A 461,373-nucleotide genomic window follows, 5' to 3' on the forward strand; every position below is an offset into this window, starting at 1 on the left:
CAGTCGCCGTTTCGACGCCAGTGCCTTGCTGCGCTGCCTCGGCTTGTCACGCCGGGAAACCATGGTGCTGTTCAGCCTGCAACTGACCGTGCTCGGCCTGATTGCCGCCATAAGCGGCGCCCTGCTCGGCTGGCTGGCACAACTGGGTCTGTTCGCGTTGCTGCATGATTTGCTGCCAAGTGACGTACCGCCGGGCGGCCTGTTTCCGGCGATGGCCGGGATTGGCACCGGGCTGGTGGCGATGGCCGGTTTTGCCTTGCCGCCTTTGGCTGCACTGGGTCGCGTGCCGCCGCTGCGGGTGTTGCGCCGCGACATGCTGCCGATCCCCTCGAGCACATGGATAGTGTACGGCGCGGCGTTGGGTGCGCTGGGCCTGATCATGTGGCGTCTGAGTCTGGATCTGCTGCTGACCTTCGCCCTGCTTGGCGGTGGCGTAGTCGCCGCGCTGGTGCTGGGCGGCCTGCTGTTGTTGCTGCTGCAAAGCCTGCGCCGCATGCTGGCCCGCGCCTCGTTGCCTTGGCGTCTGGGCCTTGGCCAGTTGTTGCGGCATCCATTGGCGGCGGCCGGGCAGTCGCTGGCGTTCGGTCTGATCCTGTTGTCGATGGCGCTGATCGCACTGCTGCGCGGCGAATTGCTCGACACCTGGCAGAACCAGCTACCGAAAAATGCGCCGAACTACTTCGCGCTGAATATCCTCCCGGCGGACAAAAAGGCTTTCGCCGATCACCTGATCAAGGTGTCCGCGCAAGCGGCGCCGTTGTATCCGGTGGTGCCGGGTCGGTTGATCAGCATCAATGGCGAAGCGGTACAACAGATCGTCAGCAAGGACTCGGCCGGTGACCGCGCCATTCAGCGTGACCTGAGCCTGACCTGGGCGGCGGATCTGCCGGCCGGCAACAAGCTCACCGCCGGCTCGTGGTGGAGCGGCCAGCCGTCCGATGATGTGCCGGGGGTCTCGGTGGAAGGCAAGGTTGCCGAAAGCCTGAAACTCAAACTCGGCGATCACATGGTATTCAGTGTTGGCGGGGTCAATCGCGAAGCGAAAGTCACCAGCCTGCGCGAGATCAATTGGGACAACTTCCAGCCGAACTTCTTCATGATCTTCCAGCCTGGCACCCTGAAGGATCTGCCGGCGACCTATCTGACCAGTTTCTATCTGGCCCCGGGGCATGATCAGCAGATCGTCGAGTTGTCGCGGACCTTCCCGGCGGTGACCATCCTGCAGGTCGAGGCCTTGCTCGAACAGCTACGCAGCATCCTCGCCCAGGTCACCCTGGCGGTGGAATATGTGTTGTTGTTTGTTCTGGCTGCGGGGATGGCGGTGCTGTTCTCCGGCCTGCAAGCGACGCTGGATGAACGCATCCGCCAGGGTGCGCTGTTGCGCGCGCTGGGCGCCGAGCGGCAGTTGCTGATCAAGGCGCGGCGTATCGAGTTCGGTTTGTTGGGTGCGGTCAGCGGTCTGCTCGCGGCGATCGGTTCGGAGGTGGTCAGTCTGGTGCTGTACCGCTTCGCCTTCGATCTGCCATGGCATCCGCATCCATGGCTGCTGGTGCTGCCGCTGATTGGCGCCGCGCTGATTGGTGGCGCCGGTGTGTTCGGCACGCGTCGCGCTCTGAATGCGAGCCCGCTGACAGTGTTGCGCGAGGGTTGATAGACTCAAACGGTCTTAATCACAAGAAGTCGCCATGAGCCGTTATCGCCCTCCCCGCACCGCTGGCACCGCGCTGATCACCCCCGAGGGTGAAGCGCGGATGCGCGCCGAATTCCATGAGTTGTGGCATGTGCGTCGCCCGCAGGTCACCCAGGCGGTGAGTGAAGCGGCGGCGCAGGGTGATCGTTCGGAAAACGCCGAATACACCTACGGCAAGAAGATGCTGCGCGAAATCGACAGTCGCGTGCGTTTTCTCACCAAACGCCTGGAAGCGCTCAAGGTAGTCAGCGAAAAACCCAGCGACCCGAACAAAGTCTATTTCGGCGCTTGGGTAACCATCGAAGACGAGGACGGCAAGCAGTCGCGCTACCGCATTGTCGGCCCCGATGAACTGGACCTCAAACGGGGTTTGATCAGCATCGACTCGCCGCTCGCCCGCGCGCTGATCGGCAAGGCACTCGACGCAGAAGTGCGGGTGCAGGCGCCGACCGGCGAGCAGTTCGTTTACATCGTTGCGATTGAATACCCGTAAGACTGATCAGAGCCGAGTGATCAGGCCCTGCCGCGCTACGCGGGTCAGTTGCTTGATCATGTCCGGCGCATCTTCTGCGCTCGGCGCCTGAATCACCGCCAGATCGAAGCTGTCCGTAGCAAAACGCGCCAGCGACTCGCCGTCATCGAAAAACTGGATCAGGAACGCGGCAGGACCGCCGCTGCGACGTGGCCAGCCATCGAGATAACGCAACAGCGTCGGCTGGTGTTTGCCGCCAAGAAGGATTTTCGGGTTGCGCTGGGTGACATGTGCCGTGATCGGCGCGGGACGTGCTGGAGGGCGTAGTGCGTTCATCGTGTCGTGTCTCTGCCTCAAAAGTCTGCATGGCAGGTGAGAGGCAACACCGAACCAGCGCTTTAGCGGTATTTCGAAGCCCTGTTCCGGCTTCTGACGGTAACTGTAGAAGTCACCTGGCGCCCCGCAAGTAGCTGTTTAAATCGGCGCATGGGCAACATCCTAGAGAACGTGACCGATCAGTGTCAAGAATCGCCAGCAACAAAAAAGGCCCGCGCAATGCGGGCCTTTGCCTTGAGCCAGAGCCTTCAACCGGCGATGGCGCGATCCGCCGAGAGCTTGCCGGCACCTTCGATCAGTACCGCGATGCTGCCGGCCAGCAGAGCCAGAGCGAACTCATAACCGTTGTTGGCCATGAACAGACCGTTGCCGATGTGCACCGAGAAGATCGCCACCAGCGAGAGGAACGCCAGACCCAGTGCCGCCGGGCGTACCAGCAAGCCGATGATCAGCGCCAGACCGGCGAAGAACTCGGTACCGCCGGCCAGCGAGGCCATCAGATAGCCGGGGGTCAGGCCGATGCTTTCCATCCATTGCGCGGTGCCGGCCAGGCCGTAACCACCGAACAGACCAAAGAGTTTCTGCGAACCGTGGGCGGCGAAGATCACGCCGACAGCAATGCGCAGGACAGTCAGGCCGTAACCGGCGCGGGTGAACAGAACCTTGTTGATCAGAGAGCTCATGGTGCATTCCTTGTTGTGCAGAAGTGTTTGTGTGTTTGGGTTGGTCGCCATATTAATCAGTTTATTTCATGTTTAAAGCGCAAATATTTCGCCATAACAATCGAATTTTTAGATTATTTCCGTATGACCACTTTCTGCTGCCGGGGCTCGAGCGACTCACGCTCCCGGTCGAATGCCAGGTAATACTTGTTCACGCTATTAACATAGCTGACGGCGCCCATCCCCACCTGCTCCATGGCAATGCGCTCGACCTGGAAGAACCACTGGTTGGGATTGAGGCCGCGGCGGCGGGCTTCGGCGCGCATGCCCTGCACGCGCTCGGGGCCGATGTTGTACGCGGCGAGGGTGAAAGCCATGCGCTCACGCTCGTTGAGTTTCGGGCTGCTGAAGAACTTGCGGCGGATCATCGCCAGGTACTTGGCGCCGGCCTGCACATTCGCATCGAGATTCTGGATATTGCTTACGCCGACCCGCTGCGCGGCGGACGGGGTGATCTGCATCAGCCCGGTCGGGCCGCTGCCGCTGCGAGCGTTGGGCTGCAGACGCGATTCCTTGAACGCCAGCGCCGCCAGATTGAGCCAGTCCATGTTCTGCGCGTCGGCATGCTTCTGCAGGGTTGGACGGAGTTTTTCCAGACGCTGGCGATCGGCCTTGGCCAGCGGATTGTGTACTTGATACAGGCGTCGATAGATGCGCAGGAACGCGGCGTCTTCGTCCGACGGTCTCTTGTAACCGGTGAGGAAGCGATCAATGCTCGCGCGCAACATCGACGCATCGCGACGCACGAACCAATGTTCTTCGCCCGGCTCGCCGAGGCTCAGTTGCCGATCGAGACGCAGTTTCGGCAGGATCTTGCCCCAACGCTCGGCAATCGGTTGCTCGACAATGGTCAGGTGGAAAATCCCGCCCTGAACCATCTCCAGCACATCTTCGACCGCAAGCGTCGGATCGACCCACTCGATATCGATCGGCGCCAGTTTGTGCAGCGCCAGTTTCTGGTTGAGCTGACTGACCACCTCCCCCGCCGCACTACCGGTGGGCAAGGCCAGGGTCTTGCCGGACAGTTGCTCGACCTTGGTGTAACGGCGCTGGCCCTTGATCCCGACCAGCACCAGCGGCACGTTGCTGGCAATTGGCTCACTGCTGGCGACCGCGTAGCCAGAAGGCAGATCGAGCAATTCACCGGGCGCGACCATATCGCCTTCGCCGCGCTGCAAGGCGCCGAGCAATTGATCCTTGGCTTTGGGAATGATCTTGAGGGTGACTTCCTGGCCGTCGCGAGCATGGCCATTGAGGTATTGCTCGAACGCGCGCAGTCGGTGGTACTCGACACCGATGGCCTGGCCCTGGACCTCGCCGGAGCTGTTGCGGCTCTGATTGACCAACACTCGCAACACGCGGCTGCTGCGGATTTCGGAGAGGTCGCGAACCTTGCTCGCCGGCACGGCTTGCAGCGGCCCGGGCAGGCGCGCGACCGCCGTCATCGGCAGCAGCAACGCAGCACACAACAGCAGCAGAACCGAGGGACGATGCATCCACTCTCCGAAAAGAATACGGGGCGATTCGTCGCAAAAAAGACGACATCACCGACGAAAACAGAGCGCTTTGAGCGCTGATAAAGTGCGAGAGACTGGCACAGTGATGGCATCGTCGCCACCCCGGAGTTCTTCGCGGCCTCAACAGACAGCCATAAGTCTTTGTAGTTCTTGGCTTTTCTTATAAATCTACAGCTCTGATATGCTTTCCGGCCTTCGGCCCGAGGTAGCACCATGCAACTCATCGATATCGGCGTCAACCTGACCAACCCCAGTTTCGCCGACAAACACCAGGCCGTGCTCGACCGCGCCTATGCCGCAGGCGTCTGCCAACTGGTGCTGACTGGCACCAGCGTCGAGGGCAGCGAGCAGGCGCTGGAACTGTGCCAGCAACTGGATGAAAGCGGCCAACGGCTGTTCGCCACCGCCGGTATTCACCCGCATTCGGCCAGCGACTGGAACGCTGACAGTGCTCGTCGCCTGCGCAGTCTGTTGAACGAATCCAACGTCGTCGCGGTGGGCGAATGCGGGCTGGATTTCAACCGCGACTTCTCCCCGCGCCCGCAACAGGAAAAGGTTCTCGAAGAGCACCTGGCGCTGGCCGTCGAGCTGCAATTGCCGGTGTTCCTGCACGAGCGCGATGCCAGCCAGCGGCTGCTGGAGATCCTCAAGGACTTCCGCGATCAACTGCCGGCAGCGGTGGTGCACTGCTTCACTGGCGAGCAAAAGGCCTTGTTCAGCTACCTCGATCTGGATCTGCACATCGGCATCACCGGCTGGATCTGCGACGAACGCCGGGGCACGCATCTGCATCCACTGGTCAAAGAGATCAAAGCGGGACGGCTGATGCTGGAAAGCGACGCGCCATATCTGCTGCCGCGCACGTTGCGGCCGAAGCCGAAAAACGGCCGCAACGAACCGGCGTATCTGACCGACGTGTTGCGCGAGGTGGCGTTGCATCGCGGCGAGACCGAGGAAGCGCTGGCCGCGCATAGCACCGCGTGTGCCCGGGCGTTTTTTAAACTCCCCATTCTCCCCTGACTGCACACGTCCCCTGTGGGAGCGAGCCTGCTCGCGAAGGCGGTGGATCAGCTACAAATGGGCTGAATAACGCAGCACTTTCGCGAGCAGGCTCGCTCCCACAATAGATCTCGGCATCTGTTGATTCATATCAAAACTCCCGAATCTGCATAGCGGCACAATAATGGCACCTTGCCAAAACTGTTTCCGCTATCAGAGAAGACCTCCATGGGTGCCTGGCTTAGCAACATCTCGCTGAAATACAAATTCTGGGCGGTCAACGCGGTCGCCTTTGTCACCACCCTGCTGCTCGTACTGTACGCCGTGCATCTCGAACAACGGGCCCGCAGCCATGCCGCGCAGGTGTCCGCGCAGGCGCAGGCGCAGTTGCTCAGGGCCTGGCCGTCCGGGCAACCGTTGCCCAAGTCCGCTCAAGTGCTGACCTTCAAGCGCGGTGAAGCGCCGCGTCTCAATGATCAACCGCTGCTGGAAATCAGCGGCAGCAACGGCTGGAACGCCATCAATGAAATGCCACTGTTCGGTGACGACCCGTTGCTGGGCGCCGAAGTGTTCAGCCGTGCCGACGGTGAGCAAGTGGCGGTCATCGCCTATGCCCCGAGCCTGAGCCAGGTGTTCAGCGAGCGTTTCGCCAACTATGCGCTGGCGGTCTTCGTCCTGATGCTGGCGATGCTCGGCGCTTCGCAACTGCTGATCCGCTTTCTGCTCAGCCAGCTCAACACGTTGAAAGACGTAATGCTGCACGTTGAAAAAACCGGCGATCTTTCTGCTCGTGTGCCGCTGGTGGGCAAGGACGAAGTCGGGCAGATGGCCAATGCCTTCAACGCCATGCAGGCCGGTTATCAACGCGTCGTAACCACAGTTGCCAGCACCGCGCGACAACTGGATGACGGCGCTGCGCGGCTGGCCTCGAGCATGAATGATGTGCGCCACGGCATGCTCGGCCAGCAAAGCGAAACCGATCAGGCTGCCACCGCGATCAACGAAATGACCGCCACCGTTTATCACATCGCGCAACACGCCGGCGCCACCCGCGATCTGTCGAAAACCGCCGATGGTCTCGCTGGAAGCGGTCAGCAGGTGGTGGCGCGGGTGCAGCAATCGATTGCCGGGTTGTCCAGCGGCGTGCAGCAGACGGCAGAAATGATTCAACGCCTGGCCGAGGACAGCCAGAAGATCAACGGCGTGGTCAGCGTGATTCACAGCATTGCCGAACAGACCAATCTGCTCGCGCTGAATGCGGCGATCGAAGCGGCCCGCGCTGGGGAGATGGGGCGCGGCTTTGCCGTGGTCGCCGATGAAGTGCGCAACCTCGCCAAGCGCGTGCAGGCGTCCACCGACGAGATCACCGGCATGATCGCCGCGTTGCAGGCTGGCACCCGCGATGCGGTGGATTTCATGCAGGAGAGTTCGTACAAGGCCGACGACTGCGTGCAGCAGGCGCAGGAGGCTGGCGCGGCGCTGGCGGAAATCACCGGAGCGGTGGCGCAGATGCGTGAAAGCAACACGCAGATTGCCGTGGCGGCGGAACAGCAGAGTCAGGTTGCCGAGGAGATGAACCGGGCGGTGGTGAGTATTCGTGACGTGACTGAAAATACCGTGCAGCAGACGGTGGATTCGGCGACGACCAGTAATGAGCTGGCGACGCTGGCCGGGGCGCTGAACAAGGCGATAGGTCAGTTGAAATTGTGAGTCCGCTTTCGCGAGCAGGCTCGCTCCCACATGCACCATTGAATCAATGTGGGAGCGAGCCTGCTCGCGAAGGCGTCAGAGGCATCTACATCGAATCCTGCGATGACGGCTATCACTTCAATAGCCAACCTTGATTCGCCGCCCTCCGCGCCCGGGCCTATTCTTCAACCATGAAGTTCAACATGGATCGAGGAGTAGCAAACATGGGCAAACGTCACCCCAACCTTCCCGCGTGGCAATGGCGCGCTTACCCGGGCAATCATCAGCATCCGACCAATCTGGTCCTGCACCTGATTGCCGTGCCGTTGTTCATCGTGGCGTTTCTGCTGATCGTGTCGGGGGTGTTCAGCCTGAGTCTGGCCAGCGTCGCCATCGGCGTGATCGGTATCGTCGCGGCGCTGGGTCTGCAGCGCCACGGCCACGGCCTGGAGGCGCAAGCCTCCGAGCCATTCAGTGATCGCAAAGATGCCGTGTCACGTTTGCTGGTCGAGCAGTTTCTGACCTTTCCGCGGTTCTTTCTCAGCGGTGGCTGGTGGCGCGCCTGGCGTGAGCGCCACCGTCGGCATTGAGTCAGGCGAAGATCGTCACGGTCTGCCGACTCATGGCAATCAACTCCCCTTTCGCACTCCACAACTTCGCGGCGACATGGCCGTAGCCGTCGGCTGCGTACTCGATGTCGGCCAGGTATTGGCACCAATCCAGCGTGCTCAAGTCGTGTAACGGCTGCACGAATTCGATGGTCCAGGTCAGCGTACTACCCGGTGCCGGTTTCTTCAGATACGGCAACAGCGCCGGAGGCCAGGCATCCACCAGCGCCAGCAGATGCGCCTCGTTGACCGACTCCTCTTTGACATCCCCACGCAACCGCACCCAGCCGCCCATCAAGCGCGATGCCGTGCCGGAAAACGGAATGCCGCCGACGCTCCAGCGCATCGCCAGATGGCGCATGAATTCCGGGGTCACGCCTTTGATGTACGGCAGCTCCTGGCACTCGTCCCAGTGTTTCATGGTGGGCGCCGGATAGGCTTCGACGGCGACTTCCGAAGGCCGCGAGGCACCGAAGCTGCCCTGAATGATCGTCACCACTTGGCCATTTTGCATGGCGCGGCCCAACACCTGGCTGACGGCTTTGCCTTCACGCAGCACGTCGACTTCGAAACTCACCGGCACTTCCGGCTCGACCGGGCCGACAAAGGTAATCGCCAGCGAACGGACCGGGCGCTCCGTCGGCACCCTGGCGCGCATGGCTTCAAATTGCAGCGCGGCCACCAGCCCGCCAAAGCTGGCACGGCCCTGCCCCCATTCGGCGGGGATGGTCACTTCAGGTTGTTGGCGGACAGCATCGAGCAGATCGCAAAAGCGCATGACAACCTCGGAAAACGAGAAAGGAATGCGCGGATCTTACCCAGCCCCGGGCGGCGACGCAGCGTCTATTCCGGTCAAATGGGCTGACAGATAGGCCTTGGCCCGATTCCTTCAAGCGACAAATCACCTTGTGGGAGCGAGCCTGCTCGCGAAAGCGGTCGATCAGTCGACAACGATTGCGACTGACACGGCCTCTTCGCGAGCAGGCTCGCTCCCACAGGGAACGGAGTCATCTTCAGGAATGTTTGAAACAGGTCACGCTGAGCTTTTCCAGCACTTGATCGGCCTTCAGCTCTGCCTTGATCAACCCCGCCTGCCAAGTCGCCACGCACGGTTGCAGATCGGCTTCCTGCTCGGCCCGGGCCAGCCATTGCCAGCAATCGTGCCAGTCGCCCAATGCGCCTTGCGCCGATTTCAGGCGTTTGTAAGCCGGTTTCGGCAAGCGATCGAGCTCGGGATAGGCTTCGATGCCATAGCGTACGCGCTTGATCAGCAGGCGCAGACGATGGCGGTCATGGGCGGGATCGTGCAGCGCCGCGTCGAGCTTCTGCCATTGTTTGCCCAAGCGTTTTTCGATGCGTTTATCCAGATCCTTGAGCAGCCCCTGACGCTGGGACGCGCGCAAAAATCGTGGAAACGCGTCGAGAATCATCAGCAGCGAAGCCAGTTCCGCACTCGCCGCCAGCGCCGGATACGCTTCGGCCATTTGCGCCAGACGCCGCTGCGCAGCTTCGGGTTGATCATGCTCGAGCAGATACGCCGCCAGCACTTCGCGATCACGCCACGGTGTGGTCAGATCGCCCACCGCAGAAGCCGCCGCCTCCAGTTGCTCGACACCCGGCAAGCCGCGCAACGGCCGCAACAGACTGCGCAAGCGCCGCACCGTAGTGCGCAAATCATGCAACGCCTCCGGATCAGTGCGCGCAGTCAAGCGCGCCTGACATGCCAGCAGCCGCACATCCAGGCTCAAAACATGAGCCACCAAGCGATCGATCATGGGGGTCTACTCCGTAGACAGCGGCAAGCTTCTAGCTACAAGCTTCAAGCTGAATGCGTTTGCTTCAAAGCTTGCCGCTTGCAGCTTGAAACTTGCAGCTGCTTTTTTATCTTCCTGCGCGGGATTCGCGAATGTAGAAGCGGGCTTTCTCGGCTTTCTTGCTGCAGCCTTCGAAGCCTTCGAATTGTTGCTGGGTCTTGGCGGCGGTCAGCAGCGACAGCGCTTTGGAATAGCTGACGGTGCCGGCGAAGCCTTCAGCCTTGGCCAGGTCCAGTTCGTGCCAGGCCGCATCGAGTTGGCTGCCGCAGCTGTCGCGGTACGCGGTTTTGCCGGCGCAACCGGCCAGAACCAGAGCCATCAACGGTACACAGATCCAGGCTTTCATCACTCACACCTCAAGGTAGGTCAACAGTCGTGCAGGTAAGACGGTCAAGCGGTGAAAAAGTGCCTCGCTGATCGGTCAAACCACGTGGCGCAGAGCATAGCGCGCAAGCGTGCGCCGCGAACGAAAAACGACGTCACCGCTTCGCGCAACGACCTTGGCGATTGAGCCGCTTGGCCGATGCGTGCATTGTGCAGGCTTGTCCGGAGGAAGTTTGATGAAAAAGCGTGTCGCACTGGTACTGGGCTCCGGTGGCGCCCGGGGCTATGCCCATATCGGCGTAATCGAAGAAATTGAAAGACGCGGCTACGACATCGCCTGCATTGCCGGTTGTTCGATGGGCGCGGTGGTCGGCGGGATCTATGCCGCCGGCAAACTGGATGAGTACCGGCGCTGGATCGAAAGCCTCGATTACCTCGACGTGCTGCGCCTGGTTGATGTGAGTTTTCGTCTCGGCGCGATTCGCGGCGAAAAGGTCTTCGGGCAGATTCGCAAGATCGTCGGCGAGATCAACATCGAAGACCTGCGCATTCCCTACACCGCCGTCGCCGCCGACCTGACCAATCAACAGGAAATCTGGTTTCAGGAAGGCTGCCTGCATCAGGCCATGCGCGCCTCGGCGGCGATTCCCAGCCTGTTTACCCCGGTGATGCAGGGCAACCGCATGCTGGTCGACGGCGGCATTCTCAATCCGTTGCCGATCGTTCCGGTGGTGTCGAGCCATTGCGACCTGATCATCGCGGTCAACCTCAACGCCACCAATCAGCGCCAGTACAAGTTGCCGGTGATCGAGCGGCCGGCGGCATTCCGTTCGCGCTTCGACAGTCTGATCAAATCCATGGGTTCGAAGTTGCCGTTCCGCCGTAAACAGGCCGAGCAATTGTTGAAGCTGGAACAGGAAGCCTTGCGCGCCGAGGCGGCGGAGATCAATCCGTGGCTTGAGGGCGTCGAGCCGGAAAGCCAGCAACCGGCCTCCGCCCCGGAACGCGAAGGCGCGCCGAAATCCGCCACCGGTTCGTTCATCATCGATAACGTCGGGCCGGCGTCGCTGCTGGATTTGATCAACCAGAGTTTCGAGGTGATGCAGACCTCACTGGCGCAGTACAAGATTGCCGGGTATCCGCCGGATATCCTGATCAACGTGCCGAAGCGGGTGTGCCGGTTTTTCGAGTTCTACAAGGCGCCGGAGTTGATCGCGCTGGGGCGGGAGATTGCCAGTGATACGCTGGATCGGTATGAGCAGGAGCAGGGTTGATTACCTGAAGGCTGTGGGTGAATGTTCCGGCCTCATCGCGGGCAAGCCCGCTCCCACAGGGTTCTCGGCGGGAATGAAATCTGGGTGATACATAGCTCACTGTGGGAGCGGGCTTGCCCGCGATGGCGCCCGACCATACAACACAAAACTACAACCCATCAGCACTCAACAACCGATACCCCACCCCCGCCTCAGTCACGATAAACCGCGGCCGGGTCGGGTCATCCGCCAGTTTCTGCCGCAGGTGCCCGACCACGATGCGCAGATAATGACTGTCCTCGGTGTGCGTCGGCCCCCAGATATCCTTGAGCAACTGCTGCTGGGTGATCACCCGCCCCGGATGCCGCGCCAGTTGCGCCAGCACCGCATATTCCTTGCGGGTCAGGGCGACTTCGGCGCCATCGAGCAGCACCCGTCGATAGGCCAGATCCACGGTCAGAGGGCCGAAACTCAGCGCCGCTGGCTGCGCCTCCCCCGCCGGTGCCTGGCGCAACAACGCGCGAACCCGGGCGAGAAATTCCTGAATGCCGAACGGTTTGGTCACGTAGTCGTTCGCGCCGCCATCCAGCGCTTCGACCTTTTGCCCTTCACTGGCGCGCACCGACAGCACCAGTACCGGCGTGGTCGCCCATTCGCGCAACTCGCGCAGGACCTGCTGACCGTCCATGTCCGGCAACCCGAGGTCGAGCACCACCAGGTCAGGTTTGCTCAGCGCGGCTTGTGCCAGGCCTTCAGCGCCGGTGCCGGCTTCGAGCACTTTGTAGCCTTGTGAAGCGAGGCTGATGCGCAGGAATTTGCGGATCTGCGGTTCGTCGTCGATGACCAAAATGGTCGCGGTCTGGCTCATGAATTCACATCAACACAATAGATTGGCAAGAGAGTAGCGCAGTCGACTTCAAGCTTCACCGTCCATCCCCGGTTGTGCCTGCAACGGCAGGTGCAAGGTGATGCAGGTGCCGCGCCCGTCGATGCCGTCAGCCACGGAAATACGCCCGCCGTGCGCGCCGACCATGCCCTGACAGATCGCCAGTCCCAACCCCGTGCCCTGCCCGCCGCGATCACCGCGCGCGGCGGTGTAGAACATGTCGAAAATCTTCGCTCGATCCTCTTCGGGAATCCCCGGGCCTTCATCGCTGACCGCAAAGAAAATTTCCTGCTCATCGGCACCGGCGCGCAGTTGCAGGCGACCGTGGCTAGGGGAAAAGCGCGCGGCGTTCTCCAGCACGTTGACCAGCGCCTGTTCGATCAACGCCGCGTGCACATAGAGCAACGGCAACTCGGCCGGCACTTCGGTGCTGACCTGCAGCGGCGCCAGCACGGCGCGCAGGCGATTGAGCGAACTGCCGACGATATCGGCCGGCGATACCCAGTCGCGCGCCAGCTTTAAGGCGCCGTGGCCGAGCCGAGTCATGTCGAGCAGGTTCTGGATGTAGCGGTCGAGGCGTTCGGCTTCGTCGCGGGTGCCTTCGAGCAGCTCGCGGCGATCCTCCAGCGGAATCGCTTCGCCAAGGGCCAACAGGCTGTCGATGCTGCCGCGCATGGCCGTCAGCGGCGTGCGCAAATCGTGGGACACCGAGGCCAGCAAGGCGCTGCGCAATTGTTCGGTTTCGCCGTGCAGACGCGCCGCTTCGAGGTCATCGGCCAATTGCGCGCGGGCCAGGGCTTGCGCCAGCGGCTGGCTCAGCGCAGTGAGCAAACGCCGGCGCTGACCGCTCAAGCTCTGGCCTTCCTTGGCGCAAACACCAAGCAGCGCCAGCGGCCCGTCCTCGACCGACAACGGCCACCACCACCAACGCCCCAGCGGCAAGGTGCCGGTGCCCTTGCCCGCCGGTTGATCGTGTTGCCAGGCCCAATCGGCGGCGGCGCGTTCGGCCTCGGTGAATTGCAGCGGCCCGCCGGTTTCGACTTTCCAGCCGCCCTGGCCGTCGCGGTTGAGCAGGCACAATTGCACATCGCTCCAGCCTTCGAGGTGTTGCGCGGCGGCGCTGATCACGGCCTGGCGGTCGGTCGCGGCGGTGAGTTTGCGGGACAGGTCGAGCAGTTCGCTGGTTTCTTCCTGGGTATCGCGCAAGGCCTGCAACTGCCGCCGCTGACGCGCCGCGAGGTTGCCGGTGAGCGCCGCCATCAACAGGAAGAACAGCAGCGTCAGCACGTCTTCTTCGCGCTGAATGCTGAAGGAGAAATTCGGTGGAATGAACAGAAAATCGTAGGTCAGAAACGACAACGCCGCACAGGCCAGCGCCGGGCCGAGGCTGCTGCGCACCGCCACCAGCAACACCGCCGCGAGAAACACCAGCGAGATGTTCGGCAACGGCAACACACTCGACACCGCCCAAGCCAAGGCCGTGGCCAACAACGTCGCGACCAGCGCCAGCGCATAGTCGAACCACACCAGCGTGACTGAATTACGCGTGCGCGGTTGGTGCTGCTCGTGATCACTGTCGAGCACGTTGATTTCCAGACCGTGCGCCTGACGCAGCAGGCGCGCCGCCAGACCACCGCCGAACAGTCGACGGCGCAAGCGCGGCCGCGACTGGCCGACCAGCAACAGACTGGCGCGGCGCTCGGCGGCGTGTTGAATCAGGGTTTTCGCCACTTCGCCGGCACGCAACAGCACCACTTCGCCACCAAGGCGTTCGGCCAGTTGCTGGGCGCTTTGCAAACGCAACCGCGATTGCTCGTCACGGGCACTGCCGTTGTCGACATGCACCAGACTCCACGGCAGATGCCGACGCTGGGCGACGCGGCTGGCGTGACGCACCAGCCGTTCGGCCTGCGCATCGCCATCTATGCCGACCAGCAAACGCCCGCGCACCGCCGGCGCCGCCTGGCCGAGTTGGCGATAGCCCTGGGCGAGATCGTTGTCGACCTGCGCGGCAGCGGTCTGCATCGCCAGTTCACGCAGTGCGGTGAGATTGGTCTGGGTGAAAAACGCATCGATCGCAGCGCGGGCCTGTTCCGGCACGTAGACCTTGCCTTCGCGCAGACGCTCAAGCAATTCACGCGGCGGCAAGTCGATCAGCAGCAGCTCGAAAGCTTCCTGCAGGACCCAGTCCGGCAGGGTTTCGCGCACCTGCACGCCAGTGATGCCGCGCACCTGATCATTGAGGCTTTCCAGGTGCTGGACGTTGACCGTGGTGAACACGTCGATGCCGGCGGCGAGCAGTTCCTGAATGTCTTGCCAGCGTTTCGTGTGGCGACTGCCGGGGGCGTTGCTGTGGGCCAGTTCATCGACCAGCACCAGTTTCGGCTTGGCCGCGAGAATGCCGTCGAGGTCCATTTCTTCGAGCAGCACGCCACGGTATTCGCTACGCACCAACGGCTGCTGCGGCAGGCCGCCGAGCAAGGCTTCGGTTTCGGCGCGGCCATGGGTTTCGACCACGCCGGCCAGGACCTTTACGCCCTGGCGCAGTTGCGTGTGGGCAGCCTGGAGCATGGCGTAGGTCTTGCCGACCCCCGGGGGCGGCGCCGAGAAAAACCTTGAGCCGGCCACGGCCATCGCGGGGCAGGTCTGCTAACAGTGCGTCGGCGCGGCCGGAGTCGCTCATGCTTGATGTTCTCTCTTACGAATGATCGTTCCCACGCTCTGCGTGGGAATGCAGTCCGGGACGCTCTGCGTCCCATAAAAGCAGACGCAGAGCGTCTATTGATGCATTCCCACGCAGAGCGTGGGAACGATCGGTATCAACTGAATTACAGGTTTTGCAGTGCCAGATTCAGCTCCAGCACATTCACCACCGGCGGCCCAACCAGCGGCTGTTCGATGTGCTTATCGAGCAGTTGCTGCAAGGTCGACACCGGCAGGTTGCGCGCCGCCGCGACACGCGCCAGTTGATAGGCAATTGCCGCCGGTGGCAAGTGCGGATCGAGACCGCTGGCGGAGGTGGTCAGCAAGGCCAATGGCACCGGCCCCTGCCCAGCGACTTGTTGTTTTTGCGCGTCTTCGATCACGCGGGTCGCCAGGGCCGGATTGCTTGGCGCGAGGTTGCTGGCGCCGCTGGCGACCGTGGCAAAAGCCCCGGCGGACGGGCGTGGGTGGAACCAGTTGTCACCGCTGAAATCCTGAGCAATCAGCGCCGAGCCGCGGACTTTGCCGTCGGCGTCGTGGATCAGGCTGCCGTTGGCCTGAGCCGGGAAAGCGACCTGGGCGATGCCGGTGACCGCGAGTGGATAGGCGACGCCGGTGATCAGGGTCATCAGCGCCAACAGGGTCAGGGCCGGGCGTATCATTGTGGACATTTCAAAACCCTCGAATTCGTTGGGCAAACTTTTGCAGGGTGTCAGGGAGATTTTTCCCCCTCACCCCAGCCCTCTCCCCCAAGGGGGCGAGGGGGAAAGGGAGCCGATCTTTGTGCTGTTCAAAACCTGAGTTCGGCTCGGGACTTCATCCGGCGTACCTCCCGCAAACACCTCGGTCAGTCCGCTACGGTGATTGGCTTTCCAATCGCGCATTCACCTCGGTATCTCAAGTCGGCGAACCTCGCACAAACACCTCGGTCAGTCCCCTCTCCCTTTGGGAGAGGGTTAGGGTGAGGGGCTCTTTTCAGCCTCACACCAGATGCAACGCCGTAAGCAGCATGTCGATCACCTTGATCCCCACGAACGGCACGACAATCCCGCCGACGCCATAGATCAGCAGATTGCGCCGCAGCAACGCCGCCGCACTCGCTGCCTGCACGCGCACGCCGCGCAATGCCAGTGGAATCAGCACAACGATGATCAGCGCGTTGAACACAATGGCTGAGAGAATCGCGCTCTGCGGACTGCTCAGATGCATGATGTTCAGCACGCCCAGCTGCGGGTAAATCGAGGCGAACAGCGCCGGCAGAATCGCGAAGTATTTGGCGATGTCGTTGGCGATGGAAAAGGTCGTCAGCGCGCCACGGGTCACCAGCAATTCCTTGCCGATCTGCACTACGTCGAGCAGCTTGGTCGGGTCGCTATCGAGGTCGACCATGTTCGCCGCTTCGCGTGCCGCTTGCGTGCCATCGTTCATCGCCATGCCGACGTCGGCCTGAGCCAGCGCCGGGGCGTCGTTGGCGCCGTCGCCGCACATGGCGACCAGGCGACCGTCGTTCTGCTCGTGCCGGATGCGCGCGAGTTTCTTCTCCGGCGTGGCTTCGGCGAGCACATCATCGACGCCTGCTTCAGCGGCGATCGCAGCAGCGGTCAGCGGGTTGTCGCCGGTGACCATCACCGTGCGAATCCCCAGTTTGCGCAGCTCGGCAAAACGCTCGCGGATGCCTGGTTTGACCACGTCCTTGAGATGGATCGCGCCAAGCAACTTACCGTCTGCACAGACCAGCAACGGCGTGCCACCGCTCTGGGCAATCTTGTCGATTTCCCGCGCCAGCGCCGGGGCCAGATCGCTACGCTGTTTACCGAGAAACGCCAGCAGCGAATCCACCGCGCCTTTGCGATACACGCGGCCCTGATAATCGACGCCGGACAAACGGGTTTCCGCGCTGAACGGCACGGCGATCAGGGTTTCCGGGGCCGGCTCGGGCTGCGGATGCAGACCGCGCAAGTACTCAACAATGGATTTACCCTCGGCAGTTTCGTCCGCCAGCGAGGCGAATAGCGCGCCTTCGGCCAGCTCACGCCCGGTCACACCCGGCGCGGCATACACCGCGCTGCAACGACGGTTACCGAAGGTGATGGTGCCGGTCTTGTCGAGCAACAGCACGTGCACGTCACCGGCCGCTTCCACTGCGCGACCGGATTTGGCGATCACATTCAGGCGCACGAGGCGATCCATCCCGGCGATACCGATGGCCGACAGCAGACCGCCGATGGTGGTCGGGATCAGCGTGACCAATAACGCCACGAGGAACACCAGCGGCAGGCTGCCATTGGCGAAATGCGCGAACGGTTGCAGGGTGACGACCACCAGCAGAAAGATCAGGGTCAGGCCGATCAGCAGGATATCCAGCGCCACTTCGTTCGGGGTCTTCTGACGCTTGGCGCCTTCGACCAGGGCGATCATGCGGTCGAGGGTCGATTCACCGGGGTTGGTGGTGATCTTCACCAGCAGCCAGTCGGACACCAACCGCGTGTTGCCGGTGACGGCGGAGCGGTCGCCGCCGGACTCGCGGATCACCGGCGCCGATTCGCCAGTGATCGCCGCTTCGTTGACCGCCGCAATACCTTCGATGACTTCGCCGTCACCGGGGATCATTTCCCCGGCTTCGACTCGTACCACGTCGCCCTTGCGCAGATTGGCAGCCGGCACGATCCTGAAGCTGCCATCAGCTTGGCGGCAGCGGGCGCTGAGGCCTTCGCTGCCGGCCTTGAGGCTGTCGGCGCGGGCCTTGCCACGACCTTCGGCCAGGGCCTCGGCGAAGTTGGCGAACAGCACGGTGAACCACAGCCACAGAGCGATTTGCGCGGCGACGAAGGTCGGCACGTCGGCATCCGGAAGGAAGCACAGCACGGTGGTGAAAATCGCCGTCAGTTCGACCACCAGCATCACTGGCGAACGCGCCAGTTGCCGTGGGTCGAGCTTGACGAAGGCTTGCACCAGCGCCGGGCGCCACAGGGCCGAGATCGCGGTTTTGGCTTGTTCCGGCGCTTTGACGGCGGCGGGTTTGATTGCAGGCATATTCATGATGGATTCCTTAGAAGCCCATACTTAAATGTTCGGCGACAGGACCGAGCGCCAGCGTCGGCAGGAACGTCAGGCCGCCCACCAGCAAAATGGTCACGGTCAACAGGGTCACGAACAGCGGGCCGTGAGTCGGGAAGCTGTTCTGGCCGACCGGTGCGCTTTTCTTCATCGCCAGGCTACCGGCCAGTGCCAGCACCGGCAGGATGTAGCCGAAACGGCCGATCAACATGCCCAGGCCGAGCATCAGGTTGTGGAACGGCGTGTTCGCGCTCAGGCCACCGAACGCCGAACCGTTGTTGGCGCTCGCCGAGGTGTAGGCATAGAGCAACTGACTGAAACCATGCGCGCCGGGGTTGCTGATGGTTGCCGCAGCGCTGGGAACCGTGGCGGCAATCGCGCCGAGCACCAGCACGCCGACGGGCATCACCAGCAGCGTCACCACCAGCAATTGCACTTCGCGGGCCTGGAGTTTCTTGCCGAGGTATTCCGGCGTACGACCGATCATCAGCCCGGCGAGGAACACCGCGATCAGCACGTTGAGCAACATGCCGTAGAGCCCGGCGCCGACACCGCCGAAGATCACTTCGCCGACCATCATGTTGACCAGCGCGACCATGCCGCTGAGCGGGTTGAGGCTATCGTGCATGCCGTTGACCGAGCCGTTCGACGCCGCCGTGGTAGTCACCGACCACAGCACCGTCGCGGTAGTACCGAAGCGCGCTTCCTTGCCTTCCAGCGGCGCGGTCTGCTCGACGGCGGCATTGTTCAGGGTCGGATTCGGCTGATACTCGGCCCACAACGATGTCGCACCGCCGATCAGGAACAACGCCAGCATGCAGGCGATGATCGCGCGGCTCTGGCGCAGATCCTTGACGTAGTGGCCGAAGGTGAACACCAGCGCCACCGGGATCAGAATGATCGAGGCGACTTCGAACAGGTTGCTCCACGCGGTCGGGTTCTCGAACGGATGCGCCGAGTTGACCCCGAAGAAACCGCCACCGTTGGTACCCAGTTGCTTGATCGCAATCTGGCTGGCGGCCGGGCCGAGCGGGATCACCTGATCGACGCCTTGCAGGGTCACGGCATTTACATACTGAGCGAAAGTTTGCGGTACGCCCTGCCAGACCAGATACAGCGCCAGCAGCAGGCACAGCGGCAGCAAGCCATAGAGGGTGGCGCGGGTCATGTCGACCCAGAAGTTGCCGAGGGTCTGCGCCGACTTACGGCCGATGCCACGGCACAGCGCGACCAGCACGGCGAGGCCGGTGGCGGCGCTGACAAAGTTCTGCACGGTGAGACCGACCATCTGGCTCAGATAGCTGAGGGTCGCTTCGCCGCTGTAGGACTGCCAGTTGGTGTTGGTCATGAAACTGACCGCGGTGTTGAACGCCTGGGTCCATTCCTGGCCTGGCAGGTTTTGCGGGTTCAGCGGCAGGTGATCCTGGAACAGCAGAATCGCAAACAGCAGCAGGAAACCGGCAAGGTTGAACGCCAGCAGCGCCAGCGTGTACTTCTGCCAGCTCTGCTCCGCCTGCGCATCGACCCCGGCAAGGCGATAGCAACCGCGCTCGACCGGGCCGAGAATCGGCGTCAGCCAGGTGCGCTGGCCCTCCATCACCTTGTAATAGAAGCGCCCAAGGAACGGCGCCGGCAGCAGGACCAGCGCAAAAAACCCGAGGATCAGCCAATAGTCATAACTGTGCATAGCCGCTCCTAGTTCCGGTCCGCGCGCAACAGCGCAACCAACAGATAAATGAACAGCCCCACTGCCAACAGCAGTGACACCCCGTCCAGAACGCTCATGGAAGATCTCCGTGTAACGGCGTATTGCCGTGTGTGCAGCGATTGTCGGGAAGGACGCTGTAAAGGAACGAGAGCGAGGCGCGGCGTGGGTCATAAAGAAAGCGTAAAGAGTGGGTTTATGCGGGCTTTACGGCTGAGTTTCGTGGTGTTTGGGCTAGCGCCTTCGCGAGCAGGCTCGCTCCCACAGGGGCAACGCATTTCAAAATGTGGGAGCGAGCCTGCTCGCGAAGGCGGCGGCGCAGACAACATCGCACCCAACTGGCGCACAAAACCCGCACATCCAGCGCCAATCATCCCCGCTGCGACAGCTTTGGACTCATTACGACTTGTTTCAGCGTAATGGCACGCCCACTGCACACGCCCTCCCCCGAGCTTTCCAATCCTTCAGGGAGCAAGCGCATGAACACACAACTCAAACCCACGCTGGGCACGTTGCACCTGTGGGGCATTGCCGTAGGGCTGGTGATTTCCGGGGAATATTTCGGCTGGAGTTACGGCTGGGGCGTGGCCGGTACGCTGGGTTTTCTGGTGACTTCATTCATGGTCGCGACCATGTACACCTGCTTCATCTTCAGTTTCACCGAACTGACCACCGCGATTCCCCATGCCGGCGGGCCGTTTGCCTACAGCCGCCGCGCGTTTGGCGAAAAAGGCGGATTGATCGCCGGACTGGCCACACTGATCGAATTCGTCTTCGCCCCGCCAGCGATTGCCTTGGCGATTGGCGCGTATCTCAATGTGCAATTTCCGGCACTGGACCCGAAACACGCGGCGGTCGGCGCGTACATCGTGTTCATGGGCCTGAACATTCTCGGGGTGAAACTGGCCGCGACGTTCGAGCTGATCGTCTGCGTGCTGGCGGTGGCTGAGTTGCTGGTGTTCATGGGCGTGGTCGCACCGGCGTTCAGCTTCAGCAACTTCGCCCTGAATGGCTGGGCCGGTTCCGACGTCTTCGGCGCGCCGGCAATTGCCGGGATGTTCGCGGCGATTCCGTTTGCGATCTGGTTCTTCCTCGCCATCGAAGGCGCCGCCATGGCTGCCGAAGAAGCCAAGGACCCGAAACGCACGATCCCAAAAGCTTATATCAGCGGCATCCTGACCCTGGTGTTGCTGGCCATGGGCGTGATGTTCTTCGCGGGCGGCGTCGGCGACTGGCGCACCTTGTCCAACATCAACGACCCACTGCCGCAGGCGATGAAAACCGTGGTTGGTGACAACTCCGGCTGGCTGCACATGCTGGTGTGGATCGGCCTGTTTGGCCTGGTCGCCAGTTTCCACGGCATCATCCTTGGTTATTCGCGGCAATTCTTCGCCCTCGCCCGCGCCGGTTACCTGCCCGCCTCATTGGCAAAACTGTCGCGCTTCCAGACCCCGCACCGCGCGATCATCGCTGGCGGCCTTATCGGCATCGCGGCGATCTACAGCGACGGTCTGATCAACCTCGGCGGCATGACACTCACCGCCGCGATGATCACCATGGCCGTGTTCGGCGCCATCGTGATGTACATCATGAGCATGCTCAGCCTGTTCAAACTGCGTAAATCCGAGCCAAACCTGGAGCGCACCTTCCGCGCGCCGTGCTATCCGCTGGTTCCGCTGATCGCGCTGGTGCTGGCGGTGGTTTGCCTGGTGGCGATGGCGTGGTTCAACACACTGATCGGGCTGATTTTCCTCGGTTTCATGGCGGTGGGGTTCTGCTACTTCATGCTCACCGGGCAACTGCGCGCCGATGCGCCGGCGGATGCCATGCTCACAGGCCTGTAACGACTCGTCCCCTGTAGGAGCTGACGAGTGAAACGAGGCTGCGATCTTTGCTTTTCAAGATCAAAAGATCGCAGCCTTCGGCAGCTCCTACAGGAATTTCGGATGCACCGGGTGCAAGCGGCCTAGAATGGAACCACTGCGAAGTCGTTTCGCTCAAAGGTGGTATGCAGCATCGCACGGCGAAGTCCTCGCCCGTCGAGCTGCCATTAAGGAGAGCCGTTATGCCCTGGTATGCCTGGTTGATTCTGGTCGTTGCGATCGGCTCGATTGTCGGCGGATTGATGATGTTGCGCGACACCGCCAACAAGGTCGAACTGACCGATGAAGAACGCAAGCGCGTCGCACAGCGCAATGCCGAAGCGGATGCCAAGGATGCACAAGACCGCTGATACCAACCCCGCCGCAATGGCGGGGTTTGTTTTTTCAGCACAATGGGACTTACCCGCAGGCTGTTTAGATTTTAGAAGTACAGTCACCATTTAATCTTCCGTGGTTAAGATGGCAGCATCGTCGCGGAGAGCTCCACATGCGTTACTCGCCAGATCACAAAGCCCAGACCCATCAACGCATCATCAAGGAGGCTTCCGCCCGATTTCGCAAGGACGGTATCGGCGGCACCGGCCTGCAGCCTTTGATGAAAGCCCTGGGCTTGACCCATGGCGGTTTCTACTCGCACTTCAAATCCAAGGAAGAGCTGGTCGAAAAAGCCCTGCAAGAGGCCGGCGAGCAAGTCGCGGGCCTGTGCGAAGAAATCTTCGCGCAGGAAAACCCTCTGCAAGTGTTCATCGACACCTACCTGTCAGAGTGGCATCAGACCTCGCCCGACGAAGGCTGCCCGCTGCTGACCATTTCCTCGGAGCTGGGCCTGCGCGGCCAGCCAAGCCCCACCAGCGACGAAGTCCTCAATGCTCGCCTCGAACAAATTCAAGGCACGCTCGAAGGCGAGAACAGCGCCGATCGCAGCATTGTCATCATGGCCACCTTGGCTGGCGCATTGCTGCTGTCACGCAGCGTCGCGGATGCCGACTTCGCTCAGCGCATCCTCGACGTCACCCGCGAACATCTCAAGCAATCGAGCGATTAACCTTCCCAGCGTTTGAACAACACGCTCGCATTGACCCCGCCAAAACCAAAGCCATTGGACAAGGCATATTCGATTGACATGGAGCGCGCCTCGCCATGCACGATGTCTACCCCTTCGCTCGCCGGATCCGGGTTTTCGAAGTTGAGCGTTGGTGGCACCACCTGATCACGAATCGCCAGCAGCGTGAAAATCGCCTCCAGCCCACCCGCCGCGCCGAGCAAATGACCGGTAGCAGATTTGGTCGAAGTCACGGCGATCTTGTTCTCCGTGCCAAACAACGCCTTGATCGCCGCCAACTCGCCCAGGTCACCGACCGGCGTCGACGTCGCATGTGCGTTGAGATGCTGCACCTGCTCCGGCGTTACACCGCCCTGAGCCAGTGCCAATTGCATCGCCCGGCGAGCGCCACTGCCGTCTTCCGGCCCGGCGGTCAGATGGTAGGCATCGGCCGTGGTGCCGTAGCCAACCAGTTCGGCCAACGGCTTCGCACCCCGTGCGAGCGCATGCTCCAGCGACTCGATGACCAATAGACCGGCGCCCTCGCCCATCACGAAACCATCGCGCCCACTGTCGAAGGGACGCGAAGCTTTTTCCGGGGTGTCGTTGTAGCCGCTGGACAACGCCCGCGCCGCCGCGAAACCGGCGAGACTGACGCGATCGATCGACGCCTCCGCACCGCCACATACAGCGATGTCCGCCTCCCCCGCCCTGATCAACCGCGCTGCATCGCCGATCGCCTGAACCCCGGCGGCACATGCGGTAACCGGAGCGCCCAACGGCCCTTTGAGGCCATGCTGGATCGAGACATGACCCGCCGCGAGATTGACCAGAAACGATGGAATGGTGAACGGCGACAAACGCCGAGGACCACGGCTGTCAGTGGTACGCACCGCATCGGCAATCGCACCGAAACCACCGACACCCGAGCCGATGATTGTTGCAGTGCGCTCCTGGCTTTCAGCGTCCGCCGGATGCCAGCCGGCCTGCTCCAGCGCCTGCCGCGCCGCTTCCATGGCAAACATGATGAAGCGATCCATCTTCTTCTGTTCCTTGGGCGGCGTCGCACGATCCGGATCAAACCCGGCCTCGGCATCCTCCTCCACCGTCGGCACACTGCCGCCGACCCGGGTCGGCAGATCAGCCACGACTGCATCTGGCAAGTTGCGCAACCCGGAACGACCGGCCAGCAAACGCTGCCAGACGATTTCAACATCACTGCCCAAGGGTGAAACCAGGCCCATGCCCGTGACGACGACTCGACGTTGGTTCATATCGTGGTTACCCCTTATCAATTCAAAATTCGACGTGCACCGGTGTGCTGCGATTCGGCTGCTGAATCAGACCCGAGCGAAATTATTATAGGCATAATCAAGACACAATATGATACCCGTAATTTTTAGCATTCAGACATCCACCAGATCGGCACCCAATAAAAAGGCCGGTCAATGACCGGCCTCTCGGCGTTGAACTGTCAGCTTAGTTCACTTCCAGCTTTTCACGATTGCGATCCAGAATCGCCTTACCAATCCCCTTCACCTCCAGCAACTCATCCACCGACGCGAACGGCCCATTAGTATCGCGATACGCAACAATCGCCTGCGCCTTCGCCTCCCCCACACCCGCCAACTCCTTCTGCAACGTGGCCGCATCCGCACCGTTGAGATCGACCTTGGCGCTTGCCGAGGGCGCAGCTGCATCCATCAGCAAAGGCGCCTTCGTCGTCTCCGAGGGAGCTACGGGGGCCGCAATCGCAGCGATCGAGGCGCTGGTGAGGAAAGCAAAGATCAGCGAGTAGAAATAACCGGTACGCATAAGTGACGCTCCATCATCGTTTTAGAAAGCAGCTTTTCCGAAGCTGCTTCTCCAAACGTAGGTCATGATGGAGTGAAGTCAAAAATGCGAGCGTTACAGGATGTGAAACAATCAGGGTTCGAGACGGCGTTGCTGGTAGATCCAGTCGACAATCTCGCCGTCCGGGGTGTAGCCGCTCACCGTTTCGCGCAGAACCTGGCGGACGCGGGAGTAGTCATCCACGTCGACAGCCGCGAGCAGCTCACCCAAACGTGACTTCAGAACATCCCATGGCAGATGATCCTCATTGGCGGTCATGATCATCGGATGCGGCGTGGCTGCAACATTGTCGCCGATCAGCAGTTCCTCGTAGAGTTTCTCTCCGGGACGCAACCCTGTGAACTCGATGGAAATATCGCCCTGAGGGTTTCGCTCGGAACGAATACTCAACCCGGACAGATGAATCATTTTCTCGGCCAGTTCCACGATTCTCACCGGTTCGCCCATGTCCAGCACGAACACATCACCGCCCTGCCCCATGGATCCTGCCTGAATCACCAGTTGCGCAGCTTCCGGAATCGTCATGAAGTAGCGAGTGATTTTCGGGTGGGTAACCGTCAGCGGACCGCCGGACTTAATTTGACTGTGAAACAGCGGGATCACCGAGCCGGACGAGCCCAGTACGTTGCCGAAACGGACCATGGTGAAGCGGGTTTTGTTGACCCGGGAAATATTGGCCTTGTCGCCAAACAGGACAGGGGCGATTTCGTGACTCAAGGCTTGAAGGATCAATTCGGCCAAACGCTTGGTGCTGCCCATCACGTTGGTGGGCCGGACAGCCTTGTCGGTCGAAATCAGCACAAAGTTCGAAACACCGGCCTGCAATGCGGCTTGAGCCGTATTAAGTGTTCCCATCACATTGTTCAGCACGCCTTCGGCAATGTTGTGCTCCACCATCGGCACATGCTTGTAAGCCGCAGCGTGGTAGACCGTGTCCACGCTCCAGGTCTTCATGACATCCAGTATTTTTTCCGGGTGGCGAATCGAACCCAGAATGGGCAGCAACTTTGTCGATACCGACTCACGATCCGCACGCTGCTCCAACTCGGAAAGAATGCTGTAAAGGTTAAATTCGCTGTGCTCGAACAGCAAAAGCGATTTTGGCCCCAGTGAAAAGATCTGCCGGCACAACTCGGAACCTATTGATCCCCCCGCCCCAGTCACCATCACCGTTTTGCCCTTAATGCAGCGCTCAAGCAAATCATGCTGCGCCGGGACCGCGTCCCGCCCGAGCAAGTCCGCAATATCGACTTCCTGAATGTCATCGACCTTCACGCGACCGCTGGCCAGGTCGGTAAAATTAGGAACACTGCGCACGTGCAAAGGAAAACCCTCCAGCATATTGAGGATTTCCCTGCGTCGAGCACGGGTCGAAGACGGCAGTGCCAGCAAAATTTCTTGCGCACCGGTGACGTCGATCATTTGTTGAATATGTTTGGGTTTATAGACTTGGAGACCGGAGATTGAGCGGTCCGAGATTCCTGAGTCATCATCGATAAAGGCTACGGGACGCATCGCCCTTCCCATGCGCAACGCAGCGACAAGCTGATTGCCAGCTACGCCCGCCCCGTAGATCGCCACTTTGGTCAGACCATCATCACGATTGGCAAAAGGAACGTGCTGAGCGGCGGTGAACCAGTCCCCCATGAAGTACTGGCGCATGCAGAGACGAAGCCCGCCGATGATCACAAGGCTGAGCCACCAATAATTGAAGATGATCGAGCGCGGCACGATGGCTTCGTGATTACTGTACCAATAGACCACCAAAGCCAGGATCAGCGAGGACAGACTGACTGCTTTAATGATCACCACCAGCGCGTCATTACCGAAATAACGCATCACTGCCCGGTACATGCCGAACCGTATGAATAGAGGAATGGCGACGAGCGGAGCACAGACAAACAACCACAAGTGCACTTTCAACGGATTGACCATCTCGTCGATACCCAGACGGACGATAAACGCCAACCACAAGGCTACCCAGACGAGCAAAACATCTGTAAGCACCTGAATCAATCGCTTCTGGCGGCGCGGTAAACCCAGCAAGAACTCGCGCATTCTGTCCATATTCCCCTGTACCAATCTGGCCTGCTCCCTTTGGTTAATCGGCGGGTACATTGTACGGAGGTAGTGAACTTCGTTACAGAAAAAAGAATGTGATGAGGACGTGGCCCCTAACGAGCCGCCATCACTGAATCTTACGGTGATCTCACCGCCCCCATTCGTTTATCACCCGTCACCTGCACCATGCGATGTCTGTGCTGCGACATCATGATCGAGTGAGTATACTGCGCAGCAAATTTCCTGCACCTCGCCACCGCGAATTCGGGATCAAAAAAGAAAACCCGACCTGGGATGATTTTTCCAATGCCCCGGGCACGAAAAGGCTTTGTTGTTGACGCGACTGCTCGCTGGTGTACGGCCAGTAACAGCGAAAGTGAAGACATTACAATCAGAATGACGAAAAGGAAGTGAAAGCAAGTGACGACAACAGGGCGCGGCATTAACTTGAAAAACATTGTCAAATGGGTCCTTCCCTGCATTTTCATGACGTTGGTCATCGCTTTTATTCTGTTGAAAAGCCCTGCACTGGATCCTGTCGTCAGTATTAGCACCAGCCAATTCCCTGCGACGCAGTCCCAGTTGTTTTACAAACGCATGGATGACTATAAGGAAAGAAATTCCAAAATCAGCAAACTGGATATGGAGAACCATACCTTTAGCTTTGCGTTGCCAAAGTACGATGAGAATCTGCGCTGGGACCCATTGGAAAAATCCGGTTCCTTCTATGTCAAGGCTGTGACAATCAGCGTGCTGGTTTATACCCGCTCTATTGAACTCGACAACCTGACGCCGATGGCACAGATTGAGGCGTCCGCCCGCGAAACGACAATTGTCAAATTCACAACGCCGTCGGGTGCGACTGACCCACAGATAAACATTCACCTTAACTACAAGCTACTCGACAAAGTGCGCTACGTTTTCGCGCTCTTGCTCGGACTGGCCAGCGCATTTGCCATTCTTTCCTGGATCAAATGGCATTCACGGATCCTAGACTTCCTGCAGGGTGATCGCGGTTGTACCGCACAATTGAAATCATTCTTCAGACAAGAAAACTTCAGTCTTAACGAATTCACAAAGTTACTCGGCATCGGGGTTTTTCTTAATATAATCCCGGTCGTCAATTTCTTTTTGTCTGTTGATGATGAACGGGGCGCCTTCCGTACCGACCCATCCATCTGGATCGCCGATGGCCGATGGACAGCCTATCTGGTAGAGAAGTTTATCTTCCCTCAGCCAGTAATGCCTTTCGTTCCTAATCTTTTCTTTTACGCCTGCGTAGCGCTGGCGTACATGTTCCTGATCAGGGCACACCGTCTTACATTCGGCTGGATTGCCGCCCTGGCCTACTGCATTTTCATTGCGCACCCGATTTGGTGGTTCATTGGCGAGTTCTACTCCAACATTCCTTCGATCGGTGTAGGCGTACTGGCACTGTCGATCGGCATCTTTGTATTTTCAAAATGCCGTATCGGCGACGACTTGAAAGGCAAAACTGCCCGCTTGGCGTTGCTTTCCAGCGTATTGCTGTCCGTGGCAATCGGCGCCTACCAATCACTGGTCATGTTCTATATTGTTGCCGGTCTCGGTGTCGTTCTTTTCAACTTCCGAAAAGACAACCCGACAGCCGTACTATCAATTTATCCGACAATCCAGCGTGCAGCCTTGTTGCTCGGCACCCTCGTTGGCGGCGTTGCTTTCTATGTCATCATAAACAAGCTTGCCCAACTGGCTTACCCTTCCGACCGTGGTTACATCGATAATTTTCTACGTATCAACGAACTGATCGGCGGATCCTGTTCTAATTACCAAACTGGTTTTGTTAGAAGCGTGGAAACTTTACTCAGGCTCCCCTCTGAGCTACGGCGTTTCATTCTTCAGTGCGGCCGTCGCATTGGGATTTGCAGCCCTCTTCCTAGTCACACAGAATACTTGGAAAGCTGCTTTGTGGATGACTCTCCTCATCGGAGCATTGTTGATCTCCCCATTCCTGCTGAACTTCGTCGCCGGAGGTATTTATTTGCCTCTGCGCGCCATGCTGGCCATTTCCTTTGTTGCGTGGTTCACCACGATCATCGTTCTGGAAAAACAGGGGCTGTTGCGGATCCTCGGCGCTGTGCTCGCAGTCACACTGCTATTCCAGATGATTTCGGTAAATGGTCAATACTCGGCAAGCACAATGATGGCCACGACCCACGACCGATTCACCGCCGAGGCGCTTTACGATCGAATCAGCAAGGCCAACCCCGAATTTGACAAGAATGAACGCATCATGGTCGATGTTTATGGGCGAATGCCATTCGCGAGCCGCTATCCAGGCCCGGAAACCTCGACCATGAGTTCTTCGTTTTTCGATTGGGACCAAGGCAACGTCTATCGCATGCTGGAATACATGCGCCTGATCGGTTTCTCGAATGTTTATGCCATGGGCAACGCGCTGCGTATTCCGTTGACGCCGCACTTTGACAACATGCCGGTATGGCCGGCAGAAGGCTCCGTGCGATATGAAAAAGGCGTTTATCTTGTCAAGTTGAGCGAAGTTGCCGACCCGACGCACGCACAGTACAAGCGAGTCGAGTCGCAATGATTAACAAGGCAGGCATGCGACCCTTTTTCGCCTACCTTGCGCTTGCCGGGCTGTCTTTGCTGGCAGCACTTGCGTCCCTTTATCTCGCCAAGGCAACCGGTACGTTCGACGCCACCAGACACAACATTTGCTTGAGCATTGATTCGTCATCCAAAGGCGTGACGCAACTGTTCTGGCCCAGCGAATCTGGCGCTTTCAGTGAATCACAATCGGATTCGCACAGAATCGACGCCGGTACTCAGCGTGTTTGCTTCTCGGTCGCGACAGGTCAGCGCTTCCTGCGCTGGGATCCTAACAACGTTGCGTCCGAGATGCGTGTCAGCCAAGGCGAAATAAACTTTTGGGGGCTGCGGCAAGCGCTGCCGCTAAGCGTTCTGGCTCCTGCCAATGCACCAACGTCATTGTCGACCGAAGCGTCTTCGGTCACATTGACGTTTGATAATGACGACCCGCAAATCAAGTTCGAAATCAGCGAGTCGGTCAGGTTCAAGGAAATAGCTTATAGCGCAGCGCTGCTGACTTTCGCTTATTGGCTGATCCTGAGCTGCACGCTGTTCATCCTCGGGAAAATAATTTTCGACGAAAGCATCGCCTATCGCATGTCGGTATTGGCGGCGCTTCTTTTGATAGCCGTATATCAATTAACCGGACTTATTGCTGTGGGCGATGGTGCGGGCTGGGACGGCAACGCCTATTTGAATCTTCTGTTCGACTGGAAAAATTCCGGGCATATTCCTGTCACGGATCCCTACCGTATCAGTCGCCTCACCGGCTTTTTTCCAACAGTAGTAGCAGAGTTCCTGCTAGATCTGACCAGACAACAGCTTTTATATGTACAGATGTCTTTCAATGTGCTCGGTATCAGCGCAGCCGCCGGGCTATTTACTGACTACTTGATGAAGTCCGGCATCCCGACCAGGCGGGCAGTGCACTACACAACTGCCTTACTTTTGACGTGGCCAATCCTGGTCATGTCGACTTACTACCCCCTTTTAAGCGACCATTTGGCAATAGTGCTGTCGTGCTGGAGCTTGTGGTGCTTTTCGCACAAACACTTCAAATGGCTACTGGCAACCTGCCTGATAGCACCATTGATCATGCCAGGCTTGTTTCTCCTGCCGCTGACGCTTCTCACCTTCTCACAGCCAGAAACGCAAGCTTCCTTCATCAACCGTCTGACTTTCGGCATGAAAGTCAGGATGCTGGTTTTTCTAGGTCTGGCTGCCGCCATGGTAGGTTATGCGTGCCTGTGGTTCACACGTATCGAAGACAGCGAACTATTACATGTCGGTTCTACACTTGCCTCGGGCATTCCTGGACTCAGATGGCTTAGCTCCACTTACTTGATTCTGGCCCTGATTGGCGTTGCCTGGCTTTGGAGTCGACTTCTGGGGCGTGATGGTGCGTTGCCAGTATTGTCCATCAAGTGGTTTTTCCTGGCCGCCATTGCGACGGCGTGCGGCCATGCCATTCTCTACTTCGGACTGGACTGGAGCCAGGGATTCCGAGGCCCGGACTTAGTGCAGAACATGTTTTATCAAGGTTTGAATACGCCATTCAAACCCATCCTCTCGCACTTTAGTTATTTTGGCCCATGCTTGCTTATTGCCTTGCAGCTAGTGTGGACCAGCAATCGAAGCGCGCGCACGGTGCGCGCCGTACAAATTGCCATATTGGGATTCTTGCCACTGTTGGTCGTCGGTTCCGAAAGTCGCCAATGGATCGCCATTCTTCCATTTCTGGTAGCGTACGTTGCGCAATCCGGAGTTTCGGATAAAACCACGAAGCTGATTCTTTATTTTTCCCTGCTGATGGCGACCCCCTTATTCTGGCTGGCCAAGTCCATAGCCAGCGCCTTTGCATCGGGCTTACCCATGAGTGATCCATTGTGGCAGCTGTACTTTGGGCGTCAGGGACCATGGATGTCGCATTCGACGTACCTGATCACTGCGATTGCGTGCATGATCTTCATGGCTGCATGGTGGCTGACACGGCCAACCACCCCTAAATCGGCGGATTACGTCGGCTCAGACCTGCCAGATTGAGCCGACATCACTGTCTGAATGTGTAGTAAAATTGCGGCCATTATCATGTGCGCAGTCAAAAATTCTGGATGGATCATGGACGCAAATCATCAAATTCCTTTGTTTTCTGCAGTAGCGGCGAATTCCGGTATTGATTTTTCCGAACCGCTTATGCGCGTCGTTAATCGGCACTGGTACATTTTGGGTGAAGAAGTAAAGGACTTCGAACGAGAGTTCGCCAACTATGTCGGCGCAGAACATTGCATCTCGGTCGCGAACGGCTCGGAAGCACTGGAAATCGCCTTGTTGGGCATGGGTGTGGGCCCGGGTGATCGTGTTGTCACCGTTGCCAACGCCGGGTTTTATAGCAGCACCGCCATCCACGCTGTCGGCGCCGAGCCGGTATATGTCGATGTCGATGAGAGCACCTTGACCATGTGCCCGAAATCACTGGAGAAGGCGCTGGCCCAACCGGCGAAGGTCGTGATTGTCACGCACCTTTACGGACAGTTGGCAGACATCGAAACTCTGGCAGCCATTTCTCGCTCGGCCGGGGCGGTCGTGCTCGAAGATTGCGCCCAGTCCCACGGTGCGCGCTCTGATAATCGGCTTTGTGGATCGTTCGGCGACCTGGCCTGCTTCAGCTTTTACCCCACCAAAAACCTCGGCGCACTGGGCGACGGTGGCGCGATCGTAACTTCATCCTCCGAGATTGCCGCCCGCCTGCTCACGCTTCGCCAATACGGCTGGTCGACCAAATATCACGTTACCGTTCCGCACGGACGTAACAGCAGACTCGATGAAATGCAGGCTGCAATCCTGCGGGTCAAACTGCCTCTACTCGACCAATGGAACGAGCAGCGCCGCTCGATTGCCAGCCGCTACTGTGCAGCCTTCAGCCAACTGCCAGTCAAATTGCCTGCAAGTCTGGGCGACGACTTCGTTGCCCACCTGTTTGTAATGCGTGTCGAAAATCGTGAAGCGTTCACTGCCTACCTAAAAGAGTATGGCGTCAGTACCGACATTCACTATCCAGTTCCAGACCACTGGCAAACAGCGTACACACCGCGCGAAACATTCAATCTTCCGGTGACCGAGTCAGCATGCACCCGACTGGTCTCCTTACCTTGCTTCCCTGGGCTGACCGATCAGCAAGTCGATCGTGTCATTGAAGTGGTTTGCGCCTACTTCAAGCAGGAGATTTAGGGTGCTTTCGCTGGTTATTCCGGTTTACCGTAACGAGGAATCGCTGCCGTCATTGCTCAAAGCCGTCGATGATTTGAACGTCGAGCTTCAAGGCGCGCTTGAGGTGGTTTTCGTGGTCGATGGCAGCCCGGATCGCTGTTACGAGATCCTGCGAGACCGCCTGCCCGAGCAACGTTTTGCCTCCCAGCTGATTCTACTGTCGAAGAACTTCGGTTCTTTCATGGCGATACGTACAGGTTTGCAGCATGGCAAGGGTCGCACGTTTGCCGTAATGGCCGCCGACCTGCAAGAGCCGCCAAGCCTGGTGCTGACCATGAACCGGGTGTTGAATACCGAGCCGGTGGATGTAGTAGTCGGTGTCCGCGAGGGTCGTGACGACCCATTCCTGTCGAAACTGGCATCGAAAACCTTCTGGGGTCTGTACAAACGTTACGTTATCCCGGAAATGCCTGACGGCGGCGTCGACATGTTCGGCTGCAACCTGGAGTTTCGCGACAACCTGCTCAAACTCGAAGAACGCCACAGCTCTTTGATCGCGCAGATTTTCTGGCTGGGTTTCCGCCGACAGGTAGTCAGTTACACTCGAGTTGCCCGGGAACACGGCAAGTCGGCGTGGACATTGCGAAAGAAAGTGAACTATCTGATGGACAGTGTCTTCTCGTTCACGGACTTGCCCATTCGCCTGCTTATTCGTGTAGGTGCAGCCGGCTCAGCACTCTCGGCGTTATACGGCGTCAGTGTAATCCTCGCGAAGATAGGCGGCCTGATCGATGTCCCTGGTTATGCCATGACACTGTTTACCATTACCCTGCTGGGCAGCCTCAATCTGCTGGGGCTCGGCGTGATCGGTTCGTACGCCTGGCGTACATATGAAAATACCAAAGGACGCCCTTTGGCGATCCCTATGAAAGTTTCTGAGTTTGGAGCCAATAAATGATTGATTCGCGCGATTTTTTTGTTCATGACCGTGCGATTTGTGAATCGTCCACTATCGGTAAAGGCTCGCGTATCTGGGCGTTTGCACACGTATTACCGAACGCTCGTATCGGCGCCGAGTGCAACGTGTGCGACAACGTGTTTGTCGAGAACGACGTCATCATTGGTGACCGGGTAACACTCAAATGCGGCGTTCAGGTTTGGGACGGCATCACCATAGAAGACGATGTTTTCGTGGGACCGAACGTCACGTTCACCAATGACAAGTTTCCACGCAGCAAAATCTATCCGGAAGCGTTTTCTCGCACCATCATCCGCAAAGGTGCATCTCTGGGCGCCAATTCGACGATCCTGCCCGGAATTACCATTGGCACCTCGGCAATGGTCGGCGCAGGCGCGGTCGTCACCAAATCCGTTCCACCGAATGCTATCGTGGTCGGTAACCCGGCGAAGATCATCGGCTACGTCGATGCCAAGCCTACCGAAGGCACAGTCGTAGACAACCCGGTAAAAGTCGGCCAATCAGATGTCCATCCTTGTGGCGTTACGCTGCACCGCATGATGGAAGCCGTCGATATGCGCGGCAGCCTGAGCGTTGGCGAATGCGGCAAGGACGTTCCGTTCGAAGTGAAGCGTTACTTCCTGGTAACCAACGTTCCGACTGCTGAAACACGTGGTGAACATGCTCACCGCGAATGCCACCAGTTTCTGGTAGCGGTCAAAGGCACCGTTCACGTAGTTGCCGACAATGGAAAGCACCGCCAGGAGTTTGTTCTGGACCACCACACACTGGGCCTGTTCCTGCCAGCAATGACCTGGGGTATCCAGTACAAGTACTCGGCGGACGCGGTTCTGCTGGTTTTCGCTTCCGAGCATTACGCTGCTGACGACTACATCCGCGATTACGATCAATTCCTGATCGAGAAAAAAGCGCAGATTGGTTAATAGCCGTGAAAATTTCCGAACTGATGGAAATCAGGTTTTTCCGGTTCCTCCTGACAGGCGGGCTGAACACCGGAATTACGTATGCGCTGTATCTTATATTGCTCAGTGTACTTCCCTACACATGGGCTTATTCGATCAGCTATGTTTGCGGGATTGTTTTCGCGTTCGTGATGAGCCGGTTCCTTGTCTTCAAAGAACACCAGGGGATCAAATCGATCCTGCTGTTCCCACTCGTCTACGTCGCGCAATACGTATTGGGGATGTTTGTCGTCTGGTTCTGGGTCAAACAGCTGTCGCTGCCTGAATACCTGGCTCCACTGGCGGCGATCATTCTGTCGCTACCACTTACATACGTATTGACGAAGCTGGTATTCGTCAAACCCGGAGCGATTACTCGCTAAAAAAAGGCAGACGTCCGTCTGCCTTTTTTAATTGCTGAACGCTATCAGCGCAATCAGGCTGATCCCGCCTCGATGTTCATGCCGCAACATCCTTTTCGGATTTTCCCGCGCTGAACCGCAACGCCAGAATGAATAGTGGCACGTAAGCCACCACGGCACCGACAAAGCCATTCAGCTTGAAGTGCGTGACAGCCACTGCAATCGGCAGGAGCCAAAACACATTGATCAAGCCCACGACAAGGGTCACCGGCAGGTGCTTGCCATAACGGCGCGAGGCGAATTGGTAAGCATGACTGCGATGCGCTTCATACACTTTCTCGCCGCGCAGCAATCGACGCAACAAGGTGAAAGTTGCGTCGACGATGAACACCCCGAGCACGATCAACCAACCCCAGAAGTACTCAAATGAGGCATTGGCGGCCTGTATCGACAAAATGCCCAAGACGATACCCAGAAAGCCGCTGCCCGCATCGCCCATGAAAATCTTCGCTGGCGGAAAGTTCCACAACAGGAATCCTCCCGCACAACCAGCCAGTAGCAGGGCCGGCCCCATCAGCCCGACATACCCGTCCAAGGCGTACAGCACGCACGCCCCGACACACGCAGTTACCGCCTCGACCCCGGCAATCCCGTCGATACCGTCCATAAAATTGTAGAGATTGAGCATCCAGACGAGGTAGAGGCTAGCCAATACAAACCCGCCCCAGCCCAGATCGAAGACCTGTCCGAACACACTGACGGGCGGTAGGCCACCCAACCAGGCCAACGCCCAGATCGCCGCGCAAAAGTGCCCAAGTAAACGCCAGCGCGCAGCAATATGGCCATGATCATCCATGAATCCGATGATCGCCACCAGGCTGCCAGCACCGACGATCGCAGCGAAATCTCTGAATGCGATCAAGTCAGCAGCATACAGCGAGCACATGGCGATAAGGAACGTCACGACGATCGCAACCCCCCCTCCCCTTGGCGTGGGGACCGTATGCGAACTACGGGCATTGGGAATATCCATCAGACTTCTGGCAAGGGCATACCGGCGCAAAACAGCAGTCAGAAGGAACGAAATAATTAAAGCGATCAGCACAAACCAGCTGAAATTCATCGCGGCAGTAGCTCCAAATAAAAGCCAGCATTCGTCACTGGCAAACAAAAACCATTGCACCCGCCTGGCCGATCAAGGGGTTCGATAAGCCAGGCGGGCGCACTGCATCAGTTTTTGTTCACATCCACGATCTCATGCAGCGGACGCTTGCTCAGCACGCGTTTGATTTTTTGCCGTAGTGAGTAAGGCACCGCATGGCTGATGCGCTCCATGCGTGGATGACGGTAAAGCGTCCAGATGGCCAATAGCGCGATTTCCTTGGTCGTCAGCGGCGCCTCATACACAGTTGTCGGGGCCGAGAATTTCGGCAGTTCGAAACCGTTTTTTGGTTTGCTGTGCTTATCACTGCCCACGCCGCATAAGGCCGGGTAATCAACGCTATAAAACGCTGGCTGCTGCAGGTGGGTGTCCACGACAGGCGCAGTCAACTGCTCACCGGCAGCGAGCCTTTTCACAAAGTCGCTGATTCGCCGCATCAACTCGGCTGGCTCGAGCCCATAATCATAAACAAGAGTGTTTTCACGTCCGGACAATCGTTCCGGGAATGCCCCAATGTTTGGCGCAATAATTGGCAACCCGGCTTCCAGCGCATAGCTGAGGGTATAGCTGTAGGTTTCCGGGCACAGACTTGGAAACAGGACGACATCAAACTCATTTGCGGCCATTAGGGAAGACAGCTCACTGGCATCGTAACGACCTGTAGTCAGGACACCGCCCAACTCTCTGTAGCCGAAACCGACCAGCCGGAAGTTGATTGGTGCATTGACCGTCGCTGCCGCCTCCGCCACTTGTTCCAGATAATCGGCACCCTTTTCTTTACCAAGAGCACCAATAACACCCACGTTGTAGCGGATCTTTTGCGCGACAGCCGCGACACCCTGCCCAATATTGCGTTTGTGCTCTACGTGACCTGCAACGACAGCGTTACGTAACTCGAAGTTGAGTCGATAATTGGCGAGGGTGTACGCCGAAGGGAAAATTACCGCTTTCGCCCCGTCGATAAAGCCGCGCAATTGCTCACGCCATTGTGCCGGCGATACACCATCCGGCAGAGGGAAGTCAGGATTGACGATGTCGTCGGCATAACTGCCCGGATAAACGCCCTGCGCATCGGTCAGTGTAGGGTTGCCGCATAGCCAGTAATAATCATGAACCGTCAATGCATATTCAGTGCCCAACTCAGCGGGCAATTGAACCAGTTGCGAATTCAGACCGAGCGTGTGATGGAAGTGCACGAAGCCGACACCACAGCCCTTCAAGAACTCGACCAAAAGGTTGTGCTCTTCCGGCAACTGGAAAAGAAGCTCGTCAGCCCCCGGGAAACTCCCCATCCGCAAAGTAACGGCGGACTGGCCACGACGAGGCGCCAGGAACAGGCAGCAAACATCGGACTCAAGAGCGTCTGCCAACTCGTCCAGATGCTGCTGCACACCGCCTCCAGCCTCATGCGAAATGTGCAAGACCTTTGGCCGGTCCAACGATGCGATCAATTGCGCAAGACGTTTTACCCGTAATGCTTTCAGCGGATCAGCTGCGATGAACCTCTGGATATCCAAGTGATAATCCGGATGCAGCTCGGTGATGGCCTTGGTTGCATGCTCGGTCAACGCCTGCTTGGAAGAGGAGAAGCTGACCCCGCCCTCATGAAATGCATACAGGTTAGGGGTCACGATGTTGAGCCAACCGGCTTTTAGCCCGCGCTGGCACAGATCGTTCTCTTCACCATAACCTTTGCCGAACTTGTCCTCGTTCAGCAGCCCCACGACATCCAGACAATCGCGGCGAATGTACATGCAGAAACCTACACCTGTCGGTGCCTGGCTGACCGGCAAACGCGGGCCGGAAAACACAGCATCGATCTGCTCGACGCTTAAACCAAAGGCTGGCTGGTTTTCGTAAAGAAACGCCGGGAAGCTACAAATAGTCGCGTTGTTGGAAAACGGTGTAACGGTACCGATGTTTGGCGCGATGTACGCCTCAGCGGTCAGCCGCTCCAGCCAGTCAACAGGCACGATGACATCACTGTTAAGGAAAACGATATCGTCCTGGCTGGCATGGCGCATGCCGCGATTGACGGTTTTGACAAAGCCAAGATTGACTTCGTTTTCGAGAACGGTCATCACCTGCGGCCATTGCATTTGCAATTCGATCAACATGGCCTGCATGCCTGCATCTGGGCTCGCATCATTGATCGCGACCAGTTTGGAGTCGAAAGCAATAATCCCTGGCATCGCGGCAAGGATGCAGCGACGAGTCATTTCGACATCTTTATAGATTGGCAGAATGACGCTGACCGAGCGAGTGCGCGCGACAGGCGCTTCAATTACGTCGTCAACCGGCTGTGGCAGATTGGCTTCCTGGCCGCGCAGATAGGCCGTCAGCGCCTGCTTGGAAGTCTCCACTTTGCTGCGCAACACGCCTTTCCCCTGCCGCAACGAGCGCACAAGGAAGCGTACAGGTTTCGTGATGAACCAAGAGTTGGAGTTAATGACTTGATTATAGTCAGCTTCACGCTGGTCCAGTTTTGCACTCAGCGTTTCGATTTTCTGCCTGGCGTCAGTGACAGCGCTTGCAAGCGCTTCACGGGTTTGAGCCAATGAAATCTGCGAACTGCTGAAAGCAGAAAACAGATTGTCTTCGACAATCAATCGATCTTCGCCCCACGCCGTAAATTCACTCGGGCTTCGGCCGTTAATCGCATTCTGTATCTGCGCCTCGATGGCCAGAAACTCTTCCACATCTTTTTCGCAAAGTGGGTACCCGGCGGCTTCGCAAGCTCGGAATACAAAGTCTTTGCGTGTAACCGGGCCAGCCTCTGCGCCCTTGCTGATACGTGTAATCGAACCCAGCAACTGCGTTAGCGCTTTGAACAGCAGGTACTCGTAGCGAACATTCGTGTTGAGCGTCCACTCTTTGTCGATCAACTGCGGACGGCCGTCCAGATCAATCACAATATTTTGCGGGACCGCATCGATCAACGCTCCCGACACCTCACCCGGCTGGCTCTCGGCGTTATCACAGAGCACGTTTAGCATGCTCAGGTAATTTTTGAGGAAGGCGCCGATACCTGCGTAAGTCCAGCCCTCGGCGTTGACTATATCGATCAGCTTAGTGCCAAGCACATAACCATTGATGTAAGGCTCGGACGCAGCAAGATTAAAAGTGACGAGCGATTGCCCTTCACCCTCATCGATAGTCTTCCCGAGTTTTTGGTAATGCACATTGATCGCATCTTCGAAATCGCGACGAAATTCCGAACGTTTGCAATACGTCGAGCGTCGATCGCAGCTGTAATGATACGCCAGGGTCTGCGGGTCGACTGCGCTGCGCGAGACCGTCGAAGCACCTACAAGAAAGGAGTTGGCCATATCCATGCCCAAGCCGTTCCTGAAAATCTGCGACCAGGCTAATTCCAGTGAGAAGGTGCACAGATCCGGCAATTGCGGATCTCTCTGTACACTTTGCGATGCGAATGCACTGGCATCGAAATCAGGATCTTTGAACCCCTCTTCGGTGATGATCGAAACGGGCAACTTGTAATCGGGAAACGGCGCAAAGAACTCACTCGAGGTAAACCCGGCTGTCGCCAACAACGACGCGAGAGCTTTTTTCCCGTAGGTCTGCACGGTAGCGCTGTTATAGCGCCCCTCGACACCGTACATCGGCGTCGTCACGTGATCTTCAGGCGCTCCAGCAAAATATTTCAAGCCGAGCTGGTTTTCGATCGCGATGATGAGCAAACCGTCAGGCTTAAGCAGTGAGCGAACTTTCTCAAGCATTCTCGCACCCGGGTTATCACCGGCTACGAACAGGTTGGCATATTCAAAAACGCCGATCAGGGTGATGACATCGAATTGGGTATCAATGCTGAACTTCTCGAACGACTCAGCCAGAACCGAGACGTTTGGCAAGTCTCGGGTGCGTGCACGGGCGATGCTGGCGCGACGCGAGCTACCTTCCAGCGCCAGCACCCTGCCGCCCTGCTCACCTAAATACCGGGTAATTGCACCACAACCGGCGCCGATCTCGAGCACATCGCCACGCAGATCGGCATCGAACACCCGCAACAAGTTCGAACGGGTACTTGAGAGGTAATAAAGCGATGGCCAATCGGTGCACGATCTTCGCAGCTCATCAGAAAAAACACTGACGTCACTGGCCTGATCGATCAAGAATTTTATGCGCAGTTCGGTGCTATCACCATCGCTGTAGTTGATGCTCGAATAATCCGGCCTCGACCAGATGTTGAGCTCGTCATTAAGCTGATAGCCCGCTTGTTTCAATAAAATATTCAATTTGAAACCTTCTTGGCACGAATGCTGGAGTCCAGATTTACAAGCCCAAAAAATTTGTCAGTCGGACGAACCTGGAAGTGGATCGAATCATAACGCCTGTCACGGGGAGTAACCTCTTCGCCATCTTTGGTCGACACTCCGACAGAAATGAAGTAGTCACCTGGGGCCAGATCACAAGATATAAGTACCTCAACTTCGACGATCTCGCCCTTGCGCCCGCACGTTCTAAATTCCAGGCAATCCAGCGTTTCACTATTTACGCCATAGAGGGTAACGCCCTCTTTGGTCTTGATCGTCATCCCGAGAATCGGACACACCAGATCAGTATCAAACCGTACAAATACCGATAGTTTGATCTGCACGCCAGTGTCTAGGGCAATCGGGTACTCAAGCCCTTCTGCGCTCAGGTGGAAGTCGATGATAGTGGCCGATCTGTCACCCCAACGATATTCGTTCGGGTTGTAGTTCGGATGCGTTTCAAATACATCGAGGCCGCCTTCAGGCGTTTGATACGCTGCCAACTGGTCAGACGCTTCTGCACTTTCGACAGAGGCCGATTGCTGAGTCTTGCCGAACAACAAATCAAGGTAACGGTTGACGACCATGCGCGGCTCGCCTTCAGCGAGCTGCACACCGTTGTTCAAAAGAAAGGCGTGGTCACAGTGCGTAACGATTTGTTCGCTGGAGTGCGTTACCAGCAGAATGCTCGTGCCGTTTTCCTTGAGCTTTTTCAACCGATCAAAGCAACGGGCCTGAAATTTTGCGTCCCCCACTGCCAGCGCTTCATCGACAATAAGAATATCGGGCTCGACTTGCGCCTGAACGGAAAACGCCAGTCGCACCAACATACCGCTCGAATATGTCTTGACCGGTTGATTGATGAAATCGCCAATGTCCGCGAATTCGATGATCGCATCATATCGTGCGTCGATTTCTTCTTTGCTCAAACCCAGAATCGAGGCGTTCAGGTAGACGTTCTCGCGTCCAGTAAACTCGGGATTGAATCCGGAGCCCAGTTCGAGCAATGCAGCGATCCGGCCATGGGTTTCAACCGTACCACTGGTTGGATTCAACGTACCGCAAAGAATTTGCAGCAAGGTGGACTTGCCACTGCCGTTGCGGCCAACGATACCGACCGTCTCGCCTTTGCGAATTTCGAAGGAAACGTCGCGTAGCGCCCAGAACTCACGGCAATATTTTTTCTTCCCGCGACTGAGCATCTGAAGCAGTCTGTCGCGCGGTTTGTCGTAAATCTCATAGCACTTACTGAGATTTTGAACCTTGATAGCGACCTCAGATGACATCGGCGAATCCTTTTCGTGTTTTCTGAAACCAGGCGAATCCAAGCCATGCAATCAACGCCGAGCCGGCGAGATAAATGCCCAATACGGTAAAGTCAGGCAGTTTTCCCCAAAACAGAATGTCCCGGGCGTACTCGATTGCAGGCGTCAGCGGATTGAGCATCAGTAGATGTTGATACTTCTCAGGTAGCGCACTGGCAGGGTAAAAAATAGGCGACAGAAACATCAGGACTGTGGTCAGGATGCCGATGAATTGCGCGACATCTCTTAAGTAAACGCCGAGCGACGCCAAGGCCCACGTCAAACCCATGATCATCAGCATCAACGGCAGGATAATCAACGGGAACAACAGGACGGTCAGGTGCGGCGTGCCAAACAGTATCAAATAGGCCAGCAACCACACAGTCAGGCTGATCACCATGTGAAAGAGCGCCGAACCGACTGTGATCCAAGGAAGGATCTCCAATGGAAACACGACTTTCTTCACATAGTTGGCGTTCGAGAGAATCAGCGTCGGGCTTCGATTGAAACACTCCGCAAAGAAGTTGAAGACGATAAGTCCCGCAAACAGAATAAGTGCAAACTCGGTTTTCGAGTCACTTCCGCCGCTCCAGCGTGCCTTGAAAACGACGCTAAAGACAAAGGTGTAGACAACCAACATGAACACGGGGTTAAAAAACGACCAGAGAATTCCCATGAACGATCCACGATAACGCCCAACGACTTCTCGCTGTACAAGCGCCGCGATCAGGCTCCGATTACGCCAGAAACTGTTGACCATTTCCTTTGGCGACGTGGAAAAATTAAGCATTATGCACACACCTGAGATAAATCGAGGGAGACAGACTTCATACAAAAACTCTCTTGTTGAGATACCGGGAGGACGCCACGGAGCAATTTCACGTCCTGCCTTGCACGATGAGGGCATCAAATTCTGTTGAGCACCGCGGCCAGCAGCAGCCCAAGATTACCCAAACACGTCTGCCGATAGACCTTCGCGCGGTAAAGCCAGACGAAACGGCCGAATCCTTTTGAATCACGGGCTTTCTTGAATTGCTCAAAGGTCTGCAGGCTGTCTGCACTCAAGCTTGAGCGAACCGTTTCAAGTGCAGCGATATTTTTGTCATTCCAGTCACGAAAGCGACCCGTAGACATCATCCGCAAGCGCATGATCCGTGCGCGCACTCCTGAGTTGGCGCCAATCAGATTCGCTTCATGCTGCCTGTACAGAATGGAAGGCGAGGCGTCATAGACGACCTCGCCACCCACCCCGGTAATCAGTAGATAGGCCCACCAGTCATGGGAAACGATATCCACTTGGCCGCCAGCATGACAGAGTACGTCCCGAGCCAAATGATTGAATACCATAGTATTCCCCCCGGCCAGACTTTGTACCAGTGCATTGCCAAAACTGGCGGGGCGAGAAAATAGCGGCGAGCGACCGATGACCGTTCCCGAGTCACCAATCAACTCGGTCCGGCCGCAATACAAAGCAGGAAGACCGGACGGCAGCGCCTCCAATACCTTTACGGCAGACTCAAGTTTATTGGCTTGCCAGATATCGTCCTGGTCGGCCCACGCATAAAATTGCGATTGCACGGGCGCATCGCAGGCAACGGACATGAAGTTAGCCGCGAACCCTCGCTTGGGCCCTTGCAGAATGGTCAACCGGCCTTCTCCCCAGATCGCGCTGTACTGGCGCAGAATATCCAGTGTCGCGTCGGTAGAACCGTCATCAGAAACAACGACGGTCCATTCGCGATAACTCTGGCGAGCTATCGAATCCAGTTGTTGTGCGAGAAAGCGTTCACCGTTGTAGGTACACATCAGAATCGTTACGCGGGCCGATTGCGTTTCATGACCTTGAATACTAAAGTCAGAATCGCCGCCAGGCTGCTCGCCTGTCTGATCAAATTGTGGAAGAGGGGCTACCACCGAGCACTCCATTGCATTGAAGAAAAAATAATGACGATGTCGTTTCGCTCAACATCAAGAGGTACAGCCTTGGCAGCATGAAAATTACATGCCCCTCTCATGGACCGCTCCCGACAGCGAAAAATTTGCCATTATAAGTCATACCAATTTGATAGCCCAGTGACATCACCACCTTCAACAGCACAAGGCGGTGGTCATGGTATGAAAAGAGTAATCAGAATGTTGCCTTCAGCCGGAAAAATCCTGCCAAGGCGTACGGATTTGGGCTGCGTAGGGTATCAAGGCGCCCTAATTGGCAAAAGGGTGGCAATCTGCCAATCCATCGAGGGTCAGATCAATTGCTGTGCTTTATCGAGCAAGCCTTAGCGAAAAAGTGACATCCATAAAGAATACTGACACATTTAGCGCTCCCGGAGATGGTTGGCAGTGGCCTGAAGTGCCTGGCTCACGCTGATGGGCGGCGTCCACTCCAGTATTGTGCGCGTCTTTTCCATGTCGACCTGTAACGAGCCGCAGAGTCGCTGAGCTAAGGCTCTCCTACCCAATAAAGCTGCCCCAAGGCGCAGAACAAACGGAGGCACGGGCAACAATCGCGCTCGCACAGTCAGGGCGCTCGACATCCTTTGAAGCAATTGAGTGGTCGAAAGATCTTCGCCATCACTTACCAGAAAAGTTTGATTGGCTGCTTGTGGATGATCGATGCAGGTCACCAAAAGATCCACCAGATTACTGATTGCCACTAAGCTGCGGCGATTGCCCAATGCGCCCAATGGCAGTGGCAATCCTTTTTGCAACCAGCGCATCATATTTAGGAAGTTAGCTTTGACGCCCGGCCCGTAAACCAGGGGCGGTCGAATAATTACCAGCTCCATTGCGGTTTCCAGTGCTATTTGACGCACGACTTCCTCTGCCTCGCACTTGGAAATACCGTAAGGATCAACAGGCGCGGGAATATCGGCTGCGGTAAAGGGTCTCCCGGCGGGTGACTCTTCGCCATTGACCTTGATCGAACTGACAAAGATGAAGCGCTTTACCCCGGACGCTGCCGCATGACGGGCCAGCCGCGCAGTGCCCTGCACATTCATTTGCCGAAACATGGCAAGCGGATCAGCCTCACACTCGTTCATTACATGAACCCTGGCCGCACAATGAATCACCGTCTGGATATTATTCAATGGCGGCAATAAAACGCGCTCATCCAAATCAAAAGGCACGACATCACACAAACCACTCAACCGAGTTTCGCTACGTGCAGCCGCAACTGGTGTGTAGATCTTGTCGAGAAGCAGGCGGAACACCACGGCCTCGCCGACAAACCCCGTCGCCCCGGTCACCAATACCCGAGCACCTTTCATTTGTTTTTCTTCCCGATCACGGCAGTCGCGCAACAAATAAAGAAAAAGAACAGCTTGTCCCTGGTTCGACGACGACATTCACCGGCTTTTAACGACAGCCGCAATAATTGTCGACGCCCCAAAGGTAACCATTGCCGGACGAATGGATCATCGGCGAGACCCACCAACTGCGCAATCATTCGAATCTGAGAAAACCACCAACCGTCATGGATAATTTTATAACGCGCAATCAGTGAATTTATACCTGAATTGGCCCCGACCTGATTACTTTCGTGCTGGCGATAACACATGGATGGCTGCGGATCAATGAACCAGCGTACACCACGACTGCGTGCGAACGCATAGCAATACCAGTCATGCAGACTGACCTGTTGCAAGGCATCCCAATGTTTCAACAATGAGACCTTCAGCAACTGCATCATCCTTTGGCTCATGACATACGTACAGCCCGGTCCGGCAGCCTCAAAGAGAAAGTCCCAGCGGGTTTGCGGCTGGGCCTTGTCCAGTACCTGGTTACGACCATCAGGCCAGAACGCAACTACGTTACTCGAGTAAGCATCCACGCCAAGAGATTTGATCGACCGGATAGCGCGCTCGATCTTGTCCAGATACCAGACGTCATCCTGATCAGCGAACGCGATGAAATCGTAGCCTTCAAGATCAACATCTCGAAGCAAACGGAAGAAGTTGCGGGAGGCCCCACCAAACGCACCGGCGTCGGGCAGGACGATTACGTTCGGATGCTGTGCAGCATAATCGGCGCACCATGCCTCAGTACCGTCAGTGGAGGGATCAATACTTATATAAACGGTTACGTCGACAGCTGTCTGACCGAGGATCGAGGCCAACTGCTCCTCGATCCACTGCATGCCATTGTAGGCGGCCAGCAAAATCGCAACCTTGGGATGTTCTACTGGCATGCCATTCCTGCTTGCAGCGTTAAACATAGCATTGCGAAAGTCAGAACTTTCGATCAGGCAGACGGCGAGTCCAGCAACTTCTGAAGGTATTGACCGTAACCCGTCTTCTTCAGTGCTTGCGCTTGTGCGTTAAGCTGCTCGGCAGAAATCCAGCCATTGTGATAGGCGATCTCTTCCAGACACGCCACTTTCAGACCCTGACGCTGTTCGATCGTGTGAACGAAGTGACTGGCTTCAAGCAGAGAGTCGTGAGTACCGGTATCCAGCCAGGCAAACCCGCGACCGAGCATTTCCACGCTCAGGGTCTGGCGCTCCAGATACGCACGGTTGACGTCGGTGATTTCCAGCTCGCCACGCTCGGAGGGCTTGATGTTCTTGGCGATCTCGACCACATCGTTATCATAGAAATACAGACCGGTGACCGCATAGTTCGATTTTGGCTTCAGCGGCTTCTCTTCGATACTCAAAGCCTTGCCACTTTTATCAAACTCGACGACACCAAAGCGTTCAGGATCGGAGACGTGGTAGCCAAATACGGTAGCTCCCTTTTGTTGGGTACTGGCGGAGCGCAAGTTGTCCGAGAAATGCTGACCGTAGAAGATGTTGTCCCCCAGAATCAGACAGCATGGATCCTGACCGATGAACTCTTCACCAATAATGAACGCCTGGGCCAGGCCGTCCGGACTAGGCTGCTCGGCATAAGTAAGCTTGATCCCGTACACGCTTCCATTACCCAGCAGTTTACGGAAGCACGGCAAATCTTCCGGCGTGGAAATAATTAGGATTTCTCGCATACCCGCCAGCATCAAAACGGACAGCGGATAAAAAATCATCGGCTTGTCGTAAATAGGCAACATTTGCTTGGAAACACCAAGAGTCAGCGGGTGCAGGCGCGTGCCCGAACCACCAGCGAGGATGATGCCTTTACGATTTGTCGTGGTCATTTGTTCAGAACTTCCCTAAGCATTCGGGTTACACCACTTTGCCAATCCGGCAAGTGTAGAGAAAAATTGTCGCGCAGCTTCTGAGTATTCAATCGTGAGTTCAGAGGGCGACGTGCAGGTGTAGGATAGGCTGTGGTTTCAATCGGGTTGACCGCCGTTACAGCTAACTCCTCACCTTGGGCTTTAGCGAAGTCTATGACGTGACTGGCATACCCATGCCAAGACACTTCGCCCGCAGCGGCCAAGTGATAGAGGCCAGCCAACTCTGGACGACTGATAACTCGCTGAATAGCCAACGCCGAAACGTCAGCAATCAGATCAGCACCGGTTGGAGCACCAATCTGATCCGCAATCACATTTAATGTTTCGCGATTCTTGGCCAAGCGCAGCATGGTCTTCGCAAAGTTGTTGCCGCCAGCTCCGTAAACCCAGCTAGTACGAAAGATCAGATACTTACAACCCGCCGCGATAATTGCCTGCTCGCCGGCGAGCTTGCTGGCGCCGTAATGGTTCACTGGCGCAACAGCGTCTGTTTCCTGCCATGGCGTGACGCCTTGGCCACTGAAGACGTAATCCGTTGAGTAGTGAACCAGCCATGCGCCCGACGCTGCGGCTTCTTCCGCCATGACGCCGCTCGCGAGTCCGTTTACGCGATCTGCCAATTCGGTTTCCGACTCAGCTTTATCAACCGCCGTATAAGCAGCAGCATTAACAATAACGTCGGGCTTTATCTGACGAATCGTTGCACGCAAGGATTCAAGATTCGACAGATCACCGCAGAGGCCATCAACAAGGTGACGATCAAGAGCGACCAGTTCACCTAGCGGAGCCAGGGAACGTTGCAGCTCCCAGCCCACCTGACCGTTCTTTCCTAGGAGTAGGATCTTCATGCTTTATTCGAGCGATCCGTATAGTTCTGATCAATCCACTGCTGGTAGCTGCCGCTCTTCACATGCTCAACCCACTCGGTGTTAGTCAGATACCACTCGACAGTCTTGCGAATGCCAGTCTCGAAAGTCTCTTTCGGAGTCCAAGCCAGCTCACGCTGAATCTTGCTCGCATCGATTGCATAACGCACGTCATGTCCAGGACGATCCTGAACATAAGTAATCAGGCTGGCATGCGGACGATGGGCAGAATCAGGACGCAACTCATCGAGCAACGCACACAGGGTATGCACTACCTCAATGTTTTGTTTTTCGTTATGACCGCCGATGTTGTAGGTCTCGCCGATGACGCCTTCAGTGACGACTTTATAAAGCGCGCGCGCGTGATCTTCGACATACAGCCAGTCACGAACCTGGTTGCCTTTGCCGTACACCGGCAGGGGTTTGCCTTCCAGCGCATTGAGAATGATCAGCGGGATCAGCTTCTCAGGAAAATGGCATGGGCCGTAGTTGTTCGAGCAGTTGGTAACCAGTGTCGGCAGGCCGTAAGTGCGGGCCCAGGCACGAACCAGGTGGTCGGAGCTGGCTTTACTAGCCGAATATGGCGAGCTTGGCTGGTAAGGCGTGGTTTCGGTGAAGAGGTCTTCCGGACCTTCGAGATCTCCGTAAACTTCGTCAGTCGAGATGTGGTGGAAGCGGAAATTGGCTTTGCGGGTGTCATCCAGAGCAGCCCAGTAATGGCGCGCAGCTTCTAGGAGTGTGTAAGTGCCAATAATGTTGGTCTGGATGAACTCGGACGGGCCGGAGATCGAGCGGTCAACGTGGGATTCAGCGGCCAGGTGCATGATTGCATCCGGTTGATGTTCACGCAGAACGCGGTCGATCTGATCACGATCGCAGATATCGACGCGTTCAAAGGCATAGCGAGAACTCTGACTGACTTCCGCCAGCGACTCCAGATTGCCGGCGTAAGTCAACTTATCGACGTTGACGACCGCATCGGCAGTGCTAGAGATGATGTGACGGATGACTGCCGAGCCAATGAAGCCGGCGCCGCCGGTAACTAGAATTTTCACGCGAAACGATACCCTTGAGCTGCGGACAGCGCTGCCAGCGAGCGCGGTCTAATCCATGAATGCAGAGGCCACTACCAGTTGGCATCCGTCAGAGTCAGTCTGAATCGACATGCATTAAGGCACGATCGAACAAGGGACGCATTTTACAGCTTAATGATGCTTTTACTAATGGATAAAGACAGGCTGAGGCGCAATTTCGACAGATGCCGTGCGCCTGTCGCTTTTAGACCAGACGTTTACGAGCCGCTCTCGATGTACGCCCTAGAAACCAGCCCAATACAGGACCGATGAGCATACCGATCAGCAACGCTAGCACTGCAACAACCGACACCGGCAACTGCGGGCCGGAAAAACCCAGAAACAAAAGCGAAACAGATTGCTGATTCTCCAGCACAAACGCTAGAACAACCAGAACCATCAGCAGAAGAAAAACGCCAAGCAGTATGCGTTTCAGATTACGCATTCACGCGCCCTCGAATTTGAATAGCGAAGATCAAGCGCCCTCCTCCTCTTCCTCGTTCACGCGATCACGCAATTCCTTGCCCGGCTTGAAATGCGGCACGAATTTACCGTCCAGACTTACCGACTGGCCGGTTTTCGGGTTGCGGCCGACGCGCGGTGCGCGATAGTGCAGGGAGAAGCTGCCAAATCCACGGATCTCGATACGATCACCGGTGGCGAGGCACTGAGACATTTGTTCAAGCATGGTCTTGATGGCCAGCTCCACATCCTTGGATGAGAGTAGCCCTTGATGGGTGACAATTCGTTCGATCAACTCCGACTTCGTCATATTTTTCCCTTCTTTTTCAAGCAGCTAGATCAGCGCTTGAAAGGTTTTAGCATGCCCGGAAGAATTTGAACAGCCCAGGGATTGACATATCTTTCCCGGGGTCAAAACGCCCATTTTCAGGGCACTCCAGTGGCGAGTCGGATCGCTGCTCACCTAACGACACATCACCAGCATGGTCCGGGTTACAAAGCCTGCGGGATTGAAGCCAAACGGGTATTCATCTTCATCTTTCGCATCATCAGAGCGGGTGATGACCTTGTAGCCCTTACCTTTGCACTCCTTCGCTGCACGCTTCTGGCACCTTTCCCAACCGGAACCCAACCCTGAGCAATCGACCTCGATACCACTGACGCCGCGCACCGCATGGGTTTTCGCGCTGGTGGTGCAACCTGCCAGCGCCAAGACCACCGCAACAACAAATAACTTGTTCATCCACTTCCTTATGCCAGGCAAGCCTGACGACTAATACTCAAGATCAAGCTTAGTCGCGAATAGGCGATTGATCCGATTAAAGAAACAGACCCGCAGGGGAAGCCAATGGTTTCATGCACGCACGTACAAAGACCAAATTGCAGGCACAAAAAAGGGCGACCGAAGTCGCCCTTTTTAATGATCAAGCAGAACTCAGTTCTGTTTGGCCATTGCTTGACGCAGCAGTGCCGCCATAGTGGTGTCAGCTGCTTCGCCTTCCGGAGCTGCTTTCAGGCTCTGGATGGCTTCTTTCTCTTCAGCGTCGTCTTTCGACTTGATCGAGAGCTGGATTACGCGGCTCTTGCGATCAACGCTGATGATCTTGGCTTCAACTTCCTGGCCTTCTTTCAGAACGTTGCGCGCGTCTTCAACGCGGTCACGGCTGATTTCGGAGGCTTTCAGGGTAGCTTCGATGTCGTCGGCCAGAACGATGATGGCGCCTTTGGCGTCAACTTCTTTCACGGTACCGGTCACGATAGCGCCCTTGTCGTTAACCGAGACGTACTCGGAGAACGGATCGCTTTCCAGTTGCTTGATGCCCAGGGAGATGCGCTCGCGCTCTGGGTCAACCGACAGGATGACGGTGTCCAGCTCGTCGCCCTTCTTGAAACGACGTACGGCTTCTTCGCCCACTTCGTTCCAGGAGATGTCGGACAGGTGAACCAGACCGTCGATGCCGCCGTCCAGACCAATGAAGATACCGAAATCGGTGATCGACTTGATGGTGCCGGAGATCTTGTCGCCCTTGTTGAACTGGCCAGAGAAGTCTTCCCATGGGTTCGACTTGCACTGCTTGATGCCCAAGGAGATACGACGACGCTCTTCGTCGATGTCCAGAACCATGACTTCCACTTCGTCGCCGACTTGTACGACTTTCGAAGGGTGGATGTTCTTGTTGGTCCAGTCCATTTCCGAAACGTGCACCAGACCTTCAACGCCTTCTTCCAGCTCAGCGAAGCAGCCGTAGTCGGTCAGGTTGGTAACACGAGCAGTTACGCGAGTGCCTTCTGGGTAACGGGCTTTGATAGCAACCCATGGATCTTCGCCCAGTTGCTTCAGGCCCAGGGAAACACGGTTGCGTTCGCGATCGTATTTCAGAACCTTGACGTCAATCTCGTCACCAACGTTGACGATCTCGGAAGGATGCTTGATGCGCTTCCAGGCCATGTCGGTGATGTGCAGCAGGCCGTCCACGCCACCCAGATCGACGAATGCGCCGTAATCGGTGAGGTTTTTGACGATACCTTTGACTTGCTGGCCTTCCTGCAGGGATTCCAGCAGAGCTTCACGCTCGGCGGAGTTCTCGGCTTCGAGGACGCTGCGACGGGAAACGACAACGTTGTTGCGCTTCTGGTCCAGCTTGATGACCTTGAATTCCAGCTCTTTGCCTTCCAGGTGCGTGGTGTCGCGCACTGGACGGACGTCAACCAGGGAACCTGGCAGGAACGCACGGATGCCGTTAACGTCGACAGTGAAGCCGCCTTTAACCTTACCGTTGATAACGCCCTTGACCACTTCCTCGGCTGCGAAGGCTGCTTCCAGAACGATCCAGCATTCAGCGCGCTTGGCTTTTTCACGGGACAGCTTGGTTTCGCCAAAGCCGTCTTCAACCGAATCCAGAGCAACGTGAACTTCATCACCAACGTTGATGTTCAGTTCGCCAGCATCGTTGTAGAACTGCTCAAGCGGGATGAGTGCTTCAGACTTCAGACCAGCGTGAACGGTTACCCAGCGAGCCTGGTAATCGATATCAACGATAACACCGGTGATGATGGAGCCTGCCTGAAGGTTCAGGGTTTTCAGGCTTTCTTCAAAGAGTTCCGCAAAGCTTTCGCTCATTTTAATTCCTGTAGATGAGGGCGAAGTAAACGCCCATCTCCACACCCCAGACGGTGTGGGTTAGTTTCATTTAAAAGAAGCACCGCAGGACTATGACTGGTCCCCTGCGGCCTTCTTGGTCACCCGGCGATATCGCGAATGGCGATCTCGCTCATGATGCGTTCAAGCACCTGATCGATGGAAAGCTCCGTTGAATCCAGCTGAATCGCGTCGGCCGCCGGCTTGAGCGGGGCTACTGCGCGCTGGGTGTCACGCTCATCGCGTGCACGGATCTCTATCTAGCAGACTCGACAGACTAACACCCTCGACTTTGCCCTTCAACTGCAAATATCGACGGCGCGCCCGCTCCTCGGCACTGGCGGTGAGGAAAATCTTCAGCGGTGCACCCGGAAATACCACCGTGCCCATGTCGCGACCGTCCGCCACCAGACCCGGCGCTTCCTGAAACGCACGCTGGCGCTGCAGCAGCGCCTCGCGTACGGCGGGCAGCGCAGCCACTTGCGAGGCCCCGGAACCGACGCTTTCGGTGCGAATGACATCGCTGACTTCGTCGCCTTCGAGAATGATCCGCTGCAGCTGACCTTCGGTCGCGGCGATGAACTGCACATCCAGATGAGCGGCCAATGTCTTCAGCAGCTCTTCATTGGTCAGGTCGACGCCATGGTTATGCGCAGCAAACGCGAGCAAGCGATAAAGCGCACCGGAATCCAGCAGGTTCCAGCCCAGACGCTTGGCCAGAATCCCGGCGACCGTGCCTTTGCCGGAGCCGCTTGGCCCATCGATGGTGATGACCGGTGCAATGTTTTTCACGACTGTGCCTCTTGTGCCACACGAATGCCGACTTGCCCGCACAGCGCGAGGAAGTTGGGGAACGAGGTCGCGACGTTGGCGCAATCATGGATGCGGATCGGTGCGGTAGCGCGCAACGAGGCAACGCTGAAGGCCATGGCGATACGGTGGTCGCCGTGACCGTGCACTTCACCGCCGCCGATCTGGCCGCCGTCGATGATGATGCCGTCCGGGGTCGGTTCGCACTTGACGCCCAGCGCCAGCAAGCCGTCCGCCATGACCTGAATCCGGTCGGATTCCTTGACTCGCAGCTCTTCGGCGCCGGTCAGCACGGTCCGCCCTTCGGCGCACGCAGCCGCGACGAACAGTACCGGGAATTCGTCGATGGCCAGCGGCACCAGTTCCTCCGGAATCTCGATACCTTTGAGTTTAGCTGCGCGCACGCGCAAGTCAGCCACTGGTTCGCCACCGACCTCACGCTGGTTTTCCAGAGTGATATCGGCACCCATCAGCCGCAGGATGTCGATCACGCCAGTACGGGTCGGATTGATGCCGACGTGCTCAAGCACCAGCTCGGAGCCCTCGGCGATTGAGGCTGCGACCAGGAAGAACGCCGACGACGAGATATCGCCCGGCACTTCGATGTGAGTCGCGGTGAGCTTGCCGCCGGACTCGACCGAAGCCGTGGCGCCGTCGACGCTGACCGGGTAGCCGAAGCCACGCAGCATGCGTTCGGTGTGATCGCGGGTCGGTGCTGGCTCGGTCACCGTGGTCTTGCCTTCAGCATAGAGACCGGCAAGCAGCAGGCAGGATTTCACCTGAGCACTGGCCATCGGCATGGTGTAGGTCAGGCCCTTGAGCTTATGGCCACCGCGAATGGTCATCGGTGGACGACCTTCGGCAGCGGTTTCGATCACGGCGCCCATTTCTCGCAAAGGATTAGCCACGCGATTCATCGGACGCTTGGACAGCGAAGCGTCGCCGGACAAGGTGCTGTCGAAGTTCTGCGCCGCCAGCAGGCCAGAGAGCAGACGCATCGAGGTGCCAGAGTTGCCCAGATAGATTGGGCCCGGCGCAGGTTTCAGGCCGTGCAGGCCGACACCGTGGATGGTAACGCGGCCGTGGTGCGGGCCTTCGATGACCACGCCCATGTCGCGGAATGCCTGCAAGGTCGCCAGGGCGTCTTCGCCCTCAAGGAAGCCTTCGACTTCGGTGACGCCTTCGGCCAGCGAGCCGAGCATGATCGAACGGTGGGAAATCGATTTGTCACCCGGTACGCGAATCCGACCGGACAGGCGGCCACCAGGTTGAGCCAGGAAGATCAGATCGTTGGAATTCATAGCGTCCACATAGGCCCTGCGGGCCAGGATTTTACTGAAATGCTCGCGGGCAACCCGGGCGCGCGTGAAAACGCCCAACAATTGGTGCCCATCCCCTGCATCGACCGCGTCGCGCAAGGCGTCGAGGTCGCTGCGAAATGTATCGAGTGTGCGCAGGACAGCCTCGCGATTGGCGAGGAAGATGTCGTGCCACATCACCGGGTCGCTTCCGGCGATTCTTGTGAAATCGCGAAAACCACCGGCAGCGTAACGGAAGATCTCCAGATTTTCATTGCGCTTGGCCAACGAATCGACCAGACCGAAGGCCAGCAGGTGCGGCAGATGGCTGGTCGCGGCCAGCACTTCATCGTGACGCTCGACCTGCATGTGCTCGACATCGGCGCCCAGTTCGCGCCACAGGCGATCGACCAGCGCCAGCGCGGCAGGATCGGTCTGCTCGAGCGGCGTCAGGATCACCTTGTGCCGGCGGAACAGCTCGGCATTCGAGGCTTCCACCCCGCTCTGCTCGGAACCGGCAATCGGGTGCCCGGGGACGAAGCGCGCCGGCATGCCGCCGAACGCCTCGGTCGCCGCGCGCACCACGTTGCCTTTGGCGCTGCCGACATCCGTAAGAATCGCCTGCCCCAGATCCATGACAGCCAGACGCGCGAGCAGCTTTTCCATGGCCAGAATCGGCACCGCCAGCTGAATCACATCGGCACCGACGCAAGCCGCCGCCAAATCGTCTTCGCAGCGATCAACCACACCCAATTCGACCGCGAGCTTGCGCGATTGCGGGTCGAGATCAACACCGACCACCTCACGGCACAGGCCGCTTTCACGCAAACCCTTGGCAAACGAACCACCGATCAACCCCAGACCGACCACCACAAGGCGACCGATCATAGGTGCAACAGGTTGCAGCGCAGTGACATCAACCACGAGCCAGAACCTTGCGCAGCGCCTCGAGGAAACGGCTGTTTTCCGCCGGCAGACCGATGGTCACCCGCAGGTGGTCCGGCATGCCGTAATTGGCCACCGGACGCACGATCACGCCTTCGCGCAGCAAGCCCTGGAAAATCGGCGCCGCGACCTGGCCGAGATCGACACAGATGAAGTTGCCTTTGGACTCGATCCAGCTCAGTCCCAGCTCACGGAAACCCGCCTGCAACTGCTGCATGCCGGCTTCGTTGAGCTGACGGCTTTGCGCCAGATATTCCTCGTCTTTCAGCGCCGCACACGCCGCCGCCAAGGCGAGGCTGTTGACATTGAACGGCTGGCGAACGCGGTTCAGCACGTCTGCCACCACAGGCGTCGACAAGCCATAACCGACGCGCAGCGCGGCCAGACCATAGGCCTTGGAGAAGGTGCGCGACACCAGCAGGTTCGGGTACGCCGCGAGGAAGTCGAGACCGTCCGGCAAATCGCTGCCTTCGGCGTACTCGATGTAAGCCTCGTCGAGGACTACCAGCACATGCTCGGGAACGTCCTGCAGGAATTCGTCCAGCGCTTCGGCGCCGAACCAGGTACCGGTCGGGTTGTTCGGGTTGGCGATGAACACCACGCGGGTGTTGGCATCGATGGCCGCAAGCATCGCCGGCAGGTCATGGCCCCAGTCTTTGGCTGGAACGACTTTGGCCTGCGCACCGACAGCTTGGGTAGCAATCGGATACACAGCGAATGCATGTTCGCTGAATACCGCGTTCAGGCCCGGCGCCAGATAGGCACGGGCGACCAGCTCAAGAATGTCGTTGGAGCCGTTGCCCAGCGTGACCTGATTCAGCTCGACACGGCACTGCTCGGCAAGCAGAGACTTCAGGGCGAAACCATTGCCGTCCGGGTAGCGGGTCAGCTCGGCCAGCTCTTCGCGGATCGCCGCCAATGCCTTCGGGCTGGCGCCCAATGGGTTTTCGTTGCTCGCAAGTTTGACGATTTTTGCCGGATCCAGATCCAGCTCGCGCGCCAGTTCGTCCACAGGCTTGCCCGGAACGTACGGCGAAAGTTGTTGCACGCCCGGCTGTGCCAGAGCGAGGAAGTTGCCACTCATTTGCTACCGCCCCTTAGAGAACTGCTTTCGGGTAGGAACCCAGCACTTTGAGTGCTACTGCTTCCTGACTGATCTTTTCCAGCACACCTTTGATCAACGGATCACGGTGGTGGCCGACAAAGTCGATGAAGAACACGTAGGTCCATTTGCCGCTGCGCGACGGACGGGTTTCGATGCGGGTCAGGTCGATGCCATTGTCGTGGAACGGCACCAGCAGCTCATGGAGCGCGCCGGGCTTGTTGCTCATCGACACGATGATCGAGGTCTTGTCGTCGCCGGTCGGCGGCACTTCCTGGTTACCGATCATCAGGAAGCGGGTCGAGTTGTCCGGGCGATCTTCGATCTTCTCGGCCAGACGCGTCAGGCCATACAGCCCTGCCGCCATGTCGCCAGCGATCGCTGCCGAATTCCACTCACCCTTGACCCGTTTGGCCGCTTCGGCGTTGCTCGACACCGCGACGCGTTCGACATTCGGGTAATGCGCGTCCAGCCACTTGCGGCACTGGGCCAGCGACTGCGCGTGGGAATAGATGCGACTGATGCTGTCGGTCTTGGTGTTTTCGCCGACCAGCAGATGATGGTGGATGCGCAGCTCGACTTCGCCACAGATCACCATGTCGTGCTCGAGGAAGCTGTCCAGCGTGTGGTTGACCGCGCCTTCGGTGGAGTTTTCCACCGGCACCACGCCGAAATTCACCGCACCGGCGGCGACTTCGCGGAACACTTCGTCGATTGCCGCCATCGGCTTGCTGATCACAGCGTGGCCGAAGTGTTTCATCGCTGCCGCTTGGGTGAACGTACCTTCAGGGCCGAGATACGCCACTTTCAGCGGCTGCTCCAGCGCCAGGCACGACGACATGATTTCGCGGAACAGCCGCGCCATTTCTTCGTTGCCCAGTGGCCCCTGGTTGCGCTCCATCACGCGCTTGAGCACCTGAGCTTCGCGCTCGGGACGATAGAACACCGGCACTTCGCCTTCGGCCAGCGAGGCCATCTTCACGCGGGCGACTTCCTGGGCGCAACGCGCACGCTCACTGATCAGCTCCAGAACTTTGGTGTCCAGAGCGTCGATGCGAACGCGCAGTGCCTTGAGTTCTTGCTCGGACATCAGCCGTGTTCCTTCTCGAATTCCGCCATGTACGCCACCAGCGCGTTGACCGCAGTGATGTCGACGGCGTTGTAGATGGAGGCGCGCATGCCGCCCACCGAGCGGTGGCCCTTGAGATTGAGCAGGCCGCGCTCGTCGGCACCGGCGAGGAACGGCTTGTCCAGACGATCATCAGCCAGACGGAACGGAACGTTCATCCACGAGCGATCCGACTTGTTGATCGGGTTGCTGTAGAGGCCACTGGCGTCGATGAAGTCGTACAGGGTGCGCTGCTTGACGTCGTTGAGCCTGGCGATCGCTTCGACGCCGCCCTGCTCTTTCAGCCACTGGAACACCAGACCGGACAAGTACCAGGCGAGGGTCGGCGGGGTGTTGTACATCGAGCCGTTATCGGCCGCGACCTTGTAATTAAGCATGGTCGGGCACAGCGAGCGCGCTTTGCCGAGCAGGTCTTCGCGGATGATGTTGACGACGATGCCGCTCGGGCCGATGTTTTTCTGCGCGCCAGCGTAGATCATGCCGAAACGCGAAATATCGACCGGGCGCGAGAGGATGTCCGAAGACATGTCCGCCACCAGCGGTACGTCACCGGTTTGCGGGATCCACTGAAATTCCAGACCGCCGATGGTTTCGTTCGGCGCGTAGTGAACGTACGCGGCGTCTTTCGACAGGTTCCACTCGTTCTGGGCTGGGATGGCGAAATAGTCGTAAGGCTTGGCAGTGGCAGCAACGTTGACGTGGCCATAGCGCGAGGCTTCTTCGATGGCTTTCTGCGACCAGATACCGGTGTCGATGTAGTCGGCCGAGCCGCCTTCAGGCAACAGGTTCAACGGGATCTGCGCAAACTGCTGGCTGGCGCCGCCTTGCAGAAACAGCACTTTGTAGTTCGACGGGATATTCAGCAGGTCACGCAGATCCTGCTCGGCCTGGGTGGCAATGGACACGAACTCATCGCTCCGATGGCTCATTTCCATGACCGACAGACCCTTGCCGTGCCAATCAAGGAGTTCACCCTGGGCGCGCTGCAGGACAGCTTCAGGCAGCGCCGCCGGACCGGCGCAGAAGTTATAGGCTCGCTTGCTCACATCCAATCTCGCTCTGATTTGGTGGTATCACGCAATAAATCACACTACCGATCAACATGGCCCTGTGGGAGCGAGCCTGCTCGCGAATGCATCACCGCGGTGCTTCAGAGGTACCGCAGCGCCTGCTTTCGCGAGCAGGCTCGCTCCCACAGGGGATCTCCATGATGTCGAAAATTCATACCGGACAAATAACAAGGGGGCGAATTCTCATCCGCCCCCTCGTTTGTCCGCTTATTCCTGCGGTTCTTCGTCTGCTGCGGCGTCGAGTTGCTGGTCTTCACCTGCTTCGTCGATACCGACGGTGCCTGCGATTTCCTCGCCCTCTTCACCTTCGAGCTCTTCGCCTTCGATTTCCGAAGGCTCCTGAACCCGTTCCAGGCCGACCAGGGTTTCATCCTTGGCCAGCTTGATCAGCGTCACGCCCTGAGTATTACGGCCCAGGCTCGACACTTCGCCGACACGGGTACGCACCAGGGTGCCCTGATCGGAGATCAGCATGATTTCTTCGCCGTCGAGCACCTGTACCGCGCCGACCAGACGGCCGTTACGCTCGTTGCTGACCATGGCGATCACGCCCTGACCGCCACGCTTGTACTCAGGGAACTCGGTGATCGCGGTGCGCTTGCCATAACCACGCTCGGAAGCGGTGAGGATCTGGCTGCCTTCTTCCGGGATCAGCATGGAAATCAGCTTCTGCCCTTCCGGCAGACGCATGCCGCGTACGCCGCGAGCGGTGCGGCCCATGGCACGCACGTCGGACTCTTTGAAACGGGTGACCTTGCCGCCGTCGGAGAACAGCATCACTTCGCGCTCGCCATCGGTGATAGCTGCAGAGATCAGCACGTCGCCTTCGTCCAGCTCCAGCGCGATCAGACCGACGCTGCGCTGACGACTGAAGGATTCCAGCGGGGTCTTCTTCACGGTGCCGTTGGCGGTGGCCATGAAGATGTAGTGACCTTCGGTGTATTCCTCGACCGGCAGCATGGTGGTGATGTATTCACCATCATCCAGCGGCAACAGGTTGACCAGCGGACGACCACGGGCCGCGCGGGATGCTTCCGGAATTTCGTAGGTCTTGAGCCAGTACACCTTGCCCTTGCTGGAGAACAGCAGCAGCGTGGTGTGGCTGTTGGCAACCAGCAGGTGAGCGATGTAGTCCTCGTCCTTGACGCCGGTGGCCGATTTGCCTTTGCCGCCACGACGCTGAGCCTGGTAAGCAGCCAGCGGCTGGGTCTTGGCGTAGCCACCGTGGGAGATGGTCACGACGCGCTCTTCTTCCGGGATCATGTCACCCAGGGTCAGGTCGAGACGGGCATCGAGAATTTCGGTGCGACGCACGTCGCCGTATTCGGCGCGGATCACTTCCAGTTCTTCGCGGATCACTTCCATCAGGCGCACGGCGCTGTTGAGGATGCGGATCAGCTCGCCGATCTGGTTGAGGATCTCCTGGTACTCGGCCAGCAGCTTCTCATGCTCCAGACCGGTCAGGCGGTGCAGGCGCAATTCCAGAATCGCTTGCGCCTGTTCTGGCGAGAGGAAGTACTTGCCTTCGCGCAGACCGTATTGCGGATCGAGATTTTCCGGACGGCACGAATCGGCACCGGCACGTTCAACCATCGCCACCACAGCCGAGGATTCCCAAGGCGTGCTGATCAGCGCTTCCTTGGCTTCCGACGGCGTTGGCGAAGCCTTGATCAGGGCGATCACCGGGTCGATGTTCGACAGGGCAACGGCCTGGCCTTCGAGAATGTGCCCACGCTCGCGCGCCTTGCGCAGTTCGAACACGGTACGACGGGTGACCACTTCGCGACGGTGACGGACGAAGGCTTCCAGCAGATCCTTGAGGTTGAGGATGCGTGGGCGGCCGTCGATCAGCGCGACGATGTTGATACCGAACACCGATTGCAGCTGGGTCTGGGCGTAGAGGTTGTTGAGGATCACCTCAGGCACTTCGCCGCGACGCAGTTCGATCACGACACGCATACCGTCCTTGTCGGACTCGTCGCGCAGCTCGGTGATGCCTTCGAGCTTCTTCTCTTTGACCAGCTCGGCGATCTTCTCGATCAGACGCGCCTTGTTCAGCTGGTAAGGCAGCTCGGTGATGACGATCTGCTGACGGCCACCGACCTTGTCGATGTCTTCGATGATCGAGCGGGCACGCATGTAAATGCGCCCGCGACCGGTGCGGTAGGCTTCAATGATGCCGGCACGACCGTTGATGATCGCGGCCGTCGGGAAGTCCGGACCGGGAATGTATTGCATCAGCTCATCGACGGTCAGCTCGGGATTGTCGATGAGGGCCAGGCAACCGTCGATGACTTCACCGAGGTTGTGCGGCGGAATGTTGGTCGCCATGCCCACGGCGATACCGCTGGAACCGTTGACCAGCAGGTTCGGTACACGGGTCGGCATGACCGCCGGGATCAGTTCGGTGCCGTCGTAGTTCGGCACCCAGTCCACGGTTTCCTTGTGCAGGTCAGCCAGCAGCTCGTGCGCCAGCTTGGTCATGCGCACTTCGGTGTATCGCATGGCCGCAGCGTTGTCGCCGTCGACCGACCCGAAGTTGCCCTGGCCGTCGACCAGCAGGTAGCGCAGGGAGAAAGGCTGGGCCATACGAACGATGGTGTCGTATACGGCAGTGTCACCGTGCGGGTGATACTTACCGATCACGTCGCCGACGACACGGGCAGATTTCTTGTACGGCTTGTTGTAGTCGTTGCCCAGCTCGCTCATCGCGAACAGTACGCGACGGTGCACGGGCTTGAGGCCATCGCGCGCATCCGGCAGTGCACGGCCGACGATCACGCTCATTGCGTAGTCGAGGTAGGACTGTTTCAGCTCGTCTTCGATATTGACCGGGAGGATTTCTTTGGCCAGTTCGCCCATGAGAAGCCTGATTCCTTTTTCTGGTGAAACTTCGTCATATCCATGTGGGAGCAACGAAGCTCGTCGGGGCCGGCCGAGTGCCATGCGCCGACTTACGACAAATCAACATTGGATCGCGGATTTGCGCAGTAAAGACAGCTCCGTGGAGCCGCCTCGGAAAACGCCGGATGTTATCACAAAGGCCGCCACGCACCTATCCCCCAGATGCGCATGGAGCATAGTTAGTTGACCGATGACAGGCTTGAGGGGGACGAGAGAGGCTCAGAGCTTGGTTGAATGTGAAATCGGGGTCTGAATTAGCGATGTTTATTGACATTACCGACCTCTTCGCGAGCAGGCTCGCTCCCACACAGGCCAGTGGCGTTCACAAAACCTGTGGGAGCGAGCCTGCTCGCGAATGGCTCAACACAACACCAAAGCCTGTCAATGCAGGCGCTTGCGACACATCAGCAGGGCCATTTTCGCGGTGTCCGGGCGCTCGACGATGCCTTTCTCGGTGACGATCGCATCGATCAGGTCCGCCGGGGTGACATCAAACACCGGGTTGAACGCTTCAACATCGGCACCGACGCGTTTACCGCCGACTTCCAGCAACTCGGCGCCATCACGCTCTTCGATCGGGATGTCATCGCCGCTGGCGAGGTTCATGTCGATGGTCGAACTTGGTGCCACGACCATGAAGCGCACGCCGTGGTGCATGGCATTGACTGCCAGTTGATAGGTGCCGATCTTGTTCGCCACGTCGCCATTGGCGGTGATGCGGTCGGCGCCGACGATCACCCAGGTCACGCCTTTGGTTTTCATGATGTGCGCGGCGGCGGAGTCGGCATTCAGGGTCACCGGGATGCCTTCGTTGGCCAGTTCCCACGCGGTCAGCCGCGAGCCCTGCAGCCACGGCCGGGTCTCGTCGGCATAGACGCGTTCGACCATGCCTTCTATATAAGCCGCGCGGATCACTCCCAGCGCAGTTCCGAACCCACCGGTGGCCAGCGCGCCGGTGTTGCAGTGGGTCAGGATGGCTTGAGCGTTGCCCTGATGCTTGCGAATCAGATCGACGCCAAGCTGCGCCATGGTCAGGTTGGCCTCGCGGTCGCTTTCATGAATGGCGATAGCTTCGGCTTCCAGCGCCGCCAGCGGATCGGCGTTGCTTTTCAGCCGATCCAGGCGATCGTGCATGCGACCCAGCGCCCAGAACAGATTGACCGCGGTCGGACGCGAATCGGCCAGCAGAGCGAAATCCTCTTCCAGCGCCGCGTACCAGTCGCCGCCCTCGGCAATCCGCGCCCGCGCCGCGAGGACGATGCCATAGGCCGCACTGATGCCAATAGCCGGCGCGCCACGCACGACCATCGAGCGAATCGCCTCGGCCACGCCGGCGGCGCTGGTGTAGGCGATCCAGGTTTCCTCGAACGGCAAAATACGCTGATCCAGCAGGTGCAGCGCGCCATCACGCCAATCGATGGCCTTCACTTTCTCCGCAGCCAACAGTCGATCGCGCATCCCACACCCCGCACTCATGAACAAAAGCCGCCGATTATAGCGATCCCCCCGCGAAGACGCTCGGGTATACTTCGCCATCCTTTACAAAAGCACTGGAACCGACCCTCGATGCCGAAACCTGCCATTGCGCTCGACCTGTTATTGCTGCCGACCTGGCTGGTCCCCGTCGAACCTGCAGGCGTGGTGCTCAAGGAGCACGGCCTGGGCATCCGTGACGGTTGCATCGTGTTTATCGGCCCGCGCGCCGAAGCGTTGAAGTGTAACGCGACAGAAATCCGTGAACTGCCGGATGTTCTGTTGGCGCCGGGACTGATCAATGCCCACGGCCACGCGGCGATGACACTGTTCCGTGGCCTGGCTGACGATCTGCCGCTGATGACCTGGCTGGAAAACCACATCTGGCCGGCCGAAGGCAAATGGGTCGATGAGGACTTCGTCCGCGACGGCACCGATCTGGCCATCGCCGAGCAGATCAAGGGCGGCATCACCTGCTTCTCTGACATGTATTTCTTCCCGAAAGTCGCCAGCGAGCGCGTACACAACAGCGGTATCCGCGCGCAGATCGCCATTCCGATCCTCGATTTCCCGATCCCCGGCGCCAGCAGTGCCGACGAAGCCATTCGTCAGGGCGTCGAATTGTTCGGGGATCTCAAGCATCACGAACGCATCAAGATTACTTTCGGCCCTCACGCACCCTACACCGTTGGTGATGAGAACCTGGAGAAAATCAGGGTGATCGCCGAGGAGCTTGACGCCTCGATCCATATGCATGTGCATGAAACCGCATTCGAAGTCCAGCAGGCCGTCGAGCAGACCGGCGAACGGCCACTGACGCGCCTGGGCCGCCTTGGCCTGCTCGGCCCGCGCTTCCAGGCGGTGCACATGACCCAGATCAGCGATGACGACCTCACGCTGCTGGTAGAAAGCAACAGCAGCGTGATCCACTGCCCGGAATCCAACCTCAAACTGGCCAGCGGCTTCTGCCCGGTCGAACGTTTGTGGCAGGCTGGGGTGAACGTTGCCGTCGGCACCGATGGCGCGGCGAGCAACAATGATCTGGATCTGCTCGGCGAAACCCGCACCGCCGCCCTGCTGGCCAAAGCTGTGGCCGGTTCTGCCACAGCGCTGGACGCTCATCGCGCCTTGCGCATGGCCACTCTCAATGGCGCCCGTGCGCTGGGGATCGAGGCGCAGGTCGGCTCGCTGGAGATCGGCAAAGCCGCAGACATCGTCGCTTTCGACCTGTCCGGCCTGGCGCAGCAACCGGTGTATGACCCGGTGTCGCAGCTGATCTATGCGACCGGGCGTGATTGCGTGAAACACCTGTGGGTTGCCGGCAAGCAACTGCTCGACGACCGGCGCCTGACCCGCATGGACGAACAACAGCTGGGCGAGACCGCCCGCCACTGGGGCCAGCGCATCAGCGGCCACACCGAATCGTAAACACCGCGGCGCAATATCCGCGGCTACAGCCTTTTTCAAGTTTTAGAGGATTTAACATGAGCAACGTCGACCACGCCGAAATCGCCAAATTCGAGGCCCTTGCCCATCGCTGGTGGGACCGTGAAAGCGAATTCAAGCCGCTGCACGACATCAACCCGCTGCGGGTCAACTGGATCGACGAACGAGTCAATCTGGCCGGCAAGAAAGTCCTCGACGTCGGTTGCGGCGGCGGCATCCTCAGCGAAGCCATGGCTCAGCGCGGCGCCACCGTGATGGGCATCGACATGGGCGAAGCGCCGCTGGCGGTTGCACAACTGCATCAGCTGGAATCCGGGGTCAGCGTCGAATACCGGCAGATCACCGCCGAAGCCCTCGCCGACGAAATGCCCGAGCAGTTTGATGTGGTCACCTGCCTGGAAATGCTCGAGCACGTGCCGGATCCATCGTCGGTGATCCGCGCCTGTTTCCGTATGGTCAAGCCGGGCGGCCAGGTGTTCTTCTCGACCATCAACCGCAACCCGAAGGCGTATCTGTTCGCGATCATCGGCGCCGAATACATCATGAAGCTGCTGCCGCGCGGCACCCACGACTTCAAGAAATTCATCCGCCCCTCCGAGCTCGGCGCGTGGAGCCGCATGGCTGGCCTGACCGTCAAGGACATCATCGGCCTGACCTACAACCCGCTGACCAAGCACTACAAGCTGGCCAACGACGTTGACGTCAACTACATGATCCAGACCCTGCGCGAGGAATAAGCCGATGGCCATCAGAGCGGTACTTTTCGACATGGACGGCACCCTGCTCGACACCGCGCCGGACTTCATCGCCATCTGCCAGGCGATGCGCGTCGATCGCGGTCTGCCGCCGATCAACGACAAGCATATCCGCGACGAAATTTCCGGCGGCGCCAAGGCCATGGTCGCGGTGACGTTCTCGATAGATCCGGAATCGCCGGGCTTTGAGGAGCTGCGTCTGGAGTTTCTCGAGCGCTATCTGGTCGGCTGCGCAGTGCACAGCAAGCTGTTCGACGGCATGGGCGAACTGCTCGCTGACATCGAAAAGGCCAACCTGATCTGGGGCGTGGTCACCAACAAACCGTTGCGTTTCGCCGAGCCGATCATGCAGCGTTTGGGGCTGGCCGAGCGTTCGGCGCTGCTGATCTGCCCGGATCATGTGAAGAACAGCAAGCCGGATCCGGAGCCGCTGATCCTCGCCTGCAAAATGCTTGATCTGGATCCGTCGACCGTGCTGTTTATCGGCGATGATCTGCGCGATATCGAATCGGGCCGCGATGCCGGGACCAAGACCGCTGCGGTGACTTACGGCTATATCCACCCGGACGACAACCCACGGCACTGGGGCGCGGACGTTGTGGTAGATCACCCGCTGGAGTTGCGCAAGGTGCTCGACAGCGCGCTGTGCAGCTGCTGACCTGACTGTTGCAAATTCCCTGTGTGGCGAGGGGATTTATCCCCGCTGGGCTGCGAAGCGGCCCCCGCTTTTATCCAGGCGATGTGACACACAGGTTTCGCGACGGCTTCGCCGCCGAACGGGGATAAATCCCCTCGCCACTGGGTGAAGCAGGTCTTCATGAAATGGACTATGAGGTTTTTATGTTTGATTACACCGCTCGCCCTGAATTGCTCAAGGATCGGGTCATTCTGGTCACCGGTGCCGGCCGTGGCATCGGCGCGGCTGCGGCGAAGACCTATGCCGCACACGGCGCCACTGTGCTGCTGCTGGGCAAGACCGAAGCCAATCTGACGGAGGTCTACGACGAAATCGAGGCTGCCGGTCATCCGCAACCAGCGGTGATCCCGTTCAACCTCGAGACCGCCCTGCCCCATCAGTACGATGAGCTGGCGGCGATGATCGAAACCGAGTTCGGCCACCTCGACGGCCTGCTGCACAACGCTTCGATCATCGGCCCGCGCACGCCGATCGAGCAACTGTCCGGCGAAAACTTCATGCGTGTCATGCAGGTCAACGTCAACGCGATGTTCATGTTGACCAGCACCCTGCTGCCGTTGCTCAAGCTGTCCCAGGATGCTTCGGTGGTGTTCACCTCCAGCAGCGTCGGGCGCAAGGGTCGCGCATACTGGGGCGCCTACGGTGTGTCGAAATTTGCCACCGAGGGCCTGATGCAAACCCTGGCCGATGAAGTGGAAGGCGTTGCGCCGGTACGCTCCAACAGCATCAACCCGGGCGGCACGCGCACCAGCATGCGCGCGCAGGCGTATCCGGGGGAAAATCCGCTGAACAACCCGACACCGGAAGAGATCATGCCTGTGTATCTGTACCTGATGGGCCCCGACAGCGCAGGCGTTAATGGCCAGGCGTTCAACGCCCAATAACGCCATACGTCGCATTTGTTGCCGCGGCAGAATGCTGTCGCGGCAAGCCATTGCCGCTCATAACCGTCACACAGCCGCCAAAAACCCAGCGCGGCTGCTTGGCATTCGCCAGCAAGTCATTGATTCGAAAAGCTTTAAATAAAATCGAACCGAATGGCACGCCTTTCGCTCTAAATTCCCTCAAAACATGCCGTGTGATGGCCATGGGGCAAACGCCGATTTCGATAGCTGACTGATCGTCTTGCGGCAGACTAAACTTACGCCAAACGTCCTACGGGACTGATGGATCAGTACGACGCGCAGCCCATAGCCGCTCTCACCCAGCCTGTAAGACAGACTTACTGCTTAGGGGCTCACGCCATATGAAATCTCCTTCCCAGACCCATGCAATTGACTTTGACAGTGCCAAATTGCAGCGCCTGGGCTTCGGTCAACTACCGGCGCTGATCGAGCGCCCGACCAGCCTGGCGCAACTGCGTCAGCAAATGAGCCTGCAACTGCAAACCAGCCTTGAGCCACAGCGCATCCTTGGCCTGTTCTTTCGCGAAATTCAACGCCTGGTGCCGCTGGACGCGCTCAGCTATGTGCATCAGGCCAGTGACTTGCGCCTGGAGTTCGGCACACGCGGCCACCACTCGGTCAGCTACACCCTGAGCCACGAAGGCGAGCACATGGGCGAGCTGGTCTTCCGCCGCAATCAGCGTTTCAACAACAAGGAACAGGGCGACCTCGAGTCGCTGCTGTCCTGCCTGCTGTACCCGATGCGCAACGCCCTGCTCTATCGCGCCGCGACCCAGAGTGCCTTGCGCGACCCGTTGACCGGTGCTGGCAACCGGGTAGCCATGGAGCAGACCTTGCAGCGCGAGATCGACATGTCGCGCCGCCATGCGCAACCGCTGTCGGTGCTGATGCTCGATATCGACCACTTCAAACGCGTCAATGATGACCACGGGCATGGCGCCGGTGATGACGTGCTCAGAGCCATTGCCGCGTCGATCAAGGCGCAACTGCGCAATGTCGACATGGTGTTCCGTTATGGCGGCGAAGAGTTTCTGATCCTGCTGTCCAACACCGGTCGCGAAGCGGCGGCGATGGTCGGCGAGCGTTTGCGCCAGGCGACGCAGTCAGAGGAATATTTTGCCGATGGCCAGTTGATCGAGATCACCGTGAGCCTGGGATGCTCGACGTTGTTGCCGGGCGAGTCGGCAGACAGCTTGCTGCGCCGGGCCGACAGTGCGTTATATGTCGCAAAGCGCGAGGGGCGGAACCGGCTGGCGATGGCCGGCTAAAAATCATTGTGGGAGCGAGCCTGCTCGCGAAGAGGGAGGGTCAGACAACGATTCGTTGAATGACCCATCGCTTTCGCGAGCAGGCTCGCTCCCACAGTTCGATCAGCTTTCGGCTACGGTCCTGCGCTCGCGGTTGACCAGCAAGCGCTCCGAAGTTTCAAGCTGCATGCACCGCTCCAGAAACAGGTACATGTAGTCATAACTCTTGCAGATCGCCTGCCGCAGCTCGGCCTGCAACGCCTTGCTCGGGCTCATGCCGGCCAGGGTGCAGATGATTTCCAGCGCTTCCCACGGATGGGCATCGTCGTACTGGGCATGCATCTTCAACCACTTCATCGCGCGCTTGCGATCTTCTTCCGGAAACGCCGCGGCGTAGACCCCGGTCGAGCAGACCACCGCTGACCACTCCCCGGTCGCCCCCTCGATCGCATAATTGGTCGCGGCAATCGCCACGATCAGCGAATCCGCCGAGCTGGTGTGCCAGCACCAGTGACTCAGAGCATGCAGCTCCGGCGGCACTTGCTGGGCCTGGAGATCTTCGAGACTGACGCCATGGGCGCGACTCCAGTGCATCCAGTAGTCGGCGTGATTGAGTTCGACGCGGATGTTGCGCATCAGCCAGCGCCGCGCCATGTCTTCGCCGGGATGGCGGGCAAAGCGGGTCTTGGTGAGGTTCTGCGCCATGTACAAGGCAAACTGCTCGACCACCGGCCAGCCACCGATCAGGTACTGGCGCATGGTTTTCGCGCTGAGTCTGTTGTCGCGCATGCGCTGATAAAGTTCATGTTCGACAACCCGGCGCTTGCTCTCGCTGCAATCCTTGATGAGCTGTTGCGCCCAGGCAGGATAACTTGCAGCTTCCATGAGGGGTCCGGTTCGGTTGAATGTGTCGATCACTGTTCGGCTCCTTTTGAGTTGTGATGGCAAGGATCGGCGAGAGACTTCAACGGAACGTGCCAGGCGCTTTGAACAACAACGGCTGCGGTCTGGCAGGACGACTTTGCAAACTGTCACAGGTAAACAACTGCGGACGCTCGATGACATACCCCTGAGCGTAATCCACACCTATTTCAAGCAACGCCTGTTCGATCTGGTTAGTTTCAACAAACTCGGCAATTGTCTGCTTACCCATAACATGACCGATGTGATTGATCACTTCGACCATTGCCCGATTAATCGGGTCGTCCAGCATATCCTTTACGAAACTCCCGTCGATCTTCAGGAAGTCTACAGGCAAATGTTTCAAGTAAGCGAATGAAGACATTCCGGCACAAAAGTCATCCAGAGAAAAGTGACAACCTAAGCCTTTGAGTTCATTGATAAAACGAATTGCACTGCCAAGATTTGCAATTGCACTGGTTTCGGTAATTTCAAAACAAATCATTTCAGGCGGTATAGCGTAGTTAACAAACTGTTCCCGCAGGAAGTGCAAAAACGCGTCATCTCCTATAGTAATGCCTGACAGATTAATCGCACACATTGCCAAAGGAAGTTCATGTTCCTGTTCAATACACTGGGCAATAACCTTGAAAACGTTTTGAACTACCCAGCGATCTAACTGGGTCATCAAACCATAACGCTCCGCCGCCGGAATAAAGCTGTCAGGCAAAATCATTCGTCCGGATTCATCATGCAGGCGCAGGAGAATTTCGATGTGTCCGGCCTGGCCGGGTTGCGGCTTGAGCGGCGCGATCTGCTGGGCATAAAGGCAAAAGCGGTTTTCTTCCAGCGCCATGTGCAGCCGTTGCACCCAAGCCATTTCACCGAAGCGCATGGACAGTTCGGAGTCGTCCGCATGATAGACCTGCACGCGGTTGCGGCCCTTTTCCTTGGCCATGTAGCAAGCCATGTCCGCCGCACGCAGGGAGGCTTCCAGGGTGGTCGGATTCTGCGCGACATGTACCAGGCCAATACTGACGGTGGTCAGGAACGGCCGTCCTTTCCAGACAAAATGCAGATTCTGCACGGTCTGACGCAGGCTTTCGGCAATCTTCTCGGCAATGTCCGGCGGGCAGTTCTCAAGCAAAATCCCGAATTCATCGCCGCCCAGTCGCGCCAGGGTATCGCCCTCGCGCAAGTCTGATTGCAACAGCGTGCAGATATGCCGCAGCAGTTCATCGCCCGCCGCGTGCCCGCAGGTGTCGTTGACCAGTTTGAACTGGTCCAGATCGAGGAACATCAGTGCATGCCGGCCGGGCTGGCGTGTCAGGTTGTGCAAGGCCTGTTCGAGGCGATATTCGAATTCGCGGCGGTTGGCCAGACCGGTCAGCGCATCGTGAGTCGCCTGCCAGGAGAGATTGGCGATGTATTGCCGCTCCTGAGTCATGTCGTGCAGCACCAGCACCGTGCCGCTGACGTTGCCGGCATTGCGGATCGGCGCTCCGACCAGGGTCACCGACAGGGTGCTGCCGTCCAGCCGCTGGATCAGCTTGGAATGTTCGCTGCCGCCGCTGAGCTGGCCGCTGAGAATGTGCTCGATCAACGTCAGCCCTTCGGTCTGGGCGTTATCGTCGAGCAGGTTGAACAGCGCCGACAACGGCAGCCCCGCCGCCTGCTCGGCCTTCCAGTGCGTCATGGCCTCGGCGGCGGGGTTCATGTAATCGATCGCGCCGTTGACGTCGGTGGTGATCACGCCATCGCCAATCGATTGCAAGGTGATGTGCGCGCGATCCTTTTCCAGTTGCAGCGCCTGGGCAAATTCATGCCGTTGCCTGAGCAGTTTGTGCGTGCGCCACAGCGCCAGCGCGATCAGACCCAGCGCGGTGGCCAGGTTGGTGAACAACAGCAGGCGCATGATCACCCGCGAGCCTTCGCCCAAGGCATCGCTGAAAGCCCTGGCCGCTGGGGTGACTGCATCGTTGATGGCGAAGATCTGTAACTTCCAGCGCTGCACATCGCCCGGGCTGGCCTGGTTCTGCGCAATGCCCTGGTGCATCTCCTGCGCGACTTCGTGCAATCGGTCGAGATAGGCATCGCCAATCGTCCAGCGATCGATCGCGGTTTCCAGATAACTGTAGTGGCGAAAATTGAGGTACAGCCAGATGACGCTGGAGACATCGTCCGGATGATTACCGCCCTTGAGAATGCCTTCGCGCGCCGCTTGCAGATCAGGCGGCTGACGATCCAGTGCCAGGCGCAATTGGTGCCCGCCCTGGGGCACGGCGATCGCCGTCAGGTATTTGCGGTAGATCACCTCGTCGCGGCTGTCGGCGTAGAGGTTGAGGTAATAGATGGCGTCTTTCTGGCCCTTGGACCACAGGCTTTCGCCAGCGACGTAGCCTCGCACGGCCGAAAGCACGTAAAGGCTCACGCCCCCCAGTAATGCCTGGAACACCACGACAGCAATAAAGGGCCAGACGATACCCAACAACCGTGGTGTTCCCAGAGTCTGCTTTTGCTTCATGAGATTCCTTGCATGAGCACTGCCCGCTCGCCTTCCGGGCGAATTCGCTATGACGAGACTAGGTGGGGTTCTCGTTCAAGGCAAGGCGCGGCGTTACACCGCGCGCAGAACCTCTGACAGGTCGGCGAGGGTTTCGATCAGTGCTGTTGCAAGTTGCCGTAGAGCTTGGCGTACAGACCGCCGTCGGCGATCAGTTGGCGATGGTCGCCGTCCTCGGCGATCTGCCCGCCGTCGAACACCAGCACGCGGTCCGCCTGTTTCACCGCCGACAGGCGATGGGCAATGATCAGCGTGGTGCGGCCATGGAGAAACTTCGACATCGCCTGGTGCAGGTTGTACTCGGTGGCGGCATCGAGGGCCGAGGTGGCTTCGTCGAGAATCACCACTTTCGGCTCGGCGAGGATCATCCGTGCGATCGCCAGACGCTGGCGCTGACCGCCGGACAAACGCACGCCGGAGCGACCAACGATGCTGTCGAGGCCAGCGGGCAGCGCGCGGATGGTCGCGGCCATCTGCGCGATTTCCAGCGCCTGCCAGCAGGCTTCGTCGCTGCGCATGCGGCCCATGGTCAGGTTGGCGCGCACACTGTCGTTGAACAGCGCCGGATGCTGCAGCACCACCGCGACGTTCTCGCGCACCGTCTCCAGACCGATCTCCTGCTGGGTCGATCCGCCGAAGCGGATGGTCCCGGCCGCTGGCGTGTACAGACCCAGCAGCAACTGCACCAAGGTGCTTTTGCCGCCGCCGCTCGCCCCGACAATCGCGACTTTTTCGCCGGGCAGGATCGACAGGTTCATCTGATCCAGCACCAGCTCGTCGCTGTAACCGAAACTCAGGCCTTGCACCTCGATGCCGACGGTGTCGCGCCCCTTGAACGGATCGACGCCGCCGGGATACTGCGGCTCGTCGGCACGCGCCAGCAGTTCATTGATCCGCGTCAGCGCACCGCCCGCCGCGTAGTAGGCGTATTGCAGATTGAGCAGTTGTTCGACCGGGCCGATCATGAACCACAAGTAGCTGAACACCGCGAGCATCTGCCCGATCGAAAGATCGGAAAACAGTACGGTGAGCATCGCCGCCGCGCGGAAGATGTCGATGCCGAACTGGAACAGCAAACCACTGGCGCGGTTCGAGGCGTCGGTTTTCCACTGCGAGTTGACTGCGTAGTTGCGCACTTCCTGCGCGCGCACACCGAGGCGTCCGAGGAAATAGCCCTGACGATTGCCGGCGCGCACTTCCTGAATCGCATCGAGAGTTTCGCTCAGCGCCTGAGTGAAGCGCGAGGTGCTGTCGTTCTCGAGTTTTTTCAGGTGTTTGACGCGTTTGCCGAGCTGCACCGTGGCGTAGATCACCAACGGGTTGAACAGCAGAATCAGCAGCGCCAGCTTCCAGTGCATCCACATGAGGATGCTGGCGGTGCCGACCAGGGTCAGCATCGCGACGAGGAAGCGGCTGAGGGTTTCGCCGACGAATTTATCGAGGGTATCCAGATCGGTGACCAGGTGCGTGGTCACTGTGCCGCTGCCGAGGCTTTCGTATTCACCAAGGGAAATGCGCTTGAGCCGCTCGATCAGGCGTACGCGAATGCGGTAGACGATGTCCTTGGCCAGGCGCGCAAACAGCCGCGACTGCAACACGCCAAAACACAGGGCGCTGCAACGCAAGGTCAGGGTCACCACCAACATCAGGCCGATATAACCCGCCGCCTGCTGCCACATGCTTGGCAGAAAATGATTCATGACTTTCAGTGCGGCATCGCCGTGGCCGAGCAGCACTTCGTCGACCAGCAACGGCAGCAGCAACGGGATCGGCACGCTGCACAGCGTCGCCAGCACGGCCACGCCGTTGGCGATCCACAGGGATTTCTTGTGATGCAGTGCCAGACGCCGGACTTCAGCCCAGCTCAGCCGGTCGACACGCTCTACGGCTGGCGTGTCATCGGCGCGGTCAGACACAGGCCGCGCGCTCCAGCCAGCGGCCGAGCAACGGCGACAGCTCGCTGAGCGGTTGATAACCGTTGGTCAGCAGCGCCAGTTGCCCGTTGCGCTCGGCCAGCAGGGTCGGAAAACCGGCGATGCCCAGATCCTGGACCCAGGTGAAATCGGCCTGGGTCGCCTTGTGCTGATCGGCATGATCGAACAACGCCGCGAATTCGATACGCGGCACACCGGCCTGCTCCGCCAACTCGACCAGCACGCTGGCCTGGGTGACATCGCGACCTTCGGCGTAAAACGCCTGCTGGATCAGCCCGACCAATGTCCACGCGCAATCCGGCGCCAGACTGCGCGCGGTGACAATGGCGCGACAGGCAGGCTCGGTGTCGTAGACAAAACCGTCAGGCAACGCGCCGTCGAACTTGAACGGCTGGCCGGTGGCCTCGGTGACCGCTTGCCAGTGCTCGAGAATGTAGCGCCGCGTGGTCGGCTCCAGCGCCGAACCGCTGCCGGTGCGCAGACCGCCGACCACCAGATGCAGCTCGACCCCGGCTGCCTGCGCCTGCTCGACCAGTGCCTTGGCCACCGGAGCAAACCCCCAGCACCATGAACACATCGGATCCATCACATAGAGCAGGCGCGCAGACATGATTAAGCCTCGGAAGATGCTTGCTTATAGTTGTAGCCGATCGGGTGCGGCTGATTGCGTGCCTTGGCCAGTTCGATCTGCTTTTGCCGATCGATGGCGCTGCGCCGGGTCTTCTCGCTGAGCTTGTCCCAGCAATGCGGGCAACTGATGCCGGCGACGTAATGCTCGGAGGCGCGATCTTCAACGCTGACCGGCGTGCGGCAGGCATGACATTGATCGTAGTCGCCTTCCGTCAGGTCGTGACGCACGGTGACGCGGTTGTCGAAGACGAAGCAGTCGCCGCGCCATTTGGTTTCTTCCTGCGGCACCTCTTCGAGGTACTTCAGGATGCCGCCCTTGAGGTGGTAAACCTCTTCGAAACCCTCGCCGAGCATGTAGCTCGAGGCTTTCTCGCAGCGAATGCCGCCGGTGCAGAACATCGCGACCTTCTTGTGCACGGCCGGGTCGAAGTGTTCTTTGATGTAGTCGGGAAACTCGCGAAAACTGGTGGTTTTCGGATCGATGGCGCCTTCGAAGGTACCGATCGACACTTCGTAGTCGTTGCGCGTGTCGATCAGCAGCACTTCCGGGTCGCTGATCAGCGCGTTCCAGTCTTGCGGCTCGACGTAAGTGCCGACCTTTTTGTTCGGGTCAACGCCTTCGACACCGAGGGTGACGATCTCTTTCTTCAGCTTGACCTTGGTGCGATAGAACGGCTGTTCGTCGCAGTACGATTCCTTGTGGTCAATGTCGACCATGCGCGGATCGTTCTTGAGCCAGGCGAGCAGACCGTCGATGCCTTCGCGGCTGCCGGAAACCGTGCCGTTGATGCCTTCTTCGGCGATCAGCAGAGTGCCTTTGATGCCGTTGTCGACCATCGCTTGCAACAGGGGCTCGCGCAGGTCAACGTAATCTTCGAGGGTGACGAACTTGTACAGTGCCGCCACGACAATCGGTTGTGTCATGGGTATTTCTCCAGGTGGCTACCCTCGCAAAGGGTGAACCGGATTCAATAAAAAACGCGCCGGCTAAGCGGCGCGTTGCGGATTCTAGCAAAAAACACCACCGCCTGCGGCTGTGCCCTGTAGGAGCTGCCGAAGGCTGCGATCTTTTGATCTTAATGTTTGCTACCGCCGGCACAGGTCGGCGACGCCGGAGCGCCGTCGATCTCTGCCCATTCCTGCGGGGTGTAGGTGTGCAGCGCCAACGCATGGAACTCGCCCATCAGCTCGCCGAGCGTGCCGTAGACTTTCTGGTGGCGCTTGACCCGGTTCAGGCCTTCGAACTGCGCGCTGACCACCACCGCCTTGTAGTGGGTCTGTGACCCGCGACTGTGCATGTGGCTTTCGTCCAGCACTTGCAGGTGCTCAGGCTGTAACAGAGCCAGCGTCGATTCGATGCGTTGTTGCATGGTCATCACGAACTCCGCTTACTTCTTCTTGGCTGGCGCCGCGGCCGGGGTCAGCTCTTTGGTCATGTCGTCGAGCAGCTTGTTGACCACTGGCACCGCGCTTTCCAGTTTGCCCTGGGTCATCTGCGCCGACTGCTGGGTCAGCTGCGGCATTTTTTCCAGGACTTTCTTGCCCAGTGGCGACTGGTAGAAGGCAACCAGATCTTTCAGCTCGGATTCGCTGAAGTTGCTGGTGTAGAGCTTGACCATGTCGGGCTTCAGCTTGTTCCAGCCGATGGCCTGGTCCAGCGCGGCGTTGGCCTTGGCCTGATAGGTTTCGAGCACGGCTTTCTTCGACTCAGGGGCTTTGGTCTGTTCAAAGCGCTGGGCGAACATTTGCTGCACTTGCATGTACACCGGGGTACCCAGCTTGTCAGCGTGAGCCAGCGTCAGGAAAGCTTCGGCACTGGCGTTGTGGCTGGCGGTATCGGCAAGCACCTGGCCGCTGGCGCAAACCAGTGCAACCGCGGTACAGATGGCGCGAAGACGAGTCATCGAGTTTCCTTTAAGCAAAGCGAGGTCGAACCCCAAGGGCGACCATTCTGCGCCTAACAATCGCTATGGCTCAACCCCCGGCCCTTGCCGCGCTTGATTGGCGGGGTTTTGCGGTCAACAATCGAGCCGATGGAACCACCCGGGCCGATGCCGGCCTAAATTGCGCCAACAGACCAACAGGAGTGTGCACGATGAGCCGTATCGAAACCGACAGCCTGGGCCAGATCGAGGTCCCGGACGACGCTTACTGGGGTGCTCAGACGCAACGCTCGCTGATCAACTTCGCCATTGGTCAGGAACGCATGCCGCTACCGGTGCTGCATGCCTTGGCGCTGATCAAGAAAGCCGCCGCGCGGGTCAACGACCGCAACGGCGACCTGCCGGCGGACATCGCTCGCCTGATCGAACAGGCCGCCGATGAAGTCCTCGCCGGCGAGCATGACGAGCAGTTCCCGCTGGTGGTCTGGCAGACCGGCAGCGGTACCCAGAGCAACATGAACGTCAACGAAGTGATCGCCGGGCGCGCCAACGAACTGGCCGGCAACCCGCGCGGCGGCAAGTCGCCGGTGCATCCGAACGATCACGTCAATCGCTCGCAAAGTTCCAACGACTGCTTCCCCACCGCCATGAGCATCGCCACCGCCAAAGCGGTGCAGGAACAACTGCTGCCGGCGATTGCCGAGCTGTCCGGCGGCCTTGCCGAACTGGCGGCGCGGCACATGAAACTGGTGAAGACCGGGCGCACGCACATGATGGACGCGACGCCGATCACCTTCGGTCAGGAATTGTCCGGCTTCATCGCGCAACTGGATTATGCCGAGCGCGCCATCCGCGCCGCGCTGCCGGCGGTCTGCGAACTGGCGCAGGGCGGCACTGCGGTCGGCACCGGGCTGAATTCGCCGCACGGCTTCGGCGAGGCGATTGCCGCCGAGCTGGCCGCGCTGTCCGGCTTGCCGTTCGTCACCGCGCCGAACAAGTTCGCTGCACTGGCCGGTCATGAACCGCTGGTAACGCTTTCAGGTGCGCTGAAAACCCTCGCTGTGGCCTTGATGAAGATCGCCAACGACCTGCGTCTGCTGGGCTCAGGTCCTCGCGCAGGTTTTGCCGAAGTGAAGCTGCCGGCCAACGAACCGGGCAGTTCGATCATGCCCGGCAAGGTCAACCCGACCCAGTGCGAAGCGCTGTCGATGCTCGCCTGCCAGGTGCTCGGCAACGACGTGGCGATCGGATTTGCCGCGAGTCAGGGGCACTTGCAGTTGAACGTGTTCAAACCGGTGATCATTCACAATCTGCTGCAATCGATCCGTCTGCTCGGCGACGGTTGCAGCAACTTCCAGCAGCACTGCATCGCCGGGCTCGAGCCGGATGCGGAGGTCATGGCCAGGCATCTGGAACGTGGGCTGATGCTGGTGACTGCGCTGAACCCGCACATCGGTTATGACAAGTCGGCGGAGATCGCCAAGAAGGCTTACAGCGAAGGGCTGACTTTGCGTGAGGCTGCGTTGCAGCTGGGTTATCTCACTGATGAAGAGTTCGATGCCTGGGTGCGCCCGGAGAACATGATCGAGGCTGGCGCCAAGGGCTGAGTCATGTAGCGCCTGAAAGTCCGTCTTCGCGAGCAGGCTCGCTCCCACAGGAAAATTGCATTGCAAAGTGGGAGCGAGCCTGCTCGCGAATTCAGGCGCCGCCGATCGTCAGCCAGGCACAACCCTGGCCCGCCGCGCCCTGAGCCCGGCAATCAACGATGGCCCCAACGCCACCAGCGCCGAACCCAGCACCACCAGCACCGCCCCGCCATAGCCCAGGGCGTTGATCTCCTCGGCATGCACGTAGTCCGGCCAGATCCGCGCCGCAATCGCCACCGCAACGAATGTCACCAACGGCGTGATCGCCAGCGTCGCACTGACTCGCGAGGCTTCCCAGTGCGCCAGCGCTTCGGCGAATGCGCCGTAAGCGATCAAGGTGTTCATGCAGCACGCCAGCAACAGCCAGCCCTGCAACGGGCTCAGGTTGAGCGCTTCCAGCGGATGTACCCACGGCGTCAGCAACAGCGCGCAGAACAGGTAGATCACCATCATCACCTGCAACGAATTCCACACAGTCAGCAATTGCTTCTGGCCCAGCGCGTAGAAGGTCCAGACCGTCGACGCCAGCAGCACCAACAACACGCCGGCGGTGTAATCAGAGAGCGAAGTCAGCAGTTCGGCCAGGCGCTGATTGAAGAACAGGCCGAAGCCGATCAACAGCACCAGCAAGCCGAGGCCCTGACCGATGCTGAAGCGTTCCCTGAACACGAAAAGACTAGCGATCAGCAGCATGATCGGACCCATTTGCACCACAAGTTGCGCGGTGCCGGGGCTGAGCAGATTGAGGCCCATCAGGTACAGCACGTAATTGCCGACCAGCCCCAACACCGCCATCAGCACCAGCCAGCCGCCCTTTGGCCCGAGCACCTTGCGACTCGGCAGGCGCTTGACCGAAGCCAGATAAATGAACAGGCAGCCGCCGGAAACCATCAGACGAAACCAGGTCACCGTGACCGGATCCATCACCAGCAACACCTGTTTGAGCTTGATCGGCAGGATGCCCCACAGAAACGCGGTCAGCAGCGCCAGGAACAGTCCGTACACCCAGCGCCCCGATGAAATGTGCATGCGAACCCCAAAAGCCTGCTGACAAGAGCCTGCATTCTAGGCGCCCTGTCCCGTGCAACACAGGGACAGTTGCCGCCAGGCCGCGAATGAAACTGTGCAGGTCGCAGCAGTAAACCGGCGCGCCGCCGTTGATCGGCCGGGCAGGCGCGCCAAGTGCTTCAGGCATAAGCTGATTGCAGACTTTTCAACACATATCAGGGAGACCGACATGTACGCCATGCGCGCCGAGGACAGCGCCCCCGCCACCCGTTTTCGCAGCGACCGCGTGTGCCGGGTCAATGGCGAGCTGTATTTCAGCACCCGGGAAAATACCCTCGAAGGGCCGTATGACAGTCAGGTGATTGAGCGGGAGATTCAGGCATATGTAGCGCGGATGCAGCGGCGGGATTCCAGCCGCTGAACCGTGGCGCTGCCTTCGCGAGCAGGCTCGCTCCCACAGGGGAATGCGATCACCTGTGGGAGCGAGCCTGCTCGCGAAGGGGCCTGAACGGGCAACCAATCCTTTAGCGCACCGCCTCAAACAACCCACTCGCCCCCATCCCGCCACCCACGCACATGGTGACGATGCCGTAGCGCAGATTGCGCCGCTGCAATTCCCGGATCAGATGCCCTACCTGGCGCGAGCCGGTCATGCCGAACGGGTGGCCGATGGAAATCGAGCCGCCGTTGATGTTGTATTTGTCGTTGTCGATCTCCAGCCGGTCGCGGCTGTACAGGCACTGCGAAGCAAACGCCTCGTTCAATTCCCACAGATCGATATCCGCCACTTGCAGGCCCTTGGCCTTGAGCAGTTTCGGCACCGAGAACACCGGGCCGATGCCCATTTCGTCCGGCTCGCAACCGGCGACGGTGAAGCCACGGAAAAACGCCTTCGGCTTGAGCCCCAGCTCCAGCGCTTTGTCCAGACTCATCACCAGTGTCATCGACGCACCGTCGGACAGCTGCGAGGAATTGCCCGCCGTCACCGAACCGTCGTCGGCGAACACCGGTTTCAGTCCGGCAAGGCTTTCGTAGGTGGTGTCCGGGCGGTTGCAGTCGTCGCGCTCGACGACGCCGTCGACAATCTGCACTTCACCGCTGTTCTTGTCCTCGACCCGATATTTCACCGCCATCGGCACGATTTCATCGTCGAACAGACCGGCAGCCTGGGCCTGAGCGGTACGGATCTGGCTTTGCAGCGCATAGCGATCCTGCGCCTCACGACTGACACCATAACGTCGTGCCACCACTTCGGCGGTCTGGCCCATGGTGTAGTAGATGCCGGGAGTCTGTTGCTTGAGCAGCGGGTTGATCAGGTGATCGGTGTTGACGCTCTTCAGGGTCAGGCTGATCGACTCGACGCCGCCGGCGACGATGATGTCGCTGCAACCGGAGGCGATCTGGTTGGCGGCAATCGCGATCGCCTGCAAACCCGACGAGCAGAAACGGTTGAGGGTCATGCCGGCGGTGCCGGTGCCCAGGCGCGACAGTACCGCGACGTTGCGGCCGATGTTGTAGCCCTGCGCGCCCTCGTTGGAGCCGGCGCCGACGATGCAGTCCTCGACGCTGGCCGGGTCGATATCGTTGCGGGTCAGCAGCGCATTGACGCAGTGGGCCGCCATGTCATCGGGGCGGGTCTGGTTGAACTTGCCGCGAAAGGATTTGGCCAGGCCGGTCCGCACGCTGTCGACGATCACCACTTCACGCATGGCATACCTCATTGTTGTTGTAGGTTGAAAGTGGACTTGAGCATAAGTCCACCTTCTTGCCGACCGCGAGGATCATTCACCCGGCGTATGCGCGGCCATCGCTTCAGTCCTTGTGCTTTTTGGCCTTCTTGTCGGATTTCTCGAACGCGTCTTCCAGCGCGCGGTTGATCGTGCGCAACACTTTCACCCGTGCCCAGCGTTTATCGTTGGCTTCGACCAGCGTCCATGGCGCGATCTCGGTGCTGGTGCGATCGACCATGTCGCCGACCGCCCGGCGATAGTCGTCCCACTTTTCCCGATTGCGCCAGTCGTCCTCGGTAATTTTGAAGCGCTTGAAGGAAATCTCCTCGCGCTCCTGAAAGCGCTCCATCTGCGTGTCCTTGTCGATCGCCAGCCAGAACTTGACCACGATGACGCCGGCATCGGCCAGTTGCTCTTCGAAGTCATTGATTTCGCCGTAGGCGCGCAGCCAGTCGGCCGGGGTGCAGAAGCCCTCGATCCGCTCGACCAGCACCCGCCCGTACCACGAGCGGTCGAACACGGTGAATTTGCCCCGCGCCGGGAGGTGTCGCCAGAACCGCCACAGATACGGTTGTGCGCGCTCTTCCTCGGTCGGTGCGGCAATCGGGACGATGCTGTACTGACGCGGATCGAGCGCCGCTGCCACGCGGCGAATCGCCCCGCCCTTGCCCGCCGCGTCGTTACCCTCGAACACCGCGATCAGCGCATGGCGACGCATGCGTTTGTCGCGCATCAGCCCGGACAGGCGCGCCTGCTCGGTGATCAGTTGCTCTTCATAGTCTTTCTTGTCCAGACGCTGCGTCAGGTCGAGGCTGTCGAGCAGGTTCAACTGATCGACCGGCGTACCCAGCGGCGCGGCACTGACTTCGTGAGGATTGACGTCGGCACGCTTGAGCGCGTTTTGCAGGCCTTCGAGGAGAATCTTGCCCACCGCCAGGCTGCGGTAATTGGCATCGGCACCTTCGATGACATGCCACGGCGCGTAATCGCGGCTGGTGCGGCGCAACACCCGCTCGCCATATTTGACGAATTTGTCGTAAGTCTGTGATTGCTGCCAGTCCAGCGGACTGATGCGCCAACTGTGCAACGGGTCGTCGGCCAGCGATTTGAGCCGCGCTTTCATCTGCTTCTTGGACAGGTGAAACCAGAACTTGAAGATCAACGCGCCTTCATCGCAGAGCATCTTTTCCAGACGCTCAGCGCCGGCGATGGCCTGGTCCAGACGCGGATCCTTGAACAGCCCATGCACCCGGCCCTGGAGCATCTGGCTGTACCAGTTGCCGAAGAACACGCCCATCCGCCCCTTGGCCGGCAGCATCCGCCAGTAGCGCCAGGCCGGTGGCCGCGCCAGTTCTTCATCGGTTTGCTGGTCGAAGGTGCGCACTTCGATCAGGCGCGGATCCATCCATTCATTGAGCAGCTTGACCGTCTCGCCCTTGCCCGCCCCTTCGATGCCGTTGATCAGGATGATCACCGGAAAGCGCTTCTGCTGCTGCAACTCGAACTGCGCTTCCAGCAAGGCTTCACGCAGCGCAGGGACCGCCGCCTCATAAGTGTCTTTGTCGATGGCGTGACCGATTTCAGCGGATTCAAACATGGGACGGCTCCTTCCAGGGTTCAGCAAGACTAGCGGATTGGGCACGGGCGCAGGGCAGAAAATTCCCATGAACTCAGGACGGGATGAGAACTTTGTGTGAGGGGATTTATCGTTGACTGGCTGTGCAGTAGTCGCAGATCCGGGAAGTGCGGTTTGGATCGGGAAAACGGGGTGGATGGTTTTGGGACTGCTGCGCAGTCCAGCGGGGATAAATCCCCTCGCCACAGGGTTCTTTTCAGCGCGAGTCTTGTGGTTTTGGGACTGCTGCGCAGTCCAGCGGGGATAAATCACATCGCCACAGGGTTCTTTTCACTGCGAGTCTTGTGGTTGTGGGACTGCTGCGCAGTCCAGCGGGGATGAATCCCCTCGCCACAGGGTTCTTTTCATCGCGAGTCCTGTGCTGGATCAGGCAGTACCGGCGCGATCGGCTAGAATGGCCGCCTTGTGTTTGCCGAGCCTGCCATGAAAGCCGAAATGCCCCACGCCCAACTCGACTGGGACGACCAGGGACGCCCACGTTCGCGGGTGTTCGATGACGTGTATTTTTCCGACCAGTCGGGGCTGGAGGAAACCCGTTACGTGTTTCTCGAACAGAACCGTCTGGCCGAGCGTTTCGCTGCGCTGCCGGCGGATGGACGTCTGGTGATTGGCGAAACCGGTTTCGGCACCGGGTTGAATTTTCTCTGTGCCTGGCAGTTGTTCGAACAGCACGCGGTGGCCGGCGCGCGCTTGCATTTTGTCAGCGTCGAGAAGTACCCGCTGGCGCCTGCGGATCTGCGCCGGGCCTTGGCACTGTGGCCAGAACTCATGCCGTTGGCGGATCAGTTGCTCAGGCATTACGTGGCGATTCATCAAGGCTTTCAACGCATCACTCTGGCCAACGGCCGCGTGACGCTGACCTTGCTGATCGGCGATGCGCTGGAGCAACTGCCGCAACTCGATGCACAGATCGACGCGTGGTTTCTCGACGGTTTCGCCCCGGCGAAAAATCCGGACATGTGGACTGCTGAACTGTTCGTCGAACTGGCGCGGCTGGCTGCGCCGGGCTCGACCATCAGCACTTTCACCAGCACCGGTTGGGTCCGCCGTCTGCTCAATGCTGCCGGGTTCAAGATGAAGCGCACGCCGGGCATCGGCCACAAATGGGAAATCCTGCGTGGCGAGTTTCTCGGCTGGCCCGCCGAGGTGACGGCGCCCCTACCGGCGAAACCCTGGTTCGCCCGCCCTGCTCCGTTGCGCGGTGAGCGCCGGGCGCTGGTGATCGGCGCGGGGCTGGCCGGCTGCGCGACGGCGTCGAGCCTGGCGGCGCGCGGCTGGCAAGTGAGTCTGCTGGAGCGTCACGCGGCCGTCGCGCAAGAAGCCTCGGGCAACCCGCAAGGCGTGCTCTATCTCAAGCTGTCCGCCCATGGCACGGCGTTGTCGCAGTTGATCGTCAGCGGCTTCGGTTACACCCGGCGCCTGCTGGAAAGCCTGCAACGCGGCAGCGACTGGGATGACTGCGGCGTGCTGCAACTGGCGTTCAATGCCAAGGAAGCCGAGCGCCACGCGCAACTGGCGGCGGCGTTTCCTGAAGATCTCTTGCAGTGGCTGGAACAGCCGCAAGCGCAGGATCGCGCCGGTGTCGGCGTGGCCCATGGCGGTTTGTTCTACCCCGAAGGCGGCTGGGTGCATCCGCCGGCGCTGTGTCAGGCCCAGGCGACCCACACCAACATTGAGTTGCTCAGCCATCACGAAGCTTTGGAACTGCGCAAAGTCGCAGACCTGTGGCAAGCCTTCGACGGCGAACGTTTGCTCGCCAGTGCGCCGGTGGTGATCCTGGCCGGTGCCGCCGAAATCAAACGTTTTGCCCAGAGTGCCGACCTACCGCTCAAGCGCATTCGCGGCCAAATCACGCGTCTGGCCGAGACTGCAGAAAGTCATGCGCTGGCTACGGTGGTGTGCGCCGAGGGCTACGTCGCCCCGGCGCGCCTGGGCGAGCACACGCTGGGTGCCAGTTTCGACTTCAACAATGACGATCTGACACCCACGACTGCCGAGCACCAAGGCAATCTGGCGATGCTCGAAGAAATTTCCAGCGACCTGCTGACACGCCTCAACATCAGCGAGCAGCCACTTGCGAACCTTGAGGGCCGGGCAGCTTTCCGCTGCACCAGCCCCGATTACCTGCCGATTGTCGGCCCGCTCGCTGATCTGCAAACCTTCAATCAGACCTACGCTGCGTTGAGCAAAGACGCCCGACAGGTGCCGGACATCGCCTGCCCGTGGCTCGATGGTCTGTACGTCAACAGCGGCCACGGTTCTCGCGGGCTGATCACCGCGCCGCTGTCCGGCGAGCTGCTTGCCGCGTGGCTGGACAACGAGCCGCTGCCGTTGCCACGCAGCGTGGCCGAAGCCTGCCATCCCAATCGTTTCGCCTTACGGCAGTTGATTCGCGGCAAGTGAATTTCACGTATCGGGCATTTCGCAGATGCCCAGATCCATCAGCCGTATCGCGTCTTCGGTCAGGCTCTTGAACAGCACGTCTTCAGCCTGGTCCTTTTCAAGCTTGAGTGCCTGGTTCTGACTCAAATAATCGCCAGAGGGCAGCGTGTCCTTCTTGTCGAACAGTGCGCTCATTTGCGGGTCGTACAGGTCATCGATCAGCGCAAACTTGCGGACAAATATGCGTCGCAGATAGTCACGCCAGAACGTTCGCCCCTGCATGTATTCCAGCCATTGCGGGGAGAGTTCAGCGGTGAAGACGCGATTTTTTGCGACCTCAAGATCAGCGGCCGTCACGCCACTCTGGGCACTGAACAGCATATCTTTCGGTTGACCGCGCAGCCCCAGCGCATCGGTGAGACCGATGCGGTAAGCGAGGTTCATTTCCAGCGCATCGACCTTTGGCGCCCGGAGCGAATGCTCCCGGGCGATTTCTTCCAGCCTGTCCAGCCGGAACAGGCTGCGGCCCAGTTCCAACAGCGCCTTGGCAGTGCCCCTGCTCCCGCTTGCAGCCCTGCTCACCCGCTCGACTTCCACTGCGACTTCAAGGCGACTGAAAACCAGCGCCGCGTTATCGGTGCAGTGCAGCGGATCGGCCGCGATGTCGAGCAGTTGACGGCCCAGCGGCTCGTCAGCTTCCGCCGCCTTCAGTACCGCCCAGACGCGTCGCTGCATGTCAGCGCTGCCCTGTTTGCCGTCTGCGGTATCGCCCAGTTGCGCCAGCAAAGTGAACAAGCCATCGGCCGTCCGCTCGCTGCGCAATGCCGCCCAGATGCGCGACTGCTCTGCCCACTCTTCGCCACTGACCTTGGTCAACCAGAACGAGCGCGCCGTTTGCTCGTTCATCCGTGCGATGTCATCGGCGACATAGTCCATCCCAACTCCGAAATTATCGCGATAGTTCTCCAGATGCGTTTTGGCCGTTTCCGAAAAGGGGTTCAGCCCAAGCTTGAGTGCGCCGGTGAAACGTCGTGATTTCTCGAACAACCACTCGGGCAGTTCTGTGATTTTGTTGGCGCTCAGATCCATCAGTTCAATGTGCGCAGAATGGTCGAGGCCTTCTGGCAGTTCGGTGATGCCGGTATCGTTCAGCGACAAGCGACGCAGTTGCGACATTCGGCTGAAATCAGGGGTGGCACCCAACGGATTCTTGTCCAGATTCAGGTAGCGTAAAGTGCTCAGCCTGTTCAGCTTCGCCAGGGTCTGCTCGGTGAGCTTGAGCTGATTGTTTGCCAGGCTCAGCCGTTGCAGACGCGGCATGTGCGACAACATTTCAGGCAGCCGGGTGATCGCGTTGCTGCCCAGTTCCAGCGAGTCGAGCTGTTTGAAGGACTTGAGGAAGTACGCCACATCATCCCCCAGCGCCATGTTCCGCATCGACAATTGCTCGACATGGTCGAAGCTCACCGACGACGGTAACGTCGGCACCTTGCCGATGCGCATGCCGTCAAGGTCGAGGGTACAGAGGTTTTTTCCCTCTTCGTTGGTGGCCCAATGAAAGCGTCGAAACGCTTCTTCGATCAGCTCGGCGGCCATTTTCCGACTGTGCCGCGCTTCAGCCAGATCGCCCCCCATGGCTTGCAGCGCGGCGGCATCTTCACTCCAGACAAACAGCGCGTCACGCAGGGTTTGCAGATCCTGACGCAGGGCTTTGATGCGGGTCGCACGGCTCAACGGATCATCACCCAGTTCGTTGAGCAATTGATTGAGCTGCGGCTCGCTCAGACGCGGATAAAGCCTGCGCGCTTTGCGCAGCAGTATGCGTGAATGAGCTGTCGCGGGGACCTGATCACCTTGCACACAGGCCGGCTCGACGGGAAGTGATTCCGTACTGCCGCCGCGCAATGCCCGCGCAGTGACCTCGCGTTCGTCGAGGGCAACGTTGAGCAGCTTTTTGCGTAACTGTTGCGTACTGAGCTGTCCGGCATCGGCAAACCCGAGTGCGGTCCGCTGACGTGGCGGCAATGCCTTGAGGATGGCCATGTACAAAGCGTCGGGGCCGGATGCCACCTTGCCCAAGGATTTTTTGTCGCCGCCAAACGCCTCATAGCCCTGCGTGGACTTCACCAGATAGCCGGTATTTTCCGAGGTCGCCGACGCATCGCCGATGTCTTCGAGTATCGGTCCGGTCAAGGCCTTGTCGCGCATTTGCAGACGCAGCTGTGCGTTCCAGTCGCTCAGGCGCGGCAGTAATTTCATGGCCAGCCTGTCGGTGTCGGCATTGGCCAGCCACGACCAGTGCAACCCGCTCAGCGCCCGGTCAAGCCGCACCTCGGCAATACCGGCCCGAGCCCGCTGTCCCAACCGCAAGGGCGCGCTCCCGGTCGAGCGCAAGTGCAGGCGCTCGACACTCGAAGCGCGGTCGATCAGCCTTTGACCATGGCGCGCCGAAATGTCGGCGAAGACCTGGCGTAATTTGCCCAGATCCTGCGCGTCACTGTGGTCATAGCGCTTGTACATCCGCTCGAACGCCGCGCGGTAATCGGATTTGAGCGCAGCACCCAGTTTTCTTGCCAGCCCGGTGGCTTGCGTGCTTTTCGCGACTTTGCCGCCGAGCAAGGCCTCGACTTCATGCTCGTAGAGGCCGTCGATGACGGTTTGCAGCAAGCGCCCGAGTGCCAACTGGCCTTGGGTGACCGGCACTCCCAGGGTTTCGTCGAGCGTGCTGTTTGCAGGATAAGTGGTTTCGACGTCTCCTTCATGACCGATGACCTCAAGGTATCGGTCAGTCGGCCAGCCCGGCAGTTGCGTCAAGGCGTGCATCTGTTCTTCCAGAGGTTGCTCGGAGTGGATCTCGCCGTTTTCCAGTTCCGTGGTCAACTCACGCAGCTGGCGCTCGATGCGCACGCGCTCGACGGTATCGCGCAGGCGTACCGGCAGGCTCAGATTGTCGTTGAAGGTCTCCAGCAAGGTTTGCTGCGAGGTGTTGCTCAGCCGGCGAAGGATGTCCAGGTCGCTGTCGGCAAATTCGCTCAACTGCGGATCGATGCGCTTGAGCGTGTAGGCGCTGCTGCCCCATTCTTCGGGCTGTTCAGCGGGGAACCGCCAGCCGCCCTCGACGTGGCGGATCAATTCCGGAGCATAGGCTTGTGCGCGTGCGGGGTGTTCCAGGCGCCAGTGCTGAGTGTCGATATCAAAGTTGCCCGCCAACAGGCGGTGCTCGAAGCGGGCGATGGTCTTGTTGCCGATCTGGTAGAACTCCTTTGAACCGGCACCGATGGTGAATCCGGCCGGCAAAGCATGCTCATACGGGCTCAAATCGGACTTCCACAGGCGTGGCTTGCCGGCCCGATCGAGTATCGCGGTGAACTGCGCGAAGAACTCCGGATGCGTGCGCAGCAGTTTTTTGCCCACAGTTCCCAGCACCTTCTGACCGCCGGCGAAAACGCCCATCAATGCGATGTTCTCCACCACACTGAGCAGATGTGACAGTGCTTCCTGATGATCACCGCGGCGCCAGTCCGCGACGCCGTCATACACTTCACCGAGCAATTGCCCGACCGCGATGCCCATCATCAATTGCCCCAGGACCGGCACGAACAGCCCCGCCACCGACGCCACGGTCACCCCGCGCTGAACGAAATCCAACAGGCGTTTCTGTCGGATCTCTTCATCGATATCAGCGGTTGGCACCGCCAGTTTGCGCGCGTCGATCTGCAACTTGCCGACATGGCTTTGCACCATGAAATCAAAAAGCGGCACATTGATCGGCCATTGTTCGACGACGCCCAGATCGGGTTTCTCAGCCAACGCCTTGAAGAAGTCAGCCTTGTCATCTTCATCGAGGCTGCCGGCGAAATACCCCTGATATTCCGTGCTCTTGAGTTGTTGCGCGAGGTAGCGCTTGAACGCATTGAAACTCGGGTACTCATACACGGCGCGCTCGGGCTCGCCGGGCATATACACCATGCATCCGTCCTCAGGGTGTTGTTCCACGGAGCGTTTGGAAAATACCACGACGCCCCAAACGCAGCTGTCGAGGATTCTGATGCCCTGCATGATCATCGGGTCTTTGCCGTAGCGCAGGTGCTGCGCCGAAGCGACGCCTTCGGCTAGCATCAGATCCTGCAGCATGCGCAAACCAGCTGCGGTGATATCGCCCTTGAGCTCCGCAAGATGAGCGTCCAGCTCCAGCAGCGATTGCTTCAATGCGGCGATATTGCGGGTCATGGCACTGGTCGCCACGACTTTGCCGCACTCCTCACGCAGACCGAACACTTGCTGCAGATGCTCCTGGTATTTCTTGCCCAGATCCAGCTTGCGGCACAACGCTGCGAACGCTGCCGGCGTCAGATCCTTCACGCCAGCGGGCACACTCTTGACGCGCACCAGGCTGCCGGCGGGGAAACCGTCGGCCTGCTCCTCGTCTGCGGTGAAGTTTTGCATGGCTGCCTGCAACAGGCTTTGCGTCGCGTGTCTGACCAAGCCGACATCGGCCTGAACCGTCGCCTTCACATCGCAGCCACAATCGACGCCGGGCAGGCTGAGCAGATCCTCGCTCACGTCATAGACCGCTGGCCATTTCTCGCTCAGCGCCGCGTTGAGTTCGCTGATGCAGAAGCTGTGCAAGGGTTTGAGCCGGGTCAGATCCTTGTCGACTTTGACTTGCAGGGTGTGCAGTTCACGATTGATTTCGTCCAGCTTGTTCAGCGTGGCCGCAGAAGCCGTGAGCAGATGCGCCGGCAGGTTTTTTTCCAGGCTTTCAGCGGTATCGAGGTCACCGGTCGCGGCGTACAAGGTGCTCAGGACCGAGGCCTGAATCTGTGGATTTGTCTTGTCTTGGGTGGGCATGGCAATAGTCCTTTATTGCGGTTCGAACACTCGACCCTAGCGCTGCCGGGCAGCCAATAACAGTTCAAATTGCTGCGCAAAACCCAGGTAGACCAAACGCTTTTTTGCATGGAAAAAATAGCCCTGCACCACCCCGCACGGAACGTCCACGCGCTTGTGCGCTTATGCAAAAAAAGCGTAACGGTAAGTGGGCAAATCTCGATCCTCGATCCGCGCTGATAGCGTTGCGGCAGAAGGCAGCCAGGCTGGCTTATAACTTATCGATCTAAAACTCCACCTACCGAGACAGGTCAGTTTCTGAGTACCCGCACTTCTCGCGCGGTACGGCTTGACCTTCCCCAACGGAAAAACCGGTAAGGACTTTATGTGCGGATTAGCTGGCGAGTTACGTTTTGATCAACAACCTGCAGACCTTGCAGCGATTGAGAGAATCACCCATCACCTGGCCCCTCGCGGCCCTGACGCGTGGGGCTTCCATGCCCAGGGGCCGATTGCCCTGGGCCATCGACGCCTGAAAATCATGGACCTGTCGGACGGCTCGGCGCAGCCGATGATCGACAGCCAACTGGGCCTGTCCCTGGCGTTCAACGGTGCGATCTACAACTTCCCGGAATTGCGCGCAGAGCTCGAAGCACTCGGTTATGCCTTCTATTCGGGTGGCGACACCGAAGTGCTGCTCAAGGGTTATCACGCCTGGGGCGAGGCGCTGCTGCCGAAGCTCAATGGCATGTTTGCTTTCGCTATCTGGGAGCGTGATGCCCAGCGCCTGTTCATCGCTCGTGACCGTCTCGGCGTAAAGCCGTTGTACCTGTCGCGCACTGGCCAACGCTTGCGTTTTGCCTCAGCACTGCCGGCGCTGCTCAAGGGCGGCGACATCAACCCGATCCTCGATCCGGTGGCGCTCAATCACTATCTGAATTTCCACGCGGTCGTACCCGCGCCGCGCACCTTGCTGGCCGGTATCGAAAAACTGCCGCCCGCCACCTGGATGCGCGTTGAAGCTGATGGCCGCACCGAGCAGAAAACCTGGTGGACCCTGCCCTACGGCCCGCATGAGGACGAGAAAAACCTCAACCTCGAAGACTGGGTCGATCGCGTCCTCGACAGCACCCGCGAAGCGGTGGCGATTCGTCAGCGTGCGGCGGTGGATGTCGGTGTGTTGCTGTCCGGCGGTGTCGACTCGAGCATGCTCGTCGGCCTGTTGCGCGAAGTCGGTGTAGAGAATCTGTCGACCTTCTCCATCGGTTTCCAGGATGCCGGCGGCGAGCGCGGCGATGAGTTCCAGTACTCGGACCTGATCGCCAAGCACTACGGCACGCGCCACCATCAGTTGCGCATCGACGAGAAAGAAATCATCGAGCAACTGCCCGCCGCGTTCCGGGCGATGAGCGAGCCGATGGTCAGCCATGACTGCATCGCTTTCTATCTGTTGTCCCGGGAAGTGGCCAAGCACTGCAAAGTGGTGCAGAGCGGCCAAGGCGCAGACGAACTGTTTGCCGGTTACCACTGGTATCCGCAGGTCGACGGCGCGGCGGACCCATACGCGGCCTACCGCGATGCGTTCTTTGATCGCAGCTACGACGACTACGCGGCGACTGTGCAGCCCAAGTGGCTGGTCGACCACGATGCGGCCGGCGATTTCGTCAAACAGCACTTTGCCCAGCCCGGCGCCGAGGCTGCCGTGGACAAAGCGCTGCGCCTGGACAGCACGGTGATGCTGGTCGATGACCCGGTCAAACGCGTCGACAACATGACCATGGCCTGGGGCCTGGAAGCGCGCACGCCGTTTCTCGACTATCGACTGGTCGAACTGTCGGCACGGGTGCCGGGCCAATTCAAGCTGCCCGATGGCGGCAAGCAAGTGCTGAAAGAAGCTGCGCGCCGGGTCATTCCAAGCGAAGTGATCGACCGCAAGAAAGGCTATTTCCCGGTGCCGGGTCTCAAGCACTTGCAGGGCGACACGCTCAACTGGGTGCGCGAACTGCTGCTGGATCCGAGCCAGGATCGCGGCCTGTTCAACCCGACCATGCTCGACAAGCTTTTGACTGATCCGCAAGGCCAACTGACCCCGTTGCGCGGTTCGAAACTGTGGCAACTGGCGGCCCTGAACCTGTGGCTCAGTGAACAAGGAATCTGATTGATGAAACCCCATGCCACGTCCATCAACCAACGCCTGTTGCGTGGTCAGGCCCCGTCGTATGAACGTTTGCAGGCGCGCCTGGCCGAAGACGGCAGCGAGCCTGCCAGCGCCCCGATTGCCGTGCATTGCGGCTGGGGCCGGCTGCTGATCGGCCATACCTTTCCCGACCCGGCGTCACTGGCGCAGGAGCTGCTCAACGAGCAGCCCGGCGAACGCGATATCGCCCTGTATGTTGCCGCACCGCAGCAGATTCTCGGCCTCGAGCCGACGCAGCTGTTTCTCGATCCATCCGACACCTTGCGTTTGTGGTTCAGCGATTACCGGCAGGCCACGCGGGTGTTTCGCGGCTTCCGCATTCGTCGTGCGCAAAGCGAAACCGACTGGCAGGGCATCAACCGTTTGTACCAGGCGCGCGGCATGTTGCCGATCGATCAGGAGCTGCTCACCCCACATCATCAGGGCGGCCCGGTGTACTGGCTGGCGGAAGACGAGGACAGCGGCGCGGTGATCGGCAGTGTCATGGGTCTCAATCATGAAAAAGCCTTCAACGACCCGGAACACGGCAGCAGCCTGTGGTGCCTGGCGGTCGACCCGCATTGCTCACGCCCGGGCGTCGGCGAAGTGCTGGTGCGACATTTGGTCGAGCACTTCATGAGTCGCGGCCTGGCTTATCTGGATCTGTCGGTGCTGCACGACAATCGTCAGGCGAAAAACCTTTACGCCAAACTGGGTTTCCGCAACCTGCCGACCTTCGCCATCAAGCGCAAAAACGGCATCAACCAGCCGCTGTTTCTCGGCCCGGGGCCTGAGGCGAACTTCAATCCTTACGCGCGGATCATCGTCGAAGAAGCCCATCGGCGCGGTATCGACGTGCAAGTGGATGACGCCGACGCAGGGCTGTTCACCCTCAGCCACGGCGGCCGTCGCGTGCGTTGCCGCGAGTCGCTGAGCGACCTGACCAGTGCGATCAGCATGACCTTGTGCCAGGACAAAAGCCTGACCCACAAGGTGCTGAAAGGCGCAGGTCTGAAACTGCCCGCGCAGCAACTGGCGGGCAACGCCGACGACAACCTGGCCTTCCTCGATGAGCACCAACGGGTGGTGGTCAAGCCTCTCGATGGCGAACAGGGCCACGGCGTCGCGGTGGATCTGCGCACCATCGAAGAAGTGCAGAAGGCCATCGAAACCGCCAAGCAGTTTGACAGTCGCGTGCTGCTGGAAAGCTTCCACGAAGGCCTTGATCTGCGCATCGTGGTGATCGGTTTTGAAGTGGTAGCGGCGGCGATTCGCCGGCCGGCGGAAGTGGTTGGCGATGGTCAGCATTCGATCGGTGCGCTGATCGAAGCGCAGAGTCGCCGTCGGCAAGCGGCCACCAGCGGCGAAAGCAAGATCCCGCTCGACCACGAAACCCAACGCACGCTGCACGCAGCCGGTTACGACTACAGCAGCATCCTGCCGGCCGGCGAGCATCTATTCGTGCGGCGCACGGCCAATCTGCACACTGGCGGTACGCTGGAAGACGTGACCGACATTCTTCATCCGACCCTGGTCGACGCGGCAGTGCGCGCGGCGCGGGCGCTGGACATTCCGATGGTCGGGCTCGATCTGATGGTGCCGGCGGCGGATCAGCCCGAGTACGTGTTCATCGAAGCCAACGAACGCGCCGGCCTGGCCAACCACGAACCGCAGCCGACGGCGGAGCGCTTTGTCGATCTGTTGTTTCCGCATAGTCAGCCGGCTGTTTCGTGATTATGAAGCGCCTCTACTGACGCCTTCGCGAGCAGGCTCGCTCCCACAGGGTGAATGCATTCCAAATGTGGGAGCGAGCCTGCTCGCGAAGAGGCCCTGAACGTCACCACCAATTTTCCTCATCGAAACCATCGATGTGCTCAACCCATCAGGAGTTTCCATGACCATGACCACACAAATCCCTGAACCGGATCTGGCTTACCTGCAAAAAGTCCTGCTGGAAATGCTCGCCATTCCCAGCCCTACCGGTTTCACCGACACCATCGTGCGCTACGTCGCCGAGCGTCTCGAAGAGCTGGGCATTCCGTTTGAAATGACCCGGCGCGGGACCATCCGCGCGACGTTGAAGGGCAAAAAAAGCAGCCCTGACCGCGCGGTGTCTGCGCACCTGGACACCATCGGCGCTGCTGTGCGTGCGGTGAAAGACAACGGTCGCCTGACCCTCGCCCCGGTCGGTTGCTGGTCGAGCCGTTTTGCCGAGGGCAGCCGGGTCAGCCTGTTTACCGACACCGGGGTGATTCGCGGCAGCGTGTTGCCGCTGATGGCGTCCGGGCACGCCTTCAACACCCAGGTCGATGAAATGCCGATCAGTTGGGACCATGTCGAGCTGCGTCTGGACGCCTACTGCACGACCAAGGCCGATTGCGAGTCGCTGGGCATTCATGTCGGCGACGTGGTGGCCTTCGATCCGCTGCCGGAGTTCACTGAAAGCGGCCATATCAGCGCCCGCCACCTCGACGACAAGGCCGGTGTTGCCGCATTGCTCGCTGCGCTCAAGGCGATTGTCGACAGTGGCCAGGAACTGAACATCGATTGCCATCCACTGTTCACCATCACCGAGGAAACCGGCAGCGGTGCAGCGGCGGCATTGCCGTGGGACGTCAGCGAATTTGTCGGCATCGACATCGCACCGGTCGCCCCCGGCCAGCACTCCAGCGAACACGCGGTGAGCGTGGCGATGCAGGACTCCGGCGGGCCGTATGACTATCACCTGTCGCGGCATCTGTTGCGTCTGGCCGATGAACACGAATTGCCGGTGCGCCGCGACATGTTCCGCTATTACTTCAGCGATGCGCACTCGGCGGTCACCGCCGGCCACGATATTCGCACCGCCCTGCTCGCTTTCGGCTGCGATGCCACGCATGGCTACGAACGCACGCACATCGACAGTCTGGCGGCACTCAGCCGACTGCTTGGCGCGTACATTCTGAGTCCGCCGGTCTTTGCCAGCGATGCGGCGCCGGCCAATGCCTCACTGGATCGCTTCAGCCATCAGATCGAGCATGACACGCAGATGGAAAGCGAAACCCGGGTGCCGCCGGTGGACAGTCTGGTTGGGCAGCGTTCTGACAGTTGAGCCTTCGGTGAACAGATAACCGCTTTCGCGAGCAGGCTCGCTCCCACAGGGATCGCAATTCAAAGGTGGGAGCGAGCCTGCTCGCGAATGGGCCGGCAAGACCGATACAGAACTGGCAGACGAAACCCAATCCCCGTAGCATCCCGACATTGATTTGACCGAGGTGCCCATGCTCATTCCCCACGACGCGCTTGAAGTCGACACCCTCACCCGCCTGATCGAGGATTTCGTCACCCGCGACGGTACCGACAACGGCGATGACACCCCGCTGGAAACCCGCGTCCTGCGCGTGCGTCAGGCACTGACCAAAGGCCAGGCATTGATCGTGTTCGATCCGGAAAGCGAGCAGTGCCAGCTGATGCTCAAGCACGACGTACCCAAGCATCTGTTCGACTGAAGCCGTCAGCCAGCCTTCGCCGCAGCCTCCTTGCGCTTGATCCGGTCATAGACCTCGGCGCGGTGTACATGGACCTTTTTCGGCGCCTCGACGCCGAAGCGCACGCTGGAGCCGTTGACCGACAGAACACGCAGGGTGATGTCGTCTCCGATTGAAATCAACTCACCGACCACACGGCTGAGTACAAGCATGGGATTCATCCTTCAGGACTGGCAAACCCTGAAGATGCGCGGCTTACAGCGTCTTCACAATCCACGACGAGCAAATCAGTCTTGCCCTACAGGCGCCCACGCCCGCAGCTGTCAGACACTTCGCACAAAAGCCTCAGGCAGCGGAAAAGCGCGGCCCGAACAGAATGATGCTGGCACCGACCACGCACAGGGCCATGCCGATCCAGTCCGAGCCCAGCGGACGCACCCGCTCGACCACCGCTAGCCAGCCAATCGAAGCAACGATGTAGATCCCGCCATACGCGGCATAGGCGCGCCCGGCGTAGGCCGCTTCAACACGGGTCAGCAACAGCGCGAACAGGGTCAGGCTGAGCAACGCGGGAATCACCCACAACGCACTCTTGCCCTGGCGCAGCCACATGTAGAAGGCAAAACAGCCGGCGATTTCAAACAGCGCCGCAAGGAAGAACCACAAGTAATTGAGCATGGAGGCGTCTCGACAGGGTGACCGTGGCGGCCACCCTAACGACGCGGCGGGAATCGAACAAGATCAAGCGTTGTTTTGTTTGGCCTTGGCGCGCATTTTCTCGGCCATGGAAGTCATTTCGTTGTAGAGCAGTTGCGGATTCTTCTGTTTGAGCGCCCAGGCCATGCGCCCTTGTTCGTGGGGCAGAATCAAGAATTCGCCGGCGGCGACTTGCTGATAGATGTAGTCAGCGATGTCGGCTGCGCTGATCGGCGAACTTTCCAGCAACTTGCCGACCTGGGCTTTCATGGCCGGGGTCGGGCCACGGAAAGAATCGAGCAAGTTGGTCTGGAAGAACGACGGGCAAACCACATGCACCGCCACTTCCTGCTGCGCCAGTTCGATCAGCAGACTCTCCGACAACGCCACTACGCCGGCCTTGGCCACGTTGTAGTTACTCATTGCCGGGCCTTGCATCAACGCGGCCATGGAGGCGATGTTGATGATCTTGCCCTTGCTCTCTTCCAGAAGCGGCAGGAACGCCTTGCAGCCTTTGACCACGCCCATCAGGTTGATCGCGATCTGCCAGTCCCAGTCTTCCAGCGACAATTCGCTGAAAAACCCGCCCGAGGCGACGCCGGCATTGTTGACGATGATGTCGATGCCGCCGAGCTTCTCTTCGCAGGCCTGGGCGAAGGCCGTGAGCTGACTGTAATCGCGCACGTCACAGCGCTGGATGAAGCCGTCACCGCCCGCCTCGCGCACCAGTTTCAGGGTTTCCTGCAGGCCGGGCTCACTGACATCGGACAAGGCCAGCCGCCAGCCTTCACGGGCCCAGCGCAGCGCGATTTCGCGACCCAGGCCTGAGCCTGCACCAGTGATCATCATGCGATTTTGCATAGCGGACAGCCTTGTTGTTCCGGGAGAGATGCGCCGAGTGTAGCGAAGGAAGTTCGTTCGCCCACGCTCCATCCAGTTGCTGAATGGAGGATCAAAAGATTCCAGCCGTCATTGTTTTCCGGTTGGTCTCATGTAGGAGCTGACGAGTGCAACGAGGCTGCGATCTTTTTGCTGGAAAGGAAATAACCGAGCAATCCAAATACATTAAAAAAACATTGAATTTTTTTTCATCGGCGCAAGTCGGAACATGTAAGCCGGCTGGAATTTAGTTGCTCTCCAGCTGCCCACTGAGCATCAAGACTCTTCCAGACTCTGAACAAGGAAATCACCCATGGGCACAATTCTAATCATCATCCTGATCCTGTTGCTGATCGGTGGTCTGCCGGTCTTCCCGCACTCAAGAAGTTGGGGTTATGGCCCGTCGGGCATTATCGGCGTGGTGTTGGTCGTGCTGCTGGTGCTGTTGTTACTCGGCAAGATATGACGATTTGAAGCGGTAAAAAAAGAGGCCCTTGTTCAAGGGCCTCTTTTTTATTGCGTGGACTTTAACCAGTTATCAGTCCGGCTTGCCGTGAATGACACCGGCGGTGTTATCGAGCAGGCTCTTGGTCGCGGTTTGCAGGAACGCCTCAAGTTTGAGTTTGAGTTCGGCAGTGCGCGGCGCGTCCGGCACTACTTCGGCGTGCGGGTTGGCGCCGAGCTGGTATTGCCAGATTTTCGGGCCCATGTCCTTGTCACGCGGCAGCACCAGAATCTGGTCGGCGGTGACAATGGCGGTGGTCTGTTCGCTGCCCGATGGCTTGATCACACCGAAACCGGTATCGCCCTGCGGCAGGTTGAGCAGGTCACGGCCCCAGCACTGGTGACGCACTTCGCCACCGAGACGGCCCATGATGGTCGGCACGATGTCGATCTGCGTACCCACGGTGTGGTCGCGGGTACCGAACTTCTGCTGAATGCCCGGGGCGATCATCAGCATCGGCACGTTGAAGCGGCCCAGGTCCATTTCAGTGATCTGGCGCTCGTTGCCGAAGCCATGGTCGCCGACGATGACGAACAGGGTTTCGTTGAAGTACTTCTCTTTGCGCGCCTTCTCGAAGAACTGACCGAGCGCCCAATCGGAGTAGCGCATGGCGGTCAGGTGTTCGTTGAGGCTGCCACGGTCAGTGACGCGCTCGACCGGCAATGGCGTCGGCAAGGCGTACGGCGTGTGGTTGGACAGGGTTTGCAGCAGCGCGTAGAACGGCTTGCCGTTTTCCCGCGCCTTCAGTTCTTGCAGGCCACGATCGAACATGTCCTGGTCGGACACGCCCCAGGTCGGATCGGAGAACACCGGATTGACGAAGTCGTTGCGGCCAACGAAGTTGGTCATGCCCTGGTTGCTGAAGAAGCCCGACTGGTTATCCCAGGCGAAATCGCCGTTGTAGACATAGACGTCGTCATAGTCGCGGGCGCTGAGCAACTGCGGCAGGCCGGACAGTTTGTGGCTGCCTTCCGGGGTCTGCATCAGGTATTCGAAACCTGGCAGGTTGGGGAAGCAGGCCATGGTCGCGAACATGCCCTGATGGGTGTGGGTGCCGTTGGAGAAGAAGCGGTCGAACAGCAGGCCTTCCTTCGACAGCTTGTCCAGGTACGGGGTGATATTGCCCGGCGCGCCCAAAGCACCGACCGAGTGACCGGCCATGCTTTCCATCAGGATCACCACAACGTTCTTGATCGGCAGGGTCTTGTCGGCCGGCGGCATGTAGTCGCGGCGAACAGCGGCGATGTCGGCATCGACCAGTTTGTCGCCCGGCATCAGCAGCATGTCGCGCACCACTTGCTGCGCCTGTTCCTGAGGCAGCGTGGCTTTCCAGATATTGTCGCGGTCTTCGCCCATGCGCGCCTTGGCTGCGGCGACCAGCGACAGCGTGCCATTGAGGCCGAGCTGGTTGGCGAAGTTGGAATCGGTGGTGTAGACGTCACCCCAACGCATCGGCGGGCCTTGACGCAGGGTGCCGCGAGCGGCGACCACGCAGATCAGCAGGCAGACCACGAACACCGCCAGGCGGGTGTACCACGGCGCAACCTGACGGGAGCTGACGCTGCCGCCGCTGAACGGCCCGCGCGGGCGGGTGGCGCGGTCGGCGCCTTTGAATGCCAGAGTCAGAATGACCGTACCGATCACCCACGCCAGCACGTAGCGCACCACCGGGAAACCGTACCAGAGCATGCTCATTACGGTTTTCGGGTCTTCCTTCACGTACTGGAACACCAGACCATTGAGGCGCTGGTGAAACTCGCGGTAGAAGTCCATTTCCATCAGGCCGAGGAACAGCGCGATGCTCGAGGCGACGGTCAGCCACAGACGGAAGAAACCGCGCGCGGCCATGGCCCGGGCACTGAACAGCGCCAGCACCAGCGGAATGCACAGGTAGACCACCAGGCGCAGGTCGAAACGCAGACCGTTGACGAACGCTTCAAGGAAGGTCGCGGCCGGGGTGTCGAGGATCATCTCGCGGTTGTAGACCAGCAGCGCGAGGCGCAGCGCGGAAAACATCACCATCATGACCAGCGCGCACAGCAGCGTGTAGGCCAGATGCGATTTGACGGTCGGTTGCAGCAGACGAGCAGAAGATCGCTGCTGACTCAGGGCGTCCGGGTTTGCCATGTCGTTTTAGGACCCATTGGAAGTTGAAGTTGCAAAAATACAGCGGCGCCATGCCCTCTATTGGTCAATCCAGACCCCGGGGCGTGCGCGGTGCGCAAATGTTGCACGATCGTTCACACCATTGCCATTGATTACTGCACAGCCCTTCGAGACTTTCATTCGAAGGCTGGCAACGCAATGGCAGTCAACAAGTGCGGGCGAATTGTCTTGGAGACTTTGTGAAAATTTCGTGCAACGCATATCTGGAAATACAATTTAGAGACGAAACAAAACGCCCCGAATGGTTCGGGGCGTTTTGCTTACAGCCAATTGATTATTTCTCGGCGCGTTCTTTCAGCGCTTTCAGGGTATTGAATGGCGCATCCACCACAAACTTGTTGGCGACCATGGCCGGCACGCTACCGCCCGGCTCGGTGTGCACCTGGTAAGTCACTTCAACCTGATCGCCTTTAGGCACGAACTTCCAGAAGCCTTTGACTTGCTGGACCCGCACGAAGCCTTTTTCTTCCGGCAGATAGGTCGGCACGCCCTCAAGATTACGGGTCAGGCTGCCATCGGCGCCCTCAACAGTGGTGATCTTCAACACCGAATCACGCGGGGTCACCGGCCATGGCGTATTGAATTGCGAATAGGTCCAGCTCAGATCGCCTTCGTGCTTGAGCAGTTTCTGGCTCTTGCATTCGTGAATCCACGCGCAGGCGCCGGAGACGTCTTCCTGCAAGGCGCGCAGTTTGGCAACGGTGGTTTTCATCAGCGCGACGCCTTGGTAGGACTTGTAATCCGAACCGGGTATTTCGCTCAGGGAAACCTTGATGCCGTCTTCGTTCTTGGCAACTTTCCAGTCTTCCGCGTGGACGACCGAAGTGGCAAGTACGGCAGTCAGACCACACAACACAGCGATACGGTGCAGCGAACCCATAGTTTTATTCCTTATTGTTGAAGTTCCGTTGGTGAACACATCACGCCGCCGTCATCTGCTCCCACCAGCCGATCAATCTGATCGCTTCTTGCGAACTGCTGCCGCAAACCTCGACATCCGCAGCGAAACCCGAGCAGACAGCCGGACGTTCCGGACGGCCGAAAATGCTGCACAGGTTATCGACCGACAGTTGCACGCAACGTTCGCCGGCGGGTTTGCCATCGGGCATGCCGGGAATCGGCGAACTGATGGAGGGGGCAATGCAGCAAGCGCCACAGCCTTCACGGCATTTCATGACGAACAGATCCTCGCGACGGGCGATGTGTAAAGAGACGGGGAACAGAGTAACCGCTAAAACAGCTGTTTCAAATTGCTGCAAGCGGCTTTTCAACGATAAGTAAAAGTGACCGGGCAGTCTCCGACGAAGCGTCTGCTCTGCGCGTCGCAGAGGCCTGCATCTATTGCTTGAATTCGAAATCCAGCGCCGCGCCTTCCACATCGCGTCGCGCTTCGTTGCGCAATTGCAACTCCATTTCATTGCTGAGCAAGCGGCCGTTGAGCTGGAAGCCGTTATCTTTTTCGCCAAACATCTGCGGCAGGATCGCCTCGCGTTTGGGCAGTTCTACGGTGCCCTGTGGCTTCAGGTCTTCAACCATATCCTTGGGCAGGCTGAGATCGAGTTTTGCCGGCGGCAATTTGGTCTTGGCCACTTCGCTCGCGGATTTCGACTTCGAGGCAACCGGGCGACGCTTCTTCACCGTGGCGTTTTTTTTGGCCTGGGCTTTTTTTGCCGGAGCCACGGTTTTGACGGCTTTCTTCGTCGTACTGGTCGCTGCCGGTTTTTCCTGGGCTGCGGCCGCCATGACACCCGGTGCCTGACCGATCATCAACAAACCCAGCAATACCCACGCGGCAGGAACAATGGCTTTCATGGACCCAACGAACTAACGGCAGAGGGCCACATGCTCGCTTGTTGTGCGTCACATGACAAGCACCACCGCCCTCCTCGTTCAGAATCCGCCAGCCATTTCCTGACACAGTTGGGTCGCCAACAGACCCAGCGTCATCAGCGCGCGCTCCGCCTCGCGGTTCCACGGAATGCCGCAATTGAGCCGGATACAGTGGTTGAACTGCTCGGTGTTGCTGAAGATCAGACCCGGCGCGATGCTGATGCCTTGTTGCAGTGCGCGGACATGCAATTCCTGGGTGTTGACCCGCCCCGGCAAGCTCACCCAAAGGATGAAACCGCCCGTTGGCCGGGACATCTGCGTGCCTTCAGGGAAATGCTGTTGAACCGCCAGCTGGAACGCGCTGAGGTTCTTCCGGTATTCCTGACGGATGTAGCGTAAATGCCGGTCATAACCGCCGTTTTCCAGATACGCGGCAATCGCCATCTGCGTGACGCTGCACGCCGAATGGGTGCTGAAGGTTTGCAGGCGCTGGATTTCCTGTTGGTATTTGCCGGCGATCATCCAGCCGATACGCACACCTGGCGACAAGGTTTTGGAGAAGCTCGAGCAGTAGATCACCCGATCCAGCCTGTCGTAAGCCTTCAGCGCCTTGGTACGGCCCTGCTCGAACATCAGTTCGCCGTAGATATCGTCTTCGACAATCTGAATGTCGAAATCCGAGGCCAGACGCAACAACTGTTTCTGCCGCTCTTCCGGCATGGTTCCGCCGAGGGGATTGCTCAGGCGCGTGGTCAGCACCAGCGCCTTGATCGACCACTGGTTGGCGGCCAGTTGCAAGGCTTCCAGGCTCATGCCGGTGGCGGGGTCGCTGGGGATTTCGATGACCTTCAGGCCAAGCAGATCGGCCAGTTGCAGCAGGCCGTAATAGGTCGGTGATTCGGCAGCGATCAGATCCCCCGGCCGGGTCAGCACACGCAATGACATCTGCAAGGCGTCGACACAGCCGTGGGTAATCACCACTTCCGACGGATCGACCACCACGCCGGCGTCACGCATGCGGATCGCGACTTGCCGACGCAGCGGTTCGAAGCCGGGGCTGAACATGTAGCTGAACGCCCGTGGACTGTGAAACCGGGTGACCTTGGCCAGTTGCTGATGCAGCGCGCGCACCGGTAAATAATCGACACTCGGCACCGCAGCGCCCAGCGGAAACACGCCTTCGCGGCGGGATTCGACCAATACCTGCTGAATGATGCTGCTGCGCGTCACCAGCCCCGGCCGTTCGACCCGGGCAATGTCCGGCGTCGGCGCGGTCAGCGCCGGGGTCTGGTGTACGTAATAACCCGACTGTGGCCGGGCGCGAATCAGGCCCTGATCCTCAAGGTTGGCGTAAGCCTGCAACACCGTCGCATGGCTGACGTTGAGCTGCGAACTCATCTTGCGCACCGAAGGCACGCGCTCCCCCGGTTGATAAACACCACGGCGGATGTCTTCGGCCAGTTGCTGAGCAATACGTTGGTAGAGCAAGAGATTGGTCATGACGCAGCACTCGATTTCACGGGCGTTTTATTCTTGTCTGAAACAATACCGGAACAGTTTAGAAGTGTACTGGGACAGTTGCCAGATTACTCGACCGTACAGTGGGGTGTCTGCCCCATCTGTACGGTTTTGCGCAGCAATCGACAGACATAAAAAAGCCCGGCACTGCATGACAGTCCGGGCTTTCCAGAGACGCAACCCTCAACGGGCGGCGCCGAGCTGGCCTTTTTCGTCGGAGAACACGATTTCCACCCGGCGGTTCTGCGCCCTGCCGCGCTCGGAGGCGTTGGCGTCAACCGGGAACTGGTCGCCATAACCTTCGACCTGAATGCGTTTTTCATCGATGCCCAGATCGACCAGCACGTCAGCTACCGACTGCGCACGATCGCGGGACAGTTTGAGGTTTTCCTGTTTGCCACCGGTGCTGTCGGTGTAGCCCTCGATGCGCACCACGCGCTTGGGGTTGAGTTGCAGGAACTGGACGATCTTCAGCACGACACGGTTGGCCGAGTTTTTCAGTTCCGCCTGGCCGGTGTCGAACAACACGTCGCCGAGGGTCATGACCAGCCCCCGGTCGGTCTGTGTGGTGGCCAGCGCCTCGATCTGTTCCTCCAGCCACTTGCCCTGCTGCTGCACACTGAGCAGCTTCGACTCGCGCAGAGCCAGTTGCAGACGCTGACGCTCAAGCTCGAGCTTGGCTGCGCGTTCCTCGTTGAGCGCCTGGTTGGTGTGCTCGCGGGCGATTTCGCTGTAGCGCTGGCTCAAGTAGGCGTAATGCACCACGTCGGCACCGCTGCCCCAATAGGTCGACAGCCGATCGGCACGGGCCAGGGATTCGCCGGCGCGGATCACGTCTTTCGGCGCAATGCGCAGGACGTTGGAATCTTCCTTGACCTTCTGGAAATCAGCGCCGGCCTGTTGCAGCGCCGCCTCACTGTGCTGGCCGGCGCAGCCGTACAGGCTGGCGCAACCGGCAAGAAGCAGGATGCCGAAAGCGTTGGACTTGAGGCTCATTGTGCTTCCCCCAGTTGCAGCTGCTTGCGCAGGCGGACAATGCGGGTATTGAGCACATTCAGCTGTTCTTCACTTTTTTTCGTCAGCACATTGGCCTCGGCCAGACGTGCATCCAGTTCCGCCTGCTCGGCACGCATGCGCGCGTTGCGATAGGACTCGTCGGCCATGCTGCCTTTGGCGCGGTTGTATTTGGTTTCGGCCAGTTGCATTTCCGGCACTTCGTCGGCGGTAGCGCCGACTGCCTTGGCCTGCACGATGGCTTGTTCGGTCAAACGCATTTGTTCACTGGGTGCCGGATCGGATGCGCACCCGGCCAGGGCCAGAACGGCCACAGCCGCGAAAAGAGGTCGAATACTCACTAAGAATCCCTACTGTTTTGGGGCACTGACAGGTTGTGGCGGCTGTTGCTGTTGCGCCTTCCAGCGCTCGATGTTGCTTTGCAGCGCGGCTTCCGTCAGTCCGGACGCGGGCAATTCTGTCATCTTTTTGGCGAGCTGTCCGCGCAACCACGGATCGTTGCAGGCCGAGTTATGCGAAACCGCGAGGAACAGACCCGGCCGGTCGATGGGTTGTTCGAACGCCAACAGATCGCTGGTCATGCCCAATGTCTGCGCGGCGGCCAGGCCTGAATACCGTCCGGCGAGAACATATTCCACCTCGCCCAAAAGAAGTTTCTGCAGGGCCTGGGTAAGATTGGCTGTCCGCGTCAGGGTCAGATTCTGTTCGGCGAAAGTGCCGAATGCCTGGGTCATCCGAGACTTTTCCGACACCGCGCCGGCATGGCCCTTCAGGTCGCTGGCCTCGCCGTAGGACAGCGTCGAGCCTTTGCGCGTCCACACCAGATAGTCGTTTTCCAGCAGTGGCGGATGGATGTAGTCGAGGTTTTCCAGCTCATTCACGGTCAACGGCGCGTCGGCCAGCATGTCCATGCGCCCGCTGCGCACTTCATCGAGGGCCTGCGAGCGTTTGCCGGCGTAGAGCAGGTCAACTTTGATGCCCAGATCCTTGGCCACTTGCTGCAACAGATCGGCACTGGCGCCGATCAGGCGCTTGGGGTTTTGCGGGTCCTGCCACAGATAGGGCGGCGCATCCGGGCTGCCGGTGACAACCAGGCGCTCGCACTTGCCAGCGGCCGTGGCCAGACCTGGCAACAGCACCCATCCCAACAACCATCCGCAGCGCAGATCCATGGCAAAACGCTCCCGCTTGAAATTCGAGACAAAAAAAAGCCCGACCAACAGGCCGGGCTCTTTATAAGTGAAGACGCCGGATTAGACCAGCTTCTCCAGCTCAGGTACTGCTTCGAACAGATCCGCCACGAGACCGTAATCGGCCACCTGGAAGATCGGCGCTTCTTCGTCCTTGTTGATCGCAACGATCACTTTGGAGTCTTTCATACCGGCCAAGTGCTGGATCGCGCCGGAGATACCGACGGCGATGTACAGCTGTGGCGCAACGATCTTGCCGGTCTGACCGACCTGCATGTCGTTCGGTACAAAACCTGCGTCGACCGCAGCGCGCGAAGCGCCAACAGCAGCGCCAAGCTTGTCGGCCAGCGCGTACAGGTGTTTGAAGTTGTCACCGTTCTGCATGCCGCGGCCGCCAGAGACGACGATCTTGGCAGCGGTCAGCTCAGGACGATCGGACTTGGCCAGCTCTTCGCTGACGAAGCTCGAGGTACCGGCGTCGTGGGCAGCGCCAACGGCTTCAACGGCAGCCGAACCACCTTCAGCAGCAACCGGATCGAAACCGGTGGCACGCACGGTGATCACTTTGATCGCGGCGGTCGATTGCACGGTGGCGATGGCGTTACCGGCGTAGATCGGACGCTTGAAAGTGTCAGCGCTTTCTACCGAGATGATCTCGGAGATCTGGTCAACGTCCAGCGCAGCAGCAACGCGCGGCAGGATGTTTTTGCCGTTGGAGGTCGCGGCAGCCAGGATGTGGCTGTAGCCAGCGCCCAGCTCTGCAACCAGCGGTGCAACGTTTTCCGGCAGCTGATGCGCGTAAGCGGCGTTGTCAGCATTCAGGACTTTGCTCACGCCAGCAATTTTCGCTGCGGCTTCGGCCACCGGGCCTGCGCCCTGACCTGCTACCAGAACGTGGATGTCGCCGCCGATTTTGGCCGCAGCAGCCACGGTGTTCAGTGTGGCCGGGGCCAACACTTTGTTGTCGTGTTCAGCAATAACCAAGATAGTCATTTAGATTACCTTCGCTTCGTTCTTGAGTTTTTCAACCAGTTCAGCCACCGACTTGACCTTGATGCCCGCGCTGCGTGCAGCCGGCGCTTCGACTTTCAGGGTCTTGTTGGTGGAGGCGGTGGAAACGCCCAAAGCGTCCGGAGTCAGCACTTCGAGAGGCTTCTTCTTGGCTTTCATGATGTTTGGCAGGGACGCATAGCGCGGCTCGTTCAAACGCAGGTCGGTGGTGACGATGGCCGGCAGTTTCAGCGAAACGGTCTGCGCGCCGCCGTCGATTTCGCGAGTCACGGCAACGCTGTCGCCGGAGACTTCGACTTTCGAAGCGAAGGTGCCCTGACCGTAGCCGCTCAGTGCCGCGAGCATCTGGCCGGTCTGGTTGTTGTCGCTGTCGATCGCCTGTTTGCCAAGGATCACCAGCTGAGGCTGCTCCTTGTCGACAACGGCCTTGAGCAGCTTGGCCACGGCCAGCGAGGTCAGGTCTTCAGCGGATTCGACGAGGATGGCGCGGTCGGCACCCAGAGCCAGTGCGGTACGCAGCTGCTCCTGAGCGGTGGTCGGGCCGATCGAGACGACGACGATTTCAGTCGCAACGCCCTTCTCTTTCAGGCGTACGGCTTCTTCCACGGCGATTTCGCAGAACGGGTTCATCGACATCTTGACGTTGGCGAGGTCGACGCCGGAATTGTCCGCCTTGACGCGGACCTTGACGTTGTAATCCACAACGCGTTTGACAGCTACAAGAACCTTCATGGATTCCTCGTTACTCTCCGGTGAAAAGAAAGTCGCCTAGGCGAACCTGGCGGATGATGCTCATCGGGCGACAAGGGCACCTCTAAAAACGCCGGCTTGAATGTGAGGTGATTCACTTCGCGAAGAGCGGTGACCGTTCGTCAGGGGTGACTGTCGGGTCATTCATTCTCACGCTGTGTAAACTGCGCGCCGGACTTGCGCTGCGCATCACCGTCTACTGCCTGTGCCCTGTCTTTAGAGGTGCTCTTGAAACCGCCAGTCTGCCTACGGCGAGCGCAAAACCGCCCGTATCTTGACCGGAACGCCCATTCTGGTCAATACGCCAAAATGCCCTGTCATAAGCCGCGCTTCTTTGATTTATCAGGGCTGGAGGCGATTCAAACAAACGTTTGTATTGGACGCTAGGAGTGGTGTAGATATAATGCGCCGCCTAGAGAGAAAGGTGGATTCGCCAATATTCCCTTTGACGTTAACGTAAAGGCAATACGGATGCGAGATCAAACCTCCATATTAGAAAAAAAACTGTTGAGCCTTGAGTAGGAGATAGCCTGTGGAACGCGAATACATGGAATTCGACGTCGTCATCGTCGGTGCCGGCCCCGCTGGTCTGTCCGCCGCCTGCCGCTTGAAGCAGAAGGCCGCTGACGCCGGTAAGGAAATCAGCGTCTGCGTGGTCGAAAAAGGCTCCGAAGTCGGCGCGCACATCCTCTCCGGTGCGGTGTTCGAACCCCGCGCCCTGAACGAACTGTTCCCGGACTGGAAAGAACTCGGCGCACCGCTGAACACGCCAGTCACACGCGATGACATTTTCGTGCTGAAAAACGCCGACAGTGCGCAGAAGATTCCTGACTTCTTTGTGCCCAAGACCATGCACAACGAAGGCAACTACATCATCTCCCTGGGCAACCTGTGCCGCTGGCTGGCTCAGCAGGCGGAAAACCTCGGTGTGGAAATCTACCCGGGCTTCGCCGCTCAGGAAGCGCTGATCGATGAAAACGGTGTGGTGCGCGGGATCATCACCGGTGATCTGGGCGTCGACCGTGAAGGCAACCCGAAAGAAGGCCTGTACACCCCAGGCATGGAACTGCGTGGCAAATACACGCTGTTCGCCGAAGGCTGCCGTGGCCACATCGGCAAGCAACTGATCAAACGCTACAACCTCGACAGCGATGCCGACGTTCAGCACTACGGCATCGGCCTGAAAGAAATCTGGGAAATCGACCCGGCCAAGCATCAGCCAGGCCTGGTGGTGCACACCGCCGGTTGGCCGCTGGACATCATGGGCACCGAAAACACCGGCGGCTCGTTCCTCTATCACCTGGAAAACAATCAGGTGGTGGTCGGTCTGATCGTCGACCTGTCCTACAGCAACACTTACCTGTCGCCGTTCGATGAGTTCCAGCGCCTCAAGCATCACCCGGTGCTCAAGCAATATCTGGAAGGCGGCAAGCGCGTCAGCTATGGCGCCCGCGCCATCGCCAAGGGTGGCCTGAACTCGCTGCCGAAAATGGTCTTCAAGGGCGGCGCGCTGATCGGTTGCGACCTCGGCACCCTGAACTTCGCCAAGATCAAAGGCAGCCACACCGCGATGAAGTCCGGCATGCTCGCGGCGGAATCGGTAGCCGATGCGCTGTTTGCCGAGCAGGATTGCACCGTCGAACTGACCACTTACGTCGACGCATTCAAGAACAGCTGGCTGCATGAAGAACTGTTCGCCAGCCGTAACTTCGGCCCGGCGATCCACAAGTACGGCGCGATCATCGGCGGTGGTTTCAACTGGCTGGACCAGAACATCTTCGGCGGCAAACTGCCGTTCACCCTGCGCGACACCAAGCCGGATTACGCCTGCCTCAAGCTCGCGGCCGACTGCAAGAAGATCGATTACCCGAAACCTGACGGCAAACTGAGTTTCGACAAACTCAGCTCGGTGTTCATCTCCGGTACCAACCACGAAGAAGAGCAGCCATGCCACTTGAAGCTGACTGATCCGAGCATCCCGATCAGCAAAAACCTGCCGTTGTACGACGAACCGGCGCAGCGTTACTGCCCGGCCGGCGTATACGAAGTGATCACCAAGGAAGACGGCGAGAAGCGCTTCCAGATCAACGCCCAGAACTGCGTGCACTGCAAGACCTGTGACATCAAGGACCCTGCGCAGAACATCACCTGGGTGGCGCCGGAAGGTGCCGGCGGCCCGACTTACCCGAACATGTAAGTCGAAACGCTGAACAACAAGGCTCCCGAAATGGGGGCCTTTTTGTTGCCCAAAATTCCCCTGACACCACAAAACAACTGTGGGAGCGAGCCTGCTTGCGAAAGCGGTGTGTCATATGAAGATGATGTCGACTGATCCAGCGCCTTCGCGAGCAGGCTCGCTCCCACAGGGAATATCGGCGGATCAGGCAGCGCGCTCATCCCCCGGACTGCGTTCGAAATAACGCTTGTACTCGCGGCTGAACTGCGACGTGCTCTGATACCCCACCCGATGCGCCACCTGCGCCACGCCCAGCCCCTCCGCCACCAGCAGCGTCTGCGCCTTCAACAAGCGCAAACGCTTGAGATACTGCACCGGCGACAACAATGTGCTGCGTTTGAAATGCTCATGAAACGTCGACACGCTCATGTTCGCGCAACCGGCCAGTGTCTCGACATTCAGCGGCTCGGTGTAATGCGCATGCAGATGGCTGATCGACGCCGCCACCCGGGCGAATTGCCCTTGTTGCTCGACCAACGCTCGCAACACATCCGCTTGCGGCCCGCGCAGCGCGACGAACAATAACTCGCGAACCCGCGCCGGGCCGAGAATCTGGCATTCCAGCGGATCGTGCAGACAGCTGAGCAGCCGTTCGACACAACCGCGCATGGCATCGTCGAGCACCACCGAGGTCATCGACTCCGGCGTCTGCGCCGGAATATGCCGCCCCGGCGCCAGCCCCATGGCCAGCACCAGTTCACCGAGCAGGACGCGATCGATCGCCACCGACACACCGAGCAATGGCGCGTCGGGCAAGGCAAAGGTTTCACATTCGAACGGCACCGGCAGCGCCTGGATCAGGTAATGCCCGGCGCCGTATTCCATGGTTCGTGGGCCGAGGAACGCCAGTTTGCTGCCCTGGGCGATGATCATCAGGCTCGGCTCGTAAATGTGCGGGCCACGGGCGACGTCGCAACTGGCGCGCAGGATCTGCACACCGGGCAGGCCGGTCTGGCTGTAGCCATCGCGCAGCGCCAGCGGTTCGATCAGCGAAACCAGCCGGGCATTGGCATCAAGATGACGGGTCAACTGCATCGAATAGGTCTTCGTAAAATTCACGGAAAAGGGGATGAAAACATCATCGCAGATCCGCTGGCCAATGCGACCGCTGCGACCCGCATGCCGGAGGATTAGGCATGAGACCCGGAGAAATCGTCATGGCCGCACCCGCGTCTGACGGCCAGAATTCACCGCCTCACTTGTCACTGTTTTTGCGAGGTCCTCCATGTACACCGCCATCGGCTATGCCGCCCAATCGGCCACCACTCCCCTCGCCCCGATGAAATTCGAACGCCGCAGCCCGCGCGCCGACGACGTGGCGATCGAAATTCTCTACTGCGGCGTCTGCCATTCCGACATCCATCAGGCACGCAACGAATGGGGCATCGCCGTTTATCCGCTGATGCCTGGCCATGAGATTGTCGGAAAAGTCACCGCAGTCGGTGCGAATGTCACCCGTCACAAGGTAGGCGACCTGGTTGGCGTCGGCTGCATGGTCGATTCCTGCCGCAGCTGCGAAGCCTGCCAGGCGAACCTCGAGCAATATTGCCTCGAAGGCCCGACCATGACCTACGCCACCCCGGATCGGGTTGATGGCAGCAACACCATGGGCGGTTACTCCGACAGCATCGTGGTCAGCGAACACTTCGTTGTGCGCATCCCCGAGAAACTCGCACTGGCCAGCGCCGCACCGATTCTCTGCGCCGGCATCACCACTTACTCGCCGCTCAAGCACTACGGCGTCAAGGCCGGTGACAAGGTCGGGATTCTCGGCATGGGCGGCCTCGGCCACATGGGCATCAAGTTCGCCAAGGCTATGGGCGCGGAAGTGACACTGTTCACCCGTTCGGCGAGCAAGGCTGAAGAAGGTCGCCGTCAGGGCGCTGATCACGTCATCGTCTCCACCGATGCCGAGCAGATGAAGGCCGCGGCCGGCTACTTCGACTTCCTGCTCGATACCATTCCGGTGCAACACGACTTGAACCCGTACCTCGACACCTTGCGTTTCGACGGCGTGCACATTCTGGTCGGCCTGATCGAGCCAGTGAACCCGCCCGTGCACGCCGGCAAACTGGTGATGAGCCGTCGCGTACTGGCCGGATCCTTGATCGGCGGTATCGCCGAAACCCAGGAAGTGCTGGATTTCTGCGCCGAGCACAACATCACCTGCGACATCGAAATGCTCGACATCCGCAATATCAATGAAGCCTATGCGCGGATGATTGCCGGTGATGTGAAGTACCGCTTCGTCATCGACATGGCGACGCTGAAGGCCTAAACCTTAGGGCTATACCTTCAAACCAAGCTCCGCCGACAGCCGGGTTGTGACCCCTTTGAGCAGGGGGATCAACTCGGCCATTTTTTCCAGCGGCATGTACGGCACGGTGCTGGCGATACTGATCGCCGCGACTATGCCCTTGCTCGCATCACGAATTGGCGCCGCCACACAGCGGATCGACGGTTCGTTGTCTTCCAGATCGAACGCGTAGCCACCGGCAACGTATTCGCCCATGCGCTGCTCAAGCTGTTCCCACGACTGCTGGGGATGCTGCGGCCAGAACTGACTTTTGCCCCCCGCCGGCAGGCTGATGTCGTACAGCCGCCGCCAATCCTGCGGCGAATCATCGAGCATCAAGGCCTTGCCGATCCCGGTGCGCACCAGCGGCATGCGATGGCCAACCCGCGAGCGCATTTCCGGCCCGTTGCGCCCTGGATTCTTCAGCAGGTACAGCACTTCGTCGCCTTCCCTGATCCCCAAATGCACCGTGTCGCCGGTCAGCGCCGAAAGCTCGTCCAGATACGGCCCGGCCAGGGTCACCAGTGGCAACTCTTCGCGGGCCTGGAAGCCCAGTTCGATCAGTTTCGGCCCGAGCAGATAACCGATTTGCGGCACCACGCGCAGATAACGCTCGTCGACCAGACAGCTGGCCAGACGGTGGGTGGTGCTGCGCGTGGTACCGATCAGCCGGGCGATCTCCTTGAGATCACGCGCGCCACTGGCCACCGCCTGCACCACACCGAGGCCGCGCAGCAGCGTCTGGGTGCCGGTGGGCGCGGCGTCCTTGGTTTTTTCCGGGGCGTCTTCCTGCATATCCAGCCTTTTTACCGTTGAGCGAAGGAACGGGCGGCATTATGGTCGCCCGACGCAGAGCACTACAACTCGATACGCTCGACCTTGCCCACCAGCAGCACGTAGGACAAGGCACCGACCAACGCGAGCACGGCGATGTAGGTGATCGCCGGAGCGAACGAATCGCCACTGGCAAGGAAGCCGATCACAATCGGCGTAGCAATCGCCGACAGGTTGCCGATGAAGTTGAACACGCCACCGGTCAGACCGAGCAAACGCGCCGGCGCCAGCGTCGACACCAGCGACCAGGTGATCGACGCCAGCCCGTTGCCGAAAAATGCCAGGGCGAGGAAGGCAATCACCAGCGGCGTCGATTCGACAAAGTTGGCACCGATGATTGAAGTCGAAATCAGCAGCCCGCCAATGATCGGCAACTTGCGCGCGAAGCCCACGGTGTAGCCACGACGGATCAGGAAGTCGGAAAAGAATCCCGAGCACAGAACACCGACGAACGCAGCGAGAAACGGCAGCGATGCAAGCAGGCCAGACTTGATGAAGTCCATGCCGCGATATTTCACCAGATAGGTCGGAAACCAGGTGAGGAAAAACCACAGCGTCGAGTTCAGACAGAACTGGCCGAGGTAGATACCCCACAACTTGCGTTTGCTGAGGACGATGCCGAGATCGGTCCAGCTGAATTTGGCTTTGACCTTGGCCGCCTCGGCCTGAATATCCACCAGCCCGCCGCCTTCGCGGATCAGGTCGATTTCCGCCTGATTGGTGCCTTTGAAATCGCGCGGCTCGCGATACACCGCGTACCAGATCAGCGCCCAGAGAATGCCCACCGCGCCGGTGGCGACGAACACCATGTGCCAGCCGAATTCATGTTGCAGCCACGCCAGCACCGGGGTCAGGAAAGCCAGACCGACAAACTGTCCGGAAGTGTAGAAACCGATCGCCGTGGCGCGCTCGCGCTCGGGAAACCAGGTCGTAACCACGCGACTGTTGATCGGATAGGCCGGCGCTTCCAGCGCACCGACGGCCATGCGCAGCACGAACAGGGCGATGAAGCTGCTGACGAAACCGAGCATCACCGTGGCCAGCGACCACAGCAGCAGCGCGACACTGTAAAGGATGCGCGGCGGCACGCGATCGACCAGCCAGCCGCCGGGGATCTGCATGGCAGCGTAGGTCCAGCCGAACGCGGAGAAGATCAGACCGACATGAACCGGATCGATGCCCAGCTCACTGGTCAGCGCCGGCGCGGCAATCGACAGGTTGCTGCGGTCGAGGTAGTTGATGACCACGGTGATGAACAGCAACACCATGATGAAAAATCGCTTGCGGCTAGGCGTGACTAAAGACGCCTGCCCGGAGAGGGTATGCGTTTGCATGAGAGATGCCTCTTTTTATGTTTGTTGAGGTCATGACGCAGATCTCCTCTCCCTGGAGATCAAACTGTGGGAGCGAGCCTGCTCGCGAAAGCGTCGGGTCAGTCACATGGATGGCGGATGTGACATTGCATTCGCGAGCAGGCTCGCTCCCACAGGGATCAGTGCTGAATCAGGAGATCACCACTCGGCAAAGCTGCCATCGGCATGGCGCCAGATCGGGTTGCGCCAGCGGTGGCCGACGGCGGCGCGTTCGATCACGTATTCCTCGTTGATCTCGATGCCCAGCCCCGGGCCGTTCGGAATCTTCACGAAACCTTGGTCGTAGTCGAACACGCGCGGATCCTTCACATAGTCGAGCAAGTCGTTGCTCTCGTTGTAATGGATGCCCAGGCTCTGCTCCTGGATAAACGCGTTGTAACAAGCCGCGTCGAGTTGCAAACAGGCAGCCAGGGCGATCGGTCCCAGCGGGCAATGCAGCGCCAGCGCGACGTCGTAGGCTTCGGCCATGTTGGCGATCTTGCGGGTTTCGGTGATGCCGCCAGCGTGGGAGGCATCCGGCTGGATAATGTCGACGTAGCCTTCGCTCAACACCCGTTTAAAGTCCCAGCGCGAGAACAACCGTTCGCCGAGGGCAATCGGCGTGCTGGTCAGCGGCGCCAGTTCTTTCAGCGCTTCGTAGTTTTCGCTGAGCACCGGCTCTTCGATGAACATCAGCTTGTACGGGTCGAGCTCCTTCATCAGCACCTTGGCCATCGGCTTGTGCACGCGGCCGTGGAAATCGACGCCGATACCGACGTTCGGCCCGACCGCATCACGCACGGCGGCAACGTTGGCCAAGGCGAGGTCGACTTTCTCGAAAGTGTCGAGGAACTGCAGTTCTTCGGTGCCGTTCATTTTTACCGCAGTGAAACCACGGCTCACTGCTTCTTTCGCCGCACGCGCGGTGTCCGCCGGACGGTCGCCGCCGATCCACGAATACACGCGAATCTTGTCGCGCACCTGGCCACCGAGCAGATCGCTGACCGACACGCCGAGGGCCTTGCCCTTGATGTCCCACAACGCCTGATCGATACCGGCCAGCGCGCTCATGTGAATCGCGCCGCCACGGTAGAAGCCACCGCGATAGAGCACGGTCCAGATGTCTTCGATATTGCGTGGGTCTTTGCCGATCAGGTAGTCGGACAATTCTTCCACCGCCGCGGCAACCGTGTGCGCGCGCCCTTCGACCACGGGCTCGCCCCAACCGGTCACGCCCTCGTCGGTTTCGACCTTGAGGAAGCACCAGCGCGGCGGAACGATGAAGGTCGTGAGTTTGGTGATTTTCATCTCTGCTCTCTTTTGTAAATGCAGCTTTTATTAGATGCAGCGCACACAGCGCCAAAAAGTCTTAACGCAGGGCTTTCCAGGCAGCCACGTAGGCCTTGGCATTGACCGCCACCTGCTCGGGCGTCATGCCCGGTTTGAACAGACCGGAACCGAGGCCGAAACCTTTCACACCGGCGTCGATAAAGGCCTGCATGTTGTCCGGCGTAATGCCGCCGACCGGCGCCAGCACCGTGCCGGCTGGCAACACCGCCAGCCAGGCCTTGACGACCGCCGGGTTCATTTGTTCGGCCGGAAACAGCTTGAGAATGTCCGCGCCCTCAGCCAGTGCGGCGAAGGCTTCGGTCGGCGTAGCCACACCCGGCGACAGGAACAGCCCCGCCGCTTTCGCCGCGCGCAATACTTTGGCATCGCTGTGCGGCATGACGATCACTTGTCCGCCAGCCGCTTTGACCTGCTCGACCTGCTCGGGGCTGAGCACCGTGCCAGCACCGATCAGGCAATCGGCGGGCAGCGCATCACGCAGGATGCGGATACTTTCGTACGGCGATGGGGAATTGAGCGGTACTTCGATGACGCGAAATCCGGCGGAATACAGGACTTCTCCGACAGCCGCCGCTTCCTGCGGTTGCAGGCCACGCAGAATCGCGATCAGACCGTTTTGTGCCAGTGCTTGCTTGAGCATGTCAGGCCTCCAGTCAGGGTTAACGGGATGAGGAATCGATCAGTCCGGCGGCACCCGCCAGTTGCCACAGGCCACGCTCGGTGGCCTGCTCGGCCAGCGTCACCCGAGCAAAGCCGCAGGCGTCGAGGGCGCGTTGATAGCGTGCGCACAGAAGCGCATTGCCGATGAGCACGATCGCTGGAAGATTCGCTTGATTGCGCCGGCGCCGCTGCACATTGGCGAGCGCGGCCAGCTCATGGCCGATCATCAGGCCGGACAGATAGTCCGCCTGAGCAGTCGGGCTCAATTCACCGGTCAGGCCGAGGGTGCGGGCGCTGAACAAGGTCGACAGCACACCGAGCTCGGCATCTGTCGACAGCGCGATTTGCACGCCGCGATCGAACGCCTGCGCATCGAAGGTCGCGCTCGGTTGTTGGGTACGGCCGAGAATGCTGTGCTCGCTGAGCACGGCAAACACTTCGCCGGTCATGAACGTGTCGAAATGGGTGATGCGGCCATCGACCACCTCCACCCACTTCGAGTGGCTGCCAGGCAGGCCGATCAGCAGATCATTACCCGCCTCGACCGGCAGACTTTGCAGCACGCCGAGGACTTGGGTTTCTTCGCCGCGCATTACATTCGGCAGACGCGAACGCTGGATCACGCCCGGGACGATATGCACCGGCGTACCGCGCAGACTGACAACGGTTTGTAGGGAATTTCCGAGATGGGCGACGTCCGCCGGCGTCTCGCAGTAAGCCGCTTCGCGCCAGCCCTGCGCACTGCCGACCATGCCGCAAGCGATCACCGGCAGATCCGGCTGCGCATCGAGCCAGTCACCGCAGGCCTCGTCAAAGGCCAGTTCAAAACCATCGGCGCATTCACGGCCGTGGATGATTCGCGGGGTCTTGGGCAACTGCATGATCCCGGACGACAGCGCACGCTGCTCCAGCACCACACCGTCCGCCGCGAGTTTGTAAGCACGTAATGAGGTCGTCCCCCAATCGAGCGCGATCAATTGCGCCTGCATCGCTTCACCTGTTTTGTTTTTGGCAGTGAGTGCGACGGACTATAAACCCGGGCGGGCTAAAATCTCAATATATAAATATCAATCCCATATTTTGGGATATAAACAAAAAAAGATCACAGCCTTCGGCAACTCCTACAGAGGTGAACAGGAGCTGCCGACGGCTGCGATCTTTCAGGCGTCAATTTCCTTCAGCAAACTCTCGCAACACCTTGCCATCCATGCGATACCGCACCCATTCCTCCTGCGGTTGTGCGCCGAGAGATTTGTAGAATTCGATGGCTGGGGTGTTCCATTCCAGCACGCTCCATTCGAAGCGGCCGCAGTCGTTGGCGCAGGCGATTTTCGCCAGGTGGCGCAGCAGGGTTTTGCCGGCGCCGCCACCGCGTTGTTCGGGGGTGATGTAAAGGTCTTCGAGGTACAGGCAGTTACTGCCCAGCCAGGTTGAATAACTGAAGAAGAACACCGCGAAGCCGATCGGCAAGCCGTCGCGCAGGCAAATCAGGCCATGGGCGGTCGCGCCTTCGCCGAACAGGCTGCGTTCGATGTCGGCGACGCTGGCGATGACTTCGTGACGGGCCTTTTCGAAATCTGCCAGTTCGGTGATGAAGGCGAGGATTTGCGGCGCATCGCTGGGGGTCGCCGGGCGGATTTCGATCGTCATGGACGGGCCTTGTCTGCAAATTAAAGCGCCATACTAAGGCGCGCAGCGGCGCTCGTCACATGGCAAACATACTGACCTGCCCGATCGGGCGAACGCCGTTGCCCCTGTGGGAGCGCACATTCTGAAAGGATGCTTATGACCGTTAACTGTTTTGCACCGATGGAAACACTAAAGTTCGGCATCGTCTGAACGGCAGACATGCGACACCGGTGAAGACCGTTCGTCGATCATCAGGCACCAATCCGTCATCAGGGCTGACCAACCCAGTGTAAGGATTCCAATCACTGGAGAAGCCCTATGATCTCGTCAAGGTTGACCGCTTTAGTCTTCAGCGCCCTGCTTTGCCCTGCGGTATTCGCCGCCTCGTCCACGGCAGCGGGCACTGGCCCTACCGATCCGACCCCGCCACGCGCGCCCGCCATCAATAGTGCTCCCGGTATGAATACCGATGGTTCCGGCGTGCCGCTGATCAATCAGCCACCCGCCACCGGCACCGATCCGCGCACTCAAGGCAGTGATCCGGGCCGTCAGGGTGGCATGAACACGCCCGACTCTCCTGCCACTGCGCCTGACAATGCCGGCCCCGGGGTCGGCTCGAAGACCACCACCGGTGGCTCCGGTTCCGAAGGTGCCGGTCAGTAGTTCGCCGACGCGAGCGCCCTATTCACTCCCATGAAGAGGTAACCATGAACGTCGACAAAGACCTGGAAAAAGAAGTCCTCACCCGCCTGCTGCACGCGCATCCCAACGGTTTGGGCAAAGAGGTGCTGGACAATTACCGGGGCGAGAAAGTCGTGGCCAGCGCCCTCGCCGCCCTGCAGGATCGCGGGCTGATTCATCATGGTCATGTGACCATGAGCGAAGCGGGCGAGCACTCGCTGAACCTGCCGATCAAGCTCAGTTCTGCCGGCGTCGAAGCGGCGCGCAAACTGGATATGCAGTAGTGCCAAGCCGCTCGCCGTCGAAGCGGCGAGCGGCCGGATCCGCAACTTGAGGAGAAATCCCATGCCTCGTGGAAGCAAAGACAAATACACCAGCGAACAGAAGCGCAAAGCCGAGCACATCGAAGACAGCTACGAGAAAAAAGGCGTGTCGAAAGATGAAGCTGAGGCGCGCGCCTGGGCGACGGTCAACAAACAATCCGGTGGCGGCGAAAAGTCCGGCGGTTCGGGTCGCAAGAAGCCCGCCAGTGCCAAGTCGGAAGATCGCAAAGAATCATCGCGCCGCGCGGTGGCGAGTCGCAAGGGCCATTCACGCAACAGCGAGACTTCGAAGGATACGCAGACTGTCGATAACCTGATGAAAGAGGCCCGGGCGAAGAACATTCCGGGGCGCTCGTCCATGCGCAAGCAGGAGTTGATTGAGGCGTTGCGCAAGGCGAGCTAGAACGACGCCCACTGTAGGAGCTGCCGAAGGCTGCGAACTTTTGCTTTTCAAGATCAAAAGATCGCAGCCTTCGGCAGCTCCTACAGAAGATTTGTGTACGACGTAGATCCAATGTGGGAGCGAGCTTGCTCGCGAAGGCCTCATGTCAGTCGCGGCAGGACTCGCGGATAAATGCATCCACCTCACCCGCCCCCGGCGATGTCGCCGGCCCCCAGCGAGTCACCGCCAGCGCCGCCGCCGCATTGGCCCGCCGCGCCGCTTCCGGAGCCTCCAACCCCTGCGCCAATCCAGCAACAAACACCCCGGCATGCGCATCACCGGCGCCATTGCTGTCCACTGCTTTGACAGCAAACCCCGGCACTTGGCGGCACTCATCACGCTGCTGAATCCAGCAGCCCTGCGGCCCGTCGCGCACCACCATCAGCACATTTTCCGGCAGCAGTTCCGCGAGGCGATCCATCGCGATACCTATCTCATCGGCTCCGGTAAACCGCAGCGCCTCGACACTGTTGCTGGTCCACACATCAATGCGCGGCAGCAACGTCTGCATCATTGGCGAATCGGGCGACTCCACCAACGGCCCCGGATCGAACACCACATTGACCGACGCCGGCAGCGCCAGCGTCCAGTCGAGCAACGCCTGCGCCTTGCCCTCGTGCAGCAGACTGTAACCGCTGAGATAAACATAATCGCCGGGCTCGGCAGCCACGCTGTTAAGGTCCTCCCCGGTCACCTCGCCTTCGGCGCCGATGTAGGAAATGAAACTGCGTTCAGCCGAGGCATCGGTCAGCGCCACGCACAGACCGGTATCGCGCTCGGCCGGTTCGCGGATGCCGATGCCGATACCTTCCGCCTGCATCGCTTGCCGCGCCAGGTCACCGAAACGCCCCGTGCCATGGCGACCGAGGTAAACCACCGGCAGACCGTTACGCACCGCAGCAGCCATCACGTTGAAACCGCCGCCGGCTTCGAACCCCGCCGACTGCGCCAGCACATCGCCGCCAACCTGCGGCAGTTTATCCACGGCCATGACCAGGTCGATGATGACCTGGCCGGTGTGCAACATCTTAGGCATGAGCATTCTCGGGTTGCGCGGCGCGGCGATCTTTCGCACCGCCAAGGACCAGGTAAATGCCACCGGCGACGACGAAGGTCACGATCCAGCCGAGGCCGTTGTGGCCCAGCCAGGAATCGGACAGAAAGCCATTGAACCAGACGTTCTCCGCCGTAGTGCCAATGGTGGTGAAGCTGAAACCAAGGACGATGGCGATCGCCCAGGCGCCAAACGCGCGCCACTCGATGCCGCCGCGATACCAGTAGGCGCTGCTCGGGCTGACGTCGAGCAGGTCTTTGGGGCTGTAGTAGTGACGGTGAATCAGGTCGACCACGAAGATCCCGACCCAGGCAGTGATCGGCACTGCCAACAGGGAAATGAAGGTGATGAACGGGCCGTAGAAACTGTCGGCGATCAGCATGAAATAAATCGAGCCGGCGAAGATCGCGACGATATCCACCACCACCGCGTAGACCCGCTTGACCTTCAGGCCCAGGGTCAGCGTGGTCAGGCCGGCGGAATATACCGACAGGTTGTTCGACAGCAGCAGACCGCCGAACGCGGTGATCAAATACGGCACGGCCATCCACGTCGGCAGCATGTCGCGGATCGCCACGATCGGGTCAGTCGCCGACGCCAGGTCATTGTTGCCCACAGAGAGCAAGCCGCCGAGGGTGATCAGCAGCACCAGCGGAATGCCCGCGCCGAACGCCGCCGACGCCACCAGACGCACAGCCTTGACGCTGCGATGCTGATAGCGCGACATGTCGGCACCGGCATTGGCCCAGCCGATACCAGTGCCGGCGGCCATGGTGCCGATGCCGATGATCATTGCGCTCAGCGGTGCTGGCGTGGCGTTGAACACCGCACTCCAGTCGATTGTGGCGCAGAGGAAGCCACCGACGAGAATGTTCAGCGCACCGAACACATAGGTCGCCCACTTCTGGATCACCAGCAAAGTCGCGTGGCCGAGGCCGGACACCGACAAGGTCAGCAGGACGAAGATGGCGATAAAGATCAGCGTCAGTATCGGCGCACTTTTCGCCTCGACCGGCGAGCCGAACAGGATCGAACACAGCGACAGCAGCACGAACGCGGCGGTGGTGGTGTTGACGGTTTCCCAACCCAGACGCGACATCAGCGAAACCAGCGTCGGGCCGATGTTGCCGCGCACGCCGAAAATTGCCCGGGACAGCGTCAGGCTCGGCGCGCGGCCACGACGCCCGGCAATCGAAATGATCCCGACCACGGCAAACGAACCGGCTGCACCAAGAATCGCGACGATGATCGCCTGCCAGATCGCCAATCCGCGAAACGCCACCAGTGTCGCGCCAAGCGGCAGGCCGAGGATGGAAATATTGGCCGCGAACCAGACCCAGAACAGTTGCAGCGGATGACCGTTGCACTCCGCTTCCGGTACCGGCTCGATGCCCCGGGTTTCCAATTGCCCGACGCTTTGCCCGGCGGTTGATGAACTCATGAAGATGCTCCTGTTTGCCTTTTTTGTGGTTGTGGCAATGATGCAAAACGACAAGACAACCGGCCTTCCGAGGCCTGTCTGTGCGATCCATTGCTGTGTGAATTCTTTTAGAAATGCGCCGCCCCTTTCGCGAGCAGGCTCGCTCCCACAAGAGAATGCATTCCAATTGTGGGAGCGAGCCTGCTCGCGAAGAGGCCAGCCAGTCAACGCAAGGCCAACAGCCCCTGCACCAACGGCTCAAGCTCGAGATGATTAACAGCTTTCACCGTCTCGATCATCGGCTGCGGCCAGCACTCAAGGCCCAGGCAAGCGCCGAGCATGGCGCCGAGAATCGCAGCGATGGTATCCGTGTCGCCGCCCAGGCTGGCAGCCATGCACAACGCTTCGAATGCCGTCATCTCGCCGATGGCCACTTGCTGGGCCAGGGCGAATGAAACCACCACCGACTCCTGCGAAGCCACCGATGTGCCGATTACGTCGTAGAGCAGATCGGCGAGCAGTGCTTTGTCACTGTCGACGCTGATACTGCGTGCCCAACTGATGCGCGAGGCGATGCGCCCGCCAGCGACCCAATGCCCGTGGGCTTCGGCTTGCTGGGCGATCTGCTGGCCGAGGTTCAGCGCCTCGCCGAGATCGACGTCATTGATGCCAGCAGAGACCACCGCCGCCACCGCCGCCGCACTGGAAATTCCCAGCGTGGTGTTATGCGTCACTTGGCAAGCCTGCACGACCGCCGCAATGAAGCGCTGCGGATCGGCCACGTTCGCGGCAATGCCCACCGGGGTAATGCGCATCGCCGCGCCATTGGTGGTGCCGTAGCGCCCGGCTTCTTCCGGCGAATGCCCGGCGAGGATCATTTCAATGGCGCGCTTGGTCGACGGGCCGAGCAAGTCCTGCGAGCCTTTGGCCTGCATCTCGGCTTCCCACTCGATCAAGCGCTGGGCGAGGACCGCTGGCTCGATGCGACCGTGACCTTCGACCAATAACTCGCCGACCAGGATCGCCTGCTCGGTGTCATCGGTAATCGAGCCTTTGGGCATGTTCGCGGCGATAGGTTGCAGTGGGCCTGCGTCCTGCAAATCAGTGATCTGGCCGAAGCGCGCCTTGATCGTTTCACGATCGAGCGATTGCGTCGGCATGCCCAGCGCATCGCCCAAGGCCAGACCATAGAAAGCGCCAAGCGCACGGTTGAGCGCGGTCATTTCGATTCTCCGAATTGCAGGTGCAGACGAAAGTGCACCGGGTCGAGCAGGCTTTCGACCTGTTCCATGAAACGGTTCTGCCGGTCGTAGGTGGTGCGCAGGGCTTTGAGAAACACCGTGCCGACCGGACGGCCGAGCAGCTCGGCGTCTTCGGCATTCAGCGGCTCGGCGCCGATCCATTGATCGCCGCGCTCGCCGATGTAGCCGTAGGCGGCCAGGGTGATGGTCAGGGAATTGTCGATCAAACCGACGCGAGGCAGGCTTTCCAGGCCGCCGTTGGCCGGCATCAAGGATCGTTCCAGAGACACCAGCGTACCGTCGGTGGCGCGCCGGCGACGGTCGAGGGTGATGAATTGATCAGTGCCGAAACGCACCAGCAGATCCGGGCGAGTCACCGCTTCGAGGCGCAACACTTCGGTATTGATCAGCGCCCCGCTGTCTGCCAACGCCTGCGCCCAGCCGCTGCGCTGATCCAGCGCGACACCGTCGAAAGTGACGATGGAGCCGACACCGCTCTGCGTGGCGATGTAATTACGCCGCTTCAGTTCGGCCAGCGCCTCACGCAAGGTGCCACGGCTGACCTGGAATTCTTGAGCCAACTGATGTTCGCCGGGCAACAGAAAGCCGTCCTCCATGAGGCCGCTTTCGATGCGTCGGACGAGCTCGTCGACCACCCGTTGTTTCTTGTCGAATCGTACCTGTCTAATCATGTACAAATTGATAACCGAAACGGGGCGTGGCGGGCAACAAAAATTTGAGGGAGGTGACCGGTGGAGAGAGCAAAATCAAGAGCCCCTCACCCTAGCCCTCTCCCGGAGGGAGAGGGAACTGATTGGGGAGTGCTCAGGAAATGCGCCGAAATGATGTTGCTTAGCGAATCCACAATCGACCCGATCTTTCAGGTCGATGTACAACGCAAGACACCTCGGTCGGCCCCCTCTCCCTTTGGGAGAGGGAACTGATTGGGGAGTGCTCAGGAAATGCGCCGAACTGATGTTGCTTTAGCGAATCCACAATCGACCCGATCTTTCAGGTCGATGTACAACGCAAGACACCTCGGTCGGCCCCCACTCCCTTTGGGAGAGGGAACTGATTGGGGAGTGCTCAGGAAATGCGCCGAACTGATGTTGCTTTAGCGAATCCACAATCGACCCGATATTTCAGGTCGATGTAGAACGCAAGACACCTCGGTCGGCCCCCACTCCCTTTGGGAGAGGGAACTGATTGGGGAGTGCTCAGGAAATGCGCCGAAATGATGTTGCTTTAGAGAATCCACAATCGACCCGATATTTCAGGTCGATGTAGAACGCAAGACACCTCGGTCAGCCCCCTCTCCCTTTGGGAGAGGGCTGGGGTGAGGGGTAGCTTTTGACGTTACCGTTGTTTCAAGCGGTCAATGACCACGGCCAGCAACAGAATCGAACCACGAATCACATACTGATAAAACGTATCGATGTTCTTCAGGTTCATCGCATTCTCGATGATCGCCAGAATCAACACCCCGGCAATCACGTGGCGAATCATGCCGATGCCACCACTCAACGAAACTCCGCCCAGCACGCAAGCCGAGATCACTGTCAGTTCAAAACCCTGACCAATCATCGGCTGCCCGGAAGTCATCCGCGAGGCCAGAATCACACCCGCCAGCGCACCGATCAAACCATGCACGGCGAAGATGATGATCTTGGTCCGGTCGACGTTAACACCCGCCAGCAGCGCCGCTTCCTGGTTGCCACCGATGGCCATGGTGTTGCGCCCGTAGGTGGTGTAGTTCAGCAGCCAGCCGAAGAACAGGAAGCAGACAATAGTGATCAGGATCGGCACCGGCACACCGAACAGTTGGCCATTGCCGAAAACAAAGAACGATTCCTGCGAAACACCGACCGCTTTGCCGTTGGCAAAAATGTAGGCCAGACCGCGAACGATCTGCATGGTCGCCAGCGTCGTGATCAAGGCATTGACGCGCAACTTGGCAATCACGATGCCGTTGATCAGCCCGACGATCAGGCCCATCACCAACGCCGCGCTGACCCCGAGAAATACACTGTTGGTGTCACGCATTACCACTGCCGCGACCACGCCGGCACAGGCGATCACTGAGCCGACCGAGAGGTCGAAGTGTCCGGATGCCAGGCAATAAAGCATGGTGCACGCGGCGATGCCGGTGGTGGAAATCGCCAGGCCCAGGCCACGCATGTTCAGCGGCGAGAGGAAGTTGTCGATCAGCAGTGTGCAGGCGACAAAGATGCCGATCGCCGCCAGCAGCATGACCCAGTCATCGAGGAAGCGCCGCATGTCCAGCGGTTTGCGCTCGGTCGGCAGGGTTTCGTTTTGCGTAGTCATCATAGTCACCTCTCAGTTCGCCACGCCGTCAGCGCGGTGGCGTGGCAAAGCCAGTTGCAGCAGGTTGGATTCATTGGCCTGGTCGCGGCTGACTTCGCCGCGCAGGGCGCCTTCGCACAGCACCAGGATGCGGTCGGAAATGCCCATCACTTCCATCAGATCGCTGGACACCACGATCACCGAAATACCGTCGGCGGCGAGGTTATGAATGATCTGGTAGATCTCGGCCTTGGCGCCGATATCGATGCCACGGGTCGGTTCGTCGAGCAGCAGGACTTTCATCGGCATCGACAGCCAGCGGCCGAGAATGGCCTTCTGCTGATTGCCGCCGGAAAGGAACTTGATCTGCTGGCCGGCGTGCGGGGTTTTCACTTTCAGGGCCTTGATCTGCTTGTCGGCGTTGCCCTTTTCCCACAGGCCGCGAATCAGGCAGCCGAGCCCGGAATGCGCACCGCGGGCACTGATGTTGATGTTCTCGGCAACGCTGGCCAACGGGATGATGCCTTCCTTCTTGCGGTCTTCCGGGCAGAGCAAAATGCCGGCGGCGATCGCGTCACGCGGCGAGCGCAGTTTCAGCTCATGGCCGCGCAGTTCGAGACGGCCAGCGGTGTTGCGCTCCAGGCCGCTGAGCAGGCGAAACAGCTCGGTGCGCCCTGCCCCGACCAGCCCGAACAGGCCAAGGATTTCGCCCTTGTGCGCTTCGAAACTGATCGGCTCACGCAGGCCCGGGCCGAGCAAACCATCGACCTTCAACGCCACGGCACCGCGCGGGCGATGGCGGTAATCGTAGATGTCCTGAATGTCGCGGCCGACCATGCAGGTCACCAGTTGATCGTGGGTCAACTGGCTCATGTCGTCGAAGGTACGCACGTAGCGGCCGTCCTTGAACACGGTGACGGCGTCGCAGATACGGAAGACTTCTTCCATGCGGTGGGACACGTAGAGCACCACTTTGCCTTCGTCGCGCAGACGACCGATGATCGCCATCAAGCGGTCGATCTCGCGTGCCGAGAGACTACTGGTCGGTTCGTCGAAAGCGATAACGTGGGCGCCGCGCGACAGCGCTTTGGCGATTTCCACCAACTGCCGCTGCCCCAGCGACAAGCGTCCGACCTTGGTTTGCGGATCGATTTCGTCGGCCAGGCCTTTCAGGCAATTCAAGGCTTTCTGGCGCAGCTCACTGCGATTGATCAGGCCGAAACTCGCCGGCAGATGCCCGAGAAACAGGTTCTCGGCCACGGTCATTTCCGGGACCAGATGCAGTTCCTGGTGAATCACCGCGACGCCGCTGCCGATGCTGTCAGCGGTTGACTTGAACGCCATCGCCTGCTCGCCGATCTGCAGCTCGCCGCTGCTCGGAATGTAGGCGCCACCGAGGATTTTCAGCAGGGTCGATTTGCCCGCGCCGTTCTCGCCCATCAAGGCATGAACCTGGCCGGGGTGGGCGACGAAGCTGATGCCGTCGAGCGCTTTCACGCCGGGAAAGGTCTTGCCGATCCCGTTGAAGCGCAGGCTGCCGCTGGCGCCGTGTTGTTCTTGTGTCTGTACTTGCGCGTGCATAAAGCCACCTCTTCACACCGAAAAACGGCCCGGCTGCCCGGGCCGTCGCTGCCTCAGTTCCACAAGCCGATTTTTTCCAGCTCTTGCTTGAAGTTTTCGCGGGTGATGAGGGTGACGTCATCCATGGCGGTGTACTTCGGCGGCTCTTTGCCGGCGGTGATCCACTCGTACATCATCTCGGCGGTCTTGTAGCCTTCGATGTGCGGGCTTGGCAGCATCGAACCGAAGAAGCCGCTGTTAGGCTTTTTCAATTCGCCGATGGCGTCGGTGCCGTTGATGCCGATGCCGATCACGTTGCTAGCGGCAAAGCCTGCCGCTTCGGTAGCGCGCACGCCGCCGAGCACGGTGTTGTCGTTCATGCCGCCGATGATCAGGTTTTTCGCCGCGCTCGGCAGTTTCACCAGCGCCGAGTTGGTGGCGTCCATGCTGCCCGGTACGTCGAGGGTTTTCAGCGCGGCGAAGAGGATGTGGTCCTCAGGCATGCCGGCCTTCTTCAGGGCATCGACCGAACCGTCGGTGCGCTTCTTGCCGGTGTCGAGTTCGTTGTAGGTGTTGACCACCGCGTAGGTGTCTTTCCAGTCCCAGTTACGCTTCTTCGCTTCGGCAGCCATGGCGGCGCCCTGCTTCTGGCCGACTTCAAACGCGGCCATGCCCAGGTACGGCACGTCTTCCATGAACTTGCCGCTGGCATCGACAAAACGGTCGTCGACGGCAATCACTTTCAAGTCATTGATCTTGGCTTTGGCCATGATGGCCGGGCCGAGGGACACGTCCGGCGGGCAGATCACGAAGCCCTTGGCGCCGTTGGCGGCCAGACTATCGATGGCCGAGAGGGTCTTCTCGCCATCCGGCACGGCGATCTTGATCAGTTCAAAGCCTTTGTCCTTGGCGGCTTTTTCGGCAAAAGCCCATTCGGTCTGGAACCACGGTTCTTCGGCCTGCTTGACCAGAAAACCGATCTTCACCGCGTCGGCGGCGAGCAGCGCACTGCTCAGGCTGAACGCAGTGACCGCCAGGGCAGTGCTGCACAGGGTACGAATCCCGAAACGACGTTTCATCAGATGACTCCTTGTTATTTTTTTTGAGCAAGGTTTGAAAAGCGTTGAAGCATGTTCTCAGTGAAGCTGGTTGAAAATAGTCATATCGTATGATGATTGGATTTCAAGCGTAGTTCAGCGCTGGAAATTCGTTTTGTTCAGTCGTGGTACATCACCGAACGACCACCATCGATGGTGATGCACGAGGCGTTGATAAACGGTGCCTCATCGCTGGCCAGAAACACCGCCGTCATTGCCACTTCGATCGGCTGGCCGATGCGCTTGGGCGGATGCAGGTCGAAGGCGCGCTGCCGTTCAGCGTGCGGATCGGCAAAGCCATTCCAGTAATCGACGTTCAGTTGCGTTTCGATGTAGCCCGGCGCGATGGCGTTAACGCGAATGCCCTTGGCCGCGTATTCGATGCCGAGTGCGCGGGTCAGGCCGAGCAAGCCGTGCTTGGCCACCGGGTACGGAAAGCAGCCGGGAATGATGTGGCTGGAATGGGTCGAGGCGATGTTGATGATGCTGCCCACGCCCTGTTCGATCATCTGCGGCAGCACCGCTTTGCAGCCATACCAGGCGCCGTCCAGATCGATGGCGAAGCAGCGGCGCCAGTCTTCTTCGGTCATCTGTAAAGGATCGCGGAACACATTGACCCCGGCACAGTTGACCAACACATCGATGCGGCCATGCAATTCCACCGCGCGTCGGGCCAGGGCATGCAGATCCTGCTGATTCGATACGTCGACCTTGAGCGCCTGCACGTCATGGCCCTGATCGCGCCAGTGAGCGGCGACCTGCTCGACCTTGTCGGCCTGGATGTCGCTGATGAGTAATCTGGCTTGCTGCGAGGCGAAGGCGGCGACGATGGCTTCGCCGATGCCCTGAGCGGCCCCGGTCAACAGCACGACCTTGTTTTTCAGGCGCTCGCCTTTCGGCGGCGCCGGCACTGCCGGCAATGTCAGCGCTTCAGCCATGGCTCAGGCCTCCTGCACGCAGGCGCAAAAAAACCGGGCATCGGTCGATGTCCGGTTCTGACGGCTGGGGAAAACAAACAGGCAAGCGTCGCCGCCGGCATTGAGCCGTGACGAAAGGCGGATCCCGCTTGCGCGGGCGAGAAGAATTCGCTGCATCACTTCACCTGTTTTGTTCTTTTTAAGTGTGAGTGCGTGTTACTGCTGGAGCCGACTATAAACCCGACCGCCAAATAATCTCAATATATAATTTTGCATCCCATATTTTGGGATTTAACCAGCAAAACGCGTACAGAGTTTTCCTGCAACGTCGACGCGCATGCTCAGCACGGCGCCATCCAATGGATGACTCAGTGGACTCTTGGCGCTGGTGATGAATAAGCTTTTCAAGTCTTCGCCACCGAACACGCAACTGGTCGGGCGACTGACCGGCAAATCGATTTTGCGCTCGACCTGCCCGTCCGGCGTCAGGCGCAACAGGCAACCGCCGCCCCAGCGTGCATTCCACACGTAGCCTTCGGCGTCCATCGCCGAGCCATCGGGACCACCGTGTTGATCGGACGAGTAAAACACCTGCGGCGCATCAAGACTGCCGTCGGTGCGGATGAAATATCGATTGAGCGTGCTGTCGAGGCTTTCACCAAACAACAGCGTGGTGCCGTCGTCACTCCACAGCAGGGTGTTGGGGATGCCCAGGCCGAGCAGCAGCGGTGTGACGCGCTGATCGGGGTCAATGCGGAACAGGCCACCGGAACGGCGCACCAGCGGCAGATCCTCGCCGTGCTCGCCGATGTTGTTCTGCATGGTGCCCAACCACAACCGGCCCAAGGCATCGCAACGGGCTTCGTTGGGGCGGTTGCCCGGTTGCGGGTCGGCGACGCAGAACAACGTCAAGCGTGGCTCGAGGCCGGGCGAATCGAGATCCAGTCGATAGACACCGCTGCTCAGCGTGACCAGCGCATCGCCGCTGGCGCAAGGAATGAAGGCGGAGATGTGCTCGGGCATCTGCCAGATCTGCACGTTCTGACCGATCAGGCGCAACGCTTGTTTACCGGCGATATCGACCCAGTACAACGCCTGGGTCGGCGCATCCCAGAACGGGCCTTCGCCGAGTTGCGCGCGGTGTTGGGTCAGGGCGGTGCAGGTCATCTGGAATCCTTCATGTTCTTGTTGTTTTCATACAGGGGGCTGGGTTTCAGCTGGCTTTGCGGTCCGCCATGACTTTCGGGTAAAAGCGTTTTATCGCCAGGTCGGCGTTGTCGATCAAGGTCATGCACGCCCACACGCCACGGGTCGAATCGCGCGCGGAGATGGCATCGGCCATGTCTTTATGGATCGGCAAGGTGCGGCGCAATTCATCGGGGTCGGCGGCGGAGACTTCGAACGACACCGCCAGCAACGCGCCGAGGGCCGGGACCATTTGTTCGATGAACTGATTATGGCTGGCGGCCAGGATGCATTCGTGGAAGGCCTGGTCGGCACGGTTGTAGTCGATGCCACTGTCGACCGCACGTTCCAGTGCATTGAAAGCCAGTTGCACCGCTTCGATCTGCTCCGGCGTTGCGCGCTCACAGGCCCAGCGCACCGCCATCGGCTCGATGGTGCGGCGCAAATCCAGCAGATCATCGACGAAGTTTTCCGGCAAGCCGTTGCGCGATAGCCAACCGACCACTTGCGGATCGAACAGATTCCAGCGCCGTACCGGCAACACCCGCGTGCCGACTTTCGGACCGACTTCGAGCATGCCTTTGGCGACGAGGGTTTTGATTGCTTCGCGAATCACCGTACGGCTGACACCAAGCTGCTCGCCCAGATCCGCCTCGACCTTGATGGTCTGCCCCGGCTTGACCTGACCGGCAGCAATCCAACTGCCCAGCCAGTCAACGGTCGACGCATGAAAGCTGCTGGACATGTACACCTCAAGGCGAATCGCGATGGGTACCTACGCTAATCATCATACGAATAACAGTCAATCGGATTTTTTCAGCTTGCGCAAACCATTGTGGGAGCGAGCCTGCTCGCGAAAGCGTCGTGTCAGTCAACATTGCTGGCGACTTATACAGCGCATTCGCGAGCAGGCTCGCTCCCACATTTTGATGTTGTGTCAGGGTTCCAGGCCGATGCGAAAGAACTCGCCGCCGCTCCACACGCCCAACCAGCGCTGACCATCGATCTCGCGGCTCACCGCCAGTTCCACCAACTGGTAAAACACATTGCGGTGAATCAGCGCTTCAAGGTTGCTGCGCACATGCACATAGGGCGCAGGCTCCTGAGTCTCAGGATCGATCTCGACACGCAGCGGATGCTCAGTCCCCGCTTCGGTGGTTTCCTCGACATTGGTGGTAAAGCGCAAAACCTGCGCCTCGCCCTCGCCTTGCACGTCAACGGCAACCGCCACGAACGGCGCGTCATCGACCTTGATCCCGACCTTCTCGACCGGGGTGATCAGGAAATAATCATCGCCGTCGCGGCGGATGATGGTGGAGAACAGTTTGACCATCGGCTTGCGCCCGATCGGCGTACCCAGGTAGTACCAGGTGCCGTCACGGGCAATGCGCATGTCGATGTCGCCGCAGAAATCCGGGTTCCACAAATGCACCGGTGGCAGGCCTTTGGTCTTGGGGATCTGCCCCAGCAGGTCATTGGCTGTTTGCGGGTCACTCATGGCGTACTCCTTGATTACTGGTCGCCGATCCCCAGCAGGCTGCGTGCGTATTGCGCCAGCGGCGGACCGATGAGGTCTTCGGGTTTGGAATCATGGAACGTCAGTAAACCGCCACGACTCTTGATCCGTGCAGTATCAATCAAATACTGGGTGCTGGTCTCGATCAACATGATCTGAATCACGCCGCCATCGATACCGAGGCGATCCACGGCTTCCTGGTCCAGCCACTCATCGGAGTTGCCGATGCGGTCGTCTGCCTTGGCGAATCGTGTGTAGAGCAGATAATGCGCGCCGGCATCACGGGCTTCACCCATGGCCTGGTCGAGGCCTTCCGGCGCACGGGCGCGGCGGACCATCGGGAAGTATTCGACAAAGCCCTTGAAGGCTTCTTCGGCGACCACGTTCGGCCGTGGATAGGAACCACCCGGTGGCGCGAACGCGCCCTGGGCGATGAAGATGAACGAGTCCGGCTGAATGCGGAGATTGTTCACCCGGCGGCTGTCACTGTGGTCCAGAAGCCCCGCATCGCTCATGTGATAACGAGTACCTTCGGCCATATCGCTGACATTCATGCAGCCACCAAGCGCCAAAACGGCCAGCAGCAAAACCAGGCTACGCATCCTATTCCTCCAGAAGCCGGTGTCGGAAAACCGGCGAATGGCCGTTGGATGCAGCTTTTGCGCCAGCTCGGCAAATTCAGTGATAGAGGCATTCGCGAGCAGGCTCGCTCCCACAATTGAAATGCATTCCAAATGTGGGAGCGAGCCTGCTCGCGAAGGCCGTTGTTCAACCGCCAATAATCTTCATGACAGTAGCGCCGCCAGAGAACGCCACCTCCTGCTTGTCACCCAACGCCTTGACCAGCAAACGTTGCAGCGCCGGCAACGCCTGGTGGCGCGGCTTGTCGAGCAGATCGCCGACATAGTGGCGGTTGCTCGACGACAAACAGCCATGCAGCCAACCGGTCGACGACAGGCGCAAGCGCGAACAAGTGCGGCAGAACGGCACGCTTTCGTTGGCGATTACTCCGAAATTGCCGCGACCGGGAATCGCATAGCGCACAGCCGTGGCGTCCACCGGTGCGTCGGTCTGGGCGTATTCATAACGTTCGCCGATCAGGCCGAGCAACTGCTCAAGGCTGACGAACTGCTGCAGGAAGGCATTGGAATCCTTGGCCAGGTGGCCCATGCGCATCAGCTCGATGAAGCGCAGTTCGAAGCCGCGCTCCAGACAGTAATCAAGCAGCGGCATGACCTGATCGAGGTTCTGCCCGCGCAACGGCACCATGTTGACCTTGATCTTCATCCCGGCGGCGGCAGCCTGATCCATGCCATCGAGCACGCTGGCCAGATCGCCGCCACGAGCGATGCTGCGAAAAGCAGCGGCATCAAGAGTATCGAGGGAAACGTTGATTCGACGCAGACCGGCATCGACCAGCAGCGGCAGTTTTTTCGCGAGGAGTTGACCATTGGTGGTCAGGCTGATGTCGTCGAGGCCCATCTGGCCGACGGCAGTCATGAACGATTCGAGTTTGGGGCTGACCAGTGGCTCGCCGCCAGTGATGCGCAGGCGCTCGATGCCGGCCGCTTCGATCAGGTATTCGACGCCGCGCGCCATGGCTTCGGCCGACAGCTCATCCTGCGCAGCGACCAACCGCTTGCCGTTGGGCACGCAGTAGGTACAGGCGTAATTGCAGGCAGAGGTCAGGCTGATGCGCAGATTGCGAAAACGCCTGCCTTGACGGTCAACGATCATGAAACACTCCGGCGAAAGAAAATCGAGCGAGCAAAACTTGACTGAGAAATCAGGTTTTAGCAAGCCCTATGCCTGAGTATATTCCTGTGCTATTGCGCCATGTTGTGAAAACACGGCGCAATCAGCCCGCTGAATGACTTATGTGCTCGGCGTTTCCGGGTCGCGCTTGCGCTTGTTGCCCATGCGCACGCCGATGTCCATCAGGAACTGGAAGAAGCCTTCCTGATCTTCCAGCACGTTGCTCCAGAACGGCGAGTGATACAGCGCCACCGCGCCGTGTACCAACGCCCAGGATGCGCAGTAGTGGAAGTACGGCGGCACGTCTTCGAGCTTGCCTTCGCTGATGCGACCCTTGATCAGCAGGGTCAGGCGTTCGAAGTTCGAGGCACGGATCTTGTGCAGTTCCTCGACCATCTCCGGCACCTGATTGCCCTTGACCACTTTCTCTTCGAGACGGTCGAACAGGCGATAGCGCTGCGGGTCGCGCATGCGGAATTCGAAGTAGGCGCGGGACAGCGCTTCCTTGTCCTTGTCGACATCGGCCGAATGCAGCAGCTCGTTCAGATCGCGCTCGTAATCGAGCATCAGGCGCAAGTAGATCTCGGCCTTGGATTTGAAGTGCTTGTAGATCGTGCCTTTGCCGATACCCACGGCATCAGCAATCATCTCGACGGTGACACTGTCTTCACCCTGGTCGAGGAACAGCTTGAGCGCGGTATCGAGAATTTCCTGCTCGCGGCGACGAAATTCACGGACCTTACGAGGTTCTTTATGCATAAGAAAAAGGTCTGAAGGGTCAAAATTCGAAGCCGCGTATTATGCCTAACTTGCGCAAAAAAGCACGGTTCATCGACCAAATCTGTGTTTCTTGTTCATTTCGAGAACGAATCGGGTGCAATGAGAACTCAACTGAAGCAAACGTATTCCAAATTTGTTTAAAAACCCCGACCCGCTCACTGGACTGCACGCCAGACTGATCAATACTTGAACTGTCGGGCGACATCTCCCCCAAGTGTCGTGCCGGTAAAGGTACCAACGGACCGCGTGCCTTTGTTTTACTCCTAATGGTCTTAACCCGGATTCACCCCCCAGAACCCGGGTTTTTTTTGCCTGCGATTTGGCCTGCGGTCATACGGCAGATTTAACACTCGCCAGCGGGAACAAGCGCTTGAAGTTTTCCGTGGTCTGCTCGGCAAAGCGCTCGTAGTTCTCACCACGCAGCATCGCCAGAAACTCCGCGACTTCGCGCACGTACTGCGGCAGGTTCGGCTTGCCGCGATACGGAATCGGCGCCAGATACGGCGAATCGGTTTCCACCAGCAGGCGATCGGCCGGCACTTTGCTCGCCACATCGCGCAGAGCGTCGGCATTGCGGAACGTGACGATGCCCGACAGGGAAATGTAATAACCCATGTCCAGCGCCGCTTTGGCCATGTCCCAGTCCTCGGTGAAGCAATGCAACACACCGGCCTGGGGCAGCGCCGCTTCGCGCAGCAGTTCGAGGGTGTCGGCACGGGCGCCGCGAGTGTGGATGATCACCGGCTTGCCGGTGTGCTGCGCCGCTTGCAGATGCAGGCGAAACGACTCCTGCTGCAACTCGGCAGCTTCCGGCTCGTAGTGATAGTCGAGACCGGTTTCGCCGATCGCCACCACTTTCGGGTGATCGAGTTCGTGCAGCAGCCAGTCCAGCGCCGGTGCGGCGCCCGGCTGCACATCCAGCGGATGCACGCCGACCGAGCAATCGACGTCGTCATAACGCTCGGCGAGGGCTTTGACGTCGGCGGCGTTGTCAGCGCTGACGCCGATGCACAGAAAATGTCCCACCCCACGCTCGCGGGCCGCAGCGAGTGCGGCATCCAGCGAGCCGTCATGGGCGGCGAGGTCGAGACGATCAAGGTGACAATGGGAATCTACGAGCATAAAAAGGACTGCAACTTACATCGTATGAGTGGGACGGTCGGATTTCAGCGCTCCGGCCAGATGAGTTTCGATGCGACTGCGCGCGGTGTCGTCGCCGTCGTTGAATTGCACACCGACACCGGCGGCGCGATTGCCTTGTGCGCCTTTGGGGGTGATCCAGGCGACTTTGCCGGCGACCGGAATTTTTTCCGCTTCATCCATCAGGTGCAACAGCATGAACACCTCGTCGCCCAACCGGTAGCTTTTGTTGGTCGGGATGAACAGTCCGCCATTCTTGATGAACGGCATGTAGGCGGCGTAGAGCACCGACTTGTCCTTGATGGTCAGGGACAAGATGCCGTTACGCGGCCCCGGGCTGACAGGTTCAATCATGTTCACCTCCACTGCTGATCTTCAGAGTCTAGGTACACATTCTTATCTTTGACCAGGCAATCCCACCCATTGCACCAACAATGCTTCCAGCAACAGGGCCGGATTGAGGTTGGCCTTGCTCAGCACTTTCTGTCGCTGGGCGAGAATCCAGTCTTGAATATCCAGCACTTTACCCTGCGGGCTTTTCTGGGCCAGGTACTGCACGACCTTGCGCATATCGGCCAGGCCGAGGCCGGCTTCGTCCTGAGTCAGTTGATAGCGCAAGATCAGGCTCGACCAGTCGCAGAACCAGTCGAACAGACGCAGCATCGGAATGCTTTTCCACTCTTCCGCCAGTTGCGTCGGCGATTGTTGTCCCTTGAGCAGCTTCTTCACGCCTTCGACCACTTGTGCACGTTGTTCACGCACACCTTGCGATTGCAGGCTGACCGCCATCAGCGGCGACCCGGCGGCGAGGGTCAGCAGTTCGACGCGCTCTTCCTCCGCGCAATCCGGCAGCGCCTGGGCCAGCCATTGCAGGCTCATCGCCTCGCCCGGCAGCGGGCAGGCCTGCTGCACGCAACGGCTCTTGATGGTTGGCAACAAACGGCTCGGCTGATGGCTGACCAATAGCAGCACGGTATCGCCGGACGGCTCTTCAAGGCTTTTGAGCAAGGCGTTGGCAGCGTTGATGTTCATCGACTCGACCGGCTCGATCAACACCACTTTGCGCCCGCCGAGCTGCGCGGTCTGCACGACGAAACTGACCAGATCACGAACCTGATCGACCTTGATCGCCTTGTCCGCCTCTTCCGGCTCCAGGATGTAATTGTCCGGATGACTGCCGGCCTTGAGCAGCAAGCAGGATTTGCACTCGCCGCACGCCTCAGGCGTCGGACGCTGGCACAGCAGGCTCGCCATCAGGCGTTCGGCCAGCGCACGCTTGCCGATCCCGGCCGGACCGTGCAGCAGATACGCGTGGGCATGCTGACTGCGTCCGGCCAGTTGCCGCCAGAGGCTGTCCTGCCATGGATAGGCCTCAGCCACGGGCCAGCTCCAGCAAATTCGGTAGCAAGGTGTCCAGCGATTGCTGGACCTTGGCCAATGGCTGACCGGCATCGATGCGCACGTAGCGCGACGGGTCGGCTTCGGCGCGTTTCAGGAACGCATTGCGCACGTTCTCGAAAAACGCCCGGCCTTCGAGTTCGAAACGGTCCAGGCGACCACGGGCACTGGCGCGGGCCAGGCCGATTTCAACGGGCAGGTCGAAAATCAAGGTCAGATCGGGCCGCAAGTCGCCCTGCACAAAAGTTTCCAGCGTAGCAATGCGCTCCAGTGACAAACCACGACCGCCGCCCTGATAGGCGTATGTCGAGTCGGTGAAACGATCACACAGCACCACAGCGCCACGGGCCAGCGCCGGGCGAATCACCTCGGCCAGATGCTGGGCGCGCGCGGCGAACATCAGCAACAGCTCGGCGTCCGGGTGCATCACTTCGTCGGCCGGGGTCAGCAGGACATCACGAATCCGTTCGGCCAGCGGTGTACCGCCGGGCTCACGGGTGAGCAGCACTTCGATACCGGCGGCGCGCAGGCGCTCGGCGAGGTATTCGCGATTGGTGCTCTTGCCCGCGCCTTCCGGGCCTTCCAGGGTAATAAACAAGCCAGTCACAGGCAGTCCTTCATCAAAGTCATTGCGCGTTCTGTGGTGCAGCGGCGTCCGGTTCCAGGGCTGGCGCAGGTTCTTGCGGCGGCACTTGCGGCAGCGCCTCGGGCGCGGTGTTCGGCGAGGCCGCCGGAGTCGCCTCATCGGTGGCCGGCGCGGTTACTGGTGCCGGGCTGGAACGGTAATCGGCGCGGCGCTTGAGCTGGTATTCACGCACTGCGTTGTTGTGCGCATCCAGATCATCGGAGAACACATGGCTGCCATCGCCACGGGCGACGAAATACAGGCTGCTGCCCTCCACCGGGTTGAGCGCAGCATGAATCGCCTCGCGCCCGACCATCGCAATCGGCGTTGGCGGCAAGCCTGGAATCACGTAGGTGTTGTAAGGCGTCGGCTCTTTCAAATGTGCGCGGGTCAGTTTGCCGGTGTAGCGATCACCGAGGCCATAAATCACCGTTGGATCGGTCTGCAACTGCATGCCCAGCGCCATGCGCCGTACAAAGACGCCGGCAATCTGCCCGCGCTCCTGCGGAACGCCGGTCTCTTTCTCGACCAGCGAGGCCATGATCAGCGCTTGATAAGGTTCGCTGTAAGGCACATCGGCAGAACGCTGCGCCCACTCTTTGGCGAGCACTTCATCGAGACGATCAAAGGCCTTTTTCAGCAGCTCGGCATCGGACATGCCGCGCACGAAGCGATAGGTATCCGGGAAAAACCGACCTTCCGGGAACAAGCCTTTGTGGCCGATCTTCGCCATCACGTCGCTGTCGCTCAGGCCATTGAGGGTCTGCTCGAGCTTGTCATCCTTGGCCAGAGCGGCGCGCACTTGATGAAAAGTCCAGCCTTCGACCAGGGTCAGGCTGTACTGAACCACGTCGCCACGCTTCCACGAGTCGATCAGACCGTTGACGGTCATGCCCGGCTGCATGCGGTATTCGCCGCTGTGAATCGGTGTGCCGGCGAGATTGAAGCGCCAGTAGACGCGCAGCCAGAACGCGTCCTTGATGACGCCATCGGTTTCGAGTTCAAGGAAGGTACGGGTCGGTGTAGAGCCTTTCGGCACATCCAGCAGTTGTTCCTGCGGGATGTTCAGGGGCTGTTCCAGCGCCGAATGAATTTTCCAGGCGCTGGCGCCCAACAGCAGCCCTGCCAGAACCAGTCCGGTTTCCAGCAGCAGCAAAAGTTTACGTCTCACGAATCAAGCATCCAGTAGCGCGCGGGCAATGGTTTGCAGTTTACGGGTGAGCGGGCCAACCGGCCAGCTCAGTGCAGCACAGGCGCGTACCGGCCAGACGCCATAAACGCTGTTGCAGACAAACACTTCATCAGCCCATTGCAGCTGTTCGAGGCTGATATCGGCGATTTGCGTGGGGATGGCCAGCGACTCGGCCTGAAACAATATTTCCGCGCGCATCACACCTGCGACGCCGCAGCGCTTCAAGTCGGGCGTGATCAAGCCACCGTCGCGCACCAGGAAAATATTGCTGTACACACCTTCGACGACGCGCCCGGCCTGATCGAGCATCAAGCCTTCGGCATGCTCGCTGTCCTGCCATTCGGCGCGGGCGAGCACCTGTTCCAGTCGATTCAGATGTTTGAGCCCGGCCAACAAAGGCTGCGTAGATAAACGCGTGTTGCAGGGAAACAGGCGGATGCCGTGCTCGGCATGGGCAGCGGGATACGCTGCCGGCGGATTGCCTTGCAGGATGCGTCGGCCCTGCGCCGCAGGATCGGGCGCATAACCACGCAAGCCGTCACCCCGAGTGAGGATAAGCTTGAGCACGCCCTCGCCCATCGCAGCGGCATAGCTGAGCAGCTCATGGCGAACCAGCTCGAGATCGGTCGCAATGGCCAGACGCGCGCAGCCATCAGCCAGGCGCGTCAGGTGCCGATCCAGCAGGATCGGCCGAGCACTGCGCACGGCAATGGTCTCGAACAGACCATCGCCGTAAGCCAGGCCGCGATCTTTCAGCGACAGCACGTCAGCCGGTTGACCGTCGACCCAGCTGTCCATCAGCCGGCGAACCGGCGAAACGCCAGAGTGCCGTTGGTGCCGCCAAAACCGAAGGAGTTGGACAGCACGACATCGATGTCCATGTTGCGCGCGGTGTGCGCAACGAAATCGAGATCGCAGCCTTCGTCCGGTTCATCAAGGTTGATGGTCGGCGGTGCCACCTGGCTGTTGATCGCCAGCACGCTGAAAATCGCTTCGACCGCGCCCGCCGCACCCAACAGGTGGCCAGTCATCGACTTGGTCGAGCTGACGGCCAGCTTGTAGGCGTGATCGCCGAACACAGACTTGATCGCATTGGCTTCGGCAAGGTCGCCGGCCGGGGTCGAGGTGCCGTGGGCGTTGATGTACTGCACTTGATCGACATTGATCTTCGCGTCGCGCAGGGCATTGGTGATGCAGCGCGCGGCACCGGCGCCGTCGGCGGGTGGCGAGGTCATGTGGAACGCATCGCCACTGGTGCCGAAACCGATCAGCTCGGCGTAGATCGTGGCGCCACGGGCCTTGGCGTGTTCGAGCTCTTCGAGAACCAGAGCACCGGCGCCGTCGGACAGGACGAAGCCATCACGGCCCTTGTCCCACGGACGGCTGGCGCGGGTTGGCTCGTCGTTGCGGGTCGACAGCGCACGGGATGCGCCGAAGCCGCCCATGCCCAGACCGCAGGCAGCCATTTCCGCACCGCCGGCAATCATCACGTCGGCTTCGTCGTACATGATGTTGCGCGCGGCCATGCCAATGCAGTGCGTACCGGTGGTGCACGCGGTGGCGATGGCGTAGTTGGGTCCCTGTGCGCCGAGATGGATCGACAGGAAGCCGGAAATCATATTGATGATCGAGCCAGGCACAAAGAACGGCGAGATCCGTCGCGGACCGGTCTCGTGCAGGGTGCGGCTGGTTTCTTCGATGTTGGTCAGACCGCCGATACCCGAACCCATGGCCACGCCAATGCGTTCACGGTTGGCATCGGTGACTTCCAGACCGGCGTTGCGCACGGCTTGAAAGCCTGCGGCGAGGCCGTACTGAATGAACAGGTCGAGCTTGCGCGCTTCCTTGACCGACAGGTATTCCTCGACATTGAAGCCCTTGACCGAACCGCCGAAGCGGGTCGAATAGGCAGAAAGGTCGGTGTGTTCGATCAGACCAATGCCACTGCGGCCAGCCAGAATGCCCTGCCAACTGCTCGGCACATCCGTGCCCAGTGGCGACAACATACCCATACCGGTGACTACGACGCGTCTACGCGACACAGCACTCTCCTTTTTCAAATGACGACTTTGCATCAGGCCTAAAGAAAAAACCGCACGCCATGATGGCAGTGCGGTTTTTCCATGACAGCAAGCAACGATTACAAACTATTACGCCTGGTGGCTGGTAACGTAGTCGATTGCAGCTTGTACAGTAGTGATCTTTTCAGCTTCTTCGTCAGGGATTTCGGTCTCGAATTCCTCTTCCAGAGCCATCACCAGCTCAACGGTGTCAAGGGAGTCGGCACCCAGGTCTTCTACGAAGGAAGCGGTGTTGACCACTTCTTCTTCTTTAACACCCAGTTGCTCGGCAACGATTTTCTTGACGCGCTCTTCGATGGTGCTCATACCTTGTTTTCACTCCTAATGGACAAATTCAGGCAGCTGGCCAGTGGGTAAGTGTATAGAAAGCCTTTTCAGTTTTTCAACTGAAAGCTTCACTCCTCAAACCCTGCGGCCCTCTGCCTATAAATAGATTGCAGCTTTATAACGGATTTTAGACAGCTCGTATGACATTTTTTTGAAGCAATCCGTCACATTTTACTTACATGTACATCCCACCGTTCACCGGGATTGTAGCCCCGGTAACGTATGCCGCACCGTCGGATGCAAGAAAAGCGACCACGGACGCGATCTCTTGAGCTTGCCCCAGACGACCCAGCGGAATCTGCGTCTGCAAGGCTTCACGCTGTGCTTCAGGCAGCTCGCGGGTCATATCGGTGTCGATGAACCCTGGGGTTACCGAGTTGACCGTAATCGAACGCGAACCGACTTCACGCGCCATCGCCCGGCTGAAACCTTCCAGACCGGCCTTGGCGGCTGCATAGTTTACTTGGCCAGCGTTGCCCATGGCACCCACCACCGAGCCAATACTGATAATTCGACCCCAGCGCGCCTTGGTCATGCCGCGCAGAACGCCCTTGGACAGGCGATACAGACTGTTCAGGTTGGTATCGATCACGTCGTACCACTCGTCGTCTTTCATGCGCATCATCAGGTTATCGCGGGTGATACCGGCATTATTGACCAGAATCGCCACCGGCGCACCGAACTGCTCCTGAATGCCTGCCAGCACGGCGCTGACCGATTCGTCGCTGGTGACATTGAGTTCGAAACCGGCGCCCTGAATACCGTTCTCCTTCAGGGTCGCGGCAATGCGCTCGGCGCCCGACGCGGAGGTCGCGGTGCCGACAACGATGGCGCCCTGACGACCCAGTTCCAGCGCGATGGCCTGGCCGATGCCGCGGCTTGCACCGGTAACCAGTGCAACTTTACCTTGCAGACTCATGCAAGTTTCTCCTGATTCAGGCCTGCGCTGCGCGAGCGGCAGCGAAGGCATCTGGGGTATTGAGATTGGAAGTCGAAACGCCTTCGGCGCAACGTTTGTTCAGGCCAGCGAGGACTTTGCCCGGGCCGCATTCGACCAGATTGGTCGCGCCCTTGGCGGCCAAAGTCTGCACCGATTCAACCCAGCGCACTGGCTTGTAGAGCTGTTCGAGCAGATCGCGCTTGAGGGTTTCCAGATCGGCTGGCACTTGTGCGCTGACGTTCTGCACCACCGGGATCTGCGGCGCCTGCCAGTCGATGGCGGCGATGGATTCAGCGAAGCGCTCGGCAGCCGGACGCATCAGCTCGCAGTGCGACGGCACGCTCACCGGCAACGGCATGGCGCGTTTGGCACCACGGGCCTTGCAGCCTTCGATGGCGCGCTCGACGGCTGCCTTGGCACCGGCGATCACCACTTGGCCCGGCGAGTTGAAATTCACTGCGCTGACGACTTCGCCTTGCGCCGCTTCGGCGCAGGCAGCCAGCACGTCGGCATCTTCCAGACCGAGGATCGCAGCCATGCCGCCCTGCCCGGCCGGCACCGCTTCCTGCATCAACTGGCCACGGCGCTCGACGAGCTTGACCGCGTCAGCCAGGGTCAGGCTGCCGGCAGCAACCAGCGCGCTGTATTCACCCAGGCTATGGCCGGCGACGAACGCCGGACGCGCGCCGCCTTCGGCCAGCCACAGACGCCACAGGGCGATCGAAGCGGTCAGAATGGCTGGTTGGGTTTTGTCGGTTTGATTGAGCAGCTCTTCCGGGCCCTGCTGGGTCAGCGCCCACAGGTCGTAGCCCAGCGCAGCAGAGGCTTCTTGAAAGGTTTCGAGGATCAGCGGATGTTGCGCGCCCAGCTCGGCCAGCATGCCGAGGGACTGCGAACCCTGTCCTGGAAAGACGAATGCGAGGGAAGCAGACATGTAACAAGCCCCTAATGATCTTGTCGTCGGAAAATAACGCCCCGTTGGGGACGCCAGAAACTGACAGTTTGGATGGCCCTTTGAACCGGGCGGTCACATTTAAGCATTGTCCGACGAAAACGCCTAAGACAACAGCTCCTCCAGACGACCGTGGAGACGCTCGGGGAGGTTCTCTTGAATCTCGATCAGCGCCCGTTGAATGGCACTCTGAAAGCCCTGTACCCCGGCCGATCCGTGGCTTTTCACGACGATGCCCTGCAAGCCGAGAAAGCTTGCGCCATTATGCCGCGCCGGGGCCAGGTCGGCCTGCAGACGCTTCATCAACGGCAGCGCGAGAACGCCGACAGCGCGCGAAGCGAAGTTTTTCTTGAACAAAGCCTCGATCCGCGCAGCAATCATCGTCGCCAGACCTTCGCTGGACTTGAGCAGGATGTTGCCGACGAAGCCGTCACACACCACCACATCGGCCTCGCCGCGATACAAGCCGTCGCCCTCGATAAAACCGATGTAGTTGATCCCGCGCGCAGCCTGCAACAACGTGGCGGCCAGTTTGACCTGCTGATTGCCCTTGATGTCTTCAGTGCCGATGTTCAGCAGTGCCACACGCGGACGGGCGATACCCAGGGTCTGCGCAGCGACCGAGCCCATCACCGCAAACTGCAACAGGTGCTCGGCACTGCAATCGACGTTGGCGCCCAGATCGAGCAGCTGGCAATAACCGGTCTGCGTCGGAATCGCCGCGACCATGGCCGGCCGATCAATGCCGGGCAATGTCTTCAGCACGAATCGCGACAAGGCCATCAACGCACCCGTATTGCCGGCACTGACACAGGCCTGCACCTTGCCATCGCGCAGCAGTTCAAGGGGCTACACGCATCGACGAATCCGGCTTGCCACGCAGGGCTTGGGCGGGTTTTTCGTCCATGGTGATGACTTCGCTCGCCGCGACAATCGTCAGGCGCGCGCGATCGGCAGCCGACTGGCCGTGGATCAGTTCTTCAAGAAGGGAGGGTTGACCGACGAGGGTCAGGTGCAGCGAGGGTGTAGCAGACAGGCAAGCGAGACTGGCCTGAACAATGCTGCGGGGACCGAAGTCCCCGCCCATTGCGTCAATCGCGATGACTTGAGCAGACAAGTGATTACTCGTCAGCGCCCTTGTCGATCACTTTACGGCCACGGTAAACGCCTTCTGGCGATACGTGGTGACGCAGGTGAACTTCACCAGTGGTTTTTTCTACAGACAGGGTGCTAGCCTCGAGAGCGTCGTGCGAACGGCGCATGTCACGGGCAGAGCGGGATTTTTTGTTCTGCTGAACAGCCATAATTGATTAACTCCTAAACGTTTGGGTCACGCTTTAACTGCGCCAATACACTGAACGGGTTGGACCGCGTTACCTCGTCCTCGCTCGGTTCGGGCTCATCTGCTCCCGCCGGCTGCTGGCATTCTTCCGGATGATGAGCAGGCACAATGGGCAAGGCGAGCAGAAGCTCCTCCTCGATCAGTGACTGCAGATCCAATGGATCTTCGCCCAGTTCCAGCACGTCATAACCTTTCGGCAACGACTGGGTATTCGCACCCTCCTTCACCACCGCGTAACTGCATTCGCTGTGGATCGGCAGGGTGACCAGCTCAAGACAACGCTGGCAAACCATTTTGACTTCGGTGTCGATAAAGCTGTGGATGACCACAGACTTACGTTCATCTCGTTCAAAAACGAATTTGGCCTGCACCGTACCGACATCGTCGGAAAGCGGGTCGCAGAGTCTCTTCAAATCGGCCAGCAGCAGTTCACCTTGAAGGGTGGTGCCACGGTCAGCCAATTTGCGCGGGTCAACGTGAGGTGGAATCGGGTCATTCAACATAGGCGCAGCATTATAGGGATGCACCCACCCATGTCAAAGGAAATTGTGCCCTGTCCGTCACTTGCGCGCCTCCGCTAGAATCCGCACCTGCCTCAGGAGACGTCCATGCTGCCTTTATTACTCGCTTCAAGCTCGACTTATCGCCGTGAATTGCTCGCCCGCCTGCACCTGCCGTTCGTCTGCAGCTCGCCGGACATCGACGAAAGCCACCGCCCGGGCGAGTCCGCGATCGATCTGGTCAAACGCCTCGCTGAGGAAAAAGCCCGCGCCCTGGCGGACAGCCACCCTGCTCATCTGATCATTGGCTCGGATCAGGTCGCCGTCCTCGGCGAACAGATCATCGGCAAGCCGCACACCTTCGAGAAGGCTCGCGAGCAATTGATGGCGGCCAGCGGTGCGAGCGTAACCTTCCTGACTGGCCTGACGCTGCTCAACAGCCAGACCGGGCAATGCCAGGTCGACTGCGTGCCGTTTACCGTGCACATGCGTCAGCTGGATCAGGCGCGCATCGAACGCTACCTGCGCATCGAGCAACCGTACGACTGCGCCGGCAGCTTCAAGGCCGAAGGACTGGGCGTGAGCCTGTTTCAATCGACCGAAGGACCGGATGCCACCAGCCTGATCGGCCTGCCGCTGATTCGCCTGATCGATATGTTGTTGGTCGAGGGTGTGCAAATCCCTTAAAAGCAAAAGATCGCAGCCTTCGGCAGCTCCGACACCGATTGTGCAAGAGCTGCCGTTGACCTGCGATCTTCTGACCTTGAAACAATTACCGCAACGAAGGCCCGTGGAAACCCATCCACATCGCCAACTGCTCGGCCACGCTGGCGCCGAGCTTTTTCGAGAAGCGATCGAACGGCGATTCCTGCACCGTGAAGTCCACCAGCTCCTTCTCGCCAATCACATCACGCGCCACCGAACTGGCACTGCCCAAGCCATCGATCAAGCCTAGCGGCAGCGCCTGCTCACCCGACCAGACCAGCCCGGAAAACAGCTCCGGATGCTCTTTGTCCTTCAGGCGATCGCCACGCCCCTGCTTGACGCTATTGATGAACTGCTTGTGCGTGGTGTCCAGCACGCTTTGCCAGAATGCGGTTTCTTCGGGCTTTTGCGGCTGGAACGGATCCAGGAATGCCTTGTGCTCGCCCGAGGTATAGGTGCGACGCTCAACCCCGAGTTTTTCCATGGTGCCAACGAAACCGTAACCCGCCGCCGTCACGCCGATCGAGCCGACCAGGCTGGCCTTGTCGGCGTAGATCTGATCCGCCGCGCTGGCGATGTAATAGGCGCCCGAAGCACCAAGATCGGAAATCACTGCGTAAAGCTTGATCTCCGGATGCAGGCCACGCAGACGCTTGATCTCGTCATAGACATAGCCAGACTGCACCGGACTGCCGCCCGGGCTATTGATGCGCAGGACCACGCCCTTGACCTTTTTGTCTTCGAACGCCGCACGCAGGCTGCCAACGATATTGTCGGCGCTGGCCGGCTCCTTGTCGGCGATTACACCGTCGATCTCGATCAACGCCGTGTAGTTCGGGCCGCGGGTGGCGGTTTTTTCCATGTCCATCAGCGGCGTGAACAGCAGCAGCGCAACAAACAGATAAACAAACGTCAGCAGCTTGAAGAAAATCCCCCAGCGCCGCGAACGGCGTTGTTCCTGCACGCCGGCCAGCAAAGTCTTTTCCAACAGCTTCCAGCTTTTCGCGTCACCGTCGTCGGCACTTGCCTTGGCCGGTGCTTTCCATTCGTCGGTCATGCCATCTACCCCAGCAAAAACGTATTAAGCCCGCTGACCCAGCCAGGCGTGCAATTCAGAAAAACGGTCGATCGACAGGCGTGGCTCGAACTGTTGCAGGGACTCGATCGATTGCGCGCCGTAACTGACCGCCACCGAATCCATCCCCGCGTTGCGTGCCATCAGCAGATCGAACGACGAATCGCCGACCATCAACGCCTGCTCCGGACGTACGCCGCAGTGGCTGACGATCTGCTCAAGCATCAGAGGGTGTGGCTTGCTGGCAGTTTCATCGGCGGCGCGGGTGATATCGAAATAATCTTCCCAGCCATTGGCCTTGAGCACCCGATCCAGCCCGCGACGGTTCTTGCCCGTCGCTACCGCCAGGTGATAACCCTGCTCGCGAAACGATGCCATCGACTCGACCACGCCCTCGAACAGCGGCGACGGCACGGCTTCGGCAGCGATGTAGTGATCGGCGTAGTACTCGCGAAACGCGAGCATTTCTGCGTCGCTGATTTCGGGGTACAGCGTGCGAATCGCCTCCGGCAAGCCGAGACCGATGATGCCTTTGACAGCGAAGTCATCGCGCAGCTCGAAACCGGAACGCCCGGACGCCGAGTGCATGGCCTCGACGATCCGATGGATGGAATCGGCGAGGGTGCCGTCCCAGTCGAAAATCAGCAGCTTGTAATCAGATGGGCGCACTCAATCGCTCCACGGTCTTGGCCCACATTTCATCGACGGGCGCTTGCAGATTCAGCTTGCCGCCGTCGGGCAGCGGCACCGTCAGCATGTAAGCGTGCAGGAACAGACGCTTACCGCCCAGATCGCGGATTTCCTTGGTGAAATCCTCGTCGCCATACTTACTGTCACCGGCAATGCAATGGCCAGCATGCAAGGTGTGCACGCGAATCTGGTGGGTACGACCGGTAACCGGTTTAGCTTCGACCATGGTGGCAAAATCACCGAAGCGGCGCAGCACCTTGAACAGCGTCAGGGCTTCTTTGCCCTCGTCATTGACTTCGACCATGCGCTCGCCGGAACGCAGATTGCTCTTGAGCAGCGGAGCGCGAACCTGCTTGATCGAGGTTGCCCAGTTGCCACGGACCAGCGCCATGTAGCGCTTGTCGACGCCATCGCCGCGCAACTGCTCGTGCAGGTGGCGCAACATGCTGCGCTTCTTGGCGATCATCAGCAGGCCGGAGGTGTCACGGTCAAGACGGTGAACCAGCTCCAGTTCCTTGGCGTCGGGACGCAACTGACGAAAGGCTTCGATCACGCCGAAATTCAGCCCGCTGCCGCCATGCACCGCAATGCCGGCGGGCTTGTTGATCACGATCAGGGCCTTGTCTTCGAAGACAATCGAGGCTTCCAGGCGCTGCAACAGCCCCTGGGCCAGCGGCACCGGTTCGTCGCGCTCAGGCACGCGAACCGGCGGCACGCGCACGATGTCGCCGGCCTGCAGCTTGTATTCGGGCTTGATCCGACCTTTGTTCACGCGCACTTCGCCTTTGCGCAAAATGCGGTAAATCAAGGTCTTGGGCACGCCTTTGAGCCGGGCGAGGAGAAAGTTGTCGATTCGTTGGCCGGCATACTCCGGCGAGACTTCAAGCAGTTGAACGCCTGGAGTCGAAGGGGCAGTAGTTGTCATGCCGCGGATGATAACAATTTTTATGGAATTGAAGCACTTAATCATTGCTGCTATAGTCGCGAACGCCGCCAAAAGCGGCCTGGACAGCGGAACCACGGTCAAAGACCGGCCCTGACCAACGCAATTCACCAGGGCGCGAGGCCGTCCTACGGGGCTTTCGCTACGTAACGGTGGAGTTTGCGGTTGTAACGAGCGCAGGTGACATGAGGCCTGAATTACACCGCCGAGCAGAGTTCTCACTCGCCCGGAAGGCAACATTCGAGGCCAGTTCACAAAGTGCAGTCGACTGCGAATGACCCCGAGCGATTGCTTCGGAAACATCGCCTGAATTAGCCATGATGCGTGACCTCCCCTTTCGGAGCTCACGGTAAATGCCAACCCGCTGCGGATTCTGCGCGCGGCAGCACCCGAATTATCAGGGATACGTGTAGGGTGGAGATGCACAACCGCCGGACTGTGTAGCAACAAGCTTTGATCAAGACGCTTCATCTCGTCCACAGCCGCTGGTTGATTCCTCCTCCTGACTGAGTGCTTAAGTAGCCACAGCAAGCAGGACGCGTACGTCGCGGTATCGGCCCAATTGGCCGCACATCGCTGGACACGGGAATGGCCAACCACTCCCGACGCACCTGACACCGACCGTGAGAAGTCGTGTGTGCCGAACGCCGTTTCCGGCAGCCCGGAAACCGACGGTACTACATGAAAAGAATGCTGATTAACGCAACTCAACCCGAAGAGTTGCGTGTTGCACTGGTAGATGGCCAACGCCTCTACGACCTGGACATCGAATCCGGTGCACGCGAGCAGAAGAAGGCCAACATCTATAAAGGCCGTATCACTCGCATCGAACCAAGCCTTGAGGCTGCCTTTGTCGATTTCGGCTCCGAGCGCCACGGCTTCCTGCCCCTCAAAGAAATCTCCCGCGAATACTTCAAGAAAGCCCCCGAAGGCCGCGTCAACATCAAGGACGTCCTGAGCGAAGGCCAGGAAGTCATCGTTCAGGTCGAGAAAGAAGAACGTGGGAACAAGGGCGCCGCCCTGACCACCTTCATCAGCCTGGCCGGTCGTTACCTCGTACTGATGCCGAACAACCCGCGTGCCGGCGGCATCTCCCGTCGCATCGAAGGCGAAGAACGCAACGAACTGCGTGAAGCGCTGAACGGTCTGGTTGCTCCGGCCGACATGGGTCTGATCGTGCGCACTGCCGGCCTGGGCCGCAGCAGCGAAGAAATGCAGTGGGACCTCGACTACCTGCTGCAACTGTGGACCGCCATCAAAGAAGCCTCGCTGGATCGCTCCGCGCCATTCCTGATCTACCAGGAAAGCAACGTGATCATCCGCGCTATCCGCGATTACCTGCGCCAGGACATCGGCGAAGTGCTGATCGACAGCGTTGAAGCCCAGGACGAAGCCCTGACCTTCATCCGCCAGGTGATGCCGCAGTACGCCAGCAAGATCAAGCTGTACGAAGACAGCGTGCCGCTGTTCAACCGTTTCCAGATCGAAAGCCAGATCGAGACCGCATTCCAGCGCGTCGTCGAACTGCCTTCCGGCGGCTCCATTGTGATCGATCCGACCGAAGCCCTGGTGTCCATCGACATCAACTCGGCGCGCGCCACCAAAGGCAGCGACATCGAAGAAACCGCCCTGCAGACCAACCTTGAAGCCGCCGAAGAAATCGCCCGTCAGTTGCGCCTGCGCGACATCGGCGGCCTGATCGTCATCGACTTCATCGATATGACCCCGGCGAAGAACCAGCGCGCCGTGGAAGAGAAAGTCCGTGAATGCCTGGAAGCTGACCGCGCCCGCGTGCAGATCGGTCGTATCTCGCGTTTCGGCCTGCTGGAAATGTCCCGTCAGCGCCTGCGTCCATCGCTGGGCGAAAGCAGCGGCATCGTCTGCCCGCGTTGCAACGGCACCGGCATCATCCGTGACGTTGAATCGCTGTCGCTGGCCATCCTGCGCCTGATCGAAGAAGAAGCCCTGAAGGACCGCACCGCCGAAGTTCGCGCGCAAGTGCCGATCCCGGTTGCTGCGTTCCTGCTCAACGAAAAACGCAACTCGATCACCAAGATCGAACTGCGGACCCGTGCCCGGATCGTCATTCTGCCGAACGATCACCTTGAGACGCCGCACTTCGAAGTTCAGCGCCTGCGTGACGACAGCCCGGAAGCCGCGACCAACCAGTCCAGCTACGAAATCGCTGCCGCCGCTGCCGAAGTCGAAGAAGTCCAGCCAGCCGCTGCGACCCGCACTCTGGTTCGCCAGGAAGCTGCGGTGAAAACTGCGCCGGCCCGTGCCAACGCACCGGTGCCGACTGAAGTTGCACCTGCCGCACCAGCTCCAGCACCAGTTGCCGCACCTGAGCCAAGCCTGTTCAAGGGTCTGGTGAAGTCGCTGGTCAGCCTGTTCGCCACCAAGGAAGAGCCAGCCGCACCGGTCGCTGTCGCGAAACCGGCTGCCACCGAGCGTCCTGCCCGCAACGAAGAGCGTCGCAACGGTCGTCAGCAGAGCCGCAACCGCAACGGTCGCCGCGATGAAGAACGCAAGCCGCGCGAAGAACGTGCTCCACGTGAAGAGCGTGCCCCACGCGAGCCGCGCGAAGAGCGCCAGCCACGTGAAACCCGTGAGCCGCGTGAAACCCGCAGCGAAGCGCCGGTAGCTCGCGAAGAACGCGCACCACGTGCCCCGCGTGAAGAACGTGCACCGCGTGCACCGCGTGAAGATCGCAAGCCGCGTGGCGAGCGTGAAGAGCGTGTGCGTGAACTGCGCGAGCCACTGGACGCCGTGCCAGCCGCAGCCGCTGCAGCCGTAACCGCTGAAGAGCGTCCGGCCCGTCAGCCACGCGAAGAACGCGCCCCGCGTCCGCCGCGTGAAGAGCGTCAACCGCGTGCCGAGCAGGCCGCTGCTGCCGTTGCTGAAGAAGAAGTGAACAGCAACAACGAAGAGCAACTGCCGGAAGACGGTCAGGACAACGCCGAAGGCGATCGTCCACGTCGTCGCTCCCGTGGCCAGCGTCGTCGCAGCAACCGTCGCGAGCGTCAACGTGATGCCAACGGCAATGTGATCGAAGGTTCGGAAGAATCCGAGTCCGCTGAAAACGCTGGCGAGCCAAGCACTGCCGATCTGGCCGCTGGCCTGGCCGTCACCGCCGCCGTAGCCAGCAGCACCATCAGCGCTCCGGCAGAAGCCGAAGCTCACGAGCAGGCTAAACGCGCCACTGCCGCCACACTGGAAACTGCTCCAGTCGAAGCGCCGGTTGTCGAAGCCACCACTCCAGTGGAAGTGACTGCTGCACCAGAAATCGAAGTCGCCCCGGTCCGCGAAGCTCAGCCTCAGGTTGAAGCGCCTGCCGAACCGGAAGCTGTCGTTGAAGCGCCAGTTGCTGAATCCGAACCAGCGACCGAAACCGTCAGCGAAAACGTGACCAAAACCGTGCGTGAAGTTCGCGAAGAGCAGACTGCGTTCAACTGGGTTGCCGAGCCAGCCGTCACCGAAGCACCAGCGCCAGTCGCTGAAGCCGAAGTGCCGCAAGCCATGGTTTCCGAGCCAGTAGTTGCAGCAGCAGAGCCGGCGCCGACACCAGTAGTTGAAGCTCCGGTTGCCGAAGCTCAGGCTGAAGAAGCACCAGCCGCAGTCGAAGCGCCAGCCCCGGCGGTTGAAGCTCCAGCTCCGGTCAGCGCCCTGACGCCAAACGGCCGTGCGCCAAACGACCCGCGTGAAGTGCGTCGTCGCAAGCGTGAAGCCGAGCGTCTGCAGAAGGAAGCCGAACTGGCTGCCGAACCAGCCGCTGCGGCTGAAGTGGTCGAGGCAGCCCCTGCCCCGGTCGCGGAAGAAGCATCGGTTGAAGCGGTGATCGCTGAAGCACCACGCTCCGTTCAGGACGCGGTTGAACAGCGCGAAGAAGCCCAGGAAAAAGAGCACGAGCCTAAACCACTCGTGTAATTCCTGAAGCCAATAAAAAGCCCCGCCCGGTGAAAGCCTGGCGGGGCTTTTTATTGCCTGAAATACCAGCATCATCCACAATCTTTGTGGGAGCGAGCAGGCTCGCTCCCACAAGGAATTTCAACACGGCTCAGGGCCGAGGAAATACCAGAGATTCAGGCACATCGATATCCCACAACACCCCCGGATCTTCCACCGCTACTTCCACCACCCTACCCTGCGCAAACAACGGCCTTGCGCCACGATCGCCGGTCAGCGCCTGCAATTGCGCGCCAAATGACCGACCAAACCCCACCGGATGGCCAAACTCGCCACCCCGCACCGGCACGCTCACCGCGTCATCAGCCATCGCCGCGAGCACTCGCTCGATACTCGAAAGCAAGATAAACGGCATATCGCCGAGCACAATCAACCAGCCATCAGCGTCCGGGCAAGCAGCAACACCTGCAGCGATGCTGTCGCCCATGCCGGTCGACTCGATTGACACCACGTCGCAGCCATATGCCTGGGCCATGCGCATCGCCTGTGGTCGCGCTTCGGTGGTGACCAGTACGCGCTTGTCGAGACTGGCCGGCAGGTTCACCAGCACCTGCTCGATGACCGAACGCACCGCGCCGTCACGCCCGGTGCAATCAGCGAGCAATTTGTCTTTGTCGGGACCGGCGATCTGGCGAAAGCGTTTGCCCTCGCCCGCCGCCAGCACGATCACTGCGATGGATTGGCTCATGCACCCTCCAGCGTTTTTTTCTGTTTCAGCTCCACACCGTTCTTGATCGCGACAATTTCCGCCAGCAAGGACAAAGCGATCTCTGCCGGCGAATGACTACCGATGTGCAGGCCGATCGGCCCGTGCAAGCGATCAATCGACGCTTGCGACAAGCCTAGCTGAGCGAGGTTTTCCCGGCGCTTCTGGCTGTTGACCCGCGAACCGAGCGCGCCGACGTAAAACGCCGGCGAGTCGAGCGCGGTGAGCAAAGCCATGTCATCCAGGCGTGGATCGTGAGTCAAGGCGACAATCGCCGTGCGCTCGTCGGTCTGGATGTTCAGCACAGCTTCATCCGGCATGCCGGGGACGAAACGGCCATGCTGCTCTTCCCAGCCGTAAACGAACTCGGTGCGCGGATCGCAGATCAGCACTTCGAAATCCAGCAGCCGTGCCATGTCGGCGACGTAGCGCGACAACTGCCCGGCACCGATCAGCAACAAGCGCCAGCGCGGACCGTAAATCGCCCGCAGAACCTTGCCGTCGAACACCAGCGAATCGGACTTGCTCGCCGGAGCCAGCAGCACCTCGCCGGTTTCGATGTTCAGTTCCCGGGCAACGATTTCGTGGTTTTCGCAACGCTGCAGCAGCTCGGCGACCCACGCCGGGTCGCCGACGCGCTCTTCGGTCAGGCGCAGGGTGCCGCCGCAAGGCAGGCCGAAACGCGCGGCCTCCTCGCGGGTCACGCCATAGGTAATCATCTGCACTGGCGGACCATCGGTGGCAATGCGGCCGTCGTGCAGCCGCGCGATCAAGTCATCCTCGACACAGCCGCCTGACACCGAACCGATCACCACGCCGTCCTCGCGCAAGGCGAGCATGGCGCCGGGCGAGCGCGGCGCGGTGCCCCAGGTCTGCACCACGCTGAACAGCACCACCCGCTGCCCGGCACGGCGCCACTCGAGGACGCTGCGCAGGACGTTGAGATCGACGCTGTCCATTTACGCCTCCGCCTTCTGCCAGCCTTGCAACTGATACCGCACCGGCAGATTGCGGATGCGCTTGCCGGTGGCGGCGAAGATCGCATTGCACAGCGCCGGAGCAATCGGCGGCACGCCCGGCTCACCAACGCCACCCAACGGCACGTCACCCGGCGGCGTGACCAGATGCACCGCGACTTCCTTGGGCGCCAGCGACATGCGCGCGACCTCGTACATATGGAAGTTGTCCTGCTGGACTTTGCCGTCCTTGAAGCTGATCTCACCGAGCACAGCGTTGCCCAGGCCCATGACGCAAGCGCCTTCGAACTGCGAACGGATGCGCTCAGGGTTGATCTGCGGCCCGCAGTCCACGGCGATGTCGGCCTTGTGCACGATCAGCGAACCGTCGTCCTTGACCTCGACTTCGATCACTGCCGCGACATAGGTTACGAAGCTGTAATGCACCGCCAGACCGAGGCCACGGCCCTTGGGCAGTTTGCGCCCCCACCCGGCAGCCTTGGCGGCGGTTTCCAGCACGGTGCGCATGCGCCCGGTGTCGATCGGATAACGCTCGGGCGATTCGCCGTAGTTCCACTCTTCGCTCAAGGTGCGAGGATCGATCTGCCGGTCCGGGCCGAGCAATTTGATCTGGTACTTGAGCGGATCCTCCCCGGCCTTGTGCGCCAGTTCATCGACGAAACTCTGAATCGCGAAGCCGTGGGGAATGTTCGACACCGAGCGATACCAGCCGACCCGCGTGTGTACCTTGGCTTCGGGGTTTTCCAGGCGCACGTTGGGAATCGCATAGGCCATGTTGGTAAAGCCCATGCCCAGCTCGAACGCCGCCTCATGGTTCATGTCCGGCGCAAACAACGCGGTGATGCTCGGCGCCACGGTACGATGCAGCCAGCCGGACGGCATGCCGTTCTTGTCGATGCCCGCCTTCAGATATTCCGCCGACACGGTGTGGAAATACGAATTGTGGATGTCGTCTTCGCGCGTCCACTGCACCCGTACAGCCTTGCCCGGAAACTCCTTGGCGAGAATCGCCGCTTCGACGACGAAGTCCGGTTTCGACTTGCGCCCGAAACCACCGCCCAGCAGCGTTACATTGAAGGTGACCTTTTCGAACGGTACGCCCAGGCGCTCGGCGATGCGCTCGCGGGTGACCTGCGGTGCCTGACTCGGCGCCCAGGCTTCGCACACGCCGTCCTTGTAACGGGCAATGGCAACCATCGGTTCCATCGGCGCCTGCGCCAGATGCGGCAGGTAGTACGAGGCTTCGAGGGTGCTGGCGGCACCGCTCAAGGCTTTGTCGATATCACCGGTGTTGCGCACCACTTTGCCGGCCTTCAGCGACGCGGCTTCAAGCTCTTTGCGATAGGCAATCGAGTCATAACTGGCATTCGGGCCGTCATCCCACTCGATCTTCAGCGCCTCGCGGCCCTTGATCGCCGCCCAGGTATTGCTGGCTACCACGGCCACGCCGCCCAGTGGCTGGAACTCCGACGGCAATGGCCGGCCTTCGATCTGCATGACTTTTAGCACGCCGGGGACTTTCAGCGCGGCGCTGTCATCGAGGCTTTTGACCTTGCCGCCATACACTGCCGGACGAACGATAGTCGCGTAGAGCATGCCGTCGAAATGCACATCGGCGCCGTACACTGCGCGGCCATTGACGATATCGGCACCGTCGATGGCCTTGGTGCCTTCCTTACCGATGTAGCGAAATTCCGACGGCTGCTTGAGTCGCAGGCTGTCACGCGCCGGCACAGCCAGCGCACTGGCGGCAGCGGCGAGTTCGCCGTAGCCCAGTTCGCGGCCGGACGGTTTGTGAATGACCTTGTGCAGTTGCGCATGGCATTCGCCAACCGGCACTTTCCACTGCGCAGCAGCGGCCTGTTCGAGCATGGTCCGCGCGGCGGCGCCGCAACGACGCATCGGCTCGTACCAGTGACGCATGCTGCGCGAACCATCGGTGTCCTGGTTGCCGAAGCGCACTTCGTCGCCCGGCGCCTGCTGCACTTTGACCTGCGCCCAATCGGCCTCGAGTTCATCGGCCACTACCATGCTCAGGCTGGTGCGCACGCCCTGGCCCATTTCCGAACGGTTGCAAACCACGGTGACGCTGCCATCGGCAGCAATGCTCACGTAAACCTTGGGATCGTCGATCCAGCCATTGGGCATGCCATCGGCGCCAAACTTCTTCGCAGCGTCATCGGCCAGCGCATCCTGCCAGCCCCAGCTCGCGGCGAGGACCAGCGCGCTGGTGGCGCCGACGCCTTTGAGAAAGCCACGGCGGCTGAGGTTACTCAGGGCGAAATCATTCGGGACGCGGCTCATGCCTTCACCCCCTTCAGTTGTGTGGAGGCCTGGCGGATCGCGGTTTTGATCCGGTTGTAAGTACCGCAGCGGCAGATGTTGCCCACCATGGCTTCTTCGATCTGCTCGTCGCTCGGGTTCGGATTGGTTTTCAGCAGAGCGGTGGCCGACATGATCTGCCCGCCCTGGCAATAACCACATTGGGCCACGGCACTGTCGAGCCAGGCTTGCTGCACGACCTTGCCTACCGGGTCGGCGTGGAGATTATCGATGGTGGTGACGTTCTGACCAATTACCGAGCCGATCGGCGTGATGCAACTGCGTGCCGGCAAGCCGTCGATATGGATGGTGCAAGCGCCGCACAGGCCCATGCCGCAACCGAATTTGGTGCCGTTGTAACCGGCGACGTCACGAATCGCCCACAACAGCGGCATGTCTTCGGTGACATCGAGGGAGTGGTCTTGACCGTTGAGTTTCAGGGTAATCATGGGCACGCCCGCATATTTTTTAGTGGTTATGGGGTCGAGCAATCTGCCGCCGGAAAATCAGCGGTGGGTTCGCGCAGATCGACTCAGGCTAATCAGGCTCTCTTGCGCCGACGGGAACGTCTGCACCGGGCCTTTGGGTGGAGCAAATGGTTGGTATCGTTAGCTCGCTAAGTTAACCCAGCATTAACAAAAAAGCCCTGCACTTTTTCATCAGTGCAGGGCTTTTGATGGCGTCAGGCAAGCGTAGCCTCAATACCGATTGGGCTCCATTTCCAGTTCGACATGAAACCGTTCGGCGATGTCTTTCTGGATACGTTGCGCCAGGTCGAGCAGTTGCAGGCCGGTGGCCGTGCCGTAGTTGACCAGCACCAGCGCCTGCAACTTGTGCACGCCGGCGTCGCCATCGCGAAAACCCTTCCAGCCGGCGCGTTCGATCAGCCAGCCAGCGGCCAGTTTCATCTGCCCGTCCGCTTGCGGGTAAGCCACCAGATCCGGGTGCTGCGTTTTGATCTGCGTGACCACAGCGGCGGGCACCAGCGGGTTTTTGAAGAAGCTGCCGGCATTGCCGAGCACCGCCGGGTCCGGCAGTTTTTCGCTGCGGATGCTGCAGATGGCGCGGCTGACATCGGTGGGCGTTGGCTGCTCGATGCCCTGCTCGCTCAGGCGCTGGCGCACCGGGCCGTATTCCAGATGCAGGTGCGCGGCGCGATCAAGCTTGAAGCGCACCCGCAGAATCAGCCAACGTCCCGGCTGCTGCTTGAACAGGCTGTCGCGGTAGCCGAAATTGCAGTCTTCCAGACTGAAATCACGCAGCTCGCCGCTCTCGCGGTCCAGCGCGGTCAGGCCAGCAAACACGTCCTTGATCTCGACGCCATAGGCGCCGATGTTCTGCATCGGCGCGGCGCCAACGGTGCCAGGAATCAGGCTGAGGTTTTCCAGCCCGGCCAAACCTTGGGCCAGCGTGTGCTGCACGAATGGATGCCACGGTTCGCCCGCTTCCGCCTCGACCACCACGCGACTGCCATCATCGCTGAGCACGCGGATGCCGCGCGTGACCATGCGCAGCACCAACGCCGGAATATCCGCCGTCAGCAGCAAGTTGCTACCGCCGCCGATCACCAGCAACGGCACGTCATGGGACGCGGCATAGGCCAGCGCTTCGCGGACATCGTCATCGCTGTGGGCTTCGGCAAACAGCTGCGCGCGCACATCGACGCCGAACGTATTGAAGGCCTGCAACGATACTTGCGGTTGGACCTGCAAACTCATAACCGCCCCTTCACTTCGATCAGCAACTGGTCGCAGGCCGTTTCGATCAGATCGAGCACCTGCTCGAAACCCTGATCGCCGTCGTAATACGGATCCGGCACTTCATCGACCAGCCCGGCATAACGGCGCAGGAACAGATCCAGCTCGGCTCTGCCGGTGGACGGCTGCAAGGCCTTGAGGTTGCGCAGGTTGCTGTTGTCCATGGCGAGGATCAGGTCGTAGCTGGCGAAATCGGCCCGGCTGACCTGCTGCGCGCGTTGCGTCGACAGGTCATAACCGCGCAGTTTCGCCGCCGCCTGGCTGCGCTTGTCCGGCGGGTTGCCGACGTGCCAGTCACCGGTGCCGGCGGAGGCCACTTCCACTACGTCCGCCAATCCGGCTTCGCGCAACTTGTGGCGCAACACGCCTTCAGCGGTGGGCGAACGGCAGATGTTGCCCAGGCACACAAACAAAACGCGCATCAGGCCCCCAGCAGGCGACGAACCCGCTCAAGGTCTTCAACGGTGTCGACACCGGTCGGCGGCGCGATCAGCGCGTCGGCAACATGGATGCGCACGCCGTGCCACAGGGCACGCAGTTGCTCAAGGGATTCAGTGTTTTCCAGCCAGCACGGCCCCCAGTTCACGAAGTCGTGGAGGAACCCGGCGCGATAGGCATAAATACCGATGTGGCGGCGATAGGGCACGCCTTCCGGCAGTTGCTCGCGGCTCTTGGCAAATGCATCGCGAGCCCAAGGCAAGGTCGCGCGGCTGAAAGTCAGGGCCAGACCGTTGATATCGCTGGAAACCTTCACAACGTTCGGGTTGAACAGGGTTTCCACGTCTTCGATCGGCTCGGCCAGCGTGGCCATGCGCGCTTCGGTATGGGCAGCAAGGTTGGCGGCGACCTGGTCGATCACGCTTGGCGGAATCAACGGCTCATCGCCCTGGACGTTGACCACGATCGCATCAGGCGCAAGACCGAGTTTCGCTGCGACCTCGGCCAGACGATCGGTGCCGGAATTGTGATCTTCACGGGTCAGCACCACTTCGGCGCCGAAGCTTCTGCAGGCCTCGACGATGCGCGCATCGTCAGTCGCGACAACCACACGGCTGGCGCTGCTTTTGCTCGCCTGTTCCCAGACATGCTGGATCATCGGCTTGCCGGCAATATCCAGCAACGGCTTGCCCGGCAGACGGGTCGAGGCGAACCGCGACGGGATGACAACGGTGAAGGCTGTGGTCATTTATCCAGGCGCTCGTCGGTGGTCAGGGTGCGCGCTTCGCTTTCCAGCATCACCGGGATGCCGTCGCGGATCGGGTACGCCAGACCAGCGCCCTTGCTGATCAGCTCGGTCTTGTCGGCACTGAGCTTGAGCGGACCTTTGCACACGGGGCAAGCGAGGATGTCGAGCAATTTGGTGTCCATGAACATTCCCAGAAATAAAAGAGTTAAGGCAGCAGACGATCCGGCAGCAGGCGCATCAGCTGAGTGTCGAACCAGGCCACGAAGGCCGGCGACGGCACGGCATCGACCGCCAGATACCACCAGTCGGCAGCAGCAAAGGCACGGCACTTCACCGCGTCCTTTTCGGTCATCACCAACGGCAATGACGGGGTGAAATTCAACGCCTGCACGCTGTACTCGGCGTGGTCGGCAAACGCATGCGGGACTGGCCGCCAGTCTAGCGCTTCGAGGGTATTGAAGAAACGTTGCGGGTTGCCGATCCCGGCCACCGCATGCAGCGCTTGCCCCGGCGGGAAATGCTCCAGTGACTGACGTTCGCCGCTGCGCAGATTGACCAGGGCCGTGGGTTGCAGGCGGAAGGCGAAACCATCGTCGCGATCATCAAGGGCACCGTTGAACAGCACGCCATCGACACTTTGCAGGCGCTCGACCGGCTCACGCAACGGCCCGGCCGGCAGACAGCGCTGATTGCCCAGTCCGCGCGCGGCATCGATCAGCACCAGTTCCAGATCCCGCGCGAGGCGATAATGCTGCATGCCGTCGTCAGACAGAATCAGGTCCAGCGGCTCACTGGCAATCAAGGCTTTGACGGCGGCGCTGCGATCAGGGTCGATCATCAGCGGCACACCAGTGCGCTGGACGATCAGCAGCGGCTCGTCACCGGCAACCTCGGCGCTGTGCTCGGCCTCGACCCGCCACGGCAGGTGCGGCGGTTTGGCGCCGTAACCGCGGCTGACCACGCCGACGCGCAGTCCACGGCGTCGGCAATGTTCGATCAGCCAGAGAATCATCGGCGTCTTGCCGGTGCCACCGACGGTGATATTGCCGACCACGATCAGCGGCACGGGCGATTGGTAGATCTCTCCGTCACCGTCGAGAAAGCGCTGACGCTTGTTGATCACCACGCGGCGATACAGCATTTCCAGCGGCCGCAGCAGCGTCAGGGCCGGGTGCCCCTGATACCACGCGGCGAGCAGGCGATCGGACAGGCTCATCAGGATTTCGGCGCCGCCTCGACCGTGGTCATGCGCAGATGGCTGAAACCGAGCTTGCCGGCCGCGTCCATGGCAGTGATCACCGATTGATGCTGGGCCTTGCCATCGGCACTGATCGACAACGGCATGTTGGTGTCGCCGTTGGATTCTTTCTGCATGGCTTCCATCAGCGTCGGCAGATCATTTTTCGGCAGAATCTTGTTGTTCACCGAGAACACGCCTTCGGCACTGATCGCGACGTCCAGCTGTTTGACCTGCTGATCTTCGGCGGGCGAACCGCTGACCGCTTCCGGCAGATCCACGCGCAGCTGGGTTTCCCGAGTGAAAGTGGTAGTGACCACGAAAAACAGCAGCAGGATAAACACCACGTCGATCAGCGACGCGAGGTTGATGTCTACAGTTTCCCGGGGCTTTCGACGGAATTTCACGCTTTGCCCTCGGCCAGATCGACATCACGGTCGCCCTGCACCACTTCCACCAGTTTGATCGCTTCCTGCTCCATACCGACCACCAGCTCGTCGATACGACGTTGCAGGAAGCGGTGGAAGAACACCGCCGGAATACCGACCATCAGGCCCGCTGCGGTCGTGATCAGCGCTTTGGAAATACCGCCGGCCAGTACCGAAGCATTGGTGGTCATGCCGGAACCGGTGAAGGCACTGAAAATGTCGATCATGCCCAGCACGGTGCCGAGCAGGCCGAGCAATGGCGCCATGGCCGCGATGGTGCCGAGGGCGTTGATGTAGCGTTCGAGTTCATGAATGACCCGCGCAGCAGCCTCTTCGATGCACTCTTTCATGATCTCGCGACCATGCTTGGAATTGGCCAGGCCTGCGGCGAGGATTTCCCCCAGCGGCGAGTTGGCGCGCAACTCCTTGAGTTTTTCCTTGTTGAGCTGCTTGTCCTTGATCCAGACCCAGACCTGACCCAGCAGATGCTCGGGGGTGACGCGACTGGCGCGTAGTGTCCACAGGCGCTCGGCGACGATCGCCATGGCCGCGATGGAACTCAGAATGATCGGCAACATCATCCAGCCGCCGGATTTGACCAATTCCCACACAGTGACAGTCCCCTCGAAAAAGTGCGCCACTTTACCATACCGATCCGCGATTAAGACCCGCCGCCCCGACGACCGTGAGGTGGCACCTATGCTGGCACCGATCAACGGCCCGGGACCGGCGGATCGCGCCAGAAACGTCGCTGTTGCCGCATCGTCCACGGCGGCTTGAAGCTGCCCAGTTGCAAATGAATGGCACCTTGTTCGGCGCTGTCGTAGATGCGCAGACCTTGCTTGCGGTAGCGCGCCAGCACGGTGGGATGCGGATGACCGAAGGAGTTGCCGTGGCCACGGGAGATCAGCACTGATTCCGGCTGCAAGGCTTTCAACAGCGCCATCGACGATGAACTGCGACTGCCGTGATGTGGCGATTGCAGCCACTGCGTCGGCACGGCCAGTGGGCTGTCGAGCAGAACGCGCTCGGCGTGAATGTCGATGTCGCCGGTGAGCAGCAGGCGTTCACCGTTGGCTTCGATCTGCAATACACAGGAGCGCTGGTTGCTGTCATCGGCCGCCGACCATTGCCAGAGCTGGAACTGCACGCCATCCCACTGCCACTGTTCGCCACTTGCGCAGGCTTCGGCGTTCAGCTCCGGCGGCAGGTTTGGCGGATCGCCGCTGACCACGCGGTGCACGTTCAATCCACGCATGACCGCCCGGGCGCCGCCAGCGTGATCGGCGTCAGCGTGGCTGAGTAGCATCAAGTCGAGCGCTTGCACATTGAGTTTGCGTAACGCTGGCAACACCACTCGTTCGCCGAGATCGAACTCGCCGAAACGCGGGCCGGCGTCATAGAGCAAAGCGTGATGTCGCGTGCGCACAAAAATCGCCAAGCCTTGGCCGACGTCGATTTGCCAGACATCGGCTCGCCCTTCCTCTATTCGCTCTTGAGGCGGCAGTGCCAAGAGCAACAGCAGCGGCCAGCCCAACGGACGCATTGGCACGCCACGGGGCAACAGCAATAAAATCGCGCCAAGGCTGCCCAGGACCAACGCCCACCATGGAATGGCGGCCGGTATCCACGCCGGCCATTGCCCGGCAATCAGCGCCAGCCCGATAAACAGCCAGTCGATCAAACCACCGGCCAGCCACAATAGCCCTTCGCCAACATAAGGCACGGGCAGCAATAGCGTGCCGAGCAATGCCGGCGGCAGCACCACGAGGCTGACCCACGGAACGGCCAGCAGATTGGCTACAGGCCCGCTGACGCTGATGGGCAAGCTCAGCGCCAGCAACACCGGACACAAGCCGATCGCGATCAGCCACTGCGCGCGGGTCCAGGTCTGCCACCAGCGCCAGGCCCCAAGCCGCCCGCCGAAGGTGAAAATCAGTACTGCAACGGCCGCGAAGGACAGCCAGAAACCTGGACGCAAACTGGCCAGCGGATCGAACAACAGCACGCCATTGAACGCCAGCAATAACGGCCACCACGCGCCGAGATGGCGAAAACGCAGGCGCCACAACAATACCAGCGCCACCATCACGCAGGCGCGCTGCACCGGCACATCGAACCCGGCGAGCAAGCCGTAACCCAGCGCCGCCGCGAATGCCAGGCCACACGCCCACGGCAACCAGGGCCAGCGCAACGGCCAGATTCCGAAACGCGCCAGCCCGGCAACCAGCAGATACATCACTGCGGCGAGCAAACCGATGTGCTGGCCGGAGATCACCAGCAGATGCACGGTGCCGGTGTCTTGCAGTACCTGCCAATCCTCGCGACTGAGCCCAGAGCCATCACCGAGCACCAGCGCTGCCAGCGCGCCCTCGCGTCCTTGCGCATCCACCGCCAGCAGGCGTTGGCGAACGCCGTCGCGCCATGCATGCCGGGCCTCAGCCAGGCGCTGGCCATCCTTGATCGTGCCGGTTGCGCCGATCCGTTGCGCGAGCAGCCAGGCCTCGTAGTCGAAGGCGTGCGGGTTGAGCAGGCCACCCGGGCGCTTCAACTTCACCGCCAGGCGCCAGCGTTCGCCGCTGTTGACCGGCGGCCCGGCGTACCAGGCCAGGCGCAGCAGCGATGGCAGTTTTTCGTGGCGTGAGCGCGCATCAGCCAGCTCGAAACGCACCACGCCATCGCTGTGCTGCGGTAAGCCGACCACGCGCCCTTCAAGCCAACGGGTTTCGCCGTCCAGGCTCGGTGGCAAGCGGTCATTTAGCGCCCACTGCGCGCCAACGCAGGCCCAGGTAAAGCCAAACAGCAAAAATGCCAGTGGAAAGCTGCGAAACGGCAGCAACATCAGCGCCACCATTGGCAGCACCAGCAACCAACCGACCGGCGGCAAGGCCGGCAAAAAAACCGGGGCCAGCAGACCGACTGCCAGCGCCATCATCCCTGTGCGCATATGCCCGTCCTTGAGAGTCCCCCCACTAGGCATAGCCGGTCTGCGGCACCACCGTCGTCAACAATTGTCACAAAGTCTGAATGGGCGGTTCGTAGAATCCAGACATACTTGCCGCCTTAACCGACCGAGAAGCCCTATGCCCCGGCGCTTATTCAAACGTTACATGCCCGACCCGACGAGCATCAGGGAACACAAATCCTTACGCTTTCTCGGCACGTTGCTGCATGACCCTAACCTCTGGCATCTCAACCGCCACTCGGTCGCCCGGGCGATGGCGGTCGGCCTGTTTGCGGCGTTCCTGCCGATCCCGGCACAGATGCTGGTAGCGGCGGCATTGGCGGTGATGGTGCGCGGCAATATGCCAATCGCGGTGAGCCTGGTCTGGCTGACCAATCCGATCACCATGCCGGCGGTGTTTTTCTGCACCTACCAGGCCGGGGCGTTCCTGATGGATGTGCCGGCGCGGCATCTGCCGGACGAGTTGACCTGGGAATGGATCAGCGGTGAGCTGTCGACATTGTGGCAGCCGTTTTTATTGGGCTCGGTGGTTGTCGGCCTGGTGCTGGGCGTCCTCGCCTATTTTCTGGTGATGCTTTACTGGCGCTGGTGGGTGGCGCGGCAATGGCGGCGGCGCAAGCAAAGTCGGCAGAAATGAATGCAAAACGGCCTCCGCGATGGGAGGCCGTTTTTTGTTTTGTCTGGTCTGGCCCATTCGCGAGCAGGCTCGCTCCCACAGAGAACATCATTCCAATGTGGGAGCGAGCCTGCTCGCGAAGAAAGCGACGCGGTCGGGATCAGGTACGCATCCCGCGCCCGCTCACCAGCAACCGCGCACAGCCGAGATACAGCACCACGGTCGCCACCAGCATGAAGGTAATGGCGATGCCGATGCGGATATCCGAGACGCCAAGGATGCCGTAGCGGAAGGCGTTGACCATGTGCAGCACCGGGTTGGCCAGCGACACGGTCTGCCAGAACGGTGGCAGCAAAGTGATCGAGTAGAACACGCCGCCCAGGTAAGTCAGCGGGGTCAGCACAAAGGTCGGAATGATCGAAATATCATCGAAGTTGCGCGCAAACACCGCGTTGATGAAGCCCAGCAGCGAGAAGATCGTCGCGGTCAGCACCACTACCAGGATGGTCACGCCGAGGTGATGCACCTGCAGATGGGTGAAGAACAGCGACAGAATCGTCACGATCAGACCCACCGCCAGACCACGCAGCACACCACCAATGGTGAAGCCGATCAGGATCGTGTGCGGTGACACCGGCGAGACCATCAGCTCTTCGATCGAGCGCTGGAACTTGCTGCCGAAGAAACTTGAGACCACGTTGCCGTAGGAGTTGGTGATCACTGACATCATGATCAGACCCGGCACGATGTACTCCATGTAGGTGAAGCCACCCATGTCGCCGATCTGTCGGCCGATCAGGTTGCCGAAGATCACGAAGTACAGAACCATGGTGATCGCCGGCGGCAGCAGCGTCTGCGGCCAGATCCGCATGAAGCGTTTGACCTCGCGGTAGACGATGGTTTGCAGGGCGACGAGGTTGGGACCGAACTCGGAACTCATACCGCCACCTTCGACAGATTTTTCTCCACCAGGGACACGAACAACTCCTCGAGGCGATTGGTTTTGTTACGCAGGCTCAGCACTTCGATGTTCTGCTGCGCCAACTGGGTGAACAACGCCGTGATGCCCATGGATTTATCGACCTGCACTTCCAGGGTGTGGCCGTCGAGCAATCGGGCCGGGTAGCCGAGCAATTGCGGCGCAACGTGCAAGTCGTGTTTCAGGTCGAGCAAAAAGGTTTCCACGTGCAACTGGCCCAGCAACTGTTTCATGCTGGTGTTTTCGACGATGGTGCCGTGGTCGATGATGCCGATATTGCGGCACAGCTGCTCGGCCTCTTCCAGATAATGCGTGGTCAGAATGATGGTGATGCCCTTCTGATTCAGCTCGGTGAGGAAGGTCCACATCGAACGGCGCAGTTCGATATCGACGCCCGCAGTCGGCTCATCGAGGATCAGCAGACGCGGTTCGTGCACCAGTGCACGGGCGATCATCAGACGCCGTTTCATGCCGCCGGACAGCGAACGCGATGGCACATCACGCTTGTCCCACAGCCCCAGCTGGGTCAGGTACTGCTCGGCGCGTTCCTTGGCGACTTTCGCCGGAATGCCGTAGTAGCCGGCCTGGGTCACGACGATGTCGAAGGTCTTTTCGAACTGGTTGAAGTTGAATTCCTGCGGCACCACGCCGATCGAGCGCTTGAGCGCCGCCGGGTTCTTGTCCAGGTCATGGCCGAAAATATTCACGGTGCCGCTGGTTTTGTTGACCAGGGTCGAGAGGATGCCGATGGTTGTGGATTTGCCGGCGCCGTTGGGGCCGAGCAAGGCGAAAAAATCACCTTCGGCGACGTCCAGATCGATACCACTCAAGGCCTGGAACCCGTTGCCGTAGGTTTTGGTTAGCTGCCGGATGGACAGAGCGGAACTCATATCGGATTTACGCACCAAGAAGGAAGGAAAGAAGTAAATAAGGGCGGGCGGCGAGGGAAACAACCGCGGCGCAAGTTCGCAATGGTGCTTGCCGCCGCCGAACAAGTACAGTCAAGTGTGTCGATAGTAATTATCAAGTCAACGCGGTCATGACCGCTTTCTGATAGGCCACACGCTGCTTCAAACGTTCATACCAGGCTTGCAGATGCGGTTGCGGGGCGCGCTCGATGGGCATTTCGAACCAGGCATAGATGAAGCTGCCCAACGGGATGTCGCCCATGCCGATGTCATTGCCGGAGAGATAAGGCTGGCTGATCAAGGCGTGGTCGGCCATGTTCAGCAGTTCATCGCATTCCTTGATCGCGGCGTTGATCGCCTTCCAGTCCTGCTTCTCGGCAGGCGTGCGCAGCACACCCCAGAACACCGTGCGAAACGGCCCGGCGAAACTGGAAGTGGTCCAGTCCATCCATTTGTCCGCCGTGGCGCGGGCTCGCGCATCCGCCGGATACCAGGCGCTGTCCGGGGCGTGTTTGGCCAGCAGATAGCGAACGATGGCGTTGGATTCCCACAGCACGAAACCGTCATCCTCGATCACCGGCACCCGGCCATTGGGGTTCATCGCGCGGTACTCGGGCGTATCGACCACACCGAACGCGCCGCCGGCATCGATGGCCTCGTAAGCCAGGCCCAACTCTTCGGCAGCCCACAAGGGCTTTCTGACGTTCGATGAATTTTTCCGTCCCCAGATCTTCAGCATGACCGCCTCTTTGCAAGTGAGTGGACGGCCAGCATACGCCGGATCAGGTGCGACTCAAATCAGTCTGCATGTCGCCCAACAGCACCGGCAGTTGCTCACTGAACAGATGCGGATAGCACTTTTGCAGGTGCTCGAAGAAGAACGTTTCCGGCACATCGGTGAACTGGCCGTGATCGAGCAGATACTCCATCAACTGCGCGCCATCACGGTTGAACGGGTGGAAAACGCTGTCGTTGACCCCGTCGAATTCCAGCGCTGCGACGTTGAACAGCTCGCACAGTTGCTGGTTGAACGCCGGCGTCGCCTTGACCCAGCGGCCGTCGAGAAACAGCTCGGTGTAGCCATGCATGGCGAACACGTCGCTTTTCAGCAACTCGAGCAGACGCGGCGTCGACAAATGATTGCGCACATCGGCCAGACCGATGCGCGCCGGGATTGCCGGGCACAACCGGCGAGCAGCGTAGCTTTCGGCACGCAATAACTCTCCCCCGCCGCCAGTGCGTAACTGCCACACAAAGTTTGCGGATCACGACTGAAGGTGTAGGGGTTGTAGCGCACCGCCTCGCGCACGGCGTAATACAGACTGATCGCCTGCTCACGCGGATCGTTACTGGCGCCGCGATGCTGCTCGGCGAACTCCACCACCGCCGGGTGGTCACTATCGATGAAGCGGCCGGGGCTCAGATACTCGTGCATGACGGCAATCTCCTGGGTAAGCCACGAGTCTAGCGACAGCCTGAGCACAGAGATAACGACGTTTCGGCCAAACCTGAAAGCAAAGCTGCGCAGCAACGAACGATTTCCCACACGTGTTGCCCACCGAACCTACGAAAACCATCCGGGGTTTCCCACGATTTCAATCACCATGCTCTGACCACCCTTGTTTGCAGATGCCGTCTAAGCTCTGGAGGGTCGATTTGCCTTGGTTCACGGAGGACTGAATATGCTGTTGTTGTGGATACTGGTTTTGATCGTCGGCGTGGCGTATCTCGCCCATCGACGCATCGCCCCGCTGCCCGCGTTGGGCATCGTTGCGGCCTATCTCGTCGCCATGGGGATTTTCAGTCACGCGCCGGGCTGGCTGCTGTTTGTCTTCTGGGTCCTGTTGGCGGTGGTCGCCGCGCCATTGTTGCTGCCTGACCTGCGCCGCAAGCACTTCACCGCGCCGCTGTTCAACTGGTTCCAGAAAACCCTGCCGCCCATGTCACAGACCGAACGCGACGCGATCGATGCTGGCACCGTATGGTGGGACGGCGAGCTGTTCAGCGGCCGTCCGGACTGGGACAAACTGCTGTCCTATCCAAAAGTGCAACTGAGCGAAGAAGAACAAGCCTTCATCGACGGCCCGACCGAAGAACTCTGCGCAATGGTCAGCGACTGGCAGATCGGCCAGTCCATGGACCTGCCGCCCGAGGCCTGGACGCACATCAAGGAACATGGCTTTTTCGCCCTGATCATTCCCAAGGAATACGGCGGCAAAGGCTTCTCGGCCTACGCTCACTCACAAGTGGCAATGAAACTGGCGACACGCAGCGGCGACCTCGCCTCCACCGTGATGGTGCCCAACTCCCTCGGCCCTGCCGAACTATTGCTGCATTACGGCACCGATGAACAACGTAATCACTACCTGCCGCGCCTGGCCCGTGGCGACGATATTCCGTGCTTCGCATTGACCGGTCCGCTGGCCGGTTCCGACGCCGGCGCGATGCCCGACACCGGGATCATCTGCAAAGGCCAGTGGGAAGGACAGGAAGTCATCGGCCTGCGCCTGAACTGGGAAAAGCGCTACATCACCCTCGGCCCGGTAGCAACTCTGCTTGGCCTGGCATTCAAGGCTTATGACCCGGATCACCTGCTCGGTGAAGAAGAAGACCTCGGCATCAGCCTGGCGCTGATCCCGACCGATACCGCAGGTGTGGAAATCGGTCGTCGTCACCTGCCGCTGGGCGCCGCGTTCATGAACGGCCCGAACTCCGGCAAGGACGTGTTCATTCCGCTGGACTACCTCATCGGTGGTGAGGAAATGCTCGGCAAAGGATGGATGATGCTGATGAACTGCCTGTCCGTCGGGCGTTCGATCTCGCTGCCAGCCGTGGGCACCGGCGCGGCCAAGTTCACCAGTCTGGTCACTGGTCAGTACGCGCAGATTCGCGAGCAATTCAATGTGCCGCTGTCCGCTTTCGAAGGTATCCAGGAAGCCATGGCGCGCATCGGCGGTAACGCGTGGATGATGGACGCCGCCCGCATGCTCACCGCCAACGCGGTGGACCTGGGTGAAAAGCCCTCGGTGCTGTCGGCGATCCTCAAATACCACCTCACCGAACGCGGCCGCGAATGCATCAGCCACGCCATGGATGTGCATGGTGGTAAAGCGATCATCATGGGGCCGAGCAACTACCTGGGCCGCAGCTGGAACGGCGCGCCGATCTTCATCACCGTCGAAGGCGCGAACATCCTGTCGCGCAACCTGATGATCTTCGGTCAGGGCGCGATCCGTTGCCATCCGTTCGTACTCAAGGAAATGGCCCTGGCCGGTCGCGAGGACAAGGATCAGGCACTCAAGGAATTCGACGGTCTGTTGCTCAAGCACATCGGTTTCGCCGTCAGCAATGCCGCCAGCACACTGGTGCTGAACCTCGGCCTTGGTCACTTTGAACATGCGCCGGGCGACAGGATCAGCCAAGGCTACTTCCGCGCGCTGAACCGTCAGGCCGCCGCATTCGCCATGCTCGCCGACTTCAGCATGATGCTCCTGGGCGGCGAACTGAAACGCCGCGAACGTCTGTCGGCACGCCTCGGCGATGTACTGAGCAACCTGTATCTGGCCTCCGCCGCGCTCAAGCGCTATCACGACCTGGATTCGCCGGCGTACATGGAGCCGCTGTTCCGCTGGGCCATGGAAGAAAGCCTCGGCCAGTCGGAGCGTGCGCTGGATGAACTGCTGAGCAACTTCCCGAACAAAGTCTTCGGCTGCCTGCTGCGGGTCATCGTCTTCCCGTTCGGGCGCCGTCACAAAGGCCCATCGGACAAACTCGGCGCCGAAGTCGCTGCGGTCATCGGTCGCGCCAAAGGCGATCCGGCCCTCGAAGAATTGCTCGCCGGCTGCTACCGCCCGCAATCGGCGGACGATGCCGTGGGCGCGCTGCAACACGCCAGCGACCTGCTCAATGCCGCGCAACCGCTGCACAAAAAACTCCACACCGCGTTGAAAAGCGGCCAGGTGAAACCGGCTGCCGGCGAACACGCCATCGATGCCGCGCTGGAAGCCGGCGTGCTGCAAGCCGTCGAAGCGCAAAGCCTGCGCGACGCCGAAGCGGCCCGCCGCAAGGTGATCGATGTCGACGATTTCGCCAAAGAAGAACTGACCCAGGCAGAGGGCAAAGTCCGCTGAACCCGGTTTATGTGAAAAAACGGCGCGAGGGCTTTATACTCCCGCGCCCGTTTTGCTCTTGAGGACTTATCTCGTGTCCAACGTCGTTGCCGATCATCTCGTGTTGCTCGACCTCCTGCGCAGTATCCTGGTCGCCGTAGGTGAGGCCGAACAAGTACCCGAAGAAAGCCATGCCCTGTTCCTCGAGCGCTTCGACGAACTGCTGGCCTCCCTGCCTATCGACCCTATCGAAAGCCAATACCTGGGCCAGGACATCCTCACCCAAGTCATCACCCGCTACCCGCAAATCGCCCACCTGATCCCACGCGACCTGCTGTGGTTCTTCGCCGGCGACTGCCTGCACTACCTCTCCGACGAAGAAATCGACCTCTACCAGGCCCTCGAAGAACGCCGCTACGAAGCCGAACAGAACGACGAACCGTTTGACTGGAACCAGGAAAAACAACTGCTGGCCATGTCGGCGCAGGACAGCAAGCACTGATATTCGAACACTACTGAAAAGGCCCGCATGGAGATTCCATGCGGGCCTTTTTTCAAGATCAAAAGCCCCTCACCCTAGCCCTCTCCCGGAGGGAGAGGGGACTGACCGCGCTGTTTGGATGAGGTACGTCGACCTGAATTACCGAGTCGAATGCAGATTACGAACAACCTACAAACCGGCCCCCTCTCCCTCGGGATAGGGCTGGGCGGGCGGCGTTCCGATGAGGGGCGAATCCAATACAAAACCCAAGCCAATTGCACGCTTTTCACCACTCAAAACAATGAGCGCAAGCTCGAGTACCGCTTTTGATCTTGATTCACAGGCGACGTCGGAAGGCTGAGCGGAGGGATTGATCCGGGCGTGGGAGCGCAGCGACCGTCTGGCGCAGCCAGACACAGCGGAAGGAGGTGCAGCGAAGCAAACCGTAGCCGCTGCGCCCGGATCGATCCCGCAGCGAAGGAACCCGAGCCTGCGAGGGCCGAACGCAGGAGCAAGCCTTTTGGGTTACCTTTTTGGCGTTTGAAAAAGGTGACCCGCCGTAAGGGCGGAACCGTAATCCGCAACACCCGCAGAAACGGATATACATCCAAAACCCCAAGAGCATGGTCGGCCCAAAGGCCGCCAAGCCCCCCCAAAAAAAACCTCAAAGCAACCCCTCACTCTCCGGCAGCTCATACGCCACAGCCGCATTGCTCCCACCGGCAGATTTCCCGGGCCTACCCAACGTCGGCTCCTTCTGCAAACACTCCACCAGATAATCAATGAACACCCGCAATTTCGGCGGCAGATACCGCGTCGGCGAATGCAGCAACCACAACCCACCATGATAAGAGGCAAGAAACGTCCAGTCCGGCAACACCTGCACAATCAACTTCTGCTCCAACGCATAACGCGCCGTGAAATACGGCAGACTGCCAATCCCGATGTGCTGCAACACCGCCCCCAAGCGCACACCCGTGTGATTGGCGGCATAGCGCCCACGCACGCCGACCGTCACCGCCTTGCTGCCCTTCTTGAATTTCCAGCGCGCATCGCTCGGTGTTTCGCCAAGATAAATACAACTGTGATTGAGCAAATCATGAGGATGCGTCGGCGTGCCATGTTCGGCCAGGTATTGCGGCGTGGCGCAAAGCAAATGATCGATGGTCAGCAACTGCCGCCCGACCAGACCGGCCGGTGGACGATCAGTGATGCGAATCGCCAGATCGACATGATCATCGATCAGATCGACCTGACGATCTTCCAGCAACAACTCCACATCAACCTTGGGATAGCGGCGCAGAAACTCCGGCATGTGCGGATGAATCACAAAACGCCCCACTGCTTTCGGCACGCTGACCCGCACCAGGCCTTCGGCTTCGTGGGTGAACTGACCGCTTATTTCCATCACCGACCTGGCCGCGCTGACCATTTCCTGGCAACGCTTGAACACCTCCTCACCGCCATCGCTCAAGCGCAGTTTGCGCGTGGTGCGTTGCAGCAAGCGCGTGGCCAACGCCTTTTCCAATCGGGAAATACTGCGACTGACCGCCGAGGGTGAGGAACCCATCTGCCGCGCCGCTTCGGAGAAGCTGCCGGTCTCGACAACCTTGACGAAAATCGCCATTTCACCCAGCAGCGGCAGCGGAAGATTGATGCTCACGACGCACAAGTCCTTTGATGTTCGAATGGATTATCACGTTATTGCACGATTCATATAATAAAAACAGAACTTCGATCAGGGCATGGAATATGACGCTTCGCCTGTTTTTTCACAGTGACGACCTCAAGGCGAATGTCGAAGTCCTCGACTGCACACCCCACGAGAACGAATTCGCCGTAGTGCTGCGCGCTACCCTGTTTCACCCGCAGGGCGGCGGTCAGCCTTGCGACACCGGCTGGATCGGTGAAAGCCGGGTGTCGCGCGTGGTACAGGAACCTGAGCGCATTGTGCATTTCGTCGACCGCCCGCTGCCGCTGGGCATGACCGTCATCCGTATCGATGAAGAGCGCCGCCGCTTCAATACGCGCATGCACTCGGCCGGGCACCTGATCGGTCATTTCATTCAGGCCATGGGCTGGATGCCGATCAAGGCGCACCACTGGCCGGACGAAGGTCGGGTGCAATTCAAGCCGGGCGATAGCGCTGAAGAAGTCGATGCGCCGACCGTGCAAACCGGTATCGAGCAGTGGATCGAACATGATCTGCCGCGTCTGACCTCGCTGCGCGAAGGCGCGCGGGAAATCAGTTTCGGTGAGCTGCCAGCCTATGGCTGCGGTGGCACCCACGTACGAAGCCTGAAGGATCTGGGCACAGTCACGATCGCGTCCCTTTCACAGAAGAAGGGCACGCTGTCCGTCCACTACAGCGTGGATTGAGCATTTCGGACGTTGCCATCGCGCAGCGTCCGACGCCGGGGAACCGCACTCGCCGGTTCCGTTGACTATCGATAGATGGACCTAAAAAAATGATGCTAGACGTCGAGCGTCTCGATGAGACGTGCATAAAAAAACTGGCCAACGAAGAAGTCCTCGCCATCCGCGTCAAACGCTTTCTGCCCGAGCCGCTGGCGATCGAAATTGGCGACAAGATCCTCGCCCCGGGCTTTGAGGGCTACATCAACGCACCGAGCATCGGCCGCATCGGCATGGCCTTTTACGAGGCGGAAAACCAGCCGCTGCTGATCGAGGATTACTTCGAACGCGCCACCCGCAACATCGACGAACTGCGTCAGCGCTGCGCGCCCTACTCCTCGCCCATCGACACTCTGCGCTGCATGCTCGACGAGTCCTGGCCTGCCGGCGCGCATCTGGAAAATCTCTACGGGCGCAAGATGTATGTCGGTTTGTCGCGGGTGGTCAAACCGGGCGTGTGCTTTCTTGCTCATCACGACATCTTCGCCAAAGACGCCCCGGACAGTTTCCAGGCGCGCAGTCTCGAGGCGCAATTTGCCTGCAACGTCTACCTGAACATGCCCGCCGAGGGTGGCGCCTTGCAGATGTGGAATGACCACATCACCCCGGATCAATTCGACGAAATGCGCGGCGACAGTTACGGCATCGAGCCGTCGCTGCTGGGGCCGCCCGCCCTCGAAGTACGACCGCAGCCCGGCGATTTCATCATGTTCAATTCGCGGCGCATGCACTCGGTAACTCCGGGCGTCGCGGATCCGCGCTTGAGCCTGTCGTTCTTTGTCGGCTATCGCGGCAATGCTTCCCCTCTGACTTTCTGGAGCTGACATGCTTTCCAATTACCTGGGCGAGTTTCTCGCATTGGCCACCATCCACTTTCTCGCCGTGGTTGCGCCCGGTCCGGACTTCGCCGTGACCATCCGCCAAAGCGTGCGCTTCGGTCGCCTCGTCGGCATCTGCACTGCGCTGGGCATCGGCGCGGGGATTTCCGTGCACGTGCTGTATACCCTGCTCGGCGTCGGCGCCCTGATGCACACCACGCCGTGGCTGCTGACTGTGGCCAAAGTGGTCGGCGGTGCGTACATCCTCTATCTGGGCGTCAGCCTGATCCGCAGCAAACCGAAAAGCAGCGTCGAAGGCGAAAAAAACGCCGATGAGCCGCTGGTTGAACAGTCACTGTTCAAGGCATTCAGCACCGGTTTTCTGACCAACGCGACCAACCCCAAGGCCACGCTGTTTTTCCTGGCCATCTTCACCACGATCATCAGCGCCAGCACACCGCTGCAGATCCAGGCGTTCTACGGATTGTGGATGTGCTTCGTCAACGCGCTGTGGTTTGTGATCGTCGCGCTGTTTTTCTCCAGCAATAAAGTGCGCCTGCTGTTCATGCGCCTTGGACACTGGTTCGAGCGCAGCATGGGCGTCATCCTGATTCTGTTTGCCGGACGCCTGATGCTGTCGATGTAACTCACACAAAAAAAGTCCCGGCATCAGCTGCCGGGACTTTTTCATTTGTGCGCCTCTTTTGCATTTCTGTGCGACAGATCAAGTTTGCGACTCCCTTTCCCAGCGCTCGCAGTGTTAGGTTTACAAAATGTTTCTGTCACAAGCGACAGAAATACTTTCCCAATCCTTTGCAAAGGAATGCCTGTTCCATGGTCTTTTCCCTGAAAAAACTGGCCGCCGCCACTCTGGTCATGGCCAGCCTCGCCACGTTTACCAGCGCCGCACAAGCCAACATCACTGCCGAGCAAAGCGCAGCGATCCTGAAATCCTTCGACGGCAAGAGCTTGACGGATTTCCGCAGCTTCCTTGGCAGCCTGGCGAAAAGCGACCTGGCCAAGACGGATAACCTCAACCCGTCCATCAGCGCCTTCCTCGACAACAAGACCCTGAACGCCGAACAGCAGAATGAAATTCACCGTCTGCTGGGCATTTATACCCGCGTGAAATATGGCAAGGCCGCGCTGGAAACCCTGCGCCAACTCGTCGAGATCCCGACCTTCCGCAAGGACGGCGTGGAGCAACACGACAACCCGGAATTCATCAAGATTGCCGGCGAGATCCAGAAACTCGCCGAATCCTTCGGTTTGAAATTCCGCAACATCGATAACCGTGTCTACGAAATCTCTCTGGATGGCAAAGGCGACGAAGTCGTTGGCATTCATGCCCACGCCGATGTGGTGCCGGTGACGCCGGAAAACTGGGTGCTGAAAGATGGCACCAAACTCGACCCGTTCAAAGTCACGCTGATTGGCGATCGCATGTACGGTCGTGGCACAGAGGATGACAAGAACGCGATCGTCGTGGCGCTGTACGCCATGAAAGTGATCAAGGACGAGAAACTGCCACTGGCGCGTAACTTCAAGCTGCTGGTCGACACCACCGAAGAAACCAGCGGCGACGCCATTCCCTATTACTTCGAGCGCAACCCGACGCCGAACTACAACATGGCGCTGGACGGCGGTTATCCGGTAGTGATCGCCGAAAAAGGTTACGGCACCGTCATGGCCAACTTTGCCAAACGCAAAGGCGAAGGCAACGGCGCGGAAATCATTTCGATGACCGGCGGCAAGGCGACCAACCAGATTCCGTCCGCTTCGGTGGTCACGCTGGTAACGGACAAGCCTGCCGAGCTCGCCGCCAGTCTGCAAAAAGCCGGCGACGCCTACGCCAAAGCCAACGGCGGCGACTTCGAAGTCGCGGCAAAGGTTGATGGCAAAGACGTCAAACTGACCGTGACGGGGGTTTCTGCGCACTCCTCCGAACCAGAGTCCGGCGTCAACCCGGTCGCGCGGATGCTGAGCTTCATCAACAGCCTGGACGGCAAAGTCGCGCTCAAGCACAACCAGTTCACCGATGCCGCACGTTATGCCGATGACAACTGGGGCCTGGATTATCTGGGCAAAAAGCTTGGCGTGGGCTTCTCCGATTCGTTCATGGGACCACTGACCACCTCGCTGACCTATGTCGGCGAGGACGACAAAGCCTTCAAACTGGCGGTGAACCTGCGGGTGCCGAAGGGTAAATCCCCGGAAAAGCTCAAGGCTGAGATCGCTGAGAAACTGGATGCCTGGAGCAAGAAGACTCATGTTGCCGTGGCGTTCGATTACTCGGTGGCTGAACCGATGTATCGCAACCCCGAGGGTGAGTGGGTCAAGGCGCTGCTTGCCGTAGCCAGCGAAAACCTCGGCATGAAGTCGGAATTCGGTACTTCCGCTGGCGCGACTTCGGTTCACGAATTGCCGAACGGCGTGCAATTCGGCCTGGCGCGACCTGAGGCCAAATACACCGGCCACACCGATGGCGAGTTCAAGACCGTCGACCAGTTCCTGCTGGATCTGCAGATCGTCACGGAAATGATGGGGCGTGTCGGGCAGTTGCCGAAGCTGTAAAGCCCTGCCTGAGCCCAGTCACCGATGACCGGGCTCAAAATGAAAAAGGACCTGTGAAAGGTCCTTTTTTATTGCCGCCACAAAACGCGCACAAACAAAAACGCCGATCATCACTGATCGGCGTTTTTGTGAAATTGGAGCGGGAAACGAGACTCGAACTCGCGACCCCGACCTTGGCAAGGTCGTGCTCTACCAACTGAGCTATTCCCGCAAATGGCGTCCCCTAGGGGACTCGAACCCCTGTTACCGCCGTGAAAGGGCGGTGTCCTAGGCCACTAGACGAAGGGGACACGCTACCCGGAACACATGGTGTGTGTTTCGGTGTCCAGATCCGCATCCGAAGATTTGGTTCTGGTTTCACTCAGCACCGCCCGAAAGCACTGCTGTTTAAAATTGGAGCGGGAAACGAGACTCGAACTCGCGACCCCGACCTTGGCAAGGTCGTGCTCTACCAACTGAGCTATTCCCGCATTGGCGTCCCCTAGGGGACTCGAACCCCTGTTACCGCCGTGAAAGGGCGGTGTCCTAGGCCACTAGACGAAGGGGACACACTACAACATTCACTCCCTGCCGCGTTTCGCTGTGTGCTTTACGCTGCAAGTGGCGCGCATTCTATGGATGGATTGAAGGGTCGTCAACCCCCTGATATAAATTTATTTAAATCAATGACTTCGACCTGGATTACGGGCCGCGTAGGGCTTTTCCGTCGTCCGAAACCTGACGCCTATATTCCGCCACTCGCCAAGACGTTATAGTCCACCGCACAGTGATGGCAATCTGCACATCAAGCGCCAGCATTCATCTATACCGCTGGCAGCCGATACAGATTGCAGCAGCCGATCAAACCCGTCGAGCGGCGCTAGGCGCCTAAATGCCCAGCCACTACACTCGCATGCGAACCCTATAAAGAGGTCTTACCGGTGACACCACTCATGATCACCCTGCTAGTCGTAGCCGGGATCGCAATTCTGATCGCCATTGGCTACATGAACCATGTGGTGGAAAACAACAAACTGGAGAAGGCCCGCACTAAAGTCGAACTCAACGACCGCCTGCGCCGCTGCGGCGAACTGACCGAAACCTTCCCCGGCCAGTTCATGACCCCGGCGCTCAAGTTGCTGCTGACCCGCCTGGAACTCAACGTCTGCCAGCGCCTGCTCAATCTGGAAAAGACCAGCGCAACCACCAAGGCCCGCATCACCGAACTGAGCGCCCTCGTTGCCCAAGGCGAATCGATCCCGGTGAACAACCCGCCCGCGCCGATCCTGACCGAAGCCAAAGCCAAAGACGTGCGCTTCCTCCTCGAAGCCCTGCACGGCCAGATCACCCGCGCCGCCCACGACGGCTTCCTGCCACCGAACGAAGCCAAACAATGGATCCGCGAGGTGCGCCACATCCTCGTGCTGCTGCACATCGAATTCTTCAACAACCTCGGCCAACAGTCCCTGCAACAAAACCAACCCGGCCAGGCCCGCCTCGCCTTCGAACGCGGCGTGCAATATCTGCGCAAACAGCAGGACCCGCAGATGTACGCGGAGCAACTGCAATACCTGGAAAAACTCCTCGCCCGAGCGAACGCCCAGGTCATGGACAAGATTGCCCCGGTGGAAGGTGAAGAAAACCAACTGACCGCCGGTTTGAAGGATGTCGAAGCCGATGCGGACTGGAAGAAAAAAGTGATTTACGACTGAGGCGGGAATGCTGGAAGAGAAGCCACCGTTATTGGTGGCTTTTTTGTGGGCGACTTGAAAGAGGTGTGAATTGAAGACCGCTTTCGCGAGCAGGCTCGCTCCCACATTGGGAAGTAGTGTTCTCAGGTAAAAATCGGTCGGCTGTCAGGCCGCCTTCGCTGGCAAGCCAGCTCCCACAGAACAGCAAAAGCAAACCCGGGCCATCCCCACGCGGCGAAGCCGAGAGCCTGGTCGGCCCAAGGGCCGCCAAGGCTCAAAGCCGAAAATGCCCAACCATCGAGCGCAACTCGCCGCCCAACTGCGCCAGCTCAACACTCGAAGCCGCATTCCCGCGCATCGCCACGGAAGAGTGATCCGCGCTCGCACGAATCTGCGTAACACTGCGGTTGATCTCCTCCGCCACCGAGCTCTGCTCCTCCGCCGCCGCCGCGATCTGCTGATTCATCTGCTGAATCAACGACACCGCCGCGGCAATACTCCCCAGCGCACTCTCGGTCTGCAACGCATCACTGACCGCCAGCTTCACCAGTTCGCCACTGCTGCGAATCTGCTGCACCGACGACTGCGCCGCCGCGCGCAGGGCACTGACCAAGCGTTCGATCTCCTCGGTCGATTGCTGCGTACGCCGTGCCAGCGCACGCACTTCATCGGCCACCACCGCAAACCCCCTGCCCTGCTCCCCGGCCCGCGCGGCTTCGATTGCCGCGTTCAGCGCCAACAGATTGGTCTGCTCGGCCACGCTCTTGATCACCTCCAGCACCGTGCCGATATTCTGAATTTCGGCGCTGAGGCTCTCGATGCTGGAACTGGCCGAGGTCGCTGAATCCGCCAACTGCTCGATCCGCGCCATGCTTTGACGCACCACCTGCTGGCCGCTCTCGACCTTGTCATCCGCCGTCTGCGCCGCGAGCGCCGCCTCTTCGGCATTGCGCGCGACGTCATGTACCGTGGCGGTCATCTGGTTCATGGCGGTGGCGACCTGCTCGGTTTCCTCCTTCTGGCTGTTGACCTCCAGATTGGTCTGCTCGGTCACTGCCGACAGCGATTGCGCGGAACCGGCCAAGCGCTCGATACCGGCCTGCAAGCCGCTGACAATCGTGCCGAGACCGGCAGCCATCTGCTGCATGGCCAACATCAATTGCCCCATTTCATCGCGGCGCGTCACCTCGACCTTCGCCGTCAGATCACCCGCAGCAATCTGCTGCGCCACGCGAATCACACTGCGCAGCGGCGCCACGATCAGGCGCGTGATCACCCACGCGGCGAGCAATCCGACCAACAAGGCCAGCGCCGAAGAGCCAATGATCAACACAGTGTTCTTTTTCAGCTCCGCCTGCATCGAAGCATCTTCGGCGACGTAGGCCTGATTGACCCGGTCCACCACCTGCGCCGCGCGCTGATGCAGTTGGTCATAAACCGTTTTTTCTTGCGCCAGCAAACCGGTGTATTCAGCCAGTTTCTCGTTGAATCCGGCGATATGCCCCGACACTTCGTTGAGCACCGTCAGATAGCCCTCGTCCTTGACCGTGGTTTTCAGCGCCTCGGCCTGCTCCTGCGCTTGCGCGGCCTGCTCGATGTTGCCCTGACCGGCATTTTCGGTATCGCCCTTGCGGCTTTGATCCAGCCGCACGCGCGCCTCGTTCATCGCTTGCAGCATCAGTCGCGAGACCTGACTGACCTGATTCGCCTGTTCGATGAACTGGGCGCCGTCCTTGCCCTCGGTGTCTTTCAACGTGTAGGCGCCATCATCGGCCAGGCCGCTCTGCAACACGTCGAGGTTATTGGCCACGCTGGACACCGACCAACTGGCCATCTCCAGCGCGAGGTCCTTGGCCTGGCTCAGCGAGACGAATTCATCGAAGGCCTTGCGATACGCGCCCAGCGCTTGCTCGACATCGCTCATCACCGGCACATTGGCCGGGGAATGTGCCTTGAGCTCGCCGGCAAGAACGATCAGCCCATCGACGCCTTCGCGCAAGGCATCGGCGGTTTTCGGATTGCCGCGCAGGGCGTATTCCTGCTCGAGCAGGCGCACCTTGAGCAGGCCGCTGTTGAGCGCGGACATCTGCTTCAAGCCGTCGAAACGCAGACTGATGGTTTGCAGCGACCAGACGCCGATCGCCGCCACCAACGCAGTCAGCAACAAGACCAGCACAAATCCGATACCCAGTTTTTTCGCCATACCGAGGTTGGCAAAACGTCCTTGCACGGCCGAAATCATTGCGCGTAGTCCCCTGCCAAAGTCTGTTGCCGAAGATTCGCAACGGGCTCGAACCAGCACAAGACTCTGGCGTCGGAATAATGGCAAAAAGCTACGCCCGCGTCGTTTTCAGAATGCTGGAGGTCGATCCGCGCAAGTATTGCGAAAAAACTGCCGGGCCCGTGGGTCGCAGGCACAGGCCACATTGATGCGCTGCCAGTCACCGCACTCACCGCTGGGACTGAAGGCGTCCGCTGCTGACAACTCCAGCCCGCAGTGCTGGGCCTGCCTGCGCACCGACGTCTGGTCGCGCAAGCGTGCCCGCGCCCAGATGAACAGCCCGCCAACCGGCTTGCCGAACACTTCCCACTCGGCATCTTCCAGGGCCTGCAAGGCCGCCGCGCGATCGGCATTCAAGCGCTGGCGCTGACGCTGCACCAGTTTGCGATACGCACCGGTCGCCATCAGCCTGGCCAGCACCGCCTCGGCCAGCCTCGAACAGCCCAGGCCGCTGATCATCTTGACCTCCGCCAGGCGCTTCAGCAGCTCGCTGTCCGCCAGGACAAAGCCGATCCGCAACGAACTGCTCAGTGTCTTGGAAAAGCTGCCGACATAAATGACCCGGCCGCCATGGTCCAGCGCCGCCAACCGCGTACCGTTGCCGGTGTGCAGATCAGCGTAGACGTCATCTTCGATCACGCGCAGGTCGTAGGTCTTGCTCAACTGCACGATACGCTGGGCCACCGCAGGCGTCAGGCAACTGCCGGTGGGATTGTGGTGATGACTGCCGATGAACAGGGCGCCGGGACGAAACTGACGCAGCACCGACTCGAGCATGTCGATGTCCGGCCCGCTCGGCGTACGACGAACTTCGAGCATCTGTACGCCGTGCAGACGCAACAGGTCAAACAACGGTGCATAACCGGGCGTTTCCACCACCACGCAATCGCCAGCCTTGAACAGGGTGCGCACGATCAGATCGAGCGCATGACTGGCACCGCTGGTGCTCATCAGCCGGGTACTGCAGGCGTCGATATTCAGCAGTTTCAGACGCTTGGCAATTTGCTCGCGCAGCGCTGGCAGGCCCAGTGGCGAGCTGTAGTTGAACAGGCTGGCCATGTCGGTGCGTGCCACCTCGCGCAGCGCGTAGCTGAGGTCGTCGGGCTCACGCCAACTCGGCGGCAAGCCTCCTTGCCCCAAAATCAAGCGACTCGTTGCGGCGTCCACCTCATCACGCCATGCGGGGCGGCCCTCGCACGCTGCCCATTCCGAGTCCGCTTCGCGCAATGCCGGCGAGGCCGCGACGATGAATCCCGCGCCCTGGCGCGTGGTCAATACGCCTTGCGAGACCAGGCGCTCGCAGGCTTCGACAACGCACGACTGGCTGAGCAGATTCCCCCGGGCGATTTGCCGTACGGAGGGTAACCGGGTGGCCGGCGGGATGCCGCTTTGCACAATCCAGTCAGTCATTCCGTCGACGATCTGCTGCACGACCGGCACCATTGCCTGTCGGTCAATTCTCAGTTCCATGAGCTCGCAAACTCCTGTCAGTTTTGCTGGCAGCAGTAAATCACAGCCGCACCGCCGAGGCTGTGCGACAACACCGCCAAATGCGCCAGTTCTAACGGTTTGATACACATTGTTTAACGGTATTCACAGGGACCGACCGCGAGGTACAAAAAAACCCGCACGCAGGCGGGTTCTTTGTATTTCGGCAACTTTCAGAACGCTGTCACGCCGCCGTCCACCGCCAATGAGTGCCCAGTGGTGAACGTTGCGCCATCGCTGCACAGATACAGCACCGCGCTGGCGATTTCCTCGACCTTGCCAATGCGCCCGACCGGGTGCATGGCGTTGGCGAACTCGGCCTTCTTCGGGTCGGCTTCATAGGCACGGCGGAACATGTCCGTATCGATCACTGCCGGGCACACTGCGTTGACGCGGATTTTCTTCTTCGCGTATTCGATCGCCGCCGACTTGGTCAGGCCGATCACCGCATGTTTCGACGCCGCGTAGATGCTCATCTTCGGCGCCGCACCCAGCCCGGCCACCGACGCCGTGTTGACGATCGCGCCACCGCCCTGCGCCAACAGCAGCGGCAACTGATACTTCATGCACAGCCAGACGCCTTTGACGTTGACGCCCATGATCGCGTCGAATTCGTCCAGCGTACCGTCGGCGAGTTTGCCCTTCTCGATTTCGATCCCGGCGTTGTTGAAGGCATAGTCGAGACGACCGTAGGTATTGATCACCTCATCCATCAGATTTTTCACATCGCTTTCCAATGTCACGTCGCAGCGCACGAAGGACGCTTCGCCACCGGCTGTACGAATCAGCGCCACCGTGCCTTCGCCGCCGGCCGCGTCCAGGTCAGCCACCACCACTTTCAGGCCCTCGGCGGCAAACGCCAGGGCTGTCGCGCGGCCGATGCCGTGGGCGGCCCCCGTGATTACAACCACCTGACCGGAAAACGTCATGCTCATGGGTATGTCCTCGAACGCAAAAACTGGAAGATGTTGGCGTCGCAGCATAGCCAAGGGCAGCGAAAGCGCGTCAGCACTATGCAATCGCTGTTTACAGGCCCATGCGCCGCAGTGATAAAACCCGCCCCGTAACCATCACTGCACTGGATCGACTCGCATTCGCCGTATCAGCCAACCTTGCGACATCGGCGTTGAAGAGCTATCAACAAGGCTTCATTCCATTCGAGTGCCTGTCATGACCAACCAGACCAATCGCCAGTTCCTGCTCGCCAAACGCCCGGTGGGCGCCGCGACCCGCGAGACTTTCACTTATCAGGAAGTTCCGGTCGGCGAGCCACAGGCGGGACAGATCCTGGTGAAAAACGAATACCTGTCCCTCGACCCGGCCATGCGTGGCTGGATGAACGAAGGCAAGTCCTACATCCCGCCGGTCGGTCTCGGTGAGGTCATGCGCGCACTGGGCGTGGGAAAAGTCATCGCCTCGAACAATCCCGGCTTTGCCGTCGGCGATTACGTCAACGGCGCTCTGGGTGTGCAGGATTATTTCCTCGGCGAGCCGCGCGGCTTCTATAAGGTCGACCCGAAACTCGCGCCATTGCCACGCTATTTGTCTGCACTGGGCATGACCGGCATGACCGCCTACTTCGCCTTGCTCGACGTAGGCGCACCGAAAGCCGGTGACACCGTGGTGCTGTCCGGCGCCGCAGGTGCGGTGGGCAGCGTGGCCGGGCAGATCGCCAAAATCAAAGGCTGCCGCGTCGTTGGCATTGCCGGCGGGGCCGACAAGTGCAAATTCCTCATCGACGAATTGGGCTTCGACGGCGCCATTGATTACAAGGCCGAAGACGTCGTGGCCGGTCTGAAGCGCGAATGCCCGAAGGGCGTGGACGTGTATTTCGATAACGTCGGCGGCGACATTCTCGACGCGGTGCTGAGCCGCTTGAACATGAAAGCGCGGGTGGTGATCTGCGGCGCCATCAGCCAGTACAACAATAAAGAAGCGGTCAAAGGCCCGGCCAATTACCTGTCACTGCTGGTCAATCGCGCGCGCATGGAAGGTTTTGTGGTGATGGACTACGCCGCGCAGTTCGCCAGCGCCGCGCAGGAGATGGCCGGCTGGATGGCCAACGGGCAGCTCAAGAGCAAGGAAGATGTGGTTGATGGGCTGGAGACGTTCCCCGAGACGCTGATGAAACTGTTCAACGGCGAGAACTTTGGCAAGTTGGTTCTGAAGGTTTAAGGCCAGCCTGAAACCAATGTGGGAGCGAGCCTGCTCGCGAAAGCGGTGGATCAGTCGATAATGATGCCGACTGACACTCCCTTTTCGCGAGCAGGCTCGCTCCCACAGTTGGATCTTCAATAAGCTTTAGGCGATTTCGGCTACGACTGCGGCCAACGCCTGCGCCGGATCTGTCGCCTGGCTGATCGGACGGCCGATCACCAGATAATCGGAACCGGCATCCAGCGCCTGACGCGGGGTCAGAATGCGCCGTTGATCATCCTGCGCGCTGCCCGCCGGGCGAATCCCCGGCGTCACCAGTTGCAGCGACGGGTGCGCGGTTTTCAGCGCCGACGCTTCCAGCGCCGAACACACCAGACCGTCCATCCCGGCCTTCTCGGCCAGTGCCGCCAGACGCAGCACTTGTTCCTGCGGCTCGATATCCAGACCGATACCGGCCAGATCCTCGCGCTCCATGCTGGTCAGCACGGTCACACCAATCAGCAACGGTTGCGGACCACTGCGCTTGTCCAGCTCTTCACGGCAGGCGGCCATCATGCGCAGACCGCCCGAGCAGTGCACGTTGACCATCCACACACCCATCTCGGCAGCGGCTTTCACAGCCATCGCAGTGGTGTTGGGGATGTCGTGGAATTTGAGATCCAGAAACACTTCAAAACCCTTGTCACGCAGGGTGCCGACGATTTCCGCCGCGCAACTGGTGAACAGTTCCTTGCCCACTTTGACCCGGCACAGTTTCGGGTCCAACTGGTCGGCCAGCTTCAGTGCGGCGTCACGGGTGGGGAAATCCAGGGCGACGATGATAGGAGTCTGGCAGGCGGACATGGATGGGCTCTCAGGCTGGTCGAAAACGGCGCGCATTGTAGCGGAACCGGCGGCGGCGCGGCACCCGATGATCGGTAAATCGTCGCGCTGGCGGTTATCAGCTTAGCCGGCGCGGCTATTGTGTCGACTCCGATACACAACCGACACGCCGGCAACACGCACCCGGGTTAGCCTCGCCCGGCGCAACACGTCCTTACAACAGCACTTCCCGCCCCCCGGCCGGACGCCTATGCTGAAACCACCCCTGGCAGTGAACAGCCCCATGCACAACGCCCCGACAACCGTGACGGATGAAAGCAAAGACGACAAGCGCTGGAGCATCCGCGCGCTGATCGTCGACGATGACGTGCCGATCCGTGAGCTGATGATCGATTACCTCGCCCGCTTCAACATCCACGCCAGCGGCGTCACCGACGGCGCAGCGATGCGCCAGGCGCTGCAGGGCGAACATTTCGACGTCATCGTCCTCGACCTGATGCTACCCGGCGAAGACGGTCTGTCGCTGTGTCGCTGGCTGCGCGCCGAATCGGACATCCCGATCCTGATGCTCACCGCCCGCTGCGAACCCACCGACCGCATCATCGGCCTGGAACTGGGCGCCGACGATTACATGGCCAAACCGTTCGAACCACGCGAACTGGTCGCCCGCATCCAGACCATCCTGCGCCGCGTGCGCGACGACCGCACTGACCAGCGCGCCAACATTCGCTTCGACAACTGGCGCCTCAACAGCGTCCTGCGCCAAGTGGTCGCCGACAACGGCCTGGTAGTGCCCTTGTCCAACGCCGAATTCCGCCTGCTCTGGGTCTTCATCGAACGCCCGCGCCGCGTGCTCAGCCGCGAACAACTGCTTGACGCCGCTCGCGGTCGCTCGATCGAAGCCTTCGACCGCAGCATCGACCTGCTGGTCTCGCGCCTGCGGCAAAAACTCGGTGACGACCCGAAAGCCCCGCAGTTGATCAAGACCGTGCGCGGCGAGGGTTACCTGTTCGACGCGCGGGACATCGGCTGATGAAGGCGCGCTTGGACACCCTGTTCGGTCGCCTGTTCGGGGTGCTGTTCGCGGCGATTGTCCTGGCGCACCTGCTGGCCTTCGCCTGGTTCAGGCTCTACGGCCCTCCTCCGCCCCCACCACCGCCCGAGTTCTCAGCGAACATCGACGGCCAACCGCCCATGCGCGACGCCGCTTATCCACCGAGGCAAGCGCGCCCCTGGTTCGGTGGCCCGGTGGTGCCGCTGACCTTTCAATTCATCACGCTGATGATCGCCGCCTGGTACGGCGCCAAACTGCTCACCCGGCCGATCCAGCGCCTGAGCGACGCCGCCGAGCGCCTGAGCGAAGACCTCGACAGCGACCCCCTCGACGAATCCGGCCCGCGCGAAGCCCGGCAAGCGGCGCACACCTTCAACCTCATGCAACGGCGCATCCGCGAACAGGTCCAGCAACGCGCGCGCATGCTCGGCGCCGTCTCCCACGACCTGCGCACGCCACTGTCACGGCTGAAACTGCGCCTGGAAAACATCAGCGACGACAAGCTGCAAAGCCAGATGCGCCAGGACCTGGACGACATGATCGGCATGCTCGACGCCACCCTCACCTATCTGCACGAACAACGCACCAGCGAAGCCTTGCAGTTGCTGGACGTGCAGGCGCTGGTCGAATCGCTGAGCGAAAACGCCCAGGACCAGGGCGCCGATGTACAGGTCAGCGGCCACTGCGCGCCTTTGCCAGTACAACCGATGGCGCTGCGCTCGTGCATCAACAACCTGCTGGACAACGCCCTGCGCTACGCCGGACAGGCACGGATTGAACTGCTGGAACAGCGCGAAGAACTGCTGATTCGGGTGATTGATCACGGACCGGGTATTGCTGAAGAACAGCGGGAAGCGGTTTTTGAGCCGTTCTATCGACTGGAGGGATCGCGTAATCGCAACTCCGGCGGCGTAGGGCTGGGCATGACCATCGCCCGCGAAGCCGCGCAGCGGTTGGGTGGGCAATTGACGCTGGAAGACACACCGGGCGGCGGGTTGACCGCAATTGTTCGGTTGCCGCGGTGCTCGCTCCCACATTGGAGTGGTGTTCATCCGGGATAATGGGTTGGCTGTGAGGGCGCTATCGCTGGCAAGCCAGCTCCCACAGGGGATCGAGTGATCTCAGAGGGCGATGGGTTGGCAGTGAGGACGTCATCGCGAGCAGGCTCACTCCTACACTTGGACTGGGTACAACCTCAAGAAACAGGTCGGCTGTCAGGCCGCCTTCGCGAGCAGGCTCGCTCCCACAAAATCAAAAGCAAAAGCAAAAGCAAAAGCAAAAGCAAAAGCAAAAGCAAAAGCAAAAGCAAAAGCAAAAGCAAAAGCAAAAGCAAAGCAGCGCAGCTGCCCGCGGCGAAGCCGCCCCACTCAACAATGAGCGCAAGCTCGAGTACTGCTTTTGATCTTGATCCACCGGCGACGTCGGAAGGCTGAGCGGAGGGATTGATCCGGGCGTGGGAGCGCAGCGACCGTACGACGCAGTCGTACACAGCGAGTGTAGGTGCAGCGAAGCAAACCGGAGCCGCTGCGCCCAGATCGATCCCGCAGCGAAGGAACCCGAGCCTGCGAGGGCCGAACGCAGGAGCAAGCCTTTTGGGTTACCTTTTTGGCGTTTGAAAAAGGTGACCCGCCGTAAGGGCGGAACCGCCAGCCGCCGCAGCGAAACATTCGGATATTCACACCAAACAAACCCAAGCATGGTCGGCCCAAAGGCCGCCAAGCCCCCCCCTAGACCCGAGCCTGACTCTTACTCCAATCCGTCAAAAGACTATAAGCCACAGCCAACAACGTAGGCCCAATAAACAACCCGATAAAGCCAAACGCAATCAACCCGCCAAACACCCCGAGCAACACAATCACCAACGGCAGATTACCGCCACGGCTGATCAGATACGGCTTGAGCACGTTGTCCACGCCACTGATGATGAACGTCCCCCAGATCCCGAGAAACACCGCCATCCCGTACTCGCCCTTCCACGCCAACCACGCCGTGGCCGGCACCCACACCAGCGGTGGCCCCATCGGAATCAGACTCAGCAGAAACGTGACGATCCCCAGCACCAGCGCCCCGGGAACCCCGGCAATGAAAAAGCCGATCAACGCCAGCACTGCCTGCGCCGCCGCTGTACCAATCACACCGTTGACCACCCGCTGCACCGTACCGGCGACAAGTTCGATGTAATAGCCAGCACGATCACCAATCAAGCGCTGCAGCAGACTGTGCACAAACGCCGCCAGTCGCGGACCGTCACGGTAGAAAAAGAACACGAACACCAGACTCAGCGTCAGCTCGAGAATCCCCCCGCCGATCTGCGCGCTGCGTGCCAGCAACCAGTTGCCGACCTGCCCCAGATACGGCTTGATCGAGACCATCAACGCCGCGCCCTGTTGATCGATGCTGTCCCACATCGACACCAGCCGCTCACCAATCAAAGGCACGCTGCCAAGCCAGGTCGGTGCTTCCGGCAAACCGTCGACCTGCACATCCTTGATGAATGCCGTGGCATCGCGCACATGATCGGCGAGGTTGAAACCCAGCCACACCAGTGGCGCCGCCACCAGCAACATCCAGCCCAGTGTCAGGATCAACGCGGCCAGCGATTCGCGGCCATTGAGCCAGCGCGTGAGCAAACGCATCAGCGGCCAACTGGCAAACGCCAGCACCGCGCCCCAGAACAGCGCCGACCAGAACGGCGCCATCACCCAAAGGCTGGCACCAAACAACACCAGCAGCAGAATCTGCACCAGCAGGCGATCGTTATTGAGCATGGGAAGTCCCGGCAAAGTCAGTCAGCGAAAGAGTAGGCGAACACTGTGTGCGTGCTCGCCCGGCACAGCTTATCGCAACAAGTCGATGCGCAGGCCCGAGCCTTCGAGATTGCCGGCTTCCAGACGTGCCGCCCGTACGCCCTGATTGATCAGCGCCTGGCGCCAGGCTTCGGCCTTGGGCCCGGAAACCGTGACCCGCAAGGTCGTGTCGAGATTCAGACCACGGGAAATCAGGCGCAACCAGGTGGCATCCGGTTCATCGACCAGTTTCGGAAAATCCAGCTCGCCGGTGCTTTTCAACTGACGCAGCAGGGTCGCCGAGGTCGGCAGCAATTCGCCCAACGGCGCAGTCGCCTCGAACTGTTCGACATGCAGATAGGCTTTGCGATTGCCGCGAGTGATGCTGTAAAGCGCCACCAGCGTGTTGTCCTTTGGCGCCGCCAGCCTCAACAACAGATAAGCCTGTTGCTCGTCAGAGCCATACAGCTTGGCGTTGCCGAACACCTCGTTGGCCCACAGGCTGCTTTCGCCGCAATCGCGGGCCTGGCACCAGAACAGCAATTCGGCATCCTGCTGTTGCAGGGCTTCGCGGGCGGCAGTAAAGGCTTCGGTGGCGGAATGTTCCGGCGGCAACTCGTAGGTCACCGAGGTAGTCTGGCCGCGGGCGGTGACCTGACCGTCGAACCGCAACTGGCCGCTGATCTTGCGGATCGAGCCCAGCGGGTAGATGCGCTCCAGCTCGGCCGCCGGGCGATAGTCGACGATCTGAGCATCGGCCAGACGCGGCACGATTTGCAGATCCTGGCTGCCCGGCACATCGGCAGCGAAGGACAAGGAGCTGAAGCAGCACAGCGCGAAGAGACTGAGTGACCGCATAGTCAGCCTCACCGGACGGTCATGGCTGGGCGGGTCGGGGTCGCAGCGGTATAGAAATCCATCGAGTTTGTCTCCCATTTCAACCCGCCCAGCCTCGACAGTTGCCCGCTGCAAGTCAAGGCATGGCGAAGAAGCGATTGAAACAGTCTGCTACAAGACCTGCGCCAGCCTCGTCATTCAGGTGCAAATGATGCCCGCCCGGCAACTGTTCGTGGCTGAAGGGTAGACGCTCCAGCAACTCAGGATGCCTGGCCAACATGCCATCCGCCGCGACCACCAGATGCGCCGGGCAACTGACGCGCGAGGCAAACGCCATCGCCTGTTCTTCCGTCAGGCGCAGCGGCGATGGCAGGGTCAGGCGATTGTCGGTGCGCCAGGTGTAACCGCCGGGCACCGGCATCAAACCGCGCTGGGCCAACAGTTCAGCGGCTTCGCGACTGACCGCCACCAGGCCTTTCATCCGCGCCTCGATGGCACGCTCGAGGGTGGTATAGACCGGTTTGCGCTTGTCCCGCAGAGCGAGTTGCGCCTGTAACGCCATGCCCATGCGCTCGGCAGCGTTTTCGCCCTTGTCTGTCGGAGGAATCACGCCGTCGATCAGCGCCAGATGGCTGATGCGCTCGGGCAGCGAACCAGCTAGCACCATCGAGACAATCGCGCCCATCGAATGCCCGAGCAGGCCGAAACGCTTCCAGCCCAGTTGTTCAGCGACTTGCAGCACATCATGGGCGTAGTCCCACAGCGCATAACCGGCGCCGCTTGGTCGATGAGCGGAATGACCGTGGCCGGCCATGTCCAGCGCGACGATGCGCAAGCCATCAAGCTTGGGCGCCAGTCGCGCGAAGCTGTTGGCGTTGTCGAGCCAACCGTGCAACGCGATCACCGGCAAGCCGTCCTCGGGGCCGAAAAGATGAGCGGCCAACTCGATATGCGGCAGGTTCAGGCGCACTTCTTCGCAGGTCGGGCTCATGCGCAATCCTTGTTCTGCCGCTGTTCCCAACGCATGAACAGATTCTTGAGCAGCCGAGCCGTGTCCTGCGGACGCTCCAGCGGGAACATGTGCCCGCCAGGCATGCTCAGCGCCTCGCCCTGGGGCAGACGCGAGACGAAACGCGTGTGATGGCGCATGACAACCCGGCTCTTGTGCCCCCGCACGATGGCCAGCGGCACCTGCAACTGGCGGGTGCGCCCGGGACTGGTGTGCGGCACGCCGCGATAAATGCTGATTTCGGTGGCCGGGTCAAAACGCAGACGCAGCTTGTCGTCGACCTGATGCAAACCGTGTTGCAGGTAGGCATCGAAGCATTCCGGATCGAAGCCGCGAAACAGGGTTTTGCCGGAAAAGTAACTGCGTGCACTGTCGAGATCGGCGAATTCTTCACGCCGCCCGAGGGTGCGCCCGGCGGGTGTCAGCCGGTCGATGAAACCAAAGCGCTTGGCCGCGCGAATCACCCACTGATCAGTGCGGGTCAGTACTGGCGAGTCGAGCATGACCACGCCGCGATACAGCTCGGGACAACGCAACGCCGCGTGCAAATGCAGCAGACCGCCAAAAGAATGGCCGACGCCCCACACCGGCTGCTCCTGCTGCTCGAGGTGATGGATCAGTTCATCGACCAGGTTGTACCAGTTGTCGTCCGCCGGAAAACGCGGGTCATGGGCATGCTGCTCCAGATGCGCGACCCGATACTCCGGCGCCAGCGCCGCGAACAACTTGCCATAGGTCCCCGAGGGGAAACCGTTGGCGTGGGCGAAAAAGATCGGTTGCGACATGCGGGCAAATCCATGAGCGGGAATCGTGGCGTTGATTGTCCGCAAGAGCCGGCGTCGCAGCAATGACTGTAAGTGCCAGGAATGATGACAGTCCGGTCAGGGTGATGTGCATCAGCGAGACCGCTGCCCCCTCACCCCAGCCCTCTCCCCCAAGGGGGCGAGGGGGAAAGGGAGCAGATCGGGGGAGTGTCCGGGACCTGAGCTCGACTCGAATTATCAGGTCGACGAGGATCGCGAAAACCACACGGTAGGCTCCCTCTCCCTCTGGGAGAGGGCTGGGGTGAGGGCTCGACCTGACGGAACCCGATAGATGTCAACGCAGCGGCGGCTGTTCCCCCATCGGCACCACCGCCATGGTCAGGCGCGACACGCAACTGGCCTTGCCTTCGTCGCTGGTCAAACGGATGTCCCAGACATGCGTGGTGCGGCCGATATGAATTGGCGTGGCCACCGCCGTCACCCTTCCGCTACGCAAGCCGCGCAAGTGGTTGGCGTTGATCTCCAGGCCGACGCAATAGAATTTGCTGGCATCGATGCACAGATAACTGGCCATCGAGCCGACGGTTTCCGCCAGCACCACCGATGCGCCGCCATGCAGCAGACCGTAAGGCTGGTGGGTGCGATGGTCGATGACCATGCTCGCGGTCAGCGACTGTTCGTCGAAGGCTTCGAAGCGAATATCCAGCACTTCGCCAATGGTGTTCTTCTGGATTGCGTTCAACTGTTCAATGTCGGGAGTAGTACGCCACAAGCTCATCGCAGACTTCCTTTGTTGTTGTAATCGACGCTCAATCCTGCCACAGCACTGCCTCGCTGCGCGCGCTCCATTCTTCGAAACGCTCGCCGTAGCGGTCTTCGATGACGTTGCGTTTGATTTTCAGGGTCGGCGTGAGGAAGCCGTTGTCCACCGCCCAACTGTCCTTGACCACTACCAGTCGGTGCAGGCGTTCGTGCTTGTCGAGGGCGGCGTTGACCTCCTCCAGCAATTTTTCCAGGCTCGCGTGCAGGCTGGCACGAGGCTCTTGCTGATTGACCGCCGACAGCACGCACAACCCCAGCGGTGCACTCAGGCCATCGCCCACCACGCATACTTGTTCGATGCGTGAATGCACGGCCAGACGGTTTTCGATCGGCGCCGGCGCGACGTATTTGCCCTTGCTGGTCTTGAAGATTTCCTTGAGTCGCCCGGTCAGGCGCAGGCGCCCTTCGCTGTCCTGCTCGCCCTTGTCGCCGGTGCGCAGAAAGCCGTCGGCAGTCAGCGTCTCGGCAGTTTTCTGCGGTTCCTTGAAATAGCCGAGCATGTTGGCCTGGCTGCGCACCTGCACTTCGCCGGACTCATCGATGCGCACCTCGACTTCCGGGCACGGCTGGCCGATCCAGCCCTGTTTGTATCGCCCCGGCAGACAGATATGCGAATAGCCGCAGCCCTCGGTCATGCCGTACACCTCCAGCACATCGAGGCCAAGTTTCTGATACCAGGCGAGCAAGGTCTGCGGCACCGGCGCGGCACCGGACAACGCCACGCGCAAGGCATCCAGGCCGAGCCCGGCCAGCACCTTGTGGCCGACCCGCTTGCCGATGAAGGGCAACCCGAGGAGGAAGTCCAGACGCTGCGCCGGGATCTTGCTGTACACACCCATCTGGAATTTGGTCCAGATACGCGGCACGCCGAACATTGCCGTCGGCCGCGCGCGCTGCAGATCGGTGATGAAAGTCTCGAGGCTTTCGGCGAAGAAAACGGTCTGGCCGGTATAGATCGAGGCCAATTCGACAAACATGCGCTCGGCGACGTGGCACAGCGGCAGATACGACAGCAGCCGATCGTTCTCGTTGAGCCCGAACAACTGCGTGCCGCGACTGGTAGCGAAACCGAGATTGGCGAAACTGTGCATCACGCCTTTGGGCAGGCCGGTGGTGCCGGAGGTGTAAATGATCGTCGCCAATTGCTCGGCGGCGGGACGTGGATCGTCCTGGATTGGCGAACAGCTCTGCAGATCCGCCCAGCTGTAATCGAACTCGCCCGGCGGATGCAGTGGCAGGCTGATGGTCGGTAAACCCGTCGGCACGCCTTGCGCCATGCCTGCCCAGTCATCGAGCTTACCGATGAACGCCAGCGCACTTTCCGAGTGAGTCAGCACCTGCGCAACGGATTCAGCGGTGAGATTGGGGTACAGCGGCACCGACACATGCCCGGCCATCCAGATCGCCAGGTCGGCGATGATCCAGTGCGCGCAATTTTTCGAGATCAGGGCGATATGGCTGCCGGGCGGCAACTCCCGCGCCCGTAACCAGTGCGCGGCGCAGCGGGCCTGATGGCCGACATCGGCCCACGTCAGCGTCTCGACCTGACCGCCGCCGATGGGCTGCACAAGAAAGCGCTGGCGCGGGTGCCGGGCTTCCCGTTCGTAGAACACGTCCAGCGGCAAACGGAAGGCGGCAGACATGCGACTCGCTCCTGTTTTTTTGGTCTGGAGCAAGCGTAGTCAACCAAGCAAGTGCTTGGTTGGAATTTTCAAACAAATAATTTCATGGGTTGGCAGAAATCAATGTGGGAGCGAGCCTGCTCGCGAATGCAGTATGTCAGCCCCAAAAAAGGGTGAATGACACGCCGCCTTCGCGAGCAGGCTCGCTCCCACAGGGATATGGCGTTAAGGGTGCTTGAGGCTGTTGAGCTTCATCGAGCCAATCAGCAGCTCGCTGTGCTCAAGCTCCGCCAGCCCCGCCGTACTGACCCGCTCCGGCGGATGCCCGGCGCCGTGCTGCAGATAGCTGAGCAGATTGCCCACCAACGGGTTGTGGCTGACCAGCAGCACATTGCTCACCGACACCAATTGCTCGGCGACCTTGTCCGGATCGCTCTCCGGCGTCAGCCACTCGACCGTGCGAATCTCCGGCTCGAAACCCAATGCGTCGCGCACGATCTGCGCGGTTTGCTGCGCGCGCAGATAAGGGCTGGCGTAAATCGCCGTCAGCGGCTGGCCCATGAGATGCGCGGCGCTGCTCAGGACTTCCTTACGACCATGCTCGGTCAGCTCGCGCTCGGAATCGATCTTCGAGTGAGGCACCGCCTCACCATGACGCAATACCCACAGTTTCATAGTTTGGGCTCCTCATCGCGCACCGGATGCGCGGCCGGGGCGACGGTGTGCGGCGCCTCACCTTCCGGGGTGCGCGGCGCCGGCCAGTCGGCGAACGGCCAGGGCTTCTGGTCACTGTGAAACGTGCCGAAGCGGCCGATCTGCGCGAGGAACTGGCTGAGGCTGTCGCCGAAATTCATCAGGCTGGCGCTCGGTGCGCCGTAGATCAGGCGGTAGATCAGTTGCACCAATACCACCGCGCCGAGGATGAATTGCGCGACTTGCCAGACCAGCAGATAAACGATCATCCACAACACCCGCAGGAGGATGGATTCGTACTGGGTTTCGCTTTTCGGATCGTTCATGGCTTGCTTCCTGTCCGTGTAACAGCTGAATCAGTTGAAACCGCTGGTGGAAATAAAGTCGACGTCGGTTTTCGGCTCGGCACGCATCAGTAGACCGATCACCTGCTCCAGCGTGCGTCCTTCGAACAGGATCGCGTGCAGCCCGGCGACCAGCGGCATGTACACGCCAACTTCCTGGGACTTGGCCTTGAGCACTTTGAGGGTGTTGACCCCTTCGGCAACCTCGCCAAGACGCGACACCGCTTCGTCGAGGCTCAAACCCTGACCGAGGGCGAAGCCGACCTGATAGTTGCGGCTCTTGGGCGATGAACAGGTGACGATCAGATCGCCAACCCCCGCCAGACCAAGGAAGGTCATCGGGTTCGCTCCCTGATTCACGGCGAAGCGGGTCATCTCGGCCAAGGCGCGAGTGATCAGCATGCTCTTGGTGTTCTCGCCCATCTCCAGCGCCACCGCCATGCCGGCGATGATCGCGTAAACGTTTTTCAACGCACCGCCCAGCTCGACACCGAAACGGTCGGCGCTGGCGTAAACGCGGAAGGTGCGCCCGTGCAGGGCGGCTTGCACCGCTTTGCACAGTTCTTCGTCTTCGCTGGCGACCACCGTGGCGGTCAGCGCGTGCTCGGCGATTTCCCGCGCCAGGTTCGGCCCGGACAACACGCCGATCCGCGCCTGCGGGGCGATCTCTTCGAGAATCTGGCTCATCAGCTTGAAGGTCTGCGCTTCGATGCCTTTGGTCAGGCTGACCAGCATCTTGCCGCTCAAGCGCTCGGCGTGGGCGGCGAGTACCGTGCGCAAGGCGCTGGATGGCAGCGCGACAAAGCACAGATCGCAGGCATCGAGAGTGGCCTGCAGGTCGGTGACAGCGGTCACCCCCGGGAGAATCTTGATGCCTTTGAGGTAACGCGGGTTTTCGCGGTTGACCCGGATGGCCTCGGCCTGCTCGGGGTCACGCATCCACTGAAGGACTTGATGGCCGTTCTCGGCCAGCAGATTGGCCACGGCGGTACCAAAACTTCCGCCTCCCAGGACCGCAATCGGGCGCTGTTCAGTCATATGCAATCCGTTAATCCATACCAGTGGCGATGCCGGGCATTATACGGGGCGACCCGGTGGCGGCCAGCCCCAGCAACAATTACCGACATTTGTAGGAAGAAGACCAATAAAACCTAGGAAAATGCCTGCAACGTCACTGGAAAAGTCGCAGCCCTCGGTTAACATGCGCGCCAATTCTTCTCTCTGCAGGCTGTGTCGTGTTTTCTGGCCCTCCTTCCCCGCGCTCGCCCCTGTTACTCGCGCTGATGTTCAGCCCGCTGGTGCTGGCGGACGATCTGTTCGTCGACAGCCAGACGCTGCCGCCGGTGCTTACGGCCACGCGCCTTAAGCAGACCCCGGCCGAAGTACCGGGGAGCATGACCGTTCTCGACAGCGAATTGATCAGCGCCAGCGGCGCCCGCGACATCAGCGAATTGCTGCGACTGGTACCGGGAATGATGGTTGGCAGCATCAACGGCAATCAGCCAGCGGTGAACTACCACGGCACCAACGCCAGCGAAGCACGGCGCATGCAGGTGTTGATCGATGGCCGTTCGGTGTATCGCGCCGGGCTGGCGACGGTGGACTGGAGCGATATTCCGGTCGCGATGGAAGATATCGAGCGGATCGAGGTGTTTCGCGGTCCGAACACTGTCAGCTACGGCGCCAACGCATTGATGGCGGTGATCAACATCATCACTCGCCACCCGGCCGACAGCCACGGCACGCGCCTGAAGATCACCCGTGGCCAGCGTGGCATCAACGACTTTTATGCCAGCCAGGGCACCGGTTGGGATGGCGGCGATCTGCGCTTGTCGCTGTCCGGCCAGGAAGACGACGGTTTCGACAGCGACCGCAACGGCGCCGATTATCGCGACAGTCGGCGCTTGAACCGTCTGAGCTTGGCGGTCAGCCATGATCTCAATGAAGATCAAAGCCTCGACTGGCAGCTCAACGCCAAAGACGGCAGCAATCAGCGGCCTTATACCTACCGCCCGGTGTTCTCTGGGATTACCGACGCCGGGAACAATTCCGACGTGGTGGCCAAGGATTACGCCGGTTCGGTGCTCTGGAACCTCGACATCAATCCCGAACACAGCCTCTATGTGCAAGGTTCGGCGCAGCACTGGGATCGCCAGCAAGTCTGGCGCGCCTGCGATGCCGAGGTGTCGTTCAGCCCCGAGCTGGCGCAGTTGTGGCAGCTCAACCCGAATTACACCGAACGGCTGGCGCGCAACATCACCCGGTTCACCGGCCCCGGCGCGGCGCCCGGCACGCCGCAGGAAATGGCGCTGGCCAATCAAGTGCTCGAGCAATGGCGCAACGGCGCCAGCCAGACCTTGTGCGGCGATATCGACCAGAGCGCCCGCGAGTCGCGTTACGACCTCGAACTGCAGGACACCCTCAGCCTGGCAGACAGCCTGCGTCTGGTCAGCGGCCTGAATTACCGCTACGACCGCGCCGACTCCGAAACCTACTTCAACGGCACCCTCGACGACACCACCTGGCGCGCCTTCGGCCAACTGGAATGGCGGGCTACCGAGCACTGGCTGGTACAGGGCGGGGCGATGTTCGAAGACACGCAACTGATCGGCAGCTCGCTGACCCCGCGCTTCGCGGTCAACTACCTGATCAACCCGCGTCATGGCCTGCGCGCGGTGTACTCGGAGGCGATCCGTTCGCCGGACATGTTCGAGAACAACGTCAACTGGAGCTATCAGGTCAGCAACCTGCGACCCTCGGCTTACGGCCAGTCGTCGGCGCGCTATTTCGTCAAGACCCGTGGCCCCGGTGATCTCGATCAGGAACACATGCGTTCTCGCGAGTTGGGCTACAACGGCTACTTCGCCGAACTGGGGCTGGCCGTGGACGTGAAGCTGTTCTACGACGAAATCACCGGCATGATCAGCGAGCCGCTGCGCAACAATCAGTACATCGCCAGCAACGCCAACAGCTCGCGCTTTCGTGGCAGCGAAACGCAACTCGACTGGCGCCTCAGCAGCGCCGACCGCTTGCGTTTGACCTACGCCTTCGTCGACGCCGAGGCGAGCAATCCGCTGGACCAACAGTTCACCTCGCGTAACAGCGGTTCCGCCGGTTGGCTGCGCAATTGGGGCCATGGCTGGAACAGCGCCCTCTTCTATTACGGCGACAACGCGCTCAACGGCTATCGCTTCGAGCGCGTCGACACGCGCATCGCCAAACGCATCGCCATTGGCAAAGCTCAGCTGCAATTGGCCGGCGTGCTGCAACAGCGCCTCGATCATCAGCCGAACACCTTCGTCGACAACAATTACGATGAACGCCGGGTAATGTATTTCAGTGCCGAGCTGGAGTTCTAGGATGCGCAACGGCCCGTCACGGAAGACGCCAACCCTTGGCCACTGGCTGGCGGGGCTCTGCCTGTTCTTGACCGCGTGGCTGCACGGGGTCGCGGTGCAAGCGGCGGATATTTTGTTGACCGGCGCCGAGGAAAGCACCGGCGTGCAGGCTTTCGTACAAGCACTGAGTGAACTGCGCCCGACCGACAATGTGCGGTTCCAGCCGCTGGCCAGTTTGCCGGCACCGGGCAAATTACCGGCCAGTCTGCGCTTGATTCTGCTCGACCTGCCCAGCCTCGACTGGCGTCTGCAAGACTCACAAGGCCCATCGACGCTGGTGTTGCGCATCAGCCGCTTGCAGGCGCGCCAGCGTTTCGCCGATGCCCAACCGGCGCGCCTGAGTCTGCTCTGGAGCGACCCACCGCTGAGCCGGCAATTGCAACTGATCCGGCGGATTCTGCCGCATGCCCGGCGGGTCGGTGTGCTGTTCGATGAACACGGCGAGTTCCTGCTCGACGAATTGCGCGTGGCTGCGCGGCCATTGAACCTGGAGATTGTCAGTCAGCGCTGGGACAACATTCACGACAGCCGTCCGCTGCAAGCGGTGCTGAAAAGCAGCGACGTCTTGCTCGGCCTCGACGATCCCGACCTGTACAACTCGCAGACGGCAAAAAACCTCTTGCTCAGCAGCTACTCGCGGCAGGTTGCGCTGATCGGCCCCAACATTGCATTCGTTCGCGCTGGCAGCCTCGCCAGTACCTACAGCGACCAGAGCGACTGGCTGGCGATTCTCGATCAATTGCTCGATCAGCCCACCAGCGCATGGCCGCGAACGCTTTACCCCGCTCGTTTCAAAGTCTCAAGTAATGCGCAGGTGGCTCGTTCCTTAGGCATCGAACCGTTGAATGAAGCATCTGTCGCCAGTGCCTTGGCCGAAGGAGAGCGCCGCCCATGAATTTCCGCCGCCGTTGGGACATCAACACCCGCACGCAGCTGATCAGCCTCGGCCCGGCGCTGCTGCTGACGTTGCTGTTGATCAGTTTCTTTACCTTCGTCCGCATTCAGGATTTGCGCCAGGAGCTGAACCACACTGGCCAACTGATCGCCAACCAACTCGCCCCGGCCACGGAATACGGGGTGATCTCCGGCAACAACGAAGTGCTGGAAAGCCTGCTCAAGGCGACACTCGCCACGCCCAACGTGCGCTTTCTCGAAGTGCAGGACAGCGCCAACCGGATTCTGGTGTACGTCGAACAACCGGCCGACAGCCACAGCCGCCCGCACCAGGTCGAAGTGTTCCAGGCACCAGTGCGTTTGCAGCGGATCGCCTTGCACAACGATTTTTTCCAGGACGGCAAGGTCAGCAACAGCGCCGCCGGCGAGGATTATCTCGGGCGAGTGATCGTCGGGCTGTCCAATGACGCTTTCAGTCAGCGCCAGCAGGAGATCCTGTTCAAAGCCGGGGTTCTCGCGCTGTTCGCTCTGCTCTTCACCTTCGTCGTCGCCCGTCGTCTGGCCGGCAGTCTGTCGCAGCCGATCCGTGATATTGGCGATGCGGTCAAGGCGATTCAGGAAGGCGACTACAAAACCCCGCTGCCGATTGTAGATGACACTGAATTGGGTGCGCTGTCGCAGCACATCAATAACCTCGCCCAAGCGCTGGAGCAGGCCAGTCGCGAACAGCAGCAAGCGATGGCGCAACTGATCCAGACCCGCGAGGAGGCGGAAAAGGCCAACAACGCCAAATCGGATTTTCTGGCGATGATGAGCCATGAACTGCGCACGCCCATGAACGGCGTGCTGGGCATGTTGCAGTTGCTTGAAACCACCGAGATGACCGAGGAGCAGGTCGAATACGCCGCGCTTGCTTCGGAGTCGACCGAGCACTTGCTCAAGGTCATCAATGACATTCTCGACTTCTCGCGAATCGAGCGTTCGGAGCTGGAGCTGGAGCACATCCCGTTCAATCTCGCCGAGCTGATCGGCGCCTGCGCGCAATCGTTCCAGCACAGCGCGGTGCAGCGTGGCCTGGCACTGAATCTGCGCATTCCCGACGACATGCGCGGCTTGCAGGTGCAGGGCGATCCGACGCGGATCCGGCAGATTCTGGTCAACCTGGTTGGCAATGCCTTGAAGTTCACCGAGCAGGGCCGGGTCAGCATAGAGGCGCAATGGCAATCGCTGGATCATGAACTGCTGTGGTTCACCTGCTCGGTGCGTGACAGCGGCATCGGCATTTCTTCGGAAAGTCTGGAGCTGATGTTCAATGCCTTCCAGCAGGCCGACAGTTCGATCTCCCGTCGTTACGGTGGCACCGGTCTTGGTCTGCCGATCGCACGGACCCTGGCCGAACGCATGGGCGGTACGTTGCGCGCGCAGAGTGAGGAAGGACGCGGTTCGGTATTCACTCTGGAAATTCCATTGGCGCTATATAAGCAGGCAATGCCAGCGCTGGCCGCGCCGCGAGCGCCGAACGGCAGTGGTCAGGGCGAAGGACGCCATGTGTTGCTGGTCGAAGACAACCCGGTCAACCAGACCGTGATCGAAGCGATGCTGCGCAGTCTGGGTTTTGCCGTCAGTGTGGCGACCGATGGCGCGCAGGCGGTGCGCAGTGCCGAGGGCAGCGAGTTCGAAGTGATTTTGATGGACTGCCGGCTGCCGATCATCGACGGCTACGAGGCCACACGGCAGATCCGCGACCTGCCCGGACGCCGCGATGTGCCGATCATCGCGCTGACCGCCAACGCCTTGCAGGGCGATCGCGAAACCTGTCTGGCAGCGGGGATGAACGATTACCTGGCCAAGCCGTTCAAACGCAATGACCTGCAGCAGATTTTGCAGCGCTGGGTGTCGTAGTGTGGGCCTTTCGACCATCTGCGACTGGCGTGAAAAGCGAAAGTGCGGCAGTCTTAGGCACCCGAACGAGCCCCAAAAGGGGCTTGATTAAAAATTTCAGTGCACAAGTGTACATTCATGTCCTTGGTGCTGTGACTTTCACCACAACGCAATAGTCTATGAGTAGGCTGCCGGTTCGAGGCATGAATGCCTTGAACGGTCGGGAAGATCTGCCCCACCTGCCGCATGGGATTATTGAGGAGCTCGCATGACCAAACAAAACGCCTTTACTCGGGAAGACCTGCTGCGCTGCAGTCGCGGTGAGCTGTTCGGCCCAGGTAACGCGCAACTGCCCGCCCCGAACATGCTGATGGTGGATCGCATCACCCATATCAGCGAAGAAGGCGGCAAGTACGGCAAAGGTGAATTGGTCGCCGAGCTGGATATCAACCCTGACCTGTGGTTCTTCGCCTGCCATTTCGAAGGCGATCCGGTAATGCCGGGCTGCCTGGGTCTGGATGCCATGTGGCAACTGGTCGGCTTTTTCCTGGGCTGGCAAGGCCTGCCGGGCCGCGGCCGTGCGCTGGGTTCGGGCGAGGTGAAATTCTTCGGTCAGGTGCTGCCGACCGCCAAGAAAGTCACTTACAACATTCATATCAAACGCGTCCTCAAGGGCAAGCTGAACATGGCCATCGCCGATGGTTCGGTCAGTGTCGACGGACGCGAAATCTACACCGCCGAAGGCCTGCGCGTCGGCGTGTTCACCTCCACTGACAACTTCTAAGGGTTATTCGCATGCGCCGCGTCGTTATCACTGGTCTGGGCATCGTTTCGTGCCTGGGCAATGACAAAGAGACCGTCTCCGCTAACCTGCGTGCAAGCCGCCCTGGCATCCGGTTCAACCCGGAATATGCTGAAATGGGTCTGCGTAGCCAGGTTTCCGGCTCCATCGACCTCAACCTTGAAGAGCTGATCGATCGCAAGATCTATCGCTTCGTCGGTCATGCAGCGGCTTACGCCTATCTGGCCATGAAAGACGCCATCACTGACTCCGGCCTGACCGAAGAGCAGGTGTCCAACCCGCGCACCGGCCTGATCGCTGGTTCCGGTGGTGCTTCCACGCTGAACCAGATGGAAGCGCTGGACATCCTCCGCGAGAAAGGCGTGAAGCGCGTTGGCCCATACCGTGTAACGCGGACCATGAGCAGCACCGTTTCCGCTTGCCTGGCCACGCCATTCAAGATCAAGGGCCTGAACTACTCCATCGCTTCTGCCTGCGCCACCAGTGCTCACTGCATCGGTACCGCCATGGAACAGATCCAGATGGGCAAGCAGGACATCGTCTTCGCCGGTGGCGGTGAAGAAGAGCACTGGAGCCAGTCGTTCCTGTTCGACGCGATGGGCGCCCTGTCCAGCAAGCGTAACGACACCCCGGAACAAGCTTCCCGCGCCTACGACAAGGACCGCGACGGTTTCGTCATCGCTGGCGGCGGCGGCATGGTTGTCGTCGAAGAGCTGGAACACGCTCTGGCCCGTGGCGCGAAGATCTACGCCGAGATCGTTGGCTACGGCGCAACGTCCGACGGCTACGACATGGTTGCCCCAAGCGGCGAAGGCGCGATCCGCTGCATGCAGCAGGCGCTGTCCACCGTCGACACCCCGATCGACTACCTGAACACCCACGGCACTTCGACTCCGGTCGGCGACGTTGCGGAAATGAAAGGTGTGCGTGAAGTGTTCGGCGACAAGGCTCCAGCGATCAGCTCGACCAAGAGCCTGTCCGGTCACTCCCTGGGCGCCGCCGGCGTGCACGAAGCGATCTACTGCATGCTGATGATGGAAGGCAACTTCATCGCCGGCTCCGCCAACATCGACGAGCTCGACCCGGAAGTGGCCGATCTGCCGGTGCTGACCAAGACCCGCGAGAACGCCACCATCAACACCGTGATGAGCAACAGCTTCGGCTTCGGCGGCACCAACGCCACGCTGGTACTGAAGCGCTGGGAAGGCAAGTAATTCCCCGCTGCTGAGCCACACATGAAAACGCCCCGACTGGTTCGGGGCGTTTTTTTTGGCAGGTCAAAAACTCCCCGCATTTCAAGATAAAACCTGTGGGAGCGAGCCTGCTCGCGAAGGCGATATTCCAGTCACCCTATCGTCGTCTGACCCACCGAATTCGCGAGCAGGCTCGCTCCCACAGTGGGTTTCAGTGTGTTCTGGAGATGAAACTTTGATCGTTCCCACGCTCTGCGTGGGAATGCAGCCCGTGACGCTCCGCGTCACTGGACGCGGAGCGTCCCCAGAGGCATTCCCACGCGGAGCGTGGGAACGATCAAATTGCGTACCCTCAAGATGAAACTTCTGTCATGAAACTTACTGCCCTGCGACCGAATGTCGCGGTTTACGCGGCCTGCAGCTTTGTTGCGAATTCCGCAACAACACCTTGCGCCAATCGGCAGTTTACTTAGCTGACTAACAAATCCTATAACAGAGTCCTGCACACGCCTTGGTGCAGTAACTTGAGATCTGGAGCTAGCAGATGACTGTAAAAGTAACTGAACGCGACGATTCACACATGTCCCACGAAGGCCTGGCCGCCGGCATCCGTATCTGGGATGTGCATCAACAAGGCTTGCTGGTCGGCATGTTCCACAACGAGATCGATGCCCACAACTACAAGGCTGAACTGGAAGTGCAGGAACAGCAAAGAGAACTGAAGTCCGCCTGAAACAACACAGCATTTGAAAACGACAAACCCCGCCATGAGCGGGGTTCGTCGTTTTTACAGCCGTGGATTTACCACATCAGATCATCAGGGATCTGGTACGCCGCGTACGGATCGTCCTCAGCGTTGACCTCTTCGGTCTGCACGTTGAGCTGGACGATGCGCTGCGGGTCGCGCTCCTGGATCTTCAGCGCAGCTTCACGGGGGATCACTTCGTAGCCGCCGTTGTGGTGCACGATCGCCAGCGAACCGCTGCTGAGCTTGTTGCGCATCAGCGTGTTGACCGAGATGCGCTTGACCTTCTTGTCGTCGACGAAGTTGTAGTAGTCCTCGGTGGTCAGCTTGGGCAGACGCGAGACTTCGACCAACTGCTTGACCTGCGCAGCGCGGGCCTTGGCCTCGGCCTTCTCCTGCTGCTGACGGTTCAGTTCCTGGTCGCGCTTGACCTTCTCGGCCATGGCTTCCTGGGCGGCGCGCTGCTGCGAATCGTCCAGCTCGGCCTGGCCTTTGTGGGCCAGGCGCTGTTGCTTCTGCTTGTCTTTGCTGACCTGCTTGGCCTGCTTTTGGTTGACCAGGCCTGCTTTGAGCAACTGGTCGCGAAGGGAAAGGCTCATCAATGCTTACTCACTTGGGCAACGGCTCAGCCGCAGCTGGGCTCATTCTTTTCCTGGCGTTTGGCTTCGCCCCACAGGGCGTCCAACTCTTCGAGGGTGCAATCTTCCATGGGACGGTGGGTGTCGCGCAATGCCTGTTCGATAAAACGGAAACGTCTTTCAAACTTGCCGTTGGCGCCGCGCAAGGCGGTTTCCGGATCGACCTTCAGATGCCGGGCCAGATTGACCACGGAAAACAGCAGATCGCCGATCTCGTCGGCCACCGCCACCGGATCGTTTTCGGACATGGCTTCGAGCACTTCATCGAGCTCTTCGCGAACCTTGTCGAGCACCGGCAAAGCGTCCGGCCAGTCGAAACCGACCTGCCCGGCGCGTTTTTGCAACTTGGCCGAGCGCGACAGTGCCGGTAAGGTGGCCGGCACGTCGTCGAGCAAGGACAACTGCTCGGGCGCCGAGGCTTTCTCGGCACGCTCTTCGGCCTTGATCTCTTCCCAGCGCTGCTTGACCTGCTCTTCGCTCAAGCGCGGCACGTCGAGCGGCGCGTACAGATCGCCCGTCGGGAACACATGCGGATGACGACGGATCAGTTTACGCGTGATGCTATCGATCACCCCGGCGAATTCGAACCGCCCTTCTTCCTTGGCCAACTGGCTGTAATACACCACCTGAAACAACAGATCGCCCAACTCGCCTTGCAAATGGTCGAGATCGCCACGCTCGATGGCATCGGCCACTTCATAGGCTTCTTCGAGGGTGTGCGGGACGATGGTCGCGTAGGTTTGCTTGATGTCCCACGGACAACCGAACTGCGGATCGCGCAGACGGGACATCAGATGGAGCAGGTCTTCGAGGCTGTACATCATTTTTCTGTCTCACCACAAAACCATTGTGGGAGCGAGCCTGCTCGCGAAAGCGCTGTGTCTGCAACAAAGATGTCGACTGACACGCCCTCTTCGCGAGCAGGCTCGCTCCCACAGGGAACAATCAATTGCATCACGGGGTACGGTTACGCCGCGTTTCGATGATGTTCGGCAATTGCGAAATCCGCCCCAGCAGCCGCCCCAGCGCATCCAGACCGGGGATCTCGATGGTCAGCGACATCAGCGCGGTGTTGTCTTCCTTGTTCGAGCGGGTGTTGACCGCCAGCACGTTGATGCGCTCGTTGAGCAGCACCTGCGAGACGTCACGCAGCAGCCCGGAACGGTCGTAGGCGCGGATGATGATGTCCACCGGATAGGTGAGCACCGGCACCGGCCCCCAGCTGACCTGGATGATCCGCTCCGGCTCGCGCCCGCCCAGTTGCAGCACCGAGGCGCAGTCCTGGCGGTGAATACTCACACCACGGCCCTGGGTGATGTAACCGACAATCGCATCGCCCGGCAGTGGCTGGCAGCAACCGGCCATTTGCGTCATCAGGTTGCCGACGCCCTGGATCTGGATATCGCCGCGCTTGCCCGGCTTGTAACCGGTGGCCTTGCGCGGGATCAGCTCCAGTTGCTCGTTGCCGCGCTCCGGTTCGACCAATTGCTGCGCAAGGTTGACCAGATGCGCCTGACGCAGGTCGCCGGCACCGAGGGCGGCGAACATGTCTTCGGCGGTTTTCATGTTGGCCTTTTCGGCCAGCTTGTCGAAATCCACCGCCGGCAGGCCGAGGCGATTGAGTTCGCGCTCGATCAGGGTTTTACCGGCCGCAACGTTCTGATCGCGAGCCTGCAGCTTGAACCAGTGAACGATCTTCGCCCGCGCGCGCGAGGTGGTGACGTAACCGAGGTTCGGGTTCAGCCAGTCGCGGCTCGGCGTGCCGTGCTTGCTGGTGATGATCTCGACCTGCTCGCCGGTCTGCAGGCTGTAGTTCAACGGCACGATACGCCCGTTGATCTTCGCGCCCCGGCAGTTGTGGCCGATTTCGGTGTGCACCCGATAGGCGAAATCCAGCGGCGTCGCGCCTTTCGGCAAGTCGATGGCGTGTCCGTCGGGAGTGAAGATGTAAACGCGATCAGGCTCGATGTCGACGCGCAACTGTTCGGCCAGACCGCCGATATCACCCAGCTCTTCATGCCATTCGAGCACCTGACGCAGCCAGGAAATTTTCTCTTCGTAATGGTTCGAGCCGGATTTGACGTCGGTGCCCTTGTAGCGCCAGTGCGCGCAGACGCCAAGTTCGGCTTCTTCGTGCATGGAGTGGGTGCGGATCTGTACCTCGAGGACCTTGCCCTCCGGGCCGATCACCGCCGTGTGCAGCGAGCGGTAGCCGTTCTCTTTCGGGTTGGCGATGTAGTCGTCGAATTCTTTCGGGATGTGGCGCCACAGGGTGTGGACGATACCGAGCGCGGTGTAGCAGTCGCGCATTTCCGGCACCAGCACGCGCACGGCGCGAACGTCATAGATCTGGCTGAATTCCAGACCCTTGCGCTGCATTTTGCGCCAGATCGAGTAGATGTGTTTCGCCCGGCCGCTGATGTCGGCATCGACACCAGTGGCCTGCAGTTCGTCCTTGAGCTGGGTCATCACGTCGCTGATGAAGCGCTCGCGGTCCAGCCGCCGCTCGTGGAGCAACTTGGCGATCTGCTTGTATTGATCGGGTTCCAGATAACGGAAGGACAAGTCCTCCAGTTCCCATTTGATGTGACCGATGCCGAGGCGATGGGCCAGCGGCGCATAGATGTCGAAGACTTCGCGAGCGACGCGGTTGCGCTTTTCATCGTCGGCGGTTTTCACCGCACGGATGGCGCAGGTGCGTTCGGCCAGTTTGATCAGCGCAACGCGCACGTCATCGACCATCGCCACGAGCATCTTGCGCAGGTTCTCGACCTGCCCTTGGGTGCCCATGACCATCGATTGCCGTGGGCTGAGACTGGCGCTGATGGCCGCCATGCGCTGCACGCCGTCGATCAGCTTGGCCACCACCGGACCGAAGCGCTGGCCGATGGCCGCCAGCTCGATCTGGCCTTCGCGCACGCCGCGATACAAAACGGCGGCGACCAGCGAATCCTGGTCGAGCTTGAGGTCGGCGAGGATCTCGGCGATCTCAAGGCCAGTGCTGAAACTGCCGGAGCCTTCGGCCCACAGATTCTTCTTCGCATTGGACTGCTGTTCGGCCTCGCGAGCGAACTCGCAGGCTTCTTTCAAGGCCTCGCGATCCAGTGCCAGATCGACACTGACCGCGTGATCGAGCCAGGCCTCGAGATTGATACTGCCGTCGGTGTTGATCGGCTGGTGTGCTCTCACCTGTACCATGCTGCTTTACCTTCCCTACGACGCAGATTCAATGCGTCAAATCGCTGATCCTCAGTGTCCGTTCGCGCTCGCGGGGCTCAGGCGAGCGCTGCGCGGACAGATCAGACGGATTCAGACGAGCCGTCCTGGCTCGCTTCAAATAACGCCATGGCCTCGACATGTGCCGTCTGAGGAAACATATCGAGAATCCCGGCACGTTTTAACCGGTAGCCCTGCTTGATCAATTCCTGCGTGTCGCGCGCCAGCGTGGCCGGATTGCACGACACATATACCAACCGTTTGGCACCCAGGGTCGCGAGCTTGCGCACCACCTCGAAAGCACCGTCACGCGGTGGGTCCAAGAGTACCGCAGAAAAGCCATTTCCGATCCATTGGGCATCGCTCAAAGGCTGGGATAAATCGGCTTGAAAAAACTTTGTGTTATGCAAATTGTTACTGATGGCATTCGCAGCGGCACGCTCGACCATGGTCTGCACACCCTCCACCGCCACCACTTCACGGACGCTTTTGGCCAGCGGTAGCGCAAAATTTCCCAGACCGCAAAACAGGTCGAGCACGCGTTCTTCAGCCGTCGGTTTAAGCCAGTCCAGCGCCTGAGCGATCATCGCTTCGTTGACCCCGGCGTTGACCTGAACGAAGTCGCCCGGCCGATAAGCCAGCTCGAGATCCCACTGTTCCAGGCGATAGCCGAGGCTCTGACCGGCTTCGACCGGTTGCGGTTCACCTTCGCCATGCAGCCACAACTGCGCTTCATGGAACTGGCAGAAATCCTTGAGAATGGTCAGATCCGCTTCGGACAACGGCGCCATGTGCCGCAGCAATAGCGCCAGAGATGAGCCGCTGAACAACTCGACATGGCCCAGCGCCTGCGGTTTGCTCAAGCGCCGCAGCATCTCTGGCAAGCGGGTCATGATCGGTTGCAAGGGCTGTACCAGCACCGGGCATTCGCTGATCGCGACGATGTCCTGACTGCCGGCAGCGCGGAAACCCACTTCGAGTTTTTTTGCCTTCATGTCCCAGCGCACGGCGATGCGCGCGCGCCGACGGTAACCGAATTCCGGGCCGCTCAGCGGCGCCGCCCACTCTTCAGGTTCGACACCGGCCACCCGCGACAATTGCTCGGCGAGCATGCGCTGTTTCAGGGCGAGCTGTTCATCGTGGGGCAAGTGCTGAACGCTGCAACCGCCACAGCGGCCGAAGTGTGGGCATGCTGCCGGGCGCCGCACTTCGCTGGCCGTGAACACGCGCTCGGTACGCGCCTCGACCACTTTGCCGTGGGCGCCGAGCACCCGTGCTTCGACCTCTTCACCGGCAAGGGCGCCGAGGACGAACCAGGTTTTGCCTTCGAAAAACGCGATACCGCGACCGTCATTGGCCAGGCGCTCGATACTCAAGCGCTGCTTTTTACCGGTCGGGATCTGTGGCGCCTTGCTCCCGCCGGTGGGCTGGAAGCGCAGGCCTCGTTCGTGCTTGGCCATCAGTTCGGCGCGTCGAAAATGCCGGTCGACAGATAACGGTCGCCACGGTCGCAGATGATCGCAACGATCACCGCGTTTTCAACTTCTCTGGACAGGCGCAGCATCGCTGCCACCGCACCGCCCGAGGACACGCCGCAGAAGATGCCTTCTTCGCGGGCCAGACGCCGGGTAACGTCTTCGGCTTCGCTTTGCGCCATATCGACGATGCGATCGACGCGGTCAGCCTGGTAAATCTTCGGCAGGTATTCCTGCGGCCAGCGGCGGATGCCGGGAATGGCCGAGCCTTCCATCGGTTGCAGGCCGACGATCTGTACGCTGTCGCTCTGTTCTTTGAGGTAGCGCGACACGCCCATGATGGTCCCGGTGGTGCCCATCGAACTGACGAAATGGGTGATGCTGCCCTGGGTCTGACGCCAGATTTCCGGACCGGTGGTGGTGTAGTGCGCTTCCGGGTTGTCGCCATTGGCGAACTGGTCGAGCACCTTGCCACGGCCTTCGGCTTCCATACGCTGGGCCAGATCGCGGGCGCCTTCCATGCCCTCTTCCTGAGTCACCAGAATCAGCTCGGCACCGTAAGCGGTCATCGCCGCTTTACGCTCGGCGCTGGAGTTGTCCGGCATGATCAGGATCATCTTGTAACCCTTGATCGCAGCGGCCATCGCCAGCGCGATGCCGGTGTTGCCGGAGGTCGCCTCGATCAGCGTATCGCCGGGATTGATCTGCCCGCGCAACTCGGCGCGAGTGATCATCGACAACGCCGGGCGGTCCTTGACCGAACCCGCCGGGTTGTTCCCTTCGAGCTTGAGCAAAAGGGTGTTGCTGGTGGCGCCGGGCAGGCGCTGCAAACGCACCAGCGGCGTGTTGCCGACGCAATCGGCGATGGTTGGGTACTGCAGGGTCATGGCGTATTCGCAATCCAGACGTGCGGGGGCGCCTATCATACCGGCAAACCCGCGCAGGCCATATCACGCAAAGTGCGGTGCTTATGGTTTATGGGAATAAGCAAATAAAAGTCGCGCCAGTGGTGCGACTTTTATTTGAGTAACACTCAGTTCTTGTGGTGATGCTTGAATTCGCGAGCAGGCTCGCTCCCACAGGGGATGAATTTTGCTTATGCGATCTGCGGTGAATGCACAGCCATTGTGGGAGCGAGCCTGCTCGCGAAGGCGTCCGCATGGGCGACGCCATCATCCGCCAGCAAGCGCAAATTCAACCGCAGCCCCGCCCCGGTGTTTTGCGCCCAGAGCAACCCGCCCTGGCGCTGCACCGCATTACGCGCAATGCTCAAGCCCAGGCCAAAGCCACCATCCCCGGGTCTCGATCCGTCCAATCGAATGAACGGCGAAAAGATCCGCTGCAGATCTTCGTCAGCCACGCCGCCGCCCTGATCCTCCAGCCACAAATGCCAATACTCGCCATCGCGCCGTCCATCGAGCCGCACAATCCCGCCCTCGGGCGAGTGACGAATGGCGTTGCGCAGGATGTTTTCCAGCGCTTGCGCGAGGGTATTGAGGTTGCCGCGCACCCAACACGAAGCTTCGACCGAGCATTGCAATTGCAGGCTCGGCCAGCCGCTTTCATAACAGGCGTTGTCGGTGAGCATTTCCCACAGTGCCTGAATCTGGATCGCTTCATTTGGTAACGGCGAGCGGTTGGTGTCGAGCCAGGCCAGTTGCAGGGTGTCTTCGACCAGCCGCTGCATGCCGTCGACCTCGCGGCCGATGCGCTCGCGTAGCTGCGGCAGACCTTGTTCGCTTTCGCTGGCCACACGCAGACGGCTCAGCGGCGTGCGCAGTTCGTGGGACAAGTCGCGCAATAACTGCTGCTGCAAGGCGACTGTGCTTTGCAGGCGCTCGGACATGGAATCGAAGGCCCGCGCCAGCTCACCGAGTTCATCCGGGCGCTGGGTGATGCCGCTCGACAGGCGCACGTTCAACTGATCGGCGCGCCAGGCGTTGGCCTGTTCGCGCAGGTTGTTCAGCGGCACCACCAGCAGGCGATACAGGCCGACACAGAGCAACAGGGTGAACAGCCCGGGAATCACGCCGTTGGTGATCACCCGCCAGAACACCCGGTACTTGCCCGGAACAAAGCGCTCGGGCAACTCGATGACCAGAATGCCGGCGGCCGGATCCTGCGGGAACGGTACCCGCAGCCAAGGTCGGCCCTTCTTGTGGATCGGCCAGTCGAGGCCGCGCAAAAAGGTAAGGTGCTGCACCTCCGCGGCGTTCAACGGCTGGCTGCTCAGCGACTGCAAATCAGCGCCGATCACCCCGACCCAACTGGCCTCGCGCAATTCCATGCTCTGCAACCAGTCATCGACGCCATTGCGCCCGCCGCGCTGCCACGCCTGTTCGGCTTGCGCGGCGTAACGGCTGAGGGTGCTGCGCGCGTCACTGGAGAGGAACTGATTGCGCTCCTCCATGTAGCGGCCCCACGACCAGCTCAACCAGATCATCAGCAGACAGAATGCCACCAGCAGGCACGCCAGTTTCCAGAACAGCGAATGCCGCCCCGGCAGCTCAGACAGTTTCATCGGCGCCGCTCAAGACGTAGCCCTTGCCCCACACCGTGCGCACTTCGCGCTCGGTATAACCGATGGCTTTGAGTTTGCGGCGGATCTGGCTGATGTGCATGTCGAGGCTGCGGTCGTGCGCCGCAAAGCCGCGTTGCAGGACGTGCTGATAAAGGAAGGCCTTGCTCAACACTTCCTCGGTGTTGCGGTGCAGGGTTTCCAGCAGACGGAATTCGCTGCGGGTCAACCCGGCCGCTTGCTCGCCGAAGAACACGTCGCAGTGTTCGTCATCGAAACGCAGGGTGCCGCTGACCACCGCAGCGGTAACCGCAGGCGGGCGCCGATCCAGCGCCACCCGGCGCAGGATCGCTTCGATGCGCACATGCAACTCGGCCATGCTGAACGGCTTGGGCAGATAGTCATCGGCACCGAGGCGGAAACCGCTGATGCGATCGGCCTCGGCACCCAGCGCCGACATCAGCAGCACCGGCGTCGAATGGCTCTGCCGCAATTGCGTCAACAACTGCAGACCATCGAGCCCCGGCAGCAGAATATCCATCAGCACCACGTCGAAAGGCTGACGCTGGGCGATGTTCAGACCTTCCTGGCCGTTCTGGCACCAGGTCACCTGAAAACCGCTGCGGCCCAGATGCTCGTGCACATACGCGCCGAGGACCGGGTCGTCTTCAATGGAAAGGATGCGTGGCTGGCCAACGGAAACAGGAGTCATGAGTATCTGCAAGTAATTCTCAGTTGGCGGATTATTCAAGATTGTCCGACAGCGGGCAACACAAGCTTGGCCTGTCGGACGAACGAGTGCGTCGGCGGCGCTGCATTTTCCGCAAGATTGCCCGCCTGCAAATCGCTACACTGCGCCCATGTCGCGTGCCGGATGCACGCATGTGTCAACAGATCAGCGGGATGCGGGAGATAGGCGTGCTCAAGAAACTGGGAATCAAAGGTCGCGTGCTGTTGCTGACCTTGTTGCCGACCAGCCTGATGGCGCTGGTGCTGGGTGGCTATTTCACCTGGACGCAGCAGACCGACCTGCACAGCCAATTGATGCAGCGCGGCGAAATGATCGCCGAGCAACTGGCGCCGCTGGTGGCGCCGGCGATGGGCCACGGCGACTCCGATCTGCTCGAACGCATCGCCACCCAGTCCCTTGAACAACCCGACGTGCGTGCGGTGACCTTCCTCGCTGCGGACCGCTCGCCACTGGCCCACGCCGGCCCGACCATGCTCAATCAGGCCCCGAGCGGCGACAGCGCGCTGTTGCAAAGACGCAGCGGCAATGACGCGACGCGCTACCTGATGCCGGTGTTCGGCAAGCACCGCAATCTCGCCGGTGAAATCATTCCCGAAGAATCCGAACGCCTGCTCGGCTGGGTCGAGCTGGAGCTGTCGCACAACGGCATGTTGCTGCGCGGCTATCGCAGCCTGTTCGCCAGCCTGCTGCTGATCGCCGCCGGACTTGCCGGCGCCGCCCTCCTCGCGTTGCGCATGGGCCGCACCATCAACCGTCCGCTGAGCCAGATCAAACAGGCAGTCGCGCAACTCAAGGACGGTCATCTGGAAACCCGCTTGCCGCCCCTCGGCAGCCAGGAGCTGGACGAACTGGCCTCGGGCATCAACCGCATGGCCGGCACCCTGCAGAATGCTCGCGAAGAATTGCAGCACAGCGTCGATCAGGCCACCGAAGACGTGCGGCAGAATCTGGAAACCATCGAGATCCAGAACATCGAACTGGACCTGGCGCGCAAAGAAGCGCTGGAAGCCAGTCGGATCAAATCCGAATTCCTCGCCAACATGAGCCACGAGATCCGCACGCCGCTGAACGGCATTCTCGGCTTCACTCACCTGTTGCAGAAAAGCGAACTGACCCCGCGCCAGCTCGACTATCTGGGCACCATCGAAAAGTCTGCCGACAGCCTGTTGGGAATCATCAACGAGATTCTCGACTTCTCGAAGATCGAGGCCGGCAAACTGGTGCTCGATCACATTCCGTTCAACCTGCGCGACCTGCTGCAAGACACCCTGACCATTCTCGCCCCGGCCGCGCACGCCAAGCAGCTTGAGCTGGTCAGTCTGGTCTATCGCGACACGCCGCTGTCGCTGGTCGGCGATCCGCTGCGCCTGAAGCAGATCCTCACCAATCTGGTCAGCAACGCGATCAAGTTCACCCGCGAAGGCACCATCGTCGCCCGGGCGATGCTCGAAGACGAACACGAAGACAGCGTGCAACTGCGCATCAGCATTCAGGACACCGGCATCGGTCTGTCGAGTCAGGATGTCCGCGCGCTGTTCCAGGCTTTCAGTCAGGCCGACAATTCGCTGTCGCGTCAACCCGGCGGCACCGGGCTGGGGCTGGTGATTTCCAAGCGTCTGATCGAACAGATGGGCGGCGAGATCGGCGTCGACAGCACCCCGGGCGAAGGTTCGGAATTCTGGATCAGCCTGAGCCTGCCCAAGACTCGCGACGACGCCGAAGACCTGCCCGCCGCGCCATTGCTCGGACGCCGCGTGGCGGTGCTGGAAAATCACGAACTGGCGCGTCAGGCCTTGCAACATCAGTTGGAAGACTGCGGACTGCAAGTTACGCCGTTCAATACCCTGGAAAGCCTGAGCAATGGCGTTACCGGCGCGCATCAGACCGATCAGGCGATCGATCTGGCGGTGATCGGCATCACCAGCAACGACATGCTCCCGGAGCGTTTGAATCAGCACATCTGGGACCTTGAACATCTGGGCTGCAAAGTGCTGGTGCTGTGCCCGACCACCGAACAGACGCTGTTTCATCTGTCGGTGCCCAACCCGCACAGCCAGCTGCAAGCCAAACCGGCGTGTACGCGCAAGCTGCGCCGGGCGTTGTCCGATCTGGTCAATCCGCGCCAGACCCGCAGCGAACCGGGCGAGCCGCTGTCCAGCCGTGCGCCGCGCGTGCTGTGTGTCGACGACAACCCGGCCAATCTGTTGCTGGTGCAGACCCTGCTCGAAGACATGGGCGCTCGAGTGCTCGCGGTGGAAAGCGGTTACGCGGCCGTCAAAGCCGTGCAGAGCGAATCTTTCGATCTGGTGCTGATGGACGTGCAGATGCCGGGCATGGACGGTCGCCAGACCACCGAAACCATTCGCCAGTGGGAAAGCGAGCGGCATTGCACGCCGCTGCCGATCGTCGCCCTCACTGCCCACGCCATGGCCAACGAAAAACGCGCGCTGCTGCAAAGCGGCATGGACGACTACCTGACCAAACCGATCAGCGAGCGGCAACTGGCGCAGGTGGTGTTGAAGTGGACCGGACTGGCCCTGCGCAATCAGGCACCGGAGCGCAGCGGCGACAGCGCGGCGAATCAGCAGGAACTGCCAGTGCTCGATCACGAAGAAGGCTTGCGTCTGGCGGCGGGCAAAGCGGATCTGGCGGCAGACATGCTCGCCATGCTGCTGGCCTCGCTGGAAGCCGACCGCGAAGCGATTCGCGCCGCGCGGGACAGCCACGACCATAATGCCCTGCTTGAACGCGTGCACCGTTTGCACGGCGCCACCCGTTATTGCGGCGTGCCGCAACTGCGCGCCGCCTGCCAGCGCAGCGAAACCCTGCTCAAGCAGGACGATCCGAAAGCCGCCGCCGCGCTGGATGAACTGGAGCGCTCGATCAATCGACTCGCAGCGCAGGCGCGCATCAGCGCCTGATCCACGGCAAGGCGCTGCACGCGCAAAGCGCTACAGTTGTCGCGGGCCATTGCGGCCCGCGTCGATGTTCCAGGAGGATTCATGCGCACAATTTTTTACAGCAGTCAGACCTACGATCGCGACAGCTTTCTCGGCGCCGACTGCCCGGCCGGGCTCGAATTGCATTTTCAAGCGGCGCGACTGAGCCTCGATACGGCGGCGTTGGCCGAGCAGCACGAGGTGGTCTGCGCGTTCATCAATGACGACCTCAGCGCCCCGGTGCTCGAACGCCTCGCGGCTGGCGGCACGCGGCTGATTGCCCTGCGTTCGGCCGGTTACAACCATGTCGACCTGCCTGCGGCGAAACGCCTTGGCCTGGCCGTGGTTCGCGTGCCGGCCTACTCGCCGCATGCCGTGGCCGAGCATGCGGTGGCGCTGATCCTCGCCCTCAATCGTCGCTTGCACCGTGCCTACAACCGCACCCGCGAAGGCGATTTCAGCCTGCATGGCCTGACCGGTTTCGATCTGGTCGGCAAAACCGTCGGCATCGTCGGCACTGGGCAGATTGGTGCGACCTTCGCGAAAATCATGCACGGCTTCGGCTGTGAATTGCTGGCCTACGATCCGTATCCCAATCCCGAGGTGCTGGCCTTGGGCGCACGTTATCTGAGCCTGCCGGAATTGCTCGCGCAGTCGCGGATCATCAGCCTGCATTGCCCGCTCAACGAGCAGAGCAAGCACCTGATCAATCGCGACTCACTGGCGCACATGCAGGCGGGGGCGATGCTGATCAACACCGGGCGTGGCGGGCTGGTGGACACGCCGGCGCTGATCGACGCGCTCAAGGACGGTCAACTCGGGTATCTGGGGCTGGATGTTTACGAGGAAGAGGCGCAGCTGTTTTTCGAGGATCGCTCCGACCTGCCGTTGCAGGACGATGTGCTGGCGCGTCTGCTGACGTTTCCCAACGTGATCATCACCGCGCATCAGGCGTTTCTGACCCGCGAAGCATTGGGCGCGATTGCCGCGACCACCCTGCACAACATCGCGACCTGGGCGGCAGGTGCGCCGCAGAACCAGGTCGAGGGTTGAAGCGCTTACTTGGACAGCGAAGACGCCAGGATCAGCAAGCCCAGCCAGCCGAAACCGAGCAGGCGCTGCTTGCTCGAATGGCCGTTGCGCAGCAGGAACCAGACGAAAAACGCCGGTAGCAGAAACACCATGATTTTCAGCCAGCCCTCCACCGGGCGGCTGCCATCGGCGTTGAGCGGTTGCTGCTCCTCGCGGGCCTGTTCTGCGGCCTGCTGACGACGGCGACGCCCTGCTGCTGCCGGCATCACTTTGGGTAAAGGCTCGGACACTGGCGGCGCAACCGCCTCGGGCACTGCCTTGTTGCGTGGCAGGCTGCCGAAGGAAATCGTCGCGGCTTGCACCGGTGCCGCCGTCGATTGCGCCTGCATGGCGGCGTGCTCGGCCATCGGCGCGCCGCAGTGAATGCACACCAGCGCTTCGGAACTGATGCTCCGCTTGCATTCATAACATTCGATCAGCGCCATGTTCCGTTCCTTCAGATTCGGGGGCCGGCAGTGTGCCATGACTGTCGGCGCATTTGAACCGGATCGAAGGTCGCACGCGTGCATCATTCTGCAATCGAGCCCGTGCTAGCATGTCGCGCATATTTGGAGGACCCATGGTCGAACACGATTTCCGCTACACCCTGATGAACCCGCAACACACCCTCACCGAATGCCGCGCCCTCGTTCCGGGCCGCTATCAGGTGACCGGTAACGGTGGCTCGATCCGCATCGGCGATGCCCTGTTGGTCACCCTCAAAGGCAGCAAGGATTTGTCCATGCGCCTGACCGTCGACACGGTCCGCCACTTGATCAATCCGCCAGGCCAATGGACCGCAATGACCACAGGCCCGGTGTTTGGCGAACTGGCCATTCACACTTGGCAGGTCAACTGCGATAGCTGCGCGAAAGAGCTGAGTTTCGAATTTGCCGTGGATGCCAAACTCGGCAAGACCGCCGAGAAACCCGCCGCCACCGCGCGCATCGCCGAGCTCGGCTGGAAAGCCGTCGGCGACAAGCACCTGTGCCCGAAATGCCAGGAGCCTGCATGATGAAACGCCTCGCCCTGACCGCACTGATCGGTGTCGGCCTGGCTGGTTGCGCCGCAGAGCCGGTGCAACTGCAGCACAACCGCAGCTACATTCTGGAATGGATCGGCGAGCGGCCATTGATGGATTACAGCCACCTGACCGTGACCCTCGGCGATGACGGCCGCGCCTACGGCAACGGCGGCTGCAACCATTGGTTCGCGCCGTACACGCAGGACGGCGACAAGCTGACTTTCGGCAAGATCGGCAAGACCCGCAAGCTCTGCGCCCCGGCGTTGATGGAGCAGGAACAACGGTTCCTGCAGGCGCTGGAAAAAGTCGAGCGCTGGGACATTTCGCCCATCGAGCAGATACGCTTCTGGCCGGCTCAAGGCAAACCGTTGCGCTGGTGGCTCGAAGAGGGTTGATCCGCCCTGAATCGCCAAGGCCCTCACCCTAACCCTCTCCCAGAGGGAGAGGGGACTGATTGGGGGATATTGAAGAGTTATGTCGACGTGGTAATTCTTCGCCGAATCCATAATCGACTGGATTCTGTCTGACGGGACCATAATCAACTCGGTGTCTCAGGTCGATGTACGACGAAAGACACCTCGGTCGGCCCCCTCTCCCCCCGGGAGAGGGCTGGGGTGAGGGGCTTCTGGCGGTTTACTTCGTAGCCTGCAACGCCTCCAGCTTCGCCATCACCCCCGCCGCCGTCTGCTCACCCAGCAACTGCTCACGCACCTTGCCCTTGTCATCAATGATGAACGTCACCGGCAGCGCCTCACTGCGCGGCAGGTCGAACAGCTCGGCCGGATCCTGCGCCAGCACGGTGAACTTGATGCCGAGTTTCTCGCTCGCCTCTTTCAGCTCCGCGCCCTGCACGTTGTCGAAATTGACCCCGAACACCCCGACGTTCTTGCTCTTGAGCTCATCAGCCAAATGATTCAGCTCGGGAATTTCCGTGCGGCATGGGCCACACCATTCGGCCCAGTAATTGAGCACCATCCACTGCTTGTCCAGACGTTCGGACGCTACCTTCTGGCCGTTCTGGTCGATGCCGTAATCATTACCGCAGCCCCCCAGCATCAACGCCCCGATTATCGTCAATGCCGCTGCCAATCGCCGTGTCATGTCGTGTTCCTTGTCAAAATTCGAAAGCGCCTGCGACCCATCGCCTCTGACGGTTCTGGATTGCGCGCCGCACAGTTAGAATAGCCGCCACTTTACGCCAGAAGCGACCCGCCATGACCGATCTGACGCTTTATCACAATCCGCGCTGCTCGAAATCCCGCGGCGCGCTGGAACTGCTCGAAGCCCGCGGCTTGCATCCGACCGTCGTGCGCTACCTGGAAACGCCGCTCAGCGCCGCGCAGATCAAGGCCCTGCTCGGCAAGCTAGGGATCAGCGCGCGACAGCTGCTGCGCAGCGGTGAAGAGGAATACAAAACCCTGAATCTGTCGGATGCCAGTCTCAGCGAGCAGCAGCTGATCGACGCCATCGCCACGCACCCGAAACTCATGGAGCGGCCGATTCTCGAAGTCGGCGACAAGGCCGTCATCGGTCGCCCACCGGAAAACGTGCTGGAGTTGTTGCCATGAGCACGCCGTACATTCTGGTTCTCTATTACAGCCGCAACGGTTCGACCAACGAGATGGCCCGGCAAATCGCCCGTGGCATCGAGCAGGCCGGAATGGAAGCGCGTCTGCGTACGGTGCCGGCGATTTCCACCGAGTGCGAAGCGGTGGCGGCGGACATTCCCGCTGAAGGCGCGCTCTACGCCAGCCTCGATGATCTGAAGAACTGCGCCGGCCTCGCCTTGGGCAGTCCGACGCGTTTCGGCAACATGGCCGCGCCGCTCAAGTACTTCCTCGACGGCACCAGCAACCTCTGGCTGACCGGCGCGCTGGTCGGCAAACCGGCCGGTGTGTTCACCTCTACCGCCAGCCTGCACGGCGGTCAGGAAACCACGCTGCTGTCGATGATGTTGCCGCTGTTGCATCACGGCATGTTGATCACCGGCCTGCCCTACAGCGAATCGGCCCTGCTCGAAACCGAAGGTGGCGGCACGCCTTACGGGGCCAGCCATCACGCCGGTGCCGACGGCAAGAACGGTCTTGATCAGCACGAAGTGGCGCTGTGTCGCGCACTCGGTCTGCGCCTGGCGAAAACCGCACAGAAGCTGGTGGGCTGATGGCGAAGAAGCCGAAAGTCCTGCCCTCGATAGAGTGGCTAGAGCCACGGGTGAAGGCGATGCGCGTGCTCAGCCTGCTGAGCTTTTTCGCCCTCGCCGGTTTGCTGGCGGCTTATTACCTGCTGTTCGCCGATCTGCATGGCGCGCGGCCTTGGGTGATTCTGCTGGTCGAGCTGATCCCGTGGCTGGTCCTCGCCCCGGCGATGATCATGGGCAGCGCCCGTGGCCATTCGTGGATGTGTTTTGTGGTGAACCTGTACTTCATCAAAGGCGCCCTGGCGGCGTACGACCCCAACCGGCAGCTGTTCGGCCTGCTGGAAATGGCCGCAAGCCTGGCGGTGTTCTGCTCGGCGCTGCTGTATGTGCGCTGGCGCTATCAGTTGAATCGCAAATTGGCTGGCGAAGGCGAGATCAGCGTCGCCTGACCAACCGCTTTCGCGAGCAGGCTCGCTCCCACAGGGAATGCATTCCAGAGGTGGGAGCGAGCCTGCTCGCGAATGCAGCGACGCGGTTTTAATGGTTGACGGTATAGGCGAGCATCATCGAAATCTGGCTCATCGGCCGTCCGCCGCTCTGTTCGTGCCATTGGTTGAACGCGTTCTGCACCGTCGCCAGATCGCGCTGGCTGGTCGGCACTTTGTCGACGATCTTCTGCGCATTCAGCGCCGCGACCACGTCGTAGCTCGGCACGAACGTGTCCTTGCCGACCATGCGCAAAAAGCGTGGCGCCGACAGCCCGCCGAGTTGGTGGCCGTGCTTTTTCAGGTACGTCCACAGGCCGACGATATCGGTCACCGGCCAGTCGGCGATCAATGCGCCGAAGCTGCCCTTGTCCTTTTCCACATCGAGAATGAACTGCGCATTGCGCGGCACACTTTTCAGCTTGCCCAGATGGCGGATGATCCGCGCGTCCTGCATCAGCCGCTCAAGGTGCTCGGCGCTCATCAGCACGACTTTTTCCGGATCGAACTTGAAGAACACCTCTTCGAACGCCGGCCACTTGGCGTCGACCAGACTGTGTTTGAGGCCTGCCCGGAATACACGCAGGGCCATGGTCGAGAGGTAGCGGTCGTCGCTGATCTTGCGCAGTTGTGCCGGGGTCTTGGGAACGGGCAGATGGGCTTCCAGTTCAGCCGCCGAACCGAAGCGGTTCAGACAGTATTCGTGCAGCCACTTGTAATCGCGCATGCCCTCTCCTATTGAATGAAGCGAAGAAACCAATGTGGGAGCGAGCCTGCTCGCGAAGAGGGAGTCTCAGTCAACCAATCAGTTGAATGACACACCGCTTTCGCGAGCAGGCTCGCTCCCACATTTGAAGGTGTTTACAGATTGACGACGTTAACGAAGCGCGAAGCTGCAGTCTCGTCGATCTTCAGGCTGGTGAAGTCGAACAGGTTGCGGTCGGCCAGTTGCGACGGCACCACGTTCTGCAGGCTGCGGAAAATCGATTCGGTACGGCCCGGGGTCTTGCGATCCCAGTCCTGAAGCATTTCCTTGACCACCTGGCGCTGCAGGTTTTCCTGCGAGCCGCAAAGGTTGCACGGGATGATCGGGAATTGCTTCAAGTCCGAGTAGGCCTGAATGTCCTTCTCGTTGCAGTAAGCCAGCGGGCGAATCACCACGTTGCGGCCATCGTCGGCGCGCAGCTTCGGCGGCATCGCTTTGAGGGTGCCGTTGAAGAACATGTTGAGGAAGAACGTTTCGACGATGTCGTCGCGGTGATGACCGAGGGCCATTTTCGTCGCGCCGATTTCGTCAGCAAAGGTGTACAGGGTGCCGCGACGCAAACGCGAGCACAGCGAGCAGGTGGTCTTGCCTTCCGGCACCAGTTCCTTGACCACCGAGTAAGTGTCCTTCTCGACGATGTGGTACTCGATGCCCAGTTCTTTCAGGTAGGCCGGCAGCACGTGCTCGGGAAAGCCCGGCTGTTTCTGGTCCATGTTCACCGCGACGATGTCGAACTTGATCGGTGCAACCTTCTGCAGGTGCATCAGCACGTCGAGCATGGTGTAGCTGTCCTTGCCCCCGGACAGGCAGACCATGACCTTGTCGCCATCTTCGATCATGTTGAAATCGGCGACCGCTTCGCCGGCCAGGCGGCGCAGGCGCTTTTGCAGTTTGTTCTGGTTGACCGTAAGAGTGCCCATGACGCGAAATCCGTGAGGTGTGACGAAAGGCCGGCATTTTACGCAAAAACCCTGGTAGCGCGAAGCATCTGTGGCGAGGGGAATTATCCCCGCTGGGTTGCGAAGCAGCCCCAAAACCTGGGAACTCGTAATGCCTGACACTGCGCGCTGAATGGGCTGGCGACTGCTGCGCAGCCGAACGGGGATAAATCCCCTCGCCACAAAAAGTGTTTCAACCCCAAAAATGCCTTCCCGCGCAAGACCCCGAGGCGATTATCCATCCCGTTTACAGCGCGATTTGCTCTAAGCCCGGCATACCGGTGCGTTGGAGTCCTTTCTATACTGCGACATAAGGTCGCACACATCTGAAGACCTGTATTTGCTCGGCCATCTTGGCCCGTAGGCGCTCCGTTGGGGGGCGATGGCAATGACAAGAGGAGTGAATGGCATGATCCATCACGTAGTGGGACTGTTTACCCACCCCGATCAGGAATGGAAGGAGATCCGTGGCGACCAAGAGGAAAGCATCAGCCACATGTACCTGACGCACACGCTGATTCTGGCGGCGATCCCCGCTGTTTCAGCGTTCATTGGCACGACCCAGGTCGGTTGGGTGATCGGCAATCGCGCGCCGGTAATGCTCACGTTTGAAAGCGCTCTGTGGATGACCATCATGTCGTACCTGGCGATGCTCGGCGGGGTCGCGGTGATGGGCGCCTTCGTGCACTGGATGGCGCGCACCTATGACGCCAATCCAAGCCTGGCCCGTTGCGTGGCATTCGCCACTTACACGGCGACACCGTTGTTCGTCGGCGGCCTGGCGGCGCTGTATCCGCATATGTGGCTGGGGATGATTGTCGGTACGGCGGCCATCTGCTACACGGTCTATCTGTTGTATGTCGGCTTGCCGACGTTCATGAACATCCCTTCGGATGAAGGCTTTCTGTTTTCCAGCTCGGTGCTCGCGGTTGGGCTGGTGGTGCTGGTGGCGATCATGGCGTTTACCGTGATTGTCTGGGGCCTGGGTGTCGGCCCGGTCTATACCAACTGACCTGTTTCCTCCCTGAGAAAAACAACATCTGCCAATACAGGCCGCCGCAAGGCGGCCTTCTCGTTGGGGCGACGACCATTCGGCAGGTCGGCGATTCGCAAGTCGCCGGGGTTGCGGCATACTCGGCGTCTCTGGAGATCCATCAAGCATGCCCGAGCAACTCACTACCCGCGTCGAAGATTGTTACCAACTCGCTGAATCCTTTTTCAAACGTTCCTTCAAACGCCCCGTGGTCAGTCTCAAGCTGCGCGGGCAGAAAGCCGGTGTCGCGCATCTGCACGAGAACCTGCTGCGCTTCAACCCGCAGCTGTACCGGGAAAACACCGAACACTTCCTCAAGCAGACCGTGGCCCACGAAGTCGCCCACCTGATCGCTCATCAACTGTTCGGCGACCGCATCCAGCCCCATGGCGAGGAGTGGCAACTGATCATGCGCGGCGTCTACGAACTGCCGCCGGATCGCTGCCACACCTATGAAATCAAGCGGCGCAGCGTGACCCGCTATATCTACAAATGCCCGTGCCCCGACAGTGATTTCCCGTTTACCGCCCAGCGCCATGGCCTGGTGCGGCAAGGGCGGCGGTATCTGTGCCGGCGTTGCCGCAGTACGCTGGTGTTCAGTGGTGAAATGCGGGTGGAATGACAGTTTTGTAGAGTATCGGCGGGCCCCTTCGCGAGCAGGCTCGCTCCCACAGGGGAATGCATTTCAATGTGGGAGCGAGCCTGCTCGCGAAGGCGGCGGCATGAGCGCTACAGAATCACCCTGGCCGAACGCAACTCGGCGATCCGCTCAGCACTCAACCCTAACTCCCCCAACACCTCGTCCGTATGCTGCCCCAACCCCGCGCCAACATGCCTTGGCTCCGGCAACGCCTCAGAAAATTTCAACGGACACGCCATCTGCGCCTGCGTCGTACCATCGCCGCGCGGCACCTGGGTCACCAGCTCCCGCGCCTGTAACTGCGGATGGCGCAACGCCTCGCCCAAACTCAACACCGGCTCGACACAGGCATCGACCCCGGCGAACAACTCACACAGTTCTGCAAAATCGTGCCGCTCGAATTCGATGCGCAACGCCTCTTTCAAGGCTTGTTGTTGCTCAGGCTTGGGCGACAACCCTTGCGCCGCCAGCTCCGGCCGGCCCAGCGCCGTGCACAATTGCTGCATGAAGGCCGGCTCCAGACTGCCCACCGACATCCAGCGCCCATCCCGGGTGCGGTAATAGTCATAGAAACTGCCGCCGTTGAGCATCTGATCTTCGCGGCCCGGTTCCGCGCCGCAGGCCAGATAGCCAGCGCCGGCCATGGCGTTCAGGCTGAACGCGCAGTCGGTCATGCTCACATCCAGATGGGTGCCCTGCCCGGTTTGCTGACGGGCAATCACCGCTGCCAGCAAGCCGATCACGCCGTGTAGCGAGCCGCCCGCCACGTCCGCCACCTGCATGCCCAGCGGCAACGGCCCGCTGTCGGCGCGTCCGGTGTAACTGGCGAGTCCCGCCAGCGCCAGATAATTGATGTCATGCCCGGCGCGCTCCTTGTACGGCCCGCTCTGGCCGTAACCGCTGATCGACACATAAATCAGCTTTGGATTGATCGCTTTCAACGCTTCATAACCCAGGCCCAGGCGCTCCATCACCCCAGGGCGAAACTGCTCGAGCACGATGTCGTATTCGCCCAGCAGTTGCTTGATGATCTGCAGCGCTTCGGGCTGTTTCAGGTCCAGCGCCAGACTGCGCTTGTTGCGGTTCAGATAGGCGTGGCTGGCTGAGACCCCGCCATCATGCGGCGGCAGCACCCGCAGCAGATCCATACGCGTCGGCGATTCGATGCGCAGCACCTCGGCGCCCATGTCCGCCAGCAGCAACGAGGCGAACGGCCCCGGCAGCAAGGTGGAGAAATCGAGAATCTTCAGTGAGGCCAGCGGTGCAGACATGGGCGAACTCCTTGGGCGATGTACTCAGCCTAGGCAGCCATCGGCGATGCGGCAATCACCGCAAATGTCAGCAGGTGTGACCGTTGCGCTCAAATTCCGGGCAAGAAAAAACCCGCCGAAGCGGGTTTTTCTGTGCAAGCGATGCTTACTTCACATTGCTCGGGGTTGGGCCTTCAGCCACACCCAGGTCGTCTTCTTCACGCTCATCGGAGATACCGCGACCGCCGGAAGCCAGCTCGGTCTGCAGTTGATCGGTGTCCAGCTCCTTGACCCACTTGGCGACGACGATGGTCGCTACAGCGTTACCGACCAGGTTGGTCAGTGCGCGGGCTTCGGACATGAAACGGTCGATACCGAGGATCAGCGCCAGACCGGCAACCGGCAGGTGACCAACCGCCGACAGCGTCGCGGCCAGAACGATGAAGCCCGAACCGGTCACACCTGCCGCGCCTTTGGAGGACAGCAGCAGCACCAGCAGCAGAGTGATCTGGTGGGTGATGTCCATGTGCGTATCAGTCGCCTGAGCGATGAACACGGCGGCCATGGTCAGGTAGATCGAAGTGCCGTCGAGGTTGAACGAGTAACCGGTCGGGATCACCAGACCCACGACGGATTTCTTCGCGCCCAGACGCTCCATCTTGATCAGCATGCGTGGCAGTGCCGATTCCGACGAGGACGTACCCAGTACGATCAACAGCTCTTCACGGATGTAACGCACCAGTTTGAACACGCTGAAACCGTGAGCCCGGCAGATCGCACCCAGCACCAGCACGACGAACAGGACGCAGGTGATGTAGAAGCAGATCATCAACTGGCCCAGTTGCACCAGCGAGCCGACACCGTAGGCACCGATGGTGAACGCCATGGCACCGAACGCACCCAGTGGCGCCAGTTTCATGATCATGTTGATGATGTTGAACATCACGTGGGCGAAGCGATCGATCATGTCCAGCAGCGGACGACCGTACGAGCCGAGGCGATGCAGGGCGTAGCCGAAGATCACCGAGAACATCAGCACTTGCAGGATGTCACCGGTGGCGAACGCGCCAACGATGGTGTTCGGGATCACATTGAGGAGGAAACCGACAATGCTCTGGTCTTTACTGGCCGTCACGTAAGTGGCGATTTTCGAGGCGTCCAGGGTGGTGACGTCGATGTGCATGCCGGCGCCCGGTTGCACAACGTTGACCACGACCAGACCGATCAGCAGGGCAATAGTCGAAACGATTTCGAAGTACAGCAGCGCGTAGCCGCCGGTCTTGCCTACCGATTTCATGTTCTGCATGCCGGCGATGCCGCTGACGACAGTACAGAAGATGATCGGGGCGATGACCATTTTGATCAGCTTGATGAAGCCGTCACCCAGTGGCTTGAGGGCCACACCGGTCTGCGGATAGAAGTGACCGAGCAGGATGCCGATGGCGATGGCAACGATCACCTGGAAATACAGGGATTTGTACAGTGGCTGACGAGTCGTCATTGCAGGTTTCCTCAAGCGTCCAGCGGCAACATCCATCTGTCGAGCGCCGAACCTTAATTGCGAACCCTCCTGCACTGGAGGGATTTGTTGTTGGAACGGCATTTTTCCCGGTCGGAGAATGCACGCTTCTGTCGCTTGTATCGCAAACGTCGTGCCAGATTGGTGCGAATGGCAGCAAGCCTTTTGATATCAGGGCCTGCGGGATTTTCCTGTCACCAAGCAGCGACTTGAGGCATGGCGGATTTCCGCCAACTGAGCGCTCAGCGTCCTGCAATTTGGCGGAAATCCGCCTTGTGGCGTTGCCGGCCCGCCATTACGATCGGTGCCTGAACAAGGATTGCCGCTTATGCGCGAACGCACCATCGCCAGCCATTTCGCCCGTGCCGCCCTTGGCGGTGCGCGCCGGCGCGGCCTGGATTATTCAGGCCTGTTACAGCAACTGGGGATCAGCCCGGAGTTGCTCGACGAGCCCCGCGCGCGGATTGCCCCTGAGCAGTTCACCCGGCTGATTCAAGGGCTGTGGCTGGCGCTGGACGACGAATACCTGGGTTTCGGTAACGCCCCGAGCAAGCCCGGCAGCTTCGCCATGATGTGCCACGCCTCGATTCACTGCCGCAACCTGGAGAAGGCTCTGCAACGTGGCTTGTTGTTTTACAGCCTGTTCCCCGACGCCCCACGCCTGACCCTGCGTCGCGAAGACGAATGGGTGCGTTTGAGCCTGGACGACGCGCAGTCGTGGGACCCGGATCATTTTCTCAGCGAGAGCCTGTTGGTGATCTGGCACCGCCTCGGCAGTTGGCTGATCGGCCAGCGCATTCGCCTCGAGCAGGCAACCTTCAGCTATCCGCGCCCCGAGCACGGCAGCGAATACGACCTGCTGTTCCCCTGCCCGCTGACCTTTGATGCCGAGCAGAGCAGCCTGCTGTTTCACAGTCGCTATCTGGCCATGCCGCTGTTGCAGGACGAACGCACGCTCAAGCATTTTCTCGAACGCTCCCCCGCCGACCTGCTCTCGCGCCCGGACGACGGCGACAGCCTGAGCAGCCGCCTGCGCCGCTTGCTCAGTCGCGACGCTGCGCACTGGCCTGATCTGGAAGCGGTTGCGGCGCATCTGCATATCAGCCCGCAGACCTTGCGCCGGCACTTGCGCGAGGAAGGCAGCAGTTTTCAGGAGCTCAAGGATCAGCTGCGGCGGGATATCGCCATCTACCATCTGGGCCGGGCGGAGCTGTCGTTGCAACAGATTGCCGAGCAGCTCGGGTTCTCTGAGCCTTCGGCGTTTCATCGGGCGTTCAAGAAATGGACGGGGCTGACACCGGGGGCTTATCGGGCGCAGGAGCAATGAGGCGCTAAATCAAAAGCCCCTCACCCTAACCCTCTCCCGGAGGGAGAGGGGACTGATTGGGGGATGCTTGAGAAATACGCCGACCTGCAAGCTCTCTATTGAATCCATATTCGCTGCAAATCGCTCAGGTCGATAATTTTCCAAAGACACTTCGGTCAGTCCCCTCTACCTCTGGGAGAGGGTTAGGGTGAGGGCAGCTCGCAATCACACCGCAGGAAAATCAATCCTGAACGCCGCCCCTCCCATCGGTGAATCACCCAAAGCCAAACGCGCGTTGTAGCTTTCGATGATGTCTTTGACCACCGCCAGCCCGATGCCCTGCCCCGGATGTTGGGCATCCAGGCGTTCGCCGCGTTCGAGAATCCGCGCACGCTGATCGAGTGGAACACCCGGGCCATCATCCTCGACACACAACTCGATCCCGGCCAGTGATTCGCGCACGCTGACCCGCACTTCGCCGAGGCACAGGCGATAGGCGTTTTCCAGCAGGTTGCCGAGCATTTCCAGCAAGGCGCCCTGCTCGATCGGCACGTAACAGTGCTCGGGCAGATCAAAGGTCACGCGCACGTGTTTGTCGCGGTAGACCTTGTCCAGCGTATCGCACAGGCTTTTGAGCACCGGTCGCAGGCGCACCTGATGGCGGACCAGGCCGCTTTTGCGCAGGCTGGCCCGTTGCAGTTGGTAGCTGATCTGCTGGCTCATGCGTTCGATCTGGCTTTGCAGAACCCAGGCCTGGTCGCGGTCTTCGGGGCGCTGGGCCATGTCTTCGCTGACGCCTTGCAGCACCGCCAACGGGGTTTTCAGGCTGTGGGCGAGGTCGTCGAGGGAGTCGCGGTAGCGGCTGCGTTGCTGGCGCTCGCTGAGCAGCAAGCGGTTGAGCGAGCCGGTCAGGCGCAGCAGTTCACGCGGGTGTTTTTCCGTCAGGCTTTCGCGAGTACCGCCTTCGATTTCGTCGAGTTCCTGGCTCAAGCGGCGCAAGGCCTTGAGGCCCCAGGTCAGGCCGATCCATAGCAGCGCCAGCAATACCAGCAACGCCGCACCGAAGCCCAGATAGAGATTTTCCCGCAGGCCTTCGAGGGTGGTTTCGTATTCGCGTACCGGTTGCAGGGCGACGATGCTGAACGCTGCGCTTTTGCCGCCGAGCAATTTGACTTCGACGTCGTAGACAAAAAATTCCTGACCGCTGGCTTCACGGATCCGCGCGAACTCATTGCCGAGGCCGTCGTAGCGCGGTTTGTAGTTGATCTGTTCTTCCTGGGTGGCTTTCGAGCGCCACACCAGTTTGCCGTCGCGGTCGTAGATATAGCCGAGCAAACGGAAGTCGGTGAGGTTGAAGCGTTCGTCCGGCAATTGCGACGGCATCACCAACCGACCGTTTTCCACCCGTGCGGCGGAAATCAATGTGGTGACATCGGAGGCCAGACGTTGCTCGATCGAGTCCTGCAAGGCAAGGCGGAAGGCACCCTGCATCGCCGGCAGCAAGGCAAGCATGAACAACACCGCCAACGTGGTGGCGGCGAGCATCAAGCGAACGCGAAGGGAACGGATCAAGTGCAGCGCTCATTGAACAGGTAGCCGAGGCCGCGCACGGTGTCGATCGGCTTGAACCCGGCCGGGCCTTCGAGCTTGCGGCGCAGACGGCCGACCAGCACTTCGATGACATTCGGATCGCGCTCGTCATCGTCCGGATAGAGCTGCTCCATCAAGCGATCCTTGGGCACCACTTGCTGATGGTGGCGCATGAGGTATTCGAGGATGCGGTATTCGTAAGCGGTCAGCGCCAGCGGTTGCTCATCGAGGCTGGCCTGTTTGCGATTGAGGTCGAGCAGCAACGGCCCGGCGACGATGGTCGACTGGGTGAAGCCGCTGGAGCGCCGCAGCAATGCGTTCAGGCGCGCATCGAGTTCTTCGAACTGGAACGGCTTGACCACGTAATCGTCGGCACCGGCGGCGAGCCCTTCGACCTTGTCCTGCCAGTTGCCGCGCGCGGTGAGGATCAGGATCGGGAAGGTCTTGCCGCCCGAGCGCAACTGGCGGATCAGGTCGAGGCCGCCCATGCCCGGCAGGCCGAGATCGATCACCGCCAGATCGAAGTTGTACTGGCCGGTCTGGTACAGCGCCTCCTCGGCATTGGCCACGGACTCGACCACATGACCGCTCTCCGTCAGACGGGTTTGCAGGTGATGACGCAACAGCGCCTCGTCTTCGACGACCAACAGTTTCATGCCTTTCTCCCTATCACTTGAACTCTCCAGGCAACTACCTGTGGGAGCGAGCCTGCTCGCGAATACGGTGGATCAGCCAAGCAAGTGTCGGCTGATACACCTTTCGCGAGCAGGCTCGCTCCCACACTTCAAACTGCGACAACCGCTTAGAAATAGTAGTTGGCCGACAGGTAGGTCTGCGCGCTGCTGGTCAAGTCCAGCGAGCCCTGTTTGCTGCCGCCGCTTTCTTTCATTTCGGTGCTGGCGTTGCTGCGCAGGTAACGGTAACCGAGTTCTACCGAGGTGTTCTGCGAAACTTGCTGCAACACACCGACCTGGCCACCAATGGCGTAACCGATGTCGCTGTCACGGCTGAAACCTGGCGAATCCTGCGTCAGCTTGGTCAGACCGGCCGTGGCGCCGCCGAACAATTTGGTGCTGCCGCCCACTGGATAAAACAGGTCATAGCTGCCGAGCAGATTTTCCTGGCGCAGTTTAACGCCATTGTGCGAGCCGGAAACGTTGTCGTAGGTGGCGTAGTAGCGGCCCTGGCTGTTTTGCTGACCGAGGCGCATGCCGTAGGTGTTGTTGCCGTCGATGGCCCCGCTGACATTGGGGTTGCCGAGGTTGTTGTTGAGCGCGTGGGACTTGTCGATCTTGTCGCTGGTCTGGCCGAATGTCAGGCCGGCGAAGTTGCTGGTGTCGTCGGCATTCGCCGCGATGCTGGAGCCTAACAGGGTAAAAGCCAGCAGCAATTTGTTTAAACGAGTCATGGGTATTTCCTCTTTCACAGTGCTGTTTGGGTATGGCGCAAGGTTACTGAGCCGCCCCTGTACGGCCCCTGAACCGTCTCTGAACCTGACCTGAACCAGATCGACTAGGCTGTTCTGACCACTTTCAATAAGGAGATCCGTCCATGCGCCTGTTCCTCGCCCTCACTTTGCTGGCGGTCAGCAGCCTCACCCAGGCTGCGATCAAGACTGAAGAAATCCCCTACCAAAGCGCCGACGGCAGCCAGCTGATCGGTTACTACGCCTATGACGACGCGATCAAAGGCCCACGCCCCGGCGTTGTCGTGGTCCACGAATGGTGGGGGCTGAACGATTACGCCAAGCGCCGCGCGCGGGATCTCGCCGAACTCGGCTACAGCGCGCTGGCCATCGACATGTATGGCGAAGGCAAGAACACCGAGCACCCGAAAGACGCCATGGCCTTCATGCAGGCGGCGACCAAGGATGCCGATGCCGCCAGTAAACGCTTCGCCGCCGGGCTCGATCTGTTGAAGAAGCAAAAGCAGACCGACCCGAACAAAATCGCCGCCATCGGCTATTGCTTCGGTGGCGCCGTGGTGCTCAATGCCGCGCGTCAGGGTGTGCCGCTGGCCGGTGTGGTGAGTTTCCATGGCGCGCTGGCAACCAAGACCCCGGCGACTCCGGGCAGCGTCAAGGCGAAAATCCTCGTCGAGCACGGTGCGCTGGACAGCATGGTCACTCAGGACCACGTCACCGCCTTCAAGTCAGAGATGGACAAGGCCGGGGCGGACTACCAGTTCGTCAGTCTGGATGGCGCCAAGCATGGTTTCAGCAATCCGGATGCCGATCGTTTGAGCCATGGCGAGCATGGCGGGCCGGACATTGGTTACAACAAGGCGGCAGACGAGAAGTCGTGGGCGGATATGCAGGCGTTCTTCAAGAAGATTTTCGGTTGAGTCAGTAACGACCGAGGCGCGGCTTTCGCGAGCAGGCTCGCTCCCACACCGGATTTCTGTCGCCCAGAAGATCCCTTGTGGGAGCGAGCCTGCTCGCGAAGGCTTCACCGCCGATCTCGACCTCGCCCCGACTAACCGGCAAAATGCCCGCCATGAACTTCACCCCCGCCCTGCCCGCCTGCTGCACTGCGCTCGACAGCCACTGGCCGTTGCCGACGGTCCTGGCCGATACCGTGCTGCTCAGTACTCACTTCGACCCGGCCCGACTGCTTGGCGATGACTTCCAGCGCAGCGCTGTGCTGGCGCCGCCGAGCATTCAGCGCTCGGTGGCCAAGCGCCAGGCCGAATTTCTCGCCGGGCGCATTTGCGCCCGTGCCGCGCTGCAACAACTCGAAGGCCTGAATATCGTCCCGCCGATCGGCGAAGACCGCGCCCCGGTGTGGCCGGCGCATATCTGCGGTTCGATCACTCACAGCACCGGCCGTGCGGCGGCGATTGTTGCCAACAAGCAGCACTGGCGCGGCTTGGGCATGGATCTGGAAAACCTGTTGAGCCATGAGCGCGCCGAACGCTTGGCCGGGGAAATCCTCACGCCAGCGGAACTGCAACGCATGGCGGCGGATTCTCAGGAGCAACTGGCGCTGCGGGTGACCCTGACGTTTTCGGTCAAAGAGTGTTTGTTCAAGGCGCTCTACCCGATCGTGCAGCAGCGCTTTTATTTCGAACATGCCGAAGTGCTGGAGTGGACTGAGGCGGGACAGGTCAGGCTGCGGTTGTTGACGGATCTGTCGAGCGAATGGCGCAATGGATCGGAGCTGGAGGCGCAGTTCGGCGTGCAGGATGGGCAGTTGTTGAGTCTGGTCAGCATTCCTGCCTGACTTTTTGCATTGCCTGCATGGTCCTCATCGCTGGCAAGCCAGCTCCCACAGTATTCGCGGTGTACACAGAGACAATGTACACCCGCAAAACCTCTGGGAGCTGGCTTGCCAGCGATGGGGCCAGCCCTGCCACCACACACCCTACCGGCGCTCCTGATTCCTCGGCCAACTCAGACTGAAACACGCCCCACCCAGACTCTTGCTCTTGCCAATGATCGCGCGGCCGTCGTGCCAGTGAATGATCCGCCGCACAATCGACAACCCCAGACCATGCCCGCCCGAGGCGCGCGTGCGGCTATCGTCGAGGCGCAGAAACGGCGTGAAGATCCGCTCCCACGCCACTTCCGGCACGCCCGGTCCGTCGTCCTCGACGTCGATCCGGCAACGCAACTGGCCGACCTGATAACTCACCGTCACCTGCGAATGCGCATGGCGCATCGCGTTGCCCACCAGATTCTGCAGCGCCCGATGCAAATAACGCGGCTCGGCCTCGACCCAGGCGCCGTCGTTGTCGGCCGATGACAGACACAATCCGCGCTGCACCGTGACCTCGGCGCGCAGCGGCGCCAATTCTTCGATCACCTGATTGACCAGCGCATCCAGATCGATGCGCTGGAAGGTCAGCGCCGGCGAGCCTTGCTCCAGTCGTGCGTAGGTGAGCATTTCGTCGACCAGCTTATCGAGGTCTTCGATGTCGTGATCCATGCCTTCGCGGTATTTTTCCAGCGCCTGCGGGGTGGTCGCCGTACCGATCATCTCCAGACCGAAACGCAACCGCGCCACCGGCGTGCGTAACTCATGGGACACCGCGCGCACCAGTTCACGCTGGATCGCCAGCAACTGTTGCAAGTGCTCAGCCATGCCATTGAACGCCGACGCAAGCCGCCCGACCGAGTCAGCGCCGCGCGCCGGCACACGGGTTTCCAGGCTGCCCTTGGCGATGCGCGTGGCCGCTGCTTCGAGACCGCGCAAACGCCGCTCAAGCTGACGCACAAGCAGATAAACGATGAGACCGATCAGCGTCAGACCGAGCGCGGCAATCAATACCAGCCATTCCGGCGGGTACGGATTCATCTGGTACAGCGGGCCGATTTCCAGCACCCACGGCGTACCAACCATGCCGGCGAACACGCGGATCGAATCGCCGCCCTTGCCCAGCGCCATCACCGTATCGCCCTCGGCCACGCGGCGACTCTGGTCTTCGTCCATGTCGGCGTCATTTATCGTGACCAGACGCAGATCGAAGCCGAAGCCCTTTTCCTGCTTTATCTGCGCCAGACGCTTGGGCTGTTCGCCGACCGGTACCCGCACCAGCTCATCGGCCAGCAAATAGATGGTCGCCCGGGCCAGTTGCTCGCTGATCTGCTGCACCTCTCCTACCAATACAAGCTGCTCTTTTTCGCTGATCAGCCGATAGACCTTGGCGGCATGCGGCCCGGTCTGCTCGACCAGCGCCTGACCGCGCAACACACGGGTGCGCTGGGCCAGATCAAGGTCGGTTTCAGAGAATTTCTTCAGCGTCAGCGGTATACCGAGCAGCCGCTCCCACACCAGCAACGCGCGATGGCGTTCGGTCTGGTTCATCGGCTGCAGGTTGTCGGCCATCAGCGAGAAGGTGCCGTGGGCCAGGCGTTCACGATATTGCTCGCTGCGCACCTGATTGAGCAGGTTCAGCGCCAGCACGCCGAGCACCGCCACCAGAATCAGCGCGGCGCACATGCCGCCGTAGATGCGCAGGAAGATCGAATTCACAGCGCCAGGTCTGCGCAGGCCTCAGGGACGAACAGGTAGCCTTTGCTGCGAATGGTCTTGATCAGGCGCGGATGATCGGGGTCGTCGCCGATTTTCGGGCGGATGCGCGAGATGCGCACGTCGATCGAGCGGTCCTGGCCGTCATAGCCGATGCCGCGCAATGCAGTGAAGATTTCTTCCCGGGAAAGTATCCGCCCGGCGTTGGACACCAGCAGCCAGAGCAGGTCGAACTCGGCGCTGGTCAGCTCGATGCCGTTGTCGCTCAGCCAGGCTTCTCGCAATGCGTTGTCGACCACCAGTGGACCGAATTGCAACCGCCGGGATTTTTCCGCGACCGGCTCCGGTGTGTCACTGCGTCGCAGCAACGCCTGGATGCGCGCCAGCAACAAGCGCGGACGCACCGGTTTGCACACATAGTCGTCGGCACCGAGGTCGAGGCCGTGGATCTGATCAGCGTCGTCGGTGCGCGCGGTGAGCATCAGGATCGGCCCGTCGTACTGGCTGCGCACCTTGCGGCAGATGCTCAGGCCATCTTCGCCGGGCAGCATCAGATCGAGGATCACCAGATCCGGCTGCTCCTTGATGATCCGCGCCGCCGCCAGCGCACCGTTGCCTTCGATCTCCACGCGCAGGCCATTGGCTTGCAGGTAATCGCGGGTGAGCTCGGCCAGTCGCTGGTCATCCTCGACGATCAATACCTGCCAGGTTTGTTGCTCCACCGGTGACCTCTGCTTGCTGTTTTTATTAAAAGAAGAAAGACAATCGCCTGACACGGACAAAACCTGTGGGAGCGAGCCTGCTCGCGAAAGCGTCTGTTGCTTCAACCTGAATGCTCAGTGGTCAACCGATTCGCGAGCAGGCTCGCTCCCACAATCCTGCGTGTATCTCCCGATCATCTGTCATGTTTCAGGAGGATAAAAATGCCCGTGCACCCAGCGATTGTATAAACGCCGATCACCCGGAAAACAAGTCGGTAAATGCGTTCGGACAAGGCGGAATTCTGTGATAGGGTTCGCGCCCTTAAAAAACCGCTGAAGCGTTTTTCCAGGCAAAAAAACAGTGACAAACGGTCTGGCTCAGCAGGTTCGCGGCCTACACGCGTTTTCCCTGTTTCTTACACAAATTACGCACAGGCTTATCCACAGGTAGTACGTTGCAATCCCCCCCTGAAACGCATTATCTTGTAGCACGGCGAAAACGGAGACCCTACATATAGGGTTTTCACCTAAAACGCCCAACCACATTTCAGACCTGAAACTCAAGTGCTTTATGGCCGGTTTCCGGTAGAACAAGCGAGTTTTTTCAAGCCCAAACCGCACTGGCGGATGGCACCGTTTTATTTGGTCCGAAACGGACAAAACGGTATGGGTGTTGCAGTCATGACTGCCACCCGCGAAGGAATCCGGTGGCGAGCTTCGGCTCGTAACCAAAACTTCGGCAAGGATGCGGCGTTGCAGCCTTTTTCCTACTGTTCCGAAGTTTGTAATGCCGACGCCCGTCGGTTGCAGTGCTTCGGTACAGAACGGTGAGCACCATGACGGTGCCAAACAAACATAGAGAATGTGGAGACCACCCCCCATGCAAACCGACACAACTCGCGAGAACCCGCAGGGCACCTTGCCGCAGGCCGCCGATTCGACTTCGGATCTGGCAGCCACCGCGCCTGGCCAGCTGCGCGTGATCAAGCGTAATGGCACTGTCGTTCCTTACACCGATGACAAGATCACCGTCGCTATCACCAAAGCGTTCCTCGCAGTTGAAGGCGGCACCGCTGCCGCCTCGTCGCGAATCCACGACACCGTTGCGCGCCTGACCGAACAGGTCACCGCGACCTTCAAGCGTCGCATGCCATCGGGCGGCACCATCCACATCGAAGAAATCCAGGACCAGGTCGAACTGGCCCTGATGCGTGCCGGCGAGCAGAAAGTCGCTCGCGACTACGTGATCTACCGTGACGGCCGTTCGAAAGAACGCGCTGCCCACGCCCCGGCCGAAGCTGCGGTCAACGCTCACCCGTCGATCCGCATCACCCGCGCCGACGGCAGCCTCGCGCCACTGGACATGGGCCGCCTGAACACCATCGTCACCGAAGCGTGCGAAGGTCTGGAAGAAGTCGACGGCGACCTGATCCAGCGCGAAACCCTGAAGAACCTGTACGACGGCGTGGCCCTGACCGACGTCAACACCGCCCTGGTGATGACCGCCCGTACTCTGGTCGAGCGCGAGCCGAACTACTCGTTCGTCACCGCCCGCCTGCTGATGGACACCCTGCGTGCCGAAGGCCTGAACTTCCTCGAAGTCGCCGAAAGTGCCACCCATCACGAAATGGCCGACCTGTACGCCAAGGCACTGCCGGCCTACATCGCCAAAGGTATCGAGTTCGAACTGCTGAACCCTGTGCTGGCCACCTTCGACCTGGAAAAACTGGGCAAGGCGATCAACCACGAGCGCGATCAGCAATTCACCTACCTGGGCCTGCAGACCCTGTACGACCGCTACTTCATCCACAAGGATGGCGTGCGTTTCGAACTGCCGCAGATCTTCTTCATGCGCGTGGCCATGGGCCTTGCGATCGAAGAGAAGCAGAAAGAAGACCGTGCGATCGAGTTCTACAACCTGCTGTCCTCGTTCGACTATATGGCTTCGACCCCGACCCTGTTCAACGCCGGTACCCTGCGTCCACAGCTGTCGAGCTGCTACCTGACCACCGTGCCGGATGACCTGTCGGGCATCTATCACGCGATCCACGACAACGCCATGCTGTCGAAATTTGCCGGCGGTCTGGGCAACGACTGGACGCCGGTGCGTGCGCTGGGTTCGTACATCAAGGGCACCAACGGCAAGTCGCAAGGCGTTGTGCCGTTCCTCAAAGTAGTGAACGACACCGCTGTGGCCGTGAACCAGGGTGGCAAGCGCAAAGGCGCTGTGTGTGCCTACCTGGAAACCTGGCACATGGACATCGAAGAGTTCATCGAGCTGCGCAAGAACACCGGTGACGATCGTCGTCGTACCCACGACATGAACACCGCCAACTGGATCCCTGACCTGTTCATGAAGCGTGTCTTCGATGACGGCAAGTGGACCCTGTTCTCGCCATCCGAAGTACCGGACCTGCACGACCTGACCGGTAAAGCCTTCGAAGAGCGCTACGAATACTACGAAGCGCTGACCGAGTACCCGGGCAAGGTCAAGCTGTTCAAGACCATCCAGGCCAAAGACCTGTGGCGCAAGATGCTGTCCATGCTGTTCGAAACCGGCCACCCATGGCTGACTTTCAAGGACCCGTGCAACCTGCGCAGCCCGCAGCAGCATGTCGGCGTGGTCCACAGCTCGAACCTGTGCACCGAGATCACCTTGAACACCAACAAGGACGAAATCGCCGTTTGCAACCTGGGCTCGATCAACCTGCCGAACCACATCGTCGACGGCAAGCTCGATACCGCCAAACTGCAACGCACCGTGAACACCGCCGTGCGCATGCTCGATAACGTGATCGACATCAACTACTACTCGGTGCCGCAAGCGAAGAACTCCAACTTCCGCCACCGTCCGGTCGGTCTGGGCATCATGGGCTTCCAGGACGCTCTGTACCTGCAGCACATCGCCTACGGCTCCGACGCGGCCGTCGAGTTCGCCGACAAGTCGATGGAAGCGGTCAGCTACTACGCGATCCAGGCTTCCTGCGACCTGGCCGACGAGCGCGGCGCCTACGAGACGTTCAACGGTTCGCTGTGGTCCAAGGGCATCCTGCCGCTGGATTCGCAACAGATCCTGATCGAACAGCGCGGCGAGAAGTACATCGACGTCGACCTGAAGGAAACCCTCGACTGGGCACCGGTTCGCGCCCGTGTACAGAAAGGCATCCGTAACTCGAACATCATGGCCATCGCACCGACCGCGACCATCGCCAACATCACTGGCGTTTCGCAGTCGATCGAACCGACCTACCAGAACCTGTACGTGAAATCGAACCTGTCGGGCGAATTCACCGTGATCAACCCGTACCTGGTTCGCGACCTGAAGGCTCGCGGTCTGTGGGACTCGGTGATGATCAACGACCTGAAGTACTACGACGGTTCGGTGCAGCAGATCGAGCGCATTCCGCAAGAACTCAAAGAGCTCTATGCGACCGCGTTCGAAGTGGACACCAAGTGGATCGTTGACGCCGCCAGCCGTCGTCAGAAGTGGATCGACCAGGCCCAGTCGCTGAACCTGTACATCGCCGGCGCATCGGGCAAGAAGCTCGACGTGACCTACCGCATGGCCTGGTACCGTGGTCTGAAAACCACTTACTACCTCCGTGCCCTGGCCGCGACCAGCACCGAGAAGTCGACCATCAACACCGGTAAGCTGAACGCTGTTTCCAGCGGCGGCAACCACGGCGACGATTCGGTCCTGGCCGCTCCGGCAGGTCCGGCGCCAGTGCCAAAGGCCTGCGCGATCGACGAGCCGGATTGCGAAGCTTGCCAATAAGCTGAGCTGAGATCAGGCGTTGCGAGACGCCTGGGATCTCGAGACAAAAGAAAACCCCCGACAGACTTCAGGTTTGTTGGGGGTTTTGTTTTTTGGCGGCCTTGGCGGCCTCTGGGCCGACCAGGCTCTTGGGGTTTTGGGTGAATATCCGTTTTCTCGGTGCTGCGGCTGGCGGTTTCGCTCTTACAGCGAGTCACCTTTTTCAGACGCCAAAAAGGTAACCCAAAAGGCTTTGCCCCGGCGTACGGCCCGCTCGCTGGAGCTCGGGGTACCTTCGTTACGGGACCGTTCCGGGCGCAGCGGCTCCGGTTGGCTTCGCTGCACCTACACTCGCTGTGTACGACTGCGTCGTACGGTCGCTGCGCTCCCACCCCCGGATCGATCCCGTAACGAAGCCTGCCGAAGGGGCAAAAGATCAAAAGCCGGATCAAAAGCCAGAGCAAAAGCAAAAGCAAAAGCAAAAGCAAAAGCCAGATCAAAGATCGCAGCCTTCGGCAGCTCCTACAGTTGGATTGGGTACCACTTCAAGAACAGGTCGGCTGACATGCCGCCTTCGCGAGCAAGCTCGCTCCCACAAAAAGGCAAAAGCAGCGCAGCTGCCCGCGGCGAAGCCGCCCCACTCAACAATGAGCGCAAGCTCGAGTGCTCTTGATCTTGATCCACCGGCGACGTCGGAAGGCTGAGCGGAGGGATTGATCCGGGCGTGGGAGCGCAGCGACCGTCTGGCGCAGCCAGACACAGCGGAAGGAGGTGCAGCGAAGCAAACCGGAGCCGCTGCGACCGGATCGATCCCGCAGCGAAGGAACCCGAGCCTGCGAGGGCCGAACGCAGGAGCTAGCGTTTTTTGCTTACTTTTTTAGGCGCTTGTAAAAAAGTAAGTCGCCGTCAGGCGAAACCGCCAGCAGCCGCTACCGAAGCAACGGATATTCACCCAAAACCCAACAGCCTGGTCGGCCCAAAGGCCGCCACGACCAAAAAAAAGCCCCTCAAAACCGAGGGGCCCAAAAAACCAGTCAGAAACCCGAATCAGGTCATCTGAATAATGGTCTGCATAATCGTGCTCTGAGTCGAAATAGTCTTGGCGTTCGCCTGATAGTTGCTCTGACCCTTGATCAGATCAACCAGCTCATTGGTCAGGTTAACGTTCGACTCTTCCAGCGAGTTGGACACCACCTCACCCAACGTACCGGTCTTCGGCGCGTCATAGCCCGGAATACCCGAAGCGAAAGTCTCTTTCCAGCTGGTGCCACCGACAGCCTGCAAGCCCTGTTCGTTGGTGAAGCTGGCCAGTGCAACCTGACCAATCGCCTTGCTCTGGTTGTTGCTGAAGTTGGCAAACAGCGTACCGGTGCCGTCGATGGTCAGGTTGGTGATCTGGCCAGTGGCGTAACCATCCTGAGTCGGGATCGTACGCGAGGTATCAGCGTTGTACTGAGTGGTGTTGGCCATCGAGATGGTCACGCCATTCGGGTTCGCTGCCGCGCCGTTAGGCGTAAACACGCCATTGGTCACAGTGCCCGGCACCCAGCCAGTCATCTTCAGATCGCTGCTGATGATCGGGTTGGCTGGATCCGCCGGGTTAGGCGTGCTCACCTGAACCAGCTTGCCGGAGCTGTCGAACGACAATGTCGAGGCAACCGGCGCAGTGGTCACAGGGTTGCTGCCGGTAGCGTCCGGGTTACGGCCATCGACCAGGGTGTAAACCTTCCAGGTGTTCCCGCCAGTCTTGACCATGTACTGGTCCATGACGTGGGCGTTGCCCTGGGTGTCATAGATCGGTGTGCTGAAGGACTTGGTGTAAGTCTCAGGCTTCGACGGATCGAACTTGACGGCGCTGGCGCCGGTATCAACGATCACTGGCGAAGACGAATTGAGGTTGATGCTCGAGGTCACCGAAGAAGACGACTTCGGCGCCAGGTTCGAGGTGTCGATCTTCAGATCGGTCAACACGCCGTTGATGATCTTGCCGTTGGCATCCACACCGTAACCCTGCAGACGCGAGGTGTAGTCGGTGTTGGTGATGTAACCGGCGTTGTCGACCTTGAACGTACCGGCACGGGTGTACGAGATCGAGCCGTTGTTGCTCATGGTGAAGAAACCGGAACCGTTGATGCCCATGTCCAGCACGTTGCCAGTGTTGTTGATGTCACCCTGGGTGAACTGCTGGGAAACGTTGGCCAGGCGCACGCCGTTGCCGATCACTTTGCTGCCGCTGCCCAGACGAGTCGACGAATAGACGTCTTCGAATTCTGCGCGCGAGGATTTGAAACCGGCGGTGGCGACGTTGGCGATGTTGTTGCCGGTGACGTCGAGTTGTTTGTTGGCGGCATAGAGACCGCTAAGGCCGATGTTAAAAGACATGTTCCACTCCTTCGTGCCGGGTTAGTCGGCTCTATATACCAATGGTTTGTACTTTGGACAGGGCAACGGTGCCCTTGCCGGCCAGGTTGAGCATCAGCTCGCCACCGGTCTGGCTGATCGTCACGCTGTTGACGGTCGCCGGCAGGTAGGTCGCCAGGTCGGTCGCGGTGCCGTTGATCGGTGCGTTGGCCTTGAACGTGTAAGTGCCGACCGGAACCACGGTGCCGGCGGTGTCCTTGCCGTCCCAAGTGAAGCTGGCATCGCCGGCAGCGCGGCTGCCCAGGTCGATGGTGCGCACGGTTTTGCCGTCCTTGTCGGTGATCGTCACGGTGCCGCCGGCAATCGACGAAGGCACGGTGACCGAACCGGTCAGGCCTTTGCTCGGGTCATCGAGCTGGGCGGTGTTGGTCTGCACGATCACGTTGCGACCGACCAGCGACGACGCTTGCAACGCCTGCGACGAGTTGTAGTTGCCGGCCAGGCCACTGACAGTGGAGTTCAGCGTGGTGATGCCTTCAAGGCTGCTGAACTGCGCCAACTGCGCGACGAAGGCGCTGTTGTCCTGCGGGTCGAGCGGGTTCTGGTTTTTCAGCTGGGTGACCAGCAATTGCAGGAATGCATCCTTGCCCAGCGCCTGGCCGCCGGTGGCACTGTTGGTCGCCGAAGCGATGCCGCCCGACGTCGTGCTGCTGGCCTTCTTCGACGAGTTGGCCAGGATGTCGTTCATGCTCAGGCTGCTGGTGGTATCCGTAACGCTCATGGCAGTCGCCCCTTATTACTGACCGAGGGTCAGTACCTTCTGCATCATGGTTTTGGCGGTGTTCATCATTTCCGCGTTGGTCTGGAACGAGCGGCTCGCGGAAATCATGTCAGCCATTTCTTCCACCACGTTGACGTTCGGGTAGTAGACGTAGCCCTTGGCGTCGGCGGCCGGATGGTTCGGCTCGTAACGCGCTTCGAGGTTGCTCTGATCTTCAACGACGCCAAGCACCTGCACGCCCTGCCCGGCCGCATCCTGGTTCTGGAACAGCGAATTGCTGCCGCCGGCCTGGCCGCCCTGAAACATGGTGGCGAACACCGGATGACGGGCGCGGTAGGTCTGGTCGATGCTCGACGAAACGGTTTCGGCGTTGGCGATGTTCGACGCCACGGTGTTCAGACGCGTGGTCTGCGCGCTCATGCCGCTGCCGGCAATGTTGAAAACGCTGGACAGGGACATGGATTATTCTCCGCGCAGGGCTGACACCAGCCCTTTGAATTTGCTGTTGAGCAAGGTGAAGCTGGCCTGGAAGCCGACGGCGTTTTCCGCGTAGTTCGACTGTTCCAGTTGAGCGTCGACGGTGTTCTGGTCGATCGAAGGCTGCATCGGCGTGCGATACATCAGCGACTCGTCGCCGTTGCCCAGCCCTTCAGCCTCGATGTGCCGGCTGTTGGTCATGTTCAGGGCAAAGTGGCCGCCGGTCTTGGTCTTCTCGGTCTGTGCTTCGAGCACTTTGGAGAAATCCAGATCCCGCGCTTTGTAGTTCGGGGTGTCGGCGTTGGCGATGTTGTTGGCCAGCACTTCGGCACGCTGGGCGCGGAAGCCCAATGCCTTTTCGTGAATGCCCAGCGCTTTGTCGAAGCTGATGCTCATGTCGGGAACCTTCAGGTGACCGGTTTTTCGTACTTGAGCTTTAGCAAGCGCCGTGCCAAATGATCAAAGCCCCGTATTCCGGGGCTTTGCGCCTGACAGGCAAAGCGGCAATGCCAGAAAAGCGGCAACCGGTTACCGCCGGATGCCGCTTTTCTGCCGCTTGCCGTCGTTGCCAGGTCAGCGCAGATCCCTGTGGGAGCGAGCCTGCTCGCGAAGGCGGCGTGTCAGGCGCCAACTGTCTTATGGACAGACCGCTTTCGCGAGCAGGCTCGCTCCCACAGGGGATTCGTGGAAAATAATTCGGGCATAAAAAAAGGAGGCCTTTGCGGGCCTCCCGTTTTTGTATCAGCGCAAACCGCTTATTTCGCCTTGTAGATAATCCCCGGGCTGCACTGAACCATCTGGTAATGATCCGGCAATCCGTTCAGCGCTTCCGAAGCGCCAAGGAACAGATACCCGCCCGGCTTCAACGTGCTGTGAATGCGCAACAGGATGTCCTTCTTCACTTCGGCAGAGAAGTAGATCAGTACGTTGCGGCAGAACACGATGTCGAACTTGCCCAGCGCCGCGTAGCTGTCGAGCAGGTTGAACGAGCGGAATTCCACCCGGCTCTTGATCGGCGCCTTGACCACCCAGCGCCCCGGCCCTTTCGGGTCGAAGTAGCGTTGCAGGCGTTCCGGCGACAGACCGCGACCGATCGCCAGGCTGTCGTACTCGCCGGTCTTGCAGTTGTTGAGCATCAGGCCCGACAGATCAGTGGCAACGATCTGCACGCCCATCTTCAACTGACCCAGGTTGCTACGCTCGAACTCGTCGATCGACATCGACAGCGAGTACGGTTCCTGTCCCGACGAGCAGGCCGCCGACCAGATCCGCAGACGCTGGTTGGGGCTGGCCTTGATCGCTTCCGGCAGTACCTTGTTCTTCAAGACTTCAAACGGATAGGTGTCGCGAAACCACAGAGTTTCGTTGGTCGTCATGGCATCGACCACCTGCTCGCGCAAACCGCTGCGCGGCTGGGTCTGGATGCGCTGTACCAGCTCACCCAGGGACTTGATGCCTTGCTGCTCCATCAGTTTGTTGAGACGGCTCGAGACCAGATACTGCTTGTTTTCACCGAGCAGAATGCCACAGGCTTTTTCCAGGAAGACCCGGAACTGTTCGAAATCCAAATTACCCGTAGACAATGATGCCGCCTCTTAAATCGTGTTGACCGCCAGGGGCAGAAGGCCCCTAGCTGATATCTGCTGCTTTGATCCGGTCGACTACCCGGGATGCGAGGTCATCAGGACGGAATTTGGCCAGGAAGTCATCAGCACCGACTTTCTTCACCATCGCCTGATTGAATACCCCCGACAACGAAGTATGCAGGATGATATGGAGCTTTTGCATGCGTGCGTCGCCGCGGATTTCCGCCGTCAGGGTGTACCCGTCCATCTCCGGCATCTCGATGTCGGAAATCATCATCAGGAACTCTTCTTCCGGCTTCTTGCCCTCGTCGACCAGCTTGCGCAGGTAATCCAGCGCCTGCTTGCCGTCGTTCAGCGCCACCACTTCGACACCGATGGTCTGCAGACAACGCGTGACCTGCTTGCGCGCCACCGACGAGTCATCGACCGTCAGCACCCGCAGCGACAATGCCTTGGTCTGCGTCTCGACATCGACCACGCCCACCGAAATCGCTTCCGGCGTCGGCGCCACTTCGGCCAGCACCTTCTCGACGTCGATGATTTCGACCAACTGGTTGTCGACCCGGGTCACAGCGGTCAGGTAGTGATCGCGACCGGTGCCCTTGGGTGGCGGATGGATCTCTTCCCAGTTCATGTTGACGATGCGCTCCACCGAGCGGACCAGGAAACCCTGGGTCTTGGTGTTGTACTCCGTGATGATCACGAACGGACTGTTCTTGTCTTTCAACGCACCGGAGCCCGTTGCCATTGCCAGATCCAGGATCGGAATGGTCGCTCCCCGTATATTCGCTACCCCGCACACGACAGGACTGGATTTGGGCATCAACGTCAGGGACGGGCATTGCAACACTTCCCGTACCTTGAACACGTTGATCCCATAGAGCTGCGGCCCGTCGAGACGGAACAACAGCAGCTCGAGGCGATTCTGCCCTACCAGTTGCGTGCGCTGGTTCACCGAATCCATTACACCAGCCATGCCCAGACTCCTACACCAACGCCAAGTGTTGTTGCGACGCACATTCATTGCTAAACGGCACGGCGCTTGCTTTTTAACTCGTATGAACGCTCAAACGACATTTTCCCGACGCCTGACATCTTCCCTTCGCAAAGGGCTTTGCGCGGTGTCCGCCGTTTGCTGCTTGCTTGCTGGCAGTCCTGCCCATGCAGATGCGGTTACCTTGCCTGATATGCTTATCGGCGTGACTCAGGGCTTTCTTGAATTCACCGTAGAAGACTATTTGGCTTCCAGTCAAACCGAAGGCCGCTACGAAATCGAAGTCAACCAGCTCGACCCGCGCATGCGCATGCCCATGTGCGACAAGGAATTGACAGCCACGCTGGAGAGCCCGGCACGCCCGCTGGGCCGCGTCACGGTGAAGGTTCGCTGCGAAGGCAGTTCGCCCTGGACGGTGTTCGTACCCGCTCAAGTCCGCCTGTTTCGCGAGATCGTGACGACCACTCGTCCGCTGAAACGCGCCGGCATTATCGAGCCGCAGGATGTGACCTTGCGCGAGCGCGACGTCAGCACGATCAACCAGGGTTTCCTGACCTCCGTCGACGAAGCGATCGGGCAGAAACTTACCCGACCAACGGTCGCCGATCAGGTCATCACCCTGGTGCATCTGGAACAGGCCGAAGTGGTCCGCAAGGGTGACCAGGTGGTGATCACTGCGCGCAGCGGCACCCTTGCCGTACGCATGCCGGGGGAAGCGCTCTCCAATGGCGGAATGAAAGAACAGATTCGAGTAAAAAACCTTAATTCTCAAAGAGTTATCAAGGCGCAGGTGATTGCGCCGGGACAGGTCGAAGTGGCCATGTAAAAGCCTCGTGGAGAAAACTGGCGCCGATCCCGTCGCTTCCCTAAACTGTGCCGCAGCAGGTCTCGCAACGGCGCATGCAAGCTTATGGTTGATTGGGCCTAAAGTTTTTCAGGGGATAGCCGAAAACATGGCAAGCGTCCCAAATTCCCAGAGGTTTTTTATCATGGTTATCGATTTCAACCGATTGAACAGTTCCTCGTCACTAACCGGCAGCACACGTACCAGCAACGCCAAGGAAAGCGCTGAAAACAGCCCCTCCGCGCCGCTGAATACCCAGGCCGAACAGGCCAATGTCGCCAAAAGCGGGGAGTCGGTACACCTCAGCAATGAGGCTCAACAGTTGCAGAAGGTCACTGACAAGCTGCGCGATCAGCCTGCTGTCGACAAAGCCCGTGTGGCCGAGTTGAAAGCCGCGATTGCCGATGGCAGCTATAAAGTCGACAGCAACCGTGTAGCCAGCAAACTGCTCAACTTCGAAGCCCAGCGCTAGGCTTTTGCCGGCGCCAGGCTTTTGGACGCTTAACCCCAAGGCCAGCCATGCACGACACTAACTTATTGCAACTGATCAACGACGACTTTGCTCCAGCGCAACAATTGCTGGAGTTATTGCAAACCGAATCCCTCGCTTTGCATGGTCGCGACATGCCGTTGCTGGAAGAAATTCTGGCGACCAAGCAAGCGTTGATCATTCTGCTCGAGCAGCATGGCCGCAAGCGCAGCGAAATCCTCGCCAGCCTCAACCTGCCGACCGATCGCACAGGTCTTGAGCAACTGGCCAGCCAGTCGAGCATTGGCGACCAGTTGCTGACCCAGGGCGATGCCCTGACCGCGCTGATCGCCCAGTGCCAGGCTGCCAACGTCAAGAATGGCCAGTCGATCCAGATCCAGCAGGCGACCACGGCCAATCAACTGAAGATCCTCACCGGCGGTGAGCCGCCAGCGCTTTACGACGCCAGCGGGACCTTTGCCAAACCGGTCAAGCCGCGAACGCTCAGCCAGGCATGAGCCATTCGCTGACCCTGCACTATCCACCTGCGCAACATACTGGCAAAATACTGGCCAGTCGTCTTATTTTGTCTGGAGATTGAAGAACCGTGTCCAACACCCTAAGCGCGGATGATGCTCCGCAGCCTCCGAAGGTGCTCACCACGCCACTGGAAATCTCCAGCAACCTGCGCCAGCTGCAAGACAGCCACGATCCGCTGATCATCACCTTCCATGAACGCAGCCAGCGCTTTCAGAGCTACCTGATCAAGGTCGACCGCGAAACCGCGACGATCGCCCTGGACGAAATGATCCCGCGCGATGGCGAGCGCTTCCTGCAAGCGGGCGAACCGTTCAAGGTCGAAGGCTTTCATGACGGCGTGCGCATCGCCTGGGAATGCAACGGCACGCTGAACATCGAAGAATCCGACGGCGACCGTTTTTACACCGGCGACCTGCCGAGCGAAGTGGTCTACCACCAGCGCCGCAACGCCTTCCGCGCTGCGTTGAAACTCACCGACCTGGTCAGCGTTGAACTGGGCGGCGAAAAGCTCAAGGTTCCTCTGCACGGCAAGCTGCTGGATATCTCCGCCACTGGCTGCAAATTCCGCTTCGAAGGCGACATCACTGATCGCCTGCAACTGGGCCAGGTCTACGATCGCCTGATCGCCCCGCCGCTGTTCGGCAATCAGCCAACATCGGTCGAGCTGCGCTACCTGCACTTCGAAGAAAAACTCAACATCACCTTCGCCGGTCTGCGCTTCCACAACATCAGTGGCCAGGCTGCGCGCAATGTCGAGCGTTTCGTTTACCAGTTGCAGCGTGAAGCACGGCGTTTCGACAAAGACGATCTCTGAGTCGCAGCGACCAATAAAAAGGGCAGTCCTGTGCGGGACTGCCCTTTTTTATGCGCCGATGTTTATGTGCGACTCAAGGCCGGCCACCACTGATATCCGGCGCAGGCTTGTCGTCATCGCCACTGTCCTGTTCGGTTTCAACGACTGCTTCCGGCTGCGCTTCGGGCTCAGGCTCAGGATTGACCGGCGCCGGATCCTGCACCATCTGCTCCTGCACCACCTGCTCATCGACACGCGGATCGAGCGCCGCCACCAGCGGCGAACTCGACATGCTGTCCGGCATTGCCACGTGATGCAGCGGTGCGTCGTCGACCTGATGCAGGTTGGTCACTGCTTTCGGACGAATCCGCCAGACCAGCACCAACGCGAAGAAACTGAAGAACGCATACAGGCTCTGACTGCCGAGAAACTTCATCAGCACACCCGCGAGCAGCGGCCCGATGCTCGCGCCGACGCCATAGGTCACCAGCAACATCGCGGTCAGCGACACCCGCCGATCGCCTTCGACGTGGTCATTGGAGAACGCCACCGCCAGCGGATACAGGCAGAACTGCACCAGCGAACAGAAGAAGCCGACGACGAACAACACCTCCAGCGGCACCTGCGGCATGATCGCCAACGGTAACGCCGCCACCGCCAGAAACCCTGCAAAGCAGCGAATCAGCAATGCGCGGTCATAACGGTCGGACAACCAGCCCAACGGCCACTGCACCAGCAAGCCGGCAAAAATGCAGCTACCCATGAACAGACCGACCTGCTCGGTCGTCAGCCCCTGTTGCGAGGCGTACAGCGGCGCCAGACCGTAGAACGAACCGATGATCAAACCGGCGCCGAGCACCGTGCTCAGCGATTGCGGCACCCGTTTGATGAAAAAGCGCGGCTCCATCGGCGCGGGGTGCAGAGGCGCCGGGTGAATCCGTCGGGTCAGCGTCACGGGCACCAGGCACAGGGCAAAGCACAGCGCCACCAGCATCAGCAGTTCCAGCCCGAGGCCGGGATGCATGACCAGTATCAGCTGGCCCAGCACCAGGCCCAGATACGAAGCGATCATGTAACCGCTGAACACTAGCCCACGCTGATTGGCGTCGGCCTGCTCGTTGAGCCAGCTCTCGATGACCATGTACTGACACATCATGCCCAGACCGACGATCGTCCGCAGCACCAGCCACGCCGGCAGCCAGTCCACCAGACCATGGCCGAGCACCGCCGCGCCGACGATCCCCGCACACGCCGAGTAGGCACGGATATGCCCGACCCGGGCGATCAGGCGATGGCCGATCTTGCCGCCCAGCACCAGACGCGAAATAGTTGGCCGCCATCAGCGCACCGACCCACAGCCCGTCGACATTGTCGGCGGCCAGACGCAAAGCCAGATAAGTAGAAAGAAGGCCTGAGCCGATCAACATCATCAGCGAGGCAAAATACAGCGCTCGAAAGGATTTCCAGATTTGGCGCATCGGCGTTCCGAGCGGCTCCTTGCAGTAAATACCGGGCGGTCAGATCGACAGCCCGGCAGCAGCGATACGTCAGGCCTGGGCGGCCAGCACACGGCGCTCCCAGGGAGTGATTTCATCAAAGAAGCTGGTCAACTCCATGGTCTTCGAAGCGATGTAGCCTTCGATGAACTCCGACCCGAACAGTTCCCTCGCCAACTGGCTACGTTTCAGACGCTCCAGCGCGGCGTGCAAGGTACACGGCAAGGCCAGATTATCCGGCACGGCGAACTCCCCCTGGATTGCCGCGCTCGGCTCCAGCTCCTGTTCGATGCCGTGCAAACCCGCGGCCAGACTGGCGGCGATCGCCAGATAAGGATTGGCGTCGGCGCCCGGCAAGCGGTTTTCGACCCGACGTGCGGCCGGCGAGCTGGCGGGAATACGCAAGCCGGCGGCGCGATTGTCATGGGACCAGCAGGCATTGTTCGGCGATGCGTACGGATGACACAGGCGCTGATAGGAATTCACGTTGGGCGCAAACAGTGCGGTGAAATCGGCGAGGCCTGCCTGTTGCCCGCCGATGAAGTGGCGGAACATCGACGTCGGCTCGCCGTTCGAGTCAGTGAAGACATTCTTGCCGCTGCCGATCTCAACGATGCTCTGGTGAATATGCATCGAACTGCCCGGCGTGTGCGCCAGCGGTTTGGCCATGCACACCACGCTCAGGCCATGCTTGAGCGCGACCTCCTTGAGCAGATGCTTGAACAGGAACGTCTGATCGGCCAGCAGCAGCGGATCGCCGTGCAGCAGATTGATCTCGAACTGGCTGACGCCCATTTCATGCATGAACGTGTCGCGCCGCAGGCCGAGGGCGGCCATGCATTTATACACTTCGCTGAAGAACGGCCGCAGGCCGTTGTTGGAACTGACGCTGAAGGCCGACTGGCCATCCTCGCGGCGGCCGTCGAGGCCCACCGGCGGACGGAACGGCTGAGTCGGATCGGTGTTCGGTGCGAAGACAAAAAATTCCAGTTCGGTCGCCACCACCGGCGCCAGACCGTGCGCGGCGTAACGGGCGATGACCGCTTTGAGCTGGCCACGGGTCGAGAGACTTGAGCTCCCCCCGCTCAGTTCGTCGGCGTCGCAAATCGCCATGGCACGCGGCTCGTCGCTCCAGGGCAAACGGTGAATCTGCGCAGGATCGGCGACCAGCGCCAGATCGCCGTCATCGCTGCCATAGAACCGCGCCGGCGGATAGCCGCCCATGATGCATTGCAGCAGCACACCCCGCGCCAACTGCAAACGCCGCCCTTCGAGGAAACCCTCGGCGGTCATCACCTTGCCCCGTGGCACACCGTTCAGATCCGGGGTGACACATTCAATCTCATCAATGCCGGTCAATCGCTGCGCGAGTGAACCCTGGCCATCGGTTGTCATGACGCAATCCTTGTTGTTGTGCGAGCCGCGAACGGCGACCCGGACAAAATAGGCTGCGGCTGTTCGGAATATCAAGCAGCGCCCACAAAAATCCCGATCTTGTGCAGGAGACGTAGGAGCTGACGAGTGCAACGAGGCTGCGATCTTTTGATCTTGCTTTTTAAAATCAAAAGATCGCAGCCTTCGGCAGCTCCTACACCAGACCTCAGGGCAAGTAGAGGCTGAACACCCCACCGCCCAACGGCCCGCCATTGCTGATTTCGGTGCGCCCTTCCACGCCGTTGCGCTGATGCAGCGCCGCGATGCGATTGGCGAAATACAGACCCAGCCCGGTGCTGCCGCTGCTGTGATTGATGCCCTGCACATAATCGGCCTGACGCTCGAGCATCTCTGCCGGATAGCCGTCGCCATCGTCGTTGATGCTCAACACCAGTTGCCCGGCTTCGTCGCTGACAGTAATCAGCAACGACTCGCGGGCGTAGCGAATCGCATTGTTGATGCAGTTGCCGAGCACCGAGGCGATCAGCTCGCGATCGAAGAAACCCAGCGGGCTCAACGGGTCGACTTCATAAGTGGCGATGATGCCGCGACTGGCAAACACTTCCTGATGCGCGGCCAGTTGCGCCTCGATGAAATCGTCGAGTTCGTGATACGCCGGCTGCAGCGGCAACTGATTCACGCCAAGTTTGTACAGCCCCAGCAACTGCACGAGCATGCCGTTGAGGTGGGCGAACTCGAAGTCGATCACGCCCTGCTCCGAGCCGTCGCGCAGCTCTTTCGGCAGACGCGCCAGCCATTGGCTGTGCGCCTGCATCAGCATGGCCAGAGAGTTCTTCATGTCGTGAACGGTGGAGGCAATCACCGTGGAAAAATCCAGCGCCGGATCTATTGGGTTCATTCGCCAAACGCCTTGCTTTTCAGCTTCTGATAACGCGCAAACCGCGCGTCGGTGTCGGGCATCAGGCCCACCAGTTTCAGGCAGGCCCGACATTCTTCCAGCTCCGCCGACGGCACACTGGTGTCGGTGCCGTGCAGCAGCGACTGGGCCAGGTTCAGCGCGATACTGATGTTTTTCGGTTGCAGCTTGAGCGCCTTGCGGAACACTTCGCGGGCCTCGACCAGATTGCCGGTCTTGTACACGCGCACGCCCTGACGGTTGAGATCGGCCGCAGCGTTGCTCGAACTGAGAATCGTCGGATCGTCGGTGAGCTTGGCAATGTCTTTCATCACCGCCGGGTCATCACCGTAGATCTCCGCGCAGCTCTTGAGCATCGAAGTGCCCGCCTCGGCCTGACCGAGCATCTGCAACTGCTTGGCCACCAGCAACGCCGCCTCGGGACTCATGAATTGCTCCATGCCATCGAGGCGCATCAGCGCCTGTTCGGTGAGCTTGTCGGCGGTTTCGGCGTCGTTGAGCAACAGGCTGGTGGCTTTCATCAAACGCGCGCGAATCTGCAGACCGGGGTCGCTCGGGTTTTCTTTGGCCACAGCGCTGAGGGTGGTGTTGATCTCCAGTCGCGTACGCGTGTCGAGCCCGCGATCGCTACCCTTGCTGATCAGCGCGTGCGCCAGGCCGAGATTGCTTTCCGGGTCCTTGAAACGCGACTGCGCGCCCTGCGCCACGGCCTGACGATAAGCCCGCGAGGCGGTTTCGAAATCTTCGTTGGCCATCGCCAGTTTGCCGAGCAAAGCCTGACGGCGCACCGCCAATGGCGACAGTCGAATCGCTTCTTCGAGCACCCGCTGCGCGCCTTTGCTGTCGCCTTCGGCCACCAGCACATCGGCCATGCCGTCATACAGCGCCGGCATCATCGGGAACACTTTCAAGGCCTTTTCATAAACTTCTTTGGCCTGCGAGACCTGCCCGCGCTTGAACAATAATTTGCCCAATCCGGCGAAGGCCCACGGCAACGGCCGGTCGGCAATGATGCCGTCGTAGAGTCGCTCCAGCGCTTCGTTCTGATTCATGTCGCGCAGCGCATCGGCGCGGTAACGCAGGCACAGCGGCGAATAGCGGATGTCCTGTTTGCACAGGGCAATACAGGCATTGAGCACCTCGACCGGCTTACCGCGATCAAGGGCCTGCAGAATCGGTTTGAGCAAAGTCTTGCGTTGTTCCAGACGCTCAAGACGCTGGGCCAGTCCGGAACGGTTGAAAGGCTTGGTCAGGTACGCATCCGGCTCGTGCTCCAGCGCGCTGAGCACCATCGCCTGACTGGTCTCGGCGGTGACCATGACGAAAACGGCTTCGTGGCTGATGAGCTTTTCCGACATCAGGTCTTCGAGCACCTGCTGGCCGTTCTTCTTGCCATCGCCGAGGTGGAAGTCCTGAAGAATGAAATCGTAGGACTTCTGCGAACACATCTTCAGCGCCTGTTCACCGGTGTCGGCGGTATCGACATCCTTGACGCCGAGCTCACGCAACATCGAACGCACGGAACTGCGGAAATCGGAAAAATCATCGACGATCAGAAAGCTTTTTTGGTGATACGACGACATCGAAGATTTCCAGGCAATTGAAGAAAACGAACCGAGGCGATTTCAGGCGCGCAGATGATAGCTGGAGGCCATGCGCCATCAAGCGATTTCGCGCGAGCCTGAACTCACCGTTCGGGTTATCGGCCAAAAGTGCCGGGGCCTGAGGGTGGAGCTTCAAGAATGTTGCCTGGAGTATTACTCTGCGCGCCTGCTCAAGGATTTGCATAAGGACTGAATCGTGTACATCAAGGGACACTACATCCTGTCAGCGTGTTTGCTTGTCTTTATCCAGCAAGCGACAGCGGCGGCGATGGATTGCAAAAAAGCGGCGAACGACGTGGAAAACATGATTTGCGCGAATAAATCGCTGTATGAGCTAGACGCGCAGATGGGCACGCTGTATCGCCAACTGATGACAACTGCCACAGCGACGCAACCTGAGCTCAAGCGCACCCAGCGCGCCTGGCTAAAAACCCGCAATGCCTGCGCAGTCGATGTCGCTTGCCTGGATGGCAGCTACCGCCAGCGCCTGCAAGCATTGCAGGCACAGTGGACGCAAGCCGCAATGTGGCAGCCGGACGCCGTGGATTTTCAGGCGATGAACGATCTGCAGGAAAGCATTCGTGCCGAGAGCAAAAACCACCCGGAATTTGCCCTGGAACATGCCTTGGCCGCACGGGCTTTCGAGTCTTCGCAGACATCTTTCGCGGGCGATCCAGTCGACAGCTACGGCGAGCAAACCAACTTCCCCAAGTCGCGTCCCAAAGGCGTGAGCGAGGACGAATGGAAAGCATTGAACGCCTCAAGCATCGACGGCGCCGCCGAGACCGGACGGTCTTCCTACGCACTGCTGGATCTGGACCATGATGGCCAGCGCGACCTTATCGTCGACACATACGCAGGCGGCACCGGCTTGTTCACCTACGTGGAAACCTGGCGCCGCAAGGGCGAGCGGTTCGTCAAGAGATCGGTCGAGCCGGAAAGCTCGCTGTTCTACACCAACGACCGTGGCGCCAATCAGGCAATCAGCTGGATCAAGCTTCACGACAGAATCTATGCCGCCTACCGAAACGGCGCCTACGGTGTCGACAACCTGTATCTGCTCAATCCGCTGAAGGTCAACCGTCAGGTGCCGACGGTGTCCGTGCGTTACAGTTACGCCCTGCAGGTGCCCACGACTCAACATAAAGAGGATGGCACCAGCACCTACGAGCTTGACGCGGAACTGCACGGGGCACTCGAACACGCCATCACCCAGGCAATGAAAGTCGCATCGGAATCAACCGCTAACGCGCCCCTTTGCCCTATTCCTCCCACGGGTGCCGGAGACGACGATTACTACAGCTACGGTCCAGGGCACTACACCATCGAAAAGATCGCTGATTTGCCGGTAATGATCGGCGGCGAATGCTACATCGGAGCGCTGATTGACTGGTTCGGCAGTTACAGCGAAAAGACGGGGTTATTCGCTCAACTGGCCGTGCGCAAGCCGGGCGTCGAGGCGAGCGGGACTACTTACGAAGTCCACGGCCGTCGGCATGTCACCGACGTCAGCAGCACTCTCGGCAAAGTCGAACTGAACGGCGACTGATCGTCAGTCAGCACCGGCGCAAATGCCCCGATGCAACGGCAGAGGTGGGACCCCGGAGTTTGTAACAGTGCAAAACGCCTGTTCGTCGACCAAACCAAAAAGCCCCGTCGCAATGGATAAATGCGACGGGGCTTTTCGTTTTCAAGAAGTGGTGTCCCAGGCGGGGTTCGAACCTGCAACCTTCCCCTTAGGAGGGGGATGCTCTATCCAATTGAGCTACTGAGACACTGATTGAAGCGCGCTGTACGCGGCGCGACAGACGGCGTGCATGTTAACGGCCGGCCCCTGGTTTGTCATGTCGTCCTTAGGGCTTTTTAAGTGTAGGCAGGCGCCGTGCAAGATTGCGGGAACTTTTACCGGGCAATTTGCACTACGCGAAAAAGCGGTCATTGCAGATTGCAATCAGCGGCGCCCGAAAAACCTTACCAAACCCTTGTTTTTAAAGGACTTATCAACCGTTACACTGTTGGCACGGCGGCTGCTATGCCTGTTCTATCAAAAAGAACAACTTGGAGCGTCGTGCCATGAACAGCACCCTCTTGCTTGCAAACGCAGCGGCGTTGGCTTTCTTGCTCGGATCGCATTTTTTTCCCAAGGCGGACATTGAGCAGCCACTGGCGCAGCGCATGCCGCATTACTTGCAGGTGCAGAAAGCGCCGCAGTGGGCGGTGCTGAGTGATCGCAGCGATGCCTCTACGCAAATGGTCAGCGAGCCTGAGCTAGCCTCGGCGCCGACCACCGAACGTCTGGTTTTTTGAAATATCTTCAGGAGTACAACATGTCCAAATCAGCGACGGGATTTCTGATCCTCGCTTTACTGAGTGGCGTTACCCATCTGGCGCTGTTCGAGGAGACGGAAGTCACCTTGCCTCTGGTTGGCTGTGGCGTGTTTGCGGTGCTGTTTGTGCTGGCGCTGATTGCAGGGCGCAAGATCAAGTTTGATCCGGTTCTGCGTTGAGCCGGATCAGCTCAAGTAATGCAGAGACAGCTTCAGCAAGATCAACAGAATTTTCGATCTGATGAACGGGGCTGTCGCTGGATCTGCGGTCTTTGAACAGTGCGTTGCGCGCGAGTCTTGCGTCGATTTGCTCAGGGGTTTCCCGGCCACGCTTGAGCAGGCGCTTACGCAGGACCTCATCGTTGACTGTCAGCAGAACCGGCACCAGCGTTGGATATTTCTCCATTGCTTGACGCAGGTTCGCTCTCGACCCGTTAACCAATACGTGCCGGCCCGCTTGCAACCATTCATCCATTTCCCTTGGAATGCCGTAAGAGAGGCCGTTGGCTTGCCAGGCTAAGGAAAAAGCGCCAGCGTGCTGTCGCCGGTCGAACTCTTCAGGCGTCACGCCGATTGCATCTTCGCCGACTGACTCCGCCGATCGGGTAATCACCCGGCGCATCACTTCACAGTTCAACTCACGCAGTGGCTCACGCGCTGCTTCGATCAGGCTGTCCTTGCCCGAACCGGACGGCCCCATCAGGTAAAAAAGCTTGCCATCCATCCCGAAAACGCCCTCCGACGGGTCCTGCCTCTAGTAAATCGGCAAATTGCCACTATCCTGTACACATAGGGATCAAGAATAGCGAGCCGCATAGCATGCACGTTCTAAGGTCTTCGGACATCAACAGATGTGCATGCGAAAGCGGGCAGCGATACGGAAGGATGGAAAGTTTTCCAACCAGTCCGCATTTCTGACAACTGGTGCTGGCATTACGCCTTTACCCGGCTCAATATTTGTCACAGAATTGACGCCAATGATCTGGCAATTTTGAGGCATGATGCCGGCCTCTTAACAATTCAGGTTGAACCAATTGGTCCGGATGCTTGTCCTACCACACATCCTGCGGCCAATCCCGAGAACCGCTCCCCTGAACTAACCGGTTAAATATATGCGCCCATTGAAACAGGCAATTTATTCCAGCCGTACGGCTGACAAGTTTGTCGTACGTCTGCCAGACGGAATGCGTGAACGCATTGCCGAGGTGGCTCGCAATCATCATCGCAGCATGAACTCCGAAATCATTGCGCGCCTTGAGCAGAGTCTTATTCAGGAAGGCGCACTGGGCGAAGAGCTGAGCATGCGCCTGGACAGCCCGGAGCTGTCGCTGCACGAGCGCGAGCTGTTGCAGCGCTTCCGTCAGCTGTCGCACCGTCAGCAGAACGCCCTGGTGTCGCTGATCGCCCACGACGCTGAAATGGCCGCAGACGCGTCCTGAGTTATACCGAACATATTGAAGCCAGCATGATTGCTGGCTTTTTTTTGCCCGCGATATGACAGATGGCCGCTTGGCAATGGAGTGTGGCGAGGGGATTTATCCCCGCTGGGCTGCATGGCAGCCCCAAAAACAATGGGACTGCTGCGCAGTCCAGCGGGGATAAATCCCCTCGCCACCGTTACTTGTACTTGCGCCCGTATTTGTTTGGCAGGCACAAAAAAGCCCGTCGATTTGACGGGCTTTTCATTGCACAAGGTCAGAGCAGGAAGATTGTCGCCAACCCGAGGAAGATGAAGAAGCCACCGCTGTCGGTCATTGCGGTGATCATCACACTGGCACCCATCGCCGGATCGCGGCCCATCTTCGCCAGCGTCATCGGAATCAACACCCCCATCAACGCCGCCAGCAACAGGTTGAGCGTCATCGCCGCCGTCATTACCACGCCGAGTGACCAACTGCCGTAGAGCATGTACGCGACCACACCGATCACCCCGCCCCAGACCAGACCATTGATCAAACCGACCGCCAGCTCTTTGCGCATCAAGCGCGAAGTGTTGCCGGTGCTGACCTGATCCAGCGCCATGGCGCGCACGATCATGGTGATGGTCTGGTTACCGGAGTTGCCACCGATACCCGCCACGATCGGCATCAGCGCCGCCAGTGCCACCAATTTCTCGATCGAACCTTCGAACAGACCGATCACCCGCGATGCCACAAATGCAGTGATCAGGTTCACCGCCAGCCACGCCCAACGGTTACGCAGGGATTTCCACACGGAGGCGAAGATATCTTCCTCTTCGCGCAGACCGGCCATGTTGAGGACTTCGCTTTCGCTTTCCTCACGGATCAGGTCGACCATTTCATCGATGGTCAGACGCCCGATCAGCTTGCCGTTCTTGTCGACCACCGGCGCGGAGATCAAGTCGTAACGCTCGAACGCCTGAGCAGCGTCGTAGGCATCTTCGTCCGGATGGAAGCTCACCGGATCGCTGGCCATCACTTCCGCGACCTGCTTCTCCGGATCGTTGACCAGCAGACGCTTGATCGGCAGCACGCCCTTGAGCACGCCGTCGTAATCAACCACGAACAGTTTATCGGTATGACCGGGAAGCTCTTTGAGGCGACGCAGATAGCGCAGAACCACTTCAAGGCTGACGTCCTCACGGATCGTCACCATCTCGAAGTCCATCAGCGCACCGACCTGATCCTCGTCATAGGACAGCGCCGAGCGCACGCGTTCGCGCTGCTGGTTATCCAGACTCTCCATCAGCTCATGGACAACGTCTCGCGGCAGCTCGGAGGCGAGGTCAGCGAGTTCGTCGGCGTCCATGTCCTTGGCGGCAGCCAGGAGCTCGTGATCGTCCATGTCGGCGATCAGCGTTTCACGGACGGAATCGGAAACTTCAAGAAGAATGTCGCCGTCGCGGTCGGCCTTGACCAGTTGCCAGAGCGTCAGACGATCGTCCAGCGGCAAGGCTTCGAGAATGTAGGCGACGTCGGCGGAGTGCAGATCATCGAGCTTGCGTTGCAGCTCGACGAGGTTTTGCCGGTGAACCAGGTTTTCCACGCGGTCGTGGTGCGGACCTTCCTGGCGATGAGTCAGGTCTTCAACGACACGCTGGCGCTGCAGCAACTCGACGACCTGAGCCAGGCGGTCCTGCAGGCTTTCCTGTGTTTTCTTTACTTCGATTTCGGACATAGGCGAACTCCACTCCCAGCAGCGGGGCACGCCGGAAGGATCAATCAGTCAATTCATGATTGGTGAAACGGTTTACTGAACAACTACTGGGTAAGTCCATGGAGGTTTTCCATAAGCCCCGGCGGGGCTGACGGGCGCAATGATACACGCCTGACGGTTTAAAACGTTGAAAAAATCACGGCTGAAACAAGCGCTTGCGAAACAAACCTGAGCGCCTGCCTGACCCGTGCAAATGCGACGACTCATCTTGAAAAGAAAACACACCGGCAATGCAAAAAGCAGCGACTACCCTTGAGCTTAGATCGTCATGGAGGACATCGAATGCCAGCAAAACCAGCGCTTCTTCTACTGACCGCCCTGCTCCACTTCACGCCTGCCAACGCCACCACACTTCATCGTTGCCAGGCTGCTGACGGCAGCGTCACGTTTACGTCGATGAGCTGCGCAACTGGCGAGCAACTCTCAATTCAGGAGGTCCACCCGTATTCACCCGGCTGGGTCGCAATCATGCCGGAGTTCAATCACGAAGCTGTGACCGGCATGAAAGACAGCGGACGCGAACCGGGCATCGTCGGCGGCACTGAACATAAATGTGGAAACCTGATCGACAACAGACAGCGGCGCGAAGCGATCATCAATCGGCGAGTGATTGCCGGCATGAGTCAGCGGGACGTCGAAAGCGCACTGGGCAAGCCCGACAAGATCAACACGCGCACGTCGACCACGAGCTATCGTTACGACCTCAAGCGAGGCCGCAGTGCTCAAATTGATTTTGATGAAAGAGGCTGCGTGAAGGGAAAAGCCAAATCCCGGACAGCAAAAAGCCCGCGTTAAACGCGGGCTTCTTGGTATATGGTGCACTCGACAGGATTCGAACCTGTGACCGCTCGGTTCGTAGCCGAGTACTCTATCCAGCTGAGCTACGAGTGCATTTTGTGTTTTTAGACCAGACCACAACTGGCTGAAGCCGAGTTACTCACCTTACAGCAAATAACTCTTAAATGGTGCACTCGACAGGATTCGAACCTGTGACCGCTCGGTTCGTAGCCGAGTACTCTATCCAGCTGAGCTACGAGTGCATTTGTTGCCGCGCATTATAGGCCGTCTAATCTCTATGTCAAACACTTTTTCTAGTAATTTCAACAACTTACAGAAGAAGCCAGATTACGACGTACTAAGCAAATAATGGCGGAGAACGGGGGATTCGAACCCCCGACACCCTTTTGAGGTGTACTCCCTTAGCAGGGGAGCGCCTTCGGCCACTCGGCCAGCTCTCCGCAACACGGGGCGTATATTAACCAGCTTCTTCCCCGTTTGCAAACATAAAAATCGATAAAAATTAATGGCTTGGTTCTTCGTCCTTCTCTTTCTTTATACGCAGGTAAATTTCCTCACGGTGCACCGCAACCTCTTTCGGAGCGTTGACGCCGATACGCACCTGGTTTCCTTTGACGCCGAGCACGGTCACGGTGATTTCGCCGTCACCGATAATCAGGCTTTCCGCGCACCGACGAGTCAGAATCAGCATACCTTTCTCCTTACGCCATTCATTTCAGGGACAACAGTCTGCAAAAAAAAGGCACCCGACCTACAACCGCAGCGATCGTAGCCCTACATGCCTGAGTATTGACCAGCGCGAGCAAAAGAACAGTTCCGGGGCTCGCGCCATTCAAAAATAAAGGGCGCGGTCAGACCGCGCCCTTCACAGAATCGGATTACTCGCCCTGACGGGCCGGAGCATCCAGTTCGAAAGCCGTGTGCAGCGCGCGCACGGCCAGTTCCAGGTACTTCTCTTCGATCACCACGGAAACCTTGATTTCCGAAGTCGAGATCATCTGGATGTTGATGCTTTCTTTCGCCAGGGATTCGAACATGCGGCTGGCCACGCCTGCGTGGGAACGCATGCCGACGCCGACGATCGAGACCTTGGCGATCTTGGTGTCGCCAACCACTTCACGGGCACCGATTTCGCGAGCGGTGTTTTCCAGCACGGTCTGTGCAGCCTGGTAGTCGTTGCGGTGCACGGTGAAGGTGAAGTCGGTGGTGTTATCGTGCGCGACGTTCTGCACGATCATGTCGACTTCGATGTTCGCGGCACTGATCGGGCCGAGAATCTTGAACGCCACGCCCGGGGTGTCTGGCACGCCACGGATGGTCAGCTTGGCTTCATCGCGGTTGAAAGCGATGCCGGAAATGATCGGCTGTTCCATGGTTTCCTCTTCATCAATAGTAATGAGGGTGCCCGGACCCTCCTTGAAGCTGTGCAGTACGCGCAGCGGAACGTTGTACTTGCCGGCGAATTCCACCGCACGGATCTGCAGGACCTTGGAACCGAGGCTGGCCATTTCCAGCATCTCTTCGAAGGTGATCTTGTCCAGACGCTGAGCGACCGGCACCACACGCGGGTCGGTGGTGTAGACACCGTCGACGTCGGTGTAGATCTGGCATTCATCCGCTTTCAAGGCCGCAGCCAGTGCCACGCCGGTGGTATCGGAACCGCCGCGACCGAGGGTGGTGATGTTGCCGTGCTCGTCGACACCCTGGAAACCGGCGACAACCACCACGCGACCAGCCTTTAGATCACCGCGAATCTTCTGGTCATCAATCTGCAAGATACGCGCTTTATTGTGCGCACTGTCGGTCAGGATCCGCACCTGATTACCGGTGTACGACACCGCCGGCACACCGCGCTTGATCAGCGCCATGGCCAACAGGGCAATCGTCACCTGCTCACCGGTGGAGACGATCACGTCCAGCTCGCGCGGAACCGGTTGCGCCTCGCCACTGATTTGCTTGGCCAGATCGATCAGACGGTTGGTTTCGCCGCTCATTGCAGACAGCACAACCACCAGGTCATCGCCGGCATCGCGGAATTTCTTAACCTTGTCGGCGACCTGCTCGATTCTCTCGACAGTGCCGACCGAGGTGCCTCCAAATTTCTGTACGATCAAAGCCATTTCAAAGCCGCCTCTGCCCATGAAGGGCGCCCAATAATCTTTCGAACAGTCGCCAGGCCCGCCACTAGACTGCGGGCCTGGCGAGCCGTCTTATAAAGCCTGCTCGACGAATGGAACGGTCAGCGCCAGTGCGCCATCCAGCGCAGCGGCATCGACACCACCGCCCTGCGCCATGTCCGGACGACCACCGCCCTTCCCGCCCACTGCCGCAGCAGCCTGTTTCATCAAATCACCGGCTTTGAGTTGGCCAGTCAGGTCCTTGGTTACGCCTGCAACCAGTACGACCTTTTCCTCATGGACACCGCCGAGCAGGATCACTGCGCGGCCGAGTTTGTTTTTCAGCTGATCGACCAGCGCCAGCAGCGCCTTGCCATCCTGACCGTCCAGACGGGCAGCCAGCACCTTCACATCCTTGACGTCCACCGCCGAGGCCGACAGATCGTCGCCCGCAGCGCTGGCTGCCTTGGCCTGCAACTGCTCGAGTTGTTTCTCCAGCAGACGGTTGCGCTCCAGTACCGCCGAGAGCTTGTCGATCAGGTTGTCGCGGCTGCCCTTGACCAGGCTGGCCGCTTCCTTGAGTTGTTCTTCTGCCGCGTTCAAGTAGGCCAGCGCCGCAGCACCGGTGACTGCCTCGATACGACGCACGCCCGATGCCACACCGCCTTCGCTGATGATTTTCAGCAGGCCGATGTCGCCGGTACGGTTGGCGTGGATACCGCCGCACAGTTCGACCGAGAAGTCGCCCATGCTCAGCACGCGCACGCTGTCGCCGTACTTCTCGCCGAACAGCGCCATGGCGCCTTTGTTCTTAGCGGTTTCGATGTCGGTTTCTTCGGTTTCAACGGCGGAGTTCTTGCGAATCTCGGCGTTGACGATGTCTTCCAGCTGCTTGATCTGCTCTGGCTTGATTGCTTCGAAGTGGCTGAAGTCGAAACGCAGGCGCTGACTGTCGACCAACGAACCTTTCTGCTGCACATGCTCGCCCAGCACCTGACGCAGCGCGGCGTGCAGCAAGTGAGTAGCCGAGTGGTTCAGCGCGGTGGCGTGACGTACTTCGGCGTCGACGTGAGTTTCCACCGGTGCGCCGATGGTCAGACTGCCCGAGGCCAGCACACCGTGGTGCAGGAATGCGCCGCCGGTCTTGGTGGTATCGCGCACGTCGAAGCGGCTGCTGCCGGCCTGAATGAAACCGCAGTCGCCGATCTGGCCACCGGATTCGGCGTAGAACGGCGTCTGGTTGAGCACGATCACGCCTTCCTGACCTTCGCTCAGCACGTCGACCGACTGACCATCCTTATAGATGGCAACGATTTTCGCCGAGCCGCTGGTGGCGGCGTAACCGGTGAACTCGGTGGCCACGTCGACCTTGACCAGGGTGTTGTAGTCCAGACCGAACGAGCTGGCCGAACGCGCGCGAACACGCTGCGCTTCCATCTCGCGCTCGAAGCCGGCTTCGTCAACGGTCAAGCCGCGTTCGCGGGCGATGTCGGCGGTCAGGTCCATCGGGAAGCCGTAGGTGTCGTAGAGTTTGAACACCACGTCGCCCGGCACCACGGTGCCTTTGAGTTCGGCCAGATCCTGCTCGAGGATTTTCAGGCCGTGCTCCAGTGTCTTGGAGAACTGCTCTTCTTCAGCCTTGAGGACGCGCTCGATGTTGCTTTGCTGCTTCTTCAGTTCCGGGAAGGCTTCGCCCATTTCGGCGACCAGCGCCGCGACGATCTTGTAGAAAAAGCTGCCGGTGGCGCCGAGCTTGTTGCCGTGACGGCAGGCGCGACGGATGATCCGGCGCAGCACGTAACCGCGACCTTCGTTGGACGGCAGCACGCCGTCGGCGATCAGGAAACCGCAGGAACGGATGTGGTCGGAAACGACTTTGAGCGACGACTGATCGCCGTTTTCGCAGCCGATCGCTTCAGCCGAAGCCTTGAGCAGGTTCTTGAACAGGTCGATGTCGTAGTTGGAGTTGACGTGCTGCATCACCGCACTGATCCGCTCCAGGCCCATGCCGGTGTCCACCGACGGCGCTGGCAACGGATGCAACACACCGTCGGCGGTGCGGTTGAACTGCATGAACACGTTGTTCCAGATTTCGATGTAGCGATCGCCATCTTCTTCCGGCGAGCCCGGCGGGCCGCCCCAGATGTGCTCGCCGTGATCGTAGAAAATCTCGGTGCACGGGCCGCACGGGCCGGTATCGCCCATGGTCCAGAAGTTATCGGAAGCGTACGGCGCACCCTTGTTGTCGCCGATGCGGATCATGCGCTCGGCTGGCACACCGATTTTCTGTGTCCAGATGTCATACGCTTCGTCGTCGGTGGCGTAGACGGTGACCCAGAGCTTTTCCTTCGGCAGCTTGAGCACGCTGGTGAGGAAGGTCCAGGCGAAGGTGATCGCGTCGTGCTTGAAGTAGTCGCCGAAGCTGAAGTTGCCGAGCATTTCGAAGAACGTGTGGTGACGCGCGGTATAACCGACGTTTTCCAGGTCACTGTTCTTGCCGCCGGCGCGCACGCATTTCTGGCTGCTGGTGGCACGGGTGTACGCACGTTTTTCCTGGCCCAGGAAGCAGTCCTTGAACTGGTTCATCCCCGCGTTGGTGAACAGCAGGGTTGGGTCGTTGCCCGGAATCAAAGAGCTGGAGGCTACACGGGTGTGGCCTTGCTCTTCGAAGAAGCGAAGGAAGGCTTCACGGATTTCTGCGCTTTTCATTAGGTTCTTCCACGGAGGCTGCGGCCAAAGGCCTGTTCGAAACGTCATGAGACGAAGCGACGGCAAAGGGCCGCATTATATCGGCCCTGCGCGCGGGGTACAGCGTGTTTATACGATAGAAACGGTCAATTGGACGGCTGACGCTGTCACTTGCGTGAAAACTCGACGAATGTCGCGATCACTTGCTCGATTTGCGCGCGACTGACGTCCATGTGCGTGACCATGCGCAAGCGCGCAGCGGCGCTGAGCCTGATCCCGCGTTCGCCGGCAAAGTCCTTGAGTGCTGCGGCCCTGTCGCCCATTTGCACATAAACCATGTTGGTTTGCACTGGCTCGACGATGAAACCGGCTTCACGCAAGCCCTCGGCCAGCAACTGTGCGTTGGCATGGTCGTCCGCCAGCCGTTCGACGTGATGATCCAGTGCGTACAAGCCAGCCGCCGCGAGCAACCCGGCCTGACGCATGCCGCCACCGACCATTTTGCGCAAACGCCGCGCTTTGCCGATCAGTTGCTCGGAACCGCACAGCACCGAACCGACCGGTGCGCCGAGGCCTTTGGACAGGCACACCGACACCGAATCGAAATGCTGGGTGATCTCCCGGGCATCGACGCCAAGCTTGACCGCCGCGTTGTACAGCCGCGCGCCGTCCAAGTGCAATTGCAGGCCGTGTTCCTGAGTAAAGCGTCGCGCGCGCGCCAGATATTCCAGCGGCAGCACTTTGCCCTGCATTGTGTTTTCCAGCGCCAGCAAACGCGTGCGGGCGAAATGGAAATCGTCCGGTTTGATCGCGGCGGCGACCTGATCCAGATCCAGTGAACCGTCGCCCTGCACTTCCAGCGGCTGCGGCTGAATCGAACCGAGCACCGCCGCCCCGCCGCCTTCGTACTTATAGGTGTGCGCCTGCTGACCGACGATGTATTCGTCGCCACGCTCGCAGTGCGCCATCAGGCCGAGCAGGTTGCTCATGGTCCCGGTCGGCACGAATAGCGCAGCAGCAAAGCCCAAGCGCTCGGCCAGTTCTGCCTCGAGGCGATTGACCGTCGGATCTTCGCCGTACACATCGTCGCCGGTGTCCGCTGCGGTCATCGCGTCGAGCAGGGCGGGAGTCGGTTGGGTGACGGTGTCGCTGCGAAGATCGATAACGCTCATGAACCTGGCCTCTGGTCAGATGGGGAAATCCCTTTGTGAAGTGGGATTACTGCGGTCATCGCACAGATTAATCAACCCTAGAACGAGGAAAAATCCCATTCTTCCTCGAGCAGACAAAGCCCATGTGGGAGCGAGCCTGCTCGCGAAAGCGGAGTAACAGTCAGCATCTTCGTTGAATGTGAAGCCGCTTTCGCGAGCGGGCTCGCTCCCGCAGTGTCATGTGCATGGCCGGGAAATATGTGTTACAAACTTGCCGCCGCCCGCCTATGGGCGGCGAAAACGTTCTCAGGGCGGGGTGCAATTCCCCACCGGCGGTAATTGCGCGCAATGCGCATAGCCCGCGAGCGCTTGGCGCTGCACACGGCTTGGATCGGGTGCATCGGCAAGGTCAGCAGACCCGGTGTGATTCCGGGGCCGACGGTCATAGTCCGGATGAAGAGAGAACGGGATCGACGCCAAAGGGCCGTCCGCGTGCATCCGTGCCTGCGTTCGCACCCTTGCATCCCTTTCGATTCATAACGCCCTGTTTTTCACACAAACAGGAGTCAGAACATGCAACCCACCGCTATCGACAGCAAAAGCAAACACCCACAAGGCGAGCGCGTCGCGTTCATCCAGGCCTGCTGGCACAAGGAAATCGTCGACCAGAGCCGTAAAGGCTTCGTCGCTGAAATGCTGGTGCAGGGTTATCAGGAATCGGACATCGACTTTTTTGAAGTCGGCGGCGCCTTTGAAATGCCGCTGCACGCCAAGCTGCTGGCCAAGTCAGGCCGTTACGCTGGCATTGTCGCCGCCGCTTTGGTGGTGGACGGCGGCATTTATCGCCACGAATTCGTCGCGCAATCGGTGGTCAGCGGCCTGATGCAGGTGCAGTTGGAAACCGAAGTGCCGGTGTTCTCGGTGTCGCTCACCCCGCACCACTTCCATTCGGGCGAAGAGCATCAAAAGTTCTTCTTCGAGCACTTTGTGCACAAGGGTCAGGAAGCAGCGCGGACTTGCGCCGATACGTTGCAGAAGATTCGCGCGTTGCGTCGCACGGAGCCGCGCGCTGTAGCGGTCTGACTGCACCAGGCCGGGTGGGGACTTAAGCCCCACCCGAATTCAAATGTGGGAGCGAGCCTGCTCGCGAAGGCGCCGTGTCAGCCACCAAAGAAGTTGGCAGACAGTCAGCATTCGCGAGCAGGCTCGCTCCCACAGTGCTTCGCGTTAATCGGAACGTCAGGCGAGGTTTTCGTCGGTGCTCGGGACGATCAGGATGCCGGCGCGCAGGCCGTTCTTGACCTTGGGGTTGGGGAAGATGATCCGCGCGCCCTGCTCTTCGATCACCCAGCGGGTATTGGCCAGATCCTCGGCCAACACATAACCCGGCTCCAGCTCGGAAAAGTTCTCGATATCCGCCGGCAGATTCAGGCGGAACGCATCGCTGTGCTTGATGATTTCCCGCGCCACGCTGAACAGCTGCAAGCCATCCAGCCCTTCTTCTGTCTCCGGCTCAGCGCCTTCGATGATCTGCTTCAGGCGGGTTTCCAGCAGCGAAACGTTAACGCCGTCGTTCTGCCCGAACGGCCGCGCCTTGCCCAGTTCCAGAGTAAAAGCCTCGGCGTCGAGTTTGTCGTAGGTGTACGAACTGAACACGATCGACGGTTTGTTCTGCAGCAGTACCGCCTCCATGCCGGCCGAGCGCAGGCGCGCCAGTTCGCGACGGGAATGCTGGCGCCCTTCCTTCCACGGGTACAAGGCGAACTGTTCGATCTTCGAACCGCGAATCGCCGTGTGCAGGTCGTAGTGCAGACGCTCGCGCTCGGGTTTGCTGAAGAAACTCGCCGCCAGCCGTTCCAGCTCACAGGCGCGCAACGCTTCCGAGCCGCTGCTTTGTTCGTGGCGACCGTTGAACAGTCGATTGACGTCCTGCTCGACGAAACGCTCACCCTTGCGAATCGCTTCCGGGTTGCCGAACAGGAACAGAATGCGTGCGCGCGGCTTGAGATCGCCGCGCGCGATGTCGTGCAGCAGCCGATCAAGCAACTCGATCGGTGCCGTTTCGTTGCCATGGATGCCTGCCGACAGCAGCAAGTCCAGGCCATTGTCGCGCGCTTCCGGGGGCCGCACTTCCAGCGCCCCTTCGCTCAACCAGCGCATGCGCACGCCTTCGACAGTCAGTTGAGTCTTCTCCGCCGGTTCGCGGCCGGCGAGGGTCAGTTCAAGCAGTTTGCCGAGGGCGAGCATAGAGCGGTTTCCTTAGTGGTCGTGGTTGCAATCCGGGCCGTGTACGTGATCCTCGTCAGCGCCGAGGTCAGCCGGTTCCATTTCCAGTTGCAGACTTACCAGATTAGTCGCCAATGGGCGCAGCAGCAGGTTGGCGTACTCTTCGTCACCTTCCTCGACGTCCACGCCGATCAGCAGCTGGCCACGGCCGTCCTGCTGGATCCACAGCTCTTTGCCTTGCCACATGACCGCAACGCGGGTGCACGAGGTTTGCAATTGCGTGCCGTCGGTGTCTTCAAGGATCAGCTGCAGGGAATCGCTCATGTTTTTACTCTCTTGGGGTGACACGCCGCGCGCCACGTTCAGGCAGCGCGCTGGCGATCAATTGATCTGGAAGGGATAAACCGCGCCCAGTTTAAGGATTTGCGTCAGTTCATCCAGTGCCGTCCGGCATTCAAGCAACAATTGCGGGTCCGCCAGATCGGTTTCGCTCAGGCGGTCGCGGTAGTGCTTTTCAACCCATGCGGTCAACGAACCGTACAACGGGGCCGTCATGATAACGCCTGGGTTGACCGCCGCCAGTTCGGTTTCATTCAGCGCCACGCGCAGACGCAGGCACGCTGGGCCACCGCCGTTCTGCATGCTTTGCTTGAGATCGAAGACCTTCACTTCGCGGATCAGCCCACCGGAGCTGGTCAGGCTCTGCAGATAAGCCCAGACGCGTTCATTGGCCTGGCATTCCTGCGGCACGATCAGCAGCATCGAACCGTCAGGACGCGAGAGCAACTGGCTGTTGAACAGGTAGGAACGCACCGCGTCATCCACGGTGACTGCCGAACGCGGCACGCAAACGGACTGGAAGTTACCGCCGACCTTGGCCAGTTTGCCTTGCAGTTCGGCGAGCATCTTGTCGGTCTCGAGGAACGCGTCCTCGTGATAGAACAGCACTTCACCATTGCCCACGGCGATCACGTCGTTGTGGAACACGCCCTGATCGATGACGTTGGGATTCTGCTGCGCGTAGACCACGCCTTCGTCACGCAGACCGTGCAGACGCGCGACGGCTTGCGAGGCTTCGAGGGTCTGCCGTGCAGGGTATTTCTGCGGCGCCGGGAAACGGTTGTCGAACGCACTGCGGCCGAACACGAAAAACTCGACGCCCGCCTCGCCGTACTCACGGCAGAAACGCGTGTGGTTGGCCGCGCCTTCGTCGCCGAACTGCGCCACTGCCGGCAATGCGCCGTGATGGGCGAAGTGCTGTTGATTGGCGAACATCGCCCCGAGCACGCGGCTGGTGGTCGGGTGTTCGATGCTGCGGTGATATTTGCAATTGAGGTTGGCGGCGGTGAAGTGCACGCGACCGTCAGCGGTGTCGGCGCTCGGGCTGACCGTGGCTGCGTTGGCCACCCACATGCTCGACGCCGAGCAACTGGCGACCAGCAGCGGCATCGCTTCTTTGGCGGCGCGCTCGATCACTTGCGCGTCAGTGCCGCTGAAGCCCAGACGACGCAGCGCCGCCACGTCGGGACGTTCCTGCGGAGCCAGCACGCCTTGCTGAAAGCCCATGTCCATCAGCGCTTTCATCTTCGCCAGACCTTGCAGCGCCGCTTCCTTCGGGTTCGAGGATTGCTGACTGTTGCTCTGCGAGGCGACGTTGCCGTAGGACAGACCACCGTAGTTATGGGTCGGCCCCACTAGACCGTCAAAATTGACTTCATAGGATTTCATCAGCGAGGCTCCACGAGAATCTGTTGTTATAGGCTTCAGTAACTATTCTTTGCGACCGAGGCGCGGCCTTCGCGAGCAGGCTCGCTCCCACAGGATTTAGGTTGGACACAAAATGTGTGAACACCACTGAACCTGTGGGAGCGAGCCTGCTCGCGAATGGGCGCTACGCCATTTTCACGCCGGGTGTCAGCGAGGCAGGCAACACCAGGCTCGGGGTTTCCAGCGACGCCACCGGGTATGCGCAGTAATCCGCTGCGTAATAGGCGCTGGCGCGGTGGTTGCCCGAGGCGCCGACACCGCCGAATGGCGCGCTGCTCGCGGCACCCGTCAGCTGTTTGTTCCAGTTGACGATGCCGGCGCGGCTTTCCAGCCAGAACTGCTGGTAACGCGCTTCGGAATCGGAGAGCAAACCCGCGGCCAGCCCATAAGCGGTGTTGTTGGCTTCACTGATCGCCGCACCGAAATCGGCATAGCGGATCACTTGCAGCAGCGGCCCGAACAGTTCTTCGTCCGGACGCTCAGCCACGGCCGTTACATCGACAATGCCCGGGGTCAGCAAAGCCGACTGCGCCTGTGGCTGAGTCATTTCCAGCAGCGCCACCGCGCCGTTGGCCAGCAATTGCTCTTGCGCATCCATCAGCGCTTTCGCCGCGCCGAGGGAAATCACCGAGCCCATGAACGGCGCCGGTTGCTGATCGAAGGCACCGACTTCAATGGTCGAACTGACTTCAACCAGACGCTTGAGCAGGCTGTCGCCCCACGCGCCTTGCGGCACCAGCAGACGCCGGGCGCAAGTGCAGCGCTGGCCGGCGGAAATGAATGCCGACTGAATGATGGTGTACACCGCCGCGTCCAGATCAGCGACCTGATCGACCACCAGCGGGTTGTTGCCGCCCATCTCCAGGGCGAGGATCTTGTCCGGACGCCCGGCGAATTGCTGGTGCAGGTGATTGCCGGTGCGGCTCGAACCGGTGAAGAACAGACCGTCGATGCCCGGATTCGCCGCCAGCGCGATACCGGTTTCCCGCGCGCCCTGCAGCAGGTTCAACACGCCTGCCGGCAGGCCGGCTTCGATCCAGCACTTGACCGTCAGCTCGGCGACTTTCGGTGTCAGTTCGCTGGGCTTGAACAGCACGCTGTTACCGGCCAGCAGCGCCGGGACGATATGACCGTTAGGCAGGTGACCGGGGAAGTTGTAAGGGCCGAACACCGCGACCACGCCGTGCGGCTTGTGGCGCAATACGGCGGTGGCGTCGCCCAGCGGGCCGCTCTTTTCCCCGGTGCGCTCGCGGTAGCTCTGCACCGAAATCGCGATCTTGTTGACCATGCTGGTGACTTCGGTCGCAGCTTCCCACAGCGGTTTGCCGGTTTCTTCGCCGATGGTGCGAGCCAGTTCGTCAGCGTGGTTTTTCAACGACGCGGCGAAAGCTTCGAGGACGCTGATGCGCTCTTCGAGCGTACGGCGCGCCCAGCCGGGAAAGGCCTGACGAGCGGCCTGCACCGCCGATTCGACCTGCGCGACAGTGGCGCCCTCGCCCGCCCACAGCACTTGCTGGGTCACCGGGTTCAAAGATTGAAAGGCCTCGCCCTGACCGGCCAGCCACTCACCTGCGATGTATAGCGAATTCATTATTTCGACTCCCGTGCAGCGGACAGCGCCACGGCGCGAACCTGATCGCCGGCGCTGAGTTGAAGACGTTTCGCGGTCTGCGGATCGACCACCAGGGTGCCCGCAGCCAGTCGCGCTGGGGCAGCCGTGATGCGGCAATCCTCGCGCTTGCGGTTGTGGATGATGAACGGCGTGGCGTCATCGCCCGGCGTGCCGACGGCCAGCACCAGCGCTTCGCTGTCACGCACCGCGCGGATCTTGCTGGTTTCGCATTCGATGGCCGGGCCGGCGTCGAAGATGTCGACGTAACCCTGGTAGCTGAAGCCTTCGCTCTTGAGCATGGCCAGCGCCGGCTCGGTGTCCGGGTGCACCTGGCCGATGACGTTGCGCGCGTCCGGCGAAAGGAAGCAGGTGTACAGCGGGAATTTCGGCATCAGTTCGGCGATGAACGCCTTGTTGCCGACGCCGGTCAGGTAATCGGCCTGGCTGAATTCCATCTTGAAGAAGTGCCGGCCGAGGCTTTCCCAGAACGGCGAGCGCCCGGCGTCATCGGACACGCCACGCATTTCGGCGATGATCTTGTTACCGAACAGCTCCGGGAACTCAGCGATGAACAGCATGCGCGCCTTGGATAGCATCCGGCCGTTCAAGCCGTTGCGATAATCGGCGTGCAGGAACAGCGAGCACAGCTCGGAATTGCCGGTCAGGTCGTTGGCCAGAAACAGCGTCGGGATTTCGCGGTAGATGTTCAGCTCTTGCGAAGCGCTGACCGTCAGTCCGACGCGGAAGTTGTACCAGGGCTCGCGCAGACCAACCGCGCCGGCGATGGCGGAAATCCCCACCACGCGGCCGTCATCGTCTTCGAGCACGAACAGATAGTCCGCATCGCCACGCCCGGCTTCGCCGCGAAAGGTCTTCTCGGCCCAGCCGACCCGGTGGGTCAAGCGCTCTTCGTTGGCCGGCAATGTGGTCAGGCCGGTGCCGGTGCTGCGGGCCAGGTCGATCAGCGCGGATAAATCGCTGCTGCGTACGGGACGAACAATCATGCTATCTCCTCAAACGGGCCGCTCGCGCCACCCGTGAAACTCGCTAAGGCGTTAAACCGCCACCAGGCGCACGCTGGCACCTTCACCGACGCCCAGGGCTTCGGCCGCTTCCATATCCAGCGTCACCGGTTTGCCCGGCGCGTAATCCAGCTCGAGCAACACCGCGCGGTAATCCTGCAACTGCGCATTGGCTACCAGGTATTGACGCCCGGCACCTTTGACCGGCTCGCCGATCTTCACCGGCACTACGCGGCTCTGGGCGATCGAACGGATCCCGGAAACCCGTGCATGCAGGGTCGGGCCGCCGTCGAAGATGTCGATGTAGTGATCGGTTTCGAAGCCTTCGCGCATCAGGATGTCGAAAGTGATCTGCGCACGCGGGTGCACCTGGCCCATCGCCTCTTGGGCGGAATCCGGCAGCAGCGGCACGTAGATCGGGTAATGCGGCATCAGCTCGGCGAGGAAGGTGCGGCTTTTCAGCCCGCACAGGCGCTCGGCCTCGGCGTAGTTGAGGTCGAAAAAGTTACGCCCGATCGCATCCCAGAACGGCGAGTCGCCATTCTCGTCGCTGTAACCGACGATCTCGGTCACCACCGAATCGGCAAAACGCTCTGGGTGGCTGGCGACGAACAGCAGACGGCCACGGGAATTGAGCTCGGCCCACGGCGATCCGACCAGCTCGCGCTGCACATAGAAACTGGTCAGCAGGCTGTTGCCGGTCAGGTCGTGGCACTGCGAGAGCACGTGGATCTTGTTGTGAATCTTCAGCTCGCGGGAGGCGTGGACGAAGGTCTCGTTGCGGAAGCTGTAGAACGGCTCCGAATAACCGGCGGAAGCGACGATGGCCGAGCAGCCGACCAGTTTGCCGGTGCTCGAGTCTTCGAGGACGAAGAAGTAGCTCTCTTCACCGTTGAAGCTCACTTCGGCGGCAAACGAAGCTTCGCTCGCGGCGATCTTGTCGCTCAGACGTTCCACGTCATCCGGCAAGGAAGTGACACCAATCGGGCTGTCCGCAGCCAGACGCTGTACCTCGCCCAGATCAGCCATTTGCGCGGGGCGCATCACCAGCATGGTGTCACTCCTTTCTCTTCAATATTCACAGAAAAAACCGGGCCCACATAAAGATCGATGCAGGAATGGGACTTGTGGCGAGGGGATTTATCCCCGCTGGGGGGCGAAGCACCCCCAAAAATCTGGGGCCGCTGCGCAGCCCATCGGGGATAAATCCCCTCACCACAGGTTCAATCCAACAGGTGGATGTGCCCGGTATCAAAAATTGGTTCGGCGCCGGAAAAACTCCAGGCGCCGAAAGGTCCATCAGGCTTGCGTCAACTTCGCCGCAGCACGTTCGAAGCGGTCGAGACCGGCGTCGATATCGGCATCTTCCACCACCAGGCTCGGGGCGAAGCGGATCACGTCCGGGCCAGCCTGGAGAATCATCAGGCCTTCCTGCTCGGCGGCGTTGAAGATGTCCTTGGCCTTGCCTTTCCACGCTTCGCTCAGCACGCAACCGATCAGCAGACCGAGACCACGCACCTGAGTGAACAGGCCGTATTTCTCGCCGATCTGTTGCAGGCGGGTCTTGAACTTGTCGTGCTTGGCGTTCACGCCGTTCAGCACCTCAGGGGTGTTGACCACGTCGATCACCGCTTCGGCGACGGCGCAGGCCAGCGGGTTGCCGCCGTAAGTGGTGCCGTGGGTGCCGACGACCAGATGTTTGGCCAGCGCTTCGGTGGTCATCATTGCCGCGATCGGGAAACCGCCGCCCAGGCTCTTGGCGCTGGTGAGGATGTCCGGGGTCACGCCGTAATGCTGGTAGGCAAACAGCTTGCCGCTGCGGCCCATGCCGGTCTGCACTTCGTCGAACACCAGCAGCGCGTTGTTCGCGTCGCACAGTTCGCGGGCGCCTTGCAGGTAAGCCAGTTCGGCCGGCAGTACGCCGCCCTCGCCCTGGATCGGTTCCAGCACGACCGCGCAGGTCTTCTCGGACACCGCGGCTTTCAGCGCGGCCAGATCGTTGTAGGGAACGTGGGTGATACCGGTGATTTTCGGGCCGAAACCGTCGGAGTACTTCGACTGGCCACCGACGTTGACGGTGAACAGGGTACGGCCGTGGAAGCTGTTCAGCGCGGCGATGATTTCGTATTTCTCGGTGCCGAAACGGTCGAATGCGACGCGACGGGCCAGCTTGAACGCGGCCTCGTTGGCTTCGGCGCCGGAGTTGCAGAAGAACACGCGCTCGGCAAACGTGGCGTCGATCAGCTTGTGCGCCAGACGCAGGGCCGGTTCGTTGGTGAACACGTTGGACACGTGCCACAGCTTGTTCGCCTGTTCGGTCAACGCGCCGACCAGCGCCGGATGCGCGTGGCCCAAAACGTTGACGGCAATCCCGCCGGCGAAGTCGATCAGCTCACGGCCGGCCTGATCCCAGACCCGGGAACCGGCGCCACGCACCGGAATGAAAGCGGCAGGCGCGTAGTTGGGAACCATTACCTGGTCGAAATCGGCGCGTTGTACCGCAGCGTGCTCAACGGACATCGGAGTCTCCTGAAGAGGAACACCCGCCTGGAACTGGCGAGCGATGAGGGGATTGTAAGGACAGTTGGGTGCCCGGCCTTGTCGCCAAGCGACAACTTCTTATAGCGCAAACCCCGGATTTTCCCGGGTTTACGGCAATGCGACATATAGCGTCGCAAAGGCGCAGTTTACCGGGCGCGGCCGATTTGCGGCAGGCCGCGCAGGATACCAAGTCAGCCCCCACGGCAGAGACATAAATATCTACCGCACGGTGGTCGCTTGCCGCTGATTTGCTGAGGGTTCTTCCCAACGCCAAGGAATGGCCATGCATTTGTCTGAAGCACCCCCATCGGCAACCCCGGATGCCGCACATGACGCGCAACATGCGGACGAGCATTACCAACCACTGAAAAACGCGATTCCGGCCTGGCTGGGCGACACCTCAGCCACGCGGCGCGAAGCGCTGAAGACCAGCGTCCCGCAACAGCCGGCCGCGCTCCAGGTCGCGCCAGCCGAACAGCATGCGCTGATGAAAAGCCTTGGGGCGGCGCATATCAACGCGCAGAGCCGGGTCGACAAGAGCCTTGAGCACTTGCAGGACGCCGCGGCCTTCGCCGAGCCCCTGCTCAAGGCCGAACTGAAAAGCTACTTCGATCTGGAACTGGATGTCAGAAACACCTACGTGCGCCTGTACATTCCTGCCACCACCCCATGGTTTCCGATCCGCACCGGCGCCCGCGCCTGGTCCGTGTCACTGCTTGAGGCGGCACTGCATAACTTCGAAGAAAGGGAAACCGAAGACGACGCCTTCGAAGCCGAGTCGACATTCACTAGCGCCCCTTCGGCTACAGGACAGTTTGAAACCCTGCCCGAGATCAAGGCGAAACTGAGCATTCCCGCTTTCACAAAACTGTGCCGTCGACTGGATATCGGCGCGAAATACAAAGCCAGTCTGGAAGACAATCTGGGCTACTCCGATCCGATGGTCGCGTCGGTCTTGCGCGGCAAGATCGACGCCAGCCAGAAGGCCGCGATGAAATCGGCCCTGCAATGGGCGCGGATGAACCGCGACGTGTCGGAAAACGCGGTGCGCCTGATCGAGGCCATGCTCGACGGTGTGAAAGGCCTGCATGTGCACGGCGCCCCGCTGCTGTGTCATGACATGACGATGCTTTGCGCACCGCTCACCGGCATCGTGGTATTCGCCCCGGACCTGTACATGACACGCAATGCAGCGCGCGTCGTCGCCTACGTCCCGGATGACCCCGAACATCCGTTCAAGGAGTACGCCTCGCCATTGGAAATGGTCGTGGAACTGACGCGCCAGTTGCGCTCCAGGGACTATCAGCAGTTCTTCAGCCGCTTCGTCAATCACGACCAGCGCGGCTTTTTCTTCAGCACCCTCAACAGCCGGCTGAGTGAAATCCGCTGGCACCCGCACGAACCCGGCGACCCTCGGCCGGCGTGGCGCGAAGCCGCAGTGGAGCGGCCCGACCTGCAGACTGCGCTGACGCCGTTTTACGACGATGTGTGGCAACACCTGTACCAGGCAAAACTGAACAAGATTTTCAATGACGCCCGAACCATTGCCGTACCGACTGCCCTGGTTGATCAAAGGGCGCGCTGGGCGTTCTGGGATTCGCTGGTCAACATCCTCTCTTCCATCGCCCAGACCGCCGCAATGATCGTCGCGCCCTTCGTGCCGGTGCTCGGTGAAGCGATGATGGCGTACATGGCCTATCAGATGCTCGATGAAGTATTCGAAGGCATTGTCGAGTGGGCGCAGGGACGCACGACCGAAGCGGTCGAACACTTGATGGGCACCGTGGAATCGATGATCCAGCTGGGCATGTTCGCCGTCGGCGGCGCGATTGGCGCGGCCGAGTTTCGCAAAGTATTGCCCAAGGAAATCGTGGCGTTCATCGACCGCTTCAAACCGGTACAACTGGCCAATGGTGACATCCGCTACTGGCAACCGGATCTCGAACGCTACAAACATCCGCAGCGCCCGACTGCCGATTCGCAACCCGATGCCCTGGGTTTGCATGCGCATGAGGACAAGCTTCTGCTGCCCTTGGAGGACGCGCACTTTGCGGTCACGGAAAGTCAGGTGCCGGGGCAGTACCGCATCGAACATCCGAGTCGCCCCGACGCTTACCAACCGGTGCTGCACCACAATGGCGAAGGCGCCTGGCACACTGAACTCGAGCAACCGCTGGAATGGGATGGCGCAACCGCGCTGCGCCGTATCGGCCCTGCGGTCGAGAGCTTGTCCGCGAGCGAGCGCGAAACCGTGCTGCAGATCAGCGGAACCAGCGAAGACGCGTTGCGCAAAATGCATGTCGAGCAGGAAAAGGTCCCGCCTCTGCTGGCCGACAGCATCCAGCGCTTCAAGATTGATCAGCAGTTGCAACGCTTCATCGACCAGCTCGACAGCGCTGACGCTGAAGTTTTTTTGCGCGCCGACCCGGTCATGCAGCTGCAGGTGCTCAGCGAATACGGCCGCTGGCCAGGCGACCAGTGCCTGCGTCTGCTCGATCGCCAAGGCGAGCAACTGTGGCAGTCGTCTACTGACGCAAGCCTGCCCGTGACCGAACTGCGCCAAGGCGAACTGGTCGGTGGTGACGTGCTCAAAGCGCTGCTCTACACCCTCGACGAGACGCAGATCAAAACCTTGCTGGACGAGCCCTTTGCCGGACCGACGCCGTCCATCGAGGTCCGCAGCCACAACCTGCGCAAACAAGTGGCCGACCTCGCCAGACGCAACACCAGCGCGCTGTTCGAGTCGCGCTATCAAGCCCTCCAGCACCTCGACGACCCGCTGGCTGCACGACTCAAGATTCACCCTCCGCAATTGCCGGCCAGCATTACCCGCGAACTGCTCGATACCGCGACCGGCAGCGAACTGTTGCAGATCAGCGAAGGACGATTGCCCCCGCGCCAGCAGGCACTCATGCAGATGGCCAGTGACGAGGTGCGCGTTACCCGCGCGTATGAAGGCCTTGAGCTGGCCTCGGTGAGCAATCACGACTCTGACTCTCTGGCGCTGCACAGCCTCAAATTGTTGCCGGGCTGGAGCGGCGATGTACGCATCGAAATCCGTGACGGGCGCTACGAGGGCCGGTTACTGGACACGATCGGCCGTGACGATGCGCCCGAATACAAGGTGCTGGTTCGCCGCGACGATGGCCAATACCAACCTTATGACGATCGTGGGCAGCAGCTGCATTCGTTCGCTGATTTCTATTCCAGCCTGTTGTACGCATTGCCCGACAGCGAGCGCCAGAGCCTGGACCTGCGGATCGGCCAGGGTCAGGCGCTGAAGGCGGCCATTCGTGAACGCACGCTCGAGCGCAACGAGTGGCGTCAGGTGATTGCCGATACGCCGTCCCGAGCGCCGGCTGTCGACACCCTGCGCCTGCTCGGTACCGACGGTTACGCCCATGCTCCGCGTCCGCCACGCCCCGCTTACCAGCCGCACACCCTCGAAGAAGACATCCGGGTGCTCTATCCACGCATGTCGAACCATGAAGTGCGCTTCCTCGCCGAAAGCATGCGCAGCAGTCCCGCAGGCCCGCGCGCCGAAATGCTTCGTTTGCAAAATGACTACCTGCAATTGCAGAACGAACTGCATGTCTGGGCCAACAATCCGCCCGCCGTGCACCCGGAAACCGGCACGGCGCTAACCTCGCTGGAGAAGCGCGCCGAAATCCAGAATCGCAGGCTGCTCAGGGAGCAATTGCTCAAAGCCTGGAGACGGGAGCACGTCACGGGTATCAATCACCAAGGCTTTGCCGCCGGATACGCCTTGCGCCTTACACCTGCGGTGATGGGCGACTTGCCCGTGTTGTCAGCAGACTTCAGCCATATCACCTCGCTCGCCATTGATGGCAGCCCGATGACCACCTCCGTCGACAGCTTTCTGCAGTCCTTCAGCCAGTTGCAGAATATCGATGCGCGCAACCTCAATCTATCGAGCCTGCCGCAAGCACTGACTTCGATGCGCTCGCTGCGCGAATTGCGCTTACGCAATTGTCGGATCAGTCTGACGACGGTCACAGAGTCAGTGCTCGCGGCCATGCCGCAGCTCACCCTGCTCGATCTGCAAGGCAATGCGCTGGGCCTGCCTCCGGACCTGCACACACTGCCTTCATTGCGCTACGTGAACCTGTCGGATACCGGCATTCACACGGTGCCCGACGATCTGCTGGATCATCCGCGCCTGATTTCGGCGCAATTCGATCGCAACCGCATCACGCGGATACCGGACAGTTTTTTCAACCTGGCAAGCTCCCTCAGCGATGGTTATACCTTCGCCGATAACCCGTTGACGGCGGCTTCTCGCGAGCGGGTAAAAGTGTTCTACGAGCACACCGGAAGGCACTTCGGCGTCCGGCCCGTGCAGGAAGATCTGCAACGCACCATCGCCTTGTTTCCATCCCTCGACACGGAAGGCGCAACACAGGTGTTGTACCGATTGCCCGGGCCATTGGCGGAGTGCGGCGCACAGTTGTCCCGCTGGGAAAATGAACTCGGCGTGCTGAATCTCGAACTCAGTCAATGGATCAACCAGGCCACCGTGACCGCCTCTGAGTCGGGGGAACGTCTTCCCCTCGAGGCACAGGCCCGCGAACTGGAGGCCCGGCGATCCTTTGCGCAACAGATCGAGCAATTCTGGCGCAGCCCGCCCCTGTACCCGCGCCTTGAAGAACTCAGGGCAACGGCGACGTTCAGTGGGGATATGCCGATACTCAGCGCCGGTCTCGAGCGCGCGACGCGGCTGAACCTCACCGGCACCGCCAATAGCACCGCTGCCCTGCGCTTCGTGGAGTGCTTCCCCAACCTTGCCAAGCTGAAAATGAACGGTTTCGAACTGGGACCGCTTGCGCTGGGCGAAGCAAAACTGCCTCAACTGAGCGATCTGGAGCTGAAAAATTGTGGCGTGGTCATGACCCCGGAAAATCAGGCTGCGCTGCTGTCACTTGGCAGCCTCGACTCGCTGGACCTGAGCGACAATCCGTTGGGTACGTTCCCCGACCTGAATTTGTTGCCCGAATTGATCTATCTCGATCTGTCCAACTGCGGGCTGACCGTCGTGCCTGAAGGACTGGCCAGCCATCCGGGGTTGCGAACCGCAGTGCTCGCAGGCAACCGCATCACGCAACTGCCCGAGGCGCTGTTCGACCTCCCCGCCGAGCGCAGTGACGGCATTGACCTTGCCGACAACCCGCTATCGGCCGCCACCCGCGACCAGATCAAAAACTACTACCGCCTCCGTCGCAACGACTTCGACGTATTGGCGGCCGAGCCGGACGTGAGCCTCGCCCGGCAGTTGTTTCCCGGTTTGAACAAGCAAGAGGCCAGCGAGATGATTTACGACTTGCCCGGCGACCTGGCCGACGGTCGCCAACAGCTGCTTCGCTGGCAAGCAGAACAGCAACAGATGCGCGACGACCTGACCCGCTGGGCCTTGGCAACGCCGTCTGCGCACCCGGTTACCGGTCAGGCCTTGAGCGCAAGCGAGCGTTTGGCGCAACGATCCGCACGCTCGGACTTCAAGCAATTGATAAAGGATTTCTGGGGCGAAAGATCGATGGGTACCGGCAAGCGCGCTGGTTATTTTGCGGCAGACCTGAAGTTCCTCGGCGAAATGCCGCGCCTGACGGTCAACTTCGATCACGTTACCAGCCTCAAGCTGGCGGGCAACGTGACGATCGCGGGACTGGAGCCGTTCGCTGCCTTGTTCCCGAATCTTCAGATGCTGGAACTGAAAGCTTTCACACTCTATGACATCCCTTCATTCGTCAGCCGTCTGCACTATCTCAAAGAGCTCAAACTCAATGACTGCGCGCTGACGCTTACCCCTGCCGGGCAGCAGGTACTTGGCGCGCTGCCCGAGTTGCGGTTGCTCGATCTGAGCCATAACCCACTGACAAACGCGCCAGACCTGACAATCCTGCCCAAGGTGACGAACTTCTCGCTCGGCCATAGCGAACTGACGAGCGTGCCGAAGGGCATCGCCGAGCATCCGCTGCTGCGAGAGCTCCATCTCAATAACAACCAGATAACCGTGCTGCCCGACGCTGTTTTCAGTTTGCATCCCGAGCGGGCCGACAGCGTCTATCTGAACGACAATCCTCTGTCCATGAATGCCCGCGAGCGCGTCAAGCGCTACTACGCCGCACAAGGGCGCAACTTCCGGATCAAGCCGGCATCGGCTGACATTGCCATGGCGCAGAGACTGTTCCCGCGACTGGGCGAAAACGCTGCGATCAACATGATTTATCGCCTGCCCGGGACATTACAGACCGGCACGGCGCAACTGATCAGATGGGAGGCGGAAATCGCCCGCATGACCAGTGATCTCAACACATGGAGCGCGCGCCTGCCGGTCAACAACCCTTCGACAGAGCTGCCCTGGACTGCGCCGGAAAGATTTGCAGAACTCGCCGCCAGACAAAGATTCAGCAGCGACCTTGAGAAACTCTGGCGCGGCCGGCAAAACGAAAACTCAGCCCTGCGGTTCAATACTTTCGAAGCCGATGCGACATTCACCGGCGAATTGCCGGAACTGACCGCTGACTTCAGCCACATCACGCATCTCAACCTTCAGGGCAATCCGGGGCTGAACATTCCAGATGGGTTTTTCCGAAGCTTCAGCGGCCTGCGGGGCCTGGAACTACAGGGCTTCGCCCTCGGCCGGATGCCTCAAACGCTGCAAAGCCTGCCGTTGCTTGAGAGGTTGATGCTGAGCAAGTGCCAGATCACTCTGGATCCTCCCGGACAAGCGATCCTGTCCACGATGACCCGATTGAAATCTCTGGACTTGTATAGCAACCCTCTGCAGGTGACGCCCGATCTATCGACCCTGCAGAACCTGACGTTCATCGACCTGATCAACACCGGCATCGATAGTGTTCCCGCCGGGCTGGAACAGCTGCCGCACCTGGAAGTCGCGTTGCTGAGCGACAACAACATCAGCGAATTGCCGGCGCAACTGACGCAGTATTCCGATCGCGGTATTGAATTGGGCGGCAACCCGTTGTCGGTTGCTTCCAGAGAACGGATCAAGGCCGCATTTCAGGCCAAGGCTGACAACTTCGGTGTCTGGGTCCAACAGCAAGACATCGATCTGGCGCAAAGCCTTTATCCATCGCTGTTCGGCTTCGATGCCAACGATCTGGTCTACAAGCTTGCGGGCACGCTGGCCGATGGACGTGTTGAGCTGATGCGCCGCAAAACCGAGCTCACCAGCCTGCTCGAACGCCTGGATAGCTGGGCCAACGAGACTCCCCACGATACTGACACGCAGATGCCGCTTGCGACCGACGCGGCAGCCAGGGAAAGACTCAACCGCCAGCACTTCAGGCAAAACCTCGAAGACGACCTGCGCCGTGCGCCCTCGTTCCTGACAGGGCCAAGGGTCAGCTGCGAGTTGTCGTTTACCGGTGAGCTGCCGCCGCTGACCGCGCGTTTCGACCACATCGAACAATTGAAACTGACCACCACAGCGTCCGCTGCGCCTCGGATCGATCGTCTGCTGGAGCTATTCCCGAAGCTCAAAGGCATCGACATCCGCAATTATCCGCTGAGCGAGATTCCCGCCCCGATTTTTGCCATGGAAAGGCTGCGCAGCCTGTATCTGCCGGGCTGTGAGATCACGCTGACTGCGCAGACCGCGCAAGCATTCGCAACGCTGAGAAACCTGAGATCGGTGGACCTGAGCGATAATCCGCTCAACTTTGCTCCGGATCTGAGTCATTTCCCGCAGATGACCGATGTGCGTCTGGGCAACTGTGCCTTGAGCAAGGTGCCTGACGGCCTGCTCGAACTGCCTCGATTGATGTACGCGGACTTGTCCGGAAACGCGATCACCGAGTTGCCGGGCGAGTTTCCTTTACAGCCCGGCGACGTGCTGACCGAATACGACTTCAGCGACAACCCGCTGACTGCCGAAAGTTTGCAGCGCCTGCAGCGGTATGAGGCGGCGTATCAATTGCGCCTGCTGGAGCAGCAGTCGAGCAACGACACCGCGTATCAGACGATTGAGGATTTCCATGACTTCTCCGGCGGCATGGAAACCGATTGAGGGTCGATCCGCGCTCAGCCACGCTCCGGCGGCACTGACGACAATTCGAACGGGCTGCTGCTGCGCCGCTGGTTGCGATCTTCGCGCGGCGTGGCACCGAAGAAATTGCGATAGGCGCTGGAGAAATGCGGCCCTGAGGAGAAGCCGCACGAGAGGCCGATCTGGATGATCGACTTGCTGGTCTGCATCAACATCTGCCGGGCCTTGTTCAGGCGCAATTCCAGGTAGTACTGGCTCGGCACGCGGTTGAGGTATTGCTTGAAGATCCGTTCCAGCTGCCGACGGGACACGCACACATGCTGGGCGATTTCGTCGGTGGTCAGCGGCTCTTCGATGTTGGCTTCCATCAGCAACACCGCTTGGGTGAGCTTCGGATGGCTGGAGCCGAGGCGATTCTGCAACGGGATGCGCTGACGCTCACCGCCCTCGCGGATGCGCTCGACCACCAGTTCTTCCGACACCGCACCGGCCAGTTCCGCGCCGTGATCGCGGGCCAGCACCGCCAGCAGCAGGTCGAGCACCGACATGCCACCGCAGGCGGTCAGACGATCGCGATCCCAGTCGAACAGATGACTGGTGGCGATGACTTTCGGGAAGCGCTCAGCGAAATCGTCCTGCCAGCGCCAGTGCACGGCGGCGCGATAACCGTCGAGCAAACCGAGCTGGGCCAGCGGATAGACACCGGCCGACAGACCACCGATCACGCAACCGGCACGCACCAGTTGCTTGAGCGCACTGCTCAGCGCCGGCGCCAGGGTGGTCGGCGGCTCGTCGGCGAGCAGGAACAGTTTCTGGAAATTCTCGAGCTTGCCGGCCCAGGGTTCGCCGGGCAATTGCCAGGCCCCTTCGGTCTGCGGCTCGGCCTGCAAGAACGACAGTTCGTAAACCACGTCCGGGTGCACCCGCTGCGCAACACGCAAGGCCTCCTCCGCCAGCGCCAGCGTCAACGCTTTAGTGCTGGGCCAAATCAGGAAACCAATTCGATGGGCAGTCATGGGCGGGCAATCCGAAACGAACAACGGTGATGAAGGCATGGGCCAATGCTAGCCCGGAAATGAACACAAATCCTGAAACCGGTGAAGATCAGAATGTGGGAGCGAGCCTGCTCGCGAAGGCGGTGTACCAGTCAACATAATTGCTGGCTGTTGTACCGCTTTCGCGAGCAGGCTCGCTCCCACAGGGATCTGAGCCAGCCAGAAGATCGCGAAGCATGACCTAATCTGGTGCGCAACGGCAGCCCTGATTTATTTCAGGCTGCCCGACAGAAACTGCTGCAAGCGCTCCGACTGCGGGTTGACCAGCACTTCGCGCGGGTTGCCGCTTTCTTCGACGACGCCTTTGTGCAGGAACACCAGCTGGTTCGACACTTCACGGGCGAAGCCCATTTCGTGGGTCACCACGACCATGGTGCGGCCTTCCTGCGCCAGCGCCTGCATGACTTTCAGCACGTCGCCGACCAGTTCCGGGTCAAGGGCCGAGGTCGGTTCGTCGAACAGCATCACCTCCGGCTCCATCGCCAACGCACGGGCAATAGCCACACGCTGCTGTTCGCCGCCGGACATGTGCCCCGGGAACGCGTCTTTGCGATGGGCCACGCCAACCTTGTTCAGGTAGTACTCGGCTTTTTCGCGCGCTTCGTACTTGGGTACGCCGAGCACGTGCACCGGTGCCTCCATGATGTTTTCAATCGCGGTCATGTGCGACCACAGATTGAAATGCTGGAACACCATCGACAGGCGCGAACGCATGCGTTGCAGCTGTTTTGGATCAGCGGCTTTCAGCGCGCCATCCTTGTTCGCCACCAGTTTCAGCTCTTCGTTGTTGAGCAGGATCTTGCCGGCGTGCGGCTGCTCGAGCAGGTTGATGCAACGCAGGAAAGTACTTTTGCCGGAGCCACTGGAGCCGATGATGCTGATCACATCGCCGGCGGCGGCTTTCAGGGACACGCCCTTGAGCACTTCGTGACTGCCATAGCGTTTATGCAGGTCTTGGACTTCAAGTTTGTACATGCGGTCGGTTCTCACAAAAACAGTCAGTCAGTCGTTGAGCAAGCGCCCGTGACGCAGCGCTTCGCGCCCCGCCACCTTGGCCAGCCAGAAACCGGGTTGGGCATAGCGCAGCCGTTCAATGGCAAACAGCACCCCGGACGTACCAGCACATACCGTGCTGACCCGATCGGACACAGGGTCGATCACTTGAAAAATCTCATCGCCCGCCTCGACCCATTCGCCAGGCCTGCGGGAAAAACTCACCACACCGGGGTGCGGTGCGAACAACAATTCGGTGCCTTCGAAGGGCATGCCTTCGCACGGTTCGAAGGCCGGGTCCGGCCACTCGCCGGTGATCAGACCTTGCTCGGCAAGGAACGCCAGAATGCCTTCAGCATAAGCCTCGGCTTCGACGCGGCCGGTGTCGGCCTGCCCGCCCAGCTCGATCGTCGTCGCCAGACACGCCAGCGGAATCTGCGCCTCGGGGAACTGCCGCGACAGGCGCAGCCATGGCAACGAGCAGGCTTCATCGAAGGAGCTGCCGCCGGAATCTTCCGCGAGCAAACCTACCTTGACGTTCAGGTGTGCCGACAGCGAACGCCACTGCGGCCAGTGCTGCGGCAGCGCATACATGTGCAGCGCGGCTTCGGCATCGCAGTGCAGGTCCAGCACCACATCGGCGGTGCAGGCGTGGCTGAGCAGCACACGCTGCATGCCCTGCAACTGGCTGCTCGCTTCAGGCAAGCCGGCCAAGTGGTCGGCCATTGCCTGGCGGATCAGGCGCACGTTGGCATGGGGATCATCACCGAGCTTGTCGCCCAGTGCCGCCGCGACCGGCGCGCTGAGCTCGACGAAATCACGATTGAAATTCTTGCCGCTGCCCGCCTCGAAACGGCCCTGGAAATTGCCTTGCAGCAATTGCCCGAGGCCGATCGGATTGGCCACCGGCACCAGCTCGATCACGCCGTTGAGCAAGCCTTGGGCTTCGAGTTCGCCGAGGCGCTTTTTCAGCTCCCAGGCGGTGCGCATGCCCGGCAGTTCATCGGCGTGCAGGCTGGCCTGGATGTAGGCCTTGCGCTCGCCGCTACCAAAACGGAAAACCGAAACCTTGCGCTCGCTGCCCAGGTGGCTCCACGGCAATACGTGGTCGATGCGTTGCATATCAGTGCTTCCGTGGCGCGAGGTAGCTCAACCAGCGACGCTCGGCCAGTTTGAACAGCTTGACCAGAATGAAGGTCAGGCACAGGTAGAACACGCCAGCGGTGATGTACGCCTCGAACGGCAGGTAGAACTGCGCGTTGACGGTACGTGCCGCGCCAGTGATGTCGATCAGGGTCACGATCGACGCCAGACTGGTGGTCTGCAGCATCATGATCACTTCGTTGCTGTACTGCGGCAGCGCCCGGCGCAGGGCCGACGGCAGCAGGATGCGCTTGTACAGCTTGAAGCGCGACATGCCCATGGCCTTGGCCGCTTCGATCTCACCGTTCGGCGTGGCCTTGAGGCTGCCGGCAATGATTTCCGCGGTGTAGGCGCTGGTGTTGACGGCAAAAGCCAAGCAGGCGCAGAACGTTGCGCTGGACAGCCACGGCCACAGGAAGCTTTCGCGCACCGCTTCGAACTGGGCCAGACCGTAGTAGATCAGGAACAGCTGCACCAGCATCGGCGTGCCGCGAATCACGTAGGTGTACAGCCACGCGGCGCCGTTGACGAACGGGTTTTTCGAGACGCGCATCAGCCCCAGCGGCAACGCCGCGAGCAAGCCGAAGAACAGCGACAGCGCGAGCAGTTTGAGGGTGGTCAGCAGGCCGCCGAAGTACAGCGGCAGTGCCTCCCAGATGACGTTGTAGTCGAAGATCATAGATCAGCCGCCCTTACGCCTACCGAGTAGCGCTTCTCAAGGTGACGCAATGCCAGCAACGAAACACTGGTGATCACCAGGTACATCGCCGCCACTGCGAGGAAGAAGGTGAAAGGCTCGCGCGTGGCATCCGCCGCCTGCTTGGCCTTGAACATCATGTCTTGCAGACCGACCACGGAAATCAGCGCGGTGGCCTTGGTCAGTACCAGCCAGTTGTTGGTGAAGCCGGGAATCGCCAGACGAATCATCTGCGGCACCATCACCCGGAAGAACACCTGAAAACTGCTCATGCCGTAGGCCATGCCCGCTTCGGCCTGGCCCTTAGGGATCGCCATGAACGCACCACGGAAGGTTTCCGAGAGGTACGCACCGAAGATGAAACCGAGGGTGCCGATACCGGCGGCCAGCGGGTTCAGGTCGATGTAGTCGTCATAGCCGAGCATCGGCGCGACGCGGTTGAGCAAGTCCTGACCGCCGTAGAAGATCAGCAGGATCAGCACCAGGTCGGGAATGCCGCGGATCACCGTCGAATACAGATCGCCCAGCCACGCCAGCCAGCGCACCGGCGACAGGCGCAACGCGACACCGATCAGCCCGAGAACGATGGCCAGAGCCATGGACGACAAGGCGAGCTGAAGCGTCAGCCATGCGCCATCGAGGATGACAGCCCCGTAGCCTTTCAACATGATTCAGGTCCTCGAAAGTTGGGATGAAAAAATGGCGCAAACCGCAGAGATTCTGTTGCTTGCGCCATTTCGGACTTGTCGCAGAGACGTCTTACTTGCCGTAGATGTCGAAGGCGAAGTACTTGTCCTGGATTGCTTTGTATTTGCCGTTTTCGCGGATGGCCGCGATGGCAGTGTTGATCTTGTCTTTCAGGGCGTCGCCCTTGCGCACTGCGATACCTACGCCGTCGCCGAAGTATTTGACGTCGGTGAAGGCCGGGCCAACGAATGCGAAGCCTTTGCCGGCGTCGGTTTTCAGGAAACCGTCGTCCAGCAGGGTGGCGTCAGCCACGGTACCGTCGAGGCGACCGGCAGCCACGTCGAGGTAGATTTCGTTCTGCGAGCCGTACGGCTTGATCTCGGCGCCCAATGGGGCCAGAACTTCGCGGGCGAAACGCTCGTGGATCGAGCCACGCTGTACGCCGATGTTCTTGCCTTTCAGCTCAGCCAGACCCTCGCTGACCTGAGTGCCGGCCTTCATGACCAGACGCGCCGGGGTGTTGTAGTACTTGTTGGTGAAGTCGACCGACTTCTTGCGATCTTCGGTGATCGACATCGACGACAGGATCGCGTCGATCTTGCGCACTTTGAGAGCCGGGATCAGACCGTCGAACTCTTGCTCGACCCACACGCACTTGACCTTCATCTCTTCGCACAGCGCGTTGCCGATGTCGTAGTCGAAACCGACGATGCTGCCGTCCGGTGCTTTCGAAGCGAATGGAGGGTAAGCCGCTTCGATGCCGATCTTCAGCGGTTTTTCGTCAGCGAAGGCATTCATCGACAGCACGGACAGTGCCAGGGCGCCAAGCAGCACAAGTTTCTTCATCTTGGGACTCCATCGGTAAAGGGCAAAAACGGCAGAGTGAGCGACAGCCCAATATGCGAATGGGTGAATCGGAAATCGGTTGCGCATCGGAGGAAATTTCCCATTGGAACCGCAGGCGATTTCAACGTCAGCCACGATGAGCGAGTGATCGGCATTCTAACGACAGGCCCGAAGCCGATATTTCTTCAATGCGACAACTAATTACAGATGCACCGAGAAAGCGGTTTGAGCTCATTGACAGCCCTGCAATTTCATGCAAGAGCAAAAGACAGTGAACCGATACATATTGCAAGTTGCGGGCCTATTATTCGTAAACCCTTCTAATCCGGCAAGCGCAGCGTTATGTCTTATTTTTTAGCGCAGGTTGTGAGGCTCTAAAACGGGGCGCCGCGTTTCCCTTCGCCCCGGTTTGGCGCGGGCGGTTACACATTGGGTTGTGGCGGGTAACAGCGGGAAAGGTCTGACGGTGCAGATCGATAATTATTGGTTGGGGTGTTGCGGTTTCCTACAGCTGACTACTGCGGTGTCTGACAGATCGCCTTCGCGAGCAGGCTCGCTCCCACATTTGAAATGCGCCCGTTTCCTTGTGGGAGCGAGCCTGCTCGCGAAGAGGCCAGCCCGATCGACACAAATCCACCAGACACAAAAAAGCCCCATCCGGCATCACCGGACAGGGCTCCTATGCTTCTAACGCTTAAGCAACATTCATGGTCTTGTGCGTATCAATCAAATGCTGCACCACACCCGGATCCGCCAGGGTCGAGATATCGCCCAGCCCGTCGTATTCCGCCGTGGCGATCTTGCGCAGGATGCGGCGCATGATCTTGCCCGAACGGGTCTTCGGCAGCCCCGGCGCCCACTGGATCACGTCCGGCGAAGCGATCGGGCCGATCTCCTTGCGCACCCAGTTCTTCAGCTCAAGGCGCAACTGCTCGGTCGGCTCCTCGCCGTTCTTCAAGGTCACATAGACATAGATGCCCTGCCCCTTGATGTCATGCGGCACACCCACCACCGCAGCTTCGGCAACCTTCGGATGCGCGACCATCGCGCTTTCGATTTCGGCGGTGCCCATGCGGTGGCCGGAGACGTTGAGCACGTCGTCTACGCGCCCGGTGATCCAGTAGTAACCGTCGGCATCGCGACGCGCGCCGTCACCGGTGAAGTACATGCCACGGAAGGTCTTGAAGTAGGTATCGACGAAACGATCATGATCGCCGTACAGCGTACGCGCCTGGCCTGGCCACGAATCGAGAATCACCAGATTGCCTTCAGCCTCGCCCTCAATGATGTTGCCGAGGTTGTCGACCAGCGCCGGCACCACACCGAAGAACGGACGCGCCGCCGAACCCGGCTTCAGCGCGTGAGCACCCGGCAGCGGGCTCATCATGTTGCCGCCGGTTTCGGTCTGCCACCAGGTATCGACGATCGGGCAACGCGACTTGCCGACATTCTTGTAGTACCAGTCCCAGGCTTCCGGGTTGATCGGCTCGCCCACCGAACCGAGCAGACGCAGGCTGCTGCCATCGGCGCCTTCAACCGCCGCCTGACCCGAAGCCATCATCGCGCGGATCGCGGTCGGCGCGGTGTAGAGGATGTTGACCTTGTGCTTGTCGATGATCTTCGCCACCCGGGTGATGTCCGGGTAGTTCGGCACACCTTCGAACAGCACGGTGGTCGCGCCATTGGCCAGCGGGCCGTAGACGATGTAACTGTGGCCGGTGACCCAGCCGACGTCGGCGGTGCACCAGTAGATTTCGCCCGGACGGTAGTCGAACACGCGCTCGTGGGTCATTGCCGCATAGAGCAGATAACCGCCGGTGGTGTGCTGCACGCCCTTCGGCTTGCCGGTAGAGCCGGAGGTATAAAGGATGAACAGCGCCTCTTCAGCGCCCATCTCTTTCGGCGCGCAAACGGTGCCCGCGACCTTCATCAGGTCTTCGTACCAGATGTCGCGATGCTGGTTCCACTTGATGTCGCCACCGGTGCGCTTGCACACGATGACTTTCTGGATGCTGCTGGTTTCCGGGTTGGTCAGGGCGTCGTCGACGTTGGCCTTGAGGGAAATCTTCTTGCCGGCACGAATACCCTCGTCAGCGGTGATCACCACTTTCGAACGGCAATCGATGATGCGACCGGCCAGGGCTTCCGGCGAGAAACCGCCGAACACCACCGAGTGAATCGCGCCGATCCGGGTGCAGGCCAGCATGGCGACCACGGCTTCGGGAATCATCGGCATGTAAATGGTCACCACATCGCCACGGTGCACGTCCTGACCACGCAGGGCGTTGGCCAGTTTGCACACTTGCTCATGCAGTTCGCGGTAGGTGATGTTGCGGCTTTCGGAAGGATCGTCGCCTTCCCAGATGATCGCGACTTGATCGCCGCGCTCGGCCAAATGGCGGTCGAGGCAGTTGTAGGAAACGTTCAGGGTGCCGTCGGCAAACCACTTGATGTCGACATGGTGATCGTCGAACGAGGTCTGTTTCACCGTGGTGAAGGGCTTGATCCAGTCCAGACGCTTGGCTTGCTCGCGCCAGAAGCCGTCAGGGTTGACGACCGACTGCTGGTACATGGCTTTGTAGGTCGCCTCGTCAGTCAGCGTGTTTGCCAGAACCTCGGGACGAACGGGATACAGAGAAGCCGCACTCATCTTTCCTACCTCGGTGTAATAGTTGTTTTTGTATGACCCTGTTGTAGCCGGGTGGGCCCCATAGAACCATTCGACGATGGTAGTAACAAGCCCCTACAAAATGTCCGCATTCCATGTGGGAGCTGGCTTGCCAGCGATGCAGTCAACGCAGTCCTTCAGGCAAACCCCATCCGGCCAGACACCAAGACCTCAATCGATTGTTACCAAATCTATCAAAAGTGTTTATCAAAACCGCCCCTGTTTACCTGCATCCCACCACCCTAAAATTCACCTCGCCAACAAGGCAACCGCGATTAACAACGTTACAGCCCCCACGAAGGCCGTTAATCCAGCGCTCCAAGTAACGCATCAACTACTCAAGCTCCACACGCAACCCTAAAAAGGTTGCGTGACCCCACTCGACCTCAAAAAGGTGAATTAGAAATGAAAGCTTTATTGGTTCTGGCCCTCAGCAGTCTGTGCGCAACCGCCATGGCAGATGAGGTCCCGACTGATGTCGCACAGCAACAACCGGTCATCGAGGAATACACTTACTCCACGCATCTGGACATCGCCAAAGTTGTATCGATGAGCGACGTTCCGAATGTCTGCGAAGTAGTACCGGCAAAAATGGAATACGACGACTCCAAAGGCCAACGCCACATCCTGCGCTACAGCATCATGGGCAACGGCTGCACGAACTGAATCAGACTGCACCGAATCGGATCGCTCAACGCCACATTGAGGGTCGATTCCAGCCCGGCTTCGGTCGGGCTCAGTTGTGTCTGGAGCCGCGAAAAAGGCTTGCAAAACACTAGATATAGTGAAAAACCCACTTTTCTGGCTATTTTTTAAACAAAAAACCACCTGCCAAAAAATTAACGAAAAAAAATCTGCTCGGGTCGATTCCGCGCAAAGCCCTGTAATCCCTCGGTCGGACCGAAATCCACCCCCTCCTCGGCCTCGCCATGAGCCGATTCGCCGCACCACGCCGGTAAAAATTTCCCTATAATGCCGCCCTATACGGGTCAGCAATATTCCCTTACAGGGAGCAAAAGCCATTCTGAAGCCCCGCAACAGTGCCAGACGCTGATTGCGCCCATCAGAGGCTCTCGGAACCCGTCAAAATTTCTGTTTATTTGCCTGCGTGCAGCGCTGCAAAAAACGACATCCAACGCGGCTTGTTTGGCCGTGTGAAAAACCAACCCATCAGGTTTCACACGGGCACAAGCCCTCATGCAGGAGACGACACGTCATGCTGAGCTGGGACGAATTCGATAAAGAAGACAGTGAAGTCGCAACCGTGAAAGGCGCCAACGCCGGCCACGCAAGCGAAGCCAACATGGACCGCCTCGACAACGCCGGCGGCGCCGCAGCGCTGGAAGCCCGCGCCGTCACCGCCGACGACTCGGCCGCCGTGGCCCGCGCCAAGGCTGCACTGAACTCCCTCGACGTCGCCGAAGGCCTCGCCGAACTCGAAGGCGCCTCCGCCCGTGTCGCCGTTGACGAAAAGCGCATGATCAACTGCCGCGCCGACCTCAACCAACTAGTACCTTTCAAGTACGACTGGGCCTGGCAGAAGTATCTGGACGGTTGCGCAAACCACTGGATGCCGCAAGAAGTCAACATGACCGCCGACATCGCCCTCTGGAAAAACCCGGAAGGCCTGACCGACGACGAGCGCCGCATCGTCATGCGCAACCTCGGCTTCTTCTCCACCGCCGACTCCCTGGTTGCCAACAACCTGGTCCTGGCCGTGTACCGCCTGATCACCAACCCGGAATGCCGCCAGTACATCCTGCGCCAGGCCTTCGAAGAGGCGATCCACACCCACGCCTACCAGTACTGCATCGAATCGCTGGCCATGGATGAAGGCGAAATCTTCAACATGTACCACGAGATCCCATCGGTCGCGAAAAAAGCCGCCTGGGGCCTGAAATACACCCGTTCGATCTCCGATCCGAAGTTCGAAACCGGCACCCCGGACACCGACAAAGAGTTGCTGCGCAACCTGATCGCCTACTACTGCGTTCTGGAAGGCATCTTCTTCTACTGCGGCTTCACGCAGATTCTGTCCATGGGCCGCCGCAACAAAATGACCGGCGTCGCCGAGCAGTTCCAATACATCCTGCGCGACGAATCCATGCACCTGAACTTCGGCATCGACGTGATCAACCAGATCAAAATCGAAAACCCACACCTGTGGGATGCCGAAATGAAGGAAGAAGCGACCCAGATGATCCTGCAGGGCACGCAGCTGGAAATCGAATACGCCCGTGACACCATGCCTCGCGGCGTACTGGGCATGAACGCGGCGATGATGGAGGACTACCTGAAGTTCATCGCTAACCGTCGTTTGTCGCAGATTGGTTTGAAAGAAGAGTACCCAGGGACCACCAACCCGTTCCCTTGGATGAGCGAGATCATGGACTTGAAGAAAGAGAAGAATTTCTTTGAGACTCGCGTGATCGAATACCAAACTGGTGGTGCTCTGAGCTGGGACTAATAGTGTCGCTTGGTGCGATTTGACGATTGCTGCCTGAGTCGACAAGTCGAGAAAGCAAAAAGCCCCGATTTTATCGGGGCTTTTTTATGGGCGATAAGCGGTAATTAGGTTAACGATGCATTGGTAGGATTTGGCAGGATCAGTCGCTTTTCCCTGTAGGAAATTTCCTAGACAGCAGTGATGGCCACTCAGTATCGTCCGAGGGTTTTCAACCCTCGGCGATTTTATGGACACGGAAAAAAGTAATAGCGATTGGAGTGAGGTCGAGATTCAGGCGGCAGTCGATGCCTATCTGAAGATGCTTGTACGCGAGCAGAGCGGCCAGAAATTCGTCAAGACTGAGGAGAATCGCATCCTGCGCGAAGGCCCGTTAGCCGGTCGGACTAAAGGCTCTGTCGAGTTCCGGATGCAGAACATTTCTACCGTGTTGGTCGAGATGGATAGAAAGCGTATTGAAGGCTATAAACCTGCCAAGAATGTTGGCGCGAATGTAGCGAGCAGCATCCGTAAGGCACTTGATGCTTCTACCGTTCTGACACTTGAAGATTCCAATCCAACGGCGGACGAAGCATTGCTCGAGCAACGCGCGGCTAAATTTGAGCAAAAGCAATTTGATTACGTCCCCAAAGGGATAAAAACACCAATCCAAACGACTTCCACTAGAAAGGTTTACTTTCGCGATCCTGAATTGAGGGGCTGGGTTCGTCAGCAAGCCAATGGAAAGTGCGAGGGTTGTGGCAAAGCAGCGCCATTTGAAAAAAATGGGAAACCGTTTTTAGAAGTGCATCACGTTAAGCACATGTCGCAAAAGGGTTCGGACCTTGAGACGAATGTTGTGGCGTTGTGTCCCAACTGTCACCAACGTTGCCATCATTCGGACGACAGAGAGGCTTTCACTGCTTGGCTGTATGACAACGTTGGAAGACTCGAAAAGGAATAATTGCAGTTTGTCTGGCTAACCTCATTTGCTGGATTTGGGGCAGCTTCGCTGCCCAACGGGGATAAATCCCCTCACCACAATTCAATGTGTTGCTGCTGGGTCGGTGTCTGGATTCGAGATTAGGTTGATGCCACAAATCGCCAGCGGGCTGCCTCCCACAAATCCCGCATCATCCTGAAAACAATCAGTGCAACCCGCGCCGCCTCCCGCTATTAATACCCCTCCCCCACTCAAGGATCCGAGCCCCACCATGAAATTCGATCTCGCCTATTGCCTCAGCCTCGACGACAAGTTGTCGATCTATGACGTTCGCGATCTCAATTTCGATGAGACGGTGGCCTTCGACTCCGCGAAGGAACACTTCCAGTGCCCCAACGATGCGTGTCGTTCGGCGTTCGAGGCGTCCAACGAGTTGGGCACGTTCAACGTGAAGAATGTGAATTACGTGCGCACGCCGCACTTCAAGAATCTGCCCACGACGCAGCATGTGGCGGGTTGTCCGTATGTGAGTTTGAAGGCGTCGGCGTCTGGCGTTGAGACGGCGGATGGCGAGGTGGATGACGGGCGTGAGGAACACTTCCCATCGGAGTTGTTACTGACCCGGCGTGAGTATGTGCGCAAGCCTGTCGCGCCAGCGGGGGCGGCGGATGTGTTGCGGGATGATCCGGTTCGGGTGGCGGCGGACAGTGGTAAAGAGTCGGCGGGTCGTGAGTCGGCGCCGGATAAGACCAGTGTGTTTGCGCATCCGGTGGAGTGTTTTGTTTCGAACTTCGCCGACAAGGAGTTGCTCAAGCGCATGCCGTTGAAGATTGGTGAGCATACGGCGCCGTACAGTTCGTTCTTCAAGAAGATCGAATATCTGACGGACAACAAGGGGCTGATCTACTGGGGGCGGATCAAGAAGATCGAGGACTTCCACAGTGCCAGTTTTCGTATCGATTTCGAGGACAAGGTCTGGTTCAAGAAGCCCGAAGACAACAAGAAAAAGCCGTATCCGGTCAGCGTTTATCTGAACAAGAAGCTGATCGACAACTACCGCAAGCGCAAGGCGTTTCTGGAAGAGATCAAGCACGCGGTGGATAGCGACAAGGCGTTGTTCTGTTTCTTCTATGGCGTAACGCCGGAGTTGAAGCAGGTGCCCGGCAAGAAAAACCCCGAAAAGCCTTTCGAGGTCTTCAATGCCAATATCGAGAACTTGGATCACTTCATTATTCGTGAAGCGCCGGGGTTGGAATGAGAGTTAGCTTTCGGGAAGTTGCAGTTTCACGGCACCCGGATGCTGCTTGAGCAGACCGTAGGGTAGAACGCCCCATTCGACGTATCCGCAAACTGCCATGACATGCGGATAGGACGGAAAAAAGGTGACGCCTTTTTCTCCAAACTGCCACGTAGGAAATTGCCAGGGCTCTGGCTCGTCATAGCCGCAATCATTTTCGCCCTCAGCGACAACGGTCATTTCGGTAGGGTAACGCTTCGACAATTGTTCGACGAGCCAAGGGGCGAGTTCTTTGGCGCGGTAATTGGAGTTTTCCTCCGAAAATGCGTCAGGTAATTCTTCACGATGCAGCGGCTCGCCCTGGCCCACCCACAGCACATCTTCAAGGCTCAACAGTTGCCCAGTCCGCGTATCGAAGTTCAGCGATTCATTATTTTGATCAGGATACGCACCGCCGCAATAATACTCGGTGGAAACTCGCACGCTCATGACTGAAGACGACATCCACAGCGGCTGCGCGGATTGCCTGTAACTCCCCGAACAACCGTAATACTGCGACACTTCGCTCCATAACCGCGCCCTCAAATATTGATTGATGCGTTCCTGCGCTGCCGGGGCGTAACCCGATACCACTTCAAACAGCGAAGCCCCCGACTTCGGCTCGCTCCACCATTGCAGGGTTTAGCCCATGAAGGTTTCGGTCTTGCCTTTCTTCAACAGCAAACCCTGAAGCCGCAGGTATTCGTAGGGCTGTGTGTCATGCAGTTGCGCCAGATAAGGCGCTGCATCTGCTGGAACATCAGGAAGCCTGGCGGGTTGTAAATCCACTTTTAGCGTTTTTCCGGAAGGGGCCTTCCATTCGCCGCTCCAACCGCTGAGTGTGGGCAGCAAGCGCAAGGTCGGGCGCGAGTCACCGTCCATTGCAGCGCCTTCCAGCATCACCAACGCGTCGCCCTCTTTACTAGTTTCCAGCGCAAGGTCGGTTCGGTATTTTCGGTAAAAATAACGTCCTTCGTTGTAGCGCGCGTCGAGCTCAACAACAATTGCGGCTTTACCCAAGGTGCCGGTGAAGACTTGCCTACTGTCTTCGGCCCAGACGCGCGGTGAGAGACATAAAGCTACAAGTGCTAAAGCCAAGTTGATACGCAACAGTCCAAGATGCATCGTTTCATCCTTGATTGAGCGAGCCGTTGCTCGTAAAAAAGCGTCGCAGGTGGTGACGGGCCAGACTCAATTCCTCGAATCCTGCCTCTCATACTTTTCCATAAAAGCCTTGCGCTCCATCTCCGCTATTTCCCGCGCGACTTGATGCCGACGCTCTTTCGCAGCATGCAGCTGGACATCATCGAGAAAGCAATAATGGCGCAGCCAGTGAAGCGTCATTTCCTCGTCCGGGAAGTAGTAGGACTTGGCTCCCTTGCTGTTTCTTGGCGTGTCGTTCATTTGTTCGTCGAAAACCATCGCCGTGACTTCATTGGGTGGTAAGCAACCCGTTCCAGCGACCTTGTCTCGAAAACACCAGGCAATTTCATCAATGTGTTTTTGCGCGCTGCGATGGCCGCGCCGATAGAATCGCTGGTGCTCACAAGTCTGTTGCATCCGCGCCAACATCACCTCGGGGTCTAGCCATTGTCCGAGGCCATGGTTTTGGGCATTGATCATCAGGCCATTCACCCAACGCTCGGTGAAGCGCAGAACGAACTCGTGATCATCGGCCTTTTTGGCATCGGCCAGGATCACGCAATAGGCGGGTTTTGATGTGCAGGACCAACAACGCATGTTTGCGCTGCACAGTGATCGCATGAACCAACCACTGTTCGTCCGCGCCGTTCAGCTCATCATCCTCAATAACTGATGACGGCGGTTTGGTGTCCACCGGCGTGATCGTTTTGCCTTTATGGACACGGCTGAAAAACTTACTGGCGGCTTCGGTGCAATTGAAGATCAACATCGTGGTTCTCTGCTGAAGACTGGAGGACAACGCTCTGCCGCTGATTCTGATTTCTTTCGCCTGCGCCAATCAACGATTCATTTGAGCGAAATGCTCAGCAGCACCACGATCAGCAAACCAATATAGATCCAGGCATGCAGCCGATCCGGTATCCGCCCTATCCACCGCGCAGCCAATCTGATCCCCAGCAACGAACCAACCGTCAGCAGCGCAAACGCCAGCACATCGACATACCCGATATACCAAACTCCCAGATCAGACTCAGTGAACCCGGCCAGCGCCATGTACGTCAGTGTGCCGGCCAGCGCTACCGGCAAGCTGAGCGGGTTGGCCATGGAGGTCGCTTGCGACATGCTCAGCCCGCAACGGCGTAGCAGCGGCACGGTCATGACGCTTCCTCCTACACCGAGAAACGTCGCGATGGCGCCGATGCCTACGCCGCCGGCGGATGTTTCTGTTGAGGTCAGTCGCCGTGGGAATGTGGTTTGGGACTGGGTGAGAAATCCGCGGCGCAGCAGGCAATCGACGATGGTCACGCCCAGGTAGGCGATGAAGGCGTAGCGGATGACTTGGCCGTTGACCCACATCGCAGCGATGGCGCCGACGACCGCGCCCACGCCGATAAACCCGCCCAATGGCCAGAGGTAGTCCCGGAGCAGATTGCCCGCGCGTTGGTGTTTGCGTGTGGCGATCAGGGCGTTGACGATCATCACGCAGGTCGAGGTGGCCACGGCGATGTGCATGGCCGATTGCGCGATGGGGTCGTCGGCTGCGTGGCTGGCGGTGAGCATGCGATAGAGCAGCGGCACGATGACGAAGCCGCCGCCGAAACCGAAGAGCACGGCGCTGATGCCGGTGAGGCAACCGAACAGCGTAAGCAGGAGGTAGAACATGGTGGGCGTCCAGGATCGGGGGAGCCCAGGACATTAGAGCGTGATGCACTGGCCGGCTTCAGTAGTTGGGCCAATAATGTTCGCGTTTACGCCAATCGCTGGAACTCGCCTGATGCGCAATATTTCGATCAATCAGCTTGATGACACGCCTCGCCCGGTCGTGGCCATCGGTACCGATTATCCCCACGGCCACCTACTCCCGTTTCATACGCATCGCCGTGGGCAATTGCTCTACGGCGCCACCGGCGTGATGCAGGTCAGCACCCGGAACGGTAACTGGGTGGTGCCGCCGCAGCGCGCGGTGTGGATTCCGCCGGGCGTGGCCCATGAGGTGTTGATGCTCGGGGTGAGCACGCGCAGCCTTTACATCGAACCGGGCAACGTGGAATTGGGGCCGGACTGCCAAGTGCTCAATGTGTCGCCGCTGCTGCGGCATTTGCTGATGGAAGCGGTGGACGTGCCACCGATGTACGACCAGGCCGGACGCGACGGTGTGCTGATCAACTTGCTGTTGCATGAACTGGCACGCAGCGCGCCACTTGCCCTACACATTCCCATGCCCGCCGAAGGAAAGCTCCTCAGTCTGTGTCAGACCTTTCTGAACATGCCCAATACCCATCAATCGCCGCAGGATTGGGCCGACCAGTTACACATAAGCTTGCGTACCTTTAACAGATTGTTTCGGCAGCAGACCGGGCTCAGCTTTCGTCAGTGGCGCCAGCAGGCGTGCGTCGTGCAGGCGTTGGCACGGTTGGCGGCGGGGGAAGCGGTGACGCGGATTGCCCTGGACTTCGGCTACGAGAGCCCGGCGGCGTTTTCGACGATGTTTCGGCGAGTGCTGGGACAGGCACCGTCCGTCTGGTTGGAGCCGAAGAACTAGGCAAACTCGAAAAATGCATTTGATCCCGGCCGAAAACAACTGTACAAAAACACAGTACATTTTCAATCAGCACTTTTGAGCCCGGAGCACACCATGGCCTCTCTTGCGATGAACCACGTCCTCGAACGCATTGCCCTTTTCCAGTTCACCCCGACCCACTGCGTCCAGGCCCGCGCCATGCTGGGCTGGAGCGTTGAACAACTGTCGCGCGAGGCCGAGGTGGCGGTGGCAGATATCCAGCGGTTCGAAGCGCAGCAGGACGTGGCGGACGCCGCGAGACTGGCACTGGCTTATCGGTTTGAAGCGCAGGGGTTGGTGTTCTTTCCGGGGTTCGCACCGGGGCGCAGTGTCAGGGCGCAGGGTATGGCAGGGGAATCGGTGGGGCGTGGGGATTTTGCGATGGCTGATTAAGCTGGCGAGGGGGACGCCCCTCACCAACTGAACGGATTCATGCGTTCTGTACCACCGCATCACTCTCCTCTTCAACCGCCATCCACCACGCACTCCCCCGTTGTGGATGCGCAATGTTGAACGCCTCCCCCATTCGCGGTGTGGTAATCGCAATACTGCGTTCCCACGCGAGGGCGAGGATGCGGTCGAAGGGTTCGTGCCAGGCGTGCATGGCCAGGTCGAAGGTGCCGTTGTGGATCGGGAAGAGCCAGCGGCCCTTGAGGTCGATGTGGGCTTGCAGGGTTTCTTCCGGTTGCATGTGCACGTGGGGCCATTCGACGTTGTAGGCGCCGGTTTCCATCAGGGTCAGGTCGAACGGGCCGTATTGTTCGCCGATGCGTTTGAAGCCGTCGAAGTAACCGCTGTCGCCGCTGAAGAAGATTCGTGTGTCGGCGTCGATCATCACCCACGACGCCCACAGCGTGCTGTTACCGTCGAACAGGCCACGGCCGGAGAAGTGCTGCGATGGGGTGGCGACGAAGCGGATACCGGCGATCTCGGTGCCCTGCCACCAGTCGTACTGGCGCACCTTGCTGGCGTCGATGCCCCATTTGATCAGGGTGTCGCCCACGCCCAGCGGAGTCAGGAAGTAAGTGGTTTTGGCGGCGAGTTTGAGTACCGCTTCGTAGTCGAGATGGTCGTAATGGTTGTGCGAGAGGATCACCGCTTCGATCGGCGGCAGTTCGTCGATGCTGATCGGTGGCTGATGAAAACGTTTCGGACCCGCCCATTGCACCGGCGAGGCGCGCTCGGCGAAGACCGGGTCGGTGATCCAGAATTTGTCGCGCATCTTCAGCAACAGCGTCGAGTGCCCCAAGCGGTAAACGCTGTGATTGGGCGCTGCGAGCAGATCTTCACGGGTCAGCGGCTGCACAGGGATGGCGGCGGTCGGACGGGTGTTGCGCGGTTTGTGGAAAATCATGTTCCACATGATCCGCAGCATTTTGCGTAGCCCTTCGCGCTGCACCGGCGCATGATTGCGAAACAGCCCTTGATCCTGTCGAGAGGCTTCAGGCGTGGGAGTGTTATCCGGGAGAGAGACTGGATTGGCCATGACTGAACGACTCCGAAAAACCGTGTGCTGCACGGTATTCCACGGGAAATGAAAATGGCCAAGCTGCACGCAAAGGCCAAACGCTCTGGTTTGTAAGGTGCGAGGATTAACGCAACATTACACTGAGCGGTGTAGTTTCTAGGTTGCATCAAAGCCGGCGCCAAGTAAACTGCCGAGTGTAATTTCATTCCACTCTGCCGAAGCCCGCTCATGACCGCGCCACAACGCCTCACTGACCGCAAACGCGAAGCCATCATCCAGGCGGCGATCGCCGAATTCCGTGCCCACGGTTTCGAAATCACCAGCATGGACAAGATCGCAGCTACGGCCGGCGTGTCGAAGCGGACGGTGTACAACCACTTCCCGAGCAAGGAAGAGCTGTTCGCCGAGATCCTGAATCAGTTGTGGGCACGGATCATTGCCGAGCCATCGGTGAGCTACAACCGCGAGCAACCACTGCACGAACAACTGCGCCAGATGCTGCGAGAAAAAGTGCAGATGATGGCCGACGAGAATTTTCTCACCCTCGCCCGGGTGGCGATTGCCGCAACCATTCACTCCCCTGAACGTGCGCAGAACATGATCGAGCGCATGGGCGAGCGCGAGGAAGGACTGACTGTCTGGATACGCGCGGCGCAAGCCGACGGACGGCTCAAACCGGTCGATCCAGAATTTGCCGCGCATCAAGTACAAGGTTTGCTCAAGGCATTCGCGTTCTGGCCGCAGATCTCGCTGGGTCGCGCGGCCCTTGATCCAGACGCGCAGAATGCAGTTGCCGAGTCGGCGCTGGAGATGTTCCTGGCACTGTATCAGCGGTGAATCACCGGCTCGTCGAGCCGTGTACAACTAATTTCGTAAAAAGTTATACAAACTCGCGAAAAATTCCTTTCTTGTACAACTTTATTAAGTTTTGTATAAGTAGCCATCTGCCAGTAACGGAACGTTGGCATTGAGCAGTCACCACCGAATGCCGCCTGTGCATTTCGGTTTGCCGGCGCAGGAATAGGGACTGAATTCTTTTGATTTTCCCCACTTCCCGAGTACCGCAAGCATGTTTTTCAATCGCCAGAAAGCCGCCCTCGCTGAACTGCAACACACCGTTTTTGACCAGGCCGCGATGCTCGAAGCGATCAACCGTTCGATGGCGGTGATCGAGTTCGATCTTGATGGCGTGGTGTTGCGTGCCAATGACAATTTCCTCAAGACCATGGGTTACACGGCTGCCCAAGCGATTGGTCAGCCGCACCGGCATTTCTGCACACCTGAGTTCGGGCGCAGTGCCCAATACACCGAGTTGTGGTCGCGCCTGAAAAACGGTCAGTTCCAGTCCGGCACTTTTGAACGGGTCGACAGCAAAGGCCAGCCGATCTGGCTGGAGGCCAGTTACAACCCGATCAAGGATGCGTCGGGACGGGTGATCAAAGTGGTCAAGTACGCGATGGATGTCACCGCCAAGGTGCAGCAGGAGAACGAGGCCAACGCCAAGCTGCAGGCGATCGATCGCGCGATGGCGGTGATCGAGTTCGATCTCGACGGCAATATTCTTACCGCCAACCAGAATTTTCTCACGCGCATGGGTTACAGCCTCGCAGAGCTCAAGGGCCAGCATCACCGCCTGTTCTGCACGCCGGCGCTGGTCAACAGCGGCGCCTATCAGGATTTCTGGCGCCGCCTGAATCAGGGCGAGTTCTTCCACGGGCAGTTCGAGCGCGTGGATAAGCGCGGTCAGATCGTCTGGCTGGAGGCCAATTACAACCCGGTGTACGACGCTTCGGGGCGCTTGTACAAAGTCGTGAAGTTCGCGTCTGACGTCACCGCCCGTGTCGAGCAGCACGAGCAGGACGCGCGCAGTGCCAGCACCGCTTACCACATCTCGGTAGCAACGCGAAAAGTCGCCGAGCAAGGCACGCAAGTGATTCAGCAGGCTGCCAGCGAAATGCGCGAAATCGCCGAGGACATCAGCCAATCTTCGACGTTGATTGCACAACTGGGCGACCGCTCCGAGCAGATCACCGCCATCGTCAACACCATCCGCGCGATCGCCGATCAGACTAATCTGCTCGCCCTCAACGCGGCCATCGAGGCGGCACGCGCCGGTGAACAGGGTCGCGGCTTTGCCGTGGTCGCCGATGAAGTGCGGCAACTGGCAGCGCGCACCAGCGGCTCTACTGCCGAGATCTCGAACATGATCAGTCTGATCCAGAGTGAAACGCGGCAAGCGATCAAAAGCATGCAAGGCACCCGCGACCGCGCCGCAGAAGGCGTGGAATTGGCCAATCAGGCCGGCACGGTGATTCTGCAGATTCGCGACGGAGCCAGTGAGGCGGTGGATGCGGTGAGCATGTTTGCCAATGAGCGGGTGCCGAATTGAGGTTTGTGCAGGGTCGATAGAACGAGTCGCGACCTTCGTGGGCAGCCCGCGAAGGTCGGCAGCCACAACGCAGAGCTATAGTGACGACACGTCCCAAGCCCCGCCGAGTGCCCCATGAATAACGAAAAACCCGAAGTATCCAACGCCCCGATCGATCACCTGCGCTTTCACCGCCCCCACGCCCACCTGAATACGACCTTCGGCAACGACGCCTTCGCCCTCCGCGCCGAAGCCTTTGCGCGGTTCTTCGGCACGCCGCTGTTCCTTGGAGCGCAAACCTTGATCGTTGCGGTATGGATCGGCCTCAACGTATGGGGCGTGACTCAATTCGACGTTTACCCGTTCATCCTGCTGAACCTGGCCTTCAGCCTGCAGGCGGCCTACGCCGCGCCATTGATCCTGCTTGCACAAACCCGTCAGGCCGCGCGCGACAAAGCGCAGGCCGACGCCGATGCGCAGCACCGCGAAGCTCTGGCATTGGCCAATACCGAACGTCAGGCAGAGGCGGCGAAGAATTCCGCGCAATTGCTGGCATTGCTGGAACAAAACACCCGCCTTACCGAAATGACGAAAACCCTCACCGAGCGCATCGAAGGACTGACCAGCGAATTGCACGCTCACGTGTGCCAGAACTAAGATCGCCTTCGCGAGCAGGCTCGCTCCCACATTGGATCTGTGGCGTTCACGATATCCCTGTGGGAGCAAGCCTGCTCGCGAAGAGGCCCGCAACCACACAGCAAAACTTCAACCGCGCACCAGACTCCGCACCGCAACAATCTCCGGCACTTCAACCTTGCTCATGTAAACCCGCAACGGCTCGGTGATGTTGATGCGGTCGTCGATGTGTTGATCGAGCAGCAACTGAATCAACTCGCGCTTGAGCGTCATGGTGGTGTCCGACAGCGGTGCCCAGACGAATTCACTGGCCGGGATGATGCCGTCGTCGGCCACGTCCATGCCGAACGAATCTTCGCTGAAGCGCACGATGTATTGGCCGGTCTTGCGATTGAGGCCGACGAAGCCTTTGAGATCGTCGGCGGCCTGGCAGATGAGTTGGGAGGTGATGCGCATGGTAAACCTCACGAAAGATGATCGATGGTTTACACGCAGGGCAATGTAGCGGCGCGCCCTCTGCCGGGGCATATGCCGTGGGCAAGCGTACTGCAAACAGCGCCACAAAAGTGCAGGAAATTTCCGTTTTGCTCGCTTTATGTCGGTCTGGCGATAGCCCTGCGGCGCGTCAATTGTTAAAAGGTACGTCTCGAAAAAAACCTGCGAAAGGAACTCGACCATGCCTGCCACTTTTACCCGAAGCGCTCTGGTGCTGAGTCTGTTGTTCGGCCTCGGTCAGGCGCATGCCGCCAGCCACCCCGAGCCCAAGGCAATCGCTGCCGCCCATGGCATTCCGCATCCTGCGGTGATCGCCCACCGTGGCGCGTCGTTCGATGCCCCGGAATCCACCGCTGCGGCCTACAAACTGGCCCGTGACCTCGGCGCCGATTACCTGGAAATGGATTTGCAGCGCAGCAAGGACGGCGTGCTCTTCGCCCTGCACGACGACAACCTGCAACGCACCACCGACGTCGCCAGCAAATTCCCCGAGCGCAAGGACAGCCCGGCCACCGCGTTCACCATGGCCGAACTGAAAACCCTCGATGCCGGCAGCTGGTTCAACACTAAATACCCGGATCGCGCGCGACCTTCCTACGCCGGACTGAAAATTCTTACCCTCGATGAAATCATCGACATCGCCCGCGCCAACCCGCAGCACAAGCCGGGCCTGTACATCGAAACCAAAGAGCCGCAGCTGTTTCCCGGCATCGAACATGACCTGAAGGAAAAACTGCAGGATCGCGGCTGGCTCAGTCCTGCCGGTTCGAAACTGGCGAAAAGTGCGCTGGGCGTCGGTCAGGGCAAAGGCAAGGTGATCCTGCAGACCTTCGATAAGAACAGCCTGCAATTGCTGGAAAAGGAAATGCCGCAAGTGCCGAAGATCCTGCTGTTGTGGGTCGGCGAAGGCAGCATCGAGCCTAAATCTGCGGTGACGTTTGCCGCGTCCGGCGAGAAAGACAAAAACGTTTTCTACGGCAAGCAGGAGCCAAAATCCGAAGCGGAATTCAAGCAATGGGTCGATTACGCCAAGGCCCAGGGCGCGATCGGCACCGGCCCTTCGGCGAAGCTGACTCATGGTGGTGATCAGAGTTACTCCGACCTGGTGCAGCCATGGATGAATCAGTACACCCACGATCAGGGCATGCTGGTGCATGTTTATACGGTCGACGAGGCGTTGGACTACGAGAAAGTCATGGCGGCGGGTGTCGACGGCATCTTTACCAACCGCGCCAGTGAATTGTTGAAGTTTTATAAGCGTCCGGCGGCTGGCAGCATTGACGATGTTTTGAAGAAGAACGGTTTCTGACTTGTTATCGAGTCGCCTGCTTCACGATCAGGCTCGCTCCCGCAAAGAGCAGTTTTATCGCGGAGCAGAGATTTAAGGGTGAATTAAGTTGCGCTGGTTAATCTGAACCCACTTACACAGATCAACCACTTCAACGCACTGCCAAGGAATGAACCGATGAAAACTTTGACTGCCCTGTTTACCGCCGCTGCCCTGACCCTCACCGCTGGCCTGGCTCAGGCTGATGTTCGCATCGACCAGATCCCGCAACTGGTCAAGGACGGCAAAATCAAGTCGCTGGAATCGATGAACGCCGAAGCACTGAAACTGCACCCGGGCGCAACGATTACCGACACCGACCTGGATAACCACTTCAATGGTTATGAGTATGAAGTTGAACTTAAAACTGCTGACGGCAAAGAGTTCGACGTGGACTTTGATGCCACCACCGGTAAAGTGCTGAGCAACAAGCAAGACACTTGATAGACCACTGTTGAAGAGCCGCACGATTTAACGATCGTGCGGCTTTTTTGTGGTTGCGGATTGGGGCGCAAACTTTGTGTGGTCTGTGAACTCGATCCCCCTCACCCCAGCCCTCTCCCCCAAGGGGGCGAGGGGGAAAGGGAGCAGATCGGGGAAATTTCGGAGCCTGAGTTCGCCTCAAAATTAAAAAGCCATCACAAACGACTACCAGCCTGAGTACGCCTCGGCATTTCAGGTCGGCGAATCTCGAACAATCAACACGGTCAGTCCCCTCTCCCTCCGGGAGAGGGTTAGGGTGAGGGGCTGACAAACCACCACCCAAAATCAAGCACTGAGCCGCGCCGTCACCTCATTCAACTGCCCCGACAACCCATGCAAATTCTGACTGGCACTTTCGGTGCGCTGCACGTTGTCCAGGTTGGTGCTGGCAATCGCGGTGATTTCAGTGAGGTTGCGCGAGATATCCTCGGCCACCGACGTCTGCTCTTCTGCCGCTGTGGCGATCTGACGGTTCATGTCGCGAATCGCCTCCACCGCCAAGGTGATGCGCTCCAGCATCGCGCCGGCCTGGGTGACTTGCTCGACACTTTCATCACTGCGCGCCTGGCCGCTCTCGATAGCCTGCGCGGCATCGACAGCGCCGGTCTGCACGTTCTGAATGATCTGGTTGATCTCGATGATCGACTCCGCCGTGCGCTGAGCGAGGTTGCGCACCTCATCGGCGACGACGGCAAAACCACGCCCGGCCTCACCCGCCCGCGCCGCTTCGATGGCTGCGTTGAGCGCCAGCAGATTGGTCTGTTCGGCGATGCCACGAATCACTTCCAGCACCTTGCCGATACGACCGCTGTCGGTTTCCAGGCGACGGATCACCGTGGCGGTGTTGGCGATTTCGCCGCGCATCTGCGTGATCGAGTGAATGGTGGTTTGCATGACCTTTTCACCCTGCTGCGCCGACTGATCGGCATCGTCGGCAGCACGTGCGGCATCGGCGGCGTGACGGGCGACTTCCTGGGCCGTGGCGGACATTTCGTTCATCGCCGTGGCCACTTGATCAGTGCGGTTGAATTGCTCGCTGGTGCCGCCGGCCATGGTCGTGGCAATGGCGTTCAACTCGCCGCTGGCGCTGTCCAGATCACCGGCGCTGCGTTGCAAGCGAGTGAAGGTGTCCGCCAGAAAATCGCGCAAAGTGTTCGCTGCGGCGGCGAGGTTGCCCAGCTCATCGCGACGCTCGCTGACAACACGTTCGGCCAACTGGCCACGGCTCAAGCGGGTGACGTAATCGATGAGGTTGCGGATCGGCTCGATCAGGTTGCGGCTGACCAGCCACAGGCTCAGCAGACCGATCAGCAAGCCTGACGCGAGCATCACCAACAGCCCCAGCCACACGGTGCGCTCAACGCTGGCACTGATCAATGCCGATTGCGCGGTGCCCTGCTCGCGAAGTTCGGCAACCAATGCACTCATCTGCTCGCTGGTGGCGCGGTCGACGCCTTTGACAGCAGCGTCGCCGGCGCTCGGGTCACCACCGGCAGCCACGTAGGCATCGCGGCCCTTCTGATAGGCCGCGCCCAACTGGCGATGCTCCTCGCGCAAACGTTCGATGCGTGACTTGAGATTGGCCTCGATGCCTTTCTGGCCGGCCAGTTCGCCGAGAATGTTCTGCACGTCGCGCTGGCGCTCTTCGAACTGGCTCCAGTATTTCGCCAGATCCGCCGGTTGCTTGCCGCGCAGCAGAACGTTTTTCCATTCCTGCACCTGCACCTTGAATTGCAGGTTGGCTTCATCGATCAGTTGCGAAGTGTGCAACGGGCCGGCGATCAACTGGCTATAGCTTTGCACGCCGTTGGAGAGGAAATGAAAGCAGGCCAGCGCGATCAACAATATCGCCAGCAGACTGCCGCTCAACAGGGCGAGAATTTGCGCTCTCAGGGATTTTTGCAGCATTGCAAGGTACTCGAAGCAGGGATGAGGCACGCCCGAACGGACGTGAAAAATGGCCGGACTTCCCTGTCGACGCACCATGGCCATAGGCCAATGGCGCGCAACCTAACTCACCTGAGATCGGCATGCCAGAGCCTTCCTTGAGAAACTTCCGACAGCCGGTAACGCTTTGATTTGCAGTCACTTTGCTGTCACAAAACGGTCATGTGAGCTTGCGATGATGCCGCTCCGGTGAACCTGAAAATCCTGCCCCAGACACCTTCCTCGCAGCGAGCCGCCATGAACCACAGCCTCGATATCAGCCATCGCGACCCGGACCTGTTTGGCTTGCTCTACGGCTTTCGTTTTCTGCCCGGTGAGCGCGGGCGCGAGATCGATTCGGCGACGGCGTTGCGCTGTTTGCAGGATGACGGTGACAGCGATGAATTTCTCTGGCTGCACCTGAACCTGGCCCATGCCGCGTGCGAGCGCTGGATGAAAAGTCATCTGCAATTGCCCGAGGAATTTTTCGAGGCGTTGCACGAAGGTTCGCGTTCGACACGCATCGAGCATGTCGATTCGGCGCTGCTGGCGGTGGTCAACGATGTGGTGTTCAACCTCAGCAGCATGGTCTCCTCCGACGTGTCGACGCTGTGGGTCTGCGTGCGCAGCAAACTGATCGTCAGCGCGCGCCTGCAACCGCTGCATTCGGTAGATAAATTGCGCTCGTCGGTAAAGGCCGGCGAGTGCTTTCGCTCGCCCTCGGAATTGCTCGTGCATCTGCTGCGCGATCAAGGTGAGGTGCTGACGCAGATCGTGCGCAAGACCAGCCTGAGTGTCGATCAGGTCGAAGACGAATTGCTGTCTTCACGCCTGTCGACCAACCGCGCCGAACTTGGCGCCAACCGTCGCGTGCTGGTGCGCCTGCAACGGCTGCTGGCGTTGGAGCCGGGGTCGTTGCTGCGCTTGCTCAATCGTCCGCCGCCGTGGTTGCAGAAGGAGGACGTCAAGGAGTTGCGCAAATCCACCGAGGAGTTTGCGCTGATCATCAACGACCTCACCGCCCTCGGCGAGCGGATCAAACTGTTGCAGGAAGAGATCGCCGCCAACCTCAACGAACAGAGCAACCGCACGCTGTTCACCCTGACGGTGGTGACGGTGCTGGCCTTGCCGATCAACATCATCGCCGGTTTTTTCGGCATGAATGTCGGCGGTGTGCCGCTGTCGCAGGACCCGCACGGATTTTGGGTGCTGGTCGCGTTGGTGGCGACGTTCACGGTGATTGCCGGGCGTTGGGCGTTTCGCAAGCGCGGGGATTATTGAGCGCAAATCCCACACACAACACAGCCCTCCCTGTGGGAGCGAGCCTGCTCGCGAAGTCGGTGTGTCAGATAAATCAATGTTGAATGACATGGCGCTTTCGCGAGCAGGCTCGCTCCCACAGTTCGGGCCAAGGTGAGAAGTCAGAGCGTTGAACGAACGACATCGCCGAGCCAATCCATAAACACCCGCACCCGCAGCGGCAGATGCCTTTGCCGCGCGTACAACAACGAAATCGCCATCGGCGGTGCGGTGTGTTGCGGCAGTACGGTCACCAGTTCGCCATTTTCCAGATGCGGCTGCATGCCGGTGCGCGGGACCTGCGTCAGGCCGAAGCCGCCAAGGCACGCCGCTTCATAGGCGTCGGTGCTGTTGACCGTGACACTGCCGGCCATCGCTACGCGCCGCACTTCGCCACCCTCCTCATAGACAAACCCTTCCGAACGCGAGCCCAGTACGCCGACGTAATGCACCAGCCGATGCTGCGCCAGATCCTCGATGGTCTGCGGCACGCCGTAGCGTTGCAGATAAGCGGGACTGGCGCAGTTGACCATCGGGAAGTCGCCGAGATGCCGGGCGACCACTGACTGATCCGGCTGCGCGCCGATGCGTAACACGCAGTCAAAACCCTCGCTCAGCAGATCGACACGGCGATCGGTGCTGCTGATTTCCATCTGCAGATTCGGGTGGCGATCCATGAATTCCGGCAAGCGCGGCAGGATCAGCCTTCGCGCGAGAATGTTCGGCATGTCGACACGAATACGCCCGGTCAGCGACGCCTCGTCCTGACGAAACAGCCCCTCGATTTCATCCATGTGCGAGAGCAGATCCTTGCTGCGCTGATACAACACCATGCCGTCCTGGGTGGCCTGTACCTTGCGCGTGGTGCGCTGCAACAGCCGCGTGCCGAGCAAGGCTTCGAGCGCCTGCACCTGTTCGGAGACCGTGGAGCGCGGCAGGCCGAGGCTTTCACCGGCGAGAGTGAAACTCGACAGTTCGCTGACCCGGACGAAGGTGCGCAGCAGTTCCAGTTTGTTCATGACAAGCCCCGGTGATTGTTCGGCTGAGCCGATCAGTGATTCCGCTTCTGCCGTGTTTATCAGCTCAGGGCGGATAAATACACTTCTTCCATCCCACTCAACGCAATCGAGGAAGTCCGCATGAATCGCAAAATCGCACTGATCACTGGCGCCAGTCGTGGCCTGGGCCGCAGCGCCGCCCTGCACCTCGCCGCGCAAGGCATCGACATCATCGGCACCTACAACAGCCGCGCCGACGAGGCCCAGGCGCTGATCACTGAATTGCAGGCACTCGGCGCGAAAGCGGCGATGCTGCAACTGGACGTCGGCCACAGCGAAAACTTCGCCGCGTTTGCCGAACAGGTTGAACAAGCACTGGAACAGACTTTTCATCGCAAGCGCTTTGATTTCCTGATCAACAATGCCGGGGTCGGCGTGCATGCGCTGTTCAGCGAAACCACCCCGGAGCAGTTCGATCTGCTGATGAACGTGCAGTTGAAAGGACCGTTCTTCCTGACTCAGCAGCTGTTGCCGCTGATCAATGACGGTGGGCGCATCGTCAATATCTCCAGCGGCCTGACCCGCTTCAGCCTGCCCGGTTACGGCGCATATGCGGCAATGAAAGGTGCGATGGAAGTGCTGACGCGTTATCAGGCGAAAGAGCTTGGCGCACGGCAGATTGGCGTGAATATCCTGGCGCCGGGTGCGATTGAAACCGACTTCGGCGGTGGCACGGTGCGCGATAACAGCGCGGTCAACGCGATGGTTGCCAGCAACACTGCGCTGGGTCGTGTGGGGCTGCCGGATGATATTGGCGGTGCGCTGGCGCTGCTTCTGTCGGAGGGCGGACAGTGGATCAACGGTCAGCGGGTCGAGGCATCCGGCGGCATGTTTCTCTGACTTTGTGCACGATGACTCACCTTTGTGGTGAGGGAATTTATCCCCTCACCACAGGTTTACCTCAGCTTTCACATGTGCGGTGGGCCATGAAGCGCTCGCGCAGGACGTCATAACCCCAGTGGTAGACGTAGGTGTACGGCAGGAAGAACAGCAGCACGCCAATGTCGAGCAACAACGCCTGCCACAGGCTGACCGACAGCCACCAGGCTATCAGCGGCACGCCCATCACGATCAGTCCACCTTCGAACAGCAACGCATGCACTACACGGACCCAGGCGTTGTGCGGCAGATTCATCCGCGCCAATGCACGGTCGAAAAAACGGTTGAACACCACGTTCCACGCCAGCGCCAGCAGCGCGATCAACACGGTCACCGCGCCCATGTCGAGCAGCGGCTTTTGCATGATCCAGGCGAGCAGCGGCGTGCAAATGAGAATGGCAAGAAACTCGAAACCAACCGCCTGGAAAACACGTTCGGTGATGGACTTGTGGGCAGTCATGGCCTGACTCCTTGTTTGACGATGGTTGCCATGATCCAACTGAATGCCGATACTTCAAAACCAATAACCATCGATCAAGGCGATAGTTCATGGCTTCGCAGGAAGTGCTGTTGGCTTTTGTCCAAGCGGCGACGCAAGGCTCGTTTTCCGCAGCGGCGCGCAAATTGGGCCGCAGTCAATCGACCATCAGCGCGGCGGTCGCCAGTCTGGAGATCGATCTGGACCTGCAACTGTTCGACCGCAGCAGCCGCAAGCCCACGCTCACCCCCGCCGGCCACGTGATGCTGCAGAAAGCCGAGGCGATTCTGGCCGCCACCAGTCGCTTGGAGATGAGCGCGCGGCAATTGGCCCAAGGTGTGGAACCGAAACTGACCGTGGCGATTTCCGACACTTATCAGTCCTATCGTTTCGAGGCGGCGCTGGTGGATTTCGAGCAGCGTTATCCGGAGCTTGAGCTGGAATGCCTGATTGCCGAATGCGAAGACCTGATCGAACTGGTCCAGCGCGGCCGGGCGCATTTGGCCTTCGCGGAAATGCAAGACAACTACCCGCCGGATCTGGTCACCTCGACCGTGGCCGAGCGCACGGAGATTGCCCTGTTCGTCAGCCGTGAGCATCCATTGGCGAAACTGGAGCATGTCGATCAGCAGATCCTCGAGCAACATCGCGAGTTGCGTCTGGCGACCATCGTCAATCCGTATGACAGCCGTGGCAAAGGCCGGGTGTGGTCGGCGCCGAGTTATCTGATGCTGCTGGAAATGGCTGAAAAGGGTTTTGGCTGGGCACCGTTGCCACGGTGGCTGGTGCAGCGTTATGCCAATGATTTGCTGATAGAGCTGGACGTGCGCGGCTGGCCGAAACCGGTGTTTGTCGACGCCTTGTGGTCGCGCTTGTATCCGCCGGGGCCGGCAGGGAGCTGGTTGCTCAGCAAGATGCTCGAATAAGATCAAAAGCCCCTCACCCCAGCCCTCTCCCGGAGGGAGAGGGGGCCGACCGAAGTGTCTGGCGTTATGCATCGACCTGAAAAACCTTATCGATTATGGATTCAAGACAATTCGTTCAAGTCGGTGAATCCCTCCAATATCCCCCAATCAGTCCCCCCTCCCTTTGGGAGAGGGGGCCGACCGAAGTGTCTGGCGTTATGCATCGACCTGAAAAACCTTATCGATTATGGATTCAAGACAATTCGTTCAAGTCGGTGAATCCCTCCAATATCCCCCCAATCAGTCCCCCCTCCCTTTGGGAGAGGGGGCCGACCGAAGTGTCTGGCGTTATGCATCGACCTGAAAAACCTTATCGATTATGGATTCAAGACAATTCGTTCAAGTCGGTGAATCCCTCCAATATCCCCCCAATCAGCCCCCTCTCCCTTTGGGAGAGGGGGCCGACCGAAGTGTCTGGCGTTATGCATCGACCTGAAAAACCTTATCGATTATGGATTCAAGACAATTCGTTCAAGTCGGTGAATCCCTCCAATATCCCCCCAATCAGTCCCCTCTCCCTCTGGGAGAGGGGACCGACCGAAGTGTCTGGCGTTATGCATCGACCTGAAAAACCTTATCGATTATGGATTCAAGACAATTCGTTCAAGTCGGTGAATCCCTCCAATATCCCCCGATCAGTCCCCTCTCCCTTTGGGAGAGGGTTAGGGTGAGGGCAATCCACAGACTGCCCCCAATCGCCAGAGCGCCAAGGTCAGAGCATTTCCAGCGCCATGATCCGTCCTCGAATAAACCGCCGCTCCGGCTCCTGCCGCGTCAGCTCCAGCGCCCGCTGATACGCCGCCCGCGCCTGCTCCACTCGGCCCAATTGCCGGCAAAACTCCGCCCGAGCCGAATGCGCCAAGTGGTAATCCTGCAACTCGCCCCGCGCCAGAATCCCTTCGATCACCAACAACCCGGCCAACGCCCCATCCCGTTTGGCCACCGCCACCGCGCGGTTCAGCTCGATCACCGGCGACGGCACCGCGCGCAGCAACACGTCGTACAGACCGACAATCTGCTCCCAGTCCGTTTCCGCCGCCGACGGCGCTTCCGCATGCACCGCTGCAATCGCCGCTTGCAGGCAATATGGCCCGAAGCGTCGCGTACTCAGCGCGCGCTCGACCAGCGCGCAGCCTTCAGCCATCAACCCGGCATCCCACAACGAGCGATCCTGATCGTCGAGCAATACCAGTTCACCGCTCGGCGAAGTGCGCGCCGGTCGACGTGATTCGTGCAGCAGCATCAGCGCCAGCAGACCCATGACTTCCGGCTCAGGCAGCAACTCCATCAACAAGCGCCCCAACCGAATCGCTTCGCGCGTCAGGTCCTCGCGGGTCAGCTCGGCGCCGACCGAGGCCGAATAGCCTTCGTTGAACACCAGATAAATCACCCGCAACACGCTGTCCAGGCGCTCGGGCAATTCGTTCAGCGTGGGTACTTGATAAGGGATTTTCGCGTCGCGGATCTTGGCTTTGGCGCGCACGATGCGCTGGGCAATCGCCGCCGGCGCCGAGAGAAAAGCGCGGGCGATTTCCTCGGTGGTGAGGTCGCAGACTTCGCGCAAGGTCAGCGGCACCTGCGCATCCGCCGCCAGTGCCGGGTGGCAGCAGGTGAAGATCAGCCGCAAGCGATCGTCTTCCACGTCTTCGCCACTCCAGTCAGCCTGCTCCAGCTCATCGAGTTGCGCCAGCAGCAACGGTTGCGACGCCTTGAACCGCGCGCGCCGGCGCAGCACATCGATGGCTTTGAAACGTCCGGTCGAGACCAGCCAGGTGCGCGGGTTGTCCGGCACGCCGTCGCGCTGCCAGCGCTCGACCGCGACGAAGAACGCCTCGTGTAAGGCTTCTTCGGCGAGGTCGAAATCACCGAGCAGGCGGATCAGCGTCGCCAGAATCCGCCGCGAATCCTCACGGTAGACCTGCTCGACCCGCGCCCTGACGTCAGACATTCAACTGCCGCACCGGGCGCACTTCAACGCTGCCGACCCGCGCTGCCGGAATATTGCCGGCGACCTGAATCGCTTCGTTGAGATCCTTGGCATCGATCAGGTAGAAACCGGCCAGTTGCTCCTTGGTTTCAGCGAAAGGCCCGTCGGTGATCGACACCTTGCCGTTGCGCATGCGTACCGTGGTGGCGGTCTCCACCGATTCCAGCGCTTCGGCGGCGATCATCCGCCCGCTGCCCTGAATCGACTCGGCGTAGGCCCAGCATTCGGCGTCCTCCGGGCTGTCGGGCGAGGTGTGCAGCAGGCGTTCATCGCTGTAGACCAGGCATAGGTATTTCATGGCGATCTCCTGATTCGAACGGATCAACTATGGCTGAAGATCAGGGGGTTACATCGAACAGCGTCGCGCCGCTCATCGGATCGAACGGTGCCGACCAGTGTTCGTGGGCAATCTTCCACGCCCCGCCGATTTGCCGGTAAAAGGCGGTGACACGCATCCAGCAACTCTGGGTTTCGCCTTTGTCATTGGTGCCGCCGCAGTTGGCCACCCAATGGGCGAAAGCGATGTTGTCGGCACTTTCGATGGCGATTTCGTGGAACTCGAAGATGTGCGGGCCGGGGCACATTTCCATGCACTCGACCCAGTGCGCGCGGTACGCCGCTTTGCCTTTGAATTGCAGGGCCTTGATCGCATCGAACGAGACGATGTCGTCGGCGTACAGGGCCATGACTTTCTCGACGTCCTTGGCCATTACCGCTTCGCGATAGGTGTTGATCAGAGTCTGGATCTCGCTTTGTGCGCTCATGGTGTTCTCCGTGGTTTTTGTTGTGAAGACACCCTTAGTCGTTTGCCCAATGCGCGGATCGACAGGGCAAACAAAAAAATTTCGCCGACGACAATCTCGCTAGAATCCGAGGCTCACTCTTTGTAGGAAAAAGGAAATTCCCGTGTCAGCCCAACTCGTGCCTTACGACAGCCTCAGCCCTTTACAGCGTCAGCAAGTCGAGGCCATTGAAATCCACCCCGAGCAGATCAAATTCTCCGGCGACATCCACGGTGCCTTGCACACCCTGCTGTCGAAACCCGGCCCCGGCGTAAAGGGTTTTGCCCTGCTGGCGGACGACGTACCGGTAGCGTTTCTGCTGCTCAAGCGCCCGCCGGTGTTGCCCGACTGGGCCGACGAACACAGCGCCACGTTGCATGCCTTGCAGGTCGATCGCCGTGCACAGGGCATGGGTTATGGCAAGGCCTGCCTGCAAGCGCTGCCCGCTGTCGCCCGTGAAGCGTGGCCGGAAATCAAAGGACTGGAATTGTCGGTGGACGCCGACAATGAGGCGGCGATTGCGCTGTACGCCAAGCATGGCTATGTCGACAGCGGCGAAGCGTACAAGGGCCGGATCGGTTACGAGCGGCGGATGGGGCTGTTCTTCTGAGTATCCCCTGATCGTTCCCACGCTCCGCGTAGGAACGCCTCTTTGTGACGCTCTGCGTCACGGTTTTGGGACGCGGAGCGTCCCCGGCTGCATTACCACGCGGAGCGTGGGAACGATCAGGCAGTTTCGATAGGTGTTGGCTTCAGAGGGTCAGGATCATCTCGTGCCACGCCATGCCGCCGTGGTCGGACTCCGACGGTTTGATGTAAGCAAAGCCAAACCCGGCGTACAACGCAATGTGTTGCTCTTTGCACATCAGATGAATTGTCGCTTTGTCCATCGCACGCATGCGTTCGATGAATTTGCCGAGCAGGCGCTTGGCCAGGCCCTGCCCTTGGTAATCCGGGTGCACCACCACCGACATGATCACCACGTTCGGCCCTTTCGGGTCGTGGCCGATCAGCTCCTTGAAGGCCTCGTCGGACATCTGCACGTCGAACGCCGCGCCGGAATTGATGAAACCGGCGACCACACCGTCCACCTCGGCGACGATGAAGCCGTCCGGCCAGGTGGCGATGCGCGTGGCGATCTTTTCGCGGGTAGCAGCTTCGTCGCCTTCATAGGCGTCGGTTTCGATGGCGTAGCAGCGGTCGAGGTCGGCGGCGCTGACGTTGCGGATCACGGTGTTCATGGCAACTCGGGAATCTGTGGAAACAAGGCCCGCCAGCATAAAGCAGAACCACCGGGGCGGACATGCTCCGCCTCGATTGTTACACCGCTCAAGCCTTGATCGGCAGCCAGATTTCCAGGGTGCCGGTATTGAGCTTCGGATTGAAATCCTCGCTATAGCGCTCGAATTCCGGCGCATCCGCCGCTTCGTAAGCGGACTGCGGCAGCCAGGTGTTCCAGATGTACTGAAAGGTGTCAGGGAGTTGCGCCAGTGACCCCTTGTGCTCGAACACCGCATATTTCTGCGGTTGGATTTCAACCCAGCGATACTTTTCCGGCAGGTCGTCGAGCTTGTCGATCTGCACCCCGGCGATGTATTCGAAACCGCCCTCACCGTCCGCATTGCAGCAAACGCCGTAGGTCACTTCATTGACTTGCGCGGGGATTTTTCCCAAGTGCGGGATCAGTTTTTCCCACAACGCGGGAATGTTGTCGGTGGTCCCCTGAGTAAATCGCCCGCCGAAACCGGCAATCAGCAGAAATTGCCCGTGTTCGAAGCGCGGCCCAGCCAATTCGACGCGTGGTTGTTCATCCATGACGCAACTCCTCAGAACGCAAAAGTGGGTTCGGCTGGGAGTATAGAAAGCCCGATCCGTTTCGCACGTTTACAGCGCATGCAACTGCTCGACGGCGCCCGAGCCGACAAACTCGTTGTACCCGGAAACGATCACGTAGACCGCGAAATAGCAGAAGATCGCCGCCGATGCCAAGTAGGAGTAACGCAGCAGCTTGTCGCCCAGCAGCTTGCCGCCGTGGCTTGCCGCGAAGCACAGACCGGCCGACCACAGCAGCCCGGCGCAGAGAAAGCCGCCCAAAAACAGCGCCGAACTCAACGGACCACCGCCACCGGATCGAGCGATCAACGTGCCGCCGACCGCAGCAAACCAGAGAATCGCACTCGGCGACGACATCGCGAGAAAGATGCCGCGAAAGAATTCCTTGCGATGGGAGTTCTGCCCCACTTCCGCGGTTTCCGCCAGCAGCGCTTCGTGGTGGATCGCCGAATAAATCATCTTCGCCGCGAAGTAGATCAGCAGCGCCGAACCGCCAATCCACAGCACCCAGCGCACGGTTTCGTATTGCAGCAAAACAGTCATGCCGGCCAAGGCCAGCACCGCGTAAATCAGGTCGCCGACGCAGGTGCCCAGGCCCAGGGCGAAGCCCTGAAAGTAGCCGCGCTGCATGGCCAGGGTGATCATCGCGATGTTGGCTACGCCGATATCCAGGCACAGCGAAAGGCTCAGCAAGAAGCCGCTGGTGAATTCCATTGACCGATTTTCCTTGAAAAAAATGTTTACAACCGCGCTGGACAGTATGCCATCACTGCACTTATCTTCCGCCACAGGTCACCGCAGTGACCAGCGTCGCTCGGACGGTTCCGGGCGCTTACGTTATCCGAGGCAACAATGGCCGAACAAGGTTCGCCGCGCCGCTTTGCGCGCATAGATCGACTCCCCCCTTACGTGTTCAACATCACCGCCGAGCTGAAGATGGCCGCTCGCCGCCGTGGTGAAGACATCATCGACCTGAGCATGGGCAATCCCGACGGCGCCACGCCGCCGCACATTGTCGAAAAACTGGTGCAGGTCGCCCAACGTGAAGACACCCACGGTTACTCGACGTCCAAGGGCATTCCGCGCCTGCGCCGGGCGATTTCCAACTGGTACAAGCAGCGCTACGAAGTCGATATCGACCCGGAAAGCGAAGCCATTGTCACCATCGGTTCCAAGGAAGGCCTGGCGCATTTGATGCTGGCGACCCTGGACCAGGGCGATACCGTGCTGGTGCCGAACCCGAGCTATCCGATCCACATTTACGGCGCAGTGATTGCCGGCGCTCAGGTGCGTTCGGTGCCGCTGGTGCCGGGGGTGGACTTCTTCGATGAGCTGGAGCGGGCCATTCGCGGCTCGATCCCCAAGCCGAAAATGATGATCCTCGGTTTCCCGTCCAATCCGACCGCGCAGTGCGTGGAGCTGGATTTCTTCGAACGGGTGATCGCGCTCGCCAAGCAGTACGACGTTTTGGTCATCCACGACCTGGCTTATGCCGACATCGTCTACGACGGCTGGAAAGCCCCGTCGATCATGCAAGTGCCGGGCGCCAAGGACATTGCGGTGGAGTTTTTCACCCTGTCCAAGAGCTACAACATGGCCGGCTGGCGCATTGGTTTCATGGTCGGCAACCCGGAACTGGTCAGCGCCCTGGCGCGGATCAAGAGCTACCACGACTACGGCACCTTCACCCCGCTGCAAGTGGCGGCGATTGCCGCGCTGGAAGGCGATCAACAGTGCGTGCGCGACATCGCCGAGCAGTATCGTCAGCGTCGCAACGTGCTGGTCAAAGGCCTGCATGAGCTGGGCTGGATGGTCGAGAATCCGAAAGCGTCGATGTATGTCTGGGCGAAGATTCCCGAGGCGTATGCGCATCTGGGTTCGCTGGAGTTCGCCAAGAAACTGCTGGCCGAGGCCAAGGTCTGCGTTTCGCCGGGCGTGGGTTTTGGTGAGTACGGCGATGATCACGTGCGCTTCGCCCTGATCGAAAATCAGGACCGCATTCGTCAGGCCGTGCGCGGGATTCGCGGGATGTTCCGCGCGGATGGCTTCAATCCGAAATCTCCTGCCTGACACCTGCCCCCTGTGGGAGCGAGCCTGCTCGCGAAAGCGGTGGGTCAGTCAGCATATTGGCTGGCTGACCTGGCCCCTTCGCGAGCAGGCTCGCTCCCACATTGGTTTTGGGTGAACCACGAAATCCACCCACAAAAAAACCGCATCATTGCGGTTTTTTTGTGCCTGCAAACTGCCGCTTAAACGAACAGCGACAACAGCAGGATAAAGCCCAGGCCCACTACCGACAGAATGGTCTCCATCGCGGTCCAGGTCTTGAAGGTTTCGGCCACGGTCATGTTGAAGTACTGCTTGACCAGCCAGAAACCAGCGTCGTTGACGTGGGACAGGATCAGCGAACCGGCGCCGGTGGCCAGCACCAGCAGCTCACGGTTGACGCCCGGAATCATGCCGACAACCGGCACCACAATGCCCGCGCCAGTGATGGTCGCCACGGTCGCCGAACCGGTTGCAATACGGATTACCGCCGCTACCAGCCAGGCCAGCAGGATCGGCGAGATCTGCGCGCTGACCGCCATGTGGCCGATCACATCACCCACGCCACTGGTCACCAGCATCTGCTTGAAGCCACCGCCCGCACCAATGATCAGAATGATCGCGGCGGTTGGCGCCAGGCTCGCGTCGAGCCACTTGAGCATCTGGTTGGAACCGATACCCTGCTTGTAGCCAAAGGTGTACAGCGACAGCAGCAACGCCAGCAGCAATGCGGAGATCGGGTGGCCGATCATGTCCATCCAGATGCGGAAGAAGTTGCCGTCCGGCAGCGCTACGTCAGCGAAGGTTTTCAGCAGCATCAGGAACACCGGCAACAGCACGGTGACCAGGGTGATGCTGAAGCTTGGCAGGTTGGCCGAATCGTTTTCGCGGGCCAGTTGATCGACCAGCTCCTGATTCGGGTGGCCAGGAATGTGCTTGGCGATAAAGGTACCGAAGATCGGACCGGCAATGATGGCGGTCGGCAGCGCGACGATCAGACCGTAGAGAATGGTCTTGCCGATGTCAGCGCCGAACACGCCGATGGCCAGCAGCGGGCCTGGGTGCGGCGGTACCAGACCGTGCACCGCAGAGAGGCCGGCGAGCAGCGGGATACCGATCTTGATGATCGATACGCCAGTGCGACGCGCAACGATGAACACCAGCGGAATCAGCAGCACGAAGCCGATTTCGAAGAACAGCGGGATACCCACCAGGAACGCAGCGAACATCATCGCCCACTGCACCTTGTCCTTGCCGAAGGCGCGGATCAGGGTCTGGGCGATCTGATCGGCGCCGCCGGATTCGGCCATCATTTTGCCGAGCATGGTGCCCAGGGCGAGGATGATGCCGACGAAACCGAGCACGCCACCGAAGCCGTCCTGGAACGCCTTGATGATGGTATTGATCGGCATGCCGGAAGTCAGGCCGAGGAAGGCGGCGGCGATGGTCAGGGCGATAAAAGGGTGAATCTTGAATTTGGTGATCAGGATAATCAGGCCGATTACCGTGACCACTGCATCGAGCAGCAGGAACGTCTCGTGGGACATGCCAAACATGGGGGGTGTCTCCTGGATTGTTGTTGTTATTAAAGCGGGTTGAACAGAAGTCGGGAGGACAGCGCTGTCTTTTTCAACATGCTCATATCGCCTGTTTCAGGCCGTTGGCCTGCCACCAGACGTGAGCCTGCAGGGCCAGCTCTTCAACGCTGTGAATCGAGGCATTGAGCGGCAGAGTCAGCGGCTCGCCCTTGGGCGATTCGAGGGTGGCGAACTGGCTTTCGATCAACGTCGCCGGCATGAAGTGGCCCGGGCGGTGCGATACACGCTCGGCGGCGACTTCCGGAGTCAATTCAAGAAACACGAAGCCCAGACCCGGCAAGGCACTGCGCAGACGTTCGCGATAGCTGTGTTTAAGGGCGGAGCAGGTCAATACCGGGCGCTGGCCTTGGGCATCGACGCGACGCAGTTCATCGCACAGGCTGTCGAGCCAGCCGGCGCGGTCTTCGTCGTTCAGGGGGATCCCCGCGCTCATCTTTTCGATGTTCGCGGCCGGATGAAAAGTATCGCCTTCAATGGCAGTGGCGCCGCTCAATTGGCACAGGGCCTGGCTGACGCACGTCTTGCCGCAACCGGCAACGCCCATGATGACCAGGGCGGTGATGGGATGACTCATATAACACCTCAGCGCGCAGACAGCGCTACCTTTGCTAGCTATGACTCTAGTGCACAGGCAGAAGTTGCCGACGCCTTCTTGTCGTTTTTTTGGGTTGCAGCAGGTTTGTTCCCGACGCCAAAAAGCACAGATCAGGCAGGACCGCGCTCACGCATTTGCAGCTGCATCAGGACAGCGCTACCTTAGTGCCTTGATTTTTGTTTGGCAAGCCGCCCGATGACCTCCCCCAAGAACGATAAAAATACCCGCACCACCGGCCGTCCGACCCTCAACGAAGTAGCCCGCCTGGCCGGCGTCAGCCCGATCACTGCCTCGCGCGCCTTGCGCGGGGTGAGCACGGTAGCCACCGAACTGGTGGAAAAAGTGCAGAAAGCTGCGCTTGAACTCAATTATGTAGTCAACCCCGCCGCCCGCGCACTGGCCTCCGCGCAGAGCCATTCGGTGGTGGTGCTGGTGCCGTCACTGTCCAACCTGCTGTTCATCGACACGCTGGAAGCCATTCATCGGGTGCTGACGCCCAAAGGCTTCGAAGTGCTGATCGGCAACTTCCACTATTCGCGCGATGAAGAAGAAAACCTGCTGCGCAATTACATGGCTTATCAGCCGCGCGGGTTTCTGCTGACCGGTTTTGATCGCACGGAAAGTTCGCGGCGGATGATCGAGGCCAGCAACATTCCTTGCGTGTACATGATGGAGCTGGACAGTGCTGCCGGAGTCAATTGCGTGGGTTTTTCACAATTGAGCGCGGGCGAAACTGCCGCCGAACATCTCCTGTCTCGTGGACGCAAGCGTCTGGCGTACATCGGCGCGCAGCTGGACCAGCGCACCCTGCTGCGCGGTGAGGGTTTCCGCAAGGCGTTGCAGAAGGCAGGCCGTTACGACCCGGATCTGGAAGTGCTGACACCGCGTGCTTCGTCTGTGGGTCTGGGTGGCGAGTTGTTTTTGCAATTGCTGGCGGCGCATCCGGATGTTGATGCGATTTTCTTCGGCAACGACGACTTGGCCCAGGGTGCGCTCCTGGAAGCGTTGCGTAACGGCATCAAGATTCCCGAACAAGTGGCGATTCTGGGTTTCAACGACTTGCCGATGTCCGAGCACATGGTGCCGCGCCTGAGCAGCATCAACACCCCGCGCGAGGCAATCGGCCGGCGCGCGGCGGAGCAGATGCTCACGTTAATGGCAGGCAACAAAGTGGCGCGCCCGATGGAGGATATGGGGTTTGAGCTGAAGGTGCGCGAGAGTACCTGACCCTTCACAAATGCTGAGTTGAAACACAACCCTTGTGGGAGCGAGCCTGCTCGCGAAAGCGGTGGGTCAGTCAGCATTGATACAGCTGACACGACGCCTTCGCGAGCAGGCTCGCTCCCACAGGGGATCTCTACCAAATTCAATGGCTGAGCAGATCGACCAAAGCCTGGGCGCCCTTCTGCAAGGGCTGGCTCTTGAGCCACACCGCATGCACCGGCAGCACCAGGCCATTTTCGATGTTGCGAAAATTCAGCCGCTTCAAGCGTCCCGCGTCCAGCCAAGGCTGCACCACCGACAGCGGAAAATTCCCCCAGCCCAATCCCGCTTCAACCATTTCCATCGCCGTCTCGAGATTGTCCGTACGCCAGTAGGATTCAGCCACCAATGGCCGCGTTTCGCTGATCGGCAAGTCGCGGCTGGCGACGATGATCTGCCGCACTTGCACCAGATCTTCGAGAAACACATCCCGCCCCTGCAACAACGGGCTGTCCGCCGCCAGCGTGGCGATCATGCGTTCGCTGCCGACGAACTGAAACCGCTCCAGCGCATTCACGCTTAATCCGGCAAACGCCAGACACACGCTGACCCGGCCAGTGTGCAACATCGCCAGCACATCATCCTGTGGCGCAGTCAGCACTTCGATATCGAGCAACGGGTGCCGCTCGGCAATCACCTTGATCGCTGCCAGCAAGCGGCGCCGATCCATGTCCGCAACCACGCCAATCGACAACCTGCTTTCCAGCCCCAGCGACAGCTCCACCGCGTGCACCTGCAGCTGCTTGAGCTGCTCGGCGATCAGTCGCGCGTGGGGCACCAACGACTGCGCCATCGCCGTCGGTTGCGGCTCGCGATGACTGCGGTCGAACAGCGGGTAACCGAGTTCCGCTTCAAGATTGGCAATGCCCATGCTCACCGCGGAGGGCACCTTGCCCAACTGCCGCGCGGCAGCGGAAAACGAGCCGCGCTCGATCACCGCGAGAAACAATTCGATGCTGTCGCTGCTGAAATTCAAATGCCTCACCTATCAATAAAACTGAAAGCTACCGACTTTTTCTGTCAGGTGCATTGAAGCTATCTTTGCTCGCCTTCGCCAGCCCTGCTGGCCAACATTTGGCAAGAAAGAGGCAAATCTGCATGCAAGGCGTGAAACGCAAACTGGTCTACGTGTCGCTCTACGAAGTGATTGGGATGACCTTCTCGGCCCTCGGTCTGGCGTTGCTCTCGGGCACATCTCCGGGCAGCACCGGGCCGCTGGCGGTGATCATCACCAGCATCGCCGTGACCTGGAATTTCATTTACACCTCGTTGTTCGAGCGCTGGGAAAGTCGCCAGGTCTCGCGCACCCGCACGGTCAAACGGCGCATCGCCCACGCGGTCGGCTTTCAACTGACGCTGATCGTGTTTCTGATCCCGTTGATCGCGTGGTGGATGAACATCAGTCTGGTGCAAGCGTTCCTGCTGGATCTGGCACTGATCATTTTCATCCCGTGCTACACGTTCGTGTTCAACTGGCTGTTTGACAGGATCTTCGGTTTGCCGGCGTCGGCGCTGCCGGATTCTGCCGCTGCGGCATAAATCGCTAATTCGTAAGCAGATATTGCGAGAAATCAGCGGTTTGACCGGGTAAACCGCTGATATTCACAATCCATCAATTCCGATAGCAGGCTAAGCTTTTCCATCAATAAAAAATGGATCAGCTTATGACTGCTCACGCTTCCGCCGCCGCGCACAGTGACGGCATCGACCCGGTACGCGCCGCCGAGATTTCCGCCCGCATCGACCGTCTGCCCGCCGTCGCCACCATCTGGCGCCTGGTGGCGCTGCTGTCGATCGGTGGATTTTTCGAACTCTACGATCTGTTCCAGACCGCCTACATCAGCCCCGGGCTGATTCGCGACGGCCTGTTCGCCACGGGTAAGCAAGGCGTGTTCGGTTTCTCCGATCAGGCGGCGTTTGCCTCGGCAACGTTCCTCGGCCTGTTCCTCGGCGCCAGCCTGCTCAGTCCGTTGGCGGATCGTTTCGGTCGCCGGGCAATCTTCACCTTCGCGCTGATCTGGTACACGGTGGCGACAGTGCTGATGGGGATTCAGACCTCGGCGCTGGGCATCATCGGCATGCGTTTTCTGGTCGGCATCGGCTTGGGTATTGAATTGGTGACGATCGATGCCTACCTCTCGGAACTGGTCCCTAAACGCATGCGCAGCTCGGCGTTCGCCTTTGCGTTTTTCGTGCAGTTCCTCTCGGTGCCGGCGGTGGCCTTGATGTCGTGGTGGCTGGTGCCGCAAGCGCCGTTCGGGGTGTCCGGCTGGCGTTGGGTGGTGCTGGCCAGCGCGGTGTTTGCGCTGTTTATCTGGTGGCTGCGCAAGCGTCTGCCGGAATCGCCGCGCTGGCTGGCGCAACACGGTCGCTTCGATGAGGCCAATCGGATCCTCGACCATCTCGAAGCGCGCTGCGAAGGATTACGGCAAAGCGCTGGATGCGCCGGAACCGGTGCCGGTCGATGTCGAAGGCAAGGGCCGTTTCGCCGATATCTGGCAGCCGCCCTACCGCCGCCGCGCGTTGATGCTGATCGTTTTTCATATCTTTCAGGCGATCGGTTTCTTCGGTTTCGGCAACTGGTTGCCGGCGCTGCTTTCGGGCCAAGGCGTGAGCATCACCCACAGTCTGATGTATGCGTTCATCATCACCCTCGCCTACCCGCTCGGGCCGTTGCTGTTTGTGAAGTTCGCCAACCGCTTCGAGAACAAATGGCAAATCGTCGGCTCGGCGCTCGGCGCGATGACCTTCGGCACGCTGTTCGCCCTGCAGACCAGCGCCTTCGGGCTGATTTTCTGCGGGGTGATGATCACCTTCTGCAACGCCTGGCTGAGCTTCAGTTATCACTCCTATCAAAGCGAGCTGTTCCCGACCAACATCCGCGCCCGCGCGGTCGGGTTCTGCTATTCGTTCAGTCGCTTGTCGACGGTGTTCAGCAGTTTGCTGATCGGCATGTTCCTGGATAACTTCGGCACGCCGGGGGTACTGGCGTTTATCGTCAGCAGCATGCTGATCGTGATGCTGACCATCGGCTGGTTCGGCCCGCGTACGCGTAATCTGGCACTGGAAAATATTGCCCATCGTTGACGGCCAACACAGGACTCACCTGTGGGAGCGAGCCTGCTCGCGAAGGCGTCGTGTCAGTGGCTATAGGCTTGACTGACACAACGCTTTCGCGAGCAGGCTCGCTCCCACATTGGTTATTGGTGATGTTGAAACAGCTCAGTTCAATTGCAGGGTTTCATTGAACTGGCTGATCGCATCCACCACATGCCGCGAGCCTTGCTGAATCTCGAGGATCACCTCGCCCGCTTCGTTGGCCAGTTCCACGCCCAGCCCGGTGCGGCTCAGACTCGACTGCATGCTCGACACTGCGCTCAGCGACAGGTCGTGGTTCTTGCGCACCACGTCGACAATTTCCAGAGTGGCCTGACTGGTCCGCGCGGCGAGGCTGCGCACCTCATCGGCGACAACCGCGAAACCGCGTCCATGTTCACCGGCGCGCGCCGCTTCGATCGCGGCGTTGAGCGCCAGCAGGTTGGTCTGATCGGCAATGCCGCGAATGGTCTGAACGATGGTGCCGATGATGTCCGACTGTTTGCTGACCGCATCAATGCTCACCGCCGCTTCGTTCAGATCGCGGGAAATGTCCTGAATGATCTGCACGGTCTGCTGCACCACCTGTGAACCTTTCTGCGCGCAGGCGTCGTTTTGCACCGAGGTACTGTGGGCCGATTCCGCAGCGTTCTGCAGAGTGGTCATTTGCCGAGTGATGTCGCTGGCGAACTTGACCACTTTGTATAAGCGGCCCTTGGCGTCGAACAGCGGGTTATACGAAGCCTCCAGATAAACCATCTGCCCGGATTTGTTCTTGCGCTCGAAACGGTGCGAGTGATATTCGCCGCGATTGAGCGAAGCCCAGAAAGCCTTGTACTGCGCGGATTCGGCTTCGGCGCGGTGACAGAACAGGCTGTGGTGCTGGCCGACAATTTCTGGGTGCGCGTACTGCATGGTCTGCAAAAAGTTGTCGTTGGCGCGGATGACATTGCCTTCGGGGGTGAACTCGATCACCGCCATGGAACGGCCGATCGCCGCGAGCATGGCTTCTTCTTCATGTTCTTTGTTGATGCGTGCGGTGATGTCCGCCGCAACCTTGATCACACTTCTGACCTGTTTGTCGGGACCGAATACCGGCATGTAACTGGCTTCAAGCCAGATTTCCCGGCCACTCTTGTTCAGACGCAGGAAAGTGCCGCTGAGCGGTTCACCACGGGCCAGGTCGCGCCATAACTTCGCGTAGTCCTCGCTGCGATAAAAGCTTTCTTCGCAGAAGATCCGATGGTGTTTGCCGCGCACTTCTTCGGCGCTGTAGCCCATGGTCTTGCAGAAGTTCTCGTTGGCGTCGAGAACGATGCCGTCCGGAGTGAACTCGATCATCGCCATCGAGCGGCTGATCGCTTCGATTTTCGCGTTGGCCTCAGTCAGCGCACAGCTGAAGCGCTCGATTTCCCGCAGGTCAGCCTTGTGATGTAGGTTGAACATGGTTGTATCACCTTCCGCGCGTTCTTTTGATTTGATGAAAGTTCAGGTCTTGCAAGATCCATCACTACGTTCCACAGAACAGGCACACGTCTTCCCCCACGGGAGGAAGTTGTCAGGTGATAAATGATGATCAATCGGATGCGCCGTGCAGCGACGCTCTGATCAAGACATCCTTTTCTTGATAGCCCGCATGCGGGCCAGCCCTAACGCGTAGAAGAACTTCCATTTAAGTGACGCTCCTTGTTGGTTCAGTGTTGGTGCCTTGAATTGCGCACTCTGGCAGCATGAATCACGGACCAACCTGTGCCGTCGGCCTGGTGGCATGACGGTCGACATGGTTAGTTACCTGCAAAGCATAGCCATCCCGACGCCGGGCGCAAGGCCACTAGTCGGCCAGTATCTGGCATTTTTTGCACAAGAAACGGTTCAGCGCGGGAAACAGTGTGGTGAAAACGGACGTTTTCGCCAGCGAGGCGGGAGCCCGTGAACCGGGCTTCCGCATGGTTTGATCAATGGCCGAAAATATCGACCTTCTTGGCTTTCTTCTCTGCGCGTTTTTCAATTGCGGTCTTGGCCGGCTTCTTCTTCGCGGCTTTCTTTGAATCCATACCTTTGGACATGATCGGTACTCCACTCACAGGGGTGTGAGTTCAGGTATACACCTATCCCGAAGCGCGCGTTCTTTTATAATCGGCGCTTTTCGCACAACAGCCGACCTCATGCCCGATATCCACTACAGCCAGCTCGACGAATCGTTGTGGCCGCTGATGAACAAGTTCTACCGCAACCACCAGTCGTCGATGAAAGCCGTGCGCGAGGCGCAACTGTGGGTGGCAAGGCGCGGCGAGATCGTTGCGGCGCTGTGTCTGCGGCCGGTATCCGGTGGGCACTGGCTGACGGGGTTGTTTGTCGATCCGCAGTGTCGGGAACAAGGTGTCGCTGCGCAGTTGATTGCAGCGGCGGTTGCCCAGGTGGACGAGCCGGTGTGGCTGTTTTGCCATCCGGATTTGCGCGGGTTTTATGAGCGACGCGGGTTCAGCTTCGATCCGCCGCTGCCGCAGGCGATGGCCGAGCGGTTGAGCCGGTACGCGCGGAGCAAGCCGATGATTGCGATGGGGCTCAATCCCGCAGATTTACGCTGACACCCTGTGGGAGCGAGCCTGCTCGCGAATGCGGTGTGTCAGCGCCGAATTTGGTTCTGATACTCCGCATTCGCGAGCAGGCTCGCTCCCACAGGGGGTGATGGTGTTCTGACAATCAGTCGTCAGCGTTGGGATCAAGGTCCGGAAACAGCACTTCGGTAAAGCCGAACTTGCTGAAATCGGTAATCCGCGACGGATACAGCCGGCCGATCAGGTGATCGCATTCATGCTGCACCACCCGTGCATGAAACCCCGAGGCCACTCGCACGATCGGCTCGCCCTTGGGATCAAAGCCTTCGTAGCGAATCTGCTGATAGCGCTCCACCGCGCCGCGCAGGCCCGGCACCGACAGACAACCCTCAAAGCCCTCTTCCATCAACGGATTCAACGGTGTGATCAGCGGATTGATCAGGATCGTCTGCGGCACTGCTTCGGCGTCCGGGTAACGCTCGCTGTGTTCGAAGCCGAAGATCACCAGTTGCAGGTCGACGCCAATCTGCGGCGCCGCGAGGCCAACGCCGCCGACGCTTTCCATGGTCTGGAACATGTCATCGATCAGTTGCCAGAGCTCGGCGCTGTTGAACATTTCCGGTGGTACCGGCGCGGCGATGCGCAGCAGGCGTTCGTCACCCATTTTCAGAATTTCACGAATCATGGTCGCGCTTCATCAGTGTCCGGCTTGAGCGAATGATCGCGGCCCAGGCCCGAGACGTGTTGTTTGGGGGATTCGTCAGGCTCGCCAGGGGCTTTTTCGCCCTTTTCCTTGCCTTCGGCGGACATGTGCTCGATCACTGCATTCATTTCCGCGCCAAGCAACAGGACTGCGGAGGAGATGTAGAAATACAGCAAGAGCACGATGATCGCCCCGATGCTGCCATACATCGCGTTGTAGTTGGCGAAGGTTTTCACGTAAAAGGCAAACCCCAACGAGGCGAGGATCCACACCACCACGGCCAGCACCGAACCCGGGGTGATGAAACGGAATTCCTGTTTGACGTCGGGCATCACGTAATAGATCAGCGCCACCGCGACCATCATCAGAATCACGATCACCGGCCAGCGGGCGATCGTCCACACCGTGACGATGAAGTATTCCAGCCCCACTTGTGCGGCAATCCAGCCCATCACCTGCGGCCCGAGCACCATCAGCGCAGCGGCGATCAGCAGCATGCCGGCGATGCCGACGGTGTAGACGATCGATAACGGGAAGCGCTTCCAGATCGGCCGGCCTTCGACCACGTCGTAGGCGGCATTCATTGCGCTCATCATCAGGCGCACGCCGGCGGACGCGGTGTACAGCGCGATGACGATACCGATGGACAGCAGGCCACCCTTGGATTGCTGCAACTGGTCGATCACCGGGTTGACCTGCTCCAGTGCCTGCGGTGGCAGCACCAGTTCAGATTGCAGACGCAGCCAAGAAAAGAAGTCCGGCAGGTGCAGGAAACCGATCAGGGCAATCAGGAAAAGAATGAACGGAAACAGCGAGAACAGCATCTGGTAGGCCAGCGCCGAGGCGTAGGTCGACATTTCGTCATCGACGAACTCAGTGACCGTGCGCACCATCACCCGGTGCAGGGGCAGACCTTTCATGTCCGGAAATATCATTCGCGTCTCCTTGCGCCGCAAAAGGTTGAAGTCGTGGCGACTCAGGGGCCGTTTTTTACCTCAAGGTAGCCTACTTGGCGATCCTTCGGCGGATGACCGCAGGATTCTGATACAAAAACGGCCATCCTTGGATGGCCGCTCGTGTGATTCGTTCAAGGCTCGCTTACGCCTTGTCGACGCCTTTTTTCACAGCGTCCTTGGCGTTGCCAACCGCTTGCTGGGCTTCGCCTTTTTTCTCTTGAACCTTGCCTTCGGCGCGCAGCTTGTCGTTGTCAGTGACCTTGCCGACGCCTTGCTTGACGTTACCGACGGCTTCGTTGGCCATGCCTTTTACTTTATCGCCTGTGCTACTCATGGTGTTTCTCCGTGATGCATATAGGGAAGAAAAGTCATTACGTAACGATTGACCGGTGCGCTTTGCGCCGAGTTTCATTTATTTTGCCGGCATTTCGTCGTGGCGCGCAGGTTGCGCTTTATGTTTGCCGGCGTTGCCCCGAGAATGCTCAGCCTACGGGTGTCGCGCCCGGCACACCGATTCGCAGGAATGTCATGAAGCTCAATAAAACCCAGGCCATCGCCCGTCGCAACCAGGAACTGGGCGGCGCCGTGCTCGGCACCAACAACTGCCACTTCGCCGAACTGAACCGCAACCGCAATATCTGGTGGTTCGACCTGCCGGTGTCGCGTCTGGCCATCGGTCAGTACGAGTGGATTCACTTGCTGCTGCACACACCCCGGCCACCGATGAGTTGCTGCACCTGAAAGTGCCGACGGTGTTCCTGCGCGAAAAGCTCGAAGGCCTGGTGATTCGCAACGAAGGCAAGCGCAAGGCGGCGCTGAGCCTGGAATTGAGTGCGGACAAGGATTCTTATCTGCAGGACATGCGACCGGCGGGGACCAACGTGAATTTTGCGCCGTTTCGTCAGTAGGATTTGTGGCGTCAGCCCTTCCCCTCACCCTAGCCCTCTCCCAGAGGGAGAGGGGACCGACCGGGTTGTTCTTACGGAATACGCCGACCTGAAATATCGAGCCGAACTCAGGTTCTGAAAAGTTTGAAGATCGGCTCCCTTCCCCCTCGCCCCCTTGGGGGAGAGGGTTGGGGTGAGGGGGTAGGATTTACCAGACGCTGCAAATCACCAATCTTTCCCAACAAAAAGCCCCGCATCTGCGGGGCTTTTTATTTACGCGGCAGACTTGGCCTTGATCTTCTTCAGCTCTTCATCCCGCAATTCGCGGCGCAGGATCTTGCCGACGTTGGTGGTCGGCAGCGCATCGCGGAATTCCACCGAGCGCGGCACTTTGTAGCCGGTAACGTTGGCGCGCATGTGGTCCATGACCTGCTCTTTGGTCAGGGTCACGCCCGGTTTGGCGACGATGAAAATCTTGATCGCCTCACCCGATTTCTCGTCCGGCACACCGATCGCCGCGCACTGCAACACGCCCGGCAAAGTCGCCAGCACGTCTTCCAGTTCGTTCGGATAGACGTTGAAGCCAGACACCAGAATCATGTCTTTCTTGCGATCGACGATGCGCATGTAGCCGTCCGGCTGGATCAGCGCGATGTCACCGGTTTTCAGCCAGCCGTCGCTGTCGAGCATTTCATCGGTGGCTTCCTGACGCTGCCAGTAGCCCTTCATCACTTGCGGGCCTTTGACGCACAGCTCGCCGATCTCGCCCAGCGGCTGTTCGACACCGGCATCGTCGATGACTTTGCACAGGGTCGACGGCACCGGAATGCCGATGGTGCCGATCTGGATGTGCTGGATCGGGTTGACCGTGGCCACCGGGCTGGTTTCGGTCATGCCGTAGCCTTCGCAGATGGCGCAACCGGTCACGGCTTTCCAGCGCTCGGCCGCCGCCAATTGCAGGGCCATGCCGCCGGACAGGGTAACTTTCAGCGCGGAGAAATCCAGTTTGCGGAAACCTTCGTTGTTGCACAGCGCCACGAACAGCGTGTTCAGACCGACGAAACCGCTGAACTTCCACTTCGACAGTTCCTTGACCATCGCCGGCAGGTCGCGCGGGTTGCTGATCAGGATGTTGTGGTTGCCGATTAGCATCATCGCCATGCAATGAAAGGTGAACGCATAGATGTGATACAGCGGCAGCGGCGTGATCAGGATCTCGCAGCCTTCGTTGAGGTTGGAGCCCATCAGCGCCTTGCATTGCAGCATGTTGGCGACCAGGTTGCGGTGCGTCAGCATCGCGCCCTTGGCCACGCCGGTGGTGCCGCCGGTGTATTGCAGCACTGCGACATCGCCGCTGTCCGGATTGGCTTCGGCCACTGGCTGGCCGTGGCCTTTGCTCAGGACGTCGTTGAACTTGATGGCTTTGGGCAAGTGATAGGCCGGGACCATTTTCTTCACGTACTTGATGACGCTGTTGATCAGCAGGCGCTTGATCGGCGGCAGCAAGTCGGCGACTTCGGTGACGATGACGTGCTTGACGCCGGTCTTCGGCACCACGGCTTCGGCCAGGTGCGCCATGTTCGCCAGGCACACCAGGGCCTTGGCGCCGGAGTCGTTGAATTGGTGTTCCATTTCCCGCGCGGTGTACAGCGGGTTGGTGTTGACCACGATCAGCCCGGCGCGAATGGCACCGAAGACCGCGACCGGGTACTGCAGGACGTTGGGCAGTTGCACGGCGATTCGATCACCGGGCTGCAAGTCGGTATGCTGTTGCAGATACGCGGCAAAGGCACCGGACAGCTCGTACAGCTCACCGTAGGTGATTGTCTTGCCGAGGTTGCTGAAAGCCGGTTTGTTGGCGAAGCGTTGGCAGGATTGCTTCAACACTGCCTGAATGTTCGGATACTCGTCTGGATTGATCTCGGCTGCGATTCCAGCCGGGTACTTATCCTTCCAAAAGTCTTCGATCATGGAAGCCCACTCCTCAGCAACGCGAATTCTTCACCGCATTTGATGCGATTATTATTGGTGTGTGTTTTGTATTGGTGAATCCGGCGTTTTACAGGCCGAGAAGTCACAAAGCGCGCCGAGAGTAGCAGCTTTGCCAAGGGTCGACCAGAGCCAAAAGAGGCCCCTACAGTCATATTGATGACTCAAGACTTGCCAGCGGTCATTTTAGAGCAAAAATCCTATTACCCTGTGAAAGCCCCGTAGTCATGGGGTGTAAAAGCAAAAGAACGCAGCCTTCGGCAGCTCCTACATTTGGAATGCGTTTCCTGTAGGAGCTGCCGAAGGCTGCGATCTTTTCGCTCGTAACCTTTATGCGATATCCCGCAACTCGCGCCGCAGAATTTTCCCTACAGGCGTCATCGGCAACGACTCACGCAACACGATGTGTTTCGGCACCTTGTAGGCCGTGAAATTCTCTTTGCAGTAAGCCTTCAGCTCTTCCAGGCTGACCCCGCTCTCCCGCGCCACCACAAACAGCTTCACCGCCTCTCCCGAACGCTCGTCCGGCACGCCGATGACCGCGCAGTTAGCGACTTTCGGGTGGGCCATGACCACGTCTTCGATTTCGTTGGGATAAACGTTGAAGCCGGAGACGATGATCATGTCCTTCTTGCGATCGACGATGCGCACGAAACCGTCCGGGTCGATCACGGCGATATCGCCGGACTTGAACCAGCCCTCGGCGTCCAGCACTTCGGCGGTGGCTTCGGGTTTGTTCCAGTAGCCCTTCATGATCTGCGGGCCTTTGATGCACAGCTCGCCGCGTTCGCCCAGTGGCTGTTCGACGCCGTCATCGTTGATGATTTTCACCAGCGTGCCCGGCACCGGCAGGCCGACAGTGCCCAGGCGCGACTGGTCGCCGTAGGGGTTGGTGCAGGCCACTGGCGAGGTTTCGGTCAGGCCGTAGCCTTCGGTGATACGGCAACCGGTCATCTGCTCCCAGCGCTCGGCGGTGGCCTTGACCAGCGCGGTGCCGCCGGAGTTGGTCAGCTTCAGGCTGGAGAAGTCCAGGGTCTTGAAATCGGGATGATCCATCAGCGCAACGAACAAGGTGTTCAAACCCAGCAGCGCCGAGAAACGCCAGTTTTTCAGTTCCTTGATGAAGCCGGCGATGTCGCGCGGATTGGAGATCAACACGTTGTGGTTGCCGGACACCATCATGCACATGCAATTCGCAGTGAAGGCATAGATGTGGTACAGCGGCAGCGGCGCAATCATCACCTCCTGGCCTTCGCGCAACAGCGGTTGACCGTCCGGGCCGAGCTGAGCCAGACAGGCGCGCACCTGCTGCATGTTCGCCACCAGATTGCCGTGGGTGAGCATCGCGCCCTTGGCCAGGCCGGTGGTGCCGCCGGTGTATTGCAGCACGGCGATGTCATCGAGGCCGACGTTCAGCGGCTTGATGCCCAGACCACGCCCCATGCGCAGCGCACTTTTGAACGAAGTGGCTTGCGGCAGCGAATACTCGGGCACCAGTTTCTTCACTTTGCTGACCACGGTGTTGACCAGCCAGCCTTTGGCGGTGGGCATCAGGTCGCCCATCTTCGCTTCGATCAAATATTGGATGTCGGTGTCGGGCAGCACTTCCTGGACTTTCTGTCCGAACAGATTCAGGTAGACCAGCGCGCGTGCGCCGGAATCCTTGAACTGGTGGCGCATCTCGCGCGGCGTATACAACGGGTTGGTGTTGACCACGATCAGCCCGGCGCGCAGCGCGCCGAACACGGCAATCGGATAATGCAGGACGTTGGGCATCTGCACCGCAATGCGATCCCCCGGCACCAGATCGGTATGGGCCTGCAGGTAACCGGCGAACGCCGCACTCTGGCGTTCGAGTTCGGCGTAGGTCAGGGTGATGCCCATGCTGCTGAACGCCGGGCGGTCAGCGAACTTCTTGCAGGAACGCTCAAACACTTCGATGACCGACTTGAACTCGCCCATGTCGATGTCCAGCGGTACGCCGGCCGGGCGTTTGTCATTCCAGAAATCAGGTTGCATTGTTCTTGTCCTCTTTACCTGAGCCGATCCGGGAGCCGCTTTCTGTCGTTTCTGCTTCGTCCATGGAAGGCGAAAAGCACAAAGCGGAGCTTCACGGACACTAGCAGCTATGGCCATTGAGGCAAATATGACGCAAGCCCTCATTGATCCCGTGAATCTTCCTGCCGTGGCGTGAGCTGATCAGACGCGCTATACACTGTGGCGATGCTGAGCAAAGGAATCGCCATGACCCACGACACCTTCTGGCTGGACGCGAGTGACCGCAGCCGCCTGTACGTCAACCGCTGGCTACCGGCCACGCCATTGAAAGCGGTGATTCTGCTGGCCCATGGTATGGCCGAACACAGCGCTCGCTACGCGCGGCTCGCCGACACGTTTTGCGACAAAGACTATGGCGTGTACGCCCCGGATCTGCGCGGCCATGGTCGCACCGCCGACAACGGCACCCTTGGCCATTTCGCCGATGACGACGGCTGGTGCAAGGTCGTTGGCGATCTGGCCAGCCTCAACCAGCACATCGGCCAGCAACATCCCGGCGTGCCGATCATCCTGCTCGGCCACAGCATGGGCAGCTACATCGCCCAAGGCTATTTGTTGCACCACAGCGCCAGTCTGCACGGGGCGATTCTCAGCGGCTCGAATTTCCAGCCGGTGGCCCTCTATCGCGTCGCGCGGCAGATCGCCCGGCTGGAAAAACTGCGCCAGGGCGGCAAGGGCCGCAGTGCGTTGATCGAGTGGCTGTCGTTCGGCTCGTTCAACAATAAATTCAAACCGGTGCGCACCCGTTTCGACTGGCTGAGCCGTGATCCGGCCGAAGTCGACAAGTACGCCGCCGACCCGTTGTGCGGCTTTCGCTGCACCAATCAGCTGTGGATCGACCTGCTCGGCGGCTTGCAGCAAATCAGCAAAGCGTCCAATCTCGCGCAGATCGACCCGGGCCTGCCGCTGCTGGTGATTGGCGGCGAATGTGATCCGGTGAGCGAGGGCAAGCGTCTGACAGATCTGGCCAATGCCTTGCGCAGGGCCGGCAGCCAGCACCTGCAACTGAAGATCTACCCGCAGGCCCGGCACGAATTGTTCAATGAAAGTAATCGCGACGAAGTGACCACCGATGTGCTCGCCTGGATCGACCAGGCCCTGAGCCACCGGCGCCCGCAGCGCAGCGAATAATTTTTTGTGGATTGACTGAAATCCGTCACAGGAATCGAAACCGATGACCCAGGTTACCAACATCCCTTACGAAGCCCTCGAAGTCGGCCAGACCGCCAGCTACAGCAAGACTGTCGAAGAGCGCGACATTCAGCTGTTCGCCGCGATGTCAGGCGACCACAACCCGGTACATCTGGACGCCGAGTTTGCCGCCGCCAGCATGTTCAAGGAGCGCATCGCCCACGGCATGTTCAGCGGTGCGCTGATCAGCGCCGCCGTTGCATGCGAATTGCCTGGGCCGGGCACCATTTATATCGGTCAGCAGATGAGCTTTCAGAAGCCGGTGAAGATCGGCGACACGCTGACGGTGCGTCTTGAAATTCTGGAGAAACTGCCGAAATTCCGCGTGCGCATTGCCACTCGCGTATTCAATCAGCGTGATGAATTGGTAGTGGATGGCGAGGCGGAGATTCTCGCGCCGCGCAAACAGCAGACGGTGACGTTGCCGACATTGCCGGCGATCAGTATCGGTTGATCGAAAAGATCGCAGCCTGCGGCAGCTCCTACTTTGGAATTCATTCCCCTGTAGGAGCTGCCGCAGGCTGCGATCTTTGCTTTCCAGACGCGCACAAAAAACGCCAGACAAGCTGGCGTTTTTTTTCAGCCGACTAACTCTTACGAGTTCGCACGAGCCTGATTACGCAGGGCTTTCACCTGGTCGTGGTTGCGTTGTACGCCGTGGTACTGACGCTCAACCAGGTCACGAATACCCACCAGATTGTGCTTGGTGATTTTTTCCAGCGCTTCTTTGTAAGCCTTCAGGGCATGGTCTTCACCGCGCTCGGCTTCGTTCAGCACAGCCTCTTCGTCTTTGCCGGTGAACATGGCTTTCACGTCGACCCAGCGACGGTGCAGGTCACCGCTCACGCTGGTGGAAGTTTCCGGATCGCCGCCCAGCGAACGAACGGCCGCTTGCAGCTCAGCTGCGGCAGCGGCGCAATCAGCTGCGCGAGTCACAAACAGGCTTTTCAGCTCTGGGTGCTTGATGTCTTCGGCGCAAGTCTTGAAACCTTCCTGACCGTCCTTGGAGGTTTCGATCAGGTCATTGAGTACCGAGATGGATTCTTTGTTTACGTCAGTCATTTTCCAATTCCTTGCGGTTGGTTGAAGATGCAAGGGATATTGCAGTGTGCGTGCCAGTTTGCTTATTGATAATAGAACCTTATTTTTCAGTGACTTACAAAAGATTGAACCATCTGCATGCTGGTTTTTTGCATGATCTGTCATTTGGCCTGCATGCAGAATGCCTGTATTTTCCAGGCTGTGATGTGAATCGATGAAGCGTGCTGATGAATCCGGAAAAACTCGAACTGCTGATCACCCGCGAAATGCCCTTCGGCAAGTACAAAGGGCGGATCATTGCCGACCTGCCTGGCCCCTATCTGAACTGGTTTGCCCGTGAAGGCTTTCCCCACGGTGAACTCGGTGGCCTGCTGGCGCTGATGCAGGAGATTGACCATAACGGCCTGTCCGACCTGCTCGAGCCGCTGCGCGCCAAACACGGCAAACCCGCCCCGCGCCACTGACGCGCCCTTCCCTCTTGAGCCTTGCCGACCATGCCTGACAACACCCGCCGCGCCCGTGACGAAGCCTTCTGGCAAACCTTTGCCGACCGATACGATGTGCAGCCCGGCCCGGTCAACCTGGAAAACGGTTACTTCGGGCGCATGTCGCGCACAGTGATCGAGGAATACCAGCGCAACATCGAGCTGATCAACGCCAGCAACTCGATTTATGCACGCCAGCGCTTTGAACAGCACGACAACCTCGAGATCCGCGCGCAACTGGCCGAACTGATTGGCGTCCGCGCGCAAAGCGTGGCCCTGACCCGCAATGCCACCGAAGGCCTGCAATCGCTGATCCGCAATTACAATCGTCTGCAACCGGGTGATCAGGTACTGATCTGCGACCTCGAGTACGACACGGTCAAGGGCGCCATGCGCTGGCTGGCGAAGCAGCGTGGCGTGGAGGTCATCGAAATTGCCCACCACCATCCCGCCAGTTTCGACAGCCTGCTGGAAAGCTACCGCGAGGCTTTCGTCAGCCATCCAAAACTCAAACTGATGGCCCTGACCCACGTCACCCATCGCACCGGTCTGGTCATGCCGGTGCAGGCCATCGCCGCATTGGCCAAAGAGCATGGCGTCGACATCATCCTCGACGGTGCCCACGCCCTCGGCCAGATTGAATTCGACCTGCAAGCGTTGGGCATCGCTTTCGCCGGTTACAACCTGCACAAATGGATCGGCGCGCCGCTGACCCTTGGCTTCATCTATATCGCCCCGCAGCGTCTGGCTGATATCGATCCGGACATGGGCGAGATGCATTACCCGGTCAGCGATATTCGCGCGCGGACCTCGTACAGCACGCCGAACATCCCGGCGCTGATGACCTTGCCGCTGGTGTTCGAAGAGCACGACGCGCTCGGCGGCGCCGCCGCCAAAAGCCCACGCCTGAGTTACCTGCGCAACCTGTGGGTCAGCCGGGTCCGGCACCTGCCGGGCATCGAGGTGCTGACGCCGGACGACCCGCAACTGTATTGCGGGATCACCGCGCTGCGCTTCACCCGGCATGCCGATCAGCAGGCCATGGCCGAGCGTCTGCTCAGAGAGTTCAACCTGTTCACCGTGGTGCGCACCGGCGCCGCGTGCGGGCCGTGCATTCGCATCACCCCGGGGCTGACCACCACGGCTGGCGAGATGGAGCAGTTGGTCCACGCATTGAACGAGCTGCGCTAGAACGGCGCTCCGGAGTTTTTTTCGTAGCCTTCCAGGCCAAGTTGCGACGACACGGCAAAGGTGTCGATGCCGAGGGTCTGGCAGGCGAAAGCACCGTCTTCAAGATCCGCGCCGGCGATCGGCTGCAACACCAACCGCAAGGCGTCCTCGGCGGCACCTTCACAGCCGCAGCGGCCTGGGACGTGCAAGGTGCCGGCCCAGGCCTCGTGGTGAGCTTGCGCTCCTGCTTCGTCGCCGGGAATGAATACGTTCAGCTTCAGGCAAGCAGCGCCGTGCGCCAGTCGGTCCGGATAGACACTGGTGAAACGGACGATGCCATGGCTGTCGGTCGATTGACTGCCGCCCAGGCTGGTGTCGCCATCGACACGCTGTTGAATGCGCACCAGCGCGCCGATGACCGGCTCGCTGGTCATCGCATCGACCAGCGACAGACGCAGGACCAGCGGCAAGCCTTGGACACCTTGGCTGATATTGCGCACTTGAGATTCAGCTGCGGGCCGGCCGAGGGGAAGTTGCTTCGGTTGATAACGGGATTGTGGCGTAAGGGTCAGAGACTGAAGGTCGTCCATGAGGCGTTCTCTCTTCCATAAGATGGACGCAGATTAACCCCGTGAAAAAGTCAGCGTGCAGTAACTATGTATCGCCGCATGTACCGGCAATTTTTTTCAGCGCAAAAAAAAGGTGCGCCGACCAAGCGCACCATAAAGCCGTAAAGCACACAACGAAGTGTCGGGTAACGATCAGTCCAGCAGCGCCAAGGCTTCGGCAGTGCATTCCTGAATGCGGGACCAGTCGCCGTTCTTGATCCACTCCGGATCAAGCATCCAGCTACCGCCCACGCACATGACGTTTTTCAGCGCCATGTAGCTCTTGATATTGGCCGGGCCGACGCCGCCAGTCGGGCAGAATTTCACTTCGCCGAACGGGCCGCCGAGGGCCTTGATTGCCGCCACGCCACCGCTGACTTCCGCCGGGAACAGCTTGAAGCGGCGATAGCCCAGACCGTAGCCTTCCATGATCCCCGAGGCGTTGCTGATGCCCGGCAACAGCGGAATCGGGCTGTCGACGCTGGCTTCGAGCAGGTCGCGGGTGATGCCCGGGGTGACGATGAACTGCGAGCCTGCCGCTTCCGCCGCTGCGAGCATGTTGCGGTCGAGCACGGTGCCGGCACCGGTCATCAGTTCCGGGCGCTGTTCGCGCAGGATCTGAATGGCCTTGAGGCCGAACTGCGAACGCAGGGTCACTTCCAGCGCAGTCAGGCCACCGGCGGCGAGGGCGTCGGCCAGCGGCAGCACGTCCTGTTCGCGAGCGATGGTGATCACCGGCAGGATCCGCGCCTTGGCGCAGAGACTGTCGATCAGGGCAACTTTGTCCGCCATGGAAACGGTCGGGGATGGGGTTGTCATAGCGGCTGTTCCTTGGCTCATGGGCACCAGTAAATCTCTAACGTAGGTTGCAGAAACGCGCGCACCGGCATGGCCGCAACGTCATCGGATGCCAGCGCGGCATTCAGGGTGGTCAGTTTCGATTGACCGGAAATCGACAGAATCTTGTGCCGGGCCGAGGCCAGCAGCGCGCGGCTCATGGTCAGGCGCTGACGCGGCACGCTTGGCGCCAGCATCGGCCAGCAACGGCGCGTGCCATCGGCTTGCAGGGCTTCGGCGAGGTTCGGGCTGTCGGGGAACAGCGATGCGGTGTGGCCGTCATCGCCCATGCCCAGCACCAGCACGTCGATCGGCGGCAGTTCGCCGAGCAGACGATCGGCCTGTTCAGCAGCCTGCTCGACGTTGGCCGCCGCGCTGTAGAGGCTGAGGAACTGCGCCTTGGCTGCCGGGCCTTTAAGCAGATACTGCTTGAGCAGGCCGGCATTGCTGTCGGCATGTTCCACCGGTACCCAGCGTTCGTCGGCCAGGGTCACAACGACCTTCGACCAGTCCAGCTCCTGCTTGGCCAGGTGCTGGAAAAACGCTACCGGGCTGCGCCCGCCGGACACCACCAGCACCGCGTTGCCGCGCGCGGCAATGGCGTCGCTCAGTTGATTGGCAACGTTCAGCGCCAGGCCTTCAGCCAGCAGCACCGGGCTGTTGAATTCGCGGGCAGTCACACCCGTCGGCAGTTGCACATCAGATATCGCCATACCACGACCTCCCGTCCCGCGTGATCAAAGCAATGGAGCTCATCGGCCCCCACGACCCGGCCGCATAAGGCTTGGGCGCGTCGCCGGATTTCTTCCACCCGGCAATCAGCTGGTCACACCACTTCCACGCGGCTTCGATTTCATCTTTACGGACAAACAGGTTCTGATTGCCGTTCATCACTTCCAGCAACAACCGCTCGTAGGCATCGGGGATCCGCGCGCTACGCCAGGTGTCGGAGAAATTCAGTTGCAGCGGCCCGCTGCGCAGTTGCATGCCCTTGTCCAGGCCCTGCTCTTTGGTCATCACGCGCAAGGAAATGCCTTCGTCCGGTTGCAGGCGGATGATCAGTTTGTTGCTGATCTGCAGGCGTTGCTCCGGGGCGAAGATGTAGTGCGACGGTTCCTTGAAGTGGATGACGATCTGCGACAGCTTCTGCGGCATGCGCTTGCCGGTACGCAGGTAGAACGGCACGCCGGCCCAGCGCCAGTTGCGGATGTCGGCACGCAGGGCGACGAAGGTTTCGGTGTCGCTCTGGGTATTGGAATTCGGTTCTTCGAGGTAACCCGGAACGGATTTGCCTTCGCTGTGGCCGGCGATGTACTGGCCGCGCACCACTTGTGTGGTCAGGCCTTCCGGACTGATCGGCGCCAGCGCCTTGAGCACTTTTACCTTTTCGTCACGGATGCTGTCGGCGGACAGGTCGGCCGGCGGGTCCATGGCAATCAGGCAGAGCAGCTGCAACAGGTGATTCTGGATCATGTCGCGCAGTTGGCCGGCCTTGTCGAAATAGCCCCAGCGGCCTTCGATGCCGACCTTCTCGGCCACGGTGATTTCCACGTGGGAGATGTAATTCTGGTTCCACTGGGTTTCGAACAGGCTGTTGGCGAAACGCAGGGCGATCAGGTTCTGAACGGTCTCTTTGCCCAGATAGTGGTCGATGCGGTAGGTGCGGTCTTCCGGGAAGAACTGCGCTACTGCGTCGTTGACCTTGCGCGAGGACTCAAGGTCAGAACCGATCGGCTTTTCCAGGACCACACGGGTGTTTTCGGCCAGACCGACTTTCTCGAGGTTCTCGCAGATCGCGCCGTACACCGCCGCCGGGGTGGCGAAGTAGGCAATCATGCGCTGGCTGCTGCCGGCCAGTTCCGCCAGCGCCACGTAATCCTCAGCCTTGAGGAAGTCGACATGCAGATAGGTCAGGCGCGCGAGGAAGCGCTCGGCCACGGTTTCGTTCAGCTCTTTGCCGACATAACGGCGCAATTCGGCGGCGATGAACGCCATGTGCTGCTGCTCGCTGCCGGGCTCACGGGCCAGCGCGATGATGCGCGTGTCCTCGTGCAGCAGGTCGGCACCGTCAAGGTGATACAGGGCAGGAAACAGCTTGCGCAGGGCCAGATCGCCAAGCGCGCCGAACAAGGCAAAGGTGCACGGTTCAACCGTAATGGAAGGCATGATGTTTGTTCTTTTATCAAGTTAAGCTACAAATACCTTTTTTCAAGGCATCACTCAAGGGAAAATGTAGTAATAACCACAACATTTTCGCAGAATACTCAATCCGAGTGGTGGTCGCCCGGACGCATCAGTAGGATAGGCCACCGTCACGGGCCATATCAAAGGCCCAATTTGCATAGCCCGACGCAACTCTGCGTCGGTGAATCAGGAATTCCATATGGACCGCGTGCGAAATTTACTGGAACAGATCCAGAGTCGCCTTGAAGAGCTGAACAAGGCCGAACGTAAGGTCGCCGAGGTGATTCTGCTCAATCCGCAGCAGGCCACCCGCTTCAGCATCGCCGCCCTCGCCCAGGCCGCCTCGGTGAGCGAACCGACGGTCAACCGTTTCTGCCGCTCGTTCGGTGTCAGCGGCTACCCCGAACTCAAGCTGCAATTGGCCCAGAGCCTGGCCAGTGGTGCGGCGTATGTCAGCCGCGCGGTCGAGGCCGACGACAATCCCGAGGCGTACACGCAGAAGATTTTCGGCAGCGCCATCGCTTCCCTGGACAGTGCTTGCCAGGCGCTCGACCCGAACCTGATCAGCCGCGCCGTCGACCTGTTGATCCAGGCCCGGCAGATCCACTTCTTCGGCCTCGGCGCTTCGGCCCCGGTGGCGCTGGATGCGCAGCACAAGTTCTTCCGCTTCAACCTCGCTGTCACTGCCCACGCCGATGTGCTGATGCAGCGGATGATTGCCTCGGTGGCGCACACCGGCGAGCTGTTCGTGATCATTTCCTACACCGGGCGTACCCGCGAACTGGTGGAAGTGGCGCGAATCGCCCGGGAGAACGGTGCTTCGGTTTTGGGCCTGACAGCGGAGAATTCACCACTGGCCAAAGCCAGTACCCTGAGCCTGAACATTCCACTGCCGGAAGACACCGACATTTATATGCCCATGACCTCGCGGATCATTCAGTTGACCGTGCTGGATGTGCTGGCAACGGGAATGACCTTGCGCCGTGGCGTGGATTTCCAGCCGCATCTGCGCAAGATCAAAGAGAGTTTGAATGCCAGCCGGTATCCGGTTGGGGATGAATTCAACTAAAGATCAAAAGCCCCCTCACCCCAGCCCTCTCCCGGAGGGAGAGGGAGCCGACCGAGGTGTCTTGCGCGGTACATTGACCTGAAATATCCAGTCGATTATGGATTCAGAACTGCACTTTCACGTCGGCGTAATTCTTGAGCATCCCCCATTCGGTCCCCTCTCCCTCTGGGAGAGGGCTAGGGTGAGGGTATCGGTGTACTTGACGCACTAAGCCGCCGCCCACGCCTGCAAACTCAAATGCGCCTTCTCCCCCGGCGCCAGGTGCAGGCTGTCCGTGCCACCCGCCGCTGCCTCCACGCAGACGAATTCGGAAATCTCGTCCCAACTCACCCCCAGCAACGGCCGCGCGCCGGGATGCCAGACGACGGTGTCGCCGCTGTCACCGGTATCGATGCACAACTCGCGCTGCCAGGCGTGATCCTTGAGCTGCAATTCGCCGTCATGCTGGAACACCCGCTGACAGCCGCCATCGACCCGCAACTCGCCTTCCTGCTGGCAAACCTGACGATTCAACTGGTCATAACCCTGAGCGCCTTCGAGGCCAGACAGCGCTATCTCACCAACATCGCCTATACGCCAGTAAGCGTGCAAAGCCTGGCTCAACTGACACGGCATGTCGTCCTGATGCTCGGTGCTCAGGCGTAATTCCATGCGTTCGCCCAGGTGCGCGTGCAGGTCGACCTGCCAATCGCACAGCTGCAGTTGCCAGTGCAGGCGCACGCCATCTTCGGCGCTGCTACTGTCGAGCAACTTCCAGTCGAGCAGACGCGCCCAACCGTGCGACGGCCAGGCGTTTTCGCTCGGATGACGGCCATACCACGGCCAGCACACCGGCACGCCACCGCGAATCGCGCCGACATGCGGCCACTTCGCCGCGCACCACAACCACGGCTTCTGCCCACGCGGCTGAAAGTGCAGCAACTGCGCGCCCTGACGACTGAACACCGCCTGACACAGCGGATGATCGATCACCAACACGTCGCGCATCTGATAGCGCTCCCAGGCGAACACCGGTCGCTCGCGCAGGGATTTGAAGAAGCGTTGCAGCGGATGCTCAGGCATTGGCTACGGTTCCGAATCAACTTTCATGGGCGGCGCGAACCCTCCAAAAAAAAGCGGACAGCCTGGGCTGTCCGCAAAATGCGCACATAGAGAGGAGCTTATCGCAGACGCGTCAGAACGTTGACTGAATTTTCAGGCCAGCGACCAAAGCGTTATCGACTTCATCCACACCGCCCGGATGGGTGATGTATTGCAGGTTGGGACGCACGGTCAGCCAGTTGGTGACATGGATGCCGTAGTTGAGCTCGTAGTTGTATTCGGTTTCACGAATCGGCGAGAACGCGGCGTTGTCGTAGTCGGACACACCGTTGGAAGCGTTCAGCAGTTCAGCGTTGCGCTTGACGTCCTTGTTGACGTGGATACGCGCCGCGCCGATACCGATGTCATCCTTCGGACGCGCATCGAACGGGCCTTTGTAGACAAACATCACCGACTGGTAGTTGTCGATGAAGTTGGTGTCCTTGTCGTGGAAGGTCGCGTTGGCGGCGATGTTCAGACCGCGAGTCGCATCACCGTTGTGGCTGGTGAGTTGCTGTTGCGCAACGAACCAGTAACCGCTTTTGCTGTTGTGCGACTTGTAGTCATCACCGGTGGTTGCCGCATCGAAACCGTTGACGTCTTCGCGAACGTCGTCGGCATCGGCCGTGCTCTTGTAGTAACCGACGCGGTATTCGCCCGGCAGGCTGTTGACCTTCGGCGACCAGACCAACTCAACCGGCAGCACGGTACCTTTGGTGCCGCTGCCGCTGAGCTTGAAGCCGTTGCCGTGTTCCAGTTGCGACGGGTTCTGGTTGTACGCACCGATCTGCGCGTAGAGCTCGTCGTTGATGTTGTACTTCACACGGATCGCGGCCTGGCTGACGGGCCAGTTGTACCAGATGTTGGTCGCCCAGTTACCCACTTGCGAACCGCAGAACGCCAGGTTCTGGAAGTCGCACGGGAAGGTGTTGAAGTCTTCGCCTTCGCCGAAGTAACCGGCCTTGACGTCGAGCTTGTTGTCGAAGAACTGGTGCTGAATCCACAGTTGGGTCAGACGCACCATGTGGCCACGGCCGTAGACTTCCTGCGAGGAGCTGAGGGTGCCGGCACGCGGATCGCCAACGCGGTCGTTGGAGATGTTGTAGCCGTTACGATTGGTCAGCTGGATCTTCGCCTGGGTGTTGTCCCAGCCCCACAGCTTCTGCAGGTCGAGGGCCACGCCCAGACCGAACTGGTCGGCATAACGCGCAGTCTTGTCGTCGTTGTAGCCACCGTTCAGGTTGGCGCCCATCTCGCCAACGTAGTCGGCCTTGATGTCGATACCCTGCTCGATCAGCTTGGTGCGCTCGCCGCCCCAGTCGCCGGTCATCCACTTGGAGTCGGAGCTGAACGCATCCGCCGCCATTGCATTACCGGCCAGCACCAGTGCAGCTGCCGCTGAAACCTGGCAGATCAACCGGGCATTGACGTGTTTCTTTTTCATCCCTACATCCTCGTCTTTATTGTTATTAACTGTTTTTATCTAACGCGGTTTACATAAAGTGCAGTGCTCGACAGGCCGGGCACTGCTTGCCCCCTGTGGGAGCGAGCCTGCTCGCGAATGCGGTGTATCAGGCGACATCAATGCTGGATGTCAGACCGCTTTCGCGAGCAGGCTCGCTCCCACATTTTGTACTTCAGCGGCCTTTGAACTGCGCCACATTCGCCGACCGGGTCTCTGTCTGCACCTGGCCCGCAACGCCCAGACGCTCGCCGGTATTGGCGTCGAACAACAACACTTTCGATGGATCGAACTGCAGCGTCAGGCTTTCGCCCACCTGCGGTGCCACGTCCGGCGCCAGTCGGCAGCAGACCTTGGTGTCATTCAGATTGACGAACACCAGCGTGTCCGGACCGGTCGGTTCAGTGACCTGCACTTCGGCACGGATGCTCGGCAGACCATTGCCCTCGCCATTCGCCAGAACAATCTGCTCCGGGCGCAGGCCGAGGATTACTTCGCGATCTTCGAGGCCGGCGTCCTGCATGCTCATCGGCAATTCGCAGCGCGCCTGGCCGCTGTCGAGTAGCGCCAGCAGGCGACCGTCCTTGCGCTGCAAACGCAGGGGGATGAAGTTCATCGGCGGCGAACCGATGAAGCTTGCGACGAACAGGTTGGCCGGGTCGTTGTAGATGTCTTTCGGCGTGCCGAACTGCTGAATGATGCCGTCCTTCATCACCGCCACCTTGTCGCCCAGGGTCATCGCTTCGATCTGGTCGTGGGTCACGTAGACCGTGGTGGTTTTCAGACGCTGGTGCATCAGTTTCATTTCGGTACGCATCTCGACGCGCAGCTTGGCGTCGAGGTTCGACAGCGGTTCGTCGAACAGGTAGATCTTCGGCCGCCGCGCCAGTGCACGGCCCATCGCCACGCGCTGTTGCTGACCACCGGAGAGCTGGCCCGGTTTGCGATTGAGCAGGTGTTCGATCTGCAACAGCTTGGCCACGCGGGCGACTTCTTCGTCGATCGCCGCCTGCGGCATCTTGCGGATCTTCAGGCCGAACTCGATGTTCTCGCGCACGCTCATGGTCGGGTACAGCGCGTAGGACTGAAACACCATGGCGATGTCGCGATCCTTGGGGCTCATGCCGCTGACGTCCTGATCACCGATCATGATCGCGCCGCCGGTGATGGTTTCCAGACCGGCGATGCAGTTCATCAAGGTCGATTTGCCGCAGCCCGACGGGCCGACGAGGATCAGGAATTCACCGTCCTTGATCGACAGTTCGATGTTCTTCAGGGTGTCCGGCAGGCCGGCCCCGTAGGTCTTGTTTACGTTGCGAAGTTCAAGCGTAGCCATGATTACCCCTTGACCGCGCCGGCCGTCAGCCCGCGCACGAAATACTTGCCTGCGACCACATAGACCAGCAGGGTCGGCAGGCCGGCGATCATCGCCGCTGCCATATCCACGTTGTATTCCTTGGCGCCGGTGCTGGTGTTGACCAGGTTGTTCAGCGCCACGGTGATCGGTTGCGAATCACCGCTGGAGAACACCACACCGAACAGGAAGTCGTTCCAGATCTGGGTGAACTGCCAGATCAGGCAGACCATGATGATCGGCGTCGACATCGGCAGAATGATGCGGCGGAAAATCGTGAAGAAACCCGCGCCATCCAGACGCGCAGCCTTGACCAGCGCATCGGGAATGCTCACGTAGTAGTTGCGGAAGAACAGTGTGGTGAACGCCAGACCGTAAACCACGTGCACGAACACCAGGCCGGTGGTGGTGCTCGCCAGGCCCATCTTGCCGAGGGTGAACGAGGCCGGCAGCAGCACGGTCTGGAACGGCAGGAAGCAGCCGAACAGCAGCAGACCGAAGAACAACTGCGAACCACGGAAGCGCCACATCGACAGCACGTAACCGTTCAACGCACCGATGGCGGTGGAGATGATGACGGCCGGTACGGTGATCTTGATCGAGTTCCAGAAGTAGCCGTCAACCGTGGCCCAGGCCTTGACCCAGCCAATGCCGCTGACCACGGTCGGCCAGCTCAGCAGGTTGCCGGTGCTGATGTCTTCCGGGGTCTTGAAGCTGGTCAGCAACATCACCACCAGCGGCACCAGATACAGAAACACCGCAAGGATCAGCACCGCGTAGATTGCGATGCGGCTCAAGCTGATAGCGGGTTTGGCAGCAAGACTAGTCATTACGCTTGGTCCTCAGCTCGGAGTACAGGTAAGGCACGATGATCGCGAGGATCGCACCGAGCATCAGAATCGCACTGGCCGAGCCCATGCCCATCTGGCCGCGACTGAAGGTGAAGGAATACATGAACATCGCTGGCAGGTCGGAGGAATAACCCGGGCCGCCGGCAGTCATTGCCGCAACCAGGTCGAAGCTCTTGATCGCGATGTGCGCGAGGATCATCACCGCACTGAAGAACACCGGACGCAGGCTTGGCAGTACGACTTTCCAGTAGATGCGCGGCATGCTCGCGCCGTCGATCTGCGCGGCACGGATGATCGATTGATCAACGCCACGCAGGCCGGCGAGGAACATCGCCATGATGAAGCCCGAGGCTTGCCACACAGCGGCGATCACCAGGCAGTAGACCACGCGATCGGGGTCGATCAGCCAGTCCAGACGGAAGCCTTCCCAGCCCCAGTCACGCAACAATTTGTCCAGGCCCATGCCCGGGTTGAGCAGCCATTTCCATGCGGTACCGGTGACGATCATCGAGAGCGCCATCGGGTACAGGTAAATGGTGCGGATAAAGCCTTCGCGACGGATGCGCTGATCGAGGAACACCGCCAGCAACACACCGATCACCAGGGTAATGCCGATGAACATGCCGCCGAACACGGCGAGGTTCTTGCTCGCCACCCACCAGCGATCGTTGTCGAACAACCGCGCGTATTGCGCCAGACCGGCCCACTTGTAGTTGGGCAGGAAGGTCGAGGTGGTGAACGACAGAATGAACGTCCACAGGATGTAGCCATAGAAGCCCACCAGCACGATGAACATGCTCGGCGCCAGCACCAGTTTCGGTAGCCAGCGCTGCAATGCATCGAACGGCGAGGCCTTGCTGAACACAGCAACAGAACTCATGGGGAAATCCACAATAAGGGTTTACGAAAGCATTCCCTTGCAGGAGTGAGCCCTGTGGCGAGGGGATGTCCCCGATCGACTGCGCAGCAGTCGCGAAATCATTACATGCGGTATTTCAGACACTGCACCGCTGCAACTTTCCGGGGTCGCTTCGCAACCCATCGGGGATGAATCCCCTCACCACAAAGGCTCACTCCTACAGGGGCCAAGCATTACTTGGCCGACTGAACTGCCGCGCCGAGTTTCTTCGCCGCATCGGCCGGGTCGGCTTTCGGGTCGTTGATGTAGTTGGTGACTACGTCAAAGAACGCGCCCTGCACCGCCAGCGTGGTCGCCATGTTGTGCGCCATGCTTGGTTGCAGGCCGCCGGACTTGGCGTCCGCCAGGAAGTCTTTGGCAGCGGTCTGTGCGCAGGAGTCGAAGCCGAGCTTGTCCATGTTGTTCAACATGTCGTTGCGCACCGGGATCGAGCCTTTGTTGATGCTGAAGACTTTCTGGAAGTTCTCACCCAGCACGACTTTGGCGATGTCCTGCTGACCGGCCGCAGTGCCTGCATCCTTCTGCTTGAACACGGCCAGCGAGTCGATGTTGTAGGTGAACGCCTTGTCAGTGCCCGGGAACGCTACGCACTCGTAGTCCTTGCCGGCGACTTTCTTGGCGGCGGTCCATTCGGACTTGGCCCAGTCACCCATGATCTGCATGCCGGCCTTGCCGTTGATGACCTTGGCCGCTTCGAGGTTCCAGTCCTGGCCTTTGCCGTCAGCGTCCATGTAGGTCGCGACTTTCTTGAGCTCAGTGAGCGCCTTGACCATTTCCGGGCCGGTCAGCGCTTTGTTGTCGAGATCAACCAGGGCTTTCTTGTAGCCATCCACGCCCATGACCGAGAGCACCACGGCTTCGAACACGGTGCTGTCCTGCCAAGGCTGACCGCCGTGGGCGAGCGGAATGAAGCCCGCCGCTTTCAGCTTGTCGCCGGCTGCATAGAACTCTTCGAGGGTGGTTGGATTCTTGGTGATGCCGGCTTTCTTGAAGACTTCCGGATTGATCCACAGCCAGTTCACGCGGTGAATGTTCACCGGCACGGCCACGTAATCACCGTCGTACTTCACGGTATCGGAGACTTTCTTGTCGAGCAGGCTGTCCCACTTTTCCGACTTGGCGACGTCTTTCAAAACGTCGGTGTCGAGCAGGCCGGTCGACGCCCATTCCTGGATGTCCGGGCCTTTGATCTGCGCTACGCCTGGCGGGTTGCCGGCAACGGCACGGCTTTTCAGCACGGTCATGGCAGTCGCACCGCCACCACCGGCAACGGCGCCGTCCTTCCAGGTGAAACCGTCTTTTTCGACTTGGGCCTTGAGCACATCGACAGCGGCTTTTTCGCCACCGGAAGTCCACCAGTGCACGACTTCGACCGAACCTTTGGAATCGGCGGCGGAGACACTGAGCGGCAGGATTGCGAGCGGGAACAGGGAGGCGACAGAAATGACAGTAGCGAGGCGAGAAATCGCATTCATTCGAGATGTACCTTTCTTGTTGTTATGCATTGCAAGTCTGGTGCTTGCGCTGCACGGAGTTTAAACAGAGCGTTTCGCTTCGCAGGTAACGAAGGGACGCGTAAATGTCACGACATGGTTACACAGGCACAGGCCAGGACAACTGCGCCAAAGCCGTGGCAATGCTCGGCGCCAGCGGCAATCGCGGAATCAACACAGCCTGCCAGGCGTGATACAGATCGGGTTTACCCGGCCAGATATCGGCACTTGGCACATTCTGCGGATTGAGTTCGTGGTGCCAACTGCCGTTGCAGCGGTCGATGAAATTCGTCTCGCAGAACTCCCAGAACAGCCGGTACCAGGTTTCGTATTGCGCGTCGCCGGTGCGTTTGAGCAAGGCACTGGCGGCGGCGCTGGCTTCGGCATGCGTCCAGTGCAGACGATGGCGGACCACGGCTTTGTTGTGCCAGTCGAGGGTGTAGACGATGCCCGGCGCGCCATCGACATTCCAGCCGTGGCGGCAATTGTTTTCGAAGAGTTTTTGCGCATCGACGGCCAGCCAGCCCGGCGTCAGCATGCCGGCCTGCACCCGCGCGGCTTCAAGGTGCAGGAGCAAGCGCGCCCATTCGAAACCATGGCCCGGCGTGGTGCCGTAAGGACGGAAACCGTCGGCGGGGTTGTCATGGTTGTATTCGCGCAGCGGTTGCCAGTCGCGATCGAAGTGTTCGATGACCATGTAATCGTTGGCTGCAGCGTGGCCATGGATCACCCGCTCGACGATGCGCTGGGCGCGCACCAGCCAGCGCGGATCTTCGGTGACATCGGCCAGCGCGAGGAATGCTTCGGTCGCGTGCATGTTGCTGTTGGCGCCGCGATAGGCTTCTTCTTCGCTCCAGTCGCGGTTGAAGAATTCGCGCATGGCGCCCTCTTCTTCGCTCCAGAAATAAGTGTCGATGATGTCGATTGCGTCATCGAGCAAAGCTTGGGCGCCGGGCCGTTGCGCGACCACGGCAGAGCTGGCGGCGAGTGCGACAAAGGCGTGCAGATAGGCGTTCTTGCCGGTGTTGTCGTCACGATGCTGGGCAACCGCAAACCAGCCGCCATGCAGCGCATCACGCAGCGGCCCGCGCAACGCGGCGATACCGTGGTCGACCAGCTCGGCAAACCCCGGCAGGCCCTGAATGTGCGCCATGGCGAAACTGTGGGTCATGCGCGCGGTGTTCATGGTTTCGGCTCGTGCGTGCGCCGGCAAACGGCCGCGTTCGTCGAGGTTGCCGAAGCCTTCGGGCAGTCGTGATGCCTTGGCGAAATCCAGCAGACGCAGGCCTTCGGCGGCTAGCCATTGCTGGTGGGCAGGGGCGTTCAGCCAACTGCTGAAGTCTGGATGAAAGGTGTCCATGGCGTGACCCTTTTTTGTTGTTAGGACTGCGGGCAGTCTAAACAACGGGCCGGGGCGGGCTTGTAACGAAGGGGACGGGGTTTGTCACTGGCTCGTGACAAAAGAGAAGAGCAAAAGCACCCTCACCCCAACCCTCTCCCTGTATGTACCGGACACATGGTGGACAGGTGTTCGGAGACATGGTGGACACTTTTTAATAGGCACATTGCTCATCATCAAGGAAATGACCTGTGTCCTGGCAAGAGGCATCCACCATGCAACTTCGTACAGAGTTTGTTCATTTGGCTCGGCAAGAAGGGGTGAATATTCGGCAGCTTTGCCGTCGATTCAATATCAGCCCAAGTACTGCCTACAAATGGCTCAACAGGTTTGAAACCTCGGGTGCAGAGGGCTTGCACGATCAGTCCCGGCGACCAAAAACATCCCCCAAACGTTGTGCTGATGAGGTTGAGCAGCAAATTTTGACCATGAGTCAGCAATACGAGGCTTGGGGCGCCCGCAAGCTCAAGCGCGTGCTGGAAGATGAAGGCGCTGTGATGCCCTCCGTCAGCACGGTGCATGCGGTTTTGCAGCGTCATTCGCGTGTTGATCCAAAGGCTGCCGAGATCAAACCATTTATCCGCTTTGAGCACGAGGCGCCTAACGATCTATGGCAGATCGACTTCAAGGGACATTTCAGTCTGAGCCACGGACGTTGTCATCCATTCACAGCCCTGGATGATCACTCACGCTTTTCGCTGTGCATTGCCGCATGTGCCAATGAACAGCGCCAAACGGTACAGGACCATCTAATCCGGTCGTTTCGACGCTACGGCCTGCCGTTGCGCATGACGATGGACAACGGCTCGCCATGGGGCGATCAGACAGGCGTTTACACCGCGCTGGAAGTCTGGCTGATGAGCCAGGGCATCAAGGTCGGCCACTCCCGGCCTTATCACCCGCAGACTCAGGGAAAACTGGAGCGCTTCCACCGCAGCCTGAAAAATGAAGTCCTGCAAGGCCGGTTTTTCACCGATCTCGACGACGCACAACGGGCGTTTGATACCTGGCGCGACATCTACAACCAGAAACGCCCTCATCAGGCGCTGGGCATGGCGGTGCCGGCGACTCGTTACAGTGGCAGCCCACGGGAATATCAGGAGCAACCGGCGGAGCCGGAGTACAACGACGCAGATGTGGTCAGGAAGGTACAGGTGGGAGGCGAAATCTTCTGGAGGAATCGGGAATACAAGATCGGGAAGGCTTTTTATGGCAGGTGCATAGCGATCAGGGAGACGACGGAGGACGGTATCCACGATGTCTACTGGAGTAGACATCGTGTCGCTCGAATCGACTTGAACTTGCAGATCGTGACGGCAGGTAAGAAGATCTAAAACCGTCCACCATGTCTCCGAACATGTGTCCACCATGTCCCCGGTACATACACTCCCGGAGGGAGAGGGGGCCGACCGAGGTGTCTTGCGTCCTCCGTCGACCTGAAAAATATTGGCGATTATGGATTCACCACCGCATTTACAGGTCAGCGCACCTCAGCAGCATCCCCCAATCGGTCCCCTCTCCCTCTGGGAGAGGGCTAGGGTGAGGGGCTTTTCGGGGCTAATCCACAGACCGAGGCAACTGCAACGTCACCCGCAACCCACCCTCACGCAGGTTCTGCAACGTCACCTCGCCGCCATGGCTATGGGCGATGTTGCGCGCAATGCCCAGTCCCAATCCGTAGCCCTGCTGCTGTCCCGCCAAACGGAAGTGCGGCTCGAACACTTGCTCCAGCCGCTGCTGCGGCACACCCGGCCCTTCATCGTCGACGTGCAAAACGAACGCGCTGTCATCGTCATCGATGTGCAGATGCGCGTTCTGCCCGTACTTCAAGGCGTTGTCGATCAGGTTGCCGATGCAGCGCTTGAGCGCCAGTGGTTTGCCCGGATACGCCGACAGTGCGCGGCCATGCTGAGTGACGCGGCCATTGCCGTTCGGCGCCAGATACGGCTCGACCAGGCAATCGAGGACATGGTTGAGATCCACCGGCTCGATGTTCTCGTGGATGTCGGTGTCTTTCACGCATTGCAACGCGCCTTTGACCAGCAGCTCCAGCTCATCCAGATCGCGGCCGAACTTGGCTTGCAGCTGTTCGTCTTCGAGCAGTTCGACGCGCAAGCGCAGACGGGTGATCGGCGTGCGCAGGTCATGGGAAATCGCGCTGAACAACTGGCTGCGTTCGGTCAGGTAGCGGCTGATGCGTTCGCGCATGGTGTTGAACGCGCGGCCAACTTCGACCACTTCACTGCCACCGCCCTCCGCCACTGGCTCGACGTCCGCGCCCAGCGACAGATCCCGCGCCGCCCGCGCCAGACGCTTGAGCGGCCGGCTCTGCCAGTGCACCAGCAGGCCGATGAACAACAACAGAAAGCCGCTGGTGAGGACGATAAACCACACCTGCTGCGCCGGCAGGCCTTGTTCTTCGAGACTGGTATACGGCTCGGGCAGCAACGAGGCGATGTACAGCCATTCGCCCGGGGCCATTTGAATCTGCGTGACCAGCACCGGCGGATTCACCGGTTCAAGCGTCAACGCGTAGTGCGCCCAGGAGCGCGGCAATTCATCAAGTTTCAGCCCGGCGTTGAAAATGCGCAGGTCTTCGGGGCTGACGAAGGTCACCGAAATATCCGTGTCATGGCCCAGAGACTGGCGCAGCACTTCGTCCACCGCTTGCATCACCGCAGCCTTGCGCGGCGTCACCGGCAGCACGTCCATGCCCAGCGGCTTATCGTTCAGCGTCACGACAAACCGGGTGCCGCCCATGCTGCGCAATTGATCGAGCACCAGCGGTCGATAGGCCACTGGCAGGGAACGGAAATAGCTGACGCTGGCGGTCATCGAATGCGCCAGGCTGCGGGCACTGGTGACCAGGCCTTCGAGCTGGGTGGCGCGCAACTGCGAGACCCAGATCACGCTCGACAGCGTCTGCGCGAACAACACCGCGAGCAGAGTCAGCAGCAGCATCCGCCCGAGCAGCGAGCGCGGCACCGGTATGCGACTGGCGAATTTGCGCAGCGACTCAGTGAGCATTGCCGGCAACCACATTGGCTGCCAACTGATAGCCGCTGCCGCGCACGGTGCGGATCAACCGTGGCGGTTTTTCGGTGTCGCGCAAGCGTTGACGCAAACGGCTGACGGCCATGTCGACGATGCGATCGAGCGGCATCAGATCGCGGCCACGGGTGGCGTTGCCGATGGTGTCGCGGTCGAGGATTTGCTGCGGATGATCGAGGAACAGTTTCAGCAGAGCGAAATCGGCGCCGGAAAGGATCACTTCCTCGCCGTCAGTGTGGAACAGCCGATGGCTGACCGTGTCCAGGCGCCATTCGTCGAAGACCAGCACTTCGCTGCCGCTACGTTCGTGGGCGAACTGTGCGCGGCGCAGCAGGGCCTTGATCCGCGCTTGCAGTTCGCGCGGGCTGAACGGTTTGCCAAGGTAGTCGTCGGCGCCGAGTTCCAGACCGATCACCCGGTCGGCTTCGTCGGAACTGGCAGTCAGCATGATGATTGGCACCTGTGCCTGACGCGGGTGCTGGCGTACCCAACGGCACAGGCTGAAGCCGTCTTCGTCGGGCAGCATGACATCGAGGATCACCAGATCGCTCGGCGCCTCGTTGAGCGCCTGACGAAAACCGGCACCATCGGCGGTGGCCCGCACCTGGAACCCGGCGCGGGTCAGGTAGGTTTCCAGCAACTCGCGTATTTCCTGGTCGTCATCGACCAACAATATCGACTTGTTGACTGAGCTCACTTCGAAGGCATCCTTGTTGTTGGAGTTGGGCGGATTATGCCTTAAGCATCAAACTAACAGACACTACAGAAACCCTTGTGGGAGCGAGCCTGCTCGCGAATCGGTTTTAACATTCAACAGATCTGTTGACTGACACACCGCTTTCGCGAGCAGGCTCGCTCCCACAATTGGATTGCATTTCAGGTCGGGATTGATTGATCCAGCGCCACACCGGCACCAACGAGGCCGGAGTACGGCGCCGTCACCAGCCACACCGGGATGCCTTTGAAGTAATCGCTCATGCAGCCTTTGTCGGCGAAGCAGCGGGCGAAGCCGCTGGCGAGGAAGAAATCGGCGAAGCGGGGAATCACCCCGCCAACGATAAACACCCCGCCGCGCGCGCCAGTGGTAAGCACGTTGTTGCCGGCGACGCGGCCGAGCCAGCAGCAGAACTGCTCGAGCACTTCCAAAGCGATCGGGTCACCGGCAAGGCCGGCGGCGGTGATCGCTTCCGGCGTTTCAAGCGTAGGCTCATGACCATCCACCGCGCAGATCGCCCGGTACAGCCGAGGCAGGCCGCCGCCGCTCAACGCGGTTTCCGCGCTGACATGGCCGATCTCGTTGTAGATGTGTTGCCACAGTTGCGTTTCGCGTGGACTGCTCAGCGGCAGGTCGACGTGGCCGCCCTCGCCCGGCAACGCCGCGAAGCGCCCTTCGCCGAGATCGAGCAAGGTGCCGACGCCCAGGCCAGTGCCGGGGCCGATCACCACCGCCGGGCGCAACGGCTCCGGCGTGCCTTCGCAAACCACACGGAATTCGCCCGGCTGCAAGCGGGTCATGCCCAGCGCCATCGCCGAGAAGTCGTTGGTCAGCAACAACTGCTCGACCTGCAAGGTCTTGCAAAACGCGCTGCGGCTGAGCCGCCAGTGATTGTTGGTGAACTTGAACTCATCGCCGCTCACCGGACCTGCCACCGACAGGCACACCGAGCCGATCGAGCCCGGCGCCAGACCGAGCCCGCTCAGGTACAAGGCGATTGCCTCTTCCGGGCTGGCGAAGTCGGCCGTGGCCAGCACCTGAACCGATTGCAGTTGCTGGTTTTGCCACAACGCGAACCGCGCGTTGGTGCCTCCGATGTCACCGACCAAAGCCAGTTTCAATTAAGCGTCTCCAGGGCAGAAGTGAAGGCGCTGGCGCCCTGCTCCGCCGAGCTGAAGGCCATGCGCATGAAGCCAAACAGCTCGCGGCCGCTGCCGATGTTGTTGCCCAACAGGCCTTTGGCAGGTTCGCGCGCTGCAAATTCGGCGGCGTCGACCTTCAGTTCCAAGGTGCCTTTGACGCCATCGACGCGGATGATATCGCCCTCTTGCACGCGCGCCAAAGCGCCACCGACATAAGCTTCCGGGCTGACGTGAATCGCTGCGGGGATTTTCCCAGACGCGCCGGACATGCGCCCGTCAGTCACCAGCGCGACTTTGAAGCCGCGATCCTGCAGTACGCCGAGGAATGGCGTCATCTTGTGCAGCTCCGGCATGCCGTTGGAGCGCGGCCCTTGGAAGCGCATCACGGCAACAAAATCCTTCTCCAGCAGACCGGCCTTGAATGCGTCCGCCAGATCCTGTTGATCCTGGAAGACCATCGCCGGTGCTTCGACGATCTGGTTCTCCAGCGCAACGGCGGAAACCTTCATCACGCCGCGACCGAGGTTGCCTTCCATCACCCGCAGTCCGCCTTCTTGCGAGAACGCACGGGACACCGGACGCAGAATGTTTTCGTCGAGGCTGTCGGTCGGGCCTTCACGCCAGACCAACTCACCGTTATCAAGGAACGGCTCTTTGGTGTACTGGCTCAGGCCATGGCCGAGCACGGTGTTGACGTCTTCATGCAGCAGGCCGGCGCCGAGCAGTTCGCGAATCAGGAACGACATGCCGCCCGCTGCCTGGAAGTGGTTGATGTCGGCTTTGCCGTTCGGGTAGACGTGGCTCAGGGTCGGGACGACTTCGGAGAGGTCGGCCATGTCCTGCCAGGTCAGCTGAATGCCAGCGGCCATGGCGATGGCCGGCATGTGCAAGGTGTGGTTGGTCGAGCCGCCGGTGGCGTGCAGGGCAACGATGGAGTTGACCAGCGCCTTTTCGTCGACGATTTCGCCGATCGGCATGAAGTTGCCGTTCTGCTTGGTCAGGCGCGTGACCTGATGCGCGGCTTCGCGGGTGAGCGCGTCGCGCAGCGGCGTGTTCGGGTTGACGAAAGAGGCGCCCGGCAAGTGCAGGCCCATGACTTCCATCAGCAACTGGTTGGTGTTGGCGGTGCCGTAGAAGGTGCAGGTGCCCGGGCTGTGGTAGGACTTCATCTCCGATTCCAGCAGCTCTTCGCGGGTCGCCTTGCCTTCGGCGTACTTCTGGCGGACGTCGGCTTTTTCCTTGTTGGAAATCCCCGACACCATCGGCCCGCCCGGTACGAAAATGGTCGGCAGATGACCGAAACGCAGCGAACCCATCATCAGGCCCGGAACGATCTTGTCGCAGATGCCGAGCATCAGCGCGCCGTCAAACATGTTGTGCGACAGCGCCACGGCGGTGGACATCGCGATCACTTCGCGGCTCGGCAGGCTCAGTTCCATGCCCGGCTCGCCTTGGGTCACACCGTCGCACATTGCCGGAGTGCCGCCGGCGAACTGACCGACCGAGCCGATTTCGCGCAGGGCGTTCTTGATCTGTTGTGGAAAGACTTCGTACGGCTGGTGCGCAGAAAGCATGTCGTTATACGAAGACACAATGGCGATGTTCGCCGAGTTCATCATCCGCAGGCTGTGCTTGTCTTCAGTGCCGCAACCGGCCACGCCGTGGGCGAAGTTGGCGCATTGCAGCTTGCCGCGCATCGGGCCGTCGGTGGCGGCGCCGCGAATCAATGCAAGGTAAGCCTGACGCGTGGCGCGGCTGCGGGCGATAAGCCGTTCGGTGACCTCAAGAACGCGGGGATGCATGTGTAGAACTCCAGGCTAACGGATGTGGCGACCTGATTGTCTATGCTGATCAAACGCCGTTGTTGTTGGAATGACAGACGGCTTTTTTGACCATTCGGACCAGTTGATTCAGGTCACTCGTTGTAGATAAAACAAAATATTGCCACTAAAAAGGCTTGTTTTCTATTTTTATGCGAATAATCTTGTAATTCCAACAACAAAACGACGGCGGCGCTGTTCCATGACTCTTCGAATCGCAATCAATGGTTTTGGCCGCATCGGCCGTAATGTCCTGCGCGCACTGTATACCCAAGGCTATCGTCAAGACCTGCAGATCGTCGCGATCAACGATCTGGGTGACAGTTCGATCAATGCCCATCTGCTCAAATACGACACCGTCCACGGCACTTTCGACGCCGAAGTGGCGCACGATAACGAAAGCCTGACGGTCAATGGCGACCGCATCGCGGTCAGCGCCATTCGCAACCCGGCCGACCTGCCGTGGGCCGCAGAAAAAATCGACGTAGTGTTCGAATGCACCGGGCTGTTCACCGACCGTGCCAAAGCCGCCGCGCATATCAGCGCCGGCGCCCGCAAGGTGATCATTTCTGCCCCGGCCAAAGGCGCGGACGCCACCGTCGTTTATGGCGTCAACCACGACATTCTGCGTCAGTCGCACCAGATCATTTCCAACGCTTCGTGCACCACCAACTGCCTCGCGCCAGTGGCGCAGGTGCTGCATCGCGAGTTGGGCATCGAAAGCGGCCTGATGACCACCATCCACGCCTACACCAACGACCAGAACCTCACCGACGTCTATCACAGCGACCCGTACCGCGCCCGTTCCGCCACGCAGAACATGATCCCGAGCAAGACCGGCGCAGCCGAAGCGGTAGGCCTGGTGCTGCCGGAACTGGCGGGCAAATTGACCGGCATGGCTGTGCGCGTACCGGTGATCAATGTGTCGCTGGTCGACCTCACCGTGCAACTGAAGAAAGAAGCCAGTGCCGACGAAGTCAACGCCCTGCTGAAAGCGGCGAGCCAGCATTCGAAGATTCTCGGTTACAACACCTTGCCGCTGGTTTCCAGCGACTTCAACCACAACCCGCTGTCGTCGATCTTCGACGCCAACCACACCAAGGTCAGCGGCAAGTTGCTGAAAGTGCTGGCCTGGTACGACAACGAATGGGGCTTCTCCAACCGCATGCTGGATAACTGCCTGGCGTTGTGTAACGCCGAATAATCCCGGCCGGTCCCCAATCCCTGTGGGAGCGAGCCTGCTCGCGAAAGCTATATGTCAGTCAATATGGAGCTGACTGACACAACGCCTTCGCGAGCAGGCTCGCTCCCACAGGAGATCCGATTTCAATTTGAAATCAGCGCTTGACCATTCAGCTGGATGATAAGCATTATCATTCGCTCGAAATGGATCAGGTCCTCCCGTGAGTCAATCGCGCTTCAACCACGTCTTCCTCGCCCAGCGCACTTCCCTGCTGCGCACGCTGGAACGGATGGTCAACAATCACAGCACCGCTGAAGACCTGTTGCAGGAGACCTACCTGCGCGTGACCCGGGCGTTGAGCGAACGGGCCATCGATCACCTTGAACCCTTTGTCTTCCAGACCGCGCGCAATCTGGCGCTGGACCATTTGCGTGCGCGCAAGATTCATGCGCGGACCATGGTCGACGACGTGCCGCAAGATGTCGTGCAGAGCATCGCCGCGCCGGCCAGCAGCGCCGAAGACGCTGCCCACGCCGAACAACTGCTGGAGCGTTTGAACGTGAGCCTCAGCCAACTCAGCCCGCGCCAGCAACAGATCTTCATCCTCAGCCGCCTGCACGGGCACAGTTATCAGGAAATCGCCAATGAACTGAACGTGTCGCTGAGCACCGTGCAGAAAGAACTGAAACTGATCATGTCGATCTGCATTGGCGTCGCCGAACGACATAACGGCAGCGGCAAGCTTTGAGCTGCAAGCTACAGGTAAAAACAAAAAGCGGTAACGCATCCGGCTTGCAGCTTGCAGCTTGAAGCTAGAAACTGCTTCGCCAGAAGCCCTGAGGAACCACCGTGACGGACACCCACCGCTCGCCTTCGCCCGATTCGGCGCGGGACGCTGCAGCTGCAATGGACCAGGCGCTGGACTGGCTCATCGTGCTCGGCAGCCCGGATGAGGAACAGACCCGGCAATTTCATGCCTGGCTGGCGGCTGATCCGTTGAATGCCGAGGCGTTCGCCAAGGCCCAGGCCATCTGGGAAGGCCCGCAAGTCGCACTGTGCGCCGAGGCTCTGGCGACAAAACCGGTAAAAATCACCTTCCTCAAACGCTTGCGCCCACACTGGAAACCGCTGGCCACCGCTGCGGTGCTGATCCTTGGGCTGTTCAGTTTCAGTAATTTGCCGATGCGCATTCAAGCGGATCACCTGACCGTGGTCGGCGAGCGTCAGCGACTGCAACTGGAGGACGGCTCGAAGGTCCTGCTCAATACCAACTCGGCGTTTTCCAGCACCATCAACGATCAACAGCGCGTGGCCCGGCTGTTTCAGGGCGAGGCGTTTTTCGAGATCGCCAGCGGGCGCAATCAGCCGCTGGAGATCGACGCAGGTCCGGTAACGGCCAGCGTCCACGACACCGCATTCGCCGTGCGCTACCTCGACGGGGTCGCGCAAGTGAATGTGCAACGTGGCGATGTCGATCTGCGCGCCACCCACAACGATGCCCGGGTGCGCCTGCGTGCCGGGGAAAGCATTCGCATCGGCCCCAACGGTTTTGATCGCCCGGCCAAGCTCGACGCCAATGCCGATCTGGCCTGGGTTGAAGGCCGTCTGGTGTTCGAGAACTGCCCGCTGAATCAGGTGCTGGCCGAGCTGCGCCGCTACTACCCGGGCTGGATCATCAACAACAACGAGCACCTGGCCGACGTCGCCGTCACCGGCAATTACCGTCTCGACCAGCCGCTTGACGTGGTCCGCTCCCTCGCCCACATCACCTCGGCGCGCCTGCAGGAATTCCCGGCACTGGTGATCCTGAACTGAATGAGAATTATTTTTACTCGATAGCCAGCGACAGTACGTCTCGTTATAGCCAATGCAATTGATTCGCATCTAACCATGCCGATCAGCACCTATAAAGATTCGTGCGACACGGAGCGCTATCGATGTCCTCACGCCTTACCCGCCAGACTTCCTCCCCTTCCCGCGTGCTGTCGCTGCTGACTGCGGCCATTCTCATGGCCGGCACCGCGCCGCTGCTCGCCGCCGCCGAGCAACCGACACGCAACATGGGCGATTACGCCTTCGCCATCGGCCAGCAACCGCTGGTTTCGGCACTGAATGCCTTTACCGCCGTGACCGGTTGGCAGGTCGGCTTGCCGGCCGAGTTGGGGCAGAACGTCTCGTCGCCGGGCGTGCGCGGTTCGCTGCCGCCGGAGAAAGCCCTCGAACGCCTGTTGGTGGGGACCAACCTGAGCTTTCGCAAACTGAGCAACAACAATGTCGTGCTGGAAAAACGCAACAGCAGCGGCACGCTCAATCTCGATCAGGTGACCATCAGCGCCACTCGCCAGGAACAGTCGGTCAACAGCGTGCCCTCGACCGTCAGCGTGCAGGAGCGCCAAGCGCTTGACCGCAACAACGTCAACACCATCAAGGATCTGGTGCGCTACGAACCGGGCGTTTCCGTTGGCGGTGCCGGCCAGCGCGGCGGCATCAGCGGCTACAACATTCGCGGTATCGACGGCGACCGCATCCTGACTCAAGTCGATGGCGTGGAAATCCCCAACGGCTTCTTCAACGGCCCGTATGCCAAGAGCCAGCGCAACTACGTCGACCCGGAAATCGTCAAGCGTGTGGAAATCCTCCGTGGCCCGGCCTCGGTGCTGTACGGCAGCAACGCCATTGGCGGCGCGGTCAGCTATTACACGCTGGACGCCGACGACATCATCAAACCGGGCAAGGACGTCGGCGCGCGTCTGAAAAGCGGTTACAGCTCCGCCGACGACAGCTGGCTGAAATCCGCCACCGTCGCTGGCCGCAGCGGTGAGTTCGACGGCTTGCTGCATTACAGCCAGCGCGACGGACACGAAACCGAGTCCTTCGGCGGCAATAACGGCACCGGCCTTGCGCGCACCGCCGCCAACCCGGAAGACGTGCGCGCAACCAACGTCCTGGCCAAGCTCGGCTGGAATTACAACGACGATTCGCGTCTGGGCCTGACCTACGAAAAGTACAAGGACGATCGCGACACCGACCAGAAAAGTGCGTACGGCGGCCCGTACTTCAATGGCGCGCCGACCATTCCGAGCAGCGTCCTGCCCGGCGGCATGTACCAGTGGCGCACCGGTAACGACACCATCACCCGCGAGCGTTTCGGCATCGAACACGCGTTCGCCCTCGACAGCCTGCTCGCCGATAACGTCAAGTGGAGCCTCAATCACCAGATCGCCAAGACCGACCAGAGCACCGAAGAGTTGTACTACCCGATCACCCGTAAAGTGCAGCGTACCCGCGACACGCTCTACGAAGAAAAACAGTGGGTGTTCGACGCGCAACTGGACAAGGCTTTCGCCATCGGTGACACCGATCACCTGCTGACTTACGGCACCACGATCAAACAGCAGAAAGTCACCGGCTCACGCAGCGGCGACGGCACGTGTGTGGCCGTCGGTCGCGGCTGCACGGCGATTGGCGCGACGAGTCCGGCAGATGTGCTGGCCAAGGCCACTGATTTCCCCGATCCGACCATCAACACCTACAGCCTGTTTGCTCAGGATCAGATCAGCTGGAACGACTGGACCTTCCTGCCGGGCCTGCGCTACGACTACACCCAGCTCAAGCCGCACATCACTGAAGAGTTCCTCAACACCGTGAACGCCGACGGCCAGGGCACGGTCAGCGACAAGAACAAGACCTGGCACAAGGTGTCGCCGAAATTCGGCCTGACCTATGCACTGACGGACAACTACACCTGGTACGGCCAGTACGCCGAAGGCTTCCGCACGCCCACGGCAAAATCGCTGTACGGGCGTTTCGAGAACAATACGACCGGCTACACCGTAGCGCCCAACTCCGACCTCGAGCCGGAAAAGAGCAAAGGCTTCGAAACCGGCCTGCGCGGGAATTTCGAGCAGGGTTCGTTCGACGTCGCGGTGTTCTATAACAAGTACCGCGACTTCATCAACGAGGACGCGGTCAAGCCGGGCGACGATCAGTTGACCTTCCAGAGCAACAACATCAAGCGCGCCACCATCAAGGGTGCGGAAGTCAAAGGTCGCTTGAACCTGGATGCGTTCGGCGCGCCGCAAGGCCTGTATACCCAAGGCTCGATCGCCTACGCCTACGGTCGCAACAACGACAGCGGCGAGCCGATCAACAGCGTCAATCCGCTCACCGGCGTGTTCGGTCTCGGTTACGACCAGGACACCTATGGCGGTTTGCTGAGCTGGACCGTGGTGAAGAAAAAGGACCGCGTCGACGACAGCAACTTCAAGTCGCCGGACGGCGTCAGCAGTCAGTTCAAGACCCCGGGCTTCGGCATTCTCGATCTGGCCGGCTATTACAAGGTGACCGACGACGTCACCGTCAGCGGCGGCGTCTACAACCTGACCGACAAGAAATACTGGCTATGGGATGACGTGCGCGGTTACGACAGCGTCGGCGAAGCGTCGGTGACGCAACCGGCCAACCTTGATCGGCTGACCCAACCGGGGCGCAACTTCGCGATCAACCTGATCTGGGACATCTGATCCGGCCGGCCTCACTGCGCGTGTTCTCGCCGCGCAGTGAGGTTTTTTTTACTGTCCGGCGCCCGCCCGTACGTCTTGTTATCAAGCGCCTCATCTATCAAGGACACCCCATGACTACCCCGGAAAAAACCCTGCGTTCGCAACGCCTGAACCAGATCACCCATGAGCCGCACAGCAAACTCGATGCCCTGGTCAAAGCCCACGCACCATTCGAAACCCGCGCCAGCTTCACCCGTTTCGTCGTTGCGCAATACCTGTTCCAGGCGGAACTGGTCGAGCTGTACAACGATGCCGAACTGATCGCGATCGTCCCGGATCTGCCGGCCCGTTGCCGCGCCGAAGCGGCCAGGGCTGACCTTGCCGACCTCGACACCGAGGTTCCGGCCCCGGTGGCCGGCGCGCTGAAAAACCCGAGCAAGGCACGGGCGCTGGGCTGGATCTTCGTGTCGGAAGGTTCCAAGCTCGGCGCGGCGTTTTTGATCAAGCGTGCGGTGGCACTGGAACTGAGCGAAAGCTTCGGTGCCCGGCATCTGGCAGAACCGCAAGGTGGCCGCGCCGAGGGCTGGAAAAGCTTCGTACGCACCCTCGATGCGTTGCCGTTCACGGCAGAGGAAGAGGCGGAAGTGGAGCAAGGTGCGCTGGATGCGTTCAACCGCTTTACCGTGCTGCTGGAACGGGCTTATGCCATAGAAGCCGAAGTGGCCTGAAGCAACTCTTATCACTTGTGGGAGCGAGCCTGCTCGCGAAGACGGCAGCACATTCAACATCAATGTGCCTGATCAACCGCTTTCGCGAGCAGGCTCGCTCCCACAGAGCTCACCACAAATCTGTAAGATCCCCGTTCCGCTTCAGAAGCCGCCGCTGAGCCCATGCCCGCACCCGCCCCATCAAAACTCGCCCGTCTGCTGTTCGGCCTGCTGGCCTATGTCAGCCTCGGCATTGGCCTTGTCGCCATCGTCGTGCCCGGTCTGCCGACCACCGAGTTCATCCTCCTTGCCGCGTGGGCCGCGACCCGCAGTTCGCCGCGCCTGAGTGCGTGGCTGGAAAATCATCGCCTGTTCGGGCCGATCCTCAGTAACTGGCGCAACGGCAGGATCATCGCGCGCAAGGCCAAAGTCAGTGCCACCCTCAGCATGCTGCTGTGCGCCACTTTGATGCTGGTGATGCTCGATCACGGCTGGCCGATCTATCTGGCGATTGCCGGCATGGGCCTGGGCAACCTGTGGATCTGGTCGCGCCCGGAGACGCCCATCGCGGTAGTGAAACATCCCTGCAATTAAAGCCTTTTCAGCACTTTCCCCTGCGCAAACGTTTAGCAGCGACCGTCCGTCGGCAAGCGCCTCATGCCGTTTCGCTTAACGCCGATGAGCATTGAATGGCGCTGAATGGATTTGGCAAACCGGGCTTCAGGCCCAGCCACCTGTTTATTCCATTCGCGAGATCGCCCCATGTTCGACTCTCTGTCCATTCGCCTGAAAATCGTCCTGCTCTCCGGCCTTTGCCTGCTCGGAGTGGTGGTGCTGATTGTCAGCATGAACATCTACCAGACCAACCAGAACGACGCGCTGGTCAGTCAATCCAGCAACCAGTTGCTCACCGCCAGCGTGCAGAACCTGCTGCAGGCCAAGGCCGCCGAGCAAGCGGTGCGGGTGCAGAAAACCTTTGGTGAAAGCCTGCTCGTGGTCACCGCCCTCGCCGACCAGATCAAGGATCTGCGGACGATGGCGGCCAAGCGTTCGCTCGAAGCCGGCGCTGTTCGTGAAGAGTTGAACCAGAGCCTGAAAACCGCCTTCGAGCGCAACGATAAAGTCCTCGGCATCTGGCTGGCCTTCGAACCCAACGGCCTCGACGGCAAGGACAGCGAATTCGCCAACGATGCCGCGCGGCAGTCCAACGAAGCCGGGCGATTCGCCTCGTACTGGAGTCGTGCCGCCGGCGCCGCACTGAATACGATCATGGTCGAAGATGACCTGACCAAGACCACCCTCAGCGTCAGCGGCACGCCGTACAACAGTTGGTACACCTGCCCTCGCGACAACAAGCGCACCTGCCTGCTCGACCCGTATGCCGACACCGTCGGTGGCAAGGAAATGCTCATGACGACCATTTCCGTGCCAGTGATGGTCGACGGCAAAGCGATCGGTGTGGTCGGTGTCGACATCGCGCTCGACGCCCTGCAAGCCGCCGCCGTCGACTCGCAGCGCAGCCTGTTCAACAACGCCGGGCATATGCTGATCGTCTCCGGCAGCGGCGTGCTGGCGGCCGACAGTGCTGACGCGACGCGGGTCGGCAAAAAAATCGGCGACACCCTCGGCGCTGACGGCAAGGATGTATTGCAACTGGTCGGCAGCGGCACGGCAAAAATTCTCCAACAGGGCGAGCTGATTCGCGCGGTTTACCCGGTCGATCCGATCGGCAATTCGCGTGCCTGGGGCGTGGTCATCGACCTGCCCGAGCACGTGCTGCTGGCCGACTCGGTGAAACTGCAAGCGGTGCTGGATGACGCGCAACAAACCGGCGTCATCACTGCCCTGCTGGTGGCGGGCGTGGCCGGTCTGGTCGGCCTCCTGCTGATCTGGCTCACCGCCTCCGGCGTCACCCGTCCGATCAACAGCGTCGCCGACATGCTGAAGAACATTGCCAGCGGCGAAGGCGATCTGACCCAGCGCCTGAACTACAGCAAGAAAGATGAACTGGGCGAACTGGTGAACTGGTTCAACCGCTTCCTCGACAAGCTTCAGCCGACCATCGCGCAGATCAAACAGAGCATCACCGAAGCGCGCGGCACGGCCGATCAGTCGTCGGAAATTGCCCGGCAGACCAGCGAAGGCATGCAGGTGCAGTTCCGCGAAATCGATCAGGTCGCCACCGCGTCCAACGAAATGAGCGCCACCGCCCACGACGTCGCCAACAGTGCCTCGAACGCGGCCAACGCCGCCAAGGGTGCCGATCAGTCGGCGAAGGACGGTATGGCGATCATCGAGCGCAGCACCCGCGACATCAATCAGCTGGCCGATGAAGTCAGCAAAGCGGTGACCAAAGTCGAAGCGCTGGCGGTCAACAGCGAGCAGATCGGTTCGGTGCTGGAAGTGATTCGCAGCATCGCCGAACAGACCAACCTGCTGGCCCTCAACGCTGCTATCGAAGCCGCCCGCGCCGGCGAAAGCGGTCGCGGTTTTGCCGTGGTCGCCGATGAGGTGCGCAACCTGGCCAAGCGCACGCAGGATTCGGTGGAGGAAATCCGCATCGTTATCGAGCGCATTCAGACCGGCACCCGTGGCGTGGTCGCGACCATGCATTCGAGCCAGACCCAGGCGCACAACAATGCCGGGCAGATTCGTCAGGCCGTTGATGCGCTGGGCAAGATCAGCGACGCGGTGACGGTGATCAGCGACATGAACCTGCAGATCGCCAGTGCCGCCGAAGAGCAAAGCGCAGTGGCCGAAGAGGTCAACCGCAACGTCTCGGCGATCCGCACCGTCACCGAAACCCTGACCGAGCAGGCTACCGAATCGGCAGCGATCAGCAGCCAGCTCAACAGCCTGGCGAGCCAGCAGATGAAATTGATGGATCAGTTCCGCGTGTAACGGCCCAGCATAAATCCCTGTGGGAGCGAGCCTGCTCGCGAAGCGGTCGTCATATCCAACATCCGTGTTGACTGACACGACGCCTTCGCGAGCAGGCTCGCTCCCACTGGGGAAACGGGTTCACATCCTGGTTTCATCTAAACCGCGATTCTTTTGCACTATCATCGCCCTCTCGTTCCGGAGGGCCTTCGATGACTGATCTGCTCACGTCCATCCAAACCGCACTCGGCCTGCCTCGCACGCCCATCCCCTTCAACGGTGAAGGCGCGTTGCCCTCGGCGTTCGCAGTCACTGAACTGGCCTGCGCCAGCATCGCCGTTGCCGGGCAAGCGCTCAGCGAATTGCTTCACCCGCAAACCGGGCACTTGCCTGCGGTTGCAGTCGACCGGCGCCTGGCCTCGTTCTGGTTCTCCACCTCGCTTCGCCCGATCGGCTGGCAGGTGCCGCCGTTATGGGACGCGATCGCCGGCGACTATGCGACCCGGGACGGCTGGATCCGTCTGCACACCAACGCTCCGCATCACCGCGCCGCCGCTGAACGCGTGCTCGGTGCCTGCGCCGACCGCGCCGCAATGGCGGCAAAAGTCGCGCAATGGGACAGTGCGGATCTGGAACAAGCAGTGGTCGACGCCAACGGCTGCGCCGCCGAGATGCGCAGTTGGGCGCAGTGGCAGCAACATCCGCAGGGGCTGGCGGTGCATGCCGAAGCGCTGGTGCAGTTCATCGAGCAGACGGACGAGAAACGCACCGCCTGGCAAGGCTCGATCGCACGACCGCTGGCCGGGATCAAGGTGCTCGACCTGACCCGCGTGCTCGCCGGTCCCAGCGCCAGCCGCTTCCTCGCTGGGCTGGGCGCCAACGTGCTGCGCATCGATCCACCGAGCTGGAACGAACCCGGCGTCGTTCCGGAAATGACTGTCGGCAAGCGCTGTGCGCGGCTGGATCTGCAAGTGCCAGCGGATCGCGCAGTGTTCGAAGGTTTATTGCAAGACGCCGACATCTTGCTCCACGGCTATCGCGCCGATGCGCTGGAACATCTGGGGTTTGGTATTGAACGCCGAAGGCAACTGGCACCGGGGCTGATCGACGTCTGCCTCAATGCCTACGGCTGGAGCGGCCCCTGGCAGAACCGCCGGGGCTTCGACAGCCTGGTGCAGATGAGCAGCGGCATCGCCGAGGCCGGACAGCGCTGGAAGCACAGTGATAAACCGACGCCACTGCCGGTGCAGGCACTGGATCATGCGACCGGGTATCTGATGGCGGCGAGTGCAATAAGGCTGCTGACTGAACGACTGGCCAGCGGTCGCGGGGGTTCGGCGCGGTTGTCGCTGGCGCGTACGGCGAAGCTGTTGCTTGAGCATGGGCCGGGGATGCTTGACCCGCTGCGGGCTGAAGACGCACTGGATCAGGATCCGGCGATTGAACAGACCGCGTGGGGGCCGGCGCGGAGGTTGCGCGTGCCGCTGCAGATCAGCGGGACGGCGATGCGGTGGAATTGGCCGGCGACGGAGTTGGGCTCGCATCCTCCGTGTTGGCCATGAGAAGCCCCTCACCCTAGCCCTCTCCCAGAGGGAGAGGGGACTGATTGGGGGATATTGGAGAGTTACGCCGACGTGAAAGATTTTCGTCGAATCCATAATCGACTCGATCGCTCAGGACGATGTATAGCGCCAGACACCTCGGTCGGTCCCCTCTCCCAGAGGGAGAGGGGACTGATTGGGGGATATTGGAGAGTTACGCCGACGTGAAAGATTTTCGTCGAATCCATAATCGACTCGATCGCTCAGGTCGATGTATAGCGCCAGACACCTCGGTCGGTCCCCTCTCCCAGAGGGAGAGGGGACTGATTGGGGGATATTGGAGAGTTACGCCGACGTGCAAGATTTTCGTCGAATCCATAATCGACTCGATCGCTCAGGTCGATGTATAGCGCCAGACACCTCGGTCGGCCCCCTCTCCCTCTGGGAGAGGGCTGGGGTGAGGGGCGGCTTTTCAGATCACAACGACAACACTCCGCTATACAACCCATACGCCGCCAGCCCCGCCCCGATCACCACGCAAGCAAAAATCCCCTTTTCCACCGTAGTGAACACCGGTTGCCCCTGTTCACGCTTGGCCTTGGCAAACAGAATCACCCCCGGCGCATACAGCAGCGCCGACAGCAGCAGATACTTCACCCCACCGGCATACAACAGCCACACCGCGTAAACCAGTGCGATGCCGCCGATCAGCAGATCCTTTGTACGTTCCGCCGAGGCGTGTTCGTAGGTTTCGCCGCGCCCGCTGAGCAGCACCGCGTAGGCAGCCGACCACAAATACGGCACCAGAATCATCGACGAGGCCAGGTAAATCAGACTGGTGTAAGTGCCCGCCGAGAACAATGTGATCAGCAGGAAAATCTGGATCATCACATTGGTCAGCCACAGCGCGTTGACCGGCACGTGGTTCTTGTTTTCCTTCTTCAGGAACGCCGGCATGGTTTTGTCTTTGGCCGTGGCGAAGAGGATTTCCGCGCACAGCAAGGCCCATGACAACAACGCGCCCAACAGCGAAATCGCCAGCCCGACGCTGATCAGCAACGCGCCCCACGGCCCGACGATGTGCTCGAGCACCGCTGCCAGCGAAGGGTTCTGCAGATTGGCCAGTTCCGGCTGGCTCATGATCCCCAGCGACAGCACGTTGACCAGCACCAGCAGCGCCAGCACGCCAAGAAACCCGATCACCGTGGCGCGGCCGACGTCGCTGCGTTTTTCTGCGCGAGCCGAATAGACGCTGGCGCCTTCGATGCCGATGAACACGAACACGGTGACCAGCATCATGTTGCGCACCTGATCCATCACCCCGCCGAAGTTCGGGTTGCTGCGGCCCCAGATGTCACGGGTGAAAATGTCAGCCTTGAATGCCACGGCAGCGATGACGATGAACATGATCAGCGGCACGACCTTGGCCACGGTGGTCAGCTGGTTGATCAGCGCCGCCTCCTTGATCCCGCGCATCACCAGAAAATGCACCGCCCACAACAGCAGCGAGGCGCAGCCGATGGCGATCGGCGTGTTGCCCTGGCCGAATACCGGGAAGAAATAACCGAGGGTGCTGAACAGCAACACAAAATAGCCGACGTTGCCCAGCCAGGCGCTGATCCAGTAACCCCACGCCGACGAAAAGCCCATGTAATCGCCGAACCCGGCCTTGGCGTAGGCGTAGACGCCCGAGTCCAGCTCCGGTTTGCGATTGGCCAGGGTCTGAAAGACGAAGGCCAGCGTCAGCATGCCGATTGCGGTGATGCCCCAGCCGATCAGGATCGCCCCGGCATCGGCGCGCGCCGCCATGTTTTGCGGCAACGAGAAAATCCCCCCGCCGATCATCGACCCCACCACCAGCGCGATCAACGCACCAAGGCGCAGCTTTTGCGTCGGTTGCGACATGCAGATCTCCTTGAAAGAGCCGTTGTTGTTTATTTGTAACAACAGCCGACTAAAAGCCTAAGGGTAGATGACGTTTATCAGGTAATGGCCAATTTCGCACCGTTATATATAGCCGACCACGATAACGCTTAGCACGTTAAGTCAGTTTTGTGCGCCAATCTTGATTATTCAATTCTGTACTGAAAACAGATGACGGACATTTGCCAAACGCGGAAAAGCAACTAGCGTCATAGTTCGAAAGCATTAATTGCTATTCCCAATTGCGTCAGCGAAACGGCTCTGGGACGGGCCTTCCAGAGCACAGTGTTATGCCCGCAACGGGTGGATAAGTCATTCATTAACAATGGAATGTGGCCATGCACTGATCCAAGTCAGCTATTCGAACAGACAACGGTACTAGGCTGTGAGCTCTCCTTTCCTGCAATGGAGTCATGCAAATGTCTGAAGCGCCCGGAAAACTAAGACTCGGTGCACTGGTTGCACTGGTAGTCGGTTCAATGATTGGCGGCGGGATATTTTCGTTGCCACAAAACATGGCCGCCAGCGCCGACGTCGGTGCAGTGCTCATCGGCTGGGCCATCACCGCAGTCGGCATGCTCACCCTCGCATTTGTCTTTCAGACCCTCGCCAATCGCAAGCCTGATCTGGACGGCGGAGTCTACGCCTACGCCAAGGCCGGATTCGGCGACTACATGGGTTTCTCATCGGCCTGGGGCTACTGGATCAGCGCCTGGCTGGGCAACGTCGGTTACTTCGTTCTGCTGTTCAGCACCCTCGGCTATTTCTTTCCGATCTTCGGCGAAGGCAATACCCCGGCGGCGGTGATCGGCGCGTCCTTGCTGCTGTGGGGCGTGCATTTCCTGGTGTTGCGCGGGATCAAGGAAGCGGCGTTCATCAACCTGGTGACCACCGTCGCCAAGGTCGTGCCGCTGCTGCTGTTTGTATTGATCGCAGTCTTCGCGTTCAGACTGGACATCTTCACCGCCGACATCTGGGGCGTGAAAAACCCCGATCTGGGCAGTGTGATGAACCAGGTGCGCAACATGATGCTGGTCACCGTCTGGGTGTTCATCGGTATCGAAGGCGCGAGCATCTTCTCCGCCCGCGCCGAGAAACGCTCGGATGTCGGCAAGGCCACCGTGATCGGCTTCATCACCGTGCTGCTGTTTCTGGTGCTGGTGAACGTGCTGTCGCTGGGCATCATGACCCAGCCGGAACTGGCGAAACTGCAGAACCCGTCGATGGCCGCCGTGCTTGAGCATGTGGTCGGTCACTGGGGGGCGGTGCTGATCAGCGTCGGCTTGATCATCTCGCTGCTCGGTGCGCTGCTGTCGTGGGTGCTGCTGTGTGCGGAGATCATGTTCGCCGCCGCCAAAGACCACACCATGCCGGAGTTTCTGCGCAAGGAAAACGCCAACCATGTGCCGGTCAACGCCCTGTGGCTGACCAACGCGATGGTGCAGGTGTTCCTGATCATCACCCTGTTCTCGGCCAGCACTTACCTGTCACTGATCTACCTCGCCACCTCGATGATTCTGGTGCCGTACCTGTGGTCAGCGGCCTATGCCCTGCTGCTGGCGGTGCGCGGCGAGAGCTACGAAGGCTTCGCCGCCGAGCGGCGCAAGGATCTGATCATCGGCGGTATCGCCCTGATCTACGCGGTGTGGTTGTTGTATGCCGGCGGGGTCAAGTACCTGCTGCTGTCGGCCCTGCTCTACGCGCCCGGCGCGATCCTGTTCGCCAAGGCCAAGCTGGAACTCAAACAACCGGTTTTCACCAACGTCGAGAAGCTGATTTTCGCCGCAGTGGTCGTGGGCGCCGTGGTGGCGGCCTATGGTCTCTACGATGGCTTCCTGACGCTGTAACCCCTGATTGAATTGTCATCTGGAGGAACACAGAAATGACCACGGAAAAAGTGAAGTACGGCGTCCACTCCGAAGCCGGGAAACTGCGTAAAGTCATGGTTTGCTCCCCAGGTCTGGCCCATCAGCGGCTGACCCCGAACAACTGCGATGAACTGCTGTTCGATGACGTGCTGTGGGTGGCGCAGGCCAAGCGCGATCACTTCGACTTCGTCACCAAGATGCGCGAGCGCGGCATCGACGTGGTGGAAATGCACAACCTGCTGACCGACATCGTCGCCATCCCCGAAGCGCTGGACTGGATTCTTGAGCGCAAAGTGACGGCCGACTCGGTGGGCCTGGGCCTGATCAGCGAAGTGAAATCCTGGCTGAAAAGCCTCGAGCCACGCCACATCGCCGAATTCCTGATTGGCGGCGTGTCGGCCGATGATCTGCCGGACAGCTTCGGTGGCAAGACCATCCAGATGTTCCGCGACTTCCTCGGCCACTCCAGCTTCATCCTGCCGCCGCTGCCCAACACCCAGTTCACCCGCGACACTACCTGCTGGATCTACGGTGGCGTGACGCTGAACCCGATGTACTGGCCGGCGCGCCGTCAGGAAACCCTGCTGACCACCGCCATCTATAAATTCCATCCGCAATTCACCAACGCCGAATTCGAGATCTGGTACGGCGACCCGGACAAGGACCACGGCAACTCCACCCTTGAGGGCGGCGACGTCATGCCGATCGGCAACGGCGTGGTGCTGATCGGCATGGGCGAGCGCTCATCGCGGCAGGCCATCGGCCAACTGGCGCTGAACCTGTTCAACAACAAAGCGGTGGAAAAAGTCATCGTCGCCGGCCTGCCGAAGTCCCGCGCAGCAATGCACCTGGACACCGTGTTCAGCTTCTGCGACCGCGACCTGGTGACGATCTTCCCGGAAGTGGTCAACCAGATCGTCGCCTTCACCCTGCGTCCTGACGAAAGCAAACAGGGTGGCATCGACATCCGCCGCGAAGAAGGCAGCTTCCTCGACACCGTCGCTGCGGCGCTGAATCTGCCGAAACTGCGCGTGGTGGAAACTGGCGGCAACAGCTTCGCCGCCGAACGCGAGCAATGGGACGACGGCAACAACGTGGTGGCCATGGAACCGGGCGTGGTCATCGGCTACGACCGCAACACCTACACCAACACTCTGCTGCGCAAGGCTGGCGTGGAGGTCATCACCATCAGCGCCGGCGAGCTCGGCCGAGGCCGTGGCGGCGGCCACTGCATGACCTGCCCGATCATCCGCGACCCGATCGACTACTAATCTTTGAGCCTTCGCCGCGACTTATCGAGCGCGGCCAAGGGGATAACCGAAACCCAAGGAGATCCATCATGGCTTTTAACATTCACAACCGTAACCTGCTCAGCCTGGAACACCACACCCCACGTGAGCTGCGTTACCTGCTCGACCTGTCCCGTGATCTGAAACGCGCGAAATACACCGGCACCGAGCAACAACACCTGAAGGGCAACAACATCGCCCTGATTTTCGAGAAAACTTCGACCCGCACCCGTTGCGCCTTCGAAGTGGCGGCCTATGACCAAGGCGCAAACGTCACTTACATCGACCCGAACTCCTCGCAGATCGGCCACAAGGAAAGCATGAAGGACACCGCCCGCGTGCTCGGGCGCATGTATGACGCCATCGAGTACCGTGGCTTCAAACAGGAAATCGTCGAGGAGCTGGCCAAGTTCGCCGGCGTGCCGGTGTTCAACGGCCTGACCGATGAATATCACCCGACCCAGATGATCGCCGACGTGCTGACCATGCGTGAGCACGCCGACAAGCCGATCCATGAAATCAGCTACGCCTACCTGGGCGACGCGCGCAACAACATGGGTAACTCGCTGCTGCTGATCGGCGCCAAACTGGGCATGGACGTGCGCATCTGCGCGCCAAAAGCACTGTGGCCGCTGGACGATCTGGTGGCGCGCTGCAAAAAATACGGTGAGGAAAGCGGCGCACGCATTACCCTCACCGAAGATCCGAAAGAAGCGGTCAAAGGCGTGGACTTCATTCACACCGATGTCTGGGTGTCGATGGGTGAACCGGTGGAAGCCTGGGCCGAGCGCATTCAGCAACTGCTGCCGTATCAGGTCAACGCCGACCTGATGAAAGCCACCGGCAACCCGCGTACCAAGTTCATGCACTGCCTGCCGGCCTTTCACAACAGCGACACCAAGGTCGGCAAACAGATCGCCGAGCAGTATCCGCACCTGAAAAACGGCATCGAAGTGACCGACGACGTGTTCGAGTCGCCAGCCTGCATCGCCTTCGAGCAAGCGGAAAACCGCATGCACACGATCAAGGCGATTCTGGTTTCGACCCTGGCTGATCTCTGACGCCACAGCGCTCCCACTGAAGGAACCGGAAACCCAATGTGGGAGCGAGCCTGCTCGCGAAAGCGTCAGATCAGACAACATCACTGTTGAATGACATACCGCATTCGCGAGCAGGCTCGCTCCCACAGGGATATCGGTTCCGACAGGGAGATCGAGTCGTTTGCCATTCCTCTGCTTAGAAGGATTGCACCATGCGTATCGTCGTAGCCCTGGGCGGTAACGCCCTGCTCCGCCGTGGTGAGCCGATGACCGCTGACAACCAGCGCGCCAACATCCGCATCGCCACTGAGCAAATCGCCAAGATCCATCCCGGCAACCAACTGGTCATCGCTCACGGCAATGGACCGCAAGTCGGCCTGCTGTCGCTACAAGCGGCGGCCTACACCTCCGTCACCCCCTACCCGCTGGACGTGCTCGGTGCCGAAACCGAAGGCATGATCGGCTACATCATCGAACAGGAACTGGGCAATCTGCTCGACTTCGAAGTGCCGTTCGCCACCCTGCTGACCCAGGTCGAAGTCGACGCCAACGACCCGGCATTCAAGAACCCGACCAAACCGATCGGCCCGGTCTACGAGAAAGCCGAAGCGGAAAAACTCGCCGCCGAGAAAGGCTGGGCAATTGCTGCCGATGGCGACAAATTCCGCCGCGTCGTCGCCAGTCCACGGCCGAAACGCATCTTCGAAATCCGTCCGATCAAGTGGTTGCTGGACAAGGGCAGCATCGTCATCTGCGCCGGTGGCGGCGGGATTCCGACCATGTACGACGAGCAACGCAACCTCAAGGGCATCGAGGCGGTGATCGACAAGGACCTGTGCTCGTCGTTGCTCGCCGAGCAACTGGAAGCCGATCTGCTGGTGATCGCCACTGACGTCAACGCAGCGTTCATCGATTACGGCAAGCCGACGCAGAAAGCCATCGCCGAAGCCCACCCGGACGAACTCGAACGCCTTGGTTTCGCCGCCGGCTCGATGGGGCCGAAGGTGCAGGCAGCCTGCGAATTCGCGCGCCATACTGGCAACGTCGCGGTGATCGGTTCGCTGGCCGATATCGAAGCCATCGTCCAGGGCACCGCCGGTACGCGGGTCAGCACGGCGAAGCCGGGGATCAGCTACCGATAACAATAAACGCCGGGGCAGGCTCAAGACCTGCTCCGCTTCCATGCCTTGAAAGGAGTAGCTCAATGGCCCAGTTCGAACCTGGTCATCTGCACATCGAGCGGCACGCGTTGACCGACGATGACGTCAATTACAACGTGCATCTGGACTATGAAGTGTTCACCGATCCGCAGAAAGGCAAAGGGATTCAGTTCACCCTGCACGGCAGCATGCAGGGCAAGGACATGAAGGAGGCGTTTTTCCTGCCCAAGGAAGAGGCCTACAACTTCGCCCGCGATGTCACGCGGATCGCTGAGAAGTACGGCATACCCAAGACCCACAGCCAGATCGGCTCGGTGCACAAGCATTACGATCTGATGTTTGAAGACATTCGGCAGAAGTTGAATATGCAGTCGGGGGATCCGGTGAACCTCGAGCATTTCGAATAAAAATCAAAAGCCCCTCACCCTAGCCCTCTCCCGGAGGGAGAGGGAACCGATTGGGGGATGCTGCAGCATTGCGTCGACCTGATCCTGCATCACTGAATCCATAATCGCCCGGTACTTTCAGGTCGATGCATAACCCCAGACACCTCGGTCGGCTCCCTCTCCCTCCGGGAGAGGGCTGGGGTGAGGGGGCTTTTGATTTAAGGCATACTTGCCTCCCTCCGCTCTGCAGATCACTGAACCGCCCCCATGCGTATCCACGTCAGCTTCATCGACCGCGTCGGCATCACCCAGGAAGTCCTGGCTATCCTCGGTGGGCGCAATCTCAATCTGGATGCGGTGGAGATGATCCCGCCGAACGTCTACATCGACGCGCCGACCCTCAGCCCGCAAGTGCTCGAAGAACTCAAAGATGCGCTGTTTCGCGTGCTCGGCGTGGAAGCGGTGACCGTGGTCGATATCCTCCCCGGCCAGCGCCGGCACTTGCAGCTAGATGCCCTGCTCGCGGCGATGACCGACCCGGTGCTGGCCCTCGACAGCGCCGGCAAGGTGCTGCTGGCCAACCCGGCGTTGATTGCCCTGTACGGTCGCGAACCGGCCGGTGAAAGCGTCTCGGCGCTGTTCAATGATCCCGGCCTGCTCGATACCCTGCTGGAAAACGGCTTTCGCCTGCCGCTGCGCGAAATCACCGTCAACGGCCAGACCCTGCTGCTCGACGCCACGCCGATCACCGACGCCGGCGCCCTGCTGACCCTGTATCAACCAAATCGCATCGGCGAACAACTCTCGGCACTGCACCACGATCACGCCGAAGGCTTCGACGCGCTGCTCGGCGAGTCTCCGGCGATCCGCACACTCAAGGCCCGTGCGCAACGCGTCGCCGCCCTTGATGCACCGTTGTTGATTCAAGGCGAAACCGGTACCGGTAAAGAACTCGTCGCCCGCGCTTGCCATGCCATCAGTGCGCGGCACAGCGCTCCGTTTCTCGCCCTCAACTGCGCAGCGCTGCCGGAAAACCTCGCCGAGAGCGAACTGTTCGGCTATGCCCCCGGCGCCTTCACTGGTGCGGCGCGTGGCGGTAAACCGGGGCTGATGGAACTGGCCAACCAGGGCACGGTGTTCCTCGATGAAATCGGCGAGATGTCGCCGTACTTGCAGGCCAAATTGCTGCGTTTTCTCAACGACGGCAGCTTCCGCCGCGTCGGTGGTGATCGTGAAGTGAAGGTCAACGTACGCATCCTCAGCGCGACCCACCGCGATCTGGAAAAAATGGTCAGCGAAGGCCTGTTCCGCGAGGACCTGTTCTATCGCCTCAACGTGCTCAACGTCGAAGTGCCGCCGCTGCGTGAACGCGGTCAGGACATCCTGCTGCTGGCGCGCTACTTCATGCAGCAGGCCTGTGCGCAGATCCAGCGCCCGGTCTGCCGCCTGGCGCCCGGCACTTATCCGGCGCTGCTCGGCAATCGCTGGCCGGGCAACGTGCGGCAATTGCAGAACGTGATTTTCCGTGCGGCGGCGATTTGCGAGAGCAGCCTGGTCGATATCGGCGACCTCGACATCGCCGGCACCTCCGTCGCGCGCCAGACCGACACTGAGGTGGAAAGTCTCGAACAAGCGGTCGAATCGTTCGAAAGGGCGCTGCTGGAAAAGCTTTACGTCAGCTATCCCTCGACCCGGCAACTGGCGAGCCGCTTGCAAACCTCGCACACCGCCATCGCCCATCGCCTGCGCAAATACGGCATTCCCAATAAACCCTGACTCACCGCGCATCCCTATTGCAGGAAATTCCCCATGTGGGAGCGAGCCTGCTCGCGAAAGCGGTCTATCAGCGAAATAGCTGGCGCCTGACACACCGTCTTCGCGAGCAGGCTCGCTCCCACAAGGTTTTATGGCGGATTCAAAATCCGTTCAAAAACGACCTCTATCTGTACCGAAAGCGCTACAGCGGAACGATATCGCTACACCCGCCTGTGACCAGCGCTGCGCAACGCTTTGATCCGATTAAGCTTTTCTCCTCGCCCCAAGCTGTAGCGATTTCGCTACAGGCGCAACCTGCCGACACCCACCTAAAAACTCCAAGCCATTGATTTATATAGATAAATCAACCTTGGCCGCATTCTTGCTACCTGCCTCCTCATGTATTAAGGGCTTCCCCGCCCCAAGCTTTCCACCGCGTCCACCAGACGAGTCTGGCCCCTGAGGAGTTTCCATGAGCGAGTTGCGTTTTACTGAAGATCACGAATGGCTGCGCACCGAAGCCGACGGCAGTGTCACTGTCGGCATCACCGCATTCGCGCAGAACGCCTTGGGCGACGTGGTGTTCGTGCAACTGCCTGAGCTGCAGGCTTACGAAAAAGGCGCTGAAGCCGCCACCGTGGAATCGGTGAAAGCCGCCAGCGGCGTGTACATGCCGCTCGATGGCGACGTGCTGGAAGTCAACCCGGCGCTGGAAAACGCCCCGGAACTGGTCAACGAAGATCCGCTGGGCGAAGGCTGGTTCTTCCGCTTCCAGCCAAGCGACGCCGCCGCTGTCGGCGAACTGCTCGATCAGGACGCCTATGACCGCCTGATCAAAGCCCAAGCCGAAGCCTGAGGAATTACCCCATGACCGCCATCAATCTCGGCACCGCCAACGAATTCATCGCCCGTCACATCGGCCCGCGCGCCGGTGACGAGCAAGCCATGCTCAACAGCCTCGGCTTCGATTCCCTCGAAGCGCTGAGCGCCAGCGTCATCCCGGAAAGCATCAAGGGCACCAGCGTGCTGGGCATGGACGACGGCCTCAGCGAGGCCGACGCCCTGGCGATGATCAAATCCATCGCTGGCAAAAACCAACTGTTCAAAACCTACATCGGCCAGGGCTACTACAACTGCCACACGCCGTCGCCGATCCTGCGCAACCTGCTGGAAAACCCGGCCTGGTACACCGCTTACACCCCATACCAGCCAGAAATTTCCCAGGGCCGTCTCGAAGCGCTGCTGAACTTCCAGACCATGATCAGCGACCTCACCGGCCTGCCGATCGCCAACGCCTCGCTGCTCGACGAAGCCACCGCCGCTGCCGAAGCCATGACCTTCTGCAAACGCCTGAGCAAGAACAAGGGCAGCCACCAGTTCTTCGCCTCGATCCACAGCCATCCGCAGACCCTCGACGTGCTGCGCACCCGTGCCGAGCCGCTCGGTATTGACGTGGTCGTGGGCGATGAGCGCGAACTGACTGACGTCACGCCGTTCTTCGGCGCGCTGCTGCAATACCCGGCGAGCAACGGTGATGTGTTCGACTACCGCGAGCTGACCGAGCGCTTCCACGCCGCCAACGCTCTGGTGGCCGTGGCCGCTGACCTGCTCGCCCTGACCCTGCTCACCGCACCGGGCGAATTCGGTGCCGACGTCGCCATCGGTTCGGCGCAACGCTTCGGCGTGCCGCTGGGCTTCGGTGGCCCGCACGCCGCTTACTTCTCCACCAAGGATGCGTTCAAGCGCGACATGCCCGGCCGTCTGGTCGGTGTCTCGGTTGACCGTTTCGGCAAGCCGGCCCTGCGTCTGGCGATGCAGACCCGCGAGCAGCACATCCGCCGCGAAAAGGCCACCTCGAACATCTGCACCGCTCAAGTGCTGCTGGCCAACATCGCCAGCATGTATGCCGTCTATCACGGCCCGAAAGGCCTGACGCAGATCGCCAACCGCGTGCATCACCTGACCGCGATCCTGGCCAAGGGCCTGACCGCGCTGGGCGCTCAAGTCGAACAAGCCAGTTTCTTCGACACCCTGACCATCGCCACCGGCGCGCACACCGCCGCGCTGCACGACAAGGCGCATGCTGAGCAGATCAATTTGCGCGTGATCGACGCCGAACGTCTGGGCCTGTCGGTCGACGAAACCACCACTCAGGCTGATATCGAAACCCTGTGGGGCCTGTTCGCCGACGGCCAAACCCTGCCGGACTTCGCTGCGCTGGCCGCCTCGGTGCAGAGCACCATCCCTGCTGCGCTGGTGCGCCAGTCGCCGATCCTCAGCCACCCGGTGTTCAACCGTTACCACTCGGAAACCGAGCTGATGCGCTACCTGCGCAAACTGGCGGACAAAGACCTGGCGCTGGATCGCACGATGATCCCGCTGGGCTCGTGCACCATGAAACTCAACGCCGCCAGTGAAATGATCCCGGTGACCTGGGCCGAATTCGGTGCACTGCACCCGTTCGCCCCGGCCGCACAAAGCGCCGGTTACCAGCAACTGACCGATGAGCTGGAAGCGATGCTCTGCGCCGCCACCGGTTACGACTCGATCTCGCTGCAACCGAACGCTGGTTCGCAAGGCGAATACGCAGGTCTCCTGGCGATCCGCGCCTACCACCAGAGCCGTGGCGATGAGCGCCGCGACATCTGCCTGATCCCGTCGTCGGCCCACGGCACCAACCCGGCCACCGCGCAAATGGCTGGTATGCGTGTGGTCGTCACCGCGTGCGATGCCCGTGGCAACGTCGACATTGAAGACCTGCGCGCCAAAGCCATCGAGCACCGCGAACACCTCGCCGCGCTGATGATCACCTACCCGTCGACCCACGGCGTGTTCGAAGAAGGCATCCGCGAAATCTGCGCGATCATTCACGACAACGGCGGCCAGGTGTACATCGACGGCGCCAACATGAACGCCATGGTCGGCCTCTGCGCACCGGGCAAGTTCGGCGGCGACGTTTCGCACCTGAACCTGCACAAAACCTTCTGCATCCCGCACGGCGGTGGCGGCCCGGGCGTTGGCCCGATCGGCGTCAAGTCGCACCTGACCCCGTTCCTGCCGGGCCACGGCCAGATGGAACGCAAGGAAGGCGCGGTCTGCGCGGCACCGTTCGGCAGCGCAAGTATTTTGCCGATCACCTGGATGTACATCCGCATGATGGGTGGCGCCGGTCTCAAACGCGCTTCGCAGCTGGCGATCCTCAATGCCAACTACATTTCCCGCCGCCTCGAAGAGCATTACCCAGTGCTGTACACCGGCAGCAACGGCCTGGTGGCGCACGAGTGCATCCTCGATCTGCGTCCACTCAAAGACAGCAGCGGCATCAGCGTCGATGACGTCGCCAAGCGCCTGATCGACTTCGGCTTCCATGCGCCGACCATGTCGTTCCCGGTCGCCGGCACATTGATGATCGAGCCGACCGAAAGCGAATCCAAGGAAGAACTGGACCGCTTCTGCGACGCCATGATCCGCATCCGCGAAGAAATCCGCGCAGTGGAAAACGGCACGCTGGACAAGGAAGACAACCCGCTGAAAAACGCCCCGCACACCGCAGCGGAACTGGTCGGCGAATGGACCCACCCGTACAGCCGTGAGCAAGCCGTTTACCCGGTCGCGTCGCTGATCGAAGGCAAATACTGGCCGCCGGTCGGCCGTGTCGACAACGTCTTCGGCGATCGCAACCTGGTCTGTGCCTGCCCGTCGATCGAAAGCTACGCTTAATGGAATGAGGGGCTGAATATCGGCCCCGATTTCAGCAATACCCTAGATCCCCCTGTGGGAGCGAGCCTGCTCGCGAAGGCGCCATTTCAGTCAACGTAAATGGTGGCTGATCCGACGCTTTCGCGAGCAGGCTCGCTCCCACAAGGGATCTGCACCGATCTCAAAAACTGCGCCAATCCCCATAACAAGAAACCGGAGAACCACTCATGTCGTTAAGCGTGTTCGACCTGTTCAAGATTGGCATCGGTCCCTCCAGTTCCCACACCGTCGGCCCGATGCGCGCGGCTGCGCGCTTTGCCGAGGGCTTACGCCGTGAAAACCTGCTGACCAGCACCGCCAGCGTGCGTGTCGAGCTGTACGGTTCGCTCGGTGCTACCGGCAAAGGTCACGGCAGCGATAAAGCCGTGCTGCTCGGCCTTGAAGGCGAGCACCCGGACACAGTCGACACCGAAACCGTCGCCGCGCGCCTGCAGGAAATTCGCGGCAACGGCCGCTTGAACCTGCTCGGCGAACACAGCATTGCGTTCAACGAGAAAGAACATCTGGCAATGATCCGCAAACCGTTGGCCTATCACCCCAACGGCATGATCTTTCGCGCCTTCGATGCGGCGGGGATTCAGATCCGCAGTCGCGAGTACTACTCGGTTGGCGGTGGTTTTGTTGTCGATGAAGATGCAGCCGGTGCCGATCGCATCGTCGAAGACGCCACGCCACTGACCTTCCCCTTCAAAAGCGCCAAGGATTTGCTTGGCCATTGCGCTACGTACGGGCTGTCGATCAGCCAGGTGATGCTGACCAATGAAAGCGCCTGGCGCCCGGAAGCCGAAACCCGTGCCGGCCTGCTGAAAATCTGGCAAGTGATGCAGGACTGCGTCGCTGCTGGCTGTCGTAACGAAGGTATCTTGCCGGGCGGTTTGAAGGTCAAACGCCGGGCGGCGGCGCTGCATCGGCAATTGTGCAAGAACCCGGAATCGGCCCTGCGCGATCCGCTGTCGGTGCTCGACTGGGTCAATCTTTATGCACTGGCGGTCAACGAAGAAAACGCCAACGGCGGACGCGTGGTCACTGCGCCCACCAATGGCGCGGCGGGGATCATTCCGGCGGTGCTGCATTACTACATGCGTTTTATCCCCGGGGCGAATGACGACGGTGTCGTGCGATTTCTGCTGACAGCTGCCGCAATCGGCATTCTTTACAAGGAAAACGCTTCGATCTCCGGCGCCGAAGTCGGTTGTCAGGGTGAGGTCGGTGTGGCCTGTTCAATGGCGGCCGGCGCTCTGTGCGAAGTGCTCGGCGGCAGCGTGCAACAAGTCGAAAACGCCGCGGAAATCGGCATGGAACACAACCTCGGCCTGACCTGCGACCCGATCGGCGGCCTGGTGCAAGTCCCGTGCATCGAGCGCAATGCGATGGGTTCGGTGAAAGCCATCAATGCCGTGCGCATGGCCATGCGTGGCGACGGCCAGCATTTCGTCTCCCTCGACAAAGTCATCCGCACCATGCGCCAGACCGGCGCCGACATGAAAAGCAAATACAAGGAAACCGCCCGCGGCGGCCTGGCGGTCAACATTATCGAATGCTGATTACCAACTCAGCCAAACGTAACTAGCTCCCTCTCCCTCCGGGAGAGGGCTGGGGTGAGGGGCTCTTGATCTTGCCTCTCACCCGCAACCCAAATTCAAAGGAGCCACGCATGTCCACCGAACAACTCTCGAAAACCCCGCTGCACGCACTGCACCTCGAACTCGGCGCGCGCATGGTGCCGTTCGCCGGCTACGACATGCCCGTGCAATACCCGCTCGGAGTGATGAAAGAACATCAGCACACCCGTGAGCAAGCCGGGCTGTTCGACGTCTCGCACATGGGCCAGATTCGTCTGACCGGTGCCAATGCGGCCAAAGCCCTGGAAACCCTGGTGCCGGTGGACATCATCGACCTGCCGGTGGGCATGCAGCGTTATGCGATGTTCACCAACGAAAGCGGCGGCATCCTCGACGACCTGATGGTTGCCAATCTGGGCAATGACGAGTTGTTCCTGGTGGTCAACGCCGCGTGCAAGGATCAGGATCTCGCGCATCTGCAAAAACACATCGGCGATCAGTGCACCATTACGGCGCTGTTCGAAGAGCGCGCCCTGCTCGCCCTGCAAGGTCCGGCAGCCGTCACGGTGCTGACGCGTCTTGCGCCGGACGTGGCGAAGATGACCTTCATGCAGTTCAACCGTGTGTCGTTGCTGGGCGTTGAGTGCTTTGTCAGCCGTTCGGGCTACACCGGTGAAGACGGTTTCGAAATCTCTGTACCGGCCGCCGAAGCGGAAAAACTCGCCCGCGCCCTGCTCGCCGAACCAGAGGTTCAGACCATCGGTCTTGGCGCCCGCGACTCGCTGCGTCTGGAAGCCGGCCTGTGCCTGTACGGCCATGACATGAACACCGAAACCACGCCGATCGAAGCCAGCCTGCTTTGGGCGATCTCCAAGCCCCGCCGCGCCGATGGCGCGCGGGCCGGCGGTTTCCCGGGCGCCGAGCAGATCTTCGCGCAGCAACAGAACGGCGTCGCACGCAAACGCGTCGGCCTGCTGCCACAGGAGCGTACCCCGGTGCGTGAAGGCGCAGAGATCGTCAACGAGGCCGGCGAGATCATCGGCAGCGTCTGCAGCGGCGGCTTTGGTCCGACCTTGGGCGGCCCATTGGCGATGGGTTACCTCGACAGCGCCTACGTCACGCTCGATACGCCCGTATGGGCCATCGTCCGTGGGAAAAAGGTGCAAATGCTTGTAAGCAAAATGCCATTTGTTCCACAACGCTACTATCGCGGTTGATCGACTGTTTCTATAAGTAACGCGATTGCGTTATGCGTGCACTAATGTGTAACGCAATCGCCATAAAACAGTGCGTTTTTTAACATCTTTTTCGGATATGAACGTTGCTTATAACGACTGCAAAAAACTGAACCAGACAATCGTCCAAGACTGCACTAGTGAACTGACTAATTGCCGCGAAGAGCAGTAAAACCGGGGTCTTCGCAGGGCTTGTTTTTTCTCCCGTAGTTGGCGTAGAGTTTGTCCACTGTGTTTGCATGGGTCAGCTTGGAATCGTGACCTGGGCAGTAGCCTACAAGTTAGCTACATCCCGCTCGACGTCTTCTTACTCCTTGCAACCAGCTCCAGTACTCTTTCATGTGAAAGGGGCTGTCATCAATTTATGCGTCAAAGGAAATAAGAAATGTCCACACGTCAGAGCGGTACCGTCAAGTGGTTTAACGACGAGAAAGGTTTTGGTTTTATCACTCCAGAAAGCGGTCCGGATCTGTTCGTACATTTCCGCGCCATTCAGGGCAACGGCTTCAAGAGCCTGAAAGAAGGCCAGAAGGTGACTTTCGTTGCCGTGCAAGGCCAGAAAGGCATGCAGGCTGACGAAGTACAAGCAGAAGCCTGATCTTCTGATACGAAAAAGCCCCTGATATTGATATCAGGGGCTTTTTTGTGCGCGCTTATCCGTAAAATGGCGCTTCCATTCGCGTCCCGAGGCTGCCATGTCGAAACACCTGCTCACGCCGCAAGGGGACTTTCCTCCCGTTGCTCTCGGTCGTCGTCTGGCGGCGATGTTCTACGACTTCCTGCTGTGCACCGCCCTGCTGATCGTCACCGGATTCATCTATAAGTTGATCCAGGCGGCGATCATTGGCGAAGAGCGTCTGCGAGTGATGACCGACGCCGGCCAGCTGGATGGTGATCCGCTCTACTCCACGGTGCTGCTGTTGGTATTGTTCGGCTTCTTTGCCAAGTTCTGGACCCATGGCGGGCAGACACTGGGCATGCAGGTGTGGGGGATCCGCGTGCAGAACGCCAACGGCACAGCGATCAGCCTGTGGCAGGCGCTGCTGCGCTTTATGGTGTCGATCGCGTCGTGGTTGTGTGTCGGGCTGGGATTCTTCTGGTCGCTGTTCGACAAGCAGAAACGCACTTGGCACGACATCTATTCGGATACGCGTGTGGTGCGGATCCCGAAGAAGAGCAAATAATTTCCATGCTCAAGAGTCGGCCTGTGGTGAGGGGATTTATCCCCGTTGGGTGGCGAAGCCGCCCCAAAATCAACCACCGCGGTGTATCAGACACACCGCGTGCGCTTCCTAACGACTGCTACGCAGCCGAACGGGGATAAATCCCCTCACCACAGGGCTCACTCATACAAGGGGTTCACTCAGGCGTTACCGGCCAATTTCATCCGCGCTGCCTGGGTGAAGTCGAGCATGCGCTTCAACGGGCGGATCGCTTGGGGAATCAGCGCCGGATCGACAAAGATCTCGTTGGTGCCTTCCTTCAAGCTCTTGAGCGTGCGCTCAAGGGTGTTCATGGCCATCCACGGGCAATGTGCGCAACTGCGGCAAGCCGCGCCGTTACCGGCGGTAGGCGCTTCGATGAAGACCTTGTCCGGGCACAGCTGCTGCATCTTGTAGAAGATGCCACGGTCGGTGGCGACGATCAGGGTCTTGTTCGGCAGGCTTTGCGCGGCAGCGATCAACTGGCTGGTGGAACCGACGGCGTCCGCCAGTTCGATCACCGAAGTCGGCGACTCGGGATGCACCAGAATCGCCGCGTCCGGGTACAGCGCCTTCATGTCTTCGAGCTGCTTGGACTTGAATTCTTCATGGACGATGCAAGCACCGTCCCACAGCAGCATGTCGGCGCCGGTCTTGCGCTGAATATAAGTGCCCAAGTGCTTGTCCGGGCCCCAGATGATCGTCTCGCCGTTGTCCATCAGGCTTTCGACGATCTCCAGTGCACAGCTCGAAGTCACCACCCAGTCAGCCCGAGCCTTCACGGCGGCGGAAGTATTGGCATAAACCACCACGGTGCGTTCCGGGTGCTGGTCGCAGAACGCCGAGAACTCATCGACCGGGCAACCCAGGTCCAGCGAGCACGTCGCCTCCAGGGTCGGCATCAGCACGCGTTTTTCCGGGTTGAGAATCTTTGCAGTCTCGCCCATGAACTTCACGCCGGCGACCACCACGGTCTTGGCCGGATGGGCATTGCCGAAGCGGGCCATTTCCAGGGAATCGGATACACAGCCGCCGGTCTCTTCGGCCAGGGCCTGAATCACCGGATCGCAATAAAAGTGGGCAACCAGCACCGCGTCCTGAGCCTTGAGCTCGGCGGCGATGGCGGAACGGTAATAAGCCTCCTCTTCTGCCGTCAGCGGTTTGGGCTGTTTGGCGTCGAGGTGGGCTTGAACCAGAAGGCGTTCGGAAATCTGCGTCATGTTCGCAAGACCTGCAGGCGCATTCGCGCGAAAGTCGAGTATACACCCGGCTCCGGACCGTTAGAGGGTACCGCCGGGAGAGTGAGTATCATCAGGCACGGACAGCGTTGAAGCTGCGCAAGGCTACAGAATATCCCGTTGATACAAAAGATGATTCTGACCTGTGTCAGGCCGCCCGCGCTGAAACGTCGAACGCCCGAATTGCAGGCAAAAAAAAACCCGGAAATCCTCACTTTCGTGGGCCTTCCGGATTTTCTAAACCGCCAAATATGGTGGGTCGTGTGGGATTCGAACCTACGACCAATTGGTTAAAAGCCAACTGCTCTACCAACTGAGCTAACGACCCGCTGTGTGGTGGCGCGTATAATACTGATTTCTAAGGACTATTCAACACCTTTTTTGAAAAAGATCAAAAATAAGGAGTTGGATCGCTCACACCCGCCGCCGCGAAGCCTTCAGCACGCAGGCGGCAGCTGTCACATTTGCCGCAGGCGCGGCCGTCATCGTCTGCCTGATAGCAGGAAACCGTGAGGCCATAATCCACGCCCAGCTTCACGCCAGCCTGGACGATCTGCGCCTTGCTCAGGTTTTGCAGTGGCGCCTGAATGCGGAAGCCATTGCCTTCCACGCCCGCTTTGGTGGCCAGGTTGGCCATGCGCTCGAACGACTCGATGAACTCGGGACGGCAATCCGGGTAGCCGGAATAATCCACTGCATTGACGCCGATGAAGATGTCGCGCGCGCCGAGCACTTCGGCCCAACCCAGCGCCAACGACAGAAACACGGTGTTGCGCGCCGGCACATAAGTCACCGGAATGCCTTCGCCCAGCTCTTCCGGAATGTCGATGCTGGTGTCAGTCAGCGCCGAGCCGCCCATGCCGTTGAGATTCAGGCCAATGACCTTGTGCTCGACCACTCCCAGATCGCGAGCAACGCGGGCGGCGGCATGCAATTCAGCATGGGAGCGCTGGCCGTAATCGAAGCTCATGGTATAGCAGGCGTAGCCTTCGGCGCGTGCCATCGCCACCACGGTGGCCGAGTCGAGGCCGCCCGAAAGCAGGATAACGGCACGTTTTTCGGTAGTGTTCGGTTGTTCAATCATCTCAGCGCCCCGGCTCATCATTCCATAGATATTTATGCAACTGCAGTTGCAGCCGCACTGGCAGGTTATCTGCCACCACCCAATCCGCCAGATCCCTGGCATTGAGGTCATGATGACTTGGGGAGAAAAGCACTTCACCCGCACGTCGATCAAGCCCGTACTGGATCAGTTTCGATACCGCCCAGTCATAGTCTTCCCGCGAGCAGATGACAAACTTCACCTGATCGTTGCGGGTTAGCAGTTCGATGTTCTCGTAACGGTTGCGATGGGCTTCTTTCGAGCCCGGCGTTTTCAGGTCGACGACGCGACTGACACGCGGATCGACGGCGGACACGTCGAGGGCGCCGCTGGTTTCCAGCGACACCTCGTAACCGGCATCACACAACCGTTCAAGCAAAGGAATGGCGTTCGGCTGAGCCAACGGCTCACCGCCGGTGACACAGACGTAGCGCGGACGATATCCGGCCACTTGCTCAAGGATGTCGTCGAGGGTACGGACGGTGCCGCCGCTGAACGCATAAGCGCTGTCGCAGTATTGGCAACGCAACGGGCAACCGGTCAGGCGCACGAAAACCGTGGGCAGCCCGGCAGTCCGAGTTTCCCCCTGCAACGAGTAGAAAACTTCGGTGATTCTCAATGTGTCTTGCATAGTCGCCACGGGCGTAACAGCTAAACAGGCTGTCCGCCTCCGTCAGGCACTTCAGGCAATCCCGCCAACGCGTAGACCACAAGAAGCGTGTTTCAGAAAAAGGGCGTGAATTCTAACGAAAAAACCCGCGACAAGCGCGGGTTTCTTCAAAACACGGATGAACAGGCTTACATGCGCTGCAAATCACGCTGGGCCAGCTGCGCGGCGGAAGTGCCCGGATATTGGGACACCACCTGCTGCAGAATGCCTTTGACCTTGTCGGTATGACCGAGGCGGCGTTCTACGTCAGCCAGCTTGTACAGCGAATCCGGCACTTTGTTGTGCTTGGGATACAGCTGCGAAACCTTGGCAAAGGCCTGACCTGCACCTTGCAGATCACCCTTGGCCAGGTTCACTTCGCCCAACCAGTACTGGGCGTTGCCCGCGTACTGGCTGTTGGGGTATTTGCGCAGGAAAGCGGCGAAGGCCTGGCTGGCCTTGTCGAAATCCTTGGCTTTGATCAGGTCGAAAGCGGCATCGTAATACAGCTTTTCCTTGACCGGATCAGCCGGTTCGCTACCCGCAGCAGGGGCCTGGGCTGCCGCAGCAGCACCCGCGCCTGCGGCAGCACCGGCAGCAGCACTTGCATCGCCACCGGCAGAAGAATTCTCGGGAGTCGCGGCTGGTGCAACGCCGGATCCTATGCGCCGATCAAGATCCTGGTATCGCTCCAGGGATTCCTGCTTCATGCGCGAAACCTGATTCTGCAGTTCTTCGATCACGCCCTGTTGGCGCGAGATCTGATCCTGCATCTGTTGCAATTGGTTGAACAGCATGCCTTGTGCCGAGGCAGGGGCCGAAGCCGCTCCCCCGGCATAGGCGCCGTTCGTACCGTAACCCGCAGGCGGATAACTGCTCCCGCTATTGTTATAACCGGAGTTGTCATCGACCACAGGAACCGCAGCCCACGCCGCAAGCGGCGCGAGGCTGAGAGCCAGAACAGTTACAGCACGACGGCACGTTCGCATATCGAATTACTTACGCAGTTCGACGCGACGGTTCTGGGCCCAGGACTGCTCGTCGTTGCCGGTAGCAACTGGACGCTCTTCGCCATAGGAAACCAGTTCCAGCTGAGCTGGGGAAACACCTTGCAGTACCAGGTAGCGCTGAACGGCTTTCGCACGACGCTCGCCCAGTGCCATGTTGTACTCACGAGTACCACGTTCGTCGGTGTTGCCTTCCAGAACAACGCGAGCGCCGTTTGCTTTCAGGTCTTTGGCGTGAACGTCCAGAGCGCGCATGGCTTCTGGCTTCAGGTCCGAGCTGTCGTATTCGAAGTAGAAGGTGGTGATTGCGCGCAGAGCAGCTTCTTCGCTCAGGGAACCGTCAACGGCACCGGTGTTTGCGCCGTAACCAGCGTTTGGATCAACAGCGCCTTCACCGGCGTTGTCGCCGCCTTTGGACGAGCAACCTACAGCTACAGCCATGGCCAGAGCCAGCGCAGCAAATTTACCAAACTTCAGCATTTCCATCGTGAAACTCCTAATGAACCCCAGTGTGTTAAGTAAAACGTGTAGCGCCCGCTCACTTCAGGTAAGGGGACCAGGACGGTTCTCTGACTTCGCCTTGAGCGGTAGGAAGCGGGAGCCTCACGCGTCCATTAATGGACACGAGCATCAAGACTCCCCGGCCCTGTTGGCGGGTGGCGTAGATTACCATGGTGCCGTTGGGCGCAACAGTAGGTGACTCGTCCAGAGTGCTATCAGTGAGGATCTTTACACTACCTCGCTGCAGATCCTGAGCTGCCACCTTGAAATTGGTGAAGCCATCCTGACGATGAATCATCACCAAAGTCTTTTCATCAGCCGAAAGTTTCGGGTTGGCGTTGTAGTTGCCCACGAACGTCACACGCTCGGCACCACCGCCACCGACGCTGGTTTTATAGATTTGCGGCTTGCCGCCACGGTCCGAGGTGAAATAGATGGTCGAGCCATCCTTGCCCCAGAACGGTTCGGTATTGATGCCCTGACCATTGGTTACGCGGCTGATCTGGCGCGAACCGAGGTTCATCACGTAGATGTCCGGGTTACCGTCTTTCGACAGAACGAACGCCAGGCGATTGCCATCCGGCGACCAGGCTGGCGCGCCATTGAGGCCTTCGAAGTTGGTGATCTGCTCACGGCGACCGGTGTCGATGTTCTGCATGAAGATACGCGGACGCTTCTGCTCGAACGACACGTAGGCGATACGCTTGCCATCCGGTGCAAAACGCGGCGACAGGATCGGCTCGCGCGATTGCAGCAGAGTCACTGCGCGGGCACCGTCATAGTCGGAACGTTGCAGGGTGTAACGCGTGTTCTTCTCGGAAAAACGCTCGGCCGTCACGTACAGCAGGCGCGTCGAGAAGGCACCCTCAATGCCGGTCAGCTTCTGGAACGACTGATCGGAAATGAAGTGCGCCATGTCACGGATCTGGTCGGTCGTACCGGAAACACTGCCGTCCGCCACTTTCTGCTCGGTGGCGACGTTGAACAGTGCCCACTGCACCTGCAGACGACCGCCCGCTGGAGCGATGCTGCCGACCATCATGTACTGAGCACCCACCGCCTTCCAGTCACGGAAGATGATTTCGCTCGGCTGGCTTGGCTGGCTAATCATGTTGGCTTTCGGAATCGGCGAGTAATAGCCCGAGTTGCGCAAATCGTTGCCAATGATTTCAGCCATGTCATCAGGCAGCACGGCGCCGCCCTGCATGCCGAACGGTACGACGGCGATCGGGGTGGCCCGATCGCTGCCGCTGGTGACCAGAATGTTCTTTTCATCTGCCGTCGCGATCCCTGCCATGCAGCAGATCACGACCAGCATTCCTCGAAGAAGGTTTCTCACAAGGCTAGATCCTCAGGTGTGAATGTCATCTTGAATGAACGATACGGAGCGAAATCGCTCGGCTTCATTCCCTGCATTTCTGTCAAACGTCCAATATTCTTCACTGCCGCGACTGCCGATGCATCGAACGGACCGTCACCACTGGACTTGGCGACGCTGACCGAAGTCACCGTGCCGTCCGGCAACATGCCGATTTGCAGCACGACCGTCATGCCTTTGCGCGCCGAAGGAGGACGAGCCCAGCCTTCCGCTGCACGAGCGCGAATCAGGTCATCGAAACTGCCGGCAACTTCGTCACCCTGCTCATCTGCCAGGGCCTGCTGACGCTGCGGCGTGTCGGAAAGCAGATCTGCCAGGGCCTGGGCCTTTTTGTCTTCGGCGGATTTGCGTGCCGCTTCCTGCGCTTTCTTCTTCGCAGCATCGGCAGCAGCTTTCTTCTTCGCGTCTTCGGCGACTTTCTTCTTCGCCTCTTCAGCTTCAGCTTTCTTCTTGGCGTCTTCTGCGGCTTTCTTCTTCGCGTCTTCGACGATCTTCTTCTTGGCTTCTTCGGCAGCGGCCTTCTTCGCCTCTTCCTCAGCAGCCTTTTTCGCTTCGTCTTCGGCCTTCTTCTTGGCTATATCAGCCAATTGTTTCTCTTCGGCCTTTTTCGCTTCGGCTTTCTTCGCGTCGTCGGCTTTCTTGGCTTCATCAGCCTTTTTCGCCTCGTCGGCTTTTTTCGCCTCGTCGGCCTTCTTGGCTTCCTCGGCCTTTTGAGCCGCTTCCTCTTTCTTTTGTTCCGCCGCCTTCACCGCTTCCTGCTCGATCTTTTTCTGCTCCATCTGTTCGACTTCGGTCTGGCGCGCGGCGGATTTCTTCGCCTCACCCGCAATCTTCTGATTGGTCTGGGTGGTCGCCTGACTTTTCGATTTCAGCTGGTACAGAGTCGCCTGGACGATCGGCTTGGCCGGCGGCAGTTCGGGCGTGAAGGCAAAACTGACGAACAGCATGCCGAACACCAGCACGTGCAGGACGATTGCCAGAACACTAGGCCAGAAGTAGCTTTCCGAGGCGGACGGCTCTCGCTGTTGCTGCATCAGGGGGCCTCGGTAATCAGACCAACGTTACCGACCCCGGCTTTCTGCAACCCGCCCATGGCACCCATGACGGCGCCGTAGTCGACAGTCTTGTCGCCACGAATGAACACCTGAGTGCGTTTGCCGCCCTCGGTGCCGGCGCGGATGATCTTGGTCACCGCGTCAGTCATCTGTGGCAGGGTCATGGCCCTGTCCTGTTGCTTCTCGGTGTCGACTTCGCTGCCAAGGTTCCAGTAGTAGGTCTTGTCAGCCTTGATCGAAATGGTCAGGACCTGAGTGTTGTTGTCCTGCGGCAAGGCTTCGCTGGAAACCTTGGGCAGATCAACTTTCACGCCCTGATTGAGCATCGGCGCGGTCACCATGAAGATGACCAGCAGCACCAACATCACGTCGATGTAGGGCACCACGTTCATCTCGGCGACCGGCTTGCGCTTTTTGCGAGCTCGAGCGATTAAAGCCATCGGGAAATACCTGCTTATTCTTCGCTGGTGTGCACTTTGCGGTGCAGGATCGCCTGGAATTCATCGGCGAAGGTGTAGTAGCGGCCCAGCAAGGTTTCGCTGCGCGCAGCAAAACGGTTGTAAGCGATGACCGCCGGGATCGCAGCGAACAGGCCGATCGCGGTGGCGATCAGGGCTTCGGCGATACCCGGAGCAACGGTGGCGAGCGTCGCTTGCTGGGCGCTGGCCAGACCACGGAAGGAGTTCATGATCCCCCACACGGTGCCGAACAGACCGATGTACGGGCTGACCGAACCGACGGTGGCGAGGAACGGCAGGCTCTGCTCGAGTTTCTCTTCTTCGCGCGAGATGGCCACGCGCATGGCACGGGCGACACCTTCCATCACGGCTTCAGGATCGACACCTGGCTGCTGACGCAGACGGGAGAATTCCTTGAAGCCGGCACGGAAGATCTGCTCCACGCCCGAATCCGGATCAGGGTTGCTGCCAGCCTGACGGTACAGTTTGGACAGGTCGATACCCGACCAGAAGCGCTCTTCGAAGCTCTCCAGGGCGCGTCGACCGGCGCGCAGCAAGTTGCTGCGCTGAAAGATCATGATCCATGAGGTCACCGATGCGGCCACCAGGGTCAACATTACCAACTGCACCACGATGCTGGCATTGCTGACCAGGCTCCACATGGAGGAATGGTCGACGACGTTAGCTTCCACGCTTTATCTCCTGCTTTGAGTGTGTACCCGGGCCGACCGCGTCGGCGAAGGCCGCACGCAGGTCTTCGGGAAGGGCCCGGGGTTTCAAACTGTCGGTGCGCACGCAGGCCACCAAAAACTGCCCTTCGCAGAGCAGCACATTATCCGTGGCCCGCCTGACCTGCTGTCGGAAGCGCAGGCTGGCACGGTTCAATTCGATTACATCAGCGCTTACCAGCAGTTCGTCATCCAGTCGCGCCGGCGCGTAGTAGCGCGCTTCGCTGGAATGCACGACGAACAACAGGTCCTCTCCGGCAAGCACAGATTGGGCAAAACCCAGTTCCCGTAGCCGCTCGGTTCGAGCCCGTTCCATAAACTTGAGGTAATTAACGTAATACACGATGCCGCCCGCATCGGTGTCCTCGTAATAAACGCGACAACGATGTGCGAACGGCTCAAGCCCGTTTTGCGCGCGCATACTCTAGTGCTTACTCCTCAGGTTGCCAATCCGGCCAGACAACTGTTTTTCGTGGTTTCAAAGCTTTAACGCAAAAGTACCGTCGTCTGACAGTACAAACCCTGAATAAATCACCAACAAATGTGTATCAATCGTCGACGGCGTCGAGAAACTCGTCTGCCACGGGCATCTCGCCCATGCGTGACGGAACATTCAAACCGAAATGCAGATAGGCATGCCGCGTCACTACCCTGCCCCGTGGCGTGCGCATGATGTAGCCCTGCTGGATCAGATACGGTTCGAGCACGTCTTCAATGGTGTGGCGTTCTTCACTGATCGCCGCCGCCAGACTGTCGATACCAACCGGACCGCCGTCGAACTTCTCGATCATGGTCAGCAGCAGACGCCGGTCCTGGTGATCGAAACCGTGTTCATCGACGTCCAGCAGGTTCAGCGCCAGATCCGCCACCGCTTTGGTGATGTGGCCCTTGGCGCGTACTTCAGCGAAATCGCGCACCCGCCGCAGCAGACGGTTGGCAATTCGCGGCGTGCCACGAGCGCGACGGGCGATCTCGAACGAACCTTCCGGGTCCAGCGGCAGACCGAGAATTGCCGCCGAACGACTGACGATCGTTGCCAGATCCGCCGTGCTGTAGAACTCCAGACGCTGGACGATACCGAAGCGATCACGCAACGGATTGGTCAGCATGCCGGCGCGGGTGGTGGCGCCGACCAGAGTGAAAGGCGGCAGATCGAGTTTGATCGAACGCGCCGCCGGCCCCTCGCCAATCATGATGTCGAGCTGAAAATCTTCCATCGCCGGGTACAGCACTTCTTCAACGATCGGCGACAGACGATGAATTTCGTCGATGAACAACACATCGTGCGGCTCAAGATTGGTCAGCAACGCGGCCAGATCACCCGGGCGTTCCAGCACTGGCCCGGAGGTGCTCTTGATCGACACGCCCATTTCCTGGGCAATGATGTTCGCCAGCGTGGTCTTGCCCAGCCCCGGCGGGCCGAAGATCAGGGTGTGATCGAGGGATTCGCTGCGGCCACGGGCAGCCTGGATAAACAGCTCCATCTGCTCGCGCACGGTCGGCTGGCCAATGTAATCAGCCAGGCTGACCGGGCGGATGGCCCGATCCTGGACTTCTTCGCGCTCGCGCGGGCTGTGCGCGGCGGCGATCAGACGATCAGCTTCAATCACTTAAATCATTCCCTTCAGAGCGCGGCGGATCAGGTCTTCGCTGCTCAGGTTCTTGTCTTTGATCGCGGAAATCGCCTTGCTCGCTTCCTGCGGCTTGTAGCCCAGCGAGATCAACGCGCTGACCGCATCGGTCTCGGCACTGTTGACCGGCGCCGGGCCGTCCGGCTGATTCGGCACCAGCGCGAACATCGCCGGCGAAGTTTCCCAGGCCTTGAAGCGATCTTTCAATTCCACCAGCAAACGCTCGGCGGTTTTCTTGCCAACCCCCGGCACCTTGGTCAGCGCCGAAGTGTCCTGAGACTGCACGCAGCGCACCAGCTCGTCGACTTCCAGGCTCGACATCAACGCCAGCGCCAGTTTCGGTCCGACGCCATTGAGACGGATCAGCTCGCGAAAGAAGTCTCGCTCACGCTTGCCGGCAAAACCATAGAGCAATTGCGCATCTTCGCGTACGACCAAATGGGTGTGCAGGGTCAGCGGTTCGCCGACCGACGGCAGACGATAAAGGGTGGTCATGGGCACTTCCACCTCATAGCCAAGGCCGTTCACATCGAGAATCAGGTGCGGCGGCTGTTTCTCAGCCAGGGTGCCGCGCAAGCGTCCAATCACGTTTTGAATCCTTGAGCGCTGGCCAGCCGTGGGCTGGCGACGATTGAAGGTGGCTTGCGCGCCGACAACACAGGCACCGCGAAGTCACTTTCGAGAAAATTGATGCTGATGCTATCAGAGACGCAGGCGCCCGCCACGACTGCGTGCGGTTCCCAGCCCGTGCGGCAGCAGGCTTGAGCGCGTGTGCGCATGGCAAATGGCAATCGCGAGGGCGTCGGAGGCGTCGATCTGCGGCTTGCTGGTCAACTTGAGCATGTGCATGACCATCATCTGCACCTGCTCCTTATTGGCCGCACCGGTGCCGACCACCGCCTGTTTGACTTGCGTGGCGGTGTACTCGGCGATTTCCAGACACTCTTCGGCGCCGGCGACAATCGCAGCGCCGCGCGCCTGCCCGAGCTTGAGCGCCGAGTCGGCGTTTTTCGCCATGAACACCTTTTCGATGCCCATGGTCACCGGGCCGTAGGTCTTGATGATTTCGCGCACGCCGCGATAGACGATCTGCAGACGCTCATGCAGCTCGCCGGAGCCGGTGCGAATGCAGCCCGAGGCCACATAGATGCAGCCACCCCGCCCGGTATCGCGAACGATCCCGTAACCGGTGATGCGCGAACCGGGGTCGATACCAAGGATTAAAGTCATAACGCCTGCAGATTCATAAAACGATTTACCTGACAGCCAATAGCAAATGTGGGAGCGAGCCTGCTCGCGAAGGCGGTATGTCAGCAGATACAGGTGCTGAATGACACACCGCTTTCGCGAGCAGGCTCGCTCCCACAAGGAAGACTAGTCGCTTATCAGCCAAGCTGAGCGGCGACGTCTTCCGGGATGTCCGCGTTGGAGTAGACGTTCTGCACGTCATCCAGGTCCTCAAGCATGTCGATCAGCTTGAGCACCTTCTCCGCGCCTTCCAGATCCAGCTCGGCGCTGGTGGTCGGCTGCATGACGATTTCCGCATCGTCGCCCTTGAACCCGGCCGCTTCCAGCGCGTTGCGCACCGCATAGAAACCGGTGAACGAGGTAAACACGTCGATCGAACCGTCTTCGTGGGTGACCACGTCATCGGCATCGGCTTCCAGTGCCGCTTCGGTCAGTGCGTCTTCATCGACGCCCGGAGCGAAGCTGATCTGGCCCTTGCGCTCGAACAGATACGCCACCGAACCATCGGTGCCGAGGTTGCCGCCACACTTGCTGAACGCGTGACGCACAGCCGCCGCAGTGCGGTTGCGGTTGTCGGTCATGCACTCGACCATCACCGCCACACCGCCCGGGCCGTAACCTTCGTAGGTCAGTTCTTCAACGTTGTCCGCTTCAGTGGCGCCGGCACCGCGCGCGACGGCACGGTCGATGATGTCGCGACTCATGTTCGCGCTCAACGCCTTGTCCAGAGCCAGACGCAGACGCGGGTTGGAACCCGGATCACCGCCACCCTGACGGGCCGCAACGGTCAGTTCACGGATCCACTTGGTGAAGATCTTGCCCCTCTTGGCATCCTGACGTTCTTTGCGGTGCTTGATGTTTGCCCACTTGGAATGACCTGCCATAACTTGCTCCGAATGCTCTTTGAAACCTTGCCCGCCCCGCCGAGGCAGCGGCCGGCAATTGAAAAATTCGACCTGAGAAAGAAAAAAGGCGCATCCGAAGATGCGCCTTCAGGCCCGTCTTACTCAGCCTTTGGCGTTTCGCGCAGGCGAATGTGCAGCTCGCGCAATGCCTTGGCATCCACTACGCCCGGAGCCTGCGTCATCACGTCGGCAGCACTCTGGGTTTTCGGGAAGGCGATCACTTCACGGATCGACTGGGCGCCGGTCATCAGCATCACCAGACGGTCCAGACCGAAGGCCAGACCACCGTGCGGCGGTGCACCGTACTTCAGCGCGTCGAGCAGGAAGCCGAACTTCTCTTCCTGTTCCGCTTCATTGATGCCCAGCAGACGGAATACCGCTTGCTGCATTTCCTTGCGATGGATACGGATCGAACCGCCGCCCAGCTCGGTGCCGTTCAACACCATGTCGTACGCACGGGACAGTGCGCCGGCCGGGTTGGCTTCGAGCTCCTGCGGGGTGCACTTCGGTGCAGTGAACGGGTGGTGCAGCGCCGAGAAGCTGCCGTCGTCGTTCTCTTCGAACATCGGGAAGTCGACGACCCACATTGGCGCCCACTCGCAGGTCAGCAGCTTCAGGTCGTGACCGAGTTTGATACGCAGCGCGCCCAGGGCTTCGCTGACGATCTTGGCCTTGTCGGCACCGAAGAACACGATATCGCCATCGACTGCGCCAACGCGATCGAGGATCACGTTGAGCTTGTCTTCCGGGATGTTCTTCACGATCGGCGATTGCAGACCTTCAACACCGGCGGCACGCTCGTTGACCTTGATGTACGCCAGGCCCTTGGCACCGTAGATGCCGACGAACTTGGTGTAGTCGTCGATCTGCTTGCGCGGCATGCTCGCCCCGCCTGGAACACGCAGTGCGGCGATGCGGCACTTCGGATCGTTGGCCGGGCCGCTGAACACCTTGAAGTCGACTTCTTTCAACTGGTCGGCAACGTCAACCAGTTCCAGCGGAATACGCAGGTCCGGCTTGTCCGAACCGTAGCGGCGCATGGCTTCTTCGAAGGTCATGTGCGGGAATTCGCCGAACTCCAGGTTCAGCACTTCCTTGAACAGGTTGCGGATCATCTGCTCGGTCAGGCCCATGATCTCTTTTTCATCGAGGAAGCTGGTCTCGATGTCGATCTGGGTGAATTCCGGCTGACGGTCGGCACGCAGGTCTTCGTCACGGAAGCACTTGGCGATCTGGTAGTAACGGTCGAAGCCGGCGACCATCAGCAGTTGCTTGAACAGCTGCGGCGATTGCGGCAGGGCGAAGAACGAACCGGCGTGGGTACGGCTCGGCACCAGATAGTCACGCGCACCTTCCGGAGTGGCCCGGGTCAGGATCGGCGTTTCGACGTCGAGGAAGCCGTTCTCGTCGAGGAAGCGACGGATGCTGGTGGTCATGCGCGAACGCAGGCGCAGCTTCTCGGCCATTTCCGGACGACGCAGGTCGAGGAAGCGATAGCGCAGGCGGGTTTCTTCGCCGACGTCGGAGAACTCGTTGAGCGGGAACGGCGGGGTTTCCGACTCGTTCAGCACTTCGAGTTCGTAACCGAGCACTTCGATCATGCCCGAAGCCATGTTGGCGTTGGTCGCACCGGCCGGACGCAGACGCACCTTGCCGGTGATCTTCACGACGTATTCGCTGCGCACGCGGTCGGCGGCGGCGAAGCTCTCGGCGCGATCCGGGTCGAACACCACCTGAGCCAGACCATCACGATCACGGATATCGAGGAAAATCACCCCGCCGTGGTCGCGGCGACGGTGAACCCATCCGCAAAGGGTAATTTCCTGGCCTTCCAGGCTTTCGTTCAGTTGGCCGCAATAGTGGCTGCGCATCATGGTGTGGTTCGCTTCTCGTAATTCGAAATTCGGTGGAGATCCCGCCGCCATCATGCAGGGCGGAAACTCACGCGTGTCGTTCGTTCAGGGTTTGAACCCTAGTCAGCTTTGTCGCCACCGGCCAGATTCTTCTTGGCTCCGGTCTTGAAGTCGGTCTCGTACCAACCGTTGCCGCTGAGGCGAAAACCCGGCATGGACAGCTGCTTCTTCAGTTCGGGCGCCTGGCAGGCAGGGCAATCGACCAACGGTGCGTCGCTGATCTTCTGAATGGCTTCCAACTGATGACCACAGGAAGCACATTGGTAATCGTACATTGGCATGGAGGTGTCTCGGCGATCAGATTGCTGCCGCGCGAAGGGCTTTGCGGCGAAAGCGCGGGATTATATCGATTAAATGCGGGCTGTGCAGCCGTAACGCTGCACAGCCCGCAACCTCGTTGCACCCGCCGTTCAGCGCGAAACTGCGGGTGCGAGATCTTTGATCCCGTTCATGACGCAAACCACCCGCACCAGCGCACTGAAATTCTTCACTCCGCCGTAACGCAGATGCACCTCACGATCAACGTGGGATAGTAGTGTGCTGATCGAGCAATGATTGTCCTCGGCCATGCCGCCGAGGATGTTCCAGTAGACCTGCTCGAGTCGCAGGCAGGTCGCAAAACCATTGAGGCGAATCGACCGCGACAGCGGCCGGATCAGATTCATGTCGAACTCGCTGACGAACGGATCGACCTTTATTACATGCCGCGAAGCCGACATCCTGTCGCTTCGCCTGTCTCCTTCTACCATAGCGTTGACACTCCTTTGCCATGACTGCTGATTTATAAGGCAACATCCTGCGCCTTCATAAAAACCCAGTGACAAAGTTAGCGCCATACGACTTGTTGACCAGCCTCGTAGGATAAGCCAACGACAACGGTAAGAGTCTGGAGAGCATGCGGACGACCTCACGCCGTCCGCAGCGGCCGGGTCATTCCTCGAGCAGCGCGCGCAACATCCACGCGGTTTTTTCGTGCACTTGCATGCGCTGGGTCAGCAGGTCAGCGGTGGGCTCGTCGCTGACCTTGTCCAGCAGCGGGAAGATACCGCGCGCGGTACGAGTCACCGCTTCCTGGCCTTCGACCAATTGCTTGATCATGTCTTCGGCGCTCGGCACACCGACTTCTTCTTTAATAGAAGAAAGACGCGCGTAGGTCGCGTAAGCACCCGGCGCCGGGAAGCCCAACGCACGGATACGCTCGGCGATCGAATCGACGGCCAGCGCCAGCTCGTTGTATTGCTCTTCGAACATCAGGTGCAACGTGCGAAACATCGGGCCGGTGACGTTCCAGTGGAAGTTATGGGTTTTCAGATACAGCACGTAGGTGTCCGACAGCAGTCGCGACAGCCCTTCGACGATGGATTTGCGGTCTTCTTCACTGATACCGATATCAATTGCCATGCTTGCCCCCTAACAGTGATTGAATTCATCCAGCAGGTTCGGTCCCACTGTAGCAAGGCAAGAGCCGGCTCGCAGCTATGAATCCGTGGTCAGACTGCGACAAATCGACCGTTTTTCTGCCGCTGGCCGGGCTGATTTGAGTAGCCGCAGGCTTTGCTGTTAAATAGGCAGTGTGTCGCCATGCCCTATTTTCCGGGGTGTTGCGCATAGGCTGATGCCGTGTACGTGTCCACCGCCTCTTATTTTGTCCTGAAGCGAACCGTGCGCCTTCAGCTCTTCCTTGTGAGCCGTCATAACGTGAGCCAATCAAAATGTTGAAAATCGTCCACCTGCTAATGGGCGCAGCAGCCTTGCTGCTGTCGTTCATACCCAGCCTGAAAGCCGAAGCCGTTCCTTACCTGCAACAGCCCGATGCACTTTACCTGGCCTTTTTCGGCCTGCTGAACCTGGTCATCGCTCCAGTGATTCCTTACTGGAACAAAGGCCCGCGCCAGCATCTGCAAAATCTGGTCAGCGCCCTTCTGGTACTGACTGTCGTCCTGCAAACTTTGACCCTGATCGCGCCGATGCCGGTCATCGCTGGCCAGCCGGCGGTGTTGTTCAGCCTGGTGATCGCCCTGGTTGCCGTGCTGCTGCATCTGGCCGTGAGCTTCTACAAATCGTCACCGGCCGCTGCGCCGACTACCTATGACATGAGCAATCGCGATACCGGCACCGTGAAGTGGTTCAACACTTCCAAGGGTTTCGGGTTTATCTCCCGGGATTCCGGCGATGATATTTTCGTGCACTTTCGCGCCATTCGTGGCGAAGGCCACCGCGTCCTGGTCGAAGGCCAGCGCGTCGAGTTCTCGGTAATGAACCGCGACAAGGGCCTGCAAGCCGAGGACGTGATCGCCGCCCTGCCGCGTCGCTGATCCAAAGCAAAAAAAACCGCGAGCAGCCTGACTGTTCGCGGTTTTTTTATGCCTGCCGAATGGCTCAATAATGCGGCGGCGGTGCATCTTCCTCAAAAGCACCGAACTGCCCGACCATCTCTTCGTGACGCTTGATCAGCGCTTCCATCTGCAATTGCAAGCGCTCGATGACCTTCTGCTGCGCCACCAGCACATCGTTCAATGCCTGAATGGTGTCATCCTGAAAGGCCAAACGGCTTTCCAGATCGGTAACGCGTCCTTCAAGGCTCATTACTCAGCCCTCCAAAAAAGTGAATTCATCGGTCAGCACCAGACGCAAGCGTTCGCGAATGGTCGCTACCTGTTCTGCGCTGTACGGCCTGGCCGGATGCTTGCCCCAGACCGGCGCCGGCCATGCCGCATCGTCACGCTTACGCACGATCACATGCATATGTAACTGGCTGACAACGTTACCCAGGGTTGCCACGTTCAGCTTGTCCGCGTCGAACGAATCCTTGAGCAACTCGGCGAGGGTGGTGGTTTCCTGCCACAGTTGCTGCTGATCGGCGACATCCAACTGAAACAACTCGCTGATATCCTCGCGACGAGGTACCAGGATGAACCAAGGGTAATTGCTGTCGTTGGACAGCAACAGCCGGCACAACGGAAAGTCGCCGATGACCAGGGCGTCCTGTTGAAGTCGTGAATCCAAAGCAAACACTGTGAGCACTCCCGCTGATCCTCTAACTCAGCTTAGCGGCGGCCCATTCGAAGCAGCGCGCCAAGCGACAGAACGGCAGCATACCTGCGAATGCAGCGAGCTTCACGCCGCTGCCGGCAGTAAATCGCCAGGCGCTCCGACATGAAACATTTATCCCGGCCGCGCACCAACACAGGCCCCGATATGAGCCTTGACGTGAAGAGCTGCACGAAAATCCTTGATCTGCCGTACCTCAGGTCAGTCGCCGCCAGATTGGCCAAGGCTGGATTCATGATTTTTTTGCACCAAAACTGCACAACACGACTACGCTCACTGGGTCGGGCATCCGCTAAATACTCAGTAAGGGGTGAACCGGTAACGTTTTTTGCTGTCCTGCGCACCCTGGGTGCGCTGCAACACCATTGGGAGAACCTCGTCAAGCCCGCAGCAAAAAAGGCTCCGGAGCCCCGTTTTCACACGGTTTTCACATCTGCGAGCGGCCCACAGAAAAATAACCGCAGCGTTTTCGCGGTTTGTGCACGCTTGTTGCATTAGTAACCGTATGGACTATAAGCGCACCACTGGAAGTGGTCGCTTGAAGCCAATAAAAACAGTGGCAGGGTTGCCCGATGGAGATTCAAGTGTTTTGCCAGGGACTCTTTTTTAGCGATGCAAAAAAGGCCCGGAAACAGCGATAAAGTTGTCAGTCCGGCTGCATCGGTACTGTGAATTTGCGACATCCAGCGCTCCTTTTGCGACAACGCCGTAAAGAAGCTGAAAGGTTGATTTCGCAAGTATCGCCAACAATGTCGGCGTGATATAAGTTTGCGCCGACACAAAAAGAAAGAGCCGCCCAGATAATAAAACAGGTGGGACGGCAGTACTCTTCTAAAAACCAAAGGAGCAAATCACGATGCGCGTGATGAAGTGGAGCATGATCGCCCTGGCTGTTGCAGCAGGCACCTCGCAGTTCGCAATGGCGTCTTCTCAAGATGAATCGAAAGGTTTTGTTGAAGACAGCAGCTTCAGCGTCAAGACTCGCATGCTGTATATGAACCGTGATTTCAAGAACGAAAACCTGAAAAGCAGCCCGTCGGGTGAGCGCCAGGGCTATCGGGAAGAAACCGGTATTGGCATGCATGCCATTTACGAGTCCGGCTTCACCCAAGGCACCATCGGTGTAGGTGTAGATGCTTTCGGTCTTGGCTCCATCAAGCTGGACACTGGACGCGGCCGCACTGGCAACGGTCTGTTCGCTCCCGATAGCGACGGCAGAGCTGAAGACACTCAGTCGAAAAGCGGTGGAGCAGTCAAGTTCCGTCTTTCCGACACTGTCCTGAAATACGGTAACCAGTTTGTCGCCAGCCCGGTTTTTTCCACCGACGACAGCCGCTTGCTGCCTGAGACCGCTACCGGCACCATGCTCGTATCCAAAGAGATCCCGGGCCTGGAACTGAGCGCAGGTCGCTTTACCGCGCTGAGCGCGCAAAGCCAGATGGGTCGTGACTCCATCGTTGAAGGTGGCCTGAAATCCGCTGACATCGCCGGTGCTACCTATCAGTTCACCGACAGTTTTGTCGCCGGTGTTGCAGCATCCGACGTGGAAGACCACTTCAAGAAGCAATACGTCAATCTGAACTACACCCTGCCGATCAACGACGAACAGTCGCTGAACTTCGATTTCAACGGGTACAAGAGCAAGAGCCAGGGTCAAGACCTGTCCGGCGACATCGACAACCGCATCTGGTCCCTTAGCGCTGCTTACAGCATCGGCGCGCACAAATTCACCCTCGCCCACCAGCGCTCCAGCGGTGACACCGGTTACGTGTACGGCGTGGACGGCGGCGGCACGATCTTCCTCGCCAACTCCGTGCAGTACTCTGACTTCAACGGTGCAGACGAGCGTTCGTGGCAGGGCCGTTATGACCTGAACATGGCTACCTTCGGCGTACCTGGTCTGAGCTTCATGACCCGTTACATCAAAGGTGACAACATCAGCACCGGCGCTGAAGAGGGCAAAGAGCACGAACTGGACTTCGAATCCAAATACGTTATGCAAAACGGTCCAGCGAAAGACTTGTCTTTCCGCCTGCGTAGCGCCTGGTATCGCTCCAACACTTCTTACAACGGTGGTGATAACAACGACCTGCGTTTGATCGTTGAATACCCACTGAGCATCCTGTAATAAGGTTGCGAAGCTGACGTACTGTAGAGCTCCGCTCTAACAAAACCGCCCTCCTGAATCAGGAGGGCGGTTTTTTTATGGATGAATAACTGATCAAACAGAAAAAACATTAGCCAGCTACTTATTAGCCAGCATAGTTTTATCGCGCCGATAAAAAACCCGAGAGTGCACACACTGCTCGGGTTTTATATTAGTTGCTGACTGCCAAACCAACTTCAAAGACGCTTACTGCGTGGCAGATTCCTGCACTACGCGTATAACCCGCTGCGGAAACGGAATATCAATCCCGGCAGCCTTCAAACGATCACGCGCCTGTTCATTGAACATGAACATCACGTCCCAATAGTCCGCAGTTTTAACCCATACGCGCAGGGATACCGTGATCGAACTGTCGCCCAATGTCGAAATCACTGCCTGTGGCTCCGGGTCCTGCATGACGCGGGGATCCTTGGCCAGATCCAGCAATACCTGACGGGCCTTCTGCAGATCCGCTTCGTAATCCACGCCGACATCAAACACGACTTTGCGGGTTGGCTGACGGTTGGTGTTGGTGATGATGCCGTTCGACAGGTTGCCGTTGGGCAGGATGATGGTCTTGTTGTCGCCGGTACGCAGCACGGTGTGGAAAATCTGGATGCTGTCGACGGTACCCGCCACGCCCTGGGCTTCGATCCAGTCACCGATGCGGAACGGGCGGAACAGCAGAATCAGCACGCCGCCAGCGAAGTTGGCCAGGCTGCCCTGCAGGGCCAGACCGATCGCCAGACCCGCAGCACCGATGGCCGCGACGAACGAGGTGGTTTCGACGCCGATCATCGACGCGACGCTGACAATCAGCAGCACCTTGAGAATGATGTTGGCCAGGCTGCTGATAAAGCCTTGCAGCGCGAGGTCGGCATTGCGCAGGGCCAGCAGACCGCCGAGTTTTTGCGTGACCTTGTTGATCAGCCACCAGCCGATCGCCAGGGTAATCACTGCCAGCAGTACGCGGCTGCCGTATTCCATGATCATCGGGATCCACGCCTGGGACGCCTTGACCAGGTGGTCCACTTCCGCATTCAAATCCATGTTCTATCTCCTGATTTCCGGCTTCCCGGGGTGTATTCAAAACAACTGTGGGAGCGAGCCTGCTCGCGAAAGCGCTGTGTCATTCAGCAATAAATTGACTGACACATTGCATTCGCGAGCAGGCTCGCTCCCACACAGTCACAAGACAAGCTTAGTCGCGGAAGTTGTTGAACTGCAGCGGCATGCCGAATTCCTTGGCACGCAGGGCCGCGATGGCTTCCTGCAAATCGTCGCGCTTCTTGCCGGTGACACGCACCTGCTCGCCCTGAATGGCGGCCTGGACCTTGAGCTTGGCTTCCTTGATGTGGCCGACGATTTTCTTTGCCAGCTCCTTGTCGATGCCTTCCTTGAGGATGGCGTCCTGCTTCATCAGTTTGCCCGAAGCGTAAGCATCCTTGACCTCAAGGCACTGCACGTCGATCTTGCGCTTGGTCAGCGCCAGCTTGAGGATTTCGATCATCGCTTCGAGCTGGAAAGCAGCTTCGGCGGTGAGGCTGACGGTCAGGTCTTTTTCCTTGAACTCGAAGCTGCCCTTGCCTTTCAGGTCATAACGACGATCGAGCTCCTTCACGGCGTTCTCGACCGCGTTGGTGAGTTCGTGTTTGTCCAGTTCGGATACCACGTCGAACGACGGCATGTAATCTCTCCAATAAAAAGGCGCGCTCGATGTGGATGGAGCGCGCTTGGCTTGCGGTTAAAATCGGGCTCATTATAACGGGTCTTTTCCTACCGATACGGCGAGCCTCACATGCCTGCAAGCAATCGAGCAAAAAACTGATGTCGACCACCTGGCATGTACTCGGCGCCGGCAGCCTCGGCACACTCTGGGCGACACGTCTGGCCCGGGCCGGGCTTGCCTGTGCAACTGATCCTGCGCGATGCCGCGCGCTTGCACAGCTACGAGGCAGTGGGCGGCTTGACCCTGGTAGAAAACGGACAAGCTCATACCTATGCAGTTCCCGGCGAAACCCCGGACAGCCCCGAGCCAATTCGCCGTTTACTGGTCGCGTGCAAGGCCTATGACGCCGAAGAGGCCGTCGCCCGCCTCGCTTCACGCCTCGCTCCGGACGCCGAACTGATCCTCCTGCAAAACGGCCTTGGCAGTCAGGACGCCGTGGCCGCGCGGGTACCGCAAGCGCGCTGCATCAGCGCGTCCAGCACCGAGGGCGCGTTCCGCGATGGCGATTGGCGCGTGGTGTTTGCCGGTCACGGTTTCAACTGGCTGGGCGATGCGGCAAATCCGCTGGCGCCGGTCTGGCTGGACGAGCTGCAAGCGGCGAACATCCCCCATGAATGGAGCGCTGACATCCTCACCCGCCTGTGGCGCAAACTGGCGCTGAACTGCGCGATCAACCCGCTGACCGTGCTCCACGATTGCCGCAACGGCGGGCTGAGCGAGCATCACTGCGAAGTTGCCACACTCTGTGCCGAATTGACCGAACTGCTCGAACGCTGCGGCCAACCCGCTGCGGCGGAAAACCTGCAAGCGGAAGTCGAACGAGTGATCCACGCCACCGCCGCCAATTACTCTTCGATGTATCAGGACGTCGCCAACCAGCGCCGCACCGAGATCAGCTATCTGTTGGGCCACGCCTGCAAAGTTGCCGAGCGCCATCAGTTGCATCTGCCGCATCTGCAGCAGTTGCAGCAACGTCTGATCGCTCATCTGCACAAGCGTGGATTGCCCAGCGACTGAGCAGCCGCTAGGCTGACGACTTGTTCCCCTGCTGCGATAAACCTGATGCCATTGCGCCAGCGCCTTGAAAACCTGCCGGTCGGCCAGAAACTGCTGGCGGCCCTGCTGGTGTTGTTGACCACGGTTCTGCTCGTCGCCAACCTGACCTTTATCAGCGCCGCCTATTACATTTCCCAGGAAAGCATGGCGCCACAGGCCTTGCAGACCATCGGCCGGCTGATCGCCAACCCGAGTCTGGTCAGCGATGCGCTGGAGTCGCCGCGCAGCGCCGAGCGCCTGCTCAAGGAACTCGACAGTTATTCACCGCTGCGCGCCGCCGCCCTGTACGACGGCAAGGGCGAACGCCTGGCGCAAGTGCAGCGCGGCGAAAAACTCAGTCTCCCTGAGCGCTACCGCCATGTCGAAGCCTGGCAACTCACCGAGTTTCGCAGCAATCAACTGATCACCCTGCCCCGCCCCGGCGCCGCACCGGGGCATCTGTTGCTGGTGGCCAGCAGCGAACTGCCGATGGCGTTCTACACCGGCACTCTGACCGCCAGCCTCGGCATCCTGATCTTCAGCGTACTGCTGTGGCTGGTGATTGCCCGGCAGATCAAGCGCCTGATCACCCGGCCGATTCATCAGCTGGAGGAATTGTCCCGGCAGGTCACTCGCGAAGAGAACTACGCCTTGCGCGCCGCGCGCGGCAACCACGACGAAATCGGCAGTCTGGCCGAGGCGTTCAACACCATGCTCTCGCGCATCGAAGCCCGCGAGCAGCAATTGAAACGCGCCCGCGACGACTCGCAGGCCGCCTACGATCAGGCGCAGGGGCTGGCCGAGGAAACCCGCCACACCAACCGCAAACTGGAACTCGAAGTCCAGGTGCGCAGCAAGATCGAGAAGAAGCTCACCGGCTTCCAGAATTACCTCAACAGCATCATCGACTCGATGCCGTCGGCGCTCATCGCTCTCGACGAGCAGCTTTACGTCACTCAATGGAATCAGGAAGCCAGCGCCCTCTCCGGCACGCGCCTGGATGAGGCTTTGAACCAACCGATCTTCCTCGCCTTCGAACCGCTGAAACCGTTTTTGCCGCAGCTCAAGGCCACTGTCGAACAGCACACCGTGGCTAAAGTCGATCGGGTGACCTGGTTCAAGGACGATGAACCCAAGCATTACGCGCTGACGTTTTACCCACTGATGGGCGGTGCCGGGCGTGGCGTGGTGATCCGTATCGACGACATCACTCAGCGTCTGTCGCTGGAAGAAATGATGGTGCAGTCGGAGAAGATGCTCTCGGTCGGTGGCCTCGCGGCCGGCATGGCCCATGAAATCAACAACCCGCTCGGCGCGATCCTGCACAACGTGCAGAACATTCGCCGGCGTCTGTCGGCGGATCTGCCGAAGAACATCGAGACTGCCGAACAAATGGGCATCGAACTGGACACTGTGAACCGCTACCTGCAAGGCCGCGAAGTCCCGCAACTGCTCGACGGCATTCAACAGGCCGGCGCCCGCGCAGCGAAAATCGTCACGCACATGCTCAGCTTCAGCCGCCGCAGCACCCGGCAAATGGCGCCGTGCGATCTACCGGCGCTGATCGATCAGGCCGTTGAGATCGCCGGCAACGATTTCGATCTGGCCATCGGCTTCGACTTCAAGGGCCAGGCGATCATCCGCCAGTTCGACCCGGCACTGGGTCCGGTGCCGGGCACCGCCAACGAACTGGAACAGGTGCTGCTCAATCTGCTGAAAAATGCCGCGCAGGCGATTCATCAGCGCGAAGACGACAGCGAGCCGGGCCGGATCATTTTGCGCACCAGGCTCAATCCGCCGTGGGCCGAGATTCAGGTCGAGGACAACGGCATCGGCATGAGCGAGAACGTGCGCAAGCGCACTTTCGAGCCGTTCTTTACCACCAAGGAAATCGGCCAGGGCACCGGCCTTGGCCTGTCGGTGTCGTACTTCATCATCACCAACAATCACAAAGGCCAGATGGAAGTGCAGTCGGCGCCCGGCCAGGGCACTTGCTTCACTCTGCGTCTGCCGCTGGTGCAGCCTGCGCCGTTGACCACCGAAACCAATTCACTACCGAGGTAACCCATGGGCTTTCGCTTGTCGAAGATCTACACCCGCACCGGCGACAAAGGCGAAACCGGCCTCGGTGACGGCCGTCGCGTCCCCAAGGATCACCCGCGCATCGAGGCGATCGGCGAGGTCGATACGCTGAACAGTCAGGTCGGCGTGTTGCTCGCCGGTTTGCTCGCCGAGCGCGAAGTGCATCCGGCGCTGAATGAAATCATCGAAGTGTTGGCGCCTTGTCAGCATCGCCTGTTCGACCTCGGTGGCGAACTGGCGATGCCTGAATATCAGGCGTTGAACGAGGCCGAAATCGAGCGGCTGGAAGCGGCCATCGATGTGTGGAATGAAGAGCTGGGGCCGCTGGAAAACTTCATCTTGCCGGGTGGTTCGATGTTGATTGCGCAGGCACATGTCTGCCGCAGTCTGGCGCGCAGTGCCGAGCGGCGCTGTCAGCATTTGAATGCGCTGGAGCCGTTGGCCGGGGTTGGCCTGGCGTATATCAATCGGTTGTCGGATTTGCTGTTTGTTGTGGCGCGGTTGATTGCGCGGCGGCAAGGGGTGGCGGAGATTTTGTGGCAGCCGGCTGCGAAACCTGGAGGAAAGTAGCGCCTGTCAGGGCGCCTTCGCGAGCAGGCTCGCTCCCACATTTGACTGCATTCTGACTGGAGAAATGCAATCCACTGTGGGAGCGAGCCTGCTCGCGAAGAGGTCGGTAGCCCTTACACTGGATCAGGCCAGAACGCCCGAATCCCCGCGACACCCTGAGCCCCAGTACCCCAAGCCTTCTCGCGCTCCGCCGGCCCTACTCCACCGAGCAGAAACACCGGTTTACTGAAACCGTCAATCAACGCCTGTGCCTGCTCCCACCCCAACGGCTGCGCATCCGGGTGCGTCAACGTCGGCTGCACCGGCGACAGAGTGACGAAATCAACGCCCATCTGCTCGGCCAGCGCCAGCTCTTCAGCGTCATGACAGGACGCCGCGAGCCAGCGCTCAGCCGGCAACGGACGTCCTGCCGCTGCGTATTTACGCAGTTGGGCAGCGGTGATGTGCCATCCGGCAGACGGGAAATCACCGAGCCATTCGAACGGCCCTTTGATCATCAACTGCGCCTTGCCGGCGCACAGGCCCACCGCATCCACCGCCAGATCCCGGTATTTCGGGTCGTAGCCGTTGGGTGCGCGCAGCTGGATCAGTTTGATGCCTCCGGCAATCGCCTTCTGGATGCCGCGCAACAAGGCCGGGCCTTCCAGATCTTCGGGAGTGATCAAGTATTCGGCAGGCAAGCGCGCCGCCGCGACGATCGGCTGATTGGCCGCCGGAAACTCATAGTCAATCAATTCCCTGGCAGTGACCCAGGCCAGTGGCTGGCCTTCAGCGCCGTGGGGTTCGCCACTGAACGCCGAGACTTCCCAGACATCCAGCAAGACCTGTTTGTCCGGGTAATCGTGGCGAACCTTGATCAGCGGCCGGGCAGCGTCAACGACGATGCCCAGCTCTTCGTGCAGCTCGCGAGCCAGCGCCGATTCGACCGATTCGTCAGCCTCGACCTTGCCACCGGGAAATTCCCACAAGCCGCCTTGATGCTGGGTGTCGGCACGGCGGGCGATAAGGATTTTGCCGGCGCCGTCACGAATGACGGCAGCGGCGACGTGGACGCGTTTCACGGGTTCAATTCCTCCAGTCCAGCCTTTTGCCACGCTTTGAAGGCGGGCCATTGGTAGATGGTTTCAACATAAGCTTCGTCGACCGCCGGCAGCTTCACCTGATAGGTGCGCAAGCGCACGGCGATCGGCGCGAAAAAGGCATCGGCAAGGCTGACACGACCGAACAGGTACGGCCCCTCTTCCGTCGCTGCCGCGCGGCATTCGGCCCACAGCGCGAGCATGCGTTCGATATCGACCTTCACTTCTGGCGGCACCGGGTTGAGCGGTGCGTCCTGGCTCAGGTTGAACGGCATGTGGTTACGCATGGCGAAGAAGCCGCTGTGCATTTGTGCGCAGGCCGAGCGGGCCTGCGCGCGGGCAAAGGTATCGCTCGGCCAGAGTTGCTCGGACGGAAACTGCTCAGCGAGGTACTCAGCAATGGCCAGCGAATCGGCGATGGTGCCACGGGTGGTATGCAGCAGCGGCACCTTGCCGGTCGGCGAGTGCTTGAGCAGGCGCTCGCGGGTGTCGGGTTTGCCGAGCTTGATCAGCTCTTCGCTGTAGGGTGCGCCGGTCAGGTCCAGCGCCAGTGCCGCACGCAGGGACCAGGAGGAAAGCAGTTTGTCGCCGATGATCAGGTGCAGGGACATGGTGTGGCGCCTTTTCGTCAGGGAAACAATCCAGAATGTCTGGCGTCTGGTCGTCCGTCATCGCGGGCAAGCCCGCTCCCACAGGTTTTGGTGGTGTACACGGCATTTGTGAACGACCGCAATCACTGTGGGAGCGGGCTTGCCCGCGAAGAGGCCGGCAGCCCACTCCCACACCTTGAATCAAGTACGGTATTCAGCGTTGATCTTCACGTACTCATGCGACAGGTCGGTGGTCCAGATGGTTTCGCTGCAATCGCCGCGGCCCAGTTCGATGCGGATGGTGATTTCTTCCTGCTGCATCACCGCCGAGCCCTGGGCTTCAGTGTAGGTCGCGGCGCGGGCGCCACGGCTGGCGATGCACACGTCGCCGAGGAACACGTCGATCTTGCTCACGTCCAGATCCGGCACGCCGGCACGGCCCACGGCAGCGAGGATACGGCCCCAGTTCGGGTCAGAGGCGAACAGCGCGGTCTTGATCAGCGGCGAGTGGGCCACGGTGTAACCGACGTCCAGGCATTCCTGATGGTTGCCGCCGCCATTCACTTCAACGGTAACGAATTTGGTCGCGCCTTCGCCGTCACGCACGATGGCCTGGGCGACGTCCATGCACACTTCGAACACCGCTTGTTTCAGCTTGGCGAACAGCTCGCCTTCAGCGCGGGTGATCTCGGGCAGCGCGGCCTTGCCTGTAGCGATCAGCATGCAGCAGTCGTTGGTCGAGGTGTCGCCGTCGATGGTGATGCGGTTGAACGACTTGTTGGCGCCGTCGAGCATCAGGTTGTGCAGCACCTCGCGGGAGACTTTGGCGTCGGTGGCGATGTAACCCAGCATGGTCGCCATGTTCGGCCGAATCATGCCGGCGCCTTTGCTGATGCCGGTGACAGTGACGGTCACGCCGTCATGCTCGAACTGGCGGCTGGCGCCCTTGGGCAGGGTGTCGGTGGTCATGATCCCGGTGGCCGCGGCTTCCCAGTTGTTCTCCGACAGATCATCCAGCGCGGCTTGCAGTGCGCCTTCGATTTTTTCGACCGGCAGCGGCTCGCCGATCACACCGGTGGAGTACGGCAGAATCTGGCTGGCGTCGACGCCGGTCAGCTCAGCCAGTTTGGCAGTGGTGCGCTCGGCAGCGGCCAGACCCGGTTCGCCGGTGCCAGCGTTGGCATTGCCGGTGTTGGTCAGCAAGTAACGCACAGCATTGTGCACGCGCTTTTTCGCCAGGATCACCGGCGCGGCGCAGAACGCGTTCAGGGTGAACACGCCAGCCACGGTGGAACCTTCAGCACAGCGCATCACCACTACATCCTTGCGCCCCGGGCGCTTGATGCCGGCCGAGGCGATACCGAGTTCAAAACCGGCAACCGGGTGCAACGTTGGCAAAGGACCAAGACCAACAGCCATGAATGCGCTCCTTACTCAATGATGTCAGCACCGCCACGGGAAAGGACGGTGGGATAAATGGCAAAACGCCGCGACGGCAGGAGCCGGTCGCGGCGCGGGGTGTTCAGCGATTGAAACGGGTTTTACTGGATCTGCCCGTGGCAATGCTTGTATTTCTTGCCCGAACCGCAGTAGCACAGTTCGTTGCGGCCCAGCTTCTGCTCGTTGCGAACCGGGGCAGCGGCAGTGGCGAGAGCCACATCGACCTCTTCACCCAACGCTTCCGGCTGATCCAGGCCAGGCGCTTCGGCGTGCTCGAACTGCATGCGCGCCGCCAGTGCTTCGGCTTCCTGACGCAGGCGTTGCTCTTCGGCTTCCGGATCTTCGCGACGCACCTGAACGTGCGAGAGCACGCGGATCGAGTCGCGCTTGATCGAATCCAGCAGCTCGGAGAACAGTGTGAACGACTCGCGCTTGTATTCCTGCTTCGGGTTCTTCTGCGCATAGCCACGCAAGTGAATGCCGTGACGCAGGTGATCCATGGTCGACAGGTGATCTTTCCACAGGTCGTCGAGTACGCGCAGGACAATCTGCTTCTCGAACGAGCGCAGCGCCTCGGCACCGGCCTGATCTTCCTTCTCGTTGTACGCCGCCATCAGCTCGGTCATGAGCTTCTCGCGCAGGGTTTCTTCGTACAGGTGATCGTCTTCGTCGAGCCATTGCTGGATCGGCAGTTTCACGCCGAAATCGCTTTCGATCGACGCTTCCAGACCGGCCACGTCCCACTGCTCTGGCAGCGATTGCGGCGGAATGTGGGCACTGACGGTAGCGTTGAGCACGTCCTGACGGAAGTCGGCGATGGTCTCACCGATGTTGTCAGCGGCCAGCAACGTGTTACGCATGTGATAGATCACTTTACGCTGTTCGTTGTTGACGTCGTCGAACTCGAGCAGTTGCTTGCGGATGTCGAAGTTGCGGCCTTCAACCTTGCGCTGCGCCTTCTCGATCGCGTTGGTCACCATACGGTGCTCGATCGCTTCGCCCGGCTGCATGCCCAAGGCTTTCATGAAGTTCTTCACGCGGTCGGAGGCGAAGATGCGCATCAGGCTGTCTTCCAGCGACAGGTAGAAGCGGCTCGAACCGGCATCGCCCTGACGACCGGCACGGCCACGCAGCTGGTTGTCGATACGGCGCGATTCGTGACGCTCGGAAGCAATTACCTGCAAGCCGCCGGACTCCAGCACTTGCTGGTGACGCTTCTGCCAGTCGGCCTTGATCTGCGCGATCTGCTCAGGAGTCGGGTTCTCCAGCGAAGCGACTTCCACTTCCCAGTTGCCGCCCAACAGGATGTCGGTACCACGACCGGCCATGTTGGTGGCGATGGTCAGCGCACCCGGACGACCGGCCTGAGCGATGATCTCAGCTTCTTTTTCGTGGAACTTGGCGTTGAGAACCTTGTGTTCGATGCCTTCTTTGACGAGCAATTCGGACATGTGCTCGGACGTCTCGATGGTCGCGGTACCCACCAGCACCGGACGACCGGCGGCCATGCTTTCCTTGATGTCCGCGACGATCGCCGCGTATTTCTCTTCGGCGGTGAGGAACACCAGGTCGTTGTAGTCTTTACGCGCCAACGGTTTGTTCGGCGGAATGACCATGACTTCCAGACCATAGATCTGGTGGAATTCGAACGCTTCGGTGTCGGCGGTACCGGTCATGCCGGACAGCTTGGTGTACAGACGGAAGTAGTTCTGGAAGGTGGTCGAGGCCAGGGTCTGGCTCTCGGCCTGGATGTTCAGACCTTCCTTGGCTTCGATAGCCTGGTGCAGGCCTTCGGACAGACGACGACCCGGCATGGTACGACCGGTGTGTTCGTCGACCAGTACGACCTGACCGTCCTGCACGATGTATTCAATGTTGCGATTGAACAGCTTGTGCGCACGCAGACCGGCATAGACGTGGGTCAGCAGACCGAGATTATGCGCCGAGTACAGGCTTTCGCCTTCGGCCAGCAGGCCGACGCGGGTGAGCATTTCTTCGATGAACTGGTGACCGGCTTCGTTGAGTTCGACCTGACGGGTCTTTTCGTCAACGGTGTAGTGACCGGCCTTGGTGACCTGGCCTTCGACTTCCTCGACATGCAGTTCCAGCTGCGGGATCAGTTTGTTGATCTCCATGTACAGCTTGGAGCTGTCCTCGGCCTGGCCGGAAATGATCAGCGGGGTACGCGCTTCGTCGATGAGGATGGAGTCGACTTCGTCGATCACGGCAAAGTTGAGTTCGCGCTGGAATTTTTCATCCATGCTGAACGCCATGTTGTCGCGCAGGTAGTCGAAACCGAATTCGTTGTTGGTGCCGTAGGTGATGTCGGCGGCGTAGGCGGCACGCTTTTCTTCCGGCGGCTGGAACGGCGTCACGACGCCGACAGTCAGGCCGAGGAATTCATACAGCGGACGCATCCAGTTGGCGTCACGGCGGGCCAGGTAGTCGTTCACGGTCACAACGTGCACGCCCTTGCCGGACAGTGCGTTGAGGTAAACACCCAGGGTGGCCACGAGGGTCTTGCCCTCACCGGTGCGCATTTCGGCAATCTTGCCTTCGTGCAGAGTCATGCCGCCGACGAGTTGCACGTCGAAGTGGCGCATGCCCATCACACGCTTGCCGGCCTCGCGGGCTACGGCAAAGGCTTCAGGCAACAGCTTGTCGAGGGTTTCCCCTTTGGCGATACGGGCCTTGAACTCGGCGGTCTTGGCGCGCAATTGATCGTCCGAAAGGGCCACCATTTGCTCTTCGAAGGCATTGACGAGCTGCACCGTCTTGAGCATGCGTTTGACTTCACGCTCGTTCTTGCTTCCAAAAAGTTTCTTTAACAAAGGCGCAAACATATCGGCAGGATCTTCCACACTAAAGGGATGGAGGGCGGCCCCGTGAGTCGCCCGTGCAGCCCTCATGGCCGCATGCGAACGAGCATTCTACCCGGAAACGGTGGTGAGGAAAGTGGCGATGTTCCACGATGCTGGCACTGCGCTTTGACGGGGCTCACTTAAAATAGGGGCGTTTTGCTCAACTTCAACCCGTCGGGGGAAAGAAGTCAGGCGTTGATTTAATGAGCAAATCAGGGACAAAAGCAATGGGCCAGAGGTTCCGCAGCTTTCTGCTACCATGGCGCCTCTGTGACTTTCAGGTGTTCGATCATGGCGTTTCGCCCTCTTACGGCCAGAGCACCCGCCGTTCTGCTACGCGAAGCCAAACCGCTCAAAGCCATCCTCGGCCATGCCCAGCGCCTGGAGCATTTGCAGCGTCTGCTCGAAAGCCAGCTGCAACCGGCCGCCCGCGAGCATTGCCGCGTGGCCAAGTGGCGCGAAGGCGAGCTGTCACTGGTGGTCACTGACGGCCATTGGGCGACGCGCCTGCGCTATCAGCAGAAACGCCTGCAACGGCAACTGCAACTTTTCGAAGAGTTCGCCAACCTGCTGCGGATCAAATTCAGCGTGCGCCCGCCCATCGTGCAGCATCGGGCAACTGGGCACTCAATGGATCTGTCCAGCAGTGCGGCAGAGACGATTCAGTCGACGGCCGACGGGATCAGCGATCCGGGATTGCGCGCGGCGCTGGAGCGGCTGGCGGCGCATGCCAAGGGGAAAGCCTGAAGCAAAATCAAAAGATCGCAGCCTTCGGCAGCTCCTACAGAATGAATGTTTCAACTGTAGGAGCTGCCGAAGGCTGCGATCTTTGCTTTTAGCGGCGCTTGCTGCCGCCGAGCAGCGACCCCATCAACCCGCGCACCAACTGCTTGCCGAGATTATTGGCCGCCTGGCGCATCGCCGATTTCAGCGCCTGCCCTGCCGCCGTGCCGAGGAATTCGCCAGCGCGGTCAGCCAGGCTTGGCTCTGCGGCCGCTGGTTTGCCCGCTGGTGTTTCAGCCTCGGGCGCCAGCCCTTTGCGTCCCATCAGGATTTCATAGGCCGACTCGCGATCGATCGGCTTGTCATAACGGCCCTTGAACGGCGAGCCGGCGATCAGCACGGTGCGCTCGGTTTCAGTCAGCGGGCCGATCCGCGATTGCGGCGGCGCCACCAACACACGCTGGACCATTTCCGGCGTGCCCTTCTCGGTCAAGGTGCCCACCAACGCCTCACCAATACCTAACTCAGTCAGTACCGACAGACTGTCGAACGCCGGATTCGGCCGAAAGCCATCCGCCACGGCGCGCAGGGATTTCTGCTCTTTGGCGGTGAACGCACGCAGACCGTGTTGAATACGCAAGCCCAACTGCGCCAGCACGTCATCCGGCAGATCCGCCGGCGACTGGGTGACGAAATACACGCCAACGCCTTTGGAACGAATCAAACGCACCACTTGCTCGAGCCGTTCTTGCAGAGCTTTGGGCGTGTCGCTGAACAGCAAGTGCGCCTCGTCGAAAAACAGCGCCAGCAGCGGCTTGTCGGCGTCGCCGCGCTCGGGCAGTTGCTCGAACAACTCGGCCAGCAGCCACAGCAGGAACGTTGCGTAAACCTTCGGCGCCTCGTGCACCAGCCGACTGGCATCGAGCAGATGGATACGTCCACGGCCATCGGCGCCCGGTTGCAGAATGTCTTCGAGTTGCAGCGCCGGCTCGCCGAACAGGGCTTCGGCGCCCTGCTGTTCCAGCGTCGCCAACCGGCGCAGCAGCGCCTGGCTGGAACCGGTGGTCATCAGCGCGGCGTCTTCGCCGAGCAACTGTGGATTGTCCTTGAGGTGATTGAGCAGCGCTTTCAGATCCTTGAGATCCAGCAGCAACAGCCCTTCGCGATCCGCCACCTTGAAGGCCGCGTAAAGCGCCGACTGCTGACTGTCGGTCAGCTCGAGCAGGCTGCCGATCAGTAGCGGACCCATTTCGCTCAGCGTGGTGCGCAGCGGATGTCCGGATTCGCCGTGGATGTCCCACAGCGTCACGGGATAAGCCTGCGGCGTGTGACCGAGCCAGGGCATGCCGGCGATGCGCTCGGCCACTTTGCCCTGCGGGTTGCCGGCAGCACCGAGGCCGCACAGGTCGCCCTTGATGTCGGCAGCGAACACTGCCACACCGGCGTCGCTGAACGCTTCGGCCAGGCGCTGCAACGTCACGGTTTTACCGGTGCCGGTGGCGCCGGCGATCAGGCCGTGGCGGTTGGCCAGGCGCATGGCCTGAGCGATGGGTTGCGCGGCCGGATCAGCGCCGATAACGAGTTGCGAGGAGTCAGGCATTTTCTCACCCAATGGTTAATCTTTGATGACACATGGCCGATACATAAATTGGACAGACCCGCCAGAAAACCGGGTCGGACATTTCCCTAAGGAGAGCCGGAAATATCAATTTTTCAACCTTGCCCATAGTGCGCGTCTCTATCAAAGCACGCCCAGGACATTAAGACCTTAGCGGAACCCCAAGCCATGAACAAAAACCTGCGCTTCAGCCATAAGATTTTGCTTGCCGCCGCTCTCATCGTCATTGCCGCTTTTGCCTCGTTCACGTTGTACAACGACTGGCTGCAGCGCAATGCGATCCGCGATGATCTGAACAACTACCTCAATGAAATGGGCGAGGTCACCGCCGGCAACATCCAGACCTGGCTCAGCGGGCGCATTCTGCTGATCGAGAACGCCGCGCAGAACATCGCCATCAACCCGGAACCTGCCACGGTCGCCAGCCTGCTGGAACAGAAAAGCCTGACCTCGACGTTCATGGCCACCTACCTGGGCGATGCCACTGGCCACTTCACCATCCGCCCGGACGTGAAGATGCCGGACGGTTTCGATCCGCGCGTGCGCCCTTGGTATAAAGGTGCCGAAAGCAGCAGCACGTCGACCCTGACCGAACCCTACATCGATGCGGCCACCGGCCAGTTGATCATTTCCATCGCCACCGCGTCGAAAAAGGCCGGGCAGAGCGTCGGCGTGGTCGGCGGCGACCTCAGCCTGCAATCGCTGATCGACACCCTCGCCGCGCGGGATTTCGACGGCATGGGCTATGCGTTTCTGATCAGCGCTGACGGCAAGATCCTCGTCCACCCGGACAAGGCCCTGGTAATGAAGTCGCTCAAAGAAGCCTACCCACAAGACACGCCGCGCATCAGCAGCGATTTCAGCGAAGTGAGCGTCGACGGCAAAACCCGCATCGTCACCTTCGCCCCGATCAAGGGCCTGCCGTCGGTGAACTGGTACATCGGTCTGTCGATCGATAAAGACCAGGCCTACGCGATGCTCAGCGAATTCCGCACCTCAGCGGTAATCGCAACCATCATTGCCGTGGTAATCATCATTGCCCTGCTCGGCATGCTCATCCGCCTGCTGATCCAGCCGCTGCACGTGATGACCCGCGCCATGGAAGACATCGCCGACGGCGAAGGCGACCTGACCAAACGCCTGAACATCGTCAATAACGATGAATTCGGCATCCTCGGCACCGCATTCAACCGCTTCGTCGAGCGTATTCACGGTTCGATCCGCGAAGTGTCCTCGGCCACCGGCCAGGTCAACGAGGTCGCCCTGCGCGTGGTCGCTGCGTCGAACTCGTCGATGTACAACTCCGACCAGCAAGCTTCGCGCACCAGCAGTGTTGCCGCCGCGATCAATCAGCTCGGCGCCGCCGCCCAGGAAATCGCCCGCAACGCCGCGCAAGCGTCGAATCAGGCCAGCGACGCCCGGGGTCTGGCCGAAGATGGCCAGCAAGTGGTGGAGCGCAGCATCAAAGCGATGAACCAGCTGTCGAGCATGCTCAGCGCGTCGAGCACCAACATCGAGTCGCTGAACAGCAAGACCGTCAACATCGGCCAGATTCTCGAAGTGATCACCAGCATTTCCCAGCAGACCAACCTGTTGGCGCTGAACGCGGCGATCGAAGCGGCACGCGCCGGTGAGGCCGGTCGTGGTTTTGCCGTGGTGGCCGACGAAGTGCGCAACCTCGCGCACCGCACTCAGGAATCGGCCCAACAGGTGCAGACCATGATCGAGGAGCTGCAAGTCGGCGCCCGTGAGTCGGTGAGCACCATGAGCGATAGCCAGCGTCACAGCCAGGACAGCGTCGAGATCGCCAACCTCGCCGGCGAACGCCTGAACAGCGTGACCCTGCGCATTGGCGAGATTGACGGGATGAACCAGTCGGTGGCGACAGCGACCGAAGAACAAACCGCTGTGGTCGAGTCGATCAATGTCGATATCACCGAGATCAACACGCTGAACCAGGAAGGCGTGGAGAACCTGCAAGCGACGTTGCGCGCTTGTTCGGATCTGGAGCAGCAGGCTTCGCGTCTCAAACAGTTGGTTGGCAGCTTCAGGATTTAAGCTGCGACGACTGGCCGCTTCGCGAGCAGGCTCGCTCCCACAGGGAAAATGCACTCCATTGTGGGAGCGAGCCTGCTCGCGAATATCTACGTTTCAACAAAACCCGACTGACACCCCACCGCGCAATCCCGACCGAACATCTATTCTGGATAACGGTCAATCAAGGGAGAACAACACAGCGGAGGGTTGCTCACCGTGCATATCGCCGACATCACCATGTTCTACGCCCCGGCCAGCGGAGGCGTGCGGACTTATCTGGATGCCAAACACCGTCGCCTTGGCGAGCGCAACGCCATTCGCCACAGCCTGCTGATCCCCGGCGCGAGACTGGGTGAACATGACGGCATTTATACGGTTCCAGCGCCCGCCCTGCCCTTTGGCAAAGGCTATCGCTTCCCGCTGCGGCTGGCGCCATGGCGAAACGTCCTGCAGGATCTGCAGCCGGATCTGATCGAAGTCGGCGATCCCTACCTCACCGCATGGGCGGCGCTGGATGCGCGGCGGCAGCTGGATGTGCCGGTGATCGGCTTTTATCACTCGGATCTGCCGCTGCTGGCGGGCAATCGCATGGGCCATTGGGTCACACCGAATGTCGAAGCTTATGTCACCCGTCTCTACGGCAATTTCGACCGCGTTCTCGCGCCGAGCCAGGTCATGGCCGACAAGCTCATCGGGCTTGGTGTACGCAATGTCCATGTGCAACCGCTGGGCGTGGATCTGCACACTTTCCATCCCGACGTCCGCGACCCTGGCCTGCGGGCCGAGCTGGGCATTGCCGAAGACACGCGCCTGCTGATCTTTGCCGGGCGCGGTTCCAAGGAGAAAAACCTGCCGGTGCTGCTCAAGTGCATGCAGCGCCTTGGTCCGCGTTATCACTTGTTGTTGGTCGGCTCGTCGATGCCTGCGGCGGTGCCGGACAACGTCAGCGTCATCGACGAATTCTGCCCGGCGCCGAAAGTCGCGCGGCTGATGGCCAGCGCCGATGCGCTGCTGCATGCCGGCGACCAGGAAACCTTCGGACTGGTCATCCTCGAAGCCATGGCCTGCGGCATTCCCGTGGTGGCGGTGGCGGCCGGGGCGTTTGAAGAGATCGTCATAGATTCCTGCGGCCTGCTCTGTGCACCGAACAATCCGCAGGCCATGGCCAATGCCGTGCGCGAGCTGTTCAGTCGCGGCTGCGCCCGCCTCGGTCAACAGGCGCGCCAGCACGTCGAACGTCATTATGCCTGGGACACCGTGGTCGACAGCCTGCTCAGCCACTACCACGCCGTGCTCGGCCATACGCTGCCACGGGTGGCCAATGGTTGAAGAAATGAAAGCTGTTTGCCTGGTATTGCATGATGTCGCGCCCTCGACGTGGGCGGATTACCAGCCCTTCGTCGAGGCTGTCGATGCCTTGGGTGATGTGCCGATGACGTGGCTGGTAGTGCCGGACTTCCATCGCCACGATGCCCTTGATGCCAATCCTGCGTTTCGCCGAGTGCTCGATGCCCGTGTCGCCCGAGGCGATGAACTGGCGCTGCACGGCTACTACCACGACGATCAGGAACCCATGCCAAACACCCCGCGCGACTGGTTCATGCGCAGGGTCTACACCCATGAAGGCGAGTTCTATCGCCTGTCCCGCGAAGCAGCCCTTGACCGCCTGCACGCAGGTCTGGAAATGTTTCAGCGCTGCGACTGGCCGGTGCAGGGTTTCGTCGCCCCGGCCTGGCTGATGAGCGACGGCACCCGCCAGGCCTTGCGCGAATTGCCGCTCAGCTACACCAGCGATCCACAGCATCTTTATCGCTTGCCCGATTTCAGCGCCATCGATGCACCCGGGCTGGTGTGGAGTGCGCGCAGCGCCTGGCGGCGCGGCTTGTCGAAAATCGTCAGCGACCAGCGTGAACAGCGCTGGCGCGAGGCATCGGTGATTCGTCTGGGGCTGCATCCGGTGGACATGCGTCACCGTTTTTCTCGCGGTTACTGGTTGCACACGCTGCAACGCCTGCTGGCGGAGGGACGCGTGCCGCTGACCAAAATCGACTGGCTGACCCGACAGCGCGGACAACTGGAACGCGCAGCATGAAGCGCGGCCTGTTGTTGCTGATCGGCCTGCTAGCGGCGGTGCTGATTCCGGTACTGCTCGGCGGTGGTGAAACCTGGTCGCGCCTGCGCAGTTTTCCGCTGAACTGGCTGTTGATCATGTTCGGCATGATTCTGCTCTGCTGGGGGATCAATACGCTGCGCTTGCGTTTGTTGCTCGGCGACCAGCGAGAAAAAGTCGCGCCCTTGAAAAGCCTCGGCGTGGTGATGGCGGCCGAGTTCGCGTACTGCGCCACGCCCGGCGGTAGTGGCGGACCGCTGACGATCATGGCATTGCTCGCCCGGTGCGGCGTGCGTCCGGCGCGGGGCAGCGCGGTGTTTGCCATGGATCAGCTCAGCGATCTGCTGTTCTTTCTCTGCGCCCTCAGCGGGATTCTGATCTATGCGCTATTCCAGCACCTGAGCGATCGCCTTGAGTGGCTGCTGACCGTCAGCGCCGTTTCGCTGTTTGGGGGGTTGTTCAGTTGCGTGTTGATCGCCCGTTATCACCGAGCGTTGATTCGCCTGAGCGGGCGGCTGTTGGCAGGAATGAACGTGACGGCACGCACTCGTCGACGCTGGGCGCGCAAGTTGCTGCACTTTCTCGCAGCGTTTACCGATACCTTGAAGTTGCCCTGGCAGACGCTGGTTCAGGTGTTCGCCCTGACCTGCGTGCACTGGCTGCTGCGCTACAGCGTGCTGTATCTGGCCCTGCGCGGGCTCGGCGCGGATTTGCAGTGGGCGTGGAGTTTTCTGGTGCAGATGCTCTCGCTGGGCGCCGGCCAGTTCAGTCTGTTACCCGGCGGTGCCGGTGCGGCAGAGCTGACCTCGGCTGCGCTGCTCGCGCCGATGGTGGGCAAATCCACCGCAGCGGCGGCGATCCTGATCTGGCGCGTGGTGACGTATTACTTCTATCTGCTGGTTGGCGGCCCGGTGTTCGTGTTGATGCTGGGCAAGCCGTTGCTGAAGAAGTTGATGAACGTCAGGCAGGCTTCTTAGGTTCGTCCTGCTCTTGCTGGAGCTGCTCCCAAAGCTCGGCGGCACCGGGGAATTCGGTGCCGTCGTCCGGGCTCATGTCATCCGGGTCGTAACGACTCAGGCAACCCTCGCCGAGAGTGGCGGGCGCTTTGGAAGTGGCTTTGTCCAGTGGATCGCTCATGACTTTTTCTCGGGCTCAAATGACAAGGGCCTGAGCGATTCAACGCCCAGGCCCTTGGTTTTTCAAGTGTGGCGTGCTCGATCAGAACACGACTGTCTTGTTGCCGTGCACCAGCACGCGGTCTTCCAAGTGATAACGCAGACCACGGGCCAGCACCATCTTCTCGACGTCACGGCCGAAGCGCACCATGTCTTCGATGCTGTCGCTGTGGCTGACACGCACCACGTCCTGCTCGATGATCGGGCCGGCGTCCAGCTCTTCAGTGACATAGTGGCAGGTCGCGCCGATCAGCTTCACACCACGCAGCGACGCCTGATGATACGGCTTGGCGCCGACGAACGATGGCAGGAAGCTGTGGTGAATATTGATTACTTTGTGCGCGTATTCGCGGCACATGTCCGGCGGCAGGATCTGCATGTAGCGCGCCAGCACCACCACTTCGGCGTCGTGCTGTTTGACCAGCCTCGATACTTCGTCGAATGCTGGCTGCTTGTCCTGCGGATTGACCGGCACGTGGTAGTAAGGGATGCCGTGCCACTCGACCATGCTGCGCAGGTCGTCATGGTTGGAGATCACGCAGGCGATTTCGCAATCCAGTTCGTCGCTGTGCCAGCGGTGCAGCAGGTCGGCCAGGCAGTGGGATTCGCGGCTGGCCATCAGCACCACGCGTTTTTTCTGCTCGGTGTCGGTGATGCGCCAGTCCATCGAGAACTCTTCGGCGATCGGCGCGAACTTCTCGCGCAACTCTTCAATACCGAACGGCAGGGAATCGGCACGGATTTCGTGACGCATGAAGAACCAGCCCACTTGATTGTCAGAGTGGTGGCTCGCTTCGGTGATCCAGCCATTATGAGAGGCCAGAAAATTACTGACTTTGGCAACGATGCCAACGCGGTCCGGGCAAGAGATCACCAGCCGAAAAGTGCGCATGAGGGGGAAACTCCAGAACTTCACAAAGGCCGCCATTCTAGCGACTGCGCAGGAAAACTGCAGTACGCATACGCGCCGGGTGGGACAAAGCATGGTCAAACGGCTTTCTGGCGCAGGTCTTACGTCAAGACCGTGACGCTTTAGCGGGGCTTTTGTCAGACAACTGTAAATATCTGTGCTGACTGCATCACATTATTTAACGGAACATTCAAAGCGCGGCTAATTCCTGTAACTCATTTAAATAAAAAGCCGATCTAAATGTTTACTTGATGAAACAGCCTGACTATTATTGCGGCACTGTCCCCTGTCATTCAGCATTCTACAAAAGGTAGTACTCATGTCCTTGATCAACGAATATCGCGCCACCGAAGAAGCCATCAAAGAGCTGCAAGCCCGTCTGAAGAACCTGTCCGAAGACGACAAACTGCAAGCCGAACTGGAATTCGAAGGCAAACTGCGCACGCTGATGGGTGAATACTCCAAGTCCCTGCGTGACATCATCGCGCTGCTGGATCCGGAAGCCAAATCCAAGGCTCCACGCGGCGGCGCAGTGAAAACTACCGGCACCAAGCGTGCACGCAAAGTTAAGCAATACAAAAACCCGCACAACGGTGAAGTCATCGAAACCAAAGGTGGCAACCACAAGACTCTGAAAGAGTGGAAAGCCAAGTGGGGCGGCGACGTGGTTGAAGGCTGGGCTACCCTGCTGGGCTAAGCCGCAACACCTTCGCAGAGCGATCCGCGAACAAAAGAACGCCAGCTAGCGCTGGCGTTTTTTTATGCCCGCAGATTAATTACGGGTATGTTCGATTTCATAGATTCAAACGTTTGCGTAATGCCTGGACATAATTCTGCCAGTCATTGAGTACCTCTCGCTGCATTGGCGTCGCACTAAGCGACCATTGCTCTGCCGCCTCGATAAATGACTGCACGGTATTCGGCGCACCGGCCTCAGGTTGCGTAAGGCGCTGCTGACAAAATAATTTCCAGCGCTCTTGCTCGGCCACGTCCAGGGTGTCCGGAAAGTTGCGTGCTCGATATCGAAAAAGTAATTCAGGCAAACGTTCATCATCGAAAGGCCACTGCTCTTGCGCCAACTGCGCAGGATCCGCCGTTCGAACTTGTTCGCATAAACGACGATCTCGATCACCGATAAATCCATCGTACAACTGCTGCTCGGGATCTTCGTTGGGCGTGAAATCTTCGCTGGCATAAATCGCCGCGACTTTATCTTTCCAGACTTGTTGTGCGTCAGTTAGTCGCACTGCCCGCTCATGATAAAGCGCCATGTCCAGCCCAAGGCGCTGCTGGTCTTGTGCGCGCAATACCGCCAGCGGCGCTACAACCGGGCAGCGATTGATATGAATCAGTTTGAGCGGCACCGGCAACTCACCTTCGGCCAACTCATCGCGACGGGTATAAAGACGCTGACGCAAGGCTTGCGCATCGAGGTCCAGCACCCCCTGCGGATCAAGATGCAGATCACAGACGATCAAGGCGTTGCGATTTTTCGGGTGCCAGGCCAGCGGCAACACCACGCCGACATAACTGCGCGCCGCCGAGAAACGCCCGGACACATGCACCAGTGGCTGCAACAGGCGGATCTGATCCATCACCTTCTGTTTGCTGCGCAACTGGAACAGCCACTCGTAGAGCTTGGGTTGTTTCTCGCGAATCAGCCGCGCCAACGCGATGGTGGCGCGCACATCCGACAGCGCCTCGTGGGCATGGCCGTGATCGATATTGTTGGCCGCCGTGAGACGTTCGAGCTTGAGGGTCACGCGGCCTTCATCATCGGTCGGCCAGACCAGACCATCGGGGCGCAATGCGTAAGCGGCGCGCACCACATCAATCAGATCCCAGCGACTGTTGCCACCCTGCCATTCACGGGCATAGGGGTCGAAGAAATTGCGATACAGGCTGTAGCGGGTCATTTCGTCGTCGAAACGCAAGGTGTTGTTAACCGGCGCCACAGGTCCCCGGAGCGGCCAGTTGCGCATGCACGCGGGTCATGAAATCGGCTTCGCTCAAGCCTTTTTCAGCGAGCTGGCCCGGGGTGATGCCGGTGATCGCGCACGCCGCCGGGTGCGGCAGGATGTCCTCGCTGGGCTGGCAATAGAGATTGACCGGCTCGTCGATTTCGTTGAGCGCGTGGTCAGTGCGAATCCCGGCCACCTGCAGCGGACGGTCGTTGCGCGGATTGATGCCAGTGGTTTCGTAGTCGTACCAGAAGATTGAAGTCACGGGCGAATCCTGAACAGAAGATCGGCGAAGTCTAGGCGTTTCAGGGTTGCCACGGCCAGCCTGGTCGCCCTCGAACAGCAATTTCTCCAGATTCCTACAACTGGAATGCATTGCCCTTGTGGGAGCGAGCCTGCTCGCGAAGGCTTTCCGTCAGGTGCACATAGGCTGACTGATCCACCACATTCGCGAGCAGGCTCGCTCCCACACCCGAGAGGCTGCTAGCATCAGGCGCACTTGCATCCCGAACAGGCGAACATCAGGTAGCCCATGCTCGAGCCCACAGCACCGCGAAGGAAAGCACCGCTGGATACCCGGCATCAGGTCGAAACGCCGGAAGGCATCGACCTGCCGTTGCGCCCCGCCGGGTTGATGGTGCGCGCCGTGGCGTTTGCCATCGATCTAGGCATTCGCGGCTTGATCCTCGGCGTGCTGTTTATCGCGCTGGCATTTCTCGGCAAGCTCGGCATGGGCCTCGGTTCCTTGCTGCTGTTTGCCATCAGCTGGTGGTACATGGTGCTGTTCGAGGTGCTGCGTCAGGGCCGTTCGCCGGGCAAGCAATGGCTGGGTTTGCGCGTGGTGCACGATGACGGCACGCCGATCGGCTGGTCGGCCTCGCTATTGCGCAACCTGCTGCGCTTTGTCGATCTACTGCCCTTCGGCTATTTCCTCGGTGCGCTCAGTTGCCTGCAACACCCAACCTTCAAACGCCTCGGCGACATTGCCGCCGGCACCTTGGTGGTTTACAGCGAACGCCCGCTGAGCCGCCCGCAACTGCCTGACGCTGAACCTCGCCGCAGCCCCGTTCCGCTGACCTTGAGCGAACAACGCGCGGTACTCGGTTTCGCCGAGCGTCAGGCCGAGCTCTCTCCCGCACGGGTCAACGAGCTGGCGGCATTGCTGGCGCAGCCGCTGCACATCTCTGCGCCCAAAGCCGTGTCTGAACTCAACGGCATCGCGCGCGGCCTGTTGGGGCCGACCCCATGAAGCAGAGCCTGTTCGAAAGTCGCCACAAGGCCGAATGGGAGCGCTTCGCCGTGGCGCTCGAACGCCTCGAACAAGGCAAGGAGACGCCGCAAGTCAGCGATTTTCCCAAGGCCTATCGGCGTCTCTGCCAACATCTGGCTCTGGCCCAGGCGCGCGGCTACAGCAGCTTTCTGATCGATACGTTGCAACAACAAGTACTGCGCGGCCATCAACAGCTCTATCGGCATCGCAGTCGGCTCGGGGCGCAAATCATCAGCTTTATCCTCGCCGACTTCCCGCGACTGGTGCGCGAACAATGGCGCTTCGTTGCGGCCGCCAGCCTGTTGTTCTTCGGCAGCCTGATCGGTTTCGGCGTGCTGGTTTATCTGTTCCCGGAACTGATCTACAACCTGATCCCGGCCGAGCAGGTGCGCGAGATGCAAGGCATGTACGACCCCGTTGCCGGCCACCTCGGCCGCTCAGCGGAACGTGCGGCCAGCGAAGACTGGGTAATGTTCGGCTATTACGTGATGCACAACACGGGCATCGCCTTTCAGACGTTCGCCAGCGGTTTGCTGATGGGCGTGGGCAGCGGTTTTTTCCTGCTTTACAACGGCATGATCATCGGCGCGGTGGCCGGGCATCTCAGCGAGATCGGTTTCAGCCAGACCTTCTGGTCGTTCGTGATCGGTCACGGTGCGTTCGAACTGAGCGCCATTGCCCTCGCCGGCGCGGCGGGCCTCAAGCTGGGCTGGGCGCTGATCGCCCCCGGACGTCTGACATGGGGCGAGGCGCTGCGTCTGGCCGCACGCAAAAGCGTGTTGCTGGTGTGTGGGGCGATGTTGTTCCTGTTGATCGCAGCATTCATCGAGGCTTATTGGTCGTCGAAAACCAGTGTCACGCCGCTGACCAAATACGCCGTCGGCGCCGCGCTGTGGCTGACCGTCGCGGTGTATCTGCTATTTGCCGGAAGGATTCGTCATGCGCCTGAGTGACGCCAGCGTAGTGATCCGCCCGCGCACGACCTGGGAAGCCATGGACCTGGGCGTGTTGATGAGCCAGCAGCATCGCCGGTTGTTGATGACCAGTTGGGCGATCGTCACCCTGCCGCTGTTCGCCCTGCTCAGCCTGTTGCTGTGGGATTGGCCATCACTGGCGGTGTTCATTTTCTGGTGGCTGAAACCGGCCTACGAACGCCTGCCGCTGTACATCCTCTCCAAAGCGCTGTTCGGTGAAACGCCAACCCTCAGACAAGGAGCCTTGCGCGAGTGGCCGCGCCTGCTCAAGCCGCAACTGCTGGCCAGTCTGACCTGGCGACGGCTGAGTCTGAGTCGCAGCTTTGTGCTGCCGGTGACGCAACTCGAAGGCCTGAATGGCGAGGCCAGACAACAACGTCTGCAGGTGCTGCTGCAACGCAACGGTGGCGCCGCGCAATGGCTGACGATTATCGGCGTGCATCTGGAAACCGCACTGTGGATCGGCTTGATGCTGCTGTTCTACATGCTCTTGCCGCAGCAGATCGAAACCGACTGGGACTGGCAGTCGCTGCTGCTCGCCGCCGATCAGGACTGGCGCTGGCTGGAGCACCTGACCAACGTTTTTTATGCACTGATCCTGGTGGCCTGGGGACCGGTGTATGTCGCCTGCGGCTTCAGCCTGTACCTGAACCGTCGCACGCAACTGGAAGCCTGGGACATCGAGCTGGTTTTCCGCCGTTTGCGCCAGCGTTTGAACAACAGCGTGCTCGGTGTGTTGCTGGCGGCGTGTCTGCTGCTGCCGAATCTGCAACCGGTATGGGCCAGCGATGCGCCGGATGCTCCACGGTTGCTCAATCAGCCGCTGACCAGTCAGGCCTCGCGCGACAGCATCCAGTCGCTGCTCGAACAACCGCCGTTCAAGAACAAGGAAAGCGTCACCCGCTATCGCTTTGGCGACGACCCGGCAAGCCCGGCCAAGGACGCGCAACCGGGTGAGGCTCCGCAGTGGCTGAAAACCCTTCTCGGTTGGCTCGACAGTCGACACCTTGATGCCTTGGCGAACGTGATTGAGGTGCTGTTGTGGGGCGCGCTGGTCGCCGCGCTGGGCTGGCTGGTCTGGCGTTATCGCGAATTTCTCCGGGCCTTCGTCAGTCGTCGCCCGCACCTGCCCTCGCGCAGCAAACCACCGGCGCCGCCACACGTCTTCGGGCTGGATCTGAACCGTGAAACCCTTCCCGATGACATCGCCGCCAGTGCCGAACAATTGTGGCTGAGCGAACCCTCGCGCCGCGCTGGGCCTGCTCTATCGCGGCCTGCTCAGCCATCTGTTGCATGATTTCGACCTGACGCTCAAAGCCGCCGACACCGAGAGCCAGATCCTCACCCGCATCGAGCAATTGCAACGCCCGGACCTGCTCGCCTACAGCCGCAACCTCACTGTTCACTGGCAGAACATGGCCTACGGGCACCGACTTCCAGCCGCGCACCTGCAAGCAGAGCTGTGTAACGGCTGGCGTGAATTGTTCAGCAAAGGGTCCGGGCATTGAACCGGCGCATTGGCGGGTCGTTGGCTGCGCTGGCGTTTTTGCTGCTTGGCGGCTTGAGTCTGTTCCTCTACCTCAAAGCCCGTCCTTATCAGGAAGTCATCGATCACGGCCCCTCGCCTGCCGCGCAAGCCAATCCTTATCTGGCGGCGGAAATGTTCCTGCGCGAGCGCGGCCTCGCGGTCAGCCACGCCGAGACCTTGACGGTGCTGCCGCAGATTGATCCGCACAGCCACACCTTGTTGCTGTTCGGCGAGCGCGCACGGATGACGCCGCGTGAAGTCGATCAGGTGCTGAACTGGACTCGTGCCGGCGGGCGCCTGGTGTTCGTCGCCGAATCGTTGTGGGATGCGCAAACCGGGCAAAGCAATGATCTGCTGCTCGACAAGGTGCAACTGCACCAATCGCTGAGCAAGGACTTGAAAGATCCTCCCGAGGACGGGGAAAAGGACCGCTTCCCGAAACTGACCAAACTGTATCTGGAAGATGAAGACGCGCCGGCCTACGCCGGTTTCGACACCGACTTCCACCTCGACGACCCGAACAATGTCGCGCAAGCCTGGGCCAACAGCGCCAAAGCCACGCACATGATGCAACGGGTGTACGGCCTCGGCACGATCACCGTGGTCACCGATGCCGAGCTGTGGAAAACCCCGGCTATCGGCAAATACGACAACGCCTGGCTGCTCTGGTATCTGAGCGCCGACACCGACGTCACGCTGATTTACAACACCGCGCACGATGGTCTGTGGACGTTGCTCTGGCGCTACTTTGCGCAGGCCATTGTCGCCCTGCTCGCCTTGATCGGTCTGTGGTTGTGGCAGGCGAGCGTGCGCCACGGGCCGGTGCAAATGCCCGCGCCAGCGGGTCGCCGTCAACTGCTGGAGCATCTGCGCGCCAGCGCCGATTTCCTCCTGCGCCACAACGGCCAGCAGGCGCTGCTCCAAGCCTTGCAACAAGACATCCTGCGCCGCGCGCGCCGCCGCCATCCCGGTTTCGATCAATTGAATGTGGCCGAACAATGGCTGGCGTTATCGCGCCTGACCCGGCAACCCACCCGCGCCATCAGCCAGGCCCTGAGCCCACGACCGAAGCAGCGTTTGTCCAGCGCCGAATTCAGCCGTCAGGTCGCTCATCTGCAAACCTTGAGGAACGCGTTATGACTGAACAGATCGAGCCCGGCAGCGCGACGCACGCCGCCCAGCAGCGCCAGCGTGCCAGCCAGTTGGCGCAAGCGGTGCGCAACGAATTGAACAAGGCGCTGATTGGCCAGGATGCGGTGGTCGACGCTGTCCTGACCGCGCTGATTGCCGGCGGCCACGTGCTGCTCGAAGGCGTGCCCGGCCTGGGCAAGACCTTGCTGGTGAGGGCCTTGGCGCGATGCTTCGGCGGCGAGTTCGCGCGCATCCAGTTCACCCCGGACCTGATGCCCAGCGACGTCACCGGTCACGCCGTGTATGACTTGCAGACCGAGCAGTTCAAGCTGCGCAAAGGACCGCTGTTCACCAACCTGCTGCTGGCCGACGAGATCAACCGCGCCCCGGCGAAAACCCAGGCGGCGTTGCTCGAAGCCATGCAGGAGCGCCAGGTGACGCTCGAAGGACGCGCCCTGCCCATCGCGCAACCGTTCATGGTGCTGGCGACGCAGAATCCGATCGAACAGGAAGGCACCTATCCACTGCCGGAAGCCGAGCTTGACCGCTTCATGCTCAAGGTGCGCATGGATTACCCCGACGCCGATCAGGAGCTGAACATGGTCCGTCAGGTCTGTCGTTCGACCCGCGCCGACATGCTCGATGTGCAACCGCTGCGCACGGTGTTGCAAGCCAAGGATGTTCAAGCCTTGCAGCGCATCGCCAGTGACTTGCCGCTGGACGATCAGGTCCTCGATTACGCCGTGCGCCTGGCGCGCAGCACGCGCACCTGGCCGGGGCTGACCCTCGGCGCCGGGCCACGCGCCTCGATTGCATTGGTTCGCTGTGCCCGTGCCCGGGCGTTGTTGCGCGGCGGCGAGTTTGTAATCCCGGATGACATCAAAGGCTGCGCGCTGGCGGTGTTGCGTCATCGCGTGCGCATCGCGCCGGAGCTGGATATCGAAGGCCTGCAGGTCGATCAGGTGCTCACGCAATTGCTCGATCAAGTGCCGGCGCCGCGCCTGTGAAACCGTCTCGGCTGCTGCTGATCTGGCTGGCCCTGCTGGTGGTTATCAGTATCGTGCTCGGCGCGTTGCAGGCGTTGCAGATCGACCTCCCGTCCAGCCTGATTTCGATCAACTGGGGTTTGCTCCTGGCGCTGTTGGCGTTGGCAGTTATTGACGCGCTGCGCCTCAGAAGCCTGCCCTCGCCGCGCATCAAGCGACAGATGCCCGGCAGCCTGGCATTGGGGCGCTGGGCGGAGGTGAAGCTGGAGGTGGCCCATGAATTTGCCGAGCCACTGGCCATTGGACTCTTCGACCACGTTCCCGACGGCCTGGCGTTTGAACATCTGCCGATGCTTGTCGAGCTTCAACCCGGCCATGTCAGCCAGATCAGCTACCGTCTGCGCCCTCTCGAACGCGGGCATTTCAGCTTCGAACAGTGCGAAGTCAACCTGCCCAGCCCTTTGGGATTATGGTCCGGCAAACGCCTGCTCAGCGTCCGCGACGAGACCCGCGTCTTCCCGGACTTCGCCCGGCTTTACGGCGGCGAGTTGCGCGCCGTCGACAACTGGCTCAGCCAGCTCGGCGTGCGCCAGCGACAACGTCGCGGTCAGGGTCAGGAATTCCATCAGTTGCGCGAATTTCGCGAGGGCGACAGCCTGCGCCAGATCGACTGGAAAGCCACCGCCCGCCAGCGCACACCGATTGCCCGCGAGTACGAAGACGAAAGAGATCAGCAGATCATTTTCATGCTCGACTGCGGCCGGCAGATGCGCAGCCAGGACGGTGAGCTGTCGCACTTCGATCACGCGCTCAATGCCTGCCTGTTACTCAGTTATGTGGCGTTGCGCCAAGGGGATGCGGTGGGCATGAGTACCTTTGCCGGTGATAAGCCGCGCCATGTCGCGCCGGTTAAAGGCAGCGGCCAACTGAATGTCTTGCTCAACGCTGTTTATGACCTCGAGAGCACTCAGCGCCCCGCCGATTATCAGGCTGCCGCCAACCAGCTATTGGCCCGCCAAAAGCGTAGGGCGCTGGTAGTGCTGGTAACCAATTTGCGCGATGAAGACGAGCAACTGCTGGCCGCAGTCAAACGTCTGAGCGCGCAACATCGGGTGCTGGTGGCGAGCCTGCGTGAACAGGCGTTGGATACATTGCGCCAGACCACGGTGCAAACGTTGCCCGAGGCACTCGCCTACTGCGGCACCATCGATTTTCTCAATGCCCGCTCGCAACTCCATGAGCGGCTGACTGCTCATGGCGTTGCAGTGATGGATGTTCGGCCCGCCGAGCTGGGGGCCGGACTGGTGACAAGTTACATGAGCTGGAAAAAGACCGCTGCGATCTGACAGATTCGATCAGTTGGTGACTGCAACATACACAGCGCCGCTGTCCGAAGTGCCGTCGCTGTTTTCTACTTTGACGACCAGCGAAATCTGCTCCGTAAGGTTCATCGGCCGCCAGTGAGCCTGGTATCGCCCTTTGTGATCGGTAAACGACTCAGTGAACGGTGCTCCATTAGTGGAAACAAGGATTTTCCGTCTGGGCATGGGCTCTCGCCCCTCCTTGGCCACAATCAGCGCGGTCATGGAGACGTAGGTCTGCAAGGGAACCGGATTAGGCGACGCAACAACGGATTCCACCGCTGCTGGACACTCAGTGACGGTCAACCAGAGCGTTTTTACCACCCAGCCAGCCAAACCACCCTTTACCGACGCCCGCAATGCAGCCTCGCCTGCTCCTCCCAAGACAATGCGCGCCGTTGCCTTGCCTTCGGCATCCGTCAGGGTTGTCGGCAGCGAGGTGCGGTCGTACTCCCACATCACTTCGACATTGGCCAAGGGTTGCGCGGTACTGGCTGAAACGACCAGGACTTGCGCGGTCATCTGTTGCCCCGGATACCCGCTCGGATCAGCGCTGACCAGTTCCTTGATCTCCCGGGGCTCGTGCAGAACAAACGGTAAAGAAATCGATTCCGAATACAGCGCATCGCCCACCGTAGCGGTCAGTTGCGCCGCACCCGGTGTCGTCGGCACAAACCGTATCCGCGCTTCACCGTAGAAGTTGGTAGTGGTGGTCACCTCACCCAGGTCCGGACTGCTCCAGACAACCTTCATCCCCACCATCGGTCTGCCACTGATGCCCGACACAATGGTGATCTGCTCAGATACAGCCTCGCCCCAAAACAGCGTCTGACTGCTGCGCGAACGATCCGCAATTTTTACCACCTGTGCGCCTTGCCCCAGCGACATTGCAATAACCGGAGAAAGCCTGGCCAACCGCGCCGAGGAAAAGCGCAGGCCGAAACGCCCGTCCTTGAGGTCGCCCGCGTTGAACCGATAGGTCATTCCGGCGCTCGAGAAAAGCCTGGGGTCACCCAGACGTGGCTCCTCGAAGCGCATGCCCAATTCCGTCGGCCCGGTGCCGGTCATGCCCAGCGTCAGGTGCTGGTCAAACAACGCGCTGCCCGCCGGGGCACTCACGCGCAATTGGTGCTGCCCCTTGCGCCGAGGGAACTCAGCGCTTTGACCCAGTGGCTGAAACGGTTGGGAGTCGAAACTGTATTCAAATCCGGCCCAGGGATCCCCTTCCAGCGCTAGAACCTTCATGGTTCGGCGCTCTTCAAAACGGTCATAAGGGCTGATAACCGCCGCTGTCACCACATGTTCACCTGCGGTGGATGGCGCAAAGGGAAAACCACTCCAGCCATCGGCAGCCGTCCTGTGCTCTTCGGTGCTGCCGTCGCCTGTCCATTGAACAGGCACTTGATCCAGAGCGAGGTCGGGACGATAAGGGGAGCGTACCTTCAGCCACATCCACGCAGGATCCTGCCCAATGACCGGATCCACCGCAGATGCACGGGCGTCTTCGATAGTGATTTTATTGTGGCCCAAGGTCATCGTATTGATGTCGCTGAAACCATGGGTATTGATAACGAACCGAAGTGCGAAGACACCGGGTTTGGTACTTTTTGAACAGTCCAGCGTCCAGATAAACCCGCTGTCATCCACAAAATTTTCGCTTCCGCGGGGTGGACTCAATTCGATTCCGAGCTCTGCCGCCGGGCTTCCACTCCATACCAGATCCATGGCAATACCCACTAAAGGGCTTAGCGCATTGGTGCGGAAGATATAGCGATGTACAGCGCCGATACACGGAAAGAGTGGCTGGCCCCTGAGATCGGTCATCTGATCCAGGACCACGGTCATTTCTTCATGGAGGTCAGGTGATAACAGTCGGCAAGAAAAATCCTTGTTCGTAAGAGTGTCGGTGCGCAAACTCACCTCGAAAATACTGCTGGTACTTTCGATACGATCAGAGCTGAACAACCAACTCAGATCTTCCCCTTCGCGCAATATTCTCGGTACGTCAAGGTCGCTCACCGCCAGACCGTTCTCTGGATTTTCGTTCCGCCATCCGAGCGTAATTGCCTCGCCAATCAACGGGCTGCCCGCTAATGCCCGGACCGTCAGGATATGCCTCTGGCCGCGCTTGCATGCGATTCCGTCATGGGCAATCGGAACGGCATCAAACGTGATGCTGACCTTGTCCTTCCATTCGTCTCGTGCAAACGCCGTGACCGAAAATGAGTGTTCATCTGCCGGCCCGCCTTCGTAGGCACTCACACTGGCGGTAATCGTCTCGTTGCTCAAAGCCGTCAACGGTCGGTAATACAGGCTGGCCCAGCCCCCACTGCCGGTACGAGACTCGACAATGCCCTCGGGGGTTTGCCAGTCGACGATTGCATCAATCACTGTCTCACCGGCACCTTTGTCAGTGACATGCACCACCTGCACCCGCATCAACGTCTTTTCGGAGTCCTCGACAACCGGTGAAATATTCGGGCCGCGCGTGTCAGCGATCCTGACCTTGTTGCGCGCCAGCGACATGGGTTTACGCGGCGATGGCAGTAACAGCTTCGAGCAGACCAATGACAGTTCGAAGCGACCGTCCAGCCAGTCCTCGCAGGCCAGCGTCCAGAGACTATCGTCCCCATCGAAAGCGATCGGTTGCTGGAGTGGCGGGTTGACCGTGACCTTCAGCTCTTCATGCCCGACGCCGCTCCAGTGCAGCGATAGATCAGTCGCCAGCAAAGGGCTGTCGGCGGGCAAGCGCACAATGAAGGGGTAATCAGTGCCGCGATTGGGATAACCGGTCGCGCTCCACAGGGTTACCTGCGATTCGACAACGCAACGCAAGTCCATCCAGGGATCGGTCGCCAGCACCGTGACCGAAAACTCGAGAGTCACCTCGCCACTAGGGTAATAAGGACTGTCGACCGAAGCTGTGAGGACGAAATCGCCTGCTTGCTCAGGAACGAAATCGAAGTAGACCAAGCCTTGTTCATCAGTGATGCTGGTGCCCAGCACACCTTGCCCGGCAGTCGTCCACCTGACTTCCCGGCCATCAAGCGCCTGACTGGTGTAGTAAGAGAGAACCTGCACACCCAAACGGACGCTTTGCGCATACTCCAGGACCGGGTAATGAGCCGCGCACTGTACTTCGCGAAGCGCTAATCGATGATGCCCCAACGATACGTCAATCGTGTAAGGCTCGGCGTTGTACTGGTTCACCAGACTTATCGTGAAGTCATGAGCCTTTTCCTCCTGCATATCCGGGCAATCGAGCGACCACTGCGACAATAGCGGTTGATAGGCGCCCCAGTCGGGGGTCGCCTTGACTGACTCCATCGGGTTGCCGTGAATGATCAATGCGATATTCGTATCCAGCCAGGCGCTGCCGTCTGCCGGAATAAAAGACAGGCCGTGGGGAATGAACAGAGAGTCGTCCGGGTCATCGCCAAGGGAAGCGCCCAGGCAAAGGTATAACGTCTGGCCTGGTGGCAGATCTTCGCTATCCAGTCGCACCGTCTGCAGTTGCAGCGGTTCAAGCTTCAGTTGCAGGTCGATTCGAGTGATGCAGATTGCCGAACGATTGTCGCCCGTGTTGTCAGGGACACCGCTGACCTCGAAGCTCAATGCGTCATCGCTGACGAATTCCAATTGATCCAGCGACCGTTGATACGCGCGCGGCTTGAATTCAAGCGGCTGTCCCGCCAGCCGTCGGGCGTTTTCGAGCTCCGGATTCCGACCTTCTGGCGCCGTGAGCTCGATGCTCATCAACACTTCACCGCGCTTGCGGATGTGCAACCAGCCCGATTCGCCCGACCATGAAACGCCGGGCCGCAGTTCACATAAAAACGTCAGTTCGTAACCGGCTTGTGCACCGGGGGTTTTGGGAGCTTTGACTTCCTGTGTGGCCGAAGCCCCGACACCGACCTCCATGAAATTGACTAACTCGCCATCATAGAACTCGCTCGCCAGGCCAACCCTACCGCTGGTACGCCACTCTTTGAGCCGATCATTGAAGTCACCATTGAGCAGCAGGCTTTCATTTTTTTGCACGACGGGCTCATTCATGATCGCTGGCTCCGTTGCGTTGGCGCGCCAGGTAGGTGTTTTCAGCCTCGGTCACCAGGTCTGTGACCTTTTGGACGTACGTCGGCTCGCCGGCCTTGATGGAGTACCGCACGCGAAGAATGATATTGGTCAAGGATTTGAGCATTGCAGCTTGCGGCTGATTAAGCGGGCGAGGAAAACTCAGCCGCCAATGGGAAACGGCACCCGTGTATTCAAACGGGTTGAGCAATCCTTCGTCGGGTTTCTGGTGGGTCTGGCCATTATCGCCAAGCCCGACCGACAAAACGATCTGCTGACCGCTGCGCAGGTTGAACAGCAGATCGCCAGGTGCGATTGCGGTGGGCTTATGCAAATACTGCACAGACTGTGTGGTCGGTCGGGTCGCGGTCACGCTACTGATCTGCAGCAACGTTGCCCGCACATCCTCGTAGGGACCGGCCAGCACAGGCAGATCGACTTCCACCGAACTGATCTGCCGGCAGAAATGGCCAGGATGATCACGGTCGAACAACAACTGGGTCAGTCTGAACTCCAACACACCTGTTGCCATCAATTGCGCGTGTGCATCTGCCCAGCTGGTTATGCCCTCTTGAGGCTCGATTCTGTCGTCGAACAACTGCCGCAAGGAAATGGTTTTGATCAGTTCCGGCCGCCGCTCGTAGCTTTGCAAGCGCCTGCGCTCCTGGTCCAGCAGGTACATATGCAGTTGTTCACCCGAGCCCAGACCATAACGGTGATCGAGCCAGGCCTGAGGCAAAGGGACGGGGGCATCATAATCCCCGGTTTCGGCAGCCAGTGAAGCCTGAGCACTAAGGCACAGGCTGACGACTGCGTCGTACGCCTGATAGTGCAGAGCCTTGAGCTGGCCAAGCATCCAGCCGAACAGCTCGGCATTGCTCGCGCGTTTTTTAAGGAAGTTGTACATGGTCAACGCTTGGCTGTTGGCCCTGAGCGTCTGTTCAAGGCTGGACCTCGCCGCGCTGACCGCATGGCTTTGCGCTTCGATCTGCGCATCGATTGCGCCCACCTCCGCCAGCGCCTGATCGCGTTGCAGCGCCCACTCACTGCGGCGACGGCGATAACCTTCAGTGGTGGCCTGTCGGTCGGCGTCGATTTGCAGCAATGACGAAGAAACCTCCAGGCCGAAAGCCACCGCATCGAAAGTGTGTTCGGGTTTGAAGCCACCGTTGGAAGTACCATAGATTTTTGGCAACGCCGCGATGACGCCCCCTGCCAGCCTGACAACTTTGGCCTGCAGTGCTGATGTCTTCGACTGCTGCAGACTGGCCATGACCTGATACTCGATCGGCGAAACGTTTTCGCTGTAACGCATTGCATAGGCGTCGGCCCGGTCCTGCGCCATTGCCCGACTCTGCTTCAGCGCTGTGACATTCGCCTCCAATTGGGCGATGGATTGTTCCTGTACCGTTTCGGCATAGCGACCCAGCTCGAGCAAATGGTTCTGCTGCGATTCTTCCTGCTCGGCACGGTCGCGTTGCTCGAGCAGACGCAGCACCAGACTGCCGAAATCCCGCAGGCTCTGTACCCCGCGCAACGCGACTTCGAACGTGACCCGCCAGCGATACGCATTGACCACCAGGCGCCCGCCCATCGGTCTGGGCCCGGCCGCGCTACCAGCGGCCAGATCGCGGAGCAATTGCCTGGGATCGGTCATCGGGCTGAACAGCAACACGTCCAGCGGTTTGCCATCGATCGTGAGATTGTTGCGCAGGTTATCAAGGCGTTGCTGCGGCTTTGCGAACAGGTCGAGCAGCGATTGATTGATCGGAATTCTGAAAGGTTCGCAGGCCAACAAACCCAGGATCGGCGGGGTGTCGGAAGCGATCGGGTAATCTGCCAGGTTGAAATCCAGCGTTTTTTCAAGCGCTTCAAGCAGGGGTCGCGATTCGCAATTGTCCAAGAGGTTTTCCACGGTGTCGGTCTGCCAACGAGTCGCGGTGTCGGCGGTGGGCGCCTTGCCCATCAGAAACCCGGCCTGGACATAGCAAAGCTTGGCGGCCACCAGACTGTCACGGGTCAATTGTCGGTAATACCAATCGCCCCACGCCATCAGGTTTTCTACGTAGTCGGTGAACATCAGGATCTGAAAATGTGCGGGTGCGGCATAGCCAATGGCATCCGGATCGAGGGGATTCTGAATTTCCCACCCTGGATTGCCCGGCGCTGTTGCGATATCCAGAGGCCGGCAACGCCAATACGCCGGTTTCGGGTTCGCGATCGGAACCGGCGGATTGGCCGGATCTGCGGTGGCCTGTGGATCGAATACGTAATGCAGCCAGCTCTGCGCTTCCTGAAAGCGTTCTTCGTCGCGCAACCGGGTGGCGATCAAATGCGGCAGGTGAAAAAACAGCTCCCAGAAGTTCAGACCATTGGCACCGTCGAAGACACCATTGGGTGGTTCAACGAACTCTGCGCCGATCGGCGACGGCTCGCGAATGAACTGGTTGGACCAGTCCAGCACGGCGTCCACGGAAATATTCGAGCATCTCACCAGTTCCGAGCCAAACAAGGAATTGAGCCGAATGAATTTCAACGCCAGTCCAGTTTGATTGAATGAAAGAAACTGTGCCCCGTCGGTACTGTTCTTGTGCAGAGCTGGCGGGACGAAATCCATGAGATCGACAATCGTCAGGTCGAACTCTTTCTGTCCTGTCGGGGAAGTGGGAGAGGCGAATGAAAAAATGACTGGCGTGGGCCAGGTGCCTTTCGTCCGCGAGGAAGTCCACGACTGAGTTACCCAGCCCCCGCCTGCATCCTGTTCTTCGAGGATCGGCGGCGGGTCACTATCAGAAGGCAGACCTGCAATTTGCAGCTCCATTTTCAACCGAGCGCTGTCCAGGCCCGTGGGGCTGCAAAAACCCTGCACCGTCAGCACATCTTTGTCATCCGCGCGCGTTGCCATAACGTGCAGGTCGAGATAGGGCGTCAGGGAACCATGGGTCTGTATGCGAGTGACAACAGTCACCTGACTGTTCAGTGGGTGCTGAACCGTATCGTTGCTGACAAATCGCTCCTCAAGCGCCAGATCCAGCCATGCGCCACCGTCCAGAAGGGGGCGCATCAGAACGTCGTAGACACCATGCACCCGCAGACTGCCGGATGGCGAAGATAGGTTGCCCGTCAGTAAAATCCCCAACTTGCCCTTCGGATTCAGATAATCGACCTGCACCGTCGCAATCAGTCTGGAGCTCGCCAAACCCTCGTCCTTGTGTTCTGAACTGTGCACACACAACGGCGCAGACCACTGCCCGTTCTGCTTCATGAATGCCAGATTGATCACCAGTTTGCTCGGGCTGAGCGACTCCGCTGCGCTCGCGACTACCGCGTCGCGCCATTCGGCCCAGACCACACACAACCGGCCATTCCAGAACACGGGGCGGATATCCAGCACCTGATCGGCGGTCGGGATTTCCACGGCCTGCCATTCACTCCAGACCGCCGGATTGACCGAAACGCTGGTTGCGCCCAGTTCGATCTCGGCCTTGCGCCAGAAATACTGAAACGGCTGCACCCGCTGCCGCCCCAGAAAGTAGTAATCAGCTTTGGCCGGTGTCACGCCGTCCATGAAACAGCTGATCACATCGAGATCGCAGACTTGTTCGAATGCCTGCAAATAATCCTGCAGCGCCGCCTGCACGGTATCTTTGTCCAGACGGGCCTGGTTCAGGTTGTTTTCCAGATTCTTGAACAGACTGGTTTTGCGCAATCGCACCGATGGAACGATGAAGTTTTCCGCATAGCATGAAATCTGGTGGGGCACGGTCCAGTCGGGATAATTGCAGAAAATCTCCCATTCGCGCAGATGACGCTTGTCGAACTCGTGATCCCGGAATCCTGGTTCCAGCTTTCGATACACCGCATGGATGTACTGCTGCACACAACTTATCGCTTCGGCAACTCTGGAACTCTTGACCTGATAAGTATCCAGAGGATCCATGCGCAGCAATTCAAACAAGTCTTCAGGTGTTTTCAGAAAAGGGTATTTATCATTGGCCACTTGACCGATGCAGTATTCAAGAAGTGCCGAGCGACGTTTTTCCAGCAGCCCGCCAATATTACTCAGTGCCATGATCTTGCTCCTTGGAATATGGCCCGGGGAAAAACGTTCGCCAGGCGGTATGCAACGCCCTGCCGCTACTCCCTGGCAAAGGTAATGGCATGGGGGAATATTCTTTCGCTTTCCCCAGACTGAGAGCGAACGCTGAACACGAATGTGCCGCCCGTCTTGCTTGAGACAAAAACCCGGGTAAGCCCCTGCTGATCAGTGAACCCCTGCGCCGGCCGAATAGTGACGGCATCCATCTTCGCGGGCGGAACGCTCTTGCCGAACCACTCCACGAGCGAGTTTTGTCCGCGGTTTCCGTAGTCGTCCTCCAGCACCGCATACAGTTCTACTTCATGACCGTATTTCACTGTTTCCAAAGGCGTAGGTGAAAGTTCTGCAATAGGGAACGACAACGTAGTGAAGTCGGCAGTTATTTCTATGGGAGGGGCGTATTGCGGCTCGAACAAGTCCAACCAAAGCATTGGCGTGTCGCGGCCCATGACCTTGCCGGGGATGAACTCGGCCAAAAGTGTCCCGTCCGTTCCCGTCGCCTTGTATTCAATGGTGCCCAATGTGGCGCGCCAATAAACATTGACGCCACTCAGCGACTTTCCATTGGCGTCTTTGAGGGTCACTTTATAAGTGACTTTTTCGTCTGGCTTGTTAGCCACGACGGTGCTGTCATCCACCACTTCGCACGTGATTGTGACCAGCCCTTTGACGTCGCCTGGAACGTGCACGATCGGGGCACGAGTATCGGACTCGCCGAGCAGGGCATGTTCGGCGGCATCGGCATAGGATTTTTTGTCGACGGTTTCGGGCAGATTACCAATGAGAAAAATCGTTAACGCATCCATGCCGCTCTCGGTGGACAGCGCCAGCACGCGCATCAACAAATCGAGCTGGGGAAGGTTTTTCAACACCTTCAGGTCGGGATCGATGCGGCTCACACATTCGCGCACTTCCTGAACGCTCCAGCCAAAAAAATCGGCCAGTTTGATCGCCGCCGCCTGTTGTGCCAGCCATCTCGCATCTCCGGTGACATCCGGCAATGCGTTGACCTGGCGCAGGTAGTCCAACAGCTTCTGTGGCGGTTGGCCGCTCGAGGCTGAGGCGAGGGCAAAAGCGCGAGTGAGCATGGTCAGGTAATAAAGCGTGCGCACCGTCAACGCATGCTTGTCGTCCTGAACCAGCCAGTCCTTGTAGCCGCTATCCAGATAATCCTGCAACAGCGCCGCGCTTAACCCCAGGGTCGACACCACCTCACTGCGCCGGCGAACTTCAGCCAGTAGATCGAATGATGTGTCGGCAACTCGGGGGCGAGTTCGGCCGCCCCCTTCGCTCCCCGCATCCGCTTGCTCCAGCACATGCAGCAGTAACTGATGCACCGTGACGTCTGCCCAGTTCAGGACCGGCAATGCCTGATCCACGCCAACGCCGGCGTATGCCGCCAGCGTCTCCTTGACCAGCGAAGTCTGCGCATCGCGCATCTGTAAAAACGCGCTGACCATGCTGTCGATGATGCTCTGCCGCAACGCTGGCTCGATCTCACCCAAGGCGCTGTCGACCGCCCAGGCGATTTTTTTATGGACGGAGGCCAGATACATCTCAGCGCTTCCCTCCGGAGGCAGGATCAAACCATGCCCGTCGGTTATCGGCCCCAGGCTGTCGGCGGATGTCGCGAGAAATTCGATCCAGTCCGCGGCCCCGGCTGCCGGAACGCCTGCCATGAGAAACGTACTATTGGACAACTGTGCAGTCGGCAGCAAATTGCGAACCTGCTCGAAAAACTGCTCATCCTGTTCGGATGGATCCTGAGCCGCTGGCGCAGCGACCGCATGCTGCAACACCCACAACACCGGCAGATTGTTTTGCGCGCACCACTGCACGCAACTTTGCATAGCCTCGATCAGTTCCAGCGCATCCGGTGAACCGTCCGGTACATCGTGGATGACAGGAGTACCGGCCAAGCCATTGACCCAGTCATCGCCGCCCAGGATCGATAGCATCAGCACGCCTTCAACCGGAGTGATGTTCAACAGCCGGGCCAGCCTCACCAAACGGTAGAAGCTCGAGATGATCGCTGCGTTGCGCTTCAATTTGTCGGTCAAGCCATGAGCCTTGGCCACAGCGTTCGCCAGCACGTAATAAGTCTGCGGATCAATCGCCAGACCACTGCAGAGCTGGCTGATCGTCAGATCCACCACGCCCGGTATCGGCGCCACCGCAAACTCATCGTTGTCGAGCTTGAAAGGCTCGCGATAACCGGTTTGAAAATTGAACACCTGATCGAATTGCGAGAGCGCTTCACCGCGGCCATAAACCGACAGCTCACCCACAAACACAGCAAAGTCCGCGGCGGTGCATTCGTAGCGCTCGCGCAACGTCTGGAACAACCCAAGCGCATGAACCGCGCCACTGGAGATGTCCATCTCGTTGCTGTGACCTTTCGTTGAATTGCCGCGCCCTGTTGCCCGGATGACCGATGTCAACACTGCGTCCAGCTGTTCGAACGGCAATCCTGTCCAGTTGGCCAGACGCACCATCTGATTCATCCGGGTATAGCGGTTGAACCCGATGAGTTCGTCGGGGATTGCCGTCATTCGAATGCGAGGCGTGGTTGCAGGATCGAAACCCACCGCCGGCGCAGTACCGTCATTGATGTAAACCGAACCCGAGCGCTCGCTTTCAGGCTGCTTGGGCGTTTCATCCGGGTAGGTCACATTGGCCGAGCGCACGGGAGCAAAGTCGCCAATCGACAGAAGAGCCTCGATCTGTCGGCTGTCGAGCTTGGTGCGCTGACCGAAAAACTCCACCTGATTGAGATTCGAATACATCTCGGTATAGGTACCAAAGTTGTGCGCAAAAAAATCTTCGCGAAGGGCGAAATCCGCACGCGGTTCGGTCAGCAACTGGCGCTGATAAGGGCCAAGCCGCGAGGCATGGGCGAAACCCTGTGCAGTATTGGCACCTCGAGCATTGGCTTGCAGAAAATAGGGATAAGCCAGGTCGACCCGGTGCTCGAAGTCGCCCACCGACAAGTCATGAAACTGCGCGATACCATCAATTGTGACCCAATGCTGGTAATAAGGCAGACCATTGGGGTAGCGGGCTGCGATCAGCGCGTCTTCGATGGATTCGATATCCGTTTGCGCCGCGATGAATTTCTCCAGCACCTCAACGATGATGTCCACAGAAGAGATCGATTGATAAACCGCATTGAAGTCGACCTTCAGTGCCAAGAGATCTGTGCGCCGGTTATGCAGCGAGAAATCGTCTTCCTCTCTGATACCCTCCAGACGGTCACGAACCCAGCGCAACAAGTCGATCAGATACGCCACTGGCGACCAGATGGACTCCAGTGCATCTGGCGGGCACAACGCGGAAAAATCGGTACCGATCAGAGCGTGATAATTGGGACCGTCCACGATCGATAACAAACCGCTGGAGCTGCGCTTTGGCGCGGGCCTGGTGCCCCTCAGCGTCTGCTCGATAAATTGGCGCCGCTGAGACGTGGCTATGCTATTGGCGCCGCGCCAATATTGTTGCGCTTGCTCAACGCTGAGCTGATGCTCTTGGACCATGCATTGAACACCCCTTTCAACCAGTGGATAAATTGATCCACCGTTTTGCAGGTATGTCTCGAGGTTCTGCAGTCCGACGTTCTGTGCTCGTTGTTCCTCGCTGAACAACTCATCGAACAGTTGCAGGGCGGGACGGCGCGAATCAACCATGATCAGATTCCTTTAGGCGACAACTGGCCCGCGCAACCTGACGTCCTTCGTCAGGCTGCACATTCAGTGAGTACGATTGAGCGCTTCGAACGCCGTCAAGTCCACTGTCAGTTCTGACAGTTTTGATAGCCGTTCGTCGGAAGCTGGATTTCAGGAGTCGGCGTGGGGCAAGCGCGCAGCTTCGACTTCAAAACGCGCGCTGTCAGCCCAATCGGACATCGTTGCGTCATCCGCCGCGTCAGTCAGCGTCTGCCGGAATCGGTACCAGTTGCCCGCCAGAGGCAGTGCCCTTGTCGCCGCCTCGCGCCAGTGCTCATCGACCACGGGTACCTGAGCCAGCCACTGCACATCCGGGTTGTACCAACTCACGATGGCGCCCACGCCCGGACGGCCCTTGCCGCTGAACTGCACTGGATGACTGACCCAACGTCCGGCTGCAGGCCCGTCGAGCACAGGTCGGAAAGTACCCAGAATGACCGAGCGCAGGGTTTCAAATGATTCGAACCCGTCCAGAGATGCGACTGCCTCGAGCCGGTAAAGCCCCCCGCCGAGCAGACTCGCATCGAGCATCACTGACCAGGTGCGATTTTCCTGCACGACGGCACTTGCCGGCTCGGAACGCGCGGCACCGACCAGGGTCACCGTGACCGTATCGCCCGGCACGCCAAAACCGCACACCACCACCTGCTGCCCGATGGCATCGCCCTCGATCGGGGTTTCAATGAAGGGTGCCGCTGGCACAATGTCAAAGTGCAGCGGCTCGCTGTCTTTCGACTCCTGCAGTTTGCCGCTTTCATCCATGAAACTTTGCCGGGCCCAGATCGTTTTGCTGCCCACCGGCAACGTCACTTCGGCTTGCCAATTGCCTGCCCAATCCACAATGACATCACTGAGCAGAGGTTCGGCAAGCCCTTGCAGACAGACTTCGACAACCCCGCCCCTCATGCCCGTACCCTTGAGCAACGCGGTTCGTGGCAACTTGCCGTGTTGTATCGGCTGGAGAAATTCTGGCGGCAGCAGCACCACCGTCAATTCATGCTCGTCACTGTGTAGCGACGGTCGACCGTCCAGTGTCTGCTGGGCGTCAAAGGTGTAGAGCCTGAATTGCTCGAGGCTCAGGTCAATCGACCAGTCGCCATCCTGGCTCAATATTTTCGGATCGCCCAAGGGACGATCAAACTGCTTGTCGCGCAGTTGCAAAGTGGCGCCCACCATACCCATCGTGCCCTCGACCGTTACAGCACGACCGACTTCCGAGCCGTCCGGCGGCTGGGTAATCACTGGCGTGACCATCGCTCTCCTGACTATGAAGGTCGTGGACGTCGGCTGCGAAGTTTGCTGCGCGGCGACTTGGGTTACCGTGACGGTATGTGTGATATCCAGGGCAAATTCTTTGTCGCGCCTGAACTGCCACGTGTCAGCACTGACGATGCCCTTGTGCACAATGCCGGTTTCGTCGCTGTACTCAATGTTCACGGTTGCACCCGGCCAGCACGTGCCGCTGAACCTGGGCGAAAGTCCGTCATCTTCAGGCTCGTTCAAGCCAGGGGCCTGCGGCGGGATGGTGACTTTGAGGACAAACCAGTTTGGCGACTGGTGCCCGTCGAGATATTGCTTGATGTGGACCTGACGCTCAAACGAGGGTCCCCAGACCGTTGAAGCCTTGGTAGACCACCGCCCGCCAGCAACCTCCACTGCTGGCGCTTCGAGATCTCCGCTATTGGGCCTGCGTGGATTCACCGTGGCGCCGTTGAAGCCTTTGCCGCTGAAGGTCGGTTGGTAGTCGTTGGTGAATTGCACTTCACTGACATCGGGGAGGATATTTTTTACTTCGAAGGTCAGCGGCAGCGAGTCGATCCAGCCGCTGGCGTTGTCGGCGATTTTTTGAATGACAGAGACGTTGTAGGTACCCAAAGGCCACTGCGCTGCGGTTTCCCAGATGCCTCCCGGCATCACTTCAGCATTTGCAGGCGCGGGAACTTGCACCGCGCCCCCGCTGACGGTGAACTGGATTTCAGATTTGAGATCGCGATCGTAATAACCGTTACCGGCAAAGGTCACCGTGGTCCCGGAGATGGTGACGTTGGGCTGTTTCAGAGTGGGGGGGCGAATCCTGAAGGCTTGTGGTGCACTGCGTCCGGATGACACGTCATCCAGATCCTGTTCGACGACCAGGCTGATCGGCCCTGGTGGCACGTTGATCATCCCCTCCCACGCCCCGTCTGCATTGCTAACGACTTCCCAATCACGAACAGGATCATTCGTCAGATCAAAAAATGCTCTCAATCGCGCCCCAGCCAAGCCGTTGCTTCCTGTCAGAAGGAAGTCTTGTTCATAAACTGTTCCCGCAGGTGGCTTGGATATTAACGGCAGCCCCATGACTCTGAAAGTTATGGCATCGGTATAAAAATGATTGATATTGGGTGATTTAAGTTGGGCGACAACCGAGAACGTCCCGCTGCCAGAGACCTTTATTGCCGGAGCCTCCCAAGTCGTATCGGACTTTCCGACAGTAATAACCTCACTCCAGTTTTCATAATGATCCAAATGCCCAACCACTCTAATTACAGTACCCGGCGCAGCCATTCCTCTGAAACAAACCAGATCCTTTGCCAAAACCAACGCATTAGCTGTCGGGTAAGTTATTCGAGCGCGGTAGACTGTTACATAAGCCGTCCGCTCGGAAACCTTACCGGCGTACATTTGATATGCTTGAAAACTTAGAGAATTCTTGTTTTCTGCCACGGTGACGGGCACTGACCAAGGATCGTAGAAAGCCTCTTCTGCCCCAATCGTACCGCGCCCATCATCCAAGACAACAGTATAACGGTATATTGCTCCCGTGCCCTTGACAGAGAAAGTTGAAGATGTGAAGTTTCGGATTGCACTGATGGTTGGAATGGGCATCCGATAATTGGCAACCTTGTAGGTTTTCAGAACCGGATCACTTGCGTTACCCACATCATAAATATAATCAAACCCCACTGTTACGTTTCTCTGATTGGCGATAATCATTTCTCGATAGGGTTCATCAAGATCGATCCACTCACCGGTCTGGCGAGCACTGCCCGTCAGTTCTCTTACATTACCTTCACCGCTAACCAACGAAAGATAGAATTTTACATTCCCTTCATAACGTCGATTCTCTTTTGCTCTGTACGCTGACACGATGCAAGTAAATGTTGAACCATCGTAGGAGTAGGCATAGCTCACTCGAAGCTGCGCCCACCTACCGTCTTCTTCCGCGTGCAGCTCATGGGTTACAAATGTCACATCCGTTCCGATCTCTTCAGCGCAGACTACCTCTTGTTTCGGGGGCAAGCTGTCGGAAGGATCTTTAATACCATCATCTTGTTCCATGGCCGGATCTCAGAAAGGGCAAGGTGGCTGATTGATGCAACAGGTAAATTCATTAAATACCGGTGCCTCACATCGCTACACCTGTAAAACCTGACAGTCCCGACCAGCGGTAACTATTCCACGCCTTGGTATCCTTGCGTCCTTCAGCCATTAAACGCGACTGCATCAGCTTGCGTCGTTGCCACACATCACTCAGAGTCCACCAGCTTGTACACCTGAATAACGCCGCCCTGCATGGCTGATAAGACGCGCGGCTTCGACTTCAAAACGCGCGCTGTCGGCCCAATCAGACATCGTTGCGTCATCCGCCGCGTCAGTCAGCGTCTGCCGGAATCGGTACCAGTTGCCCGCCAGAGGCAGTGCCCTTGTCGCCGCCCCGCGCCAGTGCTCATCGACCACGGGTACCTGAGCCAGCCACTGCGCATCCGGGTTGTACCAACTCACGATGGCGCCCACGCCCGGACGGCCCTTGCCGCTGAACTGCACTGGATGACTGACCCAGCGTCCGGCTGCAGGCCCGTCGAGCACAGGTCGGAAAGTACCCAGAATGACCGAGCGCAGGGTTTCAAATGATTCGAACCCGTCCAGAGATGCGACTGCCTCGAGCCGGTAAAGCCCCCCGCCGAGCAGACTCGCATCGAGCATCACTGACCAGGTGCGATTTTCCTGCACGGCGGCACTTGCCGGCTCGGAACGCGCGGCACCGACCAGGGTCACCGTGACCGTATCGCCCGGCACGCCAAAACCGCACACCACCACCTGCTGCCCGATGGCATCGCCCTCGATCGGGGTTTCAATGAAGGGTGCCGCTGGCACAATGTCAAAGTGCAGCGGCTCGCTGTCTTTCGACTCCTGCAGTTTGCCGCTTTCATCCATGAAACTTTGCCGGGCCCAGATCGTTTTGCTGCCCACCGGCAACGTCACTTCGGCTTGCCAATTGCCCGTCCAATCCACAATGACATCACTGATCAGAGGTTCGGCAAGCCCTTGCAGACAGACGTCGACAACCCCGCCCCTCATGCCCGTACCCTTGAGCAACGCGGTTCGTGGCAACTTGCCGTGTTGTGTCGGCTGGAGAAATTCTGGCGGCAGCAGCACCACCGTCAATTCATGCTCGTCACTGTGTAGCGACGGTCGACCGTCCAGTGTCTGCTGGGCGTCAAAGGTGTAGAGCCTGAATTGCTCGAGGCTCAGGTCAATCGACCAGTCGCCATCCTGGCTCAATATTTTCGGATCGCCCAAGGGACGATCAAACTGCTTGTCGCGCAGTTGCAAAGTGGCGCCCACCATACCCATCGTGCCCTCGACCGTTACAGCACGACCGACTTCCGAGCCGTCCGGCGGCTGGGTAATCACTGGCGTGACCATCGCTCTCCTGACTATGAAGGTCGTGGACGTCGGCTGCGAAGTTTGCTGCGCGGCGACCTGGGTCACCGTGACGGTATGTGTGATATCCCGGGCAAATTCTTTGTCGCGCCTGAACTGCCACGTGTCAGCACTGACGATGCCCTTGTGCACAATGCCGGTTTCGTCGCTGTACTCAATGTTCACGGTTGCACCCGGCCAGCACGTGCCGCTGAACCTGGGCGAAAGTCCGTCATCTTCAGGCTCGTTCAAGCCAGGGGCCTGCGGCGGGATGGTGACTTTGAGGACAAACCAGTTTGGCGACTGGTGCCCGTCGAGAAATTGCTTTATGTGTACTTCACGTTCGAACGAGGGTCCCCAAACGCTCGAAGCCTGGGTGGACCACCGCCCGCCGACGACCTCCACTTCAGGCGCTTCAAGATATGGGCTATTGGGCCTGCGTGGCTGAACCAAGGCTCTGTTGAAACCTTTGCCGCTGAAGGTCGGTTGGTAGTCGTTGGTGAATTGCACTTCACTGACATCGGGGAGGACATTCTTTACTTCGAAGGTCAGCGGCAGCGAGTCGATCCAGCCGCTGGCGTTGTCTCTGATCTTCTGGACGGCGTTGATTTTATAGGTGCCAAATTTCCAGCCCGTTACGGTGGTGCTCCAAGTGCCGTTGCGCTGTACTTGTGCATTTGGAGGCGCGACCGGCATTGGGTCGGCTGGACTTTCGAGGATAGTGAACTCGATTTCGGTTCTGAGCTTCTCGTCGAAATGTCCGGTGCCGGAAAATGTGATCGTTTCATTGGCTTGCGTATATGTGACCGTCGGCTTGCCCGTGCGTACTCGTATGCCGAAGGGTTGGCTGGTCAGTGATGTCGTTCCCAAATAGGTATGCGTGCCGACAATTGAATGCGGACCAGGTGTCAGCGTGAAAGATGCAGACCATGCGCCTGTGGCGGCATCGGTTGGGGTGCTGATTTGAGCTTGGGTGTTTTCCGAACGCACAGCAACAGCACTGGAGATCCCGGCGACGACAGTGCCTGTGAACGTCGATGTCATGTCCACCGTCTGCGTCAATCCAGGAGACGTTATTCGGGGGGGGTCAATGACATAAAAATTTCGTTGGACTGACGGCACAGATGTTGCGCCATCGTATCTTTGACTGGCGACTAGAGAATAATTTTTGCCGAACGCAAACTTATAAGTGCTGGTACCACCCCATGACCCATCAATTTCGATCTTTGCGTAGGCCAATACTTTGATCGATGTGTCTTTGATGTAAACATCCACTCTTGTCAACTCTTGGTGCAGACCGCCTGTACCCGCAAATTGCGGCGTTTGTGTACTTATAACCTGCGGCAACGGACTGAGCGTTACAGGCTTGAGTACGGTCAGTGACGCTTTCCCCGCGTAGCGCCCCTGCGTATTTCCATACTCCTCACGGATAATGAAATCCTGTAAACCCTGAGGGACATTATCAAGGAGCGTGACAGTCCAATTTCCGTAGCCATTGGTAATGGCCGTTGTGCTCAGTACAGTGCCTGAATTGGGACGCACAAGCGTGATTTTGCTGCCTTTACCGGCGAGGCCTGGAACCGTTGTAGTCACAGTACGATTGCTGGCAATGCGAGCAGCCTTTCTGACCAGCAAAGTCCGCGGTGTCCACCTTGACCATTGATCAATGTAATCCCATCTTCCATCAACTCTGACTTGCAGGTCACTCTCGGGAAGGTCTTCGACTCGAATACTGTGCCAGACGCCCCCCAACCATGCACTTTCAGTGATACGTCGGTAGTAATTATCGGCTCCGTGAAAATCCAGATGAACGTTGTGATAACGGCCATCGTTTACCGGTATACGAAACTTGAAGTCCATCGTGGTATCTACTAACAGTGACTCGGAGCCGGCCTCATACTCCAAATCCGCGACCAGGATTCCCGGCTCTTCGGAAATCGGATCATCGGATTTTTGGGAAGGGCGATGGTCCTCAGGAAACGGGCCATCTTCTGGAGGATTGGAGCCTGGGTTCTCATGGTCGGACATGATCGAGCTTCCTTATACCGTCGGTACCTGGGTGCCTCATTGAAGAACCGTAAGCACGAAATGACACCTGTAAAACCTGACAGTCCCGATCAGCGGTAACTATTCCCACGCTGCAACATGCAGACGTCCTTCAGTCATTAACACGCGGCTACATCGGCTTGCGCCGTTGCCTACACATCACTCAGAATCCGCCGGCTTGTGCGCTTTGAAGCTGCCCCGTAACGTGATCCGTGCCGCTGCCAATCAGTGGTCGGGTTTAGTCGCCCGGGGGTTTGTCATCAAGGTGTATAAGCGTCATCCAGTCGGGTAATCCCTATCCCCGCACTCGATGGTGGCTGTACGCAGGGCGCTTCGGCGCGCCGGTTTTTGGTGATACCCCCGGTCGACTAACCTGCGTCCAGCCGCCACCCTTTCGTTTAGTCGCGAGGGGTGAAGGCCCCAACCAAGGGTTATCACCATGATCAAACCAACACCCAATCCCCCCGAAATCGAAGACTCGACCTCCCCCTACGCTTCCCCCGATTCCACCAGACTCCACGAGGCCGCTGAAAAAGCCCTCGATCACTACCTGAAAAAACCCGCCGCTGCGCCGTCGTGCAATTCCGTCGATCGCGGCATGCAGATGTTCATGGTCGCGCCCGACATCAACCCCGAAGCGATGGCCATTCAAACCTACGAAACCTTTTCTTCGGTCAGCATTCTGCTGCTCGACCTGGCGGACAGCCTCGAGGACAAGCCGCGACATCTGGCGATGGCGATCTATCAGTTGAGCGAGATGGGCCTATTGCTGGCGGAAAAGGCGCTGGATCAGGAGCGGGCGATCGCTGTGGCGTGACGTAAAAATCAAAAGATCGCAGCCTTCGGCAGCTCCTACATTTGGAATGCGTTCCCCCTGTAGGAGCTGCCGAAGGCTGCGATCTTTTGCTGTTCAGGCAGAAGCGGGCAACGGCTGAAAACTGAAATACTGCTTCAGCGCCAGCACCAGTTGGCCGAACTCCGGGGGAGCGCGGCGCAGGATGAAACCGGCGTCGTAATGCAGCGGCGTGGCGTCTTCATGGCACCACACGCAACAGGCGCTGAAATCGATGACTTGCTGGCTGCCATCGCGGGCGGGGACCTTGAGGCGTAACTGAAAATCCACCCCGATCATCATCGGCAACTGGCTGATCAGCATCAGCCCGTCCGCAGACACATTGCCGAGAAAGCCGACGGGTTTGTCGGTGACGCTGTTGAACACTCTGAGGTAATACGGCAATTGATGCCGTTCGATCCGGCGGTCGGTAAACATGATGTGCTGTTCGCCATGCAGGGCTCCGTCACGGAGCCGCACCTGTGCTTCGGAACGAACCTGTGCGACAGGCCCGCTCTCCCCGCTTCCGGTGTGACGGTCGCGACAATCGCCGTCACCTTGTAACTGCCAGTCGCAGGTGTTGCGCCGTTATCGAGACACGGCTCGAAACGGTTTCCTTGACTATAGCGGAGCTTGTACAGACGGCCAGATTTTGTACGAAAAGCGCGTCAGAAGCGCGTCGGCCGAACCACCGCAGCGGCGCTGCGTGTCGGGTAATGGCCCAGGCTCTGCAACGTTTCCAGACGCGCGCGGGCGCGGTAGGCGTATTCGCTGTTGGGGTACGAAGCGATAATGAACTGGTAGGTCTGCACCGCGTCGATGTAGAGCTTCTGCCGTTCCAGGCACTGACCGCGCATCATCGACACTTCCGGCCACACGTACGGGCGGGCGCGGCTGGCGCGTTCGACCTTGGACAGTTCGAGCATGACCTGCTCGCAGTTGCCGCGTTCATAGGCGCTGTAGGCGTTGTTCAAATGGTGGTTCATCGACCAACGGGTGCAGCCCGTCGCGGCGAGGGCGCTGAGGGCAAGGGCGGCAATGGGCAACAATCGCATGGGGGTTCTCCTGTCTTGTGCTCTGTATCGACCCCAGGTCGGAAAACTTCAGACGCGCTGGTCGCAAAGTTGCCGCGTTCAATAAAGAAAACGATAAGTAGTGCATTCGAACAATGACTACACCCTTCGAGCATAGTAGCCTCTGCCTGCGCTTGAACTCAGGAGTCTTTGCATGTCCGTCCGTCGTACCAAAATCGTCGCTACCCTTGGCCCGGCCAGTAACTCGCCGGAAGTTCTCGAACAGCTGATTCTGGCTGGTCTGGACGTCGCCCGTCTGAACTTCTCCCACGGCACCCCCGACGAGCACAAGGCTCGCGCGAAGCTGGTGCGTGACCTCGCTGCCAAGCACGGCCGCTTTGTCGCCCTGCTCGGTGACCTGCAAGGCCCGAAAATCCGTATCGCCAAATTCGCCAACAAAAAGATCGAGCTGAAGATCGGTGACAAGTTCACCTTCTCCACCAGCCATCCGTTGACCGAAGGCAACCAGCAGGTGGTCGGCATCGACTACCCGGATCTGGTCAAGGACTGCGGCGTGGGCGACGAGCTGCTGCTCGACGACGGCCGTGTGGTGATGCGCGTTGAAACCGCCACCGCCACTGAACTGCATTGCGTGGTGACCATCGGTGGCCCGCTGTCCGACCACAAAGGCATCAACCGTCGCGGTGGTGGCCTGACTGCCCCGGCCCTGACTGAAAAAGACAAGGCCGACATCAAGCTCGCCGCCGAAATGGAAGTCGACTACCTCGCCGTATCCTTCCCGCGCGACGCCGCCGACATGGAATACGCCCGTCAACTGCGTGACGAGGCCGGCGGCACTGCCTGGCTGGTGGCGAAGATCGAACGCGCCGAAGCCGTGGCCGACGACGAAACCCTCGACGGCCTGATCAAGGCCTCCGACGCGGTGATGGTTGCCCGTGGCGACCTCGGTGTGGAAATCGGCGATGCCGAACTGGTGGGCATTCAGAAGAAAATCATTCTGCACGCACGTCGCCACAACAAGGCCGTGATCGTCGCGACGCAGATGATGGAGTCGATGATCCAGAACCCGATGCCGACCCGCGCCGAAGTATCCGACGTGGCCAACGCCGTGCTCGACTACACCGACGCCGTGATGCTCTCGGCCGAATCCGCCGCTGGTCTGTACCCGCTGGAAGCCGTGCAGGCGATGGCGCGCATCTGCGTCGGCGCCGAGAAACACCCGACCGGCAAGACCTCCAGCCACCGCATCGGCAAGGAATTCAGCCGCTGCGACGAGAGCATCGCGCTGGCGACCATGTACACCGCCAACCACTTCCCGGGCGTCAAAGCGATCATCGCGTTGACTGAAAGCGGCTTCACCCCGCTGATCATGTCGCGTATCCGCTCCTCGGTGCCGATCTACGCGTTCACCCCGCACCGCGAAGCCCAGGCCCGCGCAGCAATGTTCCGTGGCGTCTACACCATCCCGTTCGACCCGGCCTCGCTGGAACCGCACGAAGTCAGCCAGAAAGCCATCGACGAACTGACCAAGCGCGGCGTCGTGGAAAAAGGCGACTGGGTCATCCTGACCAAGGGCGACAGCTACCACACCACTGGCGGCACCAATGGCATGAAGATCCTGCATGTCGGTGATCCGCAGGTCTGAGTGACCGGCAGCTGAAACGCAAAAGCCCCGCCATGTGAATGGCGGGGCTTTTTTGCTTATGATTCAACAGATATTTTGTCTAGTAAGGCCCTTTTGCGAGCAGGCTCGCTCCCACACTTGAAATGCAATCTCCTGTGGGAGCGAGCCTGCTCGTGAAGGCGTCTTGACACTCAGCGAAAGAACCCGCTCAACGCCGCCACCGCCTCTGGCGAACGCAGCCGCTGGGTAAACAATGCGCCCTCCTCCTCGATCACTTTGCGCAGCAGCTCGCGATCGGGCGCTCGCATCAGTTGCTTGCTGATGTGCACCGCTTCGGCCGGCAGTTCATCAAACCGCAGCGCCATTTCCCGGGCCTTGCTCAACGCAGCCGCGCCACTGTCCAGCGCGTCTGTGGCAATTCCCCATTGCGCAGCCTGTGCGCCGCTAAAGCCTTCGCCGAGCAATAACAACTCAGCCGCTTTCGCTTGCCCGAGCAAACGCGGCAGGATCAGGCTGGAGCCGAATTCCGGGCACAATCCGAGGTTGACGAACGGCATGCGCAGCCGGGCGTCGCGGCTGACATAGACCAGATCGCAATGCAGCAGCAGGGTCGTGCCGATACCCACCGCAGCACCGGCCACGGCGGCGATCACCGGTTTGCGGCATTCGAGCAGATTGAGCATGAAGTGAAACACCGGGCTGTCGAGGTCGCTCGGCGGTTGTTCGATGAAGTCGGCGATGTCATTGCCGGCGGTGAAGCACTCGGCGCTGCCGCTGATCAGTACGGCATTGATTTCGGGGTCGCTGTCGGCCTGTGTCAGTGCTTCGGCGAGGCGGCTGTACATGGCGCGCGTCAGGGCGTTTTTCTTGTCCGGGCGGTTGAGGCGCAGGGTCAGCAAACCGCGTCCGCGTTCCAGCAGGATGGCTTCGGTCATGGCGTGTCTCGCGTCTGAAAATCAGCGCTCAACCACGGCTCACAAACACGTCGGCCAGCAGTTGGTTGCGCGGCAATCCGGCCAGATACAGACGCTTGGCGAACGCGTCGACACTGGCCGTCGAGCCGCAGACTAAGGCCAGGGTCTGCCGGGAAACAAGGCGCAGTTGCGCCAAAGCGGCGGGCCGAGTCGGCCGCTGTCCACAGCTCGACACTGAGGTTTTCCCGCTGCGCGGCCAGTGCGGCAAGGGGTTTGGCCAGATAGTGCTCGCGTTCGTCATGGGCCAGGTGAATGACGCGAATGGCGCCTTGGTGATCCTCACGCAAGGCCTCACGCAGCACCCCGAACAACGGCCCCAAACCAGTGCCGGCAGCCAGCAGCCACAGCGGCCGGGCGTGCCAGTCCGGATCGTAATGCAAGGCACCGCCGCGCAGTTCGCCAAGGCGGATCGAGTCGCCGATCTGCAGCTTGCGTGCGGCATCGATGAATTCGCCGGGCTGGCGGCAATCGAGGTGAAACTCGAGGAAGCGGTCTTCTTGCGGCAGGCTCGCCAGCGAGTAAGGGCGGGCGATGTGGCCGATCCACAGCACCAGATGCTGGCCGGCGCTGTAGCGCAATGGCCGCTGCGGGGTCAGGCGCAGGCGCAGAACGCTGTCGCTGAGCCAGTCCAGCGCTTCGACCACGGCCGGGCGGCCGTCGCTGATCGGGTCGAAAGTGTGTACCTGCAAGTCTTCGACCACCTGACACTGACAAGCCAGGCGCCAACCGTCCTGACGTTGCTCGGCACTCAAGGCATCCGGACGATTGTCGGCGGGCAGGCCCTGGATGCATTGCACCAGACAGGCATGGCAACTGCCGGCGCGACAGCTGTAGGGCACGGCAACGCCGTTCTGATTGAGACTGTCGAGCAGGTTGCTGCCCGCCTCAACCGTCCACTGCCGATCACCGACACGCAATTCAGGCATCAATGTTCTCCCACGCGGCGGCACAACGATTGCGCCCGTCACGCTTGGCCCGATACAGCGCCTGATCGGCACGCTGCAACGCCTCATCCAGATCATCGCCAACGGACAGCAGGGTCATGCCCGCCGACAGGCTCAGGTTGCGCACTTGCAGGCCCATTAATTCCACCTCACTGAAGGCGATGCGCAAACGCTCGCAACACGCGGTCAGGCGTTCGGCATCGCAGTCGGGCACCAGCACGACGAATTCCTCGCCACCATAACGCGCCAGCACGTCACCGTCGCGCAGACAGGCTTGCGCCACCCCGGCAAACGCCTGCAATACCTGATCGCCGGCGGCGTGGCCGTGCAGGTCGTTGATGCGCTTGAAGTGGTCCAGATCGATCAGCGCCAGCCCGTGCATCACGTCGCTGTCCAGCGCGTTCAGCTCGCGCGAGGCGATGCGCAGGAAATGCCGGCGATTGAACAGCCCGGTCAGTTCGTCGGTGGCGACCAGATCTTCAAGCTGGCGCATCATCCCGCGCAGGGTGTCCTGATGCGCCTGCAAGGCAAACCGACGCTGGCGCTGACGTTGTCGGGAAACCTGGACAAAACGTGCGTAAAGCACCAGCCACGCCAAGACCATCGCCAGAATGCACACCTGCAAAGCCGCGAGCGCAGGCTCGGCCAAGCGGAAGTGGTAGGCGTCCCACAGGGTAATCGCGGAAAAACTGAAGAACACCAGCAACGCGCAGCGGATGAATACTCGTCGGGTGAGATGGAACAGGCCGAACAGCAGGATCAGCACGTAAAACACCAGAAACGCGCCGCGCGCTTCGTCGACATGGGCGATCAGCCACGTCTGCCAGCCCAGGCCCATCAGCACTTGCGCTTCGGTCAGGCTGGGGTCGGCGAAGCGCTGGTTGCGCCCGCTCCAGAACATGGCGAAAAGGCTCGCCTGACTGATCACTACCAGCGCGCTGCCGATGGCCACGCCACTGAGCGATTGCTGGTAATGCCCGGTGAAAAACGCCAGCCACAGCAGCAGCAGAGCCAATCCGTAGGTGGCCGCAGCGAGGGCGAAGCGTTTGAGCAAAAGGCGTTGAATGGCGTTATGGGTCAATCGTTGACTCACCGTGCGATAGGAGGCTGACCGAGTGTCCTACTCTACAGACCGGATGCCACTTTAGAGGCCCGGTCGCTAAATGACCACCGATTTTCGGGCTCGAAAATTGACGTCAAAAGTGTGGCCCACTGACACCGCCAAAAGCCCCTCACCCTAGCCCTCTCCCAGAGGGAGAGGGGACTGACCGGGTTGTTTATCCGAGTTACACCGACTTCAAACATCGCGCCGAACTCGAGTCTGGAAACGGCACAAAACAGCTTCATTTTCCTGAGCCGGACTTAGTTTTTGAACAAGATGAAGATCGGCTCCCTTTCCCCCTCGCCCCATCTGGGGGAGAGGGCTGGGGTGAGGGGGGCGATCCTGAAGTGCAAACCCGCTGTCCGATATTCGCCCACCCATGCGACCAACGAATGACTGCCGGCGCGTGTACGCCCCACCGAGGCGCGGTATACTGCCGCGCCTTTTTAGCGTCGCGCCAGCAGCCCCGGCGTGCCAGAGGATCAGCTGTGAGCCGAAAGCCTCAAGCTGCCCCATAGAATGTTCCCGTGTTTCAGAGGAGCGCGACTCATGACCGTGATCAAGCAAGATGACCTGATTCAGAGCGTTGCCGACGCCCTGCAGTTCATTTCCTATTACCACCCCGTGGATTTCATCCAGGCGATGCACGAAGCCTACCTGCGCGAAGAGTCGCCAGCGGCCCGTGATTCGATGGCGCAGATCCTGATCAACTCGCGCATGTGCGCCACCGGCCATCGCCCGATCTGCCAGGACACCGGTATCGTCACCGTGTTCGTCCGTGTCGGCATGGACGTGCGCTGGGATGGCGCCACCATGGGCCTGGACGACATGATCAACGAAGGCGTGCGTCGCGCCTACAACCTGCCGGAAAACGTCCTGCGTGCCTCGATCCTTGCCGACCCGGCAGGCGCTCGCAAGAACACCAAGGACAACACCCCGGCGGTGATCCACTACTCCATCGTCCCGGGCAACACCGTGGAAGTGGACGTGGCGGCCAAGGGCGGCGGTTCCGAGAACAAGTCGAAAATGGCCATGCTCAACCCGTCCGACTCGATCGTCGACTGGGTATTGAAAACCGTGCCGACCATGGGCGCCGGCTGGTGCCCGCCGGGCATGCTGGGTATCGGCATCGGCGGCACCGCCGAGAAAGCCGCGGTGATGGCCAAGGAAGTGTTGATGGAATCCATCGACATTCACGAGCTCAAGGCCCGTGGCCCGCAGAATCGCATCGAAGAAATGCGTCTGGAGCTGTTCGAGAAGGTCAACCAGTTGGGCATCGGCGCCCAGGGCCTCGGCGGCCTGACCACCGTGCTCGACGTGAAGATCATGGACTACCCGACCCACGCCGCATCCTTGCCGGTGTGCATGATCCCCAACTGCGCCGCCACCCGTCACGCACACTTCGTGCTCGACGGTTCCGGCCCGGCCTCGCTGGAAGCGCCACCGCTGGACGCCTACCCGGAAATCGTCTGGGAAGCCGGCCCGTCGGCGCGTCGTGTCAACCTCGACACCCTGACCCCGGAAGACGTGCAGAGCTGGAAGCCGGGCGAAACCGTGCTGCTCAACGGCAAGATGCTCACCGGTCGCGACGCCGCGCACAAGCGCATGGTCGAGATGCTCAACAAGGGTGAAACCCTGCCGGTCGACCTCAAGGGTCGCTTCATCTACTACGTCGGCCCGGTTGATCCGGTCGGTGACGAAGTGGTTGGCCCGGCCGGCCCGACCACCGCAACGCGTATGGACAAGTTCACCCGCCAGATCCTCGAGCAGACCGGCCTGCTGGGCATGATCGGCAAGTCCGAGCGCGGCCCGACCGCGATCGACGCGATCAAGGACAACAAGGCTGTGTACCTGATGGCTGTCGGCGGCGCTGCGTACCTGGTTGCGCAAGCGATCAAGAAGTCCAAGGTGCTGGCATTTGCCGAGCTGGGCATGGAAGCGATCTACGAGTTCGAGGTCAAGGACATGCCGGTCACCGTAGCGGTGGACAGCAAAGGTGAGTCGGTACACATCACTGGCCCGGCGATCTGGCAACAGAAGATCAGCGAAAGCTTGGCGGTAGAAGTGCAGTAAGCCTCTGGCGTCATGAAAACGGCCGGTGCATCCGCAAAGATGCCCCGGCCGTTTTTGCTTGTTCAAACCAATCGCGATAACAGAATTTCCCATGCACAGAAAATGATCTTGCGCACCTGTCAGATCTGACAGGTCCATCTCCGGCCCACTCCTGTTAGCGTCTATCCATACGCCCTATGTAGCGCGAATGGATTCGAACATGGCCGATCAAGACCTCAGCATCACAGCTCCTTCCATCGCCAAAAGCTCATCGATCGCCACCATCGGCAAGAGCTGGAGCGCCGTCGGGCCGACCGCCTCGGCTGGATGCGAATTGCTGATCCCGCTATCGAGCGGTCGTGGCTACGACCCGCAAATACCCTTGGCAATCAACAGCCAGAGCGGTAACGGTCCGTTTGGCCTTGGTTGCCACCTGGGCCTGAGCCAGATCAGTCGCCGCACCAACAAAGGTGTTCCACGGTATACCGAGCACGATGAAATCATCGGGCATGACGGCGAGGTGTGGATGCCGGAGCTCGATGATGCCGGAGACTTGAAGTCACGCACGGAACACAGCTACAGAGACCGCCCCATTCCCGAACACAACGTCGTGTCTTACCGGACGCGGATCGAAAGCGATTTTTCCCTGCGCGAATGCTGGCATCCGGCTGACGGTGGAGCCCCGTTCTGGTTGGTACATGGTGCCGACGGTACGTTGCATGTCTACGGCAAAACCAGCGCCTCACGCCGTGCCGACCCCGACGACGAATCGCGCATCAGTAGCTGGCTGCTGTGTGAAAGCATGAACGCCCATGGCGAACACATCTGCTACGAGTACAAGCCCGACGATCAGCCTGACGAGCAAGATCCGATTCACGACTACCGCGCCCAGCGCTATCTGCGCCGGGTGTGTTATGGCAATGCCACGGCGAGCGACCGTCTCTATAGCTGGGACACCGACCGGCCGACGGATTTGCCTTGGCATTTTCAACTGGTGTTCGATTACGGCGAACGCAGCAGTTCGCTGACGGAGACCCCGAGCTACGAAGAAGTGAACCGCTGGCGGCTGCGACCGGATCCGTTTTCCACCTATGGCCAGGGTTTTGAACTGAGCACCCGCAGGCTGTGCCAGCAAGTGTTGATGTTTCATCACTTCCCCGAAGGGCTGGCGACAGAGGCGAAGCTTGTACGTCGCCTGCTGCTGGAATATCGACCTATCCAGAACTCTGCTCCGTGGGCCTACAGCCAGATCAGCGCGGCGCACTATCAGGCCTTCGATGCGCAAGGCAATGTCGAGCATTCACCGCCGCTAGAGTTCGAATACTCGCCCTTCGAGATCAACAAGACACCTGCACGCCTGTTGGAAAACGAGACTCAACCGGGCATCGAAGACGGCGGGTTCTACCAATGTGTCGATCTGTATGGCGAGGGCGTGCCGGGTTTTCTCTGCCGCTATGACAACGCCTGGTACTACCGCGAGCCGCTGCGCGCGGCGCCTGGTACCG

At 59.9% G+C, this 461,373-nt stretch carries 393 protein-coding genes, 9 tRNA genes, 17 pseudogenes and 1 riboswitch (2 of these 420 only partly in view); of the genes and pseudogenes, 147 read left to right on the forward strand and 272 right to left on the reverse strand.

The features are described 5' to 3' along the window. On the forward strand, positions 1-1,651 hold the 3' portion of the coding sequence (locus ACZ9BE_RS16180; protein ID WP_476249690.1) for an ABC transporter permease. The gene continues 854 nt to the left of window position 1, outside the view; 1,651 of the gene's 2,505 nt are visible here — the last part of the coding sequence; the start codon falls outside the window, past its left edge; the stop codon is at positions 1,649-1,651. Between the two features lie 34 nt (positions 1,652-1,685). Continuing rightward, complete coding sequence (greB, locus tag ACZ9BE_RS16185) at positions 1,686-2,183, forward strand: transcription elongation factor GreB (RefSeq protein ID WP_476249691.1); 498 nt, start codon at positions 1,686-1,688, stop codon at positions 2,181-2,183. A 6-nt stretch (positions 2,184-2,189) separates the two neighbouring features. Here greB and ACZ9BE_RS16190 read toward each other — a convergent pair whose 3' ends face one another. From ACZ9BE_RS16190 to ACZ9BE_RS16200, 3 genes are all read right to left on the reverse strand, one after another. Next, positions 2,190-2,498 carry a class I SAM-dependent methyltransferase gene (locus ACZ9BE_RS16190; protein ID WP_476249692.1) on the reverse strand — a complete coding sequence of 103 codons (309 nt, stop codon included), beginning with the start codon at positions 2,496-2,498 and terminating at the stop codon, positions 2,190-2,192. Positions 2,499-2,746: 248 nt separating this feature from the next. Continuing rightward, a complete protein-coding gene (locus tag ACZ9BE_RS16195) occupies positions 2,747-3,181 on the reverse strand; it encodes a DoxX family protein (protein ID WP_039759946.1) in 435 nt (144 codons plus the stop codon). 113 nt (positions 3,182-3,294) lie between these two features. Next, entirely contained in the window at positions 3,295-4,716 is a 1,422-nt protein-coding gene (locus ACZ9BE_RS16200) for an MltF family protein (protein ID WP_476249693.1), read from the reverse strand. Between the two features lie 234 nt (positions 4,717-4,950). Here ACZ9BE_RS16200 and ACZ9BE_RS16205 point away from each other — a divergent pair, with 234 nt between their 5' ends. The 3 genes from ACZ9BE_RS16205 (at position 4,951) to ACZ9BE_RS16215 (ending at position 8,015) form a co-directional block, all read left to right on the forward strand. Further along, complete coding sequence (locus ACZ9BE_RS16205) at positions 4,951-5,757, forward strand: TatD family hydrolase (protein ID WP_476249694.1); 807 nt, start codon at positions 4,951-4,953, stop codon at positions 5,755-5,757. A gap of 207 nt (positions 5,758-5,964) precedes the next feature. Next, positions 5,965-7,446 (forward strand): methyl-accepting chemotaxis protein, encoded by a 1,482-nt coding sequence (locus ACZ9BE_RS16210; RefSeq protein WP_476249695.1) that lies wholly within the window; start codon positions 5,965-5,967, stop codon positions 7,444-7,446. 203 nt (positions 7,447-7,649) lie between these two features. Then, complete coding sequence (locus ACZ9BE_RS16215) at positions 7,650-8,015, forward strand: DUF962 domain-containing protein (protein WP_041478386.1); 366 nt, start codon at positions 7,650-7,652, stop codon at positions 8,013-8,015. A 1-nt stretch (position 8,016) separates the two neighbouring features. Here ACZ9BE_RS16215 and ACZ9BE_RS16220 read toward each other — a convergent pair whose 3' ends face one another. From ACZ9BE_RS16220 to ACZ9BE_RS16230, 3 genes are all read right to left on the reverse strand, one after another. Further along, positions 8,017-8,811, reverse strand: a complete 795-nt coding sequence (locus ACZ9BE_RS16220) for an acyl-CoA thioesterase (RefSeq protein WP_110601561.1) — start codon at positions 8,809-8,811, stop codon at positions 8,017-8,019. Between the two features lie 235 nt (positions 8,812-9,046). After that, the gene (locus ACZ9BE_RS16225; RefSeq protein ID WP_262136195.1) at positions 9,047-9,808 is read right to left on the reverse strand and encodes a CHAD domain-containing protein; all 762 of its coding nucleotides are present in this window, start codon (positions 9,806-9,808) and stop codon (positions 9,047-9,049) included. A gap of 106 nt (positions 9,809-9,914) precedes the next feature. After that, positions 9,915-10,193: a hypothetical protein gene (locus tag ACZ9BE_RS16230; protein ID WP_016770894.1), complete on the reverse strand. Its 279-nt coding sequence runs from the start codon at positions 10,191-10,193 to the stop codon at positions 9,915-9,917. 214 nt (positions 10,194-10,407) lie between these two features. On the opposite strand from ACZ9BE_RS16230, the gene ACZ9BE_RS16235 reads away from it, so the two are divergent. Beyond that, the gene (locus tag ACZ9BE_RS16235) at positions 10,408-11,445 is read left to right on the forward strand and encodes a patatin-like phospholipase family protein (RefSeq protein WP_110601565.1); all 1,038 of its coding nucleotides are present in this window, start codon (positions 10,408-10,410) and stop codon (positions 11,443-11,445) included. 148 nt (positions 11,446-11,593) lie between these two features. Here the strand turns inward: ACZ9BE_RS16235 and ACZ9BE_RS16240 are convergent, their stop codons facing one another. From ACZ9BE_RS16240 to kdpF, 6 genes and pseudogenes are all read right to left on the reverse strand, one after another. After that, positions 11,594-12,292, reverse strand: a complete 699-nt coding sequence (locus tag ACZ9BE_RS16240) for a response regulator (RefSeq protein ID WP_056788412.1) — start codon at positions 12,290-12,292, stop codon at positions 11,594-11,596. A gap of 48 nt (positions 12,293-12,340) precedes the next feature. Next, positions 12,341-14,993: pseudogene (locus ACZ9BE_RS16245) on the reverse strand (DUF4118 domain-containing protein). A gap of 145 nt (positions 14,994-15,138) precedes the next feature. Then, positions 15,139-15,684: a potassium-transporting ATPase subunit KdpC gene (gene kdpC / locus ACZ9BE_RS16250; protein WP_041478316.1), complete on the reverse strand. Its 546-nt coding sequence runs from the start codon at positions 15,682-15,684 to the stop codon at positions 15,139-15,141. Between the two features lie 310 nt (positions 15,685-15,994). Further along, a complete protein-coding gene (gene kdpB, locus ACZ9BE_RS16255; RefSeq protein ID WP_476249696.1) occupies positions 15,995-18,052 on the reverse strand; it encodes a potassium-transporting ATPase subunit KdpB in 2,058 nt (685 codons plus the stop codon). A 10-nt stretch (positions 18,053-18,062) separates the two neighbouring features. Continuing rightward, a complete protein-coding gene (gene kdpA / locus ACZ9BE_RS16260; protein ID WP_122611495.1) occupies positions 18,063-19,757 on the reverse strand; it encodes a potassium-transporting ATPase subunit KdpA in 1,695 nt (564 codons plus the stop codon). 8 nt (positions 19,758-19,765) lie between these two features. Further along, positions 19,766-19,855 (reverse strand): K(+)-transporting ATPase subunit F, encoded by a 90-nt coding sequence (gene kdpF / locus ACZ9BE_RS16265; RefSeq protein ID WP_007899818.1) that lies wholly within the window; start codon positions 19,853-19,855, stop codon positions 19,766-19,768. Between the two features lie 399 nt (positions 19,856-20,254). Here kdpF and eat point away from each other — a divergent pair, with 399 nt between their 5' ends. The 3 genes from eat to ACZ9BE_RS16280 all read left to right on the forward strand — a co-directional run bounded on the left by eat (position 20,255) and on the right by ACZ9BE_RS16280 (position 22,703). Next, a complete protein-coding gene (gene eat, locus ACZ9BE_RS16270; RefSeq protein WP_016770900.1) occupies positions 20,255-21,619 on the forward strand; it encodes an ethanolamine permease in 1,365 nt (454 codons plus the stop codon). A gap of 221 nt (positions 21,620-21,840) precedes the next feature. Then, the gene (locus ACZ9BE_RS16275; protein WP_016770901.1) at positions 21,841-22,008 is read left to right on the forward strand and encodes a DUF2897 family protein; all 168 of its coding nucleotides are present in this window, start codon (positions 21,841-21,843) and stop codon (positions 22,006-22,008) included. 137 nt (positions 22,009-22,145) lie between these two features. Beyond that, a complete protein-coding gene (locus ACZ9BE_RS16280) occupies positions 22,146-22,703 on the forward strand; it encodes a TetR/AcrR family transcriptional regulator (protein ID WP_041478311.1) in 558 nt (185 codons plus the stop codon). Here the strand turns inward: ACZ9BE_RS16280 and fabF (ACZ9BE_RS16285) are convergent. From fabF (ACZ9BE_RS16285) to ACZ9BE_RS16300, 4 genes are all read right to left on the reverse strand, one after another. Then, positions 22,700-23,974, reverse strand: a complete 1,275-nt coding sequence (fabF, locus tag ACZ9BE_RS16285) for a beta-ketoacyl-ACP synthase II (RefSeq protein WP_375122490.1) — start codon at positions 23,972-23,974, stop codon at positions 22,700-22,702. The genes ACZ9BE_RS16280 and fabF (ACZ9BE_RS16285) overlap by 4 nt on opposite strands. Before the next feature lie 205 nt (positions 23,975-24,179). Continuing rightward, positions 24,180-24,515: a ComEA family DNA-binding protein gene (locus tag ACZ9BE_RS16290; protein WP_460161146.1), complete on the reverse strand. Its 336-nt coding sequence runs from the start codon at positions 24,513-24,515 to the stop codon at positions 24,180-24,182. 111 nt (positions 24,516-24,626) lie between these two features. Then, positions 24,627-26,621 carry a polysaccharide biosynthesis protein gene (locus ACZ9BE_RS16295; protein ID WP_095182225.1) on the reverse strand — a complete coding sequence of 665 codons (1,995 nt, stop codon included), beginning with the start codon at positions 26,619-26,621 and terminating at the stop codon, positions 24,627-24,629. Positions 26,622-26,752: 131 nt separating this feature from the next. After that, on the reverse strand, positions 26,753-27,115 hold the full coding sequence (locus ACZ9BE_RS16300) for a hypothetical protein (protein ID WP_143498031.1): 363 nt from the start codon (positions 27,113-27,115) through the stop codon (positions 26,753-26,755). Here ACZ9BE_RS16300 and ACZ9BE_RS16305 point away from each other — a divergent pair. The 7 genes from ACZ9BE_RS16305 (at position 27,102) to ACZ9BE_RS16335 (ending at position 34,714) form a co-directional block, all read left to right on the forward strand. Next, positions 27,102-28,871 carry a glucosyltransferase domain-containing protein gene (locus ACZ9BE_RS16305; protein ID WP_476249697.1) on the forward strand — a complete coding sequence of 590 codons (1,770 nt, stop codon included), beginning with the start codon at positions 27,102-27,104 and terminating at the stop codon, positions 28,869-28,871. The genes ACZ9BE_RS16300 and ACZ9BE_RS16305 overlap by 14 nt on opposite strands. Next, positions 28,798-29,202 carry a hypothetical protein gene (locus ACZ9BE_RS16310; RefSeq protein ID WP_476249698.1) on the forward strand — a complete coding sequence of 135 codons (405 nt, stop codon included), beginning with the start codon at positions 28,798-28,800 and terminating at the stop codon, positions 29,200-29,202. The genes ACZ9BE_RS16305 and ACZ9BE_RS16310 overlap by 74 nt, the downstream gene beginning before the upstream one ends. Next, entirely contained in the window at positions 29,199-31,247 is a 2,049-nt protein-coding gene (locus ACZ9BE_RS16315) for a hypothetical protein (protein ID WP_095182227.1), read from the forward strand. The genes ACZ9BE_RS16310 and ACZ9BE_RS16315 overlap by 4 nt, the downstream gene beginning before the upstream one ends. Positions 31,248-31,322: 75 nt before the next feature. Next, positions 31,323-32,432 (forward strand): DegT/DnrJ/EryC1/StrS family aminotransferase, encoded by a 1,110-nt coding sequence (locus ACZ9BE_RS16320; RefSeq protein ID WP_095182228.1) that lies wholly within the window; start codon positions 31,323-31,325, stop codon positions 32,430-32,432. Position 32,433: 1 nt separating this feature from the next. Next, on the forward strand, positions 32,434-33,369 hold the full coding sequence (locus ACZ9BE_RS16325; RefSeq protein WP_095182229.1) for a glycosyltransferase family 2 protein: 936 nt from the start codon (positions 32,434-32,436) through the stop codon (positions 33,367-33,369). After that, positions 33,366-34,313, forward strand: a complete 948-nt coding sequence (locus ACZ9BE_RS16330; protein WP_085607208.1) for a WxcM-like domain-containing protein — start codon at positions 33,366-33,368, stop codon at positions 34,311-34,313. The genes ACZ9BE_RS16325 and ACZ9BE_RS16330 overlap by 4 nt, the downstream gene beginning before the upstream one ends. Positions 34,314-34,318: 5 nt before the next feature. Continuing rightward, complete coding sequence (locus ACZ9BE_RS16335) at positions 34,319-34,714, forward strand: GtrA family protein (RefSeq protein WP_252876708.1); 396 nt, start codon at positions 34,319-34,321, stop codon at positions 34,712-34,714. A gap of 76 nt (positions 34,715-34,790) precedes the next feature. Here the strand turns inward: ACZ9BE_RS16335 and ACZ9BE_RS16340 are convergent, their stop codons facing one another. From ACZ9BE_RS16340 to mtnA, 21 genes and pseudogenes are all read right to left on the reverse strand, one after another. Next, positions 34,791-35,816, reverse strand: a complete 1,026-nt coding sequence (locus tag ACZ9BE_RS16340) for an MraY family glycosyltransferase (protein ID WP_252886619.1) — start codon at positions 35,814-35,816, stop codon at positions 34,791-34,793. Between the two features lie 107 nt (positions 35,817-35,923). Beyond that, entirely contained in the window at positions 35,924-40,111 is a 4,188-nt protein-coding gene (locus ACZ9BE_RS16345; RefSeq protein ID WP_423521667.1) for a methyltransferase, read from the reverse strand. Continuing rightward, positions 40,108-41,415, reverse strand: coding sequence for an ABC transporter ATP-binding protein (locus tag ACZ9BE_RS16350; RefSeq protein ID WP_095182232.1), 1,308 nt, complete (start codon positions 41,413-41,415; stop codon positions 40,108-40,110). Before ACZ9BE_RS16350 ends, ACZ9BE_RS16345 begins: the two co-directional genes overlap by 4 nt. Further along, positions 41,405-42,223, reverse strand: coding sequence for an ABC transporter permease (locus ACZ9BE_RS16355; RefSeq protein WP_095182233.1), 819 nt, complete (start codon positions 42,221-42,223; stop codon positions 41,405-41,407). The genes ACZ9BE_RS16350 and ACZ9BE_RS16355 overlap by 11 nt, the downstream gene beginning before the upstream one ends. A gap of 116 nt (positions 42,224-42,339) precedes the next feature. Further along, on the reverse strand, positions 42,340-43,347 hold the full coding sequence (locus tag ACZ9BE_RS16360) for a glycosyltransferase family 2 protein (protein ID WP_256584405.1): 1,008 nt from the start codon (positions 43,345-43,347) through the stop codon (positions 42,340-42,342). A 401-nt stretch (positions 43,348-43,748) separates the two neighbouring features. Further along, positions 43,749-44,702, reverse strand: coding sequence for a UDP-glucose 4-epimerase family protein (locus ACZ9BE_RS16365; RefSeq protein WP_095182234.1), 954 nt, complete (start codon positions 44,700-44,702; stop codon positions 43,749-43,751). After that, positions 44,699-45,622: a glycosyltransferase gene (locus ACZ9BE_RS16370; protein ID WP_095182235.1), complete on the reverse strand. Its 924-nt coding sequence runs from the start codon at positions 45,620-45,622 to the stop codon at positions 44,699-44,701. Before ACZ9BE_RS16370 ends, ACZ9BE_RS16365 begins: the two co-directional genes overlap by 4 nt. A gap of 53 nt (positions 45,623-45,675) precedes the next feature. After that, the gene (gene rfbA / locus ACZ9BE_RS16375; RefSeq protein WP_095182236.1) at positions 45,676-46,566 is read right to left on the reverse strand and encodes a glucose-1-phosphate thymidylyltransferase RfbA; all 891 of its coding nucleotides are present in this window, start codon (positions 46,564-46,566) and stop codon (positions 45,676-45,678) included. Further along, positions 46,563-47,456 carry a dTDP-4-dehydrorhamnose reductase gene (gene rfbD, locus ACZ9BE_RS16380; protein ID WP_095182237.1) on the reverse strand — a complete coding sequence of 298 codons (894 nt, stop codon included), beginning with the start codon at positions 47,454-47,456 and terminating at the stop codon, positions 46,563-46,565. The genes rfbA and rfbD overlap by 4 nt, the downstream gene beginning before the upstream one ends. Beyond that, a complete protein-coding gene (gene rfbB, locus ACZ9BE_RS16385; RefSeq protein WP_095182238.1) occupies positions 47,453-48,529 on the reverse strand; it encodes a dTDP-glucose 4,6-dehydratase in 1,077 nt (358 codons plus the stop codon). The genes rfbD and rfbB overlap by 4 nt, the downstream gene beginning before the upstream one ends. Before the next feature lie 223 nt (positions 48,530-48,752). Then, positions 48,753-48,992 (reverse strand): LapA family protein, encoded by a 240-nt coding sequence (locus tag ACZ9BE_RS16390; RefSeq protein WP_095182239.1) that lies wholly within the window; start codon positions 48,990-48,992, stop codon positions 48,753-48,755. A gap of 30 nt (positions 48,993-49,022) precedes the next feature. Then, a complete protein-coding gene (gene ihfB, locus ACZ9BE_RS16395; RefSeq protein WP_007950920.1) occupies positions 49,023-49,319 on the reverse strand; it encodes an integration host factor subunit beta in 297 nt (98 codons plus the stop codon). A 153-nt stretch (positions 49,320-49,472) separates the two neighbouring features. After that, complete coding sequence (locus ACZ9BE_RS16400) at positions 49,473-49,751, reverse strand: hypothetical protein (RefSeq protein WP_236168429.1); 279 nt, start codon at positions 49,749-49,751, stop codon at positions 49,473-49,475. A 192-nt stretch (positions 49,752-49,943) separates the two neighbouring features. Continuing rightward, positions 49,944-51,629: a 30S ribosomal protein S1 gene (rpsA, locus tag ACZ9BE_RS16405; protein WP_016770920.1), complete on the reverse strand. Its 1,686-nt coding sequence runs from the start codon at positions 51,627-51,629 to the stop codon at positions 49,944-49,946. Positions 51,630-51,748: 119 nt separating this feature from the next. Beyond that, positions 51,749-52,439, reverse strand: a pseudogene (gene cmk / locus ACZ9BE_RS16410) ((d)CMP kinase). Next, a complete protein-coding gene (locus ACZ9BE_RS16415; RefSeq protein WP_476250139.1) occupies positions 52,436-54,643 on the reverse strand; it encodes a bifunctional prephenate dehydrogenase/3-phosphoshikimate 1-carboxyvinyltransferase in 2,208 nt (735 codons plus the stop codon). The pseudogene cmk and the gene ACZ9BE_RS16415 overlap by 4 nt, the downstream one beginning before the upstream one ends. 28 nt (positions 54,644-54,671) lie before the next feature. After that, positions 54,672-55,784 carry a histidinol-phosphate transaminase gene (gene hisC / locus ACZ9BE_RS16420; RefSeq protein ID WP_310217594.1) on the reverse strand — a complete coding sequence of 371 codons (1,113 nt, stop codon included), beginning with the start codon at positions 55,782-55,784 and terminating at the stop codon, positions 54,672-54,674. A gap of 13 nt (positions 55,785-55,797) precedes the next feature. Then, complete coding sequence (gene pheA / locus ACZ9BE_RS16425; protein ID WP_016770924.1) at positions 55,798-56,892, reverse strand: prephenate dehydratase; 1,095 nt, start codon at positions 56,890-56,892, stop codon at positions 55,798-55,800. Next, a complete protein-coding gene (gene serC / locus ACZ9BE_RS16430) occupies positions 56,892-57,977 on the reverse strand; it encodes a 3-phosphoserine/phosphohydroxythreonine transaminase (RefSeq protein WP_095182242.1) in 1,086 nt (361 codons plus the stop codon). The genes pheA and serC overlap by 1 nt, the downstream gene beginning before the upstream one ends. 231 nt (positions 57,978-58,208) lie before the next feature. Continuing rightward, positions 58,209-60,863: a DNA gyrase subunit A gene (gyrA, locus tag ACZ9BE_RS16435; RefSeq protein WP_252868066.1), complete on the reverse strand. Its 2,655-nt coding sequence runs from the start codon at positions 60,861-60,863 to the stop codon at positions 58,209-58,211. 423 nt (positions 60,864-61,286) lie between these two features. Next, positions 61,287-62,363, reverse strand: a complete 1,077-nt coding sequence (mtnA, locus tag ACZ9BE_RS16440) for an S-methyl-5-thioribose-1-phosphate isomerase (RefSeq protein ID WP_056788343.1) — start codon at positions 62,361-62,363, stop codon at positions 61,287-61,289. Positions 62,364-62,471: 108 nt separating this feature from the next. Here mtnA and ACZ9BE_RS16445 point away from each other — a divergent pair, with 108 nt between their 5' ends. From ACZ9BE_RS16445 to ACZ9BE_RS16460, 4 genes are all read left to right on the forward strand, one after another. Next, complete coding sequence (locus ACZ9BE_RS16445; RefSeq protein WP_252868067.1) at positions 62,472-63,806, forward strand: TRZ/ATZ family hydrolase; 1,335 nt, start codon at positions 62,472-62,474, stop codon at positions 63,804-63,806. A gap of 56 nt (positions 63,807-63,862) precedes the next feature. Beyond that, on the forward strand, positions 63,863-64,561 hold the full coding sequence (gene ubiG, locus ACZ9BE_RS16450; RefSeq protein WP_024013875.1) for a bifunctional 2-polyprenyl-6-hydroxyphenol methylase/3-demethylubiquinol 3-O-methyltransferase UbiG: 699 nt from the start codon (positions 63,863-63,865) through the stop codon (positions 64,559-64,561). Between the two features lie 4 nt (positions 64,562-64,565). Beyond that, positions 64,566-65,237 carry an N-acetylmuramic acid 6-phosphate phosphatase MupP gene (gene mupP, locus ACZ9BE_RS16455; protein ID WP_476249699.1) on the forward strand — a complete coding sequence of 224 codons (672 nt, stop codon included), beginning with the start codon at positions 64,566-64,568 and terminating at the stop codon, positions 65,235-65,237. Positions 65,238-65,419: 182 nt separating this feature from the next. Next, positions 65,420-66,160, forward strand: a complete 741-nt coding sequence (locus tag ACZ9BE_RS16460) for a YciK family oxidoreductase (RefSeq protein ID WP_024013876.1) — start codon at positions 65,420-65,422, stop codon at positions 66,158-66,160. On the opposite strand, the gene ACZ9BE_RS16465 is transcribed toward ACZ9BE_RS16460, so the two are convergent. Continuing rightward, positions 66,147-66,365: a hypothetical protein gene (locus ACZ9BE_RS16465; protein WP_156388199.1), complete on the reverse strand. Its 219-nt coding sequence runs from the start codon at positions 66,363-66,365 to the stop codon at positions 66,147-66,149. The genes ACZ9BE_RS16460 and ACZ9BE_RS16465 overlap by 14 nt on opposite strands. Before the next feature lie 157 nt (positions 66,366-66,522). Here ACZ9BE_RS16465 and ACZ9BE_RS16470 point away from each other — a divergent pair, with 157 nt between their 5' ends. After that, positions 66,523-67,449 carry a GGDEF domain-containing protein gene (locus tag ACZ9BE_RS16470; protein WP_150742552.1) on the forward strand — a complete coding sequence of 309 codons (927 nt, stop codon included), beginning with the start codon at positions 66,523-66,525 and terminating at the stop codon, positions 67,447-67,449. A gap of 102 nt (positions 67,450-67,551) precedes the next feature. On the opposite strand, the gene ACZ9BE_RS16475 is transcribed toward ACZ9BE_RS16470, so the two are convergent. The 7 genes from ACZ9BE_RS16475 to ACZ9BE_RS16505 all read right to left on the reverse strand — a co-directional run bounded on the left by ACZ9BE_RS16475 (position 67,552) and on the right by ACZ9BE_RS16505 (position 75,359). Then, positions 67,552-68,313: a TenA family transcriptional regulator gene (locus ACZ9BE_RS16475; protein WP_460064744.1), complete on the reverse strand. Its 762-nt coding sequence runs from the start codon at positions 68,311-68,313 to the stop codon at positions 67,552-67,554. A 79-nt stretch (positions 68,314-68,392) separates the two neighbouring features. Beyond that, a complete protein-coding gene (locus ACZ9BE_RS16480; protein WP_476249700.1) occupies positions 68,393-70,852 on the reverse strand; it encodes an EAL domain-containing protein in 2,460 nt (819 codons plus the stop codon). A 137-nt stretch (positions 70,853-70,989) separates the two neighbouring features. Further along, positions 70,990-72,807, reverse strand: coding sequence for an ABC transporter ATP-binding protein (locus ACZ9BE_RS16485; protein WP_476249701.1), 1,818 nt, complete (start codon positions 72,805-72,807; stop codon positions 70,990-70,992). After that, positions 72,800-73,402 carry a DsbA family protein gene (locus tag ACZ9BE_RS16490; RefSeq protein WP_177180902.1) on the reverse strand — a complete coding sequence of 201 codons (603 nt, stop codon included), beginning with the start codon at positions 73,400-73,402 and terminating at the stop codon, positions 72,800-72,802. The genes ACZ9BE_RS16485 and ACZ9BE_RS16490 overlap by 8 nt, the downstream gene beginning before the upstream one ends. A gap of 35 nt (positions 73,403-73,437) precedes the next feature. Further along, positions 73,438-74,379, reverse strand: a complete 942-nt coding sequence (gene trhO, locus ACZ9BE_RS16495; protein WP_041478261.1) for an oxygen-dependent tRNA uridine(34) hydroxylase TrhO — start codon at positions 74,377-74,379, stop codon at positions 73,438-73,440. Positions 74,380-74,531: 152 nt separating this feature from the next. Further along, positions 74,532-74,831, reverse strand: coding sequence for a BolA family protein (locus ACZ9BE_RS16500; RefSeq protein WP_016770935.1), 300 nt, complete (start codon positions 74,829-74,831; stop codon positions 74,532-74,534). 12 nt (positions 74,832-74,843) lie between these two features. Beyond that, positions 74,844-75,359: a DUF2059 domain-containing protein gene (locus ACZ9BE_RS16505; RefSeq protein WP_016770936.1), complete on the reverse strand. Its 516-nt coding sequence runs from the start codon at positions 75,357-75,359 to the stop codon at positions 74,844-74,846. Between the two features lie 191 nt (positions 75,360-75,550). Here ACZ9BE_RS16505 and ACZ9BE_RS16510 point away from each other — a divergent pair, with 191 nt between their 5' ends. Continuing rightward, positions 75,551-76,945, forward strand: a complete 1,395-nt coding sequence (locus ACZ9BE_RS16510; RefSeq protein WP_056788329.1) for a class II fumarate hydratase — start codon at positions 75,551-75,553, stop codon at positions 76,943-76,945. A gap of 108 nt (positions 76,946-77,053) precedes the next feature. Here the strand turns inward: ACZ9BE_RS16510 and ACZ9BE_RS16515 are convergent, their stop codons facing one another. Further along, positions 77,054-78,013: a DMT family transporter gene (locus ACZ9BE_RS16515; RefSeq protein WP_476249702.1), complete on the reverse strand. Its 960-nt coding sequence runs from the start codon at positions 78,011-78,013 to the stop codon at positions 77,054-77,056. 208 nt (positions 78,014-78,221) lie between these two features. Here ACZ9BE_RS16515 and ACZ9BE_RS16520 point away from each other — a divergent pair, with 208 nt between their 5' ends. Next, complete coding sequence (locus tag ACZ9BE_RS16520; protein WP_476249703.1) at positions 78,222-78,413, forward strand: DUF6316 family protein; 192 nt, start codon at positions 78,222-78,224, stop codon at positions 78,411-78,413. A 103-nt stretch (positions 78,414-78,516) separates the two neighbouring features. Here ACZ9BE_RS16520 and ACZ9BE_RS16525 read toward each other — a convergent pair whose 3' ends face one another. Both ACZ9BE_RS16525 and pap read right to left on the reverse strand, forming a co-directional pair. Continuing rightward, positions 78,517-79,701 carry a thiolase family protein gene (locus tag ACZ9BE_RS16525; RefSeq protein WP_476249704.1) on the reverse strand — a complete coding sequence of 395 codons (1,185 nt, stop codon included), beginning with the start codon at positions 79,699-79,701 and terminating at the stop codon, positions 78,517-78,519. Between the two features lie 103 nt (positions 79,702-79,804). Further along, entirely contained in the window at positions 79,805-81,319 is a 1,515-nt protein-coding gene (pap, locus tag ACZ9BE_RS16530) for a polyphosphate:AMP phosphotransferase (RefSeq protein WP_252868071.1), read from the reverse strand. A gap of 462 nt (positions 81,320-81,781) precedes the next feature. Between pap and mnmC the strand changes: the two genes are divergently transcribed. Then, complete coding sequence (gene mnmC, locus ACZ9BE_RS16535; RefSeq protein ID WP_252868072.1) at positions 81,782-83,761, forward strand: bifunctional tRNA (5-methylaminomethyl-2-thiouridine)(34)-methyltransferase MnmC2/FAD-dependent 5-carboxymethylaminomethyl-2-thiouridine(34) oxidoreductase MnmC1; 1,980 nt, start codon at positions 81,782-81,784, stop codon at positions 83,759-83,761. Between the two features lie 3 nt (positions 83,762-83,764). Here mnmC and ACZ9BE_RS16540 read toward each other — a convergent pair whose 3' ends face one another. Continuing rightward, on the reverse strand, positions 83,765-88,591 hold the full coding sequence (locus ACZ9BE_RS16540) for an NEL-type E3 ubiquitin ligase domain-containing protein (protein ID WP_476249705.1): 4,827 nt from the start codon (positions 88,589-88,591) through the stop codon (positions 83,765-83,767). A 364-nt stretch (positions 88,592-88,955) separates the two neighbouring features. On the opposite strand from ACZ9BE_RS16540, the gene ACZ9BE_RS16545 reads away from it, so the two are divergent. From ACZ9BE_RS16545 to ACZ9BE_RS16560, 4 genes are all read left to right on the forward strand, one after another. Then, positions 88,956-90,728 carry an N-acetylglutaminylglutamine amidotransferase gene (locus tag ACZ9BE_RS16545; RefSeq protein WP_095182249.1) on the forward strand — a complete coding sequence of 591 codons (1,773 nt, stop codon included), beginning with the start codon at positions 88,956-88,958 and terminating at the stop codon, positions 90,726-90,728. Positions 90,729-90,731: 3 nt separating this feature from the next. Then, entirely contained in the window at positions 90,732-92,480 is a 1,749-nt protein-coding gene (gene ngg, locus ACZ9BE_RS16550) for an N-acetylglutaminylglutamine synthetase (protein ID WP_252886628.1), read from the forward strand. A 166-nt stretch (positions 92,481-92,646) separates the two neighbouring features. After that, complete coding sequence (locus tag ACZ9BE_RS16555; protein WP_024013890.1) at positions 92,647-93,837, forward strand: osmoprotectant NAGGN system M42 family peptidase; 1,191 nt, start codon at positions 92,647-92,649, stop codon at positions 93,835-93,837. A 169-nt stretch (positions 93,838-94,006) separates the two neighbouring features. Beyond that, a complete protein-coding gene (locus tag ACZ9BE_RS16560) occupies positions 94,007-94,234 on the forward strand; it encodes a YheU family protein (RefSeq protein ID WP_003172962.1) in 228 nt (75 codons plus the stop codon). Positions 94,235-94,239: 5 nt separating this feature from the next. Here ACZ9BE_RS16560 and csrA (ACZ9BE_RS16565) read toward each other — a convergent pair whose 3' ends face one another. The 3 genes from csrA (ACZ9BE_RS16565) to ACZ9BE_RS16575 all read right to left on the reverse strand — a co-directional run bounded on the left by csrA (ACZ9BE_RS16565) (position 94,240) and on the right by ACZ9BE_RS16575 (position 95,770). After that, positions 94,240-94,425: a carbon storage regulator CsrA gene (gene csrA, locus ACZ9BE_RS16565; RefSeq protein ID WP_024013891.1), complete on the reverse strand. Its 186-nt coding sequence runs from the start codon at positions 94,423-94,425 to the stop codon at positions 94,240-94,242. Between the two features lie 133 nt (positions 94,426-94,558). Next, positions 94,559-94,891: a YnfA family protein gene (locus ACZ9BE_RS16570; RefSeq protein ID WP_016770946.1), complete on the reverse strand. Its 333-nt coding sequence runs from the start codon at positions 94,889-94,891 to the stop codon at positions 94,559-94,561. Positions 94,892-94,954: 63 nt separating this feature from the next. After that, on the reverse strand, positions 94,955-95,770 hold the full coding sequence (locus tag ACZ9BE_RS16575) for an SDR family oxidoreductase (protein WP_041478247.1): 816 nt from the start codon (positions 95,768-95,770) through the stop codon (positions 94,955-94,957). Positions 95,771-96,101: 331 nt separating this feature from the next. Between ACZ9BE_RS16575 and ACZ9BE_RS16580 the strand changes: the two genes are divergently transcribed. After that, a complete protein-coding gene (locus ACZ9BE_RS16580) occupies positions 96,102-96,254 on the forward strand; it encodes a DUF3309 family protein (protein WP_003183939.1) in 153 nt (50 codons plus the stop codon). A 72-nt stretch (positions 96,255-96,326) separates the two neighbouring features. Here the strand turns inward: ACZ9BE_RS16580 and ACZ9BE_RS16585 are convergent, their stop codons facing one another. From ACZ9BE_RS16585 to ACZ9BE_RS16630, 10 genes are all read right to left on the reverse strand, one after another. Continuing rightward, positions 96,327-98,420, reverse strand: a complete 2,094-nt coding sequence (locus ACZ9BE_RS16585) for an LTA synthase family protein (RefSeq protein WP_476249706.1) — start codon at positions 98,418-98,420, stop codon at positions 96,327-96,329. Positions 98,421-98,733: 313 nt separating this feature from the next. Further along, positions 98,734-99,339, reverse strand: a complete 606-nt coding sequence (locus ACZ9BE_RS16590; RefSeq protein WP_071173184.1) for an START domain-containing protein — start codon at positions 99,337-99,339, stop codon at positions 98,734-98,736. Between the two features lie 40 nt (positions 99,340-99,379). After that, complete coding sequence (locus tag ACZ9BE_RS16595) at positions 99,380-99,634, reverse strand: YkgJ family cysteine cluster protein (RefSeq protein ID WP_071173185.1); 255 nt, start codon at positions 99,632-99,634, stop codon at positions 99,380-99,382. Between the two features lie 163 nt (positions 99,635-99,797). Next, the gene (locus tag ACZ9BE_RS16600) at positions 99,798-100,271 is read right to left on the reverse strand and encodes a hypothetical protein (protein WP_041478244.1); all 474 of its coding nucleotides are present in this window, start codon (positions 100,269-100,271) and stop codon (positions 99,798-99,800) included. Between the two features lie 78 nt (positions 100,272-100,349). Further along, a complete protein-coding gene (locus ACZ9BE_RS16605) occupies positions 100,350-101,789 on the reverse strand; it encodes an aminotransferase-like domain-containing protein (protein ID WP_041478242.1) in 1,440 nt (479 codons plus the stop codon). A 201-nt stretch (positions 101,790-101,990) separates the two neighbouring features. Continuing rightward, a complete protein-coding gene (locus ACZ9BE_RS16610; RefSeq protein ID WP_041478241.1) occupies positions 101,991-102,803 on the reverse strand; it encodes an OmpA family protein in 813 nt (270 codons plus the stop codon). Then, positions 102,800-103,162 (reverse strand): DUF4398 domain-containing protein, encoded by a 363-nt coding sequence (locus ACZ9BE_RS16615; protein ID WP_476249707.1) that lies wholly within the window; start codon positions 103,160-103,162, stop codon positions 102,800-102,802. Before ACZ9BE_RS16615 ends, ACZ9BE_RS16610 begins: the two co-directional genes overlap by 4 nt. Positions 103,163-103,171: 9 nt before the next feature. After that, the gene (locus ACZ9BE_RS16620) at positions 103,172-103,993 is read right to left on the reverse strand and encodes a substrate-binding periplasmic protein (RefSeq protein ID WP_252868076.1); all 822 of its coding nucleotides are present in this window, start codon (positions 103,991-103,993) and stop codon (positions 103,172-103,174) included. Positions 103,994-104,074: 81 nt separating this feature from the next. Beyond that, positions 104,075-105,004, reverse strand: a complete 930-nt coding sequence (locus tag ACZ9BE_RS16625) for an electron transfer flavoprotein subunit alpha/FixB family protein (protein WP_016770954.1) — start codon at positions 105,002-105,004, stop codon at positions 104,075-104,077. Then, positions 105,005-105,754 carry an electron transfer flavoprotein subunit beta/FixA family protein gene (locus ACZ9BE_RS16630; protein ID WP_007908338.1) on the reverse strand — a complete coding sequence of 250 codons (750 nt, stop codon included), beginning with the start codon at positions 105,752-105,754 and terminating at the stop codon, positions 105,005-105,007. A gap of 550 nt (positions 105,755-106,304) precedes the next feature. On the opposite strand from ACZ9BE_RS16630, the gene ACZ9BE_RS16635 reads away from it, so the two are divergent. Next, entirely contained in the window at positions 106,305-107,969 is a 1,665-nt protein-coding gene (locus ACZ9BE_RS16635) for an electron transfer flavoprotein-ubiquinone oxidoreductase (protein ID WP_016770955.1), read from the forward strand. Between the two features lie 183 nt (positions 107,970-108,152). On the opposite strand, the gene ACZ9BE_RS16640 is transcribed toward ACZ9BE_RS16635, so the two are convergent. Continuing rightward, positions 108,153-109,043 (reverse strand): AraC family transcriptional regulator, encoded by an 891-nt coding sequence (locus tag ACZ9BE_RS16640; protein WP_476249708.1) that lies wholly within the window; start codon positions 109,041-109,043, stop codon positions 108,153-108,155. 190 nt (positions 109,044-109,233) lie between these two features. Here ACZ9BE_RS16640 and ACZ9BE_RS16645 point away from each other — a divergent pair, with 190 nt between their 5' ends. After that, positions 109,234-110,286: an NAD(P)-dependent alcohol dehydrogenase gene (locus ACZ9BE_RS16645; RefSeq protein WP_071173192.1), complete on the forward strand. Its 1,053-nt coding sequence runs from the start codon at positions 109,234-109,236 to the stop codon at positions 110,284-110,286. Between the two features lie 9 nt (positions 110,287-110,295). Here ACZ9BE_RS16645 and ACZ9BE_RS16650 read toward each other — a convergent pair whose 3' ends face one another. The 6 genes from ACZ9BE_RS16650 to ACZ9BE_RS16675 all read right to left on the reverse strand — a co-directional run bounded on the left by ACZ9BE_RS16650 (position 110,296) and on the right by ACZ9BE_RS16675 (position 116,150). Then, positions 110,296-111,099 carry an IclR family transcriptional regulator gene (locus tag ACZ9BE_RS16650; protein WP_016770958.1) on the reverse strand — a complete coding sequence of 268 codons (804 nt, stop codon included), beginning with the start codon at positions 111,097-111,099 and terminating at the stop codon, positions 110,296-110,298. A gap of 62 nt (positions 111,100-111,161) precedes the next feature. Further along, positions 111,162-112,472, reverse strand: a complete 1,311-nt coding sequence (locus tag ACZ9BE_RS16655; protein ID WP_056788291.1) for an MFS transporter — start codon at positions 112,470-112,472, stop codon at positions 111,162-111,164. A 177-nt stretch (positions 112,473-112,649) separates the two neighbouring features. Further along, positions 112,650-113,798, reverse strand: a complete 1,149-nt coding sequence (gene dgoD, locus ACZ9BE_RS16660; protein WP_016770960.1) for a galactonate dehydratase — start codon at positions 113,796-113,798, stop codon at positions 112,650-112,652. Positions 113,799-113,859: 61 nt separating this feature from the next. After that, the gene (locus ACZ9BE_RS16665; protein ID WP_095182255.1) at positions 113,860-114,480 is read right to left on the reverse strand and encodes a 2-dehydro-3-deoxy-6-phosphogalactonate aldolase; all 621 of its coding nucleotides are present in this window, start codon (positions 114,478-114,480) and stop codon (positions 113,860-113,862) included. A 19-nt stretch (positions 114,481-114,499) separates the two neighbouring features. Further along, positions 114,500-115,489 (reverse strand): 2-dehydro-3-deoxygalactonokinase, encoded by a 990-nt coding sequence (locus ACZ9BE_RS16670; protein WP_476249709.1) that lies wholly within the window; start codon positions 115,487-115,489, stop codon positions 114,500-114,502. 178 nt (positions 115,490-115,667) lie between these two features. Then, the gene (locus tag ACZ9BE_RS16675) at positions 115,668-116,150 is read right to left on the reverse strand and encodes a GNAT family N-acetyltransferase (RefSeq protein WP_056788283.1); all 483 of its coding nucleotides are present in this window, start codon (positions 116,148-116,150) and stop codon (positions 115,668-115,670) included. Between the two features lie 297 nt (positions 116,151-116,447). Here ACZ9BE_RS16675 and ACZ9BE_RS16680 point away from each other — a divergent pair, with 297 nt between their 5' ends. From ACZ9BE_RS16680 to ACZ9BE_RS16690, 3 genes are all read left to right on the forward strand, one after another. Next, positions 116,448-116,792 carry a hypothetical protein gene (locus tag ACZ9BE_RS16680; RefSeq protein WP_073472297.1) on the forward strand — a complete coding sequence of 115 codons (345 nt, stop codon included), beginning with the start codon at positions 116,448-116,450 and terminating at the stop codon, positions 116,790-116,792. A 44-nt stretch (positions 116,793-116,836) separates the two neighbouring features. Further along, the gene (locus ACZ9BE_RS16685) at positions 116,837-117,094 is read left to right on the forward strand and encodes a hypothetical protein (RefSeq protein WP_110646004.1); all 258 of its coding nucleotides are present in this window, start codon (positions 116,837-116,839) and stop codon (positions 117,092-117,094) included. A 61-nt stretch (positions 117,095-117,155) separates the two neighbouring features. Beyond that, the gene (locus tag ACZ9BE_RS16690; protein WP_122602282.1) at positions 117,156-117,536 is read left to right on the forward strand and encodes a Rho termination factor N-terminal domain-containing protein; all 381 of its coding nucleotides are present in this window, start codon (positions 117,156-117,158) and stop codon (positions 117,534-117,536) included. A 145-nt stretch (positions 117,537-117,681) separates the two neighbouring features. Here the strand turns inward: ACZ9BE_RS16690 and ACZ9BE_RS16695 are convergent, their stop codons facing one another. The 28 genes and pseudogenes from ACZ9BE_RS16695 to ACZ9BE_RS16830 all read right to left on the reverse strand — a co-directional run bounded on the left by ACZ9BE_RS16695 (position 117,682) and on the right by ACZ9BE_RS16830 (position 142,904). Then, positions 117,682-118,611, reverse strand: a complete 930-nt coding sequence (locus ACZ9BE_RS16695; protein ID WP_476249710.1) for a PfkB family carbohydrate kinase — start codon at positions 118,609-118,611, stop codon at positions 117,682-117,684. Further along, positions 118,604-120,070, reverse strand: coding sequence for a purine-cytosine permease family protein (locus ACZ9BE_RS16700; protein WP_476249711.1), 1,467 nt, complete (start codon positions 120,068-120,070; stop codon positions 118,604-118,606). Before ACZ9BE_RS16700 ends, ACZ9BE_RS16695 begins: the two co-directional genes overlap by 8 nt. 203 nt (positions 120,071-120,273) lie before the next feature. Further along, positions 120,274-121,272: an ADP-ribosylglycohydrolase family protein gene (locus ACZ9BE_RS16705; RefSeq protein WP_110646001.1), complete on the reverse strand. Its 999-nt coding sequence runs from the start codon at positions 121,270-121,272 to the stop codon at positions 120,274-120,276. After that, complete coding sequence (locus tag ACZ9BE_RS16710) at positions 121,269-121,982, reverse strand: GntR family transcriptional regulator (protein WP_016770970.1); 714 nt, start codon at positions 121,980-121,982, stop codon at positions 121,269-121,271. Before ACZ9BE_RS16710 ends, ACZ9BE_RS16705 begins: the two co-directional genes overlap by 4 nt. Before the next feature lie 664 nt (positions 121,983-122,646). Continuing rightward, positions 122,647-123,615 (reverse strand): L-arabinose ABC transporter permease AraH, encoded by a 969-nt coding sequence (gene araH / locus ACZ9BE_RS16715; RefSeq protein ID WP_122507882.1) that lies wholly within the window; start codon positions 123,613-123,615, stop codon positions 122,647-122,649. A gap of 12 nt (positions 123,616-123,627) precedes the next feature. Continuing rightward, entirely contained in the window at positions 123,628-125,175 is a 1,548-nt protein-coding gene (gene araG / locus ACZ9BE_RS16720; RefSeq protein ID WP_041479431.1) for an L-arabinose ABC transporter ATP-binding protein AraG, read from the reverse strand. Between the two features lie 53 nt (positions 125,176-125,228). Then, entirely contained in the window at positions 125,229-126,233 is a 1,005-nt protein-coding gene (locus ACZ9BE_RS16725) for a substrate-binding domain-containing protein (protein WP_122507582.1), read from the reverse strand. Positions 126,234-126,370: 137 nt separating this feature from the next. Next, complete coding sequence (locus ACZ9BE_RS16730) at positions 126,371-127,189, reverse strand: SDR family oxidoreductase (protein ID WP_076563800.1); 819 nt, start codon at positions 127,187-127,189, stop codon at positions 126,371-126,373. A gap of 3 nt (positions 127,190-127,192) precedes the next feature. Then, positions 127,193-127,345 carry a hypothetical protein gene (locus tag ACZ9BE_RS16735; protein ID WP_263217604.1) on the reverse strand — a complete coding sequence of 51 codons (153 nt, stop codon included), beginning with the start codon at positions 127,343-127,345 and terminating at the stop codon, positions 127,193-127,195. Positions 127,346-127,459: 114 nt separating this feature from the next. Further along, a complete protein-coding gene (locus ACZ9BE_RS16740) occupies positions 127,460-128,335 on the reverse strand; it encodes an SMP-30/gluconolactonase/LRE family protein (RefSeq protein WP_476249712.1) in 876 nt (291 codons plus the stop codon). Positions 128,336-128,381: 46 nt separating this feature from the next. After that, complete coding sequence (locus tag ACZ9BE_RS16745) at positions 128,382-129,098, reverse strand: FadR/GntR family transcriptional regulator (RefSeq protein WP_476249713.1); 717 nt, start codon at positions 129,096-129,098, stop codon at positions 128,382-128,384. A 192-nt stretch (positions 129,099-129,290) separates the two neighbouring features. Next, positions 129,291-129,851, reverse strand: coding sequence for a DUF1285 domain-containing protein (locus ACZ9BE_RS16750; RefSeq protein WP_041479438.1), 561 nt, complete (start codon positions 129,849-129,851; stop codon positions 129,291-129,293). A 14-nt stretch (positions 129,852-129,865) separates the two neighbouring features. Beyond that, complete coding sequence (locus ACZ9BE_RS16755) at positions 129,866-130,471, reverse strand: DUF4823 domain-containing protein (protein WP_016770979.1); 606 nt, start codon at positions 130,469-130,471, stop codon at positions 129,866-129,868. 166 nt (positions 130,472-130,637) lie between these two features. Further along, positions 130,638-131,606, reverse strand: a complete 969-nt coding sequence (locus ACZ9BE_RS16760; RefSeq protein WP_076563802.1) for a GTP 3',8-cyclase MoaA — start codon at positions 131,604-131,606, stop codon at positions 130,638-130,640. A gap of 138 nt (positions 131,607-131,744) precedes the next feature. After that, positions 131,745-132,383 (reverse strand): TetR/AcrR family transcriptional regulator, encoded by a 639-nt coding sequence (locus tag ACZ9BE_RS16765; protein ID WP_016770981.1) that lies wholly within the window; start codon positions 132,381-132,383, stop codon positions 131,745-131,747. Between the two features lie 351 nt (positions 132,384-132,734). Next, positions 132,735-133,526 (reverse strand): TatD family hydrolase, encoded by a 792-nt coding sequence (locus tag ACZ9BE_RS16770; RefSeq protein WP_095181626.1) that lies wholly within the window; start codon positions 133,524-133,526, stop codon positions 132,735-132,737. Between the two features lie 15 nt (positions 133,527-133,541). Then, positions 133,542-133,898 carry a PilZ domain-containing protein gene (locus ACZ9BE_RS16775; RefSeq protein ID WP_016770983.1) on the reverse strand — a complete coding sequence of 119 codons (357 nt, stop codon included), beginning with the start codon at positions 133,896-133,898 and terminating at the stop codon, positions 133,542-133,544. A 42-nt stretch (positions 133,899-133,940) separates the two neighbouring features. After that, positions 133,941-134,924, reverse strand: coding sequence for a DNA polymerase III subunit delta' (locus ACZ9BE_RS16780; protein WP_476249714.1), 984 nt, complete (start codon positions 134,922-134,924; stop codon positions 133,941-133,943). Continuing rightward, positions 134,917-135,549, reverse strand: a complete 633-nt coding sequence (gene tmk, locus ACZ9BE_RS16785; protein WP_056788253.1) for a dTMP kinase — start codon at positions 135,547-135,549, stop codon at positions 134,917-134,919. The genes ACZ9BE_RS16780 and tmk overlap by 8 nt, the downstream gene beginning before the upstream one ends. Positions 135,550-135,568: 19 nt before the next feature. Continuing rightward, the gene (gene mltG / locus ACZ9BE_RS16790; protein ID WP_460058779.1) at positions 135,569-136,738 is read right to left on the reverse strand and encodes an endolytic transglycosylase MltG; all 1,170 of its coding nucleotides are present in this window, start codon (positions 136,736-136,738) and stop codon (positions 135,569-135,571) included. Positions 136,739-136,741: 3 nt separating this feature from the next. Then, on the reverse strand, positions 136,742-137,557 hold the full coding sequence (gene pabC / locus ACZ9BE_RS16795) for an aminodeoxychorismate lyase (RefSeq protein WP_056788247.1): 816 nt from the start codon (positions 137,555-137,557) through the stop codon (positions 136,742-136,744). Beyond that, positions 137,557-138,801: a beta-ketoacyl-ACP synthase II gene (gene fabF, locus ACZ9BE_RS16800; RefSeq protein WP_038860467.1), complete on the reverse strand. Its 1,245-nt coding sequence runs from the start codon at positions 138,799-138,801 to the stop codon at positions 137,557-137,559. Before fabF (ACZ9BE_RS16800) ends, pabC begins: the two co-directional genes overlap by 1 nt. A 108-nt stretch (positions 138,802-138,909) precedes the next feature. Continuing rightward, a complete protein-coding gene (gene acpP / locus ACZ9BE_RS16805) occupies positions 138,910-139,146 on the reverse strand; it encodes an acyl carrier protein (RefSeq protein ID WP_003175607.1) in 237 nt (78 codons plus the stop codon). A 196-nt stretch (positions 139,147-139,342) separates the two neighbouring features. Then, entirely contained in the window at positions 139,343-140,086 is a 744-nt protein-coding gene (gene fabG / locus ACZ9BE_RS16810; protein ID WP_016770989.1) for a 3-oxoacyl-ACP reductase FabG, read from the reverse strand. Between the two features lie 16 nt (positions 140,087-140,102). Then, a complete protein-coding gene (fabD, locus tag ACZ9BE_RS16815) occupies positions 140,103-141,041 on the reverse strand; it encodes an ACP S-malonyltransferase (protein ID WP_056788244.1) in 939 nt (312 codons plus the stop codon). A gap of 123 nt (positions 141,042-141,164) precedes the next feature. Further along, positions 141,165-142,176 (reverse strand): annotated as a pseudogene (gene plsX / locus ACZ9BE_RS16820) (phosphate acyltransferase PlsX). 4 nt (positions 142,177-142,180) lie between these two features. Continuing rightward, entirely contained in the window at positions 142,181-142,363 is a 183-nt protein-coding gene (rpmF, locus tag ACZ9BE_RS16825; protein WP_003179396.1) for a 50S ribosomal protein L32, read from the reverse strand. Between the two features lie 13 nt (positions 142,364-142,376). Continuing rightward, positions 142,377-142,904, reverse strand: coding sequence for a YceD family protein (locus ACZ9BE_RS16830; RefSeq protein WP_003204262.1), 528 nt, complete (start codon positions 142,902-142,904; stop codon positions 142,377-142,379). 105 nt (positions 142,905-143,009) lie between these two features. Here ACZ9BE_RS16830 and ACZ9BE_RS16835 point away from each other — a divergent pair, with 105 nt between their 5' ends. Then, entirely contained in the window at positions 143,010-143,588 is a 579-nt protein-coding gene (locus ACZ9BE_RS16835) for a Maf family protein (protein ID WP_110645993.1), read from the forward strand. A gap of 85 nt (positions 143,589-143,673) precedes the next feature. Here ACZ9BE_RS16835 and sppA read toward each other — a convergent pair whose 3' ends face one another. Genes sppA through rluC form a run of 3 tightly spaced genes read right to left on the reverse strand, consistent with a single transcriptional unit; the run spans position 143,674 to position 146,296 of the window. Further along, positions 143,674-144,663, reverse strand: a complete 990-nt coding sequence (gene sppA / locus ACZ9BE_RS16840; protein ID WP_206421736.1) for a signal peptide peptidase SppA — start codon at positions 144,661-144,663, stop codon at positions 143,674-143,676. A gap of 24 nt (positions 144,664-144,687) precedes the next feature. After that, positions 144,688-145,350, reverse strand: coding sequence for an HAD-IA family hydrolase (locus tag ACZ9BE_RS16845; RefSeq protein ID WP_016770993.1), 663 nt, complete (start codon positions 145,348-145,350; stop codon positions 144,688-144,690). Next, positions 145,337-146,296, reverse strand: a complete 960-nt coding sequence (gene rluC, locus ACZ9BE_RS16850) for a 23S rRNA pseudouridine(955/2504/2580) synthase RluC (RefSeq protein WP_016770994.1) — start codon at positions 146,294-146,296, stop codon at positions 145,337-145,339. Before rluC ends, ACZ9BE_RS16845 begins: the two co-directional genes overlap by 14 nt. A gap of 699 nt (positions 146,297-146,995) precedes the next feature. Here rluC and rne point away from each other — a divergent pair. Further along, on the forward strand, positions 146,996-150,241 hold the full coding sequence (gene rne / locus ACZ9BE_RS16855) for a ribonuclease E (RefSeq protein WP_476249715.1): 3,246 nt from the start codon (positions 146,996-146,998) through the stop codon (positions 150,239-150,241). Positions 150,242-150,371: 130 nt separating this feature from the next. On the opposite strand, the gene ACZ9BE_RS16860 is transcribed toward rne, so the two are convergent. The 12 genes from ACZ9BE_RS16860 to ACZ9BE_RS16915 all read right to left on the reverse strand — a co-directional run bounded on the left by ACZ9BE_RS16860 (position 150,372) and on the right by ACZ9BE_RS16915 (position 161,840). After that, the gene (locus tag ACZ9BE_RS16860) at positions 150,372-150,968 is read right to left on the reverse strand and encodes a nucleotidyltransferase family protein (protein WP_476249716.1); all 597 of its coding nucleotides are present in this window, start codon (positions 150,966-150,968) and stop codon (positions 150,372-150,374) included. Next, complete coding sequence (locus ACZ9BE_RS16865; protein WP_041479451.1) at positions 150,965-151,945, reverse strand: XdhC family protein; 981 nt, start codon at positions 151,943-151,945, stop codon at positions 150,965-150,967. Before ACZ9BE_RS16865 ends, ACZ9BE_RS16860 begins: the two co-directional genes overlap by 4 nt. Then, complete coding sequence (locus ACZ9BE_RS16870) at positions 151,946-154,267, reverse strand: xanthine dehydrogenase family protein molybdopterin-binding subunit (RefSeq protein ID WP_476249717.1); 2,322 nt, start codon at positions 154,265-154,267, stop codon at positions 151,946-151,948. After that, a complete protein-coding gene (locus tag ACZ9BE_RS16875) occupies positions 154,264-154,734 on the reverse strand; it encodes a (2Fe-2S)-binding protein (RefSeq protein ID WP_039760186.1) in 471 nt (156 codons plus the stop codon). The genes ACZ9BE_RS16870 and ACZ9BE_RS16875 overlap by 4 nt, the downstream gene beginning before the upstream one ends. A gap of 249 nt (positions 154,735-154,983) precedes the next feature. Then, complete coding sequence (murB, locus tag ACZ9BE_RS16880; RefSeq protein WP_150637629.1) at positions 154,984-156,003, reverse strand: UDP-N-acetylmuramate dehydrogenase; 1,020 nt, start codon at positions 156,001-156,003, stop codon at positions 154,984-154,986. Beyond that, positions 156,000-156,464: a low molecular weight protein-tyrosine-phosphatase gene (locus ACZ9BE_RS16885; protein ID WP_129997392.1), complete on the reverse strand. Its 465-nt coding sequence runs from the start codon at positions 156,462-156,464 to the stop codon at positions 156,000-156,002. Before ACZ9BE_RS16885 ends, murB begins: the two co-directional genes overlap by 4 nt. Continuing rightward, the gene (gene kdsB / locus ACZ9BE_RS16890) at positions 156,464-157,228 is read right to left on the reverse strand and encodes a 3-deoxy-manno-octulosonate cytidylyltransferase (RefSeq protein WP_476249718.1); all 765 of its coding nucleotides are present in this window, start codon (positions 157,226-157,228) and stop codon (positions 156,464-156,466) included. Before kdsB ends, ACZ9BE_RS16885 begins: the two co-directional genes overlap by 1 nt. Next, positions 157,225-157,410: a Trm112 family protein gene (locus ACZ9BE_RS16895; RefSeq protein ID WP_003179363.1), complete on the reverse strand. Its 186-nt coding sequence runs from the start codon at positions 157,408-157,410 to the stop codon at positions 157,225-157,227. The genes kdsB and ACZ9BE_RS16895 overlap by 4 nt, the downstream gene beginning before the upstream one ends. Before the next feature lie 23 nt (positions 157,411-157,433). Next, a complete protein-coding gene (lpxK, locus tag ACZ9BE_RS16900) occupies positions 157,434-158,444 on the reverse strand; it encodes a tetraacyldisaccharide 4'-kinase (protein WP_252886646.1) in 1,011 nt (336 codons plus the stop codon). Beyond that, positions 158,444-158,872: an ExbD/TolR family protein gene (locus tag ACZ9BE_RS16905; protein ID WP_041479458.1), complete on the reverse strand. Its 429-nt coding sequence runs from the start codon at positions 158,870-158,872 to the stop codon at positions 158,444-158,446. Before ACZ9BE_RS16905 ends, lpxK begins: the two co-directional genes overlap by 1 nt. Further along, on the reverse strand, positions 158,869-159,504 hold the full coding sequence (locus tag ACZ9BE_RS16910) for a MotA/TolQ/ExbB proton channel family protein (RefSeq protein WP_016771007.1): 636 nt from the start codon (positions 159,502-159,504) through the stop codon (positions 158,869-158,871). Before ACZ9BE_RS16910 ends, ACZ9BE_RS16905 begins: the two co-directional genes overlap by 4 nt. 101 nt (positions 159,505-159,605) lie before the next feature. After that, positions 159,606-161,840 carry a DNA internalization-related competence protein ComEC/Rec2 gene (locus ACZ9BE_RS16915; protein ID WP_476249719.1) on the reverse strand — a complete coding sequence of 745 codons (2,235 nt, stop codon included), beginning with the start codon at positions 161,838-161,840 and terminating at the stop codon, positions 159,606-159,608. Positions 161,841-161,976: 136 nt separating this feature from the next. On the opposite strand from ACZ9BE_RS16915, the gene ACZ9BE_RS16920 reads away from it, so the two are divergent. Then, positions 161,977-162,495: a DUF2062 domain-containing protein gene (locus tag ACZ9BE_RS16920; protein ID WP_039760200.1), complete on the forward strand. Its 519-nt coding sequence runs from the start codon at positions 161,977-161,979 to the stop codon at positions 162,493-162,495. A 139-nt stretch (positions 162,496-162,634) separates the two neighbouring features. On the opposite strand, the gene ACZ9BE_RS16925 is transcribed toward ACZ9BE_RS16920, so the two are convergent. From ACZ9BE_RS16925 to ACZ9BE_RS16940, 4 genes and pseudogenes are all read right to left on the reverse strand, one after another. Then, the gene (locus tag ACZ9BE_RS16925; protein WP_056788203.1) at positions 162,635-163,414 is read right to left on the reverse strand and encodes an ABC transporter permease; all 780 of its coding nucleotides are present in this window, start codon (positions 163,412-163,414) and stop codon (positions 162,635-162,637) included. Beyond that, the gene (locus tag ACZ9BE_RS16930; protein WP_076563818.1) at positions 163,411-164,343 is read right to left on the reverse strand and encodes an ABC transporter ATP-binding protein; all 933 of its coding nucleotides are present in this window, start codon (positions 164,341-164,343) and stop codon (positions 163,411-163,413) included. The genes ACZ9BE_RS16925 and ACZ9BE_RS16930 overlap by 4 nt, the downstream gene beginning before the upstream one ends. 133 nt (positions 164,344-164,476) lie before the next feature. Then, complete coding sequence (locus tag ACZ9BE_RS16935; protein ID WP_056788196.1) at positions 164,477-165,100, reverse strand: glutathione S-transferase family protein; 624 nt, start codon at positions 165,098-165,100, stop codon at positions 164,477-164,479. A gap of 43 nt (positions 165,101-165,143) precedes the next feature. Next, positions 165,144-165,796, reverse strand: a pseudogene (locus tag ACZ9BE_RS16940) (transglutaminase-like domain-containing protein). A gap of 247 nt (positions 165,797-166,043) precedes the next feature. On the opposite strand from ACZ9BE_RS16940, the gene ACZ9BE_RS16945 reads away from it, so the two are divergent. Together ACZ9BE_RS16945 and ACZ9BE_RS16950 are read left to right on the forward strand one after the other, a co-directional pair. Next, entirely contained in the window at positions 166,044-168,491 is a 2,448-nt protein-coding gene (locus ACZ9BE_RS16945) for an acyl-CoA dehydrogenase (RefSeq protein WP_476249720.1), read from the forward strand. A gap of 73 nt (positions 168,492-168,564) precedes the next feature. Then, complete coding sequence (locus tag ACZ9BE_RS16950; protein ID WP_252882497.1) at positions 168,565-168,972, forward strand: PA2817 family protein; 408 nt, start codon at positions 168,565-168,567, stop codon at positions 168,970-168,972. Positions 168,973-169,615: 643 nt separating this feature from the next. Here ACZ9BE_RS16950 and ACZ9BE_RS16955 read toward each other — a convergent pair. Further along, positions 169,616-170,614: a LysR family transcriptional regulator gene (locus tag ACZ9BE_RS16955; RefSeq protein WP_024013940.1), complete on the reverse strand. Its 999-nt coding sequence runs from the start codon at positions 170,612-170,614 to the stop codon at positions 169,616-169,618. A gap of 89 nt (positions 170,615-170,703) precedes the next feature. On the opposite strand from ACZ9BE_RS16955, the gene ACZ9BE_RS16960 reads away from it, so the two are divergent. The 4 genes from ACZ9BE_RS16960 to ACZ9BE_RS16975 all read left to right on the forward strand — a co-directional run bounded on the left by ACZ9BE_RS16960 (position 170,704) and on the right by ACZ9BE_RS16975 (position 174,758). Then, positions 170,704-171,330: an alanyl-tRNA editing protein gene (locus ACZ9BE_RS16960; RefSeq protein WP_252886651.1), complete on the forward strand. Its 627-nt coding sequence runs from the start codon at positions 170,704-170,706 to the stop codon at positions 171,328-171,330. 89 nt (positions 171,331-171,419) lie between these two features. Continuing rightward, positions 171,420-172,190 (forward strand): 2OG-Fe(II) oxygenase, encoded by a 771-nt coding sequence (locus tag ACZ9BE_RS16965; protein WP_095181606.1) that lies wholly within the window; start codon positions 171,420-171,422, stop codon positions 172,188-172,190. Between the two features lies 1 nt (position 172,191). After that, on the forward strand, positions 172,192-172,830 hold the full coding sequence (locus ACZ9BE_RS16970) for a LysE family translocator (RefSeq protein ID WP_042610677.1): 639 nt from the start codon (positions 172,192-172,194) through the stop codon (positions 172,828-172,830). A gap of 188 nt (positions 172,831-173,018) precedes the next feature. Beyond that, positions 173,019-174,758 (forward strand): dipeptidase, encoded by a 1,740-nt coding sequence (locus tag ACZ9BE_RS16975; protein ID WP_476249721.1) that lies wholly within the window; start codon positions 173,019-173,021, stop codon positions 174,756-174,758. Between the two features lie 135 nt (positions 174,759-174,893). Here ACZ9BE_RS16975 and ACZ9BE_RS16980 read toward each other — a convergent pair. The 4 genes from ACZ9BE_RS16980 to ACZ9BE_RS16995 form a co-directional block, all read right to left on the reverse strand. Continuing rightward, positions 174,894-174,969: transfer RNA gene (locus ACZ9BE_RS16980), tRNA-Gly, on the reverse strand. A 3-nt stretch (positions 174,970-174,972) separates the two neighbouring features. After that, a tRNA-Glu gene (locus ACZ9BE_RS16985) sits at positions 174,973-175,048 on the reverse strand. A 104-nt stretch (positions 175,049-175,152) separates the two neighbouring features. Next, a tRNA-Gly gene (locus ACZ9BE_RS16990) sits at positions 175,153-175,228 on the reverse strand. A 2-nt stretch (positions 175,229-175,230) separates the two neighbouring features. Beyond that, a tRNA-Glu gene (locus tag ACZ9BE_RS16995) sits at positions 175,231-175,306 on the reverse strand. Between the two features lie 384 nt (positions 175,307-175,690). On the opposite strand from ACZ9BE_RS16995, the gene ACZ9BE_RS17000 reads away from it, so the two are divergent. After that, positions 175,691-176,449 carry a hypothetical protein gene (locus ACZ9BE_RS17000; RefSeq protein ID WP_039764159.1) on the forward strand — a complete coding sequence of 253 codons (759 nt, stop codon included), beginning with the start codon at positions 175,691-175,693 and terminating at the stop codon, positions 176,447-176,449. Between the two features lie 253 nt (positions 176,450-176,702). Here ACZ9BE_RS17000 and ACZ9BE_RS17005 read toward each other — a convergent pair whose 3' ends face one another. From ACZ9BE_RS17005 to ACZ9BE_RS17020, 4 genes and pseudogenes are all read right to left on the reverse strand, one after another. Further along, entirely contained in the window at positions 176,703-177,584 is an 882-nt protein-coding gene (locus ACZ9BE_RS17005) for a methyl-accepting chemotaxis protein (protein WP_372241007.1), read from the reverse strand. Continuing rightward, positions 177,564-178,670, reverse strand: a pseudogene (locus ACZ9BE_RS17010) (HAMP domain-containing protein); the annotation flags it as partial. The pseudogene ACZ9BE_RS17010 and the gene ACZ9BE_RS17005, both read right to left, overlap by 21 nt. A gap of 108 nt (positions 178,671-178,778) precedes the next feature. Then, complete coding sequence (locus ACZ9BE_RS17015; RefSeq protein ID WP_457262327.1) at positions 178,779-180,179, reverse strand: aminotransferase-like domain-containing protein; 1,401 nt, start codon at positions 180,177-180,179, stop codon at positions 178,779-178,781. A 191-nt stretch (positions 180,180-180,370) separates the two neighbouring features. Beyond that, entirely contained in the window at positions 180,371-181,132 is a 762-nt protein-coding gene (locus ACZ9BE_RS17020) for an SDR family oxidoreductase (RefSeq protein WP_460161188.1), read from the reverse strand. Positions 181,133-181,367: 235 nt separating this feature from the next. Between ACZ9BE_RS17020 and ACZ9BE_RS17025 the strand changes: the two genes are divergently transcribed. Further along, positions 181,368-182,372: an NADP-dependent oxidoreductase gene (locus ACZ9BE_RS17025; RefSeq protein ID WP_041479470.1), complete on the forward strand. Its 1,005-nt coding sequence runs from the start codon at positions 181,368-181,370 to the stop codon at positions 182,370-182,372. 126 nt (positions 182,373-182,498) lie between these two features. On the opposite strand, the gene pyrF is transcribed toward ACZ9BE_RS17025, so the two are convergent. Further along, entirely contained in the window at positions 182,499-183,197 is a 699-nt protein-coding gene (gene pyrF / locus ACZ9BE_RS17030; RefSeq protein WP_122746841.1) for an orotidine-5'-phosphate decarboxylase, read from the reverse strand. Between the two features lie 262 nt (positions 183,198-183,459). Here pyrF and ACZ9BE_RS17035 point away from each other — a divergent pair, with 262 nt between their 5' ends. Continuing rightward, complete coding sequence (locus tag ACZ9BE_RS17035) at positions 183,460-184,209, forward strand: response regulator (RefSeq protein ID WP_041479472.1); 750 nt, start codon at positions 183,460-183,462, stop codon at positions 184,207-184,209. Beyond that, the gene (locus tag ACZ9BE_RS17040) at positions 184,209-185,291 is read left to right on the forward strand and encodes an ATP-binding protein (protein ID WP_476249722.1); all 1,083 of its coding nucleotides are present in this window, start codon (positions 184,209-184,211) and stop codon (positions 185,289-185,291) included. The genes ACZ9BE_RS17035 and ACZ9BE_RS17040 overlap by 1 nt, the downstream gene beginning before the upstream one ends. A gap of 153 nt (positions 185,292-185,444) precedes the next feature. Here the strand turns inward: ACZ9BE_RS17040 and ACZ9BE_RS17045 are convergent, their stop codons facing one another. From ACZ9BE_RS17045 to ACZ9BE_RS17090, 10 genes are all read right to left on the reverse strand, one after another. Further along, positions 185,445-185,597: a hypothetical protein gene (locus ACZ9BE_RS17045; RefSeq protein ID WP_476249723.1), complete on the reverse strand. Its 153-nt coding sequence runs from the start codon at positions 185,595-185,597 to the stop codon at positions 185,445-185,447. A 360-nt stretch (positions 185,598-185,957) separates the two neighbouring features. After that, positions 185,958-186,998 (reverse strand): AI-2E family transporter, encoded by a 1,041-nt coding sequence (locus ACZ9BE_RS17050; protein ID WP_056788161.1) that lies wholly within the window; start codon positions 186,996-186,998, stop codon positions 185,958-185,960. 69 nt (positions 186,999-187,067) lie between these two features. Further along, positions 187,068-187,874, reverse strand: a complete 807-nt coding sequence (locus ACZ9BE_RS17055; RefSeq protein WP_252878714.1) for a DUF4892 domain-containing protein — start codon at positions 187,872-187,874, stop codon at positions 187,068-187,070. Between the two features lie 115 nt (positions 187,875-187,989). After that, the gene (locus ACZ9BE_RS17060) at positions 187,990-188,844 is read right to left on the reverse strand and encodes an alpha/beta hydrolase (RefSeq protein WP_056788155.1); all 855 of its coding nucleotides are present in this window, start codon (positions 188,842-188,844) and stop codon (positions 187,990-187,992) included. After that, positions 188,841-189,647 (reverse strand): alpha/beta fold hydrolase, encoded by an 807-nt coding sequence (locus ACZ9BE_RS17065; protein WP_041479594.1) that lies wholly within the window; start codon positions 189,645-189,647, stop codon positions 188,841-188,843. Before ACZ9BE_RS17065 ends, ACZ9BE_RS17060 begins: the two co-directional genes overlap by 4 nt. Before the next feature lie 313 nt (positions 189,648-189,960). After that, a complete protein-coding gene (locus ACZ9BE_RS17070) occupies positions 189,961-190,404 on the reverse strand; it encodes a hotdog fold thioesterase (RefSeq protein ID WP_095181596.1) in 444 nt (147 codons plus the stop codon). Positions 190,405-190,435: 31 nt separating this feature from the next. Then, entirely contained in the window at positions 190,436-192,091 is a 1,656-nt protein-coding gene (locus ACZ9BE_RS17075) for an AMP-binding protein (RefSeq protein ID WP_375122542.1), read from the reverse strand. A 204-nt stretch (positions 192,092-192,295) separates the two neighbouring features. Then, entirely contained in the window at positions 192,296-192,745 is a 450-nt protein-coding gene (gene sixA / locus ACZ9BE_RS17080) for a phosphohistidine phosphatase SixA (protein WP_258707078.1), read from the reverse strand. Continuing rightward, a complete protein-coding gene (locus ACZ9BE_RS17085) occupies positions 192,742-193,089 on the reverse strand; it encodes a DUF4389 domain-containing protein (RefSeq protein ID WP_016773653.1) in 348 nt (115 codons plus the stop codon). The genes sixA and ACZ9BE_RS17085 overlap by 4 nt, the downstream gene beginning before the upstream one ends. 30 nt (positions 193,090-193,119) lie before the next feature. Beyond that, positions 193,120-194,145, reverse strand: a complete 1,026-nt coding sequence (locus ACZ9BE_RS17090; protein WP_024013958.1) for an NAD(P)H-dependent glycerol-3-phosphate dehydrogenase — start codon at positions 194,143-194,145, stop codon at positions 193,120-193,122. A 245-nt stretch (positions 194,146-194,390) separates the two neighbouring features. On the opposite strand from ACZ9BE_RS17090, the gene ACZ9BE_RS17095 reads away from it, so the two are divergent. The 6 genes from ACZ9BE_RS17095 (at position 194,391) to ACZ9BE_RS17120 (ending at position 202,008) form a co-directional block, all read left to right on the forward strand. Further along, positions 194,391-196,466, forward strand: a complete 2,076-nt coding sequence (locus tag ACZ9BE_RS17095; RefSeq protein WP_476249724.1) for a TonB-dependent receptor plug domain-containing protein — start codon at positions 194,391-194,393, stop codon at positions 196,464-196,466. Position 196,467: 1 nt separating this feature from the next. Next, complete coding sequence (locus ACZ9BE_RS17100) at positions 196,468-197,400, forward strand: ABC transporter substrate-binding protein (protein WP_476249725.1); 933 nt, start codon at positions 196,468-196,470, stop codon at positions 197,398-197,400. Continuing rightward, on the forward strand, positions 197,397-199,301 hold the full coding sequence (locus ACZ9BE_RS17105) for an ATP-binding protein (protein WP_252886658.1): 1,905 nt from the start codon (positions 197,397-197,399) through the stop codon (positions 199,299-199,301). Before ACZ9BE_RS17100 ends, ACZ9BE_RS17105 begins: the two co-directional genes overlap by 4 nt. A 247-nt stretch (positions 199,302-199,548) precedes the next feature. Continuing rightward, complete coding sequence (gene fabA, locus ACZ9BE_RS17110) at positions 199,549-200,064, forward strand: 3-hydroxyacyl-[acyl-carrier-protein] dehydratase FabA (protein WP_024013962.1); 516 nt, start codon at positions 199,549-199,551, stop codon at positions 200,062-200,064. Positions 200,065-200,075: 11 nt separating this feature from the next. Next, positions 200,076-201,296, forward strand: a complete 1,221-nt coding sequence (gene fabB / locus ACZ9BE_RS17115) for a beta-ketoacyl-ACP synthase I (protein ID WP_016773647.1) — start codon at positions 200,076-200,078, stop codon at positions 201,294-201,296. Positions 201,297-201,819: 523 nt separating this feature from the next. After that, on the forward strand, positions 201,820-202,008 hold the full coding sequence (locus ACZ9BE_RS17120) for a hypothetical protein (RefSeq protein ID WP_095181590.1): 189 nt from the start codon (positions 201,820-201,822) through the stop codon (positions 202,006-202,008). 68 nt (positions 202,009-202,076) lie between these two features. On the opposite strand, the gene ACZ9BE_RS17125 is transcribed toward ACZ9BE_RS17120, so the two are convergent. From ACZ9BE_RS17125 to ACZ9BE_RS17155, 7 genes are all read right to left on the reverse strand, one after another. Continuing rightward, the gene (locus tag ACZ9BE_RS17125) at positions 202,077-202,619 is read right to left on the reverse strand and encodes a DUF2058 domain-containing protein (RefSeq protein ID WP_476249726.1); all 543 of its coding nucleotides are present in this window, start codon (positions 202,617-202,619) and stop codon (positions 202,077-202,079) included. Between the two features lie 26 nt (positions 202,620-202,645). Next, positions 202,646-203,479, reverse strand: a complete 834-nt coding sequence (gene mazG, locus ACZ9BE_RS17130) for a nucleoside triphosphate pyrophosphohydrolase (RefSeq protein WP_024013963.1) — start codon at positions 203,477-203,479, stop codon at positions 202,646-202,648. Positions 203,480-203,612: 133 nt separating this feature from the next. After that, positions 203,613-205,856: a GTP diphosphokinase gene (gene relA, locus ACZ9BE_RS17135; protein WP_041479585.1), complete on the reverse strand. Its 2,244-nt coding sequence runs from the start codon at positions 205,854-205,856 to the stop codon at positions 203,613-203,615. A 101-nt stretch (positions 205,857-205,957) separates the two neighbouring features. After that, positions 205,958-207,334, reverse strand: a complete 1,377-nt coding sequence (rlmD, locus tag ACZ9BE_RS17140) for a 23S rRNA (uracil(1939)-C(5))-methyltransferase RlmD (RefSeq protein ID WP_310217766.1) — start codon at positions 207,332-207,334, stop codon at positions 205,958-205,960. Beyond that, positions 207,334-208,236, reverse strand: coding sequence for a cysteine synthase CysM (gene cysM / locus ACZ9BE_RS17145; RefSeq protein WP_041479583.1), 903 nt, complete (start codon positions 208,234-208,236; stop codon positions 207,334-207,336). The genes rlmD and cysM overlap by 1 nt, the downstream gene beginning before the upstream one ends. Before the next feature lie 209 nt (positions 208,237-208,445). Next, positions 208,446-209,870: a histidine kinase sensor domain-containing protein gene (locus ACZ9BE_RS17150; RefSeq protein WP_476249727.1), complete on the reverse strand. Its 1,425-nt coding sequence runs from the start codon at positions 209,868-209,870 to the stop codon at positions 208,446-208,448. After that, entirely contained in the window at positions 209,857-210,579 is a 723-nt protein-coding gene (locus ACZ9BE_RS17155) for a response regulator transcription factor (protein WP_095181586.1), read from the reverse strand. The genes ACZ9BE_RS17150 and ACZ9BE_RS17155 overlap by 14 nt, the downstream gene beginning before the upstream one ends. A 206-nt stretch (positions 210,580-210,785) precedes the next feature. Here ACZ9BE_RS17155 and ACZ9BE_RS17160 point away from each other — a divergent pair, with 206 nt between their 5' ends. Both ACZ9BE_RS17160 and ACZ9BE_RS17165 read left to right on the forward strand, forming a co-directional pair. Further along, positions 210,786-213,539, forward strand: coding sequence for a response regulator (locus ACZ9BE_RS17160; RefSeq protein WP_476250140.1), 2,754 nt, complete (start codon positions 210,786-210,788; stop codon positions 213,537-213,539). Between the two features lie 81 nt (positions 213,540-213,620). Beyond that, positions 213,621-214,610, forward strand: coding sequence for a 2-hydroxyacid dehydrogenase (locus ACZ9BE_RS17165; RefSeq protein ID WP_252868111.1), 990 nt, complete (start codon positions 213,621-213,623; stop codon positions 214,608-214,610). Positions 214,611-214,615: 5 nt separating this feature from the next. On the opposite strand, the gene ACZ9BE_RS17170 is transcribed toward ACZ9BE_RS17165, so the two are convergent. Further along, a complete protein-coding gene (locus tag ACZ9BE_RS17170) occupies positions 214,616-215,074 on the reverse strand; it encodes a hypothetical protein (RefSeq protein WP_095181584.1) in 459 nt (152 codons plus the stop codon). A gap of 134 nt (positions 215,075-215,208) precedes the next feature. Here ACZ9BE_RS17170 and ACZ9BE_RS17175 point away from each other — a divergent pair, with 134 nt between their 5' ends. Next, positions 215,209-215,643, forward strand: a complete 435-nt coding sequence (locus ACZ9BE_RS17175; protein WP_039757838.1) for a hypothetical protein — start codon at positions 215,209-215,211, stop codon at positions 215,641-215,643. Further along, on the forward strand, positions 215,643-216,047 hold the full coding sequence (locus ACZ9BE_RS17180) for an META domain-containing protein (protein WP_217851866.1): 405 nt from the start codon (positions 215,643-215,645) through the stop codon (positions 216,045-216,047). Before ACZ9BE_RS17175 ends, ACZ9BE_RS17180 begins: the two co-directional genes overlap by 1 nt. 238 nt (positions 216,048-216,285) lie before the next feature. Here the strand turns inward: ACZ9BE_RS17180 and ACZ9BE_RS17185 are convergent, their stop codons facing one another. Continuing rightward, positions 216,286-216,753, reverse strand: a complete 468-nt coding sequence (locus ACZ9BE_RS17185) for a TlpA disulfide reductase family protein (RefSeq protein WP_476249728.1) — start codon at positions 216,751-216,753, stop codon at positions 216,286-216,288. A gap of 113 nt (positions 216,754-216,866) precedes the next feature. Here ACZ9BE_RS17185 and arsC point away from each other — a divergent pair, with 113 nt between their 5' ends. The 3 genes from arsC to ACZ9BE_RS17200 are packed head-to-tail and all read left to right on the forward strand — an operon-like array spanning position 216,867 to position 218,238. Further along, positions 216,867-217,220: an arsenate reductase (glutaredoxin) gene (gene arsC / locus ACZ9BE_RS17190; RefSeq protein WP_252882515.1), complete on the forward strand. Its 354-nt coding sequence runs from the start codon at positions 216,867-216,869 to the stop codon at positions 217,218-217,220. Beyond that, complete coding sequence (gene wrbA / locus ACZ9BE_RS17195; protein WP_122611650.1) at positions 217,217-217,813, forward strand: NAD(P)H:quinone oxidoreductase; 597 nt, start codon at positions 217,217-217,219, stop codon at positions 217,811-217,813. Before arsC ends, wrbA begins: the two co-directional genes overlap by 4 nt. Continuing rightward, on the forward strand, positions 217,813-218,238 hold the full coding sequence (locus tag ACZ9BE_RS17200; protein ID WP_073472188.1) for a DUF2069 domain-containing protein: 426 nt from the start codon (positions 217,813-217,815) through the stop codon (positions 218,236-218,238). The genes wrbA and ACZ9BE_RS17200 overlap by 1 nt, the downstream gene beginning before the upstream one ends. 88 nt (positions 218,239-218,326) lie before the next feature. Here the strand turns inward: ACZ9BE_RS17200 and ACZ9BE_RS17205 are convergent, their stop codons facing one another. Further along, positions 218,327-219,001, reverse strand: coding sequence for a DNA-3-methyladenine glycosylase I (locus ACZ9BE_RS17205; RefSeq protein ID WP_476249729.1), 675 nt, complete (start codon positions 218,999-219,001; stop codon positions 218,327-218,329). A 134-nt stretch (positions 219,002-219,135) separates the two neighbouring features. Continuing rightward, on the reverse strand, positions 219,136-219,960 hold the full coding sequence (gene ttcA, locus ACZ9BE_RS17210; protein WP_024013975.1) for a tRNA 2-thiocytidine(32) synthetase TtcA: 825 nt from the start codon (positions 219,958-219,960) through the stop codon (positions 219,136-219,138). A 427-nt stretch (positions 219,961-220,387) separates the two neighbouring features. Between ttcA and ACZ9BE_RS17215 the strand changes: the two genes are divergently transcribed. Next, positions 220,388-220,990, forward strand: a complete 603-nt coding sequence (locus ACZ9BE_RS17215; RefSeq protein ID WP_016773629.1) for a Yip1 family protein — start codon at positions 220,388-220,390, stop codon at positions 220,988-220,990. 148 nt (positions 220,991-221,138) lie between these two features. Further along, entirely contained in the window at positions 221,139-221,633 is a 495-nt protein-coding gene (locus tag ACZ9BE_RS17220) for a SprT family zinc-dependent metalloprotease (RefSeq protein WP_041479573.1), read from the forward strand. Between the two features lie 107 nt (positions 221,634-221,740). Here the strand turns inward: ACZ9BE_RS17220 and ACZ9BE_RS17225 are convergent, their stop codons facing one another. Both ACZ9BE_RS17225 and ACZ9BE_RS17230 read right to left on the reverse strand, forming a co-directional pair. Further along, complete coding sequence (locus ACZ9BE_RS17225) at positions 221,741-222,922, reverse strand: CaiB/BaiF CoA transferase family protein (RefSeq protein WP_476249730.1); 1,182 nt, start codon at positions 222,920-222,922, stop codon at positions 221,741-221,743. Positions 222,923-223,067: 145 nt separating this feature from the next. Beyond that, positions 223,068-224,402: a dicarboxylate/amino acid:cation symporter gene (locus ACZ9BE_RS17230; protein ID WP_024013978.1), complete on the reverse strand. Its 1,335-nt coding sequence runs from the start codon at positions 224,400-224,402 to the stop codon at positions 223,068-223,070. A gap of 346 nt (positions 224,403-224,748) precedes the next feature. Between ACZ9BE_RS17230 and ACZ9BE_RS17235 the strand changes: the two genes are divergently transcribed. After that, on the forward strand, positions 224,749-225,747 hold the full coding sequence (locus tag ACZ9BE_RS17235; protein WP_476249731.1) for an AraC family transcriptional regulator: 999 nt from the start codon (positions 224,749-224,751) through the stop codon (positions 225,745-225,747). A gap of 204 nt (positions 225,748-225,951) precedes the next feature. Here the strand turns inward: ACZ9BE_RS17235 and ACZ9BE_RS17240 are convergent, their stop codons facing one another. The 3 genes from ACZ9BE_RS17240 to ACZ9BE_RS17250 all read right to left on the reverse strand — a co-directional run bounded on the left by ACZ9BE_RS17240 (position 225,952) and on the right by ACZ9BE_RS17250 (position 228,724). Continuing rightward, on the reverse strand, positions 225,952-227,298 hold the full coding sequence (locus ACZ9BE_RS17240; protein ID WP_476249732.1) for an ATP-binding protein: 1,347 nt from the start codon (positions 227,296-227,298) through the stop codon (positions 225,952-225,954). Next, the gene (locus ACZ9BE_RS17245) at positions 227,295-227,972 is read right to left on the reverse strand and encodes a response regulator transcription factor (RefSeq protein WP_016773623.1); all 678 of its coding nucleotides are present in this window, start codon (positions 227,970-227,972) and stop codon (positions 227,295-227,297) included. The genes ACZ9BE_RS17240 and ACZ9BE_RS17245 overlap by 4 nt, the downstream gene beginning before the upstream one ends. A 146-nt stretch (positions 227,973-228,118) precedes the next feature. Next, on the reverse strand, positions 228,119-228,724 hold the full coding sequence (locus tag ACZ9BE_RS17250; RefSeq protein WP_423523400.1) for a hypothetical protein: 606 nt from the start codon (positions 228,722-228,724) through the stop codon (positions 228,119-228,121). Positions 228,725-228,867: 143 nt separating this feature from the next. Here ACZ9BE_RS17250 and ACZ9BE_RS17255 point away from each other — a divergent pair, with 143 nt between their 5' ends. Both ACZ9BE_RS17255 and ACZ9BE_RS17260 read left to right on the forward strand, forming a co-directional pair. Then, the gene (locus ACZ9BE_RS17255; protein ID WP_460058836.1) at positions 228,868-229,659 is read left to right on the forward strand and encodes a dienelactone hydrolase family protein; all 792 of its coding nucleotides are present in this window, start codon (positions 228,868-228,870) and stop codon (positions 229,657-229,659) included. Between the two features lie 152 nt (positions 229,660-229,811). After that, positions 229,812-230,537 carry a 4'-phosphopantetheinyl transferase family protein gene (locus ACZ9BE_RS17260; RefSeq protein WP_460094890.1) on the forward strand — a complete coding sequence of 242 codons (726 nt, stop codon included), beginning with the start codon at positions 229,812-229,814 and terminating at the stop codon, positions 230,535-230,537. Between the two features lie 141 nt (positions 230,538-230,678). Here ACZ9BE_RS17260 and ACZ9BE_RS17265 read toward each other — a convergent pair whose 3' ends face one another. Together ACZ9BE_RS17265 and ACZ9BE_RS17270 are read right to left on the reverse strand one after the other, a co-directional pair. Then, positions 230,679-232,289 (reverse strand): ATP-binding protein, encoded by a 1,611-nt coding sequence (locus ACZ9BE_RS17265; RefSeq protein WP_476249733.1) that lies wholly within the window; start codon positions 232,287-232,289, stop codon positions 230,679-230,681. Beyond that, positions 232,286-233,008 (reverse strand): response regulator, encoded by a 723-nt coding sequence (locus ACZ9BE_RS17270; protein ID WP_056788095.1) that lies wholly within the window; start codon positions 233,006-233,008, stop codon positions 232,286-232,288. Before ACZ9BE_RS17270 ends, ACZ9BE_RS17265 begins: the two co-directional genes overlap by 4 nt. Positions 233,009-233,867: 859 nt before the next feature. Here ACZ9BE_RS17270 and ACZ9BE_RS17275 point away from each other — a divergent pair. After that, positions 233,868-236,762: a ribonucleoside-diphosphate reductase subunit alpha gene (locus ACZ9BE_RS17275; protein WP_024013986.1), complete on the forward strand. Its 2,895-nt coding sequence runs from the start codon at positions 233,868-233,870 to the stop codon at positions 236,760-236,762. 1,026 nt (positions 236,763-237,788) lie between these two features. Here ACZ9BE_RS17275 and flgE read toward each other — a convergent pair. The 6 genes from flgE to ACZ9BE_RS17305 form a co-directional block, all read right to left on the reverse strand. Beyond that, the gene (flgE, locus tag ACZ9BE_RS17280) at positions 237,789-239,123 is read right to left on the reverse strand and encodes a flagellar hook protein FlgE (RefSeq protein ID WP_252880650.1); all 1,335 of its coding nucleotides are present in this window, start codon (positions 239,121-239,123) and stop codon (positions 237,789-237,791) included. Positions 239,124-239,154: 31 nt separating this feature from the next. Beyond that, a complete protein-coding gene (gene flgD, locus ACZ9BE_RS17285; RefSeq protein ID WP_016773615.1) occupies positions 239,155-239,883 on the reverse strand; it encodes a flagellar hook assembly protein FlgD in 729 nt (242 codons plus the stop codon). 15 nt (positions 239,884-239,898) lie between these two features. After that, positions 239,899-240,342 carry a flagellar basal body rod protein FlgC gene (flgC, locus tag ACZ9BE_RS17290; RefSeq protein WP_016773614.1) on the reverse strand — a complete coding sequence of 148 codons (444 nt, stop codon included), beginning with the start codon at positions 240,340-240,342 and terminating at the stop codon, positions 239,899-239,901. Between the two features lie 3 nt (positions 240,343-240,345). Beyond that, positions 240,346-240,756, reverse strand: a complete 411-nt coding sequence (gene flgB / locus ACZ9BE_RS17295; protein ID WP_016773613.1) for a flagellar basal body rod protein FlgB — start codon at positions 240,754-240,756, stop codon at positions 240,346-240,348. 359 nt (positions 240,757-241,115) lie between these two features. After that, on the reverse strand, positions 241,116-241,943 hold the full coding sequence (gene cheR / locus ACZ9BE_RS17300) for a protein-glutamate O-methyltransferase CheR (protein WP_016773612.1): 828 nt from the start codon (positions 241,941-241,943) through the stop codon (positions 241,116-241,118). Between the two features lie 46 nt (positions 241,944-241,989). Further along, positions 241,990-242,922 (reverse strand): chemotaxis protein CheV, encoded by a 933-nt coding sequence (locus ACZ9BE_RS17305; protein ID WP_016773611.1) that lies wholly within the window; start codon positions 242,920-242,922, stop codon positions 241,990-241,992. A gap of 82 nt (positions 242,923-243,004) precedes the next feature. On the opposite strand from ACZ9BE_RS17305, the gene flgA reads away from it, so the two are divergent. The 4 genes from flgA (at position 243,005) to ACZ9BE_RS17325 (ending at position 245,607) form a co-directional block, all read left to right on the forward strand. Continuing rightward, positions 243,005-243,766, forward strand: coding sequence for a flagellar basal body P-ring formation chaperone FlgA (flgA, locus tag ACZ9BE_RS17310; protein WP_073472167.1), 762 nt, complete (start codon positions 243,005-243,007; stop codon positions 243,764-243,766). A gap of 163 nt (positions 243,767-243,929) precedes the next feature. After that, on the forward strand, positions 243,930-244,256 hold the full coding sequence (gene flgM / locus ACZ9BE_RS17315) for a flagellar biosynthesis anti-sigma factor FlgM (RefSeq protein ID WP_016773609.1): 327 nt from the start codon (positions 243,930-243,932) through the stop codon (positions 244,254-244,256). A gap of 47 nt (positions 244,257-244,303) precedes the next feature. Further along, a complete protein-coding gene (locus ACZ9BE_RS17320) occupies positions 244,304-244,771 on the forward strand; it encodes a flagella synthesis protein FlgN (RefSeq protein WP_041479278.1) in 468 nt (155 codons plus the stop codon). 89 nt (positions 244,772-244,860) lie between these two features. Next, positions 244,861-245,607, forward strand: coding sequence for a flagellar brake protein (locus tag ACZ9BE_RS17325; RefSeq protein ID WP_041479276.1), 747 nt, complete (start codon positions 244,861-244,863; stop codon positions 245,605-245,607). Positions 245,608-245,680: 73 nt separating this feature from the next. On the opposite strand, the pseudogene ACZ9BE_RS17330 reads toward ACZ9BE_RS17325, so the two are convergent. The 4 genes and pseudogenes from ACZ9BE_RS17330 to ACZ9BE_RS17345 all read right to left on the reverse strand — a co-directional run bounded on the left by ACZ9BE_RS17330 (position 245,681) and on the right by ACZ9BE_RS17345 (position 250,976). Beyond that, positions 245,681-247,064, reverse strand: a pseudogene (locus tag ACZ9BE_RS17330) (MFS transporter). A gap of 69 nt (positions 247,065-247,133) precedes the next feature. Continuing rightward, entirely contained in the window at positions 247,134-248,375 is a 1,242-nt protein-coding gene (locus ACZ9BE_RS17335; RefSeq protein WP_476250141.1) for a glutamine synthetase family protein, read from the reverse strand. 307 nt (positions 248,376-248,682) lie between these two features. Further along, on the reverse strand, positions 248,683-249,375 hold the full coding sequence (locus ACZ9BE_RS17340; protein ID WP_016773604.1) for a sensor histidine kinase: 693 nt from the start codon (positions 249,373-249,375) through the stop codon (positions 248,683-248,685). Then, positions 249,372-250,976, reverse strand: a complete 1,605-nt coding sequence (locus ACZ9BE_RS17345) for a tetratricopeptide repeat-containing response regulator (protein WP_016773603.1) — start codon at positions 250,974-250,976, stop codon at positions 249,372-249,374. The genes ACZ9BE_RS17340 and ACZ9BE_RS17345 overlap by 4 nt, the downstream gene beginning before the upstream one ends. Positions 250,977-251,193: 217 nt before the next feature. On the opposite strand from ACZ9BE_RS17345, the gene ACZ9BE_RS17350 reads away from it, so the two are divergent. Further along, positions 251,194-252,546, forward strand: coding sequence for a lysozyme inhibitor LprI family protein (locus ACZ9BE_RS17350; RefSeq protein ID WP_476249734.1), 1,353 nt, complete (start codon positions 251,194-251,196; stop codon positions 252,544-252,546). A gap of 149 nt (positions 252,547-252,695) precedes the next feature. On the opposite strand, the gene ACZ9BE_RS17355 is transcribed toward ACZ9BE_RS17350, so the two are convergent. Then, positions 252,696-252,772, reverse strand: a tRNA-Arg gene (locus ACZ9BE_RS17355). A gap of 298 nt (positions 252,773-253,070) precedes the next feature. Between ACZ9BE_RS17355 and ACZ9BE_RS17360 the strand changes: the two genes are divergently transcribed. Both ACZ9BE_RS17360 and ACZ9BE_RS17365 read left to right on the forward strand, forming a co-directional pair. Further along, a complete protein-coding gene (locus tag ACZ9BE_RS17360; RefSeq protein WP_476249735.1) occupies positions 253,071-253,304 on the forward strand; it encodes a hypothetical protein in 234 nt (77 codons plus the stop codon). Between the two features lie 20 nt (positions 253,305-253,324). Next, the gene (locus tag ACZ9BE_RS17365) at positions 253,325-253,504 is read left to right on the forward strand and encodes a PA3371 family protein (RefSeq protein ID WP_016773599.1); all 180 of its coding nucleotides are present in this window, start codon (positions 253,325-253,327) and stop codon (positions 253,502-253,504) included. On the opposite strand, the gene phnN is transcribed toward ACZ9BE_RS17365, so the two are convergent. Beyond that, the gene (gene phnN / locus ACZ9BE_RS17370) at positions 253,479-254,048 is read right to left on the reverse strand and encodes a phosphonate metabolism protein/1,5-bisphosphokinase (PRPP-forming) PhnN (protein ID WP_056788074.1); all 570 of its coding nucleotides are present in this window, start codon (positions 254,046-254,048) and stop codon (positions 253,479-253,481) included. The genes ACZ9BE_RS17365 and phnN overlap by 26 nt on opposite strands. 388 nt (positions 254,049-254,436) lie before the next feature. Between phnN and ACZ9BE_RS17375 the strand changes: the two genes are divergently transcribed. After that, complete coding sequence (locus tag ACZ9BE_RS17375) at positions 254,437-254,763, forward strand: Arc family DNA-binding protein (protein ID WP_003178899.1); 327 nt, start codon at positions 254,437-254,439, stop codon at positions 254,761-254,763. A 256-nt stretch (positions 254,764-255,019) separates the two neighbouring features. Here the strand turns inward: ACZ9BE_RS17375 and mgtE are convergent, their stop codons facing one another. Continuing rightward, a complete protein-coding gene (mgtE, locus tag ACZ9BE_RS17380; protein ID WP_016773597.1) occupies positions 255,020-256,462 on the reverse strand; it encodes a magnesium transporter in 1,443 nt (480 codons plus the stop codon). Between the two features lie 321 nt (positions 256,463-256,783). Between mgtE and ACZ9BE_RS17385 the strand changes: the two genes are divergently transcribed. Further along, on the forward strand, positions 256,784-257,296 hold the full coding sequence (locus ACZ9BE_RS17385; protein ID WP_056788070.1) for a hypothetical protein: 513 nt from the start codon (positions 256,784-256,786) through the stop codon (positions 257,294-257,296). 19 nt (positions 257,297-257,315) lie between these two features. Here the strand turns inward: ACZ9BE_RS17385 and ACZ9BE_RS17390 are convergent. The 7 genes from ACZ9BE_RS17390 to ltaE all read right to left on the reverse strand — a co-directional run bounded on the left by ACZ9BE_RS17390 (position 257,316) and on the right by ltaE (position 263,276). Then, positions 257,316-257,392 (reverse strand) — tRNA-Arg (locus tag ACZ9BE_RS17390). Between the two features lie 72 nt (positions 257,393-257,464). Next, positions 257,465-257,541: transfer RNA gene (locus ACZ9BE_RS17395), tRNA-Arg, on the reverse strand. A 107-nt stretch (positions 257,542-257,648) separates the two neighbouring features. Then, positions 257,649-257,739, reverse strand: a tRNA-Ser gene (locus ACZ9BE_RS17400). A gap of 62 nt (positions 257,740-257,801) precedes the next feature. Then, positions 257,802-257,990, reverse strand: a complete 189-nt coding sequence (gene csrA / locus ACZ9BE_RS17405) for a carbon storage regulator CsrA (protein ID WP_002554426.1) — start codon at positions 257,988-257,990, stop codon at positions 257,802-257,804. Between the two features lie 187 nt (positions 257,991-258,177). Then, a complete protein-coding gene (locus ACZ9BE_RS17410) occupies positions 258,178-259,419 on the reverse strand; it encodes an aspartate kinase (RefSeq protein WP_016773595.1) in 1,242 nt (413 codons plus the stop codon). Between the two features lie 90 nt (positions 259,420-259,509). After that, complete coding sequence (gene alaS / locus ACZ9BE_RS17415) at positions 259,510-262,125, reverse strand: alanine--tRNA ligase (protein WP_476249736.1); 2,616 nt, start codon at positions 262,123-262,125, stop codon at positions 259,510-259,512. Between the two features lie 146 nt (positions 262,126-262,271). Continuing rightward, positions 262,272-263,276, reverse strand: a complete 1,005-nt coding sequence (gene ltaE / locus ACZ9BE_RS17420) for a low-specificity L-threonine aldolase (RefSeq protein WP_476249737.1) — start codon at positions 263,274-263,276, stop codon at positions 262,272-262,274. 277 nt (positions 263,277-263,553) lie between these two features. Beyond that, positions 263,554-263,725: riboswitch (FMN riboswitch) on the forward strand. A gap of 103 nt (positions 263,726-263,828) precedes the next feature. On the opposite strand from ltaE, the gene ACZ9BE_RS17425 reads away from it, so the two are divergent. After that, a complete protein-coding gene (locus tag ACZ9BE_RS17425; RefSeq protein WP_016773593.1) occupies positions 263,829-264,338 on the forward strand; it encodes a 6,7-dimethyl-8-ribityllumazine synthase in 510 nt (169 codons plus the stop codon). 156 nt (positions 264,339-264,494) lie between these two features. Here ACZ9BE_RS17425 and astE read toward each other — a convergent pair whose 3' ends face one another. From astE to ACZ9BE_RS17460, 7 genes are all read right to left on the reverse strand, one after another. Further along, entirely contained in the window at positions 264,495-265,502 is a 1,008-nt protein-coding gene (gene astE, locus ACZ9BE_RS17430; protein WP_476249738.1) for a succinylglutamate desuccinylase, read from the reverse strand. A gap of 12 nt (positions 265,503-265,514) precedes the next feature. Next, positions 265,515-265,805, reverse strand: a complete 291-nt coding sequence (locus ACZ9BE_RS17435; RefSeq protein ID WP_016773591.1) for a hypothetical protein — start codon at positions 265,803-265,805, stop codon at positions 265,515-265,517. A gap of 57 nt (positions 265,806-265,862) precedes the next feature. After that, positions 265,863-267,209 carry an N-succinylarginine dihydrolase gene (gene astB / locus ACZ9BE_RS17440; protein WP_460058856.1) on the reverse strand — a complete coding sequence of 449 codons (1,347 nt, stop codon included), beginning with the start codon at positions 267,207-267,209 and terminating at the stop codon, positions 265,863-265,865. Between the two features lie 163 nt (positions 267,210-267,372). Next, the gene (gene astD, locus ACZ9BE_RS17445) at positions 267,373-268,842 is read right to left on the reverse strand and encodes a succinylglutamate-semialdehyde dehydrogenase (RefSeq protein ID WP_252869566.1); all 1,470 of its coding nucleotides are present in this window, start codon (positions 268,840-268,842) and stop codon (positions 267,373-267,375) included. Next, positions 268,839-269,864: an arginine N-succinyltransferase gene (gene astA / locus ACZ9BE_RS17450; protein ID WP_024014014.1), complete on the reverse strand. Its 1,026-nt coding sequence runs from the start codon at positions 269,862-269,864 to the stop codon at positions 268,839-268,841. The genes astD and astA overlap by 4 nt, the downstream gene beginning before the upstream one ends. 51 nt (positions 269,865-269,915) lie before the next feature. After that, the gene (gene aruF, locus ACZ9BE_RS17455; RefSeq protein ID WP_024014015.1) at positions 269,916-270,935 is read right to left on the reverse strand and encodes an arginine/ornithine succinyltransferase subunit alpha; all 1,020 of its coding nucleotides are present in this window, start codon (positions 270,933-270,935) and stop codon (positions 269,916-269,918) included. 246 nt (positions 270,936-271,181) lie between these two features. Then, positions 271,182-272,402: an aspartate aminotransferase family protein gene (locus ACZ9BE_RS17460; RefSeq protein WP_016773586.1), complete on the reverse strand. Its 1,221-nt coding sequence runs from the start codon at positions 272,400-272,402 to the stop codon at positions 271,182-271,184. 304 nt (positions 272,403-272,706) lie between these two features. Between ACZ9BE_RS17460 and ACZ9BE_RS17465 the strand changes: the two genes are divergently transcribed. After that, on the forward strand, positions 272,707-280,470 hold the full coding sequence (locus ACZ9BE_RS17465; RefSeq protein WP_476249739.1) for a dermonecrotic toxin domain-containing protein: 7,764 nt from the start codon (positions 272,707-272,709) through the stop codon (positions 280,468-280,470). A 14-nt stretch (positions 280,471-280,484) separates the two neighbouring features. On the opposite strand, the gene argR is transcribed toward ACZ9BE_RS17465, so the two are convergent. From argR to acs, 7 genes are all read right to left on the reverse strand, one after another. After that, positions 280,485-281,465, reverse strand: coding sequence for a transcriptional regulator ArgR (argR, locus tag ACZ9BE_RS17470; RefSeq protein ID WP_041479242.1), 981 nt, complete (start codon positions 281,463-281,465; stop codon positions 280,485-280,487). Between the two features lie 249 nt (positions 281,466-281,714). After that, positions 281,715-282,479, reverse strand: a complete 765-nt coding sequence (locus ACZ9BE_RS17475) for an ABC transporter ATP-binding protein (protein WP_007912705.1) — start codon at positions 282,477-282,479, stop codon at positions 281,715-281,717. Positions 282,480-282,506: 27 nt separating this feature from the next. Then, on the reverse strand, positions 282,507-283,619 hold the full coding sequence (locus ACZ9BE_RS17480) for a succinylglutamate desuccinylase/aspartoacylase family protein (protein ID WP_217852952.1): 1,113 nt from the start codon (positions 283,617-283,619) through the stop codon (positions 282,507-282,509). Position 283,620: 1 nt separating this feature from the next. Then, on the reverse strand, positions 283,621-284,319 hold the full coding sequence (locus ACZ9BE_RS17485; protein ID WP_122507650.1) for an ABC transporter permease: 699 nt from the start codon (positions 284,317-284,319) through the stop codon (positions 283,621-283,623). After that, positions 284,316-285,005 (reverse strand): ABC transporter permease, encoded by a 690-nt coding sequence (locus ACZ9BE_RS17490; RefSeq protein ID WP_016773583.1) that lies wholly within the window; start codon positions 285,003-285,005, stop codon positions 284,316-284,318. Before ACZ9BE_RS17490 ends, ACZ9BE_RS17485 begins: the two co-directional genes overlap by 4 nt. Positions 285,006-285,096: 91 nt before the next feature. Beyond that, entirely contained in the window at positions 285,097-285,870 is a 774-nt protein-coding gene (locus tag ACZ9BE_RS17495; RefSeq protein ID WP_041479236.1) for an ABC transporter substrate-binding protein, read from the reverse strand. Between the two features lie 694 nt (positions 285,871-286,564). Then, positions 286,565-288,520: an acetate--CoA ligase gene (gene acs, locus ACZ9BE_RS17500; RefSeq protein WP_016773581.1), complete on the reverse strand. Its 1,956-nt coding sequence runs from the start codon at positions 288,518-288,520 to the stop codon at positions 286,565-286,567. A gap of 423 nt (positions 288,521-288,943) precedes the next feature. On the opposite strand from acs, the gene ACZ9BE_RS17505 reads away from it, so the two are divergent. The 4 genes from ACZ9BE_RS17505 (at position 288,944) to ACZ9BE_RS17520 (ending at position 293,182) form a co-directional block, all read left to right on the forward strand. Further along, positions 288,944-289,204 carry a DUF2790 domain-containing protein gene (locus ACZ9BE_RS17505; protein ID WP_024014021.1) on the forward strand — a complete coding sequence of 87 codons (261 nt, stop codon included), beginning with the start codon at positions 288,944-288,946 and terminating at the stop codon, positions 289,202-289,204. Between the two features lie 550 nt (positions 289,205-289,754). Continuing rightward, on the forward strand, positions 289,755-291,005 hold the full coding sequence (locus ACZ9BE_RS17510; protein WP_039757978.1) for a ribonucleotide-diphosphate reductase subunit beta: 1,251 nt from the start codon (positions 289,755-289,757) through the stop codon (positions 291,003-291,005). A gap of 226 nt (positions 291,006-291,231) precedes the next feature. Next, complete coding sequence (locus tag ACZ9BE_RS17515; RefSeq protein ID WP_150637540.1) at positions 291,232-291,945, forward strand: HNH endonuclease; 714 nt, start codon at positions 291,232-291,234, stop codon at positions 291,943-291,945. Positions 291,946-292,195: 250 nt separating this feature from the next. After that, on the forward strand, positions 292,196-293,182 hold the full coding sequence (locus ACZ9BE_RS17520) for a hypothetical protein (protein ID WP_476249740.1): 987 nt from the start codon (positions 292,196-292,198) through the stop codon (positions 293,180-293,182). A gap of 3 nt (positions 293,183-293,185) precedes the next feature. Here the strand turns inward: ACZ9BE_RS17520 and ACZ9BE_RS17525 are convergent, their stop codons facing one another. The 4 genes and pseudogenes from ACZ9BE_RS17525 to ACZ9BE_RS17540 form a co-directional block, all read right to left on the reverse strand. After that, positions 293,186-293,722 carry a hypothetical protein gene (locus ACZ9BE_RS17525; protein ID WP_476249741.1) on the reverse strand — a complete coding sequence of 179 codons (537 nt, stop codon included), beginning with the start codon at positions 293,720-293,722 and terminating at the stop codon, positions 293,186-293,188. A gap of 120 nt (positions 293,723-293,842) precedes the next feature. Then, on the reverse strand, positions 293,843-294,325 hold the full coding sequence (locus ACZ9BE_RS17530) for a hypothetical protein (RefSeq protein WP_476249742.1): 483 nt from the start codon (positions 294,323-294,325) through the stop codon (positions 293,843-293,845). A gap of 66 nt (positions 294,326-294,391) precedes the next feature. Continuing rightward, a pseudogene (locus ACZ9BE_RS17535) lies at positions 294,392-295,112 on the reverse strand (DUF6933 domain-containing protein). Between the two features lie 77 nt (positions 295,113-295,189). After that, positions 295,190-296,005, reverse strand: coding sequence for a sulfite exporter TauE/SafE family protein (locus ACZ9BE_RS17540; protein ID WP_476249743.1), 816 nt, complete (start codon positions 296,003-296,005; stop codon positions 295,190-295,192). Positions 296,006-296,117: 112 nt separating this feature from the next. Here ACZ9BE_RS17540 and ACZ9BE_RS17545 point away from each other — a divergent pair, with 112 nt between their 5' ends. Then, entirely contained in the window at positions 296,118-296,885 is a 768-nt protein-coding gene (locus ACZ9BE_RS17545; protein ID WP_476249744.1) for an AraC family transcriptional regulator, read from the forward strand. A gap of 93 nt (positions 296,886-296,978) precedes the next feature. Next, positions 296,979-297,296, forward strand: a complete 318-nt coding sequence (locus ACZ9BE_RS17550) for a helix-turn-helix domain-containing protein (RefSeq protein ID WP_056788034.1) — start codon at positions 296,979-296,981, stop codon at positions 297,294-297,296. A gap of 37 nt (positions 297,297-297,333) precedes the next feature. Here ACZ9BE_RS17550 and ACZ9BE_RS17555 read toward each other — a convergent pair whose 3' ends face one another. Beyond that, positions 297,334-298,389, reverse strand: coding sequence for an MBL fold metallo-hydrolase (locus tag ACZ9BE_RS17555; protein ID WP_150637533.1), 1,056 nt, complete (start codon positions 298,387-298,389; stop codon positions 297,334-297,336). Positions 298,390-298,599: 210 nt separating this feature from the next. Between ACZ9BE_RS17555 and ACZ9BE_RS17560 the strand changes: the two genes are divergently transcribed. The 3 genes from ACZ9BE_RS17560 (at position 298,600) to ACZ9BE_RS17570 (ending at position 301,396) form a co-directional block, all read left to right on the forward strand. After that, positions 298,600-299,208 (forward strand): TetR/AcrR family transcriptional regulator, encoded by a 609-nt coding sequence (locus ACZ9BE_RS17560; protein ID WP_122602118.1) that lies wholly within the window; start codon positions 298,600-298,602, stop codon positions 299,206-299,208. 232 nt (positions 299,209-299,440) lie between these two features. Beyond that, on the forward strand, positions 299,441-300,760 hold the full coding sequence (locus ACZ9BE_RS17565; RefSeq protein ID WP_056788027.1) for a methyl-accepting chemotaxis protein: 1,320 nt from the start codon (positions 299,441-299,443) through the stop codon (positions 300,758-300,760). 114 nt (positions 300,761-300,874) lie between these two features. Beyond that, the gene (locus ACZ9BE_RS17570) at positions 300,875-301,396 is read left to right on the forward strand and encodes a DUF1003 domain-containing protein (RefSeq protein ID WP_041479221.1); all 522 of its coding nucleotides are present in this window, start codon (positions 300,875-300,877) and stop codon (positions 301,394-301,396) included. A 108-nt stretch (positions 301,397-301,504) separates the two neighbouring features. On the opposite strand, the gene ACZ9BE_RS17575 is transcribed toward ACZ9BE_RS17570, so the two are convergent. After that, positions 301,505-301,831, reverse strand: coding sequence for a DUF2025 family protein (locus tag ACZ9BE_RS17575; RefSeq protein WP_095181510.1), 327 nt, complete (start codon positions 301,829-301,831; stop codon positions 301,505-301,507). Positions 301,832-302,051: 220 nt separating this feature from the next. Between ACZ9BE_RS17575 and ACZ9BE_RS17580 the strand changes: the two genes are divergently transcribed. Together ACZ9BE_RS17580 and ACZ9BE_RS17585 are read left to right on the forward strand one after the other, a co-directional pair. Continuing rightward, entirely contained in the window at positions 302,052-303,179 is a 1,128-nt protein-coding gene (locus ACZ9BE_RS17580) for a glycerophosphodiester phosphodiesterase (RefSeq protein WP_315435888.1), read from the forward strand. A gap of 156 nt (positions 303,180-303,335) precedes the next feature. After that, the gene (locus ACZ9BE_RS17585; protein WP_030142484.1) at positions 303,336-303,641 is read left to right on the forward strand and encodes a PepSY domain-containing protein; all 306 of its coding nucleotides are present in this window, start codon (positions 303,336-303,338) and stop codon (positions 303,639-303,641) included. A gap of 324 nt (positions 303,642-303,965) precedes the next feature. Here the strand turns inward: ACZ9BE_RS17585 and ACZ9BE_RS17590 are convergent, their stop codons facing one another. Together ACZ9BE_RS17590 and ACZ9BE_RS17595 are read right to left on the reverse strand one after the other, a co-directional pair. Next, a complete protein-coding gene (locus ACZ9BE_RS17590) occupies positions 303,966-304,733 on the reverse strand; it encodes a methyl-accepting chemotaxis protein (protein ID WP_408005036.1) in 768 nt (255 codons plus the stop codon). A 117-nt stretch (positions 304,734-304,850) separates the two neighbouring features. Next, positions 304,851-305,672: pseudogene (locus ACZ9BE_RS17595) on the reverse strand (methyl-accepting chemotaxis protein); the annotation flags it as partial. Positions 305,673-305,864: 192 nt separating this feature from the next. Here ACZ9BE_RS17595 and ACZ9BE_RS17600 point away from each other — a divergent pair. Continuing rightward, on the forward strand, positions 305,865-306,887 hold the full coding sequence (locus ACZ9BE_RS17600; RefSeq protein ID WP_476249745.1) for a transporter: 1,023 nt from the start codon (positions 305,865-305,867) through the stop codon (positions 306,885-306,887). 140 nt (positions 306,888-307,027) lie between these two features. Here ACZ9BE_RS17600 and ACZ9BE_RS17605 read toward each other — a convergent pair whose 3' ends face one another. Further along, positions 307,028-307,924: a LysR family transcriptional regulator gene (locus tag ACZ9BE_RS17605; protein WP_476249746.1), complete on the reverse strand. Its 897-nt coding sequence runs from the start codon at positions 307,922-307,924 to the stop codon at positions 307,028-307,030. A gap of 120 nt (positions 307,925-308,044) precedes the next feature. On the opposite strand from ACZ9BE_RS17605, the gene ACZ9BE_RS17610 reads away from it, so the two are divergent. Then, the gene (locus tag ACZ9BE_RS17610) at positions 308,045-308,803 is read left to right on the forward strand and encodes an SDR family NAD(P)-dependent oxidoreductase (RefSeq protein ID WP_476249747.1); all 759 of its coding nucleotides are present in this window, start codon (positions 308,045-308,047) and stop codon (positions 308,801-308,803) included. Between the two features lie 61 nt (positions 308,804-308,864). On the opposite strand, the gene ACZ9BE_RS17615 is transcribed toward ACZ9BE_RS17610, so the two are convergent. Beyond that, entirely contained in the window at positions 308,865-309,302 is a 438-nt protein-coding gene (locus tag ACZ9BE_RS17615) for a multidrug/biocide efflux PACE transporter (protein WP_476249748.1), read from the reverse strand. Positions 309,303-309,391: 89 nt separating this feature from the next. Between ACZ9BE_RS17615 and ACZ9BE_RS17620 the strand changes: the two genes are divergently transcribed. Beyond that, a complete protein-coding gene (locus ACZ9BE_RS17620; RefSeq protein WP_076563901.1) occupies positions 309,392-310,246 on the forward strand; it encodes a LysR family transcriptional regulator in 855 nt (284 codons plus the stop codon). Between the two features lie 751 nt (positions 310,247-310,997). On the opposite strand, the gene ACZ9BE_RS17625 is transcribed toward ACZ9BE_RS17620, so the two are convergent. The 3 genes from ACZ9BE_RS17625 to ACZ9BE_RS17635 are packed head-to-tail and all read right to left on the reverse strand — an operon-like array spanning position 310,998 to position 313,036. Next, a complete protein-coding gene (locus ACZ9BE_RS17625; RefSeq protein WP_476249749.1) occupies positions 310,998-312,233 on the reverse strand; it encodes an RNA polymerase sigma factor in 1,236 nt (411 codons plus the stop codon). Beyond that, a complete protein-coding gene (locus ACZ9BE_RS17630; RefSeq protein ID WP_039758054.1) occupies positions 312,226-312,570 on the reverse strand; it encodes a YciI family protein in 345 nt (114 codons plus the stop codon). Before ACZ9BE_RS17630 ends, ACZ9BE_RS17625 begins: the two co-directional genes overlap by 8 nt. 40 nt (positions 312,571-312,610) lie before the next feature. Further along, on the reverse strand, positions 312,611-313,036 hold the full coding sequence (locus tag ACZ9BE_RS17635; RefSeq protein WP_476249750.1) for a YybH family protein: 426 nt from the start codon (positions 313,034-313,036) through the stop codon (positions 312,611-312,613). 142 nt (positions 313,037-313,178) lie between these two features. Between ACZ9BE_RS17635 and ACZ9BE_RS17640 the strand changes: the two genes are divergently transcribed. Then, positions 313,179-313,664, forward strand: coding sequence for a GNAT family N-acetyltransferase (locus ACZ9BE_RS17640; RefSeq protein ID WP_056788001.1), 486 nt, complete (start codon positions 313,179-313,181; stop codon positions 313,662-313,664). Between the two features lie 142 nt (positions 313,665-313,806). Here the strand turns inward: ACZ9BE_RS17640 and ACZ9BE_RS17645 are convergent, their stop codons facing one another. The 3 genes from ACZ9BE_RS17645 to ACZ9BE_RS17655 form a co-directional block, all read right to left on the reverse strand. After that, the gene (locus tag ACZ9BE_RS17645; RefSeq protein WP_236168342.1) at positions 313,807-314,295 is read right to left on the reverse strand and encodes a GNAT family N-acetyltransferase; all 489 of its coding nucleotides are present in this window, start codon (positions 314,293-314,295) and stop codon (positions 313,807-313,809) included. Positions 314,296-314,383: 88 nt separating this feature from the next. Then, on the reverse strand, positions 314,384-314,869 hold the full coding sequence (locus ACZ9BE_RS17650; RefSeq protein ID WP_476249751.1) for a GyrI-like domain-containing protein: 486 nt from the start codon (positions 314,867-314,869) through the stop codon (positions 314,384-314,386). Positions 314,870-314,938: 69 nt separating this feature from the next. Further along, positions 314,939-315,601, reverse strand: a complete 663-nt coding sequence (locus ACZ9BE_RS17655) for a LysE family translocator (RefSeq protein WP_041479200.1) — start codon at positions 315,599-315,601, stop codon at positions 314,939-314,941. A 138-nt stretch (positions 315,602-315,739) separates the two neighbouring features. Here ACZ9BE_RS17655 and alaC point away from each other — a divergent pair, with 138 nt between their 5' ends. Beyond that, positions 315,740-316,957: an alanine transaminase gene (gene alaC / locus ACZ9BE_RS17660; protein WP_056787993.1), complete on the forward strand. Its 1,218-nt coding sequence runs from the start codon at positions 315,740-315,742 to the stop codon at positions 316,955-316,957. 179 nt (positions 316,958-317,136) lie between these two features. On the opposite strand, the gene ACZ9BE_RS17665 is transcribed toward alaC, so the two are convergent. Then, positions 317,137-318,489 (reverse strand): GntP family permease, encoded by a 1,353-nt coding sequence (locus ACZ9BE_RS17665; protein ID WP_016773551.1) that lies wholly within the window; start codon positions 318,487-318,489, stop codon positions 317,137-317,139. A gap of 82 nt (positions 318,490-318,571) precedes the next feature. Further along, positions 318,572-319,105, reverse strand: coding sequence for a gluconokinase (locus ACZ9BE_RS17670; protein ID WP_071173330.1), 534 nt, complete (start codon positions 319,103-319,105; stop codon positions 318,572-318,574). Between the two features lie 216 nt (positions 319,106-319,321). Here ACZ9BE_RS17670 and gntR point away from each other — a divergent pair, with 216 nt between their 5' ends. Next, the gene (gene gntR, locus ACZ9BE_RS17675; protein WP_056787988.1) at positions 319,322-320,353 is read left to right on the forward strand and encodes an HTH-type transcriptional regulator GntR; all 1,032 of its coding nucleotides are present in this window, start codon (positions 319,322-319,324) and stop codon (positions 320,351-320,353) included. Positions 320,354-320,492: 139 nt separating this feature from the next. Here gntR and ACZ9BE_RS17680 read toward each other — a convergent pair whose 3' ends face one another. Beyond that, positions 320,493-321,365, reverse strand: a complete 873-nt coding sequence (locus ACZ9BE_RS17680) for a LysR family transcriptional regulator (protein ID WP_150637513.1) — start codon at positions 321,363-321,365, stop codon at positions 320,493-320,495. 122 nt (positions 321,366-321,487) lie between these two features. Between ACZ9BE_RS17680 and ACZ9BE_RS17685 the strand changes: the two genes are divergently transcribed. Both ACZ9BE_RS17685 and ACZ9BE_RS17690 read left to right on the forward strand, forming a co-directional pair. Next, positions 321,488-321,928, forward strand: coding sequence for a PACE efflux transporter (locus ACZ9BE_RS17685; RefSeq protein ID WP_252878756.1), 441 nt, complete (start codon positions 321,488-321,490; stop codon positions 321,926-321,928). Between the two features lie 125 nt (positions 321,929-322,053). Beyond that, positions 322,054-323,476 (forward strand): annotated as a pseudogene (locus ACZ9BE_RS17690) (MFS transporter). 135 nt (positions 323,477-323,611) lie between these two features. Here ACZ9BE_RS17690 and ACZ9BE_RS17695 read toward each other — a convergent pair. Beyond that, entirely contained in the window at positions 323,612-324,151 is a 540-nt protein-coding gene (locus tag ACZ9BE_RS17695) for a methyl-accepting chemotaxis protein (protein WP_223259141.1), read from the reverse strand. Positions 324,152-324,157: 6 nt separating this feature from the next. Then, positions 324,158-324,931 (reverse strand): annotated as a pseudogene (locus tag ACZ9BE_RS17700) (PAS domain-containing protein); the annotation flags it as partial. Between the two features lie 719 nt (positions 324,932-325,650). Here ACZ9BE_RS17700 and ACZ9BE_RS17705 point away from each other — a divergent pair. Further along, the gene (locus ACZ9BE_RS17705) at positions 325,651-326,073 is read left to right on the forward strand and encodes a GNAT family N-acetyltransferase (RefSeq protein WP_457262284.1); all 423 of its coding nucleotides are present in this window, start codon (positions 325,651-325,653) and stop codon (positions 326,071-326,073) included. 115 nt (positions 326,074-326,188) lie between these two features. Here ACZ9BE_RS17705 and def read toward each other — a convergent pair whose 3' ends face one another. The 3 genes from def to ACZ9BE_RS17720 all read right to left on the reverse strand — a co-directional run bounded on the left by def (position 326,189) and on the right by ACZ9BE_RS17720 (position 328,036). Then, entirely contained in the window at positions 326,189-326,728 is a 540-nt protein-coding gene (def, locus tag ACZ9BE_RS17710; RefSeq protein ID WP_076563914.1) for a peptide deformylase, read from the reverse strand. Next, the gene (locus ACZ9BE_RS17715; protein ID WP_041479188.1) at positions 326,725-327,681 is read right to left on the reverse strand and encodes a YihY/virulence factor BrkB family protein; all 957 of its coding nucleotides are present in this window, start codon (positions 327,679-327,681) and stop codon (positions 326,725-326,727) included. The genes def and ACZ9BE_RS17715 overlap by 4 nt, the downstream gene beginning before the upstream one ends. A gap of 163 nt (positions 327,682-327,844) precedes the next feature. Continuing rightward, entirely contained in the window at positions 327,845-328,036 is a 192-nt protein-coding gene (locus tag ACZ9BE_RS17720; protein ID WP_041479186.1) for a CsbD family protein, read from the reverse strand. A gap of 194 nt (positions 328,037-328,230) precedes the next feature. Here ACZ9BE_RS17720 and ACZ9BE_RS17725 point away from each other — a divergent pair. Further along, positions 328,231-328,610, forward strand: a pseudogene (locus tag ACZ9BE_RS17725) (hypothetical protein). Between the two features lie 252 nt (positions 328,611-328,862). On the opposite strand, the gene fadD1 reads toward ACZ9BE_RS17725, so the two are convergent. Both fadD1 and fadD2 read right to left on the reverse strand, forming a co-directional pair. Beyond that, positions 328,863-330,560: a long-chain-fatty-acid--CoA ligase FadD1 gene (fadD1, locus tag ACZ9BE_RS17730; RefSeq protein ID WP_024014053.1), complete on the reverse strand. Its 1,698-nt coding sequence runs from the start codon at positions 330,558-330,560 to the stop codon at positions 328,863-328,865. Positions 330,561-330,908: 348 nt separating this feature from the next. Beyond that, the gene (gene fadD2, locus ACZ9BE_RS17735; RefSeq protein WP_024014054.1) at positions 330,909-332,597 is read right to left on the reverse strand and encodes a long-chain-fatty-acid--CoA ligase FadD2; all 1,689 of its coding nucleotides are present in this window, start codon (positions 332,595-332,597) and stop codon (positions 330,909-330,911) included. Positions 332,598-332,822: 225 nt separating this feature from the next. On the opposite strand from fadD2, the gene ACZ9BE_RS17740 reads away from it, so the two are divergent. Beyond that, positions 332,823-333,767 carry an alpha/beta hydrolase gene (locus ACZ9BE_RS17740; RefSeq protein WP_206421681.1) on the forward strand — a complete coding sequence of 315 codons (945 nt, stop codon included), beginning with the start codon at positions 332,823-332,825 and terminating at the stop codon, positions 333,765-333,767. A gap of 43 nt (positions 333,768-333,810) precedes the next feature. After that, the gene (locus ACZ9BE_RS17745) at positions 333,811-334,281 is read left to right on the forward strand and encodes a MaoC family dehydratase (protein ID WP_003227420.1); all 471 of its coding nucleotides are present in this window, start codon (positions 333,811-333,813) and stop codon (positions 334,279-334,281) included. Positions 334,282-334,421: 140 nt separating this feature from the next. Here the strand turns inward: ACZ9BE_RS17745 and ACZ9BE_RS17750 are convergent, their stop codons facing one another. Continuing rightward, positions 334,422-334,889, reverse strand: coding sequence for a PA2169 family four-helix-bundle protein (locus ACZ9BE_RS17750; protein WP_042607255.1), 468 nt, complete (start codon positions 334,887-334,889; stop codon positions 334,422-334,424). Positions 334,890-335,095: 206 nt separating this feature from the next. Here ACZ9BE_RS17750 and ACZ9BE_RS17755 point away from each other — a divergent pair, with 206 nt between their 5' ends. Together ACZ9BE_RS17755 and ACZ9BE_RS17760 are read left to right on the forward strand one after the other, a co-directional pair. After that, positions 335,096-335,332, forward strand: a complete 237-nt coding sequence (locus ACZ9BE_RS17755) for a DUF3820 family protein (RefSeq protein ID WP_003227425.1) — start codon at positions 335,096-335,098, stop codon at positions 335,330-335,332. A gap of 30 nt (positions 335,333-335,362) precedes the next feature. Continuing rightward, positions 335,363-336,544: an aminotransferase class V-fold PLP-dependent enzyme gene (locus ACZ9BE_RS17760; RefSeq protein ID WP_476249752.1), complete on the forward strand. Its 1,182-nt coding sequence runs from the start codon at positions 335,363-335,365 to the stop codon at positions 336,542-336,544. Here the strand turns inward: ACZ9BE_RS17760 and ACZ9BE_RS17765 are convergent. The 4 genes from ACZ9BE_RS17765 to zwf form a co-directional block, all read right to left on the reverse strand. After that, a complete protein-coding gene (locus tag ACZ9BE_RS17765; protein WP_150637501.1) occupies positions 336,541-337,113 on the reverse strand; it encodes a peptidase associated/transthyretin-like domain-containing protein in 573 nt (190 codons plus the stop codon). The genes ACZ9BE_RS17760 and ACZ9BE_RS17765 overlap by 4 nt on opposite strands. A 171-nt stretch (positions 337,114-337,284) precedes the next feature. Then, positions 337,285-337,950, reverse strand: a complete 666-nt coding sequence (locus ACZ9BE_RS17770) for a bifunctional 4-hydroxy-2-oxoglutarate aldolase/2-dehydro-3-deoxy-phosphogluconate aldolase (protein WP_056787965.1) — start codon at positions 337,948-337,950, stop codon at positions 337,285-337,287. 17 nt (positions 337,951-337,967) lie between these two features. Beyond that, positions 337,968-338,681, reverse strand: coding sequence for a 6-phosphogluconolactonase (gene pgl / locus ACZ9BE_RS17775; RefSeq protein WP_150637499.1), 714 nt, complete (start codon positions 338,679-338,681; stop codon positions 337,968-337,970). After that, a complete protein-coding gene (gene zwf / locus ACZ9BE_RS17780) occupies positions 338,668-340,134 on the reverse strand; it encodes a glucose-6-phosphate dehydrogenase (RefSeq protein WP_016773537.1) in 1,467 nt (488 codons plus the stop codon). The genes pgl and zwf overlap by 14 nt, the downstream gene beginning before the upstream one ends. Before the next feature lie 226 nt (positions 340,135-340,360). Here zwf and ACZ9BE_RS17785 point away from each other — a divergent pair, with 226 nt between their 5' ends. Continuing rightward, positions 340,361-341,221, forward strand: a complete 861-nt coding sequence (locus tag ACZ9BE_RS17785; RefSeq protein ID WP_169842436.1) for a MurR/RpiR family transcriptional regulator — start codon at positions 340,361-340,363, stop codon at positions 341,219-341,221. A gap of 207 nt (positions 341,222-341,428) precedes the next feature. Here ACZ9BE_RS17785 and ACZ9BE_RS17790 read toward each other — a convergent pair whose 3' ends face one another. The 7 genes from ACZ9BE_RS17790 to ACZ9BE_RS17820 form a co-directional block, all read right to left on the reverse strand. Next, a complete protein-coding gene (locus ACZ9BE_RS17790; RefSeq protein WP_095181488.1) occupies positions 341,429-342,283 on the reverse strand; it encodes a D-hexose-6-phosphate mutarotase in 855 nt (284 codons plus the stop codon). Between the two features lie 112 nt (positions 342,284-342,395). Then, positions 342,396-343,745: a carbohydrate porin gene (locus ACZ9BE_RS17795; RefSeq protein WP_476249753.1), complete on the reverse strand. Its 1,350-nt coding sequence runs from the start codon at positions 343,743-343,745 to the stop codon at positions 342,396-342,398. A gap of 193 nt (positions 343,746-343,938) precedes the next feature. Continuing rightward, the gene (locus tag ACZ9BE_RS17800; RefSeq protein WP_041479770.1) at positions 343,939-345,099 is read right to left on the reverse strand and encodes an ABC transporter ATP-binding protein; all 1,161 of its coding nucleotides are present in this window, start codon (positions 345,097-345,099) and stop codon (positions 343,939-343,941) included. 2 nt (positions 345,100-345,101) lie between these two features. Next, positions 345,102-345,947, reverse strand: coding sequence for a carbohydrate ABC transporter permease (locus ACZ9BE_RS17805; protein WP_039758116.1), 846 nt, complete (start codon positions 345,945-345,947; stop codon positions 345,102-345,104). Then, positions 345,940-346,848 (reverse strand): carbohydrate ABC transporter permease, encoded by a 909-nt coding sequence (locus ACZ9BE_RS17810; RefSeq protein ID WP_042607263.1) that lies wholly within the window; start codon positions 346,846-346,848, stop codon positions 345,940-345,942. Before ACZ9BE_RS17810 ends, ACZ9BE_RS17805 begins: the two co-directional genes overlap by 8 nt. Before the next feature lie 212 nt (positions 346,849-347,060). Further along, a complete protein-coding gene (locus ACZ9BE_RS17815; RefSeq protein ID WP_024014061.1) occupies positions 347,061-348,362 on the reverse strand; it encodes an ABC transporter substrate-binding protein in 1,302 nt (433 codons plus the stop codon). A gap of 118 nt (positions 348,363-348,480) precedes the next feature. Next, positions 348,481-349,740 carry a D-mannose isomerase gene (locus ACZ9BE_RS17820; RefSeq protein ID WP_476249754.1) on the reverse strand — a complete coding sequence of 420 codons (1,260 nt, stop codon included), beginning with the start codon at positions 349,738-349,740 and terminating at the stop codon, positions 348,481-348,483. A 230-nt stretch (positions 349,741-349,970) separates the two neighbouring features. Between ACZ9BE_RS17820 and ACZ9BE_RS17825 the strand changes: the two genes are divergently transcribed. After that, positions 349,971-351,113 (forward strand): IS481 family transposase, encoded by a 1,143-nt coding sequence (locus ACZ9BE_RS17825; protein ID WP_122740574.1) that lies wholly within the window; start codon positions 349,971-349,973, stop codon positions 351,111-351,113. A gap of 223 nt (positions 351,114-351,336) precedes the next feature. Here ACZ9BE_RS17825 and ACZ9BE_RS17830 read toward each other — a convergent pair whose 3' ends face one another. The 4 genes from ACZ9BE_RS17830 to edd form a co-directional block, all read right to left on the reverse strand. Continuing rightward, on the reverse strand, positions 351,337-352,806 hold the full coding sequence (locus ACZ9BE_RS17830; protein WP_056787959.1) for an ATP-binding protein: 1,470 nt from the start codon (positions 352,804-352,806) through the stop codon (positions 351,337-351,339). Continuing rightward, positions 352,796-353,527 (reverse strand): response regulator, encoded by a 732-nt coding sequence (locus ACZ9BE_RS17835; protein ID WP_236168331.1) that lies wholly within the window; start codon positions 353,525-353,527, stop codon positions 352,796-352,798. The genes ACZ9BE_RS17830 and ACZ9BE_RS17835 overlap by 11 nt, the downstream gene beginning before the upstream one ends. Positions 353,528-353,706: 179 nt before the next feature. After that, the gene (locus tag ACZ9BE_RS17840) at positions 353,707-354,666 is read right to left on the reverse strand and encodes a glucokinase (protein WP_056787957.1); all 960 of its coding nucleotides are present in this window, start codon (positions 354,664-354,666) and stop codon (positions 353,707-353,709) included. After that, the gene (gene edd / locus ACZ9BE_RS17845) at positions 354,663-356,489 is read right to left on the reverse strand and encodes a phosphogluconate dehydratase (protein ID WP_016773527.1); all 1,827 of its coding nucleotides are present in this window, start codon (positions 356,487-356,489) and stop codon (positions 354,663-354,665) included. The genes ACZ9BE_RS17840 and edd overlap by 4 nt, the downstream gene beginning before the upstream one ends. A gap of 220 nt (positions 356,490-356,709) precedes the next feature. Here edd and gap point away from each other — a divergent pair, with 220 nt between their 5' ends. The 9 genes and pseudogenes from gap (at position 356,710) to ACZ9BE_RS17890 (ending at position 367,341) form a co-directional block, all read left to right on the forward strand. Beyond that, entirely contained in the window at positions 356,710-357,711 is a 1,002-nt protein-coding gene (gene gap / locus ACZ9BE_RS17850; protein ID WP_016773526.1) for a type I glyceraldehyde-3-phosphate dehydrogenase, read from the forward strand. Positions 357,712-357,910: 199 nt separating this feature from the next. After that, the gene (locus tag ACZ9BE_RS17855; RefSeq protein ID WP_041479774.1) at positions 357,911-358,438 is read left to right on the forward strand and encodes an RNA polymerase sigma factor; all 528 of its coding nucleotides are present in this window, start codon (positions 357,911-357,913) and stop codon (positions 358,436-358,438) included. 101 nt (positions 358,439-358,539) lie between these two features. After that, positions 358,540-359,505, forward strand: a complete 966-nt coding sequence (locus tag ACZ9BE_RS17860; RefSeq protein ID WP_056787954.1) for a FecR family protein — start codon at positions 358,540-358,542, stop codon at positions 359,503-359,505. A gap of 122 nt (positions 359,506-359,627) precedes the next feature. Beyond that, positions 359,628-362,213, forward strand: a complete 2,586-nt coding sequence (locus ACZ9BE_RS17865) for a TonB-dependent receptor (protein WP_476249755.1) — start codon at positions 359,628-359,630, stop codon at positions 362,211-362,213. A 110-nt stretch (positions 362,214-362,323) separates the two neighbouring features. Next, the gene (locus ACZ9BE_RS17870) at positions 362,324-362,920 is read left to right on the forward strand and encodes a biliverdin-producing heme oxygenase (RefSeq protein ID WP_476249756.1); all 597 of its coding nucleotides are present in this window, start codon (positions 362,324-362,326) and stop codon (positions 362,918-362,920) included. A 162-nt stretch (positions 362,921-363,082) separates the two neighbouring features. Then, a complete protein-coding gene (locus ACZ9BE_RS17875; RefSeq protein ID WP_056787946.1) occupies positions 363,083-363,493 on the forward strand; it encodes a YbaN family protein in 411 nt (136 codons plus the stop codon). Between the two features lie 441 nt (positions 363,494-363,934). Further along, a pseudogene (locus ACZ9BE_RS17880) lies at positions 363,935-364,942 on the forward strand (methyl-accepting chemotaxis protein); the annotation flags it as partial. Between the two features lie 102 nt (positions 364,943-365,044). Further along, positions 365,045-365,800 (forward strand): methyl-accepting chemotaxis protein, encoded by a 756-nt coding sequence (locus ACZ9BE_RS17885; protein ID WP_476250142.1) that lies wholly within the window; start codon positions 365,045-365,047, stop codon positions 365,798-365,800. A gap of 191 nt (positions 365,801-365,991) precedes the next feature. Then, positions 365,992-367,341, forward strand: coding sequence for a CoA transferase (locus tag ACZ9BE_RS17890; protein WP_476249757.1), 1,350 nt, complete (start codon positions 365,992-365,994; stop codon positions 367,339-367,341). Between the two features lie 456 nt (positions 367,342-367,797). On the opposite strand, the gene arcD (ACZ9BE_RS17895) is transcribed toward ACZ9BE_RS17890, so the two are convergent. Beyond that, entirely contained in the window at positions 367,798-369,225 is a 1,428-nt protein-coding gene (gene arcD / locus ACZ9BE_RS17895; RefSeq protein ID WP_310217972.1) for an arginine-ornithine antiporter, read from the reverse strand. 437 nt (positions 369,226-369,662) lie between these two features. Between arcD (ACZ9BE_RS17895) and arcD (ACZ9BE_RS17900) the strand changes: the two genes are divergently transcribed. The 12 genes from arcD (ACZ9BE_RS17900) (at position 369,663) to ACZ9BE_RS17955 (ending at position 384,481) form a co-directional block, all read left to right on the forward strand. After that, positions 369,663-371,090 (forward strand): arginine-ornithine antiporter, encoded by a 1,428-nt coding sequence (arcD, locus tag ACZ9BE_RS17900; RefSeq protein WP_016773517.1) that lies wholly within the window; start codon positions 369,663-369,665, stop codon positions 371,088-371,090. A 35-nt stretch (positions 371,091-371,125) separates the two neighbouring features. Continuing rightward, the gene (arcA, locus tag ACZ9BE_RS17905) at positions 371,126-372,382 is read left to right on the forward strand and encodes an arginine deiminase (RefSeq protein WP_016773516.1); all 1,257 of its coding nucleotides are present in this window, start codon (positions 371,126-371,128) and stop codon (positions 372,380-372,382) included. Positions 372,383-372,450: 68 nt separating this feature from the next. Then, complete coding sequence (locus ACZ9BE_RS17910) at positions 372,451-373,461, forward strand: ornithine carbamoyltransferase (protein ID WP_024014074.1); 1,011 nt, start codon at positions 372,451-372,453, stop codon at positions 373,459-373,461. A 191-nt stretch (positions 373,462-373,652) separates the two neighbouring features. Continuing rightward, positions 373,653-374,582: a carbamate kinase gene (gene arcC, locus ACZ9BE_RS17915; RefSeq protein ID WP_476249758.1), complete on the forward strand. Its 930-nt coding sequence runs from the start codon at positions 373,653-373,655 to the stop codon at positions 374,580-374,582. A 62-nt stretch (positions 374,583-374,644) separates the two neighbouring features. Then, positions 374,645-375,007: a DUF5064 family protein gene (locus ACZ9BE_RS17920; RefSeq protein ID WP_041479784.1), complete on the forward strand. Its 363-nt coding sequence runs from the start codon at positions 374,645-374,647 to the stop codon at positions 375,005-375,007. Between the two features lie 246 nt (positions 375,008-375,253). Beyond that, complete coding sequence (locus tag ACZ9BE_RS17925) at positions 375,254-376,762, forward strand: sigma-54-dependent transcriptional regulator (protein WP_095181474.1); 1,509 nt, start codon at positions 375,254-375,256, stop codon at positions 376,760-376,762. Positions 376,763-377,213: 451 nt separating this feature from the next. Further along, positions 377,214-377,597 (forward strand): glycine cleavage system protein GcvH, encoded by a 384-nt coding sequence (gcvH, locus tag ACZ9BE_RS17930; protein WP_150741947.1) that lies wholly within the window; start codon positions 377,214-377,216, stop codon positions 377,595-377,597. A gap of 11 nt (positions 377,598-377,608) precedes the next feature. Continuing rightward, positions 377,609-380,461 (forward strand): aminomethyl-transferring glycine dehydrogenase, encoded by a 2,853-nt coding sequence (gcvP, locus tag ACZ9BE_RS17935; protein WP_476249759.1) that lies wholly within the window; start codon positions 377,609-377,611, stop codon positions 380,459-380,461. Positions 380,462-380,667: 206 nt separating this feature from the next. Then, positions 380,668-382,044 carry an L-serine ammonia-lyase gene (locus tag ACZ9BE_RS17940; RefSeq protein ID WP_016773512.1) on the forward strand — a complete coding sequence of 459 codons (1,377 nt, stop codon included), beginning with the start codon at positions 380,668-380,670 and terminating at the stop codon, positions 382,042-382,044. 110 nt (positions 382,045-382,154) lie between these two features. Next, positions 382,155-383,279 carry a glycine cleavage system aminomethyltransferase GcvT gene (gene gcvT / locus ACZ9BE_RS17945; protein WP_476249760.1) on the forward strand — a complete coding sequence of 375 codons (1,125 nt, stop codon included), beginning with the start codon at positions 382,155-382,157 and terminating at the stop codon, positions 383,277-383,279. A gap of 403 nt (positions 383,280-383,682) precedes the next feature. Further along, on the forward strand, positions 383,683-383,895 hold the full coding sequence (locus ACZ9BE_RS17950; protein ID WP_003227496.1) for a cold-shock protein: 213 nt from the start codon (positions 383,683-383,685) through the stop codon (positions 383,893-383,895). 97 nt (positions 383,896-383,992) lie between these two features. Then, complete coding sequence (locus tag ACZ9BE_RS17955) at positions 383,993-384,481, forward strand: RDD family protein (RefSeq protein WP_024014082.1); 489 nt, start codon at positions 383,993-383,995, stop codon at positions 384,479-384,481. A 179-nt stretch (positions 384,482-384,660) separates the two neighbouring features. Here the strand turns inward: ACZ9BE_RS17955 and nadA are convergent, their stop codons facing one another. From nadA to ACZ9BE_RS18050, 19 genes are all read right to left on the reverse strand, one after another. Further along, positions 384,661-385,719: a quinolinate synthase NadA gene (gene nadA, locus ACZ9BE_RS17960; RefSeq protein ID WP_016773509.1), complete on the reverse strand. Its 1,059-nt coding sequence runs from the start codon at positions 385,717-385,719 to the stop codon at positions 384,661-384,663. 270 nt (positions 385,720-385,989) lie between these two features. Next, a tRNA-Lys gene (locus tag ACZ9BE_RS17965) sits at positions 385,990-386,065 on the reverse strand. Between the two features lie 63 nt (positions 386,066-386,128). Continuing rightward, the gene (gene queC / locus ACZ9BE_RS17970) at positions 386,129-386,821 is read right to left on the reverse strand and encodes a 7-cyano-7-deazaguanine synthase QueC (protein WP_056787919.1); all 693 of its coding nucleotides are present in this window, start codon (positions 386,819-386,821) and stop codon (positions 386,129-386,131) included. A gap of 1 nt (position 386,822) precedes the next feature. Further along, complete coding sequence (gene queE / locus ACZ9BE_RS17975) at positions 386,823-387,470, reverse strand: 7-carboxy-7-deazaguanine synthase QueE (RefSeq protein ID WP_041479789.1); 648 nt, start codon at positions 387,468-387,470, stop codon at positions 386,823-386,825. 167 nt (positions 387,471-387,637) lie between these two features. After that, the gene (gene ybgF, locus ACZ9BE_RS17980; RefSeq protein WP_476249761.1) at positions 387,638-388,477 is read right to left on the reverse strand and encodes a tol-pal system protein YbgF; all 840 of its coding nucleotides are present in this window, start codon (positions 388,475-388,477) and stop codon (positions 387,638-387,640) included. A gap of 6 nt (positions 388,478-388,483) precedes the next feature. After that, positions 388,484-388,981, reverse strand: coding sequence for a peptidoglycan-associated lipoprotein Pal (pal, locus tag ACZ9BE_RS17985; protein ID WP_003178634.1), 498 nt, complete (start codon positions 388,979-388,981; stop codon positions 388,484-388,486). Positions 388,982-389,033: 52 nt separating this feature from the next. Then, positions 389,034-390,314, reverse strand: a complete 1,281-nt coding sequence (tolB, locus tag ACZ9BE_RS17990) for a Tol-Pal system beta propeller repeat protein TolB (protein ID WP_164488347.1) — start codon at positions 390,312-390,314, stop codon at positions 389,034-389,036. A gap of 17 nt (positions 390,315-390,331) precedes the next feature. Then, complete coding sequence (tolA, locus tag ACZ9BE_RS17995; RefSeq protein WP_016773505.1) at positions 390,332-391,408, reverse strand: cell envelope integrity protein TolA; 1,077 nt, start codon at positions 391,406-391,408, stop codon at positions 390,332-390,334. Beyond that, a complete protein-coding gene (tolR, locus tag ACZ9BE_RS18000; RefSeq protein ID WP_160767866.1) occupies positions 391,408-391,860 on the reverse strand; it encodes a protein TolR in 453 nt (150 codons plus the stop codon). The genes tolA and tolR overlap by 1 nt, the downstream gene beginning before the upstream one ends. Positions 391,861-391,883: 23 nt before the next feature. Then, the gene (tolQ, locus tag ACZ9BE_RS18005; RefSeq protein ID WP_008080223.1) at positions 391,884-392,579 is read right to left on the reverse strand and encodes a protein TolQ; all 696 of its coding nucleotides are present in this window, start codon (positions 392,577-392,579) and stop codon (positions 391,884-391,886) included. Beyond that, positions 392,569-393,036, reverse strand: a complete 468-nt coding sequence (gene ybgC, locus ACZ9BE_RS18010; protein WP_252868155.1) for a tol-pal system-associated acyl-CoA thioesterase — start codon at positions 393,034-393,036, stop codon at positions 392,569-392,571. Before ybgC ends, tolQ begins: the two co-directional genes overlap by 11 nt. Positions 393,037-393,163: 127 nt before the next feature. Further along, positions 393,164-394,225 carry a Holliday junction branch migration DNA helicase RuvB gene (gene ruvB, locus ACZ9BE_RS18015; RefSeq protein WP_024014087.1) on the reverse strand — a complete coding sequence of 354 codons (1,062 nt, stop codon included), beginning with the start codon at positions 394,223-394,225 and terminating at the stop codon, positions 393,164-393,166. After that, positions 394,226-394,834: a Holliday junction branch migration protein RuvA gene (gene ruvA / locus ACZ9BE_RS18020; protein WP_024014088.1), complete on the reverse strand. Its 609-nt coding sequence runs from the start codon at positions 394,832-394,834 to the stop codon at positions 394,226-394,228. It lies immediately after the preceding gene. Between the two features lie 114 nt (positions 394,835-394,948). After that, on the reverse strand, positions 394,949-395,476 hold the full coding sequence (gene ruvC, locus ACZ9BE_RS18025; RefSeq protein WP_016773501.1) for a crossover junction endodeoxyribonuclease RuvC: 528 nt from the start codon (positions 395,474-395,476) through the stop codon (positions 394,949-394,951). Positions 395,477-395,631: 155 nt separating this feature from the next. Beyond that, the gene (locus ACZ9BE_RS18030; RefSeq protein WP_024014089.1) at positions 395,632-396,378 is read right to left on the reverse strand and encodes a YebC/PmpR family DNA-binding transcriptional regulator; all 747 of its coding nucleotides are present in this window, start codon (positions 396,376-396,378) and stop codon (positions 395,632-395,634) included. 119 nt (positions 396,379-396,497) lie between these two features. Beyond that, positions 396,498-398,273, reverse strand: coding sequence for an aspartate--tRNA ligase (gene aspS, locus ACZ9BE_RS18035; RefSeq protein WP_041479793.1), 1,776 nt, complete (start codon positions 398,271-398,273; stop codon positions 396,498-396,500). A 98-nt stretch (positions 398,274-398,371) separates the two neighbouring features. Beyond that, positions 398,372-398,593: an FmdB family zinc ribbon protein gene (locus tag ACZ9BE_RS18040; protein ID WP_016773499.1), complete on the reverse strand. Its 222-nt coding sequence runs from the start codon at positions 398,591-398,593 to the stop codon at positions 398,372-398,374. Positions 398,594-398,722: 129 nt separating this feature from the next. Further along, a complete protein-coding gene (locus ACZ9BE_RS18045; protein WP_024014091.1) occupies positions 398,723-399,061 on the reverse strand; it encodes a ribbon-helix-helix domain-containing protein in 339 nt (112 codons plus the stop codon). Positions 399,062-399,242: 181 nt separating this feature from the next. Further along, entirely contained in the window at positions 399,243-399,713 is a 471-nt protein-coding gene (locus tag ACZ9BE_RS18050) for a Dps family protein (RefSeq protein ID WP_016773497.1), read from the reverse strand. Between the two features lie 311 nt (positions 399,714-400,024). On the opposite strand from ACZ9BE_RS18050, the gene ACZ9BE_RS18055 reads away from it, so the two are divergent. Then, positions 400,025-400,627, forward strand: a complete 603-nt coding sequence (locus ACZ9BE_RS18055; RefSeq protein WP_016773496.1) for a cold-shock protein — start codon at positions 400,025-400,027, stop codon at positions 400,625-400,627. A gap of 64 nt (positions 400,628-400,691) precedes the next feature. Here the strand turns inward: ACZ9BE_RS18055 and ACZ9BE_RS18060 are convergent, their stop codons facing one another. Beyond that, the gene (locus tag ACZ9BE_RS18060; RefSeq protein WP_041479795.1) at positions 400,692-400,898 is read right to left on the reverse strand and encodes a SlyX family protein; all 207 of its coding nucleotides are present in this window, start codon (positions 400,896-400,898) and stop codon (positions 400,692-400,694) included. A gap of 3 nt (positions 400,899-400,901) precedes the next feature. Continuing rightward, a complete protein-coding gene (locus tag ACZ9BE_RS18065; RefSeq protein ID WP_122611781.1) occupies positions 400,902-401,327 on the reverse strand; it encodes an HIT family protein in 426 nt (141 codons plus the stop codon). Positions 401,328-402,219: 892 nt separating this feature from the next. Between ACZ9BE_RS18065 and ACZ9BE_RS18070 the strand changes: the two genes are divergently transcribed. Continuing rightward, positions 402,220-403,491: an OprD family porin gene (locus ACZ9BE_RS18070; protein WP_071173364.1), complete on the forward strand. Its 1,272-nt coding sequence runs from the start codon at positions 402,220-402,222 to the stop codon at positions 403,489-403,491. Positions 403,492-403,716: 225 nt separating this feature from the next. Here ACZ9BE_RS18070 and ACZ9BE_RS18075 read toward each other — a convergent pair whose 3' ends face one another. Together ACZ9BE_RS18075 and ACZ9BE_RS18080 are read right to left on the reverse strand one after the other, a co-directional pair. Further along, positions 403,717-404,559 (reverse strand): mechanosensitive ion channel family protein, encoded by an 843-nt coding sequence (locus tag ACZ9BE_RS18075; RefSeq protein WP_016773492.1) that lies wholly within the window; start codon positions 404,557-404,559, stop codon positions 403,717-403,719. A gap of 151 nt (positions 404,560-404,710) precedes the next feature. Beyond that, a complete protein-coding gene (locus ACZ9BE_RS18080) occupies positions 404,711-405,196 on the reverse strand; it encodes a YajQ family cyclic di-GMP-binding protein (RefSeq protein WP_016773491.1) in 486 nt (161 codons plus the stop codon). 140 nt (positions 405,197-405,336) lie between these two features. On the opposite strand from ACZ9BE_RS18080, the pseudogene ACZ9BE_RS18085 reads away from it, so the two are divergent. The 3 genes and pseudogenes from ACZ9BE_RS18085 (at position 405,337) to ACZ9BE_RS18095 (ending at position 408,925) form a co-directional block, all read left to right on the forward strand. After that, a pseudogene (locus tag ACZ9BE_RS18085) lies at positions 405,337-406,255 on the forward strand (putative 2-dehydropantoate 2-reductase). Positions 406,256-406,300: 45 nt separating this feature from the next. Next, a complete protein-coding gene (locus ACZ9BE_RS18090; protein ID WP_056787893.1) occupies positions 406,301-408,337 on the forward strand; it encodes a sensor histidine kinase in 2,037 nt (678 codons plus the stop codon). Positions 408,338-408,340: 3 nt separating this feature from the next. Then, entirely contained in the window at positions 408,341-408,925 is a 585-nt protein-coding gene (locus tag ACZ9BE_RS18095) for a cob(I)yrinic acid a,c-diamide adenosyltransferase (protein WP_150637464.1), read from the forward strand. A 113-nt stretch (positions 408,926-409,038) separates the two neighbouring features. On the opposite strand, the gene ACZ9BE_RS18100 is transcribed toward ACZ9BE_RS18095, so the two are convergent. From ACZ9BE_RS18100 to secA, 4 genes are all read right to left on the reverse strand, one after another. Beyond that, positions 409,039-409,986, reverse strand: coding sequence for a Nudix family hydrolase (locus tag ACZ9BE_RS18100; protein WP_252868160.1), 948 nt, complete (start codon positions 409,984-409,986; stop codon positions 409,039-409,041). After that, entirely contained in the window at positions 409,983-410,615 is a 633-nt protein-coding gene (locus tag ACZ9BE_RS18105) for a glutathione S-transferase family protein (RefSeq protein WP_056787884.1), read from the reverse strand. The genes ACZ9BE_RS18100 and ACZ9BE_RS18105 overlap by 4 nt, the downstream gene beginning before the upstream one ends. A gap of 180 nt (positions 410,616-410,795) precedes the next feature. Beyond that, positions 410,796-412,013: a bifunctional glutamate N-acetyltransferase/amino-acid acetyltransferase ArgJ gene (gene argJ, locus ACZ9BE_RS18110; protein WP_423663378.1), complete on the reverse strand. Its 1,218-nt coding sequence runs from the start codon at positions 412,011-412,013 to the stop codon at positions 410,796-410,798. Positions 412,014-412,135: 122 nt separating this feature from the next. Beyond that, a complete protein-coding gene (secA, locus tag ACZ9BE_RS18115; RefSeq protein ID WP_038861039.1) occupies positions 412,136-414,877 on the reverse strand; it encodes a preprotein translocase subunit SecA in 2,742 nt (913 codons plus the stop codon). Between the two features lie 309 nt (positions 414,878-415,186). Here secA and ACZ9BE_RS18120 point away from each other — a divergent pair, with 309 nt between their 5' ends. Continuing rightward, positions 415,187-415,642, forward strand: coding sequence for a DUF721 domain-containing protein (locus tag ACZ9BE_RS18120; RefSeq protein WP_476249762.1), 456 nt, complete (start codon positions 415,187-415,189; stop codon positions 415,640-415,642). An 88-nt stretch (positions 415,643-415,730) separates the two neighbouring features. Here ACZ9BE_RS18120 and ACZ9BE_RS18125 read toward each other — a convergent pair whose 3' ends face one another. Then, complete coding sequence (locus ACZ9BE_RS18125; RefSeq protein WP_460094846.1) at positions 415,731-417,218, reverse strand: helicase HerA-like domain-containing protein; 1,488 nt, start codon at positions 417,216-417,218, stop codon at positions 415,731-415,733. A 186-nt stretch (positions 417,219-417,404) separates the two neighbouring features. On the opposite strand from ACZ9BE_RS18125, the pseudogene ACZ9BE_RS18130 reads away from it, so the two are divergent. The 5 genes and pseudogenes from ACZ9BE_RS18130 to ACZ9BE_RS18150 all read left to right on the forward strand — a co-directional run. Further along, positions 417,405-418,436: pseudogene (locus tag ACZ9BE_RS18130) on the forward strand (HAMP domain-containing protein); the annotation flags it as partial. 93 nt (positions 418,437-418,529) lie between these two features. After that, positions 418,530-419,294 (forward strand): methyl-accepting chemotaxis protein, encoded by a 765-nt coding sequence (locus ACZ9BE_RS18135; protein WP_425375757.1) that lies wholly within the window; start codon positions 418,530-418,532, stop codon positions 419,292-419,294. A gap of 216 nt (positions 419,295-419,510) precedes the next feature. After that, positions 419,511-420,602 carry a glycosyltransferase family 4 protein gene (locus ACZ9BE_RS18140; RefSeq protein WP_476250143.1) on the forward strand — a complete coding sequence of 364 codons (1,092 nt, stop codon included), beginning with the start codon at positions 419,511-419,513 and terminating at the stop codon, positions 420,600-420,602. Further along, positions 420,595-421,365, forward strand: a complete 771-nt coding sequence (locus tag ACZ9BE_RS18145; RefSeq protein WP_476249763.1) for a DUF2334 domain-containing protein — start codon at positions 420,595-420,597, stop codon at positions 421,363-421,365. Before ACZ9BE_RS18140 ends, ACZ9BE_RS18145 begins: the two co-directional genes overlap by 8 nt. Further along, positions 421,362-422,360, forward strand: a complete 999-nt coding sequence (locus ACZ9BE_RS18150; RefSeq protein ID WP_476249764.1) for a lysylphosphatidylglycerol synthase transmembrane domain-containing protein — start codon at positions 421,362-421,364, stop codon at positions 422,358-422,360. The genes ACZ9BE_RS18145 and ACZ9BE_RS18150 overlap by 4 nt, the downstream gene beginning before the upstream one ends. Here the strand turns inward: ACZ9BE_RS18150 and ACZ9BE_RS18155 are convergent. Both ACZ9BE_RS18155 and purU read right to left on the reverse strand, forming a co-directional pair. Continuing rightward, on the reverse strand, positions 422,344-422,520 hold the full coding sequence (locus tag ACZ9BE_RS18155) for a hypothetical protein (RefSeq protein ID WP_016773478.1): 177 nt from the start codon (positions 422,518-422,520) through the stop codon (positions 422,344-422,346). The two genes, ACZ9BE_RS18150 and ACZ9BE_RS18155, sit on opposite strands and share 17 nt — an antisense overlap. An 81-nt stretch (positions 422,521-422,601) precedes the next feature. Continuing rightward, positions 422,602-423,450 carry a formyltetrahydrofolate deformylase gene (gene purU, locus ACZ9BE_RS18160; RefSeq protein WP_041479808.1) on the reverse strand — a complete coding sequence of 283 codons (849 nt, stop codon included), beginning with the start codon at positions 423,448-423,450 and terminating at the stop codon, positions 422,602-422,604. 337 nt (positions 423,451-423,787) lie between these two features. On the opposite strand from purU, the gene mvaT reads away from it, so the two are divergent. Then, on the forward strand, positions 423,788-424,165 hold the full coding sequence (gene mvaT, locus ACZ9BE_RS18165) for a histone-like nucleoid-structuring protein MvaT (protein ID WP_016773476.1): 378 nt from the start codon (positions 423,788-423,790) through the stop codon (positions 424,163-424,165). A 97-nt stretch (positions 424,166-424,262) separates the two neighbouring features. Here the strand turns inward: mvaT and sbcB are convergent. Next, positions 424,263-425,694: pseudogene (gene sbcB, locus ACZ9BE_RS18170) on the reverse strand (exodeoxyribonuclease I). A 267-nt stretch (positions 425,695-425,961) separates the two neighbouring features. Between sbcB and ACZ9BE_RS18175 the strand changes: the two are divergent. From ACZ9BE_RS18175 to ACZ9BE_RS18200, 6 genes and pseudogenes are all read left to right on the forward strand, one after another. After that, the gene (locus tag ACZ9BE_RS18175; RefSeq protein ID WP_076563960.1) at positions 425,962-426,678 is read left to right on the forward strand and encodes an RDD family protein; all 717 of its coding nucleotides are present in this window, start codon (positions 425,962-425,964) and stop codon (positions 426,676-426,678) included. Further along, entirely contained in the window at positions 426,675-427,652 is a 978-nt protein-coding gene (locus ACZ9BE_RS18180; RefSeq protein ID WP_476249765.1) for a stage II sporulation protein M, read from the forward strand. The genes ACZ9BE_RS18175 and ACZ9BE_RS18180 overlap by 4 nt, the downstream gene beginning before the upstream one ends. Continuing rightward, positions 427,639-429,181, forward strand: a pseudogene (locus ACZ9BE_RS18185) (DUF4129 domain-containing protein). Before ACZ9BE_RS18180 ends, ACZ9BE_RS18185 begins: the two are co-directional and overlap by 14 nt. After that, positions 429,178-430,341 (forward strand): DUF4350 domain-containing protein, encoded by a 1,164-nt coding sequence (locus ACZ9BE_RS18190; RefSeq protein WP_476249766.1) that lies wholly within the window; start codon positions 429,178-429,180, stop codon positions 430,339-430,341. The pseudogene ACZ9BE_RS18185 and the gene ACZ9BE_RS18190 overlap by 4 nt, the downstream one beginning before the upstream one ends. Beyond that, positions 430,338-431,339 (forward strand): AAA family ATPase, encoded by a 1,002-nt coding sequence (locus ACZ9BE_RS18195; protein WP_041479813.1) that lies wholly within the window; start codon positions 430,338-430,340, stop codon positions 431,337-431,339. Before ACZ9BE_RS18190 ends, ACZ9BE_RS18195 begins: the two co-directional genes overlap by 4 nt. Further along, positions 431,336-432,664, forward strand: a complete 1,329-nt coding sequence (locus ACZ9BE_RS18200) for a DUF58 domain-containing protein (protein ID WP_476249767.1) — start codon at positions 431,336-431,338, stop codon at positions 432,662-432,664. Before ACZ9BE_RS18195 ends, ACZ9BE_RS18200 begins: the two co-directional genes overlap by 4 nt. Before the next feature lie 9 nt (positions 432,665-432,673). Here ACZ9BE_RS18200 and ACZ9BE_RS18205 read toward each other — a convergent pair whose 3' ends face one another. From ACZ9BE_RS18205 to ACZ9BE_RS18225, 5 genes are all read right to left on the reverse strand, one after another. After that, positions 432,674-436,735, reverse strand: a complete 4,062-nt coding sequence (locus ACZ9BE_RS18205) for an Ig-like domain-containing protein (protein WP_476249768.1) — start codon at positions 436,733-436,735, stop codon at positions 432,674-432,676. Further along, positions 436,728-440,825, reverse strand: a complete 4,098-nt coding sequence (locus ACZ9BE_RS18210; protein WP_476249769.1) for a Tc toxin subunit A-related protein — start codon at positions 440,823-440,825, stop codon at positions 436,728-436,730. The genes ACZ9BE_RS18205 and ACZ9BE_RS18210 overlap by 8 nt, the downstream gene beginning before the upstream one ends. A 65-nt stretch (positions 440,826-440,890) precedes the next feature. After that, positions 440,891-444,535, reverse strand: coding sequence for a Tc toxin subunit A (locus ACZ9BE_RS18215; RefSeq protein WP_476249770.1), 3,645 nt, complete (start codon positions 444,533-444,535; stop codon positions 440,891-440,893). Positions 444,536-444,685: 150 nt separating this feature from the next. Then, positions 444,686-447,895, reverse strand: a complete 3,210-nt coding sequence (locus tag ACZ9BE_RS18220) for a hypothetical protein (protein WP_476249771.1) — start codon at positions 447,893-447,895, stop codon at positions 444,686-444,688. A 192-nt stretch (positions 447,896-448,087) separates the two neighbouring features. Further along, positions 448,088-451,288 carry a hypothetical protein gene (locus ACZ9BE_RS18225; protein ID WP_476249772.1) on the reverse strand — a complete coding sequence of 1,067 codons (3,201 nt, stop codon included), beginning with the start codon at positions 451,286-451,288 and terminating at the stop codon, positions 448,088-448,090. 457 nt (positions 451,289-451,745) lie between these two features. Between ACZ9BE_RS18225 and ACZ9BE_RS18230 the strand changes: the two genes are divergently transcribed. After that, positions 451,746-452,123, forward strand: coding sequence for a DUF6124 family protein (locus tag ACZ9BE_RS18230; RefSeq protein WP_095181454.1), 378 nt, complete (start codon positions 451,746-451,748; stop codon positions 452,121-452,123). A 93-nt stretch (positions 452,124-452,216) separates the two neighbouring features. Here ACZ9BE_RS18230 and ACZ9BE_RS18235 read toward each other — a convergent pair whose 3' ends face one another. Together ACZ9BE_RS18235 and ACZ9BE_RS18240 are read right to left on the reverse strand one after the other, a co-directional pair. Then, positions 452,217-452,576 (reverse strand): PilZ domain-containing protein, encoded by a 360-nt coding sequence (locus tag ACZ9BE_RS18235; protein WP_236168306.1) that lies wholly within the window; start codon positions 452,574-452,576, stop codon positions 452,217-452,219. 230 nt (positions 452,577-452,806) lie between these two features. Beyond that, complete coding sequence (locus tag ACZ9BE_RS18240) at positions 452,807-453,193, reverse strand: tetratricopeptide repeat protein (protein ID WP_095181453.1); 387 nt, start codon at positions 453,191-453,193, stop codon at positions 452,807-452,809. 172 nt (positions 453,194-453,365) lie between these two features. On the opposite strand from ACZ9BE_RS18240, the gene pyk reads away from it, so the two are divergent. Further along, the gene (gene pyk, locus ACZ9BE_RS18245; RefSeq protein ID WP_024014116.1) at positions 453,366-454,817 is read left to right on the forward strand and encodes a pyruvate kinase; all 1,452 of its coding nucleotides are present in this window, start codon (positions 453,366-453,368) and stop codon (positions 454,815-454,817) included. Between the two features lie 170 nt (positions 454,818-454,987). Here the strand turns inward: pyk and ACZ9BE_RS18250 are convergent, their stop codons facing one another. The 3 genes and pseudogenes from ACZ9BE_RS18250 to ACZ9BE_RS18260 all read right to left on the reverse strand — a co-directional run bounded on the left by ACZ9BE_RS18250 (position 454,988) and on the right by ACZ9BE_RS18260 (position 457,795). Then, the gene (locus ACZ9BE_RS18250; RefSeq protein WP_476249773.1) at positions 454,988-455,731 is read right to left on the reverse strand and encodes an enoyl-CoA hydratase-related protein; all 744 of its coding nucleotides are present in this window, start codon (positions 455,729-455,731) and stop codon (positions 454,988-454,990) included. A 28-nt stretch (positions 455,732-455,759) separates the two neighbouring features. After that, a pseudogene (locus ACZ9BE_RS18255) lies at positions 455,760-456,696 on the reverse strand (iron-sulfur-binding ferredoxin reductase). After that, positions 456,689-457,795 (reverse strand): GGDEF domain-containing protein, encoded by a 1,107-nt coding sequence (locus ACZ9BE_RS18260; RefSeq protein WP_041479822.1) that lies wholly within the window; start codon positions 457,793-457,795, stop codon positions 456,689-456,691. Before ACZ9BE_RS18260 ends, ACZ9BE_RS18255 begins: the two are co-directional and overlap by 8 nt. 570 nt (positions 457,796-458,365) lie before the next feature. Here ACZ9BE_RS18260 and ACZ9BE_RS18265 point away from each other — a divergent pair. Next, on the forward strand, positions 458,366-459,889 hold the full coding sequence (locus ACZ9BE_RS18265; protein WP_016773454.1) for a fumarate hydratase: 1,524 nt from the start codon (positions 458,366-458,368) through the stop codon (positions 459,887-459,889). 199 nt (positions 459,890-460,088) lie between these two features. Further along, on the forward strand, positions 460,089-461,373 hold the beginning of the coding sequence (locus ACZ9BE_RS18270) for a SpvB/TcaC N-terminal domain-containing protein (protein WP_476249774.1). The gene runs 3,197 nt beyond the window's last position; only the first 1,285 of its 4,482 coding nucleotides appear in the window; the start codon lies at positions 460,089-460,091; its stop codon lies off the right edge, out of view.

The sequence above is a fragment of the Pseudomonas sp. TE9122 genome (genome assembly GCF_056278925.1).

What these genes read in the sequence shown, in the direction of transcription:
- ACZ9BE_RS16400 (WP_236168429.1), bottom strand. Translation starts at nt 49,751, where the DNA reads ATGAACAAGTTATTTGTTGTTGCGGTGGTCTTGGCGCTGGCAGGTTGC.
- alaS (WP_476249736.1), bottom strand. Translation starts at nt 262,125, where the DNA reads ATGAAAAGCGCAGAAATCCGTGAAGCCTTCCTTCGCTTCTTCGAAGAG.
- ACZ9BE_RS17505 (WP_024014021.1), top strand. Translation starts at nt 288,944, where the DNA reads ATGAAAGCTTTATTGGTTCTGGCCCTCAGCAGTCTGTGCGCAACCGCC.
- ACZ9BE_RS16350 (WP_095182232.1), bottom strand. Translation starts at nt 41,415, where the DNA reads ATGTCATCTGAGGTCGCTATCAAGGTTCAAAATCTCAGTAAGTGCTAT.
- ACZ9BE_RS16465 (WP_156388199.1), bottom strand. Translation starts at nt 66,365, where the DNA reads ATGGCCATCACACGGCATGTTTTGAGGGAATTTAGAGCGAAAGGCGTG.
- ACZ9BE_RS16500 (WP_016770935.1), bottom strand. Translation starts at nt 74,831, where the DNA reads ATGACCATGCAACAACGCATCGAATCGACGCTGGCTCTGTTACAGCCT.
- ACZ9BE_RS17910 (WP_024014074.1), top strand. Translation starts at nt 372,451, where the DNA reads ATGGCTTTTAACATTCACAACCGTAACCTGCTCAGCCTGGAACACCAC.
- ttcA (WP_024013975.1), bottom strand. Translation starts at nt 219,960, where the DNA reads ATGGGCACTCTTACGGTCAACCAGAACAAACTGCAAAAGCGCCTGCGC.
- ACZ9BE_RS16935 (WP_056788196.1), bottom strand. Translation starts at nt 165,100, where the DNA reads ATGCTGAAGATCTGGGGACGGAAAAATTCATCGAACGTCAGAAAGCCC.
- rfbD (WP_095182237.1), bottom strand. Translation starts at nt 47,456, where the DNA reads ATGAAGATCCTACTCCTAGGAAAGAACGGTCAGGTGGGCTGGGAGCTG.
- ACZ9BE_RS18140 (WP_476250143.1), top strand. Translation starts at nt 419,511, where the DNA reads ATGTTCTACGCCCCGGCCAGCGGAGGCGTGCGGACTTATCTGGATGCC.
- pheA (WP_016770924.1), bottom strand. Translation starts at nt 56,892, where the DNA reads ATGTCCGAGCAAGAACTCAAGGCACTGCGCGTTCGCATCGACGCTCTG.
- ACZ9BE_RS17585 (WP_030142484.1), top strand. Translation starts at nt 303,336, where the DNA reads ATGAAAACTTTGACTGCCCTGTTTACCGCCGCTGCCCTGACCCTCACC.
- ACZ9BE_RS17870 (WP_476249756.1), top strand. Translation starts at nt 362,324, where the DNA reads ATGACTACCCCGGAAAAAACCCTGCGTTCGCAACGCCTGAACCAGATC.
- ACZ9BE_RS17425 (WP_016773593.1), top strand. Translation starts at nt 263,829, where the DNA reads ATGCAACCCACCGCTATCGACAGCAAAAGCAAACACCCACAAGGCGAG.
- ACZ9BE_RS16920 (WP_039760200.1), top strand. Translation starts at nt 161,977, where the DNA reads ATGCCCCGGCGCTTATTCAAACGTTACATGCCCGACCCGACGAGCATC.
- ACZ9BE_RS17705 (WP_457262284.1), top strand. Translation starts at nt 325,651, where the DNA reads ATGCCCGATATCCACTACAGCCAGCTCGACGAATCGTTGTGGCCGCTG.
- pap (WP_252868071.1), bottom strand. Translation starts at nt 81,319, where the DNA reads ATGTTTGAATCCGCTGAAATCGGTCACGCCATCGACAAAGACACTTAT.
- ACZ9BE_RS17955 (WP_024014082.1), top strand. Translation starts at nt 383,993, where the DNA reads ATGTCGAAACACCTGCTCACGCCGCAAGGGGACTTTCCTCCCGTTGCT.
- pabC (WP_056788247.1), bottom strand. Translation starts at nt 137,557, where the DNA reads ATGGACAGCTGGGTCGACGGTCAACCGGCTGACGTGCTGTCGCTGAAA.
- kdpA (WP_122611495.1), bottom strand. Translation starts at nt 19,757, where the DNA reads ATGCACAGTTATGACTATTGGCTGATCCTCGGGTTTTTTGCGCTGGTC.
- ACZ9BE_RS16545 (WP_095182249.1), top strand. Translation starts at nt 88,956, where the DNA reads ATGTGCGGATTAGCTGGCGAGTTACGTTTTGATCAACAACCTGCAGAC.
- murB (WP_150637629.1), bottom strand. Translation starts at nt 156,003, where the DNA reads ATGAGTTTGCAGGTCCAACCGCAAGTATCGTTGCAGGCCTTCAATACG.
- ACZ9BE_RS16570 (WP_016770946.1), bottom strand. Translation starts at nt 94,891, where the DNA reads ATGCTCAATTACTTGTGGTTCTTCCTTGCGGCGCTGTTTGAAATCGCC.
- ACZ9BE_RS18250 (WP_476249773.1), bottom strand. Translation starts at nt 455,731, where the DNA reads ATGACCGAAGCCATCCTGCTGGAACGCGGACGCGGTTTGCTGACCCTG.
- acs (WP_016773581.1), bottom strand. Translation starts at nt 288,520, where the DNA reads ATGAGTGCGGCTTCTCTGTATCCCGTTCGTCCCGAGGTTCTGGCAAAC.
- queE (WP_041479789.1), bottom strand. Translation starts at nt 387,470, where the DNA reads ATGCAAGACACATTGAGAATCACCGAAGTTTTCTACTCGTTGCAGGGG.
- ACZ9BE_RS16865 (WP_041479451.1), bottom strand. Translation starts at nt 151,945, where the DNA reads ATGGACAGCGTCGATCTCAACGTCCTGCGCAGCGTCCTCGAGTGGCGC.
- ACZ9BE_RS18230 (WP_095181454.1), top strand. Translation starts at nt 451,746, where the DNA reads ATGATCAAACCAACACCCAATCCCCCCGAAATCGAAGACTCGACCTCC.
- ACZ9BE_RS16730 (WP_076563800.1), bottom strand. Translation starts at nt 127,189, where the DNA reads ATGGCTGAAGCGCTGACATTGCCGGCAGTGCCGGCGCCGCCGAAAGGC.
- ACZ9BE_RS18095 (WP_150637464.1), top strand. Translation starts at nt 408,341, where the DNA reads ATGGGCTTTCGCTTGTCGAAGATCTACACCCGCACCGGCGACAAAGGC.
- pal (WP_003178634.1), bottom strand. Translation starts at nt 388,981, where the DNA reads ATGGAAATGCTGAAGTTTGGTAAATTTGCTGCGCTGGCTCTGGCCATG.
- ACZ9BE_RS17515 (WP_150637540.1), top strand. Translation starts at nt 291,232, where the DNA reads ATGGACACGGAAAAAAGTAATAGCGATTGGAGTGAGGTCGAGATTCAG.
- ACZ9BE_RS17875 (WP_056787946.1), top strand. Translation starts at nt 363,083, where the DNA reads ATGCCCGCACCCGCCCCATCAAAACTCGCCCGTCTGCTGTTCGGCCTG.
- ACZ9BE_RS17645 (WP_236168342.1), bottom strand. Translation starts at nt 314,295, where the DNA reads ATGAACACCGTGATCCGCAACGTCAGCGCCGCCGACCTCGACCGCTGC.
- def (WP_076563914.1), bottom strand. Translation starts at nt 326,728, where the DNA reads ATGATTCGTGAAATTCTGAAAATGGGTGACGAACGCCTGCTGCGCATC.
- pyrF (WP_122746841.1), bottom strand. Translation starts at nt 183,197, where the DNA reads ATGTCCGCCTGCCAGACTCCTATCATCGTCGCCCTGGATTTCCCCACC.
- rpsA (WP_016770920.1), bottom strand. Translation starts at nt 51,629, where the DNA reads ATGAGCGAAAGCTTTGCGGAACTCTTTGAAGAAAGCCTGAAAACCCTG.
- argR (WP_041479242.1), bottom strand. Translation starts at nt 281,465, where the DNA reads ATGACTGCCCATCGAATTGGTTTCCTGATTTGGCCCAGCACTAAAGCG.
- ACZ9BE_RS16770 (WP_095181626.1), bottom strand. Translation starts at nt 133,526, where the DNA reads ATGCTCGTAGATTCCCATTGTCACCTTGATCGTCTCGACCTCGCCGCC.
- ACZ9BE_RS17790 (WP_095181488.1), bottom strand. Translation starts at nt 342,283, where the DNA reads ATGCCTGAGCATCCGCTGCAACGCTTCTTCAAATCCCTGCGCGAGCGA.
- nadA (WP_016773509.1), bottom strand. Translation starts at nt 385,719, where the DNA reads ATGACGCAGATTTCCGAACGCCTTCTGGTTCAAGCCCACCTCGACGCC.
- ACZ9BE_RS17820 (WP_476249754.1), bottom strand. Translation starts at nt 349,740, where the DNA reads ATGGACACCTTTCATCCAGACTTCAGCAGTTGGCTGAACGCCCCTGCC.
- kdsB (WP_476249718.1), bottom strand. Translation starts at nt 157,228, where the DNA reads ATGACCACAGCCTTCACCGTTGTCATCCCGTCGCGGTTCGCCTCGACC.
- ACZ9BE_RS17205 (WP_476249729.1), bottom strand. Translation starts at nt 219,001, where the DNA reads ATGCGCGATTACAAGTGGCTGCACGAATACTGTCTGAACCGCTTCGGT.
- dgoD (WP_016770960.1), bottom strand. Translation starts at nt 113,798, where the DNA reads ATGAAAATCACCAAACTCACGACCTTCATCGTTCCGCCGCGCTGGTGC.
- ACZ9BE_RS17040 (WP_476249722.1), top strand. Translation starts at nt 184,209, where the DNA reads ATGAAGGCGCGCTTGGACACCCTGTTCGGTCGCCTGTTCGGGGTGCTG.
- ACZ9BE_RS17365 (WP_016773599.1), top strand. Translation starts at nt 253,325, where the DNA reads ATGTCCAAATCAGCGACGGGATTTCTGATCCTCGCTTTACTGAGTGGC.
- trhO (WP_041478261.1), bottom strand. Translation starts at nt 74,379, where the DNA reads ATGACACAACCGATTGTCGTGGCGGCACTGTACAAGTTCGTCACCCTC.
- kdpC (WP_041478316.1), bottom strand. Translation starts at nt 15,684, where the DNA reads ATGTCCACAATGATACGCCCGGCCCTGACCCTGTTGGCGCTGATGACC.
- fabA (WP_024013962.1), top strand. Translation starts at nt 199,549, where the DNA reads ATGACCAAACAAAACGCCTTTACTCGGGAAGACCTGCTGCGCTGCAGT.
- ACZ9BE_RS16705 (WP_110646001.1), bottom strand. Translation starts at nt 121,272, where the DNA reads ATGACCGCGCTCAACCGTGCGCTTGGCGCTTTCTATGGTCTGGCCTTG.
- ACZ9BE_RS18145 (WP_476249763.1), top strand. Translation starts at nt 420,595, where the DNA reads ATGGTTGAAGAAATGAAAGCTGTTTGCCTGGTATTGCATGATGTCGCG.
- ACZ9BE_RS16515 (WP_476249702.1), bottom strand. Translation starts at nt 78,013, where the DNA reads ATGCACATTTCATCGGGGCGCTGGGTGTACGGACTGTTCCTGGCGCTG.
- ACZ9BE_RS16915 (WP_476249719.1), bottom strand. Translation starts at nt 161,840, where the DNA reads ATGCGCACAGGGATGATGGCGCTGGCAGTCGGTCTGCTGGCCCCGGTT.
- ACZ9BE_RS16765 (WP_016770981.1), bottom strand. Translation starts at nt 132,383, where the DNA reads ATGCATAAAGAACCTCGTAAGGTCCGTGAATTTCGTCGCCGCGAGCAG.
- ACZ9BE_RS17085 (WP_016773653.1), bottom strand. Translation starts at nt 193,089, where the DNA reads ATGAACGATCCGAAAAGCGAAACCCAGTACGAATCCATCCTCCTGCGG.
- ACZ9BE_RS16895 (WP_003179363.1), bottom strand. Translation starts at nt 157,410, where the DNA reads ATGGACACCAAATTGCTCGACATCCTCGCTTGCCCCGTGTGCAAAGGT.
- ACZ9BE_RS18240 (WP_095181453.1), bottom strand. Translation starts at nt 453,193, where the DNA reads ATGCGATTGTTGCCCATTGCCGCCCTTGCCCTCAGCGCCCTCGCCGCG.
- ACZ9BE_RS16510 (WP_056788329.1), top strand. Translation starts at nt 75,551, where the DNA reads ATGAGCCGTATCGAAACCGACAGCCTGGGCCAGATCGAGGTCCCGGAC.
- ACZ9BE_RS17220 (WP_041479573.1), top strand. Translation starts at nt 221,139, where the DNA reads ATGCCCGAGCAACTCACTACCCGCGTCGAAGATTGTTACCAACTCGCT.
- ACZ9BE_RS16640 (WP_476249708.1), bottom strand. Translation starts at nt 109,043, where the DNA reads ATGCAGTTGACCCGTCATCTTGATGCCAATGCCCGGCTGGTTTCGCTG.
- ACZ9BE_RS17200 (WP_073472188.1), top strand. Translation starts at nt 217,813, where the DNA reads ATGGCGAAGAAGCCGAAAGTCCTGCCCTCGATAGAGTGGCTAGAGCCA.
- ACZ9BE_RS16870 (WP_476249717.1), bottom strand. Translation starts at nt 154,267, where the DNA reads ATGAGCCGCGTCCCGAATGATTTCGCCCTGAGTAACCTCAGCCGCCGT.
- relA (WP_041479585.1), bottom strand. Translation starts at nt 205,856, where the DNA reads ATGGTACAGGTGAGAGCACACCAGCCGATCAACACCGACGGCAGTATC.
- ACZ9BE_RS16520 (WP_476249703.1), top strand. Translation starts at nt 78,222, where the DNA reads ATGTACGCCATGCGCGCCGAGGACAGCGCCCCCGCCACCCGTTTTCGC.
- ACZ9BE_RS18135 (WP_425375757.1), top strand. Translation starts at nt 418,530, where the DNA reads ATGTACAACTCCGACCAGCAAGCTTCGCGCACCAGCAGTGTTGCCGCC.
- flgC (WP_016773614.1), bottom strand. Translation starts at nt 240,342, where the DNA reads ATGTCCCTGTCCAGCGTTTTCAACATTGCCGGCAGCGGCATGAGCGCG.
- ACZ9BE_RS16740 (WP_476249712.1), bottom strand. Translation starts at nt 128,335, where the DNA reads ATGACCTGCACCGCCCTGACCCAACACCGCGCGCAACTCGGCGAAGGC.
- ACZ9BE_RS16540 (WP_476249705.1), bottom strand. Translation starts at nt 88,591, where the DNA reads ATGCCCACCCAAGACAAGACAAATCCACAGATTCAGGCCTCGGTCCTG.
- tolA (WP_016773505.1), bottom strand. Translation starts at nt 391,408, where the DNA reads ATGCAGCAACAGCGAGAGCCGTCCGCCTCGGAAAGCTACTTCTGGCCT.
- lpxK (WP_252886646.1), bottom strand. Translation starts at nt 158,444, where the DNA reads ATGAGCCTGTCCGATCGCCTGCTCGCCGCGTGGTATCAGGGGCACCCG.
- ACZ9BE_RS18055 (WP_016773496.1), top strand. Translation starts at nt 400,025, where the DNA reads ATGTTGAAAATCGTCCACCTGCTAATGGGCGCAGCAGCCTTGCTGCTG.
- fadD1 (WP_024014053.1), bottom strand. Translation starts at nt 330,560, where the DNA reads ATGATCGAAGACTTTTGGAAGGATAAGTACCCGGCTGGAATCGCAGCC.
- ACZ9BE_RS16490 (WP_177180902.1), bottom strand. Translation starts at nt 73,402, where the DNA reads ATGTGTTCATGGTGCTGGGGGTTTGCTCCGGTGGCCAAGGCACTGGTC.
- ACZ9BE_RS17090 (WP_024013958.1), bottom strand. Translation starts at nt 194,145, where the DNA reads ATGACTGAACAGCGCCCGATTGCGGTCCTGGGAGGCGGAAGTTTTGGT.
- ACZ9BE_RS16370 (WP_095182235.1), bottom strand. Translation starts at nt 45,622, where the DNA reads ATGCCAGTAGAACATCCCAAGGTTGCGATTTTGCTGGCCGCCTACAAT.
- ACZ9BE_RS16875 (WP_039760186.1), bottom strand. Translation starts at nt 154,734, where the DNA reads ATGATTACCCTGAAACTCAACGGTCAAGACCACTCCCTCGATGTCACC.
- ACZ9BE_RS17605 (WP_476249746.1), bottom strand. Translation starts at nt 307,924, where the DNA reads ATGAACAAACTGGAACTGCTGCGCACCTTCGTCCGGGTCAGCGAACTG.
- ACZ9BE_RS16355 (WP_095182233.1), bottom strand. Translation starts at nt 42,223, where the DNA reads ATGCTTAATTTTTCCACGTCGCCAAAGGAAATGGTCAACAGTTTCTGG.
- ACZ9BE_RS17000 (WP_039764159.1), top strand. Translation starts at nt 175,691, where the DNA reads ATGATCACCCTGCTAGTCGTAGCCGGGATCGCAATTCTGATCGCCATT.
- ACZ9BE_RS17170 (WP_095181584.1), bottom strand. Translation starts at nt 215,074, where the DNA reads ATGGCGCTGATCGAATGTTATGAATGCAAGCGGAGCATCAGTTCCGAA.
- ACZ9BE_RS17555 (WP_150637533.1), bottom strand. Translation starts at nt 298,389, where the DNA reads ATGGCCAATCCAGTCTCTCTCCCGGATAACACTCCCACGCCTGAAGCC.
- ACZ9BE_RS16290 (WP_460161146.1), bottom strand. Translation starts at nt 24,515, where the DNA reads ATGCGTACCGGTTATTTCTACTCGCTGATCTTTGCTTTCCTCACCAGC.
- ACZ9BE_RS16925 (WP_056788203.1), bottom strand. Translation starts at nt 163,414, where the DNA reads ATGAGTTCCGAGTTCGGTCCCAACCTCGTCGCCCTGCAAACCATCGTC.
- ACZ9BE_RS16580 (WP_003183939.1), top strand. Translation starts at nt 96,102, where the DNA reads ATGGGCACAATTCTAATCATCATCCTGATCCTGTTGCTGATCGGTGGT.
- ACZ9BE_RS16505 (WP_016770936.1), bottom strand. Translation starts at nt 75,359, where the DNA reads ATGACTCGTCTTCGCGCCATCTGTACCGCGGTTGCACTGGTTTGCGCC.
- ACZ9BE_RS17035 (WP_041479472.1), top strand. Translation starts at nt 183,460, where the DNA reads ATGCACAACGCCCCGACAACCGTGACGGATGAAAGCAAAGACGACAAG.
- ACZ9BE_RS16445 (WP_252868067.1), top strand. Translation starts at nt 62,472, where the DNA reads ATGCCGAAACCTGCCATTGCGCTCGACCTGTTATTGCTGCCGACCTGG.
- ACZ9BE_RS17885 (WP_476250142.1), top strand. Translation starts at nt 365,045, where the DNA reads ATGCAGGTGCAGTTCCGCGAAATCGATCAGGTCGCCACCGCGTCCAAC.
- ACZ9BE_RS16650 (WP_016770958.1), bottom strand. Translation starts at nt 111,099, where the DNA reads ATGCAGGAAGACGCCCCGGAAAAAACCAAGGACGCCGCGCCCACCGGC.
- ACZ9BE_RS17490 (WP_016773583.1), bottom strand. Translation starts at nt 285,005, where the DNA reads ATGTTGAAAGGCTACGGGGCTGTCATCCTCGATGGCGCATGGCTGACG.
- ihfB (WP_007950920.1), bottom strand. Translation starts at nt 49,319, where the DNA reads ATGACGAAGTCGGAGTTGATCGAACGAATTGTCACCCATCAAGGGCTA.
- gyrA (WP_252868066.1), bottom strand. Translation starts at nt 60,863, where the DNA reads ATGGGCGAACTGGCCAAAGAAATCCTCCCGGTCAATATCGAAGACGAG.
- ACZ9BE_RS16695 (WP_476249710.1), bottom strand. Translation starts at nt 118,611, where the DNA reads ATGCCTAAGATGTTGCACACCGGCCAGGTCATCATCGACCTGGTCATG.
- ACZ9BE_RS17255 (WP_460058836.1), top strand. Translation starts at nt 228,868, where the DNA reads ATGCGCCTGTTCCTCGCCCTCACTTTGCTGGCGGTCAGCAGCCTCACC.
- ACZ9BE_RS17360 (WP_476249735.1), top strand. Translation starts at nt 253,071, where the DNA reads ATGAACAGCACCCTCTTGCTTGCAAACGCAGCGGCGTTGGCTTTCTTG.
- ACZ9BE_RS16340 (WP_252886619.1), bottom strand. Translation starts at nt 35,816, where the DNA reads ATGAATTTCAGCTGGTTTGTGCTGATCGCTTTAATTATTTCGTTCCTT.
- ACZ9BE_RS18220 (WP_476249771.1), bottom strand. Translation starts at nt 447,895, where the DNA reads ATGGAACAAGATGATGGTATTAAAGATCCTTCCGACAGCTTGCCCCCG.
- arcD (WP_310217972.1), bottom strand. Translation starts at nt 369,225, where the DNA reads ATGTCGCAACCGACGCAAAAGCTGCGCCTTGGTGCGTTGATCGCGCTG.
- ACZ9BE_RS17120 (WP_095181590.1), top strand. Translation starts at nt 201,820, where the DNA reads ATGACTGTAAAAGTAACTGAACGCGACGATTCACACATGTCCCACGAA.
- ACZ9BE_RS17655 (WP_041479200.1), bottom strand. Translation starts at nt 315,601, where the DNA reads ATGGAATTCACCAGCGGCTTCTTGCTGAGCCTTTCGCTGTGCCTGGAT.
- ACZ9BE_RS17570 (WP_041479221.1), top strand. Translation starts at nt 300,875, where the DNA reads ATGAATAACGAAAAACCCGAAGTATCCAACGCCCCGATCGATCACCTG.
- gap (WP_016773526.1), top strand. Translation starts at nt 356,710, where the DNA reads ATGACTCTTCGAATCGCAATCAATGGTTTTGGCCGCATCGGCCGTAAT.
- ACZ9BE_RS17250 (WP_423523400.1), bottom strand. Translation starts at nt 228,724, where the DNA reads ATGACTCGTTTAAACAAATTGCTGCTGGCTTTTACCCTGTTAGGCTCC.
- flgE (WP_252880650.1), bottom strand. Translation starts at nt 239,123, where the DNA reads ATGTCTTTTAACATCGGCCTTAGCGGTCTCTATGCCGCCAACAAACAA.
- ACZ9BE_RS16680 (WP_073472297.1), top strand. Translation starts at nt 116,448, where the DNA reads ATGATCTCGTCAAGGTTGACCGCTTTAGTCTTCAGCGCCCTGCTTTGC.
- alaC (WP_056787993.1), top strand. Translation starts at nt 315,740, where the DNA reads ATGGCCGAACAAGGTTCGCCGCGCCGCTTTGCGCGCATAGATCGACTC.
- fabG (WP_016770989.1), bottom strand. Translation starts at nt 140,086, where the DNA reads ATGAGTCTGCAAGGTAAAGTTGCACTGGTTACCGGTGCAAGCCGCGGC.
- ACZ9BE_RS16965 (WP_095181606.1), top strand. Translation starts at nt 171,420, where the DNA reads ATGATGCTAGACGTCGAGCGTCTCGATGAGACGTGCATAAAAAAACTG.
- ACZ9BE_RS17575 (WP_095181510.1), bottom strand. Translation starts at nt 301,831, where the DNA reads ATGCGCATCACCTCCCAACTCATCTGCCAGGCCGCCGACGATCTCAAA.
- ybgC (WP_252868155.1), bottom strand. Translation starts at nt 393,036, where the DNA reads ATGCGCGCGCAAAACGGGCTTGAGCCGTTCGCACATCGTTGTCGCGTT.
- ACZ9BE_RS18040 (WP_016773499.1), bottom strand. Translation starts at nt 398,593, where the DNA reads ATGCCAATGTACGATTACCAATGTGCTTCCTGTGGTCATCAGTTGGAA.
- ACZ9BE_RS17755 (WP_003227425.1), top strand. Translation starts at nt 335,096, where the DNA reads ATGAATCCGGAAAAACTCGAACTGCTGATCACCCGCGAAATGCCCTTC.
- argJ (WP_423663378.1), bottom strand. Translation starts at nt 412,013, where the DNA reads ATGGCTGTTGGTCTTGGTCCTTTGCCAACGTTGCACCCGGTTGCCGGT.
- ACZ9BE_RS17565 (WP_056788027.1), top strand. Translation starts at nt 299,441, where the DNA reads ATGTTTTTCAATCGCCAGAAAGCCGCCCTCGCTGAACTGCAACACACC.
- ACZ9BE_RS16675 (WP_056788283.1), bottom strand. Translation starts at nt 116,150, where the DNA reads ATGACGATCGAAATCCGCCCGGCGACCCCCAGCGATGCGCCGCAAATC.
- ACZ9BE_RS16630 (WP_007908338.1), bottom strand. Translation starts at nt 105,754, where the DNA reads ATGAAGGTTCTTGTAGCTGTCAAACGCGTTGTGGATTACAACGTCAAG.
- arcA (WP_016773516.1), top strand. Translation starts at nt 371,126, where the DNA reads ATGACCACGGAAAAAGTGAAGTACGGCGTCCACTCCGAAGCCGGGAAA.
- ACZ9BE_RS17070 (WP_095181596.1), bottom strand. Translation starts at nt 190,404, where the DNA reads ATGAGCTTGTGGCGTACTACTCCCGACATTGAACAGTTGAACGCAATC.
- ACZ9BE_RS16200 (WP_476249693.1), bottom strand. Translation starts at nt 4,716, where the DNA reads ATGCATCGTCCCTCGGTTCTGCTGCTGTTGTGTGCTGCGTTGCTGCTG.
- ACZ9BE_RS17375 (WP_003178899.1), top strand. Translation starts at nt 254,437, where the DNA reads ATGCGCCCATTGAAACAGGCAATTTATTCCAGCCGTACGGCTGACAAG.
- ACZ9BE_RS16760 (WP_076563802.1), bottom strand. Translation starts at nt 131,606, where the DNA reads ATGATCGTTGACCGTCAAGGCAGGCGTTTTCGCAATCTGCGCATCAGC.
- flgD (WP_016773615.1), bottom strand. Translation starts at nt 239,883, where the DNA reads ATGAGCGTTACGGATACCACCAGCAGCCTGAGCATGAACGACATCCTG.
- ACZ9BE_RS17635 (WP_476249750.1), bottom strand. Translation starts at nt 313,036, where the DNA reads ATGAGCGCACAAAGCGAGATCCAGACTCTGATCAACACCTATCGCGAA.
- ACZ9BE_RS18030 (WP_024014089.1), bottom strand. Translation starts at nt 396,378, where the DNA reads ATGGCAGGTCATTCCAAGTGGGCAAACATCAAGCACCGCAAAGAACGT.
- eat (WP_016770900.1), top strand. Translation starts at nt 20,255, where the DNA reads ATGAACACACAACTCAAACCCACGCTGGGCACGTTGCACCTGTGGGGC.
- ACZ9BE_RS17275 (WP_024013986.1), top strand. Translation starts at nt 233,868, where the DNA reads ATGCAAACCGACACAACTCGCGAGAACCCGCAGGGCACCTTGCCGCAG.
- fabF (WP_375122490.1), bottom strand. Translation starts at nt 23,974, where the DNA reads ATGAACCAACGTCGAGTCGTCGTCACGGGCATGGGCCTGGTTTCACCC.
- ACZ9BE_RS16195 (WP_039759946.1), bottom strand. Translation starts at nt 3,181, where the DNA reads ATGAGCTCTCTGATCAACAAGGTTCTGTTCACCCGCGCCGGTTACGGC.
- ACZ9BE_RS16735 (WP_263217604.1), bottom strand. Translation starts at nt 127,345, where the DNA reads ATGCAGCGAATTCTTCTCGCCCGCGCAAGCGGGATCCGCCTTTCGTCA.
- ACZ9BE_RS16600 (WP_041478244.1), bottom strand. Translation starts at nt 100,271, where the DNA reads ATGAAAGCCATTGTTCCTGCCGCGTGGGTATTGCTGGGTTTGTTGATG.
- ACZ9BE_RS17540 (WP_476249743.1), bottom strand. Translation starts at nt 296,005, where the DNA reads ATGTTCTACCTCCTGCTTACGCTGTTCGGTTGCCTCACCGGCATCAGC.
- ACZ9BE_RS17815 (WP_024014061.1), bottom strand. Translation starts at nt 348,362, where the DNA reads ATGAATGCGATTTCTCGCCTCGCTACTGTCATTTCTGTCGCCTCCCTG.
- ACZ9BE_RS17345 (WP_016773603.1), bottom strand. Translation starts at nt 250,976, where the DNA reads ATGTCGTCGTATCACCAAAAAAGCTTTCTGATCGTCGATGATTTTTCC.
- ACZ9BE_RS16480 (WP_476249700.1), bottom strand. Translation starts at nt 70,852, where the DNA reads ATGAAGCAAAAGCAGACTCTGGGAACACCACGGTTGTTGGGTATCGTC.
- ACZ9BE_RS17105 (WP_252886658.1), top strand. Translation starts at nt 197,397, where the DNA reads ATGAATTTCCGCCGCCGTTGGGACATCAACACCCGCACGCAGCTGATC.
- wrbA (WP_122611650.1), top strand. Translation starts at nt 217,217, where the DNA reads ATGAGCACGCCGTACATTCTGGTTCTCTATTACAGCCGCAACGGTTCG.
- ACZ9BE_RS17685 (WP_252878756.1), top strand. Translation starts at nt 321,488, where the DNA reads ATGCAAGGCGTGAAACGCAAACTGGTCTACGTGTCGCTCTACGAAGTG.
- ACZ9BE_RS17630 (WP_039758054.1), bottom strand. Translation starts at nt 312,570, where the DNA reads ATGAAATACCTATGCCTGGTCTACAGCGATGAACGCCTGCTGCACACC.
- ACZ9BE_RS18105 (WP_056787884.1), bottom strand. Translation starts at nt 410,615, where the DNA reads ATGTCCCTGCACCTGATCATCGGCGACAAACTGCTTTCCTCCTGGTCC.
- ACZ9BE_RS17720 (WP_041479186.1), bottom strand. Translation starts at nt 328,036, where the DNA reads ATGAGTAGCACAGGCGATAAAGTAAAAGGCATGGCCAACGAAGCCGTC.
- ACZ9BE_RS16655 (WP_056788291.1), bottom strand. Translation starts at nt 112,472, where the DNA reads ATGCAAACGCATACCCTCTCCGGGCAGGCGTCTTTAGTCACGCCTAGC.
- ACZ9BE_RS17650 (WP_476249751.1), bottom strand. Translation starts at nt 314,869, where the DNA reads ATGGATGAACAACCACGCGTCGAATTGGCTGGGCCGCGCTTCGAACAC.
- kdpB (WP_476249696.1), bottom strand. Translation starts at nt 18,052, where the DNA reads ATGAATATGCCTGCAATCAAACCCGCCGCCGTCAAAGCGCCGGAACAA.
- arsC (WP_252882515.1), top strand. Translation starts at nt 216,867, where the DNA reads ATGACCGATCTGACGCTTTATCACAATCCGCGCTGCTCGAAATCCCGC.
- fadD2 (WP_024014054.1), bottom strand. Translation starts at nt 332,597, where the DNA reads ATGCAACCTGATTTCTGGAATGACAAACGCCCGGCCGGCGTACCGCTG.
- ACZ9BE_RS16885 (WP_129997392.1), bottom strand. Translation starts at nt 156,464, where the DNA reads ATGCGCGTTTTGTTTGTGTGCCTGGGCAACATCTGCCGTTCGCCCACC.
- ACZ9BE_RS17095 (WP_476249724.1), top strand. Translation starts at nt 194,391, where the DNA reads ATGTTCAGCCCGCTGGTGCTGGCGGACGATCTGTTCGTCGACAGCCAG.
- ACZ9BE_RS17460 (WP_016773586.1), bottom strand. Translation starts at nt 272,402, where the DNA reads ATGTCCGTTGAGCACGCTGCGGTACAACGCGCCGATTTCGACCAGGTA.
- ACZ9BE_RS16690 (WP_122602282.1), top strand. Translation starts at nt 117,156, where the DNA reads ATGCCTCGTGGAAGCAAAGACAAATACACCAGCGAACAGAAGCGCAAA.
- secA (WP_038861039.1), bottom strand. Translation starts at nt 414,877, where the DNA reads ATGTTTGCGCCTTTGTTAAAGAAACTTTTTGGAAGCAAGAACGAGCGT.
- ACZ9BE_RS17740 (WP_206421681.1), top strand. Translation starts at nt 332,823, where the DNA reads ATGACCCACGACACCTTCTGGCTGGACGCGAGTGACCGCAGCCGCCTG.
- ngg (WP_252886628.1), top strand. Translation starts at nt 90,732, where the DNA reads ATGAAACCCCATGCCACGTCCATCAACCAACGCCTGTTGCGTGGTCAG.
- fabD (WP_056788244.1), bottom strand. Translation starts at nt 141,041, where the DNA reads ATGTCTGCTTCCCTCGCATTCGTCTTTCCAGGACAGGGTTCGCAGTCC.
- ACZ9BE_RS17340 (WP_016773604.1), bottom strand. Translation starts at nt 249,375, where the DNA reads ATGAACCCAATAGATCCGGCGCTGGATTTTTCCACGGTGATTGCCTCC.
- ACZ9BE_RS17670 (WP_071173330.1), bottom strand. Translation starts at nt 319,105, where the DNA reads ATGAGTCATCCCATCACCGCCCTGGTCATCATGGGCGTTGCCGGTTGC.
- ACZ9BE_RS17075 (WP_375122542.1), bottom strand. Translation starts at nt 192,091, where the DNA reads ATGTCTGCCGCCTTCCGTTTGCCGCTGGACGTGTTCTACGAACGGGAA.
- ACZ9BE_RS17890 (WP_476249757.1), top strand. Translation starts at nt 365,992, where the DNA reads ATGACTGATCTGCTCACGTCCATCCAAACCGCACTCGGCCTGCCTCGC.
- aruF (WP_024014015.1), bottom strand. Translation starts at nt 270,935, where the DNA reads ATGCTGGTGATGCGCCCCGCGCAAATGGCTGATCTGGGCGAGGTACAG.
- ACZ9BE_RS17530 (WP_476249742.1), bottom strand. Translation starts at nt 294,325, where the DNA reads ATGCATCTTGGACTGTTGCGTATCAACTTGGCTTTAGCACTTGTAGCT.
- mazG (WP_024013963.1), bottom strand. Translation starts at nt 203,479, where the DNA reads ATGTACAGCCTCGAAGACCTGCTCCATCTGATGTCCCGTCTGCGCGAT.
- ACZ9BE_RS17600 (WP_476249745.1), top strand. Translation starts at nt 305,865, where the DNA reads ATGAACCACAGCCTCGATATCAGCCATCGCGACCCGGACCTGTTTGGC.
- ACZ9BE_RS16295 (WP_095182225.1), bottom strand. Translation starts at nt 26,621, where the DNA reads ATGGACAGAATGCGCGAGTTCTTGCTGGGTTTACCGCGCCGCCAGAAG.
- ACZ9BE_RS16280 (WP_041478311.1), top strand. Translation starts at nt 22,146, where the DNA reads ATGCGTTACTCGCCAGATCACAAAGCCCAGACCCATCAACGCATCATC.
- ACZ9BE_RS17745 (WP_003227420.1), top strand. Translation starts at nt 333,811, where the DNA reads ATGACCCAGGTTACCAACATCCCTTACGAAGCCCTCGAAGTCGGCCAG.
- ACZ9BE_RS16475 (WP_460064744.1), bottom strand. Translation starts at nt 68,313, where the DNA reads ATGGAAGCTGCAAGTTATCCTGCCTGGGCGCAACAGCTCATCAAGGAT.
- ACZ9BE_RS17495 (WP_041479236.1), bottom strand. Translation starts at nt 285,870, where the DNA reads ATGAAGAAACTTGTGCTGCTTGGCGCCCTGGCACTGTCCGTGCTGTCG.
- ACZ9BE_RS18080 (WP_016773491.1), bottom strand. Translation starts at nt 405,196, where the DNA reads ATGCCGTCGTTCGACGTGGTATCCGAACTGGACAAACACGAACTCACC.
- ACZ9BE_RS17480 (WP_217852952.1), bottom strand. Translation starts at nt 283,619, where the DNA reads ATGCAACGCATCGACCACGTATTGCCGTGGAGCCACCTGGGCAGCGAG.
- ACZ9BE_RS17765 (WP_150637501.1), bottom strand. Translation starts at nt 337,113, where the DNA reads ATGGACGACCTTCAGTCTCTGACCCTTACGCCACAATCCCGTTATCAA.
- ACZ9BE_RS17510 (WP_039757978.1), top strand. Translation starts at nt 289,755, where the DNA reads ATGCTGAGCTGGGACGAATTCGATAAAGAAGACAGTGAAGTCGCAACC.
- greB (WP_476249691.1), top strand. Translation starts at nt 1,686, where the DNA reads ATGAGCCGTTATCGCCCTCCCCGCACCGCTGGCACCGCGCTGATCACC.
- ACZ9BE_RS17165 (WP_252868111.1), top strand. Translation starts at nt 213,621, where the DNA reads ATGCGCACAATTTTTTACAGCAGTCAGACCTACGATCGCGACAGCTTT.
- ACZ9BE_RS18075 (WP_016773492.1), bottom strand. Translation starts at nt 404,559, where the DNA reads ATGGATTTGAATGCGGAAGTGGACCACCTGGTCAAGGCGTCCCAGGCG.
- gcvT (WP_476249760.1), top strand. Translation starts at nt 382,155, where the DNA reads ATGTCCACCGAACAACTCTCGAAAACCCCGCTGCACGCACTGCACCTC.
- ACZ9BE_RS18205 (WP_476249768.1), bottom strand. Translation starts at nt 436,735, where the DNA reads ATGAATGAGCCCGTCGTGCAAAAAAATGAAAGCCTGCTGCTCAATGGT.
- ACZ9BE_RS17230 (WP_024013978.1), bottom strand. Translation starts at nt 224,402, where the DNA reads ATGACGACTCGTCAGCCACTGTACAAATCCCTGTATTTCCAGGTGATC.
- sppA (WP_206421736.1), bottom strand. Translation starts at nt 144,663, where the DNA reads ATGACCGACGAATGGAAAGCACCGGCCAAGGCAAGTGCCGACGACGGT.
- ACZ9BE_RS17865 (WP_476249755.1), top strand. Translation starts at nt 359,628, where the DNA reads ATGTCCTCACGCCTTACCCGCCAGACTTCCTCCCCTTCCCGCGTGCTG.
- zwf (WP_016773537.1), bottom strand. Translation starts at nt 340,134, where the DNA reads ATGCCTTCCATTACGGTTGAACCGTGCACCTTTGCCTTGTTCGGCGCG.
- ACZ9BE_RS18175 (WP_076563960.1), top strand. Translation starts at nt 425,962, where the DNA reads ATGCTCGAGCCCACAGCACCGCGAAGGAAAGCACCGCTGGATACCCGG.
- ACZ9BE_RS16210 (WP_476249695.1), top strand. Translation starts at nt 5,965, where the DNA reads ATGGGTGCCTGGCTTAGCAACATCTCGCTGAAATACAAATTCTGGGCG.
- arcD (WP_016773517.1), top strand. Translation starts at nt 369,663, where the DNA reads ATGTCTGAAGCGCCCGGAAAACTAAGACTCGGTGCACTGGTTGCACTG.
- ACZ9BE_RS17225 (WP_476249730.1), bottom strand. Translation starts at nt 222,922, where the DNA reads ATGTCTGCACCGCTGGCCTCACTGAAGATTCTCGATTTCTCCACCTTG.
- aspS (WP_041479793.1), bottom strand. Translation starts at nt 398,273, where the DNA reads ATGATGCGCAGCCACTATTGCGGCCAACTGAACGAAAGCCTGGAAGGC.
- ACZ9BE_RS17235 (WP_476249731.1), top strand. Translation starts at nt 224,749, where the DNA reads ATGCGCGAACGCACCATCGCCAGCCATTTCGCCCGTGCCGCCCTTGGC.
- ACZ9BE_RS17475 (WP_007912705.1), bottom strand. Translation starts at nt 282,479, where the DNA reads ATGTACAAACTTGAAGTCCAAGACCTGCATAAACGCTATGGCAGTCAC.
- ACZ9BE_RS17580 (WP_315435888.1), top strand. Translation starts at nt 302,052, where the DNA reads ATGCCTGCCACTTTTACCCGAAGCGCTCTGGTGCTGAGTCTGTTGTTC.
- ACZ9BE_RS16645 (WP_071173192.1), top strand. Translation starts at nt 109,234, where the DNA reads ATGTACACCGCCATCGGCTATGCCGCCCAATCGGCCACCACTCCCCTC.
- ACZ9BE_RS17795 (WP_476249753.1), bottom strand. Translation starts at nt 343,745, where the DNA reads ATGAAAAAGAAACACGTCAATGCCCGGTTGATCTGCCAGGTTTCAGCG.
- ACZ9BE_RS18070 (WP_071173364.1), top strand. Translation starts at nt 402,220, where the DNA reads ATGCGCGTGATGAAGTGGAGCATGATCGCCCTGGCTGTTGCAGCAGGC.
- ACZ9BE_RS17005 (WP_372241007.1), bottom strand. Translation starts at nt 177,584, where the DNA reads ATGTTGGCCATGCAGCAGATGGCTGCCGGTCTCGGCACGATTGTCAGC.
- ACZ9BE_RS17810 (WP_042607263.1), bottom strand. Translation starts at nt 346,848, where the DNA reads ATGAGTTCTGTTGCTGTGTTCAGCAAGGCCTCGCCGTTCGATGCATTG.
- ACZ9BE_RS17750 (WP_042607255.1), bottom strand. Translation starts at nt 334,889, where the DNA reads ATGACTGACGTAAACAAAGAATCCATCTCGGTACTCAATGACCTGATC.
- ACZ9BE_RS16700 (WP_476249711.1), bottom strand. Translation starts at nt 120,070, where the DNA reads ATGAGTTCATCAACCGCCGGGCAAAGCGTCGGGCAATTGGAAACCCGG.
- ACZ9BE_RS18225 (WP_476249772.1), bottom strand. Translation starts at nt 451,288, where the DNA reads ATGTCCGACCATGAGAACCCAGGCTCCAATCCTCCAGAAGATGGCCCG.
- ACZ9BE_RS18150 (WP_476249764.1), top strand. Translation starts at nt 421,362, where the DNA reads ATGAAGCGCGGCCTGTTGTTGCTGATCGGCCTGCTAGCGGCGGTGCTG.
- astE (WP_476249738.1), bottom strand. Translation starts at nt 265,502, where the DNA reads ATGCTCGCCCTCGGCAAACTGCTTGAACTGACCCTCGCCGGCCGCGAA.
- pyk (WP_024014116.1), top strand. Translation starts at nt 453,366, where the DNA reads ATGTCCGTCCGTCGTACCAAAATCGTCGCTACCCTTGGCCCGGCCAGT.
- csrA (WP_024013891.1), bottom strand. Translation starts at nt 94,425, where the DNA reads ATGCTTGTACTCAGCCGTGTGGTCGGTGAGTTGATTTCAATCGGAGAC.
- ACZ9BE_RS17520 (WP_476249740.1), top strand. Translation starts at nt 292,196, where the DNA reads ATGAAATTCGATCTCGCCTATTGCCTCAGCCTCGACGACAAGTTGTCG.
- ACZ9BE_RS17435 (WP_016773591.1), bottom strand. Translation starts at nt 265,805, where the DNA reads ATGAGCGATTCCCTGCAGCTGATCCTTGAAGACACCGACGGCACGCAA.
- rluC (WP_016770994.1), bottom strand. Translation starts at nt 146,296, where the DNA reads ATGACAACTACTGCCCCTTCGACTCCAGGCGTTCAACTGCTTGAAGTC.
- ACZ9BE_RS16525 (WP_476249704.1), bottom strand. Translation starts at nt 79,701, where the DNA reads ATGCGTGAAGTGGTGATCGTCGACAGCGTGCGGACCGGCCTGGCCAAA.
- flgB (WP_016773613.1), bottom strand. Translation starts at nt 240,756, where the DNA reads ATGAGCATCAGCTTCGACAAAGCGCTGGGCATTCACGAAAAGGCATTG.
- mvaT (WP_016773476.1), top strand. Translation starts at nt 423,788, where the DNA reads ATGTCCTTGATCAACGAATATCGCGCCACCGAAGAAGCCATCAAAGAG.
- rpmF (WP_003179396.1), bottom strand. Translation starts at nt 142,363, where the DNA reads ATGGCTGTTCAGCAGAACAAAAAATCCCGCTCTGCCCGTGACATGCGC.
- ACZ9BE_RS16415 (WP_476250139.1), bottom strand. Translation starts at nt 54,643, where the DNA reads ATGATCGGTCGCCTTGTGGTGGTCGGTCTGGGGTTGATCGGTGGTTCG.
- ACZ9BE_RS16365 (WP_095182234.1), bottom strand. Translation starts at nt 44,702, where the DNA reads ATGAAAGGTGCTCGGGTATTGGTGACCGGGGCGACGGGGTTTGTCGGC.
- ACZ9BE_RS16610 (WP_041478241.1), bottom strand. Translation starts at nt 102,803, where the DNA reads ATGAGCCTCAAGTCCAACGCTTTCGGCATCCTGCTTCTTGCCGGTTGC.
- ACZ9BE_RS17545 (WP_476249744.1), top strand. Translation starts at nt 296,118, where the DNA reads ATGCGCAATATTTCGATCAATCAGCTTGATGACACGCCTCGCCCGGTC.
- ACZ9BE_RS17715 (WP_041479188.1), bottom strand. Translation starts at nt 327,681, where the DNA reads ATGATATTTCCGGACATGAAAGGTCTGCCCCTGCACCGGGTGATGGTG.
- araH (WP_122507882.1), bottom strand. Translation starts at nt 123,615, where the DNA reads ATGACTACGCAAAACGAAACCCTGCCGACCGAGCGCAAACCGCTGGAC.
- ACZ9BE_RS16585 (WP_476249706.1), bottom strand. Translation starts at nt 98,420, where the DNA reads ATGGCAAACCCGGACGCCCTGAGTCAGCAGCGATCTTCTGCTCGTCTG.
- ACZ9BE_RS17485 (WP_122507650.1), bottom strand. Translation starts at nt 284,319, where the DNA reads ATGATCTTCGACTACAACGTCATCTGGGAGGCACTGCCGCTGTACTTC.
- ACZ9BE_RS18235 (WP_236168306.1), bottom strand. Translation starts at nt 452,576, where the DNA reads ATGTTTACCGACCGCCGGATCGAACGGCATCAATTGCCGTATTACCTC.
- rne (WP_476249715.1), top strand. Translation starts at nt 146,996, where the DNA reads ATGAAAAGAATGCTGATTAACGCAACTCAACCCGAAGAGTTGCGTGTT.
- ACZ9BE_RS18120 (WP_476249762.1), top strand. Translation starts at nt 415,187, where the DNA reads ATGGCGTTTCGCCCTCTTACGGCCAGAGCACCCGCCGTTCTGCTACGC.
- mgtE (WP_016773597.1), bottom strand. Translation starts at nt 256,462, where the DNA reads ATGTCCGAAATCGAAGTAAAGAAAACACAGGAAAGCCTGCAGGACCGC.
- gcvH (WP_150741947.1), top strand. Translation starts at nt 377,214, where the DNA reads ATGAGCGAGTTGCGTTTTACTGAAGATCACGAATGGCTGCGCACCGAA.
- ACZ9BE_RS17770 (WP_056787965.1), bottom strand. Translation starts at nt 337,950, where the DNA reads ATGACAACCCCATCCCCGACCGTTTCCATGGCGGACAAAGTTGCCCTG.
- arcC (WP_476249758.1), top strand. Translation starts at nt 373,653, where the DNA reads ATGCGTATCGTCGTAGCCCTGGGCGGTAACGCCCTGCTCCGCCGTGGT.
- ACZ9BE_RS17060 (WP_056788155.1), bottom strand. Translation starts at nt 188,844, where the DNA reads ATGAGCCCGACCTGCGAAGAAGTGCGCCTGAACCTGCCGCATATCGAG.
- ACZ9BE_RS18060 (WP_041479795.1), bottom strand. Translation starts at nt 400,898, where the DNA reads ATGAGCCTTGAAGGACGCGTTACCGATCTGGAAAGCCGTTTGGCCTTT.
- ACZ9BE_RS16300 (WP_143498031.1), bottom strand. Translation starts at nt 27,115, where the DNA reads ATGACCAACGTCATGAAAATGCAGGGAAGGACCCATTTGACAATGTTT.
- ACZ9BE_RS17920 (WP_041479784.1), top strand. Translation starts at nt 374,645, where the DNA reads ATGGCCCAGTTCGAACCTGGTCATCTGCACATCGAGCGGCACGCGTTG.
- ACZ9BE_RS17055 (WP_252878714.1), bottom strand. Translation starts at nt 187,874, where the DNA reads ATGCGGTCACTCAGTCTCTTCGCGCTGTGCTGCTTCAGCTCCTTGTCC.
- ruvC (WP_016773501.1), bottom strand. Translation starts at nt 395,476, where the DNA reads ATGACTTTAATCCTTGGTATCGACCCCGGTTCGCGCATCACCGGTTAC.
- ltaE (WP_476249737.1), bottom strand. Translation starts at nt 263,276, where the DNA reads ATGAGCGTTATCGATCTTCGCAGCGACACCGTCACCCAACCGACTCCC.
- hisC (WP_310217594.1), bottom strand. Translation starts at nt 55,784, where the DNA reads ATGAGTGGCAACTTCCTCGCTCTGGCACAGCCGGGCGTGCAACAACTT.
- ACZ9BE_RS16590 (WP_071173184.1), bottom strand. Translation starts at nt 99,339, where the DNA reads ATGGGTTCGCTGCACCGTATCGCTGTGTTGTGTGGTCTGACTGCCGTA.
- ACZ9BE_RS17050 (WP_056788161.1), bottom strand. Translation starts at nt 186,998, where the DNA reads ATGCTCAATAACGATCGCCTGCTGGTGCAGATTCTGCTGCTGGTGTTG.
- ACZ9BE_RS17760 (WP_476249752.1), top strand. Translation starts at nt 335,363, where the DNA reads ATGCCTGACAACACCCGCCGCGCCCGTGACGAAGCCTTCTGGCAAACC.
- ACZ9BE_RS17305 (WP_016773611.1), bottom strand. Translation starts at nt 242,922, where the DNA reads ATGGCTGGTGTAATGGATTCGGTGAACCAGCGCACGCAACTGGTAGGG.
- ACZ9BE_RS16390 (WP_095182239.1), bottom strand. Translation starts at nt 48,992, where the DNA reads ATGCGTAATCTGAAACGCATACTGCTTGGCGTTTTTCTTCTGCTGATG.
- ACZ9BE_RS17025 (WP_041479470.1), top strand. Translation starts at nt 181,368, where the DNA reads ATGACCAACCAGACCAATCGCCAGTTCCTGCTCGCCAAACGCCCGGTG.
- tolB (WP_164488347.1), bottom strand. Translation starts at nt 390,314, where the DNA reads ATGCTGGTCGTGATCTGCTGCATGGCAGGGATCGCGACGGCAGATGAA.
- ACZ9BE_RS16575 (WP_041478247.1), bottom strand. Translation starts at nt 95,770, where the DNA reads ATGCAAAATCGCATGATGATCACTGGTGCAGGCTCAGGCCTGGGTCGC.
- ACZ9BE_RS16205 (WP_476249694.1), top strand. Translation starts at nt 4,951, where the DNA reads ATGCAACTCATCGATATCGGCGTCAACCTGACCAACCCCAGTTTCGCC.
- ACZ9BE_RS18125 (WP_460094846.1), bottom strand. Translation starts at nt 417,218, where the DNA reads ATGCCTGACTCCTCGCAACTCGTTATCGGCGCTGATCCGGCCGCGCAA.
- ACZ9BE_RS16970 (WP_042610677.1), top strand. Translation starts at nt 172,192, where the DNA reads ATGCTTTCCAATTACCTGGGCGAGTTTCTCGCATTGGCCACCATCCAC.
- ACZ9BE_RS17175 (WP_039757838.1), top strand. Translation starts at nt 215,209, where the DNA reads ATGGTCGAACACGATTTCCGCTACACCCTGATGAACCCGCAACACACC.
- ACZ9BE_RS17695 (WP_223259141.1), bottom strand. Translation starts at nt 324,151, where the DNA reads ATGACCACTCTGCAGAACGCTGCGGAATCGGCCCACAGTACCTCGGTG.
- ACZ9BE_RS16220 (WP_110601561.1), bottom strand. Translation starts at nt 8,811, where the DNA reads ATGCGCTTTTGCGATCTGCTCGATGCTGTCCGCCAACAACCTGAAGTG.
- ACZ9BE_RS16460 (WP_024013876.1), top strand. Translation starts at nt 65,420, where the DNA reads ATGTTTGATTACACCGCTCGCCCTGAATTGCTCAAGGATCGGGTCATT.
- ACZ9BE_RS17805 (WP_039758116.1), bottom strand. Translation starts at nt 345,947, where the DNA reads ATGACTAGTCTTGCTGCCAAACCCGCTATCAGCTTGAGCCGCATCGCA.
- ACZ9BE_RS17180 (WP_217851866.1), top strand. Translation starts at nt 215,643, where the DNA reads ATGAAACGCCTCGCCCTGACCGCACTGATCGGTGTCGGCCTGGCTGGT.
- ACZ9BE_RS16305 (WP_476249697.1), top strand. Translation starts at nt 27,102, where the DNA reads ATGACGTTGGTCATCGCTTTTATTCTGTTGAAAAGCCCTGCACTGGAT.
- ACZ9BE_RS17385 (WP_056788070.1), top strand. Translation starts at nt 256,784, where the DNA reads ATGCCAGCAAAACCAGCGCTTCTTCTACTGACCGCCCTGCTCCACTTC.
- ACZ9BE_RS16235 (WP_110601565.1), top strand. Translation starts at nt 10,408, where the DNA reads ATGAAAAAGCGTGTCGCACTGGTACTGGGCTCCGGTGGCGCCCGGGGC.
- ACZ9BE_RS17150 (WP_476249727.1), bottom strand. Translation starts at nt 209,870, where the DNA reads ATGAAACTGTCTGAGCTGCCGGGGCGGCATTCGCTGTTCTGGAAACTG.
- ACZ9BE_RS16750 (WP_041479438.1), bottom strand. Translation starts at nt 129,851, where the DNA reads ATGAGTGACCCGCAAACAGCCAATGACCTGCTGGGGCAGATCCCCAAG.
- pgl (WP_150637499.1), bottom strand. Translation starts at nt 338,681, where the DNA reads ATGGCGATATCTGATGTGCAACTGCCGACGGGTGTGACTGCCCGCGAA.
- ACZ9BE_RS16330 (WP_085607208.1), top strand. Translation starts at nt 33,366, where the DNA reads ATGATTGATTCGCGCGATTTTTTTGTTCATGACCGTGCGATTTGTGAA.
- kdpF (WP_007899818.1), bottom strand. Translation starts at nt 19,855, where the DNA reads ATGAGCGTTCTGGACGGGGTGTCACTGCTGTTGGCAGTGGGGCTGTTC.
- ACZ9BE_RS16775 (WP_016770983.1), bottom strand. Translation starts at nt 133,898, where the DNA reads ATGATTGAACCTGTCAGCCCGGGGCCGCGTAACGGCATCTTGTCCCTG.
- ACZ9BE_RS17665 (WP_016773551.1), bottom strand. Translation starts at nt 318,489, where the DNA reads ATGTTTGGCATGTCCCACGAGACGTTCCTGCTGCTCGATGCAGTGGTC.
- ACZ9BE_RS16230 (WP_016770894.1), bottom strand. Translation starts at nt 10,193, where the DNA reads ATGAAAGCCTGGATCTGTGTACCGTTGATGGCTCTGGTTCTGGCCGGT.
- ACZ9BE_RS16620 (WP_252868076.1), bottom strand. Translation starts at nt 103,993, where the DNA reads ATGGATCTGCGCTGCGGATGGTTGTTGGGATGGGTGCTGTTGCCAGGT.
- ACZ9BE_RS16555 (WP_024013890.1), top strand. Translation starts at nt 92,647, where the DNA reads ATGACCACACAAATCCCTGAACCGGATCTGGCTTACCTGCAAAAAGTC.
- ACZ9BE_RS17320 (WP_041479278.1), top strand. Translation starts at nt 244,304, where the DNA reads ATGCACGACACTAACTTATTGCAACTGATCAACGACGACTTTGCTCCA.
- ACZ9BE_RS16685 (WP_110646004.1), top strand. Translation starts at nt 116,837, where the DNA reads ATGAACGTCGACAAAGACCTGGAAAAAGAAGTCCTCACCCGCCTGCTG.
- rfbA (WP_095182236.1), bottom strand. Translation starts at nt 46,566, where the DNA reads ATGACCACGACAAATCGTAAAGGCATCATCCTCGCTGGTGGTTCGGGC.
- ACZ9BE_RS16595 (WP_071173185.1), bottom strand. Translation starts at nt 99,634, where the DNA reads ATGAAATGCCGTGAAGGCTGTGGCGCTTGCTGCATTGCCCCCTCCATC.
- ACZ9BE_RS16665 (WP_095182255.1), bottom strand. Translation starts at nt 114,480, where the DNA reads ATGCTCAAGCAAGCACTGGCACAAAACGGTCTGATCGCGATTCTGCGT.
- ACZ9BE_RS16945 (WP_476249720.1), top strand. Translation starts at nt 166,044, where the DNA reads ATGCTGTTGTTGTGGATACTGGTTTTGATCGTCGGCGTGGCGTATCTC.
- ACZ9BE_RS17020 (WP_460161188.1), bottom strand. Translation starts at nt 181,132, where the DNA reads ATGAGCATGACGTTTTCCGGTCAGGTGGTTGTAATCACGGGGGCCGCC.
- ACZ9BE_RS17065 (WP_041479594.1), bottom strand. Translation starts at nt 189,647, where the DNA reads ATGTCGCAACCGATCTTTTTCGCCCACGCCAACGGTTTCCCCTCGGGG.
- ACZ9BE_RS16225 (WP_262136195.1), bottom strand. Translation starts at nt 9,808, where the DNA reads ATGATCGATCGCTTGGTGGCTCATGTTTTGAGCCTGGATGTGCGGCTG.
- ACZ9BE_RS17560 (WP_122602118.1), top strand. Translation starts at nt 298,600, where the DNA reads ATGACCGCGCCACAACGCCTCACTGACCGCAAACGCGAAGCCATCATC.
- sixA (WP_258707078.1), bottom strand. Translation starts at nt 192,745, where the DNA reads ATGAAACTGTGGGTATTGCGTCATGGTGAGGCGGTGCCTCACTCGAAG.
- ACZ9BE_RS16560 (WP_003172962.1), top strand. Translation starts at nt 94,007, where the DNA reads ATGCTCATTCCCCACGACGCGCTTGAAGTCGACACCCTCACCCGCCTG.
- edd (WP_016773527.1), bottom strand. Translation starts at nt 356,489, where the DNA reads ATGCATCCCCGCGTTCTTGAGGTCACCGAACGGCTTATCGCCCGCAGC.
- ACZ9BE_RS18215 (WP_476249770.1), bottom strand. Translation starts at nt 444,535, where the DNA reads ATGGTTGATTCGCGCCGTCCCGCCCTGCAACTGTTCGATGAGTTGTTC.
- ACZ9BE_RS16745 (WP_476249713.1), bottom strand. Translation starts at nt 129,098, where the DNA reads ATGTCCAGCAGCTTTCATGCGTCGACCGTTGACTGGCTGGGCAGTTGG.
- queC (WP_056787919.1), bottom strand. Translation starts at nt 386,821, where the DNA reads ATGATTGAACAACCGAACACTACCGAAAAACGTGCCGTTATCCTGCTT.
- ACZ9BE_RS16275 (WP_016770901.1), top strand. Translation starts at nt 21,841, where the DNA reads ATGCCCTGGTATGCCTGGTTGATTCTGGTCGTTGCGATCGGCTCGATT.
- ACZ9BE_RS16240 (WP_056788412.1), bottom strand. Translation starts at nt 12,292, where the DNA reads ATGAGCCAGACCGCGACCATTTTGGTCATCGACGACGAACCGCAGATC.
- mtnA (WP_056788343.1), bottom strand. Translation starts at nt 62,363, where the DNA reads ATGCGCGATCGACTGTTGGCTGCGGAGAAAGTGAAGGCCATCGATTGG.
- ACZ9BE_RS16215 (WP_041478386.1), top strand. Translation starts at nt 7,650, where the DNA reads ATGGGCAAACGTCACCCCAACCTTCCCGCGTGGCAATGGCGCGCTTAC.
- ACZ9BE_RS17155 (WP_095181586.1), bottom strand. Translation starts at nt 210,579, where the DNA reads ATGACTCCTGTTTCCGTTGGCCAGCCACGCATCCTTTCCATTGAAGAC.
- fabB (WP_016773647.1), top strand. Translation starts at nt 200,076, where the DNA reads ATGCGCCGCGTCGTTATCACTGGTCTGGGCATCGTTTCGTGCCTGGGC.
- ACZ9BE_RS16190 (WP_476249692.1), bottom strand. Translation starts at nt 2,498, where the DNA reads ATGAACGCACTACGCCCTCCAGCACGTCCCGCGCCGATCACGGCACAT.
- ACZ9BE_RS17185 (WP_476249728.1), bottom strand. Translation starts at nt 216,753, where the DNA reads ATGACACGGCGATTGGCAGCGGCATTGACGATAATCGGGGCGTTGATG.
- ACZ9BE_RS16960 (WP_252886651.1), top strand. Translation starts at nt 170,704, where the DNA reads ATGACGCTTCGCCTGTTTTTTCACAGTGACGACCTCAAGGCGAATGTC.
- ACZ9BE_RS17260 (WP_460094890.1), top strand. Translation starts at nt 229,812, where the DNA reads ATGAACTTCACCCCCGCCCTGCCCGCCTGCTGCACTGCGCTCGACAGC.
- ubiG (WP_024013875.1), top strand. Translation starts at nt 63,863, where the DNA reads ATGAGCAACGTCGACCACGCCGAAATCGCCAAATTCGAGGCCCTTGCC.
- ACZ9BE_RS17100 (WP_476249725.1), top strand. Translation starts at nt 196,468, where the DNA reads ATGCGCAACGGCCCGTCACGGAAGACGCCAACCCTTGGCCACTGGCTG.
- ACZ9BE_RS16310 (WP_476249698.1), top strand. Translation starts at nt 28,798, where the DNA reads ATGGCCACGACCCACGACCGATTCACCGCCGAGGCGCTTTACGATCGA.
- ACZ9BE_RS16320 (WP_095182228.1), top strand. Translation starts at nt 31,323, where the DNA reads ATGGACGCAAATCATCAAATTCCTTTGTTTTCTGCAGTAGCGGCGAAT.
- ACZ9BE_RS16625 (WP_016770954.1), bottom strand. Translation starts at nt 105,004, where the DNA reads ATGACTATCTTGGTTATTGCTGAACACGACAACAAAGTGTTGGCCCCG.
- araG (WP_041479431.1), bottom strand. Translation starts at nt 125,175, where the DNA reads ATGCACGCGCAAGTACAGACACAAGAACAACACGGCGCCAGCGGCAGC.
- purU (WP_041479808.1), bottom strand. Translation starts at nt 423,450, where the DNA reads ATGCGCACTTTTCGGCTGGTGATCTCTTGCCCGGACCGCGTTGGCATC.
- ACZ9BE_RS17245 (WP_016773623.1), bottom strand. Translation starts at nt 227,972, where the DNA reads ATGAAACTGTTGGTCGTCGAAGACGAGGCGCTGTTGCGTCATCACCTG.
- ACZ9BE_RS17620 (WP_076563901.1), top strand. Translation starts at nt 309,392, where the DNA reads ATGGCTTCGCAGGAAGTGCTGTTGGCTTTTGTCCAAGCGGCGACGCAA.
- rlmD (WP_310217766.1), bottom strand. Translation starts at nt 207,334, where the DNA reads ATGGCCAAGCACGAACGAGGCCTGCGCTTCCAGCCCACCGGCGGGAGC.
- ACZ9BE_RS17800 (WP_041479770.1), bottom strand. Translation starts at nt 345,099, where the DNA reads ATGGCTACGCTTGAACTTCGCAACGTAAACAAGACCTACGGGGCCGGC.
- ACZ9BE_RS17125 (WP_476249726.1), bottom strand. Translation starts at nt 202,619, where the DNA reads ATGAGCCTTTCCCTTCGCGACCAGTTGCTCAAAGCAGGCCTGGTCAAC.
- ACZ9BE_RS16315 (WP_095182227.1), top strand. Translation starts at nt 29,199, where the DNA reads ATGATTAACAAGGCAGGCATGCGACCCTTTTTCGCCTACCTTGCGCTT.
- ACZ9BE_RS16605 (WP_041478242.1), bottom strand. Translation starts at nt 101,789, where the DNA reads ATGACCAATCTCTTGCTCTACCAACGTATTGCTCAGCAACTGGCCGAA.
- ACZ9BE_RS17940 (WP_016773512.1), top strand. Translation starts at nt 380,668, where the DNA reads ATGTCGTTAAGCGTGTTCGACCTGTTCAAGATTGGCATCGGTCCCTCC.
- ACZ9BE_RS17625 (WP_476249749.1), bottom strand. Translation starts at nt 312,233, where the DNA reads ATGTCTGACGTCAGGGCGCGGGTCGAGCAGGTCTACCGTGAGGATTCG.
- ACZ9BE_RS17590 (WP_408005036.1), bottom strand. Translation starts at nt 304,733, where the DNA reads ATGGCCGGCGGCACCAGCGAGCAATTCAACCGCACTGATCAAGTGGCC.
- ybgF (WP_476249761.1), bottom strand. Translation starts at nt 388,477, where the DNA reads ATGCGAACGTGCCGTCGTGCTGTAACTGTTCTGGCTCTCAGCCTCGCG.
- ACZ9BE_RS16830 (WP_003204262.1), bottom strand. Translation starts at nt 142,904, where the DNA reads ATGTTGAATGACCCGATTCCACCTCACGTTGACCCGCGCAAATTGGCT.
- ACZ9BE_RS17925 (WP_095181474.1), top strand. Translation starts at nt 375,254, where the DNA reads ATGCGTATCCACGTCAGCTTCATCGACCGCGTCGGCATCACCCAGGAA.
- flgA (WP_073472167.1), top strand. Translation starts at nt 243,005, where the DNA reads ATGAACGCTCAAACGACATTTTCCCGACGCCTGACATCTTCCCTTCGC.
- ACZ9BE_RS18045 (WP_024014091.1), bottom strand. Translation starts at nt 399,061, where the DNA reads ATGGTAGAAGGAGACAGGCGAAGCGACAGGATGTCGGCTTCGCGGCAT.
- astA (WP_024014014.1), bottom strand. Translation starts at nt 269,864, where the DNA reads ATGATTGTTCGTCCCGTACGCAGCAGCGATTTATCCGCGCTGATCGAC.
- ACZ9BE_RS17950 (WP_003227496.1), top strand. Translation starts at nt 383,683, where the DNA reads ATGTCCACACGTCAGAGCGGTACCGTCAAGTGGTTTAACGACGAGAAA.
- ACZ9BE_RS18090 (WP_056787893.1), top strand. Translation starts at nt 406,301, where the DNA reads ATGCCATTGCGCCAGCGCCTTGAAAACCTGCCGGTCGGCCAGAAACTG.
- ACZ9BE_RS16835 (WP_110645993.1), top strand. Translation starts at nt 143,010, where the DNA reads ATGCTGCCTTTATTACTCGCTTCAAGCTCGACTTATCGCCGTGAATTG.
- ACZ9BE_RS18050 (WP_016773497.1), bottom strand. Translation starts at nt 399,713, where the DNA reads ATGGCAATTGATATCGGTATCAGTGAAGAAGACCGCAAATCCATCGTC.
- ACZ9BE_RS16710 (WP_016770970.1), bottom strand. Translation starts at nt 121,982, where the DNA reads ATGATTAGACAGGTACGATTCGACAAGAAACAACGGGTGGTCGACGAG.
- ACZ9BE_RS18195 (WP_041479813.1), top strand. Translation starts at nt 430,338, where the DNA reads ATGACTGAACAGATCGAGCCCGGCAGCGCGACGCACGCCGCCCAGCAG.
- ACZ9BE_RS16670 (WP_476249709.1), bottom strand. Translation starts at nt 115,489, where the DNA reads ATGCAGGCGCAATTGATCGCGCTCGATTGGGGGACGACCTCATTACGT.
- ACZ9BE_RS17830 (WP_056787959.1), bottom strand. Translation starts at nt 352,806, where the DNA reads ATGCTCACTGAGTCGCTGCGCAAATTCGCCAGTCGCATACCGGTGCCG.
- acpP (WP_003175607.1), bottom strand. Translation starts at nt 139,146, where the DNA reads ATGAGCACCATCGAAGAGCGCGTCAAGAAAATCGTTGCCGAGCAACTG.
- ACZ9BE_RS16725 (WP_122507582.1), bottom strand. Translation starts at nt 126,233, where the DNA reads ATGAAACGTCGTTTCGGGATTCGTACCCTGTGCAGCACTGCCCTGGCG.
- astB (WP_460058856.1), bottom strand. Translation starts at nt 267,209, where the DNA reads ATGAAATCCTATGAAGTCAATTTTGACGGTCTAGTGGGGCCGACCCAT.
- ACZ9BE_RS17015 (WP_457262327.1), bottom strand. Translation starts at nt 180,179, where the DNA reads ATGGAACTGAGAATTGACCGACAGGCAATGGTGCCGGTCGTGCAGCAG.
- ACZ9BE_RS18210 (WP_476249769.1), bottom strand. Translation starts at nt 440,825, where the DNA reads ATGGCACTGAGTAATATTGGCGGGCTGCTGGAAAAACGTCGCTCGGCA.
- mnmC (WP_252868072.1), top strand. Translation starts at nt 81,782, where the DNA reads ATGAAAGCCGAAATGCCCCACGCCCAACTCGACTGGGACGACCAGGGA.
- ACZ9BE_RS17615 (WP_476249748.1), bottom strand. Translation starts at nt 309,302, where the DNA reads ATGACTGCCCACAAGTCCATCACCGAACGTGTTTTCCAGGCGGTTGGT.
- phnN (WP_056788074.1), bottom strand. Translation starts at nt 254,048, where the DNA reads ATGGATGGCAAGCTTTTTTACCTGATGGGGCCGTCCGGTTCGGGCAAG.
- flgM (WP_016773609.1), top strand. Translation starts at nt 243,930, where the DNA reads ATGGTTATCGATTTCAACCGATTGAACAGTTCCTCGTCACTAACCGGC.
- ACZ9BE_RS16975 (WP_476249721.1), top strand. Translation starts at nt 173,019, where the DNA reads ATGGTCTTTTCCCTGAAAAAACTGGCCGCCGCCACTCTGGTCATGGCC.
- ACZ9BE_RS16755 (WP_016770979.1), bottom strand. Translation starts at nt 130,471, where the DNA reads ATGCGTAGCCTGGTTTTGCTGCTGGCCGTTTTGGCGCTTGGTGGCTGC.
- ACZ9BE_RS18180 (WP_476249765.1), top strand. Translation starts at nt 426,675, where the DNA reads ATGAAGCAGAGCCTGTTCGAAAGTCGCCACAAGGCCGAATGGGAGCGC.
- mupP (WP_476249699.1), top strand. Translation starts at nt 64,566, where the DNA reads ATGGCCATCAGAGCGGTACTTTTCGACATGGACGGCACCCTGCTCGAC.
- ACZ9BE_RS16470 (WP_150742552.1), top strand. Translation starts at nt 66,523, where the DNA reads ATGAAATCTCCTTCCCAGACCCATGCAATTGACTTTGACAGTGCCAAA.
- gntR (WP_056787988.1), top strand. Translation starts at nt 319,322, where the DNA reads ATGACCTCCCCCAAGAACGATAAAAATACCCGCACCACCGGCCGTCCG.
- gcvP (WP_476249759.1), top strand. Translation starts at nt 377,609, where the DNA reads ATGACCGCCATCAATCTCGGCACCGCCAACGAATTCATCGCCCGTCAC.
- ACZ9BE_RS17335 (WP_476250141.1), bottom strand. Translation starts at nt 248,375, where the DNA reads ATGACCGCCGAGGGTTTCCTCGAAGGGCGGCGTTTGCAGTTGGCGCGG.
- ACZ9BE_RS17610 (WP_476249747.1), top strand. Translation starts at nt 308,045, where the DNA reads ATGAATCGCAAAATCGCACTGATCACTGGCGCCAGTCGTGGCCTGGGC.
- csrA (WP_002554426.1), bottom strand. Translation starts at nt 257,990, where the DNA reads ATGCTGATTCTGACTCGTCGGTGCGCGGAAAGCCTGATTATCGGTGAC.
- ACZ9BE_RS17215 (WP_016773629.1), top strand. Translation starts at nt 220,388, where the DNA reads ATGATCCATCACGTAGTGGGACTGTTTACCCACCCCGATCAGGAATGG.
- ACZ9BE_RS17550 (WP_056788034.1), top strand. Translation starts at nt 296,979, where the DNA reads ATGGCCTCTCTTGCGATGAACCACGTCCTCGAACGCATTGCCCTTTTC.
- cysM (WP_041479583.1), bottom strand. Translation starts at nt 208,236, where the DNA reads ATGACCCTGCAGTACCCAACCATCGCCGATTGCGTCGGCAACACGCCG.
- ACZ9BE_RS16860 (WP_476249716.1), bottom strand. Translation starts at nt 150,968, where the DNA reads ATGAGCCAATCCATCGCAGTGATCGTGCTGGCGGCGGGCGAGGGCAAA.
- ACZ9BE_RS17465 (WP_476249739.1), top strand. Translation starts at nt 272,707, where the DNA reads ATGCATTTGTCTGAAGCACCCCCATCGGCAACCCCGGATGCCGCACAT.
- ACZ9BE_RS18265 (WP_016773454.1), top strand. Translation starts at nt 458,366, where the DNA reads ATGACCGTGATCAAGCAAGATGACCTGATTCAGAGCGTTGCCGACGCC.
- ACZ9BE_RS17410 (WP_016773595.1), bottom strand. Translation starts at nt 259,419, where the DNA reads ATGGCTTTGATCGTACAGAAATTTGGAGGCACCTCGGTCGGCACTGTC.
- ACZ9BE_RS16930 (WP_076563818.1), bottom strand. Translation starts at nt 164,343, where the DNA reads ATGAGTTCCGCTCTGTCCATCCGGCAGCTAACCAAAACCTACGGCAAC.
- ACZ9BE_RS18155 (WP_016773478.1), bottom strand. Translation starts at nt 422,520, where the DNA reads ATGAGCGATCCACTGGACAAAGCCACTTCCAAAGCGCCCGCCACTCTC.